The 458,585-nt window shown below is 71.7% G+C and carries 416 protein-coding genes, 2 tRNA genes, 26 pseudogenes and 1 riboswitch (1 of these 445 only partly in view); of the genes and pseudogenes, 266 read left to right on the plus strand and 178 right to left on the minus strand.

Annotation, left to right across the window (positions count from 1 at the left end):
* Positions 1–511: the final stretch of a tryptophan dimethylallyltransferase family protein gene (locus J7462_RS21175; protein ID WP_219465705.1), read on the plus strand. 629 nt of this gene lie to the left of the window's left edge; only the last 511 of its 1,140 coding nucleotides appear in the window; the start codon falls outside the window, past its left edge; it ends in the stop codon at positions 509–511.
* 18 nt (positions 512–529) lie between these two features.
* Positions 530–1,936, plus strand: a complete 1,407-nt coding sequence (locus J7462_RS21180) for a tryptophanase (protein ID WP_308290971.1) — start codon at positions 530–532, stop codon at positions 1,934–1,936.
* 127 nt (positions 1,937–2,063) lie between these two features.
* On the opposite strand, the gene J7462_RS21185 is transcribed toward J7462_RS21180, so the two are convergent.
* Genes J7462_RS21185 through J7462_RS21200 form a run of 4 tightly spaced genes read right to left on the minus strand, consistent with a single transcriptional unit; the run spans position 2,064 to position 5,836 of the window.
* Positions 2,064–2,618, minus strand: a complete 555-nt coding sequence (locus J7462_RS21185) for an ATP/GTP-binding protein (protein ID WP_308290972.1) — start codon at positions 2,616–2,618, stop codon at positions 2,064–2,066.
* Between the two features lie 19 nt (positions 2,619–2,637).
* Positions 2,638–3,003, minus strand: a complete 366-nt coding sequence (locus J7462_RS21190; protein ID WP_208565425.1) for a DUF742 domain-containing protein — start codon at positions 3,001–3,003, stop codon at positions 2,638–2,640.
* The gene (locus J7462_RS21195; RefSeq protein WP_208565426.1) at positions 3,000–3,431 is read right to left on the minus strand and encodes a roadblock/LC7 domain-containing protein; all 432 of its coding nucleotides are present in this window, start codon (positions 3,429–3,431) and stop codon (positions 3,000–3,002) included. The genes J7462_RS21190 and J7462_RS21195 overlap by 4 nt, the downstream gene beginning before the upstream one ends.
* Complete coding sequence (locus J7462_RS21200; protein WP_308290973.1) at positions 3,428–5,836, minus strand: nitrate- and nitrite sensing domain-containing protein; 2,409 nt, start codon at positions 5,834–5,836, stop codon at positions 3,428–3,430. Before J7462_RS21200 ends, J7462_RS21195 begins: the two co-directional genes overlap by 4 nt.
* Positions 5,837–6,337: 501 nt before the next feature.
* On the opposite strand from J7462_RS21200, the gene J7462_RS21205 reads away from it, so the two are divergent.
* The gene (locus J7462_RS21205; protein ID WP_255597824.1) at positions 6,338–7,045 is read left to right on the plus strand and encodes an RICIN domain-containing protein; all 708 of its coding nucleotides are present in this window, start codon (positions 6,338–6,340) and stop codon (positions 7,043–7,045) included.
* Positions 7,046–7,266: 221 nt separating this feature from the next.
* A complete protein-coding gene (locus tag J7462_RS21210; protein WP_219465707.1) occupies positions 7,267–8,349 on the plus strand; it encodes an NAD-dependent epimerase/dehydratase family protein in 1,083 nt (360 codons plus the stop codon).
* A gap of 206 nt (positions 8,350–8,555) precedes the next feature.
* Here the strand turns inward: J7462_RS21210 and J7462_RS21215 are convergent, their stop codons facing one another.
* From J7462_RS21215 to J7462_RS21225, 3 genes are all read right to left on the minus strand, one after another.
* On the minus strand, positions 8,556–9,305 hold the full coding sequence (locus J7462_RS21215; RefSeq protein ID WP_219465709.1) for a ZIP family metal transporter: 750 nt from the start codon (positions 9,303–9,305) through the stop codon (positions 8,556–8,558).
* 128 nt (positions 9,306–9,433) lie between these two features.
* Complete coding sequence (eis, locus tag J7462_RS21220) at positions 9,434–10,642, minus strand: enhanced intracellular survival protein Eis (protein ID WP_219465710.1); 1,209 nt, start codon at positions 10,640–10,642, stop codon at positions 9,434–9,436.
* A 50-nt stretch (positions 10,643–10,692) separates the two neighbouring features.
* A complete protein-coding gene (locus tag J7462_RS21225; protein WP_208565430.1) occupies positions 10,693–11,412 on the minus strand; it encodes a PP2C family serine/threonine-protein phosphatase in 720 nt (239 codons plus the stop codon).
* A gap of 63 nt (positions 11,413–11,475) precedes the next feature.
* Here J7462_RS21225 and J7462_RS21230 point away from each other — a divergent pair, with 63 nt between their 5' ends.
* Complete coding sequence (locus J7462_RS21230; protein WP_219465713.1) at positions 11,476–12,522, plus strand: response regulator transcription factor; 1,047 nt, start codon at positions 11,476–11,478, stop codon at positions 12,520–12,522.
* On the opposite strand, the gene J7462_RS21235 is transcribed toward J7462_RS21230, so the two are convergent.
* Positions 12,507–13,067, minus strand: coding sequence for a helix-turn-helix domain-containing protein (locus tag J7462_RS21235; RefSeq protein ID WP_219465716.1), 561 nt, complete (start codon positions 13,065–13,067; stop codon positions 12,507–12,509). The two genes, J7462_RS21230 and J7462_RS21235, sit on opposite strands and share 16 nt — an antisense overlap.
* A gap of 116 nt (positions 13,068–13,183) precedes the next feature.
* Here J7462_RS21235 and J7462_RS21240 point away from each other — a divergent pair, with 116 nt between their 5' ends.
* On the plus strand, positions 13,184–14,389 hold the full coding sequence (locus tag J7462_RS21240; RefSeq protein WP_219465722.1) for a benzoate/H(+) symporter BenE family transporter: 1,206 nt from the start codon (positions 13,184–13,186) through the stop codon (positions 14,387–14,389).
* Here the strand turns inward: J7462_RS21240 and J7462_RS21245 are convergent.
* The 5 genes from J7462_RS21245 to J7462_RS21265 form a co-directional block, all read right to left on the minus strand.
* Positions 14,376–14,576, minus strand: a complete 201-nt coding sequence (locus tag J7462_RS21245) for a hypothetical protein (protein WP_219465724.1) — start codon at positions 14,574–14,576, stop codon at positions 14,376–14,378. The genes J7462_RS21240 and J7462_RS21245 overlap by 14 nt on opposite strands.
* A gap of 424 nt (positions 14,577–15,000) precedes the next feature.
* Positions 15,001–15,360, minus strand: coding sequence for a hypothetical protein (locus J7462_RS21250; RefSeq protein WP_219465726.1), 360 nt, complete (start codon positions 15,358–15,360; stop codon positions 15,001–15,003).
* A gap of 44 nt (positions 15,361–15,404) precedes the next feature.
* Positions 15,405–15,653, minus strand: coding sequence for a hypothetical protein (locus J7462_RS21255; protein WP_208565435.1), 249 nt, complete (start codon positions 15,651–15,653; stop codon positions 15,405–15,407).
* A 79-nt stretch (positions 15,654–15,732) separates the two neighbouring features.
* Positions 15,733–16,203: a large conductance mechanosensitive channel protein MscL gene (gene mscL, locus J7462_RS21260; RefSeq protein WP_219465729.1), complete on the minus strand. Its 471-nt coding sequence runs from the start codon at positions 16,201–16,203 to the stop codon at positions 15,733–15,735.
* Between the two features lie 42 nt (positions 16,204–16,245).
* Complete coding sequence (locus tag J7462_RS21265) at positions 16,246–16,929, minus strand: FadR/GntR family transcriptional regulator (protein WP_219465732.1); 684 nt, start codon at positions 16,927–16,929, stop codon at positions 16,246–16,248.
* 208 nt (positions 16,930–17,137) lie between these two features.
* Here J7462_RS21265 and J7462_RS21270 point away from each other — a divergent pair.
* Positions 17,138–18,291: pseudogene (locus J7462_RS21270) on the plus strand (MFS transporter).
* 9 nt (positions 18,292–18,300) lie between these two features.
* On the opposite strand, the gene J7462_RS21275 reads toward J7462_RS21270, so the two are convergent.
* Positions 18,301–18,657, minus strand: coding sequence for an STAS domain-containing protein (locus tag J7462_RS21275; RefSeq protein WP_067310147.1), 357 nt, complete (start codon positions 18,655–18,657; stop codon positions 18,301–18,303).
* 158 nt (positions 18,658–18,815) lie between these two features.
* Between J7462_RS21275 and J7462_RS21280 the strand changes: the two genes are divergently transcribed.
* From J7462_RS21280 to J7462_RS21305, 6 genes are read left to right on the plus strand one after another with little or no spacing between them, the layout of a single operon-like run.
* On the plus strand, positions 18,816–19,676 hold the full coding sequence (locus J7462_RS21280; protein ID WP_219465735.1) for an STAS domain-containing protein: 861 nt from the start codon (positions 18,816–18,818) through the stop codon (positions 19,674–19,676).
* The gene (locus J7462_RS21285; RefSeq protein ID WP_219465738.1) at positions 19,676–20,095 is read left to right on the plus strand and encodes an STAS domain-containing protein; all 420 of its coding nucleotides are present in this window, start codon (positions 19,676–19,678) and stop codon (positions 20,093–20,095) included. The genes J7462_RS21280 and J7462_RS21285 overlap by 1 nt, the downstream gene beginning before the upstream one ends.
* Positions 20,092–20,508, plus strand: a complete 417-nt coding sequence (locus tag J7462_RS21290; RefSeq protein ID WP_219465741.1) for an anti-sigma regulatory factor — start codon at positions 20,092–20,094, stop codon at positions 20,506–20,508. Before J7462_RS21285 ends, J7462_RS21290 begins: the two co-directional genes overlap by 4 nt.
* Positions 20,505–21,521 (plus strand): SpoIIE family protein phosphatase, encoded by a 1,017-nt coding sequence (locus tag J7462_RS21295; RefSeq protein ID WP_219465743.1) that lies wholly within the window; start codon positions 20,505–20,507, stop codon positions 21,519–21,521. The genes J7462_RS21290 and J7462_RS21295 overlap by 4 nt, the downstream gene beginning before the upstream one ends.
* Before the next feature lie 23 nt (positions 21,522–21,544).
* Positions 21,545–22,870, plus strand: a complete 1,326-nt coding sequence (locus J7462_RS21300; RefSeq protein ID WP_219470578.1) for a sensor histidine kinase — start codon at positions 21,545–21,547, stop codon at positions 22,868–22,870.
* A gap of 1 nt (position 22,871) precedes the next feature.
* Entirely contained in the window at positions 22,872–24,410 is a 1,539-nt protein-coding gene (locus J7462_RS21305; RefSeq protein WP_219465747.1) for a SpoIIE family protein phosphatase, read from the plus strand.
* 675 nt (positions 24,411–25,085) lie between these two features.
* On the opposite strand, the gene J7462_RS33010 is transcribed toward J7462_RS21305, so the two are convergent.
* Positions 25,086–25,961 carry a helix-turn-helix domain-containing protein gene (locus J7462_RS33010; protein ID WP_208565444.1) on the minus strand — a complete coding sequence of 292 codons (876 nt, stop codon included), beginning with the start codon at positions 25,959–25,961 and terminating at the stop codon, positions 25,086–25,088.
* Between the two features lie 31 nt (positions 25,962–25,992).
* On the opposite strand from J7462_RS33010, the gene J7462_RS21315 reads away from it, so the two are divergent.
* The 4 genes and pseudogenes from J7462_RS21315 to J7462_RS21330 all read left to right on the plus strand — a co-directional run bounded on the left by J7462_RS21315 (position 25,993) and on the right by J7462_RS21330 (position 29,364).
* Positions 25,993–26,565, plus strand: coding sequence for a TIGR03086 family metal-binding protein (locus J7462_RS21315; protein ID WP_219465756.1), 573 nt, complete (start codon positions 25,993–25,995; stop codon positions 26,563–26,565).
* A gap of 33 nt (positions 26,566–26,598) precedes the next feature.
* The gene (locus J7462_RS21320; protein WP_204958604.1) at positions 26,599–27,135 is read left to right on the plus strand and encodes a PadR family transcriptional regulator; all 537 of its coding nucleotides are present in this window, start codon (positions 26,599–26,601) and stop codon (positions 27,133–27,135) included.
* Positions 27,132–27,812 (plus strand): annotated as a pseudogene (locus J7462_RS21325) (ABC transporter ATP-binding protein); the annotation flags it as partial. The gene J7462_RS21320 and the pseudogene J7462_RS21325, both read left to right, overlap by 4 nt.
* Before the next feature lie 40 nt (positions 27,813–27,852).
* Positions 27,853–29,364: an ABC transporter permease gene (locus J7462_RS21330; protein ID WP_219465758.1), complete on the plus strand. Its 1,512-nt coding sequence runs from the start codon at positions 27,853–27,855 to the stop codon at positions 29,362–29,364.
* Between the two features lie 127 nt (positions 29,365–29,491).
* Here J7462_RS21330 and J7462_RS21335 read toward each other — a convergent pair.
* Positions 29,492–31,586 (minus strand): annotated as a pseudogene (locus J7462_RS21335) (S9 family peptidase).
* A gap of 74 nt (positions 31,587–31,660) precedes the next feature.
* On the opposite strand from J7462_RS21335, the gene J7462_RS21340 reads away from it, so the two are divergent.
* Complete coding sequence (locus tag J7462_RS21340; RefSeq protein ID WP_255597825.1) at positions 31,661–33,097, plus strand: FAD-binding oxidoreductase; 1,437 nt, start codon at positions 31,661–31,663, stop codon at positions 33,095–33,097.
* Positions 33,098–33,233: 136 nt separating this feature from the next.
* Here the strand turns inward: J7462_RS21340 and J7462_RS21345 are convergent, their stop codons facing one another.
* Positions 33,234–35,300, minus strand: coding sequence for a SpoIIE family protein phosphatase (locus tag J7462_RS21345; RefSeq protein WP_219465764.1), 2,067 nt, complete (start codon positions 35,298–35,300; stop codon positions 33,234–33,236).
* A gap of 320 nt (positions 35,301–35,620) precedes the next feature.
* Between J7462_RS21345 and J7462_RS21350 the strand changes: the two genes are divergently transcribed.
* Together J7462_RS21350 and J7462_RS21355 are read left to right on the plus strand one after the other, a co-directional pair.
* Complete coding sequence (locus J7462_RS21350; protein WP_219465767.1) at positions 35,621–39,985, plus strand: HAMP domain-containing protein; 4,365 nt, start codon at positions 35,621–35,623, stop codon at positions 39,983–39,985.
* Complete coding sequence (locus tag J7462_RS21355) at positions 39,982–40,539, plus strand: two-component system response regulator (protein WP_208565450.1); 558 nt, start codon at positions 39,982–39,984, stop codon at positions 40,537–40,539. Before J7462_RS21350 ends, J7462_RS21355 begins: the two co-directional genes overlap by 4 nt.
* 78 nt (positions 40,540–40,617) lie before the next feature.
* On the opposite strand, the gene J7462_RS33015 is transcribed toward J7462_RS21355, so the two are convergent.
* Positions 40,618–41,115 carry a GbsR/MarR family transcriptional regulator gene (locus tag J7462_RS33015; protein ID WP_219465770.1) on the minus strand — a complete coding sequence of 166 codons (498 nt, stop codon included), beginning with the start codon at positions 41,113–41,115 and terminating at the stop codon, positions 40,618–40,620.
* A 95-nt stretch (positions 41,116–41,210) separates the two neighbouring features.
* On the opposite strand from J7462_RS33015, the pseudogene J7462_RS21365 reads away from it, so the two are divergent.
* A pseudogene (locus tag J7462_RS21365) lies at positions 41,211–42,095 on the plus strand (ATP-binding cassette domain-containing protein); the annotation flags it as partial.
* On the opposite strand, the gene J7462_RS33700 reads toward J7462_RS21365, so the two are convergent.
* Entirely contained in the window at positions 42,080–42,298 is a 219-nt protein-coding gene (locus tag J7462_RS33700) for a pentapeptide repeat-containing protein (protein WP_219465773.1), read from the minus strand. The pseudogene J7462_RS21365 and the gene J7462_RS33700 overlap by 16 nt on opposite strands.
* On the opposite strand from J7462_RS33700, the gene J7462_RS21375 reads away from it, so the two are divergent.
* On the plus strand, positions 42,272–43,864 hold the full coding sequence (locus J7462_RS21375) for an ABC transporter permease (RefSeq protein ID WP_219465776.1): 1,593 nt from the start codon (positions 42,272–42,274) through the stop codon (positions 43,862–43,864). The two genes, J7462_RS33700 and J7462_RS21375, sit on opposite strands and share 27 nt — an antisense overlap.
* Positions 43,865–43,942: 78 nt before the next feature.
* Here J7462_RS21375 and J7462_RS21380 read toward each other — a convergent pair whose 3' ends face one another.
* The gene (locus J7462_RS21380; protein ID WP_208565454.1) at positions 43,943–44,278 is read right to left on the minus strand and encodes an STAS domain-containing protein; all 336 of its coding nucleotides are present in this window, start codon (positions 44,276–44,278) and stop codon (positions 43,943–43,945) included.
* 170 nt (positions 44,279–44,448) lie between these two features.
* Between J7462_RS21380 and hemL the strand changes: the two genes are divergently transcribed.
* From hemL to ccsB, 6 genes are all read left to right on the plus strand, one after another.
* Entirely contained in the window at positions 44,449–45,786 is a 1,338-nt protein-coding gene (hemL, locus tag J7462_RS21385) for a glutamate-1-semialdehyde 2,1-aminomutase (protein ID WP_219465779.1), read from the plus strand.
* 124 nt (positions 45,787–45,910) lie between these two features.
* A complete protein-coding gene (locus tag J7462_RS21390; protein ID WP_219465782.1) occupies positions 45,911–46,558 on the plus strand; it encodes a histidine phosphatase family protein in 648 nt (215 codons plus the stop codon).
* Between the two features lies 1 nt (position 46,559).
* Positions 46,560–47,135, plus strand: a complete 576-nt coding sequence (locus tag J7462_RS21395; RefSeq protein WP_219465785.1) for a TlpA disulfide reductase family protein — start codon at positions 46,560–46,562, stop codon at positions 47,133–47,135.
* Positions 47,135–48,037 carry a cytochrome c biogenesis CcdA family protein gene (locus J7462_RS21400; RefSeq protein WP_219465788.1) on the plus strand — a complete coding sequence of 301 codons (903 nt, stop codon included), beginning with the start codon at positions 47,135–47,137 and terminating at the stop codon, positions 48,035–48,037. Before J7462_RS21395 ends, J7462_RS21400 begins: the two co-directional genes overlap by 1 nt.
* Positions 48,037–49,659, plus strand: a complete 1,623-nt coding sequence (locus J7462_RS21405; protein WP_219465789.1) for a cytochrome c biogenesis protein ResB — start codon at positions 48,037–48,039, stop codon at positions 49,657–49,659. The genes J7462_RS21400 and J7462_RS21405 overlap by 1 nt, the downstream gene beginning before the upstream one ends.
* The gene (gene ccsB, locus J7462_RS21410) at positions 49,659–50,669 is read left to right on the plus strand and encodes a c-type cytochrome biogenesis protein CcsB (protein WP_219465791.1); all 1,011 of its coding nucleotides are present in this window, start codon (positions 49,659–49,661) and stop codon (positions 50,667–50,669) included. Before J7462_RS21405 ends, ccsB begins: the two co-directional genes overlap by 1 nt.
* Here the strand turns inward: ccsB and J7462_RS21415 are convergent.
* Positions 50,635–50,865 (minus strand): hypothetical protein, encoded by a 231-nt coding sequence (locus J7462_RS21415; protein WP_255597827.1) that lies wholly within the window; start codon positions 50,863–50,865, stop codon positions 50,635–50,637. The two genes, ccsB and J7462_RS21415, sit on opposite strands and share 35 nt — an antisense overlap.
* Before the next feature lie 474 nt (positions 50,866–51,339).
* Between J7462_RS21415 and J7462_RS21420 the strand changes: the two genes are divergently transcribed.
* The gene (locus J7462_RS21420; protein WP_255597828.1) at positions 51,340–52,917 is read left to right on the plus strand and encodes a ricin-type beta-trefoil lectin domain protein; all 1,578 of its coding nucleotides are present in this window, start codon (positions 51,340–51,342) and stop codon (positions 52,915–52,917) included.
* Between the two features lie 94 nt (positions 52,918–53,011).
* Positions 53,012–54,127: a LacI family DNA-binding transcriptional regulator gene (locus tag J7462_RS21425; protein WP_308290976.1), complete on the plus strand. Its 1,116-nt coding sequence runs from the start codon at positions 53,012–53,014 to the stop codon at positions 54,125–54,127.
* Between the two features lie 106 nt (positions 54,128–54,233).
* On the opposite strand, the gene J7462_RS21430 is transcribed toward J7462_RS21425, so the two are convergent.
* A complete protein-coding gene (locus tag J7462_RS21430) occupies positions 54,234–54,710 on the minus strand; it encodes a MarR family winged helix-turn-helix transcriptional regulator (RefSeq protein WP_219465793.1) in 477 nt (158 codons plus the stop codon).
* A 48-nt stretch (positions 54,711–54,758) separates the two neighbouring features.
* On the opposite strand from J7462_RS21430, the gene J7462_RS21435 reads away from it, so the two are divergent.
* Genes J7462_RS21435 through J7462_RS21445 form a run of 3 tightly spaced genes read left to right on the plus strand, consistent with a single transcriptional unit; the run spans position 54,759 to position 56,014 of the window.
* A complete protein-coding gene (locus J7462_RS21435; RefSeq protein WP_308290977.1) occupies positions 54,759–55,334 on the plus strand; it encodes a carboxymuconolactone decarboxylase family protein in 576 nt (191 codons plus the stop codon).
* Between the two features lie 45 nt (positions 55,335–55,379).
* On the plus strand, positions 55,380–55,661 hold the full coding sequence (locus J7462_RS21440; RefSeq protein WP_219465795.1) for a hypothetical protein: 282 nt from the start codon (positions 55,380–55,382) through the stop codon (positions 55,659–55,661).
* On the plus strand, positions 55,658–56,014 hold the full coding sequence (locus J7462_RS21445; protein WP_219465797.1) for a ribbon-helix-helix protein, CopG family: 357 nt from the start codon (positions 55,658–55,660) through the stop codon (positions 56,012–56,014). Before J7462_RS21440 ends, J7462_RS21445 begins: the two co-directional genes overlap by 4 nt.
* A 146-nt stretch (positions 56,015–56,160) precedes the next feature.
* Here the strand turns inward: J7462_RS21445 and J7462_RS21450 are convergent, their stop codons facing one another.
* Complete coding sequence (locus J7462_RS21450) at positions 56,161–57,033, minus strand: alpha/beta fold hydrolase (protein WP_219465799.1); 873 nt, start codon at positions 57,031–57,033, stop codon at positions 56,161–56,163.
* A 209-nt stretch (positions 57,034–57,242) separates the two neighbouring features.
* Here J7462_RS21450 and J7462_RS21455 point away from each other — a divergent pair, with 209 nt between their 5' ends.
* Together J7462_RS21455 and mqnP are read left to right on the plus strand one after the other, a co-directional pair.
* On the plus strand, positions 57,243–58,703 hold the full coding sequence (locus tag J7462_RS21455) for a menaquinone biosynthesis decarboxylase (protein WP_219465808.1): 1,461 nt from the start codon (positions 57,243–57,245) through the stop codon (positions 58,701–58,703).
* Entirely contained in the window at positions 58,703–59,614 is a 912-nt protein-coding gene (gene mqnP, locus J7462_RS21460; RefSeq protein WP_219465809.1) for a menaquinone biosynthesis prenyltransferase MqnP, read from the plus strand. Before J7462_RS21455 ends, mqnP begins: the two co-directional genes overlap by 1 nt.
* A gap of 201 nt (positions 59,615–59,815) precedes the next feature.
* Here mqnP and J7462_RS32435 read toward each other — a convergent pair whose 3' ends face one another.
* Positions 59,816–60,313, minus strand: a complete 498-nt coding sequence (locus J7462_RS32435) for a terpene synthase family protein (RefSeq protein WP_255598872.1) — start codon at positions 60,311–60,313, stop codon at positions 59,816–59,818.
* A complete protein-coding gene (locus tag J7462_RS32440; RefSeq protein ID WP_255599274.1) occupies positions 60,199–60,774 on the minus strand; it encodes a hypothetical protein in 576 nt (191 codons plus the stop codon). Before J7462_RS32440 ends, J7462_RS32435 begins: the two co-directional genes overlap by 115 nt.
* 246 nt (positions 60,775–61,020) lie before the next feature.
* On the opposite strand from J7462_RS32440, the gene J7462_RS21470 reads away from it, so the two are divergent.
* Positions 61,021–61,647, plus strand: a complete 627-nt coding sequence (locus tag J7462_RS21470; RefSeq protein ID WP_208565475.1) for a UbiX family flavin prenyltransferase — start codon at positions 61,021–61,023, stop codon at positions 61,645–61,647.
* A gap of 258 nt (positions 61,648–61,905) precedes the next feature.
* On the opposite strand, the gene J7462_RS21475 is transcribed toward J7462_RS21470, so the two are convergent.
* Entirely contained in the window at positions 61,906–62,172 is a 267-nt protein-coding gene (locus tag J7462_RS21475; protein WP_084261470.1) for a BldC family transcriptional regulator, read from the minus strand.
* Positions 62,173–62,440: 268 nt separating this feature from the next.
* On the opposite strand from J7462_RS21475, the gene J7462_RS21480 reads away from it, so the two are divergent.
* Both J7462_RS21480 and J7462_RS21485 read left to right on the plus strand, forming a co-directional pair.
* Positions 62,441–62,899 (plus strand): Lrp/AsnC family transcriptional regulator, encoded by a 459-nt coding sequence (locus J7462_RS21480; protein ID WP_208565476.1) that lies wholly within the window; start codon positions 62,441–62,443, stop codon positions 62,897–62,899.
* Between the two features lie 127 nt (positions 62,900–63,026).
* Positions 63,027–64,118, plus strand: a complete 1,092-nt coding sequence (locus tag J7462_RS21485; RefSeq protein ID WP_219465810.1) for a PLP-dependent cysteine synthase family protein — start codon at positions 63,027–63,029, stop codon at positions 64,116–64,118.
* Between the two features lie 181 nt (positions 64,119–64,299).
* On the opposite strand, the gene J7462_RS21490 is transcribed toward J7462_RS21485, so the two are convergent.
* The 4 genes from J7462_RS21490 to J7462_RS21505 form a co-directional block, all read right to left on the minus strand.
* Entirely contained in the window at positions 64,300–64,920 is a 621-nt protein-coding gene (locus tag J7462_RS21490; RefSeq protein WP_219465812.1) for a putative glycolipid-binding domain-containing protein, read from the minus strand.
* A 94-nt stretch (positions 64,921–65,014) separates the two neighbouring features.
* Complete coding sequence (locus J7462_RS21495; RefSeq protein WP_219465815.1) at positions 65,015–66,880, minus strand: DEAD/DEAH box helicase; 1,866 nt, start codon at positions 66,878–66,880, stop codon at positions 65,015–65,017.
* Between the two features lie 255 nt (positions 66,881–67,135).
* On the minus strand, positions 67,136–67,966 hold the full coding sequence (locus J7462_RS32445) for a hypothetical protein (RefSeq protein WP_255599275.1): 831 nt from the start codon (positions 67,964–67,966) through the stop codon (positions 67,136–67,138).
* Between the two features lie 1,101 nt (positions 67,967–69,067).
* Complete coding sequence (locus J7462_RS21505; RefSeq protein ID WP_219465816.1) at positions 69,068–70,630, minus strand: C40 family peptidase; 1,563 nt, start codon at positions 70,628–70,630, stop codon at positions 69,068–69,070.
* Positions 70,631–70,876: 246 nt separating this feature from the next.
* Between J7462_RS21505 and mqnE the strand changes: the two genes are divergently transcribed.
* The 3 genes from mqnE (at position 70,877) to J7462_RS21520 (ending at position 72,910) form a co-directional block, all read left to right on the plus strand.
* On the plus strand, positions 70,877–72,046 hold the full coding sequence (mqnE, locus tag J7462_RS21510) for an aminofutalosine synthase MqnE (RefSeq protein WP_219465818.1): 1,170 nt from the start codon (positions 70,877–70,879) through the stop codon (positions 72,044–72,046).
* A 23-nt stretch (positions 72,047–72,069) separates the two neighbouring features.
* Complete coding sequence (locus J7462_RS21515; protein ID WP_219465820.1) at positions 72,070–72,510, plus strand: hypothetical protein; 441 nt, start codon at positions 72,070–72,072, stop codon at positions 72,508–72,510.
* Between the two features lie 127 nt (positions 72,511–72,637).
* A complete protein-coding gene (locus J7462_RS21520) occupies positions 72,638–72,910 on the plus strand; it encodes a DUF4229 domain-containing protein (RefSeq protein WP_204958639.1) in 273 nt (90 codons plus the stop codon).
* Positions 72,911–73,158: 248 nt separating this feature from the next.
* Here the strand turns inward: J7462_RS21520 and J7462_RS21525 are convergent, their stop codons facing one another.
* A complete protein-coding gene (locus J7462_RS21525) occupies positions 73,159–74,535 on the minus strand; it encodes a C39 family peptidase (protein ID WP_219465822.1) in 1,377 nt (458 codons plus the stop codon).
* A 204-nt stretch (positions 74,536–74,739) separates the two neighbouring features.
* Between J7462_RS21525 and J7462_RS21530 the strand changes: the two are divergent.
* The 4 genes and pseudogenes from J7462_RS21530 to J7462_RS21545 all read left to right on the plus strand — a co-directional run.
* A pseudogene (locus tag J7462_RS21530) lies at positions 74,740–76,047 on the plus strand (M14 family metallopeptidase); the annotation flags it as partial.
* A 359-nt stretch (positions 76,048–76,406) separates the two neighbouring features.
* Positions 76,407–77,342, plus strand: coding sequence for an ABC transporter substrate-binding protein (locus J7462_RS21535; protein WP_219465823.1), 936 nt, complete (start codon positions 76,407–76,409; stop codon positions 77,340–77,342).
* 274 nt (positions 77,343–77,616) lie between these two features.
* Positions 77,617–78,651 (plus strand): iron ABC transporter permease, encoded by a 1,035-nt coding sequence (locus tag J7462_RS21540; protein ID WP_219470593.1) that lies wholly within the window; start codon positions 77,617–77,619, stop codon positions 78,649–78,651.
* 116 nt (positions 78,652–78,767) lie between these two features.
* A complete protein-coding gene (locus tag J7462_RS21545) occupies positions 78,768–79,559 on the plus strand; it encodes an ABC transporter ATP-binding protein (protein ID WP_219465824.1) in 792 nt (263 codons plus the stop codon).
* Positions 79,560–79,626: 67 nt separating this feature from the next.
* Here the strand turns inward: J7462_RS21545 and J7462_RS21550 are convergent, their stop codons facing one another.
* The 6 genes from J7462_RS21550 to J7462_RS21575 all read right to left on the minus strand — a co-directional run bounded on the left by J7462_RS21550 (position 79,627) and on the right by J7462_RS21575 (position 85,383).
* Positions 79,627–80,394 carry a VOC family protein gene (locus tag J7462_RS21550; RefSeq protein ID WP_219465825.1) on the minus strand — a complete coding sequence of 256 codons (768 nt, stop codon included), beginning with the start codon at positions 80,392–80,394 and terminating at the stop codon, positions 79,627–79,629.
* Positions 80,395–80,487: 93 nt separating this feature from the next.
* Positions 80,488–81,225 carry an ABC transporter permease gene (locus J7462_RS21555; protein ID WP_219465826.1) on the minus strand — a complete coding sequence of 246 codons (738 nt, stop codon included), beginning with the start codon at positions 81,223–81,225 and terminating at the stop codon, positions 80,488–80,490.
* A 12-nt stretch (positions 81,226–81,237) separates the two neighbouring features.
* Positions 81,238–82,191, minus strand: a complete 954-nt coding sequence (locus tag J7462_RS21560; RefSeq protein ID WP_219465830.1) for an ABC transporter ATP-binding protein — start codon at positions 82,189–82,191, stop codon at positions 81,238–81,240.
* A complete protein-coding gene (locus J7462_RS21565) occupies positions 82,188–82,499 on the minus strand; it encodes a transcriptional regulator (RefSeq protein ID WP_219465831.1) in 312 nt (103 codons plus the stop codon). The genes J7462_RS21560 and J7462_RS21565 overlap by 4 nt, the downstream gene beginning before the upstream one ends.
* Complete coding sequence (locus J7462_RS21570; protein WP_208565493.1) at positions 82,496–83,125, minus strand: transporter; 630 nt, start codon at positions 83,123–83,125, stop codon at positions 82,496–82,498. Before J7462_RS21570 ends, J7462_RS21565 begins: the two co-directional genes overlap by 4 nt.
* 185 nt (positions 83,126–83,310) lie before the next feature.
* Positions 83,311–85,383, minus strand: a complete 2,073-nt coding sequence (locus J7462_RS21575) for an AAA family ATPase (RefSeq protein ID WP_219465834.1) — start codon at positions 85,381–85,383, stop codon at positions 83,311–83,313.
* 212 nt (positions 85,384–85,595) lie between these two features.
* Between J7462_RS21575 and J7462_RS21580 the strand changes: the two genes are divergently transcribed.
* The 3 genes from J7462_RS21580 to J7462_RS21590 all read left to right on the plus strand — a co-directional run bounded on the left by J7462_RS21580 (position 85,596) and on the right by J7462_RS21590 (position 88,575).
* Entirely contained in the window at positions 85,596–86,177 is a 582-nt protein-coding gene (locus tag J7462_RS21580; RefSeq protein ID WP_219465835.1) for a helix-turn-helix transcriptional regulator, read from the plus strand.
* A gap of 175 nt (positions 86,178–86,352) precedes the next feature.
* Positions 86,353–87,690, plus strand: a complete 1,338-nt coding sequence (locus J7462_RS21585) for an MFS transporter (RefSeq protein WP_219465837.1) — start codon at positions 86,353–86,355, stop codon at positions 87,688–87,690.
* A gap of 33 nt (positions 87,691–87,723) precedes the next feature.
* On the plus strand, positions 87,724–88,575 hold the full coding sequence (locus tag J7462_RS21590) for a menaquinone biosynthetic enzyme MqnA/MqnD family protein (RefSeq protein ID WP_219465839.1): 852 nt from the start codon (positions 87,724–87,726) through the stop codon (positions 88,573–88,575).
* A gap of 25 nt (positions 88,576–88,600) precedes the next feature.
* Here the strand turns inward: J7462_RS21590 and J7462_RS21595 are convergent, their stop codons facing one another.
* Both J7462_RS21595 and J7462_RS21600 read right to left on the minus strand, forming a co-directional pair.
* A complete protein-coding gene (locus tag J7462_RS21595) occupies positions 88,601–89,557 on the minus strand; it encodes a class A beta-lactamase-related serine hydrolase (protein WP_219465840.1) in 957 nt (318 codons plus the stop codon).
* Complete coding sequence (locus J7462_RS21600; protein ID WP_219465841.1) at positions 89,557–90,540, minus strand: hypothetical protein; 984 nt, start codon at positions 90,538–90,540, stop codon at positions 89,557–89,559. Before J7462_RS21600 ends, J7462_RS21595 begins: the two co-directional genes overlap by 1 nt.
* A gap of 371 nt (positions 90,541–90,911) precedes the next feature.
* Between J7462_RS21600 and paaA the strand changes: the two genes are divergently transcribed.
* From paaA to paaE, 5 genes and pseudogenes are all read left to right on the plus strand, one after another.
* The gene (gene paaA, locus J7462_RS21605; RefSeq protein WP_219465842.1) at positions 90,912–91,985 is read left to right on the plus strand and encodes a 1,2-phenylacetyl-CoA epoxidase subunit PaaA; all 1,074 of its coding nucleotides are present in this window, start codon (positions 90,912–90,914) and stop codon (positions 91,983–91,985) included.
* A complete protein-coding gene (paaB, locus tag J7462_RS21610; protein ID WP_219465848.1) occupies positions 91,982–92,293 on the plus strand; it encodes a 1,2-phenylacetyl-CoA epoxidase subunit PaaB in 312 nt (103 codons plus the stop codon). Before paaA ends, paaB begins: the two co-directional genes overlap by 4 nt.
* On the plus strand, positions 92,290–93,015 hold the full coding sequence (paaC, locus tag J7462_RS21615; protein WP_219465849.1) for a 1,2-phenylacetyl-CoA epoxidase subunit PaaC: 726 nt from the start codon (positions 92,290–92,292) through the stop codon (positions 93,013–93,015). The genes paaB and paaC overlap by 4 nt, the downstream gene beginning before the upstream one ends.
* Before the next feature lie 25 nt (positions 93,016–93,040).
* A pseudogene (gene paaD, locus J7462_RS21620) lies at positions 93,041–93,576 on the plus strand (1,2-phenylacetyl-CoA epoxidase subunit PaaD).
* The gene (gene paaE / locus J7462_RS21625) at positions 93,573–94,673 is read left to right on the plus strand and encodes a 1,2-phenylacetyl-CoA epoxidase subunit PaaE (RefSeq protein ID WP_219465850.1); all 1,101 of its coding nucleotides are present in this window, start codon (positions 93,573–93,575) and stop codon (positions 94,671–94,673) included. Before paaD ends, paaE begins: the two are co-directional and overlap by 4 nt.
* A gap of 68 nt (positions 94,674–94,741) precedes the next feature.
* On the opposite strand, the gene J7462_RS21630 is transcribed toward paaE, so the two are convergent.
* Positions 94,742–95,002 carry a hypothetical protein gene (locus J7462_RS21630; protein WP_219465851.1) on the minus strand — a complete coding sequence of 87 codons (261 nt, stop codon included), beginning with the start codon at positions 95,000–95,002 and terminating at the stop codon, positions 94,742–94,744.
* 55 nt (positions 95,003–95,057) lie between these two features.
* On the opposite strand from J7462_RS21630, the gene J7462_RS21635 reads away from it, so the two are divergent.
* From J7462_RS21635 to J7462_RS21765, 27 genes and pseudogenes are all read left to right on the plus strand, one after another.
* Positions 95,058–95,909: a helix-turn-helix transcriptional regulator gene (locus tag J7462_RS21635; protein ID WP_219465852.1), complete on the plus strand. Its 852-nt coding sequence runs from the start codon at positions 95,058–95,060 to the stop codon at positions 95,907–95,909.
* 7 nt (positions 95,910–95,916) lie between these two features.
* A complete protein-coding gene (locus J7462_RS21640; protein ID WP_219465853.1) occupies positions 95,917–96,120 on the plus strand; it encodes a DUF397 domain-containing protein in 204 nt (67 codons plus the stop codon).
* Between the two features lie 10 nt (positions 96,121–96,130).
* Positions 96,131–96,315: pseudogene (locus tag J7462_RS21645) on the plus strand (DUF397 domain-containing protein).
* A gap of 26 nt (positions 96,316–96,341) precedes the next feature.
* Complete coding sequence (locus tag J7462_RS21650; RefSeq protein ID WP_219465855.1) at positions 96,342–96,488, plus strand: hypothetical protein; 147 nt, start codon at positions 96,342–96,344, stop codon at positions 96,486–96,488.
* Between the two features lie 442 nt (positions 96,489–96,930).
* Entirely contained in the window at positions 96,931–98,277 is a 1,347-nt protein-coding gene (locus tag J7462_RS21655) for a hypothetical protein (protein ID WP_219465858.1), read from the plus strand.
* Complete coding sequence (locus J7462_RS21660; protein ID WP_308291124.1) at positions 98,208–99,035, plus strand: endonuclease/exonuclease/phosphatase family protein; 828 nt, start codon at positions 98,208–98,210, stop codon at positions 99,033–99,035. Before J7462_RS21655 ends, J7462_RS21660 begins: the two co-directional genes overlap by 70 nt.
* A gap of 1 nt (position 99,036) precedes the next feature.
* A complete protein-coding gene (locus J7462_RS21665) occupies positions 99,037–99,759 on the plus strand; it encodes a hypothetical protein (RefSeq protein ID WP_219465862.1) in 723 nt (240 codons plus the stop codon).
* A gap of 160 nt (positions 99,760–99,919) precedes the next feature.
* On the plus strand, positions 99,920–101,110 hold the full coding sequence (gene mqnC / locus J7462_RS21670) for a cyclic dehypoxanthinyl futalosine synthase (protein ID WP_219465873.1): 1,191 nt from the start codon (positions 99,920–99,922) through the stop codon (positions 101,108–101,110).
* Positions 101,111–101,627: 517 nt separating this feature from the next.
* On the plus strand, positions 101,628–102,869 hold the full coding sequence (locus J7462_RS21675) for an LPXTG cell wall anchor domain-containing protein (protein WP_219465877.1): 1,242 nt from the start codon (positions 101,628–101,630) through the stop codon (positions 102,867–102,869).
* A 163-nt stretch (positions 102,870–103,032) separates the two neighbouring features.
* Positions 103,033–103,743 (plus strand): demethylmenaquinone methyltransferase, encoded by a 711-nt coding sequence (locus J7462_RS21680; protein WP_208565510.1) that lies wholly within the window; start codon positions 103,033–103,035, stop codon positions 103,741–103,743.
* Positions 103,744–103,810: 67 nt separating this feature from the next.
* A complete protein-coding gene (locus tag J7462_RS21685) occupies positions 103,811–104,032 on the plus strand; it encodes a hypothetical protein (protein WP_208565511.1) in 222 nt (73 codons plus the stop codon).
* A 135-nt stretch (positions 104,033–104,167) separates the two neighbouring features.
* Positions 104,168–105,442, plus strand: a complete 1,275-nt coding sequence (locus J7462_RS21690; protein ID WP_219465879.1) for a geranylgeranyl reductase family protein — start codon at positions 104,168–104,170, stop codon at positions 105,440–105,442.
* A gap of 135 nt (positions 105,443–105,577) precedes the next feature.
* On the plus strand, positions 105,578–105,943 hold the full coding sequence (locus tag J7462_RS21695; protein WP_067300536.1) for an NADH-quinone oxidoreductase subunit A: 366 nt from the start codon (positions 105,578–105,580) through the stop codon (positions 105,941–105,943).
* Positions 105,944–105,957: 14 nt separating this feature from the next.
* Positions 105,958–106,635: an NADH-quinone oxidoreductase subunit B family protein gene (locus J7462_RS21700; protein ID WP_067300532.1), complete on the plus strand. Its 678-nt coding sequence runs from the start codon at positions 105,958–105,960 to the stop codon at positions 106,633–106,635.
* Between the two features lie 46 nt (positions 106,636–106,681).
* Positions 106,682–107,419, plus strand: a complete 738-nt coding sequence (locus tag J7462_RS21705) for an NADH-quinone oxidoreductase subunit C (protein ID WP_219465881.1) — start codon at positions 106,682–106,684, stop codon at positions 107,417–107,419.
* On the plus strand, positions 107,416–108,741 hold the full coding sequence (locus J7462_RS21710) for an NADH-quinone oxidoreductase subunit D (protein WP_208565514.1): 1,326 nt from the start codon (positions 107,416–107,418) through the stop codon (positions 108,739–108,741). The genes J7462_RS21705 and J7462_RS21710 overlap by 4 nt, the downstream gene beginning before the upstream one ends.
* Before the next feature lie 112 nt (positions 108,742–108,853).
* Complete coding sequence (gene nuoE / locus J7462_RS21715; RefSeq protein WP_244251573.1) at positions 108,854–109,954, plus strand: NADH-quinone oxidoreductase subunit NuoE; 1,101 nt, start codon at positions 108,854–108,856, stop codon at positions 109,952–109,954.
* The gene (nuoF, locus tag J7462_RS21720) at positions 109,951–111,267 is read left to right on the plus strand and encodes an NADH-quinone oxidoreductase subunit NuoF (protein WP_219465884.1); all 1,317 of its coding nucleotides are present in this window, start codon (positions 109,951–109,953) and stop codon (positions 111,265–111,267) included. The genes nuoE and nuoF overlap by 4 nt, the downstream gene beginning before the upstream one ends.
* 97 nt (positions 111,268–111,364) lie before the next feature.
* Positions 111,365–113,791 (plus strand): NADH-quinone oxidoreductase subunit G, encoded by a 2,427-nt coding sequence (locus J7462_RS21725; RefSeq protein WP_219465887.1) that lies wholly within the window; start codon positions 111,365–111,367, stop codon positions 113,789–113,791.
* Positions 113,788–115,140 carry an NADH-quinone oxidoreductase subunit NuoH gene (gene nuoH / locus J7462_RS21730; RefSeq protein ID WP_219465892.1) on the plus strand — a complete coding sequence of 451 codons (1,353 nt, stop codon included), beginning with the start codon at positions 113,788–113,790 and terminating at the stop codon, positions 115,138–115,140. Before J7462_RS21725 ends, nuoH begins: the two co-directional genes overlap by 4 nt.
* Position 115,141: 1 nt before the next feature.
* A complete protein-coding gene (gene nuoI, locus J7462_RS21735; protein WP_208565519.1) occupies positions 115,142–115,780 on the plus strand; it encodes an NADH-quinone oxidoreductase subunit NuoI in 639 nt (212 codons plus the stop codon).
* Positions 115,777–116,547 (plus strand): NADH-quinone oxidoreductase subunit J, encoded by a 771-nt coding sequence (locus J7462_RS21740; protein WP_088646150.1) that lies wholly within the window; start codon positions 115,777–115,779, stop codon positions 116,545–116,547. The genes nuoI and J7462_RS21740 overlap by 4 nt, the downstream gene beginning before the upstream one ends.
* Positions 116,544–116,843 carry an NADH-quinone oxidoreductase subunit NuoK gene (nuoK, locus tag J7462_RS21745; RefSeq protein WP_091244416.1) on the plus strand — a complete coding sequence of 100 codons (300 nt, stop codon included), beginning with the start codon at positions 116,544–116,546 and terminating at the stop codon, positions 116,841–116,843. Before J7462_RS21740 ends, nuoK begins: the two co-directional genes overlap by 4 nt.
* A gap of 12 nt (positions 116,844–116,855) precedes the next feature.
* Complete coding sequence (gene nuoL / locus J7462_RS21750; RefSeq protein WP_208565520.1) at positions 116,856–118,817, plus strand: NADH-quinone oxidoreductase subunit L; 1,962 nt, start codon at positions 116,856–116,858, stop codon at positions 118,815–118,817.
* Between the two features lie 64 nt (positions 118,818–118,881).
* Entirely contained in the window at positions 118,882–120,414 is a 1,533-nt protein-coding gene (locus J7462_RS21755; RefSeq protein ID WP_219465894.1) for an NADH-quinone oxidoreductase subunit M, read from the plus strand.
* Positions 120,415–120,478: 64 nt separating this feature from the next.
* A complete protein-coding gene (gene nuoN, locus J7462_RS21760) occupies positions 120,479–122,032 on the plus strand; it encodes an NADH-quinone oxidoreductase subunit NuoN (RefSeq protein WP_208565522.1) in 1,554 nt (517 codons plus the stop codon).
* Between the two features lie 90 nt (positions 122,033–122,122).
* A complete protein-coding gene (locus J7462_RS21765) occupies positions 122,123–123,205 on the plus strand; it encodes a polyprenyl synthetase family protein (RefSeq protein WP_208565523.1) in 1,083 nt (360 codons plus the stop codon).
* A 57-nt stretch (positions 123,206–123,262) separates the two neighbouring features.
* Here J7462_RS21765 and J7462_RS21770 read toward each other — a convergent pair whose 3' ends face one another.
* Complete coding sequence (locus tag J7462_RS21770) at positions 123,263–124,453, minus strand: MFS transporter (RefSeq protein WP_219465896.1); 1,191 nt, start codon at positions 124,451–124,453, stop codon at positions 123,263–123,265.
* 158 nt (positions 124,454–124,611) lie between these two features.
* Here J7462_RS21770 and J7462_RS21775 point away from each other — a divergent pair, with 158 nt between their 5' ends.
* Entirely contained in the window at positions 124,612–125,394 is a 783-nt protein-coding gene (locus J7462_RS21775; RefSeq protein ID WP_208565525.1) for an IclR family transcriptional regulator, read from the plus strand.
* An 87-nt stretch (positions 125,395–125,481) separates the two neighbouring features.
* Here J7462_RS21775 and J7462_RS21780 read toward each other — a convergent pair whose 3' ends face one another.
* Positions 125,482–127,608 carry a PhoX family phosphatase gene (locus tag J7462_RS21780; RefSeq protein ID WP_219465898.1) on the minus strand — a complete coding sequence of 709 codons (2,127 nt, stop codon included), beginning with the start codon at positions 127,606–127,608 and terminating at the stop codon, positions 125,482–125,484.
* A gap of 215 nt (positions 127,609–127,823) precedes the next feature.
* On the opposite strand from J7462_RS21780, the gene J7462_RS21785 reads away from it, so the two are divergent.
* Together J7462_RS21785 and J7462_RS21790 are read left to right on the plus strand one after the other, a co-directional pair.
* A complete protein-coding gene (locus J7462_RS21785; RefSeq protein WP_208565835.1) occupies positions 127,824–128,339 on the plus strand; it encodes a sigma-70 family RNA polymerase sigma factor in 516 nt (171 codons plus the stop codon).
* The gene (locus J7462_RS21790) at positions 128,336–129,037 is read left to right on the plus strand and encodes an anti-sigma factor (protein ID WP_208565527.1); all 702 of its coding nucleotides are present in this window, start codon (positions 128,336–128,338) and stop codon (positions 129,035–129,037) included. Before J7462_RS21785 ends, J7462_RS21790 begins: the two co-directional genes overlap by 4 nt.
* 27 nt (positions 129,038–129,064) lie before the next feature.
* Here J7462_RS21790 and rarD read toward each other — a convergent pair whose 3' ends face one another.
* The 5 genes from rarD to J7462_RS32450 all read right to left on the minus strand — a co-directional run bounded on the left by rarD (position 129,065) and on the right by J7462_RS32450 (position 132,788).
* Complete coding sequence (gene rarD / locus J7462_RS21795; RefSeq protein ID WP_219465900.1) at positions 129,065–129,988, minus strand: EamA family transporter RarD; 924 nt, start codon at positions 129,986–129,988, stop codon at positions 129,065–129,067.
* A gap of 52 nt (positions 129,989–130,040) precedes the next feature.
* Positions 130,041–130,475, minus strand: coding sequence for a GNAT family N-acetyltransferase (locus tag J7462_RS21800; RefSeq protein ID WP_208565529.1), 435 nt, complete (start codon positions 130,473–130,475; stop codon positions 130,041–130,043).
* A 148-nt stretch (positions 130,476–130,623) separates the two neighbouring features.
* Positions 130,624–131,010 (minus strand): phage holin family protein, encoded by a 387-nt coding sequence (locus tag J7462_RS21805; protein WP_208565530.1) that lies wholly within the window; start codon positions 131,008–131,010, stop codon positions 130,624–130,626.
* Positions 131,011–131,064: 54 nt separating this feature from the next.
* A complete protein-coding gene (locus J7462_RS21810) occupies positions 131,065–132,381 on the minus strand; it encodes a type VII secretion protein EccE (protein ID WP_255597832.1) in 1,317 nt (438 codons plus the stop codon).
* Positions 132,279–132,788 (minus strand): hypothetical protein, encoded by a 510-nt coding sequence (locus J7462_RS32450; RefSeq protein ID WP_255597833.1) that lies wholly within the window; start codon positions 132,786–132,788, stop codon positions 132,279–132,281. The genes J7462_RS21810 and J7462_RS32450 overlap by 103 nt, the downstream gene beginning before the upstream one ends.
* 584 nt (positions 132,789–133,372) lie before the next feature.
* Between J7462_RS32450 and J7462_RS21815 the strand changes: the two genes are divergently transcribed.
* Both J7462_RS21815 and J7462_RS21820 read left to right on the plus strand, forming a co-directional pair.
* A complete protein-coding gene (locus J7462_RS21815; RefSeq protein WP_219465903.1) occupies positions 133,373–133,690 on the plus strand; it encodes a WXG100 family type VII secretion target in 318 nt (105 codons plus the stop codon).
* Between the two features lie 24 nt (positions 133,691–133,714).
* Positions 133,715–134,008 (plus strand): WXG100 family type VII secretion target, encoded by a 294-nt coding sequence (locus J7462_RS21820; RefSeq protein WP_208565533.1) that lies wholly within the window; start codon positions 133,715–133,717, stop codon positions 134,006–134,008.
* Between the two features lie 159 nt (positions 134,009–134,167).
* Here J7462_RS21820 and mycP read toward each other — a convergent pair whose 3' ends face one another.
* On the minus strand, positions 134,168–135,388 hold the full coding sequence (gene mycP / locus J7462_RS21825) for a type VII secretion-associated serine protease mycosin (RefSeq protein WP_219465912.1): 1,221 nt from the start codon (positions 135,386–135,388) through the stop codon (positions 134,168–134,170).
* Positions 135,389–135,541: 153 nt separating this feature from the next.
* On the opposite strand from mycP, the gene J7462_RS33705 reads away from it, so the two are divergent.
* The 3 genes and pseudogenes from J7462_RS33705 to J7462_RS21840 all read left to right on the plus strand — a co-directional run bounded on the left by J7462_RS33705 (position 135,542) and on the right by J7462_RS21840 (position 138,880).
* The gene (locus tag J7462_RS33705) at positions 135,542–136,132 is read left to right on the plus strand and encodes an SseB family protein (protein ID WP_219465915.1); all 591 of its coding nucleotides are present in this window, start codon (positions 135,542–135,544) and stop codon (positions 136,130–136,132) included.
* 932 nt (positions 136,133–137,064) lie between these two features.
* Positions 137,065–138,518 (plus strand): annotated as a pseudogene (locus J7462_RS33710) (SseB family protein); the annotation flags it as partial.
* Positions 138,515–138,880: a hypothetical protein gene (locus J7462_RS21840; RefSeq protein WP_208565535.1), complete on the plus strand. Its 366-nt coding sequence runs from the start codon at positions 138,515–138,517 to the stop codon at positions 138,878–138,880. The pseudogene J7462_RS33710 and the gene J7462_RS21840, both read left to right, overlap by 4 nt.
* A gap of 141 nt (positions 138,881–139,021) precedes the next feature.
* On the opposite strand, the gene J7462_RS21845 is transcribed toward J7462_RS21840, so the two are convergent.
* The 8 genes from J7462_RS21845 to acs form a co-directional block, all read right to left on the minus strand.
* Positions 139,022–139,954: an alpha/beta fold hydrolase gene (locus J7462_RS21845; protein WP_219465916.1), complete on the minus strand. Its 933-nt coding sequence runs from the start codon at positions 139,952–139,954 to the stop codon at positions 139,022–139,024.
* 143 nt (positions 139,955–140,097) lie between these two features.
* The gene (locus tag J7462_RS21850) at positions 140,098–140,481 is read right to left on the minus strand and encodes a hypothetical protein (protein ID WP_219465917.1); all 384 of its coding nucleotides are present in this window, start codon (positions 140,479–140,481) and stop codon (positions 140,098–140,100) included.
* 185 nt (positions 140,482–140,666) lie between these two features.
* Entirely contained in the window at positions 140,667–143,060 is a 2,394-nt protein-coding gene (locus J7462_RS21855) for an immune inhibitor A domain-containing protein (RefSeq protein WP_219470594.1), read from the minus strand.
* 370 nt (positions 143,061–143,430) lie between these two features.
* On the minus strand, positions 143,431–146,226 hold the full coding sequence (locus J7462_RS21860; RefSeq protein WP_219465918.1) for an immune inhibitor A domain-containing protein: 2,796 nt from the start codon (positions 146,224–146,226) through the stop codon (positions 143,431–143,433).
* Between the two features lie 216 nt (positions 146,227–146,442).
* On the minus strand, positions 146,443–147,678 hold the full coding sequence (locus J7462_RS21865; RefSeq protein WP_219465919.1) for a hypothetical protein: 1,236 nt from the start codon (positions 147,676–147,678) through the stop codon (positions 146,443–146,445).
* A gap of 29 nt (positions 147,679–147,707) precedes the next feature.
* Positions 147,708–148,610, minus strand: a complete 903-nt coding sequence (locus tag J7462_RS21870; RefSeq protein WP_219465920.1) for a hypothetical protein — start codon at positions 148,608–148,610, stop codon at positions 147,708–147,710.
* 253 nt (positions 148,611–148,863) lie between these two features.
* On the minus strand, positions 148,864–149,388 hold the full coding sequence (locus tag J7462_RS21875) for a LuxR C-terminal-related transcriptional regulator (protein WP_219465921.1): 525 nt from the start codon (positions 149,386–149,388) through the stop codon (positions 148,864–148,866).
* Positions 149,389–149,774: 386 nt separating this feature from the next.
* Positions 149,775–151,739: an acetate--CoA ligase gene (gene acs / locus J7462_RS21880; RefSeq protein ID WP_219465922.1), complete on the minus strand. Its 1,965-nt coding sequence runs from the start codon at positions 151,737–151,739 to the stop codon at positions 149,775–149,777.
* 214 nt (positions 151,740–151,953) lie between these two features.
* Here acs and J7462_RS21885 point away from each other — a divergent pair, with 214 nt between their 5' ends.
* Positions 151,954–152,700 carry an oxidoreductase gene (locus tag J7462_RS21885; protein ID WP_219465923.1) on the plus strand — a complete coding sequence of 249 codons (747 nt, stop codon included), beginning with the start codon at positions 151,954–151,956 and terminating at the stop codon, positions 152,698–152,700.
* 90 nt (positions 152,701–152,790) lie between these two features.
* On the opposite strand, the gene J7462_RS21890 is transcribed toward J7462_RS21885, so the two are convergent.
* The 5 genes from J7462_RS21890 to J7462_RS32460 form a co-directional block, all read right to left on the minus strand.
* Positions 152,791–153,423 carry a TetR/AcrR family transcriptional regulator gene (locus J7462_RS21890; protein WP_219465926.1) on the minus strand — a complete coding sequence of 211 codons (633 nt, stop codon included), beginning with the start codon at positions 153,421–153,423 and terminating at the stop codon, positions 152,791–152,793.
* Entirely contained in the window at positions 153,318–154,682 is a 1,365-nt protein-coding gene (locus tag J7462_RS21895; protein WP_219465929.1) for a methyltransferase, read from the minus strand. The genes J7462_RS21890 and J7462_RS21895 overlap by 106 nt, the downstream gene beginning before the upstream one ends.
* On the minus strand, positions 154,679–155,572 hold the full coding sequence (locus J7462_RS21900) for a hypothetical protein (RefSeq protein WP_219465931.1): 894 nt from the start codon (positions 155,570–155,572) through the stop codon (positions 154,679–154,681). The genes J7462_RS21895 and J7462_RS21900 overlap by 4 nt, the downstream gene beginning before the upstream one ends.
* 312 nt (positions 155,573–155,884) lie before the next feature.
* Complete coding sequence (locus tag J7462_RS21905; RefSeq protein WP_208565547.1) at positions 155,885–156,688, minus strand: HAD family phosphatase; 804 nt, start codon at positions 156,686–156,688, stop codon at positions 155,885–155,887.
* Positions 156,689–157,079: 391 nt separating this feature from the next.
* Entirely contained in the window at positions 157,080–157,916 is an 837-nt protein-coding gene (locus J7462_RS32460) for a hypothetical protein (protein WP_255597836.1), read from the minus strand.
* Positions 157,917–158,350: 434 nt separating this feature from the next.
* Here J7462_RS32460 and ssd point away from each other — a divergent pair, with 434 nt between their 5' ends.
* From ssd to J7462_RS21945, 7 genes and pseudogenes are all read left to right on the plus strand, one after another.
* Positions 158,351–159,454 (plus strand): septum site-determining protein Ssd, encoded by a 1,104-nt coding sequence (ssd, locus tag J7462_RS21915; RefSeq protein ID WP_219465933.1) that lies wholly within the window; start codon positions 158,351–158,353, stop codon positions 159,452–159,454.
* On the plus strand, positions 159,451–160,656 hold the full coding sequence (locus J7462_RS21920; protein WP_219465942.1) for a TadA family conjugal transfer-associated ATPase: 1,206 nt from the start codon (positions 159,451–159,453) through the stop codon (positions 160,654–160,656). The genes ssd and J7462_RS21920 overlap by 4 nt, the downstream gene beginning before the upstream one ends.
* 557 nt (positions 160,657–161,213) lie before the next feature.
* A pseudogene (locus J7462_RS33715) lies at positions 161,214–161,663 on the plus strand (hypothetical protein); the annotation flags it as partial.
* Positions 161,664–161,716: 53 nt separating this feature from the next.
* Positions 161,717–162,388, plus strand: a complete 672-nt coding sequence (locus tag J7462_RS21930) for a type II secretion system F family protein (protein WP_374197586.1) — start codon at positions 161,717–161,719, stop codon at positions 162,386–162,388.
* A gap of 26 nt (positions 162,389–162,414) precedes the next feature.
* Entirely contained in the window at positions 162,415–162,594 is a 180-nt protein-coding gene (locus tag J7462_RS21935) for a DUF4244 domain-containing protein (RefSeq protein WP_091244508.1), read from the plus strand.
* On the plus strand, positions 162,591–162,974 hold the full coding sequence (locus tag J7462_RS21940) for a TadE family type IV pilus minor pilin (RefSeq protein ID WP_219465947.1): 384 nt from the start codon (positions 162,591–162,593) through the stop codon (positions 162,972–162,974). Before J7462_RS21935 ends, J7462_RS21940 begins: the two co-directional genes overlap by 4 nt.
* Positions 162,971–163,399 (plus strand): Rv3654c family TadE-like protein, encoded by a 429-nt coding sequence (locus tag J7462_RS21945; RefSeq protein ID WP_308290982.1) that lies wholly within the window; start codon positions 162,971–162,973, stop codon positions 163,397–163,399. Before J7462_RS21940 ends, J7462_RS21945 begins: the two co-directional genes overlap by 4 nt.
* 173 nt (positions 163,400–163,572) lie before the next feature.
* Here J7462_RS21945 and J7462_RS21950 read toward each other — a convergent pair whose 3' ends face one another.
* The 3 genes from J7462_RS21950 to J7462_RS21960 all read right to left on the minus strand — a co-directional run bounded on the left by J7462_RS21950 (position 163,573) and on the right by J7462_RS21960 (position 167,232).
* On the minus strand, positions 163,573–164,151 hold the full coding sequence (locus J7462_RS21950) for a hypothetical protein (protein WP_219465950.1): 579 nt from the start codon (positions 164,149–164,151) through the stop codon (positions 163,573–163,575).
* A 168-nt stretch (positions 164,152–164,319) separates the two neighbouring features.
* Positions 164,320–164,523 carry a hypothetical protein gene (locus J7462_RS21955; RefSeq protein ID WP_208565553.1) on the minus strand — a complete coding sequence of 68 codons (204 nt, stop codon included), beginning with the start codon at positions 164,521–164,523 and terminating at the stop codon, positions 164,320–164,322.
* 165 nt (positions 164,524–164,688) lie between these two features.
* Positions 164,689–167,232: a DEAD/DEAH box helicase gene (locus tag J7462_RS21960; RefSeq protein ID WP_374197541.1), complete on the minus strand. Its 2,544-nt coding sequence runs from the start codon at positions 167,230–167,232 to the stop codon at positions 164,689–164,691.
* Positions 167,233–167,373: 141 nt separating this feature from the next.
* Between J7462_RS21960 and J7462_RS21965 the strand changes: the two genes are divergently transcribed.
* From J7462_RS21965 to J7462_RS22020, 12 genes and pseudogenes are all read left to right on the plus strand, one after another.
* Positions 167,374–167,730 (plus strand): STAS domain-containing protein, encoded by a 357-nt coding sequence (locus J7462_RS21965; RefSeq protein ID WP_219465953.1) that lies wholly within the window; start codon positions 167,374–167,376, stop codon positions 167,728–167,730.
* Entirely contained in the window at positions 167,727–168,164 is a 438-nt protein-coding gene (locus tag J7462_RS21970) for an ATP-binding protein (RefSeq protein WP_091244524.1), read from the plus strand. The genes J7462_RS21965 and J7462_RS21970 overlap by 4 nt, the downstream gene beginning before the upstream one ends.
* Positions 168,165–168,479: 315 nt before the next feature.
* Positions 168,480–170,867, plus strand: coding sequence for a sodium-translocating pyrophosphatase (locus J7462_RS21975; RefSeq protein ID WP_219465955.1), 2,388 nt, complete (start codon positions 168,480–168,482; stop codon positions 170,865–170,867).
* 107 nt (positions 170,868–170,974) lie between these two features.
* Entirely contained in the window at positions 170,975–171,517 is a 543-nt protein-coding gene (locus J7462_RS21980) for a hypothetical protein (protein WP_208565556.1), read from the plus strand.
* A gap of 355 nt (positions 171,518–171,872) precedes the next feature.
* On the plus strand, positions 171,873–172,109 hold the full coding sequence (locus J7462_RS32465; protein WP_255597837.1) for a hypothetical protein: 237 nt from the start codon (positions 171,873–171,875) through the stop codon (positions 172,107–172,109).
* A 480-nt stretch (positions 172,110–172,589) separates the two neighbouring features.
* Positions 172,590–175,432 (plus strand): annotated as a pseudogene (gene topA, locus J7462_RS21990) (type I DNA topoisomerase).
* Positions 175,433–175,482: 50 nt separating this feature from the next.
* Positions 175,483–176,775 carry a CapA family protein gene (locus J7462_RS21995; RefSeq protein ID WP_308290984.1) on the plus strand — a complete coding sequence of 431 codons (1,293 nt, stop codon included), beginning with the start codon at positions 175,483–175,485 and terminating at the stop codon, positions 176,773–176,775.
* A 144-nt stretch (positions 176,776–176,919) separates the two neighbouring features.
* Positions 176,920–179,181, plus strand: coding sequence for a cache domain-containing protein (locus tag J7462_RS22000; protein WP_219465962.1), 2,262 nt, complete (start codon positions 176,920–176,922; stop codon positions 179,179–179,181).
* A gap of 1 nt (position 179,182) precedes the next feature.
* Positions 179,183–180,271, plus strand: a pseudogene (gene pgsB / locus J7462_RS22005) (poly-gamma-glutamate synthase PgsB); the annotation flags it as partial.
* Positions 180,272–180,879: 608 nt separating this feature from the next.
* Positions 180,880–181,203, plus strand: coding sequence for a hypothetical protein (locus J7462_RS22010; RefSeq protein WP_219465964.1), 324 nt, complete (start codon positions 180,880–180,882; stop codon positions 181,201–181,203).
* Positions 181,200–181,682 carry a poly-gamma-glutamate biosynthesis protein PgsC/CapC gene (locus tag J7462_RS22015; RefSeq protein WP_208565561.1) on the plus strand — a complete coding sequence of 161 codons (483 nt, stop codon included), beginning with the start codon at positions 181,200–181,202 and terminating at the stop codon, positions 181,680–181,682. Before J7462_RS22010 ends, J7462_RS22015 begins: the two co-directional genes overlap by 4 nt.
* 28 nt (positions 181,683–181,710) lie before the next feature.
* Positions 181,711–182,742: an NlpC/P60 family protein gene (locus J7462_RS22020; protein ID WP_219465974.1), complete on the plus strand. Its 1,032-nt coding sequence runs from the start codon at positions 181,711–181,713 to the stop codon at positions 182,740–182,742.
* Positions 182,743–182,806: 64 nt separating this feature from the next.
* On the opposite strand, the gene J7462_RS22025 is transcribed toward J7462_RS22020, so the two are convergent.
* Positions 182,807–183,748, minus strand: coding sequence for a hypothetical protein (locus tag J7462_RS22025; protein ID WP_219465976.1), 942 nt, complete (start codon positions 183,746–183,748; stop codon positions 182,807–182,809).
* A gap of 57 nt (positions 183,749–183,805) precedes the next feature.
* Entirely contained in the window at positions 183,806–185,113 is a 1,308-nt protein-coding gene (locus tag J7462_RS22030; protein WP_219465989.1) for a D-arabinono-1,4-lactone oxidase, read from the minus strand.
* A gap of 225 nt (positions 185,114–185,338) precedes the next feature.
* Between J7462_RS22030 and J7462_RS22035 the strand changes: the two genes are divergently transcribed.
* On the plus strand, positions 185,339–185,914 hold the full coding sequence (locus J7462_RS22035; RefSeq protein ID WP_208565565.1) for a TetR/AcrR family transcriptional regulator: 576 nt from the start codon (positions 185,339–185,341) through the stop codon (positions 185,912–185,914).
* A gap of 59 nt (positions 185,915–185,973) precedes the next feature.
* Here J7462_RS22035 and J7462_RS22040 read toward each other — a convergent pair whose 3' ends face one another.
* The gene (locus J7462_RS22040; RefSeq protein ID WP_219465991.1) at positions 185,974–187,182 is read right to left on the minus strand and encodes an amino acid deaminase/aldolase; all 1,209 of its coding nucleotides are present in this window, start codon (positions 187,180–187,182) and stop codon (positions 185,974–185,976) included.
* Positions 187,183–187,471: 289 nt separating this feature from the next.
* Between J7462_RS22040 and tmk the strand changes: the two genes are divergently transcribed.
* The 6 genes and pseudogenes from tmk (at position 187,472) to J7462_RS22070 (ending at position 193,199) form a co-directional block, all read left to right on the plus strand.
* Positions 187,472–189,574 carry a dTMP kinase gene (gene tmk / locus J7462_RS22045; RefSeq protein WP_208565567.1) on the plus strand — a complete coding sequence of 701 codons (2,103 nt, stop codon included), beginning with the start codon at positions 187,472–187,474 and terminating at the stop codon, positions 189,572–189,574.
* Positions 189,574–190,855, plus strand: a pseudogene (locus J7462_RS22050) (DNA polymerase III subunit delta'). Before tmk ends, J7462_RS22050 begins: the two are co-directional and overlap by 1 nt.
* 107 nt (positions 190,856–190,962) lie before the next feature.
* Positions 190,963–191,292: a YbaB/EbfC family nucleoid-associated protein gene (locus J7462_RS22055; protein WP_219465994.1), complete on the plus strand. Its 330-nt coding sequence runs from the start codon at positions 190,963–190,965 to the stop codon at positions 191,290–191,292.
* 1 nt (position 191,293) lies between these two features.
* Complete coding sequence (locus J7462_RS22060; protein WP_219465995.1) at positions 191,294–191,599, plus strand: hypothetical protein; 306 nt, start codon at positions 191,294–191,296, stop codon at positions 191,597–191,599.
* A pseudogene (locus J7462_RS22065) lies at positions 191,599–192,257 on the plus strand (hypothetical protein). Before J7462_RS22060 ends, J7462_RS22065 begins: the two are co-directional and overlap by 1 nt.
* An 81-nt stretch (positions 192,258–192,338) precedes the next feature.
* Entirely contained in the window at positions 192,339–193,199 is an 861-nt protein-coding gene (locus tag J7462_RS22070; protein ID WP_219465998.1) for a regulatory iron-sulfur-containing complex subunit RicT, read from the plus strand.
* A 58-nt stretch (positions 193,200–193,257) separates the two neighbouring features.
* On the opposite strand, the gene J7462_RS22075 is transcribed toward J7462_RS22070, so the two are convergent.
* Complete coding sequence (locus J7462_RS22075; protein WP_219466000.1) at positions 193,258–193,626, minus strand: VOC family protein; 369 nt, start codon at positions 193,624–193,626, stop codon at positions 193,258–193,260.
* Positions 193,627–193,688: 62 nt separating this feature from the next.
* On the opposite strand from J7462_RS22075, the gene J7462_RS22080 reads away from it, so the two are divergent.
* Entirely contained in the window at positions 193,689–194,168 is a 480-nt protein-coding gene (locus J7462_RS22080; RefSeq protein ID WP_219466002.1) for a MarR family winged helix-turn-helix transcriptional regulator, read from the plus strand.
* Positions 194,169–194,287: 119 nt separating this feature from the next.
* Here the strand turns inward: J7462_RS22080 and J7462_RS22085 are convergent, their stop codons facing one another.
* Complete coding sequence (locus tag J7462_RS22085) at positions 194,288–196,147, minus strand: metallophosphoesterase (protein ID WP_308290985.1); 1,860 nt, start codon at positions 196,145–196,147, stop codon at positions 194,288–194,290.
* Positions 196,148–196,259: 112 nt separating this feature from the next.
* Here J7462_RS22085 and J7462_RS22090 point away from each other — a divergent pair.
* The 5 genes from J7462_RS22090 (at position 196,260) to J7462_RS22110 (ending at position 201,533) form a co-directional block, all read left to right on the plus strand.
* Positions 196,260–196,333: transfer RNA gene (locus J7462_RS22090), tRNA-Thr, on the plus strand.
* Positions 196,334–197,243: 910 nt separating this feature from the next.
* The gene (locus J7462_RS22095; protein ID WP_219466004.1) at positions 197,244–199,265 is read left to right on the plus strand and encodes a hypothetical protein; all 2,022 of its coding nucleotides are present in this window, start codon (positions 197,244–197,246) and stop codon (positions 199,263–199,265) included.
* Between the two features lie 415 nt (positions 199,266–199,680).
* Positions 199,681–200,400, plus strand: coding sequence for a hypothetical protein (locus J7462_RS22100; protein ID WP_219466006.1), 720 nt, complete (start codon positions 199,681–199,683; stop codon positions 200,398–200,400).
* 120 nt (positions 200,401–200,520) lie between these two features.
* Positions 200,521–201,039: a SigE family RNA polymerase sigma factor gene (locus tag J7462_RS22105; protein WP_219466008.1), complete on the plus strand. Its 519-nt coding sequence runs from the start codon at positions 200,521–200,523 to the stop codon at positions 201,037–201,039.
* On the plus strand, positions 201,039–201,533 hold the full coding sequence (locus tag J7462_RS22110) for a hypothetical protein (RefSeq protein ID WP_219466010.1): 495 nt from the start codon (positions 201,039–201,041) through the stop codon (positions 201,531–201,533). Before J7462_RS22105 ends, J7462_RS22110 begins: the two co-directional genes overlap by 1 nt.
* Positions 201,534–201,588: 55 nt before the next feature.
* On the opposite strand, the gene J7462_RS22115 is transcribed toward J7462_RS22110, so the two are convergent.
* Together J7462_RS22115 and J7462_RS22120 are read right to left on the minus strand one after the other, a co-directional pair.
* A complete protein-coding gene (locus tag J7462_RS22115; RefSeq protein ID WP_208565579.1) occupies positions 201,589–201,951 on the minus strand; it encodes a hypothetical protein in 363 nt (120 codons plus the stop codon).
* Between the two features lie 56 nt (positions 201,952–202,007).
* The gene (locus J7462_RS22120) at positions 202,008–202,556 is read right to left on the minus strand and encodes an SRPBCC family protein (RefSeq protein WP_219466014.1); all 549 of its coding nucleotides are present in this window, start codon (positions 202,554–202,556) and stop codon (positions 202,008–202,010) included.
* A gap of 143 nt (positions 202,557–202,699) precedes the next feature.
* Between J7462_RS22120 and J7462_RS22125 the strand changes: the two genes are divergently transcribed.
* From J7462_RS22125 to J7462_RS22135, 3 genes are all read left to right on the plus strand, one after another.
* Complete coding sequence (locus J7462_RS22125; protein WP_219466018.1) at positions 202,700–203,332, plus strand: TetR/AcrR family transcriptional regulator; 633 nt, start codon at positions 202,700–202,702, stop codon at positions 203,330–203,332.
* A gap of 288 nt (positions 203,333–203,620) precedes the next feature.
* The gene (locus J7462_RS22130) at positions 203,621–203,773 is read left to right on the plus strand and encodes a hypothetical protein (protein WP_208565582.1); all 153 of its coding nucleotides are present in this window, start codon (positions 203,621–203,623) and stop codon (positions 203,771–203,773) included.
* Between the two features lie 194 nt (positions 203,774–203,967).
* On the plus strand, positions 203,968–204,555 hold the full coding sequence (locus tag J7462_RS22135; protein WP_307798981.1) for an HAD family phosphatase: 588 nt from the start codon (positions 203,968–203,970) through the stop codon (positions 204,553–204,555).
* Between the two features lie 49 nt (positions 204,556–204,604).
* On the opposite strand, the gene J7462_RS22140 is transcribed toward J7462_RS22135, so the two are convergent.
* Positions 204,605–205,225 carry a pyridoxamine 5'-phosphate oxidase family protein gene (locus J7462_RS22140; RefSeq protein ID WP_219466020.1) on the minus strand — a complete coding sequence of 207 codons (621 nt, stop codon included), beginning with the start codon at positions 205,223–205,225 and terminating at the stop codon, positions 204,605–204,607.
* Between the two features lie 137 nt (positions 205,226–205,362).
* Between J7462_RS22140 and J7462_RS22145 the strand changes: the two genes are divergently transcribed.
* Genes J7462_RS22145 through J7462_RS22155 form a run of 3 tightly spaced genes read left to right on the plus strand, consistent with a single transcriptional unit; the run spans position 205,363 to position 207,538 of the window.
* Complete coding sequence (locus tag J7462_RS22145; RefSeq protein WP_219466022.1) at positions 205,363–205,869, plus strand: DUF2231 domain-containing protein; 507 nt, start codon at positions 205,363–205,365, stop codon at positions 205,867–205,869.
* On the plus strand, positions 205,866–206,399 hold the full coding sequence (locus J7462_RS22150) for an Hsp20/alpha crystallin family protein (protein ID WP_219466024.1): 534 nt from the start codon (positions 205,866–205,868) through the stop codon (positions 206,397–206,399). The genes J7462_RS22145 and J7462_RS22150 overlap by 4 nt, the downstream gene beginning before the upstream one ends.
* 8 nt (positions 206,400–206,407) lie before the next feature.
* Complete coding sequence (locus J7462_RS22155) at positions 206,408–207,538, plus strand: glycosyltransferase family 9 protein (RefSeq protein WP_219466027.1); 1,131 nt, start codon at positions 206,408–206,410, stop codon at positions 207,536–207,538.
* Positions 207,539–207,645: 107 nt separating this feature from the next.
* Here the strand turns inward: J7462_RS22155 and J7462_RS22160 are convergent, their stop codons facing one another.
* Both J7462_RS22160 and rfaE2 read right to left on the minus strand, forming a co-directional pair.
* On the minus strand, positions 207,646–208,557 hold the full coding sequence (locus tag J7462_RS22160; RefSeq protein WP_219466028.1) for a glycosyltransferase family 2 protein: 912 nt from the start codon (positions 208,555–208,557) through the stop codon (positions 207,646–207,648).
* 161 nt (positions 208,558–208,718) lie between these two features.
* A pseudogene (rfaE2, locus tag J7462_RS22165) lies at positions 208,719–210,473 on the minus strand (D-glycero-beta-D-manno-heptose 1-phosphate adenylyltransferase); the annotation flags it as partial.
* 122 nt (positions 210,474–210,595) lie between these two features.
* Between rfaE2 and J7462_RS22170 the strand changes: the two are divergent.
* The gene (locus J7462_RS22170; RefSeq protein ID WP_208565588.1) at positions 210,596–211,138 is read left to right on the plus strand and encodes a type 1 glutamine amidotransferase domain-containing protein; all 543 of its coding nucleotides are present in this window, start codon (positions 210,596–210,598) and stop codon (positions 211,136–211,138) included.
* 175 nt (positions 211,139–211,313) lie between these two features.
* A complete protein-coding gene (locus J7462_RS22175) occupies positions 211,314–212,990 on the plus strand; it encodes an MDR family MFS transporter (RefSeq protein WP_219466034.1) in 1,677 nt (558 codons plus the stop codon).
* 220 nt (positions 212,991–213,210) lie between these two features.
* On the opposite strand, the gene J7462_RS22180 is transcribed toward J7462_RS22175, so the two are convergent.
* Positions 213,211–213,702 carry an NUDIX domain-containing protein gene (locus J7462_RS22180; RefSeq protein ID WP_208565590.1) on the minus strand — a complete coding sequence of 164 codons (492 nt, stop codon included), beginning with the start codon at positions 213,700–213,702 and terminating at the stop codon, positions 213,211–213,213.
* 84 nt (positions 213,703–213,786) lie between these two features.
* On the opposite strand from J7462_RS22180, the gene J7462_RS22185 reads away from it, so the two are divergent.
* Complete coding sequence (locus J7462_RS22185; RefSeq protein ID WP_255597840.1) at positions 213,787–215,436, plus strand: fatty acid--CoA ligase; 1,650 nt, start codon at positions 213,787–213,789, stop codon at positions 215,434–215,436.
* Between the two features lie 178 nt (positions 215,437–215,614).
* On the opposite strand, the gene J7462_RS22190 is transcribed toward J7462_RS22185, so the two are convergent.
* From J7462_RS22190 to J7462_RS22205, 4 genes are all read right to left on the minus strand, one after another.
* Entirely contained in the window at positions 215,615–216,628 is a 1,014-nt protein-coding gene (locus J7462_RS22190; protein WP_219466049.1) for an NADPH:quinone reductase, read from the minus strand.
* A 10-nt stretch (positions 216,629–216,638) separates the two neighbouring features.
* Positions 216,639–217,775: a glutathione-independent formaldehyde dehydrogenase gene (locus J7462_RS22195; protein ID WP_219466053.1), complete on the minus strand. Its 1,137-nt coding sequence runs from the start codon at positions 217,773–217,775 to the stop codon at positions 216,639–216,641.
* A 41-nt stretch (positions 217,776–217,816) separates the two neighbouring features.
* Positions 217,817–218,473 carry an HAD family phosphatase gene (locus tag J7462_RS22200; protein WP_219466057.1) on the minus strand — a complete coding sequence of 219 codons (657 nt, stop codon included), beginning with the start codon at positions 218,471–218,473 and terminating at the stop codon, positions 217,817–217,819.
* 82 nt (positions 218,474–218,555) lie between these two features.
* Positions 218,556–218,780: an AlpA family transcriptional regulator gene (locus J7462_RS22205; RefSeq protein WP_219466059.1), complete on the minus strand. Its 225-nt coding sequence runs from the start codon at positions 218,778–218,780 to the stop codon at positions 218,556–218,558.
* Positions 218,781–218,986: 206 nt separating this feature from the next.
* Between J7462_RS22205 and J7462_RS22210 the strand changes: the two genes are divergently transcribed.
* Positions 218,987–219,160: a hypothetical protein gene (locus J7462_RS22210; RefSeq protein WP_219466060.1), complete on the plus strand. Its 174-nt coding sequence runs from the start codon at positions 218,987–218,989 to the stop codon at positions 219,158–219,160.
* A complete protein-coding gene (locus J7462_RS22215; protein ID WP_219466063.1) occupies positions 219,157–219,435 on the plus strand; it encodes a hypothetical protein in 279 nt (92 codons plus the stop codon). The genes J7462_RS22210 and J7462_RS22215 overlap by 4 nt, the downstream gene beginning before the upstream one ends.
* 2 nt (positions 219,436–219,437) lie before the next feature.
* Here J7462_RS22215 and J7462_RS22220 read toward each other — a convergent pair whose 3' ends face one another.
* The 7 genes and pseudogenes from J7462_RS22220 to J7462_RS22250 form a co-directional block, all read right to left on the minus strand.
* Positions 219,438–221,225 (minus strand): ABC transporter ATP-binding protein, encoded by a 1,788-nt coding sequence (locus J7462_RS22220; protein ID WP_219466066.1) that lies wholly within the window; start codon positions 221,223–221,225, stop codon positions 219,438–219,440.
* Positions 221,226–221,229: 4 nt separating this feature from the next.
* Positions 221,230–223,119 (minus strand): ABC transporter ATP-binding protein, encoded by a 1,890-nt coding sequence (locus J7462_RS22225; RefSeq protein ID WP_219466069.1) that lies wholly within the window; start codon positions 223,117–223,119, stop codon positions 221,230–221,232.
* A 4-nt stretch (positions 223,120–223,123) separates the two neighbouring features.
* Complete coding sequence (locus J7462_RS22230; RefSeq protein WP_219466072.1) at positions 223,124–224,098, minus strand: hypothetical protein; 975 nt, start codon at positions 224,096–224,098, stop codon at positions 223,124–223,126.
* A 29-nt stretch (positions 224,099–224,127) separates the two neighbouring features.
* A complete protein-coding gene (locus J7462_RS22235; RefSeq protein ID WP_219466075.1) occupies positions 224,128–227,577 on the minus strand; it encodes an AMP-binding protein in 3,450 nt (1,149 codons plus the stop codon).
* Positions 227,574–229,361, minus strand: coding sequence for a hypothetical protein (locus tag J7462_RS22240; RefSeq protein ID WP_219466076.1), 1,788 nt, complete (start codon positions 229,359–229,361; stop codon positions 227,574–227,576). Before J7462_RS22240 ends, J7462_RS22235 begins: the two co-directional genes overlap by 4 nt.
* 325 nt (positions 229,362–229,686) lie before the next feature.
* A pseudogene (locus tag J7462_RS22245) lies at positions 229,687–230,510 on the minus strand (hypothetical protein).
* Positions 230,511–230,651: 141 nt separating this feature from the next.
* The gene (locus tag J7462_RS22250) at positions 230,652–231,299 is read right to left on the minus strand and encodes an FKBP-type peptidyl-prolyl cis-trans isomerase (RefSeq protein WP_208565600.1); all 648 of its coding nucleotides are present in this window, start codon (positions 231,297–231,299) and stop codon (positions 230,652–230,654) included.
* 189 nt (positions 231,300–231,488) lie between these two features.
* Between J7462_RS22250 and J7462_RS22255 the strand changes: the two genes are divergently transcribed.
* Positions 231,489–231,881 carry a PPOX class F420-dependent oxidoreductase gene (locus J7462_RS22255; RefSeq protein ID WP_208565601.1) on the plus strand — a complete coding sequence of 131 codons (393 nt, stop codon included), beginning with the start codon at positions 231,489–231,491 and terminating at the stop codon, positions 231,879–231,881.
* A gap of 85 nt (positions 231,882–231,966) precedes the next feature.
* Here J7462_RS22255 and J7462_RS22260 read toward each other — a convergent pair whose 3' ends face one another.
* Positions 231,967–233,055, minus strand: coding sequence for a Ku protein (locus J7462_RS22260; RefSeq protein ID WP_219466082.1), 1,089 nt, complete (start codon positions 233,053–233,055; stop codon positions 231,967–231,969).
* Between the two features lie 85 nt (positions 233,056–233,140).
* Between J7462_RS22260 and ligD (J7462_RS22265) the strand changes: the two genes are divergently transcribed.
* Together ligD (J7462_RS22265) and ligD (J7462_RS22270) are read left to right on the plus strand one after the other, a co-directional pair.
* Positions 233,141–234,079, plus strand: a complete 939-nt coding sequence (gene ligD / locus J7462_RS22265; protein ID WP_219466085.1) for a non-homologous end-joining DNA ligase — start codon at positions 233,141–233,143, stop codon at positions 234,077–234,079.
* Positions 234,072–234,983, plus strand: coding sequence for a non-homologous end-joining DNA ligase (ligD, locus tag J7462_RS22270; protein ID WP_219466089.1), 912 nt, complete (start codon positions 234,072–234,074; stop codon positions 234,981–234,983). The genes ligD (J7462_RS22265) and ligD (J7462_RS22270) overlap by 8 nt, the downstream gene beginning before the upstream one ends.
* A gap of 40 nt (positions 234,984–235,023) precedes the next feature.
* Here ligD (J7462_RS22270) and J7462_RS22275 read toward each other — a convergent pair whose 3' ends face one another.
* Positions 235,024–235,305 (minus strand): SCO0607 family lipoprotein, encoded by a 282-nt coding sequence (locus J7462_RS22275; protein WP_219466092.1) that lies wholly within the window; start codon positions 235,303–235,305, stop codon positions 235,024–235,026.
* Positions 235,306–235,481: 176 nt separating this feature from the next.
* On the opposite strand from J7462_RS22275, the gene J7462_RS22280 reads away from it, so the two are divergent.
* Positions 235,482–236,237 (plus strand): TIGR03089 family protein, encoded by a 756-nt coding sequence (locus tag J7462_RS22280; protein WP_219466093.1) that lies wholly within the window; start codon positions 235,482–235,484, stop codon positions 236,235–236,237.
* 185 nt (positions 236,238–236,422) lie between these two features.
* Complete coding sequence (locus J7462_RS22285; RefSeq protein WP_219466096.1) at positions 236,423–236,599, plus strand: hypothetical protein; 177 nt, start codon at positions 236,423–236,425, stop codon at positions 236,597–236,599.
* Positions 236,600–236,717: 118 nt separating this feature from the next.
* Here J7462_RS22285 and J7462_RS22290 read toward each other — a convergent pair whose 3' ends face one another.
* Together J7462_RS22290 and J7462_RS22295 are read right to left on the minus strand one after the other, a co-directional pair.
* A complete protein-coding gene (locus J7462_RS22290; RefSeq protein ID WP_219466098.1) occupies positions 236,718–237,014 on the minus strand; it encodes a hypothetical protein in 297 nt (98 codons plus the stop codon).
* 306 nt (positions 237,015–237,320) lie between these two features.
* On the minus strand, positions 237,321–239,000 hold the full coding sequence (locus tag J7462_RS22295) for a DNA repair helicase XPB (RefSeq protein ID WP_219466101.1): 1,680 nt from the start codon (positions 238,998–239,000) through the stop codon (positions 237,321–237,323).
* Positions 239,001–239,172: 172 nt separating this feature from the next.
* Between J7462_RS22295 and J7462_RS22300 the strand changes: the two genes are divergently transcribed.
* Together J7462_RS22300 and J7462_RS22305 are read left to right on the plus strand one after the other, a co-directional pair.
* Positions 239,173–240,060: a L,D-transpeptidase family protein gene (locus J7462_RS22300; RefSeq protein WP_219466103.1), complete on the plus strand. Its 888-nt coding sequence runs from the start codon at positions 239,173–239,175 to the stop codon at positions 240,058–240,060.
* A gap of 190 nt (positions 240,061–240,250) precedes the next feature.
* The gene (locus J7462_RS22305; protein WP_208565612.1) at positions 240,251–240,502 is read left to right on the plus strand and encodes a hypothetical protein; all 252 of its coding nucleotides are present in this window, start codon (positions 240,251–240,253) and stop codon (positions 240,500–240,502) included.
* Positions 240,503–240,563: 61 nt separating this feature from the next.
* Here J7462_RS22305 and J7462_RS22310 read toward each other — a convergent pair whose 3' ends face one another.
* Complete coding sequence (locus J7462_RS22310; RefSeq protein ID WP_219466106.1) at positions 240,564–243,026, minus strand: helicase-associated domain-containing protein; 2,463 nt, start codon at positions 243,024–243,026, stop codon at positions 240,564–240,566.
* An 84-nt stretch (positions 243,027–243,110) separates the two neighbouring features.
* On the opposite strand from J7462_RS22310, the gene J7462_RS22315 reads away from it, so the two are divergent.
* Both J7462_RS22315 and J7462_RS22320 read left to right on the plus strand, forming a co-directional pair.
* Positions 243,111–243,734, plus strand: a complete 624-nt coding sequence (locus J7462_RS22315; protein ID WP_219466109.1) for an HAD family hydrolase — start codon at positions 243,111–243,113, stop codon at positions 243,732–243,734.
* Between the two features lie 29 nt (positions 243,735–243,763).
* Entirely contained in the window at positions 243,764–244,150 is a 387-nt protein-coding gene (locus J7462_RS22320) for a cold-shock protein (protein ID WP_204925856.1), read from the plus strand.
* Here the strand turns inward: J7462_RS22320 and J7462_RS22325 are convergent.
* Positions 244,032–245,096: a 1,4-dihydroxy-6-naphthoate synthase gene (locus J7462_RS22325; RefSeq protein ID WP_374197542.1), complete on the minus strand. Its 1,065-nt coding sequence runs from the start codon at positions 245,094–245,096 to the stop codon at positions 244,032–244,034. The two genes, J7462_RS22320 and J7462_RS22325, sit on opposite strands and share 119 nt — an antisense overlap.
* Positions 245,097–246,023: 927 nt before the next feature.
* Between J7462_RS22325 and J7462_RS33405 the strand changes: the two are divergent.
* Both J7462_RS33405 and J7462_RS22335 read left to right on the plus strand, forming a co-directional pair.
* Positions 246,024–246,212: pseudogene (locus J7462_RS33405) on the plus strand (helix-turn-helix transcriptional regulator); the annotation flags it as partial.
* A gap of 229 nt (positions 246,213–246,441) precedes the next feature.
* Positions 246,442–247,050 carry a GNAT family N-acetyltransferase gene (locus tag J7462_RS22335; RefSeq protein ID WP_308290986.1) on the plus strand — a complete coding sequence of 203 codons (609 nt, stop codon included), beginning with the start codon at positions 246,442–246,444 and terminating at the stop codon, positions 247,048–247,050.
* 16 nt (positions 247,051–247,066) lie between these two features.
* Here J7462_RS22335 and J7462_RS22340 read toward each other — a convergent pair whose 3' ends face one another.
* Both J7462_RS22340 and J7462_RS22345 read right to left on the minus strand, forming a co-directional pair.
* Positions 247,067–247,717 carry a futalosine hydrolase gene (locus tag J7462_RS22340; protein WP_219466116.1) on the minus strand — a complete coding sequence of 217 codons (651 nt, stop codon included), beginning with the start codon at positions 247,715–247,717 and terminating at the stop codon, positions 247,067–247,069.
* On the minus strand, positions 247,714–249,456 hold the full coding sequence (locus J7462_RS22345) for an MFS transporter (RefSeq protein ID WP_219466119.1): 1,743 nt from the start codon (positions 249,454–249,456) through the stop codon (positions 247,714–247,716). Before J7462_RS22345 ends, J7462_RS22340 begins: the two co-directional genes overlap by 4 nt.
* Before the next feature lie 86 nt (positions 249,457–249,542).
* Here J7462_RS22345 and J7462_RS22350 point away from each other — a divergent pair, with 86 nt between their 5' ends.
* On the plus strand, positions 249,543–250,364 hold the full coding sequence (locus tag J7462_RS22350; RefSeq protein WP_208565619.1) for a DUF3027 domain-containing protein: 822 nt from the start codon (positions 249,543–249,545) through the stop codon (positions 250,362–250,364).
* 91 nt (positions 250,365–250,455) lie between these two features.
* Here the strand turns inward: J7462_RS22350 and J7462_RS22355 are convergent, their stop codons facing one another.
* Complete coding sequence (locus tag J7462_RS22355; protein ID WP_208565620.1) at positions 250,456–250,713, minus strand: DUF2530 domain-containing protein; 258 nt, start codon at positions 250,711–250,713, stop codon at positions 250,456–250,458.
* A gap of 89 nt (positions 250,714–250,802) precedes the next feature.
* On the opposite strand from J7462_RS22355, the gene J7462_RS22360 reads away from it, so the two are divergent.
* The 5 genes from J7462_RS22360 (at position 250,803) to thpR (ending at position 255,406) form a co-directional block, all read left to right on the plus strand.
* Positions 250,803–252,281: an NCS2 family permease gene (locus tag J7462_RS22360; RefSeq protein ID WP_219466122.1), complete on the plus strand. Its 1,479-nt coding sequence runs from the start codon at positions 250,803–250,805 to the stop codon at positions 252,279–252,281.
* A gap of 125 nt (positions 252,282–252,406) precedes the next feature.
* On the plus strand, positions 252,407–252,856 hold the full coding sequence (locus J7462_RS22365; protein ID WP_208565622.1) for a MarR family winged helix-turn-helix transcriptional regulator: 450 nt from the start codon (positions 252,407–252,409) through the stop codon (positions 252,854–252,856).
* A 66-nt stretch (positions 252,857–252,922) separates the two neighbouring features.
* A complete protein-coding gene (locus J7462_RS22370; RefSeq protein ID WP_219466125.1) occupies positions 252,923–254,227 on the plus strand; it encodes an MFS transporter in 1,305 nt (434 codons plus the stop codon).
* Between the two features lie 79 nt (positions 254,228–254,306).
* The gene (locus J7462_RS22375; RefSeq protein WP_219466130.1) at positions 254,307–254,822 is read left to right on the plus strand and encodes a hypothetical protein; all 516 of its coding nucleotides are present in this window, start codon (positions 254,307–254,309) and stop codon (positions 254,820–254,822) included.
* Positions 254,819–255,406 carry an RNA 2',3'-cyclic phosphodiesterase gene (thpR, locus tag J7462_RS22380; protein WP_219466136.1) on the plus strand — a complete coding sequence of 196 codons (588 nt, stop codon included), beginning with the start codon at positions 254,819–254,821 and terminating at the stop codon, positions 255,404–255,406. The genes J7462_RS22375 and thpR overlap by 4 nt, the downstream gene beginning before the upstream one ends.
* 120 nt (positions 255,407–255,526) lie before the next feature.
* Here thpR and J7462_RS22385 read toward each other — a convergent pair.
* The 4 genes and pseudogenes from J7462_RS22385 to J7462_RS22400 all read right to left on the minus strand — a co-directional run bounded on the left by J7462_RS22385 (position 255,527) and on the right by J7462_RS22400 (position 260,464).
* Positions 255,527–256,512: pseudogene (locus tag J7462_RS22385) on the minus strand (aldo/keto reductase).
* A 61-nt stretch (positions 256,513–256,573) separates the two neighbouring features.
* The gene (gene sepH, locus J7462_RS22390) at positions 256,574–257,659 is read right to left on the minus strand and encodes a septation protein SepH (protein ID WP_208565627.1); all 1,086 of its coding nucleotides are present in this window, start codon (positions 257,657–257,659) and stop codon (positions 256,574–256,576) included.
* Between the two features lie 189 nt (positions 257,660–257,848).
* Positions 257,849–258,976, minus strand: coding sequence for a phosphoserine transaminase (serC, locus tag J7462_RS22395; protein WP_208565628.1), 1,128 nt, complete (start codon positions 258,974–258,976; stop codon positions 257,849–257,851).
* A 381-nt stretch (positions 258,977–259,357) separates the two neighbouring features.
* Complete coding sequence (locus tag J7462_RS22400; protein ID WP_088643529.1) at positions 259,358–260,464, minus strand: citrate synthase 2; 1,107 nt, start codon at positions 260,462–260,464, stop codon at positions 259,358–259,360.
* 217 nt (positions 260,465–260,681) lie between these two features.
* Here J7462_RS22400 and pdxH point away from each other — a divergent pair, with 217 nt between their 5' ends.
* The 7 genes and pseudogenes from pdxH to J7462_RS22435 all read left to right on the plus strand — a co-directional run bounded on the left by pdxH (position 260,682) and on the right by J7462_RS22435 (position 266,805).
* Positions 260,682–261,365, plus strand: coding sequence for a pyridoxamine 5'-phosphate oxidase (gene pdxH / locus J7462_RS22405; protein WP_255598904.1), 684 nt, complete (start codon positions 260,682–260,684; stop codon positions 261,363–261,365).
* Positions 261,362–262,653, plus strand: a pseudogene (locus J7462_RS22410) (MFS transporter). The gene pdxH and the pseudogene J7462_RS22410 overlap by 4 nt, the downstream one beginning before the upstream one ends.
* A 68-nt stretch (positions 262,654–262,721) precedes the next feature.
* Positions 262,722–263,651, plus strand: a complete 930-nt coding sequence (locus J7462_RS22415; protein ID WP_208565630.1) for an aldose 1-epimerase family protein — start codon at positions 262,722–262,724, stop codon at positions 263,649–263,651.
* Positions 263,652–263,653: 2 nt separating this feature from the next.
* A complete protein-coding gene (locus J7462_RS22420) occupies positions 263,654–264,256 on the plus strand; it encodes a nitroreductase family protein (protein ID WP_219466141.1) in 603 nt (200 codons plus the stop codon).
* Between the two features lie 179 nt (positions 264,257–264,435).
* On the plus strand, positions 264,436–264,741 hold the full coding sequence (locus J7462_RS22425; RefSeq protein ID WP_208565632.1) for a type II toxin-antitoxin system VapB family antitoxin: 306 nt from the start codon (positions 264,436–264,438) through the stop codon (positions 264,739–264,741).
* A 32-nt stretch (positions 264,742–264,773) separates the two neighbouring features.
* Positions 264,774–265,937 carry an acyl-CoA dehydrogenase family protein gene (locus J7462_RS22430; protein WP_219466145.1) on the plus strand — a complete coding sequence of 388 codons (1,164 nt, stop codon included), beginning with the start codon at positions 264,774–264,776 and terminating at the stop codon, positions 265,935–265,937.
* A 253-nt stretch (positions 265,938–266,190) separates the two neighbouring features.
* A complete protein-coding gene (locus J7462_RS22435) occupies positions 266,191–266,805 on the plus strand; it encodes a DUF4230 domain-containing protein (protein ID WP_308290987.1) in 615 nt (204 codons plus the stop codon).
* A 429-nt stretch (positions 266,806–267,234) separates the two neighbouring features.
* Here the strand turns inward: J7462_RS22435 and J7462_RS22440 are convergent, their stop codons facing one another.
* On the minus strand, positions 267,235–267,441 hold the full coding sequence (locus tag J7462_RS22440; protein ID WP_208565635.1) for a PspC domain-containing protein: 207 nt from the start codon (positions 267,439–267,441) through the stop codon (positions 267,235–267,237).
* A 567-nt stretch (positions 267,442–268,008) separates the two neighbouring features.
* Between J7462_RS22440 and J7462_RS22445 the strand changes: the two genes are divergently transcribed.
* The 9 genes from J7462_RS22445 to J7462_RS22485 all read left to right on the plus strand — a co-directional run bounded on the left by J7462_RS22445 (position 268,009) and on the right by J7462_RS22485 (position 280,593).
* A complete protein-coding gene (locus J7462_RS22445; RefSeq protein ID WP_219466156.1) occupies positions 268,009–269,379 on the plus strand; it encodes an L-serine ammonia-lyase in 1,371 nt (456 codons plus the stop codon).
* Positions 269,380–269,439: 60 nt separating this feature from the next.
* Positions 269,440–270,267, plus strand: coding sequence for an ABC transporter permease (locus J7462_RS22450; protein WP_208565637.1), 828 nt, complete (start codon positions 269,440–269,442; stop codon positions 270,265–270,267).
* Positions 270,268–271,011, plus strand: coding sequence for an ABC transporter ATP-binding protein (locus J7462_RS22455; protein ID WP_219466164.1), 744 nt, complete (start codon positions 270,268–270,270; stop codon positions 271,009–271,011).
* Entirely contained in the window at positions 271,008–273,080 is a 2,073-nt protein-coding gene (locus tag J7462_RS22460) for a DUF5941 domain-containing protein (RefSeq protein ID WP_219466167.1), read from the plus strand. Before J7462_RS22455 ends, J7462_RS22460 begins: the two co-directional genes overlap by 4 nt.
* A 17-nt stretch (positions 273,081–273,097) precedes the next feature.
* Positions 273,098–275,272 (plus strand): bifunctional glycosyltransferase family 2 protein/CDP-glycerol:glycerophosphate glycerophosphotransferase, encoded by a 2,175-nt coding sequence (locus tag J7462_RS22465; protein WP_219466169.1) that lies wholly within the window; start codon positions 273,098–273,100, stop codon positions 275,270–275,272.
* 131 nt (positions 275,273–275,403) lie between these two features.
* Complete coding sequence (locus J7462_RS22470) at positions 275,404–276,708, plus strand: ABC transporter ATP-binding protein (protein WP_219466170.1); 1,305 nt, start codon at positions 275,404–275,406, stop codon at positions 276,706–276,708.
* A gap of 249 nt (positions 276,709–276,957) precedes the next feature.
* Entirely contained in the window at positions 276,958–277,425 is a 468-nt protein-coding gene (locus J7462_RS22475) for a DUF4442 domain-containing protein (RefSeq protein WP_219466172.1), read from the plus strand.
* 49 nt (positions 277,426–277,474) lie between these two features.
* Positions 277,475–278,224 (plus strand): beta-phosphoglucomutase family hydrolase, encoded by a 750-nt coding sequence (locus tag J7462_RS22480; RefSeq protein WP_219466175.1) that lies wholly within the window; start codon positions 277,475–277,477, stop codon positions 278,222–278,224.
* The gene (locus tag J7462_RS22485) at positions 278,221–280,593 is read left to right on the plus strand and encodes a glycoside hydrolase family 65 protein (RefSeq protein WP_219466178.1); all 2,373 of its coding nucleotides are present in this window, start codon (positions 278,221–278,223) and stop codon (positions 280,591–280,593) included. Before J7462_RS22480 ends, J7462_RS22485 begins: the two co-directional genes overlap by 4 nt.
* Before the next feature lie 159 nt (positions 280,594–280,752).
* On the opposite strand, the gene J7462_RS22490 is transcribed toward J7462_RS22485, so the two are convergent.
* The 3 genes from J7462_RS22490 to J7462_RS22500 all read right to left on the minus strand — a co-directional run bounded on the left by J7462_RS22490 (position 280,753) and on the right by J7462_RS22500 (position 281,873).
* Positions 280,753–280,932 carry a hypothetical protein gene (locus tag J7462_RS22490; RefSeq protein ID WP_208565644.1) on the minus strand — a complete coding sequence of 60 codons (180 nt, stop codon included), beginning with the start codon at positions 280,930–280,932 and terminating at the stop codon, positions 280,753–280,755.
* A gap of 231 nt (positions 280,933–281,163) precedes the next feature.
* The gene (locus J7462_RS22495; protein WP_279632642.1) at positions 281,164–281,511 is read right to left on the minus strand and encodes a co-chaperone YbbN; all 348 of its coding nucleotides are present in this window, start codon (positions 281,509–281,511) and stop codon (positions 281,164–281,166) included.
* Positions 281,481–281,873, minus strand: a complete 393-nt coding sequence (locus J7462_RS22500; RefSeq protein ID WP_219466188.1) for a MerR family transcriptional regulator — start codon at positions 281,871–281,873, stop codon at positions 281,481–281,483. Before J7462_RS22500 ends, J7462_RS22495 begins: the two co-directional genes overlap by 31 nt.
* Positions 281,874–282,026: 153 nt before the next feature.
* Here J7462_RS22500 and J7462_RS22505 point away from each other — a divergent pair, with 153 nt between their 5' ends.
* On the plus strand, positions 282,027–282,683 hold the full coding sequence (locus J7462_RS22505) for a dienelactone hydrolase family protein (RefSeq protein WP_219466191.1): 657 nt from the start codon (positions 282,027–282,029) through the stop codon (positions 282,681–282,683).
* A 147-nt stretch (positions 282,684–282,830) separates the two neighbouring features.
* On the opposite strand, the gene J7462_RS22510 is transcribed toward J7462_RS22505, so the two are convergent.
* A complete protein-coding gene (locus J7462_RS22510; RefSeq protein WP_308290988.1) occupies positions 282,831–284,000 on the minus strand; it encodes an AI-2E family transporter in 1,170 nt (389 codons plus the stop codon).
* 323 nt (positions 284,001–284,323) lie between these two features.
* Between J7462_RS22510 and J7462_RS22515 the strand changes: the two genes are divergently transcribed.
* From J7462_RS22515 to J7462_RS22525, 3 genes are all read left to right on the plus strand, one after another.
* A complete protein-coding gene (locus J7462_RS22515; RefSeq protein WP_219466194.1) occupies positions 284,324–284,506 on the plus strand; it encodes an antitoxin in 183 nt (60 codons plus the stop codon).
* A 184-nt stretch (positions 284,507–284,690) separates the two neighbouring features.
* On the plus strand, positions 284,691–285,899 hold the full coding sequence (locus tag J7462_RS22520; protein WP_219466206.1) for a cytochrome P450: 1,209 nt from the start codon (positions 284,691–284,693) through the stop codon (positions 285,897–285,899).
* Positions 285,900–285,917: 18 nt separating this feature from the next.
* The gene (locus tag J7462_RS22525; protein WP_208565648.1) at positions 285,918–286,148 is read left to right on the plus strand and encodes a ferredoxin; all 231 of its coding nucleotides are present in this window, start codon (positions 285,918–285,920) and stop codon (positions 286,146–286,148) included.
* Positions 286,149–286,200: 52 nt separating this feature from the next.
* Here the strand turns inward: J7462_RS22525 and J7462_RS22530 are convergent, their stop codons facing one another.
* The 5 genes from J7462_RS22530 to J7462_RS22550 all read right to left on the minus strand — a co-directional run bounded on the left by J7462_RS22530 (position 286,201) and on the right by J7462_RS22550 (position 289,264).
* Positions 286,201–286,803, minus strand: a complete 603-nt coding sequence (locus J7462_RS22530; RefSeq protein WP_219466207.1) for a hemerythrin domain-containing protein — start codon at positions 286,801–286,803, stop codon at positions 286,201–286,203.
* A gap of 218 nt (positions 286,804–287,021) precedes the next feature.
* On the minus strand, positions 287,022–287,447 hold the full coding sequence (locus J7462_RS22535; RefSeq protein ID WP_219466212.1) for a TIGR03618 family F420-dependent PPOX class oxidoreductase: 426 nt from the start codon (positions 287,445–287,447) through the stop codon (positions 287,022–287,024).
* A gap of 54 nt (positions 287,448–287,501) precedes the next feature.
* On the minus strand, positions 287,502–287,861 hold the full coding sequence (locus tag J7462_RS22540; RefSeq protein ID WP_219466215.1) for a YkvA family protein: 360 nt from the start codon (positions 287,859–287,861) through the stop codon (positions 287,502–287,504).
* Positions 287,862–287,939: 78 nt separating this feature from the next.
* Positions 287,940–288,737, minus strand: coding sequence for a hypothetical protein (locus J7462_RS22545; RefSeq protein ID WP_219466218.1), 798 nt, complete (start codon positions 288,735–288,737; stop codon positions 287,940–287,942).
* A 152-nt stretch (positions 288,738–288,889) separates the two neighbouring features.
* Positions 288,890–289,264 (minus strand): hypothetical protein, encoded by a 375-nt coding sequence (locus J7462_RS22550; RefSeq protein WP_219466220.1) that lies wholly within the window; start codon positions 289,262–289,264, stop codon positions 288,890–288,892.
* Positions 289,265–289,504: 240 nt separating this feature from the next.
* On the opposite strand from J7462_RS22550, the gene J7462_RS22555 reads away from it, so the two are divergent.
* Entirely contained in the window at positions 289,505–290,107 is a 603-nt protein-coding gene (locus J7462_RS22555) for a lipocalin family protein (protein ID WP_219466223.1), read from the plus strand.
* 247 nt (positions 290,108–290,354) lie between these two features.
* Here the strand turns inward: J7462_RS22555 and J7462_RS22560 are convergent, their stop codons facing one another.
* Positions 290,355–290,705, minus strand: a complete 351-nt coding sequence (locus J7462_RS22560; RefSeq protein WP_219466227.1) for a helix-turn-helix domain-containing protein — start codon at positions 290,703–290,705, stop codon at positions 290,355–290,357.
* A gap of 211 nt (positions 290,706–290,916) precedes the next feature.
* On the opposite strand from J7462_RS22560, the gene J7462_RS22565 reads away from it, so the two are divergent.
* Complete coding sequence (locus J7462_RS22565) at positions 290,917–291,651, plus strand: carbonic anhydrase (RefSeq protein ID WP_208565656.1); 735 nt, start codon at positions 290,917–290,919, stop codon at positions 291,649–291,651.
* A gap of 65 nt (positions 291,652–291,716) precedes the next feature.
* Here J7462_RS22565 and J7462_RS22570 read toward each other — a convergent pair whose 3' ends face one another.
* Positions 291,717–292,742, minus strand: coding sequence for a hypothetical protein (locus J7462_RS22570; RefSeq protein WP_219466230.1), 1,026 nt, complete (start codon positions 292,740–292,742; stop codon positions 291,717–291,719).
* A 3-nt stretch (positions 292,743–292,745) separates the two neighbouring features.
* A riboswitch (cyclic di-AMP (ydaO/yuaA leader) is annotated at positions 292,746–292,877 on the minus strand.
* A 166-nt stretch (positions 292,878–293,043) separates the two neighbouring features.
* A complete protein-coding gene (locus tag J7462_RS22575; RefSeq protein WP_219466232.1) occupies positions 293,044–294,387 on the minus strand; it encodes a YibE/F family protein in 1,344 nt (447 codons plus the stop codon).
* Between the two features lie 219 nt (positions 294,388–294,606).
* Between J7462_RS22575 and J7462_RS32480 the strand changes: the two genes are divergently transcribed.
* Positions 294,607–295,155: a hypothetical protein gene (locus tag J7462_RS32480; protein ID WP_255597844.1), complete on the plus strand. Its 549-nt coding sequence runs from the start codon at positions 294,607–294,609 to the stop codon at positions 295,153–295,155.
* Positions 295,156–295,217: 62 nt separating this feature from the next.
* Positions 295,218–295,847: a DUF305 domain-containing protein gene (locus J7462_RS32485; protein WP_308290989.1), complete on the plus strand. Its 630-nt coding sequence runs from the start codon at positions 295,218–295,220 to the stop codon at positions 295,845–295,847.
* Positions 295,848–295,955: 108 nt separating this feature from the next.
* Here the strand turns inward: J7462_RS32485 and J7462_RS22585 are convergent, their stop codons facing one another.
* Positions 295,956–296,255 (minus strand): metal-sensitive transcriptional regulator, encoded by a 300-nt coding sequence (locus J7462_RS22585; protein WP_091244878.1) that lies wholly within the window; start codon positions 296,253–296,255, stop codon positions 295,956–295,958.
* Between the two features lie 94 nt (positions 296,256–296,349).
* Between J7462_RS22585 and J7462_RS22590 the strand changes: the two genes are divergently transcribed.
* From J7462_RS22590 to J7462_RS22610, 5 genes are all read left to right on the plus strand, one after another.
* Positions 296,350–296,556 carry a heavy-metal-associated domain-containing protein gene (locus tag J7462_RS22590; protein WP_219466249.1) on the plus strand — a complete coding sequence of 69 codons (207 nt, stop codon included), beginning with the start codon at positions 296,350–296,352 and terminating at the stop codon, positions 296,554–296,556.
* A gap of 16 nt (positions 296,557–296,572) precedes the next feature.
* Entirely contained in the window at positions 296,573–296,806 is a 234-nt protein-coding gene (locus tag J7462_RS22595; protein WP_219470895.1) for a hypothetical protein, read from the plus strand.
* 14 nt (positions 296,807–296,820) lie between these two features.
* Positions 296,821–299,097: a cation-translocating P-type ATPase gene (locus tag J7462_RS22600; RefSeq protein ID WP_219466251.1), complete on the plus strand. Its 2,277-nt coding sequence runs from the start codon at positions 296,821–296,823 to the stop codon at positions 299,095–299,097.
* 144 nt (positions 299,098–299,241) lie between these two features.
* On the plus strand, positions 299,242–299,415 hold the full coding sequence (locus J7462_RS22605; protein ID WP_219466254.1) for a CsbD family protein: 174 nt from the start codon (positions 299,242–299,244) through the stop codon (positions 299,413–299,415).
* A 149-nt stretch (positions 299,416–299,564) separates the two neighbouring features.
* Positions 299,565–300,083: a hypothetical protein gene (locus tag J7462_RS22610; RefSeq protein WP_219466256.1), complete on the plus strand. Its 519-nt coding sequence runs from the start codon at positions 299,565–299,567 to the stop codon at positions 300,081–300,083.
* A gap of 206 nt (positions 300,084–300,289) precedes the next feature.
* Here the strand turns inward: J7462_RS22610 and J7462_RS22615 are convergent, their stop codons facing one another.
* A complete protein-coding gene (locus tag J7462_RS22615; protein ID WP_219466257.1) occupies positions 300,290–301,546 on the minus strand; it encodes a DUF2786 domain-containing protein in 1,257 nt (418 codons plus the stop codon).
* Between the two features lie 167 nt (positions 301,547–301,713).
* Here J7462_RS22615 and J7462_RS22620 point away from each other — a divergent pair, with 167 nt between their 5' ends.
* Positions 301,714–302,592, plus strand: coding sequence for a DUF3152 domain-containing protein (locus J7462_RS22620; RefSeq protein WP_308290990.1), 879 nt, complete (start codon positions 301,714–301,716; stop codon positions 302,590–302,592).
* A 156-nt stretch (positions 302,593–302,748) separates the two neighbouring features.
* On the opposite strand, the gene J7462_RS22625 is transcribed toward J7462_RS22620, so the two are convergent.
* Complete coding sequence (locus J7462_RS22625; RefSeq protein ID WP_219466258.1) at positions 302,749–303,177, minus strand: ATP-binding protein; 429 nt, start codon at positions 303,175–303,177, stop codon at positions 302,749–302,751.
* A gap of 450 nt (positions 303,178–303,627) precedes the next feature.
* Here J7462_RS22625 and J7462_RS22630 point away from each other — a divergent pair, with 450 nt between their 5' ends.
* From J7462_RS22630 to J7462_RS22660, 7 genes and pseudogenes are all read left to right on the plus strand, one after another.
* Entirely contained in the window at positions 303,628–305,163 is a 1,536-nt protein-coding gene (locus J7462_RS22630; protein ID WP_219466259.1) for a glycosyltransferase family A protein, read from the plus strand.
* A gap of 312 nt (positions 305,164–305,475) precedes the next feature.
* Positions 305,476–305,565 carry a K(+)-transporting ATPase subunit F gene (kdpF, locus tag J7462_RS22635; protein WP_067312053.1) on the plus strand — a complete coding sequence of 30 codons (90 nt, stop codon included), beginning with the start codon at positions 305,476–305,478 and terminating at the stop codon, positions 305,563–305,565.
* Positions 305,565–307,220, plus strand: a complete 1,656-nt coding sequence (kdpA, locus tag J7462_RS22640) for a potassium-transporting ATPase subunit KdpA (protein WP_219466267.1) — start codon at positions 305,565–305,567, stop codon at positions 307,218–307,220. The genes kdpF and kdpA overlap by 1 nt, the downstream gene beginning before the upstream one ends.
* 20 nt (positions 307,221–307,240) lie before the next feature.
* Complete coding sequence (kdpB, locus tag J7462_RS22645) at positions 307,241–309,463, plus strand: potassium-transporting ATPase subunit KdpB (protein WP_219466268.1); 2,223 nt, start codon at positions 307,241–307,243, stop codon at positions 309,461–309,463.
* Positions 309,463–310,344: a potassium-transporting ATPase subunit C gene (locus J7462_RS22650; protein ID WP_219466276.1), complete on the plus strand. Its 882-nt coding sequence runs from the start codon at positions 309,463–309,465 to the stop codon at positions 310,342–310,344. The genes kdpB and J7462_RS22650 overlap by 1 nt, the downstream gene beginning before the upstream one ends.
* An 82-nt stretch (positions 310,345–310,426) precedes the next feature.
* A pseudogene (locus J7462_RS22655) lies at positions 310,427–312,966 on the plus strand (DUF4118 domain-containing protein).
* Positions 312,963–313,646 carry a response regulator gene (locus tag J7462_RS22660; protein ID WP_219466278.1) on the plus strand — a complete coding sequence of 228 codons (684 nt, stop codon included), beginning with the start codon at positions 312,963–312,965 and terminating at the stop codon, positions 313,644–313,646. Before J7462_RS22655 ends, J7462_RS22660 begins: the two are co-directional and overlap by 4 nt.
* Positions 313,647–313,738: 92 nt before the next feature.
* Here the strand turns inward: J7462_RS22660 and J7462_RS22665 are convergent, their stop codons facing one another.
* On the minus strand, positions 313,739–314,128 hold the full coding sequence (locus tag J7462_RS22665) for a DUF1304 domain-containing protein (protein WP_219466280.1): 390 nt from the start codon (positions 314,126–314,128) through the stop codon (positions 313,739–313,741).
* 139 nt (positions 314,129–314,267) lie between these two features.
* Between J7462_RS22665 and J7462_RS22670 the strand changes: the two genes are divergently transcribed.
* The gene (locus tag J7462_RS22670) at positions 314,268–315,482 is read left to right on the plus strand and encodes a PP2C family protein-serine/threonine phosphatase (RefSeq protein WP_255597845.1); all 1,215 of its coding nucleotides are present in this window, start codon (positions 314,268–314,270) and stop codon (positions 315,480–315,482) included.
* Between the two features lie 66 nt (positions 315,483–315,548).
* Here J7462_RS22670 and J7462_RS22675 read toward each other — a convergent pair whose 3' ends face one another.
* The 4 genes from J7462_RS22675 to J7462_RS32495 form a co-directional block, all read right to left on the minus strand.
* Positions 315,549–316,082, minus strand: coding sequence for a hypothetical protein (locus tag J7462_RS22675; RefSeq protein WP_219466282.1), 534 nt, complete (start codon positions 316,080–316,082; stop codon positions 315,549–315,551).
* Between the two features lie 48 nt (positions 316,083–316,130).
* Entirely contained in the window at positions 316,131–316,781 is a 651-nt protein-coding gene (locus tag J7462_RS22680) for a hypothetical protein (protein WP_219466285.1), read from the minus strand.
* 137 nt (positions 316,782–316,918) lie between these two features.
* Positions 316,919–318,583 (minus strand): family 16 glycoside hydrolase, encoded by a 1,665-nt coding sequence (locus J7462_RS32490; RefSeq protein WP_308290991.1) that lies wholly within the window; start codon positions 318,581–318,583, stop codon positions 316,919–316,921.
* Positions 318,580–319,920, minus strand: coding sequence for a PA14 domain-containing protein (locus J7462_RS32495; protein ID WP_255597846.1), 1,341 nt, complete (start codon positions 319,918–319,920; stop codon positions 318,580–318,582). The genes J7462_RS32490 and J7462_RS32495 overlap by 4 nt, the downstream gene beginning before the upstream one ends.
* Before the next feature lie 263 nt (positions 319,921–320,183).
* Between J7462_RS32495 and J7462_RS22690 the strand changes: the two genes are divergently transcribed.
* Complete coding sequence (locus J7462_RS22690; RefSeq protein WP_219466287.1) at positions 320,184–320,855, plus strand: DUF305 domain-containing protein; 672 nt, start codon at positions 320,184–320,186, stop codon at positions 320,853–320,855.
* Between the two features lie 165 nt (positions 320,856–321,020).
* Here the strand turns inward: J7462_RS22690 and J7462_RS22695 are convergent, their stop codons facing one another.
* Entirely contained in the window at positions 321,021–323,570 is a 2,550-nt protein-coding gene (locus J7462_RS22695) for an LVIVD repeat-containing protein (protein WP_255597847.1), read from the minus strand.
* Positions 323,571–323,906: 336 nt separating this feature from the next.
* Between J7462_RS22695 and J7462_RS22700 the strand changes: the two genes are divergently transcribed.
* Complete coding sequence (locus J7462_RS22700) at positions 323,907–324,254, plus strand: STAS domain-containing protein (protein ID WP_308290992.1); 348 nt, start codon at positions 323,907–323,909, stop codon at positions 324,252–324,254.
* 5 nt (positions 324,255–324,259) lie between these two features.
* On the opposite strand, the gene J7462_RS22705 is transcribed toward J7462_RS22700, so the two are convergent.
* Entirely contained in the window at positions 324,260–325,507 is a 1,248-nt protein-coding gene (locus J7462_RS22705; RefSeq protein WP_219466297.1) for a PP2C family protein-serine/threonine phosphatase, read from the minus strand.
* 89 nt (positions 325,508–325,596) lie between these two features.
* On the minus strand, positions 325,597–326,247 hold the full coding sequence (locus J7462_RS22710; RefSeq protein WP_308290993.1) for a TetR/AcrR family transcriptional regulator: 651 nt from the start codon (positions 326,245–326,247) through the stop codon (positions 325,597–325,599).
* A gap of 55 nt (positions 326,248–326,302) precedes the next feature.
* Between J7462_RS22710 and J7462_RS22715 the strand changes: the two genes are divergently transcribed.
* From J7462_RS22715 to J7462_RS22725, 3 genes are read left to right on the plus strand one after another with little or no spacing between them, the layout of a single operon-like run.
* Entirely contained in the window at positions 326,303–326,596 is a 294-nt protein-coding gene (locus tag J7462_RS22715) for a hypothetical protein (protein WP_141723074.1), read from the plus strand.
* The gene (locus J7462_RS22720; RefSeq protein WP_219466300.1) at positions 326,596–327,522 is read left to right on the plus strand and encodes a class I SAM-dependent methyltransferase; all 927 of its coding nucleotides are present in this window, start codon (positions 326,596–326,598) and stop codon (positions 327,520–327,522) included. Before J7462_RS22715 ends, J7462_RS22720 begins: the two co-directional genes overlap by 1 nt.
* Complete coding sequence (locus J7462_RS22725; RefSeq protein WP_219466303.1) at positions 327,519–327,884, plus strand: hypothetical protein; 366 nt, start codon at positions 327,519–327,521, stop codon at positions 327,882–327,884. The genes J7462_RS22720 and J7462_RS22725 overlap by 4 nt, the downstream gene beginning before the upstream one ends.
* A 56-nt stretch (positions 327,885–327,940) precedes the next feature.
* Here the strand turns inward: J7462_RS22725 and J7462_RS22730 are convergent, their stop codons facing one another.
* From J7462_RS22730 to J7462_RS22740, 3 genes are all read right to left on the minus strand, one after another.
* Positions 327,941–328,492 carry a hypothetical protein gene (locus J7462_RS22730; protein ID WP_219466307.1) on the minus strand — a complete coding sequence of 184 codons (552 nt, stop codon included), beginning with the start codon at positions 328,490–328,492 and terminating at the stop codon, positions 327,941–327,943.
* Between the two features lie 32 nt (positions 328,493–328,524).
* Complete coding sequence (locus J7462_RS22735; RefSeq protein WP_219466310.1) at positions 328,525–329,325, minus strand: SigB/SigF/SigG family RNA polymerase sigma factor; 801 nt, start codon at positions 329,323–329,325, stop codon at positions 328,525–328,527.
* Positions 329,326–329,523: 198 nt separating this feature from the next.
* The gene (locus J7462_RS22740) at positions 329,524–330,099 is read right to left on the minus strand and encodes a hypothetical protein (RefSeq protein ID WP_219466315.1); all 576 of its coding nucleotides are present in this window, start codon (positions 330,097–330,099) and stop codon (positions 329,524–329,526) included.
* A gap of 98 nt (positions 330,100–330,197) precedes the next feature.
* Between J7462_RS22740 and J7462_RS22745 the strand changes: the two genes are divergently transcribed.
* The 5 genes from J7462_RS22745 to J7462_RS22765 all read left to right on the plus strand — a co-directional run bounded on the left by J7462_RS22745 (position 330,198) and on the right by J7462_RS22765 (position 336,718).
* Positions 330,198–331,613 (plus strand): hypothetical protein, encoded by a 1,416-nt coding sequence (locus J7462_RS22745; RefSeq protein ID WP_219466317.1) that lies wholly within the window; start codon positions 330,198–330,200, stop codon positions 331,611–331,613.
* Positions 331,614–331,639: 26 nt separating this feature from the next.
* On the plus strand, positions 331,640–332,296 hold the full coding sequence (locus J7462_RS22750) for an ABC transporter ATP-binding protein (protein ID WP_208565854.1): 657 nt from the start codon (positions 331,640–331,642) through the stop codon (positions 332,294–332,296).
* Positions 332,293–333,540 carry an ABC transporter permease gene (locus J7462_RS22755; RefSeq protein WP_208565681.1) on the plus strand — a complete coding sequence of 416 codons (1,248 nt, stop codon included), beginning with the start codon at positions 332,293–332,295 and terminating at the stop codon, positions 333,538–333,540. Before J7462_RS22750 ends, J7462_RS22755 begins: the two co-directional genes overlap by 4 nt.
* 657 nt (positions 333,541–334,197) lie before the next feature.
* Positions 334,198–334,503, plus strand: coding sequence for a MerR family transcriptional regulator (locus J7462_RS22760; RefSeq protein ID WP_219466319.1), 306 nt, complete (start codon positions 334,198–334,200; stop codon positions 334,501–334,503).
* 895 nt (positions 334,504–335,398) lie between these two features.
* The gene (locus J7462_RS22765; protein ID WP_255597848.1) at positions 335,399–336,718 is read left to right on the plus strand and encodes a cellulose binding domain-containing protein; all 1,320 of its coding nucleotides are present in this window, start codon (positions 335,399–335,401) and stop codon (positions 336,716–336,718) included.
* A 105-nt stretch (positions 336,719–336,823) separates the two neighbouring features.
* On the opposite strand, the gene J7462_RS22770 is transcribed toward J7462_RS22765, so the two are convergent.
* Positions 336,824–339,109 (minus strand): xyloglucanase, encoded by a 2,286-nt coding sequence (locus J7462_RS22770; RefSeq protein ID WP_219466322.1) that lies wholly within the window; start codon positions 339,107–339,109, stop codon positions 336,824–336,826.
* Between the two features lie 215 nt (positions 339,110–339,324).
* Positions 339,325–339,522 (minus strand): hypothetical protein, encoded by a 198-nt coding sequence (locus J7462_RS22775; RefSeq protein WP_219466325.1) that lies wholly within the window; start codon positions 339,520–339,522, stop codon positions 339,325–339,327.
* 131 nt (positions 339,523–339,653) lie between these two features.
* Between J7462_RS22775 and J7462_RS22780 the strand changes: the two genes are divergently transcribed.
* The 5 genes from J7462_RS22780 to J7462_RS22800 are packed head-to-tail and all read left to right on the plus strand — an operon-like array spanning position 339,654 to position 345,000.
* Positions 339,654–341,249 carry an ABC transporter substrate-binding protein gene (locus J7462_RS22780; RefSeq protein WP_219466328.1) on the plus strand — a complete coding sequence of 532 codons (1,596 nt, stop codon included), beginning with the start codon at positions 339,654–339,656 and terminating at the stop codon, positions 341,247–341,249.
* Positions 341,246–342,271 carry an ABC transporter permease gene (locus J7462_RS22785; RefSeq protein WP_308290994.1) on the plus strand — a complete coding sequence of 342 codons (1,026 nt, stop codon included), beginning with the start codon at positions 341,246–341,248 and terminating at the stop codon, positions 342,269–342,271. The genes J7462_RS22780 and J7462_RS22785 overlap by 4 nt, the downstream gene beginning before the upstream one ends.
* Positions 342,264–343,232 carry an ABC transporter permease gene (locus tag J7462_RS22790; RefSeq protein WP_255597849.1) on the plus strand — a complete coding sequence of 323 codons (969 nt, stop codon included), beginning with the start codon at positions 342,264–342,266 and terminating at the stop codon, positions 343,230–343,232. The genes J7462_RS22785 and J7462_RS22790 overlap by 8 nt, the downstream gene beginning before the upstream one ends.
* The gene (locus tag J7462_RS22795) at positions 343,229–344,224 is read left to right on the plus strand and encodes an ABC transporter ATP-binding protein (RefSeq protein WP_219466330.1); all 996 of its coding nucleotides are present in this window, start codon (positions 343,229–343,231) and stop codon (positions 344,222–344,224) included. Before J7462_RS22790 ends, J7462_RS22795 begins: the two co-directional genes overlap by 4 nt.
* Positions 344,221–345,000: an ABC transporter ATP-binding protein gene (locus J7462_RS22800; protein WP_219466333.1), complete on the plus strand. Its 780-nt coding sequence runs from the start codon at positions 344,221–344,223 to the stop codon at positions 344,998–345,000. The genes J7462_RS22795 and J7462_RS22800 overlap by 4 nt, the downstream gene beginning before the upstream one ends.
* Here the strand turns inward: J7462_RS22800 and J7462_RS22805 are convergent.
* Both J7462_RS22805 and J7462_RS22810 read right to left on the minus strand, forming a co-directional pair.
* A complete protein-coding gene (locus J7462_RS22805; RefSeq protein WP_219466336.1) occupies positions 344,969–345,634 on the minus strand; it encodes a response regulator transcription factor in 666 nt (221 codons plus the stop codon). The two genes, J7462_RS22800 and J7462_RS22805, sit on opposite strands and share 32 nt — an antisense overlap.
* The gene (locus tag J7462_RS22810) at positions 345,622–346,911 is read right to left on the minus strand and encodes a sensor histidine kinase (RefSeq protein WP_219466339.1); all 1,290 of its coding nucleotides are present in this window, start codon (positions 346,909–346,911) and stop codon (positions 345,622–345,624) included. Before J7462_RS22810 ends, J7462_RS22805 begins: the two co-directional genes overlap by 13 nt.
* A 210-nt stretch (positions 346,912–347,121) precedes the next feature.
* Here J7462_RS22810 and J7462_RS22815 point away from each other — a divergent pair, with 210 nt between their 5' ends.
* The 6 genes from J7462_RS22815 to J7462_RS22840 all read left to right on the plus strand — a co-directional run bounded on the left by J7462_RS22815 (position 347,122) and on the right by J7462_RS22840 (position 352,281).
* Positions 347,122–347,655, plus strand: a complete 534-nt coding sequence (locus J7462_RS22815; RefSeq protein WP_208565688.1) for a SigE family RNA polymerase sigma factor — start codon at positions 347,122–347,124, stop codon at positions 347,653–347,655.
* Positions 347,642–348,883, plus strand: coding sequence for a hypothetical protein (locus J7462_RS22820; protein WP_219466347.1), 1,242 nt, complete (start codon positions 347,642–347,644; stop codon positions 348,881–348,883). Before J7462_RS22815 ends, J7462_RS22820 begins: the two co-directional genes overlap by 14 nt.
* Before the next feature lie 240 nt (positions 348,884–349,123).
* Complete coding sequence (locus tag J7462_RS22825; protein ID WP_308290995.1) at positions 349,124–349,756, plus strand: TetR/AcrR family transcriptional regulator; 633 nt, start codon at positions 349,124–349,126, stop codon at positions 349,754–349,756.
* A gap of 11 nt (positions 349,757–349,767) precedes the next feature.
* On the plus strand, positions 349,768–350,160 hold the full coding sequence (locus J7462_RS22830; RefSeq protein WP_219466354.1) for a PPOX class F420-dependent oxidoreductase: 393 nt from the start codon (positions 349,768–349,770) through the stop codon (positions 350,158–350,160).
* A 200-nt stretch (positions 350,161–350,360) separates the two neighbouring features.
* On the plus strand, positions 350,361–351,755 hold the full coding sequence (locus J7462_RS22835; RefSeq protein WP_308290996.1) for a glycoside hydrolase family 6 protein: 1,395 nt from the start codon (positions 350,361–350,363) through the stop codon (positions 351,753–351,755).
* Positions 351,756–351,858: 103 nt separating this feature from the next.
* Positions 351,859–352,281, plus strand: a complete 423-nt coding sequence (locus J7462_RS22840; RefSeq protein WP_219466358.1) for a nuclear transport factor 2 family protein — start codon at positions 351,859–351,861, stop codon at positions 352,279–352,281.
* Positions 352,282–352,306: 25 nt separating this feature from the next.
* On the opposite strand, the pseudogene J7462_RS33720 reads toward J7462_RS22840, so the two are convergent.
* The 3 genes and pseudogenes from J7462_RS33720 to J7462_RS22865 form a co-directional block, all read right to left on the minus strand.
* Positions 352,307–353,457 (minus strand): annotated as a pseudogene (locus J7462_RS33720) (MFS transporter); the annotation flags it as partial.
* A 509-nt stretch (positions 353,458–353,966) separates the two neighbouring features.
* Positions 353,967–354,530: an NADPH-dependent FMN reductase gene (locus J7462_RS22860; protein ID WP_219466361.1), complete on the minus strand. Its 564-nt coding sequence runs from the start codon at positions 354,528–354,530 to the stop codon at positions 353,967–353,969.
* 43 nt (positions 354,531–354,573) lie between these two features.
* Complete coding sequence (locus tag J7462_RS22865; protein WP_219466363.1) at positions 354,574–356,004, minus strand: DHA2 family efflux MFS transporter permease subunit; 1,431 nt, start codon at positions 356,002–356,004, stop codon at positions 354,574–354,576.
* An 81-nt stretch (positions 356,005–356,085) separates the two neighbouring features.
* Between J7462_RS22865 and J7462_RS22870 the strand changes: the two genes are divergently transcribed.
* The 3 genes from J7462_RS22870 to J7462_RS22880 all read left to right on the plus strand — a co-directional run bounded on the left by J7462_RS22870 (position 356,086) and on the right by J7462_RS22880 (position 358,072).
* Positions 356,086–356,547 carry a MarR family winged helix-turn-helix transcriptional regulator gene (locus J7462_RS22870; protein ID WP_219466365.1) on the plus strand — a complete coding sequence of 154 codons (462 nt, stop codon included), beginning with the start codon at positions 356,086–356,088 and terminating at the stop codon, positions 356,545–356,547.
* A gap of 109 nt (positions 356,548–356,656) precedes the next feature.
* The gene (locus J7462_RS22875; RefSeq protein ID WP_219466367.1) at positions 356,657–357,832 is read left to right on the plus strand and encodes a metallophosphoesterase; all 1,176 of its coding nucleotides are present in this window, start codon (positions 356,657–356,659) and stop codon (positions 357,830–357,832) included.
* A gap of 42 nt (positions 357,833–357,874) precedes the next feature.
* Positions 357,875–358,072, plus strand: a complete 198-nt coding sequence (locus J7462_RS22880) for a hypothetical protein (RefSeq protein WP_219466371.1) — start codon at positions 357,875–357,877, stop codon at positions 358,070–358,072.
* Between the two features lie 35 nt (positions 358,073–358,107).
* On the opposite strand, the gene J7462_RS22885 is transcribed toward J7462_RS22880, so the two are convergent.
* The 8 genes from J7462_RS22885 to J7462_RS33410 all read right to left on the minus strand — a co-directional run bounded on the left by J7462_RS22885 (position 358,108) and on the right by J7462_RS33410 (position 366,218).
* On the minus strand, positions 358,108–359,070 hold the full coding sequence (locus J7462_RS22885) for an ABC transporter permease subunit (protein WP_219466374.1): 963 nt from the start codon (positions 359,068–359,070) through the stop codon (positions 358,108–358,110).
* On the minus strand, positions 359,067–359,957 hold the full coding sequence (locus J7462_RS22890) for an ABC transporter ATP-binding protein (RefSeq protein ID WP_219466375.1): 891 nt from the start codon (positions 359,955–359,957) through the stop codon (positions 359,067–359,069). Before J7462_RS22890 ends, J7462_RS22885 begins: the two co-directional genes overlap by 4 nt.
* Positions 359,954–360,352, minus strand: a complete 399-nt coding sequence (locus J7462_RS22895) for a GntR family transcriptional regulator (protein ID WP_219466379.1) — start codon at positions 360,350–360,352, stop codon at positions 359,954–359,956. The genes J7462_RS22890 and J7462_RS22895 overlap by 4 nt, the downstream gene beginning before the upstream one ends.
* 281 nt (positions 360,353–360,633) lie before the next feature.
* Complete coding sequence (locus tag J7462_RS22900) at positions 360,634–361,062, minus strand: hypothetical protein (protein WP_219466383.1); 429 nt, start codon at positions 361,060–361,062, stop codon at positions 360,634–360,636.
* 96 nt (positions 361,063–361,158) lie between these two features.
* Entirely contained in the window at positions 361,159–361,329 is a 171-nt protein-coding gene (locus J7462_RS22905; RefSeq protein WP_219466386.1) for a hypothetical protein, read from the minus strand.
* Between the two features lie 477 nt (positions 361,330–361,806).
* Positions 361,807–363,069: an ATP-binding protein gene (locus tag J7462_RS22910; RefSeq protein ID WP_219466391.1), complete on the minus strand. Its 1,263-nt coding sequence runs from the start codon at positions 363,067–363,069 to the stop codon at positions 361,807–361,809.
* Between the two features lie 139 nt (positions 363,070–363,208).
* Positions 363,209–363,775, minus strand: coding sequence for a hypothetical protein (locus tag J7462_RS22915; protein WP_219466394.1), 567 nt, complete (start codon positions 363,773–363,775; stop codon positions 363,209–363,211).
* A gap of 94 nt (positions 363,776–363,869) precedes the next feature.
* Positions 363,870–366,218: a DEAD/DEAH box helicase gene (locus tag J7462_RS33410; RefSeq protein ID WP_219466397.1), complete on the minus strand. Its 2,349-nt coding sequence runs from the start codon at positions 366,216–366,218 to the stop codon at positions 363,870–363,872.
* Positions 366,219–366,279: 61 nt separating this feature from the next.
* Between J7462_RS33410 and J7462_RS22925 the strand changes: the two genes are divergently transcribed.
* The 3 genes from J7462_RS22925 (at position 366,280) to J7462_RS22935 (ending at position 369,309) form a co-directional block, all read left to right on the plus strand.
* Positions 366,280–366,591, plus strand: a complete 312-nt coding sequence (locus tag J7462_RS22925) for a calcium-binding protein (protein ID WP_219466401.1) — start codon at positions 366,280–366,282, stop codon at positions 366,589–366,591.
* A gap of 6 nt (positions 366,592–366,597) precedes the next feature.
* Positions 366,598–367,749, plus strand: coding sequence for a hypothetical protein (locus J7462_RS22930; protein ID WP_219466403.1), 1,152 nt, complete (start codon positions 366,598–366,600; stop codon positions 367,747–367,749).
* 354 nt (positions 367,750–368,103) lie between these two features.
* Entirely contained in the window at positions 368,104–369,309 is a 1,206-nt protein-coding gene (locus J7462_RS22935) for an IS110 family transposase (RefSeq protein WP_219466408.1), read from the plus strand.
* Positions 369,310–369,504: 195 nt separating this feature from the next.
* Here the strand turns inward: J7462_RS22935 and J7462_RS22940 are convergent, their stop codons facing one another.
* Entirely contained in the window at positions 369,505–369,705 is a 201-nt protein-coding gene (locus tag J7462_RS22940; protein WP_219466409.1) for a hypothetical protein, read from the minus strand.
* 1,366 nt (positions 369,706–371,071) lie between these two features.
* Positions 371,072–372,596: pseudogene (locus J7462_RS22945) on the minus strand (IS1634 family transposase).
* A gap of 602 nt (positions 372,597–373,198) precedes the next feature.
* Between J7462_RS22945 and J7462_RS22950 the strand changes: the two are divergent.
* Positions 373,199–373,853: pseudogene (locus J7462_RS22950) on the plus strand (IS701 family transposase); the annotation flags it as partial.
* Positions 373,854–373,950: 97 nt separating this feature from the next.
* On the opposite strand, the pseudogene J7462_RS33725 reads toward J7462_RS22950, so the two are convergent.
* Positions 373,951–374,013: pseudogene (locus J7462_RS33725) on the minus strand (hypothetical protein); the annotation flags it as partial.
* 440 nt (positions 374,014–374,453) lie between these two features.
* Here J7462_RS33725 and J7462_RS22960 point away from each other — a divergent pair.
* Positions 374,454–374,849 (plus strand): DUF1707 domain-containing protein, encoded by a 396-nt coding sequence (locus tag J7462_RS22960; protein ID WP_219466410.1) that lies wholly within the window; start codon positions 374,454–374,456, stop codon positions 374,847–374,849.
* A 263-nt stretch (positions 374,850–375,112) separates the two neighbouring features.
* Here J7462_RS22960 and J7462_RS22965 read toward each other — a convergent pair whose 3' ends face one another.
* A complete protein-coding gene (locus J7462_RS22965) occupies positions 375,113–375,967 on the minus strand; it encodes a transposase family protein (protein ID WP_308290997.1) in 855 nt (284 codons plus the stop codon).
* Between the two features lie 699 nt (positions 375,968–376,666).
* Here J7462_RS22965 and J7462_RS22970 point away from each other — a divergent pair.
* From J7462_RS22970 to J7462_RS22985, 4 genes are all read left to right on the plus strand, one after another.
* Positions 376,667–377,782 carry a hypothetical protein gene (locus tag J7462_RS22970; RefSeq protein ID WP_219466411.1) on the plus strand — a complete coding sequence of 372 codons (1,116 nt, stop codon included), beginning with the start codon at positions 376,667–376,669 and terminating at the stop codon, positions 377,780–377,782.
* Positions 377,783–377,799: 17 nt separating this feature from the next.
* A complete protein-coding gene (locus J7462_RS22975; RefSeq protein ID WP_219466412.1) occupies positions 377,800–377,991 on the plus strand; it encodes a hypothetical protein in 192 nt (63 codons plus the stop codon).
* Positions 377,992–378,015: 24 nt separating this feature from the next.
* Entirely contained in the window at positions 378,016–378,198 is a 183-nt protein-coding gene (locus tag J7462_RS22980; RefSeq protein WP_219466413.1) for a hypothetical protein, read from the plus strand.
* A gap of 140 nt (positions 378,199–378,338) precedes the next feature.
* Positions 378,339–379,268, plus strand: coding sequence for a hypothetical protein (locus J7462_RS22985; protein WP_219466414.1), 930 nt, complete (start codon positions 378,339–378,341; stop codon positions 379,266–379,268).
* Between the two features lie 1,153 nt (positions 379,269–380,421).
* On the opposite strand, the gene J7462_RS22990 is transcribed toward J7462_RS22985, so the two are convergent.
* On the minus strand, positions 380,422–380,958 hold the full coding sequence (locus J7462_RS22990) for a plasmid pRiA4b ORF-3 family protein (RefSeq protein ID WP_219466415.1): 537 nt from the start codon (positions 380,956–380,958) through the stop codon (positions 380,422–380,424).
* A 222-nt stretch (positions 380,959–381,180) separates the two neighbouring features.
* Between J7462_RS22990 and J7462_RS22995 the strand changes: the two genes are divergently transcribed.
* The 6 genes from J7462_RS22995 (at position 381,181) to J7462_RS23015 (ending at position 385,790) form a co-directional block, all read left to right on the plus strand.
* The gene (locus tag J7462_RS22995; protein ID WP_308290998.1) at positions 381,181–381,432 is read left to right on the plus strand and encodes a helix-turn-helix domain-containing protein; all 252 of its coding nucleotides are present in this window, start codon (positions 381,181–381,183) and stop codon (positions 381,430–381,432) included.
* A gap of 175 nt (positions 381,433–381,607) precedes the next feature.
* Positions 381,608–382,594, plus strand: a complete 987-nt coding sequence (locus J7462_RS23000) for an N-terminal phage integrase SAM-like domain-containing protein (RefSeq protein ID WP_255597853.1) — start codon at positions 381,608–381,610, stop codon at positions 382,592–382,594.
* Positions 382,480–383,067: a site-specific integrase gene (locus J7462_RS32520; RefSeq protein ID WP_308290999.1), complete on the plus strand. Its 588-nt coding sequence runs from the start codon at positions 382,480–382,482 to the stop codon at positions 383,065–383,067. The genes J7462_RS23000 and J7462_RS32520 overlap by 115 nt, the downstream gene beginning before the upstream one ends.
* A 54-nt stretch (positions 383,068–383,121) precedes the next feature.
* The gene (locus J7462_RS23005; protein ID WP_219466419.1) at positions 383,122–383,817 is read left to right on the plus strand and encodes a pentapeptide repeat-containing protein; all 696 of its coding nucleotides are present in this window, start codon (positions 383,122–383,124) and stop codon (positions 383,815–383,817) included.
* A 156-nt stretch (positions 383,818–383,973) separates the two neighbouring features.
* Positions 383,974–384,675 carry a hypothetical protein gene (locus tag J7462_RS23010; RefSeq protein ID WP_219466420.1) on the plus strand — a complete coding sequence of 234 codons (702 nt, stop codon included), beginning with the start codon at positions 383,974–383,976 and terminating at the stop codon, positions 384,673–384,675.
* A gap of 20 nt (positions 384,676–384,695) precedes the next feature.
* Complete coding sequence (locus tag J7462_RS23015) at positions 384,696–385,790, plus strand: XRE family transcriptional regulator (protein ID WP_308291000.1); 1,095 nt, start codon at positions 384,696–384,698, stop codon at positions 385,788–385,790.
* Positions 385,791–385,841: 51 nt separating this feature from the next.
* On the opposite strand, the gene J7462_RS23020 is transcribed toward J7462_RS23015, so the two are convergent.
* Complete coding sequence (locus J7462_RS23020) at positions 385,842–386,684, minus strand: hypothetical protein (RefSeq protein WP_219466424.1); 843 nt, start codon at positions 386,682–386,684, stop codon at positions 385,842–385,844.
* An 861-nt stretch (positions 386,685–387,545) separates the two neighbouring features.
* Between J7462_RS23020 and murF the strand changes: the two genes are divergently transcribed.
* Positions 387,546–388,931: a UDP-N-acetylmuramoyl-tripeptide--D-alanyl-D-alanine ligase gene (murF, locus tag J7462_RS23025; RefSeq protein ID WP_219466427.1), complete on the plus strand. Its 1,386-nt coding sequence runs from the start codon at positions 387,546–387,548 to the stop codon at positions 388,929–388,931.
* A gap of 3 nt (positions 388,932–388,934) precedes the next feature.
* Here the strand turns inward: murF and murC are convergent, their stop codons facing one another.
* Positions 388,935–390,380 carry a UDP-N-acetylmuramate--L-alanine ligase gene (murC, locus tag J7462_RS23030; protein WP_219466429.1) on the minus strand — a complete coding sequence of 482 codons (1,446 nt, stop codon included), beginning with the start codon at positions 390,378–390,380 and terminating at the stop codon, positions 388,935–388,937.
* Between the two features lie 696 nt (positions 390,381–391,076).
* Between murC and J7462_RS23035 the strand changes: the two genes are divergently transcribed.
* From J7462_RS23035 to J7462_RS23065, 7 genes are all read left to right on the plus strand, one after another.
* Positions 391,077–392,594, plus strand: a complete 1,518-nt coding sequence (locus J7462_RS23035; RefSeq protein WP_219466432.1) for a helix-turn-helix domain-containing protein — start codon at positions 391,077–391,079, stop codon at positions 392,592–392,594.
* Complete coding sequence (locus J7462_RS23040) at positions 392,591–393,472, plus strand: PfkB family carbohydrate kinase (protein WP_219466446.1); 882 nt, start codon at positions 392,591–392,593, stop codon at positions 393,470–393,472. Before J7462_RS23035 ends, J7462_RS23040 begins: the two co-directional genes overlap by 4 nt.
* A 121-nt stretch (positions 393,473–393,593) precedes the next feature.
* Positions 393,594–394,928 carry a hypothetical protein gene (locus J7462_RS23045; protein ID WP_219466449.1) on the plus strand — a complete coding sequence of 445 codons (1,335 nt, stop codon included), beginning with the start codon at positions 393,594–393,596 and terminating at the stop codon, positions 394,926–394,928.
* A 399-nt stretch (positions 394,929–395,327) separates the two neighbouring features.
* A tRNA-Arg gene (locus tag J7462_RS23050) sits at positions 395,328–395,403 on the plus strand.
* Positions 395,404–396,286: 883 nt separating this feature from the next.
* Positions 396,287–396,682, plus strand: a complete 396-nt coding sequence (locus tag J7462_RS23055; protein WP_219466452.1) for a hypothetical protein — start codon at positions 396,287–396,289, stop codon at positions 396,680–396,682.
* Between the two features lie 92 nt (positions 396,683–396,774).
* Entirely contained in the window at positions 396,775–397,515 is a 741-nt protein-coding gene (locus J7462_RS23060; protein WP_219466455.1) for an AlpA family transcriptional regulator, read from the plus strand.
* Positions 397,512–398,054, plus strand: coding sequence for a hypothetical protein (locus J7462_RS23065; RefSeq protein WP_219466458.1), 543 nt, complete (start codon positions 397,512–397,514; stop codon positions 398,052–398,054). Before J7462_RS23060 ends, J7462_RS23065 begins: the two co-directional genes overlap by 4 nt.
* A 90-nt stretch (positions 398,055–398,144) precedes the next feature.
* Here J7462_RS23065 and J7462_RS23070 read toward each other — a convergent pair whose 3' ends face one another.
* From J7462_RS23070 to J7462_RS23090, 5 genes and pseudogenes are all read right to left on the minus strand, one after another.
* Positions 398,145–398,906: a hypothetical protein gene (locus tag J7462_RS23070; protein ID WP_219466460.1), complete on the minus strand. Its 762-nt coding sequence runs from the start codon at positions 398,904–398,906 to the stop codon at positions 398,145–398,147.
* A gap of 309 nt (positions 398,907–399,215) precedes the next feature.
* Complete coding sequence (locus J7462_RS23075; protein WP_219466463.1) at positions 399,216–400,436, minus strand: tyrosine-type recombinase/integrase; 1,221 nt, start codon at positions 400,434–400,436, stop codon at positions 399,216–399,218.
* A 3-nt stretch (positions 400,437–400,439) separates the two neighbouring features.
* On the minus strand, positions 400,440–400,649 hold the full coding sequence (locus J7462_RS23080) for an AlpA family transcriptional regulator (RefSeq protein ID WP_219466467.1): 210 nt from the start codon (positions 400,647–400,649) through the stop codon (positions 400,440–400,442).
* Positions 400,646–401,814: pseudogene (locus J7462_RS23085) on the minus strand (TRM11 family methyltransferase). The gene J7462_RS23080 and the pseudogene J7462_RS23085 overlap by 4 nt, the downstream one beginning before the upstream one ends.
* A gap of 64 nt (positions 401,815–401,878) precedes the next feature.
* Positions 401,879–402,598: a hypothetical protein gene (locus J7462_RS23090; protein WP_219466469.1), complete on the minus strand. Its 720-nt coding sequence runs from the start codon at positions 402,596–402,598 to the stop codon at positions 401,879–401,881.
* A gap of 97 nt (positions 402,599–402,695) precedes the next feature.
* Between J7462_RS23090 and J7462_RS23095 the strand changes: the two genes are divergently transcribed.
* The 20 genes and pseudogenes from J7462_RS23095 (at position 402,696) to J7462_RS23190 (ending at position 421,920) form a co-directional block, all read left to right on the plus strand.
* Positions 402,696–402,860 (plus strand): hypothetical protein, encoded by a 165-nt coding sequence (locus J7462_RS23095; protein WP_219470900.1) that lies wholly within the window; start codon positions 402,696–402,698, stop codon positions 402,858–402,860.
* A gap of 376 nt (positions 402,861–403,236) precedes the next feature.
* Positions 403,237–404,058: a hypothetical protein gene (locus tag J7462_RS23100; protein ID WP_219466471.1), complete on the plus strand. Its 822-nt coding sequence runs from the start codon at positions 403,237–403,239 to the stop codon at positions 404,056–404,058.
* A gap of 279 nt (positions 404,059–404,337) precedes the next feature.
* Positions 404,338–404,781, plus strand: coding sequence for a pilin (locus J7462_RS23105; protein WP_219466481.1), 444 nt, complete (start codon positions 404,338–404,340; stop codon positions 404,779–404,781).
* Complete coding sequence (locus J7462_RS23110) at positions 404,781–406,820, plus strand: hypothetical protein (protein WP_255597855.1); 2,040 nt, start codon at positions 404,781–404,783, stop codon at positions 406,818–406,820. Before J7462_RS23105 ends, J7462_RS23110 begins: the two co-directional genes overlap by 1 nt.
* The gene (locus J7462_RS23115; RefSeq protein ID WP_219466482.1) at positions 406,817–407,743 is read left to right on the plus strand and encodes a PrgI family protein; all 927 of its coding nucleotides are present in this window, start codon (positions 406,817–406,819) and stop codon (positions 407,741–407,743) included. The genes J7462_RS23110 and J7462_RS23115 overlap by 4 nt, the downstream gene beginning before the upstream one ends.
* On the plus strand, positions 407,740–409,518 hold the full coding sequence (locus J7462_RS23120; RefSeq protein WP_219466484.1) for a VirB4 family type IV secretion system protein: 1,779 nt from the start codon (positions 407,740–407,742) through the stop codon (positions 409,516–409,518). Before J7462_RS23115 ends, J7462_RS23120 begins: the two co-directional genes overlap by 4 nt.
* 131 nt (positions 409,519–409,649) lie before the next feature.
* Positions 409,650–410,900, plus strand: a complete 1,251-nt coding sequence (locus tag J7462_RS23125) for a hypothetical protein (protein ID WP_219466485.1) — start codon at positions 409,650–409,652, stop codon at positions 410,898–410,900.
* 68 nt (positions 410,901–410,968) lie between these two features.
* Positions 410,969–412,495, plus strand: a complete 1,527-nt coding sequence (locus J7462_RS23130) for a type IV secretory system conjugative DNA transfer family protein (RefSeq protein ID WP_255597856.1) — start codon at positions 410,969–410,971, stop codon at positions 412,493–412,495.
* Positions 412,496–412,503: 8 nt separating this feature from the next.
* Complete coding sequence (locus tag J7462_RS23135) at positions 412,504–413,373, plus strand: replication-relaxation family protein (protein WP_219470623.1); 870 nt, start codon at positions 412,504–412,506, stop codon at positions 413,371–413,373.
* Positions 413,361–414,413: a M23 family metallopeptidase gene (locus J7462_RS23140; RefSeq protein ID WP_219466487.1), complete on the plus strand. Its 1,053-nt coding sequence runs from the start codon at positions 413,361–413,363 to the stop codon at positions 414,411–414,413. The genes J7462_RS23135 and J7462_RS23140 overlap by 13 nt, the downstream gene beginning before the upstream one ends.
* A 434-nt stretch (positions 414,414–414,847) precedes the next feature.
* Positions 414,848–415,959, plus strand: a pseudogene (locus J7462_RS33730) (MarR family transcriptional regulator).
* Between the two features lie 83 nt (positions 415,960–416,042).
* Entirely contained in the window at positions 416,043–416,687 is a 645-nt protein-coding gene (locus J7462_RS23150) for a hypothetical protein (RefSeq protein WP_219466489.1), read from the plus strand.
* Positions 416,688–416,725: 38 nt separating this feature from the next.
* Entirely contained in the window at positions 416,726–417,241 is a 516-nt protein-coding gene (locus J7462_RS32535) for a hypothetical protein (RefSeq protein WP_255597860.1), read from the plus strand.
* A 170-nt stretch (positions 417,242–417,411) separates the two neighbouring features.
* Positions 417,412–418,398 carry a DUF932 domain-containing protein gene (locus tag J7462_RS23160; RefSeq protein ID WP_219466491.1) on the plus strand — a complete coding sequence of 329 codons (987 nt, stop codon included), beginning with the start codon at positions 417,412–417,414 and terminating at the stop codon, positions 418,396–418,398.
* 142 nt (positions 418,399–418,540) lie between these two features.
* Positions 418,541–419,020, plus strand: a complete 480-nt coding sequence (locus J7462_RS23165) for a hypothetical protein (RefSeq protein ID WP_308291002.1) — start codon at positions 418,541–418,543, stop codon at positions 419,018–419,020.
* 93 nt (positions 419,021–419,113) lie between these two features.
* The gene (locus J7462_RS23170) at positions 419,114–419,572 is read left to right on the plus strand and encodes a hypothetical protein (protein WP_219466499.1); all 459 of its coding nucleotides are present in this window, start codon (positions 419,114–419,116) and stop codon (positions 419,570–419,572) included.
* A gap of 26 nt (positions 419,573–419,598) precedes the next feature.
* Entirely contained in the window at positions 419,599–420,018 is a 420-nt protein-coding gene (locus J7462_RS23175; protein WP_219466501.1) for a hypothetical protein, read from the plus strand.
* Complete coding sequence (locus J7462_RS23180) at positions 420,018–420,683, plus strand: hypothetical protein (protein ID WP_219466506.1); 666 nt, start codon at positions 420,018–420,020, stop codon at positions 420,681–420,683. Before J7462_RS23175 ends, J7462_RS23180 begins: the two co-directional genes overlap by 1 nt.
* Positions 420,680–421,075 (plus strand): hypothetical protein, encoded by a 396-nt coding sequence (locus tag J7462_RS23185; RefSeq protein WP_219466507.1) that lies wholly within the window; start codon positions 420,680–420,682, stop codon positions 421,073–421,075. The genes J7462_RS23180 and J7462_RS23185 overlap by 4 nt, the downstream gene beginning before the upstream one ends.
* 209 nt (positions 421,076–421,284) lie before the next feature.
* Entirely contained in the window at positions 421,285–421,920 is a 636-nt protein-coding gene (locus J7462_RS23190) for a hypothetical protein (protein ID WP_219466510.1), read from the plus strand.
* Positions 421,921–421,992: 72 nt separating this feature from the next.
* Here the strand turns inward: J7462_RS23190 and J7462_RS23195 are convergent, their stop codons facing one another.
* From J7462_RS23195 to J7462_RS23210, 4 genes are all read right to left on the minus strand, one after another.
* Positions 421,993–422,160 (minus strand): hypothetical protein, encoded by a 168-nt coding sequence (locus J7462_RS23195; protein WP_219466513.1) that lies wholly within the window; start codon positions 422,158–422,160, stop codon positions 421,993–421,995.
* A 164-nt stretch (positions 422,161–422,324) separates the two neighbouring features.
* Positions 422,325–422,702 carry a hypothetical protein gene (locus tag J7462_RS33735; RefSeq protein ID WP_374197587.1) on the minus strand — a complete coding sequence of 126 codons (378 nt, stop codon included), beginning with the start codon at positions 422,700–422,702 and terminating at the stop codon, positions 422,325–422,327.
* Positions 422,703–422,747: 45 nt separating this feature from the next.
* A complete protein-coding gene (locus J7462_RS23205) occupies positions 422,748–423,650 on the minus strand; it encodes a DUF2637 domain-containing protein (RefSeq protein ID WP_219466516.1) in 903 nt (300 codons plus the stop codon).
* Entirely contained in the window at positions 423,647–426,424 is a 2,778-nt protein-coding gene (locus tag J7462_RS23210; RefSeq protein WP_219466532.1) for a BTAD domain-containing putative transcriptional regulator, read from the minus strand. The genes J7462_RS23205 and J7462_RS23210 overlap by 4 nt, the downstream gene beginning before the upstream one ends.
* Positions 426,425–426,694: 270 nt before the next feature.
* Between J7462_RS23210 and J7462_RS23215 the strand changes: the two genes are divergently transcribed.
* The gene (locus tag J7462_RS23215; protein WP_219466535.1) at positions 426,695–427,321 is read left to right on the plus strand and encodes a hypothetical protein; all 627 of its coding nucleotides are present in this window, start codon (positions 426,695–426,697) and stop codon (positions 427,319–427,321) included.
* A gap of 226 nt (positions 427,322–427,547) precedes the next feature.
* On the opposite strand, the gene J7462_RS23220 is transcribed toward J7462_RS23215, so the two are convergent.
* The 3 genes from J7462_RS23220 to J7462_RS23230 all read right to left on the minus strand — a co-directional run bounded on the left by J7462_RS23220 (position 427,548) and on the right by J7462_RS23230 (position 432,158).
* Positions 427,548–429,602 (minus strand): hypothetical protein, encoded by a 2,055-nt coding sequence (locus J7462_RS23220; RefSeq protein ID WP_255599276.1) that lies wholly within the window; start codon positions 429,600–429,602, stop codon positions 427,548–427,550.
* Between the two features lies 1 nt (position 429,603).
* Positions 429,604–431,421, minus strand: coding sequence for an Hsp70 family protein (locus tag J7462_RS23225; RefSeq protein WP_374197588.1), 1,818 nt, complete (start codon positions 431,419–431,421; stop codon positions 429,604–429,606).
* A 302-nt stretch (positions 431,422–431,723) separates the two neighbouring features.
* Positions 431,724–432,158, minus strand: coding sequence for an excalibur calcium-binding domain-containing protein (locus tag J7462_RS23230; protein ID WP_308291003.1), 435 nt, complete (start codon positions 432,156–432,158; stop codon positions 431,724–431,726).
* Between the two features lie 300 nt (positions 432,159–432,458).
* Here J7462_RS23230 and fxsT point away from each other — a divergent pair, with 300 nt between their 5' ends.
* Positions 432,459–434,909 (plus strand): FxSxx-COOH system tetratricopeptide repeat protein, encoded by a 2,451-nt coding sequence (fxsT, locus tag J7462_RS23235; RefSeq protein WP_219466543.1) that lies wholly within the window; start codon positions 432,459–432,461, stop codon positions 434,907–434,909.
* Between the two features lie 66 nt (positions 434,910–434,975).
* Here the strand turns inward: fxsT and J7462_RS23240 are convergent, their stop codons facing one another.
* The 9 genes from J7462_RS23240 to J7462_RS23280 all read right to left on the minus strand — a co-directional run bounded on the left by J7462_RS23240 (position 434,976) and on the right by J7462_RS23280 (position 442,119).
* Complete coding sequence (locus J7462_RS23240) at positions 434,976–435,152, minus strand: hypothetical protein (RefSeq protein ID WP_219466546.1); 177 nt, start codon at positions 435,150–435,152, stop codon at positions 434,976–434,978.
* Positions 435,153–435,237: 85 nt separating this feature from the next.
* Complete coding sequence (locus J7462_RS23245; RefSeq protein WP_219466550.1) at positions 435,238–436,149, minus strand: trypsin-like serine protease; 912 nt, start codon at positions 436,147–436,149, stop codon at positions 435,238–435,240.
* A 124-nt stretch (positions 436,150–436,273) separates the two neighbouring features.
* Complete coding sequence (locus J7462_RS23250; RefSeq protein ID WP_219466552.1) at positions 436,274–437,047, minus strand: hypothetical protein; 774 nt, start codon at positions 437,045–437,047, stop codon at positions 436,274–436,276.
* Between the two features lie 128 nt (positions 437,048–437,175).
* Complete coding sequence (locus tag J7462_RS23255) at positions 437,176–437,829, minus strand: GNAT family N-acetyltransferase (protein ID WP_219466555.1); 654 nt, start codon at positions 437,827–437,829, stop codon at positions 437,176–437,178.
* A 5-nt stretch (positions 437,830–437,834) separates the two neighbouring features.
* Positions 437,835–438,497, minus strand: a complete 663-nt coding sequence (locus J7462_RS23260; protein WP_219466560.1) for a GNAT family N-acetyltransferase — start codon at positions 438,495–438,497, stop codon at positions 437,835–437,837.
* Between the two features lie 17 nt (positions 438,498–438,514).
* Positions 438,515–440,008, minus strand: a complete 1,494-nt coding sequence (locus J7462_RS23265; RefSeq protein ID WP_219466562.1) for an APC family permease — start codon at positions 440,006–440,008, stop codon at positions 438,515–438,517.
* Between the two features lie 43 nt (positions 440,009–440,051).
* Positions 440,052–440,918 carry a CPBP family intramembrane glutamic endopeptidase gene (locus J7462_RS23270; RefSeq protein ID WP_219466564.1) on the minus strand — a complete coding sequence of 289 codons (867 nt, stop codon included), beginning with the start codon at positions 440,916–440,918 and terminating at the stop codon, positions 440,052–440,054.
* 159 nt (positions 440,919–441,077) lie between these two features.
* Positions 441,078–441,320 (minus strand): hypothetical protein, encoded by a 243-nt coding sequence (locus J7462_RS23275; protein WP_219466565.1) that lies wholly within the window; start codon positions 441,318–441,320, stop codon positions 441,078–441,080.
* A 64-nt stretch (positions 441,321–441,384) separates the two neighbouring features.
* Positions 441,385–442,119 (minus strand): GPP34 family phosphoprotein, encoded by a 735-nt coding sequence (locus J7462_RS23280; RefSeq protein WP_219466568.1) that lies wholly within the window; start codon positions 442,117–442,119, stop codon positions 441,385–441,387.
* A gap of 47 nt (positions 442,120–442,166) precedes the next feature.
* Between J7462_RS23280 and J7462_RS32540 the strand changes: the two genes are divergently transcribed.
* Positions 442,167–442,301 carry a hypothetical protein gene (locus tag J7462_RS32540; protein ID WP_255597864.1) on the plus strand — a complete coding sequence of 45 codons (135 nt, stop codon included), beginning with the start codon at positions 442,167–442,169 and terminating at the stop codon, positions 442,299–442,301.
* A 41-nt stretch (positions 442,302–442,342) separates the two neighbouring features.
* Here the strand turns inward: J7462_RS32540 and J7462_RS23285 are convergent, their stop codons facing one another.
* Together J7462_RS23285 and J7462_RS23290 are read right to left on the minus strand one after the other, a co-directional pair.
* A complete protein-coding gene (locus J7462_RS23285; RefSeq protein WP_219466571.1) occupies positions 442,343–442,621 on the minus strand; it encodes a hypothetical protein in 279 nt (92 codons plus the stop codon).
* Complete coding sequence (locus tag J7462_RS23290) at positions 442,618–442,860, minus strand: hypothetical protein (RefSeq protein ID WP_219466574.1); 243 nt, start codon at positions 442,858–442,860, stop codon at positions 442,618–442,620. The genes J7462_RS23285 and J7462_RS23290 overlap by 4 nt, the downstream gene beginning before the upstream one ends.
* 306 nt (positions 442,861–443,166) lie before the next feature.
* On the opposite strand from J7462_RS23290, the gene J7462_RS23295 reads away from it, so the two are divergent.
* From J7462_RS23295 to J7462_RS23305, 3 genes are all read left to right on the plus strand, one after another.
* A complete protein-coding gene (locus J7462_RS23295) occupies positions 443,167–444,102 on the plus strand; it encodes a helix-turn-helix transcriptional regulator (RefSeq protein ID WP_219466577.1) in 936 nt (311 codons plus the stop codon).
* Between the two features lies 1 nt (position 444,103).
* Positions 444,104–444,304, plus strand: coding sequence for a DUF397 domain-containing protein (locus tag J7462_RS23300; RefSeq protein WP_219470629.1), 201 nt, complete (start codon positions 444,104–444,106; stop codon positions 444,302–444,304).
* A 203-nt stretch (positions 444,305–444,507) separates the two neighbouring features.
* The gene (locus J7462_RS23305) at positions 444,508–444,996 is read left to right on the plus strand and encodes an NUDIX hydrolase (RefSeq protein ID WP_219466580.1); all 489 of its coding nucleotides are present in this window, start codon (positions 444,508–444,510) and stop codon (positions 444,994–444,996) included.
* Here J7462_RS23305 and J7462_RS23310 read toward each other — a convergent pair.
* From J7462_RS23310 to J7462_RS23340, 7 genes are read right to left on the minus strand one after another with little or no spacing between them, the layout of a single operon-like run.
* A complete protein-coding gene (locus J7462_RS23310) occupies positions 444,993–446,240 on the minus strand; it encodes a glycosyltransferase family 4 protein (protein WP_219466583.1) in 1,248 nt (415 codons plus the stop codon). The genes J7462_RS23305 and J7462_RS23310 overlap by 4 nt on opposite strands.
* Entirely contained in the window at positions 446,237–446,887 is a 651-nt protein-coding gene (locus J7462_RS23315) for an AAA family ATPase (RefSeq protein WP_255597865.1), read from the minus strand. The genes J7462_RS23310 and J7462_RS23315 overlap by 4 nt, the downstream gene beginning before the upstream one ends.
* A complete protein-coding gene (locus tag J7462_RS23320; RefSeq protein WP_219466596.1) occupies positions 446,856–447,713 on the minus strand; it encodes a DUF2797 domain-containing protein in 858 nt (285 codons plus the stop codon). Before J7462_RS23320 ends, J7462_RS23315 begins: the two co-directional genes overlap by 32 nt.
* Before the next feature lie 4 nt (positions 447,714–447,717).
* Positions 447,718–448,500 (minus strand): hypothetical protein, encoded by a 783-nt coding sequence (locus J7462_RS23325; RefSeq protein ID WP_219466597.1) that lies wholly within the window; start codon positions 448,498–448,500, stop codon positions 447,718–447,720.
* On the minus strand, positions 448,497–448,955 hold the full coding sequence (locus tag J7462_RS23330) for a 6-carboxytetrahydropterin synthase (RefSeq protein ID WP_219466598.1): 459 nt from the start codon (positions 448,953–448,955) through the stop codon (positions 448,497–448,499). The genes J7462_RS23325 and J7462_RS23330 overlap by 4 nt, the downstream gene beginning before the upstream one ends.
* Positions 448,952–449,539 carry a GTP cyclohydrolase I gene (folE, locus tag J7462_RS23335; protein ID WP_219466602.1) on the minus strand — a complete coding sequence of 196 codons (588 nt, stop codon included), beginning with the start codon at positions 449,537–449,539 and terminating at the stop codon, positions 448,952–448,954. Before folE ends, J7462_RS23330 begins: the two co-directional genes overlap by 4 nt.
* Entirely contained in the window at positions 449,536–449,889 is a 354-nt protein-coding gene (locus J7462_RS23340; RefSeq protein WP_219466604.1) for a dihydroneopterin aldolase, read from the minus strand. Before J7462_RS23340 ends, folE begins: the two co-directional genes overlap by 4 nt.
* Positions 449,890–450,014: 125 nt before the next feature.
* On the opposite strand from J7462_RS23340, the pseudogene J7462_RS33740 reads away from it, so the two are divergent.
* From J7462_RS33740 to J7462_RS23365, 6 genes and pseudogenes are all read left to right on the plus strand, one after another.
* Positions 450,015–450,185 (plus strand): annotated as a pseudogene (locus J7462_RS33740) (helix-turn-helix domain-containing protein); the annotation flags it as partial.
* A gap of 497 nt (positions 450,186–450,682) precedes the next feature.
* On the plus strand, positions 450,683–451,285 hold the full coding sequence (locus J7462_RS32550; RefSeq protein ID WP_255597867.1) for a hypothetical protein: 603 nt from the start codon (positions 450,683–450,685) through the stop codon (positions 451,283–451,285).
* Positions 451,286–451,538: 253 nt separating this feature from the next.
* The gene (locus J7462_RS23350) at positions 451,539–452,246 is read left to right on the plus strand and encodes an SDR family oxidoreductase (RefSeq protein ID WP_219466610.1); all 708 of its coding nucleotides are present in this window, start codon (positions 451,539–451,541) and stop codon (positions 452,244–452,246) included.
* A 118-nt stretch (positions 452,247–452,364) separates the two neighbouring features.
* Positions 452,365–454,110 carry an N-6 DNA methylase gene (locus tag J7462_RS23355; protein ID WP_219466612.1) on the plus strand — a complete coding sequence of 582 codons (1,746 nt, stop codon included), beginning with the start codon at positions 452,365–452,367 and terminating at the stop codon, positions 454,108–454,110.
* Positions 454,107–455,300, plus strand: a complete 1,194-nt coding sequence (locus J7462_RS23360) for a restriction endonuclease subunit S (RefSeq protein WP_219466615.1) — start codon at positions 454,107–454,109, stop codon at positions 455,298–455,300. Before J7462_RS23355 ends, J7462_RS23360 begins: the two co-directional genes overlap by 4 nt.
* A complete protein-coding gene (locus J7462_RS23365) occupies positions 455,300–458,437 on the plus strand; it encodes a type I restriction endonuclease subunit R (protein WP_219470631.1) in 3,138 nt (1,045 codons plus the stop codon). The genes J7462_RS23360 and J7462_RS23365 overlap by 1 nt, the downstream gene beginning before the upstream one ends.
* Positions 458,438–458,585: the final 148 nt, after the last annotated feature.

A 458,585-nucleotide genomic window follows, 5' to 3' on the forward strand; every position in this document is an offset into this window, starting at 1 on the left:
CAAGCTCTACCTGACCCACCACGACGCCGAGGTGTCCGACGTCGTCCGGGCGGCCGGCGTGGTCCACGACGTGGACGCGACCAACCTCGCCGAGTTCGCCGCACTGGCCGGGGGTGGCCGGACCCGGTTCGCCGGTCTCCCGCTGGTCGGCAGCTACACCCTGGTCGAGGGGGTCGACCGGCCCGTCGGCTACAGCCTCTACGTGCCGATCCGGGGCTACGTCCGGGACGACGAGGAGGCGTACGACCGGGTGGTGGCGGTGCTGGACCGCTACGGGTTCGACCGCACGGTGCTGGACCGGGCGCTCGCCGCAGTGGCCCGCCGGCCGCTACGCGACGGGGTCGGGCTGATCCCGCACCTGTCGTTGCGGTTGGGCGCCCCCCGCCCGGGGGTGACCGTCTACCTGTCCGCCGAGGCGTACCAGGTGAGTCCCCCGGTACGCCGACCGTCGACCGTGGACCTCGTGGCACTGGCGACCCCCACCGGCCGGGCCGGCGCTCGACACCCCTGATCCCCCAAGGAGCGAACCGTGGTCGTGGACCTGCACCAGATGTTGCCCCCGTACCGGATCAAGGTGGTCGAGCCGATCCCCTTCCTCAGCCCGCAGGAGCGGCGGGCGGCCCTCGCGGAGGCGGGATACAACCCGTTCAACCTGCGCGCCGACCAGATCACCGTCGACCTGCTGTCCGACTCCGGCACCGGGGCCACCTCGGCGGCGCAGGAGGCCGCCGCCGCGCTCGGCGACGAGTCGTACGCCGGGGCACGCTCCTGGTTCCGGTTCCGCGACGAGGTCCACGACCTCACCGGCTATCCGCACATCCTCCCCGTGCACCAGGGCCGGGCCGGCGAACGCGTGCTCTTCAGCGGCCTGCTCAAGCCCGGCCAGCTCTGCCTCAGCAACACCCACTTCGACACCACCCACGCCAACGTCAAGCTGGCCGGGGCGGAACCCCGGGACCTCCCCTGCCCGGCCGCGTTCGACCTCGACAGCCCGGCACCGTTCAAGGGCGACATCGACCTCGACGCGTTGGAACGTACCCTCACCGGGCCGGAACGCGACCGGGTCGGCCTGGTCCTGATGACCATCACCAACAACGGTCTCGGCGCGCAACCGGTGTCGATGGCCAACCTCACCGCCGTGCGGGACCTGTGCCGCCGCCACCGGGTGCCGTTCTTCCTGGACGCGGCCCGGTTCGCCGAGAACGCCTGGCTGGTCGGGCAGCGCGAGCCGGGCTACCAGGACTGGACGCCACGACAGATCGCCACCCACGCCTTCGGGCTCGCCGACGGCTGCGTGGTGAGCCTCAAGAAGGACGGCCTGTCGGCCATCGGCGGGCTCATCGGGCTACGCGACGACGACCTGCACGCCCGGTGCGAGGCCAACCTGATCGCCACCGAGGGCTTCTCCACCTACGGCGGGCTGGCCGGCCACGACCTCGAACGGCTCGCCCAGGGGCTACGCGAGGTGGTCGACCCCGGCTACCTGCGGGCCCGGGCCGCCTCCACCGCCCGAATGGCCCAGCTGATCAACGAAGCCGGGGTGGACACCGTCCAACCGGCGGGCATCCACGCCCTCTACCTCAACGCCGGCCGGCTGCTGCCGCACCTGTCGCCGCACGAGTTCCCCGGCCACGCCCTCGGCTGCCAGCTCTACCTCGACGGGGGCATCCGCTGCGCCGAACTGGGCTCGCTCTACCTCGGCGGGATGGACGACCGGCACCGGCTGGTCACCCCGGCCCCCTTCGAGCTGGTGCGCCTGGCCATCCCACGCCGGGTCTACACCGACACCCACCTCGAGTACGTGGCCGCCGTACTCGCCGACATCGCCAAGGAACCCGGGCGGGTCCCCGGCTACCGGGTGGTCTCGTCACCACCCCTGCTGCGTCACTTCAAGGTGCGGTTGACGCCGCTGACGGCGGCGGGCAGCGCCGACTGACCACACCCGCGACGCTGCGGCTCCGGCCCGGGCCCCACGGCCCGGGCCGGCGTGCACCACCGCCCTGCCCGGCGGCACCACAGTCGTGGGTCGCCGCTCAGGTGGGTCGGAGGCCGCCGCCCGCCGCTCAGGCCGTGGCGGGCAACCGGGTCAGGGCGTGCCGCACCAACTCGATCAACGCCTGCTTGCTGGAGGCCCGGTCCCGCGCGTCACACCACAGCAGCGGCACGGTCTCGTCCAACTCCAGCGCGGCGCGGATCTCCTCCTCGGTGTAGGGACACTCACCGTAGAAGCGGTTGACGGCGGCGACGAAGGGGATACCCCGGCGCTCGAAGTAGTCGACCGCCGGGAAGCTGGTGCCGAGCCGGCGGGTGTCGACCAGCACGATCGCCCCCACCGCACCCTGCGCCAGCTCGTCCCAGATGAACCAGAACCGGTCCTGCCCCGGGGTGCCGAACAGGTAGAGCACCACGTCGTTGCTGATGGTGATCCGACCGAAGTCCAACGCGACAGTGGTGCTGGTCTTGCCCTCGACACCGGTGATGTCGTCGACACCGATGCTGGCCTGGGTGAGGACCTCCTCGGTGACCAGTGGCGGAATCTCGCTGACCGATCCGACCAGGGTCGTCTTGCCGGTGCCGAAGCCACCCGCCACGACGACCTTCACCGATTTCCGATCCACGTGTATCAGTCCCTCTTGTCTAGATCCGCTGGAGGCCGGCGAGTACCGTCTCCAGCAGCCACCGGTCGGCGATCTTTTCCTGTGCCGGCGAGCCGATATCCAGAAAGCCCTGCTCGTGGAGCACGTCGACCATCACCTTGGTGATGGTGAGCGGACGGTGCAGGTAGGCGCCGATCTCGGCAATGGAGATCCAACCGGTGCACTGCTGGAGGATCTCCCGGTATTCCTGCTCCAGCCGGGTCTGGTCGGCCGGCAGGGCGATCACCTGGGTGGCCAGGTCGAGGCTGGTGTTACGGGGACTCGTCCGCCCGTTGACGAGGATGTAGAGCGGCACGAGCCGGCCGGCCTCCGCCTCGTCGTCGCCGTCCCACACGTCGTGGGTCACGATTTCAGTCCGGGTCGGTCGGCGAGCATCACGCCGTCGAGGCGGGCCTCGGAGCCGAGGTAGTCGCCGATCCGGGTCACCAGGCGACTCATCTCGTACGCGACGGTGCCCATGTCGACGGACTGCTCACAGAGCACCGCCAACCGGGCGTTCTGGCCGGCGGCGGCGACGAACAGCGTCCGTCCCTCGTACTCGATGATGACCTGCTGGACCGGGCCGCTGTCGAACCGTCGGCCCATCCCCGCCGCGATGCTGTGCAGGGACGACGCGCCGGCCGCCAGCAGTTCCCCGGCGTCCTGCGGGAGCGACGTGGACTTCTGCACGATCAGCCCGTCGGTGGACAGGACAACCGCGTAGACAACGTCAGGGACCTCTACCAGATCGTCCAGGATCCAGGTCAGATCGTTCTGCGGTGCCGAGTGGGTCATACTTTCCTGCCTTGGTCGTCTCTGCTGGCTGGATCTCCGTTTTTCGCCGCCCGACCAGCGGCCCAGGCCCGCTGGTATCTGGTGAACCGGTCCCTGGCCTCCTCGGGTGACCGCACGGCAGCCGGGGCCGCCTCGGACGCCGGTGCGGGCAGGCCCTCCTCGCGCAGCTCGGGAGCGAGATGCTGCTGCGGCCGTCGGTGCGGCAGGGGCGGCCGGTCGGCGACCTGGGGGCCGGACGCACCACTGCGGACCGCACCACGCTGCGCCGGAACGTCGGTCATGATGCCCCCGATGCGGTCAGGCTGCCGGCCCCCGGCAGGATCGGCCGGTGCCTGCACCGACCCACCCGCCGCCGTGGCCACCATGGCGGCGGGCCGGGCCCCGGCGGCGGGGTGCAGCTCACGCCGGCCACCGCCGACCGGCAGCACCGCACCGACGCCGGGACGCGACATCGCCGTGGCGACCGTGCCGAGCGGCAGGACGCCCGGGTCGGTGCGGTCCAGGTCGGCGGGGAACGGGTCGGTGGCGATCACCCGGTCGGGCAGCAGCACGATCGCCAGCAGACCCCCGTACGCCGAAGCGCGCAGGCTCACCTGGACGCCGTCCCGCTTGGCCAGTTCCGCCACCACGTGCAGACCGACCTGCGCGCCGTCCTTGAGCGCCGTCACGTCCGGGGTCGGCGCGGTGGCCAACAGCTCGTTCGCCCGTTCCAGCGCGTCCGCCCGCATACCCACACCGGCGTCCTCGATCTCCACCGCGATGCCGCGCTTGACCTCGATGCAGGTGACCCAGACCGTGGTCTCCGGCGGGGAGAACGCCAACGCGTTGTCCAGCAACTCGGCCACCAGGTGGACGGTGCCGGCAACCGCCGGCCCCACCACCGCCACGTCGGGTGCGCTGCGCAACGTGATGCGCTGGTACTGCTGGGCCTCCGCGAAGGCCGCCAACAGCACCCGCCGGACCGGCACCGGGTTCTGGAAGCGGCGACCGATCTGGCCGCCGGCCAGGATGACGAGGTTCTCCAGGAAACGGCGGGTCTGGGTGAGCTGGTGGTTGATGTCGAACAGCTCCGCCAGCAGCTTCTCGTCACCGATCCGGTTCTGCAGATCCTCGATGACCTTCAGACCGCGTTGCAGCGGGCGTTGCGGACGGCGCGCGACACCCATCAGCATCGCGATGCCGGCCGCCCGGGTCTTCGCCTCGTCGACGGCAGCGCCCGCCGCCGCCTGCAACGAGCGGTTGATCACCTCGGCGACCCGACCGATCTCGTCACTGCCGTAATCCTGCAGGGGCAACTCGGCCGCCAGGTCGACCTTCTCCCGCCGGCGTAGCCGCTCCATCATGGCCGGTAGCTGCTTGTCGACCACCGACTCGGCGTCCCGGCCCAACTGGGCCAGGCGGACCGACAGCGCCCGGTCCACCAGGATCTGCGACTGGCGGACCGCCCAGATGATCGCGGCGATGACGACGAGCAACGCGATCAGACTGCCCAGGGAAGCGGTCAGGAGCTGGGTGTTGCCGGTACGCAGCGTCCGGGCCGACACGGTGTCGGCCTGCACCACGGTCAGATTGATCAGATCGTCGGAGACCTGTCGGGTGAGGGTTTCCCACTGGGCCCGGTTGAACGACAGCGCGCGGGGCGCCCCGGAACGCCAGGGCCCATTGCTGACCAGCGCCTTTTCCGCCGCGACGAGTTGCTTCCAGGAGTCGCTCGCGGTGATCTCGGCATAGCGTCGGCGGGCCTGCGGTTCCAGGTGTGGCGCCACGTTGGTGAGGCCGGCGTGATAGGCCCCCACCAGGTTGGTGAAGTCGAGATGGTCCTCCGGGCTGAGGGTGCGCGCACCGAAAGCACCGTCAATGGTGGAACCGGCCCGCGACATCAGGTCACTGGCCCGGAACGCCTCGGTCGCGGCGATGCCACCCTGGGCGGCGATGACGTCCGGGACGATTCTCGCCTGCGTGTCGAAGAGGCCGGTCGCGGCGTCGAGCAGCCGGTTGTAGAAATCGTAGACACCCGTCCCGTTGGCGGACCGGGAATCGATGGTGCTCCGTACGCTGGCCATTTCGTCCAACAGACCGGCCAGCGTCTCCCACCGCGTCACGATCGAGTCCGGGGCGCTGGCCAGCGCCGAGTCGGCGGCGGGGCGCAGGGCCGCCAGCAGCTGGTCGGTCTGCTGCCGCTGCTCGATGAGCCTGCTCAGGTCCCGCGACGGCTGGGTCAGGTAGCTGACGCTCAGCCGCCGTTCCTGCTGGATCGACGACAACGCGGACACCGCCGGGATCGACACCTGCCGGACGCTGTTGGCGACCTGACGGTTGTAGAAGCCCTGGAAGATGAGATAGCCGGAGGCGACGAGCCAGACGACCAGGGCGACGACGCTGGGAATGAGCACCAGCCTGATCACGCGTCGTTTGATTGACTGCGGTCGACCGGCACGCCGACCCGATGTCGTCGGGGGGCCTGATCGTCTGAGGCGCGGCGCGGGTCTTCGCGGTCGGCCTGTTTGTGCGCCAAGTCGTCGTATCCAATCCTGGTCAAGCCATAGACACCAGCGGTCCTGCGCCACTGGTCGACGCCGATGTGTGCCAACCCTACCGTCTATCCGGTCAGGCACCGGGCCACAATCCGGCGACTGTGGACGGTCGCGCCATTCGTACTGGTCAGACATTCGGTATGAGCCGTGGTCGATCACGCCCACCCGAATGACGTGACGTGTGTCACGGCAGCGGGGCGGAAGCCCGCCGGGAACGCCCGGCCGGAGCACCCCGCCGAATTTCTCCGGACACCGCGAAACCGGCGGACGGTCACCGGCGTCCAGTGTGTGCCGCGGTGCGATCACCGCTGGCGGGAAGCTCAGGTGGACGACCCCCGCGAACGACCGCGGGGCCGGGTGGAGGAGCACGGCATGGCGAAGGTGAAGTGGATTACCGGGATGGCGCTGCTGGTGTGCTCCGGGGCGCTGATGGCCTGCGGGGACACCACCGCCACGCCCACCGGGGCCGCGTCGGGCAGCGCCACGCCGTCGAGCACCGGCACGCCGTCCGCTGCCGCGACGCCCAGCGGCACGGCGCTGCCCGCCGACCCGGCGACGTCCCCGCCGACCCCGGCGCCGTCCAAGCCCACCGGGAAGCCGGCGGCCACGGCCGGCCCGGCCCCGGTGCTGTCGGGCAAGCGGGAGGTCACCATCGTCCGCGTGCAGTCGACCGAGTCCGGGGTGTCCCTGGACGGCGGCGCGCTGGTCGAGGTCGACGACGACAGCGGACGCCAGTTGTTCGTGCCGACGCCGGCCGGTGCCGGCAAATACCTGATCAAGTCGTACGGCAAGCGCGACAACCACCCCGCCAGCGACGACCCGGCCTGCTGGCAGGTGGTCAACCCGGCCAACGGCGGGTCGCTCACCGTCGAGGGGGCGGCCTGCAACCCCCGTAAGTCGGCCCAGCTGTTCACCATCGCGAGCGCGGGCAAGGGCGCGTACGCGATCAGCAACAACTCGGCGTTCCTCCAGTTCTCGCCGAGCCGTGGGCTGATCCTGGAGGAGTTGGGCGACGCGCCGCTGCGGAGCACGTTCCGGCTGGTCGACAACGGCCCGGCCCGTACCCCGGCCGGCGGCTGACCCGCGATCGGGAGACGGTGCCGGCGGGCTTTCCGGCACGGCGAGGGGCGGCGTCCGGTCGACCGGACGCCGCCCCTCGCCGGCGGCTACGGCCGGCTCGGTCTGGCCTCGGGGTCGGTCTGGCCTCGGGGTCGGCGATGCGGTGCGGGGTTGGAGTCGCGGTGCGGGGTTGGCGATGCGGTGCGGGGTTGGAGTCGGGTGCAGCGGGTACCGCAGCCGGTATGCGGATCGTGATCGTGGGGGCCAGTGGCAACGTGGGCACGGCGGTGCTGCGCCGGCTGGGCCGGGAACCGGGGCTGGACCTGGTCGGCGTCGCCCGCCGGCTGCCCGGCCCGGACGCCGGGGCACCCTACGCCGGGATGCGCTGGCACTCCTGCGACGTCGGGGCGCCGGGCGCGGTCGACCAGCTCACCGCGATCTTCACGCAGGCCGATGCCGTCGTGCACCTGGCCTGGCAGATCCAACCCAGCCACGACCAACGCACCCTGCACCGGACCAACGTCGGCGGCAGCCGCGCGGTGACCGAGGCCGTCGTCCGGGCCGGGGTGCCCGCCCTGGTGTACGCCTCGTCGGTCGGCACCTACGCGCCCGGCCCGAAGGACCACCCGATCAGCGAGCGGTGGCCGGCTACCGGGGTGCCCGGCTCCTCGTACAGCCGGGACAAGGCCGAGGTCGAGGCGATGCTGGACACCGTCGAGGCCGCACACCCGCAGCTGAGGGTGGTCCGGCTGCGCCCCGGGCTGATCTTCCAACGGGACGCGGGCACCGAGATCACCAGGTACTTCCTCGGGCCGCTGGCCCCGGTGCGGCTGCTGCGGTACGGGCGGATTCCGCTCGTACCGGCCAACCGTCGGCTGCGGATGCAGGCGGTGCACGCCGACGACGTGGCCGACGCGTACGCCCGGGCGGTCCTCGGTGAGGCCCGCGGCGCGTTCAACGTCGCCGCGGACCCGGTGCTGACCCCGGAGCTGGTGGCCCGGCACTTCCAGGGCTGGACGGTGCCGGTGGCCGCCCCGGTGCTGCGTACCGCCGCCGCGCTGACCTGGCGGCTGCGGCTGCAACCGGTGGATGCCGGCTGGGTCGAACTGGGGCTCAACGCACCGCTGATGTCCAGCGCCCGGGCCGAGACCGAACTCGGCTGGCAGCCACGGATCGACGCGGTGACCGCGCTGAAGGAACTGTTCGCCGGGATGGCCCACGGCGCGCACACCGCCGGCCCGCCGATGTCCGGCGACGCCGACCTGCCCGGCCGCCCCGCCGGCCTGCTCCGGGGTCGGGCCCCCGGCCAGGGCGACCCCTACTGACCGGCGACGCCCCGCCCCTCCACCGGCCCGACCCACTCGTGCACGTCCTGTTCGTGTGCGGCCGGCCTGCGTGCGGCCTGTTCGTGCACGTCCTGTTCGAGTGCGGGGCGGTGGCGCAGCGCAGTGCGGGGTGGCGCAGTGCGGGGCTCGGTATGCGGAGGGGGCGGGATGTGGGTGTGCGGTGGGGGCGGGTCGGGTGGGGTGGGTCAGGCGTGGGAGAGGGCGAACGCGGTGAGGAAGCCCAGGACGGTGATCAGGCCGACCAGCAGGTGCGCGTCCTCGAACGCCTCCGGGACCATGGTGTCGGTGATCATCGCGAGGATCGCCCCGGCGGCCAGCGCGGTGATGGTGGCCAGCACCTCCGGTGGGGCACCGCCCAGCAGGGTGTTGCCGAGCAGCGCGGCGACCCCGCTGATCAGGGTGATCGCCGTCCACAGTGCAAAGACGTAGCGGCGGGAGCGGCCGGCCCGGCGCATCCCGGCGGCGCTCGACAGCCCCTCCGGTACGTTGCTGAGGAACACCGCGACCACGGTGACCAGGCTGACCGGGCCGCCGGTCAGCAGGCTCGCGCCGATCACCACCGATTCGGGTACGCCGTCGAGCAGTGCACCCACCGCGATCGCCGACCCCGAACCGGGCTGCTCCTGCTCGGAGGGCTGCTCCTGGCCGGACCGCTTGCGGTGCCGGGCGCCCCGTCGGGCGAGGAGCACGTTCGCCCCGGTGTACGCCAGCGCCCCGCCCGTCGCCCCGAGCGCGGTCGGCAGCAGACCACCCTGATCGTGCGCCTCGGCGATCAGCTCGAACGACACGGCGGAGAGCAGCACGCCCGCGCCGAACGCCATGATCGACGCGACGACCGTGCGGGGCACCCGGGCGAAGTACCCGACAGCTGCCCCGATCAGCAGGGCGGAACCGGCCAACAGGCCACACGCCCCGGCTTGCAACCACTGTGGCATTCCGGGGACCGTACCCGCCCCGGGAGCACGTCAACCAGACCCGCGCCCGGTCCCGCCCCGACGGCACCCGGGCTGCCCGGCGACCCGACGGCATCCGGGTGGCCGGGGACGCGGCGCGGATCGGATGGTCAGAAGTCGGCGAAGAGGTAGGGCAGGGCGCGGGGGAAGAGCCGACGCAGCTCCGCCGCCGCCTCCGGGCCGACGTCACCCAGCCCCCGCAGGTGCACCTCGGCCGGGTCGAGCACCCCGTAGGCCAGCGCGGACAACCCGGCGGCGGTGAGTGTGACCGCCGGCACCGCGACGCCGGAGGTCACCACCGACCGGCCGGCGGAGGACAGCTCCAACCGACCGGAGGTGCCGTCGAGCAGGTGGGTGCCGGCGAGCCAACGGTCGTCGACCAGCTCCACCCGGACCCGGCCGGGCCCGGCGGGCAGCCCGGCGAGGGCGTCCACACCGAGCAGGCGGGCCATCGGGGCGGGCGAACCGGGTCGGGTCACCCGGGCCTCGACGTGCACGGCCAGATCGGTCAGCCACAGTTCGGGCAGGTCGTCGGCGGGGAGCTGGAGGCTGATCCGCTCCACCTGGTCGACGTGCCGGGCGAGGAACTGCAACAGCAGGGCGCGCGCGTACGGGTCGGCGGCGAGCAGGTCGTCCCCGACCAGTTCACCACCGTGGTCGTCGATCCGGTAGGTGAGCGCGCCGACGACGCTGCCGTCGATCGTCGCGGTGATCAGCCAACGGTCGTCCCGGTCACGCAGCCCGACGTCCCGGAACTCGGGGAAGATCGCGAAGCCGTGCCGCTCCCGCAGGCACCGCTCGGTGAACGACCGGTAGCGGGCGTACCCGGAGCCGATCCGTTCCCAGGTCACCGTGCCGGGCAGCTCGGCGCGTAGCAGCGGAGCCAGGTCGGCCGGGGAGAACCGGGCGGTACGCGCCCGGGGCAGCCCCACGTAACCGAACCGCTCGTAGAAGCTGGCCCGGAACGGGTACAGCGCGCTCACCGGGTGCCCGCCGTCGCGCATCTCGTCGAGGAGTTGACGCAGCAGGGCGCGTACGTAACCCTGGCGGCGGGCCAGCGGGTGGGTGGTCACCCCGGCGACCCCGGCCATCGGCAGCACCGCGCCGCGCAGGTTCTGCCGCATCGGTACGGCGCTGGCGGTGGCCCGCGCCTCGCCGCCCTCCTCGACCACCAGCGTCCGGTTGCCCTTGTTGTAGGGCAGGTAACGGTGGAACGCCTCGACCCGTTCCCGGCTCAGCGGGGACGCTTCGAAGGCGTACGCCTGGAGCGGGAAGCTGGTGGTCAGTCGTTCCTCGGCGGCCAGGCGACGGATGAGCATCCGTCCATCCCAACCCGGCCGGCGGCCGGCCGCAACCCGGTTGGCCCGGTTCAGCCCTCGGTCACGTCGGAGACCACCACGGTGACGTTGTCCGGCGCACCGGCCTGGTGGGCCAGTTTGACCAACTGCTCGCCGCAGTGCTGGCGGTCCTGGTAGCTGGTGAGCGCGCCGTGGATCGCCTCGTCGGCGACGTAGTCGGAGAGCCCGTCGCTGCACAGCAGCACCCGGTCCCCGGCGAACACGGTCAGCACGCCGATCGCGGGTGGCGCGTCCGCCCCCTGCACGGCCCGGGTCACCAGGGACCGCTGCGGGTGGTGGCGGGCCTGGTCGGGGGAGAGCGCACCCTGGTCGACCAGCGCCTGGACGAAGGTGTCGTCCCGGGTTAGCTGGGTCAGCTCGCCGTCGCGCAGCAGATAGCAGCGGGAGTCGCCGACCTGGGCGAGGACCAGGGTGTCCCCGGCGAGCAGGCCGGCGGTCAGCGTCGTACCCATGCCTTCGCGGGCCGGGTCGGCGGAGATGGCGGCGCGGATGCGGCGGTTGGCGGTGGAGACCACGGCCCGCAACGCCTCGGCGGCCTCGTCGGTGCCGGTGGGGGGGACCAGCTCGTCCAGGATGCGGATGACGATCTCGCTGGCCACCTCGCCGGCGGGCAGCCCACCCATGCCGTCGGCCACCGCGACCAGGCGTTCACCGGCGAGGGCTGAGTCCTCGTTGTTGGTGCGGACCAGGCCGACGTCGTTGAGGATGGCCGAGCGGAGGATCAGCGTCATGCGTCAAGCTTGCCGGATACACCCTCCCTCCGTCTCTACGCACTAGTACGTAGGGTGGGAGAAATGATCCCGGTGTCGATGGTGGGTCGCGTCGGAGAGCTGGCGGAGCTCGACCGGGCGTGGTCCACCGTGGCCGGATCGGGCCGGTCGGCACCCGCCGTCACGGTGATCACCGGGGCCGCCGGGGTGGGCAAGAGCCTGCTGGTCGCGGCAGCCGTCGAGCGCCTCGCTCCCCGTCCGGCGGTGATCCTCACCGGCACGGCGCGGGTGCACGATCCGGCCCCCTACGACTGGTTGGCGGCGGTGCTCAGCGTCCGCGACGTCGGGACCCTGGACCTGCCACCGGACGCGCTGGCCTGGCTGGCGCAGCAGCCGACCGCGCCGCGCGAGCGGTACGCCCCCGGCACGCTGCTGCGGCTCGCCGTGCGTACCGTCCGGTTGCTGGTGGGTGCCGGCCCGGCCGTGCTGGTGGTGGAGGACCTACACGACCTCGACCCGGCCAGCCTCAACCTGGTCGTCGAGCTGGCCACCGCGCCGCAGCTGCCGGCGCTGCTGGTGGTGGCGAGCCGGCCGCCGGCCGACGCGGTCGTACCGGACCTCACCCGCCGCGTCCTGGCCCGCCTCTGCGGGGTACGCGGTGCGGTGCGCCAGCATCTCGGCCCGCTCGGCGTCGCCGAGGTGGCGGAGATCCTCACCCAGGTGTACGACGAGGGCCCGCCACCGGCGCGGGTCTGTGCCGCGGTCTGGCAACGCACCGGCGGCAACCCGTACGCGCTCACCGAGCTGTTGGCCGTACACGCGGGTCGGGGGATGGCGGCGCTGGTGCGTGAGCCGCTGCCGGAACACCTGCGGACGCCGGAGCGCAGGCCCGTGCCCCGGCCCGCCGCCCCACCCGTCGCCGAGCTGACCGGTCGGGAGGTGGACGTGCTCGGCTGCCTGGTCGCCGGGATGTCCAACAAGCAGGCCGCGCGGGCGTTGGGCATCTCGGTGCGGACGGTGACCGTGCACGTGTCGAACCTGCTGCGCAAGACCGGTTCCGCGTCGCGTACCGAGGCGGCGCTCTGGGCGGTGCAGCACCGGGTGCCGGGCGCGGGTCAGCTGCGGGGGTAGCGCAGCAGCAGGCTGGCGGCGACCTCCTCGTCGCCGAGGGCGGCGTAGCCGTGCGGCACGTCGGAGGTCCAGCGCAGGTGGCCACCGGCGGCGGCGGTCAGCGGGGCGTCGAGCGGGCCGGCGCGGAGCATCCCGGCGAAGACCGTGACGTGTTCGGTGACCCCGGGCCGGTGGGCGGGGGAGACCTGTTCCCCGCCGGGGCGGACCCGCAACCGGTACAGCTCGTAACTGGCGTCGGTGTCGGTGAACGACTCCAGCAGGGTGGCGACGACCGTGGCGCCCCGCACGGTCGGGGTGGCGGCGGGCCCGGCGAGCACGGCGGCCAGCGGCACGCCGAGCTGGGCGGTGATCGCGTAGAGCGTCTCCAGGGTGGGGTTGCGGGTGCCGTTCTCCAGCGCCGAGAGGGTGGCCTTCCCGACCCCGGCGGCCCGGGCGAGCGTGGACAGGGAGACCCCACGCTCGGCGCGGAGGGCGCGGATCCGCTGGCCGACCGCCCCGGCGTCGGCGTCGAGCGGGGGCCGGCGGGCTGGGCGAGGCGGGGTCATCCGGCTATGGTGCTACACGCCGCCGTTCCGTAAACGGAACGATGGCGCCCGACCCGACCCGGCACGCCGGGGCGGTCTGCGGGTCGTCGGCGGGAACGGACGCGAGGGAGGCTGTGGTGGGGGATCGGTTGCAACCGGTGCTGGCCGGCGTGGTGACCGCCGTGGTCGGCTTCGCCAGCTCGTTCACCGTCGTGCTCGCCGGGCTGCGGGCGGTCGGTGCCAGCGAGGCGCAGGCCGCCTCCGGGCTGCTCACGGTGAGTGTCGCCGCCGGAATCTGCGCTGTCTGGCTCGGCCTGCGGCACCGGATGCCGATCGCGATCGCCTGGTCCACGCCGGGCGCGGCGCTGCTGGTCGCCACCGGGCCGGTCCCCGGCGGCTGGCCCGCCGCCGTGGGCGCGTTCGCGCTGTGCGGGCTGCTCATCGTCACCGCCGGCCTCTTCCCCGCCCTCGGCCGGGCGGTGGCCGCGATCCCCGCCCCGGTGGCGGCCGCGATGCTGGCCGGGGTGCTGCTGCCGCTGTGCACCGCCCCGGTACGCGCGCTGGTCGAGGTGCCGGCCCTGGCCGCCCCGGTGATCGTCACCTGGCTGGTGCTGCACCGGTTCGCCCCCCGGTGGGCGGTGCCGGCCGCGCTGGTGGCGGCGGCGGTGGCGATCGCCCTGACCACGACCGGCGTGGGAGTCACCCCCGGTGACCTGCGGCCGGTGGTGTCGCCGACCGTGCCGGCGTTCACCCTGCCCGCCGTGTTCGGCCTGGCGCTGCCGCTGTTCCTGGTCACCATGGCCGCGCAGAACGTGCCCGGCACGGCGGTGCTGCGCGGCTTCGGCTACCGGCCGCCGCTCGCCCCGGCGCTGCGCGCCACCGGGCTGGCCAGTGCGCTCGGTGCCGCCACCGGCGGACACGCCGTCAATCTCGCCGCGATCACCGCCGCCCTCGCCGCCGGCCCCGACGCCCACCCCGATCCGGACCGGCGCTGGATCGCCTCGGTGACCGCCGGCATCGGCCTGGCGCTGCTCGGGCTCGGCGCCGGCGCGGCGACCACGCTGGTGCTGCTCTCCCCGCCGGTGCTCATCGAGGCGGTCGCCGGGCTCGCGCTGCTCGGCGCGTTGGCCGGTGCACTCTCCTCGGCGCTCGCCCCCGCCCCCGCGTCCGACCCACAGAGCCGGGAGGCCGCCGTGGTGACGTTCGTGGTCACCGCCTCGGGGGTGAGTCTGCTCGGCGTGGGTGGGGCGTTCTGGGGACTGTTGGCCGGCTGGCTGATGCTGCTGCTCTTCCGACGCTGGACGCCGGCTCCGGCCCAGTCCGGGCAGGTCACGGGGCGCTGACGGTCGCCTCGACCGCCACCACCCGCAGTCGCGCGTCCGGCACGTACTGTTCGACGGTCGCCGCGAACTCCAGCGCGTGCTCCCGGCTGTCCAACAACACCAGGGCGTGCCCGGTCGCCTGGTCCGCCTCGCCCGACCCCCACCAGCCACGGACGAACCCCGGGCTCTGCCGGGCCACCTCCGCCATGACCAACTCCTTCCGGCTTCTTCCGGACCTCTTCCCACTGCATCCTGGAGGTGAGTCCTCGGCGGGCGGTGATACCTCTACGGGTCCTTTAGAGCTGATGACGTTGACGGCTCACCCACTCCCACCCCGCCGGATGGCTCTGAATCACCCCGTTCAAGACGGTGGCTTAGGCAGCCGGGGCGACCCGCGGGGTTGCTTTGCGCGCCGAGGCGGCCGGGTCGTCGATGATTCGTTTACGTCATCAGCTCTAAAGGATGCATGGCAGGGTTGTTGCCCCCAGCCGGTGGGATCGATCGGCGCACGCGAGCAGCTGAGATCCCCGCGCGACGCAAGCGCGCCGCCGCCCGGCGGCCCGCCCGGCGCGGCCGACCGGCCGCCGACAGCCCGTCTCCGGCCAGCGCAGGTGGTGAGGGGCGGGGGCGGGTCACTCCTCCGGAGGCAGGTCGCCGACGGGGACGTGCAGGCGTACCTGGTCGTCGGTGACCGTGGCGATCTGGTCGGCCAGCACGTACACCGCGCCGGTGCGGGCCAGTTCGGTGGAGACCTTGAGGTAGCCGGTGCGCAGCAGGCGGGCGGCGAGGTCGGCCGGGACGTCCGGCTCCTCGACGGCCACCGACTCGATCAGCTCGTCCAGGCTGCCGCCCGGGTCGGCGGTCGACGCCTGCACGGTCACCGCGTTGGGGTCGCCCCGCTGGACGAGGTCGACGGTGCCGATCTCGACCCCGACGGTGTCGACCACCCGCATGCCGGTGGTGACCCGGGAGATGACCGCCCGCTCTGCCATGCCCTGCTGCTCCATCCCCGGGCGGTTCCCTGCCCCACCCACCGCTAAACCGCCGGGCCCCAGGCACCGGGCGGGCGCGGGGACAGCTCCCGCCAGGCGTCCGTGCCCTCCAGCAGGGCCCGGACGGTCTCCTCGGCCTCGTCGGCACTGCCGTGCTCGTAGAACTGGGAGACGCCCTCCGCGCCGCCGGCCCGCTGCTCGACGTGCCACCGGTCGGCGTCGACCCGGAGGAAAACGTCCCGCCGGGCCAGTCGTCCCCATTTGCCGTTCCACCAGTGCCTACGCTGTTCCATGGCCGGACTCTATCGAACATGTGTACGACAGAAGTCGGCCCCTGCGGGAATTCCGCAGGGGCCGATGTGTACCGGTCGGTCAGCGCGGGGCGGGCGGCTCCGTCCGGCGTCCGAGCACGTCGTCGAGCGCGCCGCGCTGCCCCGGAGCGGTGTGGCCGCCGGCCAGCAGCGCGTCGCGGATCTCGGTGAGCAGTTTGACCTCCTCGCTGGGGGCGGCGGGCGGCGGCTCCTCGCCCCGCTTGCGCCGCTCGGCGAGCCGGTTCATCGGGTAGACGACCAGGAAGTAGAGCGCCGCCGCGGTCAGCGCGAAGGTGATCGCCGCGTTGACGAAGGCCACCCAGTCGAACGGGATGTCGCGGAACTTCGGCGTCGAGCCGCTGAGGCCCTTCTGGTTGCCGGTGATCAACACGATGATGACCCGGACCAGTGGTTCGAGGAACGACTTGGTCAGCTGGGTGACCACGCCCGTGAACGCGGCACCGATGACGACACCGACCGCCAGGTCGACGACGTTGCCGCGCATGATGAAGTCTTTGAAGCCCTTGAGCATCTGCTGCACTCCTGTGCCGTCCGATTCTCCGTCGGGGACAACCTATGCCCCGGACGGCGGCTCCAGAAAGGCCCCGGCCTCGATCGCCGCCCGCCCGGGATCGCCGTCCCGGATCGCCGCCACCAGCCGGCCGTGGTCGACGTACCGCTGGGGTTGCAGGGTGTCGCCGATCGCGTGCGCGACGGTGCTGCGCAGGGCCGCGCCGACCGAGGCGTACAGCTCGGCCAGCATGGCGTTGTGGGCGGCGGCGACCACCGCCGTGTGCAGCGCGACGTCCGCCTCCACGAACTCGCCGACCCGGCCCGACCGCCAGGCGGCCTCCCGGGTGGCGAGCGCGCCGTCGAGCGCCACCAGATCCTCCGGGGTACGCCGCAGCGCGGCCAACCGGGCCGCCTCGACCTCGAACGCCCGGCGGACCTCGACCACCTCGACCATCCGGTCGTCGGTGAGCCGGCGGGCCACCACCGGGGCCAGCTCGTCGGTCGACACCACGTACGTCCCGGAGCCCTGCCGGCACTCCAGCACCCCGGCGTGCACCAGCGCCCGGACGGCCTCACGGACGGTGTTGCGCCCCACCCCGAGCGCCGTCACCAACTGCGGCTCGGTGGGGATGCGTCCGCCCACCGGCCATTCGCCGCCGAGGATCCGGCCCCGGAGCTGCTCGATCGTCTGGTGCACCCGCTGACCGCGCGGGGGCACGGGTGGGGAATCGACGGACGGTGTCACCGGTTACACCAACTGCCGAAATTCATCCCATGATTGTAGGTTCGAGGTCATGACCCCGCCAAATGCCAGCCCCGCGGCCACCGCCGTCGGCCGGAGCGCCGCCGTCGTCGGGCCGGGCGACACCGCCGGAGCGGCCGGGCCGCTCGCCCACCGGCCGGCCCACCGCGCCCCGTCGCCGGCCACCGGCGGCGCGCTGGTGCTGGTCGGGATGCTGCTGGTCGCGCTCAACCTGCGGGCCGCGGTGACCAGCCTCGGCGCGCTGCTCGACGAGGTACGCACCGGGCTCGGTCTCTCCGGCACGATGGCCGGGTTCGTCACCACCCTGCCCACCATCGCCTTCGCCGGTCTCGGCGCGCTCACCCCGTGGCTGATCCGCCGCTGGCCCGCAGCCCGGGTGCTGGTGGTGGCGATGCTCGCCCTCACCGTCGGTCAGGTGCTCCGGGTGGTCACCGACTCGGCGGCGATCTTCGTGTTCACCAGCGCGCTCGCCCTGGCCGGCATCGCGGTGGCGAACATCCTGCTGCCGATGCTGGTCAAGCAGCACTTCCCGCACCGCACCGGGCTGGTCACCGGGGCGTACACGATGGCCCTGACGGCGGGTACGACGGTGGCCGCCGCCTCCGCCGTGCCGGTGGCGCACGCCTTCGGCTCCTGGCGGGCCGGGCTGGGCGTGTGGGCGGCGTTGGCGGCGGTGGCCGTACTCCCGTGGGTGCCGCTGGCGTTGCGGGCGCGCGCCGCCCGACGGACCGCGCCCCGACGGCGGGCCCGGCCGTCCGCACCCGGGTCCAGCCGGCCCGCACCCGGCTCGGCTGGGCGATGGCGGTCTACTTCGGCGCGCAGTCACTGAGCGGGTACGCGGTGATGGGCTGGCTGGCCCAGCTCTTCCGGGACGCCGGCTTCCGGCCGGAGAGCGCCGGACTGCTGCTCGCCGGGGTCACCGCGCTCGGGGTGCCGGTCGCCCTGCTGATGCCGACGCTGGCCGGTCGGCTCCGGACGCTGCGCCCGCTGGTGTTCGGGCTGACCGCGTTCTCCGCGGCGGCCTACCTGGGGTTGGCGCTCGCACCCCGGGAGGGGGCGCTGCTGTGGGTGCTGCTGCTCGCCTTCGGCCAGGGCGCGTTCCCGCTGATCCTGACCACCATCGGCCTGCGGGCCCGCACCGCCGACGGCACGGTGGCGCTGTCCGCCTTCGCGCAGAGCACCGGATACGTGATCGCCGCGCTCGGGCCGCTGCTCGTCGGGGTGCTCTACGAGGCGACCGGTGGGTGGACCGCGCCGATGGGCTTCCTGCTCGCCGCGCTGGCGGTGCAGACGACCGCGGGCATGGTGATCGCTCGTCCCCGGTTCATCGAGGACGAGCGGTGAGGAAACCGGTCAGGACGAGGCGGGGGTGGGATCGCCCGCGACGGCCTCGTCGACCGTCGGGTAGGTGTGCAGCACCTCGACCAGCCCACTGACCTCGAGGATGCGCAGCACGCCGCGCTGCGGGGCGGCCAACCGGACCACGCCGCCGGCCTCGTCGCAGCTGTTCTTGGCCCGGACGAAGACCGACAACCCGGTCGAGTCGCAGAACGACACCTCGGCCAGGTCGAACACCAGCCGGCTGCGCCCCTTGTCGAGCAGGTCGGTGATCTGGTCCTGCAACTGCGGTGCGGTCGCCATGTCGAGTTCGCCCGCGACCGACACGACGACGACGTCGCCGCGCTGTTCCGTGTGCACCGTCAGGGACATTCAGACCTCCTGTTATTGGTGGAACGGTATCCCACGAACAGCGGGACACGCAGAACGGGAGCGCTTCCGGTGGGACCGATCATTCCTTTGCCGCGGGGCAACTACCGGGTCTGCCTCCGGTGATAGAGTCCGGCCGGCCCAGCTCACAGGAGGTAACCATGGCGTTGACCGCAGACGGAGGCGACCGACTCGTCGAGCTACTGACCGGGCACGGCGAGCGGGTGGTGCAACGGTGGACCGAGGTCGTCGCCGCCTCGCTGCGCGGTCGGCTCAGCCAGGCCGAGCTACGCCTCCAGGTGCAGGAGCTGCACGCTAGCATGATCAATGCCGGCGGTGCCGGCCTGGCCGACCTCCAGGACCCTGCGGCGGGCGAGCTGCGGGCGGTGCTCGCCGACCTGTCCCGCAGCCGGGCCCGGCAGAGCTTCACCGCCACCGAGACCGCGACCAGCATCTACGCCCTCAAGGACGTCCTGGTCGAGCTGGCCGAGACCGCCGGCGTGGAGTTGTCGCTGCGGGACGTCGTCGACTTCACCGGCCTGGTCGACCGGATGGGGCTGCTCACCTTCGAGACCTACGTGCAGACCCGCGAGGGGCTGATCGCCGACCAGGCCGAGCAGCTGCTCGAACTCTCCACCCCGGTGGTGAAGATCTGGGACGGTGTGGTCGCCGTGCCGCTGGTCGGCACCCTCGATTCGGCCCGCGCCCAGGTGGTGATGGAACGGCTGCTCCAGACCCTGGTCGACACCGGCTCGCCGTACGCCATCATCGACATCACCGGCGTGCCGGCGGTCGACACCCAGGTCGCCCAGCACATCCTCAAGACGGTGGTGGCCGCCCGGCTGATGGGCGCCGACTGCATCATCTCCGGCATCCGCCCGCAGATCGCGCAGACCATCGTCGCGCTCGGCATCGAGTTCGGCGACATCGCCACCAAGGCGAGCCTGGCCGACGCGCTGCGGCACGTGCTGCGGCTCACCGGGGTGGAGACGTCCCGCCGTCACCCGCGTCGGGAGGCGTGATGGAACGGGTGCCGATCCTCAAGATCGGCGACATCCTGCTGGTCTCCATCCAGATCGACATGTCCGACCAGACGGCGGTCACCCTCCAGGAGGACCTGGCCGAGCGGATCGTCGCGACCGGCTGCCACGGCGTCATCATCGACATCACCGCGCTGGACATCGTCGACTCCTTCGTCGGCCGGATGCTCTCCACCATCGCCTCGATCTCCAAGGTGCTCGACGCCGAGACGGTGGTCGTCGGGATGCGTCCCGCGGTCGCCATCACCCTGGTCGAGCTGGGCCTGTCGCTCAACGGCATCCGCACCGCGCTGAACGTGGAGCGGGGCATGGAGCTGATCGCGGCGACCCGCGACGACGACCTCGGGTACGACGACGACCCCGAGGACGTGGAGTCCGGGACGGCGGCGACATCGTCATGACCGCGGGAGTCGACCTGGGCCCGAAGACCCAGGCGATCGGCAGTGACGAGGACGTCGTCCGGGTCCGTCAGCTGGTGCGTACCGTGGCGGTGGCGGTCAAGCTCTCCCTCGTCGACCAGACGAAGCTGGTGACCGCCGCGAGTGAGCTGGCCCGCAACACCCTCATCTACGGCGGTGGCGGCACCGCCGAGGTGACGGTCGTCGAGGACGGCCGGCGGCGCGGCGTGCGGATCGTCTTCGCCGACTCCGGGCCGGGCATCGCCGACCTGGGTCTCGCCCTCACCGACGGCTACACCACCGGCGGTGGCCTGGGCCTCGGCCTCAGCGGCTCCCGTCGACTGGTCGACGACTTCGACATCCAGACCGCCCCCGGTGAGGGCACCCGGATCACCGTCACCAAGTGGTCCCGATGATCCACGACGTGGTGCCGGACGCGGGCCACTGGTACCGGGTGGAGAGCGGCAGCGCCGCCAGCACCGTGCGACGCGCGGCGGAGCGCCTCGGCGGGCAGCTCGGCCTCGGTGAGAACCGGGTCGCCGAACTGGCCATCGTCGCCGCCGAGCTGACCAGCAACCTGGTGAAACACGCCCAGGAGGGTGTCCTGCTGCTGCGCCCGGTGCGCACCGGCGACGCCGCCGGGGTGGAGCTGATCGCGGTCGACTCCGGCCCCGGGATGGCCGACCTGACCGTCTCCTCCCGCGACGGTCATTCCACCACCGGCACCCTGGGCATCGGCCTCGGTGCCATCACCCGACAGGCCAGCTGGTACGACGCCTGGTCCCGGCCGGGTCGCGGCACCGTCTTCGCGGTGCAGGTGTGGGCGAAGGAGGTGCGGGCCACGCCGGCCTGGGCGGCGGGGCTGACCCGGCCGATCACCGGCGAGCAGGTCAGCGGCGACAGCCATGCGATGCGTACCGAACAGGGGCGGCACCAGGTGCTGGTCTGCGACGGGCTGGGCCACGGGCCGTTGGCCAACGTCGCCGCCGAGGCGGCCGTCTCCGCTTTCCGGGTCGCGCCGGCCGGTCCGCCCGCCACCGTGGTGACGCACCTGCACCGTGCGATGTCGCACACCCGGGGGGCCGCGTTGGCGGTGGCGGAGCTGGACCCGGCGGCGGGTCTGCTGCGCTACGCCGGGCTGGGCAACATCGCCGGGACGGTGCTGGCCCCGGACGGCACCCGCCGGGGGCTGGTGTCGCTGCCCGGCATCGCCGGCCACCAACGCCCGACGGTACGTGAGTACGACTACCCGTTCCCGGCCGGCGCGACCCTGGTGATGCAGAGCGACGGGGTGGTGGACCGGTGGCGGTCCGAGGACTATCCGGGGCTGACCGGGCGGGCGTCGGTGGTCGTCGCGGCGACCCTGCTGCGCGACGCCGGAATCCGCCGGGACGACGCCTGCGTGCTGGTCGCGAGAACTCCGTCGTGACCGCCCGCGAGCCACTCCTGCGGATGGCGTTGCGGGTGGAACAGGACATCTTCGGGGTACGCCAGCGGGGCCGGGAGGTCGCGGCGGCGATCGGGCTGGAGCACCAGGACCAGGTGCGGTTCGCCACCGCGCTCAGCGAGGTGGCCCGGGACCTGCTGCGTACCGTGGACGGCGCGGACGTCAGCTTCGCCCTCGTCACGGAGCCGGACGGGCGGCGGTTCCTCAGCGTCGACCTCGCCCCGTTGCGTCCGCTGCCGGGCAACCGGTACGAGCCGCAGTCCGGCGCGGTGGCGCGATTGGTGGACACCCTGGGGCTGGCGGAGGCGGCGGGATATACCGTCGTGAGGATGTCCCGACGTGTCCCGGCCGCCGCTGCTGCGCTGACCCCGCCGCGCCTGGCAGAGCTGCGCGCCGAGCTGGGCACCAGCGCCCCGGCCAGCGCCCTGGACGAGTTGGCCACCCAGAACGGGCAGCTCATCGCCGCTCTCGACGAGGTACGCAGCCAGCGCGACGAGCTGGCCGTGCTGAACGCCGAGCTGGAGGAGACCAACCGGGGGGTGATGGCGCTCTACGGTCAGCTCTCCGAGGAGTTGGAGGAGACCAACCGGGGGGTGGTGGCCCTCTACGCGGAGCTGGACGAGAAGTCGGCACAGTTGCGTGCGGCGAGCGAGTCGAAGAGCCGTTTCCTGGCCAACGTCAGCCACGAGCTGCGGGCCCCGGTGACCGCGATCATCGGGCTGGGGCGGCTGCTGACCGACTCCGCGTCGGACCCGCTCACCGCCGAGCAGGCCCAGCAGGTCGAGCTGATCCGGTCCTCGGCAGCCGACCTGCTCTCCCTGGTCAACGACCTGCTTGACCTGGCCAAGGCGGAGGCTGGCCGGATCGAGCCGGAGTGGGTGCAGGTCGACCTGCGGGCGGTCTTCGGGCAGCTGCGGGGGACACTGCGGGCGCTCACCCTGCGTTCCGAGGTGGAGCTGGTGGTGGAGGAGCCGCCCCCGGGCACCGAGCTCCGCTCGGACGAGGTGCTGCTGGCCCAGGTGCTGCGCAACCTGCTGCACAATGCGGTGAAGTTCACCGACCGGGGTGAGGTGCGGATGTGCGCCGAGCGGGTCGACGACCGGGTGCGGATCCGCGTCTCGGACACCGGGCCGGGCATCCCCGCCGAGCTGCACGAACGGATCTTCGAGGAGTTCTACCAGGTGCCGGGGACCAGCCGGCGCAGCGGCACCGGTCTCGGTCTGCCGTACGCGCGGCGGCTGGTGACGCTGCTTGGCGGCACCCTGGCGCTGACCAGCGAGCCGGGTCGGGGCAGCAGCTTCACGGTGGACCTGCCCGTGGCGGGGGTGTGAGGTGGCCGGCGTCCCGGCGACGATCCTGGTGGTCGACGACAGCCCCACCAAGCGCTACCTGCTGGTGAGCTGGCTGACCCGGGCCGGTTTCACGGTCTGGGAGGCGGAGAACGGCACCGAGGCGCTGGCCCGGGTCGGGGTGGACCCGATCGACCTGGTGGTGCTCGACGTCCGGCTGCCGGACCTGAGCGGCTTCGAGGTCTGCGAACGGATCAAGGCGGACCACCCGGCCATTCCGGTGATCCACGTGTCCGCGCACGCCGTCGACGTGGTGGACCGTACCCAGGGACTGACCCGGGGTGCGGACGCCTACCTGGCCGAGCCGATCGAGCCGGAGGAGTTGGTGGCCACCGCGCACGCGGTGCTGCGCTACTACCAGGCGCGGACGCGGGCCGAGCTGCTCGCCGAGCGGCTCACCGGGTTGGCCGACACCACCGTGGCGGTGCACGCCGCGTCCACCTTCACCCGCCTGTTGCAGGAGGCGGCGGCCGGTGCGGCGCAGATCTTCCGCAGCCCGGCGGCGGTGGTCGCGGAGACCTTCGACGGGGACTGCCTGGCCGGGGTCGCCGCCGGTCCGGGCGCGACGGCGGAGGTCGTACCGTGGGTGGTCGACGACACCGGCGTGCCGACCGGGGCGACCGTCCGGGTGGACGCCCCCGACGGGTGGGGGTTGGTGCGCTGGCCGGCGGGCGACACGGTGACCGTGGCCGCCGCCAAGCTGCGGGAGGACCGCGCCCCGCTCTACGTGGTGGTGCCCACCGCCACCCAGACCGCCCGGACGCCGGTGCTGGTGCAGCTCGCCCAGGCGGTCGCCTCGGCGGTGGAGGCGCAGCGCTCCTTTGACGAGGAGCACCGGATCGCGGTGACCCTCCAGCGGAGCCTGCTGCCCCGACGGCTGCCCGACGTGGCCGGCCTCGACCTGGCGGTGCGTTACGAGCCGGCCAGCGCGCAGACCGAGGTGGGCGGGGACTTCTACGAGCTGGTGATGCTCGACGGGCACCTGTTGGTGGCGATCGGCGACGTCGCCGGCCACTCGCTGCACGCGGCGACGGTGATGGCCGAGCTGCGGCACGCGATGCGGGCGTACGCGGTGGAGGGGCACCAGCCCGGGGTGATCCTGGAACGGCTCAACGTGCTGATGCGTACGCTGCTGCGCAACGAACTGGCGACCCTGTGCATCCTGCTGCTGCACCCGTCGACGGGCCGGATCAGACTGGCCAGCGCCGGGCACCTGCCGGCACTGGTGACGGTGGACGGCCGGGTGGAGTTCGTGCAGCAGTCGGCCCCGCTGCTGGGGGTGCGCGCGGACCGGCCGGAGGATCTGGAGTTCACCCTGCCGGCGGGCGCGACGCTGGTGCTCTACACCGACGGGCTGATCGAACGGCGGGACACCACCATCGACGACGGTCTGGCCGCGTTGGCCGCCTGCGCGACGGTGGTCGACGACGACCTGGACGGCTTCTGCCAGCGGCTGCTGGTCGAGCTGGCCCCGCCGGAGATCCACGACGACGTCGCGGTGGTGGCGGTCCGCCGCCGCTGAGTGGTTCCGACTGCTTTCCCCGACTCCCGATCCGGCCCCCGGGCGGTCGTCCGCCGGCTCGACCGAGCCACCGAGGCCCCCCAATCCCAACAGCTGTCGTGGTTACTGAGGGTGCTCGGCGGCGGGCCGACTCCTGACGTCACTCACCGTAGCTAAGGGCCAACCTCGAATTACTCCCCTCTCTATCCTTTGCTCTGCTGCCTTATCCGCGACAGCGCGCTGAGCTGCAACTTTGAAAATCGCCATAGGTGGGTCGCTCTTCCAGCCTGAAACGGTGAGTAGCTGTCGCCTCGATGGCAGCAGAGCAAAGGATGCGGAGTGGGGAGATGGGGGGTGGCGGCTGATGTTACTCATCGTTATCGCCAGGGGGTGGGGCTGCTTGGTGCTGGGATCGCCAAAAGTGGGGACCAGGATCGTGGAGAGTTCCTGCGGCCATGGCGACGAGAACGCTTCACACGGTGAGCTGACCACCGGTGTGGTCCCGGACTGGTCCGGGCGGTGGGGTCGTCGGTCGACCACCGGGCGGGCTGAGCGACCCGGCGGGCGGGCTGAGCGACCCACCGGGCGGGCTGAGCGACCCGGCGGCCGGGCCGGCGGCGAAGCGGTCGCCTGCTCTCCGCGCCCGTCGGGCCGACGCCGTCCGGTGCGGGTCGCTGGCTCGGACGTGGGTGGGGATCAGTGCAGGGAGCGGGCGTAGCCGGTGGGGGTGTGACCGGTGACCGCGGCGAAGTCGCGGGCCAGGTGGGCCTGGTCGCTGTAGCCGAGGTCGGCGGCGAGGGCGGCCCAGTCGGGCAGCCCGGTGACGACCTGTTCGATCGCCTCCAGCAGGCGGTAGCGACGGATCACCCACTTGGGGCCGACGCCGACGTGGTCCAGGAAGAGCCGCTGTAACCGCCGGACGGAGAGATCGTGCCGGCGGGCCAGGTCGTCCACCCGCAGCACGCTCCGGTCGGTGCGGATCGACTCGGCGAGGGCGATCGCCTCGGCCGCCGCCGGGTCGGGCTGTGGCGCCCAGGCGAGCAGGAAGGCGTCCAACGCCCGCCGGCGCTCGTCGTCCGTACCCCCGCAGCGGGGTGACGCGACGGCGGACCCGGCGGCGCGGGGCGTGGTCGGGCCAGCGGGGTGGGTGGCGGCGGCACCGGGGGTGGTCGACCCGGCGGCGCGGGCGGCGATCGGGTCGGTGCGGAGCGGGACGTCCCGGTCGGTGAGTTCGGCGACCGGGCGACGCCAGAACGGGCGGAAGCCGCCGGGGCGGAACTGGATGCCGCTGACCGTTCCGGTGCCGGTCAGGGTGACCGTGAACAGCCGCCGACCGACCCCGGCCACCTCGGCGGTCTCCGGGCCGCCGGCATCCTGCCGGAAGACGACGTTGACCGCCGGGTGCGGCACCACCTGCTGGGTGAACGGCGCGGTCAGCGCCCAGTCGGCCAGCCAGTAGTGCTCCACCCACGGGCGCAGCGCGGGGGCCGGCAGGTGCCGCCGGAACCGCAGCTCCCGGCGCAGCCGGGCCGGATCGAGGATGCCCCGGTCATCCGCGCGTGGCTGTCGCATTCGTTCAAGACCACCTTCATACGCTGGCCGTATGCCAACGAAGACTAGTGAGCTGCTGGCCGCCGCCGCCCCGGGGACCGTGGAGTTGGTCCGGGCGATCGGCGACGACCAACTCGACCTGCCGACCCCGTGCGCGGAGTACGACGTCCGCGGACTGATCAACCACGTGTACGACGTGGCGGTCAACTTCCAACGCCTCGCCGCCGGGCAGGAGACGGACTGGTCGGTCAAGACCGATCACGTGGCCGAGCCGGGCTGGCGGGACCGGTTCGCCACTGAGGTGAAGCAGCTCGTCGTGGCCTGGGACGACCCGGCCAGCGAGGAGGGCGTCGCGCCGGCGATGGGGCTGCCCCGGTCGACGATCGGCCTGATGGGGGTGGTGGACCTGGTGGTGCACGGCTGGGACCTGGCGCGGGCCACCGGCCAGCCGTACCAGCCGGCGCGGGAGAGCATCGCGGCGCTGCACGGCTTCATGGACGAGATGGGCCCGATGGGCCGGCAGATGGGCGCCTTCGGCGCGGAGGTGCCGGTCGGGGCGGACGGGACCGAACTGGACCGGCTGCTCGGCCGTACCGGTCGCGATCCGGCCTGGAGGGCTGCTTGACATCGACTATTCACTGGATGAATAGTTGGCCGGGTGTCCACGTCGCACGTGCTGCTCGGGTTGCTGGCCGCCGGCAACCGGCACGGCTACGAGCTGAAGCGCGCCCACGACACCCGGCTGCCCCGGGCCAAGCCGCTCGCCTTCGGCCAGGTCTACGCCACCCTGGGGCGCCTGCAACGGGACGGCCTGGTGGTCACCGCCGGTCAGGAACGCGAGGCCGGCCCCGACCGGACCGCCTACGCGCTCACCGACCAGGGCCGGGCCGCGCTCGCCGGCTGGCTCGCCGCCGTCGAGCCACCCATGCCCTACGTGACCAGCGCGCTGTTCACCAAGGTCGCGGTGGCGTTGCTGGTCGCCGACCTCAACGCGGCCCGGTCCTACCTGATCGCCCAGGCGCGGGCGCACACCGACCGGCTGCGCGAACTCACCGCCGTCAAGACGGCACCCTCGACCACCCTCGATGACGTCGTCGCCGTCGACTACGCCGTCGCTCACCTCGACGCCGACCTGAGGTGGCTGCGCACCACCCTGGCCCGCGTCGCCGACTGGCACCGGGAGGTGCACCCGTGAGCCGACTCCAGGCCCGCGACGTGGTCCGGTCGTACGGCCCGACACCGGCCCTGCGCGGCGTCAGCCTCGACGTCGCCGACGGCGAGATCGTCGCCGTGACCGGACCCAGCGGCTGCGGCAAGTCCACCCTGCTGCACTGCCTCGCCGGCATCCTGCGCCCCGACGAGGGGGCGGTGCGCTGGAACGGCGAGCGGATCGACACCTGGCCCGAGGCGGCGCGGTCCCGGCTGCGCCGTACCGAGTTCGGGGTGTTGTTCCAGTTCGGTCAGCTCGTCCCCGAGTTGACCGCGGCGGAGAACGTCGCCCTGCCCCTGCTCCTCGCCGGCACGGGGCGGCGAGAAGCAGGGCGGGCGGCGGGCGAATGGCTGGACCGCTTCGGCGTCGGGCACCTCGCCGACGTGCGCCCCGGCGCGATGTCCGGCGGGCAGCAGCAGCGCTGCGCCACCGCCCGCGCCCTGGTCACCGGGCCCCGGGTGATCTTCGCCGACGAGCCGACCGGTGCCCTCGACACGCTCAGCGGCGAGGAGGTCCTCACCCAGCTCGTCCAGCTCGCCCGGGAGCAGGGCACCACCATCGTCCTGGTCACCCACGAACCCCGGATCGCCGCGTACGCCGACCGCGAGGTGATGCTCCGCGACGGCGTGGTCGACCCGACGGGCCTCGGCCTGGACGAAACCCTCGTCCCGCTCCCGGCGGCCGGCCCGGCGCGGACCCCCGGTGAGGCCGGGCGTCGCGCTGCGGCTCGCCCTGGCCGGCAACCGCACCGACACCGCCCGGGTCGTGCTCACCGCGCTCAGCGCCGCCCTGGCCAGCCTCGCCGGGCTGGCCGCCCTCACCGTGCTGGCCATCCCGACCCCACCCGGCGGACGGGGCAGCAACAACTCCGAGCAGTACACCAACGCGCTGCTGCGCGAGCCGGGCCTGCGCGGCGGGACGGCGGTCGCGTTGCTGCTGCTCGCCGTGCCGGTGCTCGCCCTGGCCGGGCAGTGCGTGCGGCTCGGCGCCCCGGCCCGGGACCGGCGACTCGCCGCGTTCCGGCTGGCCGGGGCCACCCCCGGGCAGGTGACCGGGCTGGTCGCGGTGGAGGCCGGGCTGGCCAGCCTGCTCGGCACCCTGGTCGGGCTGGGGACGTACCTGGTGGGCCGGGTGTTGCTGCACCGGCCCGACGCCCGGGGGCTGCTGCCGCTGCCCACCGACGTGCTGCCGGCGCCGCCGGTGATCGCGGCGGTGGTGCTCGGCCTGCCGGTGCTGGCCGGGCTGGTCGGTGTCGTCCTGCTGCGCCGGGTCACCGCGACCCCGCTCGGCGTGGTCCGGCGGACTCGCCGGGAACGTGCCCCGAGGCCGTGGGCCGGGCTGCTGATCGTGGCCGGGCCGGCCGCGTTCGGCCTGCTCGCCCCGATCAACAGGTGGTACGCCGACCGTGCTCAGGACCCACCGGCGCTGCTGGAGCCGGCGCTGATGGCCGGCGGTGCGCTGGCCGCGCTGGTCGGGGTGGTGGTCGGCACCGGCTGGCTGTCGTACACGGCCGGGCGGCTGCTGCACCGGTGGGGTCGCGGGGCGGCCGTGCTGCTGGCCGCCCGTCGGTTGACCGCCGACCCGTGGGCCGGCAGCCGGACCCTGGCCGCCCTGCTGGCGGCGGTGATCGTGGGGGCGGGTGCGGCCGGGCTCCGGGCCTCGATGATCGCCGACATGGCGGCGAACCGGGCCACCGGCCAGGGCCTGGCCGGCAGTGACGACTTCTACCTGAACACGATGGACCTGGTCGACCGGGCCGCCCAGCTGGCCGTGGCGCTGGCCGCCGGTGGCCTGGTCGTCGCCCTGGTCGAGGGGATCGTCGCCCGCCGCCGGACGTACGCGGCGCTGGTCGCCTCCGGGGTCCCCCGCAGCGTCATCGGCCGGTCCGTCGGGTGGCAGGCGCTGGCCCCGGCGGTGCCGGCCATCGTAGTGGCGCTCGCCGGCGGCCTGCTGCTCATCTGGGGCGTCGCGGGCCGCCCACGCACCTACGGGGCGCACTCCTTCCAGGTGTGCACGGGCGACGCCGTGCGGTGCGCCGACCCGTCGGCCCTGCGCACCGTGTGGGTGCCCGAGGTCGTGGTGACACCCGAGCTGCCGTGGGCGCAACTCGCCTGGGTCGGCGCGGGTGCCCTGGTCGCCGTGCTGGTCACGGTCGGTGTCGGTCTGCTCTTCCTGCGGATGAGCACCGCCGTCGAGGAACTCCGCACCGGCTGACCGCGATCAGCCGGTGCGCAGCGGCAACCGCCCGCCGGTCCCGGGCCGACCCGCCGAGCGTTGCCGGCCCGCCGGTCCCGGCCGGCCCGGGGACCCGCCCCGGCCCGGCGGGGACCGGTGGCGGCGGTCAGGCGCGGCCCAGCCGGTCGAGGATCCAGGCGTTGATGAACGCCTCCTCGCGCCAGGCGTCGTACCGGCCGCTGGGGCCGCCGTGGCCGGCACCCATCTCCGTCTTGAGCAGGTAGTCGCCCTGCGGGGCCACCGCCCGCAGCCGGGCGATCCACTTGGCCGGCTCGTGGTAGAGCACCCGGGTGTCGTTGAGGCTGGTCACCGCCAGGATCGCCGGGTAGTCGGCGGCGGTGACGTTCTCGTACGGTGTGTACGACTTCATGTACGCGTACACCTCCGGGTCGGCGAGCGGGTTGCCCCACTCCTCCCACTCGGTGACGGTCAACGGCAGCGACGGGTCGAGGATCGAGGTGAGCGCGTCCACGAAGGGCACCTGCGCCACGATCCCGGTGAACGCGTCCGGGGCGATGTTGGCGACCGCGCCCATCAGCAGGCCACCGGCCGAGGCGCCCGGGCGACCAGCCGGTCGGCCGCCGTCCAGCCGGCCTTGACCAGGTGCCGGGCGCAGGCCACGAAATCGGTGAAGGTGTTCTTCTTGGCCAGCATTTTGCCCTCGTCGTACCACCGGCGGCCCAGTTCACCGCCGCCCCGGATGTGCGCCACCGCGAAGACGACGCCCCGGTCGAGCAGGCTGAGCCGGGCGACCGAGAACCACGGGTCCATGCTGGCCTCGTACGAGCCGTACCCGTAGATCACGGCGGGGGCGGAGCCGTCGCGTGGGGTGTCCCGGTGGCAGACCAGCGAGATGGGCACCCGGGTGCCGTCGTCGGCGAGCGCCCACTCGCGGTGCTGCTCGTAGTCGGCCGGGTCGTACGCGCGCCCGTCCGGCCCGGGGAGCACCGGCTTGCGGCGACGCAGCGTCAGTTCCCGGGTGACCAGGTCGTAGTCGTAGACCGAGTCGGGGGTGACCAGCGAGGTGTAGCGGAACCGGAGCTGCCGGGTGCGGTATTCCGGGTTGGCGTCCAGCCCGACGCTGTGGATCGGCTCGGGGAACTCGATGTCGTGGCCGTCGCCGCCGCCGACGGGGAGCACCCGCAGCCCGGTCAGCCCGTTGCTGCGCAGCGAGACGACCAGGTGGTCGGCGAACGCGTCGACCGACTCCAGCCGGGTGCCGGGGCTGTGCGGGATCAGCGGCACCCAGTCGCCGGGGCGTCCGCCGAGGTGTACGCGAGCGCGAAGTCCTCCGCGCCGTCGTTGTGCAGGATCAGGAACCGGTGGCCGTGGTGCTCGACGCTGTATTCGACGCCCTGCCGGCGCGGGGCGATCACGGCTGGCTCGCCGGTCGGGTTGTCGGCCGGGATGACCCGCACCTCGCTGGTGACCTTGCTGGTGCTGTCGATCAGCACGAACCGCTCGGATCGGGTCAGCTCGACGCCCACCCAGAACCGCTCGTCCTCCTCCAGATGCACCACCACGTCCTCGCTCGACGGGGTGCCGACGGTGTGCCGCCACACCCGGTTGGGTCGCCACGCCTCGTCGACGGTGATGTAGAACAGCACGGTCGCGTCGGCCGACCAGGCGGTGCCGTAGAAGGTGTCGGGCACCTCGTCGCCGAGCAGTTCGCCGGTGCTCAGGTCCTTGATCCGCAGGGTGAAGCGTTCGTCGCCGGAGAAGTCCGTCGAGTAGGCCAGCCACCGCCCGTCGGGGCTGACGTCGAACGCGCCGAGGGAGAAGAAGTCGTGCCCTTCGGCGAGCTGGTTGCCGTCGAGCAGTACCTCTTCGCCGTCGAGCGGGGCGCCGTCCGCGCTGACCGGCGGGTCGGTCTCGTCGTCGCGGACCGCGCGGCGGCAGTGCACGCCGTACTGCTGGCCCTCGATCGTGCGGGTGTAGTACCAGTGGCCGCCCTTGCGGGTGGGCACCGACAGGTCGGTCTCCTGGGTGCGCTGCTTCGTCTCGGCGAACAGCGTGCCGCGTAACGCTTCCAGGTGCGCGGTGCGCTGCTCGGTGTAGGCGTTCTCGGCGGTCAGGTGGGCGATGGTCGCCGGGTCGTCCTTGGCGGCCAGCCAGGCGTACTCGTCGACGACGGTGTCGCCGTGGTGGGTGCGCTCCGCGCGGACCTGTCGGGCGACGGGCGGGGTGGTCTCGGTGGTCACGCCGCCACGTTACCGGCCCGTCGCGCTGCGCGGCGCGGTCGAACCACCACCCACCTCTTTAGAACATGTGTACGATGGCTGTCATGTCGACGCCAGCGGGTTCGAGCGGTGCAGCGGAGATCACCCGCCGGTTGGCCGGGATCTGCGGTCCGTCCTTCGCCCGGTTCGCGGGCGCGGCCGACGAGGTCGCCGGCCGGCTCGCCCGGTGGGTGGCCGTCCCGGGTGGGCCCCGGGCGGCGGCCGAGGTGCTGCGGCTCGCCGCCCGGCACGACCTTTCGGTGGTGCCCCGGGGCGCGGGCACGAAGATCGACTGGGGTGCCGCGCCGGCCCGGGTCGACATCATGCTCGACACCGGCCGGCTCGCCGGGGTCGGCCACCAGCCGGCGGCCTCCCCGGTGGTCGAGGTGGGTGCCGGCACCCCGCTGCGGGCGGTGCAGGCCACCCTGGAACGTGCCGGCCGTCGGCTGGCCCTCGACCCGCCGTCCCCCGGTGCCACCCTCGGTGGGGTGCTCGCCGCCGACGAGTCCGGTCCGCTGCGGCACCGGCACGGCACCCCCTGCGCGCAGCTCGTCGGCCTGCGGTGGTTGGACGCCGACGGTGAGCTGGTCAGTGCCGGCCGCAGCGCTGCGGAGCTGTCCGGGGTGAGCGCACCCGTCGGTCTCGACCTGGGCCGGTTGCTCTGTGGTTCGCAGGGCGGGCTGGGCGTGCTCGTCTCGGCGACGCTGCACGCGCAGGCGCTGCCGGCGAGCCAGGTCTGGGTGTCCCGACCGGTGTGGAGCCCGCTGGAGGTGCACGACCTGGTGCGGGCGGTGTTCGCCGCCGACCTCGACCCGGCGGCCGTCGAGCTGGACCTGCCGGCCACCGGGTCCCCGCCGCGTCGGGCGGTCGCCCCGGCGTCGGGCGCGGCGTCGGGGCCGCCCGGTCGACCGATGTCCGCCGCCGAGGCGGCGGCCCGGGCCAACCATCCCGCGATGTCCGGCCGGCGGGCCGATCCGCCGCCCGCCCGGGGTAGCGCCGGTGAGCTGGCGATCCTGCTGGAGGGTGACCGGTCCGAGGTGGCCGAGCGGGCCGACCGCCTGTTGGCCGTGCTCGGTGGCGCGGCGAGCGTCGCCCCGTTCGCCCCGGCCTGGTGGGGGCGCTACCCGTTCGGCCCGGGCGACACCGCGTTGCGGGTCGAGGCCCCGGCCAAGGATCTGCACGCCGCCGTCTACGCGTTGCGCGACGCCGCCGGCACACCCCTGTCGGTACGCGGCTGCGCCGGTGCGGGTGTGGTGCACGCCGCGCTGCCCGGATCGTTCCCCGTCGACCGGGTGGCCGGCATCCTGGCCGCCGTCCGGGGGGTGTTGCTCGCCCGCCGGGGCCGGTGCGTGGTGGTCGCCGCTCCCGCTGCGGTCCGCCGTGAGGTCGACGTGTGGGGTGAGGCGGCGGTGATCCCCCGGCTGCGGGAGGCGAAGGAGCACCTCGACCCGCACCGCCGGCTCGCCCCCGGCCGCCTCCCCGGCGGCCTCTGACCAGCCCCGGCGGCCTCCCCCGGTGGCCTCTGACCAACCCCGGCGGCCCCTGACCAAATCCGGCGGCCCCTGACCAACCCCGGTGGCCCCTGACCAACCCCGGTGGCCTCTGGGTGTCGAGGTGATCGGGAGTGGATCAGGAGAGGGCGTCGTTGCGCAGCACCAGGATGGCGATGTCGTCGCGGGGTGACTCGACCGAAAAGTTGATCGCGGTGGCCCGCAGTCGCGCCGCGACCACGTCGGCGGAGTAGCCGGCCAGCGGCGCGGCGGCCTCCCGCAGCCGCTCGGTGCCGAAGAGTTCCCGGCCGCGTCGCCGCTCGGTCACCCCGTCGGTATAGAAGATCAGCGCATCGCCCGGCGCGAGCAGGATCTCCTCCGCCGGTGAGGTGATCGAGTCGAGCAGGCCGAGCGCGGTTCCACCGGTCCCGACGAAGTTCGCCCCGCCGGGACCGTGCAACAGCACCGGTCGGTCGTGCCCGGCCAGGTGCAGCGAGACGTCGAGCCCGTCGCCGTCGTCCGGCCCGACCGCCGCCAGGGCCAGCGTGCAGTAGCGTCCCCCGCCGCGCTCGACAAGCGTGTCGTTGAGCCGGGCCAGCACCTCGGGCAGCGGCTTGCCGTCCCCGACGAGCACCCGGATCACGTCCCGGACCAGCCCGGTCACCGCCGCCGCCTGCACCCCCTTGCCGGACACGTCGCCGACCACCACCAGCCAGCGCCCGTCCGGCAGCGGCACCACGTCGTAGAAGTCGCCGCCGACCTCGGCCTCGTCCCCGGTCGGGACGTACTCGGCGGCGAAGCCGACGCCCTCGACGACCGGGAGCACCGGCGGCAGCAGCGACTGTTGGAGGGTCTGCGCCACCCGACGCCGTTCGGCGTGGATCCGGGCGTTCTCGATGGCGAGGCCGGCCCGCCGGGCCACGTCCTCCAGCACCGCCACCTCGTCGGCGTCGTGCCGGTGCCGCTGGTGCCGGCCCACGGCCAGGGTGCCGAGCTTCTGGCTGCGGACGACCAGCGGCACGGCGAAGCCCTCCATCGGCCCACCGAGCGGCACCTGGGACCCGGTGCGCGACGCCTCGCGCAGCCGGGCCTGGACCGAGTCCGGCCCGGACTCCTCCAGCACCTTGTGCAGTTGGGGCAGGACCGACTCGTCGGCGTGGCTGCACGCGGCCAGCTTGAGCCGGCCCCACTCGTCGGTGGTGTGCACCGCGCACCACTGGCCGAGCCGGGGCACCACCAGTTGCGGGATCAGCGCCATGGTCAGGTCCACGTCGAGCGACTGGGCGAGCAGTTCGCTGGCCTCGGCCAGGAAGGTCAGCCAGGCCGAGCGGCGGACGTCGGCGCGGCGCAGCCGGTCGTTCTCCAGATGCAGCGAGAGCCGTTCGGCGGCGAGTACGGCCAACGGCCGGGCGTACGCCGACGGTGCCGCGTCCAGCTCCAACTCCCCACCGTACGGTCGGTGCACCGCCAGCGGGACCCGGAGCAGCTCGTTGCCGGCGCGCGGCTGGCGGCCGTACCGGGCCAGCACCTGCGGGCCCTCTCCCTCGCCCCGGTCGAGCCGGATCACCCCGCCGGCCGCGCCCACCATCTCGGCGACGCGGGTGAGCAGGTCGGTGGCGAACTCGGGCAGCGGTTCGTCGGCGTACGGGTCGGGCCTGGTCTGGGTCAGTTCGCTCATCGCTGCGGCGCTCGGTGCGGTGGTCGCCAGGTCGCTCTCGGCCTGCCCGGGTGGCGGGTACGGGGACAGCGGCCCGCCGCCGTGGTCGCCGTGGCGGTCCAGCCGGAACCACACCCCCTTGCCGGTGGGCAGGTAGGTGGTGCCCCAGCGGCTGGCGAAGTGGTCGACGAGCAGCAGCCCGCGCCCCCGGGCGGAGACCTCGCCGATCTCGTCGGTGTCGTTGCGGCTGCCGACGATCAGCTCGTCGACCGGCCCTGCGGCGAAGTCGGAGACGGTGACGGTCAGGCCGATCCGGTCGGCGACGACCTCGATGTCCAGTTCGGTGCGGGCGTGCTCGACGGCGTTGGTGGACAGTTCGGTGGTGAGCAGCAGTGCCTCGTTGAGCAGCTCGTCGAGGTCCGCCTCGGCGAGCACGGAGCGGACGACGGCGCGGGCGGCGGCCGGGGTGCGCCGGTCGGCGGGCAGTCGGACGCGCCGGACGTGCTCGTCCCGTCCCGCGTCTGTCCCGGCCCCCGGCTCCGTTGACACCCCCGTATCCTCTACCGCGACCGCCCGGGTGCCAAGCCGCACCACGCACCGTCACACCCGTCGCACCGATCGGCAGGTCGACGTCACCCCCGTCGTCGGGTGCGGGTCGGCGACCAACGGCTACGTGTCGACCTGGGGTGGTGGGGTCGGGCCGGGTGCCGGGACCGCGTCCCGCCTGCGGTGTCGCTGTCGGGGCGGTGGTGGCACCGGCAGGGACATGTCGGGCACGTCGTGTCCGCTGCCCGGGTCCGGACGCGGGCACAATGAGGGAAAGTCGGCGTGTCGGCACGCCGGGGACCCTCCGAGCTGAGCGAGGAAAGATGACCGCGAAACAGTCGGTGACGGCGGACGTGTCCGCTTCCGAGCATGACGCGCTCCTCGGTGAGCTGTCGGAGGCGCTGCGGCGGGTCGGCCGGGGTGACTTCAAGGTACGGCTGCCCCGGCGCGCGGGTGCGGCTGGTGAGGTGGCGGACGCCTTCAACGAGGTGGTGTCGCTCCAGGAACGGCAGCACCTGGACCTGCGCCGGATCAGTCGGGTGGTGGGCCGGGACGGCCGGCTGACCGAGCGCCTCGACGAGGAGGGCCTGGACGGCTCCTGGGCGGAGGGCCAGCGGGCGGTCAACTCGCTGATCGACGACCTGGGTCGACCGACCACCGAGATCGCCCGGGTGATCATGGCGGTGGCCGACGGTGACCTCTCCCAGCACATGGAGTTGGAGATCGACGGTCGCCCGCTGCGCGGTGAGTACCTGCGGATCGGCCGGACGGTCAACACGATGGTCGGGCAGCTCTCGTCGTTCTCCAACGAGGTGACCCGGGTGGCCCGGGAGGTGGGCACCGAGGGCAAGTTGGGTGGTCAGGCGGACGTACGGGGTGTCGCCGGCACCTGGAAGGACCTCACCGACTCGGTGAACACCATGGCGTCGAACCTGACCGGCCAGGTGCGGTCGATCTCGCAGGTGGCGACGGCGGTGGCCCGGGGTGACCTGTCGCAGAAGATCACGGTCGGGGCGCGCGGCGAGGTCGCCGAGCTGGCCGACACGATGAACTCGCTGACCGACACGCTGCGCCTGTTCGCCGAGCAGGTGACCCGGGTGGCGCGGGAGGTGGGCACCGAGGGCAAGCTCGGTGGGCAGGCCGACGTGCCGAACGTCGCGGGCACCTGGAAGGACCTCACCGACAGCGTCAACTCGATGGCGTCGAACCTGACCTCTCAGGTGCGTAACATCGCGCAGGTCTCGACGGCGGTGGCCCGGGGTGACCTGAGCCAGAAGATCACCGTGGCGGCGCAGGGCGAGATCCTGGAGCTGAAGGACACCGTGAACACGATGGTGGACCAGCTCAGCTCGTTTGCCGACGAGGTGACCCGGGTGGCCCGGGAGGTGGGCATCGAGGGCAAGCTCGGCGGTCAGGCCCAGGTACGCGGGGTCTCCGGCACCTGGCGGGACCTGACGGAGAACGTCAACCAGCTCGCCGGCAACCTGACCAGCCAGGTCCGCAACATCTCCCAGGTCTCCACGGCGGTGGCGAAGGGTGACCTGTCGCAGAAGATCACCGTGGACGCGCAGGGCGAGATCCTGGAGCTGAAGAACACCGTCAACACGATGGTCGACCAGTTGTCGTCGTTCGCCGACGAGGTGACCCGGGTGGCCCGCGAGGTGGGCACCGAGGGCAAGCTGGGCGGGCAGGCACAGGTGAAGGGTGTCTCGGGCACCTGGCGCGATCTCACCGACAACGTGAACTCGATGGCGTCCAACCTGACGTCCCAGGTGCGCAACATCGCCTCGGTGACGACGGCGGTGGCGAAGGGCGACCTGTCGCAGAAGATCACCGTGGATGCCCGGGGTGAGATCCTGGAGCTGAAGTCCACGGTCAACACGATGGTGGATCAGCTGTCGTCGTTCGCCGACGAGGTGACCCGGGTGGCCCGGGAGGTGGGCACCGAGGGCAAGCTCGGCGGTCAGGCCCAGGTACGCGGGGTCGCCGGCACCTGGCGGGATCTCACCGACAACGTGAACTCGATGGCGTCGAACCTGACCAGTCAGGTGCGTAACATCGCGCAGGTCTCCACGGCGGTGGCGAAGGGTGACCTGTCGCAGAAGATCACGGTGGACGCGCAGGGCGAGATCCTGGAGCTGAAGAACACCGTCAACACGATGGTGGACCAGCTCAGCTCGTTTGCCGACGAGGTGACCCGGGTGGCCCGGGAGGTGGGCACCGAGGGCAAGCTCGGCGGGCAGGCGCAGGTGAAGGGTGTCTCGGGCACCTGGCGGGATCTCACCGACAACGTGAACTCGATGGCGTCCAACCTGACGTCCCAGGTGCGCAACATCGCCTCGGTGACCACGGCGGTGGCCAAGGGTGACCTCGGTCAGAAGATCACGGTGGACGCGCAGGGCGAGATCCTGGAGCTGAAGAACACGGTCAACACGATGGTGGACCAGCTCAGCTCGTTCGCCGACGAGGTGACCCGGGTGGGTCGCGAGGTCGGCATCGAGGGCAAGCTCGGCGGTCAGGCCCAGGTCAAGGGCGTGAGCGGCACCTGGCGGGACCTCACCGAGAACGTGAACCAGCTCGCCTCGACCCTGACCACCCAGCTCCGGGCGATCTCCCAGGTCTCCACGTCGGTGACCCGGGGCGACCTTACCCAGCGGATCGCGGTCAAGGCGCAGGGCGAGGTCGCCGAGCTGAAGGACAACATCAACCAGATGATCGTCACCCTGCGGGAGACGACCAAGAAGAACGCCGAGCAGGGCTGGCTCGACTCCAACCTGGCCCGCATCGGTGGCCTGCTTCAGGGCCAGCGGGACCTGGGCGAGGTCTGCCGCATGATCATGATGGAGGTGACCCCGCTGGTCGACGCGCAGCTCGGCGCGTTCTTCCTGGCGGACACCTCCGACGGGGTGATGCGGCTGCGGCTGACCGCGTCGTACGGGTATGTGGCGCGGGGGCACGACGTCACGTTCGGGCCCGGTGAGGGGCTGGTCGGTCAGGCGGCGCTCTCCCGCCGGACGATCCGGCTCAACGCGCTGCCCGACGGGCGGATCACCCTGCGGTCGGGGCTGGCCGAGACGCTCCCGTCCGACCTGGTGGTGCTGCCGATCCTGTTCGAGGGGGAGCTGCTCGGGGTGATCGAGTTCGCCAGCGTGGCCCGCTTCTCGGAGCTGCACCTGGCGTTCCTGGAGCGGCTGGTGCTCACCATCGGTGTCGCGGTCAACACCATCCAGGCCAACCGGCGTACGGAGGAGTTGCTGGCCCAGTCGCAGCGGCTGGCGTTGGAGTTGCAGGACCAGTCGGCGGAGTTGCAGCGCACCAACGCCGAGTTGGAGGACAAGGCGAAGCTGCTCAGTGAGCAGAAGGGCAACATCGAGACCAAGAACCGGGAGATCGAGCTGGCCCGGCTCGGCCTGGAGGAGAAGGCACAGCAGCTCACCCGGGCGTCGGCGTACAAGTCGGAGTTCCTGGCGAACATGAGCCACGAGCTGCGTACCCCGCTGAACTCGCTGCTGCTGCTGGCCCGGTTGCTGGTGGAGAACTCGGAGCGCAACCTCACCCCGAAGCAGATCGAGTTCGCCCGGACGATCCACGGCTCGGGCTCGGACCTGCTGCGCCTGATCGACGACATCCTGGACCTGTCCAAGATCGAGGCGGGTCGGATGGACGTCGAGCCGACGGAGATCCGGTTCGCCGAGATCCGCAACTACGTGGAGCAGGCGTTCGCCCCGCAGGCGGAGGACAAGAACCTCGACTTCCAGGTGCGGGTGGCCAAGGAACTGCCGCCGGCCCTGGTGACCGACGCCCAACGGTTGCAGCAGATCCTGCGCAACATGCTCTCCAACGCGGTGAAGTTCACCGACAACGGCGCGGTCACCCTGCGGATCGCCCCGGCGGCGGAGAACGCGGTCTTCGACGTGCCGGCGTTGACCAACGCCCGCCAGGTGATCGCCTTCACCGTGATCGACACCGGCATCGGCATCTCCGACGACAAGCTGAGCATCATCTTCGAGGCGTTCCAGCAGGCCGACGGCACCACCAGCCGGCGGTACGGCGGCACCGGGCTGGGCCTGTCGATCAGTCGGGACCTGGCCCGGCTGATCGGCGGCACGATCACCGTGACCTCCGCGCCGGGGCAGGGTTCGACGTTCACCCTCTTCGTACCGGATGTGCTGGCGCCGGACGCGGTGGTGGCGCCGCAGTCACCGTCGCCGGAGCGCGCGGGCCTGCCGGCGTCGCTGCTGATGCCGCCGGTGGAGTTGCTGGCCGCGCCGGAGGCCCCGGCCACCCGGCAGTTGGACGGCGCCACGGTACTGATCGTCGACGACGACGTACGCAACGTGTTCGCGTTGACCAGCGCGTTGGAACTGCACGGGATGACCGTGCTGTACTCGGACAACGGCGCGGACGGGGTTCGCGTGCTGGCCGAGCATCCGGAGGTGGACATCGTGCTGATGGACGCCATGATGCCCGACCAGGACGGTTACGAGACGACCCGGCAGATCCGCCGGAACCACCGCTTCGCGGACCTGCCGATCGTCTTCCTCACCGCGAAGGCGATGCCCGGTGACCGGGAGTCGGCGCTGGCGGCCGGGGGTAGCGACTACATCACCAAGCCGGTGGACCTGGACGGGCTGATCGAGCGGATGGCGTCCTGGATCAGTGGCAGCCGAGACAAGGAGAATTCGTGACCCAGACTGCCAAGGCGCTGCTGGTCGACGACCGTCGGGAGAACCTGATGGCCCTGGAGGCGATCCTCCAGGGGCTCCCGGTGCAGTCGGTGGCCGTGGAGAGCGGTGAGGCGGCGCTGAAGCAACTGCTGGTGGACGACTTCGCGGTCATCCTGCTGGACGCCCAGATGCCCGACATGGACGGCTTCGAGACGGCCAGTCACATCAAGCGCCGGGAGCGGACCCGGCACGTGCCGATCATCTTCCTCACCGCCGCCGACAAGGACGCCCAGTTGGCGCTGCGCGGCTATGCGGTCGGGGCGGTGGACTACCTGACCAAGCCGTTCGACCCGTGGGTGTTGCGGGCGAAGGTGTCGGTGTTCGTGGAGCTGTGGGTGAAGACCCGGCAGTTGGCGGCGCAGTCCGACGTGGTGCGTGAGCGTGACGCCCAGTGGCGGGTGCTCACCGACGCGGTGGACGCGGCGGCCACCCTGCTGCGGGTCGAGGACGACCCGGAGGCCCGGCAGCGTGCCCTGGACATTCTGGAGCAGGCCCGCTGGGGCAACACCGCCTGACCGGCGGCGTGCACCGGGCGTGACCAGGCGGGTGCCGGCCCGGCCGGGGGTCGGGCGTGCGGTCGGGTGGCGGCGTGCTCAGTGGGCGGGTGTGCCGCTGGCGGCGCGGCGGGCCCGCCAGCGCTCGCCGAGCGAGTCGAGTTCCTCCTGGATGAAATAGAAGAAGTCCCGCATCTCGGCCACCCGTTCGCCGCCCGGGGTGGCGGTGCCGCCCAGTGCGGTGACGCCCGCGTCGGCGATGTCGATGAAGTTCTTGTAGAGGCCGGTCTTGGTGATGGTGCCCTCGTACCAGGGGTTGTCGGGCAGCCGGTAGTGGTCCCGGCGCGAGCGCGGGACCGGTTCGCGGACCAGCATGCTGACCTGGGTCAGGTGGCGTACCGCGCCGGATACGGCTGCCGCGCTGACGCCGAGCCGCTCGCCGATCTGGGCGGCGGTCAGCGGGCCGTCGGCGCTCATCACGGCGAACAGGACCCGGGCGGACATCCGGGGGAAGCCGACGTCCGCGAAGGCCATCGCCATCCGTTCGACGAAGAGGTGGACCTCGTCGTCGTGGCCGGGTTGACGGTCGTCAGGCATCGGACGCTGCTCCTCGGGCTCGGGACGGTTCAGGCGATGGTGCCGCACCGGACAGAAACTTCACAACTTTGTGAAACGAGTGTAGCTTCTGAATTATGGAAACCCCGATAGCGGTGACCGGCCTGGTGAAGACCTTCGGCCGCACCAGGGCCCTCGACGGGCTCGACCTGAACGTCCGGGCCGGTGAGGTGCACGGCTTCCTCGGCCCGAACGGCGCCGGCAAGTCGACCGCCATCCGGGTCCTGCTCGGGCTGCTGCGGGCGGACGCGGGGGCCGTCCGACTGCTCGACGGTGACCCGTGGCGCGACGCCGTCACGCTGCACCGCCGCCTGGCGTACGTGCCGGGCGACGTCACCCTCTGGCCCCAGCTCTCCGGCGGCGAGGTGATCGACCTGCTCGGGCGGATGCGCGGCGGGCTCGACCCGAAGCGCCGCGCCGAGCTGCTCGCGTCGTTCGAGCTGGACCCCCGCAAGAAGGGGCGCACCTACTCCAAGGGCAACCGGCAGAAGGTCGGCCTGGTCGCCGCGCTCGCCTCCGACGTCGAACTGCTCATCCTCGACGAGCCCACCTCCGGGCTGGACCCGCTGATGGAGGAGGTGTTCCAGCACTGGATCGACCGGGCCCGCCGCGACGGCCGCACCGTGCTGCTGTCCAGCCACATCCTGGCCGAGGTGGAGGCGCTCTGCGACCGGGTGACGATCATCCGCAACGGCCGCCACGTCGAGACCGGCACCCTGACCGAGCTGCGTCACCTGCACCGCACCGCGATCGACGCCGAACTGGCCGGCCCGGTGGACGGCCTGGCCGACCTGCCCGGCGTGCACGACCTGCGGGTAGACGGCGACCGGGTCCGCTTCGCCGTCGACACCGTCGCGCTGGACACCGCGCTGCGCCGGCTCACCGAGATCGGCGTACGCAGCCTGGTCAGCCAGCCGCCGACGCTGGAGGAGCTGTTCCTGCGCCACTACGAGACCCCGGCCCCCGACGCCCCGGTCTCGACCGCGTCGGGCAGCACCGCGCCCGACAGCACCGCGCCCGACAGCACCGCGCCCGACAGCACCGCGCCCGACAGCACCGCGCCGGGCAGCACCGCGCCGGGCAACACCGCGCCCGACAGCACCGCGCCGGGCAGCGACCAGCCGACGGGGGTACGGCGATGAGCACCCTCACCGGCACCGGTCACCTGGCCCGGCTGATCCTGCGCCGGGACCGGATCGTCCTGCCGCTCTGGGTGCTGCTGCTGACCGTCCTGCCGGTGTCCTACGCGGGCAGCTTCTTCGCGCTGTTCCCCACCGCCGCCGAGCGGGCCGCGTACGTCACCGGCACCGCCCGCAACCCGTCGGTGGTGGCCCTGCTCGGCCCGGTCTACGGCGACAGCGTCGGCGCGTTGACCGCCCAGCGCGGTGGCTTCCTCCAGGTGATCGTCGGGCTGGCCGCCCTGCTCACCGTCATCCGGCACACCCGCACCGAGGAGGAGGCCGGTCGACGGGAACTACTCGGCGCGACCGTCCTCGGCCGGTACGCCGGGCTCACCGCCGCACTGCTGGTGACGTACGCGGCCAGCCTGCTGCTCGGCCTGCTCACCGCCGCCGGGCTGGCCGCCACCGGGCTGCCGGCGACCGGCTCGCTGGCGTACGGGCTGTCGGCGGCGCTGGTGGGGGTGGTCTTCGCCACGGTGGGCGGGTTGGCCGCCCAGCTCACCCAGACCGCCGGTGGGGCGCGCGGGATCGCCGTCGGGGTGCTCGGGGTGGCGTTCACGCTCCGGCTGGTCGGGGACACCTCCGAGCACGGGTGGCCGAGTTGGCTGTCCCCGCTGGGTTGGGCCGCACGCATCCGCGCCTACGCGGGGGAGCGCTGGTGGGTGCTGGCCCTGCCGGTCGCGCTGACCGTGCTGCTGGCCGTGGTGGCGTACCCGGTATCGGTGCGGCGGGACCTCGGGGCCGGCGTGCTGCCGTCGCGGCCGGGTCCGGTGCGGGCCGGGCGGGTGCTGTCCGGGCCGTTCGGGTTGGCTTGGCGGCTGCACCGGGGGCCACTGCTGGGCTGGTCGGTGGGCTTCCTCCTGCTCGGGTCGGTCGTCGGTGGCGCGGCCGAGGCGGCCGGCCGCTCGGTCGCCGGCAACGCCGCGTTGGAGCAGGTGATGGCCCGGCTGGGTGGCGCGTCGGGGCTGGCCGAGGCGTACCTGGGGGTGTCGTTGGGGGTGGCCGGGCTGGCCGCCGCCGGCTACGGCGTCCAGGCGGCGTTGCGGATGCGGTCGGAGGAGGCCGCCGGGCGGGCCGAGCCGGTGCTGGCCACCGGGGTGCACCGGTCGACCTGGCTCGCCTCACACCTGGTGTTCGTCCTGCTGGGGCCGGTGGTGGTGCTGGCGTTGGTCGGGCTGGCGGCCGGCCTGACCTACGGGCTCAGCATCGGTGACGTGCCGGGGCAGCTGCCCCGGATGCTCGGTGCCGGCCTGGCGCAGGTGCCGGCGGCCTGGGTGCTCGCCGGCCTGGCGGTGCTGCTGTATGGCCTGTTGCCCCGCCTCTCCCCGGCGGCCTGGGCGGTGCTCGCGGTGGTGGTGCTGCTCGGTCAGCTCGGCGCGGTGCTGGAGCTGAGCCAGTGGCTGCTGGACCTGTCGCCGTTCACCCACACCCCACAGGTGTTGCGCGCCGGCTGGAGCGTCATTCCGCTGCTGGCCCTGACCGTGCTGGCCGGGGTGTTCTGCGCGGTCGGCTTCGCGTCCTTCCGCCGCCGCGACATCCCGGTCGGCTGACGGCACGACATCTCCCGGCTGGCCGGCCGCGCCACGACGCGTCGGCCGGCGGGCCCTTGCCGGGGCGGGCCCGACCGGTCAGCCGGAGGGGGTCTCGTTACGGATCATCAGGGCGGAACGCAGGCCGGTGATGTCGAGGACGCGCAGCAGGAAGTCGCCCACGTTGCTCAGGATCAACAGGCACTGGGAGTGGCTGGCCTTGCGACTGAGCACGACCAGCGTGCCGAGCCCCTGCGAGTCGCAGAAGGTCACCCCGGCCAGGTCGAGCACGATGCGCGGCGGAGGCTCGGCGAGCACCTCGTTCACGACGGTCGACAGTTGGGCGGCGGTGAGCATGTCGATCTCACCGGCCAGGCGCAACACCACTTCGTCGCCAGTCCGGTGTACCGTGATGGACAGCTCGGCACGATCCACGCCGTCAGCCTATCGCGATCCCACCAACCTGGCCCGGCGAGACGATCCGCCGTGCCGATCACCGGGCGAGCGGCAGATCCGCCCCACCGGCTCCGGTGGGGTGAGCCGGGTAACCCGGCCCCGGGGTGGCTGCGGATTCCCCGCCCGGCGCTGACACAATGGGCCGCATCGTGACCGATACCTTTTCCGCCGGGACCGGCCGCTACCCGGCCGACGCACCGGCCTCCGAGGCCCTGTTCGACCGCGCCCGGGCCATCGTGCCGGGCGGGGTCAACTCCCCTGTGCGCGCGTTCCGTGCCGTCGGTGGCACCCCGCGCTTCATGGTCCGGGGGGAGGGTCCCTGGCTGTACGACGCCGACGGGCGACGTTACGTCGACCTGGTCTGCTCGTGGGGGCCGCTGATCCTGGGCCACGCCCACCCCGAGGTGGTCGAGGCGGTGCGGGAGGCCGCCACCCTCGGCACCAGCTTCGGCACCCCCACCCCGGGTGAGGTGGAGTTGGCCGCCGAGATCGTCGAGCGCACCCCGGTCGAGCAGGTCCGGCTGGTCAACTCGGGCACCGAGGCGACCATGTCGGCGATCCGGCTGGCCCGGGGGTTCACCGGCCGATCCAAGATCATCAAGTTCGCCGGCTGCTACCACGGCCACTCCGACGGGCTGCTCGCCGCCGCCGGCTCCGGTGTCGCCACCCTCGGCCTACCCGACTCTCCCGGGGTCACCGGCGCGGCGGCCGGCGACACCATCGTGCTGCCCTACAACGACATCACCGCCGTCGAGGCGGCGTTCGCCGCGCAGGGTCCGCACATCGCGGCGGTCATCACCGAGGCCGCCGCCGGCAACATGGGCGTGGTCGCCCCCCGCGACGGCTTCAACTCCCGGCTCGCCGCGATCGCCCACGCCCACGGCGCGCTGCTCATCGTCGACGAGGTGATGACCGGGTTCCGGGTCTCCCGCGCCGGCTGGCACGGCCTCGACCCGTCCGACGCCGACCTGTGGACGTACGGCAAGGTGATGGGGGGCGGGCTGCCCGCCGCGGCCTTCGGCGGGCGCACGGAGATCATGTCCCGGCTCGCCCCGGCCGGCCCGGTCTACCAGGCCGGCACCCTCTCCGGTAACCCGCTGGCCTGCGCCGCCGGCCTGGCCACCCTGCGGCTGGCCGACGACGCCCTCTACCGCCGGCTCGACGACACGGCCGCCGTCGTGGGCAAGCTCGCCGCCGACGCGCTGGCCGCCGCCGGGGTCCCGCACCGCCTGTCGTACGCGGGCAGCATGTTCTCGATCTTCTTCACCGACGCCGACGTGGTCGACTACGACAGCGCCCGCACCCAGCAGGTGCCCGCGTTCAAGGCGTTCTTCCACGCGATGCTCGCCGCGGGTGTCTACCTGCCGCCGAGCGCGTTCGAGTCGTGGTTCGTGTCGGCGGCGCTCGACGACGCCGCCCTGGAGCACATCGCCGCCGCCCTGCCCGGCGCGGCGACAGCAGCGGCAGCGGCAGGCCACGGGGGGTAAAACCAGTGAGCGCGAGGAGTGAGCCGGGTTTGCGAGCCCCGCAGTCGCGAACGAGGGGGATGCCAGTGAGCGCGAGGAGTGAGCCGGGTTTGCGAGCCCCGCAGTCGCGAACGAGGGGGATGCAATGAGTAAGACCGTCGTCCACGTGCTGCGGCACGGCGAGGTGCACAACCCGGACCGGATCCTCTACGGCCGGCTGCCCGGCTTCCGGCTTTCGGAGCTGGGCGTGCAGATGGCCAAGGCCGCCGCCCAGGCGGTCGCCGAGCGGGAGGTCGTGCACGTGGTGGCCAGCCCGCTGGAACGCGCCCAGCAGACCGCAGAGCCGATCGCCGGGCAGTTCGGGCTCCCGGTCGGGGTGGACGAGCGGCTGATCGAGAGCGCCAACTGGTTCGAGGGCAAGAAGGTCTCGCCCGGGGACGGCTCGTTCCGCGACCCGCGCAACTGGTGGGTGCTGCGCGACCCGGTCACCCCGAGCTGGGGCGAGGCCTACCGGGCCATCGCCGAGCGGATGTTCGCCGGGCTGCACGCCGCCCGGGTGGCCGCCGAGGGACGGGAGGCGGTCATCGTCTCCCACCAGCTTCCCGTCTGGACGCTGCGCCGCTACGTCGAGCGCAAACGGCTCTGGCACGATCCGCGCCGCCGGCAGTGCGGGCTGGCCAGCCTCACCTCCTTCCATTTCGACGGGGCGAAGGTGGTCGGGATCGGCTACTCCGAGCCGGCCGCCCACCTGATCGCCATGTCCGCGACAGCCCGGACGGCCAAGGGGGCCTGAGATGCGTTCCCGGAGGCCGTTGGCCGTCCTGCTCGCCGCCGTCACCGCCGGGGCGGCGCTGGTCGGCTGCTCCTCCGGCACCGACGAGAGCCGGTGCGCCAACAACGGCGGCATCGTCGAGTGCGCCCCCGACCAACGCTACGCCGCCCCGAAGATCGCCGGTGACCTGCTCACCGGCGGTGGGTACGACACCTCCCAGGCCCGGGGCCAGGTGGTGGTGGTCAACTTCTGGGGTTCCTGGTGCGCGCCCTGTCGCGCCGAGGCCGATGACCTGGAGGCCACCTACCAGGCCACCAAGGCATCCGGGGTGACCTTCCTCGGCATCAACGTGCAGGACAGCCGGGACAAGGCGATCGCCTTCGAGGAGGGTCGGGTGACGTATCCGAGCCTGTTCGACCCGGCCAGCCGGCTGGCGCTGGCGCTGGACATCCCGCCGAACACCATCCCGGCCACCGTCGTGCTCGACCGGCAGGGCCGGATCGCCACCGTGATCCGGGCCGCCGTCACCACCGACGGGCTGCGCCCGATCGTCGAGCGGATCGCCGCCGAAGAGCCGGCGTCGACCGGTTCCCGCTGATGGGCGAGACGTTCCGCGAACTCGCCCAGTCCGGCCCGTTGCTGCTGGCCATCGGTGCGGCGGCGCTCGCCGGGCTGGTCAGCTTCCTGTCCCCGTGCGTGTTGCCGCTGATGCCCGGCTACCTGTCGTACGTGACGGGGCTGGCCGGCACCGACCTGGAGGGCCGCGCCCGGCCGACCACCCCGACCGGCGCGGACCCCGCCCCGGGCGGCGGCTCGGCACCCGGCGAGGGCCCGGCCTCCGACGGCGGTTCGGCTCCCGACGGCGGTCCCGGCGGCACGGTGGCGGTGGCGACGCGGGCGGCGGCCCGGCCGGTGGCGGCGGTCAAGGGCCGGGTGCTGGCCGGCACGCTGTTGTTCATCGCCGGCTTCACCGTCGTCTTCACCGCCACCGCGATCCTCTTCGCCGGGTTCGGTCGGATCTTCTTCGACTACGAGCGCACCTTCCAGGTCGTCATCGGCGGGCTGATCGTCCTGCTCGGGCTCAGCTACCTGGGCGTGCTCCCGGGGATGCAGCGGGAACTGCGGATCCGACGGTTGCCCGCCGCCGGGCTGCTCGGTGCGCCGGTCCTCGGCGCGGTGTTCGCGTTGAGCTGGATGCCGTGCACCGGTCCGACGCTGGGTGCGGTGCTGGGGATGGCCGCCACCGGTGGGCAGACCGACCGGGCCGTGGTGCTGGCGGTGGCGTACTGCCTGGGGTTGGGGTTGCCGTTCGTGGTCTTCGGGTTGGGCTTCCACCGGCTGCTCGGGGTGTTCCGGGCGGTCCGGCGCAACAGCCGGTGGGTGACCCGGATCGGCGGGGTGCTGCTGATCCTGATCGGCCTGGCGCTGGTCACCGGCGGCTGGCAGAGCTTCGTGATCTGGTTGCAGACGACAGTGGGCCCCGGCGAGGTGAGCATCTGATGACGACCGTCGACGACCGGCCGGCCAGCCCACCCGCCGAGGCCCCCCGCCGCCGGCCGAATCCGGTGCTGGCCCTGCTGCGCAACTCCTGGCGGCAGCTCACCAGCATGCGTACCGCGTTGATCCTGTTGTTCCTGCTCGCGGTCGCGGCGATTCCCGGCTCGGTGCTGCCGCAGCGGGGGGTCAACCCGGAGAACGTCGACAGGTACTTCGTCGAGCACCCCGATTTGGCCCCGCAGCTCGACCGGATCGGCGCGTTCGAGGTGTTCGGTTCGGTCTGGTTCTCCGCCATCTATCTGCTGCTGTTCACCTCGCTGGTGGGCTGCATCCTGCCCCGGATGCGCGACCACGTGCGCGCCTTGCGGGCCCGGCCGCCGGCCGCGCCCAAGCGGATGGACAGGCTGCCGCAGCACACCGTGCTGGAGGCGCCGGGGGCCGCCGACCCACAGGCCATCGCCGCGGTGCTGCGCCGCCGCCGCTGGCGGGTGCAGGTGCGCGGCAACGAGGTCTCCGCCGAGAAGGGCTACCTCAAGGAGACCGGCAACCTGCTGTTCCACACCTCGCTGGTCGCCGTGCTGGTCGGCGTCGCGCTCGGCTCGTGGTACGGCTGGCACGGCAACCGCCTGCTGGTCACGGGCGCGGACAACGCCTTCTGCAACACCCGCCAGCAGTACGCCGAGGCGAAGCTCGGCCCCCGCGTGGACAGCGCCGACCTGCCGTCGTTCTGCCTGACCCTCGACAGGTTCGACGCCCGGTTCCTGCCGTCCGGTCTGCCGGAGAGCTACCGCGCGACGGTGACCGTGGACCGGCCGGACGGCTCGGACCGGCGGACCGCCGATTTCTCGGTCAACTCGCCGCTGCGGCTCGGCTCGGCCAACGTCTACCTGCTGGGTCACGGCTACGCCCCGATCCTGAAGTACACCGACCGGTACGGCCGCAGCCAGACCAGCACGGTGCCGTTCCTGACCAGCGGCGACGCCAACCTCACCAGCGAGGGGGTGGCCGCCTTCCCGGACGCCAACGTCGACCCGGCGACCGGCCGGCGGGACGCCAACCAGCAGGTCGCCTTCGAGGGGTTGTACCTGCCGACCGCCCCGGACACCGCGCCGTTCGCGTCGTCGCGGTTCCCGGAGGAGCGCAACCCGGCCGTGGTGCTGGCCGCCTACCGGGGCAACCTGGGGCTGGACGCCGGCATCCCCGGCTCGGTCTACCAGCTCGACCAGCGGCAGGTGACCAACGGCAAGCTCAAGCAGGTCGGCAACAAGAAGCTCACCCCCGGTGAGACGTGGACCCTGGACGACGGCAGCAAGCTGGAGTTCCTCGGCACCAAGCGGTACGTCACCCTGTCCGTCCGGCACGACCCGGGCGAGAAGCTGATGCTGGGCGCCTGCGTGGTGCTGCTGGTCGGGCTGATGGGCTCGCTGTTCGGCCGCCGTCGGCGGGTCTGGTTCCGGGTGACGCCCCCCGACAGTGGATCTCCGACGGGCGGTAGTAGTTTGGTGTCGGCCGGTGGGCTGCCGCGCACCGATCATCCAGGGTTCGCCGAGGAGTTCGCGTCTCTCGTCGCTGCGGTTCGCGACGACGGGCGGCCCGACCGGCGGGCGCGAGAGGGAGTCGAGTGATGTCCGCAGTCTCCGACCAGCTGGTGACGTTCGCGATCCTGGTGTACCTGGTCGCGATGATCAGCCACGCCGTCGAGTACGCCCTGGGCAACGTCCGCGCGGTGTCGGCCCGGGTCGCACCGGCCCGGGAGTTGGTCGGCGCGGGTGTCGGCGGGGCCGGCGACGCGGTTGCCGGTGGGGCCGACGCGCCGGTGAAGGGCGACGCCGTCGGGACCACGCCGCCGTCGACCCGGCCGAGCCGTTCGGCGGGACGGGCCAGGCTGGCCGGGCGGATCGCCGCCGGGCTGACCGTGCTCGCCGCCGCGCTGCACCTCGGCGCGCTGGTCACCCGGGGCATCGCGGCCGACCGGATGCCCTGGGGCAACATGTACGAGTTCGTGCTGACGGTCACCTGGATCGGGACCGCCGCCTGGCTCGTGGTGCTCTGGAAGCGGCCGTCGCTGCGCCGGCTCGGGCTGTTCCTCACCCTGGTCATGGTGCTGCTGCTGGCCTTCGCCGAGCTGAAGCTCTACGTCCCGGTGGTGCCGCTGATGCCGGCGCTCCAGTCGTACTGGTTCATCATCCACGTGTCGACGATCGTCTTCTCCTCCGGCATCTTCCTGCTGGGCGTGGTGCCGGCGGTGTCGTTCCTGCTGCGCAACGGCTACGAGCAGGGGCGGCGCAGCTTCCCCTACACGCTGGCCCGGCGGCTGCCCGGGGCGGCCGACCTGGAGCGGCTGACCTTCGCCCTGCACGCCTTCTCGTTCCCGATCTTCACGTTCGCGGTGATCGCGGGCGCGATCTGGGCCGAGGCGGCCTGGGGCCGGGCCTGGGGTTGGGACCCGAAGGAGACCTGGGCGTTCATCTCCTGGGTGGTCTACGCCGGCTACCTGCACGCCCGCGCCACGCCCAGCGTCCGGCGCAACGTGGCGACCTGGATCGCGGTGCTGGGCTTCCTGACCGTGCTGATGAACCTGTTCGGGGTGAACTTCTTCTTCACCGGCCTGCACTCGTACGCCGGGGTGGAGTGAGTCGGCCGGTGAGCACCCGGTCGACGCCCAGGGTCACCTGGTAGGCGACCTCCGGCACGTCGGCCAGGTCGATGCGCTCGGCCCGCAGGGCGAGCTGGGCGTGCAGTTCCCGGGCCACCGCGTCGCGGATCTCCTTCAGCAGCGGGGAGAAGCCGTCCGGATCACCCACGGTGTACGCGTCGTCTATGCGTCCCATCCTCTACCGGAGGACCAGGTGTGTCGATGCCCCTGGCCTGCAGAACGTCTATCTCTCCCGAAGTCGGTCAGCGGTACCGACCGCCAGCGGTCGTTGGTGGTCGTGATGCCTTCCCATTGGCTGACACCTTGACGCCCCATAAGGCTGATGACATCATCGCCGAACGATGTTTGCGTAAACATTTTAGGGCTTAAATCGGACATTGACTTTCGGCTGCGGCGTCCGGATGGGTCGCGCTCCTTGTCGATGTTTGCGTAAACATCGACAAGGGCGACGTGGTCGACGTTGACGGCCGGCGGGGGAGACGCCCTGACACCTGGCCCATCCGTCTGCGAGGAGAGAGGACAACGACCAGCCGCTGGACACCGACTCGCCCGGCTGACAGTTCCCTGAACTCCGCCGTACCGCCACCTGGTCACTCCCGACGCGGCGGACCCGGACGAGAACCTCGTTCCCCCGCTATTGGAGCCGCACATGTTCCCGAAGCAGACAGGCGTCAGATCCGGCGCCGCCCCGCTTTCCCGTCCCTTCCCCCTCCTTGTCCTGCTCCTGCTGCTCGCCCTGGTCGCGGCGGTCGGCACGGTCTTCCTCCCCACGGTGAGCGAGGCCATCACCCGCTCCTCGCAGACCATGTACACCCCGCCGGCCGGCACCCCCGCCCCCGGCACGCTCTACCCCAGGGGGATACGGCTGGAGCACAGCGGGTCGGCCAACGGCACCATGCTCGCCACCTTCGAGCAGTACACCAACGGCAAGCCCGTCTTCCCGATCTACCGCAGCACCGACACCGGCAACTCCTGGACCAAGATCTCGGAAGTCGCCGACACGCAGAACGGCTGGGGCATGCGCTGGCAGCCACAGCTGTTCGAACTGCCCACCGCGATCGGCAACTTCCCCGCCGGGACCATCCTGGCGGCCGGCGACTCCGTCCCCAGTAACCGCTCCGGGTTCAAGATCGACATGTACGCCAGCACGAACCAAGGGCAGACCTGGACCTTCGTCAAGAACATCGTCAACGGCGCGGGCAGACCGGTCTGGGAACCCTTCTTCCTGGTCAACGGCAACAAACTCATCGTCTACTACTCCGACGAGCGAGACAGCAACCACAGCCAGAAGCTGGTGCACCAGGTCAGCACGGACGGCATCAACTGGGGCCCCGTCGTCGACGACGTGGCGACCTCCACCCGAAGCGACCGACCCGGCATGTCGACAGTTGCGAAGCTGCCGAACGGCAACTACGTGATGACGTACGAGTACGGGGGCTCGCCGGCGGGAAACCTCGCGGTCTACTACAAGATCTCCTCCAACCCCGAGGCGTTCGGCTCAGTCACCGGCCAGGTCCTGAGGTCGACCGACGGCCAGACCGCCTTCTGGAACCCGTACATCACCTGGCTTCCCACCGGCGGCTCCAACGGCACCCTCGTCGTCAGTGCGCAGAGCACAACCGACGTGTTGGTCAACACCCAGGGCGGTGCCGCGAACGCCTGGACCCGTGTCGATTCCAAGGTCGCCGGCGGGTACAGCCGCGGCATGGTTCCGCTGGCCGACGGCCACAGCCTGGTGGTGCTCAGCGGCGGCTACAACGGCAGCACCGTCAACTCCGTCACGTACAGCACCATCGACCTGGGCGGCGTCGTGCCGACGACACCGGTCCCGTCCACGGGGACAACGACGGCGAGGCTGATCGGCGCACAGTCGGGTCGTTGCCTCGACGTGCCGAACAGCAACTCCGCAAACGGGACCAGGCCGGCGCTCTGGGACTGCCACACCGGGGCCAACCAGCAGTGGACGTACAACGCCTCCACCCGCCAGTTGCAGTCGCTCGGCAAGTGCCTTGACGTCTCCGGTCAGAGCACGACGCCGGGCGCCACGGTGGTCCTCTGGGACTGCGGCAGCGGTGCCAGCCAGCAGTGGACCCTCACCAACAACACCGTGGTGGGAGCCCAGTCCGGGCTGTGCCTGGACGTCGCCAACAACGCGACCGCGAACGGATCAGCGGTGAACATGTGGACCTGCAACGGAGGCACCAACCAGCGGTGGACCCGCGGCTGACACCAACCTGACGTCGGAGGGATCCGGAACGCCTCGTTCCGGATCCCTCCAACGTCTTTCTCGGATGGCGTCAAGAACCGACAGCTGCTTTATCGTGTCGTTCAACAGCCCGCCGGGCTGCGAAAGGAGCACCGTAGCGATGATCCCAGCGTCGCCGGACGGTGTGCCGCGGGCCCGCGCAGGATCGTCAGGCACCACCCGGCGTCACCGGCGCGTGTCGATGGCGGACGTGGCCCGAGCGGCCGGGGTCTCCGCGCAGACGGTATCCCGCGTCTCCACCGGCCATCCCGGGGTTGTCGCGTCCACCCGCCAACAGGTTCTCGCGGCGATGCAGCAGTTGGGCTACCGGCCCAACAGCGCGGCCCGGGCGCTGAAGAACGGCGAGTTCCGCACCATCGGCGTCATCATCTTCACGCTGTCCACCACGGGAAACAGTCGGCTGCTCGAAGCGATCGCCACCCACGCCAGCCGTGCAGGTTACGTGATCACGCTCATGCCCGTGGCGACACCCACCCAGCACGGCGTGCTGGGCGCGTTCACCCGACTGGGCGAGCTGGCGGTGGACGCCGTCATCGTGGTGATGGAGGTGCATCTGCTCGACGCCGCGATGTTCGTCCTCCCGCCAGGGGTGCATGTCGTGGTCGTCGACTCCGATGCCGGCGACCGTTACAGCGTGGTGGACACCGATCAGGCCGACGGTGCGCGGCAGGCCGTCCAACACCTGCTCGACCTCGGCCACCACACCGTTTGGCACGTCGCCGGGCCGCCGGAGTCCTTCGCCGCCGGGCGTCGGTCGACGGCGTGGCGCTGCGTGCTCGAAGGGGCGGGTCGGCCCGTACCGGCGATGTATCGCGGCGACTGGTCGGCCGAATCCGGCTACCGCGCCGGCCTCCTGCTGGCAGACGAGGCGTCGTGCACCGCGGTATTCGCCGGCAACGACCAGATGGCCCTCGGCGTGCTGCGGGCGTTGCACGAGAAGCACCGGGTCGTTCCCCGCGACATCAGCGTGATCGGCTTCGACGACATCCCGGACAGCGCCTCGTTCATCCCACCGCTGACCACGATCCATCAGGACTTCGCCGAAGTAGGCCGCAGATGCGTCGAGACCGCGCTGCGACAGATCCGCAACCAGCCCGTCGAGCCCGGTACCAGCCTGGTGCCGAACCGGCTGGTGACACGGGCCAGCACGGCAGCACCGCGAACCGTCTGACCCGAACCGGGCTGCTCCGGCCGGTGCTTCCGCCCGCATCGTCGGTGCAGGAGTTGAAGCGTGCCGTGTCCCGCGCTCGGATCGTCGTTGCCTGGCTCTGGAGTGGTCAGGTGCCGAACCAGCCGGGGACGTCGAGGCGGAAGGAATCCGGTGGGGTGACCGCGCGCAGGTCGTCCTCCAGGGCGGCGACCCGCTCCGCGCCGAGCCGGGCCACCCAGCGTTCCCGCAGTGCGTCGAAGAGCACCGCCGAGCGGCGCAGCCCGTCGACGCCCTTCTCCGTCATCCGGACCAGTTTGCGGCGGGCGTCGGTCGGGTCGTCGGCGCGTTCCAGGTAGCCGAGGGCGACCAGCCGGTCGACGGTCTTGCCGGCGGCCTGCTTCGAGACGCCGAGGCGGTGGCCCAGGTCGGACGCGGTGGTGCCGTCGACCCCGACGGCCTGGAGCACGAAGCCGTGCGCCGGCCGCAGCTCGGGGTGCCCCTGCCGGGCCAACTCGGCGTGCAGGTCGTCGACCAGGCTGCGGAAGCCGGCGAGCAGCAGCAGGGGCAGCACAAAGCCGGGCCGCTCGGGGTCACCTATCGACATGTTCGACAACCTGGTTTACTGTTTCGACAACCACGTTGACTATCGTACGTGAGGGGTACCGCCATGTCCCGACCCGGCTTCACCACCCACACCCTCGACACGGCGCCCGACGCCGCCCGCGCGACCATGGCCGGCGTACACCGAAGGCTCGGCCACCTGCCCGGCGCGGTCGGGCTGATGGCCGAATCCCCCGAACTGCTCAAGGGGTTCCTGACCGCCTCCGCCACCTTCGAAGCCACCGACCTCGCGCCTGTCGAGCGGGAGGTGGTGGTGCTGACGGTCGCCACCCGCAACCGGTGCCACCTCTGCGTGGCGATGCACACCGCCACCCTGCACCGGCTGGGTGCCGCCGCTGAACTGATCGCCGCGCTGCGCGACGGCACCGACCTGCCCGAGCCCCGGCTGGCGGCGCTGCGCCGGTTCACCCTCGCCGTCCTCGACCACGCCGGTGACGTCCCGGACGACGAGCTGACCGCCTTCCTCGACGCCGGCTACCGGCCCCGACACGCCCTGGACGTGGTGCTCGGGGTCGGGACGTACACCATCTCGACCCTCGCCAACCGACTCACCCGTGCCCCACTCGACCCGCCCCTGACTGCGTACGCCTGGGAGCCGGCGGCCTGATCGCAGCTCCACGTCGGGCGTATTACAACGTGTTACGCTTGAGGAGTGTCGGATCGTGAGTATGTCTGGACCGACGAGGGTCTGGACAACGCCAGCCGCAACGGTGTCGGCGTGGACGAGACGACCCAGGCGCTGTACGCCCCGTCGGGCCTACGCCATGAGCGTGCTCTCGGGGATCTGCTGCTCATCATCATGGGGATGGCCGACAGCGGTCGGGTGATCGCCGCACTGTGTGACCGCATCGGTGGGACGAGCACATACAAGATCATCGGAGCGCGTGCCCTGCGCGGCGCAGACCTCGACGATTGGAGGAGGCGAGTCCTATGACCGAGCCGGACTTTGAGCGGATGACCAAAGACGAGGTCGTGGCATGGTTCCAGCACACCGACAGCCTGGCGCCGGTCATCAGGTCCATGACGGCGACGCCAGCCTCCGGCACCGCTCCCGAGACACCGATGGCGCTGGTCAGCACCCGACTGCCGGTGGCGCTGGTGAAGCAGCTTGACCGCCTCGCCGAGCAAACCGCAGTCCGTCGCTCCGACATCATCCGCGACGCTCTGACCAGGTACGTCACCACCCGCTCCGAGCCGGTGAGCCACGACGAGGCCGAACACGCCCTCGACGTGCTGCGCCGTGTCGTCGCCGCCCGAACCACCGAAGGTCGGGCGGACGCGGCATAACCCTTTGGCGAGATGCCTTGCCGCACGACGCCGGGACGGCACGCGTCACCGACGCCGGGCCGGGGCGGGGCATCGAGGAAGATGATGCCCCCGAGGGCCGACATTCCGACATCCCGGGCCGACCCGATCTCGCCGGACCGGGGCTGTCAGTCGTGCAGGAAGGGGAGCAGCAGGGCGGTCAGCTCGGCCGGGCGCTCCTCGAACAGCCAGTGGCCGCTGTCGGTGACCACCCGGCCGTCGACCGTCCGGGCGTAGCGGCGCACCTGGTCGGCGACCTGGCCGCCGAGGCTGGCCGCCGCGCCGACGGCCAGCACCGGCATCGGCAGCGGATTCTCCCGGTACGCCGCGTTGTCCTTGACGTCCTGCGCGAAGGCCCGGAAATAGTTGAAGCTGGCCCGCAGGTGGGCCGGGTCGGTCAGGTGCCGGGCGTACTCCTCGATGTCGTCCGCACCGATGCTGCCCTTGTTCACCATGATCGAGTCGGTGAAGCGGTCCACCCAGCGCGCCTCCCGGCCGGCGACCAGCTCCTCCGGCAGGCCGTTGGTGAGGCTGAAGAAGCCGAAGTTCCACACCGCCGGCCCGGCCTCGGTCAACGCGGGAAACGTGTAGATGCTCTCGTCCGGGATCGGTGCCTCGGTCAGCACCAGCCGGGACACCGAGTCGGGGTGCGCGGCGGCATAGGCGTACGCGACCATGGTGCCCACGTCGTGACCGACCAGCCGGATGTCGTCGGCCAGGCCCAGGCCGGTCAGCAGCCCGTGCAGGTCGGCGGCGACTGTCTTCTTGTCGTACCCGTCGGGTGGGGCGTCGCTGCCGCCGAAACCGCGCAGGTCGGGCGCGACCACCTGGTACGTCGCGGCCAGTTCCGGCAGCAGCGCCCGCCACATCCGCCAGCACTGCGGATAGCCGTGCAGCAGCACCAGGGTCGGTCCCCGGCCGCCCCGGACGTAGTTGATCGCCACGTCACCGACCTGCGCCCGCTGCTCGGTGAACCCCGCCGGAACCCGTCCGTCGCCCATCCCGACCCCCGCCCCCATCCCGACCCCCGCCCCCGTCCCGACGTCGCCGGCTGGCACCCGCCCCACCGTCACCCGTGCAACGACCAGCCGCCGGCCGGAGAGACGCACCCGCCGGTGCGGGGAGGCGTGCCGGCCCGGGTGGGGAGACGCACACCGCCGGGCCCCACCCGGCGTGGGCGGTGCCGGCGGGGGTGCGGGAGACTGGCCGTATGGCGGCTCGTGGCTTCCCGTACACCGATCTCAAGGACTTTCTCGCGGCGCTGGAGCGCGCGGGCGAGCTGCGGCGGGTGACCGTCCCGGTGGACCCCACGCTGGAGATCAGCGAGGTGGTCACCCGGACGGTCCGGGCCGGCGGGCCGGCGCTGCTGTTCGAGCGGCCCACCCGGGGTGAGATGCCGGTGGCGATCAACCTGTTCGGCACCGAGAAGCGGATGGCGATGGCGCTCGGCGTCGAATCGCTCGACGAGATCGGCGACCGGATCGGCGCGCTGATCAAGCCGGAGCTGCCGGTCGGCTGGTCCGGCATCCGCGAGGGCCTGGGCAAGGTCATGCAGCTCAAGTCGGTGCCGCCGCGCAAGGTCAAGACCGCCCCCTGCCAGGAGGTGGTCTACTCCGGTGACGACGTCGACCTGAACCGGCTGCCCGGCCTCCAGGTCTGGCCGGGTGACGGCGGGATCTTCCACAACTACGGGCTGACCCACACCAAGCACCCGGAAACGGGCAAACGCAACCTGGGGCTCTACCGGCTCCAGCAGCACTCCCGCAACACCCTCGGCATGCACTGGCAGATCCACAAGGACTCCACCGCCCACCACGCGGTCGCCGAACGGCTCGGCCAGCGCCTCCCGGTCGCCATCGCCATCGGCTGCGACCCGGTGGTCAGCTACGCCGCCTCCGCGCCGCTCCCCGGTGACATCGACGAATACCTGTTCGCCGGGTTCCTGCGCGGCGAACGGGTCGAGATGGTCGACTGCCTGACCGTGCCGTTGCAGGTGCCGGCGCACGCGCAGATCGTGCTGGAGGGCTACCTCGAACCCGGCGAACGCCTGCCCGAGGGCCCGTTCGGCGACCACACCGGCTTCTACACCCCGGTCGAGCCGTTCCCGGTGCTGCACATCGAGACGATGACCATGCAGCGCAACCCCGTCTACCACTCGATCGTCACGTCCAAGCCGCCGCAGGAGGACCACGGCCTCGGCAAGGCCACCGAGCGGATCTTCCAGCCGCTGCTCAAGCTGATGATCCCGGACATCGTCGACTACGACCTGCCGGCCGCCGGGGTGTTCCACAACTGCGCGATCGTGTCGATCCGCAAGCGCTACCCCAAGCACGCGCAGAAGGTGATGAACGCCATCTGGGGCGCGCACCTGATGTCGCTGACCAAGCTGATCGTGATCGTCGACTCCGACTGCGACGTGCACGACTACAACGAGGTCGCGTTCCGGGCCTTCGGCAACGTCGACTACGCCCGCGACCTGCTGCTCACCGAGGGCCCGGTGGACCACCTCGACCACTCGTCATACCAGCAGTTCTGGGGTGGCAAGGTGGGCGTCGACGCGACCCGCAAGCTGCCCACCGAGGGCTACACCCGGGGCTGGCCGGAGGAGATGACCATGTCGCCGGAGGTCGCCTCCCTGGTCGACAAGCGCTGGAAGGAGTACGGCATCTGATGGCCACCGCCGTCGCGCCCGCCCCCCGCCCCGGCCGGGTCAAGTCCTTCCTCAAGCTCGTCGCGATCGAGCACTCCGTCTTCGCGCTGCCGTTCGCCTACCTGTCGGCGCTGACCGCGATGCAGGTCAACGGCGGTCGGGTCCGTTGGCTCGACCTGTTGCTGATCACCGTGGCGATGGTCGGGGCGCGGACGTTCGCCATGGCCGCCAACCGGATCCTCGACCGGCGGATCGACGCCCGGAACCCGCGTACCGCCGGGCGGGAACTGGTCACCGGGGCGGTGAGCGTGCGGACGGCCTGGACCGGCGCGGCCGTCGCGCTGGTGGTCTTCCTCGCCGCCGCCGCCCTGCTCAACCCGCTCTGCCTGCTGCTCGCCCCGCTCGCCGTGATCCCGCTGGTCGTCTACCCGTACGGCAAGCGGTTCACCGACTGGCCGCACGCCATCCTGGCCATCGCGCAGGCGGTCGGCCCGGTCGGCGCGTGGCTGGCGGTCACCGGCACCTTCGCCGGCTCGTGGCCGGCCTGGCTGCTCGGCGCGGCCGTCGGCCTGTGGATCGGCGGCTTCGACCTGATCTACGCCTGCCAGGACGACGAGGTCGACCGGGTGATCGGGGTACGCAGCGTTCCCGCCCGCTACGGCCGCCGCTTCGCGCTGCACGCCTCCACCGTGGCGCACGTGGTGACGTTCGCGCTGTTCATCTGGTTCGGTGCGTTGGTCGGCTACGGCTGGCCCTGGTGGATCGGGCTGGCGCTCACCGCGGTCGCCTTCGGCTACCAGCACGTGGTGGTCACCCCCACCGACCTCAGCAAGGTCAACCGGGCCTTCTTCACCGCCAACGGTTTCGTCGGCATCGCCCTGTTCGCCTTCGCCCTACTCGACCTGGTACTCCGTCTCAACCTCCGCGCCTGACCCCGCCCCCTCCCCTCGCCCCTGCCCCCTGCCCTTCCCCCTTCCCCCTCGCCCCCCGTGATCAAGAGGTTTGCGTCAGGTGATCAAGAGGTTTGCGTCAACTTTGATCTTCAAGTTGACGCAAACCTCTTGATCACCGGGGCGGAGCGGGCCGGGGCAGGGCGGGCCGGGGCGGGCCGGGCGGCGCAGGGTGGGTGGGGGTTAGGGGTGGGTGGGGTAGCGGGCGCTTTCCAGGGTCCAGTCGATGGTGCCGCGGACGGCGTTCGCTATGCCGTCGAGGTGGGCGGTGACGGATTCGTCCAGCGCGGGGCCGAACGACGGGACCGCGGCGCGTTGCGCCTGGAAGCGGGCCATCGTGTCTCGCCACCGCTCGGCGACCAGCTCCACCGCCTCCGCCACCGGCACGTTCCGCTCGGCGGCCAGCGCCAGCACCAGGTTGTGCCCACCCGAGGTGACCCGGTCCCGTTCCATCGAGGCGAGGTCGTTGTACCAGGAGAGCAGGTCGTTGCCGAGGGTGCCGATCCGGCGCAGCAGTGGATGGTGGTACACCGCGTCGGGCAGCACCCGGCCCCCGACGAACTCGATCAGCGGATACGACACGTACGCCGCCGAGGTGGCCCGGCGCAGCGCGATGTACTCGGCCACCCCGGGCACCCGCCCGTTCTCCTTCGCCACCGCCTCCCGCCAGTTGCCGTCCAGATGGTCGCCGACCGCGTCGGCGAACCGCAGCCGCCAGCGCGCCGGCATCCGGCGGCGGGGGCCCGCCACGCCTCCACCAGCAGCCGGCGCAGCGGACCACCGAAGTTCGGGTGTCGCCGTCGGGGGCCGTCGTGCAGCAGGGTCAGCGTCCCTCGCCGCAGGGCCCGGATCTGCTCCGAGGGCAGCCGGTCCGGCCCGTCGCAGGCGTCGTCGACCAGGAAGAACCAGGTGAACAGGGCGGCCACGGTACGCAGGTCCGGTTCGCTCGCGTCCGGATAGAGGCGGCCGGCGTACCGGGCGAAGCCCGCCCGGTCGAGCCGGTGCAACGCCTCGGTGCCCAACGGCAGGCCCAGTCGGGGCAAGCGGTCCAACAACCAGTCCTGCACCCCCTCGGCGTACGGGGAGAGCCGGGGAGGGATCGGGCACGCCGACCGTAACGACCAGAGGATCTCGTCGACCATTACCGATGTCTCCCCCGTACGATGTGGATCATCCGATCGCAGCATCGCAGGTCCGCCGCTGACGCGCCGTCCGGGCTGGTCGACGAACGCCTGGTCCGCAGGCATGACGACGGTGAGTGGATCAACCGGTCCCGCCCCGTGATGCGGTCGTCGGGTCGGGACGCGCGGAGAGTGTGACCGCCGGAGCGGACGGGCGATTGCGGGGGTGGGCGGCGGCTGCCGGCGTACACCAGGCAGGCTGGGCATATGCGCGAACCATGGGTGGTGGGGGTTTCGGGGGCGTCCGGCACGCCGTACGCGGCGGCCGTCGTCCGGGGGTTGCTCGACGCCGGGCAGCCGGTGGATCTGATCGTGTCCCGGGCCGCCCGGTTGACCGTTCTCGACGAGACCGGCCGGCCGTTCCGGGACGGCCACTGGGCCGAGGACCTCGCCGGTTGGCTGGGCCGCGACCTGACGGGCGACGACGTACGACACTGGCCGGCCGGCGACATCGCGGCCGGCCCGAGCAGCGGCTCCTACCGGGTACGCGGGATGGCGGTGGTGCCGGCCAGCACGGCGGCCTGCGCCGGCATCGCCATCGGCCTGTCGAAGGATCTGCTGCAACGCGCCGCCGAGGTCAACCTCAAGGAGCGGCGGCCGGTGGTGCTGGTGCCCCGGGAGACCCCGGTGACCCGCAGCCACCTGGAACACCTGATCGCGCTGCACGACGCCGGTGCGGTGGTGCTGCCGGCCAGCCCCGGCTTCTACGGCGCGGGGGCGTCGGCCACCGCTCAGCAGTTGGTCGACTTCGTCGCCGGCAAGGTGCTGGACGCCCTGGGGGTGCCGCACACCCTGTTCCGGCGCTGGGCGGGCCAGTTGGCCGCCGGGCGCTGACCACCACGACCGCCGCCGTCGACCGGAACGTGTGCCCGGCCGCCGGAACGTGTGCCCGGCCGGTTCCGGGCGACCGGAACTGTGCCCGGCCGCCGGGAGATGTGCCTGGCTGCTGCCGTCTACCGAGCCGTGTGGCCGGTCGCCGTCGTCGACCGGGACGGGTGTCGGGGCGCAACGATCGGTCCCGGCCGGCCGCTACCCGGTCAAGCGGCGGCGGGCCGGACCTTTCGGCCGGCCCGCGCGTCCGTCTCGCACCATTCAGTACATCCCGGCATTGGCCGGACCCGGCCCGGTCGAGGCGGCTGGGCCCACATTGCGTGGTTTGCCCATGTCATCCGCCTCGTCCAACATGCCCTCCCCTTCCAGCAGGGCCCGCACCTCGGATTCCCGAAACCGGCGATGCCCGCCTGGAGTCCGGATGCTGCCTATCCGGCCGGCCGCCGCCCACCGCGTCACAGTCTTCGGGTCCACCCGAAACAGTGCGGCGACCTCACCCGGTGTCAGCAGGCGATCTCCAGTGTCCACAGCCCCCTCCTCGCGTCGACGAAGCCCTCGGCTGAACACACTGCCCCCGGCCGGTGCGAGCCCAGAGCCGTCATGAGGGACGTATGGCAATTACAGCACCAGCGAACTGGCCTGTCCGCCAAACGCGAAAAACGCACGGAGTGGGAAGTTAGTAAATGGTACCGGCGCGGGACTCCCTTGACCGTCGGTCTGCGAACTGTCACCTGCTGTCAGATCCAACGGATGCCGGTCGCCGGACGTTACGCCCCAACGGATAGGCTCACCCTCCGTGGACGCGATCGACCGGAGCCTCGTCGAACTACTGCGCGGTAACGCCCGCCTGTCGTACGCCGAGCTGGCCCGGCAGGTCGGCCTCTCCGCGCCGGCCGTGCACGAACGGGTCGGCAAGCTGGAGTCCAGCGGCGTCATCCGGGCCTACCGGGCCGAGGTCGAGCCGGAAGCCATCGGCCTCGGGGTGACCGCGTTGATCGGCATCGTCGAGGACTCCGGCGGGGACACCGACGACGTGCTGGAGACGTTCCGGCAGATGCCCGAGATCGAATCCTGCTATTTCATGGCCGGCGTCGAGTCTTTCCTGCTCAAGGCTCGGGTAGGCACCATCGCCGAGCTGGAGCAGCTGATCGTGCGGCTGAGCCGTACCCCCGGGGTGGCCTCCACCCGCACGGGCATCGCGCTGTCGACCAAGTGGGAGAACCGGCCCCAGCCGATCGACCCGCCGGCCTCCTGACCGGCCGGCACGCCACCCACCGGTCCCCCTCCCGTCGGCCGTACGCGCAGCGTGGCCGTCCCCGCCGTCGGCGGCGGATGCCGGGTCGACCCGAACGCGAGCCGACCTCGCTTGTACCGTTGCCGTCGTGACTCATCTGGAGCGGTGCGACGAGGCCAGCCGGGTCTGGGTGACCGAGGCGATCGCCGCGGTGGAGGCCGACGCCAACCGGTCGGCCGACACCCACCTGCTGCCGTTCCCGCTGCCCCGGCAGTGGGGGATCGACCTCTATCTCAAGGACGAGTCGGTGCACCCCACCGGCTCGCTCAAGCACCGGTTGGCCCGATCGCTGTTCCTCTACGGGCTCTGCAACGGCTGGATCGGGCCGGCGACCACGGTGATCGAGGCGTCCTCCGGCTCGACGGCGGTCTCCGAGGCGTACTTCGCCCGGATGCTCGGGCTACCGTTCGTCGCCGTGATGCCCGCCTCCACCTCACCCGAGAAGATCGCCCAGATCGAATTCCACGGCGGGCGTTGCCACCTGGTCGACGACCCGGCCAAGGTGGTGGTCGAGGCGCGCTGGCTCGCCGAGGACAGCGGCGGGCACTTCATGGACCAGTTCACCTACGCCGAACGGGCCACCGACTGGCGGGGCAACAACAACATCGCCGAGTCGATCTATGCCCAGCTCTCCCTGGAACGGCACCCGGTGCCCGCCTGGATCGTGGTCGGTGCGGGCACCGGCGGCACCAGTGCCACCATCGGCCGGTACGCCCGCTTCCAGCGGCTGCCCACCAAGCTCTGCGTGGTCGACCCGGAGAACTCGGCGTTCTACCCGGCGTGGCAGGCCGCCGACTGGTCGGTACGCACCGGGCGGGGTTCCCGGATCGAAGGGATCGGTCGACCCACCGTCGAGGCGTCCTTCCTCCCCTCGGTGGTGGACCGGATGACCCAGGTGCCGGACGCCGCCTCACTGGCCGCCATGCGGGCCGGCTCGGCGGTGCTCGGCCGGCGGGTCGGCGGCTCGACCGGCACCAACCTGTGGGGCGCGTTCGGGTTGATCGCCGAGCTGCTCGCGCAGGGTCGGACGGGCTCGGTGGTCACCCTGATCTGCGACGCCGGGGAGCGGTACACCGACACCTACTACGACGACGGGTGGGTGGCCGCACAGGGCCTCGACCTGACCCCGCACCTGGCCACCATCGACCGGTTCCTCACCACCGGCGACTGGCCGACCTGACGGCGTCGCGGTGGCTGGCCGGCAGTCCCACCGCGGTCGACACCGTGGACGTGCCGCGCCGCCGGGTAGCGGCCGTAACCCGGCGGGCTCCAGCCGCCGTGCGGTCGGCTGCCGACCATGCTGCTCCTCGGACAGGCCGAGCCCACCCCAGCCGTCCGCCGGCTCCCCGGCGAGGGCGGGATCAGCCCAGGTCCGCCCGGTCGGCGAGGCCGGGGTAGTGCCGGACCAGCCCCTCGCCGTCCACCTCCAACTCGGTGCGGAAGGTGTCGCTGGTGAAACCCACCCGACCCGGCCCGAGCGCGGTGTAGACCTGCTCGCCGGCCACCACCTCCAGGCTCGGCGTCAGCACCCAGGCCACGGTGATCCGGTGTTCGGTGCTGGACGTCGCCCCGGCCAACCCCAGTCTGCGGATCGGCAGGCTGTTGAACAGCGCCGAGCCGGCCAGGTCGACGTCGACGGCGTCGTGCAGCCGGTCGGTGTCCTCGATGCCGGGTAGGCCGGCCGGTGGCTGCCCGGCCGCCCGCAGCACCGCGTCCAGGTCGCCCTGCTCGCCGGTCGTCACCCGCCAGCCGTCCGTCCCGCGTTCCAGGCGTACGGTCCGCGACCAACCGGCCCCCTCGGCCTCCACGGCGAGCGAGTCTGTGCCCCCGTCCGCGCCGGTCACCAGCCGGTAGCGGCAGGTGTGGGGGACCGGGTCGACGGCCAGTTGGGTGCCGTGCGCGGCGAACCGGGGGCCGTCGTCGAGGACGGCGTACTCGGCCCCGGCAGTGTCCGTCCGGCTCCAGAACAGTGATCGTGCCATGGTCCGGACGTTACGCCAGCCGGACGCAGCCGGCAGCGCATGCGCGAACGCCGCCCCGGAGCGCGGGCTCCGGGGCGGCGTCGGACAGCACGGATCAGTGGGTACGCGCCGGGGGCCGACCGCCGAAGCCCTGCCGGTCGTCACGCGGCCGGTCGTCGCGGACCCGGCCCTCGGTGCGGAACCCGCCCCGACGGTCGGTGGCACGCGGCTCACCGGCACCGAACCGGCGTTCCCCGGAACGCTGCTCGCCCCGGGTGTCCCGGTCACCGAAACGCTGCTCGCCCCGGTCACCGAAACGCCTGTCGCTGCGGTCGCCGTAACCCCGGTCGGCCGGTGCGCGATCCCCGTAACTCCGGTCGCCGCTGGGCCGGTCGCCGTAGCCGCGCTCGCCGGTGGGTCGGGCGCTGTAACTCCGGTCGCCGGTGGGTCGGGTGCCGTAACCCCGGTCGCCGCCGTAGCCGCGTTCGCCGCTGGGCCGGGCGCTGTAGCCCCGGTCGCCGGTGGGCCGGTCGCCGTAGCTCCGCTCGCCGGCCGGCCGGGCGCCGTAGCCCTGGTCGCCGCCGTGACCCCGGCTGTCGCGACTGCCGGAGTAGCCCCGGCTGTCACGGTTGCCGCCGTAGCTGCGGGAGTCCCGGTCGCCGAAGCGGCGCGGGCGGTCACCGTGCCGGCGGGGCTCGGGCTCCTCGCGGACCACGACGGGGACGCCGCTCGGCTCACGGGCCCCGGTCAGCTCGGTCAGCACCGCGTCACCGACCCGGACCCGGGTCTCCGCCGGGGACACGCCGGCCTTCTCCATCATCGCCAGCGTGGTCCGCCGCTGCTTGGGCAGCACCAGCGTGGCCACCGCGCCCGACTCGCCGGCCCGAGCGGTACGACCCGCCCGGTGCAGGTAGTCCTTCGGGTCCTTCGGCGGGTCGATGTGCAGCACCAGGGAGACCCCGTCGACGTGGATGCCCCGGGCCGCCACGTCGGTGGCGACCAGCACGTCCATCCGCCCCTCCTTGAACTCGGCGAGGGTCTTGGTACGCATCCGCTGGGTCTTGCCGCCGTGCAATCCACCGGCCCGTACGCCGACCGCGCCGAGCTGCTCCACCAGCCGGTCGACCCCGAGCTGGGTACGGGCGAAGAGCATGGTCCGGCCGGGGCGGGCCGCGATCGACGCCGCCACGGCGAACTTGTCGTGCGGCGGGATCAACAGCAGGTGGTGGTCCATGGTGGACACCGACGCGGTCGACGGGGCGGTGGAGTGCGTCACCGGGTCGGTCATGAACCGCCTGACCAGGGTGTCGACGTCACCGTCCAGGGTGGCCGAGAAGAGCAGCCGCTGGGCGTTCGCCGGGGTCTTGGCGAGCAACTCGGTGACCTCGGGGAGGAAGCCCATGTCGGCCATCTGGTCGGCCTCGTCCAGCACGGTCACCTCGACGTCGTCCAGGACGCAGACGCCCCGGTTGATCAGGTCGCCGAGCCGGCCGGGGGTGGCCACCACGATCTCGACACCCCGGCGCAGCGCGTCGACCTGCCGGTCGTACGGGACGCCGCCGACGGCGGTCTTGAGGAAGATCCCGACGGCCTTGCCGAGCGGCAGCAGCGCGTCGTTGACCTGCATCGCCAGCTCGCGGGTGGGGACCAGGACCAGGGCGCGCGGGTGCAGCGGCCGGGCCCGGTTGCGTTCGGCCAGCCGGGCGATGATCGGCAGGCCGAAGGCGAGGGTCTTGCCGGAGCCGGTCTGGCCCCGACCGAGCACGTCGCGGCCGGCGAGGGCGTCGGGCAGGGTGGCCCGCTGGATCTCGAACGGGGTGGTGATGCCCTGCCGGGCGAGGGTGTCGACCAGCTGCCGGGGCAGTCCCAGGTCGGCGAAGCCCACGACGGGGGCGGCCGGAGCGGGTTCGTTGCCGGTGGCGTCACCGGTCGGCAGGTCGTGGGCGGACGGAATGGTGCCGGAGTCAACAGAGGTGGTCAAGAAAGGCCTTTCGAGCGGGGCGCATCTTCGCGATGGCCCGCCGCAGCATGAGGTACGCCGCCGAATCGCCCGCAAGATCGCCCAGGGGCACGCCACGCGCGCCAGGTCAGTGATCCCGACCAGTGTACGGCGATCCGGCGGTGCCGCCAGTGAACCCCGAGCCGGTAGTGGGCGGACTCACCCCGATCCGGTGGGCCTCGTCCGCCCGACGGATACGCCCACCAGCACCTGCGTGCCGCCCCCGTCGGCCCGGCCTCACTCGGACAGCATGTTGCCGACCAGCCCGTCCATCACGTCGTTGGCGAGTAGGACGACCAGCACGCTGATCGCGACCAGCAGCCCGAGTGAAGCGGCGAGCACGATCACCACCCGGGTGGTCCGGGATCGCGGGGCCGGCGTGTCGGACCACCCCTGGGCCAGGATGTGCCCGGTCAGCGAGCCGGAGTTCTCTACCGGGTTGGCTGCCGGGAACGCGATCGTGGAGTGCCCCGGGCCGTCGGTGCCGCCGTAGCCGATGCTCGCCAGGTCCGGACCGCCCCGGTACGAGGTGCCGGTGGCGGGGCGGGCCACGCCGTCGGTCGTCCCGACCGGGGCGGGGGCGAAGCGGGGTGGTTCGGGCGGTGCGGGTGCCGGCACCACCGGCAGCGCCGACGTCGCCCCGTCAGCGGACGGGTCGGGCACGACCGGGGCCCGGAACGTCGGGGTGGTCGCGCCGACGGCACCCGACCCGGTGCTCGCCACCGGTGCCGGGGGCGCGGACGCCGGTGGGGTGAAGGTGGGTGGGGGCGGGGATGCGGGTGGGGTGACGGCAGCGGCCGGCGGGAGCGGGGCGCGGACACGGACGGCGGCGCCGAGGTGGGCGCGGTGAAGGCGACGGGTGCCGGGGCTGACGGTGTCGCGGCGGGCGGGCTGGTGGTGCCGGCGGCGGGCGGGCCGACGGTGCCGGCGGGGGCGGATTGGCGGTGCCGGCGGGGGCGGATTGGCGGTGCCGGCGGCGGTGCGGACGACCGCGGAGGCGCTGGCCCGGACGGTCGGGGTCGCGCGGCCGGGCATGGCCGGTGGCGGCGGGAACGGGGGCGCCGGCATCGGGCCGGGCGGTGCCGGCGACGGCGGCACCACCGGACCCGGGGGCGGCACCGGCGGCCCCGGCACGGGTGGGACCGGACCGGGCGGGACCGGGGTGGGACCCGGCGGAGGGCCGGGCAGCGGCGGGACCGGCGCGGGGAACGGGCCGGGCGCGGGCGGCTCGGGGGTGAACGGCGTGGGACTCGGGGCCGGCTCGGGAACGGGCGACGGCCGCGGGGCCGGCGACGGCTCGGGGCGGGCTCCGGGTCCGGGGTGGGCGGCTGGACCGGGGCCGGTGGGGTGGAGGGCTGCCCCGGGGTCGGCGGGGTGGGTGGCTGGGCCGGGGTCGGGGGCTGCGCCGGCTCGGGCGGCTCCGGGCTGACCGGTGCCGACCGGTACACCCCGGGGGCCGCGTCACCGGGCCGGGTCCCCGCGCCCGCTGCCGCGCCTTCGGCCTCGGCGGCGGAGATGCGACTCAGCCCGGGGACCGAAACGCTGGCCCGGGCCGTCCCGCCGTCCGATCCGCCGCGTTGTTCGGGAACACCGCCCGGGGTGGCCGGGCGGACCGGGCCCGAACCGCCGGGAGCCGGGTCACCCGGTTCGGGTGTTCGCGAGGCGGGGACGGTGGACGGGCCGGCGGCGGTGGGGCTGCCCGCCCGGTAGGTGGTCGCGGTGGCCACCCCGGAGGGCAGTTCGTCGCCCTCGGGCGGCACGGTCATGGTGTGCACGCTGGCCGTGGCGCGGGCCGACCCGTCGGCGGTCGGGCCAGGCCGGGCCGACCCGTCGGCGGCCGGACCTGGCCGGGCCGGGGTGTCGGCGGTTCCGGTGGGCCGGCCGGAGACCTCGGTGGGTCGGCCCGGGGGGTCGGAGGTCGCGGCACCGGACCGGTCGGGGGCGTCGGCGGACACGACGGGTCGGTCCGGGCTGCCGGTGGCCGGGTCGGGCACGGATCCCTGGTCGACGTGTCGCACCGGAACCTCTTGCTCAGCCATGATCGCCCTCCGCGCACCCTCGCACCCGTGCCCTGTGAACGGCGACCGGATGTGCCTCGTGTCACCGTGCCACATCTCGCCCCGTCGGCACAGTCGGAGTGCCGAGGGTGGTCGCAACGGTGGCGGTCGGTCAGCTCCCGGTGCTCGCCGAGGCGGAGGTGGACGCCGACCGGCTGCTCTCCGGGGCGCCGGTGCTGCCGGCCGTGGTCGGGTTGGTGCTGCTGTCCGGTGTGCCGGTGCCGGTGCCGGAGACGCTCGGTGTCGGGTCGGGGCTCTTGCTCGGCGTGGGCGTGGGCTTCGGCGTCGGTGGCTTCGTCGGTGCGGTGGTCGACGTCGGCCGGGGCGTGGGCGGCTTCGGCGACGCGGTGGTGGGCTTCGGGGAGGGCGTGGTGGGCTTCGGCGACGCGGTGGTGGGCTTCGGCGTCGGGGACGGCGTCGGGACCTGGGTGATCGGGGAACCGGGGGTGTTCACCGCGCCGACGACCCGGGTGGCGGCGTAGAGACCGGACCACCGGACCTGGGAGATCTTGACCACGTCCCCGCTGCGTGGCGCCTGCACCATCCGCCCCCCGCCGATGTACATGGCGACGTGGTGGATGGTCGTCCAGCTGCTGCCCGAGGCGAAGAAGAGCAGGTCGCCGGGGAGTAGGGCCGCCTGGGAGACCGTCCGGCTCCGCGTGGCGTAGTACTGGTCGCGGGCGACCCGGGGCAGGTCGTAATAGCCGGCGGACCGGTAGGCGGCCCACATCAGCCCCGAGCAGTCGAAGCGGTCCGGGCCTTCGGCCGCCCACAGGTAGGGGTCGCCGAGCTGCGCGAGCGCGTACCGCACGGCGGCGAGCGCCTGCGGGCTGGCGTTCAGCCCGGTGCTGCTCTGCCCCTCGACGTACGCCGCACCCAGCTTCTGCTCGGCGGCCTCCTGCTGCTTTTCCAGCGCGATGAGCTGGGCCTGGTTGTCCGCGCGCAGCTTGGCGATCTTGGCGTCGTTGTCGCGCAGCGCCTTCTGCACGGCGGCGAACTGTTCCTCCGCCCGCCGGACCCGGTCGGTGGCGGCGGTGACCGCCTGGGCGGCGACCTGCTCGGCCGTCCGGGCCCGGGACAGTTCGCCGGCCGCCGCGGTGGTCTCGTCGTCGGCCTGCTGCCCCCGGGAGACCCGCTGCAGGACGCTCAGCCCGTGCAGGTCGCGGGCCAGTTCACCGGGCGGCAGGGCGGCGGCGGCCTTGAAGGCGTTCGCGGCGACGGCGTTGGCCTGCCGCTCCGCCACGGTCAGCGCGCCCCGGGCCCGGGTCAGCTCACCCTGGACGCCGGTGAGCTGGACCCGTGCGTCGTCGCGTTGCTTCTGCAACTGCAGGAGTTGGTCGGCGAGCTGACCGTTCTGCGCGGTCAGGGTGTCGATCTGGGACAGCAGCGGGCTGGTCGGTAGCCCGCCGACCGGCAGGGTCGGGTAGCTGGGCTGGCCCGGGAGCGGGTAGCCGGACGTCGCCGCGCCGGGCAGCTGCAACCCGCCGGTGACCACCGGCCGGGAACCGGTGTCCGGGACGGTGTTGGGCAGCGGCGGCTCGGCATAGGCCGGGGTGGCCAGGACCATCGCGGCGACCGCGCCGAGCAGCGCCGACCAGAGCGCCGGCCGCAGCACCGGGGAGATCACCGGGACCCTGCGTCGTCGCTGTCGTCGCCCGTGCCCGCTGTCGACCATTCCGCTCCCTGTGCCGCGTGATGGTGCCGCCGCCTTAGGTGGGGCGCGACGACCCGGGACGCCGCCGGTGTGCGCCGCGTCCCATCCTGTCTTACCGCACCGGGACAACGATGTCGATGCGTGAGCAGCTTGGAGAACCCTGGGAGTACGGGTGAGGTAGGTCGCTGGCGGTGCCCGTCCTGCCGACCTGTCGCTCGTCCGACGTAGGCTCGATCCGACCGCAGGTGGAAGGGACGTGGCTTTTCGATGGACGCCGGACTCAAGCGTGAGCTCGAAGCGAAGGTGTACGCGGGGGAGCGACTGACCCGCTCGGACGGGATCGCCCTCTATGAGAGCGACGACCTGACCTGGTTGGGCCGGCTGGCCCACCACCGGCGTACGGAGTTGAACGGCGAACGGGTGATGTTCAACGTCAACCGGCACCTCAACCTGACGAACGTCTGTTCCGCCTCGTGTGCGTACTGCTCGTTCCAGCGCAAGCCGGGCGAGAAGGACGCGTACACGATGCGTATCGAGGAGGCGGTCCGCAAGGCCAAGGAGATGGAGGACGAGCAGCTCACCGAGTTGCACATCGTCAACGGCCTGCACCCCACGTTGCCCTGGCGCTACTACCCGAAGGTGCTGCGGGAGCTGAAGGCGGCGCTGCCCAACGTCAAGCTCAAGTGTTTCACCGCGACCGAGGTGCAGTGGTTCGAGAAGATCAGTGGCCTGTCGGCCGACGAGATCCTCGACGAGCTGATGGACGCCGGCCTGGAGTCGTTGACCGGCGGCGGCGCGGAGATCTTCGACTGGGAGGTCCGCCAGCACATCGTCGACCACGCCTGCCACTGGGAGGACTGGTCCCGGATCCACGCGTTGGCCCACGCCAAGGGCATGAAGACCCCGGCGACGATGCTCTACGGCCACATCGAGGAGCCCCGGCACCGGGTCGACCACGTGCTGCGGTTGCGTGAGTTGCAGGACGAGACCGGCGGGTTCGCGGTCTTCATCCCGCTGCGCTACCAGCACGACTTCGTCGACTCGGCGGACGGCAAGATCCGTAACCGGATCCAGGCGCGCACCACGATGGCCTCGCCGGCCGAGTCGCTCAAGACGTTCGCGGTGTCCCGGTTGTTGTTCGACAACGTCCCGCACGTGAAGAACTTCTGGGTGATGCACGGCCTGTCGGTGGCCCAGCTCTCGCTCAACTTCGGCGTGGACGACCTGGACGGCTCGGTCGTCGAATACAAGATCACCCACGACGCCGACTCGTACGGCACCCCGAACACCATGCACCGCGACGACCTGCTGCACCTGATCTGGGACGCCGGCTTCCAGCCGGTCGAGCGGGACACCCGCTACAACGTGGTCCGCGAGTACGACCGGGCACCCGCGTTGGCGTCCCGGCGTGCCGAGCCGCAGCAGGTCTGGGCCTGACCCGGCCGTATGCTCGTCACACCATGACCGGACAGCAGCCGACCGCGCAGCAGCGCAGCGGGTTTCCCCGCCGCGACACCGAGGGACGCATCCTCACCCTGGGTGACCTGCTCGGGGTGAGCCTGGCCGGTTGGGTGATCGGCGTGCTGGCGCTGGTGCTCTTCGACTGGGCGTTCGCCGTGGCCGGCGCGGGCGACTTCGGCCGTACCAACGGCTGGCTCGCGGTGATCCTGCCGGTCTGGCTGTTCTGGGACGAATTCCGGGCCTGGGACTTCGGCGCGGCCCGGGTGGTGGCGGCCCTGTTCGCCGCGGTGGTCGCGGTGGTCGCCGGGCTGCTGGTGGCGGGCCTGGCCGCCGGGCTCGCGCCGCTGTTCACCGGCGGGTTGGCCGCGCTCGCGTTCACCGTCGGGTACGCGGTGCTCTGGTTCCAGGGCGTGCACTGGCTGGCCCGACGGACGGGCTGAACCACCCGGCTGCGGGCCTCCCGACGCAGCAGCCGGGCGTTCCGACGCAGAATCAAGGAGTGGGCAACGTGGGCGCGAGCAGCGAGCGGGGTGTGCGAGCCCTGCGGTCGCGGATGAGGATGGTCCGGTGAGCGCGGCGGTGAAGTACACGCTGGCCCGGATCGGGCTGTTCCTGGTGGTCGTGGCGGCGTTGTGGCCGGTCGGGATGAACCTCTTCCTGAAGCTGATGGTGGCGTTGATCTTTTCCGCCGCCGCGTCGTTCTTCCTGCTCCGGGGCTGGCGGGACCAGATGGCCGAGGAGGTGGCCGCCGCCGCCGAGCGGCGACGCGCGGAGAAGGAGCGGCTCCGCTCCGCCCTGGCCGGCGACGACCACCCCGGCGGGGACGCCCCGCGCCCCTGATCCCCGCCCGCCCCGCGGACACGCCCCGCCCCCCGCGGACACGCCCCGCGCCCTCTCCGGCCCCCGCCCTGGTGATCAAGAGGTTTGCGCCAACTTCGATCTTCAACCTGACGCAAACCTCTTGATCGCCAGGCACCAGCGACGCATCGCGTCCTACCGGGCGTGATCCACTCCAGGTTGACTCAAGAGCGGTATCGCTGCCTGGCGATACCGCTACTTCGGCTCCCGAGAGTGGATCTTGAGCCGGGTCACCAGTTGGTCGAGCCCGGGACCACCGGCCATGGGCGGTCGATCGGCTTGATCAGGTAGGCGATGCCGCCCGACCCACCGGCCACCGTGCCGTTCGCCCGGTAGCGCTTGGTGCGTAGCCAGATCTGCTCGAACTGGTCGCGTCGGTAGACGTTGCGGACCTCGGCGTTGGACGCCGACGCCGGGTCGTTGACGATCACGTCGCCGTCGGCGGTGAAGCCGACGATCACGAAGAGGTGGCCGGAGGTGCCGTAGTTCGACCCGTCCAGCTCGGTGTCGAGGAAGGACTGCGAGGTGACCACGGGGATGCCGGCCCGGATGAACCGTTCCGCCTCGTCGAGGGAGTGCAGCCGGGTGACCCGGGCCTCGATGCCGGGGAAGCTGGCCGCGTACGCGGTGTTGAACGGCCAGTTGCCCGCGCCTTCGTACTCGTTGTCCCAGGTCATCCGGGCGGCGTGGACGACCTGCGGGTCGGGGTGGTCGGGGTCTATCCAGGACAGGTCGGCCGCCGACGGCAGCTTGCCGTAGTGCTCCAGCACCATCGTGGTGGACGTCGGGCTGCACCAGACCTGACCGCCGCCGCCCCACTCGGGGTAGCTGCCCCGGTGGATCATCTGGGAGCGGGCCGGCACGGGCAGTTCGGTGCCCCAGGCGATGTGGCCCCGGCTCGGGGTGACGGTGAACCGGTCCGGCACGTGCGAACTCATCGCGCCGAGCATCCGGACCCGGGGCGAGGCGACCTGGCCGGGCGCGCGGTAGAGGGTGAGCCGCAGTTGGTACGACCGCAGCAGCACCCCGGCGGCGGCGTCGTCGATGGCGAAGGTGTCGGTCCACACGCTGGACCAGGGGTCGCCCTGACCGTCCAGGGTGGCGCGGGCGATGTCGCGGTCACCGGAGGCCCAGCGGGCCATGACGTACCACGGGGTGTGGTCGCCGGTGGTGTAGGTGCCCTGGAGTTCGACCTGAAGCCAGGTGCCGGTGGGGGTGTCGGCGTTCCAGGAGGCGACCAGTTCGGTGGCGTCGAAGCCGATCGGGGTGGGTGGCGAGGTCCAGGTGGCGTACTCCCAGGTGCGGGTGGTGCCGGTGTGCGGGTCGGTGAACTCTGTGGTGCCGGCCGGGCGGCCGATGGTGAGACCGGCGCGGTGCCCGGGTGCGGCGTACGTGCCCCGGTGGGTGCCGGCCCGCCAGTCGGGGTGCCGGGACCACTCCTGGAAGGTGATCTGCTCGTCGTGTCCGCCCGGGGGCGGGCGGTCCCCGGCGGGTGGGGGCGTCCCGGTGGGTGACGGGCCGGCGGCGTGGACGGGTGCGGTGCTGGCGAGCAGGGTGAGGGTGGCGACGCCGACCAGGGCGACCGCGCGCAGGGCTCTGCTGGACATGGCAACTCCGCGGGGTGGGGAATCGTTGTCGTTCACTGTCCCGCCCGGCAGGAAGTTTCGCCAGGGCTTGCAGACGAGAAAGTCATTGCCGATGTGACGATCCGGTCGGGATGGTTGGAGACAGTCACGGATATTGATATGACCATGTGACTCCTGGTGAAGTGGGCACACAACGGGATCTCCCGTACCCCGAGGAGGATGTTCATGGCCTTCCGCACCTCCCCCTTCCGGCGTCGCCTGGCGCTCGCCGTCGTCGCCGGCCTCGGCCTGACCGCCGTCGCCACCGGGCCGGTCTCCGCGCGCCCGGCCCCGGAGCCCGAGCCCGCCGCCGCCGAATACCGGGTGCTCGGCCCGCGTACCCTCGCCGACCGCAACGCCGTCGCCCGCACCGGCGCGGCGATCGACTCCGCTGAACACGGCGTGCTGTACGTCTCGGCGACCCGGTCCGAGGCAGCCGCGATCACCCGGCTCGGTTTCCGGCTGGAGCGGGAGACCGCGCCGGCTCCCGCCGAGGGGGCCAGTGCCCTCGCCTTCCCCCCGGCCGACTCGAACTACCACGACTACGCCGAGCTGACCACAGTGGTCAACCAGGTGGTCGCCGACCACCCGGCCATCGCCCGCAAGATCAGCATCGGTCGGTCGTACGAGGGCCGCGACCTGATGGCGGTGAAGATCTCCGACAACGTCGGCACCGACGAGGCCGAACCGGAGATCCTGTTCAACTCCCAGCAGCACGCCCGCGAGCACCTGACCGTCGAGATGGCGATCTACCTGCTGAACCTGTTCACCGACAGCTACGGCACCGACTCGCGGATCACCAGCATCGTCAACTCCCGGGAGATCTGGATCGTCCCCACGGTCAACCCGGACGGCAGCGAGTACGACATCGCCACCGGCTCCTACCGGTCCTGGCGCAAGAACCGGCAGCCCAACAGCGGCGCGGCGGCGGTCGGCACCGACCTGAACCGCAACTGGGGCTACAACTGGGGCTGCTGCGGCGGCTCGTCCGGTGCGCCGTCGTCGAGCACCTACCGGGGGCCGTCCGCCTTCTCCGCGCCGGAGACCAAGGCGCTGCGGGACTTCGTCAACAGCCGGGTCGTCGGCGGGGTGCAGCAGATCAAGGCCAACATCGACTGGCACACCTACTCGCAGCTGGTGCTCTGGCCGTTCGGCTACACCACGGCCAACACCCCCAGTGGGATGACCGCCGACCAGTACAACACCTTCGCCACCCTCGGGCAGCGGATGGCGGCCACCAACGGCTACACCCCCGAGCAGTCCAGCGACCTCTACATCACCGACGGCGACAGCCTCGACTGGATGTGGGCGACCCACAAGATCTGGGCGTACACCTTCGAGATGTACCCCGGGTCGTCCGGGGCCGGTGGCGGCTTCTACCCGCCCGACGAGGTGATCCCCGCCCAGACCTCCCGCAACAAGGAGGCGGTGCTGCTCCTGTCGGAGTACGCCGACTGCCCCTACCGGGTCATCAACAAGCAGAGCACCTACTGCTGACCCACCGGACGTGACTCCGGGTGGGGTCCCGTAAGCCCCCGACGGGACCCCACCCACCCCCACCGACCAGACGATCTTCGCTGGTCGTGCGCTACCGTGGCACCCGATCGACCCGCAGCGAAGCCGGTGCGAAACCGGCGCTGTCCCGCAACTGAGATGCCCCACCGTGGTTCCCGGCCCCGCCGGTGACCCGCCCCGGCGCCCGGCCCGAGTGGCCGGCGTCGTCGTGTGTGGGGACGAGCCAGGTCGCCTGCGGTCGGTCGCGACACGCGCTCTCGAGGAAGGGCGCCTCGCGGACGGGCACGCCAGCGGCCCTGTCGGCGAAGCACCACGCTCCTCGACCGACAGGAGGACCGATGTCCCGACGTACCCCCCGGTTGTTCGCCGCGACCCTCGCGGTGGCGGCCCTCGCCCTCGGCGCATGCGCCGAGAAGACCTCCGACGACACCCCCGCCGCCGGCAGTAGCTCCGCCGCCGCCTTCCCGGCCACCGTCGGCAACCTCACGCTGGACAAGCGGCCTGAGAAGATCGTCTCGCTGTCGCCCACCGCGACCGAGATGCTGTTCGCCATCGGGGCCGGCAAGCAGGTCACCGCCGTCGACGACCAGTCGAACCACCCGGCCGACGCGCCCAAGAGCGAGCTGTCCGGTTTCCAGCCCAACGCCGAGGCGATCGCCGGCAAGAACCCCGACCTGGTGGTGCTCGCCAACGACACCAACAAGATCGTCGCCCAGCTCACCGCGCTGAAGGTCCCGGTGCTGCTCACCCCGGCGGCGGCCACCCTCGACGACACCTACCGGCAGCTCACCGACCTGGGCACGCTCACCGGCCACCCGACCGAGGCGGCCGACGTGACCACCCGGATGAAGGACGAGATCGGCAAGCTCACCAAGGACCTGCCGCAGCGGTCCACCAAGCTGACCTACTACCACGAGCTGGGGCCGGAGCTGTACAGCGCGACCAGCAAGACCTTCATCGGCTCGATCTACGCGCTGGCCGGGCTGCAGAACATCGCCGACGCCTCCGACGCCGACGGCAAGAACGGCGGCTACCCGCAGCTCTCCCAGGAGGTCATCGTCAAGGCGAACCCCGACTTCGTCTTCCTGGCCGACGTGAAGTGCTGCCAGCAGAGCGCCGACACGGTCAAGGCGCGCAGCGGCTGGGCCGGCATCACCGCCGTCAAGAACAACCAGGTCGTCGCGCTCGACGACGACGTCGCCTCCCGCTGGGGACCGCGCGTGGTCGACCTGCTCCGGTCGATCGTCGACGCCACCGCCAAGGTGCCCGCGTGACGGTCCACCCCCGGTGACCGTGCGCCCCACCGGCCCCGGACCGGCCGGGACGCCCGACGCGTCCCGGCCGTCCGGCCTGCCCGAACCCGGCCCGGCCGCCGCCGCAATCTCCCCGGCCGGGTCCGCCGGGGCCGATGTGCCGACCGGTGGGCGCGGTCGGGACGGTGGCCGCGAGTCCCGCTCGGTCGGGTCCGCGTCCGCGCCGGGTGGACGGCCCGGCGTCGGGTGGGTCCGCACCCCGAAGGTCGCCGCCGGTACGCCCCGACCGGCCGGGCTGCGTAAGCGTTGGCTCGCCGCCGGGGTGCTCGCCGTGCTGGTGGCCCTGGTCGCCGGGGTGTCCCTCGGCCCGGTGGGCCTGCCCCCCGGCAGCGTCGCCGCCGAACTGCTCAACCTGCTGCCGGGGGTACGCCTCGACAGCGGGCTGACCGAACGCGAGATCGCCATCGTCACCGAGCTGCGGCTGCCCCGGGTGGTGCTCGGCCTGCTCGTCGGTGCTCTGCTCGCCCTGGCCGGCGGCTGCTACCAGGGCGTGTTCCGCAACCCGCTGGCCGACCCGTACCTGCTGGGGGTGGCGGCCGGCGCGGGGCTCGCGGTGACCGCCGTGATCACGCTGGGCGGTGTCGGGGCGGGCGGGGCGCTGACCGGGATGCCCGTCACGATCCCGCTCGCCGCGTTCGTCGGCTCGCTCGGGGCGGTCGCCCTGACGTACCTGCTCGGGGCGGCCGGCGGGCGGGACCGGTCACCGGCCACCCTGATCCTGGCCGGGGTGGCGGTGTCGGCGTTCCTCTCCGCCGGGCAGACGTACCTGCTGCAACGGCACTCCGACAGCATCCAGATGGTCTACTCCTGGCTGCTCGGGCGGCTGGGCACCGCCGGTTGGGGCGACGTCCGGCTGATCCTGCCGTACTTCGTGCTGACCGCCGTGGTGGTGCTGCTGCACCGGCGGGAACTCGACGTGCTTTCCGTCGGCGACGACGAGGCGGCCAGCCTCGGCCTGCACCCGCAGCGGTCCCGCTACCTGCTGATCGCCGCCGCCTCGCTCGGCACCGCCGCCGCCGTCTCCGCGTCCGGCCTGATCGGCTTCGTGGGGATCATCGTGCCGCACACCGTACGGCTGCTGGCCGGGTCGAGCTACCGGGTGATCCTGCCGCTGTCGATGCTCTTCGGCGGGGCGTTCCTGGCGCTGACCGACGTGGTCGCCCGGACCGCCGCCGCCCCCGCCGAGATCCCCATCGGCGTGGTGACCGCCCTGCTCGGCGGCCCGTTCTTCGTCCTGGTCCTGCGCACCGCCCGCCGGGTCTTCCCGTGAGCGCGAGGAGTGAGCCGGTTTTGCGAGCCCCGCAGTCGCGAACGAAAGGCGGTCCCGTGAGCGCGAGGAGTGAGCCGGTGTTGCGAGCCCCGCAGTCGCGAACGAAAGGCGGTCCCGTGAGCGGTCCGGCGGTCGAGGTGCGGGGGCTGCACGTGCGGCTCGGTGGGGAGGTGATCCTGGCCGGCGTCGACCTGACGGTCGCCGTGGGTGAGTGGGTCACCGTGATCGGACCGAACGGTGCCGGCAAGTCGACCCTGCTGCGGGCCGTCGGCGGCCTGCTGCCCGCCCCGGGCGCGGTCTCGCTGTTCGGTACGCCGTCCGGCGCGTTGCGTCGCCGGGACCGGGCCCGGGTGGTGGCGACGGTGGCGCAGTCCCCGGTGGTGCCGGCGGGCATGTCGGTGTTCGACTACGTACTGCTGGGGCGGACCCCGTACATCGCGCCGTTGGGGCGGGAGTCGGCGGCGGACCTGGCCGCCGTGCACGACGTGTTGGACCGGTTGGATCTGACCGGGTTCCAGCGGCGGGAGCTGGCCACCCTCTCCGGCGGGGAGCGGCAGCGGGTCTTCCTGGCCCGGGCGCTCGCCCAGGGCGCCACCCTGCTGTTGCTGGACGAGCCGACCAGCGCGTTGGACATCGGCCACCAGCAGGAGGTGTTGGAGTTGGTCGACCAGTTGCGCCGGGCGCACGGCCTGACCGTGCTGGCCACCATGCACGACCTCTCCGTCGCCGGTGAGTACGCCGACCGGATGGTGCTGCTCGCCGACGGCCGGGTCGTCGCGGCGGGCCCACCCGAGCAGGTGCTCACCGAGGAGTTGCTGTCCCACCACTACCGGGCCCGGGTCCGGGTCATCCCCGGCGACCACGGCCCGCTGGTGGTCCCCACCCGCCCCGAGCCACGGCGAACCTGAGGGTCGACGGTGCCGGGCCGCGCGGTCGACGGTGCCGGCGGGCGTCCGGATGCCGTCGGGCGGCTGGTCAGGGGGTGTCGGCGGCGGGGCGAAGCAGGGAGAAGTAGGCGCCCTGGGGGTCGCGGAGGGCGGCACGGCGGCCCAGCAGGGTGTCCCGGGGTGGGGTGACGATGGTGCCGCCGAGGGTGGTGGCGCGGGCGGCGGTCGCGTCCACGTCGGCCACCGCGAAGAACACCGACCAGTACGCCGGCCGCGCGCCACCGTCGCCTGTGGTCGGCAGCATCCCGGCCACGATCCGCGCCCCGCACCGCCAGCCGGTGTAGCCGGGCCCACCGGCGGGTTGCTCCTCGGGGTGCCAGCCGAAGACCAGTTCGTAGAAGACCTTCGCGCCTTCGGGGTCGGGGCTGACCAGTTCGTTCCAGCACATCGCCCCGGGGGCGTCGAGCAACTCCGCGCCGGGCATCCGCATCGGCTGCCAGACGCTGAACACCGCGCCGGCCGGGTCGGCGAAGACCGCCATCCGCCCCGCGTCGAGGACGTCGAACGGGGCGACCAGCACCTGCCCGCCGGCCGCCTCGACCCGGGTGGTGACCAGGTCGGTGTCGTCGGTCGCCACGTACGTCGACCAGACCGGCAGTTGGTCCGGGTCGGCCGGTGGGCCGGCGCCCGCCACCGCCCGGCCGTCGCGGCGGAAGGTGGTGTAGCCGGCCGGCCCGGGTTCCGGTGTGATCCGGCCGGTCCAGCCGAACAGTTCCGGGTAGAACCGCCGGGCGGCGTCCAGGTCGGGGGTCGCCAGGTCGGTCCAGCAGGGCGTGCCCGCGGCGACGGTGCGCACGTCGGCCCCTCTCGGCTGCGGGGGCGTGCCGGCGCGACGCCCTGCCGGCATCGTGGCACCGGTCGCCGGTCACCGGGCCGAACCGGCGAAAGGTCAACTGAACCGGCGACCCTCGTCGCGCCGGTACGCCCAGCCGGAGAGGGCGGCGAGCAGCACGATCCAGACCCCGAGCATGGCCAGGGCGAGCGGGTCGGGCCGCCAGTCGCCGACCGCCGCCCACATCAGTTCGACCGCCCCCCGGGTGGGCAGGAACGGCGCGACCACCTGGATGAAGCCGGGCGCGTCGCCCGGGGCGGAGAGCAGGCCGCCGCCGAAGGCCAGCGGGAAGAAGATGACCTGCGCGACGACGATCGCCGCCTTGCTCGGCAGCGAGTAGCCGATGGCGAGACCGAGCAGGGTGAACGGCACCGACACGACCGCGACGGTGACCGCGCCGAGCAGCAGCCCGACCGGGGTGACCCGGGCGGCCGTGGCGACCGCCGCGATGATCACGACGGGCAGCATCGACAGGTAGGTCAGCACCAGCCCGGCCAGGATCCGCCCGGCCAGGCGGGGTCCGGGCCCCGCCGGCAGGGTCCGGGTGTACGGGTTCCACGGCTGGTCGCGGTCCTCGGCGACGCCGATGCCGTACTGGAAGATGTTGGCGCTCATCACCGCGAAGGTGACCATCGCGGCGGTGGCGTAGGTGGCGCCGGTCGGGTCGTCCCCGGCGAACGGGACGACGAAGAAGAGCATCGCGGCGGCGGGGAAGAAGGCGCTGCCCACCACGGCGACGGGGACGCGGATGATCTCAAGGAGCTGGTAGCGGGCGTGAACCAGGGTGAGCGGCACGGCGTCGACTCCTCAGGCAATGGGTCGGCCGCCGACGGCGGCGCTGGTGGCGGTGCCGGTCCCGGTCGGGTCGGCGGTGGTCCGGGTCGGGTCGGCGGTGGTCCCGGCGGCGGTGATGGTGAGGAACGCCTCCTCCAACGAGGTGGGGCGGACCTCCAGGTCACGGAACGCCACCCCGGCGGTGACCAGGTCGCGGACCAGTTGGTCGGCGTCGGTGGTGAGCAGGTGGGTACGTCCGTCGGTGTGCTCGGTGGCGACCACGCCGGGCAGCGCGGGCAGGTCGTCGGCGGCCAGGCTGACCCGGCGGACACCGACGATGTCGCGGATCGCGCCGACGGTGTCGTCGGCGAGCACCCGGCCCTGCCCGAGCACCACGACCCGCTGCGCCAACGCCTCCACCTCTTCGAGGTAGTGGCTGCTCAGCAGCACCGTCCCGCCGTCGGCGTGGAACGACCGGATGGCCTCCCACAGGGTGTGCCGGGCCTCGACGTCGAGCCCGGTGGTGGGTTCGTCGAGGACGACCAGCCGGGGCCGGCCGACGAAGGCCAGTGCGACGGCGAGCCGTCGCCGTTGCCCCCCGGAGAGCCCGCCGGTCTGTCGTTTCGCCTGGTCGGTGAGGCCGAACCGGTCGAGCAGTTCGCCCCGGGGCACCGGGTCGGGGAAGTGCGCGGCGACGAAGTCGACCACCTCGCCGACCCGGAGGGTGCCGGGCAGGCCGGTCTCCTGCGGGGTGACGCCGAGTTGCCGCCGGGCGGCCGGCTGGCGGGGGTCGCCGCCGAAGAGTTCGACCCGGCCGGCGCTGGGCCGGCGCAGCCCGACCAGCATGTTGATCAGGGTGCTCTTGCCGGCGCCGTTCGGCCCGAGCAGGCCGACGAGTTCTCCGGCGGAGACGGTCAGGTCGACCCGGTCGAGGGCGAGGACGTCGCCGTACCGGCGGGTGGCCTGGTCGGCGTGGGCGAGGATCATCGGGTCTCCCTGGGGTCGGGCGGGTCGAGCAGGGCGCGGATGTTCTCGGTGTATTCCTCGAAGGCCCGCCGCCCGCGCCGGCTGAGCCGGACCAGGGTGGTCGGGGTGCGTCCGCGGTGGGTCTTGTCGATCTCGACGTAGCCGGCGTCCTCCAGCTTGCGCAGGTGGACGGAGAGGTTGCCGGCGGTCATCGCGAGTAGTTCCTGGAGGCGGGGGAAGGTGATCCGGTCGCCGTCGGCCAGGGTGGCGAGGGTGACCACCACCCGCAGGCGGGCCTGGGCGTGGATGACCGGGTCGAGTTCGGTCATCCGTGCCGCCGCCGGGCGAGCGCGCCGGCCACCAGCAGTCCACCGCCACCGGCCACCGAGACCACCAGCGCGTGCCAGCCGGGGCCGGCGATGACGCCGACGATGTTGACGGCGGTGAGCCAGACGCCGAGGCGGAACAGGGTGCGGTCGAGCCAGATCGCCCCGCCGGCCATGTGTAGGGCGCCGGTCAGCCCCACCGACAGCGCCGACCAGAGCAGCCCGGCGAGATCGGGCGGCAGGCTGTCGGTGACCCGGCCGATCACCACGGACAGGCTGAAGAACCCGAGGCCCCAGGCCGTGCCGTACCACCTGCCGCGCTGCGCGGACTCGCCCGCGACGTGCCGGTAGGCGCGGGCGCTGCCCACTCCGAAGACCACCGCGGCGGCGGCGAGCAGCACGAACAGCAGGGTCAGCGGCAGCCAGGCCGGCATGTCGACGAGGGTGCGCCCGTCGGGGGAGAACCGCAGGAAGTAGACCCCGAAGCCGATCAGCCAGGCGAATCCCCAGGGCCAGTAGTGCACCCGGGGGTCGGGTTCGAGCCGTTGGACCGTGCTGGCCTGCTGCTCGCGGATCAGCCGCATCGCCTCGGCGGCGTCGAGCGGGGCGGCTTCGTCATCGGGGGTCATGCAAACTACTTTAAAACACAAAGTCGAGGGGTGGTGGGCCGGGTCGCCCACCGGACAGCGGCTGTTCCACCCGGTGCGGTGGCAGCGCCACCGGCGGCACGGCGGAGGATGCCCGGCCGGGCGGCCCTCACCCTCGCCGCCGGTCGGGGTCGGCTACCGGCCGTGGTCGGCTCCGCCGGTCGGGGTCAGGGCGTCGGTGGTTCGGCGAGCGGGCCGGGCAGCGGAGCGGTGTGCAGCACCGACAGCCCGGACACGGCCCGGGTCAGCGCCACATAGAGGCGGTGCAGGCCGCGCGGCTCGGCGGCCACGATCGCGGCCGGCTCCACGACCACCACGTGGTCGTACTCCAGGCCCTTGACCAGGGTCGCGGGGACCACGGTGACCCGCGCCGAGGCCGTCGGGTCGTCGGCGGTCGCGGTCGGCACCCCGGCGGCGGCGAGGGCCGCACGCAGCCCGTCCACCGTGTCGTCGGCGGCGATCACCCCGACCGAGCCGTCGTGCCCGAGCGCCGCGCGCACCTCGGTCACCGTCGCCGCCGCCAGATCGGCCACGGTACGCACGTCGAGCGCCCCGTCACGCCGCAACGACACCGCCGGGGGTACGTCGACCGCCAACTCCGGCAGCAGCCGGTTGGCGAACGCGACCACCACGGCGGGCACCCGGAAACCCACGGTCAGCGGCACCACCACCGCGTCCGGTTTGCCCAGGTGGGCCAGGGACTCGCGCCAGTCGGTGGCGGCCCACGGCGCGGTGCCCTGGGCCAGGTCGCCGAGCAGGGTGATCGAGCCGTGCTCACTACGTCGGGCGATGGCCCGGCACTGCATCGGGGAGAGGTCCTGCGCCTCGTCGACCACCACGTGCCCGAACCCGGCGGCCCGTTCGATCAGTCCGGCCGCCTCGTCGATCAGCACCGTGTCGGCGGCGGTCCACCGGGTCGCCTTCGGCGTCCGGCCGAGCTTCGTGCCGTGCAACAGGGCCTGCTCGGCGGGGGTGAGCAGGCCGTCGGCGGCGGCGGCCAGCAGGTCCGGACCGGCGAGCAGGGAGTGCACCAGCCCCTCCGGGGTCAGCGCCGGCCACACCGCGTCGAGGAAAGCGGTCACCGGTCGGGACTTCCCCATCCGGCGCAGCCAGGCGTCCCCCGGCGACTCGGCCCGGCGGGCCTCGGCCTGGCGTTGCAGCAACCCCACCACCCGGGCCCGGACCCGCTCCCGCCCGGTGTCGTACGGCAGGCCCTCCCGGCGGGTCTCCTCGATCACCCGGTGCAGCGGGTCCAGTCCGATCCGCCAGCGGAACGACCCGTCCGACACCATGATCGGTTCGGTGGGGGCGGTGATCCGGGCGGCTGCGGCGCGGCGGAGCACCTCGGCCATCCGGGGGTCGTGCTTGAGGGCGGCCACCGCCGGGTCGTCGACCGCCCGGACGGGCACCCGGGCGACCAGGTCCTCCACGGTGGCCTGGGCCACCTCGACCTCGCCGAGGGCGGGCAGCACCGCCGCGATGTACGACAGGAACGCCCGGTTCGGGCCGACGATCAGCACCCCGGCGCGGCGCAGCCGCTCCCGGTGCAGATAGAGCAGGTACGCCGCCCGGTGCAGCCCGACCGCCGTCTTGCCGGTGCCCGGGGCGCCCTGCACGCAGATCGAGTCGGCCAGGTCCGCCCGAACCAGCTCGTCCTGCTCGGGCTGGATGGTGGCGACGATGTCGCGCATCGGCCCGACCCGGGGGCGTTCGATCTCGGCGGTGAGGATGCGGCTGGTGGTGCCCAGCTCCTCGCCCCGGTCCAGGTGCTCGTCCTCGAAGCTGGTCAGCGCCCCGGCACTGAACCCGAACCGCCGTCGTACCGCGACGCCCTGCGGGTCGCGGGCGCTGGCCCGGTAGAACGAGCGGGACACCGGGGCCCGCCAGTCCAGCACCAGCGGCTCGCCCCGCTCGTCGGTGACGTGCCGCCGGCCGACGTGGTAGCCCCGGCCGGCGTGCTCGGGGTCGGTGGGGCCGAAGTCCAGCCGGCCGAAGAACAACGCGGTGGTCGGGTCGTCGGCCAGTTCGGCGACCCGCCGGGCCAGGTGCCGGCCGAGCTGCTCGGCGGTGTACGCGTCCCCGGCGACCTTGTCACCGGTGGCGAAGAGCGACTGGGCGCGTTCCCGCATCCGGCGGAGGGCCTGTCGGGAGGTCTCCAGGTGGGCCTGCTCGGCGCTGAGTTCCGTTTCGAGGCGGGTGGGTTCGGGGTGGGTCCTGCCGCGTTCGTCGGTTGCGGGCACGGTGATCCTCTTTGGCGGTCTCGATCGGCTCGCCCGCGTATCCAGGACAGGTCCTTGGCGCGTGGGGACGTCCGCTGCGGTGCTACCTCACCACGGCCGTCGAGCGGTCAACCAGCCTACGCGCCGTCCAGCCCTCATCTCCACCTAATTCCCCGCTGCGGTGTGGCGGCCGGTTGCTGGCCGGGGTCCCGGACAGGCGGGATCATGGGGTCATGACCGAGCCGCACCCCGAGCCGCGCCGGATGACGATCAGCGACCCGCAGGTGATGCGGGCGCTGGCCCACCCGGCCCGGATCGCGATCATGGAGCATCTGAGCACGCGTGCGGGGGGCGGGACGGCCACCGAATTGGCCGAGATCGCCGGGTTGTCGCCGAGTGCGACCAGCTACCACCTGCGGGCGTTGGCGAAGTTCGGCCTGGTCGAGCAGGCACCCAGCCGGGGTGACGCGCGGGAACGGGTGTGGCGCGCGTTCAGCCAGAGCTGGCTGGTCGAGGCCGGGCAGGGGGCCGGCCCGGAGGCGCGGGCCGCCGAACAGGCCCTGGTCGAGGCGCACTCGGCCCGGGACGCCGAGCGGATGCGGACGTGGCTGCGGCACGCTGCCGACGAGCCCGCGGAGTGGTATCGCGGTGCCCTGTTCAGTGACTCGTTGCTGCTGCTCACCGCCGAGGAACTGGCCGGGCTGAACGACGCGGTGATGGCGTTGTTCGAGCCGTACCGGCAGCGGAACCGGTTGGCCGACCCGCCGTCCGACGCCCGCGTCGTCGCGGCCCAGTACCGCACGATCCCCCTCTAGAGGGGCCCGCCCGCCCCCGGCCCGCCCGCCTCGCCCCTGCGCCGGCCTGGCACGGTCGCCATGTCGCTGATGGTGCGGTATCAGGGCCGTCGAATACCGCTATATCGATGACAAGGAGTTGATCAGCCACGGGTAGGGGTTGCTCCGAACAGTTGTGAAGGATTATTTTCGAAGTATGTCCTTCACGACTGACGCGTCGCGCTGGTCCGACGTCTGGATCGCCGCCACCGCCCGCGGCACCACCATCTGCGGGGACTTCCTCGCCGCCACCGCACTGGCGTTGGCTCTCCAGTCCGCCGGGGCGAGCGGCCTGGCCGTCTCCGGGCTGCTGCTGGCGGCCACCCTGCCGCTGGTGCTCTGCGCGCCGCTGGCCGGCCGGCTCGCCGACCGGGTCGACAGTCGTACCCTGCTGGTCAGCGTCGGGTCGATCCAGGCGGTGATCTGCGTCCTGCTCGCCTTCGCCACGCAACCGGTGGTCGTCATCGGCCTGGTCGCCCTGCTCGCCTGCGGGCTCGCCGTCACCCAGCCCTGCCTGGCGGCGCTGCTGCCGGCGATGGTCCGCCCCGGCGACCTGCCCCGGGCCAGCGCCGTCAGCCAGACCGCCGGCTCGCTCGGCGCACTCGCCGGGCCGGTGCTCGCCGGGCTGCTGGTCGGGGAGTTCGGCACCCGCGTACCGCTGCTGTTGGATGCCGTCAGCTACCTGGCGCTGGTCGGCGCGGGCCTGGCGTTGCGCACCCGGCGGGGCGGCCGGGAGGCGGGGACCGCGACCGTCGGCACCGGTCCCGCCCCGGCCTGGCGGCTGCGCGCGGACCCGTTGATGCTCGCCCTGGTGGTCAGCACGGCGGCGGTGATCACCGCGATCGGCGGCATCAACGTGATCGAGGTGTTCTTCATCCGGGAGACGCTTGACTCCTCGGCCACCGTCTACGGCCTGGTCGGGGCGGCCTGGATGGCCGGCATGCTGCCCGGCAGCTGGCTGGCCGCCCGGGTGGCCCGCCGGCTCACCGACGACGGCGCGCTGGTCCACGGGGTGCTCGCCACGCTCGCCGGGTGCAGCCTGGTCGTGGTGCTCGCGGCGACCGTCCCGACGGCGGCGCTGCTGGTGCCGCTCTGGCTGATCGGCGGCGCGGCCAACGGCGGTGACAACGTCTTCGCCAACGTGCTGACCGCCCGGCGGGTGCCCGAGCCGCTGCGCGCCCGCGCGTACGCCGTCATCGGCGCGGCGGTCCAGGGCGGCTCCATGGCCGGCTACCTGATCGGCGGCGCGCTGCTGGCGGTGCTCCCCCCGCGCCCGCTGATCGCCGCCGCCGGGATCGCCGGCCTGCTGGTGGTGCTGGCGTTCGTGCCGGTGGTCACCCGGGCGGTGCGTCACTCCCGCTCCGGCCCGGGCACACCGACGTGGAGCGGGGACGGGCCGCCGCTGTCGGAGGCCGCCGGACCGCCCCCGGTCGGGGCAGGCCCTCCGACGAGGGGAGACGGTGCGGGGTTGACCACTCCCCGGGCCTCCCGATGAGCTGCCCCGGACCGGCGGGGATACGGTCGGGTCATGGCTGAGCGCGTGGCACGTCCCCGGGTCGGGCACATCCAGTTCCTCAACTGCCTGCCGATCTACTGGGGGCTGATGCGCTCCGGCGCGCTGCTCGACGTCGACCTGCACAAGGACTCGCCGGACCGGCTCAGCGCCGCACTGGTCGCCGGTGACCTGGACATCGGCCCGATCTCCCAGGTGGAATACCTGCGGCACGCCGACGAGCTGCTGCTCCTGCCGGACCTCGCGGTGGGCAGCGACGGGCCGGTGCTCTCGGTCAACGTGGTCTCCACCCGGCCGCTGGCCGAGCTGGACGGCGGGCGGGTCGCCCTCGGCTCGACCTCGCGTACCGGGGTGCTGCTGGCCCAGCTCCTGCTCGCCGACCGGTACGGCGTCCACCCGGAGTACTTCCGCTGCCCGCCGGACCTGACCCAGATGCTGCTGGAGGCCGACGCCGGGGTGCTCATCGGTGACGTGGCGCTACGCGCCCTCTACGAGGCGCCCCGTCGGGGGTTGGCGGTGACCGACCTCGGGCAGGCATGGCGGGAGTGGACCGGGCTGCCGATGGTCTTCGCCGTCTGGGCGGTCCGCCGGGACTTCGCCGCCGCCCACCCGGGCCTGGTCAAGGAGGTGCACGAGGCGTTCCTGCGGTCCCGTGACCTGTGCCTGGCCGAGCTGGACCAGGTGGCCGAGGCGGCGGCCCGGTGGGAACCGTTCGACGCGGCGACGCTGGCCACGTACTTCCGTGCCCTCGACTTCTCGTTGGGCGCGCGGCAGGTCGCCGGCCTGCGCGAGTTCGCCCGTCGGGCGGCGGCGACCGGCGAGGCCCCCGCCCTGCCCGACGGCGGCCCGGAGTTCTTCGCCGGCTGAGCGCACCGGCCCCGGACCGCCCCGGTCAGGTGGCGGGTTGGAGCAGCGCCTCGGTGATCTTCTGGCAGTTCTTCATGCCGTATTCGTAGCCCAGGTTGATCGGGTAGCGGACCATCACGCCCATCGTCCAGGTGTCGCCGATGGCCAGGCAGTTGATGTGCATCTCCTGCTCGCGGGTCCGGTCGATCCAGCCGTTCTTGATGGCGATCTTCTTCTGCTCGGCCGCCGGGAACGCCTTACGGATGCCGAAGTCGCCCGAGCCCCGGACCAGCTTCATCTCGTTGAGCAGCCACTTGGTCCACGTGGGGCCGGCGGCGCGGCCGTCGGCGAGGCAGTTGCCGAGGCGGGCGGTGTCGCGGGGGGAGAGGTTGGTCCGGCTCCAGCCACCGTCGGCGGACACGCTGCTGTCGGTGAGCTTGCAGATCGAGATCAGCCGCTTGATCGAGGCCGACCGGCCGACACCGTTGTAGAACTGCTCGGCCCGGGTGTTGTCGCTGTCCCGGATGATCCGGGTGGCGTCGGCGAGCTTGGCGTCGCTCGGGGTCTGCCCGGCGTCGGCGGCCCGACGTAGGTAGTCGGCGACGATCCACGACTTGATCAGCGAGGCGGTGGTGCTGGTCTCGCCCATGTTGTCCGAGCCGATGATCTTGCCGGTGCGGCGGTCCAGCACGCTCCAGGCGTACCAGCCCCGGAGGTTGAGGTCGAGGTCCCGGTCGGCGAAGGGCAGCGGCGTCAGCGAACGGGTCGAGGACGGTGCCGGGGTGGGCAGGTCGGGGCGGTTGTGCCGGTCGGCTGCCCCGTCGGAGCGGGGTGCGGCGGACGAGTCACCCCAGTGCGAGGCGGCGGTGGATTCCAGCGGCGAGCCGGGCAGCAGCCGCAGCGACACCAGCACCAGGCCGACCAGGATCGCGGCCACAGCGATCAGCTTCACCGGCTGGCTGTCGTGCCGACCACGGCGGTTGCTCCGCCGGCTGCCCGCCATCAGAGCTTCCCGACCGGCTGCGGCACCTTGAGTGCGGCACCGGGCTGCGGGGTGACCAGTTGGGTGGTGACGCTGGCGCACACCTTCGCGCCGTAACTCAACGGCTGTTTGATCGAGTAGCGCATCATCACGGCGAGGCTCCACTTGTCGGTGACGGCGAGGCAGCTGACGTGCCAGTTGGCGTCGTAGCTGAGGGCGGTCCAGCCGTTCTTCATGGCGACCGGGCCCTGCGACTTGATCGCGGCGGGCAGCCCGTCGATGATGCCCCACCGGCCACCGCCGGAGCGGGCTTGCTGCTTGGTGACGCTGCCCTGGACGTGAGCCATCTCGTTGAGCACCCACTTGGTCCAGATGGGTCCGGCGGCCCGGCCGTCGGCGATGCAGTCACCGAGCCGGGTGGCGTCGCGGGGGGACATCCGGGTGAAACTCCACCAACCCTCGTAGCCGGGGACGTTGCCGCGCTTGGTGTCGGTGAGGCCGCAGATGCTGATGGCCCGCTTGAGCACCGGGCTGGGCTGGCCGTTGCCCAGCGCCCGGTACGACCCACCGGCCGCCGCGTAGAGCCGGTTGGCCGCGTCGTCGTTGCTGTCCCGGATGGCCAGGCTGGCGTTCTTCTTCATCGCCGCCGATGGCGTCCGCTTGTCGAGCTGGCGCAGGTAGTCGGAGACGATCCAGACCTTGAACATCGACTCGGTGGAGCTGGTCGAGGTCATGTTCTTGGAACCGGAGATCTGGTCGGTCTCGCGCTCCATCAGGGCCCAGCTGAAGAACGACCCCTGGAAGTCCACCGCCACCGGGCCGGCGGCGAGGGTGAGGGCCGGTGGCGGGGTGGGCGCGGGGGCGGGCACCTTCTCCGCCGCGCCGCCGCCGATGCCGCCTGCCACGTCGTCGCCGGAGAGTTCGGCGTAGGCGGCCGGGACCAGTAGGCCGGCGCCGAGCAGCACCGCCATGACGGCGAGCACCATGATCACGCGAGATCGCATGAGTTGGGTGAACTCCAGATGTCAGGGCCGGGGGGGCCGGCTGTTTCCGAGGGTGTCGGCTCGATCGCCAGGCCGGGGGACGGTGGCCTATGTCGTGGTGGCGATCGTCGGCAGCCGATCGGTGGTGACCGGGGAAGTCTACGTCCGGACAGCCGACGCGCCAGAATCCGACGCACGGCAAACTGCCGGTAAGTCGAGATAAAGGCACGATATGCGGCAGTTAGGGGCATTCATCTTTGATCAGTGACCTAACTCATAGTCACAGGGGTGCCCTGGTGTCGACCGGGAGCATCCGCCTGGTGACGGAGGGGCTTACTCAAATCCTGTTACACCCTCTGGTGTCATGGGCGGCGAGCTGTAACACTTGGCGAATGTATGGCAACGACTTCGTCCCGCAGGAGGACGCGCCCGGCGGTGGCCTGCTCGGTCAGGTCGAGGCCGCCGAGGTGGCGCTGCGTGAGGCGGCGGCCCGCAGTCGGGAGGGTGCCGCCGCGCCCGGCGAGGATCCGGCGGCGTACTTCGCCGACGTGATCGACGCCGACCAGAAGATCGAACCGCGTGACTGGATGCCCGACGCCTACCGTCGGACCCTGGTCCGGCAGATCGCCCAGCACGCCCACTCGGAGATCATCGGCATGCAGCCGGAGGGGAACTGGATCAGCCGGGCCCCCTCCCTCAAACGCAAGGCCATCCTGCTGGCCAAGGTGCAGGACGAGGCCGGTCACGGCCTCTACCTCTACGCCGCCGCCGAGACCCTGGGCGTCAGCCGGGACGAGCTGGTGGAGCTGCTGCTCGACGGCCGGCAGAAGTACAGCTCGATCTTCAACTACCCCACCCTCACCTGGGCCGACGTGGGCGCGATCGGCTGGCTGGTGGACGGCGCGGCGATCGTCAACCAGGTCCCGCTGTGCCGCTGCTCCTACGGGCCGTACGCGCGGGCGATGATCCGGGTCTGCAAGGAGGAGTCCTTCCACCAGCGGCAGGGCTTCGAGATCCTGCACACCCTGTCGCACGGCACCCCGGCACAGCGGGCGATGGCGCAGGACGCGCTCGACCGCTGGTGGTATCCGTCACTGGCGATGTTCGGCCCGCCGGACGGTGACTCCACCCACTCCGCCCAGTCCATGGCCTGGAAGATCAAGCGGTTCTCCAACGACGAGCTGCGGCAACGCTTCGTCGACATGTGCGTGCAGCAGGCGGAGATCCTCGGCCTCACCATCCCCGACCCCGACCTGCGTTGGAACGAGACGCGGCAGGCGTACGACTTCACCCAGCCGGACTACGACGAGCTGATGCGGGTGATCAAGGGGGAGGGCCCGTGCAACCGGCAGCGGATGGAACACCGCCGCCGCGCGCACGCCGACGGCGCGTGGGTCCGTGAGGCGGCCACGGCGTACGCGGCGAAGCAGCGGGCCGAGTCGCAGCGGGAGAAGGTGGCCGCGTGAGCGCGCCCGGTGAACCGCCCCGGACCCCGGTGACCTCGCCGCTGTGGGAGGTCTTCGTCCGGGCCCGCCGTGGGTTGTCGCACACCCACGTCGGCAGCCTGCACGCCCCCGACGCCGAGCTGGCCCTGCGCAACGCCCGGGACCTCTACACCCGCCGGCAGGAGGGCGTCTCCATCTGGGTGGTGCCGGCCGGCGCGATCACCGCGTCCAGCCCCGACGAGAAGGACGCCTTCTTCGACCCGGCCGCCGACAAGGTCTACCGCCACCCCACCTTCTACGAGGTGCCGGACGGGGTGGACCACCTGTGAAGGGTCCTCTCGACTTCACCCTCGCCCTCGGCGACGACGCGCTGGTGGCCGCCCAGCGGCTCGGCGAGTGGGCCACCCGCGCCCCCGAGATGGAGGAGGACATCGCGCTGGCCAACATCGCCCTCGACCAGCTCGGCGCGGCCCGCCTCCTGCTGTCGTACGCGGGTGAGCTGGAGGGCGCCGGCCGGGACGAGGACGCGTTGGCGTTCCTGCGCGACGACCGGGAGTTCCGCAACTGCCTGCTGGTCGAGCTGCCCAACGGCGACTTCGCGGTGACCATGGTGAAGCTGTTGCTGCTCGCGGCCTACCAGCTGCCGCTCTACACCGCGCTGGCCGGGTGCGCCGACGAGCGGCTCGCCGCGATCGGGGCCAAGGCCCGCAAGGAGTCCGCCTACCATCTGGACCACTCCGCGTTGTGGGTGAAGCGGCTCGGCGACGGCACCGACGAGTCGCACCGTCGGGCCCAGGCTGCGGTGGACCAGCTCTGGCCGTACCACCACGAGCTGTTCACGGCGGACCCGGCGGCCCCGGTCGACCCGGCCACCCTGCGGGGCGACTTCGACGCCGTGGTCTCCCCGGTGCTGGCCGAGGCCACCCTGACCCGGCCGGCGACCGGCTGGACGCCGGGCGGTGGCCGCGACGGCGTGCACACCGAGCACCTGTCCTTCCTGTTGGCCGAGATGCAGGTGCTGCACCGCGCGCACCCCGGGGCGCAGTGGTGAGCCGTTCGGGCCGGGGGCGGCACCGGTGACCGATCCCAGGGCGGCCGTGGCGGCGGTGGTGGACCCGGAGATCCGGGTGATCACCATCGACGAGCTGGGCATCCTGCGGGCGGTCGACGAGGATCCGACGACCGGCCGGGTGCTCGTCACGATCACCCCCACCTACACCGGCTGCCCGGCGATGGACGTGATCCGGGCCGACATCCGGCGGGCGCTCGCGGTCGCCGGGCATCCCGACGCCGAGGTCCGGACGGTCTTCAGCCCGGCCTGGAGCACGGACTGGATCTCCGCCGAGGGCCGGGCGAAGCTCGCCGCCGCCGGCATCGCCCCACCCCCGATGGTCGGCCCGGTCGGCGGCGGCCCTGCCCCGGTCGGCTCGGTCGGCGGCAGGCCCGCCCGGGCCGACCGCCCGGGGTGGTACCGCTGACCCTGACCGTCCGCTGCCCGCGCTGCGGATCACCGGAGACGGAGCAGGTCAGCCGGTTCGGCTCCACCGCGTGCAAGGCGCTCTGGCGCTGCCGTTCCTGCTCCGAACCCTTCGACCACCTGAAGGCGCTGTGACTGTCACCATCACCCGCCCGGTCCGTCGCCGGCCGGCCTTCCATCCGCTCGCGGTCAGCGCCGTCGACCGGCTCACCGACGACGCCGTGGCGATCACCTTCGCGGTGCCCGAGGAGCTGCGGGCGACGTTCGCGTTCGCCGCCGGCCAGCACCTGACCGTCCGCCTGCCCGCCGGTGCGGACGTGCGGCGGTCGTACTCGATCTGCTCCACACCCGACGACCTGGCCCGGCACGGGCGGTTGCGGATCGGGGTGCGGGAGATTCCCGGCGGCGCGTTCTCCAGCTACGCCTGCGGCGCGTTGCGGCACGGCGACACCGTCGACGTGCTGCCCCCGCTGGGACACTTCACCACCGCGTTCGCGCCGGACCGGGTGCGGCACTACGGCGCGGTGGTCGCCGGCTCCGGCATCACCCCGGTGCTCGCGCTGGTCGCGACCGCCCTGGCCGTCGAGCCGGCCAGCACCTTCACCCTGGTGTACGGCAACCGCACGGCCAACACGGTGATGTTCGCCGAGGAGTTGGCCGACCTGAAGGACCGCTACCCGACCCGGCTGCACCTGGTGCACGTGCTCTCCCGGGAGCAGGGCGAGTCGCCGCTGCTGTCCGGCCGGATCGACGCCGACCGGCTGGGCCGGCTGCTGGACACCATCGTGCCCGGCGACGTGATCTCCGAGTGGTTCCTCTGTGGCCCCTACCAGCTGGTACTGGACGCGAAGGCGGTGCTGACCGGTCCGGGCCGGCCGGAGTCGACGGTGCACACCGAGCTGTTCCACGTCGACGCCCCACCGGAGCCGGTCCGCCGGGCCGACCCGTCGGCGGGTGGCGCGGAGGTGACGATCGTGCTGGACGGCCGGTCGTCGCGGTTCACCATGGGCCCGGACGAGCGGGTGCTGGACGCGGCGCTCAAGGTACGCGGCGAGCTGCCGTACGCCTGCAAGGGCGGGGTCTGTTCGACCTGCCGGGCGAAGGTGGTGTCCGGTGCGGTGACGATGGCCCGCAACTATGCGCTGGAGCCGGACGAGGTGGCCGCCGGGTACGTGCTGACCTGCCAGTCCACCCCGACCACCGACACGCTGACTGTCGACTACGACGGATAGCGCTGTGGGCCGCTCGCCTCCGGGCGGAGGGTCTGATGTCTGTTGCGGGTCCTGTCGAGCTGATGACGTTAGCGACTCACCCGGGATCGACCGATTCCCGCCGTTTTCGCCACCTCGTCGACCTGTGAGTCGGCGCGGAGGTGGGCGGTCCAGTAGGTGAGGTCGGAGTGGTGCTCGGTGAGGGCGACCCGCTCGCCACAGGCTTCCTCGATCAGCTTGACCGCCTCGTCCAGGTGCGGCGGATTGCCGTCCCAGTCCTCGTCACGGAACAGTTGCAGCCCGACCTCGCCCCGGTCGTCGCCGAGGGCCTGCGCCGCGTCGGGTGACACCAGCACCACCGTGTAGCGGGCGGCCTCCCGCTCGGCCTCGCTGGGCGGCTCCCTGGTGGCGAAGCAGAGCGCGCCGACCGTGGTGGGCCGTGGGTTGGGTGGCGAGTTGCGGCAGGTGCGGCGGGCCAGACGCCTGACCGGCTCGGGGGTGGCGACCCAACTCGGCTGGCAGCCGTCGAAGCTCTCCCGGATCGAGACCGGCCAGCAGGGCATCCGGCTGGAAGAGATCGCCGCGCTGCTGGCCATCTACGGTGTCGTGGGCGAGGAACGCAAACGGTTGCTCGACATGGCCAGGCGCGGCCGGGAGCCGGGCTGGTGGGAGACGCACTCGGCCGGCCTGACCCCGTGGTCGCGTACCTTCATCCGGTTCGAGGCCGAGGCGACCCGGATAGTGGGCTGGCAGCCGTTGCTGGTGCCGGGCCTGCCCCAGTTGCCGGAGTACACCAGCGCCCTGATGAAGGCGTGCGGGGTGGCCCCGGCGGACGCCCAGGCGCGGGTCGCGGCCCGGCTGGGCCGGCAGGCGATCCTGGCCCGGGACGAGCCGCCGGAGCTGAGTCTGGTCATCGACGAGATGGTGCTACGTCGGCCACTCGGCGGTCGTCGGCTGATGGTCCGGCAACTCCACCATCTGATCGAGATGATGGATCGGCCCAACGTGACGCTTCGGGTGCTGCCGCTGGCGTGTGCCGGACACTCCGGGTTGGACGGAGCGTTCGTCCTGTTCGACTTCGACCGGCTCCCGCCGGTGGTGCACCTGGAGCACAAGATCTCCAGCATCTTCCTCGAGAAACCCGATCAGGTGGACGTGTTCCGTCGGGAGGCGGATACCCTGGCGGGGTCGGCGTTGAGCCAAGCCGAGTCGATGAAGTTGATAGCCCGGGTCGCAGTGGAGCACGAGCGGGAGTGAGCCGCAGATGGTGATCGCAGAGTTGTCGGAGGCCACCTGGCGCAAGTCGACCCGCAGCGGCTCCGACACAGACTGTGTCGAGGTGGCTGCGGTGGCGCATGCGGTGGGGGTCCGGGATTCCAAGGATCGGTCCGGGCCGGTGCTGGCCTTCGACCGGTCGGCCTGGTCCGCCTTCGTCGCTGACCTGTCGACGCGTCCGTCATCGTGGTGACCTGACGACCATGCCTGATTCTTCCGGTGTGGCCTGGCGTAAGTCGACCCGCAGCGGCTCCAACGCCAACTGTGTCGAGGTGGCTCGGGTGGTGGGCGTACGCGATTCGAAGGATCCGGCGGGGCCGGTGCTGGCTTTCGAGCGGCGGCGTGGGCCGCGTTCGTCGCTCATCCGCCGGTGCGTTCCGGGTTCTGACGCCGGGTATGGGCGGTTGAGGTGTGGTGACGAATCGTTCGCGTTCTTCGACTTCTGTGCACCCGGTTGGTGGTCATCCTCGACGGGGTGGTGGGCAGGTGGCCGCCGGCTACGTGCTGACCTGCCAGGCCAGCCCGGTGACCGACGCGCTGACGGTCGACTACGACGGGTGACGGTGGGCAGGTCGGTGTCGGGTCCCGGTGGGCGGTCTGTCCCGCCGCCCAACGCAGTGGTGACCGGGCTCGGATCCTGGGATTGACGGAGCCACCCGGGTGTCGGTTTGGAGACAACCCATGCGTCTGGTGGGTCGGCCGGGCCATGGATGTGGCAGCCGGGGTGTACGACTGAGAGACGGCCCTCGCGCCCATTGCCGCTGATCGAGAATGGTCTGCCGGCGTAACGGGCCGGGACGGTAGAGCCGGCGTGTCCGGTCTCCGGCGGCGAAAATCAGATCGGCGTACACATGTCAACAGTGGTGAAGAACCATGCCCGTTCGGTCATTCCTGCCCCGTACCCTCGCACGATGTTTTTCATTGACGCGTCTCGCTAGGGTTCTCCGGCAATCAAACGCTGTGTCCCAAGGCGCACACTCTGGGCGATGTGATCGGAGAGCGCGTGACGCTGAGTGAGAAGACGGCCCGTGGCAACGAGCCGTTGTCGGCGCTTGAACCTCAGCGTGAGACCGCAGGCCCGACTCGTGGCCGGCTGCGGAGCCTCGGACGGCGGATAGCCGATCTGGGTCCCTTCGCGCTCATCTTCGCGACGTACAGCCTTCTGGTCGATCACCTGCCCAATCAGTGGTTCAGCCAGGACTGGGTACGTTATGCCTTTGCCGTGCTGGCCGCCCTCTGTATGGGGATCGCCCTCAAATGGCTCGTCCAGCGACCGGGGCTGCAGAGATTCGTGGGCCCCTCGTTGGCTGCCGGCACGATGCTGCCCGGGGCCCGGGAACCGCGGCCGAGGTCGTTCGTCTCCGCACGGCAGATCATGGAGGGCACCCGGAGCCGGCTGATGGCCGATCTGCGTACCGCCAGCGGGACCCGGGGTGAGGTCTTCGGGTGGTCGCAATTCATGGGGGAGCAGGTCCCGCCGAGCGCCATCGGGACGTCGTACGGCCTTCGTATCGCCCTCGCACTGGACCTCAGGGAGGCGCGGCTCGACCGCCGGCGGTTGGTGGACAACGTGGTGGCGCTACAACGGCCGGCAGGGGGTTGGGTCGCCCGCTCCCAACAGGATGTCGCCCGACCGGAAGTCACGGCATGGGTGCTCACCGCACTCGTACGAACCGGCCTGGATCCCGCCATCCGCTCCGAGTTGGTGGGACAACTCGAACGCATGATGACGCCGGAGGTCGACGGTGTCGGCTGGCAGCGCGTGACGGTTCTCAGCTCGGCGATCTCGGCGCTCGCCGAGGTTGCGCCCGCCTCGGCCAAGCTCGATGAGTTGACGACCCACCTGGTGGAGGGCGCCGTCCGGCAGCAGGCGGAGGGGGAGCCGGCCTGCATGGCCTGGGGCATGACGGTGAACCACGGGAGTGCGCCATCCGTACCGCACACCGCGAGAGCCGTGGTGGCTCTCCGCAAGGCGGCTCAGGCGGTTCGCGGTGACCGACGGGAGAAGCTCGACGAGTGTGTGGACGCGGGCATCGAATGGCTGATCCGAAACTCCCACTACGACGTCACTGACGAGCAGCTACGGCGGTTGACCAGTGCGGGCGACGCGATGGACACCATCATCGTCGGTCACTTCACGCCGGCCTGGGTGGCGCGGGCGCTCATGTGTCGCGCGGTCGATGAGCGGCGCCTGCCGCACCTGCAGCAGGCGGTCAGGGCAGTGCTCGACCTTCAAGAGAATGGGGTGTGGAAGTGGAAAGAGGAGCGAAAGGAGCCCACGTGGATGACCTATCAGGGGGTGCTGGTCGTACGGGACTACTCGATGCTGAATCTGCCCTGGCCACCTTGACCGATCGGATCCGGGTCGCGACCTGGAACGTCCGGGAGGGCTTGCCCGCCGCCAGTGACGACGTGACCCGTCGGCCGGAGGCGCTGGCCGAGATGGTCGATCTCGTCGACGAGTTCGACATCGACGTGCTTGCCCTGCAGGAGGTGGACTTCACGACCGAGGGCGAGTCGGAGGTCCTGTCGGCGCTGCTCACCAGAACGGCGTTGCAGTATGCGGCCACCCTGCCGCTCTCCGAGTCGTCGTTCGAGCAGGGCAAGCGGGCGGGTGTCGCCATCGCCAGCCGCTACCCGGTCAGCCGGATCGGTGGAGTCGTGCTGCCCAACCCGCAGCTCTCCGCCACCAGGGGCCGCACCGTCATGGCGCTGCACGACAAGGGAATGGTGTCCTGCACGCTCGATTTCGGGTTGACCGAGGTGACCGTCGCCTCGCTGCATTCATTCCCCTTCCACCGGTTTGGTCGGGACGCTCGCGAGCCGGCGTTCTCCGGAATATGGAAGTCGGTGTCGGCAGCCCTGCCCCGGTCCGTCAGCGGGCAGGTGGTCATCTGTGGTGACTTCAACACGGAGGATCGCGACCTGGTGCTGGGCTCGATGGCGAGCCCGATGGTGCGGGCGTTCGACGAGATGGCGACGCACAACGGGATGGCGATCGACGACATTCTCTTCTCGGCCGACCTGTCGCGAGGTGCCGAGCCAAAGCTGGTGAGCAATTTCTCGGATCACGAACTATGTGTGGTGGATCTCGTGTCGAGGTGGTGACATGTCGTCGCTCGTGCTGGACACAAACTCGATGTCGGCTGTTGAGCGGCAGATCATGGCGGCACTCGCCGGCAGTGCGGGGCAGCCGTCCGGGTCCGCCATCAGCATCCTGCGAGGGCTGGGCCGGCCGGAACGGTTGAGTGCCCTGCTCACCGAGTTGCTTGACGACGACTCCCGCGCGGACGCGGTGGCCGCTCGTTCGCATCCGCATGCTCTCGGCTTCGACAAGTTCATTCTGGCTACCTTCGGTGAATTCGGCCAGTTGCGCATGCACGTCTGGTGGCCTGGGCGGCCCAGGATGCGCGAGCATGTCCACGATCACCGCTTCGACTTTTCCTCGGTGGTGGTCGCCGGTCGACTCGACTGCCGCTACTACCACCCGGCCAGGAGCGGAGCGGTCCTCACCCGCTACCGGGAGTCGAGCCGGGATGGCGAGTCCGCCTGGCGTTTCGACCTCGTGGACGTGGTGTCCGTACGGGAGACCCTGGCAGTCCAACTCACACCGGGCTCGTCCTACTCGATGCCGTACGACCTGCTGCACCGGGTGGAGGCGGCGTCGACCACCACCGTCACCCTCATGCTCCAGGGACGGCTGTCGCGTGACTGGTCGTCGGTCCTGGTGGACACCACCGAGACAGTGCCGGCGCGGGTGGGTCGGCGCACCTTCGACACCGAGGAGATGCGTGGCAGGTTGATGGCGCTGAGAAGTCATCTCGCCGCCTGACGGCGTGCGGAGCCACGGGCGGGTCACCCGGACGGGCCCGACGGCCAGCGCCGGGCGAGGTGGGTGGGCCTCCCGGCGCGCACCGGGTGCCGGTGGGGTGCTTGTCACCCGTCGCCGGTGCTGTGCGGAACCGGAGGGCTGCCCGGCGTACGCTCGGGATGTGACGGCGAACCGGGAGATCGACGACATCCTGCAACGTGGCGCGGACGGCGGGCGGATCACGCCCGAGGAGGCGCTGCTGCTCTACACCGAGGCGCCCTTCCACGCGTTGGGTGAGGCGGCGGACGCGGTACGTCGGCGGCGCTACCCGGACAACATCGTCACCTACCTGATCGACCGCAACATCAACTACACCAACGTCTGCGTGACGGCGTGCAAGTTCTGCGCCTTCTACCGGGCCCCCAAGCACGCCGAGGGGTGGACCCACCCGACCGAGGAGATCCTGCGCCGCTGCGGTGAGGCGGTCGAGCTGGGCGCCACCCAGGTCATGCTCCAGGGCGGCCACCACCCGGACTACGGGGTGGAGTACTACGAGGAGCTGTTCTCCTCGGTCAAGAAGGCGTACCCGCAGCTCGCGATCCACTCGATCGGGCCGAGCGAGATCCTGCACATGGCCAAGGTCTCCCAGGTGAGCCTGGACGAGGCGATCTCCCGGATCAAGGCCGCCGGGCTGGACTCGATCGCCGGCGCCGGTGCCGAGATGCTGCCGGACCGGCCGCGCAAGGCGATCGCCCCGCTGAAGGAGTCCGGCGCGCGCTGGCTGGAGGTCATGGAGCTGGCCCACCGGCAGGGCCTGGAGTCCACCGCGACGATGATGATGGGCACCGGCGAGACCAACGCCGAGCGGATCGAGCACCTGCGGATGATCCGCGACGTGCAGGACCGCACCCGGGGGTTCCGGGCGTTCATCCCGTGGACGTACCAGCCGGAGAACAACCACCTCAAGGGCCGCACCCAGGCCACCACGCTGGAATACCTGCGCCTGGTGGCGGTGGCCCGGCTGTTCTTCGAGACCGTGCCGCACCTGCAGGCGTCCTGGCTGACCACCGGCAAGGACGTCGGCCAGCTCGCCCTGCACATGGGGGTCGACGACCTCGGCTCGATCATGCTGGAGGAGAACGTCATCTCCTCGGCGGGCGCCCGGCACCGGTCCAACCTGCACGAGCTGATCGGCATGATCCGCTCGGCCGACCGGATCCCGGCCCAGCGGGACACCCTCTACCGGCGGCTGGCGGTGCACCACACCCCCGCCGACGATCCGACCGACGACCGGGTGGTCTCGCACTTCTCCTCGATCGCCATGCCCGGTGGCGGGGCCGGCCGTTCCCTGCCGCTCGTCGAGGCCCGCTGAGTCACCGGCCGGGCCCGGCGGCGGCCCTTAACACGCTGATCGTCACTGAGAGTCACTGATCGGGTCGCCGGGGTGACTGGCTGATCGGGTTCGGGTGATTGGCCCGGGGGATATTCGTGGTCGCCGTTCGGGCGAGGTGGCAGGGGACCAGCCACCACAAGACGCGGCAATTCCGGCGGGACGCGGCGCGCTGGGCGGATGCCTGCCACGCGGTGGTCCGGCGTGGGGGTTGGCGCGGCCCGACAGCGCCCGCTAACGTGCGCCCGACGTACCTTGGTTTCCCCGTCGGGAAGCCCGTACGAGCGTCGTACGTCCTCCATCGGCCCGGGAGGGCCGTTCATATAAAACGGGGGCGGGACGGGTGACCGTCCCGCCCCCGCTCCTCGTCCGTTCGGCCCCGTCTGGGACAAAATCGCACGTCACGGCTGGCGTACCGGCGTCGATCTCGGATAACGTCCGCTCGGTTCGCCACATCAGCCCCACCTTTCCCAGCAGTCCCTAGCCCCCCGGGGGATCGATGACTCTGTTCCACCGCTCGGCCCTGGCCCGCCTCGGCGCCGTGGCCCTGCTCGCCGTGGGTGGCCTGGCCACCGTCGCCGCCCCGGCCAGCGCCGCCGACCAGGCGACGCTCGACCTCGTTCCGCTCAGCTCCCAGCTGGCCCTGGGCGTCAAGGAGGCCAAGGCCAAGCCGTTCAAGTTCTCCGTGCAGAACGTCCGCGGCACGGTTGACGCCAAGGACGTGAAGGTCACTGTCGAGACGGCGGGCCTGAAGGCGAACAAGGTCGGGGTGCTCAAACCGGACGGCTGCGCCGTCAGCGGCACCGCCTTCACCTGCTCGCTGTCCGACCTGGGCGGCACCACCGACGACATCGCCGCCGGCACCACCGAGGAGTTCGGCATCCCGCTGTTCGGCACCGACACGCGCGGCAAGGGGGGCGTGCTGAAGGTGACCGTGAGCGGGTCCAACACCACCTCGGACTCGGTCGACCACGAGATCATGGTGGTCAAGCCCGGCTACGACCTGACCACCTGGGTGCAGGACGTCTACGCCGACGTGGTGGTCGACGGCGACGAGGCCGGCGAGAGCGGGCTGACCGGCGTCAAGCCCGGCGGCACCGCTCCGCTGGACTGGGCGCTCTACAACGGCGGCAGCCGCCGGGCCACCGGCATCTTCTACGGGATCGCACTGCCGGACGGCGCCACCTTCGTCGATCTGCCGGAGAGCTGCGTCATGCAGGACCTGGGTGGCGTGGTGGCGTACTGCGAGGACACCGGCGCGGTGCTGCGGCCGGGCGAGTTCTACACCGCCGACGTACGGGTGAAGGTCGGCGCGGGCGTCACCGAGAAGGTGCTCACCCCGGGCGTCCTGTTCGCCGCCGGACTGACCGAGGCCGAGGGCACGCCGGAGGAGCAGCCGCAGGTCGCCAGCAAGGCGCAGCGGAAGATCTTCACCGAGACCGACGACGGTGACAACACCTCGCTGTTCGACGTCTTCGTCGACCTGACCACCGGTCCGAGCCCGTCGCCGAGCCCGAGCACCAGCCCGACCGGTCAGCCGAGTCCGAGCGCCAGCGCCAGCCCGACCACCGGTGGTGGCACGGGTGGCGGCGACGGCGGTCTGCCGGTGACCGGCGCACAGGCCACCCTGATCGGGGGGATCGGTGCCGCCGTGCTGCTCGCGGGCGGGGCGCTGCTGATGCTCGCCCGTCGGCGTCGGCTCGTGCTGGTGACCCCGGGCGACGAGAAGCCGCGGAGCTGAGCGACGGCGGGTCGGCGCACGACTGAGCGGTAGGACGTGGAGCGGGCGGGGTGGTCATCCACCCCGCCCGCCCTGCGTCCTGGTCGCCCCGGCCCGGGGTGACGGGCGGGGCGGGTGGCGACCCAGCGCCGGGTGGGTGGGCGGGGGCTGGCAGAGTGGAGGGGTGAGTCGTACCCCGCAGGGCCAGCGCGCCGGCCTGGACAAGTCCCCGCACGAGGTCGCCGCGATGTTCGACGGGGTGGCCGCCCGTTACGACCTGACGAACACGGTGCTGTCCTTCGGGCAGGACCGGTCGTGGCGGCGGGCCACCCGGGCGGCGCTCGGGCTGCTCCCCGGCGAGCGGGTGCTGGATGTGGGCGCCGGCACCGGGGTGTCGACCCAGGAGCTGGCCCGCTCCGGGGCGTACGCGGTGGGTGCGGATCTGTCGCAGGGGATGTTGCAGGCCGGGCGGCGGGTCCGGCCGGAGGTGCCGCTGCTGGCCGGGGACGCGTTGCGGCTGCCCTTCGCCGACGCCTCCTTCGACGCGGTGACGATCTCCTTCGCCCTGCGCAACGTCAACGACACCGATGCGGTGCTGCGGGAACTGGCCCGGGTGACCCGGCCGGGCGGGCGGCTGGTGGTCTGCGAGTTCAGTACGCCGGTGCACCCCGCCTTCCGTACCGTCTATCTGTCCTATCTGATGCGGTCGTTGCCGGTGGTGGCCCGGACGGTGTCCAGCAACCCCGACGCGTACGTCTACCTGGCGGAGTCGATCCGGGCCTGGCCGGACCAGGCGGCGTTGGCGGCGCGGATCGGCGCGGCCGGTTGGGGCCGGGTGGCGTGGCGCAACCTGACCGGCGGGGTGGTGGCCCTGCACCGGGCCGTCCGCGGGTGACCGTGGGTGAACGGCAACTTTCCCTGATATCCGCTTTTGGTGCACTTTGCGACGTATGCTCCCGTGCATGACGGGAGTAGCACCCGGCGGCCCACCGGCCCCCACCGACGACGCCGCCGCCGAGCTTGCCGCCCAGCTCAGGGAGCTGGTCGGCGCGGACCCCGCCGAAGTTCGCCAGGTGGTGGCCGAGGTGCTCGGCGCACTCGACCGGGCGGCGGGCGGAGCGCTGCGTGACCAACTTCCGGCGGCGATCCGGGCCGAAACCGGCCTGGACGGCGTCCGGAACTGACGGGCGGACCCACCCCGACCCGCATGTTTCCAGGAAGTTAGGTACCCCTCACCCGGCAGCGGAGTAACCACGGTCATAGACTCCAACCCGATCGGGCTTGTGAAGCATTTCACGAGCGTGCGGGAGGAGGCGCAGATGACTTCGGTGGAGAACGACGCCGACGTGATCGTGGTGGGCGCTGGTCCCGGCGGATCGGCGGCGGCGTACCACCTGGCACGGCACGGCGTACGCGTGCTGCTGCTGGAGAAGACCGAGTTCCCCCGCGAGAAGGTGTGCGGGGACGGGCTCACCCCCCGGGCGACCCGGCAGCTCATCCGGATGGGCGTGGACACCTCGCCCGAGGCCGGCTGGCTGCACAACAAGGGCCTGCGGGTGATCGGCGGCGGGGTACGCCTCGAACTGGACTGGCCCGACCTGGCCAGCTTCCCCAACTACGGCCTGGTCCGCACCCGGCTGGACTTCGACGACCTGCTCGCCCAGCGGGCGGTCTCCGCCGGTGCCGAGCTGCGCACCGGCGTCAACGTCATCGGCCCGGTGCTCGACGCCGACGACCGGGTGGTCGGGGTGACCGCCGAGGTCGGCCCCGACCGGGAGCCGGCCACCTTCCACGCCCCGCTGGTGGTCGCCGCCGACGGCGTCTCCGGCCGGTTCCCGCTCGCCCTCGGCCTGGCCAAGCGGGAGGACCGGCCGATCGGGGTGGCCGTGCGGCGTTACTACCGCTCGCCGGCCAAGCACGACGACGACTACCTGGAGTCCTGGCTGGAGCTGCGCAGCAAGGACAACGACGCGCTGCTGCCCGGCTACGGCTGGATCTTCGGCCTCGGTGACGGCCGGGTCAACGTCGGCCTCGGCGTGCTCAACTCCTCCTCCGCGTTCGGCAAGACGAACTACCGGCGGCTGCTCACCGACTGGCTGGCCAACACCCCGGCGGACTGGGGGATGACCGACGAGGCGAACGCCGACGGTCCGATCCTCGGCGCGGCGCTGCCGATGGGCTTCAACCGGGTGCCGCACTACACCCGGGGGGTCCTGCTGGTCGGCGACTCCGGCGGCATGGTCAACCCGTTCAACGGCGAGGGCATCGCGTACGCGATGGAGTCCGGCGAGCTGGCCGCCGAGGTCATCGTGCAGGCGCTGGCCCGGCCGGCCGGGCCGGAGCGGGAGCGGGCGTTGACCGCGTACCCGCAGGAGCTGAAGGCCCGGTTCGGCGGCTACTACCGGCTCGGCGGGATCTTCGTCAAGCTGATCGGCCGGCCCGAGGTGATGCGGATGGCGACCAAACACGGCATGCCGCACCCGATGCTGATGCGCTTCGTCCTCAAACTGCTGGCCAACCTGACCGACCCGCGCGGCGGGGACGCGATGGACCGGGTCATCAACGCGATGACGAAGGCGGCCCCGGCCGTCTAGACCGACCCGCCCGAGGCCAACGACGGTCCCGGGCGGGACAAGAGATCGACCCCCGCTGACGGACGTCACGGTGGACGTGAATAGTGTGAATTTTGTCAAGCACCTGGGGCAGGGGAAGGACGAGCAGGAGAAAAGATGTCGCTCTCGCCTTACGCACCGATCATCGGGCTGTTCGCCCTCGCCGCGGCGTTCTCGCTGTTCTCCGTGGCCGCCGCCCGCTTCGCCGGTCCCCGGCGCTACAACAAGGCCAAGCTCGAGGCGTACGAGTGTGGGATCGAGCCCAGCCCGCAGCCCGTGGGCGGCGGCCGGTTCCCGATCAAGTTCTACCTGACGGCGATGCTCTTCATCGTCTTCGACATCGAGATCATCTTCCTCTACCCCTGGGCGGTCTCCTTCGACGCCCTGCCGATCTTCGGCTTCGTGGAGATGGTCCTGTTCATCGTCGCGGTCTTCGTCGCGTACGCCTATGTGTGGCGGCGCGGCGGCCTGGACTGGGACTGAGGGAGGAACGTCAGATGGGCATCGAGGAGAAACTCCCCGCCGGCGTCCTGCTCACCTCCGTGGAGAAGCTGGTCAACTGGTCGCGGAAGTCGTCCGTCTGGGGCGCCACCTTCGGCCTGGCCTGCTGCGCCATCGAGATGATGGCGGCTGGCGGCCCGCACTACGACATGGGCCGCTGGGGCATGGAGGTCTTCCGGGCCTCGCCACGCCAGGCCGACCTGATGATCGTGGCCGGCCGGGTGAGCCAGAAGATGGCCCCGGTCCTGCGCCAGATCTACGACCAGATGGCCGAGCCCCGCTGGGTGCTCTCCATGGGCGTCTGCGCCAGCAGCGGCGGCATGTTCAACAACTACGCGATCGTGCAGGGCGTCGACCACGTCGTCCCGGTCGACATGTACCTGCCGGGCTGCCCGCCCCGCCCCGAGATGCTCATCGACGCGATCCTCAAGCTCCGCGAGAAGATCATGTACGAGCCGCTCGGCCCGAACGGCCGCAAGATGCAGGCGGCCCGCCTGGAGCGCGGCGACGTGCCCGTGGTGCCGTACGGCTCGATGCCGTCGTCGTACCGCAACGACAAGGCCCGCCGTGCCGAGTGGACGAAGGCGGTCCGCGAGGGGCGCGAGGAGCAGCTGCGGATCGAGAACTGGATGAACGCCCAGAACCACCTCCAGACCCAGGCTGGTCCCAAGTGAATGCGGCGAAGCGGAGCCCCGCAGTGGTGAACGGAGGGCAGGCACGGTGACCGCGCCGAACGACAGGAAGAACGACGGCGGGGTGCCGGTGCCGGTCACCCCGGCCGGTGCGACCAGCGGCGCTCCCGCCGAGCTGCCGCCGTCCAGCCCCGCCGGGCGCGGCATGTTCGGCATGCAGGGCACGGGCGACGTCTCCGGCTACGGCGGCCTGGTCCGCCACCGCACCCCGATCGAGGAGGCCCCCCGGCCGTACGGGGGCTACTTCGACGAGGTGCGCGACGCGCTGGAGGAGGCGTACCCGCACTTCGCCGACGCGATCGAGAAGGTCGTCGTCGACCGGGGCGAGCTGACCCTGCACGTGCGCCCGGAGCGGATCGCCGAGGTCTGCCAGGTGATGCGGGACGATCTGGCGCTGCGCTTCGAGCTGTGCTCCTCGGTGTCCGGTGTGGACTACCTCGGTGCCGACGAGCGCCGGCTGCACGTCGTCTACCTGCTGACCTCGATGACCTACCGGCGTCGGGTCCGGCTGGAGGCGGCGGTGTCCGCCGAGAGTCCGCACCTGCCCAGTGTCACCGCCGTCTACCCGACGGCCGACTGGCAGGAGCGCGAGGCGTACGACATGTTCGGGATCATCTTCGACGGCCACCCCAACCTGACCCGGATCCTGATGCCGGACGACTGGGAGGGCCACCCGCAGCGCAAGGACTACCCGCTCGGCGGGGTCCCCGTCGAGTACAAGGGCGCGGAGATCCCGCCGCCGGACCGTAGGAGGTCATACCAGTGACCACGTCCAACTACGCGACCGAACGGGAGACCACCGAGGGGCGGGTCTTCACCGTCACCGGTGGGGACTGGGACCAGGTCGTCTCCGGCACCGACCCGATCAACGACGAGCGGATCGTCGTGAACATGGGTCCGCAGCACCCGTCGACGCACGGTGTGCTCCGGCTGATCCTGGAGCTGGAGGGTGAGACGGTCCGCGAGGCCCGCTCGGTCGTCGGCTACCTGCACACCGGCATCGAGAAGAACCTCGAGTACCGCAACTGGGTGCAGGGTTCGACCTTCGTGACCCGGATGGACTACCTCGCCCCGATCTTCAACGAGACGGCGTACAGCCTCGCGGTGGAGAAGCTGCTCGGCATCACCGACGACATCACCGAGCGGGCCACCACGATCCGCGTGCTGATGATGGAGCTGAACCGGATCTCCTCGCACCTGGTGTGGCTGGCCACCACCGGCATGGAGCTGGGCGCGATCTCGATCATGTTGTACGGCTTCCGCGAGCGGGAGTACATCCTCGACATCTTCGAGACCATCACCGGCCTGCGGATGAACCACGCTTACGTCCGGCCGGGCGGGGTGGCGCAGGACGTGCCGGACGCCGCGATCGTCAAGATCCGCGAGTTCCTCACGATGATGCCGAAGAAGCTCAAGGAGTACGAGGACCTGCTCTCCGGCCAGCCGATCTGGACCGAGCGCACCCAGGGTGTCGCGGTGCTCGACGCGACCGCCTGCCTCGCGCTCGGCGTGACCGGCCCGGTGCTGCGCTCCGCCGGCCTCGGCTGGGACCTGCGCAAGACCATGCCGTACTGCGGCTACGACAGCTACGAGTTCGACGTGCCGACCCACCCGGACGGCGACGTCTGGGGCCGCTACCTGGTCCGGCTCGCCGAGATCCGGGAGTCGCTCAAGCTGGTCGAGCAGGCGCTGGACCGGTTGCGGCCGGGCCCGGTGATGGTGGCCGACCGCAAGATCGCCTGGCCGGCGCAGCTCGCCATCGGCGTGGACGGCATGGGCAACTCGCTGGAGCACGTCGCCAAGATCATGGGTCAGTCGATGGAGTCGCTGATCCACCACTTCAAGCTGGTCACCGAGGGCTTCCGGGTCCCGCCGGGCCAGGTGTACGTCGGCATCGAGTCCCCCCGGGGCGAGCTGGGCGTGCACGCGGTCTCCGACGGTGGCACCCGGCCGTACCGGGTGCACTACCGGGAGCCGAGCTTCGTCAACCTCCAGGCACTCCCGGCGATGGCCGAGGGCGGCCTGATCGCCGACGTGATCGCCGGTGGCGCCTCGCTGGACCCCGTGATGGGTGGATGTGACAGGTGAGCGCGAGGAGTGCAGCGAAGCGGAGCCCCAGTCGCCCGCGCGAGGAGAGAGCGCAGCGAGCCCCGCAGTCGGGGGCCGAGGCATGCCCAGTCGCGAACGGAAGGCGACTCTGATGACGACGTTTACTGAAGAGACCCGGGCCCGGGCGCGGGAGATCATCGCCCGGTACCCGGCCGACCGGTCCCGCTCGGCGCTGCTGCCGCTGCTGCACCTCGTGCAGTCCGAGGAGGGTTACGTCTCCCCGGCCGGGGTGACGTTCTGCGCCGAGGTGCTGGGCCTGAACAAGGCCCAGGTCGGCGCGGTGGCCACCTTCTACACCATGTACAAGCGCCGGCCCACCGGTGACTACCTGGTGAGCGTCTGCACCAACACGATGTGCAACGTGCTCGGCGGCCAGGAGGTCTACGACACCCTGGTCGAGCACCTAGGCGTCGGGCACGACGAGACGACCGCCGACGGGAAGATCACCCTGGAGCACGCCGAGTGCCTGGCGGCGTGCGACTACGGCCCGGTGATGACGGTCAACTACGACTTCTTCGACGGCGTCGACCCGCAGGGCGCGGTCGGTGTGGTGGACGAGCTGCGTGCCGGGGGCCGGCCGATGCCGACCCGGGGTGCCCGGCTGTGCACGCTGAAGGAGATGGCCGTGCAGCTCGCCGGGTTCGCCGACGAGCGCGACGGTGCGGTCGCCGACGGTGGGCCGGGTGCGGCCACCCTGCGTGGCCTGCGGCTGGCCGAGCAGCACGGCATCTCGGCACCGGGCTACGACCCGAAGACCCCGATCCGCAGCAAGGCCGAGGCCGACCGGGCCGCCGCCGAGGCGAAGGCGAAGGCCGAGGCCGCCAAGGCTCCCGCGCCGGCCGCACCGGCGGCGAAGCCGGAGCAGATCACCGGCAGCACCGCGCCGGACGTCAAGGCGCCGGACGACAAGTCGCCGCAGGTGCGTACCGCCGAGACCCGGCAGCCCGACGCGGCGACCGCCGTGCCGGACGCCCCCGGCACCAAGGTCCCGACGGACGGCCCGCCACCGGCGTCCCGCGACGCGCAGGCGGCGCAGGCGGCCGGGGTGGCCGCGAACACCCCCGCCGGTGACGGCAAACCCGCCGGCGACGAGGCCGGTGCGCAGGAGCGCAACCTCAAGGAAGCCGAGGCGGAAACGGGCGCTGCCGGCGCGGGCTCCGCCGTCGCGAGCGAGACGGGGGCCCAGAAGTGACCACTCCCCGGCCGGAGACCCTGGCCAAGCTGACCCCGGTGCTGACCCGGCGCTGGATCTCCCCGGACGCCTGGCGGATCGGCACCTACGAGAATCTCGACGGCTACGCCGCGCTGCGCAAGGCCCTCAAGGCCCACCCGGACGACCTGATCCAGCTGATCAAGGACTCCGGGCTGCGCGGCCGGGGTGGCGCGGGCTTCCCCACCGGCCTGAAGTGGGGCTTCATCCCGCAGGGCGACGGCAAGCCGCACTACCTGGTGGTCAACGCCGACGAGGGCGAGCCGGGCACCTGCAAGGACCTGCCGCTGATGACCCACGACCCGCACTCGCTGGTCGAGGGGGTCATCATCGCCTCGTACGCGATCCGGGCCAACCGGGCCTACATCTACATTCGGGGCGAGGCGGTGCACGCCGCCCGCCGGCTGCGCAACGCGGTGGCCGAGGCGCAGGCCAAGGGCTACCTCGGGCGCAACATCCTCGGCACCGGGTTCGACCTGGAGCTGGTGGTGCACTCCGGTGCCGGGGCGTACATCTGCGGCGAGGAGACGGCGCTGCTGGACTCGCTGGAGGGGTTCCGGGGCCAGCCCCGGCTCCGCCCGCCGTTCCCCGCCACCCACGGCCTGTACGCCAGCCCGACGGTGGTCAACAACGTCGGCACCATCGCCAGCGTCCCGTACATCGTGCTGGGCGGCGCGGACTGGTGGAAGTCCATGGGCACGGAGAAGTCCTCCGGGTCGATGATCTACTCGCTGTCCGGCCGGATCGCCAACCCGGGCCAGTTCGAGTGCGGTCTGGGCGTCACCCTGCGCGAGCTGATCGAGCTGGCCGGCGGGATGCAGCCCGGTCACCAGCTGAGGTTCTGGACGCCGGGGGGGTCGTCGACCCCGCTGCTCACCGCCGAGCACCTCGACGTGCCGCTGGACTTCGAGGGGGTGGCGGCGGCCGGCTCGATCCTGGGCACCACGGCCACCCAGATCTTCTCCGACCAGGACTGCCCGGTCTACGCGACCTACCGGTGGCTGGAGTTCTACCACCACGAGTCGTGCGGCAAGTGCACCCCGTGCCGGGAGGGCAACTACTGGATGGTCCGGGTCTACCGGCGCATCCTCGCCGGACAGGGCACCCACGAGGACCTGGACACCCTGCTCGACACCTGCGACAACATCCTCGGCCGCTCGTTCTGCGGTCTGGGCGACGGCGCGACCAGCTCGGTGACCTCGTCGTTGCAGTACTTCAAGCAGGACTACCTCGACTACATCGAGGGGCGTACCGCGCCGAAGCTGTCGGACAAGCAGCTGGTGGGGGCGCACTGATGAACGCGAGTCCTGCGGTCGCGAAGGGAAGGCGACTCTTGATGAGCGCGAGGAACGAGCTTGCGAGTCCCGCAGTCGCGAATGAAGGGCGACTCTGATGACCGACGTAGCCAAGCAGACCGAGACGGTCACGCTCACCATCGACGGCGTCGAGGTCACCGCCCCCAAGGGGGCGCTGCTGATCCGGGTCGCCGAGCAGTTGGGCACCGAGATCCCCCGCTTCTGCGACCACCCGCTGCTGGCCCCGGCCGGTGCCTGCCGGCAGTGCCTGGTCGAGGTGGAGGGGCAGCGCAAGCCGGTCGCCTCCTGCACCCAGACCGTCGCCGAGGGCATGGTGGTCCGCACCCAGCTCAGCTCCCCGGTCGCCAAGAAGGCGCAGGAGGGGGTGATGGAGCTGCTGCTGCTCAACCACCCGCTGGACTGCCCGATGTGTGACAAGGGTGGTGAGTGCCCGCTGCAGAACCAGGCGATGTCCACCGGCCGCACCGACTCCCGCTTCCACGAGCACAAGCGGGAGTACGTCAAGCCGATGGAGATCAGCACCCAGGTGCTGCTCGACCGGGAGCGCTGCGTGCTCTGCCAGCGCTGCACCCGGTTCTCCGAGGAGATCGCCGGCGACAAGTTCATCGACCTGATGGGCCGGTCGTCCGCCGAGGAGATCAACATCTACCGGGACGACGCGTACGGCGCGGAGGGCGACTCCGGCGACGTCCCGTTCAACTCGTACTTCTCCGGCAACACCGTGCAGATCTGCCCGGTCGGCGCGCTCACCGGGGCGCAGTACCGGTTCCGGGCCCGCCCGTTCGACCTGGTCTCCAGCCCGAGCGTCTGCGAGCACTGCTCGGCCGGCTGCGCCCAGCGCACCGACTGGCGGCGGGGCAAGGTGCTGCGCCGTCTGGCCGGGGACGACCCGCAGGTCAACGAAGAGTGGAACTGCGACAAGGGGCGGTGGGGCTTCCAGTACACCCGCGCCTTCGACCGGCTCACCACCCCGTTGGTCCGCGACGAGAAGTCCGGTGAGCTGCGGGAGGCGTCCTGGAGCGAGGCGCTGACCCGGGCCGCCGACGGGCTGCGGGCCGCCCGCGACGAGGGACGCGGCACGGCGGTGCTGACCGGCGGCCGGCTGACCGTCGAGGACGCCTACGCGTACGCGAAGTTCGCCCGGGTCGCCCTGAACACCAACGACATCGACTTCCGGGCCCGGCCGGTCTCCCGCGAGGAGTCCGACTTCCTGGCCAGCAGCGTCGCCGGGGTCACCGACGTGACCTACGCCGACGTGGAGAAGGCGTCCTCGGTGGTGCTGGTCGGGCTGGAGCCGGAGGAGGAGTGCCCGATCCTCTTCCTGCGGCTGCGCAAGGCGTACCTGAAGAAGAAGCTGACGGTCTACGCGATCGCCCCGTTCGCCACCCGGGGCCTGGAGAAGCTCGGGGCCAAGCTGGCCCGGGTGGTGCCGGGCGAGGAGGCGAGCGTGCTCGCCGAGCACGACACGGTGGCCGAGGCGTTGAGCGCCGAGGGCGCGATCCTGTTCGTCGGCGAGCGGCTGGCCGGGGTGCCCGGTGGCCTCTCCGCCGCCGCGGACGTCGCCCGGCGCACCGGTGCGAAGCTGGCCTGGGTGCCGCGGCGCGCGGGTGACCGGGGTGCGGTCGACGCGGGCTGCCTGCCCAACCTGCTGCCCGGCGGGCGTCCGGTGACCGAGCCGTCGGCCCGCGCCGAACTGGGCGAGGCGTGGGACATCCCGGCCGGGGTGATCCCCAGCCAGGCCGGTCGGGACACCGACCAGATCCTGGCCGCCGCCGCGAACGGCCAGCTCGGCGCCCTGGTGGTGGCCGGGGTGGACCCGGCCGACCTGGCCGACCCGAGGCTGGCCGAGCAGGCGCTCGACGCGGTGCCGTTCCTGGTCAGCCTGGAGCTGCGCAACTCGGCGGTGGCCCGTCGGGCGGACGTGGTCCTGCCGGTCGCCCCGGTGGCCGAGAAGGCCGGCAGCTTCCTGGACTGGGAGGGTCGGCTGCGTACGTTCGAGGCGGTGTTGCACACCGCCGCGATGACCGACGCGCGGGTGCTGGACGCGATCGCCGCGCAGCTCGACGTCCGGCTCGGCACCGGCGACGTGTCGGGCATCCGCCGGGAGTTGGGCGCACTGCCGCCGACCCGGGCCGACCGGCCGGTCACCCCCTCGGTCTCCCCGGGGGCCGTCCCCCAGCCGGGTGCGGGCGAGGCGGTGCTGGCGACCTGGCACCAGCTGATCGACCTGGGCAGCCTCACCGACGGCGACGAGCACCTCGCCGGCACCGCCCGCCCGCCGGTGGTCCGGCTGGGCAAGGGCACCGCCGAGACGCTCGGCGTGGCCGACGGCGACCCGGTCACGGTGGGCACCGACCGGGGTGCGGTCACCCTGCCGGCGGCCATCACCGAGATGCCCGACGGCGTCGTCTGGCTGCCGACCAACTCTCCCGGTTCGACCGTCCGGCGCAGCCTCGGCACCGCGTCCGGCACGGTGGTACGGATCTCCGGAGGTGCACAGTGAACACCCTCCTCCTGGCGCAGGACCCGACGCTCGCCGACTTCGGCCGGGACCCGTGGTGGTTGGTCCTCATCAAGATCGTCTTCGCGTTCGTCTTCGGTCTGCTCGCCACCCTGCTCGGCGTCTGGTTCGAGCGCCGCGTCGTCGGCTACATGCAGGTCCGGCCCGGCCCCAACCAGGTCGGCCCGTTCGGCCTGCTGCAGACCCTCGCCGACGGCCTCAAGATGGCCTTCAAGGAGGACATCCTCCCGAAGGCCGCCGACAAGGTGGTCTACTTCTTCGCGCCCGTCATCTCGGTGGTCTGCGCGGTCACCGCACTGTCGGTGATCCCGTTCGGCCCGATGGTGAGCATCTTCGGCCACCGGACGCCGTTGCAGGTCACCGACGTGCCGGTGGCGGTGCTGGTGCTGCTGGCCTGCTCGTCGCTGGCCGTCTACGGCATCGTGCTCGGCGGCTGGGCCTCCGGCTCGACCTATCCGCTGCTCGGCGGCCTGCGCTCCAGCGCCCAGATGATCTCCTACGAGGTCGCCATGGGGTTGAGCATCGTCGCGGTGTTCATGACCGCCGGCACCATGTCCACCAGCGGGATCGTCGCCGCCCAGGGGGACGCCACCCGGCTCACCATCGCCGGCGTCGAGATCCCCGCCCCGGGCTGGTACGCGATCCTGCTGCTGCCCAGCTTCATCATCTTCTTCATCGCCACCGTCGGCGAGACCAACCGGGCGCCGTTCGACCTGCCCGAGGCCGAGTCGGAGCTGGTCGCCGGCTTCATGACCGAGTACAGCTCGCTGAAGTTCGCGCTCTTCATGCTCTCCGAGTACGTCGCCATGGTGACCATGTCCGCGGTGACCACGACGCTCTTCCTCGGTGGCTGGCGGGCCCCCTGGCCGATCACGCTGTGGGCGGACGCCAACACCGGTTGGTGGCCGATGCTCTGGTTCTTCGGCAAGGTGCTGCTGCTGGTCTTCGTCTTCGTGTGGCTCCGGGGCACCCTGCCCCGGCTGCGCTACGACCAGTTCATGCGCTTCGGCTGGAAGGTGCTGCTCCCGATCAACCTGGTCTGGATCCTGGTCCTGGCCGGGCTGCGCTCCATCGAGGACTGGCAGTCGCGGGACCGGCTGCTCGCCACCGCCGTCGGCGCGGGCGTACTGCTGCTGGCGACGCTGCTGTGGCCGAGCCGCAAGCCGGCCCCGAAGCCGACCCCGCAGGAACAGGCCGACAACCGGCCGTACGGCAGCTTCCCGTTGCCCCCGCTGGATCTACAGGTACCGCCGAGCCCGCGCACGAAGCGTGTGGTCGCCGAGCGGGAGCCGGCCAACATCGCCACCGGCTCCGACTCTCAGGAGGTGTGACGTGGGCGCGATCACCGGAACGTTCAAGGGCTTCGGTGTCACCTTCTCGCACATGTTCAGGAAGGTCGTCACCACCGACTACCCGTTCAAGCCGCCGGTCTCGGCGCCGCGCTACCACGGGCGGCACATCCTCAACCGGCACCCGGACGGCCTGGAGAAGTGCATCGGCTGCGAGCTGTGCGCCTGGGCCTGCCCGGCGGACGCGATCTTCGTCGAGGGTGGCGACAACACCGACGAGCAGCGCTTCTCGCCGGGCGAGCGGTACGCCAGCGTCTACCAGATCAACTACGCCCGGTGCATCTTCTGCGGGCTCTGCATCGAGGCCTGCCCGACCCGTTCGCTGACCATGAGCAACGAGTACGAGCTGGCCCGGGACAACCGGCAGGACCTCATCTTCACCAAGGAGCAGTTGCTCGCTCCGCTGCTCGAAGGCATGGAGCAGCCGCCGCACCCGATGCGGCTCGGTGACAGCGAGAAGGACTACTACGTCGGCGCGCTGACCAACCCGGGCACCTCGGCCGGTGCCGAGCAGTCCCCGATGGGGCCCGGCCGCTACCAGGTCGAGGAGCATCCCGGGGTGACCTTCCCGGGTGCCGAGCAGGCGGCCCAGCGGGCAGCGGGCAAGGGAGCCGGAGCATGAACACGTCCACGGTGCTCGCCGCGGCGGGCCAGGTGTCCGGGGGTGAGGAGGTCACCTTCTGGATCCTCGCCCCGTTGGCGCTGATCGGCGCGATCGGCATGGTCTGGGCGCGCAACGCCGTGCACTCGGCGCTGTTCCTGGTGCTCACCATGCTCTGCCTGGGCGTGTTCTACGTGCTCCAGGCCGGGCCGTTCATCGGCATGGTGCAGATCATCGTCTACACCGGCGCGATCATGATGCTGTTCCTGTTCGTGCTGATGCTGGTCGGCCGGGACGCCTCCGACTCGCTGATCGAGACGCTGCGCGGCCAGCGGGTCGCCGCGGTGGTGCTCGGGCTCGGCTTCGCCGGGCTGGTCGGCACCGGCCTCTACCGGGCGCTGAACGGGGTCACCGCCGTCGGCCTGGACCAGGCCAACGCGGAGGGCAACGTGCAGGGCATCGCCCGGCTGCTGTTCACCAAGTACGTCCTGGCCTTCGAGCTGACCTCCGCGCTGCTGATCACGGCGGCGATCGGCGCGATGGTGCTGGCGCACATCGAGCGGCGCAAGGAAGACAAGATGGACCAGGTCGCCACGATGAAGGCCCGGTTCCGCCCCGGCAACTACCCCGGCCCGAAGCCCGGTCCGGGCGTCTTCGCCACCTCCTCCTCGGTGGCCACCCCGGCCCGGCTGCCCGACGGCCGGCTGACCGACCGCAGCACCCCGGCGATCCTGCCGCAGCGGGAGCTGACCGCCGAGGAAACCACCCTGAAGGGGACGGAACGGTGAGCCCTGACTACTACCTGATCCTGGCGGCGGTGCTGTTCACCATCGGCGCGGTCGGCGTGCTGGTGCGGCGCAACGCGATCGTGCTGTTCATGTGCGTGGAGCTGATGCTCAACGCGGCCAACCTGACGCTGGTCACCTTCAGCCGGATCAACGGTGACCTCAACGGACAGATCATGGCGTTCTTCGTGATGGTGGTGGCGGCGGCCGAGGTCGTGGTCGGGCTCGCGATCATCATGTCGATCTTCCGGACCCGGCGCTCCGCGAGCGTCGACGACGCCAACCTGCTGAAGTACTAAAGGGGCCCTGCGGTGGATGAGATTCTGACGTACGCCCAGGCGGCAGAGCCAGCGGGTGCCGTCACCTACGCGGCGGCTGACGGCCTGCTGAGCAGCGTCTGGCTGTTGGTGGCGATCCCGCTGGCCAGCGCGGCGATCCTGCTGCTGCTCGGCCGGCGGGCCGACCGCTGGGGGCACTGGCTGGGCGTGGCCGCGATCGGTGCCGCGTTCGTGCTGGGGCTCACCTCGTTCTTCCAGCTGCGCGGGCTGGAGAACAAGTCCGTCGAGCTGAGCCTCTGGGACTTCATCACGGTCGGCAACCTGCGGGTCGACTTCGGTCTGCTCTTCGACCCGCTCGCCGCCGTCTTCGTCCTGCTGATCACCGGGGTGGGTTTCCTGATCCACCTCTACGCGGTCGAGTACATGGCGCACGACGAGGGCCGGCGACGGTTCTTCGCGTACTTCAACCTGTTCGTCGCCGCGATGCTGCTGCTGGTGCTCGGCAACAACTACGTGATGCTCTACTTCGGCTGGGAGGGCGTCGGCCTGGCGTCGTACCTGCTGATCTCCTTCTGGTACGGCCGGCCGAGCGCGGCCACCGCCGGCAAGAAGGCGTTCCTGATGAACCGGGTCGGCGACGCCGGCCTGGCGATCGGCATCTTCATCCTGTTCGCCACCCTCGGCACCACCCAGTACGACGAGGTCTTCTCCTCCGTCGGCGGGCTGGCCAGCGGCACGGTGCTGGTGCTGGGCCTGCTGCTGCTGCTCGGCGCGGCCGGCAAGTCCGGTCAGTTCCCGCTCCAGGCGTGGCTGCCGGACGCGATGGAGGGCCCGACCCCGGTGTCGGCGCTCATCCACGCGGCCACCATGGTCACCGCGGGTGTCTACCTGATCGCCCGGTCCAACCCGATCTTCTCGGCCAACGAGACGCTCCAACTCGTGGTGGTCAGCGTCGGCGCGTTGACCCTGCTGATGGGCTGCATCATCGGCGCGGCCAAGGACGACATCAAGCGGGTGCTGGCCTGGTCGACCGTCAGCCAGATCGGTTACATGTTCCTCGGTGTCGGTCTCGGCGGTGCGGCGTACGCGCTGGCCATCGTGCACCTGCTCGCGCACGGCTTCTTCAAGGCGAACATGTTCCTCGGTGCCGGCTCGGTCATGCACGGCATGAACGACCAGGTGGACATCCGCCGCTTCGGCGGGCTGTCGAAGTACATGAAGATCACCTGGATCACCTTCATGATGGGCTGGCTCGCCATCATCGGCATGTTCCCGTTCTCGGGCTTCTTCTCCAAGGAGCCGATCATCGTGGCGGCGTTCGAGCGGGAGGGCTGGACGGCCTGGCTGTTCGGCGGGGCGGCGCTGCTCGGCGCGGGGCTGACCGCCTTCTACATGACCCGGTTGTTCGTGCTGACCTTCCACGGCCCGAAGCGGTGGACCGAGGACATCGAGCACCCGCACGAGTCGCCGAAGCTGATGACCATCCCGCTGATCCTGCTGGCGATCGGTTCGGTCGGTGCCGGTTTCCTGCTCGCCACCTCGGTGCCGGACTGGCTGACCGCCACCGCCGGGCTGGGCGGCGAGCACGCCGAGCACGCGGCGGTGCTGCCGCACTGGCTGCTGACCGCGCTGTCGCTGGTGGTGACGGTGCTCGGTGCCGGGCTGGCCTGGGCGCTGTTCCGCAACGGCACGGCCACCGCGCCGCAGCCGGCCGGGGTGCTGGTCACCGCCGCCCGGCGCAACCTCTACACGGACGCCTTCAACGAGGTGGTCTTCGAGAAGCCGGGCATCTTCCTCACCCGGGCGCTGGTCTTCCTCGACAACCGGGGCATCGACGGGCTGGTCAACGGCCTCGCCGCCGGGGTCGGGGGCGGTTCGGGTCGGCTCCGGCGCTGGCAGACCGGCTTCGTCCGGTCGTACGCCACCTCGATCCTGACCGGCGCGCTGCTCGTGGTGGCGGCGTTCCTGGCGGTGCAGGCGGGGTGGCTGGCGTGATCGACCTCAATGCGACAGCCCCCGCCGGCGGGCCCCGCATCCACGACGGAGGTAAGGCCGCATAATGTCCAACTTCCCGTTCCTCTCGGTGCTGACCGTGGCACCGCTGGTCGGCGCCCTGGTCGTGGCCTTCCTGCCGCGTCGCCGGCCCGACCTGGCCAAGCAGGTCGCGTTCGGCTGGTCGCTGCTGGTGCTGGCGCTGTCGGTGGTGATGTGGGTTTCGTTCTCCGCCGACGGTGACCGGCTCCAGTTCCGCGAGTCGTACCCGTGGATCCCCACCTGGGACGTCAACTTCACCTTCGCCGTCGACGGCATCGCACTGGTCATGCTGATGCTGATCGCGGTGCTGGTGCCGCTGGTGATCCTGGCGTCCTGGCACGACGCCGACGCGTCGAAGCGGTCGGTGCCGGCGTACTTCGCCCTGCTGCTCGTCCTCGAATCCACGATGATCGGCGTCTTCGCCGCCGCCGATGTCTTCCTGTTCTATGTGTTCTTCGAGGTCATGCTGGTGCCGATGTACTTCCTGATCGGCAGCTACGGCGGCCACCAGCGGCAGTACGCGGCGGTGAAGTTCTTCCTCTACTCGCTGGTCGGCGGGCTGTTCATGCTGGCTGCGGTGATCGGCCTGTGGGTGGTCGGCGGCAAGACCTTCGACTGGCAGACCCTGACCCAGGTGGACATCTCCACCGGCACGGAGCGCTGGCTGTTCCTCGGCTTCTTCCTCGCCTTCGCGATCAAGGCGCCGTTCTTCCCGTTCCACACCTGGCTGCCGGACGCCGGTCGGGCCGCCCCGGCGGGTGCCGCCGCGCTGCTGGTCGGCGTGCTGGACAAGGTCGGTACGTTCGGCATCCTGCGGTACTGCCTGCCGCTGTTCCCGGAGGCGTCGAAGTGGTTCGCCCCGTGGGCGCTGGCGCTGGGGCTGATCGGCATCCTCTACGCCGCGCTGCTCGCCGTCGGCCAGTCCGACCTGAAGCGGCTGGTGTCGTACACCTCGATCGCGCACTTCGGGTTCATCGGGGTCGGCATCTTTGCCTTCACCACCCAGGCGGGCACCGGCGCGGTGCTCTACATGCTCAACCACGGGCTCGCCACCGGCCTGCTGTTCCTGGTCGTCGGGATGCTCATCGCCCGCCGGGGCTCGTCGCTGATCTCCGACTTCGGTGGGGCGGGCAAGCTGGTGCCGCTGCTGGCCGGGGTGCTCTTCTTCGCCGGTCTGGCGTCGCTGGCGCTGCCCGGCACCGCGCCGTTCGTCTCCGAGTTCCTGGTGCTGATCGGCACCTTCACGGTGAACAAGCCGGTCGCGGTGATCGCCACCCTGGGCATCATCCTGGCGGCGGCGTACGTGCTGTGGATGGTGCAGCGCACCACCCAGGGCACGCTCAACCCGGAGCTGACCGAGGTCAAGGCGATGCACCGTGACCTCACCCTGCGCGAGAAGGCAGTGGTCGCCCCGCTGATCGCCCTGATCCTGCTGCTCGGCTTCTATCCCAAGCCGGTCACCGATGTGATCAACCCCGCCGTCCAGGCGACCATGCAGGACGTCGGCAAGACCGATCCCGCCCCTGAGGTCGGCAGCGTCCAGGAGGCTGCGCAGTGAGCGCGAGGAGCGAACGAGCGCAGCGAGTGAGCCCCGCAGTCGCGATCGAAAGGCGGCATCCGCAGTGACCGAACTCAAGTTGCCGTCGATCGACTATCCGTCGATCGCCCCGATCCTGATCATGCTGGGGGTGGCCCTGCTGGGTGTCCTGGTGGAGGCGTTCGTACCGCGTCCCCGCCGGCACCTGGTGCAGCTGACGCTGTCGCTGGTGGCGGTGCTCGCCGCGCTGGTGATGGTGGTGCTCAACGCCGACGCCCGGCTGGTTACGGCGGGTGGGGCGCTGGCCGTGGACGGTCCCGCCCTGTTCCTGCAGGGCACCATCCTGGTGCTCGCCGCGATGTCGCTGCTGCTGATCGGCGAGCGGTCGGTGGAGCGCGGTGGCGCGTTCGTCGCCCAGGCGGCGGTGACCGCCGAGTCGGCCGACGACCGGAAGCAGGCCGAGGGACGCAACGGGGCCACCGAGGTGTACCCGCTGACCAGCTTCGCGATCGGCGGCATGCTGATCTTCGTGGCGGCCAACGACCTGCTGACCATGTTCATCGCGCTGGAGGTCTTCTCCCTGCCGCTCTACCTGCTCTGCGCGCTGGCCCGTCGCCGGCGGCTGCTGAGCCAGGAAGCGGCGATGAAGTACTTCCTGCTCGGCGCGTACGCCTCGGCGTTCTTCCTGTTCGGGGTGGCCCTGGTGTACGGCTTCACCGCCGGCATCCCGGGCCGCTCGGCCGGCGTCGACTTCGCCACCGTGCACGCCGCGGTGAACGAGTCCCCGGCCAGCGAGGTGCTGCTCTTCGCCGGGATGGCGCTGATCGCCATCGGCCTGCTGTTCAAGGCTGCCGCCGCCCCGTTCCACGTCTGGACCCCGGACGTCTACCAGGGTGCGCCGACCCCCGTCACCGGCTTCATGGCGGCCTGCACGAAGGTGGCCGCGTTCGGGGCCCTGCTGCGGGTCTTCCACGTGGCGTTCGACCAGACCGCCTGGGACTTCACCCCCGTCCTCGGGGTGGTGGCGGTGCTCACCATGCTGGTCGGCGCGGTGCTGGCGGTCACCCAGACCGACATCAAGCGGCTGCTGGCGTACTCGTCGATCGCCAACGCCGGATACCTGCTGGTCGGGGTCCTCGCCCCGACCGGGGCGGGCGTCTCCGGCACGATGTTCTACCTGGCCGCGTACGGCTTCTCGGTGCTCGCCGCGTTCGCCGTGGTGACCCTGGTCCGGGACGCCGACGGGGAGGCCACCCACCTGTCCCGCTGGGCCGGGCTGGGCCGCCGCTCGCCGTTCTATGCCGGGGTCTTCACCTTCATCCTGCTGGCCTTCGCCGGTATCCCGTTGACCAGCGGCTTCATGAGCAAGTTCGCGGTCTTCGGCCCGGCTCTGGAGAGCGGGCATGCCTGGCTGGTGGTGGCCGGTGTGCTGACCAGCATGGTGCTGGCCTTCCCGTACCTGCGGGTGGTGGTGATGATGTGGCTGTCGGAGCCGGGCGAGAGCACCCCGACCGTCGCGGTGCCGGGTGGGCTGACCGCCACCGCGCTGATGATCGGGGTGGCCGCCACGCTGATCCTCGGCGTGCTGCCGGCACCCCTGCTCGACCTGGCGACGGACGCCGCAGCATTCGTCAGGTGACCCGTTTTCCGTGGCCGTGGGGCCGGTGCGCTCAGGCGTGCCGGCCCCACGGCCGTATCCCCCGTCCGGAGCAGGTCGAACGGGTGTGGCATGGTTGATGGTGTGGTGATTCCGGCGGGGGAGCGTTCAGGCGGCGTCGGCTCCGGCGGTCGTCGGGGACGGGCGGGCACGGGTCAGGTCGGCGCGCTCGGCGTGCACCTCGCCGATCCACGGGTCGAGGCGTCCGTGCTGGGCCTGCTCGACGACGTCGAGGTCGAGCTGCGGGCCAGCGTGGCCAGCGCCGATCCACTCGTCACCGAGGCGGCCCGGCACCTGGTCGAGGCGGGCGGCAAGCGGTTCCGTCCGCTGCTGGTGGCCCTGGGTGCGCAGTTCGGCGACCCGGCGGGCCCGCAGGTGGTGCCGGCGGCCGTGGTGATGGAGCTCACCCACCTGGCCACCCTCTACCACGACGACGTGATGGACGAGGCCGCCGTGCGGCGGGGTGCCCCGAGCGCCAACTCCCGCTGGACCAACTCGGTGGCCATCCTGGTCGGCGACTACCTCTTCGCGCGGGCCGCGGACATCGCCGCCGACCTGGGCCCGACGGCGGTCCGCCTCCAGGCCCGCACGTTCGCCCGGCTGGTGCACGGCCAGATCGCCGAGACCGTCGGTCCCCGCACGCAGGACCCGGTCGACCACTACCTGCGGGTGATCGCCGACAAGACGGGGTCGCTGATCGCCACCTCGGCCCGGTTCGGCGGGATGTTCGGTGGGGCGTCCGAGGAGCACACCGAGGCCCTCGCCGGCTACGGGGAGACCATCGGGGTGGCCTTCCAGCTCTCCGACGACCTGCTCGACATCGCCTCCGAGTCGACCCAGTCGGGTAAGACACCCGGCACCGACCTGCGCGAGGGGGTGCCGACCCTGCCGGTGCTCTACGCGCTGGCCGGCGACGACTCCGACGCGGCCTCGGTGCGGCTGCGGGAGATCCTGTCCACCGGCCCGCTCGTCGACGACGCGCTGCACGCCGAGGCGCTCGGCCTGCTGCGGGAGTCCCCCGCGCTCAAGCGGGCCCGGGAGACCGTCCGCAGCTACGCCGAGGACGCCCGTGCGCGGTTGGCCCCGCTGCCGCAGATCCCGGCCCGGCGGGCGCTCGAATCCCTCTGCGACTACATCGCCGACCGCACCAGCTGACCTGCGCCGCTCGACGACCGGCCGGCCCGACCGGGTGCCGTCGGCCGTCCCCGTTCGTCAGCCGGCGGCGGAGCGCCGCAGCAGTCGGCTGCCGGTGAGCATGAGCACGGCGGCGAGGAGCATGGCGATCGCGGCGGCCAGCCACATCACCGGGTAGCCGCGGGTGCCGGCGAGCGCCCCGAGCCCGAGCGGGCCGAGGCAGCCGCCGGCGTACACCCCGGTCTGGGTGATCGAGGTGGCGGCGGCCGGGGCCTGCGGGTGCAGCCGGACCACCGCGAAGTTCAGCAGGCCGGGCCAGGCCCAGCCCAGCCCGAAGCCGAGGACCACCCCGGCGGTGAGTGGCACCGGACCGGCCACGGCCAGCAGCCCCAACCCGACCGCCCCGACCACCAGCATCGCGGCGATCAGCGCGACGTGACCGGTGTCCCGCCGGTCGGCCAGCCAGCCGACGCCGATCCGGGCGGCCACGCAGACCGCGCCGCCGAGGGTGAGCACCAGCCCGGCCGGGCCGGGAGCGAGCCCCCGGTGCACCGACGAGTCCACCACGAAGGTGCCCAGCGCGTTGGCCGCGCCCGCCGCGAGGGTCGCCGCCACCCCGACCACCACCAGCGCCGTGGTGGCCCCACCGCCGCGTTCCGCCGCACGCTCCCGCGCCGGTCCGGCCACCTGCGGGGGTACGGCCGGCAGCGCGGTCAGGGCGGCTGCGGCGGCGGCCACGAACGCCCAGCGCCAGCCGGCGGTGAGGGCGATCGCCGGCACCGCCGCCCCGGCCAGTAGCGTGGAGGCGGGAATGGCGGCCTGCTTCACCCCGAACGACAGGCCCTGCCGCCGGGCGGGTACGTGCCGGGCCAGCGCCGCGTTGCTGGCCAGCTGGCCCAACGCGTTGGCGGTGGCGCTCAGCGCGAGCAGCCCCACCAGCACCGGGTACGACCGGGCCAGCCCGGCGATGGCGAGCAGGCAACCGGCGGCGAGACCGATGGCGACCCGGGCCACCACGGCGGGGCCGACCCGTTCCACCAGCCGGCCGGAGGGCATCGAGGCGAGCGCGCTGACGCCGAAGTAGATCGACACGGCCAGTCCCAGCCCGGCGGGGGAGAAGTCGAGGTCGTCCCCCATCTGCACGGCGAGCCCGCCGACCAGGAAGACCGGCAGGACGCTGGCGACGGTGGTCGCGACCGCTGCGACGCCGGCCCGTACGGGGCGTACGGTGGGCCGGCTCGGCGGGGGGTTGAGCGCGGTGTCGGTCATCGTGGGCTCAACCTACGCGAGTCGAGTTCCTGACAACCGTCGGCGTGTCGCCGGGTGACCCGCCGTATACCGCCTGATCTGGCATCCACCACCCGAACGGGCGTTCCGTCTCGGCCCGGTATTTCATATGGTGTAAGTCCCCGGCTGCGGAGGTGGTTGTGCGTGACCCCCTGGCGGAACCTTCGGACCTGATCCGGAGCGTTTCCCGCGCGCTACGCGTGCTCGAGTCGGTCGGTCGTGCCCCGAAAGGGCTGACCGTCAAGCAGATCGCCCGGCGGTGCGAGCTGACCGTCGCCACCACCTACCACCTGGTCCGCACCCTGGCCTACGAGGGTTACGTGATCCGTCGGGAGGACGGCACCTACATCGTCGGCCTGGAGATCGCCGACCGGTACCGCGAGCTGGTCACCGCGTTCCGGGGGCCGGCCGCCGTCGGGGAGTCGCTGCGGCGGGCCGCCATCGACACCGGGTGGAGCCACTACCTGGGCCGGTTCGTCGGCGGTCAGGTGGCGGTCACCGCCGTCGCCGAGGGAGCCCGCTCGCCCTACCTGGAGGACATGGTCCCCGGCTTCGACGAGGGTGCGCACGCCACCGCCCTGGGCAAGGCGTTGCTGGCCACCCTCACCACCGAACAGCGCCTGCGCTACCTGCGCGAGTACGGCATGCGGCCGTTCACCACCGCCACCCTGACCACCCCGGAGGCGTTCGAGGCGGACCTGGCGGCCGGCGACCGGCGCGGGATGCAGTTGGAGCTGGGGCAGTTCCGGCAGGGGGTGGCGTGTGCCGCCGTGCTGGTCACCCCGGACAAGGACATGGAACGGCGGGTGGTGCTGGCCTGCGCGCTGCCGGCCAGCGAGATGATGACCTCGGCCCGGGTGGTGCGGGCCAAGCTGCTCACCGCCGCCCGCGCCGTCGCCGACGGCATCGCCGCCGACGCCTGACCCGTCACGGGCGAGGGCCCCCTCCCGGACCGAAACGGGAGGGGGCCCTCGTGGCCGGTCCGGCGGTGGACCGACCCGGGGAGCGCGTCAGCTGCCGATCGGGCCGCCGTCGAGCCGCCAGGTGACCACCACGCCCGGCTTGGCGTAGTCGCCGTCCGGCCAGGTCGACGCCGGCTTCTCCACCGACGCGCCGGTGATCTCGCCGGGGTGCTGCACGGCCACGAACACCGACCGGTTGTCGCCGGTGATGAACGGCCCACAGGTCTCCGCGCCCAGCGGCACGGTCAGGAACTGCTTCAGGTGCCCCCGCTCCGGCCCCTCGACGGCGGTGGCGAAGAGGCCGTCGTTGCTGCCCAACGCGTTACCGTCGGTCGAGATCCACAGGTTGCCGGTGGCGTCGAAGGCGACGTTGTCCGGGCAGGAGATCGGCGAGACCTTGGTCTTGTCGTACCCGGCGAAGTAGGTCGACGGGTCGGTCGGGTCACCGGCGACGATCGGCAGCGACCAGGCGAAGGACTCCGCCGTGTTGTCGCCCCGGTCCTCGACCAGCTCCAGGATCTGCCCGTGCTTGTTGAGGTTGCGCGGGTTGATCTCGTCGGCCGCCGGCTTACCGGCCTTGCCCCGGTCGGTGTTGTTGGTCAGCGCCACGTACACCTTGCCGGTGAGCAGACTCGGCTCGACGTCCTCCGGGCGGTCCATCTTGGTCGCGCCGACCTTGTCCCCGGCGAGCCGGGTGAAGGTGAGCACGTCGGCGGCGGTCATCCCGTCGACGAAACTGCGGTTGCCGCTGACCAGCTTGATCCACCGTCCGGTGCCGTTGAACGCGCCGTCGGCGGGCAGCTTGCCCGTGCCGTCGATCTCGGCGGCGCTGGTCTGGGCGAACTGCGCCACGTAGAGGGTGCCCGACTCGAGCAGGGTCAGGTTGTTCTTGCGGGCCACCCAGGAGTCACCAGGCATGAACTTCTTGTCGGAGACGAACTTGTAGAGGTAGTCGAAGCGCTCGTCGTCGCCCATGTACGCGACCACCCGCTTGTCGCGGGCCACGATCACGTTGGCGCCCTCGTGCTTGAACCGGCCCAGCGCGGTGTGCTTGCGCGGACGGCTCTCCGGGTCGAACGGGTCGATCTCGACGATCCACCCGAACCGGTGCGCCTCGTTGGGGTGCTTCGCCAGGTCGAACCGTTCGTCGGCCCGCTCCCACTTGCGGCTGCCGCTGGGGTAACGGGCGGCGGTGGTGATGCCGTACCTGTCGAACCTGGGCTTCAACTCGGCCGGCGCGGCGTCGGCGCCGACGAAGTACTGGTTGAAGTTCTCCTCGCCGGACAGCACCGTCCCCCACGGGGTGACCCCACCGGCGCAGTTGTTCAGCGTGCCGACCACCGTGCGGCCCTTCGGGTCGGCGGCGGTGCGCAGCCAGGCCGAACCGGCGGCCGGGCCGGTCAGCTCGAACTTCGTGGCCAGCGCGGTGACCCGCCGGTTGTACGGCCGCCGACCCTGGCCCACCGCCCGCCACTGCCCGGTGCCGTCCACCCGCTCCAGTTCCACCACGGACATGCCGTGCGCGGCCATCGCGGTGCGCAGCTGCTCGACGGTGAGGTTGTCCAGGCCGGTGAAGCCGGGGAACATCAGGTCCTCGTTGGTGTACTCGTGGTTGACCACGAGCAGCGCCCGCTTGCCCCGCCGGTCCAGCGGCAGCACCCCGACGAAGTCATTGTTGTAGCCGAACTGCTTGGCCTGGGCGGCGGCGGTCTGCCCGTGCAGGTCGAACCGGGGCGCACCGGGCAGCACCGGGTCACCCCAGCGGATGACCACGTGGTGGTCGTACCCGTTGGGGACGACCAGGGTGTCGAGCTGGTTCGGCGGGATCGGCTTGAAGGTCAGCGCCCCGCTGCCGACACCGCGCTGCGGGGCGGTCGGGTCGCCGACCTCCGGCACCACCGGGGTGGCCGGCGCGGCGGCGGCGGGGACGGCCCCGGCCAGCGCGCCGGTGGCGGCACCGCCGAAGCCGAGCACCAGCGCGCCCACCGCACCCGCCCGGACGACGCCCCGACGGGACACCTCGCCCTCGACGAGGTCGCCGAAGTAGGTGTTGTCGGACGTGTTGGGCACCGGGTGGTCGCAGGCGTTGCCGCAGCGGTACAGACAGGTCATCGCATCGCGGCTGCCGTGCCGGGTGGCACCGAGCAGCGGGAGCAGCCGGGGACGGTCGCTCATGGGAAGGAGCCTCCTGGAGACAGGTCGGTGGCACGCCGTTTTCACCTGCTCGACGTGCGTACCGGGCGGACGCTGCCAGGACGGGGTGAGCGGCCACCGGACGCGGTGTGAACCGGATGTGAACAGCAGTGGCCGGTGAACCGATCAGCGTCACGGCGCGTAGTAACGGGCGGACACATTCGCCGGACTCGTCGCGCGGGAAGCGAGGGATCACCATCAGCGACCACGACGCCCAACTGCTGCGCGCGCTGCACGACGAGCACGCCGAGGCGCTCTACGCGCACGCGTTGCGGTTGGTCAACGGGGACCGCACCCGGGCCGAGGACCTGGTGCAGGAGACCCTGCTGCGCGCCTGGCGTCACCCGGAGTCACTGGACCCGCGACGCGGCTCGGTGCGGGCCTGGCTCTTCACGACCGCCCGGAACCTGGCGATCGACGCCTGGCGGCGGCGGTCGACCCGGGTCGGCGAGGTGTTCACCGACGACCTGCCCGAGCAGCCGGAGACGATTGACGAAGCGGAACGCGCGGTGGAGGCCTGGACCATCGCCGAGGCGCTGAGCCGACTGAGCCCCACCCACCGGGAGGTGCTGGTCGAGTGCTTCTACCAGGGCCGCTCGGTGTCCGAGGCGGCGGCCCGGCTGGGGGTGCCACCGGGGACGGTCAAGTCCCGCACCCACTACGCGCTGCGTTCACTGCGGCTGGCCCTGGCCGAGATGGGGGTGACCGGATGACCCGCTGCGAGTTCGCACACGACGACGGCGCGTACGTGCTGGGTGCCCTCGCCCCCGCCGACCGGGCCGCCTACGAGCGGCACCTGTCCGGCTGTGCGGCGTGCCGGGAGGCGGTGGCCGAGGTCGCGGTGCTGCCGGGCCTGCTGGGCCGGCTCGACCCGACCACGCTGGAGGAGTTCCTCCCCCCGCCGCCGGAGATCAGCCGGGTGCCCGACCTGATCGCTGTGGCCCGGGACCGCCGCCGCCGCGAGCGGACCCGCAACCGCCGACGGTACGCGCTGACCGCGCTCGTCGCCGCCGCGTTCGCCCTGGTGCTGGGCTTCGGCGGGGCTGCCGCCCTGCGACCGGCCGGCCCGCCCGCGCCGACCACCCAGGCGGTGCGGATGGTGTCCATGGCACCGGTGTCGCCGAAGACCCCGGCGTTGCACGCGGAGATCGGGCTGAGCGGCACCAAGTGGGGCACCGAGGTCACCATGCACTGCGGGTACGACGCGACGGCCGGCTACGGCAAGGCGAACACGTTCCGACTGGTGGCGCGCGGCCCCGACGACGCGACGGAACAGATCGCCTCCTGGCTGGCCGCCCCCGGCGACGACGTGAACCTGCGTGGCGCGACCCGGTTCACCGACGCCGACCTGGTCCGACTCGAACTCCTGCGCGCCGACGGGACCCTCGTCCTCAGCTACGACGTCCGCTGACCCCCGGGGAGCGTCGGGTCGGGTGGCTCAGTGGGCGGCGGCCGGGAGCGGCGCGGCGGCGCGGGCGGCGGCCCGGTTGCGCCGGCCGTGCCGCACCGCGTCCAGGGTGAAGATCAGCAGGGCCAGCCAGACCAGGGCGAAGCCGGCCAGCCGGGCCGGGGGCATCGGCTCGTGGAAGATCAGCACGCCGCAGCCGAGCTGGAGGATCGGGGCCACGTACTGGAGCATGCCGAGCGCGGTCAGCGGCAACCGGTTGGCCGCGCCCGCGAAGAGCAGCAGCGGGATGGCGGTCGCCGCCCCGGCCGCCACCAGCAGCGCGGTGTGCCCGGCCGAGACCTGCCCGAACGTCGAGCCGCCCCGGCTCGCCAGCCAACCCAGGTAGGCCAGGGCGGGCAGCGCCAGCACCGCCGACTCGACGAACAGCCCCTCCGCCGCCGGCAGCCCGAGCCGCTTCTTGGCCAACCCGTACCCGGCGAAGCTGACCGCCAGGGTCAGCGCCAGGTAGGGCAGCCGACCGTAGTCGACGGTGAGCACCGCGACGGCCGCCGCCCCCACCCCGAGCGCCACCCACTGCGCCGGGCGTAGCCGCTCCCGCAGCACGAACACCCCGAGCAGCACCGACACCAGCGGATTGATGAAGTAGCCGAGCGCGGTCTCCACCACCCGGTCGGAGTTCACCCCGTAGATGTAGGTGCCCCAGTTCACCGCGATCAGGGCCGCCGCGACGACGATCCCGGCCAGCGTCCGGGGGCGGCGGGCCAGCGAGCGCAGGAAACCGACGTTACGCAGGGCGGCGAGCAGCAGCGCGACGAACAGCACCGACCAGATGATCCGGTGGGCGAGGATCTCCACCGGCCCGGCCGGGCGCAGCAGCTTGAGGTAGATCGGGAAGAAACCCCAGATCAGGTACGCGCCAAAGCCGTAGAGATAGCCGAGCCGCAACGGAGTCACGGTCCCACCGTAAGGGGTGGGACCGGCTCGGGTTCGTTGCCGGTGAGCGGGGTCACCGCCCGTTCACCCACGCCATCCACTGCTGCGGTGGCGCGGGCGTGAAGCCCACCTTCGCGTACACCCCGTGGGCGTCGAGGGTCGTCAGGGCGATCCGGCGTACGCCGAACCCGGCGAGGTGGTCGCGGACCGCGCCGGCCAGCCAGGTGCCCAACCCACGACCCCGCGCCTCGGGGGCGACGTAGACGTCGCAGAGCCAACCGAAGGTCGCCCGGTCGGTGACCACCCGCCCGACAGCCACCTGCGCGCCGTCCTCCGGGCGGTAGACGCCGTACGGGATCGACCCGGCGAAGGCCCGTTCCGTCGTCTCCCGACTGCGGTCGAGCGCCCAGTAGGCGTCGGTGGAGAGCCAGTGGTGCACCCGGTCCCGGTCGATCCGCTCCGGGTCGGTGCTGAGCTGGTAGCCGTCAGGGCGGGTCAGCGAGAACACGTCGTCACGCTAACCCCATCCGGGGCCCGTCCCGCCAGCCAATTTCCGTCAGGTGGCCGCAGCTGGCCGGCCCGGCCACCGCCGTGCGGCTGGCATCCTGCCGGCCACCGCCGTGCCGGCTGGCATCGGGCGGTGGCCGGCAGGCGGGTCAGTCGCGGTCGAGGATGGCGCCCAGAATCCAGGTCACGATGCCGACGAGCAGCGCGCCCAGCACCGCCTCCGGCCAGAACCCGTCCACGTGGAAGGGCAGGTTCGCCTGGTCGGCGATCCAGCTGGTGAGCAGGAACAGCAGACCGTTGACGACCAGTGCGATCAGCCCGAGGGTGAGCAGGTAGAAACCACAACCGACGGTCTTGATGATCGGCTGGAGCACCGCGTTGACCACGCCGAAGATCACCGAGACGAGCACCAGGGTGACGATCGCCTCGCCGGCCGAACCGGTGTCGAGCGTGATGCCCGGGATGAACAACGTCGCCAGCCAGAAAGCCACCACCGTGGAGCCCAGTCGGATCAGAAGGCCCTTCAGAAAATCCATGGCCGGGATCGTGCCACGCCTGGTCCACCTGGGGAAACCGCCGTGGCTTTCCGGTCAGCGCCGGCCGGGGCGACCGACCAGCTGCGACTCGATCGCGGTGGGCGAAAGCAGTGCCCACCGCAACGCCCGCCGGTTGACCACCGCCACCATGTCGTCCCGGATCCGGGTCAGCCACTCCGCCGAGCCGCCCAACCCCAGCGCGGTGCCCGCCAGGGCGGCCTCCGCCGGGTCGAGGGGTTGCAGCACCGCCAGGTCGGCCCGACCCAGGGTGTCGACGTCCAGCGGGGTCAGCTCGTCCCGGACCACCAGGGTGGACACCCAGGCCGCCCCGGGTGGCGGCTCGGCCATGGTGCCCGCGTCGACCACCACCAGCAGCGGTCGCAGTGGCGAACCGGTGGCACCCGGTGGCCGCCCGGTCGGGACCACCACGACCCCGCCCTGCTGCCCGCCGACCCCCCGCACGAACGGCTCCCAGGAGCGCGGCCGGCCGGTCTGCACCAGCACCCCCGCGCCCAGCGCCAACGACCGCAGCACCAGCAGTTGGGCTGCGGCCAGCCCACCGACCAGCACCAGCCGGGTGCCCTCGGCGCGGAACAGCCGGACGGTCACCGCACCACCGTGCCGGTTGGCCCCCACCATCAGCCCGGCCCCACCCAGGGTCAGTTCCGGTGGCTCCACCTGCGGTGCGGTCCCCTTCGCCAGCACCGGCACCGCCAACGGCAGTGTGGCGGCCAGGCCGGGGAGCTGCCCGCCGTCGAGCCGGCGCAGCTCACCACCGGCGTCGGCGGCGAGCCGGCACAACCCTTCGGCGGCGAGCGCCAACCCGGCCGGCGTCGGGGCGGCCAGTCGTACCGTCAACTCGGCCGGTGGGGGTGCGGTGTCGCCGCCGGACTGCGGACCGGCACAGAGCGACACGCTGGTGGCGGTCGCCGGCAGCGCCAGCAGCCGGGCCACCAACCGGCGACCCGGATCGACCCGGGCGTCCGGCCAGCGGTCCCACCGGAAGGTGGCCTGGTGCAGGCCGCCGGTGCGCACCGTCGACCAGGTCTCCCGCACGGGCTGACCGGCTTCGTGGTGGGCGAGTTCACCCAGCACCCGCAGCGCCGCGTGCTCACCGAGCGGTCGGGCCGGCACCGGCCCGACCCGGCGGCCGATCCGGCGTACCGTACCGGCCAGCGCCCGGCGCAGGTCGCTGTCGGACCAGCCGGGCGCACGCAGCACCCGGACCGCGAGCAGGGCATGTTCCTGCCCCGGCAGCCGCCCCTCGGTCAGCTGCCGGTAGGACGTGCCCGCCGCGCCACCGGCCACCCCCGCCGCCGGGGCGGGCACGGCGTGCAGCAGCACCTGCACCTGCACGGGCGGTTGCGCCATCCCGGCCGGCGGCAGCAGCGTGCCGGGGCCGGCAGCGGGTGGGGCCGGTCGCCGAGCAGGTCACCCGGGTCGCCCAGGTCGAGCAGGACGGTCAGCCCGGTGCCGTCGTCGATCACCCCGGCCGGCCCGTCGGCCAGCTCCACCGGGCCCAGCACGGCGCCGGGGAGCACCAGGTCCAGCAGGGCCGCCGGGGCGGCGTCGCGGGGTAGCCCGCGCCGTCGGGTGAGGTAACCGGTGGCGGTGCCCCACCAGGCGAAGAGCCACCGCCCACGCCACCGCCCCCAGGCGAGGCCGGCCAGGACGACCGCCCCGACCGCGGCGAGTACGGCCGGCCCCGCGCCGCGACCGTACGCGGCCAGCGGCAACGCGAGCGCCACCTGCGTGGCGACCACCTGGCCGGCACGCACGGCGGAGCCCGTGCGGGCTCGGGGCGGGCCCCCGTGGCTCCGCGGCGGCTGACGCCGGGCCGGACGATCGGTCGTGCCCGCCGACACCGCGCCTCCTCCGTCACGCTCTCCGCCCACCCCGGGACGTGGTGGTCGATCTGCTGCTGTGTCGTGGCCGATCCCGGCGCGGCCGGTGTCGGCGTCGTCGTGGTGCGGGCACCTCGTGCTGCGGGTGGGCCCCGGTGCGGGTGGGCCCGTGGTGATGTGCGTGCGGCTCGTGGTGTGCCGGTGACCGACCCGGGTGGGGTCGGGTGTCCGGGTGGATCGCCCCCACCGGTGGGGGGTGGGTCCGACCACATCGGACCGCAACGCGACGGAGGCGTGACCCATGGTAGTGGCCCGGGCGGTCCGATGGGGACCCCGGCCGTCGCGCGTGCGGAGGTTGTCCACAGGGGATAGCGGCGGGGTAGCACAACCGGGATGGTGCGACTACCGTCAGCGACGAGTTTCGCCGACATCGTCCCGCCAGGCCCACCGCCAGCGGGCCGCCGTCCCCCATGGAGGGCGTGGATCGGCTCCGACCGAAGAGACGAGGTGACGTCCGGATGGCCCAGACCCAGGCAGAGGCTGCGGTGATGCAGCGCACCGCTGCGAAGTTCGAGCAGGTCGACCAGTCGTTGCAGGCCATGCTGACCGGCCTGATGACCGAGCTGGAGGTGTTGCAGCAGGCCTGGCGGGGTGCCGGTGGGCGCTCGTTCGCACAGGTCAAACAGCAGTGGGGAAAAGACCAGGCCGCGCTGCACCAGGCGCTGCGGGAGACCGCGACGGCCATCCGCACCGCCGGCCGGCACTACGACGTCTCGGACACCGAGGCCGCCAGCCGGGTCGCCGGCACCAATCGCGGCATCCAACTGCCACTCTGAACCATCCCGGGGAGGGACCATCCGATGGACCACGGTGTGCTGGTCGTCAACTTCGCCGCCTTGCACCAGGCCGGCGCGGACATCCAGAAGGCGTTGAACACCCTCGACGCGCAGCTCGGTCAACTGGAGCGGGATGCCGCCCCGCTGATCGCCGGCTGGGACGGTGAGGCCCGGCAGGCGTACGAGCAACGGCAGGCGCGGTGGCGGTCCGCCTCGCAGGACCTCCAGGCCATGCTGCGCGACATCAAGCTCGCGGTGGACGACTCCGCCGCCGACTACCTCAACACCGAGAAGCGCAACGTCGGCCTGTTCCAGTGAGCCGCCCGTGCTGGCGGCAGCGTCCGACGACCCACCGGTCGGGCGCTGCCGCCAGGCGGACCCGGTCGGGTGTCGTCGTCGGGCGGACCCGGTCGGGTGTCGTCGTCGGGCGGACCCGGTCGGGCGCTGCCGCCAGGCGGACCCGGTCGGGTGTCGTCGTCAGGCGGACCGGGCCGGGTGCCAGCGTCGGCGGACGCCCCGGGGGAGCACCACCGCCAGCAGCACCGCCACCGCGAGCACCCCGCCGGTGACCGTGGCGACCAGCAGTGCCCGGTCCCGGGCCGCCGCCCGGCGGTGCTGCCGGGCCAGCAGCGCCGGGTCGGCCCGCTCCGCCGGCAGCGCCAGCGTCGACCGGGCGGCCGGCCCGGGACCGGTGCCGGTCTCCACGACCGCCCGGTACGGGTTGAGCACGCCGGCCCCGTAGCCACCCCGCCGCCCGCCCGGCGCCGGATCGGTGGTGCCCACGATCCGGCGCGTCACCTCGGCGGCGCTGAGTTCCGGCCGGTACTGCCGCAGCAGCGCCGCGGTGGCCGCCACGAACGGGGCGGCGTAACTGGTCCCCTCGGCACGCTGATGGCCCTGCCCCGGCGCGGCCATCAACACCTCACTGCCCGGGGCGACCAGGTCGACGTACGTCCCGACCTGCGAGAACGGGGTGCGGATGCCCGCCGGGGTGATCGCACCGACACCGAGCACCCCGTCGTACGCGGCGGGGTAGGGCAGCGGGTCGCCACCGTCGTGCAGGTTGCCGGCGGCGGCCACCACGACCACGTCGCGCCGGACCGCGTAGTCGATGGCGTCCCGCACGGCCGGGTTGTCGGCGTACAGGACGACGGAGAGGTTGAGCACGTCGGCGTCGTGGTCCACCGCCCAGCGGACGGCCCGGGCGAAGTCGGCGGCGCTGACCGTACGCCCCGACTCGCGCCCCTCGACGACCTGCTGTTCGCTCACCCGTACCGGCAGGATGCGGGACCCGGGTGCGAGCCCGCGGAAGGCCACCCCCGCCCCCTCCCCGGCGGCGATGATGCTGGCCACTCCGGTGCCGTGACCGGCGCAGTCGCGGGTGCCGTCGCCGCCCGGGTCGAGGAAGTCCGCGCCGTCGAGCACCCGGCCCCGCAACTGGGGGTGCCGCCGGTCGACACCCGAGTCGATCACCGCGACGGTGACGCCGGTGCCGGTGGCGAGCGGGGCGATCCGCTCCGGGGCGTACCGTCGCTGGGGCCAGGGGAGAGCGGCGACCGGCCTGGCCGGCGCGGGCGCGGTGGCGCAGGCCGGGGCGGCGTGGGCCGGGGTGACCGACGACACGGTGACCGCCGGCAGCGCGGCGAGCAGGGCCGCCGCCAGAATGGTGGGCGCTTGTCGGCTGCCGGGTCGGGACATCGACCGCCTCCGTATCGTGTCGACTCCGTAACGCGATGTTAGTGCCTGGTCGGCTGCCAGGTCGGCCGGCTGGTGACCGACTTATTGTGATCTTGTTTTCACCTTGTAGGTTGTACGCGACGCCTGTGGCCTGATCCGGGAGGAGAGGTGGCCGTGACCGACTGGGAGCCGGCTACCGAGGCCGAGACGGCGATGCGTGACGCGCTGCGCGCCAGCGACCAGGAACGCTACTTCCGGATTCTGGCTGGTACGGACCTTTTCCTTCCGGTCTCCGGCCAGGCTCTCGCCGGGGCGACGCCGATGGGTTGGGGCACCTGGACCACCGGTGGCCGGACCCACGTGTTGGCCTTCACCTCGGCCGCCGCCATGCACGCCTGCCTCGGCGCCTCCGCCGGTCCGTGCCGGCGCAGCCGCTACGCCGACCTGGCCGTCGAGTGGCCCAACCACGAGTGGTGGCTGGCGGTGAATCCCGGGCTGCCGATCGAGGGCTACCTGCCTGCGTGGTTCGTGTCCCAGCTCTCCCGGGGCGACGTGCGGTTGCCCGGTCGCGCCCCGGGCGTGCGGTCCCGCCAGGAGCCCGACCGGACGCCGGGTTGGCTCCCGGCCGACGGGACGTCCGACGTCGAACCGACCGCCGACCTCTCCACCGGCCCCGCCGGCTGGGCCCGCCCCGCCCGGTCCCCTCAGCAGCCTCGGTACCACCCGCCGGTGGTGCCGTCCGCCCGGCGGAGGGTGCGTCGCTGACCGACGAGCGGGGTCGTCCGGTCGCCGCGCCCGGTGGCCCACGCGACGTCGCTGCCGGGTCGCCCGATCACGGCCGGTCCGCCGGCCCGGCGTCCCCCGACCCCGCTCCGGCACCCGGCCAGCACAACGGCGGCTGGTCCACGGTCCCCCGCCGCCGCCTCCTGGGCGAGGAGGCCGCCGGTCCGACCAACGGGCGTACGTCGTTCTTCGAACCGTCCGCCGCCCGGGGCGCCTCCCGGTCACCACGGGACAACCCGCTGCGTTCCGGCGAACGGGCGACGCCACCGGCCCGGCCCGGCATGGGTGGTCAGCCCTTCCCCCGGCGTCGTCCGGCGCCCGCCCAACCGGTCGAGGACGAAACCACCCGGGCGTTCCAGGTCGGCCCGCCCGGCCAGCCGTCCCGCCCCGCTCCGGGCAACGGGCCGGCGGCCGTCGGCCGTCAACGCGACCCGCTGGCCGAGGAGCCGACCCGGGCCTTCCGGGTGGGGCCGCCTGCCGCAGAGGCGACCCAGGCCCTGCCCCGCCGGCAGCCGGCCCCGGACGCGTCGGCGGGCATCCGGCAGCCGCCACCGGCCGGCCCGTCCGGCGGCAGGGCCGACATGTTCGCCAGCGCGAACGGCATGCCCGGCGCGAACGGCATGCCCGGCGCGAACGGCATGCCCGGCGCGAACGGTATGCCCGGTCCGGTGCCGGACGAGGCGGAGGAGGTGCCGTCCTCCGCCGCCGAACCGGTCTCCGGGCCGCCGGCGTCGCGCCGGGGGTTCACGCCCATCGTGATAGAGGGAGTGATCCTGGAGTCCCGCGACCTGCCCGTCGCCCCCGCTCCGGCCGCTGCCCCGACCCCACCGGTCGTCCCGACGCCAGCTCCCGCACCGCCGGTCGTGCCCGCGCCAGCTCCCGCACCGCCGGTGGTCCCGACGCCAGCTTCCGCGCCGCCGGTGGTCCCGGTGGCGGCTCCCGCGTCGCCGGTGGTCCCGGTGGCGGCTCCCGCGTCGCCGGTGGTCCCTGAGCCGCCGGTGGTCCCGGTGGCGGCTGGGGGCGGCCCGGTCGCCGAGGACACGGTCAACCTCAACGGGAACGCCGGGCCGCCCGCGCCACCCGTTCAGCCCTCCGCCGCCGGGCCGACCTCCCCGACGTCAGTCGCCGGGTCGACCTCCCCGACGCCCGCCTCGGGTGCGGCCACCCGGCCCGCCGCCGACGACCTGTGGACTCCGGCCTCCGAACGGGCCGCGAAGGCGGTTCCATCGCAGGTGGCGGCGGGGCCCGCTGCCGGCCCGGTGGCTCCGCCGGCCGCTGCGCCCACCGCGCCGGTCGCTGCGGCGGTGGACCCGGGTCCGGTCACCGCCGCGTCGGCCGGGTTCGCCACGACGCCCCCGCCCGTCGCCGCCCCGACAGCCCCGCCCGTCGCCGCCGTCGACGAGTCGTTCCTGCCCGCCAACGAGGTCGAGGAGAACCTGCTGGACGCCGCCGGTGCCGGCAGCACCGACGGTTTCCTCTCCACCCTGCTGCTGGCCCGGGTGCTGCTGCCGGTCAATCCCGATTCGGTGACCGGCAGCCGGCCCGGCGAGCCCGGCTTCGCGTGGCGCACCGGCACCACGGACGGCGAGACGTTCGTGGTGGTCTACACCTCACCGGAACGGCTGGCCGAGCACGACGTACCACCGGTCGAGACGATCGAGGTGCGCTTCGTGCAGTTGATCCGGTGTTGGCCGGACCCGGGTTGGGCGTTCGCCGTCAACCCCGGCACCCCGGTCGGGGCCAAGCTCCCCGGCGAGCAGATCGTCGCCCTGGCCAGCTGGGCGGCCGAGGTCGGGCTGGGCGACGAGGCGGACCTGGAGCCGGTGGCCGCCGCCGAGGCGCCGGCCGAACGCACCCGGTACGCCCGCCGGCCACCGATCCGTCCCGCCCGGTGGTGATGCAGAAGGCGATCGCCCCGAGCCAGCTCGCCTACTACCTGGAACGCGGCTACGACCGGGTCTCCGGTTTCGTGCACCGGGCCGGTGAACTGGCCCACCTGACCACCCCGGCGGAACTGCACGACGCCCTGGGACTGGGCTACCCGGGCTCCCCCTTCGCCCGCGACGCCGAGGCGGCCTACGTGCTGCGCTGGCCGGCGTACCGGCCGAGCCTCTACCGCATCCCGTACGGCGGGCAGAACGAGGCGGCGATGCGGGCCATGGAGGGCTGGGTCATCGAACGCGCGCCGTTCCGGGGCAACGGATTCGCCCCGGGGGAGAGCAGCGACGTGGTGGCCGAGTTCAAGGTGGACAGTGCCCGGCTGCCGCACGGGGCGCAGCTCTGGCGGATCGGCGCGGAGGGCACCGAACGGGTCATCGCCATCCTGGACACCGACGCGCTGGTCTGGCGACGGGTGGGGCAGTCGTGATGCGCGACGGCTACGTGGCCCGCTGGCAGGGCCGGGAATACCAGGTCAGCCCGGACGGCGACCATGTGCGGATCTACCAGCCGGAGCCCGCGGACGGCTTCGAGGAGGTACGCCCCGGCCGGTACGTGCGGGTCGTCCCGGCCGGTGAGGTCGAGAAGTTGGCGTACGTGCGGACCACCTGTACCTGGCAGGGGCAACCGTTCATCGTGCTCGGTGAGCACGACGGCTGGCTGCGGGTCGAGTACACCGGTGGTCGTTGGCCGGTGGCGCAGGCGATGGGGCTGGAGGTCTTCGACTTCGGTGTCTACCAGGGTTGGGCACCGGCTGCCGAGGTCGTCGACCTGCGCGAACAGCGGGTCTGACCCTCGGCCCACGGTCGTCAGACCAGCCGGCAGTGGATCAGCCGGCAGTGGATCCGTCGACACCGCGCTCGTGACCGTCGGCAGCGGGTGGCCGGCGGCGAGGGTGGCCCGCTCACCGTCGTCGCCCGGGTACGGGCCGGGTCAGGACTTGGTCCAGCGCAGGATCTCGCCGAGCACCACGTCCCCGGCCTCCACGTGGGGGAAGTGGCCCACCCCGTCGAGCAGCCGCCACTCGTAGGGGGCGCTGACGTACCGGCCGGAGCCCTGGGCGGTACGCGGCAGGGAGGCGACGTCGGCCGCCCCGTGCAGTTGCAGGGTGGGGGTGGCCAGGGGCCTCTGCATCAACCGGACGAAGCGGTAGCCGTGTAGGCGCAGCACCGAGCGGAAGGCCCACCGGTAGCCCTCCAGGGCGCAGAAGGCGGCCTGCGGAATCAGCATCGCCTCCCGGCAGCGTTGCGCGTAACCGTCGAACTCCGGGCCGGCTACCCAGCGGGGTCCACCCCAGCGGTGCAGCATCCGGGTCACCTCGGCGGCGTCGTCCCGGGTGAGCACGTGTTCGTACCGGGGGAGCTGGAACTTCAGCGCCGGCGTGGAGGCGGCGAACTGGCCGCGCGGGTCGGCGAAGATGGCCGCGCGCAGCCGCAGCGGGTGGGGTGCGCCGAGCACCACCAGCCGGCGTACCAGGGTGGGGTGGAACGAGGCGGCCGTCCAGCCGATCAGTCCGCCCGAACCGGCGCCGACCACGGTGGCGGAGCGTTCCCCGAGGGCGCGGATCAGGCCGGCGACGTCGGCGGCGAGGGTGTAGCCGTCGTACCCCCGGGGGGGTTTGTCGCTGGCGCCGTAGCCGCGCAGGTCCACCGCGACGGCCCGGAAGCCGGCGTCGGCGACGGCGGGGAGCATGGTGTGCCAGGCCCACCAGTGCTCGGGGAAGCCGTGCAGGAAGAGCACCATCGGGCCGGTGCCCGCCTCGACGACGTGGAACCGGCTGCCGTTAGCGCCGACGAACCGGTGCGTCCACGGCCCCTCGGTGAGGACGCAGGACTCGTCGACGGGCCCGCCACGCTGCTCGGTCATGGGGCACAGCCTAGGACCTCGGCACCGGTCGATCGCCCCGCCGACCCGGGCGGCGCGGCCGAACCGGCTGAGCGGGCTCAACCGGGGCCGGTCGGATCGGGTGGAATCGGGCCGCCGGCAGTGCTCCGTCGGGCTGAGTGGGCTCAGCGGACCACGTTGATGGCGACGATGCCCACCGGGATGCCGGGACCGCAGGTGGCGGCCGGATCGGCCGGCCCGACGGTGACCAGGACGGTGGTGCCGGTGGCGAAGGTGCCCAGGCCGGTGCCGTGTAGCGCGTACTCCCGGCCGTCGTCGGTGACCAGGCCGTAGCAGGGGCCGTCGCCGCCCCGGCTGATCCGGCCGGCGAGCCGGTCGGCCCGGCGCAGGTCGGTGGGGTGCCGTGGGGGCGCGGCGGGCCGCCGCAGGGCCGGCGGGGTGGCGGAGAGTGGCGTCGGCCGGCCGGCGGGCGGGGCCCCACCCGGGCCGGGGTCCGACGCCCGGGTGTCGGGCGACGGGTCGGTGGTCGGGGTCCGGTCGTCGGTCACGGTGCCTCCGTTCCCGGCGCACCCGACGTGGGTACGCGCACGGCCAGCGTGCCACGTCGTCGGTGGGCCGGCACCCCTCGCTCGGAGCCGGGGCGGCTGACAGCGACCTGCCCGGAACGGGCCGATGCCCGGGCAGGAGACCTGCCCGGGCATCGGGTAAAGCGGATGGTGCGCTGATCAGCGGATCAGGAGAAGCGGACCTTCAGCGAGGTGCCGTTCTGCTCCACAACCTTGATCTTGGTGCCGGTGGCCGGGAGCTTGACGCCGTGGTTCGGCAGCTCCGGGTACCAGTACTGCTTGGTGTCGTCGAACAGCGGCTGCGCGGCCTGACCACGGACGTACTGCGGCACGCTGTTGATGTGCAGCGTGAACGAGTCCGCCTTCTTCAGGCTGAACGGCGCGTCGTACACCTGGACGCGGGCCCGCCAGGGGGCACCGGTCAGGTTGTACAGCGGCTCCGGGTGCGCGTCGATGATCATGTTCCGACCCTCGCCCGGGTGGTCGAAGGTGTCGTTGTCGGCCCACCGGAGGTTCCAGTAGGAGATCAGCAGACCCTCCTGGTACGCGTAGTGGTCCACGTAGTCCGGGCGGGTGTTCGCGTAACCGAAGTAGTACGGGCCGGTCTTGAGGTACTGGTCGTACGACACGTACGACCGGTTGCCCGCGATGTAGTAGTTGTCGAACTTGCGGATGTAGGTCTCGGCCACGACGCTGAACCCGTTCAGGGTCCAGCCGGCGGCACCGGCCTCCGCACCATCGGTGAGCACGGTCTGCCCATCGGCGGTGATGGTGATCGCGTCACCGTAGAAGCCGCCCTCGGAGACACCGCCGTCGGTCTGGTAGCGCAGCCGGAACTGCACCACCTTGCCGGCCGCCGCGTTCATCGGGATGTTGACGTCGACCCACTGGCCGTTGCTGGAGCCGTCCAGGGCGAAGCGCCCGGGAGAGATCTCCTTGAGGGCCTTGCCGTTGGCGGTACCCGGCAGGGTGGACCAGGTCTGGCCACCGTCGGTGCTGGCCTCGAAGAAGAGGTAGTCGTAGTCCGCCTCGATCGAGTAACGACCCTTCATGGTGAGCGCGGCGCTGGTCTTCCCCGTGAGGTCGATCGTCCGCGTCATCGTGGTGTTCAGGTCGTCGTCGTTGCCGGAGAAGAACTGCTTCGTCCCCTCGAACGGCTTGCCGTTCTGGAAGCTGTACTCCCGCTGCGGCAGCACGACCACGGCACCCTGCGCCTTGTCGGAGTTGTACTCCTGCGGGCCCAGGTTGAGGGTCTTCTGCTGGCCGGCCACCACGACCTCGTAGTCGAGCCAGTTGAGCTGGAGCTTGTTCCACGCGCCGAGGTCGCCGCCCCGGTCGCCGATGCCCTGGTCGTTCTTGGCACCGAGCCGGCTCTGGGCCATCAGGGTCCAGTGCTCGTTGTTGTTGTCACCGCTGTTGATGACGTTGTAGTCGTCCGGCAGACCGAGGTCGTGACCGTACTCGTGGTAGAAGACGCTCCGGCCACCGTTCTCCGGCTGGATCGTGTAGTCGCCGATCCAGACGCCGGTGTTGCCGATCTGGGTGCCGCCGCCCGGGAAGGTCGACGGGCCCGTGTTGCCCTGGTCAGAGGCGAAGGCGTACCACCGGTGGCTCCAGATGGCGTCCTCACCCTGGATCGGGTCGCCGTCGGCCTGGTCGCCGCCGGAGTGGACGATCTGGAAGTGGTCGATGTAGCCGTCCGGCTCGTTGAAGTTGCCGTCGCCGTCGTAGTCGTACCGGTCCCACTCGTCCATCGACTTGACGTCGGCGGCGATCTGGGCGTCGGTGCGGCCGGCCGCCTTCTGGTCGGCGACCCACTGGTTGGCGGCGTCCCGGACCAGGTTCCAGGTGTTGTTGCAGACGTTCGAGGCGCAGGGGTAGCCGTTGGAACGGCCGTACCGGGCCTCGTTGTACTTCACCTTGACCCAGTCGGTGACCTCACCGTCGACGCTGTAGCGACCCGAGGACTGGGCCTCGTAGTACTGCTTCAGCGACTCGTCACCCTGACCGGTGCCGAAGTAGATCTTCCGGTAGTAGTCGGCGTTGTAGTCCGGCTGCCAGACGGTGGAGTTGTCCACCGCCCGGTTGGGCGCCGGGATCTCGTTGTGCAGCGGCCCGTCGAACCGGGTCGGGCCGGGGACGGCCGGGGCCGTGTCCTGGTCCGGGTAGCTCGGGTGCCGCTCGTTGCCGAACTCCGCGAGGATGACGAAGATCTTGTCGGTCTTCTCGCGGCCCAGTTCGACGTACTGGTCCTGCGTCTGGGCGACGCCCGAAGCCGTCGTCCGGGCGTTGTTCCGCCCCGCAGCCTGGGTCTTGCCAACCTTGACGACCGTGCTGCCGTTGATCTTCTGCGCCTTGACCTTACCCGAGAGGACCTCGCTGAGGCCCTCCTGGCGCAGTGCCCGCCGCTTCGTCTCGAGCGGGTTGGGCAGATCGTGGTCCGCGTTGGCGGGCTCCGCGATCGACGGGGCGGCCGTCGGGAGCTTCGGCGTCGGCGCAGCGCTGGCGGACGTACCCGTCACCAGACCTGTCGCCGTCAGCGAGAGCCCGAGCAGACCCACTGCGACTTTGCGCACGTGGTACCTCCGGTGTGAGGGAACCGACCCAACGGGGGTACGGGCCGGCATGGAACGTCCCACTAGTGGGACCCATGGTGAACATAGACACTGCCGGGACGGGTGGGAAGATGTACGCGTCGATTTGTTGCAAGATTTTGATGAGATCGCTTTTCACCGTCACACACCGCATGTTCATCAACGGTCATGAGCAGCGCGGACGCCTCGGCAGGGAATCGCAGTGATGTATTTCGATTGGATTGCTGCGATGCGTGAAACAGTGGGCCGGCGGCATCTCCGCCACCGGCCCACTGTTCACCAAACGGTCAGTTGCTGACCCTTACCGCCGCATCGTCGGATTTACCCGACGCGGGGTTCAGTACTTCGCCGGAGTGATCCGGACGACCGCGTACGAGTTGTCCGGCGCGGCCGACTCGATCTTGATGGAGACCCCGTTGCGGACCTTCGAGTCCGACGGGTTGCCGGTGCCGAGCACGATCGCCCCACCGCCCAGCGTCACGCCGTAGAACTCGGTGGCCGGCGTGCCGTCCGGGTTCACCACCCGGGTGGTGTACGGCTTGTTGCCCCGCGACGGGACCACCACCGAGGCGTCGTTGTCCCGGGCGTACGGCGCACCGTCGCGCATCTCGATGCCCGGGTACCAGCCCTTGGCGTCGTTGAAGCCCGACACCGGGTGCTGCCGCGGGAACTTCGTGCAGTACGCGCTGTACGGCTCGTCCGCCGCCTCCAGGCACTCGGTGAACGGGTACGTCGGGTTCAGCGAGAACGCCGCGTTCGCCGACTGCGGCCGGCTCGGCAGGTTGTCCAGCACCGACGGGTCCTTCGCCGCCGCCTCACCGGTACGCCGCAGCGGATCGTAGTGCGAGTCCACGATCAGCAGTCCGCCCTTGGCCCCGTAGCTGGGCAGCGCGGTCATCTGCCCGGTGACGTGGTTGACGTCGCCCAGCATCGTGTCCCGGTACCAGACCAGCATCCCCGGCGCGTTGTACGAGATCCGGTCCACCTTCCACGCCTCGTGCGAGTAGATGGTGTCGTAGGCGTACTTCAGGCCCATGTCGAAGCCGTCGAAGTTGCGCCACTCGGCCAGGTAGTACTGCGCCTTGACCTGGGTGCCCGGGTCGATGTGCCAGCCCGCGCCGGTGGTGTCGGTGAAGGTGCCACCGGTCAGCGTCCAGCCGTTCGTGCCGCCCTCGACGTCGTCGCTGAACGTGGTGGCCCCACCGCCGGTGACCGAGAGGTCGTCGGCGAACCAGCCCCGCTCCTGGAACGCCTCGTCGGTGGCGTACCGCAGCCGCACCTGTACGGTCGTGCCGGCGTACGCCGACAGGTCGATCCAGTCGTGCCGCCAGCCGTCGGTGCTGCCGGTCAGGCCGTACTTCTTGTTGCCGAAGTCGACCATGCGGCCGTTCGGGTCGGCGTACCCGTCGTTCGTGGAGACCAGCGCACCGGCCGCGTCGTAGACCTTCTGCTCGGCCCAGGTGGCTCCGCCGTCGGTGGAGACCTCGACGAAGCCGTAGTCCCAGTCCTCCTCGATGACGTAGTTGTTCCACATCCAGAACTTCGCGTCGGTGGCGGCCGGGACGGCCACCTGCCGGCTGAGCTTGACGTCCGCCCAGGCCTGGTCGGAGCCGCTGTACCACATCCCGGTGCCGCTGTGCGGCTGGGCGAGGGTGACCACCTTGTCCGGCAGGTCGATCTTGATGCCGTCCTGGGTGCCCACCGGGGTCCGCGAGGTCTGCCCGAGCGACGCCGTACGGGTCCGCGTGCCGGGGGCGATGGTGAGCGGATCGGCCCAGCCCAGCACCCACTTGTCCCAGATGCCCATGTGCGTCGGCAGAGCCTGGAAGATCTCACCGGTGTGCGAGCCGGACGCCATCAGGTCCCAGAAGTCGACGTCCGAGTCGGCGTTGCCCGAGGTGTCGTAGAGGTCCGGCAGGCCCAGGTCGTGACCGAACTCGTGGGCGAAGACGCCGACCCCGGCGTCCTCCGGCTGCACGATGTAGTTGGACGCCTTCAGGTTCGTGCCGGGGATGGTGTAGCCACCGGCGACCGTGGAGGAGTGCGCCCAGACCGCGTACACGCCCTGGTCGCCGCCGCCACGGGACTTGCCCTGACCGGCGTGCACCAGCACCAGGTGGTCGATCACGCCGTCCGGCTCGTTGACGTTGCCGTCGCCGTCGCGGTCGCCCTGGTCCTCGATGTCGTAGTCGGCCCAGGGGAAGTTCGGGTCGGCCGCAGCCAGCGCGTCGATCGCGTCGGTGGCGAGCCGCCCCGCGCCCTGCGGGTTGTCCGGGTGGCCGTTCATCGCCTGCTGCCGACCGGCGACCCAGGCGCCCGTCTCGTCCTGGAAGCAGCGCGAGGCCGCGTACCAGCCCTCCGAGTGCGGCACGGTGATCCACGGGCTGGCCTGCCCGTCCACCGTGTACGCGCCCTTGGACATCTCCAGGTACATGTTGTGCATGGTGCGGCCGGACAGGTCGATGCCCTTCTTGCCGTCCGGTCCCTTGAGGTCCTTACGGACCCGCTCGGTGATGCCCTGCTTGGTGTAGAGCATCTTGTCGAAGTGGGCGGGCGAGAAGTCCGGCACCCACATCGAGTTGTTGTCCTCGTGCGGCAGGGTCGCCGGGTTGGGGATGTTGTTGTGCTTCGGTCCGTTCTGGACGGTGCCGGGCACGCAGGTGCGGTCCTCGAAGACCGTCTTGGGGACCATCACCCCGGTGAAGTCGTCGTTGGCCTGGTCGTTGAACTCCACCAGCAGGGTGAGCAGCTTGGCCGTCTGGGTGCTCTTGGCCTTCTTGAACGCGCGCGGGCTCTGCCCGGTGCGGATCGCCCGCGCCTCGTTGCGGGCCAGTTCCCGGGCGGCCAGCGGGTTGCCGCCGGCGAACTTGCGGTCGTAGGCGCGGGCCTCGTCCGCAGCCGGGGTGCGGATCCCGTCGGCGCCGCGCACCTCCTTACCCGCGGTGTCCGGCTGCACCTCCGGCTCGGCGTAGTTGAGGTAGTGCTCGTCGGCCCCGATCCGGGTCGGTGTGGCCGGCCCGGCGGGCTGGGCCGCCGCACTGCCGGTCACGGTCAGTGACGCGGCGACGAGGGCGAGGGTGGGCAACGCGACGAGTAGGCGTCGGCGTGCGCCGGTTGGCGGGACAATGTTCATGCCGCTCCAAGTCATGAGGGCGTGAGGGCGAAGGAGCGCCTGACCTGAAAGGCCGGCGCTCATGAGAGGCAAAATAAGCATATTCATCAATACCTGGCAAGGGGCTCGACCGTTCTCCGTCCGCCCAGCCACCGGGGCCGGACCGATCAGCCGGTTCCGGTGGCTCCCACCCGCCACACCGGACACGCCGACGGCCCGTCCGGTGTGGCGGAACAGTCAGCCGCCGGTGGCCGCCAGTCTGGCCACCGTGAGGGAGTTCTGGTCCGGCTTCTGCGGCTCCGCGCCGAGCTTCGACCAGGCGACGTAGTCACCTGCGGCGAACACGAGGCTCAACCCGGGCGCTTCGCCGAGCCGCCAGAGCCGCTGCGTCCTGACGTCCAGGGCGTACTGGCCGGCATCGCCACCGCCGCTGCCGTTGCTCCAGCAGACGTAGCGCGGGGAGGAGCTCAGCGTCATGGAGGTGCCGTCGTCACCGAGTGTGACCTCGGTGGCGTCTCCGGTGGCGGTGTCCAGGACGAACAGCGACGCGTTCGGCTCCGGTGCCGGGGCCGATACGATCCAGGCAACCCGACCGGGCTCCGCTGTCAGGGCGGTGACCTGCTGTTCCTTTGTCAGCGGGCCCGTGGTGAGCAGGTCGTCCCGGCCACCGGTCACCTTGCGGATCTCGTACCGGTCCGCCGGGAAGCCGGGGGACACGTCCGCTGAGCGCACGTAGTAGAGGTCGCTGCCTGCGGCAGCGGGGAGCTTCGCGCGTTCGGCCACCACCTCCGCCGCCCGGCTCCCGGTGACGGACCTGCCCAGGACCTGGGCACCGAACTCGGGTTGACCGGTGGTGGGGACGGCCGTGGTCCAGTAGACCCGGTCGGTGCCCACCGAGAGCATCGACGAACCGGGTGGGATGGGCATCTTCCTGCCCTTGGCGACGGCTGCGGAATCGCCAAGCAGCACCGTCCGGCCAGCAGCTCGGTCGAAGCCGTAGACCCGCCAGTCCATCTGGTACATGTCGGTGCTGGTCGTCTCGAGCCAGGCCACGGTCCGCTCGTCGGCGTCCCCGTAGATGGCCTGACGGGCCGCGCCGTGCGGGGCGGGGGACATGCCGCGCACTCGGCTGCCTGCGTAGAGCCCCACCTGGCTCTGGCCGATGACCACCTCGCCGCTGCGGGTGGTGGCGGCCGGGTTGGCCGCGGTGATCATCTGCCCGTCCGGCGTCAGGCCCAGGTGGTTGAGGGTACGCCCGGGCGCCGTCGTGCCGCTCAGGCTGAAGCTGACCCGGAACTCGCGGCCCGGTACGGCGTCGACCGCGTCGGTCGTGGCGTACCGGGACCGAACCCGGAAGGAGGCCCCAGGGCTGCTGGCGGAGCCGCTCGCCGAGATGCTGGGGGCGGGCGCGTCCCGGTGTCCGGGCGAGCCCACCCCCTGCTCGTCGTCGCAGCCACCGACAGCGAGGAGCAACAGCGCCACTGTCAGTGTTCGTCGCACGGTCAGTACACGATCCCGTTGGACTGGAGGAAGCGGGTTGCGAAGCTCGAGGTGCTGTAGCTGAACGACGGCTTCGTGGCGGACCACACCGTGGTCGCCGGGTCGGCCCAGCTTGAGGTCTGACCGGACGCAGTGTAGCCGAATCCGACGATCCAGTGACCGATCGTCTTGTTGGTCGGGTGTCCGTTGTAGTGCGATCCGCCGGCGAACTCCACGGTGTCGGCCCCGATCGGCATGCCGTTACCGCCGATGCTGTGGGCGAAGACGGCGACCAGCAGCGAACCACTGGGCTTGGGAACCTGCACGTACCAGTTGAAGCCGCGCCAGCGGTTGATGCCGGTGGCGAATCGCTTGCTGGTCCAGGTGGTGGCCCCGTTCGCCTCGGTGGCCATGTGCGAGCTGGTGGCCAGGTTGGGCTGGGAGAGGCTGGCCCCGTTGTACTTGCTCTTGAACCCGGTCCCGTGCAGGTAACGGAGGATCATGTAACCCGAGGCTGGGCCGCAGTAGTATCCCTTGCTCTGGCCGGTCTGGCTCAGACCCAGGATGCGGCTGCTGGCCGCTGTGGTGCGCAGACCGGCACCGTCTCCCGGATCGACGTAGCCGGAGTCGCCGTACTGGGCGACGTAGTCCGCTTCGAGCATGTTGAGCTGGGTCGGATCGGCCCCTTGGAAGTTGACCGCGTAGTACTCCTGGGACAGCTGGATCTTGAGGGACGTCTGGGTGTCCGTCGGCTGCTCGATCGAGGGATCGGTGACGTCACCGCCGGTGAAGTTGCCTTCGATGCCGTTGTACGGCTGGTCGGGGTCGATCACCTCGGCCAGTGCCGAGGTGGGGGCGGTGAGCGCGACGGCGCACCCGATCATCAGGGCGGCGAAACCGCCGGCAGCGCGCCGGTAGCTCGTCATCGCTGTCTTCAAGTGATCCTCCACAATGCGGGTAGGGTGAACCGCCCGGCCTTTCCGGCGGTTCACAGAATCGATTCGGTGTGGCTCGGTCGAATCGTAATAACGGTGCGACGGATCCGCCTGTCCCGCATTCTGGGGACAGGAGCGCCTTGGTAGTGGTAAAGCGATCCAACGACTACCGTGTCGAGCGAAGAACCACGTTCACCACGGCGAAAACAACGTCACGAATCGGTACGCGGAAAGGCGCACCGCCTCAGGGCTGAGGAGCGAGCGCCGCCCGGGTGAGGAACGCCTTGTTGCCGTGTCCGAGTTTCGCCTTGAGCCGCTTGACGTAGGTGTTGACGGTGTGCACGCTCACCCGCAGTCGAGCTGCCGTCTGGTTGTGGGTGAGCCCGTTGGCGATGCAGTCGAGAACCTCACGTTCCCGCTGGGAGAGTCGTTGTCGGCCAGGCCCGGGGTCGCGCTGCCCGGTGCCCGGCGTGGGCTGGTCGACGGGTGTCGGGACGGTGTCGGCCGGTCCACGCCCGGCCAGCATGGTCACCAGGTCGTGGACACCGTCCTGCTCGTCCGGTGCCGCGCCGGTGACCAGCAGGAGGCAGTGCCCGGCGGGCAGACTCCTCGCTGCGTCAGCCCGGGCCCCGGCGGAGCCGCTGCGCGGCAACTCGCCCGGGTCGGTGGCCGGTGCCGGCTGGGTGACGGTCAGACCGGCCGAGCCGAGCAGGTCGCCGACGACACGCCGGAAAGCCGGATCGCCGCCGAGAACTGAGATTTGAATCATCGGTCGTCCTCTGAATAGGAACACGGCAGCCCGATCCGACGGTCGGTATTCACCGTTGGATCGAACTCGATCGAAAGAACGCGGAACGGGATCTCGTTCGGCGCTTCTGTCGCTATTGCTGCAACCTGCAGCCGGCCTGGTGTTCCGGAGGACGTTCAGTCTCTGATCGAAAATGCCACATCGATGCCATCACCCCCGTGTAGGCAAACTATCCAATAGCTCGGTCAGGTGCTCGACTGTCCTGCACAATCTCGTACCTTGACGGTGACGATTGTCGCACGGGCGGTTCCCCGTGCGCTGCCCCGTCCGAGCGCGCAGCCAGGCGTAGAAACGGCGGTGGGTGCCGGTCCACGCGGACCGGCACCCACCGACGGGTAGGGCTGTGGTCAGTCCTCGTCGGACTTCCCGCCACTGAGCCCGGAGGAGATCAGCTCCATCACCGAGGAATCCTGGAGCGTGGTGACGTCACCGAGCGAACGGTTCTCCGCCACGTCCCGCAGCAACCGGCGCATGATCTTGCCAGAGCGGGTCTTCGGCAGCTCCGGCACCAGCATGATCTGCCGGGGCTTGGCGATCGGGCCCAGCGTCTTGGCCACGTGGTTGCGCAGCTCGGTGATCAGCCGCTCGCCCGCCTCACCCGAGATGTCGGTGGTGCCGCGCGGAATGGCGAACGCGACGATCGCCTGCCCGGTGGTCGGGTCGGTCGCGCCGACCACCGCCGCCTCGGCCACCGACGGGTGCGACACCAGCGCCGACTCGACCTCGGTGGTGGAGATGTTGTGCCCGGACACCAGCATCACGTCGTCGACCCGGCCGAGCAGCCAGATGTGCCCGTCGTCGTCCTTCTTGGCCCCGTCACCGGCGAAGTACATCCCCTCGAACCGGGACCAGTACGTCTCGACGAACCGGTTGTCGTCACCCCAGATGGTGCGCAGCATCGACGGCCACGGCTCGCGCAGCACCAGGTAGCCACCGCCACCGTTGGGCACCGACTGGCCCTGGTCGTCCACCACGTCGGCGACGACACCGGGCAGCGGGGTCATCGCCGAGCCCGGCTTGGTCGCGGTCACCCCGGGCAGCGGGGAGATCATGATCGCGCCGGTCTCGGTCTGCCACCAGGTGTCCACGATCGGCAGCTCACCCCGACCGACGTGCTGGCGGTACCACATCCACGCCTCCGGGTTGATCGGCTCGCCGACGCTGCCCAGCAGGCGCAGCGACGACAGGTCGAAGCCCGCCGGGATGTCGTCGCCCCACTTCATCATGGTGCGGATCAGCGTCGGCGCGGTGTAGAGGATGCTGACCTTGTACTTGTCGACGATTTCCCAGAACCGGCCCTTGTGCGGGGTGTCCGGGGTGCCCTCGTACATCACCTGGGTGGCGCCGTTGGCCAGCGGCCCGTACACGATGTAGGAGTGCCCGGTGACCCAGCCGATGTCGGCGGTGCACCAGTAGACGTCGGTCGCAGGCTTCAGGTCGAACACCGCGTGCGCCGTCCACGCGGCCTGGGTGAGGTAGCCGCCGGTGGTGTGCAGGATGCCCTTCGGGCGGGCGGTGGTGCCGCTGGTGTAGAGGATGAACAGCGGGTGCTCGGCGTCGAACGGCTGCGCGACGTGCTCCGCCGACGCCTGCTCCACCGCCTCGTGCCACCAGTGGTCCTTCGCCGCCCAGGCGACCTCCTCGCCGGTGCGCCGGACCACCAGCACGTGCTCGATCGACGGACAGTTCGCCACCGCCTCGTCCACGGTCGGCTTCAACGCCGACGGCTTGCCCCGTCGGTAGCCGCCGTCGGCGGTGATCACCACCTTGGCGCTGGCGTCGGAGATGCGGTTGCTCAGCGCGTCGGCGGAGAAACCGCCGAAGACCACGCTGTGGGTCGCGCCGATCCGGGCGCAGGCCAGCATCGCCACCGCCGCCTCGGGGATCATCGGCAGGTAGATCGCCACCCGGTCACCGGCGACCACCCCCAGGTCGGTCAGCGCGTTCGCCGCCTGGCAGGTCAGCCGGTGCAGGTCGGCGTAGGTGAGGGTGCGGGTGTCGCCCGGCTCGCCCTCCCAGTGGATCGCCACCCGGTCGCCGTTGCCGGCCTCCACGTGCCGGTCCAGGCAGTTGTACGCCACGTTGAGCTGACCGCCGACGAACCACTTCGCGAACGGCGGGTTCGACCAGTCGAGCACCTCGTCCCACGGCCTGGCCCAGGCCAACCGGCCGGCCTGCCGCTCCCAGAAGGCGAGCCGGTCCGCGCCGGCCTCGTCGTACGCGTCGGCGGTGACGTTGGCCTGGGCGGCGAGTGCGGCCGGCGGCGGGAACTGGCGCGTCTCGTTCAGCAGGTTGGCCAAGGCCTCGCTCATGCGGTGACTCCTTCGTCGGGTGACCTGCGTCTCTACCCGGCCGAGGTTAGTCCGGGCAGCTCGGGACCGCGACACCCCCGGTGCCGGCCGGCGCGCTCAGCGGCCGTCCCGGCGCGCTCGACGGCCCACCCGTCCCGACCTGATCAGGATCGGACTCGACGGCCCGGCGGCGGGTGGCGTCCGGCCGGAGTCACCCGGTCGCTAGCGTGGCGGAGTGACCACCGACCCGCTCGCGCCCCTGCTCGCGCTCGCCGACATCGCCCCCGCCGTCGAGCGGGCCCGCGAGCGGGTCGACCAGGCGATGCGGCACCGCGCGCTGCGCCGCCACGGTGGCCAGGTCGTGGCCGAGGTCGGCCTGCGCTGCGCGGTGGCCAGCGCCGCCCTGGAGGGGTACGACCACGAGCGCGAGGCGGTCCGCGCCGGCACCGTCACCGAACCGGTGCTCCAGGGGGCGCTACGGGTGGCCGGGGCGCTGCCCGGGTTGACCGAGCTGTGGCCGAAGGCCCCCCGGCAGGCGCTGGCCCGGCTGCACGTGCTCGCCGCCCGGGACGTGGTCGCCGAGGCAGAGCTGGGGCGTCCGGTCGCCGACCCGGTGGTGGCCGCCCGGCTCGACGGGCTGGCCGGGCTGGTCGCCGGCGGGACGACGGTCTCCCCGCTGGTCCTCGCCGCCGCGGTGCACGGCGAGCTGCTCAACCTGCGGCCCTTCGCCGGCCCGTCCGGGGTGGTCGCCCGCGCCGCCGCCCGGTTGGTGCTGATGTCCCGGGGGTTCGACCCGCGTGGCCTGGTCGCTGTCGACGTCGGCCACCGGGAGCGGGAGCCGGAGTACGTCGGGGCGGCCGGGGCCTTCGCCACCGGCACCCCGGACGGCCTGCGTTCCTGGCTGCGGCACTACCTGAGCGCGGTCGAGGTGGGCGCCGACCAGCTCACCGCCGTCGGCGACGAGATCATCGCCGCCGCCTGACCCGGTGGCCCTCTGCGCGCCCCACCCGACCGCCGCCGCCTGACCGGGTGGCCGTCCGCGCGCCCCACCCGAGCGGTGCCGGGTGCGCGGTCAGTCCCGGCGGGCGGCCCGGTTCACCCGGGAGCGCAGCGCCCGCCGGGCGACCGGTCCGAGGTCGTCGACGATCTCGATGAGCACGGCGAGCTGGTCAAGTGCCGACATCGCCTGCCGCACGCCCGCCCGGTCCACCCCGTCATAGAGTTCCAGCCCGACGAACGCGGCGCAGACGGCCCGGGACAGGCCGGGCACGTCGGCGATCTCGGCGAAGGGTGACCCGGCGAGCAGCCGGCGCAGCACCGACTCGATCTCGTCCACCCAGAGTTGGAGCGCGGCGGCGGTGGGCGCGGCGAGCCGCTCGTCGGTCTGCGCCCCGGCCAGCATCTGGGCCAGGAAGGAGACGTTGCCCAGCTCGCGTTCCTGCTCGTGCAGCTCCTGCCCGACGGTGAGCAGTTCCCGCAGCGAGCCCACCCCGGCCAGCCGGGCCGACCAGTGCGCGAGCCGGTCGGCCGTGCTGGCCCGGCAGGCCGCCGTCAGCAGGTCGTCGACCGTGCCGAAGTGGTAGAAGACCAGCGCCTGGTTCACCCCGGCGGCGGCGGCGATGGTGCGGGCGGACACGCCGGCGATGCCGTGCGTACGGATGGCGGTGATGGCGCCGTCCAGGAGGCGCTGCTTGGTGCCGGACATCGTCCTCCTCGTGGGCCCGCCGGATGCGGCGGTGTGATCATCGCATCGGTCACCAGCTGCGCCAGCCAACCGACCCCGGGCAACCGCAGGATCCAGCCGACCACCGCCCACCCGAGGTGCAGGTGCCCGAGGGCGCGGGCGACGGCGGCCACCCCCCGCTCCGACCGACCGCCGCCGTCGGTGTACTCCGCCCGCCACAGCACCTCCTTCGCGGCGCTGGCGGGACCTGTCCGCAGGCCCACCGGGTGGCGGCGGGTAAGGAAGCGCCAGGTCGCGGCACACGGGCCGCAGTCGTCGTCGAGCCACAGCACCGCCGCCGGTCCCGCTTGGTAGGGCCGCCAACGCGGCCACCAGTCCCGGACCTGCCGCCGGTACGCGTGCCAGGCCCCACCGTGCCGGTCGGCCAGGTCGTGTTCCTCGTGCGGTCCGGCCACCGCCATGCTGAAGGCGACCGCCACCACCGCCGCCAGCACCAGCGCGGAACTGCGGGTGAGCGCGGCGGTGAGCAGCACCAGGGCCACGGCGCAGGTCTGCATCGGATTGGCCAGATAGGCGTACGGCCCGGTGGTGACCAGTCGTACGGGCGGATCCCACGGGTACGGCGTGCCGCCACCGTGGGTGACGAACTCGCGGACCGCGGCGAGCGCCGGGGCGGCCAGCACCAGCGCCACCTGGGCGAGGAGCAGCAGGACGGGCCGGGGCAGTTCGGTCACCGTCGTCCAGGACCCGTCGCCGACCTCGAAGGCCAGGCTGGGGACGAACCACAGCAGCAGGGCGGTGAAGACCCCGACCTGGAGCAGCGTGCGCGCCGCCAGGTGTCGCCGGTCGGCACACCAGCGGCCGAGCAGTTGCGCCGGCAGGGCCACCACGAGCAGCCCGACCAGCTCCCCGACCAGCCAGTGCGGGCCGAGCCGGACCAGCGGGTGCAGCGCGGGCATGGCCACCGCGTCGATCCACAGCAGCAGGCCTAGCGCCACCGGCGCCGGGAGGCTCCGGCGCAGCAGCACGGGCAGCGGACCCCAGAGCACGGCCCAGCCGATCCACAGGTCGACCGGCATCCCCCGGTAGCTCCCCCGCACCGGGGCGAACGTGTACCAGCCGGTGCGCCGGGCCACCTCGTCGAGGGCGGCGATGCCGATGCCGGCGGCGAGGAAGGCCAGCAGCGCCGCCGCCCGACCGGCGCGGCTCCGGTCGACCCGGGCGGCGGCGAGCACGGCCAGCAGCGGCACCGCGAGGCTGAGGTAGCGGGCGGCGATCATCGCAGCGTCATCATGTCCAGCAGGTGTCCCGTGCCCGCACCGAGCAGGACCTGCTGGATCGGCCCGAAGTACCAGGAGGGGTCGAGCCCCCGGGTGTAGTCCACCCGGATGCGCACCTCGGTGTGCCGCCCGTCGACGGCCCGCCAACTCACCTCGGCGTGCCGCCAACTGAACCAGCGCGCGGTGATCGAGCTGTCCTCGACGAACCGGAACCCGACCCGCTGTACGCCCACCGTCTCCACCTCGGCGAGCAGGTGACCGCCGGGGCCGTGGGCGCTGCCGTGGTAGCCGAACATCCACCTGTCGCCCGGGTCGAGCCCGTCCCCGCTCACCTGGCCGGGCGTGGGCACCCCGAGCAGCCGCAGCGGCACCGACCGGACCGGTACGGGCCGGGGGCCGGCGGCGAGCCGGGCGGCCACCTGGTCGGTCGGCAGGGTCACCACCCGGACCACCTCGACGGACTGGTCGGGTGCGATCCGGGGTGCCGGTCCGCTGCCCTCCAATCCCGGCAGGAGCAGCAACGGCACCGCGATGACGGCGTACGTACGGGAGGCGTCGCGCAGCGCGCGGATCAGGGCGGTGGTCCCGTGGGACACCGCGTAGACCAGGGGGGCGGCGAGGATCACGCAGATCGCCCCCTCGTGCAGCGCGACCGCCGCCAGCAGCAGGGCGACCGTGGTGATCACGAAGACCCGGCCGTGTGCGGTGCGACCGGGCAGCAGGGCGAGTGCGGCGGCGAGGGCCGTCGGGAGCACCACGAACAGCAGGGCGCTGTCAGCCCGCCCGTCGAGCACGGTGGCGACGAACACCATCATGCCGAAGGCCAAGATCACGCCAGCGAGCACCCAGTTCGCCGCGGTCCGGCGGGGCGGTCGATCCTGCTCGTTCATTGCTACCTCCCGGTTTTGAGCACCTGCTCAAAACCGAGCATAGGCTCATTTGAGCGATCGCTCAATCGAGGGTCCGCAAGGGTCGCGCCGGGGGTGGGTGCGGTCGTCGCCTCGGGTTCGGCTGTTCACACCGGCGGCCTGCGTTGGGCGGTGCGGTCAGTGACGGCGGGACCGGCCAGTGTGCCTCGACGGCGAGGGGCGGCCGGGGTGGCGCGGGTCGGTCAGGTCAGCGGGCCGGCGCGGCACGACTCGCCAGGTGGCCCGGGCTGGCGAGGCCAGGGCTGGTCGGGGCGGGCGGGGTGGCCCGGGTCGTCAGGCGGCCTGTACGGCGCGGGTGCGGCGGTGCCGGCCGTACCAGGCGATGCCGATCGCCACCCCCACACCGACGCCGAGCGCCGCCGCGGCCACCGGGACCGCCGGGCGCTCCCGCAGCCGCCGGCCCAGCGGGATCGGATGCCGGAACTCCAGCACCGGCCAGGCGTTCTCCACCGCGAGCCGGCGCAACGCCCGGTCCGGATTGACCACGCTCGGATGACCCACGCACTCCAACAACGGCCGGTCACTGTACGAGTCGGAGTAGGCGTACGAGTCGGCCAGGTCGTAGCCCCGGGCGGCGGCCAACTCGGTGACCGCCTCGACCTTGCTCGGACCGGCCGCGTAGAACTCGACCTCACCGCTGTAGCGGCCGTCCTGCACGCTCATCCGGGTGGCGATCACGTCGGTCACCCCGAGCAACGCGCCGATTGGCCGGACCATCTCCTCGCCCGACGCGGAGACCAGCACGACGTCCCGCCCGGCGGCCTGGTGCTCCTCGATCAGCACGGCGGCCTCGGCGTACACGTAGGGGTTGATCAGCTCGTGGAGGGTCTCCGCGACGATCTGACGGACCTGCTCCACCCGCCAGCCCTTGCAGAGCGCGGCGAGATAATCCCTGGTCCTGGCCATGGTCTGCTCGTCGGTGCCGCCCAGCCGGAACATCAGCTGCGCGTACGCCGACTTCACGACGTCCCGTCGTGTGATCAGCCCGTCCCGGTAGAACGGCCGACCGAATGCCAAGGCGCTCGACTTGGCGATGACGGTCTTGTCCAGATCGAAAAAAGCGGCACTTCGGCCCACGGCGCGCAAGTCTAGTCCGACGATGCGGGGTCGGCGGGTGCCCCGGGGTCAATACCCCACCCGACCTGCGGGAGTACCCGGGCCGCGAATGCTCAACGTGACCGCAGTCACACGCTGCGGTAATAATTTCGCAGGGAGTGGGGTCAACAACACTCGACGTGAACAGTCTGCTCGGGCAGACTTGTCCGCACGACAACGATTCACATCCCCGAAAGCTGACAGACCCTCGGCGGTCGCACCCCCCCGTGACCGCCGGGCCGGTTCGGCTCAACCCCCCGGAGCCGAACCATTCGACGACCCCCGTCTCCCCCCGACGGGGGTCGTCCCTTTCCGGTGGGAGCGCTCCGCCCCGCGAAGTGGTGGACCTGCGCGCCGTCGACCGGCCGGTGGTCTACCGCGCCACCGCCCTCATCGTCGTACGGGCGGGCAGGAAGCAGGCCAGGGCGCGGCCGTGCCGGTCGGTGACCACCCACGGGTGCCCCAGGTACGTCTGCTGGCGGTAGGAGCGGCCGGCGTCGAGCACCTTGTACTGCCGTCGTTGGCCCTGGTAGTCGAGCCAGTAGACGACGACCTGCGAACTGCGGGCGTTGACGAACTCGACGTATGTCGAGGCTCCGTTCGAGCTGGACCGCAGCGTGTGTTCCCGGGATGCCGGCAGCGGCGTCAGTTCACCCGGTCCGGGCTGGTTGGTCGGCGGCTTCGTCGTGGGGCGGGACGGGGTCGTCGGGGCGGGCCGGGGTGGGGTCGTCGTCGCGGCCGGGCGGGACGACGTACCCGTGGCGGGTTGGTGTGGCTGATGGGGCGCCGGCGCGACCGGGGCGGCGGCGCGGGTGGCGAGTGAGGCCGGCGCGGGCGCGTGTTCGGCGACCGGCGTGGGGCTCTCGACGGCCGCGAGGTCCGGGCGGTCCGCGATCCACGAGGGCGTCATCGGGAGGGCGGCGGCGTCGCGCCGCGGGCCCGACCACAACGGTGACAGGGCGAGAACGAGGCTGGCGACCAGGCCGAATGCCACTCCGGCCAGCAGCAGGGTCCGTCCGATGCCGGCGGGTTCGACGGCGTGGGCGGGCGCCGGCAGTGGGCCGGTCGGTGTCCCGGTCGGGGAGGCGTCGATCAGATGCCGGCCGGCCGGGGGGACGAGATAAGGCGGCAGTGTCTGGTGGTGCCGGGGTGCCGGCAGCCAGCCACCGATGCGCAGGGTGGTGGTGGTTTCGTCGGATGAGTCGGCCATGGCCCCGGTTCCGAGAGCGGCGGATGCCACCTTCGCGGTGGCGTGCGGTCACGATTATTGACGTACGACGCCGTATGCCGTCAATCACTCGGGCGGGGTGAACAGGACATTTTTTCGCGTTCCTTCCCGCACGTCCCCGGGATTGCCGGCGTCGTTCGGCCGCTCCGGCCCACCAGATGGTGTGCTGGCGGTGGCTCCGGTGCTGGTCAGGGACCTCCGGTCGGGTTCTACGGGCGGTCGAACGGGCGGTCGGGGAGGGTCCTGCGGCCGGTCCGCCCACCAACCCGCCGGCCGGTGGTCATAGCAGATCACCTGCGGTGGCGGGGGCTGTCCACAGGCCGTCCCGTTGTCCACAGGCAAGCCGCCGCGGGCGGCACGCACCGGGGGAGCCGGCGCAGGGTCTGAGCCAGCACCCCCGACCGCTGGAGGCCGTGATGCCACCCCGTACCTCCCTTCCGCCCCACCGACGACTGCCGTTGCTGGTCACCTCCGACGGTGACCTCCTCGACGAGCTGCTGCGGCTCGCCGCAGCGGGCGGCACCGAGGTGGAGGTGGCCGCCGACGCGGCTGCCGCCCGTTCCCGCTGGCTCCCCGCGCCCCTGGTGCTCGTCGGCAGCGACCAGGCCCAGGCCTGCCTGCGGGGTCGGCTGCCCCGCCGGCCCCGCACGGTGCTGGTCGGGCGGTCGGGTGAACTCGACCCGGGCTGGGAGATCGCCGAGCTGATCGGTGCCGAGCACGTCGCCGTCCTGCCCGCCGCCGAGCCCTGGCTGGTCGACCGGTTCACCGAGTGCGGGCCGGGCGGCAACCCGGCCGGCCCGGCCCGGACGGTCGCGGTTCTCGGCGGCCGGGGAGGGGCCGGTGCCAGCGTCCTCGCCGGTGGCCTGGCGGTCACCGCCGCCCGCGCCCACCTGCGGACCCTGCTGGTCGACGCGGACCCGCTCGGCGGCGGGCTCGACCTGGTGCTCGGCTGGGAGGAACTGGACGGGCTGCGCTGGCCGTCCCTCACCGACGCCGACGGCCGGGTCGACGCGCCCGCCCTGGTCCGCGCCCTGCCGCACCGGGGTGACCTGGTCGTCCTCTCCTGGGACCGGGGTGAGCCGCTGGCCCTGCCCGCGCAGGCGATGGCCGCAACCGTGGACGCGGCCCGGCGGGGTCGGGACTTCGTCGTGGTCGACCTGCCGCGCCAGCTCGACGACGCCGCCGTGATCGCGTTGCAGGCCGCCGACCAGGCGTACGTGGTGGTGCCGGCGGAGCTGCGGGCCACCGCGGCGGCGGCCCGGGTGGTCGCCGCCGCAGCCCCGCACTGCGCCACCCTGGGAGTGATCGTCCGGGGCCCCGCCCCCGGCCGGTTGCGAGCGACCGAGGTAGCTCGGGCCCTGGGGCTCCCGCTGGCCGGGACGCTGCGCCCCGAACCGGCGCTGTGCCGGGGGCTGGAACGCGGTGAGGCACCGGCCGCCGCCGGTCGTGGCCCCCTCGCCGCACTCTGCCGCCGACTGGTCACCGAGCTGACCGGGCTGCCCGTGCCGGGTGCGGCATGACCGACCGGTCCGACGGGTTCGCCGCCCGGGTCCGACAACGGATGGCCGAAGCGGCGACCCCGGTCACCCCGGCGGCGATCGTCTCCGCCGTCCGTGCCGAACCCTCCGCCGCCGTCCTCGGCGACACCGCCGTGCTGCGGATCGCCAACCGGGTGCACGACGATCTGGTGGGTGCCGGGCCGCTCGCCCCACTGCTCGAAGACCCGCAGGTCACCGACGTACTCGTCAACGGTGTCCGGGTCTGGGTCGACCGGGGCGCCGGGCTGCACCAGGTGGCGGTGCCGCTCGGCACGGTCGACGACGTACGCCGGCTGGCGCAACGGCTCACCGCTGCCGCCGGGCGTCGACTCGACGACGGCTCGCCCTACGCTGACGCGCGGCTGCCCGACGGCACCCGGCTGCACGCCGTACTGCCTCCGGTGGCGACCGACGGGCCGTACCTGTCCCTGCGGACCTTCCGGCACCGCCCGTTCACCCTCGACGAGCTGGTCCAACAGGGCACCGTGCCGCACCCGGTGGCACCGGTGCTCGCCGCGGTGGTCGCCGCCCGGCTGGCCTACCTGGTCACCGGCGGCACCGGCTCGGGCAAGACCACCCTGCTCAACACGATGCTGGGCCTGGTGCCGACGACGGAACGCATCGTGCTGGTGGAGGACGCCGCCGAGCTGCACCCGGTGCACCCGCACGTGGTCGGTCTCCAGGCCCGGACGGCCAACGTGGAGGGCGCGGGCGTGGTCGGGCTGAGCGCGCTGGTCCGGCAGGCGTTGCGGATGCGTCCCGACCGGCTGGTCGTGGGCGAGTGCCGGGGTGCGGAGGTGGTGGACCTGCTGGCCGCGCTCAACACCGGCCACGACGGCGGGGCGGGCACCCTGCACGCCAACACCCCGGCCGACGTGCCGGCCCGGTTGGAGGCCCTCGGGCTGCTCGGCGGGCTGCCCCGGGCGGCGCTGCACGCCCAGGTCGCCGCTGCGCTCCAGGTGCTGGTGCAGGTCCGTCGAGGCGCCGACGGCCGACTGCTGGAGTCGATCTGCCTACTGTTGGCGGACGGGTCGGACCGGCTGGTGACGGTGGTGCCGGCCTGGGTACGGGGCCACGGCGTCGGGCCTGCCGGGCCCGCGCTGGTCACCCTGCTGCGGGATCGGGGAGTCCCGGTGCCGCCCCTGCTGCGGGCACCCCGGTCCGGTACGGCGGGGCTGGCGTGACATCCCCGTGGTGGCTGGTCACGACCCTGCTGGCCGGTGCGGCCCTGGTGGTCGCCTGGCCGGTAAGCCCCAACCGGCGTCGCCGCCGCCGCGTGCTCGCCACACCGCCGGGCACCCCGGCCCCTCCGGACACCCGCGGCGCACCTCCGCCGGTCTATCGGTGGGTAACCGGTCGAGGCCCGCTGCGGTGGCGGGTGTCCGACCGTCCGCGACGGACCCTGCTGCTGGTCGGGCTCGTGGGAGCGGGTGCGGGTGGTGTCGCCGCCGGGCCGGTCGCCGCCGCCCTCCTGGCCGGCTACGGGATGCTCGGGGCCCGCGCCGTACGTCGCAGGCGGGCGGCAGGGCAGGCCAGCCGGGAGCGTCGCCGCCAACTGGACCGGCTGGGGGCGCTCGCTGCGGACCTGCGTGCTGGTCTGCCCGTTCCGATGCTCGACCGCACCGACGCCCGATCGGGCGGGGACCGTCCGAGCGGCCCCGGCCGACCGGTGGCCGGGCTGGCTCCGCCGACCGCCCCCCGCCTGCTCGGCACCGACCCCGGACCCGCTGCCGACCGTGGCGTCGGTACGGGCACACCGGTGGGCCTGCTGTCAGTGTCCCGGTCGGGCGACGGACTCCCGGGCCGGGGAAGTCGCTGGGGCACGACGACGGATGATCCGGCCGGGACGGACCGGCTCGAACGGTTGGCTCGGGCGGCGGTCCGACTCGCCGACCGGACGGGGGCACCCCTGGCCGACCTCCTCGAACGGGTCGAGACCGACGCGCGGGCGTTCGACCGGGGAATGGCCGCCGCGGCCGCCCAGGCGGCGGGTGCCAACGCCACCGCGCTGCTGCTGGCCGCGCTTCCACTCGGTGGTGTCGCCCTCGGTTACGGCATCGGCGTCGACCCACTGGCGGTGCTGCTGCACACCCCGGTGGGTGCCGGGTGCGCGCTGACCGCGATGGGTCTCCAGGTCGGCGGGTTGCTCTGGGCCGAGCGGCTGGGTGCCACGCCGGGTGGCGGCGGCTGATGTCACCGGCGAACGTGTCAGCCGGTTGCCTGGTCGCGGCCGCGCTGCTGGTCATGGTGCGTGGCAACCGGGCCGGCCGGAGGTGGGACGTACTGACCGGCCGGCGGACCGGTAGACGCCGGCCAGGCTGGTGGCCCGACCGGGTACGGCTCGGAGCCGCCCTGGCGGGGCTGGCGGTCCTGCTGCTGGCCGGCGGTTGGGTCGGAGCCCTGGGCGGGGCACTGACCGCGCTGACGGCGGACCGGATGCTCCGCCGGATCGAACCACCTGCCGTTCGGAAGAGCCGGTCACGGGAGACCGCCGACCTGCCACTCGCCGCCGATCTGCTGGCAGCAGCCATGCGAGCGGGTGCACCGGTGGACCGCTCGGTGCTCGCGGTGGCCGATGCTCTGGACGGTCCACTGGCGGTCCGGCTCGGGCGGATCGGGCGGACGTTGCTGCTCGGCGGCGAGCCAGCGGAGGCGTGGGCACACCTCACGACGGTGCCCGGGGCCGACCGGGTGGTCGGTGCCGCGCTGCGCTCTTCCCGCAGCGGTGCGGCGCTGGCCGGTGCCCTCACCCACGTCGCCGACGACCTTCGGGCCGACCGGTCCACGGCGGCGGAGGCGTCCGCCCGACGGGCCGGCGTGCTGATCGTGCTGCCGCTGGGCCTGTGCTTCCTGCCGGCCTTCATTCTCGCCGGCCTGGTGCCGGTGATCGTCGCCGTCCTCGGCGACGTGCTGTGACCCCCATCGAGAAAGGGAAACGACAGATGCGCAAACTTCTCCGCCGGCTCCACACCCGGCTGCGCGGCGACGCGGGGATGAACACCGCCGAGTACGCCGTGGGCACCCTCGCCGCCGTCGCTTTCGCCGGCATCCTGCTCAAGGTGCTCACCTCGGGCAACGTGCAGTCGGCCCTGACGGCCGTGATCGATCGGGCGTTGAAGTGAGACCGCGCCGGCCGGCCGGTCGGGACCGGGGTTCGTTCACCGCCGAACTGGCGGCCGGCCTGCCGGCGCTGCTCGTGCTCCTGTTCGCCGGGCTCACCGCCGTTGACGCGGTCACCACGAAGGCGACCTGCCTGGACGCGGCCCGGGAGGCGGCGCTCGCCGCCGCCCGGGGCGGGGACGGCACCGACACGGGCACCCGGATCGCACCCGAGGCTGCGGTCGTCTCGATCTCGGTGCAGGCGGACCGGGTCACCGTGACGGTGCGGGCCCCCGTCCGGGCGCTCGGGGCCCGGCTGCCCCGGCTGACCGTCGAGGCCAGCACGGTCGCCGCCATCGAACCGGGCCTGCCGGCTCCGGGCCTGCCGGGTACCGGCTCGTGATCCGCGCCTGCCGGTCCGTCCGCGTCCCGGGCACCGCCGAGGCCACCGCCAGGGAGCATGCGCCGGTCCGCGCCGACCGCGCGTCGGAGCGGGGCGGGGCGACCGTGCTGTTGCTCGCCGTCGGCATGGTCTTCGTGCTGGTCGGGGGGTTCGGGGCGGCGATCGGTGCAGCCCGGCTGGCACGGCACCAGGCCCGGGTCGGTGCCGACTTCGGGGCGCTGGCCGGGGCCGGTCAGGTGTGGCAGGGGGCCGGGCCGGCTTGTGCGACCGCCGACGAGTTCGTCCGCGCCAACGCCGCCCGGCTGGTCGCCTGTCAGGTGGACGGGCTCGACGTGGTGGTGACGGTCGAGGTGGCGGTTAACCCGCTGCCGGGACTGCGGCGGTTCGCCACCGTCACGGCCCGCGCCGGACCGGTGCGCGGCTGACCGCCGCACGCCGGTGCGGCAACCCGTCTCCGGCTGCCGTGCCCGAGCACGGCGCGGCAGCCGGAAGGCGGGTTCCGGAGATCCCGGCGAGACGTCGACGCCGTGGAGGCGAGCCGGGCGACGGCAGTCCCGGGCCGTATGGCCGGCGAGCCGAGACCGGGCCGGCCGGTGGCTCAGCGGCCCTGGAGCGCGTCCAGGCCGATCGCCATGGCGATCACCAGCCGCCGGTCGATCTGCGGGTGCGGCACCTCGACGACGTAACGGTCCCGCAGCCCCCACTTCTTGATCACGGAGAAGACCGACTGGCCACCCGCGATGAAATCGAAGTGGTAGGGCAGCCACGACAGCGAGTCGACGAACCGGCGCAGCAGCGCCACCGGCATGCTGCGCTCCTGACCGGTGATCTGCGGCAGGCCGGCCTGCTCGACATGCCAGGTCGAGCGGAGCAGGGACTGGGCGAAGTCCTTGCGGAACAGCCCGATCGGCGTGCCGGCGTGGTCGGTCACGTCGTACGTGGCACCGAGGTCGAGCCGCTGCCGGGCCTTGAAACCGAGCAGCGGGTGCTGCTTGGAGTCGTCGGTGTAGATGGTGACCTGCTCCTTGAAGGCGAGCCGCTTCTGCTGCGCGAACGCCAACAACTCGCCCTCGGTGCCGTCCGCCGCCACGGCCCGGACCTCGTACTGGTTGACCATCATCCGGATCCGCTGCCGGACGTGGAACTGGTGCTGCGCCTGCAAACTGTCTAGCTGCATGAAAACTCCTCCGAAGGGTGCGCCGGAGTCTCGCACAACCCCACGGTCAGCGCCCGCCACCAGGCACCAGGCAGCAGCCAGCGATCACCACCGTCAGTGCCAGCCAGCAGTCAGCGGTCGCCGCCGTCAGTAGTGAGCCTCGCCGCCGTCAGCAGTGAGCGGCCGTCGTCAACGCCCCTCGGCGGTCGCCTTGAGCGCCCAGGTGTTGAGCACCTGGTGGATGCCCCGCAGCCGCTCGTTGATCTGGTCCAGGCGTTCCGCCTGCGCCAGGCTGGCCAGTGCGGCACCCAGCGCGATCAACTGGTCCGGGGTGAGATTGTCCTGGTCGATGGTGTAGAGCAGGTCGACGGTCTCGGCGATGGTGTCGGCCACGGCTTCTCCTCCAAAGGGGGAAGAACGGCAGGGTCGGCGGTGAGGGTGGCACTCCCCATTATCGATGGAAGCGCTCCCATGCATCAATGCCCACTTGTCCTCCGGCTCAAGCACGATCACGGGCCGGAATCGCACCGCACCGCAGCAACCGCCGACCGCGCCGCGCTACCGCTCGGCGGAGGCCGGCTGGGCAGCAGCCGAAGCAGGAGCCGGCTGGGCAGGAGCCGGCTGGGCAGGAGCCGGCTGGGCAGGAGCCGGCTGGGCAGGAGCCGGCGGGGCGGGGGTCGGCGGGGCAGGGGTCGGCTGGGCAGCAGCCGGTGGGTCAGAAACCAGCGGGGCAGGGGTCGGCTGGGTGGGGACGGGCATCCCGGTGGGGAGGTTGGTCAGGACCACGTCGAGGACCCGGACCGCATCCGGCTTGGACAGCGGGTTGTTGCCGTTGCCACACTTGGGGGACTGGACGCAGGACGGGCAGCCCGACTCGCAGCCGCACTCGACGATGGCGTCCCGGGTGGCGCCCAGCCAGGCCGCTGCCGTCCGGTAGGCCCGCTCGGCGAAGCCGGCCCCGCCGGGGTGACCGTCGTAGACGAACACGGTGGGCGCCTCGGTGTCCGGGTGTAGGGCGGTGGACAGCCCGCCGATGTCCCACCGGTCGCAGGTGGCCATCAGCGGCAGCAACCCGATCGCGGCGTGTTCGGCGGCGTGCAGGGCCCCCGGCACGTCCGCCGGCTCGACCCCGGCCGCCGCCAGCGACTGTGGGGAGAGCGTGAACCAGACCGCGACGGTCCGTAGCTCCCGGGCGGGCAGGTCCAGCGGGCGGGTGTCGATGACCTCGCCGGAGGCGATCCGGCGACGCTGGTAGGAGACCACCTGGCTGGTCACGTCCACCTCACCGAGGAAGAGCCCGACCGGCCCGGCGTCCCGGTAGGAGCGGACCGACACCACCGAGAGCGAGGTGACGTCCCGGGCGTGGGTGGACCAGTCCGGCTCCTCGGCGTGCACCAGCGCGCACCCGTCGTCGAGGTCCAACGCGTCGACCACGTACGAGACGCCCTGGTGCAGGTAGACAGCCCCGGGGTGGACGAGGAAGTGCGCCGACCCGCCGTCGACGGTGCCGAGCAGCCGGCCGGTGGACGCCTCCACCACGCAGACCGGCGCCCCGCCCTGGCCACGCAGGTCGACCTCGGGGCGTTCCCGGTGCCGCCAGTACCAGCCGGTGGGCCGCTGCCGCAGGTCACCGGCCCGCACCAACTCGTCGACGGCCTCCTTCGCCCCCTCGCCGAACAGGTCCAGGTCGGTAGGGGTGAGCGGGGACTCGGCGGCGGCGCAGGCGAGCTGCGGGGTGAGCACGTACGGGTTGGCCGGGTCGAGCACCGTTGCCTCGACGGGCCGGCCGAACAGGGCCTCCGGGTGGTGCACCAGGTAGGTGTCGAGCGGGTCGTCCCGGGCCACCAGCACGGCGAGCGCCTCGTCGCCGGAGCGGCCGGCCCGGCCGGCCTGCTGCCACAGCGACGCCCGGGTGCCCGGCCAGCCGCAGATCAGCACCGCGTCCAGCCCGACCAGGTCGACGCCGAGCTCCAGCGCGTTGGTGGACGCCAGCCCGAGCAGCTCACCGTGGAGCAGGGCCCGTTCCAGCTCCCGGCGTTCCTCGCGCAGGTAGCCGGCCCGGTAGGCGGCGACCCGTTCGCCGAGGCCGGGCACCGCCTCGTCCAGGGCCCGTCGGGCGTTCGCGGCGACGACCTCCGCGCCGCGTCGGGACCGGACGAAGGCGAGCGTGCGTACCCCCTCGGCGACAGTGTCGGCGAGCAGGTCGGCGGTCTCCCGCAGCGCCGACCGGCGGACCTGGGTCAGGTCGTCGGCGACGGCCTCGACGTCGGTGTTCGGCGGCAGCAGCGGCGGTTCCCAGAGCGCGAAGGTGACCCCGCCGCGCGGCGAGGTGTCCTCGGTGACGGCGGTGACCGGCAGGCCGGTGAGCCGCCCGGCGGTCGCCGCCGGGTCGCCCGACGTGGCCGACGCGAGCAGGAACACGGGGGTACGGCCGAACTGGTCGCACCGGCGGCGTAGCCGACGCAGCACGTGCGCCACGTGGGAGCCGAAGACGCCCCGGTAGGTGTGGCACTCGTCGACGATCACGTACGTCAGCCGGCGCAGGAACCCAGACCAGTGCGCGTGCCCGGGGAGGATGCCGTGGTGCAGCATGTCCGGGTTGGTGAGCACGAACCGGGAGTGCCGGCGGATCCACTCCCGTTCGGTGCGCGGGGTGTCGCCGTCGTAGCAGGCGGGGCGTACCCCGTCGAGGTCGAGGCCGGCGACGGCGCGCAGCTGGTCGGCGGCGAGGGCCTTGGTGGGGGCCAGGTAGAGCACCGTGGCCCGGGGGTCGGCGAGCAGGGTGGCCAGCGCCGGGAGCTGGTACGCCAGGGACTTTCCGGACGCCGTGCCGGTGGCGACCACCACGTGCTGCCCGGCGTACGCCAGCTCGGCGGCCTCGGCCTGGTGCCGCCAGGGGGCGGTGACGCCGCGTCGGGCGAACGCCGACCGTAGTTCCTCGGGTGCCCACTGCGGCCAGGGCGCCTGTTGCCCGGCGCGGGCCGGCACCCGCTCGACGTGGGTGACCGGGTCGGCCCGGTGCCGGGTGCGCAGCCGGTGCAGCAGCTCGGCGGGCCCTCGCCCGGTGCCGGGGCCTGCGGTAGCGGTGGCTGCGGGGTTCACGTCCTGCACTCTCGCACTGGTGTTCGGTGCTGAACAACCGGCCCGGTGGGTATGGAGGAGCCGCCGCCGGTGACCTCGCCGGGCCGTCCGGCGGGGATGGTTAGATGCCCAGGAGAGTTTACGGCTCTCGGAGGAGGACTGATGGAGCTGTCGCTGGCGACCCGCACCGTGGGGGAGCACACGGTGCTCGAGGTCGGCGGTGAGGTGGACGTCTACACCGCACCACGACTGCGCGAACGGCTCCTGGAGTTGATCGACGGCGGCGCCCGGCAGGTCGTGGTCGACCTGGGCCGGGTGGACTTTCTCGACTCCACGGGCCTGGGGGTGCTGGTCGGCGCCCTCAAGCGGCTGCGTTCGGCCGGGGGGTCGTTCGCCCTGGTCTGCGACAAGGAGCCGCTGCTGAAGATCTTCCGGATCACCGCCCTGGACCAGGTCTTCCCCCTGCATCCGACGGTCGACGCGGCGATCGCCGCCGACCCCACCGGCTCCGGCACGTGATGGCGACGGTCCGGCTCTCCTTCTCGCCGGCCCCGGTGCACGTGCGTACCGCCCGCCTGGTCGGTGTCGCGGTGGCCCGTCGGGCCGGGGTTCGGGAGGATCTGCTCGACGAGGTGCGGTTGGCCATCGGTGAGGCGTGCACCCGGGCGGTCGCCCTGCACCACCAGTACGGGTTGGCCGATCCGGTGCTGGTGGAGATGTCCGACTCCGGAGCGTATTCGGTGCGGGTGGTGGACCGGGCGCCGATCGAGGCGGGGCTGGGCCTGGCCGCGTTGAACGCCGACGAGTTGGCCAACGAGGCGTTGACCGACGAGGCCCTGACCACCGGGGTGGGCTTCGCGTTGCTCGCTGGTTTCGTGGAGGATCTCCAGGTCCGTCCGGTGGCCGAGGGCGTCGGGACCGAGGTCCGGATGGTGTGGCCGGTCGGCCGCTGATCGACACTCTGCGTACATGAGGCGGTGACCCTTGGTGGGTCACCGCCTCCTACTGTTGATGGCCTCCTATATCAGATTTTTCCTCATAACACAGTTACGGAGATCATCCGGACACGGTGTCCCCCAGGTGTGACCTCCAACACTGACCAGGGCTACAGTCTGTGAGTTGTCAGCACGTGATCCTTCCCGCAGCCAGCGAACATAGATGTTGATCATCTGCCGTCGGGGCGGGTCGGAGCAGGTGCGCCACCGCATCCAGGCGTCGGCCATACGTCCACTGGCCGGCGCGACAGTGTTCGGTACAGGAGGACATAGATGTCCGGGACCTTGGCCGCCGATAGCGGCGCGCTGTCCCTCACCGGTGAGAACCTGACGTACGTCGTCATCGCCGCGGTCATCGCGCTGGTGGCACTCGTCTTCGCCGCCGCCTTGACCAAGGCCGTGCTGGCAGCCGGTAAGGGCACCACCAACATGCAGGAGATCTCCGGCGCGGTGCAGGAGGGCGCCTCCGCCTATCTGCTCCGGCAGTTCAGGACGTTGGCGATCTTCGTGGTCGTCGCCGTCGTGCTGCTCTTCCTGTTGCCGGTGCACGACACCGACGGCAGCGAACTCGCGGTGAAGATCGGCCGATCGGTGTTCTTCGTGGTCGGCGCCCTGTTCAGCGCGTTCATCGGCGGTGCCGGCATGTGGCTGGCCACCCGCGCCAACCTGCGGGTCGCCGCGGCGGCCCGGGAGGCGACCGGTGGCCGGGAAGCCGCCATGAAGATCGCCTTCCGCACCGGTGGCGTGGTCGGCTTCCTCACCGTCGGTCTCGGCCTGTTCGGCGCGGCGATGGTGGTCGTCTTCTTCAAGGGTGACGCGCCGACCGTGCTGGAGGGCTTCGGCTTCGGTGCCGCCCTGCTCGCCATGTTCATGCGGGTCGGCGGCGGCATCTTCACCAAGGCCGCCGACGTCGGTGCCGACCTGGTCGGCAAGGTGGAGCAGGGCATCCCGGAGGACGACCCGCGCAACGCCGCCACCATCGCCGACAACGTGGGTGACAACGTCGGCGACTGCGCCGGCATGGCCGCCGACCTCTTCGAGTCGTACGCGGTGACGCTGGTCGCGGCGCTGATCCTCGGCCGTGCCGCGTTCGGTGAGGACGGCCTGGTCCTGCCGCTGATCATCTCCACGATCGGGGTCCTGGTGGCGATCGTCGGGGTGTTCATCACCCGGCTGCGCGCCTCCGACCGCAACGGCCTCACCGCCATCAACCGGGCCTTCTACCTCTCGGCCCTGTTCTCCGCGGTGCTGGTCGCGATCGCCTCCTACTTCTACCTCCAGCCGACCTGGGCCGACCTGCTCGGCCCCGAGTGGCGGGCCAGCCTCGGCGTGGACGGCGGCGACCCGCCGCTCGGCCCGCGCGGGGTGACCATCGCCGCGGTCGTCATCGGCATCGGGCTGGCCGCCGCCATCCAGGCGCTGACCGGCTACTTCACCGAGACCACCCGCCGCCCGGTGCAGGACATCGGCAAGAGCTCGCAGACCGGTGCCGCCACCGTCATCCTCGCCGGCATCAGCGTCGGCCTGGAGTCGGCGGTCTACTCGGCGCTGCTGATCGCTGCCGGGGTCTTCGGCGCGTTCCTGCTCGGCGGCGGCTCCATCACCCTGTCGCTGTTCGCGGTGGCGCTGGCCGGCACCGGCCTGCTCACCACCGTCGGCGTGATCGTCGCGATGGACACCTTCGGCCCGATCTCCGACAACGCGCAGGGCGTGGCCGAGATGTCCGGCGACATCGACGAGAACGGCGCGCGGATCCTCACCGAGCTGGACGCGGTCGGCAACACCACCAAGGCGATCACCAAGGGCATCGCGATCGCCACCGCCGTGCTCGCGGCCACCGCGCTGTTCGGCTCGTACACCGACACGCTGCGTACCGCGTACTCCGACGCGGGCGTGGGTGACGTCGGTGCCGAGATCCTCGGCGCGCTCAACGTCGCCAACCCGCGCAACCTGGTCGGTCTGATCATCGGTGCGGCGGTGGTCTTCCTCTTCTCCGGGCTGGCCATCAACGCGGTCTCCCGCTCGGCCGGCGCGGTCGTGATGGAGGTCCGCCGGCAGTTCCGCGAGCTGCCCGGGATCATGGACGGCACCCAGCGCCCCGAGTACGGCAAGGTCGTCGACATCTGCACCCGGGACGCCCAGCGTGAACTGATGACCCCCGGCCTGCTGGCCATCCTCGCCCCCATCGCGGTCGGTTTCGGCCTCGGGCCGGGCGCACTGGCCTCCTACCTGGCCGGGGCGATCGGGGCGGGCACCCTGATGGCGGTCTTCCTGTCCAACTCCGGTGGGGCCTGGGACAACGCCAAGAAGCTCGTCGAGGACGGCGCGTACGGCGGCAAGGGTTCCGAGGCGCACGAGGCGACGGTCATCGGCGACACCGTCGGTGACCCGTTCAAGGACACCGCCGGCCCGGCGATCAACCCGCTGATCAAGGTGATGAACCTGGTCTCGTTGCTGATCGCGCCGGCCGTGGTGGCCTGGAGCGTCGGCGACGACCGGAACACCCCGCTGCGCCTGACGATCGCGGCGGTCGCCACCCTGATCGTGGTCGCGGCGGTGGTGTTCAGCAAGCGCAAGGGCGTCGCGATGGACTCCACCCCGGACGGTGGTGGCACCGGTGCGGGCAACGACCCCAAGCAGGTCGAACCGGCCAACGTCTGAGTGACGACGCAGCGGGTTCCCGGCCGTCCCGGGGACCCGCTGCGGGGGCCGACCAGCGCGAAACCTGATCGCTGGCGCAATCGCCCGGAGGCCGTACGCTGCATCGCATGCGTACGTGTCGGGCGAGTGCCGCCGGAAAGCTCACGGTGGTCCTCACCACGGCCGTCCTCGTCGTCGCCGGCTGCGGCGGCGGTCCCAGCCCACGGGCCTGGGCGGCCTCGGTCTGCGAGGCGCTCACCCCGTGGCGGGCCGAGATCAGCAAGCTCACCAGCAGCACCCACCAGCAGATGACCGCGCAGACCACCCCGGCACAGGCGAAGGAGAACCTGGTGCGGCTCTTCGCCGGTGCCGAGCAGGCCAGCGAGACGGCCCGCCGCCGGATCGCCGACGCGGGCATCCCGGAGACCGACCGCGGCGACGAGGTGTCGAAGGGGTTCCGGACGTCCCTGGAGAGGATCAGGGACGCCTACGGACGCGCCGGTGACACCATCGACGCGCTGGACACCGGGCGGGCCACCGTGTTCTACGACGGCGTCCAGGCGGCGGTGGACAAGCTCAACAAGGAGTACGACGCGAGCGCGCTGGACACCGGGCGGCTCAACTCGAAAGAGCTCAAACAGGCCTTCGACGAGGTCCCGGAGTGTCGCTGAGTCGTACCGACCCGCCCGGGGAGCCGGTGCGCCAGTTGTCGCTGTTCGGCTCCGAGGCGGCCGATCCGTCCGTCGCCGATCTGTCCGGGCTGTTGGCCGGCCCGGGGGAGGTGCACCGGATGGGGCGTACCGCCCGGTTGTCCGTCGAGGTGGACGCGGCCTGGCGGGTGCACGTGCTCGTCGCCGAGCTGGCCCGGCGGGGGCTCGCGGCGGGCTGGGAGGCGACCGGGGAGCAGCGCTGGGTCGTGCGTACCTCGTATCTGACCACCCTCGCCCCGCTGGCGACGGCCTGGCTGGCCGGCGGGGTCAAGCGTCCGCCGGGCCACTTCCACCTGCACGGCCGGCGGTTGCGGCTGTGGCTGGCCGCCGCGGGGCGGCCGACGAGGCCGGCCTGTTGCTGCGCCTGCATCCCCGGGACGAGCCGTGGTGGCCGGTGGTGCGGGCGGCGCTCGCCGTGGTGGGTCTGCCGGCGGCGCTGCTGGAGGCGGAGGCGGGTGGCCCGGCGTTCCGGATCGGCGGGCGGCGGCTGGCCCGGCTGGCCGAGCTGGTGGGCGACCGACCGCCCACCGCCCCCGTCGACCTCTGGCCGTGACCGCCCCGCCTGGCGACGCTCTGCCCGGCCCCACCCTGCCCTGCACCGCCTGGCCCCGTTGGCCCGGGCCCGGGTGGTGATCGACCCGACGGCGGCGATGTTGCGCTGTCGGGACGCCCCGGATGCGGCACCATCGGCCTACCGGAGGCGGTCGTGCAGACTGGCCAAGTGTCCGATCATGGACAGTATCGCGGACAGTATGCTGACCGTCTCACTCCGTGAGCAGCGGGATTCGCCCAGGTCGGGGGTCCGTCCCCGTCACCGTGGCCCACTTCCGGGCCTACCCACGGTGTACGGTGGCGCCGTCCGGCCGCTGCGGCCGGCGTGGCGTCGGTGGTGTCGCCGCGCGGACGTTGATTGCCGCCCCCGGGACCCGGAACCCGGGCGGCGCGTTACGTTGGACATCCGGACCAACCGTGGTCCGGCGGGCGCGACACGGCCCGAATCGGGCCTGGAGCAGGAGCGGAGTCGGGGAGAGACGTGCCGAGCAACGCTGGAACCACCCGTCTGGTCATCGTCGAGTCACCGGCGAAGGCCAAGACGATCTCGGGCTATCTCGGCCCGGGGTACGTCGTGGAGGCCAGCTTCGGCCACGTCCGGGACCTCCCCCGTAACGCCGCCGACGTGCCGGCCAAGTACAAGGGTGAGCCGTGGGCCCGCCTCGGGGTGGACGTCGACAACGGCTTCCATGCCCTCTACGTCGTCTCCGCCGACCGTAAGCAGCAGATCAACAAGCTGGTCAAGCTGGCCAAGGAGGTCGACGAGATCTTCCTGGCCACGGATGAGGACCGCGAGGGCGAGGCCATCGCCTGGCACCTGGTGGAGACCCTCAAGCCCAAGGTGCCGGTCAAGCGGATGGTCTTCCACGAGATCACCAAGCCGGCCATCCAGGCCGCGGTGGCCAACCCCCGGGAGATCGACCGGGACCTGGTCGACGCCCAGGAGGCCCGCCGCATCCTCGACCGGCTGTACGGCTACGAGGTCTCCCCGGTGCTGTGGAAGAAGGTCATGCCGAGGCTCTCGGCGGGCCGGGTGCAGTCCGTGGCGACCCGGATCGTGGTCGAGCGGGAACGCCAGCGGATGGCCTTCCGCACCGCGGAATACTGGGACATCCTCGCCACCCTGGCGGTGGCGAAGCCGGGCGAGGGCCCGCGTACCTTCAACGCCACCCTGGTCGCCCTCAACGGCGACCGGATCGCCACCGGCAAGGACTTCGAGCCGACCACCGGCCGGGTACGCCCCGGCGCGGGCGTGGTGCACCTCGACGAGAGCGGGGCGCGGGGCCTGGCGGCCCGGTTGGACGGGCGGCCGTTCACCGTCACCCGGGTCGAGGAGAAGCCCTACCGTCGTCGCCCCTACGCGCCGTTCATCACCTCCACCCTCCAGCAGGAGGCGGCCCGCAAGATGCGGTTCTCGTCGCAGCAGACGATGCGCACCGCGCAGCGGCTCTACGAGAACGGCTACATCACCTACATGCGTACCGACTCGGTGAACCTGTCGGAGACCGCCATCGCGGCGGCCCGCCGGCAGATCGTCGAGCTGTACGGCGAGCGCAGCGTGCCACCGGAGCCGCGCCGCTACACCGGCAAGGTGAAGAACGCCCAGGAGGCGCACGAGGCGATCCGCCCGGCGGGGGACAACTTCCGCACCCCGGGCGACGTGGCCAAGGAGCTGTCCGGCGAGGAGTTCAAGCTCTACGAGCTGATCTGGCGGCGCACCATCGCCTCGCAGATGACCGACGCGGTCGGCTCCAGCGTCTCGGTGCGCATCCGGGCGGTCTCCGCCGCGCAGGAGGAGGCGGACTTCGGGGCCACCGGCAAGACCATCACCGACCCGGGTTTCCTGCGGGCCTACGTCGAGTCCAGCGACGACGAGAACGCCGAGGCCGAGGACGCCGAGCGGCGGCTGCCCACCCTGGTCAAGGACCAGCCGTTGACCGCCGACGAGCTGGCCGCGCAGGGCCACCACACCCAGCCGCCGTCGCGCTACACCGAGGCGTCGCTGGTCAAGTCGCTGGAGGAGCTGGGCATCGGCCGCCCGTCGACGTACGCGTCGATCATGCAGACGATCCAGGACCGCGGCTACGTCACCAAGCGCGGCCAGGCGATGATCCCGACGTTCCTGGCGTTCGCGGTGATCGGGCTGATGGAACGGCACTACCCGCGCCTGATCGACTACGACTTCACCGCCAGCATGGAAAACGAGCTGGACGAGATCGCCGGGGGCGACCACGCCGCCGTCGACTTCCTCACCGCGTTCTACTTCGGCAGCAGCAACGGCACCGGTGACCAGGCCATCGCCCACGCGGGCGGGTTGAAGAAACTGGTCACCGAGGACCTCAGCGAGATCGACGCGCGCAGCGTCAACTCGATCCCGCTGCACACCGACGACGAGGGGCGTGAGGTCGTCGTGCGGGTGGGCCGGTTCGGGCCGTACCTGCAACGGGCCCTGCCCGGCGAGCAGCCGACGCCGAAGGCCGAGGGCGAGGAGGGCGGCGGCCAGGGCGACCGGGCGCCGATCCCGGAAGGGTTGGCCCCCGACGAGCTGACCCCGGAGAAGGTGCACGAGTTGTTCCTCGGCGGGGGCGGCGAGCGCAAGCTCGGCGACGACCCGGCCACCGGGGAACCGATCGTGCTCAAGTCCGGCCGGTTCGGCCCGTACGTCGCCAGCGGCGAGCGCAAGTCGTCGCTGCTGCGGACGCAGACCCCCGACTCGCTCACCCTCGACGAGGCGTTGAAGCTGCTCAGCCTGCCCCGGGTGATCGGGGTCGCCCCGGACGGCGGTGAGGTGGTCGCCAACAACGGCCGCTACGGTCCGTACGTCAAGCGTGGTGACGAGTTCCGCTCGCTGGACTCGGAAGACAAGATGTTCACCGTCACCCTCGACGAGGCGCTGGCCCTGCTGGCCGCCCCGAAGACCCGCCAGCGTCGGGCCGCCGCGCCCCGCTGCGCGAGATGGGCGTCGACCCGCTGACCGAGAAGCCACTGGTGATCAAGGACGGCCGGTTCGGGCCGTACGTCACCGACGGGGAGTTCAACGCGTCGCTGCGGCGCGGGCAGACCCCGGAGGAACTGACCGTCGAGCAGGCGTCGGAGATGCTGGCCGAGAAGCGGGCGAAGGGCCCGGCCCCGAAGAAGGCGGCGGCGAAGAAGGCCCCCGCCAAGAAGGCGCCGGCCAAGAAGACCACGGCGGCGAAGAAGACGACGGCGGCCAAGGCCACGACCACCAAGGCCACCGCGACGAAGCAGGCCACGACAGCCAAGAAGACGCCGGCCCGCAAGGCTGCTCCCCGCAAGGCCACGGTGGCTGCCGACGGCGAGTGAGCCGCTGAAAGGGGCCTCACGTCCGGTGCGTGATGGCCTACTCTGTCGCGGTGTCCAAATCGGAGAGTGCGGGTGGCGGCCGGCCGCTGAAGGTGGCGGGCATCGTCGCCCTCGTCGGGACGGTGCTGGCCGGAGCGGGGCTGATCGTCTGGCGTACCAGCGGGACACGGGGCGATTCGCCCGCTGACCCGCCGGGTATCGGTGCGGGTGCGCCGGTCGCCGAGGTCGGGCCGGTCAGCACCCCGCCCGACCCGGCCGTACGCCAGGACTCCTCCGGGCGTCGGCTGTTCACCATCCTGGGCGCCGGTGACGTGCTGGTGCACCCGGAACTGACCCATCAGGCGGGCCGGGACGCCAAGCGTGCGGGGCGTTCCGCCGCGCTCGACTTCAACCCGTTGTTCCGGCACGCCCGCCCGGCGGTCGAGGGTGCTGACCTGGCGATCTGTCACCTGGAGACCCCGCTGGCCAAGCCGGACGGGCCGTTCGTCGGCTTCCCGAAGTTCAGCGTCCCTCCGCAGGTGGTGGACGCGATCCGGGGCACCGGCTTCGATGCCTGCTCGACGGCGTCCAACCACAGCATCGACCAGGGCGAGGCGGGGGTCGTCCGTACCCTGGACGCGTTGGACGCGGCGAAGATCGGGCACACCGGCAGCGCGCGGACCAAGAAGGAGTCGCTCACCCCACGGATCTACACCAAGAACGGGGTACGGGTCGGGCACCTGGCCTACAGCCTGCACTTCAACGGGCTGCGACGGCCGGCGGGCAAGGAGTGGATCGCCAACCTCATCGAGCCGCCCAGGATCCTCGCGGCGGCGCGCAAGCTGCGCGCGGCGGGTGCGGAGATCGTGGTGCTGAGTCTGCACTGGGGCACCGAGTACGAGAACCTGCCGGACGCCAAGCAGGAGGAGTGGTCGAAGCTGTTGATCGCGTCCCCGGACATCGATCTGATCCTGGGTCACCATGCGCACGTGGTGCAGCCGATCGAGAAGATCGGCCAGAAGTGGGTGGTCTTCGGGATGGGCAACCAGGTCGCCCGGCACGCGGAACCGATCCCCGCCAACCGGGAGGGCGTGATGGGGCGGTTCACCTTCACCGAGACGGCCAAGGGGAAGTGGCGGGTGACCCGGGCCGAGGCCGTTCCCACCTGGATCGATCTGAATCCGGACATCCGGTTGGTGGATCTGCCGACCGCGCTGGCGGATCCGGCGACCCCGGCGCACCGCCGGGAGATCTACCGGGCTGCTGCCGCCCGCATCCGGGGCTACCTCTTGGCCCGTGGGGGAGAAGCGGATGGTCTTGAGGTTCTTGGCCCGCCCGGTGGTTCGGCCACGCCGAACGGGTAAATCACGCGGTTGAATATCCGATTCGCTCGATAGTTGGCGAATCGCGCCATCCGGCGGGCGGTGAGCGCTGTTAGCCTCGCACGCCGGCTGGTCCACGGGGAGGAACGGTTACATGGGTGACGACTGTCTACTGTGGGTGCGTGGATGAACCATCCGCCACCGCCGGTGCGGGCGGGCCTCCACCGCCCCGGGGACGGGCAGGGAGAGTTGGCCCGTTGGCGTCTGATCAGCCTGGAGAAACAGCTTCCGCAGCCCCGTCTGCTGACCGGGGTCGGTACGCCGGCGCTGGTGGCTGCCCTGCTGCTCACCCTGCTCGCCGTCTTCGCCTTCGCCTACCTGGGCCGCGACAGCGAGGCCGGCGTGCCCCGGGCCGTGACCGACTCGCAGCGGGACTTCGTCAGGGCGGTCGCCCGTGGCCTCGACAGCTCGGTCGCCCGTAGCCGGGAGGAGTTGGCCCGCACGGCAGGCGCCTACGACGCGCGGCCGGCCGGGGCGGCCACCCAACTCGCCGCACTCACCAGAGACCAACCGAAGTGGCGGGGCGTCGGCGTCCTCGACGCGGCCGGAAAGTCCACTGTGGCTGCTGTCGGTCAACCGGTGGCGCTGCCCCCCGGCACCGCCGCCGGCCGGATCGCCCTGCCGGTGGTCGAGGGCAACGACCCCCGGCTGCTCCTGGTCGAACCGCTGTCCGACGGGCGGTTGCTCGTCGCCGAGCTGAACCTGCACATCCGTACCCTCCGGCTGGACCCGAAGGCGAAGCAGGCCGTCCTGATCGCCGTGCCCGGAGGTGGGCGGTCCCTCGTGCAGGGGGCACCCGTACCGGCCGATCCCGCGCTGGACGGGCTGATCACCGGCGCGGTGGGCGCGACGTCCGGGGGGTCCACCGCCACCCGCACCGGCGCACCGGCCGCCGGCCCGGTCGACCGGGACCCGGCCGCGCCGATCGCCCCGGTGGCCACCGCCGACGCCGTCGGCAAGGTCGGTGTCGTGGTGGTCTCCCTGGTGTACGTCCCGGTCACCGCCGCTGCGGTCACCCGGGAGCCCCTGCTGGCCGCGCTCGTCCTGCTGGTGGGTGCCGGTGCGGTGCTGCTGATCCTCCAGTTCGGACTGGTCCGGCCGATGCGGCTGCTCCTCGTCCACGCCAAGGCGGTGGCCTCGGGCAACCCCACGCAGGGGCCGCCGAGGACGGCGAACGCCCAGGTCAACCGGATCGCCTCGGCGTTCGGCACGCTCGCCGCCCAGCAGCACGCGACCCCGGCGGGGCGCGGCCCGGACGACCCGACCGGCGGCGTACCGGCAGGTCTTGCGGTCGTCACGGCGGTCGTCGCGGTGCTGTTGGCCGCAGGCGGGATCCTGGCCACCCTCGCCCCCCACGAGGACGACCTCCCGGCCCAGGTGGTGCGGGACTCGGAGAACCAGGTCGCCGCCGTGGCCGGCGCGGTCGACGACACCCTGGACGGTGGCTACACCAAGCTCGCCCTGGTCGGCGCGGACAACCGCACCGCCGGCACCGGCCAGCTGCGCCGGGCGCTCGACCGCCTGCTCGACGACAACCGCAGGTTCCGCAGCGGCTACCTCGTGTCGGCGAACGGCGGTGTGGTCACCAGCGTGGGCCGGACCCCGCTGCGACCCGGTGGTCCGTTGCCGGGGGAGGGCGGTGTGGTGCTGCACGACGTGCAGGGCCGACTGCCGATCGTCTACGCGTACACGCAGCTGGCGGACGGGCGGTCGCTGGTCGCCGAGTTCGACGTGCGTTACCTGACCCGGCTGTTGGAGCGGGTCGACGGGCGACTGCGGGTGGTCGACGTGGACCAGCGGGACATCCTGGATTCGGCCGGCTACCTCGCCTTCGAGCAGGTCTCCAGCCGGCAGGTGCGCACCGCGGCGGCGGAGGCGCTCAGCGGGAAGCCGTACGCCCGGGTGGCGGAGGTCGACGGTGACCGTGAGCTGTTGATCACCGCGCCGGTCGCGCTGGAGGGCTCGGCGGCGCACCTGGAGTGGACGGTGGTGGCCGAGCGCCCGGTCACCGACTACGCGCTGCCCGGCAACGAGATGCGTCAGGGCGCGCTCCTGGTCGCGGTCGTCGCGGCGGGCATCGGCCTGCTGCTGTTCAGCTGGTACTACTTCTTCCAACTCCGGCCGTTGCGCAACCTGTCCCGGGAGGCGGCGACGCTCGCCGGTGGGGACAGCAGCCGGGTGATCTCACCGCGCTGGCACGACGACATCGGCGCGGTGGCGGTCTGCCTGGAGGTGTGTCGTCAGGCGGCGGTCCACGGCGAGCAGCGGCTCGGGGGTGCGGCACGACTGCGCGGCACCGAGGGCATGCCCACGGCGATCATGACGAAGGTCCCGCCACGACGGAAGGCGGGTAGCCGTGGTGTCCGGTCGTCCCGCAGGGGTGACTGAGATGCTCTTCCTCTATCTGGTGTTTCTCCTCGCGTGCCTCGGATTGCTGGCGGGCGGCATCATCGAGCAGCGCAACCATCACCGCAGCCTGCACCGCATCCCGCAGCGGGTGCTCGTCAACGGCATCCGGGGCAAGAGTTCGATCACCCGGCTCACCGCCGGTGCGCTGCGTGGTGGCCGGCTGGTCGTGGTGGCCAAGACGACCGGCACGGCGGCCCGGTTCATCTTCCCGGACGCCAGCGAAGAGCCGGTCTACCGCAAGTTCGGCATCGCCAACGTGGTGGAGCAGATCGGCATCGTCCGCCGGGCCGCCGCCTACTACCCGGACGCGTTGGTGATCGAGTGCATGGCGGTCATGCCGCCGTTGCAGGAGCTGAACCAGACCAAGCTGATCCAGTCCACCATCGGCATCCTCTGCAACGTCCGGGAGGACCACCTCGCCGAGATGGGGCCGACCCTGGACGACGTGGCCCGTTCGCTGAGCCGGTCCATGCCGGTCGGCGGGATCTGCGTCACCGCCGAGTCCGACCGGCTGCACATCCTGCAGGCGGAGGCGGACAAGCGGTCCTGCAAGCTGATCCCGGTCGACCCCGAATCGGTCACCGACGACGAGATGGCGGGCTTCACCTGGACCACGTTCAAGGAGAACGTGGCCATCGCCCTCAAGGTGGCCGAACTGCTCGGGGTGCCCCGGGAGGCCGCCCTGACCGGTATGTGGACGGCACCCCCCGATCCGGGGGTGCTCAGCGTCGAGGAGTACCGCCGGGACGGCACGTCGCTGCGGTTCGCGAACATCTTCGCCGCCAACGACCCCGAGTCGACGTTCATGAACATCAAGCAGTTGCAGGAACAGGGGTCGATCCCCCGACCACTGCACGTGCTGATCAACTGTCGGCCGGACCGGGTGGAGCGGAACGGCCAGATGGGCGCGCTGGTCTCCCGGATCGACCCGGACAAGGTCGTCCTGATCGGTGAGCCGACCCGGAGCGCCCGCGTCAAGATCGAGGAGAGCTGGCAGGGCCGGGTGGTCGACCTGGGCGGTCGGATCGGGGCCGAGGAACTGCTCGACGGGGTGCTCGGCAGCATCGACGGGTTCGCCTCGGTGCTGGCGATCGGCAACATCCACGGTCAGGGCGAGATCCTGCTCGCGCAGCTCAGCCGTCTGGACCGTCCCGTATCCCAGGAGCCACCTGCTCGTGCGGTGCCGCCGGGTCCGGCTGCTCGTGTCGTGCCGCCGGGTCCGCCTGCTCGTGTGGTGCCGGCGGGTCCGGCTGCTCGTGTGGTGCCGTCGGGTCCGGCTGTGCGTGTGGTGCCGTCGGGTCCGGCTGTGCGTGTGGTGCCGCCGGGTCCGGCTGTGCGTGTGGTGCCGCCGGGTCCGGCTGTGCGTGTGGTGCCGCCGGGTCCGCCTGTGCGTGCGGTGCCGCCGGGTCCGGCTGTGCGTGCGGTGCCGGCGGGTCCGCCTGCTCGTGTCGTGCCGCCGGGTCCGAGTGTTCGGCCAGTCGGCGAGGCCCCTGCCCGTCGGTACGGCGCACCGGGGGGCGACTCGCCGCCCGGACCGGCCTCCGGTGCCTCCCGGCGGCCGGCGACGACGTACGGCAACCCTCCCGCGCCCCCGGCACCCCCCGTGCCCCTCGCGCCCCCGGCGCCGTGGCCCGGCCCCCGACGGCCCGACCGTACGACGGGCCGGAACGCCCCGGCGTGCCCGCCCCCGGGCGTCCGGACCGGTACGCCGCGCTCGCCCCCGAGCAGTTGGACCGGTACGCCGCGCTGGCCCCCGAGCAGTTGGACCGTTACCACGCCCAGTCTCCGGGCCAGCGGGACCCGTTCGGCCTGGTGGAGCAGGAGCCGCCGACCCGGCGCGGCCGGCCGGTGGGCGGGCCCCCGGAGCAGGCCCCGGTGGACCACGATCCGCGCCGGGACCGGAGCCGCCGGCCACCGGCCGACGGCACCGCTGCGACACCACCCGATCCCGATCCGCAGTCGTCGCATCGACGGCCGTCCGTCTACCGGAGTTCCTCATGATCAACGGAGAACTGACGCCCGAGCTGTCCACGCTCTGCCTGGGCGTCGGGCTGGTCCTCGCGCTGGCCTGCTACCTCACCACCAATCTCTCCCCCGGTGGCATGATCACGCCGGGTTGGCTGGCGCTGGCCCTGGTCGAGGAGTACCGCCAGGTGCTGGTGATCGTCGCGATGACCGGGGTGACCTGGGGACTCACCCGGGTCATGCAGCGGGTGGTCATCCTTTACGGCAAGCGGCTGTTCGCGGCGATCGTGCTGCTCAGCGTGCTGCTCCAGACCACCCTCTTCCTGGTCATCCAGCAGGACTTCCCGCTGCTGTTCTCGCACCAGACCCTCGGCTTCGTGGCACCTGGCCTGATCGCCTACCAGCTGGTCCGTCAACCGCCGCTGGCGACGATCCTGGCCACCGGGGCGGTCTCCGTGGGTTCGTACCTGATCATCTTCAGTGGCATCCTGGCCGGCCTGGTGCCGGTGAGTTGAGCCGAGACTACGGAAGCAGGCATCCCCCGTGTCACAGAGCAGGAACGGGATCTGGGCGACGCTGGCCGTCGTCCTGATCGCCGCGGGTGTGATCGTCGTCGTGGCGCTCCGTCCCGACCGGTCCGCGTCGACCGCCCCGCCGGGCAGCGCGGCCGGCCCGGGCGCGGCGTCGGTCGAGTCCGCCGAGCTGACCTTCACCCGGCTGGGCAAACCGTCGCGGACCCAGGTCCGCGACGCGGCCGGGCGGGTGCTGGCGGTGTTCACCGACAAGGCCCGCACGGTACGCGTCGCCGGCCCCGAGCGGACCTTCACCGAGCCCCGCTTCACGAAGTCGTCGGTGACCACCGACGCCTGGATCCGGCTCGCCCCGACCCCGTGGAAGGCCGGTGAGGAGAAGGCGGCATGGTTCCGGCCGTGGCTGGACAAGGCGGTGGGGGACGACAGCCCGGACGCCCTCGCCATCGCGATGGACTACCTGGACGACGCGCCCGCCCGTAAGGACGCCAAGGGCCGCCAGTTCGCCGGTGACGCCTCCTTCGGCCCACTCTCGGCGGCGGACCCGGACGGTCGTGCCGAGAACTCCGACTTCTACGACTACCTCGGTGTGGAGTGGGACTTCCCGGACGGCAAGCACGAGCGGCCGGCCAAGGACCACTTCCGCAGCCTGGACTGCTCGGGTTTCATCCGGATGGTCTACGGCTACCGGATGAAGTACCCGTTGCGGGGCACCAACACCAAGGGTGCCGGACTGCCCCGCCGGGCGTACGCGATGGCCGGTTTCGGCCCCGGCGCGCTGCTGATCCCGAACACCGGTCGGGCGGCCCGCGACTACGGCGTCCTCCAGGAGGGTGACCTGGTCTTCTTCAACCACGGGGCGAACGCCGGCCCGAGCATCGAGCACTCCGGCATCTATCTCGGTGTCGACGATGCCGGTCACCACCGGTTCTTCTCCAGCCGGGTCAAGGCGGACGGTCCGACGTTCGGTGACTTCGGTGGTGAGTCGCTACTGGACGGGCCGGGCTACTGGTCGGGCCGGTTCCTGTCGGCCCGCCGGGTCTGACCCCGGCCGGCCGGCAAACGCGGGGGTGGCGTGGTCGGGTGCCGGGGCTGCGGGCCGGTAGGTGTCAGCGGCGGGGAAGGTCGGCGGCCACCAGTGCCGCCACCAGGTCCGCCCGACGGTCCTCGGCACGGCGTACCGCCCAGGTGATCTCCAGATGGACGAAGACCGCGCCCTCCTTGCGGGCCGCCTCGGCCTGGGTGTTGGTGGTGCCCTCCAACTCACCGCACCTGCTGGTCCAGGCCCGGCAGGCGACGAAGCCGGCGGTGTCCAGCGCGTCGGCCGTGCGGCGCAGGGCGGGGGTGGAGCGCTTCTGCCCGTTGGAGACCACCATCTCCTCGCCGGGGAGGCTCTGCTCGGCGAAGCCGTGCAGTTGGATCTGGTTGATCCGGTTGCGGGCGAACCGCTCGCTGGCCAGTTGGAACAGGCCCTGGGAGTTGTGCGCCGCGTCCGCCCGCCCGTCGCCGGCCCGGCGGTGTGCGCCGGCGACCAGCATGATGCTGCCCGGCGTCGCCCGGAACAGCCGCAGTCCGATGTCCTCCGTGTGCAGGTCCGAGTTGGGGTGGGGCACCTCGACGGCGAGGCGTACCGGCTGGGACAGGTCCACCATGATCAGGCCCCAGGGCCGCTCCGTGCCGGCCCCGGTGACGAACAGCGCGTAGTCGCGCCCGGTCTGCGGATCGCGGCCCCGGCTGGCGGTGAAGCCCAGCTCGGCCAGCAGCCCGCTCGCCTCCGGCAGCCCCGACTGGTCCCCGGTCACCAACAGTGTCACCGCCCGACGGGCCGTCTGCCGTTCCGTCGGGTCCGGGTCGCGGTAGGGATCGGTCGGCTTGAGCCGGCTGACGAAGTCGGTCACCACCGTGTCCGGGGCTGCCGGGGCTGCCGGGGCTGCCGGGGCGGGTGGGGCGGCGGTGGGCTCGTCGGGTGGCTCGCCACACGCGACGAGCCACAGCGACAGGGCCGCGCAGCACGCCAGGAGACCGTTACGGCGGGTGGTGATTCGGGGCATCGCAGGCAGGCTACCGTGCCGTTCCCGCCGTCGTCGTCACCCCTGGCGGCGGGTGGGTCACTCGCCGAGGATGTGGTCGAGGTGGGGGTTGGTGAGGACCCGGCCGGGGTCGAGTCGGGCGCGGAGGTCCTGGAAGTCGGCGAACCTCGGGTACGCGGTCGCCAGGGACGCCGCGTCCCGGTAGTGCAGCTTGCCCCAGTGGGGTCGGCCGCCCAGCCCGGCAGCGACCTCCTCGAAGGCCCGGAAGTAGGGCTCGTACGGCATGCCGACGTACTGGTGGACGGCGAGGTAGGCCGAGTCACGCCCGTAGCCGTGGGACAGCCAGATGTCGTCGGCGGCGGTGAACCGCACCTCGACCGGGAAGAGCACCTTGAACGGCAGCCGGTCGACGATGCGGCGCAGCTCCGCCAGCGCCTGCGGCAGGGCGGCGCGCGGGATGCCGTACTCCATCTCGACGAAGCGGACCCGGCGCGGGGTGCAGAAGACGGTGTCGGAGCGGCCGGTGTAGGTGCGCTCGGTCAGTGCCCGCGCGGACACCGCGCTGATGGTGGGGACCAGCGGCGGCACGGCGCGGCCCAGCCGGCAGGCCCCGGCGAAGACCGTGTTGGCGAGGAGTTCGTCGTCCAACCAGCCCCGCCAGCGCGGCAGCGGCCGGTCGTCGGCCGGCACCCGGTCGTTGGTCTTGAGCTGCACCCGGTCGGTGTACGGGAACCAGTAGAACTCGACGTGGTCGTGCCGGCCGATGAGACCGGACAGGTCGCCCAGCACCTCGTCGAGCGGGGCGGGGCGTTCGTGTGCGCGCAGGGTGAACGCGTCGACGCAGCGCAGGGTGACCTCGGCGAGCACGCCGAGCGCTCCCAGGCCGACCCGGGCGGCGGCGAAGATCTCCGGGTGTTCCTCGGCCGAGCAGCGCAGCACCTCGCCGGTGCCGGTGACCAGGGTGAGCGCCTCGACGAAGGTGGACAGGCAGCCGTACGCGGCACCGGTGCCGTGGGTGCCGGTGGAGATCGCCCCGGCGATGGTCTGCGCGTCGATGTCGCCCAGGTTGGGCATGGCCAGGCCGTGCCCGGCGAGCAGCGCGTTGAGCGCCCGCAGGGTGGTCCCGGCGGGGACGGTGACCAGTCGGGCCGCCCGGTCGACCCGGACTTCGGTCCGCAGGGCGGACAGCTCCATCCGCCGCCCGTCGGACACGGCGATGGGGGTGAACGAGTGGCCGCTGCCGACCACTCTGATCCGCTCACCTGCGCCCGCCACGTCCAGGACCGCCTCGGCTATGTCCTCGACGGTGGTAGGGCGCAGGATGGCGGTGGCGACGCTGTGTTGGTTGCCCGCCCAGTTGGACCAGGCGGTGGCGGTACCGGCCATCGGCGCTCCTCGACATGAATGTGAACTGCCTTCATATCAGGAACGTTGTGCCTGGTAAATACCGCAATCGAGGTCCGCTCGTTGTACCGGTAGTCACGGTCTCGTGACATGTGGATATGTTCTTCCGTCGAAGGGGGGTGGCGTCGAGTGTCCACACCAGCCGCCACGACCGGGCCGCTGCGCCGCGTTCCGGTGCAGGGTCGAAGTGTCGCGCGCGTCCAACGGATGTTGGACGCCTGTGCCGAACTCGTCGACGAGGTGGGGTACGAGGGGTTGACCACCACGTTGCTCGCCGAGCGGGCCGAGGTGGCGATCGGGTCGGTCTACCAGTTCTTCCCGGACAAGCGGGCGATCGTGCAGGCGTTGACCCTGCGCACCATGGAGTCCTACCTCCAGCGCCTCGACGAGCGGTTCGCCTCCGACGACCTGACCCACTGGTGGGACGGCGTCGACGCGGGCATCGACGAGTACATCTCGATGCACCGCACCGTCCCGGGGTTCCGCACCCTGCACTTCGGCGACGTCGTCGACCTGCACCTGCTCGACGAGCAGCGGGACAACAACGGCGTGATCGCCGACCAGTTGGCCCGGGTGCTCACCGAACGGTTCGGCATGGTCGACGAGCCGCGCCTGCGGTTCTGCCTGGAGATCGCCGTCGAGGCCGCGGACGCCCTGATCAAGCTGGCGTTCCGCCGCAAGCAGGAGGGCGACGAGCGGGTCCTGGCCGAGGCCAAGGCGCTCATCCGCGAATACCTGCACCGGCACGTCGAGGCCCCCACCCCGCCCGTCGCCCAGCCCTGACCGCCCCGCCCGCCGCGGACCGGGGAACGGCCCGGCGTCGGGCGAGGGGCGCGCGACGGTCAGAGGAAGGCGTGGCCCTCCCCCCGGTAGGTGGGCACCGTGTCGACGACCGTGTCGCCGTCGACCAGGTGCAGCTCGTTGACCCGCTCGCAGAGTTCACCCGCCTTGGCGTGCCGGAACCACACCCGGTCGCCGATCCGCAGCCCGGCTGCGGCGGCACCGGTCAGCGGGGTCTGTACCTCGCCCGCGCCCTCGCTGCCGACCAGCGCCAGCCCGGCCGGCAGCCACGGCCGGGGCAGCCGGCTCGTGGCGGCGGGTCCGGAGGCGATCCAGCCCCCGCCCAGCACGGTGGCGATCTCCGGCGTCGGCCGGCGGACCACCGTGCAGGCGAAGAACGCCGCCGGGGTCGGCCGCCAGGCCCGGTAGGCGTCGAACAGCGTCGGCCCGTACAGCCCCGATCCGGCGGTGACCTCGGTGACCGCGGGGTCGGCGCTGGTGGCGGCCACGCTGCCGGTGCCGCCGCCGTTGACGAACTCCAGGTCGGCGTGTTCCCGGACGGCGGCGACCGCCGCACCCCGGCGGGCCAGCAGCTCCCGGTACGACCCGCGCTGGGCGATCCGGATCGCGGCGCTGAGCGCGGCCTGTCCGGGCGGGGCGTCCCCGAGGCCGGCGATCTGTGCCTCGTACGACATCAGGCCGACCAACCGGAAGCCGGGTCGGCGGGCGACGGCGGCGGCCAGCGCGCCGGCCGCCCGGGCGCTGTGCACCGGCGAGCGGCGTACTCCGACGTGCACCCGCCCGCGCAGCGGTCGCCAGGAGGCGTCCAGGTCGAGGCAGACCCGCAGCTCGGGGCGGCTGCCCGGTGGGCACACGACGTCGATCAGGTCCAGTTGCTCGGTGCTGTCGATCATGAGGGTGACCGCCGCGACGAGCTGCGGGTCGGCGGCCAGCTCGGCGAGCGCCCCCCGGTCGGCGCTCGGGTACGCCACCAGCGCGTCGTCGGTGACACCGGAGCGGACCAGCCAGTTCGCCTCGGGAACGGTGAACGCCATCACACCGGACCAGCCGGGTTGCCGCAGCGCCCGGGTGAGCAGGTCGCGGGCCCGGATCGACTTGCTGGCGGCGCGGACCGGTTTGCCCGCGCTGCGGGCGGCCAGCGCGGCGGCGTTGGCGTCGTAGGCGGTGAGGTCCACCACGGCGTAGGGCGGGTCGAGGTGGGCGGTCGCCTTGTCGAGGCGTTCGCGCAGGGTGTCGCTGTCGATGGCCACGAATGCACGCTAACTGTCCGGACGGCAATGCGAAATACCCTCACGTCCTACCGGGCTGCGGTCGGTGGCGTTCGCGGCCTAGGCTCGGCGAGCAGGAGAATGTCGCCGGTGGGGAGGCCCCCACCGGGTCTAGAGTGTTCCACCGGGACTGCCCAGCGTTGGGCCGGCACGTGGAGGTACGGCCATCGAAAGCCAGCAGCACGGCGAGTCGTCCGGCGCGTCGTCATCCGGCCCACCGCCCGGCGGCACCGCCCCGACCGACCGGTCCGGTGCGGCGGCGATCCGTTCCGTGCTGCGCATCAGGCCGTTCCGGCGGCTCTGGATCGTCCTCGGCGCGGCCTCCTTCGGCGACTGGCTCGGCCTGCTCGCCACCTCGGTCTTCGCCGCCGCGCAGGTGTCCGGCAGCACCGCCCAGGGCGCCGTGTTCGGTGGCGTGATCGCGATCCGGCTGCTCCCGGCGCTGGTGCTCGGGCCGGTGGCCGGCGTGCTCGCCGACCGGTTCGACAGGCGCTGGACGATGGTCATCTGCGACCTGCTGCGGTTCGTGCTCTTCGCCTCGATCCCGCTGGTCGCGCTGCTCGGCGTCCGGGGCGGCGTGGTCGTCACCTGGGCGGCGATCGCCACCTTCCTCATCGAGTCGATCACCCTGCTCTGGATTCCGGCCAAGGAGGCCGCGGTCCCCAACCTCATCCCGCGCGCCCGGCTGGAGACGGCCAACCAGCTCACCCTGATCACCACGTACGGCCTGACCCCGGTCGCCGCCGCGATCGGACTGGCGGTGCTGGACCGCAGCGTGCGGGGGATCACCGGCGGGGAGATGCCCGGCTGGGCCGAGCCGGCCCAGCTCGCCCTCTGGTTCAACGCCTTCTCCCGGCTGGCCACCGCGCTGGTGGTGGCCTTCGGCATCAAGGAGATCAGCCAGGCCCAGGCCCGGGAGCGGGGTGAGCGCGCCGAGCAGGGCATGTTCAGCCAGTTCACCGAGGGCTGGAAGTTCATCGGCCAGACCCCGCTGGTCCGGGGCCTGGTGCTGGGGATCTTCGGCGCGTTCGCCGGCGGCGGCATCGTGATCGGCACCGCCAAGTTCTTCGCCGCCTCGCTGGGCGCCGGCGACGCCGCCTTCTACATGCTGTTCGGCGCGATCTTCATCGGGCTGGCGGTCGGCATCGGGCTCGGCCCGATGATCGTGCGGGACATGTCCCGCCGTCGCTGGTTCGGCATGAGCATCGTGCTGGCCAGCGCGTCCGTGCTGGTGCTGGCCTTCGCCATCCACCTGTCGATGGCCATCCTCGGTGCGATCATGGTCGGCGCGGGTGCCGGCATGGCCTTCCTCGCCGGCACCACGCTGCTCGGCGGCGAGGTCGCCGACGAGGTACGCGGCCGGGTCTTCGCCGTGGTGCAGATCGGCACCCGGCTGGTGCTGATCCTGGCCATCGCCCTGAGCAGCCTGCTGGTCGGGGTCGGCGGCTCACGCCAGCTGACCATCGCCGACCTCGGCATCTCGGTCTCGTCCACCCGACTGCTGCTGCTCGCCGCCGGCCTGGCCGGCATCTTCGCCGGGATCAGCGCGTTCGGCCAGATGGACGACAAGAAGGGCGTGCCGGTCCTGGCCGACCTGTGGGGTTCGATGCGCGGCCGGCCACTGATGCCGGCCGAGCCGTTCGTCTCCAACGGGCTCTTCGTGGTCTTCGAGGGCGGCGAGGGGGCCGGCAAGTCCACCCAGCTGGAAACGCTCGCCACCCGCCTGCGTGAGCAGGGCCGCGACGTGGTGGTGACCCGCGAGCCGGGTGCCACGGCCGTGGGTGAGCGGATCCGGGCCCTGGTGCTGGAGGACTCCGGCGCGGACGCCCCGTCCCCGCGCGCCGAGGCGCTGCTGTACGCCGCCGACCGGGCCCACCACGTCGCCACCGTGGTCCGACCCGCCCTGATCCGGGGTGCGGTGGTGATCAGCGACCGGTACGTCGACTCGTCCCTGGCCTACCAGGGCGCCGGTCGTACGCTGCCGGTCGACGAGGTCTCCTGGCTCTCCTCGTGGGCCACCGGCGGGCTCAAGCCCGACCTGGTGGTGCTGCTCGACGTCGATCCGCGCACCGGCCTGTCCCGGGCGGCGGCCCGCAACCGGGGGACCGACCGGCTGGAGGCGGAGTCGGTCGCCTTCCACGAGCGGGTCCGGTACGCCTTCCTCGACCTCGCGGCCAACGACCCGAAGCGTTACCTGGTGCTCGACGGGGCCCGCCCGGTCGACGAGATCGCCCGCCTGGTCGCCCGCCGGGTGCAGGAGCTGCTGGTGGACCCGGCCGGCATCGTGCACCCCCGCCCGGCGCACGGGCCGGACACCTCGGTGCAGCCCGAGTTATCCGACTCTGAGCTGGTGGGGATGGAGCACCGCACCTGATGTCGGACGTCTTCGCCGACCTGGTCGGTCAGGCCGACGCGGTCGACACCCTGCGCCGGGCCGCCGCGTCGGCCGCCGCCGTGCTGCGCACCGCCCACCTGCCCACCCCCACCGGTGACCCGGACGACGACCTGGCCGCCCTGGCCGAGGCCGACGAGGGGGCCACCGTCGGGGGACCCCCCGCCCGTCGACCCGGCGGCCGGGATGACCCACGCCTGGATCTTCACCGGCCCGCCCGGCTCGGGTCGCTCGGTGGCCGCCCGGGCCTTCGCCGCCGCCCTCCAGTGCGTGCACGGCACCGGCTGCGGCAGTTGCCCCGGCTGCCACACCACGCTCACCGGCACCCACGCCGACGTCCGGCTGGTGGCCCCCGAAGGGCTCTCCATCGGCGTCGGCGAGATGCGCGCCCTGGTGCTGCGGGCGGCGAGCACCCCGTCCGGCGGACGCTGGCAGGTGGTGATCATCGAGGACGCCGACCGGCTCACCGAGGCGGCCGGCAACGCGTTGCTCAAGGCGGTCGAGGAGCCACCGCCCCGCACGGTCTTCCTGCTCTGCGCCCCGTCCACCCACCCGGAGGACGTCTCGGTGACGATCCGGTCGCGCTGTCGGGTCGTACCGCTGCGGCAGCCCTCGGCGGCGGCGGTCGCCGAGGTGCTGGTCCGGCGGGACGGCGTCACGCCCGACGTGGCGCAGTGGGCCGCCGCTGCCGCGCAGGGGCACGTGGGGCGGGCCCGACGGTTGGCCCGCGATCCCGAGGCACGCCAGCGCCGGGACGCGGTGCTGGCGGTGCCGCGCCGGCTGACCGGGGTGGGCACCGCGCTCGACGCGGCGTCGGCGCTGATCGAGGCGGCCGAGGCGGAGGCGGCGGCTTCGGTGGCGGAATCCGACGCGGCCGAGCGGGCCGCGTTGCAGACCGCGCTGGGCGCGGGCGGCACCGGCCGGGGCGCGGCGGGCGCGACCCGTGGCTCCGCCGGCCAGCTCAAGGACCTGGAGAAGCGGCAGAAGTCCCGGGCCACCCGGGCCCAGCGGGACGCCCTGGACCGGGCCCTGGTGGACCTGGCCGGTTTCTACCGGGACGCGCTCACCTCGGCGTTGCGCGCGCCGGTCGCCCCGGTGCACACCGACACCGCGACGTTGGCCGAGGCGGGCGGGCAGAAATGGGCCCCCGAGGGCTCGCTGCGCCGGTTGGAGGCGGTGCTGGAGTGCCGGGCGGCGATCGAGGCGAACGTGAAACCCCGCATCGCCGTGGAGGCGATGATGCTCTCCCTCTGGCGCGGCTGACCCCCGTTTCCGCCCATCGACACGTGTTGACGGGGTGCGGTACGGTCCCGGTGGGCCGCAGTGATCGTGGTGGCACGCAGGGTGAGGTCTACCTGGGGGGAGATCGGATGCCGCGCGGCGAGATCGACGAGGCGTGGATCGAGGAGGCGGTGCGGCGGTACCGCCGGATCGAGTCCCTCCAGGCCGAGTTCGACCGGGCGGTCGACACCGTCGAGGTGACCGTCCGCTCGCCCGACGGGCTGGTCGAGGTGGTGGTGACCGCCGGGGGCCGGATCACCGACGTGCGTTTCCTCGGGCCGCTGCACAACCGCCACCCCCGGGACGTGGCCGGTTCGGTGCAGGCCGTCGTCACGGCCGCCGCCGACGCCGCCCAGTGGGCCCGGGAGAAGCTGCACAACGAGACCTTCACCGCCTACCGCCCGCTCGCGGGGGCCTGAGGTGGACGCCCTGCGCGCCCTCGCTGCCCGCCTCGACGAGGCCAGCGCCACCCTCGCCGCGCTCTCCCGCACGGTCACGGTGAGTGACCCGCCGCATCCGGCGTTCGGTGCGCACGCCGCCGGTCGTCCCGGTGAGGTCGGACGGGCCCTGCACCGGCAGTGGACCGCCGCCACCGACTGCCGGGCCCGCGAGGCGGGTGCCGCCGCCGCCCGGTTGGCCGCCGCCGCGTCGGCCGTCCGCAGCGCCGCCGACCGCTACGCCACCGCCGACGACGCCGCCCGCCGCCGGCTGGGCGGGGAGGCGTGATGGACCCGCTGGACCGCCTCGCCGAGCCGGGTCTCGACCTGCTCGCCCGGGTCGACACGCTGCTCGCCGCCGGGGCCCCGAGGGGCACCCCGTCTGGCCGTTGCTGCGCCGGATGCAGCTGCTGCCGGGGGAGGCCCTGCGCGCCTTCCTCGACCTGCACCCCGCGCCACTGGCGACCGCCGGCCACGCCGTGCGCCGGCTCATCCGGGGGTACGACGACGCGTGCGCCGCCCTCACCGACCCGGGGATCTGGTCCGGCCCGGCCGGGTCGTCCTACGACGAGGCCCGTACCGCCCTGCTGCGCCATCTGGACGAGGGGCCGGAGAGCCTGGTGGGCCGCTTGGAGTCCACCGCCGGTTACGCCGACGCGTTGGCCGACTGGGTGGAGGGCAGCCGGTTGGCGGTGGCCCGGGTGCTGGCCGAGGTGCTCGGCTCCACCGAGGCGGTCCGGGTCCGGGCGGCGACCGCCTCCGGTGCCGGGCCCGCCGTCGGGTCCGGGGCAGCGGCCGAGATCGCCACCCGGGTGCTCGCGGTGCTCGGGGTGGCCTACGACGGGGCGGAGACGCTACTGCGCCAGTGGTCACCCAGCCTGGCCGAGTCGACCTGGCGGTCGGCCGGCGGTCCGTCGTACCACGGCGGCCCGCTGCGGATCGGCTGACCGTGACCGGGTCGACTCCCCGGCGGGATGCCCGCCCGCCGCACCCGACCGGGTCCCGCCGATCCGTCGTAGGCTGATGTCATGGGCATGCTCTGCGCGGTCAGCTTCAACCGGTACGGGCGGCTCTACTACCTCGACCCGGGGGAGTTCCGTCCGCAGGTCGGTGACCGGGTGCTCGTCCCCACCGACGACGGCCCCGAGGTGGCGGAGTGCGTCTGGGCGGCGCAGTGGGTCACCGAGGAGACCGACGGTTTCCCGAAGCTGGTCGGGCTGGCCGGCGACGACGACCTGCGCCGCGACGAGTTGCTGCGGCGGCGTAAGGCGGAGGCGAAGGTGGCGGCGAAGCGGCTGATCCGGGAGCACGGCCTGCCGATGAAGGTGGTCGCGGTGGACCACGTCCTCGCCGCCACCGAGGGCACCGGGGACCGGACGACGGTCTACTTCACCGCCCCGCACCGGGTGGACTTCCGCTCCCTGGTCCGGGACCTGGGTGCGACCCTGCACTGCCGGGTGGAGCTGCGGCAGCTCTCCGCCCGTGACTCCGCCCGGGTGCAGGGTGGCATCGGCTCCTGCGGCCGGGACCTGTGCTGCGCCACCTTCCTCAACGACTTCGAGCCGGTGACCATCCGGATGGCCAAGGACCAGGACCTCCCGTTGAACCCGCTGCGGATCTCCGGGGCCTGTGGCCGGCTGATGTGCTGCCTCAAGTACGAGCACCCGCTCTATGCCAGGTTCACCGAGTCCGCCCCGGCGGTCGGCAGCCGGGTCACCACACCCGAGGGGGAGGGCCGGGTGGTCGGCCACAGCGTCCCCCGGGACGCGGTGACCGTCCGGTTGGACGCCGACGGCTCGCGCTCCATGTGTTCCCGTGCCGACGTCTGCGGGTCCCGCAGCGCCTACGAGAGCCGTGACCTGTCCGGCCCGGAGGCGGCGACGCGCTGATCGACGTGCCCCGCGCCCCGTGCGTGTGCCTGGGCCGCTTACCGCCAGGGCCGGCACCTCAGGCGCGGTCGTGCAGGGTGACCTGGTAGCCGTCGGGGTCGGCGAAGGTGAACGTCCGGCCGAAGGGGCCGTCGACAGGTGCGGAGACGATGGTGTGCCCGTCGGTGACGAGCGCGTCGTGGATGGCCTGCACGTCCGTGGCGTGTAGCCAGATCGCGGCACCGATGCCGGGCTGGGCGACGGAGTCGAGATCGGTGCCGGTGACGACGTCGCGCAGGGCGAACGCGATCGGCTTGGTCGCGAAGACGACGGCGTGCGGGGGCCCGGCCGGCGAGCGGATGAGGCCGAGATAGTGCTCGTAGAACGCCTGTGAGGCGGCGAGGTCGCGTGCCTGGAGCGAGATGAAGTCGGGGCCGGTGACGGGCATGGTGGTACTCCTTCTTTCATGTCAGTTTCCTGACACGGCTCAACCTATGTCAGAATCCTGACATGAGTCAAGGTGATGCCGGCATCGACCTGAACACGTCCCTGGGCTACCTGCTGAAAGAGGCGTCGAGCGCCCTGCGGGCGGCGATGGAGGAGGTGCTCCGCCCGCTCGGGATGGGTGTGACGCACTACGCCTGCCTCGAACTGCTGGCGCAGCGACCGGGCTTGTCGAACTCCGAGCTCGCGCGGGGGGCGTTCGTGACCCGGCAGACGATGAACGTCCTGCTCCAGAACCTGGAACGGGAGGGCTACGTGACCAGGCCCGCCGAGGCTCCCGTGGGCAAGGCGCTGCCCGCGCGGCTCACGCCGAGCGGTCGACGCAGCCTGGACCAGGCGACCGCCGCCGTCCGCTCGGTCGAGGTCAGAATGCTCTCCGGCATGACCGGGGCCGAACGCTCAACCGCCTTCCACGCCCTCAAATCCATGATCCACTCCCTGACCTCCCCGCCCGCTCCGCCTCCACCCCCCTCTGATCGGGGTTGATCAAGAGGTTTACGTCAGTTTGATCGCGCCTGGTGACGCAAACCTCTTGATCAACATCGGCGGGCGGGCGGGCGGGGGGAGGGCGGCGGGCCGGCGGGTGGCGCGGGGTGGGTGGGGAGTCAGGTGAGGGTGATCGGGGGTTCGGCCAGGTGGGGGGTCAGCGGAGTGCGGGGGGTCAGCCAGGAGGCGGTGGGGGACTGGTCGGGGTTGAGCTGCCAGTCGTGGCAGACCCGGTCGACGGCGATCGGATAGACGGTCAGCGTGCCGTCCGGGTCGATGCGCATCCGCAGGAACGACTTCGAGTCCTCGATGCCCTGCCCGGCGAAGAGTTCGTTGACGTTGACCCCGAAGGTGCCCGCCACCAGCAGGTATGCGGCCACCACCTGGGTGGCGACCAGCCCGATCACCGGGCCGTAGACCACGGCGGCGGCGACTGCCGGCAGCGGCCACGGCCAGTGGTAGAACGGCAGGTGCAGCCAGACCCAGGTGCCGGCGACCGCGAGCGCCACGTGCGCCAGCCCGTGACCGATGCCGAGCAGCCAGTGCCGGACGTGCCGTTTCCCGCTGGCGCTGGGCGGCTGGGCGAAAAACGCCGCGCTGAGCAGCGTCACCGCCAACATGATCACCAGCGGGACGCTGAGCAGCCGCTGCTCGGTGCCGGTCCGGTTGGCCGCGACCCCGGCCATGGCGAGCATCAGCAGCGTGTGCAGGGTGCCGAGCAGGGTCCCGAAACCCGGGTTGCGCCGGGGCAGCCGGTGGAAGATCCCCCAGCCGTAGCGGCGGGAGCGGGCCGCGTCGGGGAACCGGGCCACCAGGTCGTACGCCCGGGTGCGGCTGGCCCGGCGGGACAGGGTGTCCTTCGGGGGCACCTCGATCCGCTCGGGCAGGGTGTGCGTCGGGTACAGGTACGCGCCGCCCCCGCCGCAGGTGATCAACTGTCGTTCCGGGCCGGCGTACCGGGCGTAGTGGTGCAGGTCGCCGGAGACCAGCAGCCGCACGTGCGCGCCGGTGGGCGCGATGATCGTCCGGACGAAGTAGTCGATCGAGTCGTACGCGGTGGGATGGTCGACGGACTTCACCCAGGTCGGTGCCGGCACCGCCAGGATCACCCGGGAGTCGGGGCCGAGCCGGCGGGCCACCTCGTCGAAGTACGACAGCTGCGGGTCGTCCAGGTAGGACCCCGACTGGTCGTCGAGGCCGAGCAGCCACCACCCGGCCGGCAGTTCCACCGCGAAGTACGACCGGGACTGGCCGGTGCCCCAGCCGCCGAAGTTGCGGTCCCGGGAGCGGACGAACAGCCGCAGGAACGCGGTCAGCCCGTCGTACCAGTCATGATTGCCGGGCACGGCGAACAGCGTCGGCCGCTGCGGCGGGGCCACCGGCAGCGCCGCCTGGTACGGCCCCTTGCACCGGTCCTCGTACGCCTCGTAGGCCGCCGACGGGTAGACCTGGTCGCCCCCCATCACCAGGGTCTGCGCCCGGGGCAGCCGGTGCCCGTCGACCGTCAGCTCCGGCTGGGCCAGCAGGTACGCCACCGAGTAGGTGGCGTCGAAGCCGTCGCCCAGGTCGGCCACGTAGTCCAGCCACAGCCCACCGTCCGGGCCGACCTGCGCGCCGATCCGCGCGTCGAGCGCGTTCTGCAACTCCCGTTTGTCGAGGTACGCCCCGAAGAGCATCGCCAGCAGGGTACGGATGCCGGTGCTGATCAACAGGAACGGCGCGAGCCAGGGGACCGGCTTACGGGGAGTGAAACCCAGCTCCACCGGATCGGTGCCCCGTGGCCTGCGGACGGCCCGCTCACCGGGAGCGTGCTCGGCGTCCGGATCGACGGTCGGGTGCGGTGCGGCGCGGTCCGCCGGGGCGTCGACGGGGGCGGGACCGGCCGAAGCACGGTCGTCGACGCTCTGTCCACCGCCGTCGGGGGTGGTGGGGCCGTCGGGAGTGGCGTGGCCGTCGGGGGTGACGTGGTCGTCGCTCACCGGAGCAGCCTAGTCGTCCCGCACGACACCGATGTCCCATGATGTCCGGGTCACCCGACGCCGGAACCCTCTCGGTTCCGTCGGGGACCGTACCGTATACTCGATGATCGTTGCCGCCTTAGCTCAGTCGGCTAGAGCGACGCACTCGTAATGCGTAGGTCGACGGTTCGATTCCGTCAGGCGGCTCAGAGAGCGGCCCTGATCGGCGAGTTCGCTGGTCAGGGCCGCATTATCATCGATGTAGTGTCGAACCGCCCCCGAAACCCCGCCGGCGAGGCGGCTGGATGCCGGTGCGGGCTCGTGCCGGAGCACCAGGTCGAGAAGGTCTTCTTCCCCACCGGGCAACCCGCAGACTACAGTGGCCCCGGTCGGTATCAGCGCTGGCCAGGGCCGCATCTTCGTCGATACGGTTGTGAATCGCCCCTGAATCCCCCGCAAACGCCTACCGGTGATCGTCAGATCCCTGTATCTTCCGGTCCGTTTCGCCTCCCCCGGAAACCAGCCACCCATCGATTCGCTGCTGCGGCTTCACGCCGGTCCCCCCCCCGCAGCCCGGGCGCATGGTCGCCGGTCTCTGCCTGTTCTCGAAGCCATTCCCGGTGAAGGTGTGGGGCCGCTCCGGGTCGCGGTCCAGCCGGCCGGTGCCCCGGCACTGTAGTCAGCGCCTCGCGGGCAGCCGCATCTCGGGCTGCTGATTGCGCCGGACGAGGGAGCGAGCCGTCGACCAGGTGCTGCTCGCCGCGTTGGCCATCACCGTTCGCTGCGCCGAGCGCCAACAGCACCGCCAGCAGCGCCGTGACCACGGTCGCGAGCTGACGCCTGTCTATGCGCCTCATCCTCCCGCCTGGCAGCCGGAACTGTGCCTGCTGCTATGGCCGACGATATGGTGAAAACGGTGCAGCCTACCGAGGGCATCGCTTCCGGTCGACATTCGGTCGAACGGTAACCGTCAGTCGAACTCGCCGCGCTCCTGGGCGCTGCGGATCCGCCGACGACACGTGCGGCAAAGCCGGGGTGCCCTCTTTTCAATTCGTTTGGTCCTTGGTTGACTTCTCCACCAGTCAGCATCCTCCCTCGGAAAGCAGCAGCCGCAGCGATGGCCGAAATTGTTTCGTATCCTGATCCGTTGCCGCAGCTCGCCACCCCTGGCGAACGCCTGGGATGGATCTTCAACGATCGGAACCTCTACCTGCGCCGCTATCCCGAACCGCCGCCACCACCCCGTCGGGTACCAACTCACCTGTACGAGCGACTGATGCGGGCCGAACGGTGGGCCACGAAGGGGATCCTGATCTCGATCTGCGTGGGCTTCGGCCTGGCCGGCCTGCTGGTGTGCTGCGGCGGTGTCGTGTCCATGGGCAGCGCCGGCAGCGACGACGACGGCGGCGGTTGGGTGTACAGCTTCCTGGCCACCCTCGTGAGCATCGGCGGCATCGGCGGGGCGGTGATCGCCGGAATGGCGCCCTTGATCGCGCGCAGTTCGATCGAGACCGCCCGGCAGCAGGCCCAGCACGAGTACCACCAGGCGTACGCCGCGTGGGACGGGCGACGCCGGAGGCACGACATGCAGCAACGGCGGAAGGTCGACGCCATGTGCGAGTGGTCGGCCGTCACTCCGGCAGCGAGTACCCGACGGGTCGACATCATCGGGGGCACGATGTATGGCTGGGAAGCGGTGTTGACCGTGTTCGGTGGATCGTTGCTCGCCACCCGTGGCGGCATGACCCTGGTCGACTTCACCGGTGAGGCGCTCTGCGGCGAACTCATGCAGCTCGGCGTCACGACCGACCGCACCGTGCAGGAGTACCGGCTGCCGTCCCAGCTCGCCCAACTCGATCTGGTCGGTGGGCTGAAACCGGACGAGCTGGTCGATTGCCTGGTAGAGGCGATGTACGGCGATGCGCAGGGGCCCAGCCGGGCCGACCGGTCGCAGGACTCGATGCTGCTGCGCGAGCTGTGCGGTGTGCTGGCACCGAATCTCGGCATGGCTCGGCTGCTGGCCGCGCTGCGGGTGCTTACCGATCGGCCGGTGCAGGACGCGCTCACTCCGCAGGAGACCGCCCGACTGCTCGACCTCCGGTCGGGCGGCAGCCGTCGGCAGATGTACCAGCAGTTGCGCCGCATCGAGGCATTGCTGCATCCGTTGGAGGTGATGGGTGCCGAGCCGGGCGACGCCGGGAACGCCGATCTGACCTGTCTGATCGCCGACAGCGGCGGTCGTAACGCCCAGAACGAGTTGCTCAAGGACCTGCTGGTGCAGTGGTTGGCACGACGGGTGCTGCGCGAGTCCGCTCCGACGGGTTCCTTGGTGATCATCGGTGCGGACGAGGTGCATCACCGTTCGATCGAGATGCTCAGCACTCTCTGTGAGCGCCGGGGCATCCGGCTCGTGCTGTTCTTCGGCCATCTGCGGGAGGAGTCGCTGCGCACCATCGGCGGCGGCGAGGTCGCGCTGATGCGGCTCGGCAATCACCAGGAGGCGACCCAGGCCGCGGACTTCATTGGCAAGGGACACCGGTTCGTGCTCAGCCAGCTCACTCGTACTCTGGGCGGCAACGACACACACACGCTCGCCGATACGTACTCCGAGTCGGAGACCGAGGGCGGCTCCTCCGCCACCAGCCGCAGCGCACTGACGTTCAGTAGTCAGCGCGGTGCCAACTGGAGCAAGACCCGGAATTGGAGCCAGACCGAATCACTCGCAAAGGGCACCAATTGGAGCGACGCCCGATCGGTTCAGCGGGTGTATGAGTACACCGTTGAGCCGCAGGTGCTCCAGGACCTGCCCGAATACGCGATGATCCTGGTCAAGGCCGAGGGCCGGTGCTCGGTCGTGCAGGCGGTCGAGGTCGATCCGGCGATCATCACGCTTCCCCGGGTGTCGATGACACCGGTCGAACTGGAACCCTTGCCCGATGCCGTCGAGGCGGTCATCCCGGCCAGTCGGCAGCCCAGCCAGGTGACCGTGTCGTGGCCACAGCCGCTGGCGGCCCGGAGGACCAGCCCGCACCAGATCGCCGGGCAGGTCCTACCGGGCTGGGGAGCGGCACCCGCCAACCAGCCCCAGCAGGTGTACGGGCCGCAGCCGCGCCGGGGACCGTGGGGTGAGCCACGGTGACCGGCGTCGTCGGCCTACCACGCCGGCACGCCGCTGCTGCTCGGCTGGCACCGGGCAGCCGCCGCCCGGCCGGTCGAGGTGCTCGCGGCCGGCGGACTCAGCGGTGAGCCGGACTCGCGCGGGTGGACCCCGCTGTCTTTGCCTCCGGGCGCGCTCGGGCCCCCGTACGCCGGCCCGGATCTGCTCGGGAAGCTGCGCTCGCTGCGGTTCTGGGCCCGGATGGCCGGGCTGGGCAACGGGCTCCTGGTTGACGATCGGACGCTGCGCGAGCGGGGGTAGGCCACGGTTCCGGCCCGGGGCGTACGGGTCGCCGGGAAAATTCTGAGAAAGAGTTCTGGGGGCGGCAACCTGCGGGCGGTGGATCGCATGTACCCGGATGTAAGCAACGATCGCCACGATCCATAGGGGTCCGAATATGTCCGCACGTCGTCTTCTGCTGCCCGCCGTCACCGTTCTGTTCGCCCTGACCGCCTGCGGCGCCACCGAGGAATCCGGTCCCGGTTCGACGGCGTCCGCTCCGGCGAGCGGCACCCCGAGCCCGACGTCCACGGTGAACATCACGACGGCCGGGGATGTCAAGAGTGCCGACTGTCCCTCCGCGAGCACCTTGCAGAAGTTGGTCGAGCTGCCGGCGGGGATGACCTTCGGCAAGGTCGAGTGTGTGAAGGACTGGGCGGGGGCCGCGCCGCAGGGTCCGAAGGCCGGTGACGGCGTCTACCTGTTCCACTACACCGCTGGTACGGGCTGGAAGTACTACGGCGAGGGCAGCGGTCACGACTGCAAGGACCTGGGTCTGACCGTGCCGGCCCCGTTCTGCATCTCGGATTCGGCGCCCGCGACGAAGAAGCCGACCACGAAGCCGGCAACGACGAAGCCGGCGACCACGAGTCCCTCGTGTCCTTCGGTGAATATGCTGGAATCCCTGGTCGAGCTGCCGAAGGGGATGACCTTCGGCAAGGTCGAGTGTGTGAAGGACTGGGCGGGGGCCGCGCCGCAGGGTCCGAAGGCCGGTGACGGCGTCTACCTGTTCCACCACACGGCTGGTACGGGCTGGAAGTACTACGGCGAGGGCAGCGGTTACGACTGCAAGGACCTGGGTCTGACCGTGCCGGCCCCGTTCTGCATCTCCGACTGACCAGAGTGGTCGCGGTTGCGCGCTGTGGCGCACACTGGCTACGGTGTGCGCCACAGTCAGCCGGCAGCACCGCCGCCGCGCCCTGACAACCTGTGCGGCACCAGGGGGCACGAGCGGGGCATGGCGGAGTCGATCGACGACCAGTTCCGGGAGTTCGTGCAGACCCGCTCGCCGGCGTTGCTCCGGACGGCGTTCCTGCTGACCGGTGACCGTCACCTTGCCGAGGATCTGGTGCAGGACGCCCTGGCCCGTACGCATCGGGGCCGGCGGCGGCTGGGCGATCCGGGGCACTTCGAGGCGTACACCCGCACTGCGATGTACCACCAGCAGGTGAGCTGGTGGCGGCGACGCAGGGTGGCCGAGTCCCTGCCCGGGGAACTGGCCGACGTGGCGCAGCCCGGCAGCGACCACACCCACCGGACCGATCTCAAGCTGGCCCTGCACCAGGCTCTCGCCCAGCTCACCCAGCGGCAGCGCGCGGTGCTGGTGATCCGGTTCTTCGAGGACCGCAGCGAGGCCGAGGCCGCGCATCTGTTGCAGTGCTCGGTCGGCACGATCAAGAGTCAGACCAGTAAGGCACTGGCCCGGATGCGGCAGATCGCGCCCGAACTGCTCTCGGCCGTGTTGGAGGAGGCCTGATGACCGACAACCTCGGGCCGCTGCGTCAGGCCATGTCTGATCTGAGCGAGCACGGCGGCAGCGCCGACCTGTACGAGCGGACCCTGCGCCGGTCGCGGCAGACGCAGCGGCGGGCGACCATCGCCACCGGCGTCGCCGCCGCAACGGTGGTGTTCGCCATCGGCGGTACGGTCGCCTTCGTCGCCGGTCACCGGCCCGACGCGTCGACACCCGCAGCCGCCCCCAGTGGTGCCGGACCCGGTCAACCCGACTGTCCGTCGGTCGAAACCCTCGGCAGCCTGGTCGAACTGCCACCGGACTGGTCCTTCGCGTCCCCGCAGGTGCAGTGCGTGCAGACCTGGGCGACGGCCGACGTGAAGCGCCCGTCCGGCGGCGACATCCGCTACCTGTTCCACTACACGGCCGAGGTGGGCTGGCGGTACCAGGACCAGGGTGCCGGGTGGGACTGCAAGAAACTCGGCCTCACCCAGCCGGCGCCGTTCTGCACCTCCTGACCGCAGGCCCCCGGGGAACGCCCGGCCGGACCAGCGCGGGCGAACGGCTGCCCGGTCAGCGGGCACCGTGGCGTCTGCGCAGGGCGTGGTAGGCGACCGCGAGGGCGGTGCCGAGGACGACGATGACGACCTCGTGCCCGGGGTGGAGGTTCTTCGACAGGCTGGGGGCGCGGTCCGGGCCGATCGCCCAGAGCGCCAGACCCGCGCCGTAGGCCGCGCCGAGTGCGACGGCCCACCACCGTAGCGGGCGGAGGGCGTCGCGGCGCAGCACGGTGACCAGCGCGATCGCCACTGGGACGACGGCCACCATGGCGAACTGGACGGCGACGAGGACGGCGACCGCCCAGGCGCTGATGACGAGGGGTCGTGAGCGGGGCAGGGCACCCGGGTTCGCGAGCGCAGGCGGGGCATGGGACATGGTGGTTCCTTCCGGTGCGAGGGGTCGGGTGACGGGACGGCGTCCGGTGGGCGGGCTCAGGGGCGGGTCCGCCCGGCTTCCGCCTTCTCGGCGGCGGTCCTGAGGTCGGCCAGCCACGCCTGCAGCCCGTACCCGAGGTAGGTGGTGGAGGTTGCCACGTCGGCCTCGACCTGGGCGCCGGTCCAGGTCTCCTCGGTGCGGACCAGTACGCCGCCGGGGACCTCGGTGAAGGTCCAGACGTGGACGCCGTTGTCGATGTGGAGTCCGTCGCCGGTCCCCGGGCCGGCCCAGCGAATGCACCGGTAGGGCGTCAGCTGCGTGACGGTCGAGGTGATGGTCAGCGTCGTCGCCGGGGTCATCGGGGTTTCCGGGACCGGCGTGGTCCAGCGGAACGCCGACCCCGCGCGCAGGTCGCCGTCGTCGAGGCGGGCGACGGTGGTGACCGGGGCCTGCCAGGAGGGCCAGTTCTCGACGTCGGTCTGGAGGTGCCAGACGGTGTGCAGCGACGCGTCGATCAGCATCTCGGCGCGGTACCGGATGTGGGCCGTCGGGTCGACGCCCTGCCCGTCGCAGGCGATCACCGGCTGGTTCGTGGTCGATGCCATCTGACCCCACCTCTCTCACTTTGCGACGCCATGTCGCTTGAGTTAGACCGTATAACTTCAAGGAACTTCGGTCAATAGCGGAAGTGATAGCCTGTAACTGTCGTGATGGTAGGTGTGCGAACGGGGGGTCCATGGGTGCCGACGTGACCGGTCCGCGCGAGCGGTACCGCGCCCAGGTGCGGGCGGAGATCAAACAACGGGCCTGGGAGCAGCTCGCCACGACCGGGGTGTCGGCGCTGTCCCTCAAGGCGATCGCCGAGCAACTGGGGATGAGTGGCCCGGCCCTCTACCGGTACTTCGCCAGTCGGGACGAGCTGATCACCGCCCTGATCCGCGACGCGTACCGCAGCCTCGCCGACGCGCTCCGGACCGCCGCCGACGCCGGTGCCGACGTCGCCGGACTGGCGAACACCGTGCGGGCCTGGGCCCTGGACGATCCGCAGCGCTACCTGCTGATCTGGGGTACGCCCGTGCCCGGCTACCACGCCCCCGACGACACCACCGCCATCTCGGCCGAGATCATGGCGACGGTCGTCGACGCCTACCGCAGACGCGACGTCCAGCCCTCCGGACGGCGGATCGAGGCCCATCTCGACGACCATCGCGGCTGGGCCGGGGACCCGACCGTGCCGGCTGCCGCGTTGCGGCAGGCGCTGGCCTTCTGGACCCGGGTGCACGGCGTCCTGTCCCTCGAACTCGCCGGCCACTTCGCCGACATGGGATTCGACCCCGCGCTGCTGTTCGACGACGAGATCGACGACCTCCTCGGCCGCTGACCGCCGCCTCGACCGCCGACGCCGCCCGCCTGCCCGACCGCCGACGCGGCGGCCTGCCCCGACCGCCGACGCCGACCGCCCCTGCCGGCAGCCGACGCCCGCCGGCTGACCGTCCGCACCCGCCGCCGACCGCCCCTGCCGGCCGCCGACGCGGACGCCCACGGGGGCGTCCGCGTCGGTGCAGGGCTGCGCTCCGGCCACCCGCGTCGGCACGGGTCGGTGCCCGTGGCCCGGCACGACTAATGTGAGCAGTCGGCCACCGTACGCTTGCGAGGATGGGACCCCTCGATGAGATGTGCCTTCTGTGGCCGGTGGTGGCCGCTGCCCTGGGCGTGCGGCCGGTGCCGGCGTGACCGTCGCCGGATGCGCCGCGACTACCTGCGCCGCGCCGCCCCGCAGGACGCGCTGCGCGACCTGACCCGCACCGACCCGGACCACTGACCGGACCGCAGCCCGACCCACCACACAGCCCCACCCCCCACGCAGCCCACCCACCATGCCGCGCGACTCGCCACGCAGCCCGACCCACCACGCAGCCCGGTCGTCGCGTGTCGGCGGGAGACGGCCGGTGGGAGAAGGTCGGGGGAGACGGCCGGTGGGAGAGGGGCAGGTCCCGGCGTGGCTATCCTGGGCCCGTGCTGCCCCTGCCGCCCGGCGACTTCCGGGCCTACCTGTTCGACTGCGACGGCACCATCGTCGACTCCATGCCGGTGCACCACCTGGCCTGGCGGGCCGCGCTCGACGAGTGGGGCTGCGACCTGCCCGAGGACCTCTTCTACGCCTGGGGCGGCCGGCCGGTGGCCGACATCGTCGTCGACCTCAACGCGCGGCACGGGCTGGCCATGCCGGTCGACGTGGTGGCGCGTCGCCGGGAGGACGCCTATCAGACCTTCCTGCCGCAGCTCACCGCCGTGCCCGGGGTGCTGGCGCACATCGAGCGGGCACACCGGCGGGTGCCGTTCGCGGTGGTCTCCGGCAGCACCCGGGAATCGGTGACCGCCTCGCTGTCCGCGCTCGACCTGCTCGACCGGTTCGACGTGCTGGTCTGCGCGGAGGACTACGCGCGGGCCAAGCCGGACCCGGAGTGCTATCTGCTGGCGGCCCGGCTGCTAGACGTACCGCCGGAGCAGTGTCTGGTGTTCGAGGACACCGACCTGGGGGTCGCGGCGGCGACGGCGGCGGGCATGGCCTCGGTCCGCGTCCCGCCGCCCTGGCAACGCTGAACCCGGTCGGGCCGCCGGCCCCGACCACCGCCGGCCCGGGACCCGCCGGTCAACCCCGGTAGAGCTTCTCCGCGTACGCCGGGCCGTAGTAGCGCTCCAGGTCGGCCAGGCTCTCGGCCGGCGTCTCGACCTCCTTGACCAGCCGGGCGCGGGACGGCAACGTGTCCGGCTGCCAGGTCTCCGGCTGCCACAGCTCGGAGCGGAGGAACGCCTTCGCGCAGTGGTAGAAGATCTGCTCGACGGCCACTTCGACGGCGAGCACCGGCCGGTGCCCCTGGACCAGCATGTCGTCGAAGTAGGGCGCGTCGCGCACCAGCTTCGCCCGGCCGTTGATCCGCAGGGTGTCCGTCCGGCCCGGGATCAGGAAGATCAACCCGACGTGCGGGTTGTCGAGGATGTTGCGGTAGCCGTCGGCCCGCCGGTTGCCCGGCCGCTCCGGGACGGCGATCGTCCGGTCGTCGAGCACCAGCGCGAAGCCGGGCGGGTCGCCCTTGGGGGATACGTCGCAGCTGCCGTCCGCGCCGGCCGTGGCGACCAGGCAGAACGGCGAGGCGGCCAACCACTGCCGGTCCCGTTCGTGCAGCACGGTGCGTTCCTTGGCCGCCGCCCGGGGCATCGGTGCCCCCAGTAGCGCGCGTAGCTCCTCGTGTGAGGTGATCTCCACCGTCACGTCCGCCTCCCCCGTCCGTTGATCTCGGTGGCGGGCGGTGGCACACCGGCCGCCGTACGCAGCCTATGCGGGCGTGGCGAGCCGGTTTGTCCCCGACCGGCCACCCTGCCCCCGGACGAAGCAGTGGAGGGCCCGCGATGGAGAGCCGACTGAAGGTGCTCGGGCACCCGGTGCATCCGATGCTGGTGATGTTCCCGGTCGCGTTGCTGGTCACCGGCACCCTCTTCGACGTCGTGGACACGGTCGGCGGCCCCGACTTCCTCGCCGAGGTGGCGTACTGGAACATCACCGTCGGCCTGGTCGGTGGTCTGCTGGCCGCGGTGGCCGGCGCGTTCGACCTGCTGGCCATCCCGGCCGGCACCCGGGCGAAGCGGGTGGCGCTCACCCACGCGGCGGCGAACGTCGCGGTGATCCTGCTCTTCGCCGCCGTCTGGGCGGTCCGGTTGAACGCCGGCTCCCGGGCGGCCGGTGGCGCGTTGATCGCCATCGAGGTGGTCGGCCTGGCCATCCTCGGCGTCAGCGCCTGGCTCGGCGGGGAACTGGTCGACCGGTTGGGGGTGGGCGTCGACTCCGACGCCGGCCTGGACGCCCCCAGCTCGCTGCGGCCCGTCCCGGCCAGCCGACCGGTGGGAGAGGTGCGATGACGGAGCAGCCGGGCCGGGGCAGCCGCCAGCAGGGCGGGGACCTGACGGGCGAACTCCAGGCGTTGCGCGCCGAGCTGAGCCGGCTGGCCGGCGGCCGGGGTGTGTCGCCCGACGTCGAGCTGACCGAGGTCGCCGACGGCTGGCAGGTGACCGTGCGGCTGCCCGGGGTGGCCCCGGAGGAGGTCGCCGTCGAGCTGGACGACCGGGAACTCTGCGTCCGGGCCCGGTCGGAGGCCGAGGTCAACGCCGACCAGGGCATCCCCGGTGGGGTCGAGACCCGCAGCTTCGAACACCGGGTGGACCTGCCGTCGCGGGTCGACCCCGACGCCATCGACGCGGTGATGGACCACGGCCTGCTCCGGGTCCACCTGCCCCGGGCGGCGCGGCCCACGCCGCGCACCATCACCGTCGGCCGCGCCGGCTACCCGCCCGGCCCCACCCGCACCGGTACGCCCACCGGCGTGGACCCGGCGGCGGACCGGGAACTGCACCACCCGGACACCGCCGTCGACCCGCCCGACCGGCCGTAGGGGGCCCGGTGGACAGCCCGGCACTGGGTGGCCCGTTGGGCGAGCGGGTGCCCGACGTGGCCCGGATCGCCGTGCTGCGCGCCAACGCGCTCGGCGACCTCATCTTCCTGCTGCCCGCCCTGGAGTCGCTGCGGGCGGCGTACCCGACGGCGGAGATCGTGCTGTTCGGTGCGCCGTGGCACGCGACGCTGTGGCGCGACCGGCCCGGCCCGGTCGACCGGGTGCTGGTCGTCCCACCGGCTCCCGGCATCCGCGAGCCCGGCCCCGACGAGCTGCCCGGGTCGCTCGACGACTTCCTGGCCGACGCGGCCCGGGAGGGCTACGACCTGGCGTTGCAGGTGCACGGTGGCGGAGCCAACTCGAATCCGATCATGAGCCGGTTGGGGGCCCGGGTCACCGCCGGGTTGCGCGCCGAGGACGCCCCACCGCTGGACCGCTGGCTGCGCTACGTCTACTACCAGCCCGAGGTGACCCGCTACCTGGAGGTGGTGGCCCTGGTCGGGGCGGGTGCGGTCACCGTCGTACCGACGCTTTCGGTGACCGACGCGGACCGGGCGCAGGCGCGGGCGGTGCTTGGCGAGCCGGACCGGCCCCGGGTGGCGCTGCACCCCGGGGCGAGCGACACCCGGCGGCGCTGGCCCGCGCGGCGGTTCGCCGAGGTGGCCCGGACCCTGCACGACGACGGGTACGAGGTGCTGGTCACCGGCACCCCCGCCGAGCGGGCGGTGGTGGACGAGGTGGTCGCGGCGGCCGGGGTGCCGGTCCGTCCCCAGGTCGGCACGCTCAGCCTCGGCGGGCTGGCCGCCGCTTACGCGGGCTGCGCGTTGGTGGTCTCCAACGACACCGGCCCGCTGCACCTGGCCGGCGCGGTGGGCACCCCGACGGTGGGTGTCTACTGGGTCGGCAACATGATCAACGGGGCGACCCCGCTGCGCGGCCGGCACCGCCCGATCGCCGCCTGGACGACGCGCTGCCCGGTCTGCGGGGTCGACTGCACCCCGGGCATCTATCCGCACCGGCCCGGCGACGGCAACTGCCCGCACCGGGACTCGTTCGTCGCCGACGTGCCGGTGGTCGAGGTGCTCGAAGCCGCCGCCGACCTGCTCCACCCCGAACCGGGCGCGGTGACCGCCCCCTGACCGCCACGCCCCTGACCGCCCACGCCCCAGACCGCCCTCACCGCGACCGGCGACCGGGGTCGAGTTGGCCGGTGCGGCCCGGGCTGGCTGTGCGGTGTGGGGCCGGATCAGGCCGGTTGGGTGGTGTCGGCGCGGGCCGGACGCGTGGTGGTCTGCCGTGTGGTGTCGGCGGCGACCACCTCCCACGCCTCGACGGCACGTTCGGTGACCGTGGTCGGTGACTCCAGGTGGTAGGCGCCGCTGGGCAGCACACCCGCGCCGCCGTACCGGGCCAGCACCGCGAGCTGGGCGGCGACGTCCTCGCCCTGGTGGTTCGCCGGAACCCGCCGCCAGAACTCGAAGCCGCCCGAGTCGACAAGCGCCGCCCGGTCGTAGAGCACGCAACCGCCGATCCAGGAGATCTTGTACGCCCGCCACGCCCCCGGCGGCAGGCCCACCTTCTGCTGGACGTGCAGCAGGTTCGCGGCCGGGTGGATGGCGGCCCGCTGCCACTGCGGGGTGTCGGGGCGGACCAGTTCCGGCACCACCGGCCCGTCCCACTCCTCGTAGTGCCCGTGCGTCTCGGGGCGGACGTCGTCGGCGTACGACAGGCCGTGCACCGCGTTGCCGACGAACCCGCAGCCCAGTTTCCCGATCGCGGTGACCAGCCGGCCGAGGGTGCCCGGTTCGAGCCAGACGTCGTCGTCGAGGCAGAGCACGTACCGGGCCACCGACCGGTCCAGCAGGTACGCCCGGTGTTCGGCCAGCCCGCGCCGGGGCAGTCGGCGGGTCAGCAGCACCGGGTGCCCCCGGTGGCGCAACGCCCGGACCATGGTGGCCGCCGCCGGGTGCGCGTACGCCGGGTCGTCGTCGGACTGGTCGCTGACCACCACCCCGAAGTCGGGGATCTCGACCTGGGCGGCCAGCCCGGCCAGGGTGACCGCCAGTTCGGCCGGGCGGTTGCGGGTGGGGATCAGCACGTCGAGCCGACGGGGTCGGCGGAACTCCCCGGGCGTGCCGAGGTCGAGCGGTCGGTTCACGGGGTCCTGCCCAGGCTCTGCGCGGTCGGGGTCGGGTGGGTCGTCGTCGGCTCCGGGCCGGGTGCCGCCGACGGGTCGACGGCGGGTCGTACCGCCCCGGCACGACCGTCGGCGGCGGCCCGGTCGGCGGTGGTCCGGGTGGCCTGGTCGGCGGCGCCCTCGGCGGCCTGGGCGCGGATCCGGTCGATGATCGCCGAGGTGGACCGGTCCGGCACGTAGCCGAGGGTGCGTACCTGACCGCCGAGCCGGCGGACCAGCGACGCCTCCGGGACCATCTCCGGCGGGTAGTCGCCGCCCTTGACGTACACGTCGGGGCGGACCGCCTCGATCAGGCCGACCGGCGAGTCCTCCTCGAAGACCACCACGTGGTCCACGCAGGACAACGCGGCGAGCAGGGTGATCCGGTCCTCGACCGGGTTGACCGGCCGGTCGGCACCCTTGAGCCGGCGGACGCTGGAGTCGGAGTTGACCGCGACCACCAGCAGATCCCCCAGGGCCCGCGCCTGCTCCAGGTAACGCACGTGACCGGGGTGCAGCACGTCGAAGCAGCCGTTGGTGAAGACCACCGACCGGCCGGCCCGCCGGTGGTCGGCGACGATCGCGTCCAGCTCGCCGGTGCCGACCAGCGTCGGGTGGGCGGTGCCGTCGGGTGCGCCACCGAGCGCGTCGAGCAGGTCCTCCCACCGGCACACACAGGTGCCGGTGTCGGAGACGGTGATGGTGGCGGCGAGCTGGGCCAACTGGGCGGCGGTCGGCAGCGACGCCTCGGCGGCCAGCGCGAGGGTCATCGCCGCCAGGTAGGCGTCCCCCGCGCCGACGGCGTGACTGGCCGGGACGGGCGTGCTGTGGCTGCGCCGGTGTGCGCCGTCCGCGCCGCCGACGATGGCGCCCTCGGTGTCCAGGGTCACCGCGACGACGTCCGCGCCGGTGTGCGCGCGCAGCTCGGCCAGCCGCGCCTGCGCCAGTTCGGCCCGGTCGACGCCCTCCCCGACGGTGGCGTTGACGGTCACCCCGGCCCCGGTCACGCTCAACCCGTCGCCGGTCATCGCGACCCGCCCCTCACCGGGGGTCGGTTCGCCGGTCGGGCCGGCGGGTGCCCGGCCGACCCCACCCGGGGCGGTGCCCACGACCAGCTCCGACGGCCCGTCCGTCGGATCGCTCGGCGGGTGGTCCAGGTGCAGGCCGGTGCCGCCGGTACGGGTCGGGGTGGGCGGTGCGCCGAAGCCGGCGGCGGCGCGGGCCAGCAGCCGGGTCGCCTCGGCGAAGCTGGGGGTGACCACCGTCGGGTTCAGCCCCCGCCAGTCGGCCAGGTCGTGGGCGTCCAGGGCGACGGTGGCGTACCGGTGCCGGTGGGCGAACAGCCAGGCGCGCACCGGGGCGGGCAGCGCGCCGAGACCGTAGTCGCAGACCACCAGGGTGGGCGCGGCCCCGCCGGCCACCGCCCGCAGCTCCTCGGTGGCGCAGCTCAGGGCGGTGAGCAGCCGGGCGACACCGTCGTCGTCGAGCGGTTCGTCGGGCTCGCCGGAGTCCTCCCGGAGCAGGATCTGGTTGCCGGCCAGCATCCGGCGTTTCACCGGCGTCGGCCGGTGCGGTTCGCCGACCGTACGGTCCCAGACGCCGGCCCGGTCCAGGCAATCGTGCAGTTCGTCGCCGGCCACGTCCGCCCCGACCGGGGCGACCAGCAGCGCCCTTCCGCCGAGGGTGGCGACGTTGACTGCGGTGTTCGCGGCCCCACCTGCGGCGGTGATCCGTCGACGCAGGGTGAGGATCGGCGCGGGCGCCTCCCGGCACAGCCGCTCCGACTCGGCGAAGCGCCACTCGTCGAGCATGGCGTCGCCGACGACGAGGACGGCCCGGTCCCGCCAGCTCTCCACCACGGTGGCGAGCCGGCGCTGTTCCGCTGCTGCTCCTGCCATGCCCACCGGGGTCCCCCGCGCCGACCAGGCCAAACCCTCCGCCATGCCCGGCGACCAGGGTCACGTTTCGGGCCCTACACCCCGGGAACCGACCAGAGGTATCCGGAGAGGGGAAAACCGACATGGCAGCCACGACATTGCAGGGCAAGCGGATCGCGTTCCTCGCCACCGACGGCGTGGAGGAGGTCGAGTACGTCCAGCCGCGTGAGGCGGTCGAGAAGGCGGGCGCGACCGCCGAGCTGGTATCGCTCAAGCCCGGCACCATCCAGGCCTTCAACCATCTGGACCAGGGCAAGACGTACGACGTGGCGGTGACGGCGGCCGACGCGGACGCCGACGGCTATGACGCGCTGGTGCTGCCCGGCGGGGTGGCCAACCCGGACTTCCTGCGTACGGACCCGGACGCGGTCCGGTTCGTGCAGGCGTTCTTCGCGGCCGGCAAGCCGGTCGGGGTGATCTGCCACGGCCCGTGGACCCTGGTCGAGGCGGGCGTGGTGGCCGGTCGTCGGATCACCAGCTGGCCGAGCCTGCGTACCGACCTGACCAACGCCGGTGCGACCTGGGTGGACGAGCAGGTGGTGACCGACGGCAACCTGGTCAGCAGCCGCAATCCCGACGACCTCCCGGCGTTCTGCGCCGCGCTCGTCGACCGGTTCGCCGCCTGAGGCGTACCCCCGAGGGGCAGGTGGGTCCCCGGTGGCCCGCGTGCCCGCCTGAGGCGTACCCCCGACGGGCAGGCGGGTCCCTGGTGGCCCGCGTGCCCGTCGGTGCCGGGCGGGTCCGCGGGCAGGTTTCCTGCGGTGGTAGGCATGTTCGCGGGGGAGCGGGAAAGAAGGCGGGATGACCGCCCAGACCCACGGCAGCCCGGTGCTCCAGGCCCGCCAGCTGCGCATGTTGATGTTCGGCCTGATGACCGGCATGTTGTTGGCCGCGCTGGACCAGACCATCGTCGGTACGGCGTTGCCCACCATCGTCGGCGAGCTGGGCGGGATCGACCACTACTCGTGGGTGGTCACCGCCTACCTGCTCGCCTCGACCGCCTCCACCCCGCTCTACGGCAAGATGGCCGACCTGTACGGCCGCCGACCCGTCTTCCTGTTCTCGATCGGCACGTTCCTGCTCGGCTCGCTGCTGGCCGGCCTGTCGCAGGACATGACCCAGCTGATCGTCACCCGGGGCGTGCAGGGCATCGGCGCGGGTGGCCTGATGACGTTGGCGTTCACCATCATCTCGGACGTGGTGTCGCCCCGGGAACGTGGCCGCTACCAGGGGTTGTTCGGCGCGGTCTTCGGCGTCTCCTCGGTGGCCGGGCCGCTGGTCGGCGGCTACTTCGCGGAGACCAACTGGCGGTGGATCTTCTATCTGAACGTGCCGTTGGCGCTGTTGGCGATCGTGGTCTGCTACCACGTGCTGCGGTTGATCCCGTTCGAGCGGCGGGAGCACACCGTCGACTGGTTGGGCGCGGCGCTGCTGGTCGCCGGGGTGAGCGCGTTGCTGCTGGCGCTGAGCTGGGGCGGCAACTCGTACGCCTGGGGCTCGCCGACGATCATCGGGCTGTTCGTGGCGGGTGCGGTGCTCGGGGTTGCGTTCGTGCTCCAGGAGGCCCGGGTCACCGAACCGATCCTGCCGCTGGGGCTGTTCCGCTCCGCGACGTTCGCGCTGGCCAACTCGGCGGGCTTCGTGCTCGGTCTGGTGATGTTCGGGTCGATCATCTTCATCCCGCTCTACCTGCAGATCGTCAAGGGCGCCTCGCCCACCCGCAGCGGCCTGCTGATGCTGCCGATGATGGCCGGCATCATCGTCACCTCGATCGTCACCGGCCGGGCGATGAGCCGGATCGGCCGGTACAAGTGGTTCCCGGTGGCCGGTTCGGTGGTGCTGGTCGTCGGGATGCTGCTGTTCACCCGGCTCCAGGTGGACAGCTCGCTCTGGGCGGCGTTCGGCTACATGGTGGTGATCGGCGTCGGGCTGGGCCTGTGCATGCAGTCGCTGATCCTCGGCGTACAAAACGCCGTGGACGTGCGGAACCTCGGCGCGGCGACCTCCTCGGCGACGTTCTTCCGGTCGCTGGGCGGTTCGTTCGGGGTGGCCATCCTGGGCGCGGTGCTCTCCACCCGGCTCGCCAGCGGGCTCGCCGACCGGCTGCCCGGCGCGATCGCCCAGCTCCCGGCCGACCAGCAGGCGGCGGTGGCGGCCAGCGGCGGCACCAGCATCTCGATCAACGATCCGGCGACCATCCTGGCCCTGCCCGGCCCGGTCCGGGCGGCCATCCAGGCGTCCTTCGTCGAGTCGCTGCACCTGGTGTTCCTGACCACCGGCCTGATCGCCCTGGTGGCCGTGCTGGTCACCCTGGCCCTGCCCAACGATCAGCTCCGGGGTGCCGGCCCGCAGGGCGCGACCGGCGGCGTCGACCCCCTCGGCGGCAAGGCCCCCGCCCCCGGCGGCAAACCCCTGACCAAGGAGTCCAAGGCGGAAGCCGCCGCCGACCTCAACGCCAAATCCCAAACCATGCTCTAACCCCACCCCACCCCACCCCATCCCCGCCCGCCCCCGCCCCCGGCCCCACCCCGCCCCGGTGATCAAGAAGTTTGCGTCAGAAATCGCGCGGAGGTTGACGTAAACCTCTTGATCACCGGGGAGGGAATGGGGGTGAAGTGGGCTAAGCGGGCGCAGGTGGAGAGGCTGCTCGGGGCGGGGGCGGGGGCGGGGCGGGAAGGGCGAGGGCGAGGGCGGGGGGTTACTTGAGGATGAGGCGGTTGGTTTGGTCGAAGACGGTGAGGTCGGCGAGGGTTTCCGGGACCGAGAGGGAGAGCGGGGCGGGGAACTCGTGCGGGTGCAGGAAGGCGGCGTCGGTGGTCTCGTCGGTGACGCGGGTGAGTTCGCCGTCCCAGTCGTCGACCCGGAACGCGGTGGTGAAGATCTGGTAGGTGTGGCCGTACATGTTGGTGTGGGTGCGGTCGGGGCCGGTGTAGAGGGCGAAGGCGCTGACCCGCAGGGCGCGCAGGCCGGTCTCCTCGCGGACTTCGCGGACCGCGCAGTCGGCGATCGACTCGCCGAGTTCCATCGCGCCCGCCGGCAGCGCCCACTGGCCGTTGTCCGAGCGGCGGATCAGCAGCACCCGGCCGGCGTTGTCGCGTACCACGGCCCGCGCGCCGACGAACATCAGCGTCCGATCGCCGGCCAGGGCGCGTAGCTGTCCCACGTACGAGTCGGCCCAGGAGATACTCACCCGGACAATCTACGCACCATCCGGGGAGGGGTTCGGCGTTCCGGGGGTTCCCAAGGTGTGACCGGCGACACTAGCTTGTCACCCATGCGTAGCACGATGATGGACGCCCCGCTCCAGGTCGCCCGGATCCTCGAACACGGTGCGACGGTGCACGGCACGGCCGAGGTGGTCACCTGGACCGGGGCCGAGCCGCGCCGGATGTCGTACGCCGAGGTGGGTCGCGCGGCGGCCCGGCTGGCCCACGCGCTGCGCGACGAGTGCGGGGTGACCGGCGACGAACGGGTCGCCACCTTCATGTGGAACAACAACGAGCACCTGGTGGCGTACTTCGCGGTGCCGAGCATGGGTGCGGTGCTGCACACGCTCAACCTGCGGCTCTTTCCCGACCAGGTCGCCTACATCGCCAACCACGCGCAGGACCGGGTGGTGCTCGTCGACTCGACGCTGATCCCGCTGCTGGCCCGGGTGCTCGGCGAGTTGACCACGGTGCGGCACGTGGTGGTGGTCGGCGGGGGCGATCCCGGGCCGTTGCGGGCGGTCGCCGGGGACCAGGTCACCTTCCACCGGTGGGACGACCTGCTGGCCGGCCGGCCCGAGCACTTCGACTGGCCGGAGGTGGACGAGCGGGACGCCGCCGCGCTCTGTTACACCTCCGGCACCACCGGCAATCCCAAGGGGGTCGCCTACTCGCACCGGTCGATCTATCTGCACTCGTTGCAGGTGTGCCTGCCGGAGGGGTTCGGGCTGGGTCCGGGGGACCGGGAGCTGGCCATCGTGCCGATGTTCCACGCGATGTCGTGGGGGTTGCCGTACGCGGCGTTCCTCTCCGGCGCGTCACTGATCATGCCGGACCGGTTCCTCCAGGCCGCGCCGATCGCCGAGATGATCGCCGCCGAGCGGCCCACCCTGGCCGGCGCGGTGCCGACCATCTGGAACGACCTGCTGGCGCACCTGGACGCCCACGACGTGGACACCTCGTCGCTCAAGGAGGTGATCGTCGGCGGTTCGGCCTGCCCGCCGGCGTTGATGCATGCGTTCGCCGAGCGGCACGGCATCGACGTGATCCACGCCTGGGGGATGACCGAGATGTCCCCGCTGGGGTCGGTGTCCCGGGCGCCGGCCGGGGCGACCGGGGACGACGCCTGGCGGTACCGCTACACGCAGGGTCGGGTGCCGGCGGGGGTGGCGGCCCGGATCGTCGACCCGCTGGGTGAGCCGTTGCCCGCCGACGGGACGTCCGTGGGGGAGTTGGAGGTGCGCGGGCCGTGGGTGACCGCGCGGTACGTCGGCGAGGACGCCCCCGACCCGGAGAAGTTCCACGACGGCTGGCTGCGTACGGGGGATGTCGGCATGCTCTCGCCGGACGGGTTCCTCACCCTCACCGACCGGGCCAAGGACGTGATCAAGTCGGGTGGGGAGTGGATCTCCTCGGTCGAGTTGGAGAATGCCCTGATGGCCCACCCGGACGTGCAGGAGGCCTGTGTGGTGGGGGTGCCGGACCAGCGGTGGGGTGAGCGTCCACTGGCCACGGTGGTGGTGCGTGCGGGCGCGTCGACCGGTGTGGAGCAGCTCCGTGCGTTCCTCGCCGGCTCGGTGGCACACTGGCAGGTGCCGGAGCGCTGGGCGGTCATCGACGCGGTGCCCAAGACCAGTGTCGGCAAGTTCGACAAGAAGGTGGTGCGTGCGCGGTACGCCGACGGCGACCTGGAGGTACGGGAGCTGGCGGGGCCGTAACACTTTTCGGCGACTCGTCGCCGATGGGGTAGGGACGTCACTCCTGAAACATCCCTCCCCAGGGGCGGCCCCGGCGTTCGCACCGCGCCGGGGCCGCCCTTCCTCGCGGGCGACCCGCTATGTCATTGTTGCGAAACTTCCTCGCGTCTGTCCGGGTTATTGCGAACTGTCCTCGGAACTACTGCCCGGCGGTGTCGATCAGCACCTTCCCCACCACCGCGTCCTCCACCGCCTGGTGCGCGTCGGCGGCCTGCGCCAACGGGAAACGGTGCAGCGGCAGGCCGGCCGCCTCACCCACCCGCACGGCCCCCTGGGCGACGGCCGCCGCCACGTCGGTGACCGCGTGCGCCTTGGCCGCCTTCGGGGCCGTGTAGACCAGCACGAACTGCCAGCGGGCGTTGGGCGCCATCAGCGGCCGGATCGGCAGGGTCAGCTCACCCCCACCGTCGTCGGCGTAGACGCAGACCACCCCGCCGGTACGCAGCAGCTGCACGTCGACGGCGGCGTTGCGGGCGGCCGAGACCTCGACGATCGTGTGCACCCCGTCGGGGGCGATCTTGCGGACCTCCTCGACCACGTCCTGCTCCCGGTAGTCGACCACGAAGGAGGCTCCGGCCGCCGCCGCCAACTGCGCCTTCTCCGGGCTGCTCACCGTCGCGACGACGCAGGCGTCGGCCCAGCGGGCCAACTGGATCGCCGCGTTGCCGACCGCACCCGCCCCACCCTGCACCAGCACCACGTGGTCGCTGAGCGCCCCGGCGTGCAGGGTGTCCGGCACGTACTCCCCGACGGTCAGGCAGCGGTGCGCGGTGAGGAACGGGATGCCCAGGCAGGCACCCAGGTCGAACGAGGCGTCCCCGAGCGGCACCACCTGCCGGACCGGCACCACCGTGTATTCGGCGGCGGTGCCCCAGGGCCGCTGCCAGGCGGCTTCCCAGAGCCACACCCGTTCACCGGTGAGGGCCCGGTCGACCCCCGCGCCGACCGCCTCCACCACCCCCGCGCCGTCCTGCCCCGGGGTCTGCCAGCCGACCGGCAACGGCTGCTGCCGCCGGCTCTTCCAGTCGGTCGGGTTCACCCCGGCCACCGCCACCCGGACCAGCACCTCTCCCGGGCCCGGCTCGGGCACCGGCCGGTCGACCAGTTGGAGCACCGACGGGTCGCCGGTGCGCTCGTACACGATCGTCTGCATCGCCGTCTCCTCAGGCCGCCGGTTTGAGCACCACCTTCGAGTAGCCCTCCTCGCGACGGTCGAAACGTTGGTACGCGTCCGGTGCCGCGTCCAGCGGCAACTCCTTGCTCACCACGAAGCTCGGTGTGGCCCGCCCCGCCATGATCAGGTTCCGCAGGTACTCGTTGTAGGTCTTGACGTTGGCCTGCCCGGTGCCCATCCGCAGGCCCTTCTCGAAGAGCTTGCCCATCTTGAACAGCAGCTCACCCTTGCCGGAGTGCTCGTCCGGCGCACCCGGGTCGTTGGCCAGATAGAGGCCGACCACGCCGATCGCGCCGGTCGCCCGGACCACCTCGACCAGGCTGTTCAGCACCGATGCCGGCTGCTCCGTGCCACCGGACCCGGTGGCCTGGTAGCCGACCGCGTCCACCCCGTGGTCGGTGCCCACCCCGTCGGTCCGGTCGAGGATCTGCGCCACTGGGTCCCCGGCCGAGAAGTCGATCGGGGTCGCCCCGATCGACTCGGCCAGCCGCAGCCGGTCCGGCACCCGGTCCACCAGGAACACCTCGGCGGCACCCATCAGGACCGCCGAGTACGCGGCCATCAACCCGACCGGCCCGCCACCCATCACGGTGATCCGCTCGCCGGGCCGCAGCCCGGTCATCGCCACCCCGTGGTAACCGGTGGGGAAGATGTCGGCGAGCATCGCGTAGTCGTTCTCGTGCTCGGTGCCGGGCGGCAGCTTCAGGCAGTTGAAGTCGGCGAACGGCACCCGCAGGTACTCCGCCTGACCACCCCGGTACGGCCCCATCGCCACATAGCCGTACGCGCCACCGGCGAAGCCGGGGTTGACGGTGAGGCAGAAGCCGGTCTTCTGTTCCCGGCAGTTGCGGCAGAACCCGCACCCCACGTTGAACGGCATCGACACCCGGTCGCCGACCTTGATCCCGCGTACCCCGGTGCCGGCCTCGACCACCGTGCCCATGTTCTCGTGGCCGAAGACGATGCCCGGTTCGGCGAGCGTGCGCCCCTCGTACATGTGCAGGTCCGAACCGCAGATCGCGGTCGTGGTGATCTGCACGACCACGTCGTCGGGGTGCTCGATGCGCGGGTCCTCGACCTCGTTGACGGCCACCTCGTGCGGCCCCTGGTAAACCACAGCTCTCATGGTTCCGACGCTAAGCGGACCGGCCGGGTCGCGGGGGCGGTTCAGCCGAGCTGGTCAACCACCTCGGGGGTGAGATCATGCACCGAGGTGAGCACCACGGCGGCCAGCTCCGCCGCGTCCGGGTCCAGCGGGTACGACCCGTGCGGCACCGCGATCACCCGCATCCCGGCGGCGGCGGCCGAGCGGACCCCGTTGGAGGAGTCCTCCACGGCGGCGCACCGGGCCGGGTCGACCCCGAGCCGTTCGGCGACGGCGAGATAGACGTCGGGTGCGGGCTTGCCCCGGGCGGTCCGCTCGGTCGACAGGGTCACCCGGAACTCGGCGGTGAGGTCTGCGGCGGTCAGCGCCGCGACGATCAGCCGGGTCGGCGAGGAACTGGCCAACCCCAGCGGCCACCGCGCGGCCAGCCGGCGTACCACCAGGTCGGCGTCGTCGATCAGCGGTACGCGCACCGCGTACCGCCGGGCCATCTCCTCGACCACCTCGGCGGCGACCTGCTCGGCGCTGCGGTCGACGCCCAGCTCACCGCTGAGGTACTCGGCCCACTCGCCGGTGCTCATCCCCATCAGCCGCCGTTGGGTGTCGGGCTGCCAGGTGCCGCCCCGCGCCGCCACGTACGCCCGGCGCACCTCCTCCCAGACCGGCTCCGAGTCCACGATCACGCCGTCCAGGTCGAACACCACCGCATCCACCGTCACCCCGCCATCCTCCCCGACCCCGCCCGACCCCGGTCGCCCGGTGCCGGCAGCACCCGCCGGCCTCGGGGTGGTCCCGATGGAGTCAGCCCTGCTCGTCCTCGTCCGCTGGCGGCTTGGGGCGGCGGTATTCCCTGATGTACGCCTCGACTTCTGACCGCAGCCACACAGAGCCGCCTTGCAGCGTCTGGAACGGGCGCGGGAACTTCGGGTGAGCGGTGATCTGGCGCAGCCGGGAGCGTCCTACGCCGAGCATGGTCAACATCTCCGCCGGGCCGACGAGCGGCCCAGGCACCTCTGGCTCACCCATGCCAAACAAGGTAGGCATCGCCATGCCTACCCCATTTGGCAGCGCATAATTACGCCCGACCAAAGTATGTCCCACCAAATTATGCCTACCAGGATTGACAGGTGCGTAACTCGGGGTGTGGAATCGGTGACGCGGTGCCCCCGCCCTGGTGGAGCTGGGCTCGGTGGGGCGGGGTGCCGCAATGACCCGAGCCCTGGGAGGCGACCGTGACGCGTGAGGTGCCGTTGTTGGTGGAGCTGGCCTGGGACTGCCTGGAGTGCCACCGCTACGAACATTGCGACAAGTGCTCCGACAGTGGCTTCTGCGCGGTGCTGGAGGCCGCCCGCACCCGGATCAGGGCGTGGCGCAGGTACCGCGGAGTGTTTGGTTGGCGTCGATGAGGGCGCCCCTGCCGGCGGCGGGAGACCTGATCCAGGTGACCCGTGCGGCCAGCGTGCAGTTCGTCAAGCCCATCCGGTGCCGGGTGATCCGGATGCTGGACTGGATCACCTACGACGGCTGGTGCTGGCTCGACGTCTACCAACTGGACGACAAGGGCGACGCGGTGGCCCGACGGTCGATCTTCGTGCAGCCGGCGGGGCTGGTCGTCCACCGCCGGACCGCCCCCGTGCCGGTCGGGCAGCAGCGGCGGCCCAGCTCGAAGGTGCGGCCATGAACTCAGCGGTAGGCGGTGGCCTGGGTGGCGTAGAGGGTGGCGTACACCCCGTCGAGGCGGATCAGCTCGTCGTGGGTGCCCATCTCGCGTACCCCGCCGTCGCCGATCACGATGATCAGGTCGGCGCTGCGGACGGTGGAGAGCCGGTGCGACACGAACACCGTCACCCCGCCGCTGTCGGCGGCGACCCGGGCCGCGCCGTCGGTGAACCGCGCGAACAGCCGGTGCTCGGCCTCGGCGTCCAGCGCCGACGCCGGCTCGTCCAGCACCATCAGCAGCGGGGCGTCGCGCATCATCGCCCGGCCCAGCGCGAGCTGCTGCCACTGCCCGCCGGAGGCGTCCACCCCACCGTCGGCGTGACTACGACCCAGGCGGGTGTCCAACCCGTAGGGCAGCCGGTCGACGACGCCGCTGTGCGCGCGGGCCAGGCCGGTGCGAACCGCGTCGTCGTCGGTGGCCCGGGGCAGGTCGCCGATGCCCACGGCCAGCCGGGCGGTCAGCTCCGGGCGGGCGTAGTCCTGGAACGCGGCCGTGGTCCGCTCCCGCCAGGCGGCGAGGTCGATGTGGCGCAGGTCGACGCCGTCGATCAGGATCGCGCCCCGGTCGGGCTCGTAGAACCGGTTGAGCAGCTTGACCAGCGTGGTCTTGCCCGCGCCGTTCTCGCCGACGATCGCCACCGTGCTGCCGGCGGGCAGCAGCAGGTCCACGTCGCGTAGCACCGGCCCGTCCGCGCCGGGATAGCCGAAGGTGACCCCGCGCAGGCGGATGCCCTCCAGCAGTCGCTCGGGCGGGCGCAGCGGGGTGACCGGCGCACCGGGCGGCGGGACCGGCTGCGGCACCAGCTCCCGCACCTCGTCGAGCCGGCGCAGCGACCGGCCGCTGCGCACCAGCTGCTGCGTGATCGTCACCGCACCGGCCACCTGCTGGTTGAGCTGCGAGGCGAGCAGGATGGCCAGCACCACGTCGCCGACGTCCGCGTGGCCCCGGATCGCGTCGCCGACGACCAGGACCAGCGCGGCGACGTAGCCGAGGCCGAACACGGCCTGCCCGGCCGCACGCCACCACCCGGCGGTCAGCTCGCCCCGCCAGATCCGGGCGGTGGCCCGCTGCCAGTGCTCGGCGTAACGCTGTTGCAGGTGCTCGACCAGGCCCAACAGCCGCAGCTCCTTGGCCGAGGCCGCGTCGGTGGTCAGCTCGAACAGGTGCCGGGCCTGCCGGGTGTCGACGATGCTCTCCTCGCGGGCCCGGTCGGCGGCGGCCTGGGCCCACCGGCCCGCCAGCACCGGCAGGGCGGCCAGCAGCGGCAACGCCACCAGCGCCGGGTGGACCAGGGTGAGCAGCACGGTGGTCAGCAACAGGCTGACCGCCAGCGAACCGCCGGTCAGCAGCGCCTGCAACCCCTCGCCGATGCGCTGCAACTCGTCCTGGGCCAGGGCCATCCGGTCGGCGCTGTCGGGCCGCTCGTGGTGGTCGAGGTACGGCGTGCCGTTGCTGATCTCGACGAGCTGCTCGTCGGTGCTGAGCACGTTGAGTTCGGACACCTCGAAGTACGCGATGTGCGCGAAGTGGGCGCAGGTCAGCGCCGCGATCGCGGCCACCGCGACGGCCAGGCCCGACCAGGCGGCCGTCCCGGCGTGACCCGCCGCCGCCGCGTTGGTGAGGTGTTTCAGCGCCACCGCCGCCGCCGGAACCGCGACCGCGTTGCCCGCCATCAGCGCCAACGCCACGGTCATCTTGCGGCGGTCCTGCCGCCACGACAACCGCATCAACCCGCTGATCGACCTCATCATCGGCTCACCTCACCACCTCGGTCTGCGGGCCGCTGCCGGCGTCGTCGTCGGCGAAACGTTCCGCCTGGAGGGTGAACATGGCGGCGTACCGGCCACCCGCCGCCATCAGCTCGTCGTGGCTGCCCTGCTCGACGACCTTCCCCTGGTCGAGCAGGACGATCCGGTCGGCCAACCGGACGCTGGACAGCCGGTGCGAGATGAGGATCGTCGTCCGGCCCCGGGTCAGCTCGGCGAACCGGGCGAAGAACTCGGCTTCGGCGCGGACGTCCAACGCCGCCGTGGGCTCGTCGAGCACGAGCACGGTGCTGCCGTGGTAGAGCGCGAACAGGGCACGTGCGATGGCGATCCGCTGCCACTGCCCACCGGACAGGTCCAGACCACCCTCGTAGGCCCGGGACAACACCGTGTCCAGGCCGTTCGGCAACGCGTCGAGGGTGTCGAGCAGCCCTGCCGCCTGTGCCGCGCGGCGTACCCCGGCCCGGTCGTCGAGGTGCTCGACGGCACCGAAGCCGATGTTGGCGGCGGCGGAGAGCTCGTAGCGCACGAAGTCCTGGAACACCACGGCGATCCGGCGTTGCCAGTCCCGCGCCGGCAGGTCGGCGATGTCGGCGCCGTCGGCGCGTACCGTGCCGGCGTCGGGCGAGTACAGCCGGGCCAGGAGCTTCACCAGGGTGGTCTTGCCCGCCCCGTTCGCCCCCACCAGGGCGGTGCACTGCCCGGCGGGGATGTGCAGGTCCAGGTCGTCGAGCACCGGCCGGGCCGCACCGGGGTAGCCGAAACGTACCCCGGTGAAGTCGATCGCCGGGGCGGTGGTGGCGGGCGGCCCGGCCCGGCCGGTGTCGGGTGGCTCGGCATAGCGGGCCATGGCCCGCTCGAACGCCGTGACGGCGGTCTCGGCGTTCATGCCGTACTGGGTCTGGGTGTCGGAGTCGGGATAGAACTCCCCCAGCCGGATCAGCGCCATCACCGCCTGCAACACCAGCGCCAACCCGGCCAGGTCGACCGCCCCGTCGGCGGCGCGTACCCCGGCCAGCGCCAGCACGGCGGCCACGCCGACCAACCCGACGGCCGTGTAGAGCAGGTAGGGCCGCAGGTAGATGCGCCGCCGCTCGGCCCACACCGGGGCCAGGACCCGACGGTAGACCTGCCGGTAGCGCTCCGTCAGCCAGCCGGTCAGGCCGAAGACACGCAGCTCCTTCGCGGCGGCCGGACCCATCGCCAGCCCGCGCAGGTAACGGCTCTCCCGGCGCAGCGCCGCCACGTCGCGGATGACCCGGGCGTAGCGGCGCAACCCACCCCGCTGGCCGTGCCGGAACAACAACACCACCACCAGCATCGCCAGCGCCGCCCACGGGCCCAGCACCACCGCGACCACCACCGTGAACCCGACGACCTGGGTGTACGGCCCGATCAGCGCGATCAGCCCGGCGTACGCCGCGCCGGGGGTGCGGAACGCGAACCGCAGCTCGTGCCCGGCCTCACCCAACTCGTCCAGGACCGCCGGGTCCTCCAGCGGGGTGATCTCCCGGGTCGACAGCGACGCGGCGATGAGCCGCCGGTACATGTGCCCGTCGACCCGTCGACCGAGCTGCTCGGCGACGGCCTTCTGCGCCGCCTCGGCCAGTTGCAGCGCGATCAACGCCGCCCCGGCCGCGGCCAGCGGCCACCACACCTCGGCCTGCGCGGTGGTGCCGGCCAGCACCGGGCCGATCCGCCCCACGGTGACGCTGACGGCGATCGCGAACACGACCGGCAGCACCCCCCGGGACACGCTGAGCGCGAGCGCGACGGCACTCCAGCCGGGCCCGGCGGCGGGGAACTGCCGGGCGATGCGCAGCCGGGCGGCGGCGGCCTCGCGCCACTGCTGACCGGTGCCGGTGGTGGAGGTGGTCATCGGGTCAGCCGAAGACCTTGTCCCGCAGCACCACGGGCAGCTCCAGCTCCTGGGCGCAGCCACGCACCGAGAGCTGGTAGGAGTCGACCACCTCGGGGCTGTCCGCCACGGCCAGCTCCGCCTCGGTGAGGGCCGTGACCTGACGCTCCCGGAAGCGGTACTCGTCGGCGTTGCCGTGCAGGCCGGGCACGACGTACGGCTCCGGCTCGACCGGATTGTGGATCTTGGACTGGTCGGAGTTGAGGTCACCGGCGGCACCCCAACCGGTGAGCATCTCCGGCCGGTACAGGTGACCGATGTCGAGGCGGGTGAACAACCGCGACACCGTCTCCTGCGGGAACCGGCTGCACTCGTACGGGAAGTGCGTCACCGCCAGCCCCTCCGCCGCCGCGTACCGGCGCATCCGCGCGTAGTTGAGGGTGCTGAGCACGAAGTTCTGCACCACCCGCTCCCGGCCGATCTTGCCGGCCCACTTGGCCATCCACGAGTCGAGCGACGCCCGGGGCTGACGGTCCAGCACCAGCAGGCGCAGCCGGTCGACCGGCCACCCCGCCTCGATCAGGCAACGCGCCGGGTTGAACAACGCCTCGAACGGCACGTACGGCCCGGCCATCTCCTTGGCGAACAGCACCGGCTCACCGTCGGGCAGTTTCCACGGCGAACCCTCACCACCGGTGAGCGCGAACCGGCCGATGGTCTTGACCGGCTGGTAGTAGGCCGCCGCCTGGGCCATGCCGAACAGGTTCGTCACCGCGGTCGAACCCACCCGGCAGCGCCCCCAGCCGAGCACCAGCAGCGGGAAGTCGGCCGGGCTGCGGCCGGCGAACCCGTGCGTGAGGGTACGCACGATCTGGGCGGTTACCTCGTCGATGGTGGTGGTGACGACCTGGTAGCGACCGTCGGGCGGCAGCGGGGTGCCGGTGAGCGCGTCGTCGTCGGCGGCGGCCAACCGGTGCAGCAGCGGGTACGGGTCGGTCATCGAGGCTCCTTGCGGTGGGGTGGGGCGGTTCAACCGAGGTCCAGCAGCGCGGCGACGTCCCGGACCGGCACCGGTCGCAGCACCGCCTCGCACAGCAACGTCTCGATGCCCCGCAGCGCCCGCAGGCAGGTGGCTGCGGGCACGCGCCGGGTGTCGGCGAGCAGGTGCAGCGCGCAGCCCCCGGCGAGGTGGGGCATGGCGAGGAAGAAGGTCATGTCGTGCCGGGCGACGGCGGTGAGCTGCCGCACCGTGGTGTGCGCGGCCAGTTCCTCAAGCGTCGCAAGGTCGGGCGTACCCGTCGGCGGGTCGAAGTCCCGGCCCATCCGGGAGTCGTTGAAGTACACCGACAGGTCGGCCTGGGCGCCCTCGGCCGCGATCAGGTCGTCCAACGCCTCCGGCGGGTAGGTGGCGTGGAAGTAGGACTCGGTCGAGTCGCGGTAGCAGCGCCGTACCGCGTCCTCGACGTCGCCGTCGCCGACGTCGAAGACCAGCAACGCGTTCTGGGCGATGCCGGTGGCGAGTTGCCGCTGACGGGGGGTGTTCCGGTTGCCCGCGATGAGCTTCACCACGGCCCGGTCCCGGCCGGTCAGCGCCGCCTGGACCAGCAGCGCGGCGGTCAGCACCACCGTGGACGACGACGCGCCGGTCCGCTCGGCCAGGGTGGCGGCGGCAGCGGCCACGGCGGTCGACTCCATCCGCCAGGTGACGACCGGCAGCGTACCCCCGTCGTGTTCCGGCCCGTCGAAGATCCGGTGCGGCACCGCAGGCAACCGGGCCCGCCAGTACGCCAGTGACTGGCGGGCCCGGCGCTGCCCGGCGGGCGAAGCCTCGTAGCCGGCCTGGTCCAACGGCTGCCAGCCCGGTGCGGGCAGGGCGCGTTCCCCGTCGACCAGGGTGCGCAGCTCGGCCAGCAGCAACTCCAGCGACCAGGCGTCCAGCGACACGTGCGACGCGGCCACGGCGACGGCCTCGACCAGCCCGTCGACCCGCAGCAGCGCCCACCGCACCGGCCACTCCCGGTCCAGTTGGAACGCGGTGCCGGCCAGCTCGGCGGCGGCGTCGTCGGCGGCCTGCGGCAGCGCGTCGGCGGTGGTGTCCCGCACCAGCGGCGGGTACGTCCCGTCGGCACGCAGGTGCTGGCGGGGGCCGTCGCCGTCGTCGGTCATCAGGGTCCGCAGCACCTGGTGCCGCAGCACCAGCTCCGACCAGGCCGCAGTCACCCGCTCGGCCGGGGCCGGGGCGGTCAACCGCAGCACCCGCCTGATGTTGAAGTCCTTGCTGGCCTCCCCGAACCACTGCATGGGCCGGTACATCGCCACCTGACCCCAGGTCAGCGGTGCGGAGGCGGTGGGCGCTCCGGCGAACCGCGCCTGGATCGCCGTGTCCGGGGCGACCGGCTGCCCGACCCCGGTCGGGGTCGACCGGTCCGCCGGCTCCACGGCCACGACCGTCGGGGTCCCGACCGTCGGGGTGCCGGGGCCGTCCAACGCGGCGGCCAGGGCGCGCACCGTACGGCGGTCGAACAGGTCGGCGATACCCACCGGCAGGCCCAGTTCCTCGTCGAGCCGGGTGACCACCTCGACGACCTGCATGGAGTCGCCGCCCAGCTCGAAGAAGTCGTCGTCGACCCCCAGCCGGTCCACCCGCAGCACCCCGGCGATCACCGCCGCCACCGCCGTCTGCAACTCCCCGGACGGCGCGACGTACGTGGTGCTCAGTGCGGGTCGTACCGTCGCGGTGGTGGGCAGCAGACGGGTGTCGACCTTGCCGTTCGGGGTGAGCGGGTACTGCGTGACGTAGCGGAACCGGCTCGGGACGGACGCCTCCGGCAGCAACCCGGCGGCGTGGGCGCGCAACTGCGCCTCGGTGGGTCGCGGCTCCGCCTCGGACCGCAGGTAGGCGACCAGGTGCAGGTCGTGGCCGTCGGGTTCGGCGATCACCACCGCCTCGGCGACACCGGGGCACCGGCGCAGCGCGTCCTCGACCGCCGGCGGCTCGACCCGCTGGCCACGGATCTTCACCTGCCGGTCGGCGCGGCCGAGCACGTCCAACACCCCGTCGGGACCCAACCGGCCGAGGTCACCGGTGCGCAGCAGCCGGGCACCGCCGCCCGCCGGATGGGGGATCCACCGTTGGGCGGTCAGCACCGGCTGACCGTGGTAGCCACGGCCGATGACGGCCCCGCCGAGGCAGATCTCGCCGGTCCCACCCGGTGGCACGGGCCGACCCTGCTCGTCGAGGATGTGCACCTCGGCATTGGGGATGGGCGCACCGACCGGCAGCCGTCGGCCGACCGTACGGTCCGTGCCGATCCAGTACCAGGTGGCGCCGACGGTCTCGCTCATGCCGTAGTGGTTGCCGAAGCCCGACTTCGGGCTGTTGCTGATCCACCTGTCGAACTCGGGGGTCAGGTACAGCGGCTCACTGCCGATCATGACCTGACGGGCGACGTCGTCCACGCCACCGAGGGCGGTCATCGCCCGTACGTGCGACGGGGTGAGTTTCAGGAACCCGCACGGTGCGACGCCGGTCAACGCGATCAGGTCGTCGAAGGCGACCGGCTCCGGGGCGACCTCCAGCTCCCAGCCCGCGACGAGGGCGGTGAACAGGGTCATCACCGACCCGACGAAGTACAGCGGGGCGTGCAGCACCGCCCGCTCCTGCGGCTGGAACGCGAACTCCTCGGCGCACCAGCGCACATAGTTGACCAGCTGGCGGTGGGTGCCGAGGACACCCTTGGGTGCGCCGCTGGTGCCTGAGGTGTACATGATGAACGCCAGGTTCTCCACCCGGCAGCCACCGTCACCGTCGTCGCCGCCGGGCGCGTCGGGCAACGCCGACACGTCGAGCACGGCCGCCGGGTAGCCGGCGGGCACCAGGCCCCGGTGCCCCGGCCCGGTCAGCAGCACCGGGTCACCCGCGTCCGCCAGGATCCGGGTCCGCCGGTCCGCCGGGTCGTGGACGGACAGCGGCAGGTACGCCGACCCGGCGGCCAGCACCCCGAGGATCGCCACCACCGCGTCCACCGAGCGGGGCAGCAGCACCGCGACCGGCGTCTCCGGACCCGCACCGTGGGCCCGCAGCACCCGGGCGGTGTGCCGGACCCGGGCCAGTAGGTCACCCGCGGTGACCTCGACACCTGCGAAGCGCACCGCGATCCGCCCCGGGTCGGCCGCGAGCGCCTCGTCGACGAGCACGTGCAACGGGACCTGGTCGATCGGACGGCGCGGCCCGGTGGCGACCGACCGCGCGGTGTCCACCGTGGCCGGACCCCGCCGCCCGTCGGGGGAGGAGAACCCGTCGGCGGTACGCAGCGACGCGGGCCGCAGGTCGGTCCAGTGCTCGGCGACGTACGCCAGGCACGCCTCGGTCGACGCGGTGAAGACCGTCGTCCAACCGTCGGGCACGGGCCGGTCCGTCGGCCACAGGGAATGCTGGTCCTCGTCGTTGACGACGACGTGGTGCGGGTGGACGCTCACGCGCGCCCGCCGACCGTCTGGGTGCTCGCGACCAGCCGCTCCACCGGCTCGTGCCAGGTGTGCTTCGCGTACCAGTCGGCGTCGAACGAGGCGATCGTCGGGGTCCAACCGTCGTGGGCCTCGGCGTAGCCGGCGATCTCCCGCCAGAACACGTCGACCAGGGCGGAGTACCGGGAGGCGATCCGCAGGTCGTCCAGGGTGAACGGTGGCCCGTCCATGCGTACCAGCCGGATGTCGAACGCGCCCCGGTACTGTCGACCGGCGACGGTGAGCGGCTGCTTCCACATCGCCGCGCCGGGGGCGCGCAGGGTGTAGCGGACGCGGGCGGTGCTGTGACCACCGTGGCGCAGGTCGCCCCACTCGCCGATGTCGGGCACCAGCGGCGGGAAGAAGTAGTGCCGTTGCCGGGGCACCTCGACCCGGTCGAAGTTGCCGGGCACGAAGTGCCAACGGTTGTACATCATCCGCTGGGCGACCTGCCACAGGATGTCGGTGACGGCGTCGCCGGGTAGGTCGGCGGCCATCTGCGGGCTGGGCAGCACGCAGCAGAAGAAGTCCGGCTTCTTCAGGCCCGCCACCTCCTCGCCGTACTGCCCGGCCGGCCCGCTCAGCCGGGACAGGTCCCGGATGCCGCTGGACATGCCGTAGTCGGCGTGGGCGTCGACGACCGCGCCCAGCACGATGCCCTCCAGGATCCGGGTCAGCTCGTGCCGGTCACCACCGCGGTGGGCGGTACGCAGCGCGGCGGCGGTGGCGTCCCGTACCCAGGTGGGGGCGTCCCCGTCGTCGACCTGCTCGGTCAGGAGGCCGCTGAGGGTACGAAGCGTCTGGGGCAGCTCGTCCTGATGGCGCTGGTCCTGCGCCCATGGCAGCAGGTACTCGTCCTTGGCGTAGGTCAGCCCGTTGACCCGCCGGTAGCGCATGTGGTCGCCGCCGTCGACGAGTTCCACCAGGTCACCGGCGAGGACGGCCAGCTCGGTCAGGGTCGCCGTGCTCACCTGCCCGGCGACCGGCTCGCCGAGCGCCCGCAGGTACGTCGCACAGCGGGTGGTGAGCACCCGCCGCAGGCTGACCGCGCTGAGCTGGCGGCCGTTGAACTCCTCGAACCGCACCGCCCGGCCGGTGCGGAACAGCAACTGGATCGCCGACACGAACAGCCGCTCCTCCGGGCTCCAGCCGGCCGGGGCGCGGTCCCGCAGCGCGGGCAGCACGCCGTCGCGGATCAGGGTGCTGGAACCGGAGTCGGAGCGGGAGAACACCCGACGCTGCACGTAGATCAGCACCGTCTCGACGCGTTCGACCCAGTCGATGACCTCCTCGAGCCGTTGCGGCAGGCTGCCGTCGGCGTGCCAGGCGTGCAGCAGCTGGTCCAGCTCGTGGCGCTGGTGCTCCTCCTCGGCCTCGGCCGCCAGGCACTCCTCGTCGAGCATCTCGGTCATCCAGTCGGGCAGCGCGATCTCGGCCACGACCTCCTCAGTCGGCAGGTCACCCCGGGCCGGTTCGTGCACGGTCAGCTTGCCGAGCGTCGAGTGGGACAGCACGAACCGGGCGGGCGACACGTCGTCGCCGGGCGGGGTCAGGCGCAGCTGCTGCCGGCCGAGCAGGTGCCGGACGAATGCCTGCTCACGCAGGGTCAGCCCGTCGAAGGCGGACCGAAAGGGAACCTTGCCCGCCATGGTGAGCAGGCGGAGAACCGCCGTCTGGGCGCTTCCACCGAACAGTTCGGCGGGGTCTCGCACGTCGCGCAGTTCCTGGGTCCACTGGTCGGTCTTCGTACGTCGCACGTTCCTACCTTTCGCGACCGGGCAGGCTGCGGCGCACAGGGGCCGGCCCGCACGACGGTCGTCGTTGCGGTGGTCGATGGGGCTGGCGGCGACCGGCAGCCGACCTGGAGAGTGGGGGCCCGTGGCGGTGCCACGGGGACTAGGGGACGGCTCTCCACCTCGACGTGGGAGCGCTCCCGACGTCGCGGTCATCCTGAGGTTAATAGGTGTGTCAATATCGCGCCGGGCGGAGCGGGAGGGGTCGCGACCAGCCCGGACCGGCGTGGTCGACCGCGACCGCCCCGGCAGCCGGGCCGGCGCGGTCGGGGGTGCAGAGCGGGGGCGGTCAGGGGTGCAGAGCGGGCAGCCCGATGGGGCTGTCCGTAGGGATGATCGTGTGACAGGCGCGGGCGACGGGGACGAGCAACTCCCGCAGCCGCCCGGTGTCGTCCGGCCCGAGGACCCGCCAGGGCCGGCCGGCGGCGACGTCCGTGGCGTCCTCCACGGCCTGGAAGCCGGCCCGCCCCTCCTCGGTGGTCTCGCCGTCGCCGGTCAGCCAACCCCGGTCGACCAGCCGGCCCCGGGCCTGCACCCACTGCTCCGGCGTCCAACCCCGGCCGAGCAGGTGCTCCGCCGGCATGCCCCGGCCACCCGGAAGGCCAACGTCTCGACCGGGTCGAGACCGGCGGCGACCAGGGCGGCCACGTGCCCGTCGCCCCGGTGCTCCCGCAGCGTGGTGGCGGCCTGCCAGAGCCGGGCCAGCGGATAGTCGCCCCGGGGCAGGGCGGCGTTGGCCGCACCGAGCACCCGGCCGGCGGTGTCCGCCCCGACAGCCGCCGCCTCCAGCAGCTCCGCCGCCTCGGCCAGGTGCGCCTCGGGCAGCTCATAGGTGAGTTCGGCCAGCGCCTGCACGGCACCGGTGAGTCGGGCGCGCAACGCCTCCTCGGGGGAGGCCAGCTGCCACACCGCCGGCAGCGCACGGCTCACCATGGGCGGGGCGAAGGTGAAGAAAGCGGCGATCACCGGGGCGGCGTCGACCGGGCCCAGCGGGGCGGCCCGGCCGGCGAAGTAGCCCCGCCAGTAGCCGCGCAGCCCGATCGCCTCGTGGGCGGCGCGGGCCCGGGGATGGAAGTAGGTGATCGCGTGCAGGGGTTCGACGTGCGTCCACATCACCCGGGCGGTCCGCCCGGGAACGTCAAGCGCCGGCACGCGCACCTCCGGGTCGGTGGGGGTCACCGTGGCACGGGCCGGCCGCCCACGGTGACCCCGAACCTACTGCCGGTAGGTGTCGGGCCGGAAGACCCCTGTGGTCTACTGCACCGCCAGCACGTCGACGATGAACCGCAGCGGGCCGGAGGGCGCACCCGGACGCTGCGGCTTGTCGCCGTACGCCAGGTCGGCGGGAATGTCGAGCTGCACCCGGCTGCCCACGGTCTGGCCCTGCATGCCCTGGTCCCAGCCCGGGATGACGTTGCCCTGGCCGAGGCCGAAGGTGAACGGCTCGGACCGCTTCCAGGAGGCGTCGAACTCCTCACCGGTCTTGTACGACACACCCACGTAGTTCACGGTGATCTGCTGGCCGGCCTGCGCGGCCGGGCCGGTGCCCCGGATCAACGGGGTCGCCTTCAGCCCGGTCAGCTCACCCTCGCCCTTGGTGGCCTGCGGCTTCGTGCAGAGCGCCTGGTCGGCACCCTCGGGCAGCTTGGGGAAGTCACCCGCGCAGCCGACGGGAGCGGCAGCCGGCTTCGGGTCCTCCTTCTCGCCGTTGCGCACCACCACGAACACCCCGACGATCACCGCGATGACGGCGACGCCGGCCACGGCACCCAACCACGCCTGCCGGCGCTTGCGCGCCTCGGCGGCCTTCTGCGCCGCCAACTGGGCGGCGAGCCGCCGCTGTGCCTTCGTCTCCGAGCCCTGGCCCTGGCCCGCCGAACGGTTCTCCGTACGCTCGCTCACGTCCTCGACTCCCTGCTGATGTGGGTGGCCGGCCCGGCGACCCGGTGCCGTGGCCAGCGCACACGGTACCCGGGTCGATGCCGTGGGTGGGCCGTCGCCTGCCCGCCGTGTCCCCGAACGGGCCGGGGCCTCCGGTTTCCTCCCTCTCTTGGCGGGTGCCGGACGCCGGGCGGCGGTAGGTTCTCGACCATGGCGATCCTCACCGACGACGACCGGGCTCTGCTCTCCGAGCCGCAACTCGCCCACGTGGCGACCATCGAGGCGGACGGCACGCCGCACGTCACCCCGGTCTGGGTGGACGTCGACGGCGAGCACATCCTGTTCAACACCGCCCTGGGGCGGCAGAAATACCACAACATCGCCCGGAACCCCGTGGTCGCGATCTCGGTGGTCGACCGGGCCGACGACTTCCGCACCCTCTGGGTGAGGGGCACCGCCGAGTTCGTCACCGAGGGCGCCGACGCGCACATCGACCGGCTGGCCAAGAAGTACCTCGGGCAGGACACCTACCCGTTCCGGCGGCCGGGCGAGGAGCGGGTGATCGTCCGGATCACCCCCACCCAGAAGCTCGGCATGGGCTGACCGCCGGGGGTGGGCCCCGGCGGACGGTCCGCCGTCGCGCCGGGGCAACGCCGGACCTGCCCCGACGGCGTCGGAACCCGCCCGGTCAGGCGCTCCTGCGCGGGGCGGTCTTCTTCTCGGCGGCCTGCTTCGCGGGGGCCCTGGTGGCCTTCTTCTCGGCGGTCTTCTTCGCGGGGGCCTTGGCGGTCTTCTTCTCGGCGGTTCTCTTCGCCGGTTCCGCTTTCTGCGCCGGGGCCTTCCGGGCCGGGGTCTTCTTCGCCGGTTCCGCCTTCGCCGCCTGGGCCTTCGCCGCCTTCGCCGTCGGGGTCTTCGCCGGCTGGGCCTTCGACGCCCGCTTGGCCGACCGGGCCGACGAGATCGGCGTCGGCTCGCCCGCCCCGCCGGACGGCGTCTCGCCCCGGGCCACCCGGGCCCGCTCGACGGACGCCTTCAACGCCGCCATCAGGTCCACCGCGGCGGCCGGCGCGGCCTCCTCCTCCGCCGGCTGGACCACCTCACGGCCCTCCACCTTGGCGTCGATGACCTCCTGCAACGCCGCCCGGTAGTCGTCGGTGAAGGCGTCCGGCTGGAACTCCCCGGCCATCGAGTCGATCAGCGAGGCGGCCATCGCCAGCTCCGGCGGGCGGACCTTCAGGTCCTCGTCGAGGAAACCGAAGTCGGGGGTACGCACCTCGTCGGGCCAGAGCATCGTGTTGAGCAGCAGCACCCCGTCGCGGACCCGCAGGGTGGCCAACTGTTCCCGCTGGCGCAGCGCCACCTTGACGATCGCCACCCGCTCCGAGTCGGCCAGCGCGTCCCGCAACAGCACGTACGGCTTGGTGGCGGTCCCCTCGGGCTCCAGGAAGTACGCCTTGTTGTAGAGGATCGGGTCGACCTGCTCGGCGGGGACGAACTCCAGCACGTCGATCGCCCGGGAACTGGTCAACGGCAGGTCGGCGAAGTCGGCGTCGGTCAGGATCACCAGCTCGCCGCCGCCCAGGTCGTACCCCTTGGCGATGTCGTCGTAGCTGACCTCCTCGCCGCAGACCGAGCAGGTGCGCTTGTAGCGGATCCGGCCGCCGTCGTCGCGGTGCACCTGGTGGAACCGGATGTCCTTCTCCTCGGTGGCCGAGTAGAGCTTCACCCCGATCGAGACCAGCCCGAACGACACCGCTCCTTTCCAGATCGCCCGCATCCCCTGCTCCTCTCCCCGATCTGACCAGGATCGCAAACGATCGAAGCCGCCGCACGCGCTTCCGTGCGCAACTACAGTCGGACAGGTGCCCGGCCCGCCGTTGAAGCCGATGCTCGCGACGACCGGGCCGCTCCCGGTGGGTGCCGGCTGGGCGTACGAGTTCAAGTGGGACGGGGTACGCGCGCTCGCCGACCTGGTCGGTGGCCACCCGCACCTGTACGCCCGCTCCGGTGTGGAGATCACCGCCGCCTACCCGGAGCTGGTGACCCTGGCCGAGCAGGTCGACGACGCGCTGCTCGACGGTGAGGTGGTCCTCTTCGACCCGGCCGGGCAGCCCTCGTTCACCGCCCTCGCCGAGCGGATGCACGTGCGGGACCGGGCGAAGGCGGCCCGGCTGGCGGCCACCATCCCGGTCACCTACATGATCTTCGACGTGTTGCGGTTGCGGGGCGAGGACCTCACCGGGTGGCCGTACCACGAACGGCGGGCGGCGCTCGACGGCCTGGGGCTGGGGGCGGCCCGGTGGGCGGTGCCACCCTGCTTCACCGACGGTGCCGCCACCTACCAGGCGGCCGGGGAACACGGCCTGGAGGGGGTGCTGGCCAAGCGGGCCGACTCGGTCTACCGGCCCGGGGTGCGCTCGCCGGACTGGGTGAAGGTCAAACTGGAGGTGACCGGCGACTTCGTGGTCGGCGGCTGGCGGCCCGGCGCGCGGAAGATCGGCGGGCTGCTGGTCGGGGTGCCCGGCCCGGACGGGCGGCTCACCTACCGGGGGCGGGTCGGCGGTGGGATCGGCGCGGCCCTGGAACGGGAACTGCTACGCGAACTCGAACCGCTGCGCACCGACGGGTCGCCGTTCGGCGGGGACGTGCCGCGCGAGGATGCCCGGGGGGCGATCTGGGTAACCCCCCTCATCGTGGTGGAGGTCAAGTACGGCCAGCGCACCCCGGACGGGCGGCTGCGGTTCCCCCGGGTGCTGCGGCTGCGCCCCGACAAGCCGCCCGGGGAGGTGGAGGATGCCTGAGCGGGTGAAGGTCGAGGTCGACGGCCGGGCGTTGGACCTGTCCAACCTGGACAAGGTGCTCTTTCCGCAGGTCGGCTTCACCAAGGGCGAGGTGATCGACTACTACACCCGGATCGCCCCGGTGCTGCTGCCGCACCTGGCCGACCGGGCGTTGACCCGGATCAGGTTTCCCAACGGCGTCACCGGTGGCTCGTTCTTCGAGAAGAACGCCCCCGCCGCCACCCCCACCTGGGTACGCACCGAGACGCTGCCCGTGCCCGGATCGAGCAAGGGTCGGGAGACCATCGACTACGTGGTCGCCGACGACCTGCCCACCCTGGTCTGGCTGGCCAATCTCGCCGCCCTCGAACTGCACACCCCGCAGTGGCGGATCGGCACCCACCCGGACCTGATGGTGGTCGACCTCGACCCCGGCCCGCCGGCCACCCTGCGGCAGTGCTGCCGGGTGGCCGTCCTGCTGCGCGACCGGCTCGCCCTCGACGGGGTGACGGCCTACCCGAAGACCTCCGGCAAGAAGGGCATGCAGCTCTGCTGCCCGATCAGCGCCACCCAGGACGCCGAGGTCGTCTCCGACTACGCGAAACGGATCGCCCAGGAGTTGGAGCAGGCACACCCGAAACTGGTCGTGTCGCGGATGGCGAAGAACCTGCGGCCCGGGAAGGTCTTCATCGACTGGAGCCAGAACAACGCGGCGAAGACGACAGTCGCGCCGTACTCGCTGCGGGCGCAGTCGATGCCGGCGGTGTCCACGCCGCTGACCTGGGACGAGGTCGAGGCGGGGGCGGCCGGGAAACGGCCCTCGGCGAAGCCGTACACCGCAGGGGAGGTGCTGCGGCGGGTGGAGAAGTCCGGCGACCTGCTCGCCGCGCTGCTCGACGGCGGCCCCGAACTGCCGGTGGCATGAGCCGCGTCGTGCCACGCGCCACCATGCCCGGTCGAACCGGTCACCGCTCGATGACGGTGCCGTTCGCGTCGATGCCGTGGTCCCGCCAGTAGACGTCCCACTCGTCGTCGACATGCTGCGGGACCTTGCCCTGCGGGTAACGCACGTACGGTGCGGTCGGCTCCTGACCGTCGGGGAAGCAGGCGCTGCCGCCCTGCCCACCCACCGCGATCGCCGGGTACTCGCCGTCGCTGCAGATGCTCTCCCGGTAGCCGCAGCCGCTGGTCAACATCAGCCCGCTCAGGCCGACCCCGGCAAGGGCGACCATGATCCTCGTTCGCATGGGTCGAGTCTTGTCGCGGCGGGTGCCGATGTCATGCGCACGCGTACTCAACTCTCCTCGGTGCGGTGCGGTGCGGTGCGGTGCGGTGCGGTGCGGTGGGTGGGTGGTGGCCGGGCTGGCGCTCGGTGGCTCGTGGGCTCGGTAGGGTGGGACGTTCCGTCCGGACAGGAGGCCCGATGGTTGCCCACCTCGCCGTCACCACGTCGACCGATGTGCCTGAGCAGGTCGATCTGCCGCTGCTGACCTACTGCGACGACGCGACCGGGGAGCGGACGGAGTTGACCGCGAACCAGCTCGGTGACTGGGCGGCGCGCACCGCCGGACTGCTGCGCGACGGGTGCGGGCTGGGGCCGGGCAGTCGGGTCGCGGTGCTGCTGCCGCCGCACTGGCGTACCGCTGCGGTGTTGCTCGGGGCCTGGTCGGTGGGGATGGCGGTGTCGTTCCGGCCGCGCGCCACCGCCGGGTTGCCGGTCCTCGAACCGGGCGGCGACCGACCGTACGACGCGGTGTTCGTCACCCCGGAACGCCTCGACGACTGGCTGGAGGACGTGCCCGACGGGGTGCACCGCTACCTCGTCGGCACCGGCCCCGGATTGTTGGCCGACGTGCCGGTGGGCTGGCTCGACTGGTCCGCCGAGGTGCTCCGGCACCCCGCCGCCCCACCCGACTACGCCGCCGTCCACCCGGCTGCCCCGGCCACCCCCGACGGCACGAGCTACGCCGTCTGGGGACGCCTGGCGAAGGAGGTCGCCGCCCAACTCGACCTGCGCCCCGGCGACCGCCTGCTGGTCGACGCCGCCGAGCACGAACAACCGGTGAAATGGCTGCTCGCCCCGCTGGCCGCCGGCGCCTCCGTGGTCATCTGCGCCAACCCCGACCCCACCAGGTCGGCTGCCCGAATCTCCACCGAACACATCACCCGCACCCTCTAGTAACCCCCGCACGCCCCCGCCCCGCGCTGCGCCTCCGCGCGCCCCCGCTGCCCCGCCGCCCGGCCGCCCCGTTCGCCCCGGTGATCAAGAGGTTTGCGTCAACTTTGATCTTCAGATTGACGCAAACCTCTTGATCACCGGGGCTGGGTCGGCCGCGGTCGATGGGTGCAGGAGTCCACCCGGCGGTGACCGGTCGCCGCGTGGTCGGTGTGCTGGTCTATGACGCGACCTGTCTGCTGGCCTCCTCGCGGGAAGGCGATGCGTTTGTTCGGCAGCCGGATCCGGAAGTGGGATTCGCCGCCTTCGGCGCGGCCATCCTGGCCCGGATCGAGGAGATCGGCATCCCGCCCCGGCGGAACTGAGCCTTCCGGGCACGCCGTGATGAACTCAAGGGAGCCGATGTAGCGCTGCCGAGCAATCCCGGCGATGCTACATCGGCTCCCCTTAGTGGATCATGGTGGCGTATACCGGCGGGTGGGGTCAGCAGGTGGTGTTGCCGGCCGGGACCCAGCCGTCCAGGGACGGGTCCTCGGCGCCGTGGCCGTAGATCCAGGTGTCGTTGTCCTCGGAGGAGCCCTGGCCGTGCCAGCGGAACCCACGTCCGGCGGTCAGGGTGCGCAGCACCTGGCCGTGCGGTGCCGTGCGCAGCCAGGTGTTCTGGGTGAGGTTGCAGACGTAGCCGGGCGCGTCGCTGGCCGAGGCCGGCGCGGCGGCCACCGCGGTGCCCGGGACGGCGACGACCGCGATCGTCAGGACGTGCAGAATTCGGCGCTTCACTCGGATCCCCTTCGACGTGCCGGTGTCCACAGTCGACTGTGGACACCGTACCCGCCGGGGGAGACGACCGCCTGTCGGGCGGGACGACCCCGGCTGAGCGAGTCGAGGAAATGCCGGCTGAATCGCTGACGTCATCAGCTCCAAAGGACGCACGAGGGACAACCCACCCCCGCCGCACGCAGGGCGAGAGGACCGACGCAACGGGGCCCGGGCGCGCGAGGGACCAGCGCACCCCGACCCGGCCGCAGCCGCCCTGCGCGTGGGGCATGCCTGCCGCGACCGGCTGCCGGCACCCCACCGCGCAGGTCAGTCGACCGTGGGCAGGGGCGGGCCGAGGACGTCGTCGGCGTCGACGATGGTGTACGCGTACCCCTGCTCGGCGAGGAAGCGCTGGCGGTGGGCGGCGTACTCGGTGTCGATGGTGTCCCGGGAGACCACCGTGTAGAAGTGCGCCTGCCGGCCGTCGGCCTTCGGCCGGAGCACCCGACCCAACCGCTGGGCCTCCTCCTGCCGGGAGCCGAACGTGCCGGACACCTGGATCGCCACCGCCGCCTCCGGCAGGTCGATGGAGAAGTTGCCCACCTTCGAGATGACCAGGGTCCGCAGCTCGCCGGAGCGGAACGCGTCGAACAGCCGCTCCCGCTCCTTGTTGGTGGTGGAACCCTGGATGATCGGCGCGTCCAGGTACTCCCCGAGCTGGTGCAACTGGTCGATGTAGGCCCCGATCACCAACACCTGGTCGTCGGGGTGCCGCTGCACGAGGGCGCGGACCACCGGCAGCTTCGTGCGGGCGGTCGCCGCCATCCGGTAACGCTCCTCCGCCTCCGCCGTCGCGTACGACATCCGCTCCGCGTCGGTCAGGGTGACCCGGACCTCGGTGCACTCGGCCGGGGCGATCCAGCCCTGCGACTCGATGTCCTTCCACGGCGCGTCGTACCGCTTGGGGCCGATCAGGCTGAACACGTCACCCTCCCGGCCGTCCTCGCGGACCAGGGTGGCCGTCAGGCCCAGCCGGCGGCGGGCCTGGAGGTCCGCGGTGAACCGGAAGATCGGCGCGGGCAGCAGGTGCACCTCGTCATAGACGACCAGACCCCAGTCGCGGGCCCCGAACAGGTCCAGGTGGGTGAACGCGCCGCCGCGCCGCGAGGTGAGCACCTGGTACGTGGCGATGGTGACCGGCCGGATCTCCTTGCGCTCGCCGGAGTACTCCCCGATCTCCTCCTCGGTGAGCGACGTGCGGGCGATCAGCTCCCGCTTCCACTGCCGGCCCGCGACCGTGTTGGTGACCAGGATCAGCGTGGTCGCCTTCGCCTCGGCCATCGCCGCCGCGCCGACCATGGTCTTGCCCGCGCCGCAGGGCAGCACCACCACCCCGGAACCACCGGCCCAGAACGCCTCCACCGCCTCCCGCTGGTACGACCGCAGCGTCCACGGCTTGCCGCCGTCCTTGCCGGCCTCGGCCAGCTCGATCTGGTGCGCCTCACCGTCGACGTACCCGGCCAGGTCCTCCGCCGGCCAGCCCAGCTTGAGCAGCGCCTGCTTGAGTCGACCCCGCTCGGACGGGTGCACCCGGATCGTGTCGTCGTCGATCTTGTCACCGAGCATCCCGGCGAGCTTCTTGCTCTTGGCGACCTCGATCAGCACCATCCGGTCCAACCCGCGCAGCACCAGGCCGTACGCCGGGTCGTTGGCGAGCTGGAGCCGGCCGTACCGGTCCATCGTGTCGGCCACGTCCACCAGCAGGGCGTGCGGCACCGGATAGCGGGAGTATTTCAGCAGCGCGTCGACCACCGCCTCGGCGTCGTGGCCGGCGGCGCGGGCGTTCCACAGGCCCAGCGGGGTGAGCCGGTAGGTGTGCACGTGCTCCGGGGAACGTTCCAGCTCGGCGAAGGGCGCGATCGCCATCCGGCAGGACTGCGCGTCCGGGTGGTCGATCTCCAGCAGCAGGGTCTTGTCCGACTGCACGATCAGTGGTCCACCGCTCACGCCAGGTCCCTCTCCTCGGCCGGATTCCCCGATCTGCGGCGGATCCCGCCGCAGGTCGACCATCCAGTGTTGCACGGGGGTGGGAGACTGCCAGAACATCTTCGCAATGGGTGCAACGTTTCCCGGGGGACACACGTCTACCAGTGGGACGACCGATCCGGGGAGGCACACGATGCAGGTCCGCCACAGAGCCCGGGTCGTCGCCCTGGCCATGGTCATGCTGGTCGGCGCGGGTGGGTGTGCGTCCGTGCCGCAGGCCGACCCGGGTGGCACTGGAGGAGGGCTCGCCCCGGTCGGCAGTGCGGAACAGGTAACGGGGGCGGGCGCCGGCTCCCTGCCCGACCAGCTGACCGGGTCCGACACGAAGCCCCGGCACCGGGAGAAGCCGCAGCCGAAGGTCCGCGCCACCAAGACCCCGAAGGCGTCGACCGGGCGTCGCCCGCGTGTCCCGCAGAAGTCCAACCAGACCCGCTGCCAGCTGGGCGAGCACCAGCGTGAGGTGGAGACGTACCTGGCCCGGCTGGGCGGGTTCGGCACGGTCACCGTGGACGGTCGGCAGACCGACGCCGACTGCGCCGCGATCAAGAAGTTCCAGCAGCGGTACGACATCCGCCCCGCCGAGGGTCGTGCCGGCCCGTTGACGCTCGACGTGGCGAAGCGACTCGCCACCACCGACGTCAAGCGCTGCTCCGCCGGCTCCGGCACCACCTTCTGCGTGGACCTCACCCGGCAGACCACCTGGGTGATGCGCGACGGCAAGGTGGTCGCCAAGCCCACCGTCACCCGCACCGGAATGGCCGGGTACGCCACCCCCGCCGGCACCTACAAGGTGAACCTGCGCAACCTCAAGGAGTGGTCCAACCCGTACGAGGTGTGGCTGCCCTACTGGCAGCGCTTCAACGGCGGGATCGGCTTCCACGAGACCACCACCTACCTGCACAACGCGGGCATCGGTTCGCACGGCTGCGTCAACCTGCTGCACACCGACGCGGTGCGCTGGTGGGAGCTGGGCAAGGTGGGCTCCCGGGTGGTCCTGGTCGGCCGCCGCCCCGGCACCTGACCCGCACCGCCTGCGCCCCTGCCCGGCAACGCCGCCGCGCCGGCGCTGACCCGTACCCGCCGCAGCCGTCTCGCCTCCGGCCCCTCGGTAGTTGTCCATAGGGGCCGGATCGGGGGTATTTCCCCCTGTCCGTCCTGGCAACCGGGTGCCACCCTGGAAGTCAGGGGCCGGACGGGGTGGGAGGGCTGGGATGACCGTCGATCACGAGATGATCGCCGAGGACGCGTCGAACGGCGACCGGGTGACACCGACCGACGAGGTCTCCACGGCCACCATGGTCGGGTACGCCGTCGCCGGGATCGCCGTCGTCGGCTGGTTCCTCTTCGGCTGGTTGGTGCAACGGCAGGGCTTCATCGACTCGGTCGGTGAGGCCGCCGGCACCGGCTTCGCCCTGCTGCTCATCGTCTCCGTCGTCGGCACCGTACGCCGCAGCCGCCGCTGAGCGTCGGCAGTGACCGTCGCGCCGCCCGTCGCCCACGGGTGCCGGGGTGCCGGGGTGCCGGTCAGTCCTCCCGCACCGCCGCGGTGATCCGGTGCAGGGCGAAGGTGTGCAGCATCTCGGTCCGCTCGTCCTCGGCACGCAGGTAACCCGCGCCGATCGACACCGGCCGCAGCAGCCGGGACAGCGTCGCCCCGTGCGCGTCGACGTAACCGACCCAGACCAGCGCCTTGTCCCGGACCGCCTGCTGGAGCACCGCCAGGGCCTCGGCGTGACCGTGCGCGGGTAGCGGACCGGCCGCAGCCCGGGCCGCGCCACCCCGGACCACCGCCGGGGCCCGCCGGGCCGCCCGCGCCGCCGCCTCACCCCGCCGGATCTGCTCCACCACACCGAGCAGCCGGGGCAGCGCCAACCGGGGCGTGGCCAGCGGGTCCACCGCCCGGCCGGTCGGCACCCGGGCCGGGGCCCGCCGGACCCGGGGACGGGCCAGCACCATCGTGCCGCTGGCGTCCTCCGGCACCGGGGCGTACCCGGCGTCACGCAGTGCGGTCAGCATCCGCCCCACCTGGTAGGACGTGCACAGCACCGTCGGGGCCAGCCGGCGGAACGCCAACGGCGTCAACCGCCGGTCGGCCAGCACCTCCGCCAGCAGCGCCTCGTCGTCGCTGCGCACGTACCCACCGGCGGAGCCGACCCGCAACCCGCCGTGCTGCCGGGCCACGTCGTCCACCAGGTAGGTCAACCCCTGCGGGATCGGGGTACGCGACCGGCGGCGGAACAGTTCGTGCAGGTCGTCGGCGGTGTAACCGGCGTCAAGGGCCCGCCGGACACTGGCCGTGGTGACCCGGTGCACGCTGGCCCCACCCGCCGACTCCGGCTCGGTCACCGCCTCCAGCTCACCGGCCAACGTCGGGTCCGGTGGGCCGGGCACCACCACGCTCAGGTCGGCCTGCACCAGGAAATGGTCGACCGGAGCGGGGAGCAGGGCGTCCAACGCCCGCACCGTGCCCGAGGGGTCACCGCTCTCGGTGTCGGTGCGCAACCCCAGCGGGTCGTCCCCGCCCCGCTCGTCGGGCTCCGTGACGCTCGCGAGCAGCAGCCGCCCGTACGAGGTGAGCGCACCGAGGCCGGTCACCCCGAGCCGGGCCGCCTCGGTCAGCACCTCCCGGTGTGCGGCCTCCCGCCCCCTGCTGCGCCGGGGTGCCCGCCAGTCGAGCAGCGCCAGCACCTCATCGACGGTGGGGGCGGTACCCGGTTCCAGGTCGGCCAGCACCCCGAGCACCGCCCGGCGGGCGGCCGGCGCACCGGCCCGTTCCGCCTCGGCGGAGAGCACACTGATCGGCCGGTCCCGGTCGTCGCGCTGCCCCACCAGGCCGGCCTGCCGGCTCATCGTCAACCAACCCCGGGCCAACTGCTCCCAGCGGTGGGCCAGCGACATCGCCCGCCACACCTCGTACGCCCCGGTGGGCAGCACCTGCTGCTCGCCGCCGTACCGGCTGGCGGCGGCGGGCAGGTCCAGCTCACCGAGGAGACCGGCCGCGTACGCCACCTCGACCAGGAGCGCGGTCGTCGACTCGTCCAGGGCCACCGCACGGGCCAGCCGGCGCAGGTCGCGGACCCCGACCCCGCCGGAGCGCAGCACCGGGGCCGGCTCGCCGGTCAGCTCCTCCAGCAGCGCCTCGGTGTGCCGTACCACCTCCATGGTCTGCCCGACCCCGGCGGAGTCGGCGGCCTTCGGTTCGCGGGGTGGTGCGTCGACCGGGGGTGGGCTGGTCCGCAGCGGCCCGAGCGGGCCGGTGTCGCGGCGCAGCAGCAACCCCACCTCGCGGGGCAGCTCGACCGTCCCGGCGGAGACCGCCACCAGCAGCCGCGCCTCGACCAGCCAACGCACCGGCGACCCGGTCGGGGCACCGCCGTTGGTGGGGTCGGGCGGCAGGTCGCCCTCCGCGCCGAGCGCCGGGGCCTGGAGTGAGCCCGGCGGCACGCTGCCGACGGGCGGGCCGGCGGCGAGCCGGTCCAGGATCGCCCGCGCCGACGGGGGCGCGGCGAGCAGCGTCCGGCGCAGCTTCGCGGCGTCCGCACACAGCGCCGCCGCCCGCGGGTCCAGCTCGTCGGCCGGTCGCCCCAGCCCCGCCGGGTACGGGGCGAGCTCGTCCACGCTGCCGGCGACCCGCAGCGCCTGCTCCGGGCCGTACAGCAGGAACCGGGCGCGGAGCCGGTCGAGCGCACTGCGGACGGTGGTCGGGGCGGGTGGGTGCGGCCCGGCGGTGGCCATGGCGAGCACCGCCTCGGTGGAGCTGGTGCCGTCCGAGGGGTGCCGGGTGAGCCGGGCGGCGTCGAGGATCTGGAGGGTGAACTGGTCCAGCCCGTCGAGCGCGCGGGCGACCGACACCCGCGACTCGGCCCGCAGGGCGAGCGCGGAGACGTCGGCCGGCACCGGTACGACGAGGTCGGGGCGCAGCTGGAGCAGCGCGGCGAGCGCCTCGTCGGGCAGCGCGCGCAACTGGTCGGCGAGTGAGGTGGTCATCGTCGTTCCACGCTAGCCCGCAGGCGGGCGATTGCGCCCCCCGGACGTCCGGCTCGGGCTGACCTGTCCGGGTACCTTCGCAGAATGTCCGCGCTGATGGTCGGTTTCGACCTCGACATGACCCTGATCGACTCCCGCCCCGGCATCGCCGCCGCCTACCGGGCGCTCACCGCCCGCACCGGTGTGCCGGTCGACGCCGAACTGGCGGTCTCCCGGCTCGGTCCGCCGCTGCGCACCGAACTCGCCCACTGGTTCCCGACCGAGCGGATCGAGGAGGCGGTGGTCCTCTACCGGGAGCTGTACCCGGCGTACGCGATCGCCCCGTCGGTGCCGATGCCCGGCGCCCGGGAGGCGGTCGACGCGGTGCACGCACACGGCGGCCGGGTGATGGTCGTCACCTCCAAGATCGGCCGGTTGGCCCGGCTGCACCTAGACCACCTCGGGCTGGCGGTCGACGAGTTGGCCGGGGACCTGTTCGCCGAGCAGAAGGCGACGTCGTTGCGGGAGCACGGTGCCGCGCTCTACGTCGGTGACCATGTGGCGGACATGGTGGCGGCCGGGGCGGCCGGTATCCCGGGGGTGGCGGTGGCGACCGGCCCGTGCCCGGCGGACGACCTGCGGGCCGCCGGAGCGCAGCTGGTCCTCGACGACCTCACCGGATTCCCGGCGGCGCTCGACCGGATCATCGGGCTAGCCTTGGAGCAGTAGTCGTATCGAGTGAAGCAGGGGTTTCCAAGGTGCCGACGGGTCGAGTGAAGTGGTATGACGCGGCCAAGGGATACGGGTTCGTCACCAGCGACGAGGGTGGCGACGTGTTCCTGCCGAAGGGCGCGCTGCCGGCGGGTGTCACCGACCTCAAGGGCGGTCAACGGGTCGACTTCAGCGTGGTGGACAGCCGGCGTGGCGCCCAGGCGATGGGGGTCAAGCTGCTGGACGCCCCGCCGTCCATGGCGGAGCTGCGCCGCCGGCCGGCCGAGGAGTTGCACGGTCTGGTCGAGGACATGATCAAGGTGCTGGAGGCGAAGGTGCAGCCGGACCTGCGCCGGGGCCGCTTCCCCGACCGCAAGACCGCGCAGAAGATCGCTCAGCTGGTCCACGCGGTGGCCAGCGAGTTGGAGGTCTGAGGCACCAGCCCGGCGTCGGCGGAGGCACCAGCCCGGCGTCGGCGGCCCGGCCCAGCAGCGCCTCCACGGCGGCGAACCCCGCGTCCCCCAGGTCGGCGGTGAACTCGTTGACGTAGAGGCCGATGTGCCGGTCCACCACGTCGGGCTCCATCTCCTGCGCGTGCGCGAGCACGTACCCCCGGCTGGCCGACGGGTCGGCCCACGCCTGGCGTACCGACTCCCGGATCCAGTCGGCGGCGGCCACCGGGTCGACCGTGCCCTTGCGGGCCAGGATCGCCCCGAGCGGGATGGGTAGGCCGGTGTCGGCCTCCCACCATTCACCCAGGTCCACCAGCGCGGTCAACCCGTGCCGGTGGTAGGTGAACCGGGCCTCGTGGATCACCAGGCCGGCGTCGTAGCGGCCGGCTGCCACGCCCGGCATGATCTCGTGGAACGGCACGATCTCGATCCGGGCCGGTGGCTGTCCCGCCGACCAGAGCCGGAACAGCAGGTACGCGGTGGTCCGGTCACCCGGCACCGCCACCGTGGCCCCGCTCAGGTCGACCCGGTCCGCCCGCCCCGCCCCGCCGGCTGCGCTGGCCGGCCGGGTGGCCGTGCTGGCGGGCCCGGTTGCCGTGCTGGCGTCGGTGGTGGCCCCGCCTGCGGTGGTGGTGCCGTCGGTGGTGGCGTCCTGAGCTTCGGTGCCACGGGTGAGTACGAGGGGGCCGCAGCCCCGGCCGAGCGCACCGCCGCAGGGCAGCAGGTGGTAGTCGTCGAGCAGCCAGGGCAGCGCCGCGTAGCTGACCTTCACCAGGTCGAAGGCCCCCCGTTCGGCGGCGGTGTTGGTGACGTCGACGTCGGCGAAGGTCACCTCGACCGGCGGCGCACCCGGCACCCGGCCGTGCACCAGCGCGTCGAAGACGAAGGTGTCGTTGGGGCAGGGGGAGATCGCCAGGGAGAGCGCCACGCCCCCACGGTAGCGCCGCTGCGGCATCCGCCCCGCCATCCCCCGATGTGACGCCCACCCCGCCCGCCCCCGGCGGCCCGTTCTGGCCGGTGGGCCCGTTCTGGCCGGAGGGCCGTTCTGGCCGTGCGCGGGCCCGTTCTGGCCGGCGGGCCGTTCTGGCCGTGCGCGGGCCCGTTCTGACCGGTGGGCTGTTCTGGCCGGGTCGTTCTGGGCGGCGGGCCCGTTCTGGCCCGGCGGGTCGTTCTGGCCGGGTCGTTCTGGCCCGGTGGGTCTCACCCGCTCGGGAGGACCTGCGTCCGGCTCGTGATCCCACCAGGGCGGGGCGGGGCGGGGCGACGAGTACTACGTGTGCGCCCTTTCGAGCTGATGACGCCATCGAGTCAGCGCGGGCCGAGCGGCAGCGGGGTCAGCCTGGGGTCGAGCGGCAGCGGGGTCAGCGTGGGGCGGGGCGGTGGCGGGGTCAGCGTGGGGTAGGGCGGTGGCGGGGTGAGGGTGTGGCGGAGTGGTGGCGGGGTCAGCGTGGGGCGGAGCGCCGGGCGCGGAGGTGACGCGTACCCCACCCTGGCCGAGGCGTGGTGGTTTGACCTTTTCTCGGTATGCCCGGGGCCGCGCTACCCGGCCGGACACCGGTGTCGAGACCATGGCGGGCTGACGACCCGGGGCATGAGCCGGAAGCGGCCCGGGACTCCCTCACCGGTCTCAAGACCCATCCGTCTTTCAAGACTTATCTATCTTTCAAGACCTATCCGTCACCGACGTCTTTGGTCGGTATGCCTGGATAGACCAATCCGTGAATCGCTGACGTCATCAGCTCTAAAGGACGCGAGCTTGCTACCTTGTCCCCAGCTCCACCGGTTTTCCACAGGGTTGTCCACAGTCGGAGATGAGGTTGTTGAAGCCGAGGCGTAGCACCGGGAGCATGGTGGTGTGACGACGGAGGAGGCCCTGCCGGCCGATCTGGGCCGGACGGTGCGGGCGCTGCGCCGGGAGGCCGACCTGAGCCAGCGGGAGCTGGCCCGGCGTTCGGGGGTGCCCCAGGCGACCATCGCCCGGATCGAGTCCGGCAGTGCGGCCGATCCACGGTTCCACACGGTCGAGCGACTGGTGCGGGCCGTCGGTGGCACCCTGACGATCTCACTGCCCACCACCTCACTGCCCACCACCTCACCTCCCGCGCCGACCGACGCCCCGCCCCCGACGGACGCCCCGCCCCCGACGGACGCCCGCCCCGACGGACGCCCCGCCCCCGACCGACGGCCCGCCCCCGCCCGCAGCCCTGCCCCCGATCACCGCCACGTCGACCGTCCAGGCGCCGACCGCCGGGGTGACCTGTTCGCTGCCGCCGGTGCCGCACGACGACCTACGGGACACCGCCGGTCGGCGCTATCCGGCCCACCTCGACGTCTGGCCGGTGCGGGAGCCGAAGGACTGGCCGGGTGCCTGGTGGGCGGACTGGTACAACCTGCCGCCCCCGCTGTGGCCGCTGCGGTTGCCGCCGGCGGCGTATGAACGGAACCGGGGTTACCGGGACCGGAGGCGGGCGGCGGAGCGGGTCCGTCGGGACGCAACGGTCCGCTGGGTGATCGGCGACGGCCGGCCCTCGACGGCCTGGCGGTTCGTGGCCGAACTGCCCGACGGCACCCTGCTGGGGGAGTTGCGTGCCCACGAGCGTGATCCGCAGCTGATCTACGGCGACGACCTGGACTGGCCGCGCGAGCTGGTGCTCGACGGGGTGTTGGTCGCGGCCGGGCACCGTCGGATCGGCATCGGTGGCCGGCTGGTGGCGGCCATGGCGCAGCGGATGGAGGACATGGGCATCGGCCTGGTCCACACGGTGGTCGAGGACCAGTTCAGCAGCTCTTTCCTGGCATCCTGCGGTTTCCGGGTGGCCGCCGGTCGCCCGCTCGCCATGTCCCTGCGACGCCCGGTCGGCCCGGCACCCCGACCGCCGTAGCACCCGTCCGCATCTGTCAGGACAGCGCGCGGGCAGCCTGGGTCAGGGCGGTGAACGCCTCGCGCATCCGCCAGCCGTCGCGGTCCCGGGGACCGATCGGATTGGAGACGGTACGCAGCTCGACGAAGGGGAGGCCGGCCTGCGCGGCGGCGACCGCCACCGCGTACCCCTCCATGGCCTCGGCCACCGCGTCGGGGTGCCGGTCGGCCAGGGCGGTGGTGCTCGCGGCGGTGCCGGTGACCGTGCTGACCGTGAGCACCGCCCCGACGACGGCCGTCGGGAGGGCGGCGCGTAGCGCGCCCAGCAGCGCCGGGTCGGTGTCGATGGTGGGGCCGCCACCGAGCAGTTCCGGGGGCATCCCCAGCTCGTCGACGGGGATGAAGCCGGTCGGGGACTCGGCCCCGAGGTCCGCGGCGACGCTGCGGGAGGCGAGCACCGTTGCGCCGACCGGGGCCCGGCCGGCGAAGCCCCCGGCGATCCCCGCGCTGACCACCGCCCGGTACGGACGACCGGCAGCCTCGGCCAGAGCCAGCAGGCGGGCCGTGGCGGCGCCGGCCACGGCCGGTCCCACGCCGATCGCCCGGACCGTCACCGTCGGGTCGGCCAGCCCGGCCCGGACGGCCTCCGCCTCGGCCGGTACGGCGGTCAACACCAGCAGACCCGTCACGACACCGACCCCGGCGACTGCCGTGGCTGGTCGTCGACACCGCTGCCCGGGACTGCCGAGGACGGCCGGTAGATGTGGTAGCCCGGCGGGGCCAACCCGTCGTCGTGCCGTCCGGCCGCCCCGCTCGGGGCCGGTGAGGTCGGTGCGGCCCGGGCCGCCGCCTCGGTCGCCTCGTCGTCGGCGCTGTCGGCCGGGCGATCGGCGGCCATATCGACCCGCGTGCCGGCGGAACGACCGGCAGCGGCGTCGGTGGAGCCGGCGGCGGGACCGGGCGGGTCGGTCACCCCGGAGGCCGGGTCGGTCGTCCGCGCGGCAGTGGCGTCGGCCCGGTCCTGGGCGGCCAACTCCTCGTCGGTCAACGGTCGGCCCAGCAGCCGTTCGGCGCGCAGCCGGCCCGCGACGACGATTCCCCGCGCTGCGGCGAGGACGCCCACCCCGGCGGCGACCGCGATGCCGATGCGGCCCTCGAACGGGACGAGGCCGAGCCCACCACCGGCGACGAAGGCGAGCATCAGGGCGGTCTCGGAGTGGGCGAAGGAGCTGGCCCGCAACCGTTCGGGAATGCGTTCCTGGATCGAGGCGTCGACGGCGAGCTTGGCGATGCCGCTGGACAGGGCTGCGACCAGGCAGAACAGCGCCACCATCGGCAGGGAGAACTTCAGCACGGTCAGGATGCCCACCCCGGCCACGATGATCATCGTGCTGGACTGGATCGCCGCCGGTCGGTGGATCCGCAGCCGGGTGCCGACCGCGGTGGCCAGGAAGCCGCCGATCGCCAGCGCCCCGCCGATGATGCCCAGCGCCGCCTGGTCGCTGAGCCGGCGGCCGAAGAGGTCGTTGGTCAGGTCCCCCTTCTTGAGCGCGAACGCCAGGAAGAGCAGCAGGAAACCGTAGAGCGCGCGGACCCCCGCCGCGCCGATCAGGGTGGCGATCACCAGTCGACCCGCCGGCCGCCCCCGGCCCAACGGGCGGTCCCCCTTGCGGCGCAGCGCCCGCAGTGGTCGGGGCACCCGCTCCGGTGGCTCGGAGTCCGCCCGGGGCGGCAACCGCAACGCGATCACCATGCCGACCAGGAAGATCACCGAGGCGACCCGGAGTGGCCACTGCGGCCCGAACCAGAACGCCGCCAACCCCAGCGGGGCCACCAACGCCCCGGCCACCGTGCCGTAGACACTGGCCCGCGCCCCCACCTGGGACAGTCCGAGCCCCTCCGGCAGCAGTCGGGGCACGGCGGCGGACCGGGCCACCCCGTACGCCCGGGACAGCGCCAGCACCCCGAACGCGGCGGGATAGAGCCCGAGGCTGCCGATGTAGTCCGAGATCAGCCAGGCCAGGAAGGCCCGGCCGAGCATGGTGGTGGCCAGCGCGTACCGCCGGCCGTGCCGGAAGTGGTCGAGCAGGGGGCCGACCACGGGTGCCAGCATCGCGAACGGCACCATCGTGACCAGCAGGTAGAGCGCCACCTTGCTGCGTGCCTCACCGAGCGGGACGTCGAAGAAGATGGTCCCGGCCAGGCCGATGGCGATCAACGTGTCCCCGGCACAGGAGACGGCGTGCAGGTCGAAGAGGCGGACCATGCCGGTCTCTCCGCCGGCACCCTTCGCGCGGGCCGAACCGGCCCGTCGGGTCATCCAGCGTCCGCCGTTGACCGAGCCGCGCAGCAGCAGGCGGGTGGCGCGGATGCCGGTGCCGACGGTCCGTCCCAGTACGGACCGCCCGGAGCGGGAGAACAGCGGCATGTGCACCATCCTCGCCCATCTGATCCAGGTGTGCCGCACCACGGGGGAAGACTCACTCGGGGAGTGCCTGTCGGTGCGTGCCGCGCATGGGGAACAATGGTCGGGTGACCAGGCCCGCTCCCGCTCGTGCCGCCCGCCTCGACCAGGTCTGCGCCGCCGCCGTCGAGGTGGCCCGCGACGCGATCACCGAGGTGGAGCCCGCCGACATCGGCGACCACCTGCGGGCTGTCGCCGAAGGTGACCGGGTGGTCACCCATTATTTCGAATGCCTGCTCGGTGGTTACCGGGGTTGGCGCTGGGCGGTGACCGTCACCCGGGTCCCCCGCAGCCGGCAGGTCACTGTCTGTGAGACGGTGCTGCTGCCCGGCTCGGACGCGTTGCTCGCGCCCGGTTGGCTGCCGTGGCAGGAACGCCTCCAGCCGGGTGACCTCGGCCCGGGTGACCTGCTCCTCACTCCGTCGGACGACGACCGGCTCGCCCCCGGCTACCTGCTCTCCGACGACCCGGCGGTCGAGGAGACCTCCTGGGAGTTGGGTCTCGGCCGGCCCCGGGTGCTGTCCCGCGAGGGCCGGGCCGAGGCGGCCCAGCGCTGGTACGACGGCGACCACGGCCCGTCCGCCCCGATCTCCACCGCTGCCCCCGCCTCGGCCCGCTGCGGCACCTGTGGCTTCTATCTGCCGCTGGCCGGTGCGCTGCGGCAGGCGTTCGGGGCCTGCGGCAACTTCTACGCCCCCGACGACGGTCGGGTGGTCAGCGCCGAGCACGGTTGCGGCGCGCACTCGGAGACCCTGGTGGAGACCGCCGAGCCGGCGGTCGACGAGCTTCCGACGGTGTACGACGACAGCGCGGTCGAGTCGATGACGGTGGACGGGGCATCCGACCCGGCGGAGGAGTCCGAGCCGGTGTAGCCGTCCGGCCGGTCCTGGCTGCGGGGCCGGTCCGCCGGCAGGCGGGCTCGGCGTGGGCGTGACGCCCCGGACGCCCGGTGTGCGGGGCGGGTCAGTCCTGCCGGGCGGATGCCCGACGGCGACGACGGTGGGCGTCGTGCCGCATCATCGTGGCCAGACCGGGAAAGCCCCACAGGAACCCGGCCAGGCAGGTCCAGAGCCAGTCCTGGTGGCCGTGTTCGGTGAGCCAGCCACGGAAGAAGACCAGCATCAGCAGGCCCACCACCGCCCAGGCGATCAACCCGGCCACCGCGAACGGGACCATCGGCGGGTCGAGTGGCTCGGGTCGTGGTGGTTGCTCCTGCGGCACGGGCAGAAGCGTACCGCGAAGCATCTTCCCGGCCCGCCGCTGATCTGGGACGATGCGCGCGACAACGGTAGATCACCTGCGAGGACCTGATGGCCATAGCGCCGCCGGACAACGGCATTCCTTCTGATCCCGCCCACCCCCGGAACGGTTTCGACCGTTTCTTCGAGATCTCCGCCCGTGGCTCGACGATGAGCCGCGAGGTACGGGGTGGTCTGGCGACCTTCTTCACGATGGCGTACATCGTGGTGCTGAACCCGCTGATCCTGGGCGGAGCCGCCGACGGTGACGGCAAGAAGCTGTCGATTCCCGCCCTGGCCGCGGCGACCGCGCTGGTGGCCGGCCTGATGACGATCCTGATGGGGGTCGTCGGGCGGTTCCCGATGGCGCTGGCCGCCGGTCTGGGGGTGAACGCGCTCGTCGCGTTCGAGATCGCCCCGCAGATGACCTGGGCGGACGCGATGGGGCTGGTGGTGATCGAGGGTGTGCTCATCGCGATCCTCGTGCTCACCGGCCTGCGTACGGCGGTGTTCCGCTCGGTCCCAACGCAGCTCAAGACCGCGATCGGGGTGGGCATCGGGCTGTTCCTGACCATCATCGGGCTGGTCGACGCCGGTTTCGTCAGGCGGGTGCCGGACGCGGCGAACACCACCGTGCCGGTGGGGCTCGGCATCAACGGCAAGATCGTCAGCTGGCCGATGCTGGTCTTCGTGGTCGGCCTGCTGGTGACGCTGGTGCTGGTGGTGCGGCGGGTGCGCGGCGCGATCCTGATCGGCATCCTGGCCTCGACCGCGCTGGCGATCATCGTGGAGGCGGTCGCCAAGGTGGGGCCGTCCTTCGTCGACGGCAAGCCCAACCCGCACGGCTGGTCGTTGAACGTGCCGAAGCTGCCCGAGCGGATCGTGGACATCCCCGACCTGTCGCTGCTGGGCAACTTCAACGTGCTGGGCTCGTGGAGCCGGGCCGGCTGGTTGATCCCGCTGATGTTCGTCTTCACCCTGTTGATCACGGACTTCTTCGACACGATGGGCACGATGGTCGCGATCGGCCAGGAGGGGGACATGCTCGACGAGCAGGGCACCCCGCCCCGGGCGAAGGAGATCCTGCTGGTCGACTCGATCGCCGCGGCGGCGGGTGGCGCGGCGAGCGTCTCCAGCAACACGTCGTACATCGAGAGTGCCTCGGGGGTCGCGGAGGGTGCCCGGACCGGGGTGGCCAACCTGGTCGCCGGTGGGCTGTTCCTGCTGGCGATGTTCCTGTCGCCGCTGTCCACGGTGATCCCGTTCGAGGCGGCCTCGACGGCGCTGGTGGTGGTCGGCTTCCTGATGATGACCGCGGTGCGGACCATCGACTGGACCGACTACGAGATCGCCATCCCGGCGTTCCTCACCATCACCCTGATGCCCTTCACCTATTCGATCTCCAACGGCATCGGGGCGGGCATCATCAGCTACGTGCTGCTCAAGCTGGCGAAGGGCAGGGCGCGGGAGATCCATCCGCTGCTCTACGCGGTGGCGGTGCTGTTCGTGCTGTACTTCCTGCGCGGGCCGATCGAGTCCGCGCTGGCGTAGCGCCACCCGTCGGTCTGCGGGCCGGGCGACCCGTCAGGTTGCCCGGCCCGCAGCGGCGGTATTCCCCTCGTGAGCATGGTCATATCGGATGTCGTTAGCCAGGCTCATTAGTTAGGCTAACGACTGTGACGGAGCGGACGGTGACGGCAAACCGCGTGCCACCGGCGCAGCTGGCACCCCAGTTGCGTGATGCGATCACCCGACTCAACCGGCGGGTCCGGCAGGCCCGCCCGGTCGGCGACCTGACGGTCACCCAGCTCTCCGCGCTCACCAGCCTCCGGCTGGCGGGCGCGCTGACGCCCCGGGAGCTGGCCGACGTCGAACGGGTCCAGCCACCGACGATGAGCAAGATCGTCGCGAAGCTGGAGGAGCGCGGCCTGGTGCAGCGCACCCCCCACCCGACCGACGGCCGGCAGGTCATCCTGGCGGCCACCGAGTCAGGCCGGGCCGTGCTCGACCAGTTCGAGCGGGCCCGCGACGAGTGGCTTGCCAGCCGGCTGGCCGCGCTCGCGGAGGACGAACGCGACACGCTACGGCGGGCCGCCGAGATCCTCCAGCAGCTCGCCCGCGCCTGACGCCCCACCGGGTCCGCGCCGTCCGCCGTCGATGACGCGTACGCGACCCGAGGAGGCGCACCAAGAGTGCAGGCGAAGCTGAGCACGATGTTCCAGTCCCTACGAGTCCGCAACTACCGACTCTTCGCCACCGGACAGCTGGTCAAACTGATCGGCGTCTGGATGATGTTCATCGCCCAGGACTGGCTCGTCCTTGAGCTTTCGGACAACTCCGCCACCGCGCTCGGCGTGGTGACCGCCCTGCAGTTCACCCCGGTGCTGCTGCTCACCCTGCTCTCCGGCCGGCTCGCCGACCGCTACGACAAGCGGATGCTGCTCTTCGTCGCCAACGCCTTCTGGACGGTGCTGGCGCTGGGGATGAGCCTGCTGGTGCTCACCGGCCTGGTCGAGCTGTGGCACGTCTTCGCGTTCGCCGCCCTGCTCGGCACCGCCAATGCGGTGGAGACCCCGGTCCGGCAGGCGTTCGTCAGCGAACTCGTCGGCACCACCCTGCTGCCCAACGCGCTCTCCCTCAACGCGGCGGTGTTCAACTCGGCCCGGATCATCGGCCCCGCCGTCGCCGGCCTGGCCATCGCCGCGTTCGACGTCGGCCCGGTCTTCCTGTTCACCGCCGTCAGCTCCGTCGCGCCGTTGGCCAACGTGGTCCGGATGCGCCCGGCCGAGCTGTACCGCAAGGACCTGCTCCCGATCGGCGAACGCGACTCGGCAAAGATCATCGACGGGTTGCGCTACGTCCGGCAACGCCCCGACCTGCTGCTGCCCATGGTGGTCATGTCGGTGATCGGGATGTCGCTGTTCAACTTCCAGCTCACCCTCGCCGCACTGGCCAAGACGGTCTTCCACACCGGGGCCGCCTCGTTCGGCCTGTTCAGCACCGCGCTGGCGGTCGGCGCGCTGGTCGGGGCGCTCGCCGGCACCGGACGGCGCAGCCGCCCGTCGGTATGGCTGGTGCTCGGTGCGGCCGTCGGCTGCGCGGTCTTCGGCACCCTGGTCGGCCTCGCCCCGGCGTACTGGCTGGTGGTGACCCTGCTCATGCCGACCGGCTTCTTCATGGTCTTCTTCGCCCAGGCGGCCAACCAGCGGGTGCAGCTCGGCACCGACGCGGCCTTCCGGGGCCGGGTGATGGCGCTGTGGGTGCTGGTGTTCCTCGGCACCAACCCGGTCGGCGCACCGATCATCGGCTGGGTCGCCGAGACCTTCGGCGCCGGCGCGAGCATCTGGATGGGTGGACTCATCTCGCTGGCCACCGCCCTGCTCGCGCTCACCTGGCAACTGCGGCGCTCCGGGGCCCGACTGCGCTTCCGGGTGCTGCCGATGCCCCGCTTCTACGTGGTGTCCCGCCCCCGCCTGCTCACCCCCAGCGGGCGGTGAGCGGTGGGGCGGACACGCAGAGCGTGCAGATAGCAACAAAGCTGTGGCGCGCGGCCCCGCCGGGCCCTAGCGTCGAGGTGTGGCAGGCGGGAGCGCGCTGACGCTGATACTGGCTATCCTCGCCGTGGCCTGCCTGCCGGTGGCCTTCGCCCTGCTCTTCTGCCTCGACGAGATCGCCGACCGGGTGGCCTGCGGCTGGGCCGAGTGGCGGGAACGCCGCCGGGAACGCCGCACCATCGCCCGCCTCGACCGGGCCCTCGCCGCCGACCCGGCCACCCGCGACATCGACCTGACCGAGCTGGACCGGGCCGACCGCCGCCCCCTCGAACTCCTCGCCGCCGACCTGCGCCGCCTGGGCCAGCACCGGCTCGCCGCCGGCGGTCGCTCGGTGGTCTGGCACAGCTCGGTCATCGAGGCGTACGACGACCGGCTCCGCGCCGCCTGCCGGGCACTGGAGATCCCCGAGCACCTGGCCGAGCTGACCGGGGTCGACCGGGAGATCGAACGGGTCCGGGTCGAGGGCGTGCTGGCCGCGGCGGGGCTCACGCTGCCGACCACACCCGCCGACCGCCGCCCCCGTGACCGGCGGGCGTGAGACTCTTCGTCGCGGTCCACCCGCCACCGTCCGCCGTCGCCGACCTCACCGCCCGGGTGTCCCGGCTGCGGGTCGGCACAGCCGGTGCCGCCGGCCTCGACGTACGCCTGGCGCAGCCGGCACACCTGCACGTCACGCTGGCCTTCCTCGGTGAGGTCGAGCCCGGCCGGCTGCCCGAGGTGGCAGGTGCCCTCGGCGCGGCCGCCGAAGCCGCCCGCGCCGGCTGGACGCACCCACCCCTGTTACGGCTGGGCGGCGGGGGCCTGTTCGGGCAGGGCCGGTCCACCGTGCTGTGGGTGGACGTGCGGGGTGAGGTGACCGCGCTGCGGACGCTGGCCGGGCTGATCCGGGCCGAGCTGGACCGGGCCGGCCTGCCGTACGACGGGAAGCCGTTCCGTCCACACCTGACGGTGGCGCGGCCCGGTGACCGGCTCGACCCGTCCGAGGTGGACGCCGACCGGCTCGCCCTCGACGCCCACCTCGGTCCGCGATGGCCGGCCGATGAGCTGGTGCTGGTGCACAGCCGCCCCGGCCCCCACCACACCCCCCTCGCCACCTGGCCGCTCCGCCCCGCCCCCTGCTGATCATGACGATCGGGGCCGGGCCCGGCGGGCGACGGTTCCGTGACGGCGACGCGAAGGGGGGTGCAGTGGCGGTGTCCGAGGCGCTCGGATGCCGCTGTTTGGTCCCCGTCGGGGGACCGGTCACCAGGCCCAGGCCTCCGGGCCGGGACCACCGTTGCCGACCGGCGGGAACAACTCGTCGAGCCGCTGCTCCGTCGCCTCGTCGATCTCCACGGTCAGCGCGCCCAGGGTGTTGTCGAGCTGGGCGACGGTGCGCGGGCCGATGATCGGGGCGGTCACCCCGGGCCGGGAAAGCAACCAGGCCAACGCCACGTCGGCCGGGTCGTCACCCCGCTCGGCGCAGAACTTCTCGTACGCCTCGATGGCCGGCCGGTGCGCGGCGAGCCCGTCGGCGGCCCGGCCGGCGGTGCCCGCGCGGCCCCGCCCTCGGCCATCTTGCGCAGCACCCCGGAGAGCAGCCCCCCGTGCAGCGGCGACCACGGGATGACCCCCAGCCCGTAGTGCTGCGCGGCCGGGATCACCTCCAGCTCGACGTGCCGGGTGAGCAGGTTGTAGATGGACTGCTCGGCGACCAGGCCGAGGAAGTTGCGCTTCCCGGCGGCGGCCTGCGCCTGGGCGATGTGCCAACCGGCGAAGTTGGACGACCCGACGTAGATCACCTTGCCCTGGGCGACCAGGGTCTCCATCGCCTGCCAGATCTCCTCCCACGGGGTGCTGCGGGAGACGTGGTGCATCTGGTAGAGGTCGATCACGTCGGTCTGGAGCCGGCGCAGCGAGTCCTCACAGGCCCGGACGATGTGCCGGGCGCTCAGGCCCTGGTCGTTGGGCCACTCGCCCATCTTGCCGAAGACCTTGGTGGCCAGGACGACCTTGTCCCGCCGGCCCCCGCCCTGGGCGAACCAACGACCGATGATCTGCTCGGTGATCCCCTCACCGGTCTGCCAGCCGTAGACGTTGGCGGTGTCGAAGAAGTTGATGCCGTGTTCGAGCGCCCGGTCCATGATGGCGAAGCTGTCCGGCTCGGAGGTCTGCGGCCCGAAGTTCATCGTGCCGAGGCAGAGCCGGCTCACCGACAGACCGGTACGTCCCAGATTCGTGTACTCCATGGGACCACCCTGACACGCGCGGACCTCGAGTGCCTCACGATGCCAGAGTGGCCCACTGCGATCAGGAGGACTCGCGGGCCGCCGGGCCGGTGCCGAACAGGACGTCGTCCCAGCTGGGCAGGCGCTTACGCGGCTTGCCCGAGGCGTCCGTCGACTCGCCGCCCGCAGCGGCCGCCGCGGCCGTGCCCGTGCGGCGCGGCCGGAGCACGGCAAGCGACGGCACGGCCGGGACCTCCTTGGGCGCGTCCGAGTCGTCGTCGAAGGCGGAACCCTGCCCACCGCCGAGCAGTGCGGCGGCACCACCGCCGACGGCCCGCTGACGGGGCGCGTCGGAACCGGCCAGCGCGGCCGGGGAACGCGGGTCGAGACCCCGCCCCGAGGTGCCGCCGAGCGGACGGTCCAGCGACGCGAGCAGGGCGTCCCGCCCGGCCCGGATCGGGTCCCGGCCCGGACGGGCCTGCTCGCTGGCGGCCGGCAGGCCGTGTCCGCCCCGACTCGGCTCGCCCCGCGACGGGCCGGGCAGCGCGTGGCCGCCCCGTTCCGGTGCCGGCTCCTGGCCGAGGATCGGCGTGGGACGCTCGGCGCACAGGTACTGCGCCATGTCGTCGTGCGGGGTGACGTTCTGCCGGAGCTTGTCGAGATCCCAGACGGCCTGCGCGGTGGCCTTGCCGGACGGCCAGGTGGCGATGATCCGCCAGGTGCCGTCGTCCCGCCGGAACGCGTCCCAGGAGATCTTCTCGGTGTCGATGCCGTGCTGGGCCAGCCGACCGTTGACCACCTCGGCCAGCGGGGTGGCCTTCTCGGCACCCTTGAGCCGGGTGCGCCGGGCGTGCTGGGCGAGCATGGCCCGCTCCTGGAGCACCGGGCCGGCGTAGCGCAGCACCCGGTCGACGGGCACACCGGCGATCCGGGCGACGTCCTCGGCGGACTCGCCCGAACGGATGCGGGCCTGGATGTCCCGAGGGGACAGTGACGGGGTCGGGTCGACCCCGGTGGGGACCACGGTGAGCGGCGGCGCACCGGGCTCGGCGTGCAGCACGGTCGCGATGCGTTCGTCGATGGGGAGGGCGAGCAGGCGCCCGACCTCGTCGGCGAGCACCAGCGCCTGGCCGTCCTCGGAGAGGGCGACGAAGCGTACTGGGCGCATGGCGTAGCCTCCGTCCCGCTTCGCTGGCCGTCACGCCACGAGCCGGCCACCCGGGCGTCCTCGCACCACCGTACGCTCATCTGCCCACAGGTGGGGGATGCGACTTGCGCATGTCGCGACTGAGCTGCGGCAATGATCACCGTGGGTGGCCGCAGCGACCGCTGCGACCACCCACCGTGACGGGTGTGACTAGAGCCGCTCGACCACGTAGTCGATGGCGGCGGTGAGCGCCTCCACGTCGGCCGGCTCCACCGCCGGGAACAGCGCGACCCGCAGCTGGTTGCGACCGAGCTTGCGGTAGGGCTCGGTGTCGACGATCCCGTTGGCCCGCAGCACCTTCGCGATCGCGGCGGCGTCCACCCCGTCGGCGAAGTCGATGGTGGCGACCACGTTGGAACGCAGCGCCGGGTCGGTGACGAACGGGGTGGCGAACGCGGCCCGCTCGGCCCAGCCGTAGACGATCCCGGCGCTCTCGGCGGTGCGCTTGGCCGCCCAGCTCAGGCCGCCCTGCGAGTTCATCCAGTCGGTCTGCTCGGCGGCCAGGAAGACGGTCGCCAACGCCGGGGTGTTGTAGGTCTGCTCCAGCCGCGAGTTGTCGATCGCGGTGACCAGGTCGAGGAAGGCCGGGATGTAACGGCCGGAGCCCTTGATCTCGGTGGCCCGCTCCAACGCGGCCGGCGACATCAGGGCCAGCCAGAGGCCGCCGTCGGAGCCGAAGCACTTCTGCGGGGCGAAGTAGTAGACGTCGGTCTCGCCGACGTTGACGTCCAGGCCGCCCGCGCCGGAGGTGGCGTCGACCAGCAGCAGCGAGCCCGGGTCGGCGTCGGCGACCCGGTTGATCGGCACCGCGACCCCGGTGGAGGTCTCGTTGTGCGGGGTGGCGTAGACGTCCACCCCGGCCTCGGCCAGCAGGCCCGGGGCGCTGCCCGGCTCGGCCTTGCGGACCGTCGGCTCACCGAGGAACGGCGCGTCCTTGACCGACTTGGCGAACTTCGCGCCGAACTCGCCGAAGCTGGCGAACTGGGCCCGGTCGCGGACCAGACCGAAGGTGGCGACCTCCCAGAAGGCGGTGGCGCCACCGTTGCCGATGATCACCTCGTAGCCCTCGGGCAGGGAGAAGAACTCGGCGATGCCCTTGCGCAGCCGGGCGACCTCGGCGCGGACGGTCTGCTGCCGGTGCGAGGTGCCCAGGTAGCTGGTCGCCACGTCGGCGAGTGCGGACACCGCCTCCGGACGGACCTTGGACGGCCCGCAGCCGAACCGCCCGTCGGCGGGCTTGATGTCGTCGGGAATCCGGATGGTCGGTGCGTCAGCCACGGTTTTCTCGATCCTTCCGCATGGGGCTAGGGCGGGCCCTTCACCAGGCGCGGGACTGCCGGCGGACGGGTGCGCGGGGCGCACCACGTGGCCGGGTCCGTGCCCGGTCCGGCGACACTGCCGGCCTTCATCCTCGCACCCGCGGTGGCCCGGATGCCGGCTGGTCCCAGGCCCGGACCTGAGGCGTCGGCCACACCGCTGCGTGATCAACGGCCGGTCGCCGGCCGGGCCGCTCCTGATCGTCCACCCGTCGCCGACCGGCCGGCCGGTGGTCGCGGTCGGCCGGGTCGCGCGTCGCCGGGTCGTCCGTCCGGCCGGACCCGGGTGACACGCGCGGGGGGCGTCGACCGGTCGGTCGACGCCCCCCGGTGCGGAACGGGATCAGACGCCGTGCGGGATGGCGTCCCAGCCCTCGACCTGCTGCGGCTTGCGGGTGCCCGGGCCGACGTACCGGGCCGACGGGCGGACCAGCCGCTGGAGCTTCTTCTGCTCCAGGATGTGCGCCGACCAGCCGCCCATCCGGGCGCAGGTGAACATCGAGGTGAACATGTGCGCCGGCACCTCGGCGAAGTCGAGCACCACGGCCGACCAGAACTCGACGTTGGTGGCGAGGACGCGGTCCGGGCGGCGGGCCTGGAGCTCGGCCAGGGCGGCCTTCTCCAGCGCCTCGGCCACCTCGAAACGCGGTGCGCCCAGCTCCCGGGCGGTGCGCCGGAGCACCCGGGCGCGCGGGTCCTCCGCCCGGTAGACGCGGTGGCCGAAGCCCATCAGCCGCTCGCCCCGGTCGAGGACGCCCTTGACGTACCCCTCGGCGTCACCGCTGCGCTCGACGGCCTCCAGCATGGTGAGCACCCGCGACGGGGCACCACCGTGCAGCGGGCCGGAGAGCGCGCCGATGCCCGACGAGATGCAGGCCGCCGCGTCGGCCCCGGTGGAGGCGACGATCCGGGCGGTGAAGGTCGAGGCGTTCAGGCCGTGCTCGGCGGCCGAGATGAAGTACGCGTCGACGGCCTTGACGTGCCGGGGATCCGGCTCGCCCCGCCAGCGCTTCATGAACCGCTCGACGATCGTCTCCGCCTTGTCGATCTCCTTCTGCGGCACCGCCGGCAGGCCCAGGCCACGCGCGGACTGGGCGACGAAGGAGAGCGCGGTGACCGAGACCCGGGCCAGGTCGGCGCGGGCCTGGGAGTCGGAGATGTCCAGCAGCTGACTGAGCCCCCAGTACGGGGCGAGCATCGCGACCGCGGACTGCACGTCGACGCGGATGTCGCCGGAGTGCACCGGCACCGGGAACGGCTCGGCGGGCGGCAGGCCGGGGCCGAAGCGCCCGTCGACCAGCAGCGCCCAGACGTTGCCGAAGGAGACCTGACCGATCAGATCCTCGATGTCCACGCCCCGGTAGCGCAGCGCGCCACCCTCGCGGTCCGGCTCGGCGATCTCTGTCTCGAAGGCCACGACGCCTTCGAGGCCCGGTTTGAAGTCGGCCATGTCGTCTCCTGGCTTCTGGCTCGGTGCGCCCGCCACGGGCTCGGTCCGGCCCGGTACCTTAGGCGACCCTCAGGGATGTGTTCTCGCCATCTTGCCTGGTGAGTAACCAAGCGCGCGACCCACCGCGACTGTGCTGCACGCGACATCCCCGCCGCTGGACGCCGGGGCGCTCTCCGTGAGACTGATCAGTGGGCTGGCCAGCGTCTCCAGACGCCGGATGCCCGGCGAGAGGGAGAACGACGTGACGGGCGACACACCCGCCCTGGCGGCGATGCGCAACGAGTACGCCGCCGACCGGGGCCTTTCCGAGCCGGACCTGGCCGCCGACTGGCCCGCCCAGTTCGGCCGCTGGCTCGCCGACGCGGTCGCGGCCGGGCTGCCCGAGCCCAACGCGATGGTCCTCGGCACCGCCGACGCCACCGGCCGGCCCAGCGGCCGGACCGTGCTGCTCAAGGAGTACGACCCGCAGGGGTTCGTCTTCTTCACCAACCACTCCTCGCGTAAGGGCGTCGAGCTGGCCGCCAACCCGTGGGCCAGTCTGGTCTTCCCCTGGTTCGCGATGCAGCGGCAGGTGGTGGTGACCGGTCGGGTGGAGCACGTCGACCGGGCCGGGACCGAGGCGTACTTCGCCAGCCGGCCGCGCGGCTCCCAGCTCGGCGCCTGGGCCAGCACCCAGTCCGAGGTGGTGCCGGACCGGGCCGCGCTGGAGGAGGCGTACCGGGCGGCGGAGCAGCGTTTCCCGGCCGGCACGCCGGTCCCGGCGCCCCCGCACTGGGGTGGGTTCCGGGTCCGGCCGCAGACGGTGGAGTTCTGGCAGGGCCGGGCCGGTCGGCTGCACGACCGGCTGCGGTTCCGTGGGGTCGAGGGGGGCGGCTGGGCCGTCGAGCGGCTGGCCCCGTGACCGCCGTCAAACCGGCCCGTACGGGCCGGGCCCGGCGGCTGGCCATCGACCTGCGGCCGCTGCGGGTCCCCGCGTACCGCCGGATGTGGCTCGGCAACACGGTGGCGATGTTCGGGTTTCAATTCACCGCGGTCGCCGTGCCGGTGGAGATGTACGCCCTGACCCGGGATTCGTTCTGGGTCGGGCTGCTCGGGGTGGCCGGGTTCCTGCCGCTGCTGGTCTTCGGCCTCTGGGGCGGGGCGGTGGCCGACGCCCGGGACCGGCGGCGGGTGCTGCTGGTCGGCTCGGCGCTGCTCTGGGTGTCGATGCTCGGCCTGCTCGGGCACGCGCTGTCCGGCCTCGGCAGCCCGGTGCTGCTGCTGGCGTTGGTGACCGTGCACTCGGTCGCGTTCGCGATCAGCTCGCCGGCCCGTTCGGCGATCCTGCCCCGGCTGCTCCCGCCCGAGCTGGTCCCGGCGGGCACCACCCTGAACTACACCACCTTCACCGCCGCGTCGGTGGCCGGCCCGCTCGCCGCCGGCCTGGTCTTCGCCACCTTCGGCACCGGCACCGGGCTGCCCGTCGCCTACGCGGCCGACGCGCTGCTGTTCACCGCGCTGGTGGTGGCGACGGTCCGGCTGCCCGCGATGCCCCGGCCCCACCGGCCGAGGGGGAGGCGCGTCGGGGTGGCCTGGCCGGCATCCTCGACGGGTTCCGCTACCTGGCGACCACACCGGTGCTGCTCTCCTCGTTCGCCATCGACCTGATCGCGATGATCCTGGCCATGCCCCGGGCGCTCTTCCCCGAGGTGGCGCAGGAACGGTTCGGCGGCGGGGCGGCGGTGGGGTGGCTCTACAGCGCCATCGCGATCGGCGCGATGCTCGGCGGGTTGACCTCCGGTTGGATCGGCCGGCTGCGGCGGCAGGGGCTCGCCCTGGTGGTGGCGGTGGTCGGCTGGGGGCTGGCCATCGCGGCGGCCGGGCTGGCCCGCCAGCTCTGGCTGGTGGTGCTGCTGCTCGCGGTGGCCGGGGCGGCGGACCTGGTCAGCGCGGTGCTGCGGCAGTCGATGCTGCTGGTCTACGCGCCGGACCGGATGCGGGGCCGGCTCCAGGGGGTCAACACGGTGGTGGTGGCCGGCGGGCCACGGCTGGGCGACCTGCGGGCCGGGGCGATGGCCGCCGGGTTCGGTGGTGGCGTCGCCTGGGTGGCCGGCGGGCTGTTCTCGGCCGGGCTGGCGGTGCTGCTGGTGGCGTGCTTCCCGGCCCTGCTGCGCTACCGGGCCGGCTCGGTGACCGAGGACCGCCGCTGACCGCACGCCAGGTGGGACGGGCCAGCCGGGTCCGGCGGGCGGGCCAGGGCACCGACTAGGGTCACGACATGGACAACGCCATGCACCGGCCGCCCTCGGGGACACAGTGGACCATCGCCGCCGACGGCCACGAGGCCGTCATCGTCGAGGTCGGCGGTGGGGTTCGGACGTACCGGCGCGACGGGGTGGACTACCTCGACGGGTACGCCGAGGACGAGATCAGCCCCGGCAGCGCCGGACACGTGCTGGCCCCCTGGCCGAACCGGATCAGGGACGGGAAGTACACCTTCGGGGACCGGTCGTTGCAGCTCGACCTGACCGAGCCGACCCGGGGGGTCGCCCTGCACGGCCTGGTCAACTGGGTGCGCTGGCAGCTGATCGAGGAGTCCGCCGACACGGTCACCCTCGGTTACGACCTGCCGCCGACCCCGGGTTACCCGTGGTCGTTGCGGCTGCGTACCCGGTGGAGCGTCGGGGCGGACGGGTTGCGCGGCGAGCACGAGGTGACCAACACCGGGGGCGAGGCCGCGCCGTTCGGGTTCTCCGTGCACCCCTACCTGCGGCTGGCGGGGGTCGCGGTGGACGACCTCACGATGCGGTTGCCGGCCCGCAGCCGGTTGCAGGTCGACGCCCGGCTGCTGCCGATCGGGGCGACCCCGGTGGCCGGCACCGAGTACGACTGGACCAGCCCCCGCCCGATCGGTGCCGCGCAGCTCGACCTCTGCTTCGGTGACGTGATCCGGGACTCCGACGGCGGCTCGTCGGTGACCCTGACCGCCCCCGACGACGCGGACGGGGTGCACCTCTGGGCGGACCGCGAGTTCGGCTGGTGGCAGGTCTTCACCGGTGACGCGCTCACCGGTGAGCGGCACCGCCGGTCGGTGGCGGTGGAGCCGATGACCTGCCCGCCCGACGCGTTCCGGTCCGGCCGGGACGTGATCGCGCTGGCCCCGGGGGAGACCTGGCGGGGCAACTGGGGCATCCGGCCCGGGGTCTGAGCATGGAGTTCGGCGAGGTGGTCCGGCGTCGCCGGATGGTCCGCAACTACGACCCGGACCGGCCGGTCCCGCCGGAGGTGGTGGACCGGCTGCTCGACCACGCGGTCCGGGCGCCGTCGGCGGGCTTCGCCCAGGGCTGGGGTTTCCTGGTGCTGGAGGAGCCGGCTGACCGGGAGCGGTTCTGGGCGGCGGCCACCCCCTCGGGCGGTGGACGCGACCGGTGGCTGGCGGGGATGCGCCGCGCCCCGCTGATCGTGGTGCCGCACGCCAACCGGTCGGTCTACCTGGAGCGGTACGCGGAGCCGGACAAAGGGTGGGCGGACCGTTCGGAGGACCGCTGGCCGGTGCCCTACTGGTACGTCGACACCGGCTTCGCCGCGCTGCTGATGCTGCTCACCGCCGTGGACGAGGGGTTGGGGGCGTGTTTCTTCGGCATTCCGCCCGACCGGTTGGCGGCGTACCGGGAGGCGTTCGGGGTGCCGCCGGATTACCATCCGATCGGCGCGGTCACGGTGGGTTACCGCTCGGCTGACCATCGGTCACCGTCGCTGCGGCGGGGGCGTCGGCCGGTGGACGAGGTGGTCCGGCGCGGTCGGTGGAGTTGATGCCGGTTCGTACCCTGCGCAGTGGGTGACGGAGCGAGAGAAACCGACAACGGGGAGCAAAACGCGGTGTGGCAGGGGCGGATAGGCTGGCACCGTCATCGGTGCCGCACGGCGCGGCACCTCGGCGTGACCCGGCACCACGCCGAGGGTCGGCCTGACCACGGGGAGGGGAGCGTGCCGTGATTTTCCGAGCGGTCCGGGACGGGCGTCCCTACCCGGAACACAACCTGACTCTCAAACAGTGGGCGGAGATCCCACCGCGCCCGCTGCGGCTCGACCAGCTCATCACCACCAAGCGTGAGCTGGCACTCGACAAGCTCCTCGCCGAGGACTCCACCTTCTATGGCGACCTGTTCCCGCACGTGGTCGAGTGGGGCGGCGGCCTCTACCTGGAAGACGGCCTGCACCGGGCGCTGCGGGCGGCGTTGCAGCAACGCAACCAGATCCACGCCCGGGTGCTGGTCTACACCGGCCAGCCCGAGTGACGCCCGCCTGAACACTCGTTAAGGTGGCGGCCATGGGCACCGTACTGGACCTGCTGGACGTCGACGCCTTGCTGAGCGAGGAGGAACGGCAGATCCGGGCCGTCGTCCGCCGGCTCGTCGACGACCGGGTCCGCCCGCACGTCGCCGGCTGGTACGAGGACGGCCACGTCCCGGCGCGCGAGCTGGCCCGGGAATTCGGCCGGCTCGGCCTGCTCGGCATGCACCTGACCGGGTACGGCTGCGCCGGCGCCCCGGCCGTCGCGTACGGGCTGGCCTGCCTGGAGCTGGAGGCCGGCGACTCCGGCGTCCGCTCCCTGGTGTCGGTGCAGGGTTCGCTGGCCATGTACGCCATCTGGCGCTTCGGCAGCGAGGACCACAAGCAACGCTGGCTGCCCGCGATGGCCGCCGGCGAGGCGATCGGCTGCTTCGGCCTGACCGAGCCCGACCACGGCTCCGACCCGGCCTCGATGACCACCCGGGCCCGCCGCGACGGCGACGACTGGATCCTCGACGGCGCGAAAATGTGGATCACCAATGCGCCGATCGCCGACGTCGGGGTGATCTGGGCCCGCACCGACGAGGGGGTGCGGGGTTTCCTCGTACCGATGGACAGCCCCGGGGTGACGGCGCGGGAGATCCGCCGCAAGATGTCGCTGCGCGCCTCGGTGACCGGCGAGATCACCCTCGACGGGGTCCGGCTGCCGGCGGACGCCCCGCTGCCGGCGGCGGTCGGGCTGCGGGCACCGCTGAGCTGCCTGACGGAGGCCCGGCAGGGCATCGTCTGGGGGGCGCTCGGCGCCGCCCGCGACTGCCTGGAGACCACCCTGGCGTACGCCGCCACCCGCACCCAGTTCGGCCGGCCGCTCGCCGGGTTCCAACTCACCCAGGCCAAACTCGCCGACATGGCCGTGGAGTGGAACAAGGGACTGCTGCTCGCCCTGCACCTGGGCCGGCTGGCCGACGCGGGAACACTGCGACCCGACCAGGTCAGCGTGGGCAAGCTGAACAACGTGCGGGAGGCGCTGGCGATCGCCCGCCAGTGCCGGACGATCCTCGGCGCGAACGGGGTGTCCGGCGAGTACCCGGTGATGCGGCACGCCAACAACCTGGAGAGCGTGCTCACCTACGAGGGCACCTCCGAGATCCACCAGCTGGTCATCGGGCAGCGGCTCACCGGGCTGTCCGCCTTCGGCTGACGACCGCCCGTCACCCGTTCGGGGCGCTCGCCGCGCGCGCGTCGCACGGTGGCCGTACCGTCATCGACAGAGGCACGTGTCTGACGAGGACGGTGAGGGCGATGGCCCGCGACGGTGAGACCCCCCAGAATGAGTTCCCCGGCTACCCGACCGCCGACACACTGCGTACCCGGTCGGGCGACCCGGTCGACCCCGACACCCCACCGGCCGACCCGCCCCGCACCGGTGGCGGCCCGGCCCGGGGCTGCTCTGGGTGCTCGGCGCGGCGGCGCTGGTCGTGGTGGTGCTGCTCGGTACGCAGGTGACCGGGCTCTTCCCGGACTTCCGCAACCCGTTCGCCAAGGAACAGACCGACCGCAGCCAGCCGCCGCTGCTCAAGTCGATCCAGGACCTCAGCCGCTACGTCGCGGCCGAGGGCAACTTCCAGGTCGTGGTCGACCTCCAGAACGACCGTAAGAACGTGCCGGAGTTCCTGCTCAACCAGCGGACCCTCTTCGTCGGGGCGGGCAGCGTCGAGGCGTACGTGGACTTCGGCAAGATCGGCGAGGGGGCGGTGGTGCCGTCCGCCGACGGTAAGTCCGTCGAGATCAAGCTGCCCGCGCCGCAGCTCGGCCAGACCAACCTCGACATGGACAAGAGCTACGTCTTCGCCGAGGAGCGCGGCCTGTTCAACCGGATCGGTGAGCTGGTCCAGGGCGACCCCAACCGGCAGCAGCAGGTCTACCGGATGGCCGAGGAGCGGATCACCACGGCGGCCCGGGACAGCGGGCTGGCCAAGCGCGCCGAGGAGAACACCCGCAAGATGCTGGAGGGCCTGCTCCGCTCGCTCGGCTACGAAAAGATCACCATCACCTACACGGCCCCCTGACCCGCAGCGCCCCCACCGTCCGCGCCCCGGCCAACCCGCAGCCCCTCACCGCAAGCGCACAGCACCACGCCCAACGGCGACCCGGGTGCCCCCGGTGCCCCCGGTGCCCCGGCTGATCCCGGTGATCAAGAGGTTTACGTCATTCTTGATCTTCAAGTTGACGTAAACCTCTTGATCACCGCGTGTAACCCCATCTGCACGCTGTCGACGGGTGATTGATCGGGTGGGGGCTTGTGGATGTCGATGGGGTTGGTGTCAGGGAGTGGGAACGCCAGGATGCCGCCTCCCTGGGACGGGAGGCGGCATCCACGGTGACCGGGCGACGCCCGGCGCGGCGGCAGCGATGCGATCTTCGTCGGGCGGCGCGGCGGCAGCGATGCGCCTCGTCGGGCGGCGGCGTTACGGTCTTCGTCGGGTGGCCCGGCGCGGTCAGTAGGTGGTGGTGGCGTAGCGGTCCTCGTTGGGCATCAGGATCCACAGCACCAGGTAGACGATCACCTGCGTGCCGGGCAGCAGCAGGGAGAGCAGGAACAGCAGCCGGACCAGGGTGGCCGAGGTGTTGAACCGGCGGGCCAGGCCGGCACAGACACCGGCGAGCATGCGCCCCTCGCGGGGTCGGACCAGTTTGCGACTCATCGTCTAACTCCACTCTGCGGCGATCCGCCGCGCTGCATTCCACGGTAGGAAGGGGTGGCCACCTTGCCCTCCGTCCCGAGAGTGATCCGGTGACCCCGTACCCGTAGGTGGTTACCCGAGTCGGCCCGGCTGATGCCCCGGGCGCTGCCCGCGCTGCCTGGCCGTTGCCCGCGCTGCCTGGCCGTTGCCCGCGCTGCCTGCGTTGCCCGCCGTTGCCCGCGCTGTCTGGCCGCTGCCCGCGCTGTCTGGCCGCTGCCCGCCACAGCCCGCGCCGCCTACCCCGGCCGTTCGGGCACCAAGATCACGCTCGATCCTGGTTGTAGTGGCCTCGCCCAAGGCGCAGGGATGCCACTACAACCAGGATCGAGCACGATCTTGGTGCGGGGTGCGGGGTGCGGGGTGCGGGGTGCGGGGTGCGGGAAGGGGCTGGGGTGGGGTGGGCGGGTAGGCTCGCCGGTCGACACCGCCCCCACCCCGGGCGGGATCAGCAGGTCACCGGCGGACCCCGGGCGGCCACGGACCCGGCCCGGACCCGGCACCACCGGGCGACGGCGAGGAAGCGCAGCGATGATCAGTGTCTTCGACCTTTTCAGTGTCGGTATCGGGCCGTCCAGTTCCCACACGGTGGGCCCGATGCGGGCCGCGCGTACCTTCGTCGCCGGGCTGAAGGCCGACGGGTTGCTGCACACCGTCACCCGGGTCCGGGCGGAGCTGTTCGGTTCGCTGGGTGCGACCGGTCACGGTCACGGCAGCGACCGGGCGGTGCTGCTCGGGCTGGCCGGTGAGAGCCCGGAGACGGTGGACACCGACAGTGTCGGCCCCCGGGTCGCCGAGGTCCGCACCCGGCGTCGGCTCGCCCTGCCCGGTGGCCAGGAGATCGACTTCGAGCCGGACCGGGACCTGGTGCTGCACCGCCGCCGGTCGCTGCCGTACCACCCGAACGGGATGACCTTCGTGGCCTGGGACGCGGCCGGGGTCGAGGTGCGGACCCGGACGTACTACTCGGTCGGTGGCGGGTTCGTGGTGGACGAGGCGGCGGCCGGGGCGGACCGGATCACGTCGGACACCACGGCCGTACGGCACCCGTTCTCGACCGGCGCCGAGCTGCTGGACGTCACCGCCGACACCGGCCTGTCGATCAGTGCGGTGATGCTCGCCAACGAGTTGTCCTGGCGCAGCGAGGCGGATGTCCGGGCCGGGTTGCTGGACATCTGGCGGGTGATGCGGGAGTGCGTGGCCCGGGGTGGCGAGCGGGACGGGGTGCTGCCGGGTGGGTTGCGGGTCCGTCGTCGGGCCGCTGAGCTGCGCCGCAGCCTGGAGGCCGACGCCGGCTCGACGGACCCGCTGCGCGCGATGGACTGGGTGACCCTGTTCGCGCTCGCGGTCAACGAGGAGAACGCCGCCGGTGGCCGGGTGGTGACCGCTCCGACGAACGGTGCGGCCGGGATCATCCCGGCGGTGTTGCACTACTACACCCGGTTCGTGCCGGGGGCCTCCGACGAGGGGGTGGTGCGGTTCCTGCTGGCCGCCGGGGCGATCGGGGTGCTGTTCAAGGAGAACGCCTCGATCTCCGGGGCGGAGGTGGGCTGTCAGGGTGAGGTCGGGTCGGCGTGTTCGATGGCCGCCGCCGGGCTGGCCGAGGCGCTCGGCGGCATCCCCGAGCAGGTGGAGAACGCCGCCGAGATCGGCATGGAGCACAACCTCGGGCTGACCTGCGACCCGGTCGGGGGGCTGGTGCAGATCCCCTGCATCGAGCGCAACGCGGTGGCTAGCATCAAGGCGATCACGGCGGCCCGGTTGGCGTTGCGCGGCGACGGGGTGCACCACGTCTCGCTCGACAAGGTCATCAAGACCATGCGCGAGACCGGGGCGGACATGAAGGTCAAATACAAGGAGACGGCACGCGGCGGCCTGGCCGTCAACGTGATCGAGTGCTGAGGGGGCGTTCGTTCACCGACTGCTAACCTGTCGTCCGTTGTTGTCAGGCGGGAGGCGACGGTGACCGCAGGCGTCACGGCGTTGTGGTCGCACCGCAACTCGCTGCGCATCCTGGTCAGACGCGATCTCGCGGTGAAATACCAGCAGTCCGTGCTCGGTTACTTCTGGTCGCTGATCGAGCCGCTGGGGATGGGCGCGATCTACTTCTTCGTCTTCGGGGTGCTCTACTCCGGGCCGACCAACCGGCACCTCGGCGAGGCCGCCGGGTCGTACCCGCTGTTCCTGATCACCGGCATCTTCGCCTGGATGTGGACCAGTTCGGCGTTGAGCGAGGCGACCAATGCGCTGACCGGGCAGTCCCGCCTGATCACCACGATGAACCTACCCCGGCAGGTCTTCCCGATCGGCCGGGTCACCGGCCGGTTCGCCGAGTACGTCGCGGGCCTGCCGATCCTGCTGGCCGTCGCCGCCGTCTACGCCGTACACGGCCGGATCGAGCTGGGCTGGTCGCTGCTGAGCCTGCCGCTGGCCGTCGCCGTGCAGGGCACACTGCTGGTCGGACTGGCCCTGCTGCTGTCGGCGGTCAACGTGTTGATGCGCGACGTGGAACGGTTCATGCGGCTGGTCATCCGGGTGCTGTTCTACGCCACCCCGATCATCTATCCGTTGAGCCTGGTCCGGGAGTCCGGCATGCCGGCCTGGGTGAAGGTGGCGTACGAGCTGAACCCGCTGGTCGGCATCTTCCAGCTCCAGCACGCCATCTGGTACCCGGACGAGTTCCCGGACGCCCGGCTGCTGACCACCACGATCGCCGGCAGCCTGCTGGTGCTGGTGGCCGGCTGGTGGGCGTTCCGCAAGCTCGAACCGGCCGTGCTGAAGGAACTCTAGGTGCCGCCGATCATCGAGGCGCAGGGTCTCGGCATCCGTTTCGTCCGCAACCGGCGTCGGCAGTTGCGGCTGCGGGAGTTGTTCATCCACCGGGGCGGCCGGGCCACCACCGCCGGTCAGTTCTGGCCGCTGCGGGACGTCTCGTTCACCGTCGCGCCGGGCGACACGCTCGGTGTGATCGGGCGTAACGGCACCGGCAAGAGCACCCTGCTGCGGCTGATCGCGGGGGTGCTGATCCCCGACGAGGGGCGGATCACCGTCCGGGGTGACGTCGCGCCGCTGCTGGAACTCTCCGCCGGGTTCTCCAACGACCTGACCGGTCGGGAGAACCTCTATCTGGTCGGCGGGCTGCACGGACTGTCCCCGGGCTACCTGCGGCGACACTTCGACGACATCGTGTCGTTCGCCGGTGAGCAGGTGGAACGGGCCATCGACACGTCGGTGCGGCACTACTCGTCGGGGATGAAGGTCCGGCTCGGGTTCGCGATCATCTCGCACCTGCCGCACCCGATCCTGCTGATGGACGAGGTGACCGCGGTGGGCGACGCGGAGTTCCGCCGGAAGTGTTATTCGACGATCGACCGACTGCTCGCGGAGGGGCGCACCTTGGTGCTGGTGTCACACAACGAGAAGGATCTGACCCGGTTCTGCCGTCGGGGGCTCTACCTCGACGGCGGGCGGTTGACCGTGGACGGGACGGTCGCGGAGGCGCTCGACGCGTACCACGCCGCGGTGCCGAGGTGACCCTGGCGATCGTGCTCGCCGCCGGTGCGCCGGCCGCGGGCCCCCCCACCGGCGCGGGCGTACCCCTGGCCGACCGGCTCGCCGACCAGTTGCGCCGGGCCGGGGCGGACCGGGTGCACACCGTCGCCGGTCTCGCCGAGCTGGCCGCCCTGGTCGACACCGTCACCGGTCCGGTGCTGGTCACCGGGGGCGACCTGGTCGCGCACACGGCCGTACTGCGGCATCTGGTGACCAGCCCGGTCGGCCCGACGGTGGCCCTGGTGCTCACCGACGCGCCGGCCGCCGGTCAGACGGTGGTCCGCGAGGAACGCGGCCAGGTGGTCGACGCGGGCCCGGAGCTGGCCGACGCCACCGGCGTCTTCGGCGGCGCGGTGCGGGTCGGGGCGGACGACCTGCCGACCCTGGCCGCCGCGGCCCGCGCCGCCGCCGGCCCGGCGTCGCCGCAGGCCGTCCACGGCCCGCAGGCCGCCGATGGCCGGGTGGCGGGGCAGGCCGCCCACGGCCAGGTAGTGGTGCAGGCCGCCCACGGCCCGGTAGCGGGGGGCGTGGCCGGTGCCGCCGTGGACCGGCTGTTCGCGGCGCTCACCGACCTCGGCACCCTGACCTTCGCCCACCGGGTACGCCTGCTCGTGGCGCACCGGGTCACCGACCCGGCCGGCCTGGCCGCCGCCGAGGCGGCCCTGGCCGGGGTGGACGAGGACCGGGCGGAGCTGCGGCTGTCGGTGAAGGAACGCGACGACTTCTTCACCACCTACTTCGTCAGCACCTGGTCGCCGTACGTGACGAAGGCGTGTGCCCGGCTGGGTCTGACGCCGACCGGGGTCACCATGATCTCGGTGTTGTTCGCGGTGGTCGCGGCGGTGCTCTTCGGCGCGGGTGGCCGGGTCGCCCTGGTGGCCGGCGCGGTGCTGCTCTACCTGGGTTTCGTGCTCGACTGCGTGGACGGGCAGTTGGCCCGGTACACCAGGCACTTCAGCGCCTGGGGCGGCTGGCTGGACACGATGGCCGACCGGGCGAAGGAGTACCTGGTCTACGCCGGGCTGGGCTACGGCGCGACGCACGCCGGGTTCCGTTACGGCTGGGCGTTGGCGATCGCCGCGATGACGTTGCAGACCGTCCGGCACATGACCGACGCCTGGTACGGGGTGCTGCACGACGAGGCGGCCCGGCGTCCCCGCCCGGTCACCCCGGCCGCCGGGGGGATCGGCGGGAAGCTGAACGCCGCGTCGACCCGGGTGCAGGCGGACACCGGCTCGGTGTCGTACTGGTTGAAGCGGACGGTGGTCTTCCCGATCGGTGAGCGGTGGGCGTTGATCGCGGTCACCGCCGCGCTGTTCGGGCCGCTGGTCAGCCTGGTCTCGGTGCTGGTGTGGGGGGTGCTGGCGTTCGGTTACACGGGCGCGTTGCGGACTTTGCGGGCGCGCTGGATGTGGGTGCCGGTGCTGGACACGGTCGATGCGACGTTGCACCGTGACGACGGGCCGGTGGCGGCCCGGTTGCCGGTGGTCCGCCCGATGGGCCCGTTGACCCTGGCGGTGCTCGGGGTGCTCGGGCCGGCGGTGCTGCTGGTGGTGGGGTTGTTCCGGGCGGCCGGCGACGGTGATCCGGGCGGTCTGCGCTGGTGGCTGCCGGTGGCGCTGCTGGTGCTGCTGGTGGCCGGGTTGGGTGCGGGTGCGGCGCACAACGGGCCGCTGGACTGGCTGGTGCCGGCGGCGTTGCGGGCCGGCGAGTACCTGTTCGCCGCCGTGGTCGGGGTGGTCGGCGGGGTGCCGGCGTGGCTGCTCTTCGGGTACGTCTTCGTGCTGACCGTGCACCACTACGACCTGACCGCCCGGTTGGAGAAGCGGCAGGTGGCCCCGCCCCTGCACCGGTGGACGCTGGGCTGGGAGGGGCGTTCGGTGCTGTTGGCGGTGGCGGCGATCGCCGGATTTGCCAGCCCTGTAATGGCTACACTCGGTGCGTACCTTCTGCTGGTGTTCGTGGCAAGTGTCGTGCTGGCCTGGGTCGTCCTGCCGGCCCGCGCGAGCCGGGCGGCGGCCGTACCCGTGCGGGGTGGTTCGCCGGGCTGACGACAGGGGCGGGGCGGATGACGCTGATCAGCTTCGTCGTACCGGCCTTCCGGGTGCAGGGTTACCTGCGCGAATGCCTGGACTCGCTGCTCGGCCAGCCGGTGCGGGACATCGAGGTGATCGGGGTCGACGACGGCTCCCCGGACACCTGCGGCGACATCCTCGACGAGTACACCGCCCGTGACCCCCGGGTCCGGGCGCTCCGCCTGCCACGCAACGTGGGGCTCGGTCCGGCCCGCAACGCCGGGCTGGACCGGGCCACCGGCGAGTACGTCTGGTTCCTCGACGGCGACGACTGGCTCGCCCCCGACTGCCTGCCCGAGGTCGCCGACCGGCTCACCGCCACCCGTCCGGACGTGCTGCTGGTCGACCACGTCCGGGTGCACTGGGACGAGCGGGCCACCCGCAGCGCCCTGTCGGAGGTGTTTCCCGAACCGCCAGGCGCGGCGACGTTCCGCCTGGCGGAGCGGCCGGAGGCGCTGCGCCTGCTGCACACCGCCTGGAACCGGCTGGTCCGCCGGGAGTTCCTCACCGGCCTCGGGCTGCGTTTCGCCCTCGGCTGGTACGAGGACGTCGCGTTCAGCTACCCGGTGCTGCTGGCCGCCGGGCGGATCGGGGTGCTCGACCGGGTCTGCGTCAACTACCGGCAGCGCCGGGCCGGTGCGATCACCCGGACCCTCGACGACCGGCACTTCGAGGTCTTCGACCAGTGGCACCGGGTGTTCGGGTTCCTCGACGAGCGGCCCGACCTGGCTGAGCTGCGACCGGTGGTCTTCGAACGGATGATCTGGCACTACCTGACCGTGCTCGGCAACGGCGACCGGATCGCCCCGCAGCTGCGGCCGGCGTTCTTCCAGCGGATCACCGCCGACCACCGGCGGTTCCGACCCACCGGAGGCTATCCGGTGCCGGACGGGTGGGACGGGCTCAAGCACCGGCTGGTCGCCGCCGGCAGGTGGCGGACGTTCAGCGCGCTGCGTACCGCCAACCAGGCCCGGGAGGTCGCCCGCAGCGCCGGTCGGCGGGCCCGGCCGGTGGCCCGGCGCACCGCCCGGCTGGCCCGGGACGCGCTGCTGCACGAGTGCTACCGGGCCGAGATGCGCCGGCCGATCGACCCGACGCTGGCCGTCTACGCCGCCTACTGGTACCGGGGTTACGCCTGCAACCCGGCGGCGGTGCACGCCGCCGCCCGCCGGCTCGCCCCGCAGGTACGCGGGGTGTGGATCGTCCGTCGGGACCGGATCGACACCCTCCCGCCCGGCACCGAGTACGTCGTGGCCGGCACCCTCGACTGTCAGCGGGTGCTGGCGCGGGCCCGTTGGCTGGTCAACAACGTCAACTTCCCGGACTTCGTGCGTAAGCGCCCCGGTCAGGTGCACGTGCAGACCCACCACGGCACCCCGGTCAAGGTGATGGGGCTGGACCAGCAGCGGTACCCGCTCGGTGCGGTCGGGATGGACTTCGCGGGGCTGCTGCGCCGGGTGGAGCGGTGGGACTACAGCGTCAGCTCCAACGCGTTCTCCACCCAGATGTGGGACCGCGCCTATCCGGCGGACTACGTCCGGCTGGAGGTGGGCTACCCGCGCAACGACCGGCTGGTCACCGCCACCACCGAGGAGGTGGCTGCGGTGCGGGCCCGGCTCGGCGTCACCCCGGACGAGCGGGTGGTGCTCTACGCGCCGACCCACCGGGAGCACCTGCCCGGTTACCGGCCGCCGTTCGACCCGTACCGGCTGCTGGAGGTGCTCGGGCCGGCCGGGCGGTTGCTGGTGCGCAGCCACTACTTCCACGACCGGCAGGGCCGGGCCCGGCGGCGGGCCGGGGGTCGGGTGGTCGACGTCAGTGACGTCGCCAGCGTGGAGGACCTCTATCTGGCGGCCGACGTGCTGGTCACCGACTACTCGTCGGCGATGTTCGACTACGCGGTGCTGGACCGGCCGATCGTCATCTACGCCCCGGACCACGACGCCTACCGGCTGGCCCGGGGGGTCTACTTCGACGTCACCGCCGAGCCGCCGGGGGAGGTCGCGCTGACCTTCGACGAGCTGTGTGCGGTCTTCCGTTGCGGCGCGGTGACCGGGGAGTCGGCCGAGCGGGCGCGGCAGGCGTTCCGGGAGCGGTTCTGCGGTTGGGACGACGGGCACGCGGCGGAGCGGGTGGTCCGCCGGGTCTTCCTGGGGGAACCTGGGTGATCCGGGCGGATCGCCGTACTGGCCCGTAATAGGGCTGTCATCAGTCGAACATGGCACGTTTACCCGATGTGCTAACCCGATGATGCTCGTCACAGTCAACCCGGGGTTCGGCCAAGCTGGGGGAGGAGACGGTGACCACCGTCGCGTTGAAGGACGTCACAAAGGTATTCCCGGATGGGACAGTTGCCGTCGACAACGTCAGTCTCGACGTCGTCGACGGTGAGTTCATGGTGTTGCTCGGCCCGTCCGGTTGCGGAAAGTCGACCGTGCTGCGGATGATCGCGGGACTGGCGGAGCCGACCACCGGCGCGGTGATGCTCGACGGTGAGGTCGCCAACGACCTGCCGCCGCGCGACCGGAAGATCGCCATGGTCTTCCAGGATTTCGCGCTCTACCCGCACATGACCGTCGGTGACAACATCGGCTTCCCGCTCAAGCTGTCCGGGGTGGAGCCGGTGCCCCGGGGCGAGCGGGTACAGGACGTGGCCAGCGCGCTCGGCATCGGCGACGTGCTCGGCCGCAAACCGAGCCAGCTCTCCGGCGGCCAACGGCAGCGGGTCGCGATGGGTCGGGCGATCGTCCGCCGGCCGGGGCTGTTCCTGATGGACGAGCCGCTGTCGAACCTCGACAGCGGGCTGCGGGCGGAGCTGCGTGCCGAGATCTCCGCGCTGACCCGCGAGCTGGGCGTCACCACCATCTACGTCACCCACGACCAGGCCGAGGCGCTGACCATGGCCGACCGGGTGGCCATCATGCGCAAGGGCGTGCTCCAGGACGTCGGCACCCCCACCCAGGTGTACGGCCGGCCGGCGACCCTCTACGTCGCCGCGTTCCTCGGCAGCCCCCGGATGAACCTGCTGGAGGCGTCGGTCTACGTCCACCTCGACCGGTACGTCACGCTCACCCTCGGTGACCAGGCGCTCTACCTGCCGTGGGACGACATCCGCAGTCGGGCCGTGGCGCACTACCACGGCGAGCGGATCGTGGTCGGGATGCGGGCCGAGGCGCTCACCCCGGTCGCCCCGGACACCCCCGGTGACGTGCTCCAGGGCCGGGTCCGTTACCTGGAGCACCACGGGCACGAGTCGCTGGCCTTCCTCGACATCGGCGCCACCGCCATCATGGTCGACGAGATGAGCGCCCCCGCTGAGGACGCCGCCCCGGGCCAGCGGGGACTGCGCCGGTTCGGCCAGGTCATGTCCCGGCTCACCGGGCGGGCCGGCGAGCCGGAGGAGGTCGAACGGACGGCCGGCGACAACCGCACCAGCGTGCTGAACGACCCCGGCCGCCACCACCGCCGCCCGGCCGAGCTGGCGGTCCGGCTGGCCCCGTACCCGGCGATCTCGGCGGGGCACCCGATGGCGGTGGCGGTCCGGATGGACGCCCTGCACTTCTTCGACGAACGCGGCGACCGCATCGACGTCGGCTGGCGCTGACCCCACCCTGCCTTCTCCCACCCCGCCCTGCCCCTGGCGCTGCTCTGCCCCTGGCGCTGCGCGCAACTTCGTGGATGTAGTGGTCTCCGCCCGCCTGGATGCCGCTATCTCCAGGGAACTGTGTGGATCATGAGGTCGTGGCAGTCGACCGGGGCGGGGGTGCGCGTGGGTCGACCGGTTCTGGCGGGGTGGTGGTCGGGGGTCGGCAGGTGCTGGTGGGGGTTTTTACCGGCGGGTAACCTCGGGGTCATGACCATCGACTCCCGCGAGGTGGCGGCCGGGGTGCTCCGGGCCGTCCCGTTCGCCCGCACGCTCGGCTTCGAGATCGTCGAGGTCGCGCCCGAGGCCGAGGGTGGGGTCCGGGCGGTCGTCCGGCTGCCCGACTCGCCGGCCACCCACAACCACGTCGGCGGCCCGCACGCCGGGGCCATGTTCACCCTCGGCGAGACCGCCTCCGGCGCGGTGGTGATGGCCGCGTTCGGGCAGGTGCTCGACCGGGCCGTGCCGCTGGCCGTGCGGGCTGACATCGCGTACCGGCGGGTGGCGATGGGGGAGGTGCGGGCCACCGCGCGGCTCGGTCGCACCCCGGCCGAGGTGCTCGCCGAACTGGACGCCGGGCAACGCCCCGAGTTCCCGGTCGCGGTGGAGATCGGCACCCCCGACGGCACCGTCACCGCCACCATGACCGTCCTGTGGACCCTGCGCCCGCACCGCTGACCCGCGTGGCGGGGGTTTGCCCGGTGGGGGCGGTGGATAGATTCGTAGCGTGCTGGGCCTACCTGCTCATGTGACCGCCTGCCTCTTCGACCTCGACGGCGTGCTGACCCAGACCGCCAAGGTGCACAACGCCGCCTGGAAACAGACCTTCGACGACCTGCTGCGCCGGCACGCCGAGGCCGGCGGCGAACCGTTCCGGCCGTTCGATCCCGGCCCGGACTACAACCGCTACGTCGACGGGAAACCGCGCGCCGACGGGGTGCGCTCGTTCCTCGCCTCCCGGGGCATCACCCTGCCCGAGGGGAGCCCTGACGACCCGCCCGACGCGGACACCGTCAACGGCGTCGGCAACCGCAAGAACGTCGTCCTGCTGGACCGGATCCACCACGACGGCGTCGAGGCGTACCCGGGCTCGGTGGCCTACCTGAAGGCGGCCGAGCAGGCCGGGTTGCGCCGCGCGGTGGTCTCGGCCAGCGCCAACTGCCGCGACGTGGTCGCCGCCGCCGGCCTGGAACCCCTGCTGGAGGTACGCGTCGACGGGCTGGTCGCCCGCGCCGAGGGGTTGCGCGGCAAACCGCACCCGGACACCTTCCTCGCCGCCGCCGAGCTGCTCGGGGTGGCCCCCGCCGACGCGGCCGTGTTCGAGGACGCGCTGGCCGGGGTGGCCGCCGGGCGGGCCGGTGGCTTCGGGCACGTGATCGGGGTGGACCGGGCCGGCCAGGCCGACGAGCTGCGCGCCCACGGCGCCGACGTGGTCGTCACCGACCTCGCCGACCTGCTGACCGGGCCGGCCGCATGATCCGGGAACGCGCCTATCCGGTCGAGCCGTGGCACATCCGGGAGACCCGCCTCGACATGGACGTGCTGGCCCAGTCCGAGTCGGTGTTCGCGCTCTCCAACGGTCACATCGGGCTGCGGGGCAACCTCGACGAGGGTGAGCCGCACGGCCTGCCCGGCACCTACCTCAACTCGTTCTACGAGCTGCGTCCGCTGCCGTACGCGGAGGCCGGGTTCGGGTTCCCCGAGTCGGGGCAGACCATCGTCAACGTCACCAACGGCAAGCTGATCCGGCTGCTCGTCGACGACGAACCCCTCGACCTGCGCTACGGCGAGCTGCTCAGCCATGAACGGGTCCTCGACCTGCGGGCCGGCACCCTGCACCGGGAGATGCACTGGCGCTCGCCCGCCGGCCGGGAGGTGAAGGTCCGCAGCACCCGGCTGGTCTCCTTCACCCAACGGTCGGTCGCCGCGATCCACTACGAGGTGGAGGCGGTCAGCGGCCCGCTGCGGCTCATCCTCCAGTCCGAGCTGGTCGCCAACGAGAACCTGCCGGCGCAGAGCCGCGACCCCCGGGTCGCCGCCGTGCTGGAGTCGCCGTTGCAGGCCGAGGAGGAGCTGACCACCGACGACGGCGGGCTGCTCATCCACCGCACCAAGGTCAGCGGGCTTCGGGTGGCCGCCGGGATGGGCCACGACGTGGACGCCCCGGGCAAGACCACCATCGAGTCCGAGGGGTACGAGGACTGGGTCCGGACCACCATCGGCTGCGTGCTCCAACCCGGCGAGACGATGCGGGTGGTCAAGTTCTTCGCGTACGGCTGGTCCAGCCGACGCTCGCTGCCCGCCCTGCGCGACCAGGTCGGCGCGGCGTTGGCCGCCGCCCGGCTGACCGGCTGGGACGGGCTGCACCGGGAACAGCGCGAATATCTCGACGGGTTCTGGGACGCCGCCGACGTCCGGGTCGAGGGGGACCCGGAGGTGCAGCAGGCGGTCCGGTTCGGACTGTTCCACGTGCTCCAGGCCGGTGCGCGGGCCGAACGCCGGCCGATCTCCGCCAAGGGGCTCACCGGCCCGGGCTACGACGGGCACGCGTTCTGGGACACCGAGATGTTCGTCCTGCCGGTGTTGACGTACACCCAGCCGGGGGCGGTCCGCGACGCCCTGTACTGGCGGCACGCCACGCTGGAGCAGGCCCGGGAGCGGGCCCGCACGTTGAACCTGGCCGGGGCGGCGTTCCCGTGGCGCACCATCGAGGGCCCGGAGTCCTCGGCGTACTGGCCGGCCGGCACCGCCGCCTTCCACATCGCCGCCGACATCGCCGACGCGTTGCGCCGCTACGTCCTGGTCACCGGTGACGATCAGCTGGAACGTGACATAGGTCTGGAACTGCTGGTGGAGACCGCCCGGCTGTGGCGCTCGCTGGGCCACCACGACCGCAACGGCCGGTTCCACCTCGACGGGGTGACCGGCCCCGACGAGTACACCGCCGTCAAGAACGACAACATCTACACCAACCTGATGGCGCAGCGGAACCTCCTCACCGCCGCCGACTGCGCGATGCGCCTGCGCGACGAGGCGCTCGACCTGGGGGTGACCGAGGAGGAGGCGGCCGAGTGGCGGGACGCCGCCCAGGCCATGCACGTCCCGTACGACGAGGACCTCGACGTGCACGAGCAGGTGGAGGGCTTCACCCGGCTCCAGGAGTGGGACTTCGCGCACACCCCGACCGAGAAGTACCCGCTGCTGCTGCACTACCCGTACTTCGACCTGTACCGCAAGCAGGTGGTCAAGCAGGCCGACCTGGTGCTGGCGATGCACTGGCGGGGGGACGCCTTCACCGACGCGCAGAAGCTGCGCAACTTCCTCTACTACGAGCGGCGTACCGTGCGCGACTCGTCCCTGTCGGCCTGCACCCAGGCGGTGCTCGCCGCCGAGGTTGGGCACCCCGAGCTGGCGCACAGCTACCTGCGGGAAGCCGCGCTGATGGACCTGCACGACCTCAACGAGAACACCCGCGACGGCGTACACATGGCGTCGTTGGCGGGGGCCTGGATCGCGTTGGTGGCCGGGTTCGGTGGGCTGCGCGACCACGACGGCGAGCTGTCGTTCGCCCCCCGGCTGTCCAGCGGGTTGAGCCGGTTGGAGTTCTCGTTGCAGTGGCGGTCGATGCGGCTGCGGGTGGACGTCCGGCCCCACCAGACGACCTACTCGCTGCGCAACGGTGGCCCCGACACGGCCCTGGAGCTGCGACACCACGGGGAGACCGTCCGGGTCACCTCCGCCGCGCCGGTCACCGTACCCGTGCCGCAGACCCACGAACGGACCCCCGCGCCGGAACAACCACCCGGCCGGGCCCCGCTGCTGCGCCTTCCGGAGTCCCGCGCCTGATCCCGTCCGGCCCGGCCCGGCCGGGTCGTGCCCGTCGACCGGTCGTGTCCGGTCGTGCCGGACCGGTTCGATCGTGGAGAGTTCTTGTCGCGGGAGCGACAAGAACTCTCCACGATCACGTGCCTGGTGCCCTCCCTCGACCCCGAAGGCCCCCGGGGCTCAGAACTGGGGGCCGTCGGAGGGGCGGCCACCGGCATCGCGCGGTGCGACCGCCCGTGGGTCGTCCGGGGTACGCGCCTGAGCCGCCTCGTCCGCCCAGTCGAGGTTGCGCTCGGCGTCCTGTTCGGGGCGTTCCTGCTCGATGGTCCGGGTCTGCTGACGTGTCTTCCGCTTGGCCATGGCGAACCTCGTGATCCGTGCGGGGCGCTGCTGCGCCGGTGCCGACGTCACGCGCGTCTTCCCGCCCGCCGCCCCCGCAAACGCCGTCCCCGCTCGCCACCGCCACCCTGCTACCGCCCGCCGACGTCGCCGGCCACCGCCATCGCCATCGCCCGCCGACGTCGCTGTGCCCCTACCACCGCCGCGCGCCGACGTCGCCGGACAGCGCCGTGGACGCCGCCGGTCCGGTGTTCAGGCGTCGAGGTGGCGGGTGAAGGCGAGCCGCAGGTGGTTCTTCGGACGGGCGCCGACGATCGAGCCGACCACCTCACCGCCGACGAACACCAGCATGGTGGGCAGCGACATCACCCCGTAAGCCCGGGCGGTGGCGGGGTTGGCGTCGGTGTCCACGGTGACCACCCGCAGCCGGTCGCCGAACTCGTCGGCCAGCTCGGCCAGGTGTCGTGAGGTCCCTACGCAGGGCGGGCACCAGTCCGCCCAGAAGTCGACCACCACCGGCCGGTCGGCGGCGAGCACCGTGTCGGCGAAGGTCGCGTCGGTGACGGCGGTCAACTGTCCCGCTGCCGTGTCCTGAGGCATGTTTCCTCCCGTTGGATGATCGCCTGGGTGAGTTGGTCGTGCAGCTGCCGCCGTACCGTGCCCAGCTGGTCGAGGTAGGCGTCCACCTCGGCCAGCTTGCGACGCAGCACGGCGACCGAGTCCGGGCAGACGTCCCCGGAGGCGTGGCCGGCCCGCAGGCAGGCCACGAACGGCCGGATGTCGTCGAGGTCGAAGCCGACCGCCAGCAGCGCCCGGATCTCGTGCACCACCCGCAGCTCCGCCTCGTCGTACACCCGGTAGCCGTTGGCCGAGCGGCGTGGCCGGACCAGCCCGCGCGTCTCGTAGTACCGCAGCGTGCGGGTGCTCGTTCCGGCCCGTTCCGCCAGCTCACCGATCAGCATCCGACCTCCTCGGCGGAGTTCCTGGCGTCACGCTAGACCTTGTCGCCGGTGTCAAGGCAACGGGCGGACGCGGCGCGGGTGGGGGCGGCGTGGGTGAGAGCGGTCGCCGGGCGGGTAACCGCCACCGACCGCACGGCGGAAAGGAGCAACACCATGGGGGTACGCGCCGAGGCGACGGTGCCGCTGCGGGACGCCCGGTTGCCGGCCGACGTCGACGGGCCGGACGACGCGGTGGGAGTGGTGCTCTTCGCCCACGGCAGCGGCAGCTCCCGGCACAGCCCACGTAACGTGGCGGTGGCCCGGGTGCTGCAACGCCGGAGGCTGGTGACGGTGCTGGTGGACCTGCTCACCGCCGAGGAGGATGCGGTCGACGCCCGTACCGCCGAGCTGCGCTTCGACATCGAACTGCTGGCCGGTCGGCTCGCCGGGATCGTCGACTGGCTCGCTGCCGAACCGGCGCTGGGCCGGCTGCCGGTCGGCCTGTTCGGGGCGAGCACCGGTGCGGCCGCCGCCCTGGTGGCCGCCGCCGCACGTCCGCAGCGGGTCGCCGCAGTGGTGTCCCGGGGTGGTCGACCCGACCTGGCCGGGCCGGCCCTGGCCGGGGTACGTGCGCCGACGTTGCTGCTGGTGGGCGGCCTCGACGAGCAGGTGATCACGCTGAACGAACAGGCCGCCGGGCTGCTGACCGGCCCGCACGAGTTCCGGGTGGTGCCCGGTGCCACCCACCTGTTCGAGGAACCGGGCACCCTGGACGAGGTCGCCGACGCCGCAGCCGACTGGTTCAGCCGCCACCTCCCCGTCCCGGCCTGACCGCTCCCACCGTGACGATCCTGGGTGGCTGTACCGCTGACGATCGTGCTCGATCCATGGTGCGGCGGGCTCGGATCAGGCGGAAGCCGCTACGACACGGATCGAGCACGATCGTGGCCCGACGGTGTGGGGTGCCGGATCGGTGGGTCAGGCGGGGGTGGCGGGTGACTCGTCGTCGTGGCGGTGGTGCGGGCGGTCTTCCGGCGGGGCCGACGCGACCTGCTCCCGGTGCCGTTGGACGGTGTCGACCACCCGGTAGGCGACCGCCGCGATCGGCACCGAGACGAACGCCCCCGCGATGCCGGCGATCAGGGTGCCCGCCGTGACCACCACCAGGATCACCGCCGGGTGCAGCTGCACCTGCCGCTTCATGACCAACGGCTCCAGCAGGTTGCCCTCGATCTGCTGGACGGCGATCACCGCAGCCAGCACCAGCAGCGCCGTGGTCGGACCGTTGGCGGCCAGCGCCACCAGCACGGCGACCGCGCCGGCGACCGTCGCCCCGATGATCGGTACGAAGCCGCCGAGGAACGTGATCAGCGCCAGCGGCAGCGCCAACGGCACCCCGAGCAGCACCAGCGCCAGCCCGATGCCGAGCGCGTCGATGGCCGCGATGAGCATCGTGCCCCGGCTGTACGCGCCGAGGGTGCGCCAACCGGCCCGACCGGCCTCGGCGGTCACCGCCCGGTTCGGGCCGGTCATCCGACGCAGCACCCAGTGCCACATCGACCGGCCGTCCTTCAACAGGAAGAACAGCAGTACCAGGGCGAGTAGGGCGGAGCCGACCGCCTCGGCCGCCGTACGGGCCCCGCCGACCGGGTCCGGGGCGCTGCCACCCAGGCCGTCGCGGACCTGCTGGACCAGCTTGTCGAGTTGGGCGTCACTGACCGGCAGGGTCCCGGTGACGAAGTCGCGGGAGCGTTGCAGGCCCTCGTCGAGCTGCTGGCTCAGCTCCCCGAACTGGGCGGCGGTCAGGTTCCACACCAGCACCCCCACCCCGACCAGCACCCCGAGCAGCAGCAGGACGCTCAGCAGCGCGGCGAGCGCGGCCGGTACCCGCAGCCGGCGCAGGGCCAACAGCACCGGGTCGAGCAGCGCGGTGAGGAAGAAGGTGACCGCCACCGCGATCGCCAGCGGCGCGAGCAGCACCGCCACCTTCCCCAGCAGGTAGCACCCGAACACCACGACCACCAGGCAGGCGCTCCAGACCACCGCCGTGCGGACCAGCCAGGGCAGCGCCGCCCAGGCCTGCCGTGGGCTGGGGCGGGCACCCGCAGCCGTCACTTCGGGCGTACGCCCGGTACCGTCCTCGACCACGTCGGATCCTCCTCGGTCTCGGCGGGGTCGATACCCGACCCGGTCGGCCGCGACACCCGGTGGCTCAACGTCGTGCCGACCGGTGGGTTCCGCTCAGGACGGTCGCACCCGGTCGGCCACGCCCAGCAAGGGTGACGCCGGCACGCTGTCGCCGCACGGTGCCGTCCGGACTGTCCTGTCGCGCCGCTCAGCGGGGGTGTCGTGCCGGTCCCTGGTGGTGCGGTCGACCCGCCGGGCGCTGTGGTCCGCCCGCTGCCGCCGCGCTGCGGTGTTTGTGCCCGGGCGGACGGGGAACGCAACAGGCCGACGACGAGGAGGACACCATGAGCGACTTCATGAACAAGGTCAAGGATTTCGCCGACAAGCACGACAAGCAGGTCGACCAGGGCCTGGACAAGGCCGGCGACTTCGCCGACGAGCGGACCGGCGGCAAGCACGACGAGCAGATCGACAAGGGTGTCGACGCGATCCAGGCGCGCACCGGTGAGGGCGACCAGGGTCGCTGAGCCGTTCCCAATGCCGGGTCACCCGTTCGGGTGGTCCGGCATTGTCGTGTCAATAGCTGCTCACCTCTGGTAACCATCGACGAGGCTCGCTACTATCCGCAGTCGGGGCATGACTCACCGTTGAGTCGTGTGGAGTGGACCGGCACGCGGCACTGCGGGCCGTCGACGAGAGGGAGCATCCCCGGTGACCGACACAACGCACGCCACGATCGCCCGGCCCTACCCGTTCAGCGATCCGCACCGGCTCGACGTCGACCCCCGTTACGCCGGGCTGCGCCGCGACGAACCGCTGATCCGGGTCCAACTCCCGTTCGGTGAGCCGGCCTGGCTGGCCACCCGGCACGCGGACGTACGAGCCGTGCTGGGTGACCTCCGGTTCAGCCGGGCCGCCGCCGTCGGGCGGGACGAGCCGCGCAGCAGCCCCTACCAGCGGGAGGCCGGCATCCTCGGGATGGACCCGCCCGAGCACAGCCGGCTGCGCCGGTTGGCGGCGAAGGCGTTCACCGCCCGACGGGTCGAGGAACTCCGCCCGCGGACCCGGGAACTGGCCGAGGACCTGGTGGCCGGGATGATCGCCGCAGGGTCGCCGGCCGATCTGGTCAGCCATGTCGCGACCCCGCTGCCGATCCGGGTCATCTGCGATCTGCTGGGCGTGCCGGTCAGTGACCAGGACCGTTTCCACACCTGGTCGGAGGCGATCGTGTCGACCACGTCCCTGCGACCGGAGGTGGCGCAGAGCTACATCGACAACCTGCTGTCGTACATGGCGGGGCTGATCGCCCAGCGGCGGGTGACCCCCACCGACGACCTGATCGGGGCGATGGTCCGGGCCCGCGACGACAACGCCGACCGACTCACCGAGGACGAGATGGTACGCCTGGCGGCGGGCCTGCTGGCCGCCGGCCACGAGACCACCGTGACCCAGATCCCCAACCTGGTCTACGTCCTGCTCACCGAGCCGGACGTCTGGCAGCGGCTGTGCGCCGAACCGGCCCTGGTGCCGTCCGCCGTGGAGGAACTGCTGCGCTTCATCCCACTCGGTGCCACCGCCGCGTTCGCCCGGTACGCCCTGGAGGACGTCGAACTCGGTGGGGTGCTGGTCCGGGCCGGTGAACCGGTGCTGGTCTCCATCCCCTCGGCCAACCGGGACGAGAGCGTCTTCCCCGACGCCGACCGGCTGGACCTCGACCGAAAGGTGAACCCGCACCTCGCCTTCGGGCACGGCCCGCACCACTGCATCGGGGCCCAACTGGCCCGGATGGAACTCCAGGTGGTCCTGGAGACCCTGCTGGCCCGTACCCCGGGCCTGCGGTTGGCGGTGCCCGAGTCGGCACTGACCTGGAAGAGCGGCCTGCTGGTCCGGGGCCTGACGGCGTTGCCCGTCACCTGGTGACGGAAGGACGGAGGACAGATGGGGGAGCACGGCTGGCGGGTGCACGTGGACCCGACCCGGTGCATCGGGGCAGGAATCTGCGCGGGCTACGCCCCGGCCCACTTCGTGCTGGTCGACGGATTGTCCCGGCCGCTGGCCGAACGGATCGATCCGGCGGACGCGGTGCTGGATGCCGCCGAGTCCTGCCCGATGGAGGCGATCGTGGTGTCCGACGCGGCCGACGACAGCCGGATCGCCCCGGGCGCCTGAGCGGGTGGTGGCCGGCCCCGGCAGGGTACCCGGAGACGGCCACCACCCCCGCTCAACCCTGCTGGTCGTGCAGCTCCGCCCTGGTGGTGGGCCGCCCGCTCAGCGCGTCCCTGATCCGGTCGACCAGGCCGGCACCGGGATTGAGCAGCCGGTTCGCCGGTGGATGGTCCGGGGCACCGGGGTGCGGGCGGGTCGGCAGGTGTCCCTTCGCCGCCTGAACCCGGTCGGCCAGTTCGACCAGCTCCTCGTGGGCGACGGCGGCCCGCAGCCGGGGAAAGAGCTCAGCCTCCTCCTCTTTCACGTGGTGCCGGATGCTCTTCGTCAGGTGGCTGATCAGCGGCTCGAAGCGGGCGTCGGACGGGTCCAGCGGCTCCAGCTCCTTCAGCGTCCGTTCGGCCACGGCGTGCTCGGCGATCTCGTATTCGGCGAGCTGGTCGCCGTCGGGCAACGCCCGGCGGGCGGTCGGGTAGACGTACATCTCCTCGGCGACCGCGTGCCGGACCAACTCGGCGATCATCACGTCGGCCAGCCGGCGACGGTGCTCGGCACTGCCCTGTCGGCTCTCCAGCTCCACGAAGATCGTCTCGATCTCGTGGTGGTCGGCGGTCAGGACGTCCACGACATCCTGACCCGTGGTGGCCTGTGCGTTGCTCATCTCGGTGCCCCTTACCGGTTGCGGGCGGATCGGCTCCTGGCGGGGCCTGTACCCACCACCGGACACCCGAACCATCACCGTCGATGAGCTGCCGGTCCCGACTTCCCGGGCCGACCCGCCGGGGACGCACCCCGGGGCCGACCTCAGGCCGGGCGACGGACGCCCGCTGCCGGTGTTGCCGCGCGGGGCCGTCCCGGCGCACAGTCGGTGGATCGGTCCTAGTCGGACGGGAGGGGCGGGAGGGAACCCAGCAGCCGGGTCACGGTGATCTCGATGACGACCCGCTCCGGGTTCGGGCGCGGCTGGCGGTAGCGCTCCGCGTACCGGCGCTCCGCCTCGGCCACCGCGTCGGGGTCCGTGCGCAGCACCGCCCGACCCTCGACGGTCAGCCACCAACGGCCGTCGAGGTGGCAGGCCGCCACCGGGACGCCGGCCGATCCGGCGGCGGCGACGTACCGGGCCTTGGCCGAACCACCGGAGGTGATCACCCGGGCCAGCCCGGCCGTCGCGTCGTAGGTCAACCCGACCGGTACGACGTGCGGCGTGCCGTCGGGACGTGGGGTGGTCAGCGTGGCCAGGTGCCGCTCCCGGCAGAAGGTGAGGACCCGCTCGTCGTGCGGGTCCAACTGGTGTCTGCCGGCCATGTCCGTTTCCCGTCCCGTGCGGGGCGTCGCCCCGGTTCAGCCCCGATCATGACATCATCCGCCCGGCCCGGCCCGACCCTGGCCGGGCGGGGAGGATGAGGCGTCGGACAGGGCACCAGGTCGGCCGGGCAGCGGCGGCCCGGCGGCCCGACGGCGTTGGGCCAGGCGACCCAGGTAGATCAGCGCACCGGCCAGCACACCCATGTCGTCCAGGTAGATCGGGTCGGGCAACACGTCGACCGGCAGGACCGTGTAGATGAGCGCGCCGTAGAAGGCCACCTTGCCGCCCACGCCCAGCGTGCCGAGCAGCCGTCGGGTGCGGATGACCCGTACCGCCAGCAGGACCGCGCCGACCAGCGTCGCCAGCGCCAGGATGCCGCCGACGACCACGAGCGCCCACATCTCCCGGGACATGCCCGCAACGCTAGCCCAGCCCGGCCCGTCGCGCCGGATTCCGTCGCCGACCCGACGGGCCGACCGGTCGCGGTCGGGTCAGTAGGCGGCGACAGCGGCCCGGCCGCGTGCCACGGTGGGGTTCTCCCGGGTGGTTTCGACCGACGGGCGCGGGCTGTCCGCCATCGGCAGCACCGACTCGGCCCGCTCCGGCCGGCGCTCCCGCGCGGCGAACGCCTCGTCCCGCAGGCTGCGCGCCGCCGCCCCGGCCAGGTCGGCAGCCCGCCACGCCGCCTGTTCCCGGGCGACCGCCGCCCGGTGCCGGGCGGCCAGGTGGTCCCGGGTGGCGCGGCGCAGCACCAGTTCCTGCTCCACGGGGTGCCGGCGCGGGTCCCAGCCGGCTCGGTGGGCGAGGGCGTCGTCGAGTTGCGCGTCCGACAGCTCGCCCCGGCGGTGTGCCTCCTCGGCGGCCCGGTGCAGCCAGCGCTCCCGGTCGGCGTACTCGGCCGGGGTCTGCCCGGTGTGCGGCAGCGGCATGGCCGCGGCGGCGGCGAGCCGACGCAGGTGCGCCTCGGCCGACTCCAGGGCCGTCCAGGCCGACTCGACCTCGTCCTGGGTGGCCAGCCACTCGGCCCGCAGCCGGCTCGCGGTGGTGCCCGCCCGGTCGGCCGCCACGGCGACCTCCTCGGCGTACCGGGTGTGCTCCCGGTCCTGTTCGGTGCGCTCCCGATCGTCGGGCAGGGCGGCGTCGCGGAACCGGCGGGCCACCGCCAGCCGGAACCGGTCGGGACGGACGACCAGGGCCGCGACGGCGACGGCCGCGACGGCGAGCAGGATCAGCCAGATTCCGGCGGCGGCGGGGACGTCGGGCAGGACGGCGGAGAAGACGGTCTGCATCACCAGCACCTCACGGTGGAACAACGATGTGGACGGACGGGGGCCCGGTCGGGGCGGGAGCTACGGGCGGCGTGTCCTCAACGGACCGGATCCGGCCGGCCCACCTCGGACCGGGGCGCGGTCGGGGACGGGGACCAGGAGGGCCGCGCCGCTCAGTGCCGGGGCGGGCCGCGCCGGCCGGTGGCGTCCCGGGCCGGGTCCGGCGTCGCCACGTCCACCCGGGCGGCGGGCCGGACCGTGGGCTCGTCGGCGGATCCGGCCGGCAGCGGCCGGCTGGGCCCGTGGGCGGGTCGCCCGGCACCGGGACGGGTCTCGGTGGACGCGTCGTCACCGGCGCAGGTGACGGCGGGTAGCTCGGCCACCCGCGAGGTCACCACGAGCGGCTGGGCGGCAGCGGCGGCCGGGCCGCCGGTGGCGGCGAACAGCCCGCCGAGGCCGACGGTGAGCACCAGGGCGGTGACCGCCAACCGGGTCAGGTCGCGCAGCCTCGACACCCAGACGGGCCGGGTGGAAGCTGGGCGGATCACCCGTCCAACCTATCCCCACCCGGCCGTGCGCGCAGCGTCGGCGACCCGATCGGGCCAGTGACCCGGGCCACGGTGTGCCCTGTGGACGGACCGTTCCCAGCAGGGATACGCGCGCTGACCTGCTCCCGGATGCATCGACGGCGATGAGAATGCCGACAGTTTCCGTCCGGTCGGTCCGGGCAATTGGCCGGCGGCGCGACATCCTGCCGCGCCGGGACCGAACAGACCGGAGGAGACACCATGGGAGTACGTCGTCAGGTCGCCGCGGCCGTCGCCGTCGCCACCGCGACGGTGCTGGCCACCGCCGTACCCGCGCAGGCCGCGCCGACCGCCGTCGACACCGGGCCACTCACCCCGGTCGCCGACGTCGACGTCGAGCGGTACGCGGGCGACTGGTACCAGGTCGCGGCCATCCCGGCGATCTTCGAGATCCAGTGCTTCAAGAACGTCAAGGCCCGGTACGACGTCCAGCCCGACGGCACCGTCGGGGTCCGCAACACCTGCCAGACCATCGTCGGCACCACCAGTGCGGTCACCGGTCGGGCCCGCAGCGAGAACCCGCCGGCCGACTCGGCGTTGACCGTGTCGTTCCTCAAGCTCGGCAGCCGGTGGCTCTACCTGGGTGGGCCGAACTACGTGGTGATCGGGCTCGACCCCGACTACCGCTGGGCGGTCGTCGGTGACCCGGACCGCAGCACCGGCTTCGTCCTGTCCCGGGAGCCGGCGCTGACCGGGGCGCAGACGACGGCGGCGAAGGCGGCGCTCACCGCCAACGGCTACGACCTCTGCGACCTCCGTACCACCCGGCAGGACGGCGGCGCGCGGGCCGGCAGCTTCTGCTGAGCCGTCCCCGGGCCGGTTCTGTCGAGCCGTCCCCGGGCCGGTTCTGCTGAGCCGTCCCGGCCTGGGGGCGCGGTCTGGGTGCCGCCACCGCGCCGTGGCCCGGATGAAGCACCGGACGCCCGACGGCCCGCCCACGCACGCACCGGGGGTGGGCCGTCGACTCGGCACCGGTCACCTGGGCTGCCGCCTGGGGCGTGGTCGCCCGGGCTGTCGCCGCCGGGTTCGGGCGGGCAGGTGGGCTGATGCCTCAGGCGTCGGTCGGGTGGGCCGTGGGCCCCGACGCCTGAGTCGGCGTGGTGGGGGTGAAGAGGGCGAGCAGGGCACCGACCTGGCGGTCGGCCTCGGCGGGGTGCCGGAAGTGACCGCTCGGGTCGATCGTGTACTCGTTGCGTCGGCCGACCCGGGTACGCCGCAGGTAGCCACCGGTCTCCAGGTCCGCCACGATGGCCTGGGCGGCCCGCTCGGTCACCCCGACCTCCTCGGCGACGTCCCGCAGCCGGGCGGTGGGGTTGCGGGCGATGGCGAGCAGCACGTGACCGTGGTTGGTGAGGAACGTCCAGTTCCGGGTGCTCCCGGTGCCGCCCGTCGTCGTCGCCATGACGTCATCGTATGGCCCGTACCTGGGAGGCCCGCCGTCGGCCGCCGGGTCGACCGTGGGCCTCGACCCCTGGTCGACATCGTGGCGACCAAAGCCTGAAACGTGGATCACGAAATCTTGACGTACCTTTCGCTGCGTGTGACCGTGGGAACACGGCCGTCGTCGCCGCCGGCCGGCGTGACCAGGTGCGATTCCGGACCGAGGTGAGGCAATGGCCCCGATCACTCCGACCCAGGCGCTGGCCGAACTACAGGCGGGCAACCGGCGTTTCGTCGCCGGGGAGCCCCACCACCCCAACCAGGGTGCCAGCCACCGGGCCGCCGTCGCCGACGGCCAGCATCCCTTCGCCGTCATCGTCGGCTGCTCCGACTCCCGGCTGGCCGCCGAGATCATCTTTGACCGGGGTCTGGGTGACCTCTTCGTGGTCCGGACCGCCGGGCACACCGCCGGGCCGGAGGTGCTCGGCAGCGTCGAGTACGCGGTGACGATCCTCGGCACCCCGCTGGTGGTGGTCCTCGGGCACGACTCCTGCGGGGCGGTGCAGGCGGCCCGGGAGGCGGCCCGTACCGGCACCCAGCCCCCGGGGCACCTCTACTCGGTGGTCGCCGCCGTCGGGCCGAGCCTGCGTCGCGCCGACCAGCAGGGAGTGCACGACATCGACGGGATCGTCGACATCCACATCGCGCAGACCGTCGAGGTGCTGCTCGGCAACTCCCCGGTGATCGCCGCCGAGGTGGCCGCCGGGCGGTGCGCGGTGGTCGGCATGTCCTACCGCCTCGCCGCCGGTGAGGTCCGCCAGGTCGCGCCGGCCCACGAGGCCGCCGCTCCCGCCACCCGGGCGGCTGCGCCCACCACCGCGGCGGCCGCTGCCGTCGTACCCGGGCCGGCCGTGCCGACGGGTGTCGACGCCGTGCCGACCGGCGAGCCCGCGGCCGTCCCCGGCTGAGGCGTACCACGCACGACGAAGGCCGCCCGGCTCAGCCGGGCGGCCTTCGTGCTGGTGAGGGCCGGCTACAGCAATGACACGTGGACGTGGTCGGTGTGGTTGGAGGGCCCGGAGTACGAACTCCAGCCGTTGGCCGGGAACCAGATCTGCCGGTTCCAGATCACGTAGTAGATGCCCAACCGGTCCGAGTTGCGGATCAGGAACGCGGCGAGGTTGTTGCCGTACATCCGGGTGTCGTTGTTGTGCCACGGGCTGAAGCCGCTCTTCTGCAACGACCAGTCGCACGCCTTGCCCTTGGGGTGCTCCCACGGCCCGCCGGGGCGGTAGCAGCCGACGAACCGGTTGAAGCCGGCCCGCTTGACCTCCTTGTACATGTGCAGCGTGCGCGGGGTGATGCAGCCGGACGTGGTGGGGTCGTTCTCGCTGCACGACTCGCCGCGCCAGTCGCCGTCGGCCGTCTGGCCCGGGGCGATCCGGGCGACCGGCGAGGTGGCGTCGACCAGGCCACCGGTGAAGCCCCGACCGCCGACCAGGGCGAGCGCCTTGTCGGCCTCGGTCTTCTTCTTGGCCATCAGGTTGGTCTGCTTCTGCTGCTCACGGACCTCGGTGTCGACGGCGAGCTTGGCCTGCTCGGCACGCTTCTTGACCTTGTTGACCTCGGCCAGCTTGCCGGCGTTGACCATGTTCAGCTCGTCCAGGGCGGCGGCCCGCCGGACGAAGGTGTCCGGGGCGTTGCTCTCCAGCAGCGCCGCGACCGCGCCGACCCGACCCGTCCGGTACGACTGGGCCGCGATCTCGTTGACCTGCGGAGCCAACGCCGCCAGCTCCTGCTCCGCCTTCTCCACCTCGATGGCGTACTCGAGTTGGCGCTTCTTGGACTTCTCCAGCCGGTTCTTCGCTGCCGAATACTCCCGGTTCGTCGCCTCGATGACGTCGGTGAGCAGCTTCGGCTCCTCGTCCTCCTCGTGCCCCGAGGGGGTGGGCGCGTTGGGTGCTGCCGCCGCGGGGGAGGCGGCGGGCCCGGCGACCAGCGCCAGGGCGGCGAGCACGGCCACCACCGGAGTCCACCAGTGGCGTAGGGGTGCCGTCACAGTTGTCCCTTCCGTCGACCGCCGACCGGGTTAGCTGACGGGTTCGGGACGGAAGTGGCCCCTACCGCTGGCGCGGATTCACCCCAGGTGCTCGGTTCCCCGGCTCGCCGTACGGCGATTGGGCGGTGGCACCGCTGGCTCCGGTGGGCGCCTTCGGCGGTGACCGGCAGCGAGGTTACCCGAGAGTCGTACCGGGGATCTACGGTCACAACCCGGCAAAATGCGTATTTTCCCGATAGCGAGGGGTAATCAGTGACGCGACCGACAGCCGCGACCTCACCTCCGGTCACACAGCGCAGTGTCACCATGCGGTGTCCGTGCTCCTTTCCGGGTCTGGCCACCGTGCGGGGGCCGGGGTGGACGGTTCGCCGTGCCGGGGGCCGCTCAGCGCCGCCAGCGCCTCGGCACGGTCGGGGGCGGGGCGTGGGGTGGGCGTCGGTCCGGTCGCGTCGGCGTCGGCGGGACCGCGCCCGGCGGTGACGACGAGCGCGGCCAATCCGGTGGTCAGCGGCACCGCCGCCACCAGCCCCAGGGTCGCCACCGCGCTGCGGACGATCTCCTGGGCCAGGAACTCGCTGGTCAGGATCTGGCTCACCGGCCGGCTGTCGGCGGTGAGCAGGAGCAGCAACGGCAACGAGGCCCCCGCGTACGCCAGCACGATCGTGTTGACCGTGGACGCGATGTGCGCCCGCCCGACCCGGGTCGCCGCCCGGTAGAGCTGCAACCGGGACAGCCCCGGATTGGCGTGCGCCAGCTCGGTGACGGTGGCCGACTGGGTGACCGTGACGTCGTCCAGGACGCCCAGCGAACCGATGATGATCCCGGCCAGCAGCAGTCCGTGCAGGTCCACGTCGCGCTGGTACATCGACAGCGTGGTGGCCTCCTCGCTGCCGTACCCGGTCAGATGGGTGGCGGCGGTGGCCAGCGTGCCCAGGACGCCGGTCAGCACCAGGCTGCCCAGCGTGCCGAGCACCGCCACCGAGGTCTGCGCGGTGACCCCGTGGGTCAGGTACAGCACCACGAACATGATCAGCGCGGCGCCGGTGACCGCGATCGGCAGCGGTGCGCCCCCGGCGGAGATGCCCGGCACCACGAAGGTCAACAGGATGGCGAAGCTCGCCCCGAGGCCGGCCAGGGCGGCCAGCCCGCGCAGCCGGCCGAACGCGACGATCGCCGCCGCGAACAGGGCGACCAGCCAGAGCAGCGGCATGCCCCGCTGGTGCTCGGCGATGTGGTAGCTGCTCACCGACGGGTCGGTGGGGTCGGCCAACGCGACCAGCACCACCTCGTCGCCGACCGCCACCGTCGGTGCCCCCGGCCCCGACGGGACCGGCGTCTCGACCTGCTCACCACTGTCCGGGCCCTGCCCGACGGTGACCGTCACCGTCCCGCACGGCCCGTCGGCCGCCCCCGACGGGCCGTCGGGGGTCTGCGGGGCGGGCGGGCACGGCTCGGTCACCACCCGGGTCACCGTGCCGTGGTAGCGGGGCACCTGCTCGCCCTGGTCGATCTTCGGGGTCTCCCCCGGCCAGAGCAGCAGCGTGGCGATCACCGTGACGACGATGAGCGGCACCACCGTCATGACGAGGATCCGCCGCACCCGGGGTGGGGTGGACGGAGCGGGACGGGTGTGGTCGGCGCCCATGTGCGAGTACTCCCAACGATCCGGGACGGGATACGTGTCAGCCGGCCAGCCGGTTCATCCACGGGCGGCGGGTCGTCGGACGATGGTAGCCAGCACCAGGTCGGGCCGCGCGGTTCACGTGCTGGTGGCAGGCCCCGCCACCGCTGCGGCGGGTACGCCCGTGTCGGGTGGCCGACCCGTCCGGGCCCGCCGGTCGTCCGGGACGGCTAGCGTGGAACCGTGCGGCGGGCGGGAACGACGACGGCCGGGCGGTGGCTGCGGCTGCTGCTGCTCGTCGGCACCCTGCTGGGGCTGTCCGCGATGCACACCCTCGGCCACGACGCGCACCCGGCCGCCGGTCATCCCGCCGACGGTCGGCCGGTCGGCCACTCCACGGTCGGCCACTCCACCTCGGCGGACCGGGCCTCCGTCGGGCACGACACCCCGGTCGAGCGCCCCCACCGGACGTCCGTCGTGTCGCCGGTCATGGACCGGGGGGACCTGACCGGTCCGGTACGGCTCGCGATGGTGACGGCCCGTCCCCTCGGGTGCGGGGCCGGATGTGTGGTGGTGCTGCCCTACGAGCCGACCGGCTCACCGGCCACCGGGTGGAGCGTCTGCCTGGCGGTGCTCGGGGCGCTCACCGTGACGCTGCTGGTGCTGCTCTGCGCGGTGCGTACCAGGCCGGCCGGGGTGGCCCGTCCGCCGTCGCGGCCCCGGGAGCCGCGCGCCCCGCCACCGCGCCCGCTCGGGCTCCGGCTCGCCACGGTGTCGGTACTGCGCAGATAGGACACCCGGGCGCGGCTCCGCCGTGTCCGCCGTCCGTCTCCGTCGTACCGAAAGGTCTGCCCGTGTCCACTCGTACCCTTGCCCGTCGCGCCGCCCTGGCCGGCGTCGCTCTCACCACCGCGTCCGCCCTGACCGCCTGCGGTGGGGGCCATTCCTCCGACGGCGGCCACGGCCGTCCGGCCGCGGGCACCGCCCCGGCCGCCTCCGTGTCCGCCGGGGTCGCCCCGGCGGACGTGATGTTCGCCCAGATGATGATTCCGCACCACCAGCAGGCGGTACGCATGTCGGAGCTGGCCGGGAGCCGGGCCGCCGATCCGGAGGTCACCCGGCTGGCCGAACGGATCCGCGCCGCCCAGGCCCCGGAGATCGCCACCATGACCGGGTGGCTGACCGCCTGGGGCCGGCCCGTCCCGTCCGGCGGCCCGGCCGACGGTCACCTGCCGGGGATGGACCACGGCATGCCGGGGATGATGTCCGACGCCGACCTGGCCCGGTTGGAGGGGGCGACCGGTCGGGACTTCGACCGCCGGTTCCTCACCCTGATGATCGCCCACCACGAGGGTGCGATCACCATGGCCCGGCAGGAGTTGGCGGACGGCCGGCACGCCGGGGCCAGGGCCATGGCGCAGCAGATCGTCACCACCCAGCAGGGCGAGATCGACACCATGCGCAAGATCCTCGCCCGGCGCTGACCGCCACCCGTGAGGCGTCGCGGGGCCGGATCCCACCGGCCCCGCGACGCCGGGCAGTCCGCCCGTCCGATGCCCCGCCGACCGCAGGTCGCCGGACGGGCGGGCCGGTCAGCCGCGTTTCATCAGGCGGCCGACGGCGGCCATCATCTCGGCGGCCATCTCGTCGGCGCGGCCCTCGGCGGCCCCCTCGTGCATGCAGTGCCGGGCGTGGCCGTCGAGCAGCCCGAGGGCGACCTTGTCCAGGGCGGCCTGCACGGCGGAGATCTGGGTGAGCACGTCGATGCAGTACCGGTCGTCGTCGACCATCTTCTCGATGCCCCGGACCTGCCCCTCCACGCGGCGCAGCCGCGCGAGCAGTTGGTCCTTGCTGGCGGTGTAGCCCCGGACCGGGGTGCTCGGTGTGGTCATGGCGACCAGGATAGCGTACCCCCGGGGGGTATGCTACGGTCGCAGGGTGACGTACCCCTGGGGGGTATGTTGGACGAGTGGAGGGAAGAGCCGCATGATCACGAACTACCAGGTGAAGGGCATGACCTGCGGGCACTGCGTCAGCGCGGTCAGCGCCGAGGTGGGTGCCCTCGACGGTGTCACCGACGTCCAGGTCGACCTGGCCTCCGGCCGGGTCGCCGTCACCAGCGACCGCCCGCTGGACACCGCGTCCGTGCGGGCCGCCGTCGACGAGGCCGGCTACGACCTCGTCGAGGCGTGACGGTCCGGGGGGACCGGTGAACACACCGACCAGGCTGGGCGGATTCGCCCTCGCCCTCGCGGTGGTGTTCGGCGCGGCGTACGGGGTCGGCCAGCTGACCGGCCCCGTCACCCCGCCCGCCGAGACCCGCCACGACCCCACGAACACCCCGCGACCCGTCCCCAGCCCCGTTGGCCCGGAGCCCACCACCGACCCGACGCCGAGCGTGCCCGTCACCGGCACCGGCGGGGCCGGTCACACCCACGGTTGACCGGAGGTGCCGCGATGACCCCGAACACGTCGAACCTGCCCACCGCACCCCACCTGATCGAACTGGCCATCGGCGGAATGACCTGCGCGTCCTGCGCCGCCCGGATCGAGAAGAAGCTCAACCGGCTCGACGGCGTCGAGGCGAGCGTCAACTACGCCACCGAGAAGGCCACCGTCCGGTACGCCGACGGGGTCACCCCCGACGACCTGATCACCACCGTCGAGAAGACCGGCTACACCGCCGTCGTCCCCCCGCCGCCCACCCCCGCCGGCACGGAACCGGCCGCAGGGCCGGTCGACGAGCTGGGCGCCCTGCGGACCCGGCTGCGGGTGTCGACCGTGCTCACCGTGCCGGTGATCGTGCTGGCGATGGTGCCGGCCTGGCAGTTCACCTACTGGCAGTGGCTGTCACTGACCCTGGCCGCCCCGGTGGTCGCGTACGGCGGGCTGCCGTTCCACCGGGCCGCCTGGACCAACCTGCGACACGGCGCGGCGACCATGGACACCCTCGTGTCGCTCGGCACCCTGGCCGCGTTCGGCTGGTCGCTCTGGGCGCTCTTCCTCGGCGACGCCGGGATGCCCGGGATGACCCACCCGTTCCGGCTGGACATCGTCCGCACCGACGGGGCCGGCAACATCTATCTGGAGGCCGCCGCCGGGGTGACCGTGTTCCTGCTGGCCGGCCGCTACTTCGAGGCCCGCTCCAAGCGGACCGCCGGGGCGGCCCTGCGGGCCCTGCTCGAACTCGGCGCGCGGGACGTCGCCGTGCTGCGCGGCGGCACGGAGACCCGCGTTCCGGTCGACCAGCTCGTGGTGGGCGACCGGTTCGTGGTCCGGCCCGGCGAGAAGATCGCCACCGACGGGCGGGTCGACGAGGGCACCTCGGCGGTCGACGCCAGCATGCTCACCGGCGAGTCGGTGCCGGTCGAGGTGGGGCCGGGCGACACGGTGGCCGGTGCCACCGTCAACGCGGGCGGCCGGCTGGTCGTCACCGCCACCCGGGTCGGCGCGGACACCCAGCTCGCCCAGATGGCCCGGCTGGTGGAGGCGGCACAGACCGGCAAGGCCGCCGTGCAGCGGCTCGCCGACCGGATCTCCGGGGTCTTCGTGCCGATCGTCATCGTGCTCGCCGTCGGCACGCTGGGCTGGTGGCTGGGCAGCGGCGCCGGCCCCACCGCCGCCTTCACCGCCGCGGTGGCCGTGCTGATCATCGCCTGCCCGTGCGCGCTCGGCCTGGCCACCCCGACCGCGCTGCTGGTCGGCACCGGGCGGGGTGCCCAGCTCGGCATCCTGATCAAGGGACCGGAGGTGCTGGAATCCACCCGGCAGGTCGACACGGTGGTGCTGGACAAGACCGGCACCGTCACCACCGGCCGGATGACCCTGGTCGACGTCCGTCCCGCCGAGGGGCATGACCGGGCCGAACTGCTCCGGCTCGCCGGGGCGCTGGAGGCCGGCTCCGAGCACCCGATCGCCCGCGCCGTGGCGGCCGGCGCCGCCGAAGCCGGGGAACTGCCCCCGGTCACCGGGTTCGCCGCCGCCGAGGGGCTCGGCGTCACCGGCACCGTCGACGGCCACGACCTGGTCGTCGGGCGGCCGAGGCTGCTCCGCGAGCGGGGTCTGGACGTACCGGAGGAGGTGGTCCGGGCGGTGGCCGAGGCGGAGGCCGCCGGTCGTACGGCGGTGGTGGCGGGCTGGTCCGGGCGGGCCCGTGGGGTCCTCGCGGTCGCCGACGTGGTCCGGCCCACCAGCCGGGAGGCGGTCGCCGGGCTGCGTGCCCTGGGCCTGACCCCGGTACTGCTCACCGGGGACAACGCGACCGTCGCCAAGGCGGTGGCCGCCGAGGTGGGCATCGACCAGGTGACCGCCGAGGTGCTGCCGGCCGACAAGGTCGACGTGATCCGCCGGCTCCAGGCGCAGGGTCGTACGGTCGCCATGGTCGGTGACGGGATCAACGACGCGCCGGCCCTGGCCCAGGCCGACCTGGGGCTGGCCATGGGCACCGGCACCGACGTGGCGATCGAGGCGTCCGACCTGACCCTGGTCCGGGGCGACCTGACCGCCGCGGTGGACGCGATCCGGCTCTCCCGGCGCACCCTCGCCGTGATCAAGGGCAACCTGTTCTGGGCGTTCGCCTACAACGTGGCCGCCCTCCCGCTGGCCGCCGCCGGCCTGCTGAACCCGATGATCGCGGGCGCTGCGATGGCCTTCTCGTCGGTCTTCGTGGTGGCCAACAGCCTCCGCCTCCGCCGCTTCTCCACCACCACCCTCCACCCCGGACGACCGCGTTGATCAAGAGGTTTGCGTCACCAGTCGGCTTGCTGGTGACGCAAACCTCTTGGTCAACGGGCCGGAGCGGGTGGTGGGGGTGTTTTGGGGATGGGGGGTGGGGGTAGTTGAGGGGCGTTGGAAAAAGTGCTTATTCGGGAGGCTCTCATGGGGTTCGACGACAAGATCGAAAACACGACCGAGAACGCCGCCGGCAAGGTCAAGGAAGGCGTGGGTCGGGCGACCGACAACGAGCGTCTGGAGGCCGAGGGTCGCAGCGACCAGGCCAAGTCCAGCCTCAAGCAGGCCGCCGAGAAGGTCAAGGACGCTTTCAAGAGCTGAACCGCGCCACCCGTCACGCCGGACCGACCTCGTCGGTCCGGCGTGAGGCGCGTCGGGGGGTGCGGCGCGTCGGGGGTGAGACGTCGGCCGAGCGGGCCGTGCGGCATCGTGTCCGTGGTACCGCCCGACACATCGAAACGGGGAAGTCGATGCACCGCAGCTCCGCCACCGCGCTCACGTTCGCCGTCCTCGCCGTCCTCGCCAGCGGCTGCTCGGACAGCGGGGACGACACCGACGCCGCACCCGCAACGCCGACCAGTGCCGCCGATGCCCCCACCGGGCAGGCCACGCCCGACACGGTGACGACCACCACCCCGACGGCCGGCACCCCGACCGCCGGCACCGCCGCGAACACCGCGCAGGTCTGTCGCGCCGTCGACCAGCTGATCATCGACGGCAGCCGGCAGATCACCGCCGACTCGGCCGCCGCCACCCGGGAGGAACTCACCCCGGAGCAGCTCAACGGCAAGCTCAAGGGGCGACTGAGCGGGCTCGCCGACGACCTCCGTGCGCAGGCCCGCAAGGCCCGGGACGCCCGGATCAAGAAGTTGGTCGACGAGACCGCCACGAAGATCGAGGGCGGCGCGGCGGCCAAGAGCCCGGCAAGCTGGATGGGCACCGACTTCGTCGAGATCCCGGCCCGGCTCACCCGCGACTGCCACGTCTGACCCGGACCCCACGCGGTCCTGCCCGGCGGACCCAGCGGTCCTGCCCGGCGGACCCAGCGGTCCTGCCCGGCGGACCCAGCGGTCCTGCCCGGCCTGGAGTCCTGCCCGGCCCGGGAGACTTACCTGGGCCGAGGGTCTGCCCGGGCCGGGGATGCCCGGTCGGGCGCGGGCACAGGGACGTAGTGGGCGGATCCCGGGCCGTCGGGTCAGCGTCGACCGGGCAGCGGCCGGCCCGGCGGGGCGGTACCGGCCAGCGAGGCACGGTCGGCGGCCGAGGTGCCGGACTGCCAGCCCTCGGCGTCCCGCACGGTCAGCCGGGCCCGGGTGACACCGGGGAAGAGGGTGTCCATCCGCTCCCGTACCGCACCGGAGCGGGCGGCGAGCACCGGCAGCAGCCGGTCCGCCCCGGCGTCCTGCGCCGCCTGCCGGTTCGCCTCGTCGGTCGCGGCCCGCAGCCGCTCGCCGATACGCCGGGCGAAGGCGTGCAGGAAAGCCTCGTCGTACGCCTTGGTGCGTCGACCGCCGCCCTGACGTTCCCGGCGTCCGCGCAGCATCGCGGCGGTGGCCTGCACCAACAGTGAGGTGTGCAGCAGTTCGACGGCCTCCAGGTCGGCGGAGAAGCCGAGCACGGTGGCGAAACCGAGATCGTCGGACCAGACCGACTCGCACCGGTTCGCCGCCGCCACCTCCTGCACCAGCAGCGCTTTCGCACCCGCGTACGGGGCGTCGGTGCTGATCCGGACCCCACCGGGCCGGTCCGGGTGGGCGGTGTCCGCCTCGACCAGCGCCCGTTCCAGGCTGTGCCGGGCGATCAGCTCCTGCGCCTTGCCGGTGAACGCCTCAGCCTCGGCCGGGAACGTGGTGGACTCCGCCTTGGCGAGCAACGCCCGTACCCGGTCGAGCACCCGGGATCCGCTCGGACCGCTCGACGCGGTCGTGGCCGGTCCGCCGACGCCGCCGGGCGGGGGGCGCAGCACCGCGACCGGCGGCAGGCCGGTCAGCAGGGCCAGCACCTCGATGGCGTCGCGCAGGGCGGTGATCCGGTCCGTACCCTCCCGGGTGGTCCAACCGGTCAGCCATCCGGCGTCGTCGTCCCCGTGGACCCGGGCGTCCAGGCCGGCCAACTGGTCGTCCCACCACTGCGGCACCGGGCCGGGCTGGGCCGCCCGGTCGGCGGCGAGGGCCTCGGTGACCAGCCGGCCGGGGCGCGCGCCCAGCCGTCGGGTCACGATCCGGGCCACGTCGGCCGGCTGCCAGCCCCGTGGCCAGAGCCGACCCAGGGCGGCCACCAACCGGCCGAGCAGGGCGGCGTCCACCGCCGCCGGGCCTTCGGGTCCGCCGGGTGTCGGCCGGCCACCGTCACCGCCGACCACGAGCTGGTCCAGCTTCCGCTCCGCATCGCGTACGTCGGTGCCGCGCACCGCCGCGACCGCGGCGGCGATGAGGGCGTCGGCGTCCGGCACGGGTGGTCCTTCCTCGGCGTGACGGCCGGGTGGTGTCCGGATCGTCGGGAGTGTCTGCCCGGCAACGGTACCCGGGTCCGGATTGCTCCTCCCGGGCACTCATCCGTTCGGGCCTCGCGCCCGTACTCCTGCCCGGAGTGGACCACAGGTGGACGGGGAGGACGACGGTGAGCACCCTGACGGTGAGCGAGGCCGCTGACCGGGGCCGGCACCGGGGGCGACGCCGGGGCGTGACCCCGGCCGGTGTCCTGTCGGTGGTGCTGGTGGTGGCCGGGCTGGCTGCCGGCGGTGCGGTGGTGGCCCAGCGGCAGGGCGTCGACCTGGGCGCGCTCATCGGCGACGTCCGCCGGGAGCCGGTCCGGCCGCCCGCCGCCGCGGTACCACCCGTGCCGACCCGGGCGGAGGCACCCGTCCCGCTCGGATCCGCCGCCGCGCCCGCCCCGGCGGCGCTGCGCTACCCGCAACGGGGGACCGGCACCTGGCGGACGGCGACCGCTGAGGGTGCGGTCGCCGGGCGGGACGGCCAGCTGCTGCGCTACCGGGTGGCGGTGGAGGGTGGCATCGACGCCGTCGACCCGGAGCGGTTCGGCCGGGAGGTGGCGGTGGTGCTCGCCGACCGCCGGGGCTGGACCGCCGACGGCCGGTGGCGGCTGCAACGGGTCGGTGCCGACGGCCCGGCGGACTTCACCGTGCTGCTGACCACCCCGGTCACCCGGGGCGAGCTGTGCGGGGACACCTCGGACCGCTACACCTCCTGCCGCAACGGTGACCGGGTGGTGATCAACGTGGCGCGGTGGGCACGGGGCGTACCGGACTTCAGGGGTGATCTCGCTACTTACCGGTCGTACGTGCTCAATCACGAGGTGGGGCACCGGCTGGGCCGGGGTCACGAGCGGTGCCCGGCGGCAGGCGGGCCGGCACCGGTGATGCAGCAGCAGACGCTCGGCCTGCACGGCTGCCGGCCGAACGCCTGGCCGATGGCGGGCGGCACCCTGTTCACCGGTCCCGCCGGTGAGTACGACGACCCGATCCCGGCCGGCGACTGACCCCTTCCGCCGGGCCGGCCAACTCGGCTGCGGCCGTGCGGCGGGCCTTCTCGGCTGCGGCCGTTTCGGCTGCGACCGGCCGTCGGGCTTCTCGGCTGTGACCATGTGACGGGCCAACTCGGCTGTGGCCATGTGGCGGGGCCTTGCCCGGTCGGGTCAGCGGCGGGGGAAGGACGCCCAGATGTTCTTGGTGCGGTCGGTGGCGTACCAGCCGACCTCCAGGGAGACCGCCATGGCGATCTGGAGTCCCCGGCCGCCGGCCCCCATCGGCCGGGTGTCGGACAGCTCGGGGATGGTGCTGAGGTCGTGGTCGGCGACGTCGAGGATGAGCGACTCGTCGATGGTGAGTAGTCGGACAATTGTCGGCGGAATGCCGTGTTTGAGGGCATTAGTGGCCAACTCGGTGGCGACCAGGACGATCAGCTCGGGGACCTCGTCCAGGTTCTGACCGTCGAGCAGGCGCTCACCGGTGAGCGCCTCGTGCAGCGAGGCGCGCAGGGCACGCAGGCCGGCGGGATCGGCCAGTTCCCACCGGCGCAACTCGGTGGCCTGAGGCGGGGGCGGCGAGGTGCGAAGCGGTGCCATGATCTCGGTTTACCCTGCGTAGCGGTTTCCCATGCTTGGGTCCGCTGTCGAGGATTCGTCCTTCCGGCACCCGGATCACCGCCCCGCCGGCCGAGCTCCGAGCCGCCCGGCCAGCCCAGTTCGGAGCCGGCCGACCAGCCCAGTTCGGAGCCGGCCGGCCAGCTCACGTCGGGGCCGGCCGTGCGGTGATCCGGGGTTCGGTGGGTGCCCGGTGGAGTGTGGTCCCGGCCACTGTCGAGGGTGGCGTTCCAGGCGGGAACGGGTCGTCCTGCACCGCCGGGCCGAGGATCGAGAAATCATCCGATTCGGGGCCTGCGTCAGCCCCTGCGGTCGCGTAAAGTCCGCAAACTGAACGGGCCATGTCGGCGACGGAACGCCCCCCAAACGGGTGCCCGTCCGCACGGTTGGGCGCATCCCCGCGCCGGCTCACGGACCGCCTCAGGAAGAGCCATGACCGCCAGTACGAATGACCCCAAGGTGACCGTCGTGGTCCCGGCGTACAACTCCGGACCGCACATCGAGAAGCTCGTCACCTCGTTGTTGAGCCAGTCGCTGCCGGCCGGCGAGTTCGAGGTCATGTTCGTCGACGACGGCTCGACCGACTCGACCGGCGCCCGGCTCGACGAACTGGCTGCCGCCCACCCGCACATCCGGGTGCTGCACATCGACAACTCCGGCTGGCCGTCGCGGCCCCGTAACCTCGGCGTCCAACACGCCCGGGGCGAGTACGTCTTCTTCGCCGACGACGACGACTGGTTCGGCGAGGAGGCGCTGGAACGGCTGTACGCCTGCGCCCGCGAGCACGACGCGGACCTGGTGGTCGGCAAGATGGCCGGGCACCGCCGTTCGGTGCCGCGCGAACTGTTCCGGCGCAACCGGTTCGACGCCACCCTGGCGAACGCGCCCCTGATCGACAGCCTCACCGCGCACAAGCTGTTCCGGCGCTCCTTCCTCATCGAGCACGACCTGCGTTTCCCGGAGGGCAAGCGCCGGCTGGAGGACCACGTCTTCGTCACCCGGGCGTACTTCCTGTCCCGCCGCACCTGCGTGCTGGCCGACTACGTCTGCTACCACCACCAGCGGCGGGTCGACGCCGGCAACGTCACCGCCACCGCGCTGGAGCCGGCCGGCTACTTCGTCAACCTGCGTGAGGCGCTCGACATCGTCGACGCGCACACCGAGCCCGGTGCGCTGCGGGACCGGCTGCACCGGCGGTGGCTGCGCAACGAGATGGTCTCCCGACTTCGCGGCCGGCGGTTGCTCGACGCGCCCGCCGACTGGGTGGACCAGTTGGTCGGCGAGGCACAACGCACGATCCGGGACCGGTTCGCCCCGGGCGTCGCCGCCGGTCTGCCGCCACTGCAACGGATCATCACCCGGCTCATCGAGCAGGGCCGCACCGCCGACCTGCGCCGGTTGGCCCAGTGGGAGGCGGCCGTCCGGGCCCAGCCCACCGTGCAGCGGGTCGAGCAGGACGGCGGCGTCCTGACCGTCACCCTCACCGGCGAGTTGTTCTTCGGCGACCAGCCGCTCACCCTCACCGCCGACGGGGAGCAGCGGCTGCTGGTGGTGCCGGTGGACGACGTACCGGCCGACCTGCGGGACGCGACCCCCGGGATCAAGCAGTCCAAGCTCGACGTCATCGCCCGGCGGCGGGACACCCGGGAGGAGTTCTTCGTGCCGGTCACCGGCGCCGTCGAGCTGGTCCCGGTGGGCGACGGCACGCTGCGGCTGGTCCGGCGCGGCACCGCCCGACTCGACGTCGGCGCGCTCAACGGTGGCCGCAGCAGCGGCACCTGGGACCTGAAGGCCCGGGTCACCTGCTGTGGCTGGACCGAGGACGCCACGCTGCCGGTGGCGTTCCGCTGTGCGGCCGACGGTGCCCGCCCGGTCACCGTGGCGCACCTGGACAGCCTGCGTTTCCGGCTGCGGCGGGCGGTGGCCCGGCGGGTGCCCGAGTCGATCCGGCGGGCCATCCGCCGCTGATCCGGCCGGTACGACCGCCCGGGCCGTCCCGCCCGTCCACGCACCGACCTCCCCTCCGCACCGTGACCGCCGTCACCGGCTGCGGTGGCCGGCGTGAAGAACACGTCAAGAAACCGCGGCTGCCCGTCTAGGTCGCGTTATGGACCCTGCCCGATCGGATCAGAGCGCGTTGTGATTGCCCGGCGTGGCCGGAAGGCGGTCACGGCGTTCGGGTCCGGTTGAGGGAGTCCGCGTGTCTGACGTGGTGTTCGTACTGGTGACGGTGGTGCTGTTCGCGGCGCTCGCCCTCGTGGTGAGGGGCGTGGAGAAGCGGTGAACGCCGTCAACGCCGTCGGCCTGGTGCTGGCGATCGGCCTGGGTGTGTTCATGGTCGTCGCGCTGCTGTTCCCGGAGCGCTTCTGATGACCACGACCACAGCGGGCGTCATCTTCATCCTGTCCCTGGTGGTGGCGCTGGTCGTCGCGTACCGCCCGGTCGGCGACCACCTGTACCGGGTGGTCGCCGGCACCCGACAGTCCCGGGTGGAGCGCGGGGTGTTCCGGCTGGTCGGAGTGAACCCGGCCGCCGAGCAGTCGTGGGGCGTCTACGCCCGCAGCGTGCTGGCCTTCTCCGCCGTCTCGGTGCTGTTCCTCTACGCCTTCCAGCGGTGGCAGGACCACCTGTGGCTGTCGCTGGGCTTCGACCCGGTCGTCCCGCACGGTGCCTGGAACACCGCCGTGTCGTTCGTGACCAACACGAACTGGCAGTGGTACGCGGGTGAGTCGACCATGGGTCACCTGGTGCAGATGGCCGGGCTGGCGGTGCAGAACTTCCTGTCCGCCGCGGTGGGCATCGCGGTGGCGGTGGCCCTGGTCCGGGGGTTCGCCCGCAGCCGTACCGGCGAGCTGGGCAACTTCTGGGTGGACCTGGTCCGGATCACGCTGCGGGTGCTGCTGCCGGTGGCGGTGCTCGGCGCGGTCGTGCTGATGCTCGGCGGGGTGGTGCAGAACCTCTCCGCCGGCACCGACGTGACCACCCTGACCGGCGGCGGGCAGAGCATCCCCGGTGGTCCGGTGGCCGGCCAGGAGGTGATCAAGGAGTTGGGCACCAACGGCGGTGGCTTCTACAACGCCAACAGCGCCCACCCGTTCGAGAACCCGACGGCCTGGACGAACTGGGTCGAGCTGTTCCTGATCCTGCTGATCCCGTTCAGCCTGCCCCGGGTCTTCGGCCGGATGGTCGGCCAGCACCGGCAGGGCTACGCGATCGTCGCGGTGATGGCCGTCCTGGCGCTCGGCAGCGTCACCCTCACCAACGTGTTCGAGTTGGCCGGGCACGGCACCGTGCCGCAGGCGGTCGGTGCGGCGCTGGAGGGCAAGGAGGTCCGTTTCGACGTGTCGAACTCGGCGACCTTCGGCGCGGTCACCACACTGACCTCGACCGGCGCGGTGAACTCCGCCCACGACTCGTACACCGCGCTGGGCGGGATGATGACGCTGGGCAACATGATGCTGGGCGAGGTCGCCCCCGGCGGCGTCGGCGCGGGCCTGTACGGGCTGCTGGTCCTCGCGGTGATCACGGTGTTCGTCGCCGGTCTGATGGTCGGCCGGACCCCGGAGTACCTGGGTAAGAAGATCGGTTCCCGCGAGATCACCTTCGCCTCGCTGTACTTCCTGGTCACCCCGGCCCTGGTGCTGATCGGCACGGCTGCCGCCTTCGCCACCGGCAACGCCTCGACCGCGTTGAACGTCGGCCCGCACGGACTGTCCGAGGTGCTCTACGCGTTCACCTCGGCGAGCAACAACAACGGTTCGGCGTTCGCCGGGATCACCGTGAACACCCCGTGGTGGAACACCGCCCTCGGGTTGTGCATGCTGCTCGGCCGGTTCCTGCCGATCATCCTGGTGCTCGCGCTGGCCGGCTCGCTCGCCCGCCAGGCACCCACCCCCGCCTCCGAGGGCACCCTGCCGACCCACCGCCCGCTCTTCGTGGGGATGGTCGTCGGCGTCACGGTGATCCTGGTGGCGTTGACCTTCCTGCCCGCGCTCGCCCTCGGCCCGCTGGCCGAAGGGCGGTGACCACCATGGGGAGGAACGACATGACCGTCCCGTCCGTGGCATCCGGTGGCGAGCAGCCGCCGACCGCCGGCCCAGCCGAGGCCCGGGTGGCGGTGGGCCCACCCGACGGCCGGGCACCGGGTGGTGGCCGGGCCGGTGGCGGCCTGCTGGACCCCCGGCAGCTGCTCCGCTCCCTGCCCGACGCGCTGCGCAAGCTCGACCCGCGCACCCTGTGGCGCAACCCGGTGCTGCTGATCGTGGAGATCGGCGCGGCCTTCACCACCGTCCTGGCGGTGACCGACCCGTCGGTGTTCGGTTGGGCGATCACCGGCTGGCTCTGGCTCACCGTGCTCTTCGCCAACCTCGCCGAGGCGGTCGCCGAGGGCCGGGGCAAGGCGCAGGCCGCCTCGCTGCGGCAGGCCAAGCGGGACACCATCGCCACCCGCCTGGTCGGCTGGTCGCCGGGTGCCCGCGCCGACACCTACACCGACGAGGCGGTGCCCGCGCCGCAGCTGCGGCAGGGCGACGTCGTCCTGGTCAGCGCCGGTGGGACCATCCCCGGCGACGGTGACGTCGTCGAGGGCATCGCCAGCGTCGACGAGTCCGCGATCACCGGTGAGTCCGCGCCGGTGATCCGGGAGTCCGGCGGTGACCGCAGCGCCGTGACCGGCGGCACCCGGGTGCTCTCGGACCGGATCGTCGTGCGGATCACCCAGCGGCCCGGGGAGAGCTTCATCGACCGGATGATCGCCCTGGTCGAGGGGGCCGACCGGCAGAAGACCCCGAACGAGATCGCGCTGAACGTCCTGCTCGCCGCGCTCACCCTGATCTTCCTGCTGGCCGTGGTCACCCTCCAGCCGTTGGCGATCTTCGCCAAGGGTTGGCAGGCCGCCGCGCCCGACACCGGGGCGGTCACCGACGACGGGGTGACCGGGGTGGTGCTGGTGTCCCTGCTGGTCTGCCTGATCCCGACCACCATCGGGGCGCTGCTGTCGGCGATCGGCATCGCCGGCATGGACCGGCTCGTGCAGCGCAACGTGCTGGCCATGAGCGGCCGGGCGGTGGAGGCGGCGGGGGACGTCGACACCCTGCTGTTGGACAAGACCGGCACGATCACCCTGGGCAACCGGCAGGCCGTCGCGTTCCTGCCGGCCGACGGGGTCACCACCGCCGACGTGGCCGCCGCCGCGCAGCTGGCCAGCCTCGCCGACGAGACCCCGGAGGGCCGGTCGGTGGTTGCGCTGGCGACGCAGGAGTTCGGCCTGCGCGCGGAGGAGCCGGGGCTGCTGCCGTACGCCGACTTCGTGCCGTTCACCGCGCAGACCCGGATGAGCGGCGTCGACCTGACGCCGGAGGAGGCGCCGGCCCGCCGGGTCCGTAAGGGGGCGGCGACGGCGGTGCTGACCTGGGTACGGGAGCACGGCGGTCACCCCGGCGAACAGGTCGGTCAGCTGGTCGACGAGATCAGCGGGCTCGGCGGCACCCCGTTGGTGGTGGCCGAACACGTCGCCGGGGAGCCGGCCCGCGCGCTCGGCGTCATCCACCTCAAGGACGTGGTGAAGACCGGGATGCGGGAGCGGTTCGCCGAGCTGCGCCGGATGGGCATCCGGACCGTGATGGTCACCGGCGACAACCCGCGTACCGCGCAGGCGATCGCCGACGAGGCCGGGGTGGACGACGTCCTCGCCGAGGCCACCCCGGAGGACAAGCTCGCCCTGATCCGCCGGGAACAGGAGGGCGGCCGGCTGGTCGCGATGACCGGGGACGGCACCAACGACGCCCCGGCGCTGGCCCAGGCCGACGTCGGGGTCGCGATGAACACCGGCACGTCGGCGGCGAAGGAGGCCGGCAACATGGTCGACCTGGACTCCGACCCGACCAAGCTGATCGAGATCGTGGAGATCGGCAAGCAGTTGCTGATCACCCGGGGCGCGTTGACCACCTTCAGCATCGCCAACGACGTGGCGAAGTACTTCGCGATCATCCCGGCCATGTTCGCCGGCATCTACCCGGGCCTGGACCGGCTCAACGTGATGCGGCTGGGCAGCCCCGAGTCGGCGATCCTCGCGGCGGTGATCTTCAACGCCCTGGTGATCATCGCGCTCGTACCGTTGGCGCTGCGCGGGGTGCGTTACCGGCCGGCTGCCGCGTCCCGGCTGCTCGGCCGCAACCTGCTGGTCTACGGCCTCGGCGGCATCGTCGCGCCGTTCGTCGGCATCAAACTCATCGACCTGCTCATCCAGTTCGTTCCGGGAGTCTCGTGATGCGCCCACCCGCCTGGCTCGCCGCCCACCTCGCCGCGTTGCGCGCCCTGCTCGTGTTCACCGTGCTGCTCGGGGTGGCCTACCCGCTGACCCTGGTCGCCGTCGGCCGGCTCCCCGGCCTCGACGCGAAGACCGACGGTTCGCTGCTGACCGTGGACGGCCGGACCGTCGGCAGCACCCTGATCGGGCAGTCCTTCACCGACGCCGACGGCGACCCCGTCCCGCGCTACTTCCAGTCCCGCCCGTCGGGGGCCGGCGACGGCTACGACCCGACCGCCTCCGGCGCCTCGAACCTCGGCCCGGAGAGCGTGCTGGACGCCCTCGCCGTCGACCCGCAGGACTCGACCCGGAGCCTGCTCAGCCAGGTCTGCGCCCGCAGCCGGGCGGTCGGCCTGCTCGACGGCGTCGACGGGCGGCGGCCGTACTGCACGCCCGACGGGGTGGGGGCGGTGCTGGCGGTGTTCCGCGCCGACGGGCTGACCGGCCGGATCATCCGGGTGGTCAGCGTCAACCAGACCGCCCCGGCCACCCCGTTCGTCACCTCCTGGCAGGGGGTGCCGGTGGAGCTGGCGCAACCCGGGGAGGACTACCGGGCCGCCGGTGGGCTGATCACCCCGGTCCGGGGGGACGCGCCGGCACACCCCGCCGTCCCCGCCGACGCGGTCACCGCCGGCGGCAGCGGCCTCGACCCACACATCAGCCCCGCGTACGCCGGGATCCAGGTGGCCCGGGTGGCGCGGGAGCGCGGCGCGGACCCGGCGGTGGTCCGGCGGCTGGTCGCCGAGCACACCACCGGCCGGACGCTCGGCTTCATGGGTGCCCCCGCGGTGAACGTGCTGGCCCTCAACCTGGCCCTCGACCGGAGCCTGCCCGCCCGCTGAGCCCCGACGCCGGCACCCCTGCCCGGGGTGCCGGCCCGGCGGTCGCGCCCCGGGGCGGTACGCACAGCGAGAGGATGGTCCTGTGCCACGAGGTGAACTGCGCATCTACCTGGGTGCCGCCCCCGGCGTCGGCAAGACGTACGCCATGTTGGAGGAGGCCCGGCGGCGGGCCGAGCGGGGCGCCGACGTGCTGGTCGGCCTGGTGGAGACGCACGGCCGGCCGCACACCGCCGCGATGATCGGCGACCTGGCGGTGCTGCCCCGGCGCACGCTGCGCTACCGGGACGCCGAGTTCACCGAGCTGGACCTCGACGCCGTGCTGGCCCGCCGCCCGGAGCTGGTCGTGGTCGACGAGTTGGCGCACACCAACGTGCCCGGCTCCCGGCACGGCAAGCGCTGGCAGGACGTCCAGGAACTGCTCGACGCGGGCATCTCGGTGCTGTCGACGGTCAACGTCCAGCACCTGGAGTCACTCAACGACGTGGTCGCCCGCATCACCGGCACCACCCAGCGGGAGACCGTCCCGGACGCCGTGGTCCGCGCCGCCGAACAGGTCGAACTGGTCGACATGACCCCGGAGGCGCTGCGCCGGCGGATGGCGCACGGCAACATCTACCGGCCCGACCGGATCGACGCGGCGCTGGGCAACTACTTCCGGGTCGGCAACCTCACCGCGCTGCGTGAGCTGGCCCTGCTCTGGCTGGCCGACAAGGTCGACGACCAGCTCGACCGGTACCGGGCCCAGGAGGGCATCTCCGCCACCTGGGAGGCCCGGGAACGGGTCGTCGTCGCCCTCACCGGCGGCCCGGAGGGGGACACCCTGATCCGCCGGGCGGCCCGGATCGCCGCCCGCAGCAAGGGGGCCGACCTGCTCGCCGTGCACGTGGCCCGCGACGACGGGCTGGCCGGGGCGGACCCGGCCCAGCTCGCCCGGCAGCGGGTCCTGGTGGAGAGCCTCGGCGGCAGCTACCACCAGGTGCTCGGCGGGGACGTCCCGGCCGCCCTGCTCGACTTCGCCCGGGGGGTCAACGCCACCCAACTGGTGCTCGGCGCGAGCCGGCGCGGCCGGTTCGCCCAGCTGATCGCCCGGGGCGTCGGCGTCACCACCACGGCCCGCTCCGGGGCGATCGACGTGCACCTGGTCACCCACCCGCAGGCCGGGCGGGGCCGGCGCGGGGCCGGGATGCCGGCCGCGCTGTCCCGACGGCGTCGGCTGCTCGGGTTCGCCCTCGCCGGGCTGGGCCTGCCGCTGCTCACCCTGCTGCTGTCGGTGTTGCCGGACCTCACCCTGACCAACGACATCCTGATCTTCCTGGCCGGGGTGGTCGGAGTGGCGCTGGTCGGTGGGCTCTGGCCGGCACTGGTCGCCGCGCTCGGCGGATCGCTGCTGCTGAACTGGTTCTTCACCCCGCCGTACCGCACGCTGACCATCGCCGAGGCGGACAATCTCCTCGCGCTGGGCGTCTTCGTCGGGGTGGCGGTCGCGGTGAGCTGGGTGGTGGACGTGGCGGCCCGGCGTACCCGGGAAGCGGCCCGGGCCGCCGCCGACGCGCAGACCCTGGCCACCGTCGCCGGTGGCGTGCTGAGCGGTGAACGGCCGCTGCCGGCGCTGCTCGACCGGCTGCGGGAGACCTTCGGGCTGCGCGCGGTCAGCGTCCTGGAACTCGTCCCCGACGCGCGGGGGCGGCCCGGCCGGGCCCACGAGGAGGGGGCCTGGCGTCGGGTCGCCAGCGTCGGGGTGGACCCGGCGGGCAGCCCTGGCGCGGGGGAGACCACGGTGCCGGTCGACGACCGGCTGACCGTGGTGCTCAGCGGCCGTCGGCTGGAGGCCGCCGACCGGCGCATCGTCGAGGCGTTCGCCGCGCAGGCCGCCGTCGCGCTGCGCCAGGAACGACTCGCCGAGGAAGCCGCCACCGCCCGGCCGCTCGCCGAGGCCGACCGGTTACGCACCGCGCTGCTCGCCGCCGTCAGCCACGACCTGCGTACCCCGTTGGCGTCGGCGAAGGCCGCGGTGAGCAGCCTGCGCAGCCCCGACGTCGACTTCGACCCCGAGGACCGGGCCGAGTTGCTCGCCACCGCCGACGAGTCCCTGGACCGGCTCGGCCGGCTGGTGGCGAACCTGCTCGACATGAGCCGGTTGCAGGCCGGCGCGCTGGGTGTCACCCGCACCGCGATCGGGCTGGAGGACGCCGTACCGCTGGCCCTGGACGAGCTGGGGCCGGCCGCCGCCGACGTACGGACCGACATTCCCGCCGACCTGCCGGCGGTCGACGCCGACCCGGGCCTGCTGGAACGGGTGCTGGTCAACATCGTCGCGAACGCCCTGCGGCACAGCCCGGCCGGGCAGCCGCCCACGCTTACCGCCAGCAGCCACGCCGGGCAGGTGGAGCTGCGGGTCATCGACACTGGCCCCGGCATCCCCGAGGACCGTTGGGAGCACGTCTTCCTGCCGTTCCAGCGGCTCGGCGACCGGGACAACCAGACCGGGGTGGGGTTGGGGCTGGCCCTGTCGCGGGGCTGGCCGAGGCGATGGGTGGCAGCATCACCCCGGAGACCACCCCCGGTGGGGGGCTGACCATGGTGTTGCGGCTGCCCGCCGCCGACGAGAGGCCGGACCGGTGACCCGCATCCTGGTCGTCGACGACGAACCGCAGATCCTCCGCGCGCTGCGGATCAACCTGCGCGCCCGGGGGTACGACGTCGAGGTCGCCGGGACCGGCACGGCCGCGCTGAAGGCCGCCGCCGCCCACCCGCCGGACCTGGTGGTGCTCGACCTGGGCCTGCCCGACCTCGACGGCGTGGAGGTCATCCGGGGCCTGCGCGGCTGGACCACCATCCCGATCATCGTGCTGTCCGGGCGGGCCGGCAGCGCGGACAAGGTAGCCGCCCTCGACGCCGGTGCCGACGACTACGTCACCAAGCCGTTCGGGGTCGACGAACTCCTCGCCCGGATCCGCGCCGTCACCCGTCGGCTCGCCACCTCACCTGTCGACGCGACGGCCACCGCCCAGGTGGGTCGGCACACCGTCGATCTCGCCACCCGCACCGTCACCCGGGACGACGGCACCGAGGTCCGGCTCACCCCCACCCAGTGGGCGGTGCTGGAACGGCTGCTGCGTCACCCCGGCAAGCTGATCAGCCAACGTCAGCTCCTGCACGAGGTGTGGGGGCCGGAGTACCAGCAGGAGACCAACTACCTGCGGCAGTACCTGGCGCAGCTGCGACGCAAGCTGGAGGACGACCCGGCCCGGCCCCGGCACCTGATCACCGAGCCGGGCATGGGCTACCGCTACCGCCCCTGACCGCCTCAGGCCGTGCCCCGACGGTCACCGGGCTGGCGGTTCTCGTCGGTTCACGGCCGCCTCCGTCACCGGGCGTCGCTGTCCCGCCTCCGCTACCCGAGGCTGAGCCCGATCGCCAGGGCGGCGACGGCGAGGAGCGGGGGGACGAGCTGCTTGAGCGCGGCACTGGCCTTGTCGGGTGCCGAGATCAGCAGCACCAGCCCGGCGGCGACCATCGACCCGGCGCCGACGAAGACCAGGGTCGCGCCGACGGTGTGCGCGCCGACGGCGTAGGCGACGATGCCGACGACGATCGCGACGGCCAGGAAGAGGTTGTAGAAACCCTGGTTGAAGGCGAGCTGCCGGGTGGCCTCCGCCTCCTCGCGGCTGGTGCCGAAGACCGCGCGGGCGCGGGCGGTGGTCCAGACGACCGACTCCAGGTAGAAGATGTAGACATGGATGAGGCCGGCGATGCCGGCCAGGACGAGTCCCGCGACGACCACGACCCTGCCTCCTTCGTTGGCGCGGACCCGAGATGTCCGCCACGGTCATTCTCCCTGCCCGCCGTGCTGCCCGAATCAGGTGTTGGCGGTTTGCCGTGTGCCTCCTACGGTGTGGAGGACAAGATGGGGGAGGTTCAGGTTGGCCGACGCGGGTGACGCGGTGCGGTGGCTCCAGCTCGCCGCACCCCGCGGCGGGCCGGACGATCTGCCCCTGCTGGTGAACCGGGCCGCGCCGGCCATGGACGCCACCGAGATCGTGATCTACCTGGCGGACTACCAGCAGGCCAGCCTCGTACCGTTGCTCGGTGCCGGTCTCGACCGGGGTGAGCTGGCGATCGAGACGACCCTCGCCGGTCGGGCGTTCACCGGCCTCGACGTGCAGCACGCGGCCGACAGCGCGGACCGGATCTGGGTGCCGCTGCTCGTCGGGTGCGAACGGATGGGCGTGCTGGAGATCGTCTCGCCGGCCGCCGGGGACCCGGCGATGAACGAGCCGGCCTGGGAGTTGGCGACCTGCGTCGCGCAACTCGTGGTGAACCGCCGACCGTACGGCGACGTGGTGGAGCGGCTGCGGCGTCGGCTGCCGATGCAGGTCGCCGCCGAGATCGTCTGGGGCCTGCTGCCCCCGCTGACCTTCGCCACCGACGACATGCTGCTCACCACCATCCTCGAACCGTGCTACGACGTCGGCGGGGACATCTTCGACTACGCGCTCAACGGTGACGTGCTCAGCGTCGGGCTGTTCGACACCTGCGGACACGGCATCAAGGCGAGCACCCTGGCCTCCCTGGTGGTCAGCGCCTACCGCAACGCGCGCCGCTGTGGCCTAGACCTGGTCGACACGGCGACCAGCATCGACAGGTGGGTGCGCTCCGAGCACCCGCACATGTTCGCCACGGCGCTCCTGGTCGAGTTGGAGCGGAGCACCGGCCGGCTCCGGGTGATCAACGCCGGCCACCCGGGCGCGCTGCTGCTGCGCGACGGCAAGGCGATCCGTGAGTTGCCGGGCCCGACCGCGCTCCCGCTCGGCCTGGGCCACCTGGCGACCCAGCGCCCCGAGGTGTACGAGGAGGAGCTGCACCCCGGGGACCGCATCCTCGCCTACACCGACGGCATCACCGACGCGCGGGGCGTCGACGGGGAACGGTTCGGGTTGACGCGTCTCGTCGACTTCGTCAACCGGGCCCTCAACGACAAGTTGGCTACCCCGGAGACGATGCGCCGGCTGGTGCGCGCGGTGGTCGCCTACCAGGAGGGGCAGCTCGACGACGACGCGACGGCGCTGCTGCTGGAGTGGCGTCCACCGCACGCACCGCTGTCCCACCTGCGCGAGCGCACGACCAGCGGACCGTGAGGGCGACGACCCCAGGGTGAGCGTCGCCAGGTGCCCGGGAGCCCTGGTCACGAGGATGCGCACCGCTCAGCCGGCGAGACCACGTTCCGTCGCCCAGTGGTGGGGGCGGGGCATGGGGACGGGGTCGGTCTGCTGCCGCTGGTCGGGCTCGGCAAGCCGGAGCAGGCGGTACATGGTGCGCCGCAGCAGCACGCCGGCATTGCCCGGGCGGGCGGTCAACGCAGCCATCACCGTCTCGGGGTCGACCTCGCCGGTCAGGGCGAGTTGGGAGATCAGCGGCTGTCGGGGGTCCAGGCGGGGTGCGTGGGTGGCGAGCAGGTGCTGGGCCGTACCGGTGGCCGGTACCGGTCCCTGGGCGGGGAGCAGCAGGGTCCGGCGTCCGATGGCGGCGGCGTAGGCCGTGACGGAGCCGTGGTCGCCGACGACGTGGTCGGCGGCAACCACCGGGCCACGCCAGTCCTCGGTCGGATCGGGCAGCAGCAACCCGGCGTCGAGGCAGCCCCGGAGCCAGGCGCGGATCTGGCGGTGCCCGTGTCCGTCCCAGATCGCGGGGTGCAGCAGCGCGGCCACCCGGTACCGGTCCGCCGGGAGCTGTTTCATCAACTGTGGAAGCAGGTCCGGCCAGCGGCCGAAGGCACCGTCCCTGCCCTAGGTGGAGGAGACCACGACGAGTTGCTGATGCTCGCCCAACCCCATGGCCCGCCGGTAGTCCGGGCGGCGGGGAAGGCTGGCGACGAGCCGGTCGACGCAGGGGTCGCCGACGACCACAGCCGCCTCGACCGCCTCCGGGCACTGCCGACGCAGCACCTCCAACTCACGGTCGTGGGAGAGGGCGAGGGCTGTCGGGAGCACGCGCCCGTCATGGGTCAGCCGTTGGGCGTCGAGACCGTACACCGGTGGGTCTGCGAGCACCGGCGCGTCGGACGGACCGGGTCGCACCCGCTTGCTCCGTCCGGCCCCGTGGGCCAGCAGCAGGAGCGGCGCGTGCAGTTGGTGCAGCCCGCCGTGGGCGGCGGCGATGCCGAGGTCGAAGTGCTCCCGGACGGCCTGGTACCAGGGCAGGACGAGCGCGCCGAGCCGGTCGAGGAACCGTGCCACCTGATGGTTGAAGACGTCCGGCGCTACGGTGAAGACCACCTGCACGCGGGGGTCGCCCTCGACGTACCCGATGACGTCCAGCAAGCGTTGGCAGCTCGCGATGGTGTGGGCCACGACGAGCGTCGGCCGGCAACCCGACCGGCTCACCCAGCGGCTGGCGTCGATGCCGACGGGGGCGGGTGACCACTCCAGCGACGTCATTGACGTAACTCTATCCAGGCTCGCGCGGAGTTCGGTGCCGGGGCGGATCCGCGCCTGAAGGAGGTGCCGATCAGGCCAGCCCGCGACGCGGCGCGGCCGGGGCCGTCGAAACGGTCCCGGCCGCGTCTCCTACCGGGTCACCCGTCGAGCGGCTTGATCCAGATGTTGCGGTACTGGACCGGGTTGCCGTGGTCCTGGAGCCGGATCGCGCCGGCCGCCGGGCCCTCCGGCCGGCTGCCGCCGGTCGGGCCGAGGATCTCCACGTCGTCGTGCACGGTGACGCCGTTCCACACCACGGTCACCCGGGGGTTCGCCACCTTGACGCCGGCCGCGTCGTAGCGGGCCTGCCGGTACTCGATGTCGTACGTCTGCCAGGTCTGGGGCGGTCGGGCCGCGTTCACGTCGGGCGCCTTCTGGGTGTAGATGGCGGCGGAGTCGTTGTTCTGCGGCGGGTCGACGCCGAACGAGTCGAGCACCTGGATCTCGTAGCGGTCCTGGAGGTAGACCCCGCTGTTGGCGCGCTGCTGCCCGGTCACCTCCGGTGGGTAGAGCGGCAGGTTGAACTCCACGTGCAGCCGGAAGTCGCCGAACGCCTGCACGGTGCGCAGGTCACCGCCGCGTACGGTCATGGTGTTGCCGGCGAGCGTCCACTCCGGCTCGCGCCCGTCGGTGTGCTGCCACTCGGTGAGGTCGCCGCCGTCGAACAGGGTGATCCGTTCGCCGCGTGGCCGGACGGCGAGCACGTCGAGGTTGACGTGCCCGGAGTCGGCGCTCTCCTTGCGGTACTCGACGATGTTGCGACCCCGCCGCAGGTGTGCCCTGCTGGTGACGGTGCCCCACTCCTCCCAGGTGACGGTGGACGGGAAGACCGTCTGTTCGATCCGCTTGCCGTTGACGTACAGGCTGAGCTGTTTCGGGCCGGAGAACGGGTTGGGGCCGTTGCTGTAGCGCATCGCCAGGTCGTGGTTGCCGGCCTCGGGGACGTCGACGGAGATCCGGGTCGACGCGCCGTCGTCGGCGAACCCGGCGGCGAAGCCGGCACCGGAGTAGGCGGCGTGGTCGGTGGCCAGGCCGACGCCGACGGTGCGACCCTCCTCGGCCTCGAAGAAGGTCTGCGGCTGGGACACCCGGCCGGGGATCTCGTTGAGCGTGTACCAGGCCTCGGTGTTCCACAACTGCTCGCCGTCGGCGGCGGAGAACGGGCGCGGGGAGCGGACGTGCACCACCCGGTTCTCCTTGAGGCCGGGGATGCGCAGCCGGACGGTGCGCCCGTTGGCCGCCAGCACCGCCCGGGTCACGGTGAGTGTCTCCAGGTCGAGCTTGGGCCCGCCGTACTGGCTGGTCGCCCCGTAGCGCCACTGCGTCACCTGGTACGCCCCGGCGAGCCGCGCGGCGGTCTCGGCCGAGATCGGCTCGGTGTATTCCAGGTCGAACCCGTTGGCGGTGGCCCGCATCTGCTTGACCTCGAAGGCCGAGGTGCCGTTGGGGGTGAGCTTCTGCAGGCCGTAGGTGAGTTTGCCCTCCTGGCCCCAGTTGCCGCCGGCCCCCACGCCGCCCACGTAGACCGCGCCGTCGGGGCCGAGGGTGACCTCGTTGACGCCGGCCTCCAGGCCCTGCGTGTGCCGGAACACCGCCCCCTGGTACTGCCCCTCGACCTCGTCGAGGTAGACCCGTTGCAGGCCGCCGTAGGTGACGTCGCCGACGACGAGCTGCCCGGCGTACGGCCCCTGCGCGAGCAGCACGGGGCTGGACGGGGAGTTGCCGATCTCGTTCTGCGGGAGCCAGACGATCGGTCGGGTCACCGGCTTGTCGTCGTACGGCCCGTCGGGGCTGGTGTAGTGGTTGAAGAACGCCCCCTGCTGGATCTGGACCAGCTTGGACGCGGGCAGCCAGCCACCCTGGTTGTCGGTGACGAGGACCTCGCCGCGCGGCCCCAGCCAATCCCGTTCGGGGTGCGCAGCCCACCGGCCACATAGGTGATCTTGCCGGTCCGGGCGTTGACCTTGATCGAGGTGCCCCGGTTCGCGGCGGGCTGCGGCACTGTGGTGGCGCCGCCCTGGTTGATCGCGACCGACAGGTTGAGGTGGAAGAACCCGTCCCGGTAGAGCAGGCCGAAGGCGAACTCGTGGAAGTTGCCGCCCCACGGCCAGGTGGCGACCGTACGGCGGTCGTCGGCGTCGCCGTCGCCGTCGGTGTCGCGCAGCGCGGTCAGCTCGTGCTTCTGGCTGACGTAGACGGTGCCGTCGACCACGGCGACGCCCTGCGGCTCGCGCAGCCCGTCGGCGAACCGGTGGTAGGTCACCTGGTCGGGGCCGGTCGCGCCGGTAGCGCCCTCGGCCACCCAGATCTCGCCGGTGGCGTTGTCGGTGCCGCCCCAGGTGCTCAGGACCAGCGCGCCGTCGGGGCGGAACGCCATCCCGGTGACCTGCGGCCGGAACCCGTCGGGGCGCAGGTCGGTGAGGGTGTAGCCGGGGTGCACCCGGTCGAGCGGCAGACCGTCGCCGGCCGAGTCGGTGGCCCCCTCGCAGTACTTCCAGCCCGGCGCGGTCACCCGGACCACCCCGGCCTCGGTGCTCAGGGCGGAGTTCGGGACGAGGGTGAAGTCGGCGTTGCCCGGTGGACGCCACTCCAGCCGCAGCACCTGGCCGCCGCCGTCGTCGAAGTGCTCGATGCGCAGCGGGTGCCGGCCGGCGATGAGGGTGACCGTGCCGTCCTTGGCGGTCTCGCCGTGCAGCCCGTCGTGGTCGACGACGACCGCGTCGCCGATGGTCAGCCGGGAGCCGTCGTCACTGGTGAGGCGGAAGGCGTAGGTGCCGTCCACGGGCGCGGCGAGGTTGGCGGTGACGTGGCTGATGAACCGGTCGGCGAGCCCGAAGTCATCCGTGCTGGTCCAGTTGACCTGCGGCATCAGCTTGTCGACGTTGGGCGTCTGCGCGGGCTTGAGGGTGCACAGCGCGGACAGCGGGGTGCCCATGTCGTACGAGCGCAGGGTGACGCCGGGTTCCTGGGGCGGGAGGTCGGCGGTGGGTGCGGCGGTGGCCGGGGTGACGGAGGCGGTGGCGAGCACGGTGGCCAGGGCGGTGCCGGCGGCCACGAGCACGGGTCTGCGACGCCAGCGACGCCGGTGCGGGGCGGTCATGGTTCCTCCAGTGGTGGTGGGCCCGGCCGGGGAGGGACCGCGCCACTTTCTCCCGATGGCGGGTCGGTATGGAACGCGTCACACCAAAGATTGATCGCAGACACTAGCACTTTGGATCGATTCGGGGAAACTTTTCGATGAGTGAGCGAAAGTGGCTACGGATGGGCCCGATTCCACCGACTCGTGGGCTGGTGGGGGTGCCGGGATTGAGGCACTATTCCCAGGGACTCTGCGCAGCTCAAGCCCAGACTGGTAGGTGAATCGTGCCGCTGCCCCGTCGCGTGGTCGTTTCCGGTGTGGTCGCCACGGTCGTCCTCGGCGCGGTGGTGGGAGTGGCCCTCTGGGTGGGCCGGGACGACCCGGCCTACCAGCCGCCGACATCACGCGTGGTGCAGCCGGGCGCACCCGGCCAGCCGGGTCGGCAACTGTCCGGCACCGACCTGGCGCAGGTCTCGCCGCCCGGGTTCACCGCAGCCGACAGCCGGTTCGTCCAGGGCATGATCCCGCACCACACGCAGGCGCTGGCGATGACCGCGCTGCTGGCCGGACGGACCACCAGCCCGGACGTGACGCTGCTGGCCAAGCGGATCGAGGTGTCGCAGGGCGACGAGATCGCCCGGATGCGCACCTGGCTGGCCGAGCGCAACGTGCCGGCCGCCGGCCCGCACGACGGGGCGGCGCACGACGCGCTCATGCCGGGAATGCTGACCGCCGCCCAGTTCGACCAGCTCAAGCAGGCTAGTGGTACGGAGTTCGACCGGCTCTTCCTCACCGCGATGATCCGCCACCACCAGGGCGCGTTGACCATGGTGGAGCAGCTGTACGCGGGCGGCGGCGGGCTGGAGCCGGCGAGCGACCAGTTCGCCCGCGAGGTCAACGCCGACCAGGGCATCGAGATCCAACGGATGCAGCAGATGCTGGCCAAACTCGGCTGAGCTGCCGTCGGGCGGCACCGGTTCGGGTGCTGGCCAAACTCGGCTGAGCCGCCGTCGGGCGGCACCGGACCGGGCCGCAGGAGTCGGGGAACGGCCGGGGCCTGCCCAGCGTCGCTGGGCAGGCCCCGGTTCGTGCGATCCGTCGGTCCCGCCGGACCGGGCGGGTTACCTGTCGAGCTGGTCGATCAGCGCCTGGGCGTCGCGGACCAGCAGGTTGCGCGCGCCGACGGCGTTGAGCGCACGGGCCTGGTCGACGAAGGTGGTCAGGTGGGTGACCGCCTCCGCCGGCTGCCCGCCGCTGGCCGCCGCGGCGGCCTTGCCGAGGCTGGTGGTCAGCTTGTCGGCGTTGCCCGCGCTGACGGTGCCGGCGGACCGGTAACCGTCCACGAGGGACCGCAGGTCGGCGAAGGACGTCGTCGTGGTGAACGTGACGGACCGGTTGGTGGTGTTGCCGGCCTTGTCCTTCGCGGTCACCGTCAGGGTGTGGCTGCCCAGCGGGAGGCTGGACAGGGCGACCGTCGTCCCCCGGGCGACCCGCTTGCCGTCCAGCAGCGCGCTGTCCGGGTTGATGCCGGGCCCGGAACCGGTGTCGGTGACCGACCAGTCCACCGTCACCGCACCGGAGTCACCGTACGAGGTGCCGTCGGTGAGCCCGGAAACCTGCACGGCGGGTGCCGTCCGGTCGATCTTGAGCCACTGGCTGCCCTGCCGGGAGGTGTTGCCGGCCCCGTCGACGGCCCGGTATCGCACCGGACCCTTGACGTCGGCGCTGATCGTCGCGACACCGCTGGCCGGGACGTCCACCCAGGTCACGCCGTCGTCGATCGAGTACTGACCGGTCCAGAGACCGGCGATCAGGCCGGTGAGGGTGAGCGTGACGTCACCGGTGTACCAGCCGTTGCTGCCGGTCGGCTCGGCCGGGCCCACCGTGGCGGCGACCCTCGGGTTGAAGGTGTCCGCCAGGTCCACCACGGACTGCCGGAGCGTGCGGTGCGCTGCGGTGTCGAGCTTGTCGGCCAGGGCACGCAGTTGCTCCTCGGCGGCGAACCGCCTGCCCTCGGCGGCGAATCCGCTGGCCCGGGAGAGGACCGCGTCGACCTCCGTGCTCAGCGCCGGGTCGATCGCGCCGGCCCGTACCACCTGGTCGTGGTAGGCGCGGACGAGCGCGAAGCTCGGCGTCCAGCTGATCTTCGGCTGGCCCTGGGCGTTGAACCCGGCCAGCTTCACCTGGCCGGCGGCCTCGATCTCGGCGGCCGACAGGTGCGCGCTGGGGGTCAGCTTGAACACGTCGAAACCGCGGGCGATCTCGTTGCCGTAGAGGTTGCCGTTGTACCAGTACGCCGACCAGAAGCCACCGAGCACGAGTGAGGTCGGGCTGACCGGCCCCCGGTCGAAGTACGCGATCTCCCGTGGGTGCGCCGAGTCGGTGAAGTCGAACACCGAGATGCCGCCCTGGTACCAGGCCTGCATCATGATGTCGCGGCCCGGCACCGGAATCAGCGAGCCGTTGTGCGCGACGCAGTTCTCCTGCAGCGACTGGGGCACCGGCAGCTTGTAGTAGCTGGCGAAGGTCATCTTCCGGTCGACGATGTCGAAGATGGCGTTGGCGCCCCACTGCGGCTGGTCGGTGTCGCGGCAGCGTGCGCCGCTGCCCCCGCCCCACTCGTCAGTGAAGATCACCTTGGTGCCGTCGTTGTTGAACGTCGCCGAGTGCCAGTACGCGAAGTTCGGGTCGGCCACCTCGTCGATCCGCTTCGGGTTGGCCGGGTCCGAGATGTCGATCAGGATGCCGTTGCCCTGACACGCGCCGGCCGCCAGGCCGATCGCCGGGTAGGCGGTGATGTCGTGGCAGGCGTTGGTGTTCGGCGTGGGCGACCAGGTCGACCCGGACGGGTGCCGGGGCGTCACCGGGCCGTTCTGGAGGCCGTCGACCCGACCCGTGGCCGGGTCCTGGAACAGTCGCGGTTGGTTGACCACGGCGGCGTTCTGGGGTGCGGCCACCGGCACCTTGATCACGTCGATCCGCCACCGCGACGGGTTCTCCCCGTCGGCGGCGTTGTTGTTGCACCCCTCCATCGTGGTCGCCGGGCGCACGGATGCCGTACCGGAGACGTAGATGTAGATGTTGTCGGCGTCGCGGGGGTCGGTCACCACCGTGTGGGTGTGCGAGCCACGGCAGAGCTGAACCCCCGCGACCTGCACCGGGTTGCGGACGTCGCTGATGTCGAAGATCCGCACGCCCTGGAACCGGGTGCCGACGTTGGGGTTCGTGCCGCAGTCGACCCGTCCCCGGGTCTCCTCGACCGACATGAAGAGCAGGTTGCCCTGGACGGAGAGGTCACCCTGCCCACCGGGGCACACCACGCTGGTGACCAGGGTCGGCTCGGCCGGGTTGGCCACGTCGGTGATCGTGAAGCCGTTGTAGTTGCCCTGGAAGGCGTACCGGCCGCCGAAGGCGAGGTCCGAGTTGTAGTACCCGCCGTTGCCAGGGTTGGTCGGGTCGACGAATCCGGCCGGCTTGTCGCGGTGCGCCACCTGTTCGAGGTTGCTGATCGCGGACTGTGCGTCGAGCCAGCCCGCGCCGAGGCCGACGCGTGGGTCGGGCTCGGCCGCCGACGCCGTACCGGGGATCGCGCCGGCCAGGAGCAGCCCGGCGGCCATCAGGCCGAGTGCCCGTCGGCCCCGGCGTGCCCTGGGGGTTGAGGGAGTGGTCATGTATCGCCTTCCGATCGAAGGACCAGCCGCGACGTCCACATAGGGAGAAACGCGCCGCGTGAGTAAGGACCGTACCGACGATCAGTCGCTGGTCAAGATACTCATGTGAGTTATGTACGCGTTTGCGCGGCAAGCCGTGCGCAATTGCCTCCGGACGACCGCGCAGGTCACGACAGGCGTAGGAAGCGCCGGCCCGGTCCGTGCGCCAGTCGTCGAGTCGCCACCGACCCGCCCACCCGGCGGGCGTCGCCGAGCGCTCATGGGTGGTTTCTGGCACCGTGGGAACGACGTACTGCGTCATCGGATGTCCGGTACGTCGCAACGAAGGGGGTTCACGTGGAATTCACGATGTCGACCCGCCAGGAGGGTGCCGGCACAGTGCTGGAGATCGCCGGTGACCTGGACATGAGCACCACCCCGCAGTTGCGGGAACGGTTACGCGAAGTGGTCGAGGGCGGCGCCCGGGTCGTGGTGGTCGACCTGACCGGTGTCGGGTTCATGGACTCCAGCGGCCTCGGCGCGCTCGTGGTCGCCTATCGGGAGCTGCGGGAACGCAACGGCTGGCTCGGGCTGGCCGGGGTCCGCCGGCCGGTCCGCACGGTGTTGTCGATCACGTCGGTCGACCAGGTCATCGGCATCTTCGACACGGTGCCCGACGCCGAGGCGGCGGCCCGGGTGTCGTGATCCCCTCAGTGGGGCCGGACGCTGGCCCGGGTGGTGTCCGCGCCGGCGGTGCTACGGCGCGGCCCGTGGTCGCCGTACCAGTCGATGATCAGCAGGGTCGCGTCGTCGGCCAGGGCCGGACCGGCGATGGACAGCACCGCGTCCGACAGCGCCCGGACCGCCTCGCGGGGGTGCAACGGCGCGATGTCGAGCAGGGCGGCCGGTAGGTCGAGATCGGCGGCGTTGCGTTCGCGCATCCCGTCGGTGACCACGACCAGCCGGTCACCGGGGCGCAGGGCGACCTCCCCGCTGCGGAAGCCCGCCTCGGGGAACATGCCCAGCGGGAAGTTGCCGGGCAGTTCCAGGGCCGTGGTCCGGCCGTCGCGGACCAGCATCGGCGGGACGTGCCCGGCGTTGAGCAACTCGCAGCGCCCGGTGGGCAGGTCGATGCGGCCCAGCACCGCCGTCACGTACGCGCCACGGACGTTGGCGTGCTCAGCGATGGCGCTGTTGGCCTCGTCGGCCTGCGCGGTCAGGCTCAGGCCACGGCGGCGGGTGTTGCGCAGACTGCCCACCCCGAGAGTGGCGGTCAGCGCGCTGGCGACCCCGTGGCCCATCGCATCGGTGACACTCAGGTGCAGCACGTCGCGGGCCACGCTGTAGTCGAAGGTGTCGCCGCCGACGCTCGCGGCCGGCTCCAGCCAACCGGAGAGGGTGAACGCGCCGCCCTCGCAGGTGAACGAGGCGGGTAGCAGCCGGCGTTGGATCTCGGCGGAGAGGGTGAACGGGGTGCTGCGCTGCCCCCACTCGAACAGGTCGGTGTGCCGCCGGTTGGCGATTATCACGAACGCCAACGCGTGCGCGGTCCGGGCGACCCGGGCGATCACCTCGTCGTCCGGCTCGTCGGGCAGGTCGATCTCCAGCAGGCCGATGACCTCGCCGCGCTCGGTGACGGGTGTGAGCAGCCGCCACCGGCCGTTGCCGGGCAGCACCTGGGGGAGCTGGAGGCGCACCGCCTGCTCGTAGGGCCCGCCGTCGAACGGGAGCACCTCGGCGGCCTCCTCGTCCTGGAGGCGGCCCGGCCCGTCGGCGCCCGGCTGGTGGGTCAGCCGGACCAGGGCCCGACCGCTGAGATCGGCGATCAGCAGCGACACGCCGAGCGCGTCCAGCGCCGAGGCGATGGCTCCGGTGACCGCCTCGACGGCCTCGACCGGGGCGGCGTCCTCGGCCGACTGCAGCATCTCGGCCAGCACGATCTGGTCGCTGTCCTCCACCCGTCGAGCATAGGCACTCCGGGTGCCGCCCGCCTCACGAGCCGACCGTGGGTCGGCGGGGACCCCGCCGGGACCGGTCACGCTGTCGGTCACCCCGGCGGGGGGCCGGCGAGGACGGCCCCACCGACCGTGTCCACGTACCACCGCTGGTACTGCTCCGGTGGCCAGCCCCGTTGCCGGACGAGCCAGTCGAAGTTGCGGACGTCCTGCGCCAGCCAGAGGATGTCCGCGACCTGGTCGACGTCCAGGTCGGGGCGGAGGGCCCCGGTGCCGACGAGTTCCGCGGCGAACATGGCCATGCCCCGGCGGCGCTCGTCGACGTTCTTGCGCCAGATCTCGGCGGCGTCCTGATCGGCGGTGGCGGCCCCGGCCAGCGCGAGCATCACCTGGGCCTGCCGGGCGTTCACCTCGACCAGGTGGCGGGCGTAGCGGATGAGCTTGGCGCGGGGGTCGGCGAGTGCCCGGATCTCGGCGACGAAGGGCCGGTCCGGCAGGGCCACCGGTTCGTCGTCGCCGGCCAGGGTGACGTCGACCAGGTCGGAGAGCAGTTGGCGCTTGCTGCCGAACAGCGCGTACACCGTCTGGACCGCGACGCCTGCCGTTGCGGCGACGGCGGTCAGCGGGGTGGCCGCGTAACCGGGGTCGACGAACAGTCGACCGGCCGCTTCGAGGATCGCCCCTCGGGTCTGTCGGGATTGTTCCTTCCGCCGGGAGGAGTCATAGCGCCTCTTGACAACCACGCCACGAGTGTAGTGCTCTATTCGATAGATGATAACTCTATCGAAAGTGGTGGCCATGCCGTTCGGTGTGTTGCAGGAGATGCCCGGCGTCAGCGAGGCGGAGTACCGCCAGGTCGAACGGCACCTCGGACCGGACCGGCCGCCGGGGCTCGTCGCCCACGTCGCCGGCCCGGTCGAGGACGGCTGGCGCATCATCAACATCTGGCAGGACGAGGCCGCGTTCCGCCGGTTCCAGTCCGAACGGCTGGTCCGGGCGGCGGGCCTGGCAGCGCAGGAGGACGGCTTCGACCCGACGAAGGCGGCCGGCTTCCGCGCGGTGAGCGTCGACGGCACCGAGATGCCGTTCTGATGGCCGACGCCGCCGCCCTGCGGTCCCGAGGTGCCACCTTCTGGGCAGGGGCGGCGGCCGGCTGGATCCGGCACGCCGACTGGCAGGACGGGATCGGGCGACCGTTGGGCGCGGCGGCCATGGATCGCCTGGCCGTACGGCCCGCCGAACGAGTGCTCGACGTGGGCTGCGGTTGCGGCGGCACCACGGCCGAACTCGCCTCGGCCGTGGGCGCGGCCGGCACGGCGGTCGGCGTCGACATCGCCGAGGCGATGGTGGCCGCCGCCCGGCGACGGTTCCCCCCGGACCGGTACCCCGGAATCCGGTTCCACGCGGCGGACATCGACACCCTCGATGCCGTACCGGGAGCGCCGTTCGACGCCGCGTACTCGCGGATGGCCCTGATGCTGCTGGCGGACCCGGTCGCCGGCTGCACCGCGATCCGGCGGTCGATGCGCCCGGCAGGCCGACTGGCCGCGACCGTGTTCCGCGACGGCACCGTCAACCAGTGGCTGTTCGCCGCGATGCTCGGCGCGGCACCGCACCTCGGAGCGCTGCCACCGCTACCGGTGGGAGCCGAACCCGGTCCGTTCGCCTTCGCCGACCCGGCGCGGCTCATCCGGATCCTCACCGCTGCGGGCTGGACCACTGTCACGACCACGCCGTGTGACGTGGTCATGCAGGCACCCGACGACGCCGAGGCGGTGGCCGAGTGGCTCGTCGAGATCGGCCCGGCCGGTGCCGCGTACCGGGCGGCCCCGCCCGCCGGGCAGGCAGCGGCGCGCGCGGGAGCGGCCCGGTTGCTCGACCGGTTCCGGGAACCCGACGTCGGCTACCGGCTGCCCGCCGGCCTCTGGCTCGTCACCGCGACCGCCGGGGCGGCCGACGAGCCGTCCGCTGCGGACGACCCGTCCTACCCACCCCCTGAAGGGACGAAGAACCGATGAAAACCGTGCGTACGCTCGTGTCGACCCTCTGTCTCGTGCTCACCCTGTCCGCGTGCGACACCGCCGCCGCGCCACCCGACGCCGCGTCCAGCGCGGCCGGGTCCGCTGCGGCCGGCGACTCGACGCCGGTGTCGGCGAAGGAGGTGTGCGCCTACCTGGAGGGGCGGCTGCCGACACTGCGGGGTATCGGGTCCGAGACCGGCGCGATGGCCAACCTCACCGTGAACCTCTATTCCTGGTACGAGAAGCAGGGCGCGGTGCCGAGTGGCCGCCAGATCGACGACCAGACCGGGCAGGAGTGCCCGACTGTCCGGACCGAGTTGCTAGACCTTGCCGGCATGGAGAGCTTCGACCGGCTGTAGGTCGTCCGATGCCGGCTCACCGCGTATCTCGTGCCGCCGCGATGTCCCGCTCGGGGTCAGCGACGGTCGAGGGCCGACTCCAGCCGACGGATCAGCGTCTTGCGGCCCTTGCCCCGGCGCTCGGCACGCAGGGCCGCTCTGAGCTGCGTGGTGTCAAGATCGCGGACGTGCCGGGTCGCCTCGGCGACGGTCAGCTCGGTGAGGGACCCGGCCGACGTGACGCTCCGGCGGGCCCGCCGGGCCGGCCCGGTGTTGGCGACGTACTGCCGGCCGGCCGTCGACGACTTGCGCTTGCGGGCGTCCGTGGCGCGCTGCTGCTGCGGGGAGAGCTGCTTCCAGGCCCGGTCGGGCAGGTAACGGTCGGTCTCGCCGTCGTGCCGGGCCCGGGTGGTGCCCTGCCGGGTCCGCCACTTCTGGTCACCCCAGCGCCGCAGGGACTGCTGCCGGTCGTCCCGCGGGCCCTGGTAGCCACCGCCGCGCTTCTGGTATTCCCGGGTCAGCAACTGCGACTTGCGCGCCGACCACTGTCCCGGCCGACCACCCCGGTCACCGGCCCTGATCTCGTCCTTGAGCCGCTCCCGCAGCTCGGGTTCCGTGTACCGCGCCATGGGGGCGGAGTACCCGTGGTCGCCCGCCGTACTCACCCCCGGTCGTCGGTGAGCCGGCCGCGCAGGACGGCCAGCGCCCGGGTGATGAGCCGGGAGACGTGCATCTGGGAGATGCCGACCCGGTCGGCGATCTCCGCCTGGGTCAGGTTGCCGTAGAAGCGCAGGGCCAGGATCCGGCGTTCGCGGTCCGGCAGGGTGGCGAGGGCGGGGCCGAGGGCGACGTGGATCTCGACCAGTTCGAGTTCGTGGTCCTCGACGCCGAGGGTGTCGGCGAGTTCCATGCCGCCGTCGGTGCCGATGGGGGTGGACAGCGAGGTGGCCTGGTAGGCGCGGGCCCCCTCCAACCCTTCCAGGACGGCCTCCTCGGACACGTCGAGGTAGCTGGCGATGTCGGCGACGGTCGGCGAACGGCCCAGGGTGTGGGTGAGCGTGCTGTTCGCCTCGCTGATCGCCAGGCGCAGCTCCTGGAGCCGGCGGGGGACCCGCACCGACCAGGTGCGGTCCCGGAAGTACCGCTTGATCTCGCCGACGACGGTGGGGATGGCGTACCCGGTGAAGGCGACACCCCGCTCCGGGTCGAAGTGGTCGACCGCCTTGATCAGCCCGAGCGCGGCGGTCTGGGCCAGGTCGTCGTCCTGGACTCCGCGCCCCGAGTAGCGGCGGGCCAGGTGCCGGGCGAGCGGCAACCACGCCTCGATGGCGCGGGCCCGCAGCACCGGGCGGCGCGGGTCGTCGGCGGCCAGCGCCGCCATCGCGGCCACGAGCTCGTCGGCGCTGGCGGCGCGGTGCTGGTCGGTGGGGGTGCCGGCGGTCGGTTCGGACGTGGTGAGCATGCTGGGCCTTCCGCACGTGCCCGCTGATCGGAGCGACCGGAGGAACCTCCGCATCGGCTGACGCCGGAGCACGCGGACGGGCTGCGCGCTGTCACAGGGTCACGATCACGGGACTGGCCACCGCGTCATGTCGTCCATCTGGTGGAGCGAACGCTACCCGAAAGACGGAAGGATGGCTACCCGAAAGGATGATGCCGGTCATCGGCTGAACGCCTCCCGCCGGCACGCCGTCATCCGGGGCGACTGGAAGTCACCGTTCGGGCCGACCTCGGTGATGCCGAACTCGCCGTCCTCGTCCGGCTCGGTGAGCCGGTAACCGGCCTTCTTGGCGCACTGGTACCACTGCCGTTGGTTGTCCCGGAACGCGGCGTTGTCCGTGCGCTTCTGCCGTTCATCGAAGAACTCCGGCTCCTTCGACCGGCACGCCGCCCGCACCTCCTTCGCCCTCGGGTCCTTCTGGCTCTCCTTCCAGATGACGCTCCGACCGTCCTCGTACCCGGGGCCGCCCTCCTTCGCCACGCACTCACCCCAGACCGCCCGCAGGGCCTCGATCTCGTCGTTGGTCGCGTCCAGGGGGATCAGGGGGCGTCGGTCCTCGACGGAGCCGGCCGGGCTGCTCGACGCCGGGTCCGGGCTCTGCAACGAGGCGACCCGGGAACTGTCGGCCCGTGGGCCGTCGGCCCGGTCGTCGGTGCGGGCGGTGGAACAACCACTGAGCAGGCAACCGACCACCAGCACCGGTACGGCGAAGCGACGGGCCTGCACGGAGAGCATCTTCGGCATGGTGCCCACGGTCGTCGCCTGATGTCAGAAACCCGTGAGGCGGGGCGATCCTGACAGGTTTCTGAAGAACCGTCGCCATGCTCGGCGGTGTGCCAACAGAACAGTCACCAGCGCAGAGCCCACCGCGCCGCACCGGTCGACGCCTCGTCGTCCCGGCGATACTGATCCTGGCGGTGGCGATCGTCGGCGGCGGCGTCGCCTGGTCCGTCCACCGTGGTCCGGGTACGCCCGCCGGGGACCCGCTGGTCCCGGTGCAGACCACCACCGTCGTCCGGACCGACCTCGCCACCACCGTGTCGCTGACCGGCACCCTCGGGTACGGGCGGGCGGAACCGGTGAAGGGCGGTCGGAGCGGGACGGTCACCTGGCTGCCGGCGGCCGGTGCGACGGTCACCCGGGGCAAACAGCTCTACCGGATCGACGACCAGCCGGTGCCGTTGTTCTACGGTGGCCTGCCGCTCTACCGCGATCTCGCCGAACCCGGCACGGTGGGCCGTGACGTGCGGATCATCGCCACCAACCTCAAGGCGCTGGGTTACGAGATCGGCTACCAGCCCGTACCGGGGGAGAAGGTCGTCCGGCCGGCGAAGGCGGGCCCCGCCACACCGGCGTCCGGCCAGAAGTCGACGTCCGGGCAGCAGAAGTCGACGTCCGGCCAGAAGTCGGCGTCCGGGCCCGGGGAGACCGCCACGGGGCAGCAGCGCGCGGGGTCGGAGCCGGGGCAGCCGGCGTCGGCGCAGGCGGCCTCTGGTCAGCCCGCGTCCGGGCAGGCGGCTGCTGGTCAGGGTGCGTCCGGGCAGGAGGCTGCTGGGCAGGGCGCGGCGGCACCCACACCGGCGGCGGGCGGCACCGCCGCCACCCCCGCCCGGGTCGTCGTCCGCAAGGGTGAAGGGGTGCTGACCGGCTCGCTGATGCGGGCGATCAAGCGCTGGCAGCAGGACGTCGAACTGCCGGTGACCGGCCGGATCGCCGTCGGCGACGTCGTCGTGCTGCCCGGCGCGGTCCGGGTCGACGCCGTCACCGCCCTACGCGGGGACGACGCCGAGACCCCGCTGTTGACCGTCACGCCCACCGCGAAGGTGATCACCGTCCAGGCCACGGTGACCGAGGCCGGGACGGTCCACCGGGGCGACCGGGTGACGGTCACCCTGCCGGGCGACAAGACGGTCGACGGCACCGTGTCGGCGGTCGGCACCACCGTCGCGCAGGACGACGCCGCGGGCCCGACCAGTGAGCCCAAGCGGGCCGTCACGGTGACCGTCGACGAGGACCTGACCGGGACCGACGCCGCCGACGTGCGGGTCGACCTGGCCGGCGAGACCCGACCGGACGTGCTCGCCGTGCCGGTCGGCGCGCTGGTGGCGCTCAGCGAGGGCGGCTACGCGCTGCAACGGGCCGACGACGACCGGTTCGTGGCCGTCGCCACCGGCATGTTCGCCAAGGGGATGGTCGAGGTCTCCGGCGACGGGATCACCGAGGACCTCAAGGTGGTGACGACCTCGTGACCGTGCTGGCCGTACGCGATGCCGCCATGCGCTATCCCGGCGGGGTCACCGCCCTCGCCGGTGTCTCGCTCGACATCACCGGGGGCGAGATGCTGGCCATCGTCGGCCCGTCCGGCTCCGGCAAGTCGACCCTGCTGCACATCATGGGCACCCTGGACCGGCCGACGTCCGGCACGGTGCACCTGGGTGGGCTCGACGTCGGCGGGCTCTCCGACCGGCAACTGTCCGCGTTGCGGGGGCGCTGGCTGGGCTTCGTCTTCCAACAGTTCCACCTCACCGCCGGGCTGAGCGCGGCCGAGAACGTCGCCACCGGGCTGCTCTACGCCGGGGTGCCGCGCCGGCACCGCCGGTCGTTGGCCCTCGCGGCGCTCGACCGGGTCGGCCTGGCGCACCGCGTCACGCACCTGCCGCACCAGCTCTCCGGTGGTGAGCGGCAGCGGGTGGCGATTGCCCGGGCGCTGGTCCACCAGCCCGCTCTGCTGCTCGCCGACGAACCCACCGGCGCGCTGGACACCCGCACCGGCCAGGCCGTCCTGGAGCTGCTGTACCGGCTGCACGCCGAGGGCACCACCATCGCCGTGATCACCCACGACCGGGACATCGCCGCCCGACTGCCCCGTCGGGTGGAGCTGCGCGACGGTCACCTGGTCGCCGACTCCGGCCGGGTGGTGACGCCCCGATGAGCACGGACACCCCGCAGGCGTCGCATCCGGGTACCGCACGTGACGCCGCCCGGCCGGTCCGACTGGCCCTGACCGACCTGCTCGGACTGGGTCTGCTCGGCATCCGTACCCGGCGAACCCGGGCCGCGCTGTCCGCGCTCGGCATCGCCATCGGGATCGCCACGATGATCGTGGTCACCGGCATCCCCGCCTCCAGCCAGGCCCAGCTCATGCGGGAACTGGCCGCGCTCGGCACCAACATGCTGGAGGTACGGGCCCTGCCCGACCAGGACCCACCGGCGCTGCTGCCGCAGGAATCGACCGGCATGGTACGTCGGGTCGGCCCGGTGACCAGCGTCAGCGCGGTGGCCAACACCCACACCCTGGTACGCCGGTCCGACCGCGCCGACCCCGATGACGGCTCCGGCCTGACGGTGCTGGCCAGTCAGCTCGACCTGCTCCCGATCATCAACGCCCGCGTCCAGCACGGCAGTTGGCTCACCCCGGCGACCGCACGGTTTCCCACCGTGGTGCTCGGGTCGGTCGCGGCGGCCCGGCTGGGGGTGGTCGACGTGGGCACCGGGGGTGGCCCCGGTCAGCAGGTGATGATCGGCGACCGGTGGTTCACCGTCGTCGGCATCCTGGCCGCCGTCCCGCTGCTGCCGGAGATCGACCGGTCCGTGCTGGTCGGCTGGCCGGCCGCGCAGTCCGAACTCGGCTTCGACGGGCACCCCACCGTGCTCTACGTCCGGTCGCTGGAGCCGGCGGTGGAGCAGGTCCGGGCGGTGCTGCCCGAGACGGTCAGCCCGCAGAGCCCGGCCGACGTGCTGGTCAGCCGACCGTCGGACGCCCTGGCCGCGAAGCGCGCCACGGAGAGCGCCTTCTCGTCGCTGTTTCTCGCCCTCGCTGCGGTGGCGTTGCTGGTCGGTGGGATCGGGGTGGCCAACACCATGGTCATCTCGGTGCTGGAACGGCGGGCCGAGATCGGCCTGCGGCGGGCGCTGGGGGCCAACCGGGGCCAGATCCGGGGCCAGTTCCTCACCGAGTCGGTGGCCCTGGCGGCGTTGGGCGGGGTGGCCGGGACGGTGCTCGGCGTGGCCGTCACCGTCGGTTACGCCACGTACCACCACTGGCCGGTGGTGATCCCGCTGTCGTCGACGCTGGCCGGGCTGGGGGGTGCGGTGGTGGTGGGCGTGGTGGCCGGCGTCTACCCGTCGATGCGCGCCGCCGCCCTGTCGCCGACCGAGGCGCTGGCCAGCGTCTGACCACGGCGGCCCGTTGCGTTACGTCAGGTGTCCACGCGCTCACGGAGAAAAACTATGTGCGAAACGCTAGATATTCTTGCCGGCAGTGGTTAGTGTTACTGTCGTTGACAGCAGAGATCGTCGAAAACGCCGACGAAGTGACCGAGCGGGGCCCCGGACATGTCTCGTGGCCCGGCCGGCACGGCGGTGAGTTCTGATCACCGCAGCAAGCAGAGCAAGAGCGTGATGGTGAACGACAAGACCCTGATGTAATTCCAGGTCAGGGCAGACAGGTGGGCCAGTGCTGGTTCGGGGCTCGCCTGGTGGGACAGTCCGTTGCACGTGGACGGGGCCATGAAGTCGCGTGGGGCTCCGACACCGATGGACAGCACGACGAACGTCAGGAAGTGAAAGCAGAGGAAAGGGAGGGCCCCGAACACCGTTGGATCGCCCGCCTCCAGGACGCACGTGTCGATTCTGGAGCCGGACACCGCAGTTTCCATCGAACGAGAGGTGGTCTCCGGTCACGCTTATGCGATCCTCGCGCCCTGGTCCGCCGATGGCGGCGGGTGCGGATACGACAAACCGACGAACCTGTCGGTAGATGGTGTTTCAGACCCGTAAACCCCGGGCCCCGGCGCGAAAGCGCCGGGGCCCTCGTCACGGAGAGGTGTGTGTATGGCCCAACCCGACGACATGTTCGATGACGAGGACTTTCCCGCCTACACGATGGGCCGCGCCGCCGAGATGACCGGTGCCACCCAGGACTTTTTGCGTCGCCTCGACGAGGCGAAGCTGATCACCCCGGTCCGGTCGGCCGGCGGTCACCGCCGCTACTCCCGCTACCAGCTGCGCCTTGCCGCGCGGGCGCGGGAGATGGTCGACCAGGGCACAGCCCTGGAAGCCGCCTGTCGGATCATCATTCTCGAAGACCAACTCGAAGAAGCCCTCCGGCGCAACCAGCAGGACCAGCGGCCGAGTTGACCGACGACCCGCTGCCCCGGGTGGGCGCGGCGGGCCCGGCCGGTGTCGGGCCCGCCACGGGTCGTTCGCCCGATCCTGACCGTGGGTCGCGACACCGGCCACCGCGGGCGACGCCCGGTGTCGCCCATGACGATTCAGCAGCCCTCGGGTGGGGGTGAGATCGGAGCATGGTGGTGGCCATCGACGGTGTCCCCCGGTCGACCGCCCTGAGCGCCTCCGGTGTTAGCGGTCACAGTCGTCGACGCGTCCAGATTCCGGAAAGTTACGAATTTCGCCACCGATAGTTTCGAGGAGAGCTGTCGGTTCCCGGTGCCGTCGGGCCCGGTGAACCCCGTGCGGGGCTACAGCGGTCGACGCCGCGCGCGTCGTCCCCGACCCGTTCCGGAGCGTCGCCCCGACCTGCGGAAGGGGTTCCTGGCCAGGGGAAATGGCGCGGTCGTGCGGGCCGGGTCCGACCTGCCGCCGCGCGCCGGACCCCGGCTGCGGCGGGTCGGGCGTCCGCCGGCGGTGGGCCCGGTCGTGGTGTGTCGGCGGATCCGCGCCGACCGCCCCGGGGCGTGACCGGTTGAGCATGTTATCGATAACCTGCTATCTTTCGGCCGGGAGCGAAGGGCACGTTCCCAGTCATCCCCGTCACTCGGCGGCGGTGCGCGAGGGCACCCCTCCCGCGCCCCCTGCCGGTCGGTGAACAGTCCGGGCCGCCCCACCGAGCCGTCGTGCCGCCCGCGCCGAACGGGCGCGTCCGCCCACCCGAGTCGACTCGCCGATGGCGAACCGACGGGTCCGAGTCGTCCTCCGTGCGCATCGTGCTGTCCCCGTCGGGCCGGCCGACGCCCGCCCGTTCGACGTCGCGTACCACCACCGGGACAAAAGACCCATGGCAAGGAGCCAAGCAATGGTGAGACACAGACATCTACTCCCGACCATCGCCGCCGCGGCCGTTCTCCTCGCGGCGACCGTCGGCGGCGCGCTCAACGGCGGGCTGCCCGCCACGGCGGAGGCCGCGACGAACGGCACCCTCGCGGCGACCGCGGGCTGCGGCAAGGCGCCCACGCTGAGCAACGGCACGCGTACCATCACCAGCAGCGGCCAGAACCGCAGCTACATCCTGCGGATCCCGGACGGGTACGACCGCAACCGCCAGTACCGGCTGGTCGTCGGCTTCCACTGGTTGAACGGTTCGGCGCAGAACGTGTCCTCCGCCGGCTACTACGGCCTGCTGCCGCTGTCGAACAACAGCACCATCTTCGTCGCCCCGCAGGGCATCGACGCAGGGTGGGCCAACACCAACGGTCGGGACCTGACCCTCTTCGACGACATCACCCGGCAGGTCGAGAACGACCTGTGCGTCGACACCACCCAGCGGTTCGTGCTGGGCTGGAGCTACGGCGGGGCGATGAGCTACGCGGTGGCCTGCGCCCGGCCCACCGTCGTCCGCGCGGTCGCCGTGCTCTCCGGCGCCCAGCTGAGCGGCTGCAACGGTGGCACCCAGCCGGTGCCGTACTTCGGCATCCACGGCACCCACGACAGCGTGCTGAACATCTCGATGGGCCGGTCGCTGCGGGACACGTTCGTCCGGAACAACGGCTGCACCGCGCAGAGCCCCCGCGAGCCGGGCCTCAACACCTTCACCCACATCACCACCGTCTACTCGGGCTGCCGCTCCGGCTTCCCGGTGCAGTGGGCCGCGTTCGACGGGGACCACACCCCCAGCCCGGTCGACGGCTCGGGCAGCCCCAACGACTCGCGGACCTGGACCTCGGGCGAGATCTGGCGCTTCTTCAGCCAGTTCCAGTCCACCACGCCGCCGACCACGCCCCCGCCGACCACCGCTCCGCCGACGACCCCGCCGCCCACCACCGCCCCGCCGACCACGCCTCCGCCCACCACCCCGCCGCCCACCAGCGGGCCCGGCGGCTGCACCGCCACCTACAAGGCGATCAACAACTGGCCCGGCGGTTTCCAGGGTGAGGTCACCGTGGCCAACACCAGCTCCGGCGCGATCACCGGCTGGGCCGTGGGCCTGAGCCTGGGCAGTGGCCAGGCGATCAGCAGCGTCTGGAACGGCGTCAACACCGGCACCACCGGCAACGTCACCGTCCGCAACGCCGCCTACAACGGTGCGCTCGCGCCCAACGGCTCGACCACCTTCGGCTTCACCGCCACCGGCAACGGCACCCCGCCGCCCGGCAACATCACCTGCGCCATCTCCTGACCGCAGGCAGCACCGAGGGCCCGGAGCCGACCGGCTCCGGGCCCTCGTGCCGTCAAACCCACCGGAACCTGCCGGGCCCCGGAACATGCCGGGCCCCGGCAGGTCTCACCGACGTGCCGGGTCGCCGTAGACGATGCCCCGCCCGTAGCCGCTCAGGTAGACCCGACCGTAGACGTCAGGATCGCCGGTGAGTGACTCGGGGAGACCGCCGTACTGGTGCCGGTCGTCATTGATCCGCACCCAGCTGCGGCCGGCGTCGTCGGAGCGGAAGACGCCCTGCTGGCCGCGTACCTTGGCGGCGACGTAGAGCGCCGGGTAGGACCGCCCCGGTGCCGCCTTGCCGAAGCCCACGTTGTCGGCGGTGTCCACTGTCGACACCCGCAGGAACGAGGCACCGGAGTCGGTCGACCGCCACAGCCCGTACGAGGTCCAGGACGCGCCACCGGCGACCCAGATCTCACCCTCGTGTCCGGGTACCGCCTTGAGGCGTACCCCCCAGTTGGTCGTGGGGAGGCCGGTGGCCGCCGAGGCGGTGAAGCTGGCCCCGCCGTCGGTGCTGACGTGCACCGTGCCGTTGGAGTAGGCGTAGAACTTCAGCGGGTTCACCCGGTCGGCGATGACCATGGCGTTGGCCGGAACTCCCACGGACGGTGTCCACGAGGTGCCGAACCCGACCGAGTGGACGACCGGTTGGCCCGAGTCGCCCGGGGCCCAGACGAACCGGCTGCCGTCGGCCGAGGCGGCGATGCTGCCGCCGGAGTTGACGCCGTTCGGCTCGGTGCCCTGGAACCAGGTCGCACCGCCGTCGGTGGAGAACGCCGCGTGACTGTCGCCGGGGCGGTCGGCGTCGTTGAAGTCACCGGCCCGCACGATCACCCGGGGGTTGCGCTCGGCGAAGTCGACGCTGCGGGTGGTGGAGAAGATCGGGTTGGTGAAGATCGTCTTTGGGGCGGCGTCGAGGTCGTCGTGGCGGAAGCCACCCACGTCGCCCATCGCGCTGACCAGCGGGCCACCGGGCGGCTTGACCAGGCCCTGCACCGCCCCCTCCTCCAGGCCGTCCACCATCGGGGTGATGGTGAAGGTGTCACCGGAGTCCCAGGCGGTCAGGTCCGTGGTGCCGGCGATGCCGGGGCCGCCGTTGAACAGCAGGCGGTCGGAGTCGAACGGGTCGATCTCCAGCGCGGAGATCACCTGGCCGATGTTGGGGGCGTAGAGCGGTGGGTCGTCCTGCCTGCCCATCGTCATCCACGGGTTCGGGCTGCTGTCGATGGTGTAACGCAGCTTGCGGTTCGGCCAGGCGTCCCAGTCCCAGATCCGCGACCAGGTGCCGCCGCCGTCGGTGCTGCGCCAGATGATGCCGTCCGGCCACCAGGAGACCTGGGAACCGACCATGATCGTGTCCGGGTCGCTGCGGTCGACGGTCAGGCCGGAGTAGCCGAAGTAGTTGTCGCCGCTGCTCGACGGGACCGGACTGATCTGCGTCCAGGTGCCCGGGGTGGCCGCGTACCTCCACACGTCGCCCTTGCCGCCGCCGAACGGGCCGATGTTGTCGGCGGTGGTGACGTAGAGCAGGTGGTTGACCGGGTCGACCACGCCCCGGTGCGGGAAGTAGCCGGTCGGTGCCCCGGCCAGCGGGCTCCAGGTCGCACCGCCGTCGGTGCTGCGGTAGACCGGGTCGTCCGGGTCGGCGACCCCGACGTAGATGGTCTTCGTCGTGGTTCCGTGCCGTTCGGTGTTCCGGTCGAACGCCACCCAGACCAGCCCGGGGTCCTCGGCGGTGCCGGTCGTCTGCGGGTTGTCCCCGGTGTGGGGGAAGCTGGTCACCCGCGACCAGCGGGCACCGCCGTCGGTGCTGCGCCAGAGGCCGTTGCCGCTCGGCGCACCCAGGTAGAGCACCCTGTCGTTGGCCGGGTCCACGGCCAACCGCTCGCCCATGCCGCGACCGCTCATGTTGCCACCCAGGGTGAACGGCAGCTCGGTGGCCTGCCACGAGTCACCCCGGTCCCGGGAGCGCAGGATCGCGCCGTGGTGCGGGTCCACGCCGTTGGTGTACATCCCGACCGCCGCCCAGACCCGGTCGGCGTCGGACGGGCTGGCGGCGACACTCGCCACCCCCATGTAACCCCAGTGGTCCCAGTCCACCCAGTCCAGCAGCGGCTTCCACGTGCCGGTCGCCCCGTTCCACCGGTACATGCCGCCCACGTCGGTACGCGCGTAGGCCAGGTTCTTCCGGGCCTGGCTGAACACGATCCCACTGACGAAACCCGTACCGCCGATCTTCACGTTCTCGAAGGAGTAGCGCGTCGAGGCCGGCGGGTGTGCTCCCGCAGCCGTCGGGGCCACCCCCGGCGCAACGGCGCCGAGCGCCGCCGCCAGCAGGATGCTGGTCATCCTGCCGATCCCGCGTCGCCAATGTGTGCTTATTCCTGACATGTGCCGCTTCTCCGTTCATCTTGTCGTCGTTGGTGGTCCTCCCCTCGATCGCCGTCGACGGCTCGCCATGCCCTCGAATTCGGCCGAGCTGTGTCCCGGCCAGTGCGGCTCGCCCGGTGAGCCCTGGCCGTGGACACCTATTCCATCGACTCTGGGCGATCAGATGAGCCTCGTCAAGACTGTGTCGTCCGGGCCCGGGCCCAGGCCCCGATCCGGATCGGGGCGAGCGGGGCGTCGACCAGGCGGGCCTGGCCGGTGCCGCTCTTATTGCCAATACAGTGCAACTGCGGAATAGTGGCAACAGTGGTGGGCAACCCCGGCGCGATGATCCGCACCTCGTCGGGGTGCCCGCCCGCCAGCGACCGCCGCATCCGGGGAGCTGTCGCTGGGCCCCGCCTCGCTGTCCGCCCCGCTGATCCGCCGACCGGCCCGCAGCCGACAGGCGCTCCCACGGCACCGCCCGAGCCGCCGGCCCCGCACCGGACAATCCCAGGAGTACGTCATGGTCAAGCCCCGGTCCGTACGCGTGTCGGCGGTGGTCGGCGTCGCGCTGCTCGCCGCCGTCGGCTGTTCGTCCCCGGTCCCGTCGGCCGGCGGGACGAGCGGTGGCGGCACCGTGGTGGTGGCCACCGCGGGCGAGCCGGACACCCTCAACCCGGTGCTCAACTACGGCCCCGACGGCGCGTCGCTGATCTTCGACGGACTGGTCGCCCGGGACGCCCGCAACCAGCTCGTGCCGGCCCTGGCGCGGGAGTTGCCGCAGGTGTCGGCGGACGGCCGGACCGTCACGGCGACCCTGCGCGAGGGGGTGCTCTTCCACGACGGCAGCCCGCTCACCGCCCAGGACGTGGTCTTCACCTACCAGGCGGTGCTGGACCCCAAGGTCGACTCGACGCTGCGTTCGGACCTGGACATGCTCGCCTCCGTCGCCGCCCCCGACCCGTCCACCGTGGTCTTCACCCTGAAACACGCGTACGCGCCGTTCCTGCAACGGTTGGCGCTGGGTGTCGTCCCGGCGAAGGCGTTCGCGGGGCAGGACGTCAACAAGGCGGAGTTCAACCGCAGGCCGATCGGCACCGGCCCGTACCGGATGACGTCGTGGACGCCGGGGGACCGGCTGGTGCTGGCGGCCAACGACCGGTACTGGGGCGGCAAGCCGGCGAACCCGGGCGTGGTGGTGGCGTTCGTCGCCGACGACAACGTGCGCGCACAACGGATGCGGGCCGGGGAGTTCGACGCGGCCGAGCTGCCGCCGAAGCTCGCGGTCGGGTTCGACGGGCTGGGCGGCCACCGGGTGCATCGGGTCCCCACCGCCGACTACCGGGGGGTGATGCTTCCGACGGGCAACCCGGTCCTGGGCGACCTGGCGGTCCGTCGGGCGCTGAACGCGGCGGTCGACCGGCAGGCCATGGTGACCGGGGTGCTCGGCGGGGCGGGGGAACCGGCGTTCGGGCCGGTGCCGCCCTCGTCGGAGTTCGTCGAGGCGTCGGTCGCCGGCCGGCCCGCCGCCGACCCGGCCGCCGCCACCGCGATCCTGGACGCCGCCGGCTGGACGCCCGGCGCGGACGGCATCCGGGCCAGGGCCGGCCGGAAGGCCGCGTTCACCCTGATGTACCCGGCCACCGACAGCCTGCGCAAGGAACTCGCCCTCGCGGTCACCGCCGACGCCAGGAAGATCGGCATCGCCGTCAGCCCGCAGGGCCTCACCTGGGACGCGATCACCCCCCGGATGAAGACCGACGCGCTGATCATGGGGTACGGCACGCCGTACGACCCGGATTTCGTCTCGTTCAAGCTGTTCGGGTCGGCCTTCGCCGGGCAGGGTTTCTTCAACCCCGGCTCCTACCGGTCCGCCACCGTCGACGCCGCGTTGCAGGCCGGCCGGGACAGCGCCGACCCGGCCGCCCGTCGGGCCGCGTACGCCACCTTCCAGCGGCAGCTCGCCGCCGACGTGCCGTGGGTGTTCCTCACCTACCTGCAACACACCTACGTGGTGCGGGACACCGTGACCGGGGTGACGCCCCGGGTCGAGCCGCACGAGCACGACGTCGCCAACAGCATCTGGTGGAACGTGCACACCTGGACGAAGACACCGTGACGACGAAGGCCCCACCCACCGGCCCGCCACGGGTGCGACGTCGGCGGCTGGCCGGGGCCGGGGTGGTGATCCGCCGCCGGCTGCTGGTGGCCGTACCGGTGCTCGCCGCGACCAGCATGGGCATGTTCGCCCTCGGCGCGGCCTCCCCGATCGACCCCGCCCAGCAGTACGCGGGCGCGGCGGCCTTCACCACCACCGAGGAGAACCTCGCGCAGTTGCGCGCCAACTGGGGTGTCGACGATCCGCTGCCGGTGCAGTACGCCCGCTGGGTGGGCAACCTGCTACGCGGTGACCTCGGCTGGTCCACCAGCCGGCACGAACCCGTCACCTCCGTGCTGGCCGCCCGCGCCGGCTGGACCCTGCTGCTCGTCGGTGTCGCCCTCGCCCTCGTCCTGGTGGCCAGCGTGCTGCTCGGCACCCTCGCCGCGTACCGGCGCGGTGGCTGGTTCGACCGGGCCCTGCGGTCCGTCGCGTACGCCGTGCAGTCGATGCCGGTGTTCTGGATCGGGTTGGCCGCGATCGCCCTGTTCGCCCTCACCCTCGGCTGGCTGCCCGCCGGTGGGCTCACCGACCTCACCGCCACCGGCACCGACCCGGCCGACGTGGCCCGGCACCTGGTGCTGCCGGTGACGGTGCTGGCGATCTCCCAGGCCCCGTGGTTCGTGCTGTTCGTCCGGGACGCCGTCGCCGAGAGCCTGCGCGACGACCACGTGCTGGCCGCCCGCGCTCGGGGGCTGCCCGGGCGTACCGTCCTGTTCGGCCACGCGCTGCGGACCGCGCTGCTGCCCTTCCTCACCCTGGTCGGCACCCACCTGCCCGAACTCGTCGGCGGCGCGGTGCTGGTGGAGACCGTGTTCTCGCTGCCCGGCCTCGGCGCGGTCACCGTGCAGGCCGCGCTGGGCGCGGACTTCCCGCTGCTGGCCGCCACCACCCTGGCCACCACCGTCGTGGTGCTGACCGCGAACCTGGCCACCGACCTCGGCTACGCCGCCGCCGACCCCCGGGTACGCCTCGATGACTGACCCCGCCCCCGCCCCGGCACCGGCCACCACGCCCGCCCCGCCCTCGGCCGCCCCGCCCTCGGCCACCACGCCCGCCCCGGCACCGGCCACCAGGCCCGCCCGGCGACGGCCGTCGCGTCGGCTGTCGACCCTGCTGCGGGGCGGTCGTCCCGGCGTGGTGCTGGCCGCCGGTGTGCTCACCGCCGCGGTCGTCGCCTGCCTGCTCGCGCCTCTGCTCTGGCCGCTCGACCAGAGCGCGGTCGACCTCGCCCGGACCCGGCTCGCACCCTCGCCCGACCACCTGGCCGGCACCGACGACCTCGGCCGTGACGTGGCGTTGCGCAGCCTCTACGGGCTACGCGTCTCGCTGCTCGTCGGCGCGGTCGCCGCCCTGGTCGCCACCGTCATCGGCGGCCTCGTCGGCGCGGTCGCCGGCACCGTCGGCGGGCGGGTCGACCGGGCCCTGATGCGCGTCGTGGACACCATCGCCGCGCTGCCGCACCTGCTGCTGGGCATCTTCATCGTGGCGATGCTGCGCCCCAGCCTCGGCGCGGTCGTCGCCTCCATCGCGTTGACGCACTGGCTGTCCACCGCCCGCATCGTCCGCTCCGAACTGCTCAGCCTGCGCAGCCGCCCGTTCATCGACGCGGCGGTCTCCGGCGGGGCGGGCCGGGCCCGGGTGCTCACCCGGCACCTGCTGCCGCACGTGCTCCCGCGCCTCGCGTTGGCCACCACGCTGATGGTCCCGCATGCCGTCTGGCACGAGACAGCACTGTCCTTCCTCGGCCTGGGCCTGCCCCCGCACCTCGCCTCCATCGGCAACATGATCAACGACGGTCAGCGGTCCCTGCTCACCGGTGCCTGGTGGGCCAGCATCGTCCCCGGTCTCGCCCTGGTCACCGTCACCCTCGCCCTCGCCGCGCTCACCGGCCGCTGGCGGGACCGCCTCGACCCCCGGGTACGAGCGGAGTTGCAGCTGTGACCACGACCGCCCCCGCCGGCACCGGCCGCCGACGCGCCCTGCTGGCGGTCGACGGGCTCACCGTCCGCTTCCGGCTCCGCGACACCGTCGTGCACGCCGTCAGCGACCTGAGTCTCGACCTGCACCCCGGCGAGCTGCTGGCCGTGGTCGGCGAGTCGGGCTGCGGCAAGTCCGTCCTCGCGCACGCCCTGCTCGGCCTGCTGCCCCGCAACGCCACCGTCACCGGGCGGGCCCGCCTGCACCCGACGGCGGGTGACCCGGTCGACCTGATCGCGGTGGGGGAGCGCCACCTCGCCCGGCAGGTCCGGGGTCGGGCCGTCGGTCTCGTCCCGCAGAGCCCGGCCACCGCCCTCACCCCCGTGCGCACCGGCCGGCGGCTGCTGGCGGAGACCCTGCGCGCCCACGGCCACCCCCGCCGGGCTGCCGCCGACGCCGCCGAACGGGTCGCCGCCGACGTCGGCCTGCACCCGACCGACCTCGACCGCTTTCCCCACGAACTGTCCGGCGGGATGGCCCAGCGGCTGGCCACCGCCCTGGCGCTGGCCCCCGACCCGCCGCTGCTGCTCGCCGACGAACCCACCACCGGCCTCGACCGCCCGCTGGTCGACCACACCCTGGACCTGCTGCGCCGCCGCTGCGACACCGGGGCCGCCGTGCTGCTGATCACCCACGACCTCGCCGCCGCCCGCCGCGTCGCCGACACCGTCGCCGTGATGTACGCCAGCCGCATCGTCGAACACCGCCCCACCCCGGACCTGTTCGACCGGCCCGCCCACCCCTACACTGCCGGACTGCTCGACGCCCTGCCCGACCGGGCGTTCACCCCGGTGCCCGGCCATCCGCCGATGCTCACCGACCTGCCCGCCGGATGCGCCTTCGCCCCGCGCTGCCCCCGGGCCACGGACGCCTGCCACACCCCACCCCGCCTCGCCGCCGACGGCGGGGGGCGGCTCGCCTGCCACCACCCGCTCACCTCGAAGGCACCGGCATGACGACCACCGTCGACGACCCGACGGGCCCACCCGACACCACGGCCGTGGCCCCCACCGGACTCGCCGCGCACCAGATCACCGTCCACTTCGGTCGGCAGCGCGTCCTCGACCGCGTCGATCTGCACATCGCCCCCGGCGAGACGGTCGGGTTGCGCGGGCCCTCCGGCAGCGGCAAGTCCACCCTGGCCCGCGTGCTGGCCCTCCTGCACGCCCCGGACAGCGGTCGGGTGACCCTGGACGGGCGGCCCGTCGGGGGCGTCCGTCACCGGGTGCCGGCCGCCGTGCGGACCCGCGTGGCGATCCTGTTCCAGAGCCCCCGCGCCGCCAGCGACCCCCGGCTGAGCCTGGCCGACCTGATCGCCGAACCGCTGCGGGCGACCGGCACCCCGACCGCGGCGACGACCGCCCGTACCGCCGAACTGGCCGACCTGGTCGGGCTCACCCCCGACCTGCTCACCCGGCGTCCGCACGCGGTCAGCGACGGGCAGCTGCAACGCGCCTGCCTGGCCCGTGCCCTCGCGCACCGGCCCGACCACCTGCTCTGCGACGAGGCGACCGCGATGCTCGACGCCTCCACCCAGGCCCACGTCGCCGCCGTCGTCACCGACTACCAGCGCCGGCACTCCGCCGGCGTGCTGCTGATCACCCACGACCCGGCCCTGCTGGCCCGCTGGGCGACCCGGGTGGTGGACCTGCCCGGGGCCGTCGGTGACCCGCTGGCGGCGACGCCCGACCCCGCAGTGGTCACCGGGCCGGGCCGGTACGCAGGTAGGTGAGGACGGCGAGTACCCGACGGTTGGTGTCGTCACTGGGCGGCAGGTCCAGCTTGGCCAGGATGTTGCCGACGTGCTTGCCGATCGCGGCCTCGGTGACGTGCAGCCGGGCCGCGATCGCAGTGTTGGAGTGCCCCTCGGCCAGCAGCACCAGCACCTCCCGCTCCCGGGCCGACAGGGCGGCGAGCGGGTCGCGGGGGCGGTGCAGCAGGTGCCGTACCACGTCGGGGTCGATGGCCGTGCCGCCGTCGGTGACCCGACGCAGGGTCGCGGCGAACTCGGCGACGTCGGCGACCCGGTCCTTGAGCAGGTAGCCGACCCGGCGGCGGTCACCGCTGTCGAGCAGCGCCGAGGCGTACTCGGCCTGCACGTGCTGGCTGAGCACCACCACCGCGAGGTGCGGGTGCCGGGTGCGGGCGGTGACGGCGGCCCGTAGCCCGTCGTCGCGGTGCTGCGGCGGCATCCGGATGTCGGTCACCACCAGATCCGGCTCGTGCGCGTCCACCGCGTCCAGCAGCTCCGGGGCGGAGCCGACGGCGGCGACCACCGTGAAGTCGAACCGGCTCAGCAGGCCGACCAGACCCTCCCGCAGGAGCACCCCGTCCTCGGCGAGCACGACCCGGGTCACCGGGGGCACGGCAGCTCCACCCGCACCAGGGTAGGACCACCGGGCGGGCTGGACAGCAGCAGCCGGCCGTCGACGGCGGCGACCCGGTCGGCGAGCCCGGTCAGTCCGCTGCCCCGGGCCGGGTCGGCGTCGCCGCACCCGTCGTCCCCGATCTCCACCACGAGACTGCCGGCGGACCGGGTCAGCCGCACCTCGGCCCGGCTGGCCCGGGCGTGCCGGGCGACGTTGCCCAGGGACTCGGACACCACGAAGTAGGCGGTGGTCTCGACCACCTCCGGCAGCGGCTGCCCGAGGTCGGCGTGGACGTCGACCGGGATGGTGGCCGCCCCGGCCAGTTCCCGGACTGCGCCGGCCAGGCCGAGTTCGGTGAGGTGCTGCGGGCGGATGCCCTGCACGATCTGCCGGAGGGTGACCATCAGCCCCTTGGCCTGCTCGTGCGCGACGGCCAACGGCCGGGCCGCGGGGGAGTCGTCGGGCACGTCCAGCCGGGCCAGGCCGAGCTGGAGGGTGAGGCTGGTCAGGCGGGGCTGCGCGCCGTCGTGCACGTCCCGTTCGATGCGGCGACGTTCGGCCTCGTACGCGTCGACCAGGCGGGCCCGGGACCGGGTGACCTCCCGCAGCGCCGTGGTCTCGGCGGACCCGTCGAGCAGCCGTCGGGCCACCGTCGCCTGGCCGGCGGCGAGCAGGCCGGCCAGGTACACCAGCGCCGGGACGCACACGACGCCCACGGCCGCGTACGGGATCGCCTGGTGGGCGGTGTCGATCGTGGTCCAGACCACGGTGACCGAGTCGGCGTCGCCGACCAGCCAAGGGCTGGCGACCAGCGTCCCGTCGAGCAGCACGACCAGGAACAGCAGCCAGTACGCCAGCGGCACCAGGCCGCCGAGCAGGAAGGTGTAGCCGACCTCCCGCCAGGCGCCGGCGCTGGTGTAGCGCGCGACCAGATCGGTGAAGCGGGGCCGGTGCAGCGGGCGCGGGTCGACCAGACGCAGCCGCCACCGCTCGACCGGGGCCACCGCGACGCTGACGATCGGGGCCAACGCCAGCACCGTCAGGGCGACGACGGTGAGGAACACGATGATGGGCAGCTCCACCGTCCGGTCCTGGCGTGCCGCGTTGAGCACCGCCAGCAGGGGTGCCCCGACGACGAGCAGGCCGATCGACAGGGGTCCGGCGACCGGCAGGGTGGTGGCGAGGTACGCCAGCGCGCGCCACGGCCACGGGGAGACCAGGTAGTCGCGTCGGCGCAGCGCCGTCGCCAGGTGCAGAGGTACGGGCGAGGTCATGCTCGAACCCTGTCAGGGCGACACCGGCCGACCCAGCCCACTGGCCGTAGCGTTTCCGGTATGCCTGGCCCTACCCCGCCGGGATCCGCCCTGCGGGGTAGCGGGCGGCCGCCTTCGCTACGCGTAGTGGTTCGGCAACTACTTTCGCCGGACGTGCAACTCCCCGGCCCGGTGGCTCCGTTCTACCTCCGTCACGAGGAGGCAGTCGACTTGAAAGCCGAAGACGAACAAGCGTTCCGCGAGTTCGTGACGTCGCAGATGGCGTCGCTGCGCAAGCTGGCGTACATGACCTGCGGCGACTGGCACGCGGCCGAGGATGCCGTGGCCAACGCCCTGGTCAAGCTCTACCCCCGGTGGCGGAAGCTGGACCGACCGGACCTGTACGTCAAGACGATGGTCTACCGCGCCGCGATCGACGAGACCCGGCGGCCCTGGCGGCGGGAGCGGTCGGCCGGCGACGCCATGCCGGACCTCGCGCTGCGGGACCCGGCCGACGCGACCGACGAGCGGATGCGCCTGCGGGCGGCGCTCGACGCGGTGCCGGCCCGGCAGCGGGCCGCCGTGGTGCTGCGGCACTACCTGGGTCTGAGCCTGGAGGACACGGCGGGCGTCCTCGACTGCACGGTGGGGACGGCCAAGAGTCAGGTCTCCCGTGGTCTGGCGAAGCTGCGCGAGTCACTCGCCGCCGAACGCATCAATCTCACCGGGAAGCCGACAGAGGAGTGGACCAATGCAGTTGCATGAGCTGGTGGACGCCGTGACGGGGGAGGAGCCGCCGATGACGCGTACCGCCGACGACATCGTCGCGGCCGGGCGGCGGGCGCAGCGGCGTCGCCGGGCCGGGTTCGCGTCGGCCGGGGTGGCCGGTCTCGTCGTGGTCGCGGTCGCCGGTGCGTTCACCCTGCCGACCCTGGGCGCCGGGCAGCGCACCACTGCCGCACCGCCCCCGGTGGGTGTGGCGGCCGCCGGCCCGGCCGAGGCCCGCTGGGCCGACGCCCCGCCGTTCACCTTCACCTTCAAGGGGTACGACGCGGGCCCGCTGCACGTGCAGGACCCGATCGTCGCGTCGGTCGGTTACCAGATCGCCTCGGTCTACTCCGACGGCCACATCTCGAACGACAAGCCGGTCACGGCCGACGAGATCGAGGCGCGCGGCGATGAGATCGAGCAGAAGAAGCGGGCCACCGGGGGCAAGCCCAGCCTGTGGGCGTACCTGACCGTCTACCGGCCGGGCGTCTTCGACCCGGCCGGGATCAAGAACGGCCGGAAGGTCACCGTGGCCGGGCACAAGGCCGTGCAGGCGACCCTGCCGGTCGGCCTCGACCCGAGCAAGCCGGTCGACGAGGGCAACAAGTTGCTCGCCTGGGAGTACGCGCCCGACGCCTGGGCGGCGGTGACGTCGATCTCCGGTTCCGTCGCCTCGCCCAGCTTCCAGGACCTCGGCGGCCTGGTCGGCGGTCTGAAGCCCAGCCGGCCGAAGCCGGCCACGGTGCCGTTCACCGTCGGCTACGTGCCGGCCGGCTACCGCCCGTTGCAGTCCGGCACGCACGCCATGCCCGGCCTCAGCGGCATCGCCGCGGCCCGCGCCGGTGACTTCGGTGGCGCGACGTACACCCGGCCGGCCGCGCCCACCTCGGGCCTGAGCGCGCCGTACGACGCGACCGAGAACGGCATCAAGGACGGCTTCCACATCTTCGTCACGCCGGGCAGCAGCTCGAACCAGTCCCCGGAGCCGGGCGTGACGAAGTGCTACCCCGGCTCGGACCGGCCGGTCCCGGGCGGCGACGCCGCAGGCGGCGGCTTCTGCAACATCTGGAACGCCAACGGCTCGGTCGTGCTCCAGGTCAGCGGGATGGGGCTGGGCAACAAGCTGCCGGTGGCCGAGCTGAAGAAGATCGCCCAGGGGATCAGGGTCGCCGACGTCAGCAACGAGTCGACCTGGACCCCGGCCGCGCAGGCTCTGCGGCCGTAACGGAACCCCTCCGACGAGGGCGGGTCGGCACGCGGCAGGGGTCGGGGCCGCCTGCCCCCCGGCGACAGCGGTACCGCGCACGACGGCGGTGCCGCTGTCGCCGTGTGTGGGCGCTGTCGCCGTGTGTGGGCGATGTCGCCCCGATCCGGCGCCGGGAGGTGGGGCGGGCCTCGGCGCAACCATGATGTGGAATGCTTCTTCCACTTGGAATTTTTATTCCATTTGGCTAGGCTCCGGCAGGTGAGCGATCCGCCCCCCACCCTGCGCCGCGACGCCGAGCGCAACCGTCAACTGCTGCTGCGCACCGCGTACGCGCTGATGGCCACCAACGGCCTGGAGGTGTCGTACGAGGACATCGCCCGGGCGGCCGGCACCGGGATGGGCACCGTCTACCGCCGTTTCCCGCAGCGGCAGGACCTGCTGGACGCCCTGTTCAGCGAGCACATCGACCGGGTCGTCAGCTTCGCCGAGGAGGCCGCGCGCCACGACGACGCCCTCACCGGGCTCACCTGGTTCCTCGAACGGCAACTGGAGATCGAGGCGCAGAGCCGGGGGCTGGGGGAGCTGCTCCGGGGGCGCGACCAGGCCACCGCCCAGGTGCAGCGGGCGCACGAGCGGATGACCCCGTTGGTGGCGGGCCTCGTCGACCGGGCCGTACGGGCCGGGCAGTTGCCGGCCGGCGCGACCCCGGCCGACTTCGCCGCCGTACACCTGATGGTGGGCAGCGTCATGGACGCCTCCCGCGCCTTCGCCCCGCAGTTGTGGCGGCGCGCGCTGCGGATCGCCCTGGCGGGCCTGCGCGGCGCCGACCTGTCCGACGACCCGCCGCAGGAGTCGGTCATCGCCCGGCTCTACCACCACACCCCGAGATGAAGGCGCAGCCCATGACGGCTCTCCCCGACGACCTGACCGCGGTCCTCCGCGGCACGGCGATCTGTTTCGTGACCACGCTCATGCCGGACGGGTCACCGCAGATTTCCCAGACCTGGGTCGGCACCGACGGCGAACACGTCCTCGTCAACACCGTGGACACCCACCAGAAGACCCGCAACGTCCGGCGCGACCCGCGCGTCGCCCTCGGCGTCGCCGACCCCGCCGCCCCGGCCCGGTACTGGGCGCTGCGCGGCAGCGTGGTGGACATCGCCACCGCCGGTGCCCGCGAGCACATCGACGAGTTGTCCCGGAGATACCTCGGCCGTCCCTATCCCGGTTTCGGCGGTGGCGGGCAGCAGCGCGTCGTGCTCACCGTCAAGGTCGACCGGGTGCACACGCCGTGACCCGGTGAGCGGGGCCGCCTTCCGTTCCCGTCGCCGGGCCTCCACACCGGCGGTACGCTGCCGCCCGGCCCGTCCGGACCGTGAAGTTGGTCGATGCCCCAATGAGCGGGCCGTACGTCTTGGCAGCGGCGCGTGCCTCGGCTACCGTCGTGGGAACGCTCCCATGTAGAAACATCTATGTGACCAGGAGGCAATACGTCGTGGCTACCCTCTCCTCGCTCCGCCGCAGATCGGTGGCGGCCTTCAGTGTGGCGGCCGTCGCGGGCGTCACCGCCGCCGGCGTCTGCCTCGCCGGCGGCACCGCCTCCGCCGGGACGATATCCGGACCGCTCTACCGTGACCCGACCACGGCCGTCGTCCGCTGGGTCTCCGCCAACCCCGGCGACTCGCGGGTCGGCGTCATCCGGGACAAGATCGCCAGCCAGCCGCAGGCCCGGTGGTTCGCCAACTTCAACCCGTCGACCGCGCAGTCCGAGGCCGCGTCGTTCGTCGGCGCCGCCAACTCCGCGCGGCAGATCCCGGTGCTCTCCATCTACGAGATCACCAACCGGGACTGCGGTGGGGCCAGCGCCGGTGGGGCACCCGACCTCAACCAGTACCAGACCTGGGTGTCGAACTTCGCCCGGGGGCTGGGCAACCAGACGGTCATCATCATCCTGGAGACCGACTCGCTCGCCCTGCTGACCTGCCTGAACAGCAACGAGATCAACGCCCGTAACCAGGCGATCTCGACGGCCACCCGGACCCTCAAGGCGGCCAACCCCAACGCCAAGGTCTACCTCGACGGCGGCCACTCCACCTGGAACAGCCCCAGCGAGACGGCCAACCGTCTGCGCGCGGCCGGCGTCCAGTACGCCGACGGCTTCTTCACCAACGTGTCGAACTACAACCCCACCTCCAGCGAGGCGAACTTCGGCCGGAACGTCATCAACGCCCTCAACGGCATGGGCCTGTCGGGCAAGCGTCAGGTCATCGACACCAGCCGCAACGGCGGTGCCAGCGGTGACTGGTGCGGCGACGACAACACCGACCGCCGCATCGGGCAGTACCCGACGACCAACACCGGCGACAACAACATCGACGCGTACCTGTGGGTGAAGCCGCCGGGCGAGGCCGACGGTTGCCGCTACACCGCCGGCTCGTTCCAGCCCGACCTGGCCTTCAGCCTGGCCAACGGCGCACCCAACCCGCCCGTGACGACCCCGCCGACCACCCCGCCGCCCACCACGGCCCCGCCGACGACCCCGCCGCCCACCACGGCCCCGCCCACCACGCCGCCGCCCACCACCCCGCCGCCTGCGGGCAACGGCTGCACCGCGTCGGTGGTGGTCAACCAGTGGAACGGCGGCTTCACGGCGAGCGTGACGGTCACCGCCGGCGCCACCGCCCTCAACGGCTGGAACGTCAGCATCAACCTGCCCGGTGGTGCCAGCGTCACCAGCACCTGGAGCGCACAGTCCAGCGGCACCAGCGGGACCGTCCGGTTCACCAACGTGAGCTACAACGGGCAGGTCGGTGCCGGGCAGTCGACCAACTTCGGCTTCCAGGGCAACGGCACCGGCCCCGGTGCGACCGCCACCTGCGCGGCCAGCTGACCCCACCCGAACGACGACGGCCCGACGCGGAAGGGTTCTCCGCGTCGGGCCGTCGTCGTTCGGCGTCCCCCCGCTCCGGCTCGTCCGCAGGCTAAACTGGAGGGTGGACCTCACACACCAGGAAATCTTCCAACGGTACGTCTACGCCGGTGCGGTCACCCGGGACCCGGATGCGATCGCCGCGTTGTTCACCGAGGACGGCGTCTACGAAGCACCGCTGGTTCCCGCCGGCCATCCGCTGCACGGCCGACTGGTCGGTCGGGCGGCGATCCGGGCCGGGACCAACGCCTACCACCAGCTTCCGACCCCCGAGGGCACGGTGAACCTGACGCGCTCCGCCCACCTCCTGCACGACACTCCGGACCCCGACGTGTTCATCGCCGAGATCGACGTCGCCTTCGACGGGACGGACGGGCAGCAGACGACGATGTCGCTCGTGCAGATATTCCGACTCCGCGCCGGGCAGATCGCCGTGCTCCGCGACTACTTCACCGAGCCGCCATCCGACGCCCCCGCCGGTCGGTAGCCCAGTCGGGCACCCCGGGCCACTGCTACAGGGCGGCGCGGCGTAGCGCGGCGCGGGACAGGAACACGGTGACGGCACCCACCGCGATCACCGCGTGCACGAGCAGGGCCGTGGCCATGCCGAAGCGCGCCGCCAGGACGCCGATCAGCAGGTTGCCGAGGGGGATCGAGGCGAACGCCACCAGCGCCAGCACCGCCAGCACCCGGCCCCGGTACTGCGGATCGCACCACGACTGCAACAGGGACGTGCCCAGGCTGGCGGTCACCCCGAGTAGCGCGCCGAGCGCCATGAAGATCGCCACCGCGAGGGCGGTGGAGTCCGCTGCGGACAGTGCGACGAGCAGCGCGGCCTGCACGAGCAGCGCCACGCCGAACACCGGCCCGGCCGCCCGCCGGGCCGGCACCACGATCAGGGCGAGAGCACCGATCGCCGAGCCGACAGCGAAGCCGGTGAGCAGCAGCCCCGCACCGCCCTCGTCGAGCCCGCGGTCGCGGGCGAACAACGCCAGCCCGACGTTGAGCACCCCCGCGCAGCTCAGCTCGTTGAGGAACAGCACGAACATCAGGCTCCGCAGCCGGGTGTGCCGCCAGGCGTAGGCCAGACCGGCGCGGACACCGGAAGCCCCGGCGCGGGAGGGTTGCTCAGGCACCGACTTCAGCGGGGGCGTGGGAAGAGGGCGGGTGGCAGCGACGGCAGCCATCGAAAACAGGTACGAGACGGCGTTGACCAGCGCGACCAGCAGGCCCCGCCCAGGGCGAGCGCATAGGCGCCGACCGGTCCACCCGCCGCCTGCCCGCCGCGTAACGCCAGGGAGTAGAGGGCGTTGCCCCGGATGAGATCGTCCCTGGCCAGGAGTTGGGGTCGCAGCGCGGCCGAGGCGGGGACGAAGAACGCTCCGGTCACCGATAGCGCCCCCGCAGCCAGTAACAGCACCCACCACGGGCCACCGCCCAGCAGCGCGACGGCCGCGCCGACCATGACGACGGCGGAGACACCGTCGCTGACGATGATCACCTTCCGGCGGCTGTGCCGGTCGGCGACAGCCCCTCCGTACAGCAGCACCGCCAGGCGGGGCAGCGTGGCCAGCGCCAGCAGCAGTCCTGCCACGTCCGGGCTGACGGTGCTGGCCAGGGTCCAGGACAGGGCGATGTACCAGGCGGCGTTACCTACGGAGGACAGCCCGGTCCCGGTGACGAAGGCGAGCTAGTTGGCACCGAAGATGCGGCCCGAAGGCGGCGACGCCGGCACCCCGGTCCGAGCGGCGGGCCCAATGGCCGATCCCATCGCCTCTCCTCCCTCCGGGACTGGGCTCCGTCTCATTCCCCGCCGGAGAACGCCCCAACCCTCGCGTGGGCGGTCAGCGCATCCCTTGTGGACCGGACGGGGAGGGCGGCGGGAGCAGGTCAGGCCGCAGGGGCGAGGACGACGGTCTTGCCGGACAACTCACCCGCGCCGGCCTGGGCGTGCAGCGCGGGCAGGTCGGCCAGCGCCACCCGTCGGTTGACCTCGACCCGCAACTCACCGGTGCCGACGGACGGAAAGCGGATCTACGGCAGACCGACCAGCGGCGCCGGGCCGCCGAGAAGTGGCGACGGTAGCTCCCGCCGGACGCCCCGTGGACGTCCCGGAGCGTCACCGGCAGCGCAACGGTGGGGTGCCGTCGTCGACGGCACCCCACCGGCCGGTCACTTCTGGCGCAGCGTGGCCAGGGCGCCGCCCCAGGCCACCACCTGGTCCAGCATCCGGTGCAGGATGGGCTCCTGGTGCTCGGCCGGCAGCACCTCGCCGTTCGGGCCGAACTCGGTGAAGTAGTTCAGGGTGACCTGGTCACGGACACCGGCGACGTGCAGCTCCGCCAGCACCAGCCGCAGGTGCTCGACGGCCCGGATCCCGCCGTGGAGGCCGTACCCGACGAAGCCGGCCGACTTGTCGCGCCACTCCGAGTAGAGGTAGTCGATGGCGTTCTTCAGTACGCCCGGGTAGGAGTGGTTGTACTCCGGGGTGACGAAGACGTACCCGTCGTAGCGCGAGATGGTCTCCGCCCAGCGCCTGGTGTGGTCGCCCACGTAGTTCTCCGGTCCCATCGCCGCCGGCACCGCCTCGTCGAGGTGCGGCAGGTCGTGGTCGGCCAGGTCGACGATCTCGTAGCTGGCGTCTCCGCGCTGCGTGGCCAGCTTGTGGACCCACTGCGCCACCGCCTCGCCCCGCCGTCCCGGGCGGGTGCTGCCGATGATGATGCCGATACGCATTGGTTGACCTCCTGATTGTTGGACGTGCTCAGCGGTGCCCGGGTCACTTCGGCCCCGTCCGGCGGGCGCCTCGTTGCGCCCGGGTGAGCCAGGTGGCGAGGACGAGGGCGACGGCGGCCATCCCGGTCAGCCACCAGAAGGTGCTCCGGAACGCCGCGGCGACCTCGACCTCGGATCGGGCGTCGGCCAGCGCGTCGGCGAGTACCACGACGCAGAGCGCGCTGCCGACGGCGCCGCCGACCCGGGACAGGATGTTCACCTGCGCACTGGCGTCCGGCATCTGGTGGGACCGGACCCGGGCCAGCGCGGCGGAGACCACCGGGGATCCGGCGAGGGCCAGGCCGACACCCCGGACCACCTGGAGGGCCTCGACGAGGACGACGTTCGGATCGGACGGCAGGACCGCCATCGGGACGGTGCCGGCGACGGTGACCACGAGCCCGACCACGGTGACGATGCCGCCGCCGTGTCTGTCGGTCAGCCGTCCGGCGACCGGGAAGGTGACCGTGGCGCCGAGGCTGAACGCCATCAGCAGCAGACCGGTGTCGATGATGCCCCTGGCCATTGCGAGTTGGAAGTACAGCGGCATCACGATCAGCCCTCCGAAGAGTGCCGCGCTGGAGAAGAAGATGGTGCTGGCGGCGGCGGCGTAGACCGGATCCCTGGTCAGTCGCAGGTCCATCAGCGGCTCGGCGGCGCGCAGCGACCGGTGGACGAAGAGCACGAGCGCGACCAGCGCGACCGCCAGTGGGGCCAGCACGGCCGCCGCGAACAGCCCGCGCCGGTCCATCGCTGCGGTGACGGCGTAGGTGAGCAGCGGCAGCCCCAGGGCGACCAGGAACAGGGCCGGCACGTCCGGCCGGGCGGCCCGACCGGCCGCACCACGCGGAACGACCCGCAGGGCCACCAGCAGCCCGACGATCCCGATCGGCACGTTGACCAGGAACATCCAGCGCCAGGAGAAGTTGTCGATGAGTAGGGCGCCGATGATCGGGCCGAAGGCCGGGGCCAGGATGGCCGGCACGCTGGACACGGCGATCACCCGACCCATCCGTCCGCTCCCCGCGACCTGACCGAGGATGGCCATTCCGGTGGGGATGAGCAGTCCGCCGGTCAGCCCCTGGAGCACCCGGGCGGCGATGAGCGTGTCGGCGCTGCGGGCGAGCGCGCAGAGCGCGGAGGTGAGGGTGAATCCGGCCAGCGCCCAGAGCCAGAGCCGACCGGTGCCGATCCGCCGGCTGACCCAGCCGCAGGTGGGCAGGGCCGCGGCGAGGGCGAGCAGGTAGCCGCTGTTGATCCACTGCATCTCGGTCAGTGAGGCGTCCAGTTCCCGACCGATGATCTCGATGCCCACGTTGACGAGCGAGGTGTCCAGGCCGGTCATCACCGAACCGGACGCCAGGACGACCGCGACCCGCCACACCGGGGCGGGAACCGCCGTGGTGGGGGTCCGTCCCGCGCTGCCCACTGTCATCGCCGCCCCATCACAGATCGTTGGACAACCAACGATAATCGCCAGGTCGTTGGAAGTCCAACGTTTAGCTACACTGGTCGGGTGAGTGAGCACGAACCCGCTCAGCAGCCGGGGGCCCCGCCGGCTCGGCTCCGGCGGCTGACCTCCTGGCTGCTCCACCACGGGGCGGCCCGCGCGAACCGGGTCGTCGGGACGCACCTGGACCGCCCCGGCGACCGGATGCGGTACGGCATCCTTGCCGCGCTCGACGAGTTCGGCGGGATCAGCCAGGCAGAGCTGTGTCGCCGGCTGGGCATCGACCGGGGCGACGCGGTCACCACGCTGAGCGGGATGGAGACCGACGGCCTGCTCCGCCGGGAACCCGACCCGGTGGACCGGCGCCGCAACGTCGTTCACATCACCGACGCCGGAACCGCCCGGATGCGGGAGATGGACACACTGGTCGACGCCGCCCAGAACGACCTGCTCGACCGGTTCACAGTGGCCGAACGCGCCCAGTTCAGCGCCCTGCTGCGCCGCCTGGTCGACATCCCGCCACCCTGAGCTGCCAGGTCGCCGGCACACCGGTCACGCCACCGGTGGGCAGGTTGCCGGCATGGTCGATCCAGCCCGGGGCGTGTCATGCTGCACGGACCCCGACGGGAGGACGACGATGGCTTCTGGCGATGCCGTACAGGTGCGGCCGGCGCGAGGGCTGCTGCGACCTCTGCTGTCCGGGGCGACGCTGATCGCGGTCCTGGCGTTGCTGTTCGGGCTGCCGTGGTGGACGTTGACGGTGGCGGCGCGCTGGCCGACGCCGGTGGTGAACGCCGGCACGGCCGTGTTCGTGGTCGCGGTGGTCGCATTCCCCGTTCTGATGTATCTCGGGCACGGCCGCCGGCGGCTGGATTCGGCGGCGCGCATCGCGGACTCACTGCTTGGCCTGGTCTGGATCCTGTTCGTCTGGACGCTGATCGCGAACGTGCTCCGGCTCCCGCTCGCCGTGGCGGGAGTCGCCGATCCGGTCCGGTCCCGGGCCGTGGCGGTCGGTGCGGCGTTCGTCTCGGTCGTCCTGGCCATCTGGGGGTACGCCGAGGCGATGCGGGTGCCCCGGGTCCGGCGGGTGGACATCACCATCGACCGGCTGGGTGCCGGTCTCGACGGGGTCCGGGTCGTGCTACTGACCGACACCCACTATGGCCCGATCGACCGGGCCCGCTGGTCCGCCCGCACGATCGAGGTGGTCAACGACCTGGCCCCCGACATCGTCTGCCACACCGGCGACATCGCCGACGGCACGGTCGACCAGCGCCGGGCGCAGGCAGCGCCGCTGGGCACCGTGCAGGCCCGGCTGGCCCGGGTGTACGTGACGGGCAACCACGAGTACTACGGCCAGGCGCAGGGCTGGGTCGACCACATGCGGACCCTCGGCTGGGAGCCTCTGCACAACAGGCACCTCGTGGTGGAGCGGGGCGGCGCACGGCTCGTCGTGGCCGGGGTCGACGACGTGACCGCCGCCGCGTCGGGCGTGGCCGGTCACCGCGCCGACCACGCGGCGGCGCTGGCCGGCGCCGACCCGCAGCTGCCTGTGCTGCTGCTGGCGCACCAGCCGAAGCAGATCGACGACGCGGTCGCGGCCGGTGTGGATCTGCAGCTGTCCGGGCACACCCACGGCGGCCAGATGTGGCCGTTCCACTACCTGGTCCGGCTCGACCAGCCGGTCGTGCAGGGCCTCAGCCGGCACGGTCGGACCCAGCTCTACACGAGCCGGGGGACCGGTTTCTGGGGCCCACCATTCCGGATCTTCGCGCCGAGCGAGATCACCCTGCTCACCCTCAGGTCTGGTTAGGCGACTGCCGGCGCCCACGAATCCCTTCGAATAGTCGCCGACGTGACCGGCGAACACCACGCCCGCCGGTACGCCGCACTGCTCCTCGCCAGCGCCGACGGCATCGCCGGCATGGAACTCACCGGTCAGCTCGAAGGCGACAAATGGCGTACCACCGCCGAAGAGTTGATCGACACCCTCGTCACCATGGTCGCCGCTCAAACCCACGGAAGCGCCGTGGAAGCGACTGGCAGTTCCTGACCCGTTCCCTCTGGGATCCCGGTGGGACCATCTGGTCAGAACGTGGGGCGGCGGATCCGCCAGAAGACCAGCGCCAGCAACAGCAGGGCCAGCGCGACGAACGTGGCGGTCTCGATGGCCTGGAAGGTCCAGTAGCGTTCGACGGGTTGGTAGACAGCCCACCGTTGGATGCCGTGGTCGTGGAGGTAGACGGTGGGGTCGCCGCCCCCCTCCCGGGCCCTTCCCTCCATGATCACGGCGTCGAGGCCGGTGATGTGGCGGCCGTTGGCGTCGACGAACCCCTGGTCGAGGACCATGTCCCGGGCACTGGTCGTACCGTCGGTGATGTCGCCCGCTCCCGGCACGAAGGCCTGGACGTGGGTGACCGGCGTGCGGAAGTGCGGGCGGATCCAGCCGGCGACGGTGAAGCGTACGGCCAGGAATGCCACGAACGCCACGGCGGCGGCCGGCAGGCTGCGGCGCAGCACCGGCCCGGCTGCGACGCCCAGCGCGAACGCGAACAGGGCGTACGCCATGGGCACGACTCCGGTCAGGTCGAAGCCGGTGATGTCGAACCCGCCCAGCAGGTCGAGTGGCTGCCGGTACCAGGCGACCACCGTGGACAGTCCCGCCGCGAGAAGGACGCTGACGGTGCCGAGTACCAGGATCTTGACGGTCAGCCAGCGCCGGCGCGGCACCGCCTGGGTCCAGGCCAGCTGCCAGGTGCCCGCCTCCAGCTCCCGGGCGAGCAGCGGCGCACCGAGGAAACCGCCGATCGCGTACGGGACGAAGTTGAGCAGGATCAGCACGGTGGTGCTGTAGCCGTGGTCCTGCTGTAGCCGGGCCAGCGCGGATCGGCAGCCCTGGTCCAGCGGTGGCACCAGGCAGTGTGTCGGACCCATCGGGAACAGGGCGTGCATCGGCCGGCCGAGGACGAACAGCGCCACCGCGACGACGCCGACGAAGACCGTCAGTGCCAGGACCTCGGTACGGTGCTGACGCCACATCATCCACGTCATGCGGTCTGCTCCCGGTGTTCGGCGTCGAGGCCGGCGGGCCGGCGCAGATAGGCCAGCACGAGCTCTTCCAGCCCGACGGGGTTCGCCTGCCAGCCGGGTATGACCGGCGTTGCCGCCTGGCGTACCAGCATGGTGGTGTGCCTGTCGCTGTGGCTGACCTCGACCACGGACGGGCCGTGAGGGTCCGCCCCGACCCGTGGACCCAGGAGCAGCCGGTGTTCGGCCAGCAGCGAGTCGATGTCGCCGTCGAGTACGACCCGGCCGTGGTTGATCACCACGAGGTGGTCGCAGACCCGTTCCAGTTCGTGGATGGCGTGGGAGGAGAACAACACGGTCAGCTGGCTGTCGGCGACCGCGCCCATCAGGGTCCGCTGGAACTCCTGCCGGGCCAGCGGATCCAGGCTGGACAGTGGCTCGTCCAGGACCAGCAGCTCGGGTCGCTTGGCCAGCGCCAGCGTGAGCGCCACCTGGGACTGCTGCCCGCCGGAGAGCGCGCCGGCGCGGGCGTGCAACGGGATGCCCAGTTGGGTCAGGCGTCGCGCGGCCAGCCCGTGGTCGAAGCGTACGTTGCAGGAGCGGCCGAAGCGCAGCAGGTCCGCCACGGTGAACTGGCGGTAGAGCGGGTGGTCCTGCGCGAGGAAACCGATGCGGGTCAGGGCCCGCACACTGTTGGTGGCGGGCGATTCGCCGAACACCTCGACCGATCCCGTCGTCGGCGTGAGCAGCCCGACCGCCAGGCGCAGCAAGGTGGTCTTGCCGGCGCCGTTCGGGCCGACCAGGGCGCTGACGCGGCCGGGGGGCAGCTCCAGGGTGCAGTCGCGCAGGGCCCAGGCTTTGCGGTACCGCTTGCCGAGGTTCCTGGTACGCAGCGCGGGGTGGGCCGTCATGCTGACTCCGCAGTCGTCTTGGTCTGGTGGTGGACGCTGGCGAACAGCGCGGCGATCGCCTGATCGTCCAGCCCTGCGGCGTACGCCCTCCGCAGCCAGGTCTGCAGGCCGCTCCGCAAGGAGGTGTAGGTGGCCGGGGGCACCGCAGCCGGCAGCGCGTCGTTGACGAACGTGCCGTGGCCTGGCCGGCCGGTGACGAGGTTCTCCTGCTCCAGCTGGCGGTATGCCTTCGCCACCGTGTTCGGATTGATGGCCAGCGACTCGACGACCTCCCGGATCAGGGGCAGGCGGTCACCGGGTCGCAGGAAACCCAGCAGGACAGCCTGCTGGACCTGGTGGACCAGCTGCAGATACGGCGGTACGCCGGAGCCGGTGTCGAGCCGGAAGTGGAACATCGAGCCTCCCTGCTTTACTAGGGTAGTAGTAAAGCGGTAGGGCTCGCCCGCCGTCAAACCGCGTCACCGCGTACTCGCCGAGACGCAGCTCGACCCGCCGGAACCGGCGCGGGCCGAGGGCGTCCGCGCGGTCGCGGCGGCGGCACGCCGGGAGCTCGGGCTCGACGGCGGCCGGTGTCGCACCCGGTACGGCTGCTGGAGGCGCACGGGGTGATCGTGTTGTCCCTGCCGGACACCGTCGAACGGGTCGACGCGTTCTCACCCTGGCTCGGGTGCGTCGCCTACTCAGGCGGTGTGGCGGTGGGTGCTGTCGGTTCGACGTGGTGGCTGTCCCACACCCACTGGTCGTCGTCGTGGTCGGTCAGGGTGCTGCATCGGTAACGCAGGAGGTCCACGTCCGTGCTCGGATCTTGGCCGCCGGGATGGGGAGGTGTCGGGTCCAGCGCCACGTCCGTGTTGTAGACGAGCCGGTCGGCCAGTCGGTGGTCACGACGGAATCCGGTGCGCCACTGTGAGTCGCCGCCCCAGCCGTGCGACAGGTCGGCCGCCTGCCGGTACCGCCGCCGCCACGCCCAGTACAACGTCGAGTTAGCGGCGAGTACGGGATCCAGGTGGCGGGCACCGGCGCGGACGCTCACGCCGCCCCGCATGAGCAGCAGCGACCCGAGCAGGCACCCCGGCCACCACTGCCCGGCCAGCACCGGCGGCAACTGCGGATCGTCCGCCGGCTCGACCTCGACGATCTCGTGCAGGAACGGATGGAACCCTTCCCCCGCTGGGAACGTGCCGCCGATCGCCGCGACGAACTATTGGTACGCCGAGGACGGGAGCCAGTCCGTGGGATCGTCGGGATCGGTGGCGTGGGGCTGGCTGGGCAGGATCAGTAATTCCATCACCCTGCTCACCGCGTACAACGTCCACAGGTCCTCGTGCGCCAGCGCGACGGCGGCCATCTGCGGCTCGCCGACCTGCCGCAATGCCGTCAGGATCGACGGGTGGGTAGCAACCCGCGGGTCGAGGACGTCCCGATCCCATGCGCTGCCGCTGTAGTCGAGGGTCGGCGCGAACAGGCCGAAGCTGACCCCCTGCCACGCTGTGGGGAGTGCCTGCGCATCGATCGATGGCGTTTGAGTGCGCTCCTGGGCTGGGACAACGGCGATCCGAGGAACGTGGGTTACTCTCTGACATCCCAGGTGAACCTGCGGGGTCGCTAGACTCGGCGCTCACGCCCTCGTAACTCAGGGGGATGGAGCATCGGTTTCCTAAGAATGGCCTCCGCCGGTGTTCGCAGGCCGATGACCTGCGGCTTCTTACTTCTTGGCCTCGTGTGCCGGTCGCTGCGGGGCGCTGCTGGGATCGCTTACTGAAGATCAGCAGGGCCGCGCCCTTTCGGTCCTCGAAACCCTTCAGTCCTCGATGGCCCTGACCGGTTGAGGAGTGACCTGCGGGCGAGGTCAGTCTGCTGCCGGGGCGGGAACCTGCCACAGGGTACTGACCGGCATGGCGCGGAGTTTGTCGCCGAACGGCAGTGTGGCGGTTCCGGTGTGAAGGACGATGCCGGCGATGAAGTCATTGCCGAGGCGGTCGGCGAGTCGGCGTAGCCCGCGGAAGTCGTCGGGTCCGACGGTGGTGGCTGCTTTGACCTCGATCCCGACCACCTGCCCAGCTCGGTTCTCGAGCACCGCGTCGACTTCGTACCTGCTCTGGTCGCGGTAGTGGGACAGGTCGACGGGCTGCTCGGACCAGGTGAGCTGCCGGGACAGCTCGGACAGGACGAATGACTCGAGTAACGGGCCGAACGGTGCGCCCGGCCGGAGCAGTGCCCGGGCGTCGGTCGCGATCTCGTTGGCGGCGATGCCCGAGTCGACGAAGATCAGTTTGGGCGCGGCGGTGGCGCGGGTGCCCAGGTTGCGGGACCAGCCCGGGATCCGTTTGATCAGGAAGATCTCTTCCAGGGCCTGGAGGTAGCGGGCGATCGTCGGCCGGCTGAGTGAGAGGGCGGACTCGAGGGAGTTCGCGGCGATGATTGACGCGGATCTGGCCGCGAGGAGGCGTACCAGCTTGCGTAGCTCGCCCTTGTGCTGGATGTCGGACAGCTGGCGGACGTCGCGGTCGATGAGCGCCTGGACGTAGGCGTCGAGGAACCGTTGGCGGCGGCGCGGGTCGGTACGGGTGGTGGCCTCGGGTAGGCCGCCGCGCACTATCCTGGCCGCGTAGTCGGCACGGGTGACGTCCGACTCGTGTCGCAGGTCCGGACCGAGCGTGAAGACGGCGTCGATGAATCCGTCCGGCGCTGCGTCGAGTTCGCCTTGGGAAAACGGCCAGAGTTCGACGGTCTCCATCCGGCCGGGTAATGCGTCCGGGGCGGCAACCATGCCGAACAACCGTGACGAGCCGGTGAGCAGATACCGGCCCGGACGGGGGTCCTCGTCGACTGCTGCCTTGATGGCCAACAGGAGTTCCGGAGCGCGCTGAATCTCGTCGATGACCAGGAGTTCGGCGGAGTCCACGAATCCGACCGGGTCGGCGATCGCCGCCGCCCGGTCCTGGGCCCGATCAAGATCGCGGCGCTCGGCCAGGCGATCGCCGGCAACGAGGCGGACCAGGGTGCTTTTGCCTGCTTGCCGTGCTCCGTTGATCAAGACGACGCGGGTGTCTGCCAAGGCGGCATTGACCTGCGCGGCGGCGCGGCGGGGGATCAGCTGCGGTGTGGGCACGGCGTCATCTTAACGGCCAAACTTTCGATCTGCGGGACCCTGGATTTCGATTTGCGGGATAGTGTGCGTTCGTTATGCGGTCATCTGGTGTTCGATCTGCGGGCCCCGTCAGCGGGGCGGCCGTGGAAGAGATCCGCGACTACGTCGCATTACTGCCGGTCGCGACGAGCTCGGGGAAGGTGCCCTCCCAGCGCTGGCGGAGTTGGGGTGGCAGCCAGAGGATGGGCCAGAGCCGTCGGAGGAGGTCGGCGTCGAGCCAGGTGTTCAGGTCCTCGACGGTGCTGGCTTCGGTGAGTACCACCTTGTACATACTGGCCAGGCGTGCGGGCCCGTCAAGGTCGTACTCGGCATGCCCGGACCAGTCGAGGTGACGCGGAAGCGTCACCGTGCCTTCGGTCGGGCCGCGCAATTCGGCGAGGCTTTCGGCCACCACGTAGGGCTTCCGGTCACCGTAGGGTCGGTAGTCCGCCGGCGGCTGAGGTGGTGTCCGGCGCCGGCTGATGTTGGTCGCCCGCCGGACTTCCGGTCGGAGTGCCTGACGGATCGTCTCCCGGCTGTACCCGGTGACCCGCTGCAGGTCGACCGGCCGCCAGCCGGCCGCGTGGAACGCCCGTAGCTGCTCGTCCCGTTCGGTCAATGCCTGCGCCCGCGTCGCCTCGTACCGGGAGACAACCGCATGCAGCTCATCCTCGGAGAACCGACCCATGCAGTCAGCCTACTACGCTAGGCCCAGCGCGCTTGGCCTTCTCCGTATCTCGGTGACCGGCGGGACCAGCCAAGGTGATCATGATCGGATGCACTCATGTGCGGGTGAAACCGAGTGCCCGGTATCCGGGCATGCGGCGTGGGAGTGAGGCGGCGAGGATGGGGGTGGCCGGTTCGTGGTAGTCGTGAACCTCGGCGAGGTCCTTGCCGGGCGCGGCGCGGATGACACGGCCGGCGCACTGGACGAGTAGGCCGTCGTAGGAGATCGGGCCGGCGAGGAAAAGGGTGTCGAGGGCGGGGGCGTCGAAGCCTTCACCGATGAACGGTGTGGTGCCGATGACCAGCAGCCCGTCGCCGGCTTTCGCGCCGTCGAGCCGGTCAACGACGCTTCGCCGATCACTGGTGCTCATCGCGCCTTGGAGGACGAGCGCTTGGTGTCCGCGTGCGGCGAGCAGGGCGGCGAGTGTCTCAACCTGGGCGACCCGCCGGGTCAGGACGAGACAGTTTCGGCCACGGGCCAGGGCTGCGGCGACGTCATCGGCGATCTGGGTGTTGCGGGGCTCGTCGACGGCGAGTCTTCGGTGCACCTCGGCGAGCGCGCCGGGGGCGTCAAGGTCGATGTCGCCGGGCTGGAAGTTGGTCTCGTGGATGAACAGCGCTCGACGGGGTCCGGCGTCGGCGTGTATCGCTGCGGCGAGGGTGCCTTGTTCTTCGTCGGTCAGGGTGTGGCGGACGGGCCCGAGTTGCCAGGTGGCGAGTTGGCCGAGGCCGTCGCGTCGGGTGGGGGTGGCGGTGAGGCCGAGCCAGAACTGCGCGGCGATCCGTTTGACCGAGTGCTCGTACGCGGCGGCGCCGAGGTGGTGGCATTCGTCGACGATGACGTGCCCGTACCCCTGGGTCAGGGTGGCGACGTCGTCGCGCCGGGCCAGGGAGGGCAGCAGTGCGATGTCTACCGTGCCGGTGAGTTTGCGTCGGCCGCCGCCGAGTTGACCGGGCTTGATGCCGAGGAACTGCTCGACGCGGGTGCGCCATTGGTCGGCGAGGGCTTTGCGGTCGACGAGGACGAGGGTGGAGGTGTTGCGTTCGGCGATCACGGCGCAGGCTATGACGGTCTTGCCGGAGCCCGGTGGGGCAACCAGGATCCCGTCGTCGTGGGCGAGAAGCGCGCCGACCGCGTTGGCCTGCCTGCTGGTGAGTTCGGCGGTGAACGCGGTGTCGATCTCGCTCCCGGAGTTCCGTGCGTCCGTGACGGCCAGCCGGGATCCGGCGCGCTCGACGATCGTGGCGATGGTGTGCCGCACGCCCCGCGGGAGGACCAGGTGATCATCGAGGGTGAGGTCGTAGCCCTGGATGAAGCGTGGGGTGTCCCAGGTGGACTTGCGCAGTCGCTGCAACTCGTAGAACTTCGGGTTGACCATGGCAGCGGCGTGCTTGAACGTCGCCAGTGCGGCGGGGGTGAGCTGCCTGGCGTCGATGCTCAGCCCGGCACCGACTTCCGCGTGGACCACCGAAGGGAGCGGTGGGTGGACCTGGGTCGCGGCGGACCGGCTCATCGTGGCGACGTCGGCACCGGTGGTGGCCTGCTTGGCCTGCCGGGCGATCCGTTCGGCGTCGCCGGGGCTGAGCCGGTCTAGCGTTGACAGGAACGCCCACTGGTCGGCGTACGGCTCGAGCGTGCCGAGGTCGAGGAAGGTGGTCAGTCCATCCTTGCGGCGGAGGCCCTGCAGCGGTGCGGCGATGAGGTTGCCGAAGCCGCCCTCGGGCAGGACGTCCTGGTTGGGGAACAGCCGGTCGTACGACCGCAGGTCCATCGACCCGCGCAGCACCATCGCCTCACGCAGCAGGACCGTGCCGACGGCCCGCGCGGTGGCCGCAGGAACAGCACCGGTGAAGAAGATCCACACGTGGGCGCCGCGGCCGGACTGGGAGATCTCCATCGCGGCGGGCACCGCGCTGGCTCGTGCCGCTTTCACGTAGGCGAGGGCGTCGAGCATCGCCGTTGGCCCGTCGAAGTCGGCCACGACGAAGTGGCAGGTGTTGCCGGGCATCAGTGGGTACAGGCCCATGAACACGTCGCCGACCAGATGCGCCGCGACGACCTCCGTCGTCCGGGGCAGGTAGGCGGCACCCCGCCGGTCCATCCCCTTACGCCAGCCACCGGCGACCGCGGGCATCCACCCGGCAGCGCCGGTACGGGCACTCTCCCACCGCACGGCGTACACGTCGGCCCGGGCCCGAAACCGGTCGGCGAACAACGCCAGCTTGTCCCGAGTCGGTGAAGCCATGGTGACCAGTCCAGGCGGCTCAACCGGCGCGGACAACTGCTCCGGCGCCGCAGTCGTGTCCTGACCGCGCAGATCCAGCAGACGTCCCAGCCGGGCGTTCTCCACCCGTAACCGCTCCACCTCCCGGTGAAGATCAGCGAACCCGGCCACCGAACCCACGCCGACCATCCTCGCGTATCGGGCTCCGAACACCCCGACACCGGTCCGATATCCTCCGCCGATGGCATCGAAAGGCGACGCCGCGCTGGAGGCGATGATCGAGGAAGCCACGGTCGACGCGTACGGCGACGACGAGCAACTCACCGGCCTGTTCACCATGCTCGAGGAGCACCTGGCGGTGCCATTCACCACCACCGTCCTCGGCGTCGAGGTCACCGTGCGCAAGATCGACCTGACCGCGGACACCATCGCTGCGGTCTGCGCCCGAGGCCGCCACCGGCAGAGGATCGATCTCCTCGACCTGCCGCTACCCACCCCCGCGCCCGACGGCGCCGCGTGGATCGACGCCTACCGGCACTGGGCCGGAAGGTAGGCCGCGGTGAGCGAGTACCAGTACTACGAGTTCACCACCGTCGACCAGCCCCTCACTGCCCGGGAGCGGGCCGAGCTGCGGTCGCTGTCGACCCGCGCCGACATCACCGCCACCAGCTTCGTCAACATCTACGAGTGGGGCAACTTCAAGGGCGACCCGCGCAAGCTGATGGAACGGTACTTCGACGCGCACCTGTACCTGGCGAACTGGGGCACCCGCCAGCTCATGCTGCGGCTACCGAAACACGTACTCGACCCCGCCACCGTCGCCCAGTACTGCCAAGGCGACAGCGCATCCGCCTGGACCACCGGCAAGCACATCATCATCGACCTGCATGACGAGGACGAGGACGGCACCGACGAGTGGGACCTCGACGGCCACGGTCTGCTCGCCTCGATCATCCCGGCCCGGGCCGACCTCGCCGCCGGCGACCTGCGACTGCTCTACCTGGCCTGGCTGCGCTGCGTACAGTCCGAGGACATCGCCGACGACGAGCCCGAACCGCCCGTACCCGCCGGCATGGGCACCCTTGACGCGACTCTCACCGCCGTAGCCGAGTTCCTGCGCATCGACCGTGACCTGATCGCGGCAGCGGCGGCCGGGTCGTCGCCAGCCGCCTCCGGGGAACCGACCGCCGTGCAACTGCGTACCTGGGTCGTCGGGCTGCCCGCCCGGGACAAGGACGCCATCCTGACCGACCTGATCACTGGCAGCGACAGCCACCTGCGCAGCCGACTGCTGCGCCGGTACCGCGACGCACACCGCACTGATACGCCCACCCCGGCAGTCGCCCGCACCGCCGGGGAACTGCTCGCCAGCGCCGCAGAGTTGCGCGCCGAGCGGGAACGACGGGACGCCGAGCAGCGTGAACGCGACCGGGTTCGTCGGGAACGGTCCGCTGCGGCAGCCCGGCAACGACACCTCGACACCCTCGCAGTCGACCAACCCGCCGCCTGGCAACGGGTCGACGAACTCATCACCACGAAGAAACCCCGCGAATACGACACCGCCGTTCAACTCCTCGTCGACCTGCGCGACCTCGCCGAGCGCGACGGGGACAGCTCATCGTTCCGGAAGCGGCTGGCCGAGCTACGGGTGGTGCACGCCCGCAAGCCCAGCCTGCTCGAACGCCTCAACCTCGCAGCCCTCGACACCTGACGCTTGGTTCGCCGCCCGGTGACCGCCACCGAGGCGCGCAAGATCGTGGACAGCTCGGCGTTCCGCCGCGACGCCCCTGACCGCGGCGGCTTGGACTCCGAGTGTCCGTCGGGACCCGCAACCGGACATCGAGCTGTGTCGTTTGCTGGGGTGGACCCGGAGGGTCGGGTGACTGCCTGGGTGTGTGCTGCCGATGTCATGGCCAGCTTGGAGTAGGACGCCCCGGCCCTCGCTGATGACGCTGTATCAGCACTGGATGGAGACTTGCGACCGATCGCCCTTTCCGAAGTTGTGGCTACTGAACCGCAGCGGGTCCACGCCCCCTGACCCGACAACCGAAGAGGGTGATGCCCGATGGGCAGCCTGTGGGCCGGCGTCGATGTCGGCAAGACCTACCACCACGTGTGCGTCATCGACGACGACGGCACCGTGGTGATGTCCGAGAAGATCCCCAACGACCAGCAGTCCATCTCCGGCATCGCCGGGCGGCTCGGTGAGCGCCGTAAGCCGATCCGCTGGGCCGTCGACCTACGCGGTGGACCCGCGTCACTGCTGTTGGCGGTCCTGTTCGACCGTGGCGCGGATGTGCGCTACGTCAGCGGCACGGTCACCTCGCGGATGGCCGAGGCGTTCCACGGGGAACGCAAGACCGACGCGCACGACGCCTACGTCATCGCCCAGACCCTGCGCATGCGCGGCGACCTACCGACCCTCACCGTGGCCGACGGGGTGCAGCAGCAGCTGAAGCTGCTCGTCTCCCGCCGCCTCGACCTGGTCGCCGACCGGGTCCGCATCACTGCCCGCCTCCAGGACCTCCTGACCGTGATCAGCCCCGCCCTGGAGAAGTCGCTGAACCTGCGCAGCCGGGGTGCGCTCCGGCTCCTCGTTCAGTGGCAGACCCCGGCAGGGCTGCGGCGCGCCGGCGAGGCCCGCATCCTGGCCTACCTACGCCAGCACGGCGTGCGGGCCGCCAAGGCACTCACCGCCAAGGCCCTCGCCGCCGCACGGACACAGACCGTCGCCGTCACGGGAGAGGCCACCGCAGCCGGGATCGTGGGCCAGATGGCCACCGACTTGGAAGTGGTCAACGACCGCATCACCGCCATCGAGGAAACCATCGCCGCGGTTGTCGCCGAGCACGAGCTGGGCGAGATCGTCACCAGCCTGCCCGGCATCGGCACCACCCTCGCCGCCGAGTTCCTCGCCCACGCCGGCACCCTCAGCACCTACCCCAGCGCTGCGGCGCTCGCCGCGCACGCCGGCCTCGCCCCGATCTCCCGCGACTCCGGACGACGGCAGGGCCACCAGGTCCGGCCCCACCGCTACCACCGCGGCCTACGCCGGGTGTTCAGCATGTCCAGCTTCACCGCGCTGACCCACTGCCCACGCTCCCGCGCCTACTACGACAAGAGAAGGGCCGAAGGAAAGACCCACCGCCAAGCCACCGCAGCCCTCTCCAGACAACGCCTCAACGTCCTCTGGGCCTGCATCCGCGACAAGACTCCCTACCAGCCCAAACAGCCAAGATCAGCAGAGGTGGTGCCATGCGAACTCGCGTAGAGACTCCGGGTGCTGAGGATCGATTCGCGATCGCCGCGCCTGCCTCCGAACCGGCTCTAATCGCAGTTGTCGGACGACCACGCGGATGTCGTTTGTCCGAATGCTCTCGGTATAGGCCCGACCCGTCGGTCCTCCCCTCAGGGCAAGAGGCCTTGAGGGGCGCCGCGTGTCTGGGCACTCGCCGACCGAGGTGAACTACTCCGCCTGGCCGGTGGCGAAGCGCAGCACGGTGAGGACGAGCAAAATGGTGCCGGCGAAGGCGCTGCCGCCGGTGAGGATGGCGGTGGGTGGGTTGAGGCCAGCGGCCCAGGCGAGCAGGCCGGCGGTGGCGCCGACGAGGACGGCGGTCAGAGCGACGATCGCCAGCCAGAGGCTGCGGAGGGCGGGGTTAGTCAACGCCAGTCCTTTCGTGATTACTTGCTCCGTTGAGAAGTGGATGGGCCGGGTTGCAGGCTTATTTCAGCGCCAGCATGGAGTTGGGTGTCGACATGAGAGGCCAACCCGGAAGTACTCCGGTTCCAGCGGGAACATGAAATTCAGCCCCACAAGATGGCAGTACGATCTTCGAGTGAGTTTGTATCGGCTCGTCGTCGAGCATGGTCCACCTTGCGCTGGCTGCACTTTTTGCGAATACGGCGTAGGCAACCCTGACTTCTCCCGATGCTGCTACTCGCACCCCTGGCAGGCCTTTGAAGTGGGGCATGTCGGGACACGCTTGCCGGTAGGTTGGCCTCCAGGGGCTGGGTTCGCCGAAAGTCCAGCTTCCACCCTGCCTGGCTGGGCCAGGCCAGCCCGATCGCAGATATGGGTATCGAGCCAGTGCGAGGTCAAGGTCGGCTCTGCGGTCCGTGTACAAAGCGGCCTGGATGTATACGCGGTGATAGGTCAGGTCCTCGGTTGCCAGAGTCACCCGAGCGCGGCGCCCGCGCTTGTCTCGGACAGTGCAATGGAGTAGTCCCCATCCGTGCGGTACAGGGATCAAGCTTGCGTTTCCGCAAAACTCTGCATAGTCGCATCGCATTCCGAGTGCAGTATCGGGTGATATTTCAGAGCTCTCCTCTATCCTGGGCTCTGTCAGGATGGTACTTACGTATCTCACCCACTTCTCTGGGTCGGGAGCAGTTGTCGATCTGCGGAAATCCCTACGTTTCTTCGACGTCATGCGGTGAATCGTGCCGAACTTTGGATCGCCGCGCCACCCAGGAACTTCCAGCGAAATGATCTTTGTTCTCGATGTCGCTGAGCTGGGTAAACGTCTATGGGTGACTCCCGCTCAATGTCACCTGGCAATCGCTTCTGAGCCCATGCGTGACCAATTCGTTACCATCGCGAGGGTGCCTGCCTCTGTCTTCGATCTTGACTGGCGCTCCGGTCGTATTGCCGAGAGGCAGCGGCGGAGGTGTTCGCCAGAACACGCCCGGCGGCGGGGCATGGAGCTAAGCGGACGGTGTTGGTCGATGGGTACGGTGGATCGGATCGTGCCCGGGATCCGGTTGCCCGTAGGGCGCGCGGATCCCGGGGTGCGGTCGGGCGATCCGGCCACAGCCCGCCATCAAGGAAGGCTCGTTCGGCTGGATCGTCTTCGGCGAGAACCGGGAAGCCGTCACCGCGAAGGCGGTGTCGCTGCGAACCCAGGTGCTCGGCGGTGCCGGCTGACGAGGGGAAGCTGAACTGCTCTACTCGCTTCAACGCCAAGCACGCGGCAAAGGCCGGAGCGGCTCTACGCCGACCGCGGCTACGACTACAACCCGACTTGGCTCATTTAGTGCGTGCCGTGGATCGCATCGAGGGCGGTCTGGAGGTCGGCGGGGACGGGGTCGGCGGCGGTAATGGTGTGGCCGCCGGCCTGGATCTGGATGGTGCGGTAGCGGCGGGCGGTGGTGACGAAGCGTTTGATGCTCCAGCCGGTGGTGTTCTCGATCCATCGGGCCACGGCCAGGGCGGCGAACACGATGGTCAGATGCGCTTCGATCGATTCGCGGGTGTGGTGGTAGATCGGTCGGGCGGCCAGGTCGGTCTTGGACATCCGGAAGGACTTCTCGACCTGCAGGAGCCGGCTGTAGGCGCTGATCACCTGCTCCGGGTCGGGGTTCGCCAGGTTGGTGACGTAGCCCTTGATCCCGGCCAGGGCACGGTTCTTGGTCTCCAGGGTCCGGTTGACGCTCTTGGTCGCGCCGGTCAGGCGCACGTATCTGTTCCGTTTGACCGGTGTCTTGCCGGCGACGGCGTTCTCGGCCTTGCCGACCTGGGTGTCGATTCCTCGTAGGGTGCGGCGGGCCCGGTCGGCCCGGTACTGGTAGAAGATCGTGTGATCGCGGCGTTTGTCGCCGGTTCCGGCCGGCCAGGGCTGGACGAACACGTGCCCGTCGGGGATGTCGGTGTCGGGGTGGGCGTCGCGCCAGGCGGCGACGACGTAGGGCACGTCGGGGACGCGGGCGCCGAGGATGAACGACAACCCGGCGGCTTCGATCGCGCGTTTGTTCGCCTCCGACACCATCCCCGCGTCAGCCACGACCGTGACATCGGACAACCGGTGCGCGTCCAGGAACGCCCGCAGCACCGGCATCATGGTGGTCGTCTCGGCCCGGTTGCCCTCGAACGCGTGCACCATCAACGGGAACCCCGCCCCGTCGGTCAGCAACCCGACGGTGATCTGCGGCTCCAGACGGCGCTCTTTCGAGAAGCCCGGCTCACGGAACCCGTCACCCTCGTCGGTTTCGAAGTACAACGTGGTGACGTCGTAGAGCAGCAACGTCGACGGGCCCAAGCGCACATGCGCGGCGCAGGCACGCGCCAGTCGGGCACGCCACGGACCACCGGCCGGATCAACCGCCGGAGCGGCGTCGTCGACGCCCACGCCGCCGTCGGAAGGTCTACCTCCCGTGGCGTACACCCGCAGACGCCGTTTGACCGTCGCGTACGACGGCGCCCACGCCCCGGCCTCGTCCAATACCCGCAGCGAATCAAGCTTGCTGGTCGGCTCGATGATCCTGGCCAGCACCAACGCCTTGAACACCTCGTCGGACTCGGCAGCCGCGGCGAACCCCAGAACCTGATACCCGTGAACCAACGCGTCCAACAGGTGCCCGGCCCGCGTGGAGGTGATCGGCAACGCAGCACCCCCGGCTGCCGGACGGTCCGGCAGCCGCAGGTCCAACTCGGCCTGCCCCGCGGCCATCCGCTGCCGCGCCACCGCCTTGAGCAGTTCCAGGTCCGCGTCGGTGTGCGCGGACCCGATGTGCTCGATATCCCGCGATCCCCCGCCGCTGCGAGTGCACGATCTGCACCGCCCGCGCCCCGGAAGCCGTCTTCACCGTCCGCACGTACGCCACGACCGACCACGATAGAACCAGGCCCGTTTAGTGCGTGCCTCGCGCCACAACATCCCAGCTCACAGCCTCACGGGCACCCAAATCAGCACACCGTGAGCCAAGTCGGGTGAAGTGGTCAGCCCCGCTTCGCGGTCCGCCCCTCCAATTTGAGTCCGACTCCGCGCCGCCTCGTGTTCGCCTGGGACGTTGTGTATCACCGTCCGGCGGAGTCCGTGGTCGCAAGATCACCGATTGCGCAATGGCCCTCAACGGGAGCGACCTGCAGAATGTGAGACAGGGCCGTGAGATCCAGACCTCCGCGACGCAACGCATCTGAGCGCTTCCGATGTGACTGTTCAGGTCACGCGACGGTCGTGGGCGTCCAGGGATTGCCGGTGAGTGCGTTGCGTAGTTCGGTGGCTGCCCGGAGGCCGTTCTTGCGGATGGTCGAGATGTAGCTGCGGATGGCCAGGAACGTCTGGGTGCCTTTGAGTGTGCGGAAGCCGCCGCTGACCCGGGTCTTAGTACTGCAACGGCAGTAGGCGAATCGTCTTCGGGTCGGGTTCGTTGGTCTGCCTGTGACGGACGTTGATGTTGATCGTTGGCGTGGGGAGTTGGACCGGCTGCATGTCCGGATCGGGCCTCGGTTTCGCCGGGCGGAGCCGCGTTGGCGGGCGCGGCAGTACCTATGCGGGTTGGTGTCGGGTCTGGGCCGCAAGAACGGCTGGACCTTGGCGGAGCAGGCCGGGGATGTGTCGCCGGACGGGATGCAGCGGTTTGTTGCGGTGGGCGGACTGGGACGTCGACGCTGTCCGGGACGACGTGCGTGACTACGTGGTCGAGTATCTCGGTGACCCGGCCGGGGTGTTGATCGTCGATGACACCGGGTTCCTGAAGAAAGGCGTCCGGTCGGCGGGGGTGCAGCGTCAGTACTCCGGCACGGCTGGTCAGACGGAGAACTGCCAGGTCAGGGTATTCCAGGCCTACCGCTCGGCGAAGGGTCACGCGTTGATCGACCGGCAGTTGTACCTGCCTGCGTCGTGGACCGATGACCGGGACCGGTGCCGGGCCGCCGGGATCCCTGACGAGGTGGGGTTCGCCACGAAGGTGCAGATGGCCCGCACCATGCTCGCCCGTGCCCTGGACGCGGGGGTGCCGGTGGGGTGGGTGACGATGGACGAGGCATACGGGCAGTCGAAGTCCCTGCGGGTGTGGTTGGAACACCGGGATGTGGGAAATGCGGGACCTCCGGCACCGCCACCTGCGACAGCGTCGTACCCGAGGTTCCCGGCTGCTTGCCGGGCTTGCGGCCGCTACGCCTACGCATCGACGTCGGCGGCGGCTTGGCCAGCCAATCCGACGACGGCGGCTTGCTGGAGTTCGTCGAGTTCAACCCAACCGGCGCCGCAACTCGCTGTTCTCGGCACGCAGGACCGCGTTCTCCTGCTGCAGCCGGGCGTTATCCGCCTCCAGACCGCTAACCCGCACGGACAACTCGTCGAGACGCGCTGTCAGCCCGACAACTACAGCGGCGAGTTCGTCGTAGGAAGGGCACTCACCATCCCGGCCAGGCACTGCACCAAGATCATCCTTTAGTGGACGTCACGCCCAGAACCCGGAGGCTCACACCGAACTCAAGCGACCTGAACAGTTACCTTCCGATAGTGGTAGAGGCAGCATCTAAGACCATGATATGGGAGCCGCTGTTGTAGAATTGTTTGAGCTTGGGGTCCTAGACCGCCGTAGGCCCCGGACAGTCGTCACGTTGAGGCGGAGACGAGTACCCCTCTGCACGGGAGGTAGGCAGAAGTGACTGAACGCATAGTGCCCAACGTGGAGCCTGTCGGCACAATCGATCGTTGGCGGCTAACTGATCGAGAGCGCGAGATCGCATCAACTCGGCTCGCGGCCGCAGTCCACGAGGGGCAGCTGGACCTGTGGGAGTACGACGCGCGCCTGCAGGCGCTTGCCGTAGCTAAAACTAAGGGTGAACTTCATCCGCTTCTCGCCGATTTACAGCCACCCCAAAGTCTGCGTGAAGGCCATAAGCAGCGAGCGCTTGCGATGCTCTGGACCATTTGGGCCGGCGTGGTTTCTCTTAACTTCGCACTCTGGGCAATGTGGACAGTCGCGGCGGGTGGTGGAATTCATCCGTGGCCGGTGTGGATCGCGGTGCCAACCGTGGTGCCGCTGATTACTCTTACCGTAGCGCGGAGGATCCGTCGGTAGGATCGGTCCATGGAAGTGTGGTGGGAAAGGGCAAGTTCTCCGTATTGAGGTTGTCATCATCGCAATTCGAATCGTGCTGGTTCCGGTAGGGCTTCGTGGTCGCGGGCCAGGTGGCGGTGGAGCATTAGCCAGCCAAGGGTGCGTTCGAGGACCTATCGGCGTTGCCACCGAGAACCCTCGGATCTGCAGGTTTTCTGATGACATCGACGGGGAGTGTCAAGTTAGCGGCTCTGTCTCCCATTCGGTGGTGACGGAGGGTGCTGCTATCTGAGGAGGATGCGGTGGCGAAGCAGGGTGAAGCCCGCTCGTCCAGGTATTGAGGTGATCTCACAAGATTCGGGTAGGTAGCGATACTCGAAGTGTGTGAGGTGGAGTGCGGCGCGGACGGTTGCTCCCATTTGGGTGGGGCTGCTGGTGTTGTGGCGTGGGGTGCGCCAGCGGCCGGTCAGGATTGCGAAGCCGCGTTCTCCGGAGCACCGTATTGATCGAAGGAGGGCGTTGTAGGTGCGGTTGTCGACCGCGAGGCGACGGCCGTCGGCGGGTTGCTTGTACGGGGTATGGATGCCCTGGCCAGCGCCTTCGTAGCCGGAGTCGGTCTGTGTGGGTAGGCGCAGGTCGGAGGCTGCCCAGTACAGGGCGCCGGTGATGTCCAACGTCTCGGCGCAGGTGAGGTCGTGCAGGTGCCCTAGCATCGCCTCCGAGGTCCAGATCGGTAGGCCGTCGGGGCGCATCACCGCCTGAATGTTCGCGCCGAAGTCGCGGTGCTTTCCCGAGTGCCAGGCGTCGATGGTGTCGCCCTTCACGCTCACGGTGGTCTCGGCCAGCCGGTCGGTGTCGAACAGCTTCCCGTCGAGGATCACGTGCGACCAGCCGTCAGCGGCGACCCGACGCAACGCGTCGTGCAGGGTGGGAGTCTGCGCGGCCAAGACCCTCACGGCCTCGGCGACGTACCGGTATGCGGTGGCACGCGACACCCCGCACCCGGCCCCGAGGGTGGTCTTGTCCTCGCCCTTGCGGAACCACACCAGCACCAGAAGCGCCTGGTAGAAGCACGTCAACGCCCTGGCGCGGCGGCGAGTGCCCACCGCCCGACGTTCGGCGCGCAGAAGCCGCGCCACGTGCTGAACGAGTTCCCTCGGGACGTCGAGCGGGATACAGAACGTATCCGGCCGTACCGCAACGGTGGTGGGGAGGTCGGCTTCTGTCGACTTGAATTAACGCTCAATGAGCTGGGCAAGGCGTTCTTGGTCGTGGACAGGTTCGCCACTAAGGGTGAAAGGTTGCTTACGGGGAGTTGGGTGAGCAAGTAGTGTCTTGTTGGACTGTTGCAGTGGGTCGCTTATGGCGCGGCTCAGGGACATGCTTGGCCCGATAGCATCGGCTTTGTTACGAGACCACAGTCGGCGCGACGCTAATCGACATTGCCCTCCCAGGTGGGCTGCCGTGTCGGTGGATTGCCGGCGGCGAGGCCTACGGCGGTGATCCGCACCTGGCGGCGGCCCTGCGCAGCAGATACGACCGGGGCCGCTCCTCGTCACCTGAAGCTCAAGACCTGGAAGATCCTGGTCAAGGTGGGCTGCTGCCCACGCCAAGCCATCGCCATCATCCGAGCCGTCCTCGTGCTGAACCGCGTCGAAACGAGCCGCCGGCCCAGGATGAAATACTCCTTGTCCGTGCGGAGCCCACGTCCCACCAGAATCCGCCCGTCAGGCTCAGTTTTCAGCCGGGTGCGCCAGTTCGGTCGTTCGTCGGACGGGGATGCCACTTACAGCCGTGTTCCGCGCCATCGAGTACGCCGTGCCCCTTACTGTCGGGTGGTGCAGCGATGGGACTCGCTCAATGAGCGGCAGCTCGACCTGCTTCGCCGGATCCACGGCGGTGATGACCTCAGCGGCCCGGACGGCGTTGTGTACCGGCGGTCGGCGCGTGCGCTTCAGGACCGGAACCTGGTGACGGTGACACGCAAGGCAGGGGTGTGGAGGGCGTGCTCGACCGATGCCGGTCGCTTCTACCTTGAGCATGGCCACCATTCCGATCATCCCGACCACCGTGCTTCCCTCCCGCGGCCTGAGACGCCGGCACCCGGCGGCAACGCCGGCGGTGCTTCGTCGGCGGAACTGCTGCGATCGGCTTGCGAACTGCTCGACCGCCTGCAGCAAGAGGGCGGCATGGTCCGTATCGAGAGTCCCGACAGTGGAACGCGGGCCCGGTACCGCCGGATCATTCACGCGTTCAAGCAGCAGGGACTTGTGCCATCGGGGCACCATCTGCGTCACACTGGCCGCGACGCCGGGGACATCGTCATCCGCCTCTACACCGACGCGGGCCCGGACGAGACCGACTGGAACCGGATCCGGCTCAACACCCGACGTGTCACCACCGACCCGCATCTGGCGTTCAGCGCTCTCGAAGCCGATCCGACCAACCTTGCCGTCAGCTCAGACCTACTGCCCCGGGCGTTGCTGCTGATCCGGCAGCTCGCCGGCGAGGCACCCCGGCGTGGGCACCGGCTCGGGGTCAACACCAAGGCGAAACACCCGCGGGTGTTCCTCCAGTCCGGGCAGGTCCGACGCACGGTCACCCTGACCGAGGAACGCGACCAGGTCCCGCACGAACCCACCGCCGAGGAGCTGAAGGTGCTGCGCCTGCGTCCGTGGATGAAACCCGCGGAGTTCGACGTCGTCGACTCCGGCAGGCTCCGCTTGGAGATCGCCCGGGCCGGACACGACAACCGGGACACCTGGACCGACACCCCACGCGTACGTCTGGAACAGCGCGTCGCGCAGATCATCCAAGGGTTCGAGGCTGGCGCACGGCCGACGAGCAGCAACGGCGGGCAGCCGAAGCCGCGCGGGAGAAGGCCGCGGCCGAACACCGGCGGCGGCAGGAGGAAGCCGCGGCCGAGCGCAGACGGCAGGAGGAGGCCACCCTAGCCCAATGGCACGCCGCAATGGCCGACGCCCGCTTCCGGGCCGCGGACACCATCCGCGCGGAAACCTTCCGCAACGCCTACCAGGCGTGGACCACCGCAGCTGGCATCCGCGCGTTCTGCACCGCCCTTGAACAAGCGGCCGAGGGGCGGACCGGCGCCGGCGGGTACCTCGCCAGCTGGGTCGCGTGGGGCAGGGCCGCCGCCGACTAGATCGACCCCACCCGCAGTCCCCGTGTGCTGGCTGACATCGACTACAACCCCGAACCCGGACCTGACGACCTGCGCCCGTTCCTCAGTGACTGGAGCCCCCACGGACCACGCAAGGAGCGCCGCCCTGATCACGACCGGCAGGCCCACGCCGGCATCCGCCGACAGGCCGAATCGTGGCACCACGGGCTGCTCGACAGCGGCGCCTGAAGTGCGTCGACACCTCAACCGCCACCACAGTCCGGCCGAATGCGCACGAGCCTGCGCCGGGACCCGTCGCCATCGCGGCGCAAACCGCCAGCACGACCCGGAACCACGCAACAAGCGACGCTTACCCGAAGGACAGCTGGATGAGAATCGACCCCTCCCGCTTCACCATCGGTGACGAATGGGCGTACCGGCAGTCGGACCACGCACCGTCCGAACGCGTCCGCATCCTGGCCGTCGAGCCGAAGAAGACCAGCGCCCGCCTCGAGATCAGATTCCTCGACGACCCCGACGAACGGGTGGAGAAGGTCTCCGGGTCGCGGCTGCGGGTGCGGTGGAGCGAGGTCGGGACCTTCGACGCGCTGATGGCGAACTGGCAACGCATCAACGATCTGAGCCTCGATCACACAGAGCAAGCCTGCGTCGAGGAGATCTTCGGCCTTTTGATCAGCGATGACGTAGCCGAACTGCTCTGGTCCCCGGTGTCATGCGCCACCGGCATCCACGACAGGGCCCGGCTGAGCGAGATCATCGGCGGCCCGATCGACGACATCCTCGCCTCGGCCCAATGGTTCGACCACGACGGCCGGACCATCCTGTCACCGGCCGGCACCCTTCAACTGGTCGAGGCCGCGTGCCGTGCCCATTCGACCCAGCTCCTCGACCTCGTCATCGAGCAGGAAGCCCAGTCCCGCCACAAATGCAAGTTCGGCGACGACTACCGCGTCGGCCGCGACAGCCGATCGACGACACCGGAATGGGAGTACGACTGGTACCGCCGCCACGACCGGCCCCGCCACGAACTACTACGCCAGTGGTGCGGCCACCGGGCGGTCACCCACCACGAACGGTTCCTCGCCGCCGAAGCCGAAACCCACCGCCTCGACATCCTGGTGACCGACCTTCTGAAGGCCCTGAACAACCTTGGCGAGCACGAACAGGCCGGCCGGTTCGCCGAGGAACATGAGCGCGACCGCATCACACCCCACACGATGCGCCCCGTCGTCGAACGCCCTCTACACCCCTCTGAGATACCCGTACGCGAGATCAGGGTCAGGCGTCGCTGGTGGTGAACTCCCCTGCGCGACATGGACGCGCTGTCGTCCCGCGCTGAGTGGGCAGCGACGATGGCAGGGGCCGATTCGTGCGTCGCACCGCACCCGTGTCACAGCTTCAGCCCGCCAGGACCGTCAGCGACACGACGCTCGTGTCACTGGCAGGAGGTGTTGTGACATCGATTGCGTCCTGATGGGCAGATCGCCTTTGACAGCGCGGCTCCCGCGCCGGCCTCCTGCTTCGCCGTGGCTGGCCGCTCTCGCGGAGAGAACCGGACGCGTCAGCGGTAACGACGATCATCGGACTGATCGCTGACAGAGCGGTTCTGAACTGCGGATTGACAGACAGAGCCGCAGTGCCATCCGCGATTGGGGGATGCGTCGGTGGGGAGACGGTTGACTCTTCGAAACATCGCGGGTGGTCAGACGGCCATCTCTTTCGGCAGCTCTGACAGCACCCACTGTCAGAGGCCCGTCAGGCTGTTGAGCGTGCTTGTCAGAGCACCGAGAGCAGCTGTCGGACCGGCGGCCTCTGTCAGAGCCACCATCGCGGCGCGGTGACATCTGTCAGAGGTCCGCCATGACGGCGGACCTCTGACAGAAGTCGACCCCGGAAGATAGTGACAGCGCCACGACGACTGTCAAGGGCTACGTCGACGAGTCGGAGGACTGACAGCGCCGGGCCAACCGGCGATCCCGCCGGTCCTGCTCTCTGTGCGGCCGGAGGCGGTGAGGCTTGGGCTCCCTACAGGAGGTATTTCGGCCTGCCGACCGGCCGGGTAGGCCGAAATACCGCGAGCCCAGCGGGTGGACTGTGAGCAGCAGTGACCAGCGTCTTTTGTCTGTTCTGTCAGGTCGCCGTGGCCTTGTGAGTCGTCGCTGTCAGAGGGCTGTGAGGCTGGGAAGTGTTCGCCAGAGCTGACAGAGCCCGGTTTGGGGGTGTGAGCGCATCGTGGCCGGTGAGCATGGTCGGCAGCCGGCCGGTCGATGCCGGACGACCTCAGCCCGCTTGGCCAGTCGCTGCAGCGGGTTTCCTCGTCTCGCGCCGGGTTCCCATCGCTCTGTCAGGGGCAGACAGTGGTCGGCCAGGTCACCGCCGTCCGCCGACGTCACCTACGACACGTGGCGCTGCGCGGACGTGGTGGCCGGCGACGACGTTCGTCGGCTGTAGCTACCCCCGTCGGGGTCCCCACCAGGGCAGGATGGGCGGCAGGTCGGCCAGGGGATTGCTGGGTCGTCTCGGCGCGGCGGACCCGTCGTCGCTGTCCCAGCGGCGGCCGTACTGGTCCGGTATGTCGCCCCAGCCCCGGTACGGGGTGGGTTGGGCGACCGCCAGGCCGAGTTCGTCGAGTGGGTCGACGCGGTGGTCGGCGACGGTGCACAGGTGGGCCCAGTCGTCGCCCATGTCGAACACGTAGGCGAACTGATCACCTGGCGCGAGTCGGTTCAGTGTGGTCCTTTCGCTGTCCACCGCGCCGTCCGGTGTGTCTTCCCAGGTCCGGAAGGAGCAGACCGGGGTCTGGTCGGCCAGGGTGAACAGCCGTAGGTGCGCCAGGTCCCAGCGGGCGAAGGCCAGGTCGATGGCTGTGCCCAGTTGCTCGAACGTGTGAGATCTGGCGGCGGCGATGATTCGGCCCGGTCGGGGCCAGTAGTCCTCGCCCCGCCCGGAGACGAGTTCGACCCGGATCGACAGCCACGTCCGGGCCACCGTTCACCTCCCGCTGCCGCCGGCCGACCACGCTACCGCCGCTCTACGGCCCGTACACCAAGACACGCCTCGCACCGCTCGGACCCGGCGTCCTTCGTCGCCGGGTCTTTCACCATGCCACCGCGAGTTTCTTCATCAGGGAGACTGAGCATGCGACCGCCACGACGAACCCGAACCGCTACACCCGCCACCGGTGGGGTGTCCCGTTGTGAGGAGCGGCAGGTGTGGACGGCCGAGCGGATCCGCGCGTTGGGTCCGAGCACGGACCTCGCCACGGCCGCTGCCGTCCTGGGCATGTCCCGTTCGGCCGCTTACAAGTTGGCCCGCCGTGACGCGTTTCCCACGCCGCTGTACCGGGTCGGTGCCCGCTACCGGGTACCGACCGCGCCGATCCTGGCCATGCTGCACCTGCCGCATCCGAGCGGTCCCGGGCCGCACGCAGGGGACGCCGACAGCGTCGGGGACCCGCCCTGACCGCCTCCGTGCTGCCCTCCGGTCTCGCCGGGACCGGAGGGCGGACCCGCCGGCCGCAGCGTCGACCCTGCCGACGGTCGGTGTCCGTCGATGACTTGATCGTCGCGGCGTGTCACGCGTGGATGTCGATCGACAAACCGATGCCGCACCACGAACCCGAGGAGCACCACAAGCTATGCCAGACGGGAGCATCTTCAAACGCTGCGGCTGCCGCCACCCCGATACCGGCAGGCCGTTGGGCAACGAGTGCCCGAAGCTGCGTCGCCCCAACCGGTCCTGGAGTTTCGAGCACGGTCACTGGACCTACCAGCTGGAACTGCCGCCGACCAGTGACGGTCGGCGTCGGCAGTTGCGCCGGTCCGGGCTGTCGACCCGCCGTGACGCCGCCGCCGAGTTGGACCACGCGCGGGCCCTGCTCGCCCTCACGTTCCGGGACCGGGGTCGTCGTACCGAGATCGCCGACCTGTTGCAGACCTGCGTGCGGTCGGGCCGGCCGCTGCCCGAGGTCGACCGGATCCGGCAGCGGCTGCGCGGTGACGGATCGCTGGCTGACCTGGTGACCGTCGGCGAGTACCTCACCGAGTGGCTCACGCACCTGACCGTCGATGACAACACCGCGTGTGGCTACGAGTCGCTCGTCCGGGTGCACCTGATCCCGCACCTCGGGGAGGTCCCGCTGGACCGGCTGCGTACCGGCCACATCAGGGCCATGTTCGCCGCGATCGAACGCCGCAACCAGGAGATCCGTGCGGCGAGGGCCAGCGGCGACCCTGACGTGCGTGCGTCGGTTGTCGGTGTCCGGACCACGGGCGCGTCGACCCGGCAGCGTATCCGCGCCTGCCTGCGTAAGGCGATCAACGACGCTCTCGCCGAGGAGGTGATCGTCGGTTCCAACCCGGCCGCGCTGGTCAAGGTCCCCGGCGACCGGCCGGTGCGATCGTGTGGGAGGCCGAACGCGTGGAGCGGTGGAGGGCCACCGGGCAGGTTCCCGGTCCGGTCATGGTGTGGACCGACGAGCAGATCGTCGCGTTCCTCGACCACGCCCGGGTGCACGCGCCCGACCTGTACCCGATGTGGCACCTCATGGCCTACCGGGGTCCCCGGCGTGGCGAGGCCTGTGGGCTGCTCGACGCCGAGGTCCGCCTCGACAGGCGTGAGCTGACGATCAACCAGCAGATCGCCACCCACGGCTACACCGCGGTACGCAAGAAGCCCAAGAGCAGGGCGGGTAACCGTGACCTCGCCCTCGACGCCGAGACGGTCAGGGTTCTCGCCGCCTACCGGGCCCGCCGCGCCCAGTGGCGCCTGGCCGCCGGTGAGGCGTGGCCCGACACCGGCCTGTTCTTCGTCCGCCCCGACGGCCGGCCGTGGCATCCCTGCGGGGTCACCCAGCGGTTCCGCAGGCTCGTACGCCAGGCCGGGCTACCGCCGACCCGCCTGCACGACCTGCGGCACAGCGCGGCCACCATCGCCCTGGCCGCCGGGGTGGACATCAAGGTCGTCTCCGAACAGCTCGGTCACTCCACCACTACCCTCACCCGCGACACGTACCAGAGCGTCACCAGGGCGATGCACCACGACGCCGCCGACGCTGTCGCGGAGAAGATCCGGCAGCGGCGGCCCAGAACCGCGTAGCCGCCCGCGTGCCGCCGTCGGCGGATCGCTGCCGGCTCGGCTAGCGTGCGCGGCATGGTCGCCCGTTCGTCCGCTCGTGGTGCCGCCCGGTGGCGGGCTCCGGCGGCACCGAAACTGCCGGCGTTGGCGGACCTGACCTCCGCCGGGGACCTGACCATCGGGGACGAGGCGACGTTCGAGCGGCTGGGCCTGGGCGACCTCGACCTGTCCGGGCGGTCGGCGGACGGGGCCGAGTTCACCCGGTGCCGCCTCACCCGCACCGACCTCAGCGGTACCCGGCTGGAGGCGGCGCGGTTCACCGACTGCGTGTTCGAGGGTACGAACCTGGCGAACCTGCGGACGGACAGGTCGTCGATGCTCCGGGTAGGGCTGTCGACGGCGCGGATGACCGGCCTGCAGTGGGTCAACGGGGCGCTGCGGGACGTCACGATCTCGGACTGCCGACTCGACCTGTCGTCGTGGCGGTTCACCACCTTCGCGAACGTGGCGTTCGAGGGCTGTAACCTGACCCGCGCCGACTTCCAGCACGCGGACCTGCGCGGCGCCCGCTTCACCGACTGCGACCTGACCGGCGCGCAGTTCTCCCAGGCGGGCATGGACGGCACCCGTTTCGCCCGCTGCGACCTCACCGGGATCGGCGGCGTGACCAGCATGACCGGCGCGATCCTCGCCCACCAGGACCTTATTGCCCTGTCGTACGCCCTCGCCGGGGCACTGGGCGTCCGCATCGAGAACCCCGACGACGAGTAGGCCTGTCGCACCCGAAGCCACCTCGGGAGAGGGCTGCCTGGGCGTATCTCTGGCCTCATTCCGTTAGGCCGCGCCGGCAGAGCCGAGTCCGACGCCGGGCGTGTCGGCTGCTTGATTTCCGCAACATCAACTGCGGTATGGACTAGATTCTGCGGCATGGGGTTGCTGGATGACGCGGTGGCGGTGCTGGACGGGCGGGGCGTGCTGGAGCCGCTGGGCGGGTTGATCCGGCAGGTGTACCGGCGGGCCGCGGACCGGCACGAGCCGGAGCTGGGTGACGACGCGATGAGCTTCGGCACCACGGTGTGGCGGAACCTGACGAACCTGGGCAAGGCCTCCTTCGACGGGGTCGACGGGGTACGGGTGCGGGTGGAGGACAACTCCCTGGAGATCCTCTGCGCCGGGTACGTGGTGCGGCTGTACTCGTTGCAGGGTGGGATCGAGTCGATCCGGTGGGAAGGCAGCGAGGCCCGCCTCGGTGGGGCGGTGGAGAACAGTCGCGACGGGCAGTTGGCCTTCGACGACGCCGAGCAGTTCCCGGAGGTCTTCGCCGGGGTGGTGCCCCCGAAGCGGCACCTGCGGGTCGCGCACACCGGTGACATCGGCACGGGTGAGGCGACGGCGTACCTCGGGTTGCCCCGCGACAACCGTGAGGGCGGGTCGCCGTGGTTCGAGGTGACGCTCTGGTTCGGTGACGCCGTCACCGTAGGGACGCCGCTGCCGATCGTCGCCGGCCCGGTCGGGGTGCCGGGGCAGCGCCACGACGAGCTGCCCGTGCCGGAACTGCCGCTCGGGACGCTGCGGCCCGCTGGCGGCGTCGGCCGTACCCTCGGTGCTGTTGCCGGCCGACGGGCGTGACGGGCGGGGTTCGCCCGCCGGTGCCGGTCACCGCGGCCGTAGCGGGGTTCGAGCCGCACGCGCTCGGGTTGGCGCGCAGGTGGCGGCGGATGCGGAAGAACGAGTTGGCCCGGCAGGTCGGGGTGACGGCGGCGGCGGTCAGCCAGTACGAGTTGGGGCAGGCCCGCCCCTCGGCGGCGGTGCTGGCCCGGTTGGCGTTGGCGTTGGCGATGCCTGTGGAATTCTTCGCCGCCGGTGTCCCGGCTCCGGCGTCGCCGGGGCGGGCGCACTTCCGTAGCCTGCGGGCCACCAGTCAGGCGGAGCGGGACCAGGCGGAGGCGTTCGGTGAGGTCGCCTGGCGGGTCGTCGAGGCCGTGGGTCGGCAGTTGCGGCTGCCGCAGTTGCGGCTGCCGCAGCTCGACTGGCCGGAACCGGCGCGGGCCGAGGACGTCCGTACGGTCGCCGCGGCGGCACGTGCGGAGTTCGGCCTCGACGACGGGCCGGTGCCGCACATGGTACGGCTGCTGGAGGCGCACGGGGTGATCGTATTGTCCCTGCCGGACGCCTCCGAACGGGTCGACGCGTTCTCACACTGGTACGGCCAGCGGCCGTTCGTCTTCCTCAACCCGGCCAAGAACGACAAGGCCCGCTCCCGGATGGACGCCGCCCACGAACTCGGCCACCTGCTGCTGCACCACGACGCCGAGCCGGGCAGCCAACTCCTGGAACGGGAGGCCACCGCCTTCGCCTCCGAATTCCTCGCCCCCAGCACCACCCTCGCCGCAGAGCTTCCCGCCCGGCTGGACTTCGACCGGCTGCACGAACTGAAACGCCGCTGGGGCATCAGCCTGAAAGCCCTCGTCTACCGGGGACACGACCTCGGCGTCTACCGGGACCACACCTACCGGCGCGGGATGAGCCTGCTCGCCCAGTGGGGCCACCCCGAACCCGGCGACCTCGGCCCCCGCGAACAACCCTCCCTCCTCGGCAAGGCCGTCGACCTCCTCAACCAGCAGCACACCACCATCGAGGACCTCGCCGCGCAGGCCGGCCTCCCGGCAACCCTCGCCCACACCGTGATCGACGCCGCCAGCGAACACCTCCCCGAACTACGACTCACCCCAACCGGCCCCTGACCGGAGCCGGGGCCCTCCCGGCCAGGGGGATCCCCGATCGGGGTGCATCGCCTACTCAGACGGTGTGCCGGTGGGTGCTGTCGGTTCGACGTGGTGGCTGTCCCAGACCCACTGGTCGTCGCTGTGGTCGAGCAGGGTGCTGCACCGGTAACGCAGCAGGTCCACGTCCGTGCTCCGGTCCGGGCCGCCGGGATGCGGAGGTGTCGGGTCCAGCGCCGCGTCCGCGTTGTAGACGAGCCGGTCGGGCAGTCGGTAGTCACGGCGGAAGCCGGTACGCCACTGCGAGTTGCTGCCCCAGCCGTGCGACAGGTCGGCCACCTGCCGGTACCGCCGCCGCCACGCCCAGTACAACGTCGAGTTCGAGGCGAGTACGGGATCCAGGTGGTCGGCACCAGCGCGGACGCTCACGCCGCCGCGCATGAGCAGCAGCGACCCGACCAGGCAACCCGGCCACCACTGCCCGACCAGCACCGGCGGCAACTGCGGATCGTCCGCCGGCTCGACCTCGACGATCTCGTGCAGGAACGGATGGAACCCTTCCCCCGCCGGGAACGTGCCGCCGATCGCCGCGACGAACCGCCGGTTCGCCGAAGCCGCAAGCCAGTCCGTGGGGTCGCCGGGACCGGTGGCGGGCGGCTGGCCGGGCAGGACCAGCAACTCCATCACCCTGCTCACCGCGTACAACGTCCACAGGTCCTCGTGCGCCAAAGCGACAGCGGCCATCCTCGGCTCACCGACCTGCCGCAACGCCGCCAGGACCGACGAATGAGCGGCAACCCACGGGTCGAGGACCTCTCGATCCCATGCGCTGCCGCTGTAGTCGAGGGTCGGCTCGAACAGGCCGAACCTGACCTCATGCCAAGCGCCGTCCGGGAACACCATCTCGGCTCTCACGACCGCCAGTCTCCCGACCGCTGGGGCAGCCCGTCGAGCGAGATCCGACTACCCCCGCCCACCTCCGCAGGCGAACGAACCCGCCGACCGGGATCGATGTGAACACCGTGCAGGGGGTGGGCCGGATTCCCGGCTCGACGCAAGGATCCCCACGATCAGCGGTCTTGGCGTCTTGGCTCGATGGGCGAGCCGAGTGGCGGAAACGGGGAGTTACGCGTCGTTCCTCCTGGGCAGGAAGAGGTTCCCTCCCGATCGGGAGGGTGTCTGGACCGGGTGGGGACGGCACGGAGGGCCTGTCAGGGGGTGTGTGCAGCACTGACAGCCCTGGTCAGCACTGTGCCGGGCATGTCCGGCGGTCACGGCTGACGATCCCGGGAACGAGCCGGTGCGCGACCCGGTCGACGCCACCGCCTGACAGTGAGTCCTCAATGCCGCTCGATTCTCGGACGGGAGCGGCATTCGTCGGGCTGCGGCGGAGCTTCTCGACGAGGTCGCCGACGCCGCAGGGGCCCTGGCCCAACACCTCGCGTACGCCGTCATCAGGCGCACTGGACCGCTGACCTTGCTGCTCACCACGCCGAGTCCCCGCCGCCACGTTCATCGTCGCCGATGGGCCAGGCTGGCGGCATACTGCCAGTCCGAACTGCGGCACGACCACACCAAGGCCAGTCAAGAGGTGCGCTGTCGGAGTTTGTCGGAGTCGAACTCCGACAAACTCCCAACGTCGTCGGTCCGCGAATCGCGAGACGCGGTGCCGGCCTCCCGAGCTGGTGTTTCGGGTGCCAGCTGCGGCCGGCGGCCTGTGTCCGGATCTGCGGCTGGTCCATATCCTCGGGCGGTAGGTTCGTCGGTGTGCTTGCGATGACTCTGGGAGAGATCGCCGCCGCCGTGGGCGGGACGGTGCGGGACGGGTCCGACGCGGTGACGGTCACGGCGCCGGTGATGTTCGACAGCCGGCGGATCGAGCCGGGTGGGATGTTCGTCGCGCTGCCCGGTGAGCGGGTCGACGGCCATGACTACGCCGCGCAGGCGGTAGCGGCGGGCGCGGTGGCGGTCCTGGCGTCCCGGCCGATCGGTGTCCCCGCTGTCGTCGTCGACGACGTGCCCACCGCATACGGCCGGCTGGCCCGCATGGTCGTCGACCGCCTGCCGGACACGACGGTGATCGGCGTGACCGGGTCGGTGGGGAAGACGTCGACCAAGGACATCCTGGCGCAGGTGTTGTCGGCGTTCGGGGAGACGGTCGCGAACCGGGCTTCCAACAACAACGAGCTCGGCCTGCCGTACACGGTCACCCGCGCCACCGCCGACACCCGCTACCTGGTGCTGGAGATGGGCGCCAGGGGTGTCGGGCACGTGGCCTACCTGACCCGGCTCGCCCCGCCGTCGGTCAGCGTCGTGACGCGGGTCGGACACGCGCACCTGGGCGAGTTCGGGTCGGTGGAGAACATCGCGCTCGCCAAGGGCGAGATCGTGGAGGCACTGCCGGGCGAAGGCGGGTTGGCGGTGCTCAACGGCGACGATCCACTCGTGGCCGCCATGGCCACCCGCACCCGGGCGAGGGTCCTCACCTACGGCATCGACGGGCCAGCTGACGTACGGGCCGAGGACGTGACGGTCGACGAACTGGGCCGCGCGGCGTTCCGGCTCGTCCACGAGGGGAAGACCGCGCAGGTGCGGTTGCGCCTGTACGGGCTGCACCAGGCGTCCAACGCGCTGGCCGCCGCCGCCGTCGCCCTGGGCCTCGGGCACCCGATCGAGGCGGTGGCCGAGGCGCTGTCGCGGGCCGAGGCGGTGTCACCGGGACGGATGCAGGTCACCACCCGCCCGGACGGGGTGACGATCATCAACGACGCCTACAACGCGGCACCGGATGCCATGCGGGCGGCACTGCGGGCACTGTCGACGATGACCGGTAGGGACCGGCGGGCGGTCGCGGTGCTCGGTGAGATGGCCGAACTGGGCGAACACGCCGCCCAGGTGCACCAGGAGATCGGCCGGCAGGTCGTCGAGGCCGGCGCGGGTTGGCTGGTCGCGATCGGTGGGGCGAACGCCGCCCACTACGCCGCCGGCGCCGACGGCGGCGCGACGGTGGTCGACCGGGTGGCCGACGTAGCGGCGGCGTGGGAGTTGCTGCGTGACGGGCTGCGCCCGGGCGACGTCGTACTGGTCAAGGCCGCCAACAGCGCCGGGCTCCTGACGCTTGCCGACAAGCTGGTCGAGGAGCCCGGCGCTGTCACGGCATGAGGGTCAGGCGGACAGCAGCACCTCGGACCGGCTGCCGAGGCTGTCCATGATCACCCGCTGGTAGCCGGTCACGTCCCCGGTGCCCATCGTCAGCACCACGTCACCCGGCCTCGCCAGCCCGCCCACGAGCCGGCCCACCTGATCCGGGCCGGCGGACATGCGGTAGCGACCCTTCGGCAGCCGGGCGGCGATGGACGAGACGTCCGCCCGCGAGTGGCCCGGTGGGACGGTGCCGTGCACGTCGAGCAGCAGGACATGGTCGGCCTTGTCGGCCAGGACTTGGCCGATCCGCGCCCCGAACGCCAGCACCCGGGCGTGACCGGACGGCTGGAACACCACGATCACCCGTCCACCGGCCAGGGCACGGGCGGCGTCGAGATCGGCGGCGATCTCGTGCGGGTGATCGGCGTACGAGTCGACCACTGTGACCCCGGCACGGGTGTCGACGTGCTCGAAGCGCCGACGTACCCCCGGGAAGGTGCCCGTCGCCGTGGCCGCGCTGACGGGATCCAGGCCGAGTACGGTCGCGCACGCCAGGGCGGCTGCCGCGTTGTGCAGGTGGTGCGGTGCCGGGGTCGGCAGGGACAACGTGACCTCACCGCCGTCGGGCATCCGCACCGTGGCCACGCCGGACCATCCGTCGACCCGGATGTCGGTCAGGCGCACGTGGGCGGAGCGGTCCCGGCCGTACCGCAGCACCGTCACGTCGGGTCGCTCACTTTGGATGACGTCGGCGGCGACGGTGGCGCCGACGCAGTCGGCGTTGACGACGAGGAAGCCGGAGGGCGCGATCCGGCTACCGAAGCCGACGTAGGCGCGCAGGAGCGCGGCGTGGTCGACGAAGTTCTCCGGGTGGTCGTCGGTGACGTTGGTGATCACGGCGATCGACGGGGTGAGGAAGTGGAACGACCGGTCGGACTCGTCGGCCTCCGCCACCAGCAGCGGTGACCGGCCCAGGTGGGCACCGGAACCCGGGCCTGTCAGGTCGGCCCCGATCAGGCACGTGGGATCCTCGCCCAGGGTGCGCAGGAGATGGGCCACGATGGCCGTCGTGGTGGACTTGCCGTGCGATCCGGACACCGCGATGAGCCGGCGGGTCGCCGCGAGGGCGTCGAGCACCTGTGCCCGGTGCACCACCGGGATACCTGCGGCGCGGGCGGCGTCGATCTCCGGGGCGTTGCGGGCCACGGTGGTGTAGACGACGCAGCTCGCCCCGGCGATGTGCCCGGCGTCGTGTCCGACGTGCACCCGCACGCCGACGCTGCGCAGCCCTGCCAGGTTGGTCGAGTCGTTCACGTCGCTGCCGCTCACCTCGTGTCCCAGCGCGGCCAGGAGGCGGGCCAGGCCGGACATGGCGCTGCCGCCGATGCCCACGAAGTGGGCACGGGACAGATCCACCTCGCCGGTGTAGGCCTCGATCGTCGGGTTGCCGGTGATCGTGTCGGTCATGGTGCCGTTTCTCCTTCTACGAAAGCGTGTCGGGCTGGTGCCACGTACCTGATGGGCTGGGCTGTCCGCTCCTTCAGTGAGAGGGGTCTTCCTTGCGGCGCGGCCGGGGTCGGCCCCGGGCCACCAACTCGGCCGAGCGAGCTCTGTCCGTGTGTCGCCGATTGGCCCGGTGGTGACGGGCGCTCGGCTACCTGTGCACCCCGTTCTGGCGACGACGGCGCGCGAGGTGAGCAGACGACTGGCTGCTTGCGGCAGGCCGGCGAGGGATTGCGAGGGTCGGTGATCGCGTCAGCGTGAATCGGAGTGCGATCCACCACCGCCGTGTCCGGGAGCCGCCGTGATCGAGCCTCCACTAGAGGTCCTTCCCGTCCGACACCCGAGAGCGATATATGCCGGCACCACCGGCCACGATTCAGAGCATTCAGCCCTCCCAGTTCTGACATTCGAGAGCTCTACTTCGAGCGCTTGACGGTGCCGATCGAACTGATGGCACCGGCTGGGACAACACACAGGGCTCGTTATCGGACAGCAACCCATTGGCTGTGCAGCCAGTGGCTTCTCTCGATCCGCTGTGGCAGGATCAGAACACCCGGTTGGCGGGAGTGTCGGCCAGCTCTGACAAACTGCCGACATTTCGAATGACAATTCTGATCACACAACTGGTCGGCGATGTGGATGCTGATTACGCCGGAGCAGGTGACCGAGTCGCAGAAGGCGCTCGGCGCGCAGTTGACCGCGTGGCGGGCAGCCGCAGGGCTGACACAGGCCAGCCTGGCCGCGCGGATCCGCTACTCCCGAAGCACAGTCGCCAACCTTGAGATCGGCCGGAGCCAGTCACCCGCCAGTTTCTGGCAGCTCGCCGATCAGGCGCTCTCGGCAGACGGCGCGCTCATCGCGCAGCACCGGAAGGTCGCTGAGCTGCAGGCACGGTACCGAGCCCAGAGCGCCTTGGCCCGTGAACAGGCCCGGATGGCCCGGATCGCCGCTGCCCTGCCACCGGTAGCCCGCGATGGCGTTGTTCCACTGTCGAGCTCACGGCAGCCGGCGGTCGCTGTCGGCACTGCGGCTCACCCTGCAACACCGAGCAATGGTGTCCACGGGATCGCGGACACCATGCCCGACACTGCGGCACCGCTGTCGACTGTTGCCGACATCGCCCTCGCACCTGACGAGGAGCACCGTGACGGCGTCGCCACGGCTACCCTTGAGGTCATGTCCGACGGGCAGGCGATGTCATTCCGGGTGACCCGGCGGACACTGCTGGAACTCGCCGCCGGTCTCACCGCCCTGAAGGCTGCCGGCCCTGCTGGAGCGTCCCGCCCGACAGCCGTCGACCCCGCTGTCGTGGACCACTTCGCCGAACTCCGCGCCCTCCTGGTGCAGGCCGACGACAAGCTCGGCGGGCGCACCATCCTGGCGACCGTCGAGCAGCAGGTCACACAGATCGCCGCCCTCCGCCGACAGGCCCGGGGGCAGCTTCGCGACCGGCTTCTGAGTACCGAGGCCCGCTGGAGCGAGTTCGGCGGCTGGCTCAGCGACGACCTCGGCGACCGTACAGCCGGGGACCGCTGGCTCGACCGCGCGTCCGGCATGGCCCAGGAGGCCGACGACCGGGAATTCAGCTCCTATGTGCTGGCACGCAGGGCGCAACGTATGGTTGGCACCGGTGACGACGACCGCGTCGTCGGACTGGCCCGCGCCGCATCCCGCCACCCCGACGTGGCCCCGCTCGTCCATGCCTTCGCCGCCGTGCAGGAAGCACACGGCAGCACCCTCGACAACGACACCGCCGGGTTCCAGACCGCGATCGAGCGCGCCCACACGCTCGTCGCGACGGACCCGACCACCGACGACGAGCACGCACTCGGGTCCTTCTGCACACCGCCGTACCTGGCCGCCCAGGAAGGCGAGGGATGGCTTCGCCTCAACCAACCGCACCGGGCCATCACCAGCTTCACCACCGCCGTCAACCAGTGGCCTGACCGCTACCGGCGGGAACGCGGCATGTACCTCTCCCGGACAGCACACGCCTACCTGGCCGCCGCCGAACCGGAGCAGGCCGCGACCACCGCCGACGAAGCGCTGACCCTGGCCACCACGACCGGCTCAGCACGCGTCCACCGGGACATCCTCGCCCTGACCCGACAGCTCAAGCCCTTCTCCCACCACCAGCAGGTCCGGGAACTCCTCGACCGGGTCGCCGCCACCGGATGACCGACCACCAGCCCGACGATACGTCCCCACCGCCACCGCAGGTCATCGTCGTCGGCCGCGCCAACATCGACATCACCGTCCGGACCCCCCGACGACCACAGCCGGGACGCACGACATTCGCCTCGGCACCCGCAACCACCACAGCCGGCGGCAAGAGCCTCAACCAGGCCAGGGCCGCTGCCGGCGCAGGTGCCCGGACCACCCTGGTCGCCAACGCCGGCACCGACGAATGGGGCACCTTCCTGCGACGCGCCCTCACCGACGCGGGCGTCGACGTGTCGTTCTTCCAGCTCATACCATCGGCGCCGACCGGCGTGGCGATCGTGGAAGTCACCCCCGACGCCGAGAACCACATCGTCCTCGCACTGTCTCCCGCGACAGAACTCACCGCCGACCAGGTGCGCGACGCGCTACGGCGGCTGCACGCACCCATCGTGCTCACCCAACTCGACCTTCCACCCGACGCCGTCGGCGCTGTCCTCCAGCACCACTGGGCCGAGACACTCATCGGCAACCTCGTACCGCACCCCACGCTCGGGTCAGCTGTGCTCACCGCCCTGGACCTCTTCGTCTGCAACGAACACGAGGCCGCCGCGATCCTCGGCCGGCACCACGCCGAGCCGACGACTGCGGCTCAGGAACTTCGTGGGCTGGGACCACGGGCAGCCGTGGTAACCGCAGGCGCCCGCGGTGCCGCCTACAGCACCGCCGAACAGACCAAGCTGGTCCCCGCACCACAGGTCCACGCCATCGACACCACCGGCGCAGGCGACCACTTCCTCGGCACTCTCGCCGCCCGACTCAGCCGGAACATGCCGCTGGAGCAAGCCGTCGCCGACGCGGTCACAGCGGCGACAGCAGTGGTTTGCGGCGATTGACGCCAGCAGCAGCAAACCGTCGCCTATATCTTCGGTCGCCAGATAACCGACAGTCCTGCGGTCGTCGTGGGTGGTTAGTCTCTCGGGGGTACTTGCCAAGACTAGGAACGGCGGAAACGGCGTGACGGACGACCTGCAGGTGCCGGTTTGGACCCTGGCGACGGAACCCGAGAGGATCCCGCCGGCAGCCCAGCTTCCTGTGGATTTCGAGGGAATGACCCCTGAGCGGCTATCCGGCCTGCGGCAGGCGCTCGCTGCGTTTCTCGACACACCGCTCGTCACGGTGGAGGCCTACCCGCTTCCCGCAGGGGTGCAACTTCGAGGTGGGAGGCTCCTCGACGCGGCTTCGCCCCTCGCCGTAGAACTGCGGAATCTGTTGAAGGCGCCGATGAATACGTCTACGAGGATAGCCGGTGCCGGCAGTTCGACGGAGACGCTGTATCGGATGGTGGTGCCGAGGACGGTGGCAGCACAGCTCGGTGAAGGACTGGTCCGGTCCATGCCGTCCAAGGCCGCCGTCGGCGGGATCTATAGCGGTATCCTCGGCAAGGCCGGAATCGTGAAGAATGCTACCTTTGTTCCGGTGGTTGATGCACCACGCTCAAATGCCACCGGGGTGATGAGTGGCACTGCAAGGGCCGTCACCGCCGCCGGCATCGTCACCGCCGCAGCGTCCTTTGTTCTCCTCGCCGTCGCCACCGCCGCGAGCCTGTACGCCGAAGAGCAGCGCCGCAAGGCCATGGCGAGAGTCACCGAGCTACTTGAGGAGCTGACCGCCGACAATCTCGACGCGGAGCGCGACCGCCTCAACGGCGCAACCACAGCCGTCGAGAGAGCGACCGCACTCCTGCTCGACAAGGGCGAGGCCGGACACTCTTTAGGCTTGGATGCCGCCGTGCACACCGTTGACACTGCCATCGCCGCAGCCAACCGTAGGGCCACCACATGGCGGACGAGACTCGCAGCGTTCCCCTCCGAAGGTGTGGAGATCGCTGACCTCCTCAAGGCATTCCCTGGGATCGACCAGCCCAACGGCACCTTCCGCATCGAGCTCCGGCTCGCCTCGCTGGCCATCGCCACGAAACGGCGGGTCGCGGTTCTCCAAGCCGTGGAGCATGCCCAGAAGTCTCCAGAGCTCAACTTTCACCGCTTCACGGCGATGCTGCGGGACGAGCAGCGAGGTGTGGACGAACTCCAGGGTGAGCTACGTGCGCTCTTGGTCGACTTGGCGGAGCTCCGGCTCCGTGCTCCCACCAGGAGCTTCAAGGACCGCCTGTTGACGCAAGGCGAAGTGAATACCCTGCTTGCCTGGCCAGGTCGCCTCCGGCAACTGGCGGGCGAGGAATCGGTGGCGACCTCGGAACTGCCCGACGTCGAGATCGGCCTCATCCAGCGGGCGGACGGGAAGGTATTGGTTCTACCTGCGGAGGCATTGCCACATGGTCGCTCCGCCTGAGCAGTCACGCTTCGTGGCCGAGTGCTGGACCGGGCATGGACGACACGATGCGGCCGGTTGATCCGCTACCGCGCTGATCACGGGGGGCATCGTGCCATCAGTCGGCGCTTGAGGCCGCGAAGGCCGCCGACGATGCCCACTCTTGCTCGATTGGCGGCGCCAGCCCGGAAGAGCGGAGCCCCTTGATGATGTGCGCGACGTGTGCTCGCCAGCGGATGCCAACCCGGGTCACCCGGTGCCGACGCGGGTCACCGCAGCCGCTCGTGGTCGCAAACGGGGGTTCGTGTGCTCGGGCTGTGGTCCTGGGCTGGGCGAACGGGGGTCCGGGCGCTGCGGGCGAACGTGGGCCACTCCCTGCCACCCCAGGTGAACCCGCCGGTCGCTAGACTAGGCGCTCGCGCCCTCGTAGCTCAGGGGATAGAGCATCGGTTTCCTAAACCGTGTGTCGCAGGTTCGAATCCTGCCGGGGGCACCAACGTGATGCCCTGAGCAGCCAGAACACGGCTATATCATCGACGCTCATCGTTCTAATTTCGAACCGTCCCCCGGAAACCCCTCGGTAACGCGTGTGTGCGATCAGGTTGCGGCAGGTATCGCTCCGGGTCATCGGTGGCTGCGTCATCACGACACGGCGCGGACCGCCATGGATGCTCATCGAGCTGTTGCATGGGTGGGTCGGCCACAAGCTCTACCGCCGGCGACTGGCTGACTGTGCCTGCCGGGGTCCCGCTCGTGCTGCAAACCATGCTGCTGGTAGGCCAGGCATCCTGCGATGGCCCGGGTTGGGGGTGGGTGTGGCCTGCCCGCGTCGCATCTCCCCTTCAAGCGCTGACCCAAGTCGGCCCAAGCGACTGCTCTCGGTCTTCGCGCTTGAGGGGTGAATAGTGGAAAACCTGGCGAATATACGCGAACCACTAGGACTTGACCGCAACGGCAAGAGGTGTCCTGACGGTCAGCCTCGAACTTTGGCGAGTCGTGGCCGTATGGCAAAATCACCTAGGGTGGTGGCTCTGTGACGGCACCGTTCTTTGGGCCCGCAAGGGGGACGCATGGCAGGAAGCGGGCCGAACTGGTATGCACCCACCGACAACTGGCCTCAGCACCCCTATCCATGGTTCCGCAGCGCCCTGAACAAGGCCCGCACGGCTGGGTGGTGGTACCGGAAGGGAGCCAATGCCAGCCACGTTCACGGCACTGCCTACTGTCAGGGGCCTGAGAAACGAGTAGGGGCCTGCAAGTTCCCGATCTATTCGACGGGCAAGGCCGGCGAGACGGCCGCGATGGAGTTCGAGCGGCTCATACGCCGCTGCCCCCACGAGAAGGCTGAGGCTGGCCCTCTTGCCGCAGCGTCAGTCCACATGGACAAGGTCGACCTGCTCTGCAACGGTGCCGAGGCCCTCCTCGACCAGCACGACTACGACCAGGACTCCGCGAGCTTCTTCGACCAAGCAGCGCAACTACTCGACGAGGCTGGAGAGGGTGCTGGCGTGGTTGACGACCTGCTGCAGTCGGCCATAGATCGAGAGATGGAAGCCCGGGCTGCTGGCGATGAGGCCGAACAGGCGCTGACTCTGGCAGGTACCGATCTTCGTGATCCAGGGCAGGTCTTGGACGTGGCGGAAGAGACCAGCAGTCAGGTCAGGGCTGTCCTCATCGAAGAGGAGCCATCCCCGGATGTTCGCAACCTCAAGGACCGGGTACGTCACGCACGTGTAAAAATTCGGTCGCTTCGGTCCCGTTTGCCCCAAAGGTGACACACCGGAGCGGTCAACTGACCTAGAGTGTTGGCAAGTGCCAACACTACCACTATGCTGGAGTCTCAGATGACGTATGGCGGGAGAGGCCGATGATCCGCATCCCCCTTCGTATCAGCGGTGTGGACCTTGACGACGACGTCACCCTTGAGGTGCTGGGTGAGCATCTCTCTGACTTGGCGTGGTCCGAATTCGACGGTGCTGTTATAGCGACGCTATGTACGGCAGCCAAAGATCCTGTAGCCACAGCTTTAGAGGCCGCTCGACGAATTTGCCACGTTTTCCCGGACGCCAAAGTGCTTGAGGTTGACCCAGAGGTAGTTTCCATTTCGGATGTCGCCTTCCGCCTTGGTGTCTCTCGTGAGGCTGTCAGGCTTTGGGTGGAGGGCCGGCGCGGGCCAGGGAACTTTCCGCTCCCAATGGGCACGGTTGGCGGCGGGAAGTCTAAGATTTGGCAATGGGCGCAGGTTCACCGCTGGGTTCGGCAGCACTACGGAATCGGCGACGAAGAAAGTCACCTGACCCCCGAGCAGGTCGCCGAGTTGAATGGGTGTCTGTTGCGGATCAAGCATCCGATCGACAACGCGTGGGAGACGGTTTCCTCATTCGAGCGGCGGGTTCGGCCGCTAGCCGAAAATCAGGACCACCTGCATGACCTACTGGCGGAAGTTACAGGAAAGATCCTCACCGCTAGTGCTAAACGACACATGGCTTTGGCGCTACACATGGTCGAGGGAACATCGTCCTGGGTTGCGCATTATGGTCACCAGCAATCTCCAGATGGATACATCGAGGTATCTCCGGAAGCTGCCCAGGCTGAGGAACTAGCGTGAGCGATACGGTTGAGGCTGGTAGGGAGGCCAAGGGCGGGGAGCCGGCAGAGGATCGGGATGATGCCCTCAGAGCTTTGGTCGCCCAAGCTGATCTTACTGACATTCGTGTGACGAAGTGGCATGCAGAGCTTCTGTCTGATGCTCCCGCAGAAGTCGGCGAACTTGATCTGAAGGTTGCGAGCGCCTTCAGATTGAGTGATGATGGCTTCGATACCCGGTTCAGTGTAGATGCGCCACTGGTTTCCCGCGGCGGTGGCGAGAGGGTTGCGAGTGTGCAAGTGGTGATCGTCGCGTCGTTCTCGCTTGCGGATCACGAGAAACCCGACAAGAAGCTTCTAGGCGCCTTTATGGATCAAGTGGCTTTCTTCTTGGTGATGCCGTTCATCCGGGAGGGCTTACACTCTCTTTCTATGCGAATCGGCCTTGAGCCCATCACGATCGGCCTCCTGCATCAGGGGAAGGCTACGCCCACGACAGCTTGGACGAGCAGCCGCCAGTTTCATGGTGTGTCGGCGCGGGACGAACCAGCCGGAAGATGACAGCTGCTAGCGGCCATGGGGACATTCAAGCAGTGGCTAATCGGGGCGTGGCCTAGTGCCGCGTCTCGATTAGAAACTGGGGCCAGGCTCCTACCCTCGCCGCTCAACAACCTGCCAGCTCCGGTTAACGTACCCCTTGCTTTCGAATGGCTGCCTGCGGCTGGAAGCGCCTCCGCCGAAGTCTATGCATAAGACGTGAGACGCGACACTCTTGAGTGGGGCTCGATAGAAGTCCGCTGCGAAGCGATTCAGGGTCTTGTCCTTGGAGAAGAGGCTTGCTCGCCCTTCTAGCGCTGTCGAGAGAATCAGCATGTCGTTAATCGTGTTGCGGAAGTTCTCCTTCGGATTGTTGGTCCGCGAGAACTCGTTTAGCAGCGGAAACATGCTCTCAACTATCTTGGGGGTGAGCGCTGCGCATTTCATGCGATTGTGTACCAGGAATGCGAAGCGATTAAGTAACTTCCGCCGGAGTTGCCTGTCGAGATCGCGTATGCAGGTTTCGTAATATTGGATCTCTCCACCGTTGATTGCGGCGGCTAGCCTATTGTGACCGTATTCGAAGATTGTTGGGTAGTCGCTTGCGAAATCGATGAACAGCCGGTCGGTGTACTTCCTTCGGCGGGCGTGCTGCTGCGGACCGGACAAGCCCTTCTCGGCGAGTCTCAGCAGGCTGGGCCCTTGAGACTTCAAGTGAGGGGGACGTGGCATGTAATAACGAGGCGTCTTGAGGTCCTTGGTGTGAACTAGGAGAAACTCCTGCGCCGCAACGGAACTTAAAGTCCTGCCGTCGATCGCGTACCCGGATACACCCTTCCATGCGAAGGATACGATCATGGTGTCGACATGTTCCACAGTAGCTCCTCTCCCAGACTACTTACCATCCTGGACGGTTGAGACGAAAACTCACAGTGGCTGTCAGCTCAGATCGCGGACTCTTCGCAGCGAGGGGTCCGCTAGGCGGTCCTGTCGCTGGCGGTGGCGTTAAGTCGGCCTGGGAAACGGGCCCAAGTGGCCAGCCGCTGGACCGCGTGGCCGCAACTTTCTGGGCCGGTCGGCGGATACCGACCGGCCCAGAAGCCCGTTCCTGACCGGCGAGCACGGAAGCCTATCCGGCGCCGCCGACAGTGATCAGTCGGGCTTGGCGTTGGATGGCGCTTGAAACTACGACCCGCTCGTTCGAGGTGGATTAGGGCCGCGCTCGGAACTGGTCACTGGTCGGCCAGCGCCGAGTTGTTCGAGGATGTCGGAGCTGTCTGGGGCGAGGGCGGGCTTGACGATGTAGTGCCTGTTGGTGACCTGCTCGGTCGCGTGTCCGAGCTGGGCTGCGGCGTGTTTGGCGTCGGCCTCCTTGTCGATCAGGGTGGCGACGGTTTTGCGGAAGGTGTGTGGCGTGACCCATTCGAGGCCAGCGTCGGCGCGGGCTTGACGCCACTGGCGGCGTACGTTTTGCGGAGACAGCCAGGTGCCGCGCCGGGAGGCGAAGATAGCATCGTGGGCGTTGTCGGCGGCGTTGAGCTTTCGGGCCATCAGCATTCCGACTGCGAAGCGAGGAAGGACAACGGTTCGGAAGCCGGCGTCGGATTTCGTCCAGTCCTGCCGGAAGAAGCCCTTGCCCTTGAGGTAGACGATCGTGCCGCAGATGGTCAGTGTCGGGCGTTCGGAGGCAAGGTCGAGGTCTTCCCAGCGCGTCGCCAGGATCTCGCCGATGCGGGCGCCGGTGGCGAGCATGAGGTCGACGATGTTGCCCAGGTCGCCGTTGTGCCGAGGTCCGGGTTTACCGGGGGTGGCCTGCTGCCACCGCTGGATCGCCGCACGGACGCCCTCCAGTTGCTCCGTCTCCAGGGCGACGACCTTGCGGCGCGGGTTGCGTAGTCGGCCGGTGTCGCGGACGGGGTTGGTCGTTAGTGCGCCACGGCGTACGGCCAGGGCGAGCATCTGCGTGAGGACGACCTTCGCGAGCCTGGCGGCTGTCGGGCGGTCTTCGGCGACCTTGCGTAGGAACTTGTCGATGCGGCCGACGGTGGCCTCCCGGATACGTAGGTTGCCCAGGGCGGGCACGATCGAGACGCGCACGCTGACTTCGTACTGGCTGATGGTCTGCGGCGCGAGACGCTCCTCTGCGGTGATCTCGTCGAGCCACAGGCTGGCGAGTTTGCTGATGTGGGTCTCTCGGGTGATCTCATCGTCGTTGGGAGCGGCACGGTCACGAAGTTTGACCTTGAGCGCCCGGATGGCGGCGGGGCCGGTGGTGTCGGTGGCCTCGACGTCGCGGGTGCTGCCGTCGTAGTCGCGGAATCGGGCTCGGGCGCAGTACCGGTTGGGGCCGAGCTTTTCGGTGCGGATGTTGCCCCAGGTGCCGATGGGTAGTGGGGGTCGGGCCATGGCTCAGCGCTCCGGGTCGGTGTGGGCGTCGAGCCAGTGCTCGATTTCGCTGCGTCGGTAGCGCAGGGTGTTGCCGACGCGGATGGCGCGTGGTCCTTTGCCTCGGCTGTGCCAGGCGTAGAGGGTGTTCTTCGGCTTGCCCAGCCAGGTCGCGACGTCATCGATGGTCAGGAGGGGGTCGGGTCGCCACTCGGCTGCCGTCAGGGTGCTCATTGCCGGCCCCGAGTAGTAGGTGGACCGAGTTGTGGGCGTTGCCCGTGGGGGTCGCCGGACCGCCGGTGGGCGGTGGGGTCGGGCCGTACGTCCCCTGGCGTGGGGTGCGGATAGGGCGGGCACGGATCGGATGTCCTTTCACCGTTCCGGTCCGGGTGGGACCGGGGATCGATGGCGCTGCCGCCGGGGTGGCGTTTCCGGGGGGCACCGCCTGTGCACGTCGATCCACGCGGTGCGGGGTGAAGGCATCAAGCCGTCCTGCGTTCGCCGTGGTGGGTGCTGACCGGCGCTCGGTGTTGTGTGGGGCGGAGTTCGTTGGCAGGCGAAGGACCACCACGTCTTCGTGCTGCAGGAGCCATTGCGGGTCGCCGGTGGCGATGGCGTCGCGGGTGTTCTTCTGTTGGAAGAACGAGGCGCGGGGGATGATCATGCCGTCGCGGACGCCGCAGATGAGGGCGATGCACTCTTCGACGAGTTCGAGGCCGGCGTTGATGCCGGCGGCGACGACCATGCCGGGGATGTCGATGAGTTCGCCGTGGCGGCGGTAGGGCCGGGCGGTGACGACGACGTGCCCACCGGGGCGCAGCAGCGTGCGGCAGCCGGCGAGGATCGCGGTGAACCCGTCGGCGAGCTGACCGTGACTGCGGTAGGCGAGGTTGTCGCCGCCGCCGTACTTGTGGTTGATCTTGCGGACCTTGCCGCGTCTCGGGCCGGGGGTGCGGACGTGGCCGTGGGTGGACGACCCGTAGGGCGGTGAGGTGATCACCAGGGAAACCTGGCCGTGCAGGCTGGCCGGCAGCAGGGATGGCAGCGCGGTCGAGTCCCCGTGGTAGATCTCGCCTTGGCCCGGTGCCCCGGCCCGGATCGTGTGGTGGATGTTGTCGGCCGCCTTGGCGACCCATTCGGCTTCGTACTCGACGCCGACGCCGTGGCGGCCGAGGCGCATGGCCTCGATGAGGGTGGTGCCGATCCCGGCCATCGGGTCGAGGACCACGTCGCCGGGGTTGGTGTAGGTGCGGATGGCGTACCGGGGGATCGTCGGGAGCATCTTGCCGGGGTGCGTCAACGACTCCGGGGTGTACCGGCCGCGCCGCAGGTCACGCGACGCGGTTTGCCCGGTGAGCCAGACCGCACCGAGGTGACCGTCAGCGAGCAGGGCCGTCAGGTCGGACCCGTCGGGGTATGGCGGTTCCCCGTCGTGAAGACCGGCGGTGCGCAGCGGCGGACGCTCAGGCACGGGCGTTCTCCTCACTGGTGGCGGTGCTGCCGAACACGACCAAGTCCCGGAACGTCGGGAGGTGCCGGCCGGCGAGCAGGCGCCGTCCGTCGTTGCCTTCGTCGGGGTGTTCCGGGGCGGTGCGTGGCTCGTGCTCGGGCAGCGGGGCGAGGACGGCGGGGATGTGCTGGTGGTAGAAGAGGCCGGCGGCGCGGGCGGCGGCGATGACCGTGGCGCGGTGGCTGAACCCGCGTGGCGGGGGCGGCGCGGTGGTGAGTGCGACGAGCAGGAACCCGCCGGGGCGCAGTAGAGGCCGCCAGGTGTTCATCGCGGTGGTCACGTCGTCCGGTGCGGGGTGCCCGGTGGTCTGCGGCAGCGTCGCCAGGATCAGGGTGACGCCCGATCCGGGCAGGTGAGGCACGCCGCGCCCCGCGCGTCCGGGAGGTAGGAGCCGTATGCGCAGGCCGTGGGGACCGGTGAATAGCCGGGCCGGCGTCCGGTGCAGGTAGGTGGTCGCGGCGAGGGCGGCGGGGTGCGCGTCGAGGTCGAGCACCATGTCACCGGCGTCGGTGTAGCGGCGGATGAGGTAGGCGAGGTGGTTCGGGGACAGTCCGTGCCAGTCCGGCACTGCCGGATCAGGCGTGCGGGAGGAGGTGTGGGTAGGGGGAAGGAGCAACCCAACCGGCGCCGGCTGGGGCCGGTCGCCGGGGGTGGTGGAGCTGGGCTTCGGCATGGGCGTGTGGGCCACGTCCGCCGACGAGCGCTGACACCAAGGGATTACAAATCCGGGCCTCGGATTGGAAACCGCGCTCCGCGCCGAGAGTGGCACAGTGCCCGACGCCGCCCGGTCGAACAAGATCCTCGACGGGTTGAACACGCAGGTCAGGCAGCACCCGAGGCGTCAATGGTCGGCAGCACGCGAGCGGCAGCAGGTTGAACAAGATCCTCGCCTGCTTGAACAAGATCATCCTCTGCTTGAACGCGATCCCGGCTGACCACCTCGGGCCTTGAACAAGATCGCCAGGAGGTGCGGTGTAGCCGGCGGGAGCCCCTCGCGGTCGTCGTACGTGACGCCATGGCTGCGTCGTGGTTGGCGCGTGTTCAAGGTGCTCCGTCTCGACGTGGCTGCGGCTGGTGCTGAGGCCCGTGAACGGCCTGACCACGCGTTGCACACCATGACACGGGGTTTCGCTTAGCCGATGCCGAGGCGCATTGACGGAGGTCGGCGAGAGCGGGGTTGAACACGCGTTGGGCCGCCTTGAACAAGATCAGCAGTGTTCATGATCTGTTCAAAGGCCCTGGTGGCGTGATGGCACAGCGCCGATCGGCACTTCCGCCGGACGGCAACGGTCATCACGAGGGAGCACCACCATGGACCGTTCTACCCCCGCCTCCGGCCCGGCTGTCGGGCGGCGTGGCGAGACGTTGCTCAACGACATCGAGTACCGGTTCCGGCTGATGGGGCAGGGGCCGAGCCCGCTGTCGGTGGACGGCCGCAGCCTCGGTCACGGCCTGCCCCGCCGGGCCATCGCCCTGCCGGAGCTGTCGGCGATCCTGATGCATCCGTCCTGCGGTTACGCCGCCCGGGACGCGGCGTGGCGGCTGCTCGTGCAGCAGGCCCGTACGGGAGACCCGAGGTGGCGTGCCGGTGCGGTCGGCGTCGCGCTGCCGGGTCTGCGGTTCAAGGCGTATCTGCTGGCGAAGCTGTTCACCGGCGACGTGCAGGCCGCTATCGTCGAGCACTTCCTCCGCGCTCTTGCCACGGTCGACGTAACCAGGTCGGGTGTGGTCGGGAACCTGCTGTCGGCGGCGTTCTCCAAGGCCCGCGCTGAGCTGCGCGAGTTGGAGCCCGCCTCGTCCGGGGCTTCGAACCACGCCCCGGGCGCGGTGGTGCCGCCGGCCCCGTACGGCCATCCGGACCTCGTTCTCGCCCGCGTGGTCGCTGCCGGTGTAATCACCGTTCAGGAGGCGGAGCTGATCGGCGCGACGTATCTGGAAGGGGTCAGCCTCACCGACTACGCCGAGCGCACCGGTCAGCCCCGGTGGAACCTGTACAAGCGTCGTACGGCTGCCGTCGCTCGGTTGAAGGCCGCGATCGAGTCCGGCGCGATGTCCGATGGGTACGCCGACGTCATCAACGAGGCCACGGCGACGGTGGTCCTCGACGCGTCCACTGCCCGAAAGCGTCCGTAAGCGGGTTGCCTGAGCTGCTGGTTTCCAATCCGGGGCTCGGATTTGTAATCCCTTAGTGCGGGACTCTTCCGCGCAGGTGACCTGTTCCGACCGGACCCGTTGACGGCGCTGACACCCCGCACGGTTCCTGGCCCACCCGCCGCTTCTGGTGAGGAGGACGGCCGCGCCGGTCGGCACCACAGGTCACCCCGCATCGTCCGGTCCCGCCTTCGCCACCCACTCGCGCACCCACGCCCCGCTGCGGGCTGCGTCGGCGTGCGCACCGGAGGTGCCCAACCCATGAATCACCACCCCTTCCCATGCCCCGAGGCGGTGGACCGCCGCCTCGGGGTGGGCAGGAGCGGACGTCATAGCGTCCGTCGCCTGCTCCGCTATCGTCCTCGGACTGTCCGCGCCGCGCTGCTGCTCCTCAACGCCGCTGCGGTGACGGCAGCGCTCGTTGCTGTGCCGACCGTGGCGTGGGCGGCTGAGCCCGCCTCGGTGGTGCTGGCTGCCGAGTCGATTCAGCAGGTCGCCAACAACATCCGTACCTGGCTTGTCGGCATCCTCGTCGCTGTCGCCACCTTGTTCCTGACCGTCGGTGGCTTGCGGTACCTGGCCGCGAACGGTGATCCCGGTGAGGTCGAGAAGGCCAAGCTCGCGCTGCGGTCGGCCGCGATGGGCTATGCCCTCGCGTTGCTCGCGCCGCTGTTCGTGACCATCGTCGGCGCGTGGGTGGCGTGATGACTGCCCTCGCCACGCGATCCCGCCGCCCGGTCCGACGGGTGTCGTTGCTGCTGCTCGGCGCGGTGATCCTCGCCGGTCTGGCCCTGACCTGGGCCGGGCCGGCGTACGCCGAGCCGAGCCCGGCACCCGGTCCGCCCGCTACCGCTCCCGGCACGCCGCCTACGCCCGGCGTGCCTGACCCTGGCGTCCGCCCGCCGGGAGTGGAACCGTCCCCCTCCGCGCCGGCACCCACGCCCGGCCCGGCCCTGACTCCCGGCCAGCCCTCTGTCAGCGATGATCCGGCCTGGTACGACATCGGCGGTCAGATCCGCAAAGCCGTGGTCGACCTGGTGGTGTGGGCCGCTGAGCAGGCTCTCCAGCCGGTGATGGAAGCCCTCGGCGCGTCGTGGCTGTCCACCCCCGACCTCACCAACAACGAGCACGTCAAGGCGATCTGGACGACCAGCCTGATCGTCGGCAACGGCATCACCGTGCTGTTCATCGTCGCCGGAGGGTTCCTGGTCACCGCCCGGGAGACCCTGCAAACGCAGTACGGGCTCAAGCAGGTGCTACCCCGCATCGCGGTCGGCGTGGTCCTGGCCAATTGCAGCCTGATCATCGGGCAGAAGGCCATCGAACTGACCAACGCGCTGACCGTGGCCATCGCCGGCAACACGATCGACGGCCCTACCGCCGCGACCGCGATCCGGCAGGTCGTGGACGACGCCCTGCGAGGCGGCGGGTTCCTGATGGCGTTGCTGTCCATCGCGGTGATCGTGATGTGCCTCGTCCTGGAGTTCACATTCGTCCTACGCCTGGCGGCGCTGGTCATCCTGCTCGGTGTCGCCCCGGCGGCGTTGATCTGCCACGCCAGTCCGCTCACCGAGGGCGTGGCCCACCTGTGGTGGCGCTGCACGCTGGCCTGTCTCGGCCTGCAACTCGGCCAGGCCACCGTCGTCATGGCCAGCGTCAAGGTGTTCCTCACCCCCGCCGGACCGACCGTGCTGGGCGTGCCCGCGACCGGACAAGGGCTCCTCGGCGTCGTGGTCTGCCTGACGATGCTGTGGCTGCTGATCAAGCTCCCGGGTTGGATGCGACAGTTCGTCCTCGGCCCACTCGGCCAGAGCAACGGTCGAGGGCTGCTCGGTCAACTCGTCCACGCCTTCATCATGATCAAAACCTTGGGTGCGGCGGCCGGCATCCTCGGCGGCGCGAGCCCGTCCCGGACCGGCGGACGGACGGCCCCTCGTCCACCCGGCCCCCGTCCGTCACCGGGTGGCCCCCGTCCGCCCCGTCCACCGCGCCCGCCCCGTCCGGGGCCGACTCCCGTCCCGCCGCCTCCGCCGGGACCAGTGGCCTTCAGCCACGCCCCCGTCACCCACACGCCGCTGCCCGCGCCGTCCGGGACGAACACCGCCCCCACCTTCAGCCACCCGCCGGCCCCGTCCACACCGACGCCAACGCCGTCCGGCGGTGTCCCGCCCGTGAAGTTCTCCCACCCGGCCACGCCCCACCCGAGTCCGCCGTCCCCGGCCACCCCACCGGCCCGAGTCACCTTCAGCGCCGCCACGACCCCGGCACCGACACCAGCACCCAGCGGTGCGGCACCGGCGGTGAGGTTCTCGGCCGCAGCAGCGCCGCAGAGCGCGCCGCGCCGGCCCCCTGCCCCGGTCACGCCGGTGTTCTCCGCAGCCCAGACCACACCACCGGCGGTCGGCGGGCCACGACGAACCTCGACCCCCGGGACACGGCCCACGGCGGCGCGACGCGCCACCCCGAGCGGGCGACCTGCTGCCAACCCGGGCTCCCCGTCCGCCGTCCGGCGGGCAGCCACGCCCAGCACGCCCCAGTCCCGTCCACCGACCCCGCCTGTCCCGCCGTCCCCGGACGGTCAGCGGTCGGCAGCCCCACCACGCCCGTCCCCATCCCCGTCGGGCGGTGTGACGTCGGCGGGTCCGTCCGCCGTCCGTCCCGGGCCGTCCCCGTCCCCACTGCCGTCCCGGTCGTCCGGTCCGGTGCGGCGCTCGCCGTCGACACCGAGGGGTGATCAGCGATGAGCCGCCACAGCGACGAGGCCCCGATGCGGGCTCGGGTTCCCGCAGACATCGAGCGGCCGGACAGGCTCGCGTTCAACCTCTCCGGACGGCAGTTGCTGATCCTGGCCGTCACGGGCCTGCTGCTCTACGCGGCGTGGACGGCGGTGGCCACCGTGGTGCATCCGCTGGTGTTCCTCGCGGGGGCGATGCCGCCCGCCGCTGGGGCGTTCCTGCTCGCGGTCGGCCGCCGGGACGGGATCAGCCTCGACGCCTGGGTCCTCGCGGCGCTGCGGCACCGCCGCAGTCCGCGCCGCCTCGTCCCGGCCGACGGACCGGTCATCCCTGCTCCGGGGTGGATGCAGACCACCGCTGGGCCGGGTGATCGGCTACCGCTGCCCGCACCGCTGCGGCTGCCCGCGAAGGGCATCACCGGCGACGGCCTGATCGACCTCGGGTCGGACGGCACCACCGGCCTGGTCGCCGCCTCGACGGTGGCCTTCGGCCTGCGGACACCGGGGGAGCAGAACGGCCTGGTGGCCGGGTTCGCCCGGTGGCTACACAGCCTCGACGGCCCGGCGCAGATCGTGGTGCGGGCACAGCGGGTCGACCTGACCTACCTCGCCGACCGGTTCCTCGCCGCCGCCCCCGGGCTGCCGCACCCCGCGTTGGAAGAGGCAGCCCACGCGCACGCCGCGTTCCTCGATGACCTGGCCGGACAGCGGGAGCTGCTGCACCGGCAGGTCACCGTGGCCGTGCGTAGCCGACGCGGCGCGCACCACACCGGGCACCACACGGCCGAGGCGGTGCGTGCCCTCGCCGGCTGCGAGGTCCCCGCCCGGGTCCTCGACGGGCCGGAGGCCACGGTGCGGCTCGCGGCCAGCCTCCACCCCACCGGCGCAGCTCTCACGCCCTACGCCATACCTGACGGAAGTGATGAACGGTGAGCCTGTTCTCCAATCTGCTGCCGCACCGGCGGCCCGCCCTGCCCGAGCCGGCCACGGTCCTGCCCGGCTCTCCGGACGCCGTCGAGGTTGATGGCCGATACGTGCGGGTCGGTGACGGCTACAGCGCCACCCTGGCCGTTGTCGGCTACCCGGCTGAGGTTGGGCCGGGGTGGGCGGAGCCGATCCTGTCCTATCCGGGCCTGGTCGACGCCGCCTTCCACATCGAGCCGGTCCCGTCGGCGGTGGCCTCCGAGCGGCTACGTAAGCAGCGCGGCCGGTTCGAGTCCTCCCGCCGGCAGGACGCGGCCAAGGGCCGCCTTGACGATCCCGACCTTGACGCCGCCGCGGCCGACGCCGCCGAGCTGGCCACGCGGGTGGCCCGAGGCGAGGCCCGGCTGTTCCGCCTCGGCCTCTATCTAACCGTCCACGGCGCCAGCCCCGACGACCTCGCGCAGCGGGTGGCCGAAGTACGGTCCCTGGCCTCCTCGCTACTACTCAACACCGCGCCGGTCACTTGGCGGCAGTTGCAGGGCTGGATCAGCGGCCTCCCCCTCGCGTTCGACGCGCTCGGGATGAAGCGGGCCTTCGACACCGACGCCCTCGCCGCGAGCTTTCCGTTCACCAGCCCCGACCTGCCCGACACCGCAGGGGACAGCGGCATGGGCGTGCTTTTCGGGCTCAACCTGCACTCGGCCGGGGTGGTCGTGTGGGACCGGTGGGCGCAGTCCAACTACAACGCGGTCATCCTTGCCCGCTCCGGGGAGGGCAAGTCGTACCTGGCCAAGCTCGACCTGCTGCGCAACCTATGCCTCGGGGTGGAGGCGTTCGTCATCGACCCCGAAGACGAGTACCTGCGGCTGGCCGACGCGGTCGGCGGCACGGTCATCCGGCTCGGCGCGGCTGGTGTGAAGATCAACCCTCTCGATCTGCCGCCCGGCGATGATGCCCTGAATGATCGGGCGCGGTTCCTGCACACGCTCGTGACGGTGATGGCCAGCGGCGATACCGCTGTCAGTGCGCCGCTGCCCGGCGATGAGGCCCGCTCCCTCGACGTGGCGGTGCTGGCCGCGTATCGGGCGAAGGGCATCACCACCGACCCGCGTACCTGGCGACGACCCGCGCCGCTGCTCGGTGATGTGACGGCGGCCCTGGAGGACACCGACGACGCCGGGCGTCGCGTCGCCGCCCGCCTGCACCCCTACGTCGCCGGGAGCATGAAGGGCCTGTTCGACGGCCCCACCACCACCGCCGCCCGAGGGCACCTCGTGGTCTTCGCCATCAAGGACCTTCCCGAGCAGCTTCATCCGGTCGGGACGCTGCTCACCCTGGACACGATCTGGCGCACCGTACGCGGAGCCACAGCCTCCGGCCAGCGGCCCGATGCGCTGCGGATGGTGCTGGTGGACGAGGCGTGGAAACTGCTGTCCGGCGGGCGCGGCGGCGTGTTCCTGGAAACCCTGGCCAAGTCCGCCCGCAAGTACGGCGCGGGTCTGACCGTCGTCACCCAGGACGCCGCCGACGTGCTCGCCACCAAGACCGGCCGCGCGGTGGTCAGCAACGCGGCCACGCAGGTCTTGTTGCGCCAGGCGCCTCAGGCGATCGATGCCGTGGCGGATGCGTTCGGACTGACCGACGGCGAGCGGGCGTTCCTGCTGTCCTGCCAGCGCGGAGACGCTCTCCTCGCGGCGGGATCAGCCCGGGTGGCCTTCCACAGTCACGCCTCGGCGACCGAGCACAAGTTGATCATCACTGGTCCAACGGTCCGCCGCCGCTGACCCACCCACCCTATTACCGCCGATCGGAGTTCCCGATGCCTGCCCTCTTCCGGCTGTCCCCATCCCCGCCACCTCCTCCTGCGGACCCAGCCGGGTGTGCGCCCGGCCAGGGCGGTGTGCCCGGCTCGATCGTGGGCGAACTGCTGTGCGGCTCCTGGGGTGCCGACGCTACGAACGCGGTGTGGCCACTCGTCCGCGACCGGTGGCCGTTGCTCCTCGCCGCCCTGGCGGCGCTCGTTGCCGTGCGGGCGGGGTGCACGCGGTGGCGGCGGCGCGTCTGGCGGCGGCACGCCGCCGCAGCGCGGTGGCTGCAGATCACCCCGCCCGTGACCGCCACTCCGGCCGCAACGATCGGGCTGTGGAGGCTGTTGGCCACCGCGCTGCCCGCGCCGCGCCGGTGGGCGCTGCGCCCGGCCCGGCTCGTCTGGGAGGTCGCCGCCGACCCCGACGGGATGCGTTGCGGGCTGTGGCTGCCACCGGGGGTCAACCCGACCGCCGTGGTGCGGCTGCTGCAACGCGGCTGGCCCGGCGTCCGCGCCGAACAAGCCCAACCCCCTAGGGTGCCTACCACCGGGGCCGTCGCCGCTCTCGCGGTCTGGCCGACGCAGCCGGAATGGCTACCCCTGGTCGAAGACGCCACGCCTACCCACCGCCGAGGCGTGGACGCGAGCGCCCCGGAGGAGGACCGGCTCCGGGGGGTCTACGGAGGGTTGGCCTCGGCCGGACGTACGGGCGGCGCGATCCTGCAAGTCCACCTCGGCCGGGCACCCGCCCACCGGATGCGCACGCTTCGCCGCGCGATGACGAATCCGCTGCGCGCCCGCCGTCCCCGAGGGGCCGCCCGCGCTGCCGGACTGCTCGCCGACGGGCTACGCGCGCTGATCCTCGGCGTTCTGGACATTCTCACTCCCGGCCCGTCGAACCCGAGGCGGCACACCCGCGCGACCGACCCGTACACCGCCGAGCTGGCCCGGCAGGCGCGGGCGAAGTACGCCGACGCCCCCCACCTGCTCGTCGCCGTACACACCGTCGCCGCCGGCCCGACCAAGCCCGCCGCCCGCGCTGCCGCTGCTGACGTCAGCTCCGGGTTCGGGCTGCTGTCGGCCCACTTCACCCGCCGCCGGCTCCGATCCGGCGCACTGGCGGCGGCCGACCGGTGGGTGCCCGAGGCGCGGATGAGCCTGGTGTCCGTGGCGGAAGCCGCCGCCCTGGCCGGGTTGCCGGCCGAACCGGCCGCCTACGGCCTACCCGGCGCGGCGTCACGCCGCCGGGCCGCCACCCGCGACATCTTCCGGGCCACTGAGCGGGATACCACTCGCCGTCGATTAGAGCAGGCCACTTCCGAAGCCGACGCCCCGCCAACCGCCTGGAGCACCCCATGAACAAGACCAACTCCAAGGCCGTGACCCCTCCCTCCAGCCCGGAAGGCTCCAGGCTGAACCTGGTGCCGATGAAGGAGCGCCAGGGCCTGGGCGGCAAGGTCATCGGTGTCGCCAACGCCGGCCCGCCAATGCGGGTCGGGATCTCTCTGGCCGACTGCCGGTTCCACATCCACGCGCTCGGACCGACCGGCACGGGTAAGACGACGCTGCTGATGCGGATGATCCTCGACGACGTCGAGGCCGGACGTGGTGTCGCCGCGTTCGACCCGGCCAAGGGCGACCTCATCCGAGACCTCCTCGCCCGGCTGCCCAGGTCGTGCGGTGACCGGCTCGTCTTGATCGACCCGGACGAACAGGCAGCGCCACCGGCGATCAACCTGCTCGACCGGCGCGTGCACGGGGGCAGCGCGCACGACGTGGCCGCGAACCTCACGGCGGTGATGGCGAAGGTGTGGTCACGGTGGTGGGGGCACCGCACCGCCGACATCTGCTACCACGGCCTACTCACCCTTGCTCACATCGAAGGTGCCACCCTCGCCCAACTACCGCGGCTGCTGTCGGACTCCAAGTGGAGGACCACGCGGGTCAACACGGCCACCAGCAAGCTGAACGCGTGGGAGGGCAACACCCTGGGCGAGTTCTGGGAAGGGTTCAACGAGCTGTCGGCCGCGCAGCGCTCCGGCCTCGTGGCCCCGCTGCTGTCCCGGCTGCGGCTGGTGCTGTCGCACCCGATGGCAGCGTCGTTGTTCGGGGTGCCGGCCACCACGTTCTCCTTTGCCGACATCCTCGACGGCGGCATCATGCTCGCCCGGCTACCCAAGGGCGTCATCGGCGAGGACGGCACCCGCCTCGTCGGCTCCCTACTCCTCGCCGGGCTGTGGCAGGCCACCACCGCCCGTGCCCGCATCCCCGAAGACGACCGCCCCGACGCGATGATCGTCCTGGACGAGTGCCACAACTTTCTGCACCTGCCCATCGGTATCGATGACGCCCTCGCCGAGGCCCGCGGCCTGCACACCTCGTTCGTCCTCGCTCACCAGTACCTCGGCCAACTGTCCGGGGACATGGTGGAGGCGATCGACGCCAACGCCCGCAACAAGGTGTACTTCGCCTTGGCGCCCCGCGATGCCACCGATCAGGCCCGGCACTTGCGCCCGTACCTCGATGACGGGGACCTGATCCGCCTCGGTGGCTACGAAGTCGTCCTTCGCCCGGTCGCCGGTGGCCGGGTCGTCCCACCGGTCACTGCCGATACCGAGCCGCCACCACCGGCCGTCCCGGGGCGTGCCGGCGAGCTGCGTCATGCGGCTCGGGACCACACCGGCCTGCCGGTGAAGCACCGGCAGCGACTGCTCAGCGAAGCCGCCACCGCCTCGGGCACCGCTGAGTCTTCCAAGCCGGTTGACGCTGCGGTTACTGACCCGGTGGGTCGCAACACCTTCGCTGTTCAGGGCGAGGGTTCTAACGAGAGGTCTAACGAGCGATCCAACGAGGAACGCAACGACCACGAACAGCCGGGTGAACACGCCCCCTTGAACACGTCGTACGCGCACGTGGACGGCGGTGAGGAGGACTCGTGGACCGGAACCGACTGATAAGAGATATCCCTCCTACCCGCACATCTGCCACCGGCAGCTCCCGCCTCACGGCCTCCGTCGTAGCCGCCGAACTCGGACGACTCACCCCCCGAGACCGACTCCTGCTCGACCTGCTCGACCAGCATCGAACCTTCACCACCGACCAGCTCGTCGACCTCGCCTTCGGTTCCGTCGGTCGTGCCCGCAACCGCCTCAACACCCTGCACGATCGAGACATCCTCGACCGGTTCCGCCACTACCAGCGGCCCGGCTCGCAAGCGTGGAGGTGGACCCTCGGCCCGGTCGGCGCGGCCCTGATCGCGGCCGGACGAGGTGAGGCGTTGCCCCGCCCGGCCGTTGTACGCGACGCCACCGCCCGACTCGCCATGTCCCCGACATTGGCGCACCTGCTCACGGTGAACGGGTTCTTCGTCGCGCTCACGGCTCACGCCCGCACGCACCCCGGCGCGCGGCTGGTGCGGTGGTGGAACGAGGCACGCTGCCGGGAGGCGTGCGGCAACCTGGTCCGCCCGGACGGACACGGCGTATGGTCCGACAACGGGCGTGCGGTGCCGTTCTGGGTCGAGGCTGACCTCGGCACCGAGACCCTTTCGCGGGTGGTGGGCAAGCTGACCGGCTACGCCGCGCTACCGCCCCGCCGCGCGTACCCGGTGCTGTTCTGGCTACCTACCACCGCCCGTGAGACCAACCTCCATGCCTACCTCCGGCGGGCCGGGGTGCCGGACGGGGTGACCGTGGCAACCACCGCCGCCGACCACGCCGCCGAGCCCGGCCCGGCGGGGCCGGTCTGGCGCATCGTGGGTCACCACGACCGGGTGAGCATGGCCGACCTACCCGCACCGCGCGGGGACGGTGGTGCGCCGTGGGACGGGTAGCCGTTTGGGGTGCGGCCGGGGTCGCCGGGTTGCTGCTGCTACTCACGGCCGCTACCGCCGGGGTCGTCTCATCGGTGTTCGGCGGGGGCGGTGGTGGGGGTAGCTGCGTCGGGGCGGTCACGGTGCCGGGCGCGAACCCGGCGAGGCTGTCGGCGGAGCAGGCCCCTAATGCCGGGGTGGTCGTGACCGTGGGTGAGCGGTTGCGGGTACCGGTGCGCGGGTGGGTGATCGCGGTTGCCACCGCCCTGCAGGAATCCTCGTTGATCAACCACGGTGACCTCGGCCCGAACAACGATCATGACTCGTTGGGGCTGTTCCAACAGCGACCGTCGCAAGGATGGGGCACCCCGGAACAGATCATGAACCCCGAGTACGCCGCCGGAACGTTCTACGAGGCGTTGCTAAGGGTGCCCGGGTGGGAACGGCTACCGCTCACCGAGGCCGCACAGAAGGTGCAACGGTCGGCGTACCCGGACGCCTACGCCAAACACGAGACGCGAGCAACCGAGATCGTGTCGGCGTACACCGGCGGAACGCTGCCCGTGTGCGATGGTGCGCCGATCAGTGCCTCCGGGTGGACTCGCCCCGTGGCGGGCACGGCCGGTTCCGGGTTCCGCACCGGCGACCGGCCCGGCCATGACGGGGTCGACATCATGGCCGCGAAAGGCACCGTCATCCGTGCCGCGTCCGGCGGCGTGGTGGTGCGCGTGCGGTGCAACGTCGGGGGTGACTCGTGGGAACCTACCGGCGGCCCGATGCCGTGCGACCGTGACGGCTACCCCGGCCTCGGCGGGTGCGGCTGGTATATGGAGATCCGCCACGCGGGAGACGTCGTTTCGCGGTACTGCCACATGGTGCGACAGCCAATGATGCGGACAGGGCAGACCGTGATAGCAGGGCAGCCAATCGGCCACATCGGAAGCTCCGGAAACTCCTCCGGCCCACATTTGCACTACGAGATCCACGAAGGCTATCCCGCCACCGAGAACAATGCCGTTGACCCCGTTCCTTTCATGCACCACAAGGGCGTGGCCCTGTAGATTCGTGAAGTGATTTTCCGCACAATGCAAGAAGGCCCGCGCGGGTTGCGGTGAGCGCGCCGCGCGTCCGGTCTGCCGGGCGCGCGGCGTAGTCGTTTCCACCCGGAAACCGCGACCCCGCAAGACGGCGTGAGCGGCCCCCGTCCCGCCCACCCTATGCAGCACCGGGGAGCCGCGCCGAACGTGCCGCAGCGTCGGGGATGGGGCCGTCAAATGGCGTTTCGGGCGGCGGTAGCGGTTCCCGAATCGAGAACGGAAGCGGCGCGGGGATAGTCCCCGTAAAGAGTCTTGCGCAACGGGGTTGACAATCATCGCGTGCAGAGGGTCCATGGACGTGGGCAACAAAAACCGCCCCGGCGAAACCGCAAACAATGCGCACCACGCGCACGCGGAATCGCTATTGCCGACCCCTATTGCACGGAGGTTTTTTCACCATGTCCACCAACGCCAACACCGCCCCGAGCACCACCGCCGCTACCGTCGCCCGGACCCTCGTCAACCACCCCGAGGGCATCACCGTTCGTGACCTGGCCGCCGAGGCCGGGGTGGGACAGTCGACCGCCTCCAAGGCCCTCACCGCGATGGAGGCCGACGGCACCGCCACCCGCACCCCCGGCCCGACCAACGGCAACCGCAAGAGCGCCGACATCTGGCACCCCGCCACCACCGACGAGCCGACCCCCGGCAGCGACACCACCAACACGACGCCGGACGCCACCGACGAGGCGACCCCGGCCGACGACGCCACCCCGGACGGCACCGGCGAGGCGATCCCCGCCGACGACGCGAACGGGGGCGGCGGGCGGACGAGTCCGCGCTCCCGGAGGCCCCCGTGTCCGGTGCGCCGGTGTCGGGGGTACCGGTCGCCCCGCGTCAGCCTGACCTCAAGGTGTTGATCATGGCCGGTGTGTTGGGTGGGCACCCGGACGGCATCACCGCCGACAACGCGATCAACGAGAGCGGCCTGTCGGTGGCGATGGGTGACACGATCCTCGCCGCGATGGAGGTTGCCGGTGCCGCGCGTCGCCTCCCCGTTGACGACGACGGTAACGAGTTGTGGGTCATCGGGGACGGCGACCTCGCCACGGTGGACCCGGCCGACGCCCCGACGCACTCCACGTGCCCGACGTGCGGGCACACCCGCAAGATCCGCCGCCCCTCGGCCCGGCGCACCACCGGCACCGGCCGCACGACCGGCGAGACCAACAGCGACGGGTCGGCAAAGCTGGGCAAGAACGAGTTGCGCAACCGGGTCGAGGCGTTCATGCGCGACCTCGGCCCCGGCCACGACGTGACCCCCGGCACCGCCGCCCGGGAGATCGGCGGACGCAGCCCCGGCGCGGTCCGCAACGCCATGTCCAAGCTCGCCCATGCCGGGGTGCTGATCCTGACCCGCGAGGCACCGGAAACGTACGCCCTCGCCGACGACGCGCCCGCCCCGACCGCTGAAGTCCGCGCGTTCATGGCCCCGCCGCAGACCGACACCACCGCCGACGACGACGAGGCCGGCACCGACGAGGCCGCCGCCGCGCCGGTAGCGGCCTGACCTACCGCCCCGCCGGGGCCGGGCACCACGCCCGGCCCCAGCACCCACACGCCCACCCACAAGCGCGACGAAAGGAACAGACTATGACCACCCCCCACGACCACCCCCACCACGCCGCCCACGGCCCAACGCACGCGCCGGGGTCGCTGCGCTGCCCCGAATGCGGCGAACCCGCCCGGACCACGCCGCCGCGCGACTGGCCCCTCGACGGGTTCGCCTCGCGCCCGGCCACCTCCCACCACGACGGCACCCCGCTATGCCCGGTGCCCGGCCCGAACGGCTCGCAACCGGCGGACCCGATCGGCGCACCGGCACGCCTGACCATGTGGCAGGCCGTGCGGCAATCGTGGCTTATCCATCCTGATTGGACCGTCGCCGATCACCTCGCGTGGCTCGATGGCGAGGGCTACGACACCGCCACCCTGACCGGCGACCCGGATGAGGTGATCGGCCGGTGGCTGGCCGAACACCGCCGTACCGCCCCGGTGGCCTCACCCGCCGATGATCCTCGCGTCTATGTAGTCACCGGGGGTGACCTGGTGGCCGTGTTCGACTCGGCAGACGAGGCCGACATCATGGCCGTGACGATGACTGCCGCGAACCTCGAACCGGTGAGCCGGTGCCTGACCGAGGCGCAATGGGAACGGGCGCACGCCGTTCTGCGGTCACAGCTACCGCACGTCACCGTGACCGATGCCCGGCCGACCCGCGCGGCCGGTGCCTCGTGACTGGCCCGGCCGCCGACCGGCCCGAGATCCCGCCCTTGTTGGCCGCGCGTCCTCACGACGCGCGGCGCGGTCTGCCCATCCCGCCGGTCAACATCCACCCGGACTCCACGGGCGGCGGTTTGCACGTGGACTTCACCACGATCAACACCACCGTCTCGACCCGCCTCGCGGTCGAACGAAGGTGCTCGCTGTGCGGTGAGCCGATGGGCTATTGGGTGGCGTTCCTCGGCGGACCCCGCGCGGCCGAGCTGATGCGCTACGCCGACCCGCCGGGGCACCCCGAGTGCATGACCGCCGCCCTGTCGCTGTGCCCCCACATCGCGCTCGGTCGGCACCGCCGCGCCCGTGCCGACCGGCCCGGGGCGGGCATCATTCCGCCGGGGTCGCACGGCGACAAACCCGACCGGTACCTGTTGGGCATCACCCGCGCGTATCGGACCCGGTTCATTCCCGAACACGGGTTCACCGTGTACCTACCGGCCCCGTTCAAAACCGTGCACACCTACTTGTACGGCCCGGACGGTCGGCTACGCCCGGCCACCGACACCCGGTAGGCCACGCCGCGCGGTGGGCGTCAGATTCGCCGCAGAAACCTTCATCGACTCGAACCGATCGTCTTGATCGGTGGGTGAAGGCAGGAAACATTGTTAGTGACGGCGCGGCCGGGGTGGCAACCCCCGGCCCCGCCGCCCGCCCGAAATTACAAGCTGGAAGGGGTGCCACCGTGGCACACGAACTCGAAACTCTCGCCAACGGCCAGACGGCCTTCGCCTCCGCACGGCTGACCGCCTGGCACCAGCTCGGGACCGTTACCGACTCGTGCATGACCGCGCAGGAGGTCATGAGTAAGGCGTGGCTCGGCGGCTGGGAGGTCCGCAAGATCGCCCTTCAGGGCATCGAGGTCACCGAGCGTGGGGTGACGAAGGTCGACTGCCCCGACAAGTACATGACCGTGCGCACCAACCCGGCCACGGGTGAGACCGAGTACCTCGGGGTGGTCGGCGAGGACTACTCGGTGGTGCAGAACGAGCAGGTCGCCGAGACCCTCAACCTCCTGGTTGACGCCTCCGGCGCGCACTTCGAGACCGCCGGCTCGATGCGTAAGGGCCGGTCGGTGTTCGTGACCATGAAGCTGCCGACGGCGATGCGTATTGCCGGGGTGGACGACATGGACCTGTACCTCGCGGCCACCACCTCCCACGACGGCACCGCCTCGTTGCGCCTCGACGCGACCCCGGTGCGGATCGTGTGCGCGAACACCCAGGCCCTCGCCTACCAGCGGTCGCGCAGCTCGTACACGTTCCGGCACACCTCGAACGTGACCAGCAAGATCGCCGAGGCGCGGCAGGCCCTCGGGCTGATGTGGACGGCGTTCGACGCGTTCGAGACCGAAGCCGAGAAGATGATCAACGAGTCGTTGACCATGGGCGAGTTCGAGAAGATCGTCGCGCAGGTGTGGCCCCTCGCCGACGACGCCTCCGACACGGCGAAGAACAACGCGAAGCAGCGTACGAACACGTTGCGGTACCTGATCCGGGACGCGGACACGCAGAAGGCGATCAAGGGCACTCGGTGGGCCGGATACCAGGCCATCACCGAGTACGTGGACCACTTCGCCCCCGCCAAGACCGACCTCGCCCGCGCCTCGCGGGCGCTGACCGGTGCTGGTGCGGACCTGAAGGCCCGCGCGTTCGAGTTGCTGGCGGTCTGAGATGCGCTGGCCATGGTTCCGACGCCGGAAGAGGAACAAGCCCGGCCCTGTCACCGGGGCGCACAGCGCCACCGGCACGGCGAAAGTCCGTACCGAGCCGGTCGTCGCGCCACCGCCCGCCTCGGTGCCCACCGACTCGGCCGTGATCGCGCTGGCTAACGAGGTGTGCGCCCAGTTCGCGCGGGCGGAGGTCGCTCGCGCGCTGGCCGGACACTCCACCAGCCACGACGAACACGCCACCCTGATCGAACGTGCCGCCCGATTCGACGCACTCGTTGACGAGCGTTGGCGGGAACTGGTCAAGGCGATCCGCGCGGGGTTGCCCGGCGCGGCGCAGGTCGAGCGGTTCATGCCGGTCCGGCCGCTGACCAACGGCCACGTCGAGCTGCACGTTCACGACACCTCGGCCCGCCGCCTCGTTGTGCTGCTCACCGGCGCGCAGGCCCTCGCCGTGGGCGCGCACCTGACCGCCAACGGGGCGATCGTGCTCGACCGCATCGGTCAGAAGCTCGACCCCGGCCTGCCGTACGTGAAGGCCGCACCCCCGTTCGCCCCTACTGGGTCCACCGGTCGGGAGGCCACCCCGGACGGGGCCGCCGGCCCGCCGGTCGCCCGTTCCTGACCGTCGCCCGGTGTGCCGCGCGGCCACCGGTCCGACCCGGGACCGCGCGGCACACCGGGCGACGCCCCCTCTGACTCACCAGGGAGTATCCGCATGAACCCAGAACGACTGTTCGACCTCGCTGCCGAGTTCGCCCAGGCCATCGGCAACGCCGAACGATTCCACGCCCGCGCGGCCTCCTGCGCAGGAGACGACCACACGGCGCACACGAAGAAGGCGTCGGACTGGCAGGCAATCGCCGCTCGCCGACGCGAGCACCTGCGCGCCGCGCTGCGGGAGGCACTGCGCGGGACGATGACCGCCGTACCGGACGCCGAGCTTCCCGTGGCCACCTGGCAGCGAGGCCGCGTCGAGGTCCGCGCCACCACCCTCGACGGCACCCGCGCCGTCCGCGTGCGGTACACCCCGGCCCAGGCCCTCGCCGCCGGAGCCGCCCTCATCGCCTGCGCTGCCATCACCGACGAGCAGACCGGCGGCACCCTCAGCGGCATCCTCCCCGCCTTCCCACCCCACCCGGCCACCGGCGGCGAACTCGACCACTCCACCAGCTAGCCCTCACCCCTTTGAACGGAGTTGTGATGTACCGATCCATGGAGTACGGCGACACCGCGCGGGTGATCACGCCGACCGACCCGGTCGAGTACCGCCTCGGCACCGTTATCGATGTCCGCTATTCCACCCCGCACACCACCTACGCCCGCAGCTGCACCCTCCGGTTTCCCAACGGCGACGAGCGCACCTATCCGGCGGCGAAGGTCAGGCGAGCCACCCGGGCCGACGATCGCGCCGCCCTGGAGGCTGCGCTCACCACGGCGGCCGAGGCGGTACGCGACGCCTGCCGCATCGCCCACGACTACGACGCCGACCTCAGCGTTGGAACCGCGAGCCTGCTGCGGCGGCTGGTCGACCTCGCGACTCTGCGTCTCGGCCTGATCCTCGGCCCCGCCAAGCCCACCCGGCCGCCGCTCACCCGCCACCAGGACGGAGGCGACCAGTAATGCCATCGAACTCCCCGCACCCCGAGGAATCCGCCCGACTCCCCGAGGCGGCAGCGCTCGACGTGAGCACGGCGCCGGTCCCGGAGTCGCTCTACTGCCGCCGCTGCCGCCGAGCGCTCAACATCCGCTTCAACAACCTGGGCATGATCGTGGAGTACCTGCACGCGGCCGAGCAGCGCGGCCAGCGCAGCGACCACCGGCCCGAGCCCGTACCCATCACGGAGGTCCTCGATCCGATCATCGAGTGCGACTTCTGTACCGCGCCCGACGCTGCCTGGATCTACCGGTGCGCCAACCAGATCACCGACGCCCGCCGAGTCACCGCGCAGGTCATCGCCGTAGGCGACTACCAGTCTCAGCACCACGCGGCACGGGTACGCCGCACCGACACCGAGCACGCCTTCACCCAGGCGTGGGGCGAAGGCTGGTCGGCGTGCGACGGGTGCGCCGACTTCATCGAGGCCCGGGACCTGTATGGGCTGATCGGCCGGGTGGTCGAGGCCCTGCCCGCGAAGCTCACCCGAGGCAAGCACCTCATGCGGACCCGGGGCCAGCTTTATGAGCGGTACTCCGACGTGTTCGACACCCTCGCCCCCGGCCGAGGCCGGATCGCGCCGGGTCACCCCCTCGGCATCTGGACTCACCCGACGGGGGAGGCACCATGACGGACACCACGGGGCGGCACGGATGGCCTGCCCTCACCCACGCGAAGGCCCGCCGCCGGATGGGGCCGGTGTGTGGCGCTGCCGACGTGCCGTTGAGTCAGGTCACCGAGGACCCGCACCTCGTGACCTGTCCCGACTGCGAAGGGCTGGCCGAGATCGACGCGCTCCCGGACGACGCGACAGCAGGTGACCCCCGCGTCATCGAGCTGCTCCGCGAGGCGAAGCGCGGCGCGTGCCGCAAGATCGACGGGGTGCTGGTGGACGCGACCAGCGCCGCCGCGATCCTGACCGTGTACGACGCGCTCAAACCCGCCACCCGCGCGAAACTGGCCGCGCTGCGCATCGACCGTATGGCGCAGGTGGCCTGGAAGGTGCTGCGCCCACCGAAGTAACCGGGGTGGGTCGGTGGCCGGCGGGCACACCCGAGGGTGCGTGCAACCCCGACCGGCCACCTCGCCCACTCCGGGCCGCCCGCAGATACAAGACCGCTTCTACCCGAGTCAGGGCGTGCCGCCGATCCTACGGCGAGCCGTACCCGCTCGATGCCACCGCACCGGCAGCGACCCGGCACCGGAGGGAGGATGGGGGCGTGGCACGACGCATGATCGACGGACGGCCCGCCCTCGACCGGGCCGGAGTCGCCGCGCATACCGGCGCGGCGTACTCCACGGTCAACCACTGGCACCGCCACCGCGCCCGGTTCAACTTCCCCGAAGGCTTCTTGCACGACGGCCGCGAGTGGTTCTGGCTCGACGACATCGAGGCATTCCACATCGCGCACCGGGCCGCGAAACGCGCCGAGCTGACGAAGGTCGACCGCCGTGGTGACTCCGAAGACCTCATCGGCTCGGGTACGGCGGCGCGAGTCCTCGGCTACGGCTCGTACCGCAACCTGCCCGACACCCTGTACAACCACCCCGACCGCGTCGAGACGCTGTCGGACGGGCGGGTGCGCCGACTGTGGTTCCGGCGGACCGTGTGGGCCGTGGCCGACGCCCGTACGGGTCGACAGTCCACCGGCCGCACCCCCGGCACCACCGGTGCCCGCAAACCGCATCCGTACGCGGACGACCCTCGGCTATCCGCTGCCATCGTGCTCCTGGCCGAGGCGGACAGCACGGGACGCGACCGGCGCGGTCTCGGTGTCGCGCTGGCTCAGCAGCTCGGCATCACCGAGCGCACGGCGCAGCGACTTCTTGCCGCCGCGTGCGCGCCACGCTATACCTCTTCCGGGTAGACGGCCTGAGTACGACAGGTGCCGCCGAAGTCGGGTCAGCCCGGCCTCGGCGGCACCTGTCGTGCGAGCGATTCAGTCTTCGTCGTCGTCCTCAGCGGCGGGCCGAGGCGTCGGAACCTCGATCAGGTAGCGCAGCGCGCCGTTGATGTCAGTGTCTCGGCTGTCGGCGGTGCGCTTCAGCACGTCGTACACGTCGTCAGCGACCTCGATCGTACGGAGGCCGGGCGTTGCGTCGGTCATCGGTGATCCCTTCTGGCAGGGTTCGGCGTGGTGCCCGTTCGGGCAGCCGTGCCTATCCACGCCGACCTCGACGGCGCGATCAAGACCACCCCCGGCGCCATGCCAGGGTCACGACTGACGGCTCCGTTCGAGGGTGGACCGCCGCCGCTCGCGGTTGCTGCGTGTCACTGCGGGGCGCTGCCTTGAATGGCCGCGTCGGCGGTGTCGGCGGCGCGGAGCAGGGCGGCGGCGAGAGCGCGAGCGTGCTCCGGTGTCAGACTCAGGTGCAGGTCATCTTCGGTGGGGCCGCTGATCTCGACGTAGGGGCGTTCGAGATCGGCGGGATCGCTGCCGATCCAGTCCGGGGCTTTGTCCCAGTACGCGACCCGCACCTGTGTCTCGACCAGGAGCACGCGTCGTCGTGGGCGTGAACGGTGTCGGCCGCGCCTCGGTGCGGGTGAGAAGGGATCGGCGTCGTCGTGGCGGCAGTCGATGCACCAGGGCGGGCAGTGCTGTGGGCGGGGCGGGCGGCGCTGGCCGCTCGGGCAGGCTCGGCCACGTATGGTCGCCTCGCGTGTCTGATCCTGCGGTGAGCTGACGTCGGCACGCTATACCGATGCCGTGGTTCGGGTGACGTTGACCGGTGGTGTCTCCTGGCGCAGCGTGGCGAGTAGTTGTGAGACGGCGCTGTTGCGGATGGAGTGGCCGTTCTGGCGTAGCCGTCGGGCGAGGGCATCCCGGCTGACGGTGTGGCCTTCGCGGGTCAGTTCGTCTCGGGCCGCGCGGGCGGCGGGCAGGAGCGGCACCAGGTCCGGGGCGAGGTCGACGTCGGTCTCGTCGGATGGGTCGTCATCGTCAGGTTCCGCATCAAGGTCAGCACCAGTCTCGCTGCCGTCCGCTTCCTGATCGTCGTCCCGGTGGCCGGCAGCGTCAGGAGTCCCGCCCTGGGCCGACTCGTCGGCATCGGCATCGCGGGAAGGAGGTCCGGACAGTGGACTCCGACCGGTTGGCCCGGTGCCGCTGATCCCCGGCGCGGTCTCGACGGGTGTCGACTCGACGGGCTGACCGGGAGATGGTGCCGGTGGAGTCTCCGCCGTTACGGCGCGTGGTTCGCGGTCGGCTTCGCGGCGGCGGGCGGCGAGTTCCACGAGCGATACCGACGCGACGATGATCAGCCCGTCCACCGAGAGCGGTAAGAGGTAGGGGACGGTGCCGGTTTCGCCGTACCGTGCGACGACTCCGACCATGTGGTGGTAGCTGATCCAGGCGGCGATGGCGGCGATGGTCGAGGCGGCGGCGATCCGGATGATGCCGAGCGCACGACGGTAGACGGATATGCGGGTGACCAGCTCGACGGTGATCAGGAGGGCCAGGGGTGGCCATGCCGCGATGGTCTGGGAGATCGGGTTTGGCTGGGCGTGCAGGATGTTCGCGGTGACCGAGGCGGCCACGCCGAGGACCAGTGTGGCCCGCACTGCCCACTGCATCCGTTGGAGCTGGCGGTGGTTCACGGCTGTCCTCCATCGGCAGGGGCGACGGGTCGGAGCTGGCGCTCGGCGACGCGGCGGGTGGCCTGGGACGGTTCGGCGTCGCCGAGGTCCGCGAGACGTTCCTCCAACCGGCGCAGGGTGCGCCGGACGGCATCGGGGCGCTGCTGTCGGCCGTGGATGCGCATGATCCGCTGGTACAGCTCCTCGTTGACGGGGTCGAGTTCGGCGGCGCGTTCGAGGGCGGCAACGGCCTGGTCGGGGTGGTCGGGTTCGAGGATCTCGGCGATGCGGGCGTATGCGGTGAGGATCTGGTGGCGGTAGCTGGTGGCGTAGTCGGTGGCCCAGGTGTGGTCGTGGCCCTCGGCGAAGTCACCCGCGTACAGCTGCGTGGCCCGGCGTAGCGCGGTGAGCATCGTTGTCTCGTCGTCGTCGTCGGTGGTGGTGGCCTGGTCGATGGCGGTGAGCATCTGCCAGAGGTCCACGGTGACGGTCTGCGGGTCGAGCTGGTATCGGCCGGTGGCGGGGTCGTAGACGATGAACATGGGCTCGTCGTGGCCGGTGGCGGCGCGTAGCACCCGCCGGGCGGAGGTGATGTCGGTGCGGACGCGTTTGACGGCGGCGGCCGGGTCGGCGTTGGGGTGTAGGTCGGCGGCGAGTTGGTCGAGGGTGCGGCCGGCGGGGTGGGCGGCGAGGACGGCGAGCGCGGTGTAGGAGCCGCTGCGCATTCCGGTGGCGATCGGACCGGCGTCGGTGGCGACGGTGACCGGGCCGAGCACCCGGAGGTGGACCAGGGCCGCCGCGTCGTCGGCCTGGAGCGGTACGGCCTCGTTCGGCTCGACGGTCACCGCGGCCGGCGAGATCTCGGCGGGCGGGTCGTCAACGTCGATACCGGCCTCGGGACGGGCTATCGCGTCGGTGAGCATGGAAAGGATGGCGGCGAGGTCATCCGCGCGGAGGGCGGACAGCCGGGTCACCGAATACGGTGCACTGCTGGTGGCGGTGCCCTCGACGCTGATCTCGATGGTGGGGATGCCGTCGTGCGGGCCGAGGATGACAGGGTGCAGGTTCAGGGCGGCGCGGTGGGTGGCGACGGCTTGGAGTCGGGCGGCGTGCCGGGGGTTGGAGTCGATGAGCAGCACGTACGGCGGCTGGGTCTCGGCGTGGTCGGTGCGGGCGTTGAGGTCGGTGATTGTCTCGGCGTCGAAGGTGTCCAGCAGTCGGCGCCGGCCGATCATCTCTTCCTCGGCGTGGGTGATCGCGGCAGCGGTGTCGGCGAGCACGATGAGGCGTTCTCCGTCGTAGGCGGTGCCGTCGGGGTCCAGCCCGACCGCCGGGGCGTTCTCGGGCAGGAGCCGGGCGAGTAGGTCGGCGGTGGTGACCACGACCGGGCGGGCGGTGGCTGTCTCGACCGCGCCGCTGGTCAGGACGGACGCGAGGACGGCGCGGGCTGCTGGTACGGCTCCGTCGCCGTGCAGGGCGACGCCGGGACCGGGCAGGTAGAACAGGCTGATCTCGGTACCGTCCGAGTCGACGCCGATCGGTGCCGCAAGGGTGAGGCTGGCGGGCCGGTGGTCGCTGCTGGGGCCGAGGTGGCGGCTGCCGATGATGTCGACGGGGGCCAGAGACGGCGGCATCGGGGAGCGTTGCGGCGTGGTGCTCACCGATGCGGGGAAGGTCAGCCGGGCGCGGCGGCGTCGTTGCAGGCGTAGCAGAGCGGCCACGGCGGCGATGGCGGCGGCCAGGCCGAGGCTGATCCAGCCTCGCGCCGGCAGCACGGTCTCCGTTTCGTCGTACGGCTGCGCGTGGGGTTGCGCTGGGGGTGTGGTGGGTGCTGTGTCGGCTGGTGTGCTCGGCGCAGCGGTGTGCGGTGCCGACCGGTGCGGGCTAGCTGATGTGTGAGGGGTGAGCGGTGTAGAGGGACTCGTCTCCGCTTTGGGTATGGCGTGGCCGGAGTTGCCGGCGGCGGGTGGCTTGGGGTGGGGTAGGGCGGGTGTTGGTGTGGCCTGGTGGGCGGGAAGTGTGAGTTTCCATCCGACGTGGATCGTGTTGGGGTTGGTGAGCGCGTAGCCGTTGGTCTGGCGGTGTCCCCGGTTGAGGGCGTAGATCTCCCGCCACCGGGTCGCGTCACCGAGATGCTCGGCAGCTAAGTTCCACAGGTTGTCTCCGGCAGCGACCCGGACCTTCTCGCGTGGGGCGTGGGGTGGGGGATGCGCGCCGGTGCGGTTGAGGACCGGCGGGGAAGCGTGACCTGCGGACTCTGTCGTCTTACCGGGACTCGTCGGTGTTGGTGGGGCGGTGGTCGCTGTTGCCGAGATGGCGGTGAGTCCCTGGGGGGAAGGTGAAGGGACGCCTGGCGGAGGAAGAACGGGGGCATCGTGAATCGGGGCGGCTCTGTCGGCTGGTGGTGGATCGGTATCGGCTGCGGTGTGGTCGTGCGCGGCGGCGGGAAGGGCGGCAGCGGTCGTGACGGCGGTAGTGCCCAGCAGGGCTGCCGCGAGTGCTTGCAGAGGGCCGGGCAGGTGCAGGGTGAGGTGCCACCGTAGGCGAGCGGTGAGGTACCGGTGTGCGTGATCGGTGACGGCGGCCACGAGCAGTACCCACAGTGCTCCGGCTCCGGCGTATCCCAGCATCGCTATGAAGCCGGCGGTCAATGGCTGGTGCACCCACGCCCGAAGCTGGTCCGTGGATAGCTCGGGGACGGTGAGCCAGCCGATCTGGTAGAGCAGCGCTGGCAATGCCAACGCGAGGACTGCGGTGATGACGTGTACGGCTGCTGCCGAGGCCCGTTTCGCCATGGCCTGTCTCCCTCCGGCGTTGCCGCGGTTGGTGAGACAGACCGTAAGAGCGCGATGGGCGACGACGGCGGGTTGTGGACCTTACAGCACCTCACACTTCCTTACACGACCTCACAACCGCAGGTCACAGCGCTACCGGAGTAGGTGCTCAAGTGGTGCGGGCGTGGAGAAGCGGTGACGTCGAAGCCATGGGGGCGCGCACCTCGGTCGATCTTGCCGGTCCCAGGTGCCGGATGTTGACGGTTGCCGAGACATGCCAACATGTCTCAAGTGAAGCGTAGGGTGGCTCTGTTCTCTTTCGTGTCGGTCGTGGTGGTGGGCGCAGTTGTCGTGATCTGGCTCCGACATTCAAGGCCGAAGCTTGTGACGGAAGAGGATATCGGCATCGCGGCGGCTGCCGTCGCACTGATTACTGCATTCCTCACGTATCAGGCTGCATCAGAATCCCGGACGGCGGCAACCGAGTCGCGTCGAGCGCTGCAGCTGCATTTCCGACCCGGCAACTGCTGGCTCGGCTTCAGTGTTCGAGATCCGGGTGACCCGCAATCTCAGCTTCTATCAACACCTGTGTCCGATCCAGCCCCGCTGTGGGCGAAGATGATCTTCCATGGCGACCTGCAAGACGACTACGAGGTGGTGTGGATCGACGACAGTGGAGTCGCTCGCAGTCCGCGTCATGTGCGGCCTGAAATCTCGGGGCAGGAGATCGCTGTCAAGCTTGAGGGGATTCAGGCGTCGGAGGCGACGGAGGGACCTCGTCAGCCGATAGCTGCTATCCATAGCCTCAAAATTTACTGTAAGGACAGTCATTCAGGTGCGCGATGGTGCGCGTCTTTCTCGTCGCCGCGTCAACCACTGGGTTCCTATCGTTTGCGCTTCGAGTTGGTCGAGAAATAGTCTTCCATTCAGCCTTACTCCTTGAGTTCCAGCGATGGAAAACCATTCGGGAGGCTTTATGCCGGTGGCTGGTTGGAAGCCAACCAGAGATGGCCACAGACGCAGATACCGAGCCGATGGGAGGACGAAGACGGCGCGATTGTGGCGGTGCGCCATGACTACGGCGACCGCACGGATTCAGGCAGGAATTGGCCACGCCCGGGAGCCTCATTGACCGAGGAGTCGACTACTGGCGGATGATGCCGGTAGAGATGAGGTGGGAGGGCCGGTTATCAACGTCAGCGCGTCTGAGGCTCTGCCGGTGGCGAAGCTGTAGCTCGGCAGCCGCTTCGGGGCGGCCGAGGGCGGTGAGGGCACGGCTGGCGAGCCGGTGAAGTTCGGCGTTGTACGGGTCGATATGGATGCCGTCCTGCAGCAACTGTAGTGAGCGGTGTGGGTCAGGTTCCTTGGCGGCGAGGGTGGTGCACAGGTCGATGATTCGGCGGCGGGTTGCTTCGCGGTGGGGGTCGAGCCAGGGCCAGGTGCGGGTGGTGGCGAGGTCGGCGGGGTAGGCGTCGAGGACGGTCTGCCAGGCGGCGGTGGTGGTGTGGGTGAGGGTGGTGGCGGCGTGGTGGAGGGTGGCGTGAAGTTGCCACAGGTCGACGTCGATGTGTGCGGGGTTGAGGTGGTAGCGGTCGTCGGTGTGATCGATGACGGATGGGTGGCTTGCGGTTCGGATGGTGCTGCGGAGGTCACTGAGGGCGGTGTAGAGGCGGCCGGTGAGGGAGTGGCGGGGCAGTCCTGGCCAGATGGCGTCGGTGAGTTGTGCGGTGTCGGCCCCGTTGGGGTGGATGGCGAGGTAGACGAGGAGTTGGAGGCTGGCGCTGCGGCGGATGGTCAGGGGTTCGCCGTCGATGAGCAGTTGCGGGTCGCCCAGGACGTGCAGATGAAGCCGCTGCCGGGGTGTGGTGGACGGGTGTGGAGGTTCGTGCCGGGCAACCTGTCGTGGCAGTGGCAGCTCTGGTGGTCCCGCGTAGGGGAGCGGTGGGCGTCCGCTGTCGGGGTGGGGTAGTGCCGGGTCGGGACTGGCGATTACGGTGAGTAGGTCAGTGGTTGCCGTCTGGTCCAGGATGCACAGCCGTGGGCTCGGCATGTCGGGGTGGTGTGGGTCGCGCAGGTGGCCGGTGGAGTCGGCGTGCCAGTTTGGCCCGCCCGGCCGTTCTCCCAGAACGACGACGAGAGCAGCGGTAGCGGTACCTGTTTCGGCGAGTTGTTTCAACTGTTGCTCGTTGCCGTCGTTGTCGTTCAGCAGCACGATCTTCCGATGGCCATGTTCACTCGGCGTCTCACCCTGACGCTGACCAGGGATGGCTTTACCAGCGACGGAGCTGGCGGGTTGGAGTAGCTGTGCTGCGTCGTCAGCGGTGTCGACGATCGTGAGCGGCAGGCGTCGCCCAAGTGTCTCTGCGGCCGGTCCGAGAAGGATGGCCAGGGTTGCCTGGGTGACGATCAACGACGTAGAGCTGTGGCGTTGTCCGGCCAGGATGGCGGTGACCAGCAGTCCTCGCCCGACGGGTAGCGCGCCCGGTCCGGTGAGGCCCACGCCTCCGGCCGGTAGGGCTTCGAGGGGGGCTGCGCTTTCGTCTGACGGCGGCGTGGAGGGGGTGTCGGCGAGGGCGGCTTGGACGGCGGTGACGGTGGGCGGGAGTGGGGTGAGGTCGGTGTCGTCGGGGTGGGTGGGGTGGGGTTGGTAGTCGCGGCGGCGGCGTAGCCAGACCAGTGCTGCGGCTGCGGTGACCTGTTCGGCGACGTCCCGGGGCAGCCAGCCACCGGCAACTGTGACCCCGCCTTCGCGTACGGCCTGGTCGCGATGGTCGTCCGGGGCGGTCTCGTCGTGGAGTGCGGCGGTGCCTGTTGCTGCGGGCTGTGCGGGTTGGGGTGGGGCGTCGGTGATGGTGTTGGTGGTGACGCCGAAGACGGCTGCGCCGGCCATTCCACTGGCCGTCGCCTGTAGAGGCGTAGGAAGGGGCATCCGCCGTAGCCATGCCGTGGTGGCGCGGAGGCGGATGATGATCCGGACGGCGACGGTGTAGGCGACGAGCAGCCAGATCAGCCACGCGCCGATGGCGAGTCCGGCGGTCAGGGTCTCCTCGGTCAACGGCTGCTGCAACCAGGCCCGCAACTGCTCCGAGGTGGGCCAGCCGCGAAGGGGCGGGCCGATCACGGTCAGGAGCACCGCCGGTGGTCCGACGAGGAACGCCAGGACGAACAGCAGCGACATCAGTTGCCGTGGCCAGCGCATGTCACCCGCCTCGACCCGGTGGGCTGAGGGCGGTGGGGCTGGTGGTGGGGTGGATGAGGCGGGTCCATACGCGTGCTGCCCACCAGACGGTGATGGCTATGGCGTAGCTGACGCCGAGGATGCCGGTGGATTGTCCGGTGACGATCGCGGCGCTGATCACCGCTACCGGGGCGGCGAGCACGATGCGGAACATCAGGGGGGTCACGAGCGCCATGACAATGCCGATGCCGAGCAGAAGTCCGCCCACGCGGGCGGTGAGGTCGAGCCACACGACCAGGTGGGGCCATCGGTCGGCAGTGCGTGCGTACTGGATGAGTCCCATGCCCACGGCGGCGGTGACGACCGAGCCGGTGGGTGTCGCCAGGAGCGCGGACCAGCCGCCGGAGGGTGTACGCCATTGTCGGGCGGCGATCATCGCCATGACCACGGCGAGGACGGCGGTGGGGGCGATCGGCCAGAGCGCCCAGGTGAGGAACCCGCGCAGGGGTAGGCCGAAGTATTGGCTGATGACGACGGCGTAGAGGGCGGCGATGGCGACGCCGAGGGAGACCCCGGCGAGGATGCCGATGCTGACCTTCCCGCCTTCGGTGCGTAGTTCGGGGGTGGGGCTGCGGGCGGCGATCAACGATCCGAGGATGGTGCCCGCTGCAATGCAGGCCACCAGGGCGAACACCGCCGCCATGGTCAACTCGCCTAGGTTGAACAGGACGTAGTAGTACGCGCTGAGGGTGTTGTTGCGTTCGGCGGTCAGCAGTGCCTGCCACAGCAGCGCCAGGGAGGCGAGGCCAGGCACCGCGATAGCGACGGCCCGTCGGATCGGCGGCACCGGCACCTCCACCGCACTCACCCCCGCTGCGGGAGCGCCCACCTCGGCGGCGCCCCGCGCCGCGACGAGTTGAGGCTCCGCCACCAGCACCGGAGTGATCCCCGTGTGCTCGGCGATGGCGGTGTCCAGGCGCGGGAGGTGAGCGCTACCGCCGACGCAGTAGATTCCTGCGAGGTCGCTGGGGGTCAGTTCGGCGGCGGCGATGCACTGCTGGGTCAACTCCGCGACCCGTCGTACGACCGGGTGGGCGGCGGCGTCGAGCATGGCGCGGTCCGCGATAACCGGGTGGTGGCCGGCGACCGGCACCGTGACCGCCGGGTGCGAAGCGAGGGTTTCCTTCGCGACCCGGACGCTTTCCGCTATCACCCACTGGCCCATACCGCCGGCAGGTACTTCCCGGCCGTTGAGTACAGCAGCAGTCAACGCCAGGTCGACGGCAGTACCACCGGCTGCAGGGTCGGCGAGGGTGGCGAGGACCTCGAACCCTGCCGGGCCTCGGCGCAGCACCGTCACCTCGACACCCGCGCCGACATCACACACGACAACGAACGATCCGACCGTCAGCCGTACACCGGTGGCCACCAGATGCTCCGCGACGGCCACCGGAGCCTCCACCAGGCGCGGCTGCCCGAGACCTGCCCGGTGCGCGACCTGCCGCATCCAGGTACGCCGACGTGGCCCCCACCTGGCCGGCACCACCAACCGCACGTCCCGCACCGGCTCACCAACAACACCCTCGGCCTCCGCAGCAGCCCGCCGCAACGGCGCCGCCGCCAACTCCACCGCCTCCGCCTCAGCGCCGTCGACGACCAACTCGCCATCACCGGCACGGCGGGGATTCGGTACGAACCGGTGCGGCTGCGCCTCGGCGGCCTGCCACGCCCGCCGCCCCGTCCACACCTGCCCACCCTCGGCCAAGAACAAGCCACTGGGCAGGTACGGCAGACCGTCGAACGGCAACACCGACGCCCCACCATCAGCCCACGCCAACACGGCCACGGTGCTCGCGCTACCACAGTCGATCGACAGCCGTGCTCCCCCCGCCCCCACGCAGGTAGTCAAACATGAATGCCCATTCAAGTCACCTCCTGATCACGCACGAGAATCAAGGCTGGTCCGGCTTGTGTAACCCCTCCGCCTGAGTCGGAAGGGGAGAGCGGGCGGTGCCGGCAGGCGCGGGTGGAGGTGACGACGGTGGCCCAGTTCGCTCATTGGGTCTGAAGGCGGAGGGACTGCGTTGCGGTCGCTGACGGGTTCTGAGTTGGCGAACACCAGGCTGTGCAACCGGCCTGGGACTATTCGCAGCCGATCCCGTCGCCGTCCCGGTCCAGTTTTCGCGAGTACCCGGGGACGCCGCGTCGGATCGGGGCTGCACCTGCCGCGCGTACCGCCGTGCAGTTGGCGTAGTACACGTTGCCGTTGGTGTCGTTGTAGCCGCCCAGGTCGCCGTTGCCGCCGCCCGGTTCGCAGGCTTCCCCATCGCCGTCCCGGTCGAGCTCGGGTCGGTAGCCGGGCTCGCCCTCGAACAACGGAGCGTCGTCGGCCGCTCTGACCGCGTCGCAGTTCTTGTAGTAGGGGGCAGGCTTCGGCTTGCTGGTCTTCTTCGGGCTGGGGCTGGGGCTGGGGCTGGGGCTCGGGGTTGGCGTGTCGTCGGGGGTGGGGCTGCCGGTGGCGAGCACCCAGCCGAGCTTCCGCGCCTCCACCGTCGCGGACACGGTCGGCGCTGACACCGGCTTCGTCTGGACCCCTTCCAACCGACAAGCTCCATCAAAGCAGGGGAGGTCAGTGTGACCGGTTGTTCGGTCGGAGTTTGATGGCGCGTGGGCGAGTGGTCACGGCGCACGTCGACTGTCCATGATGGCGGGGTGACTGGGGTTTTCGGTCGGCGATCACAGCGTTCCCTGCGGGTCCTCCTGCTTGGTGCCGCCATGGGGGGTGTGGTCTGGGGGTTTTCGTCGGAATGGGGCCCGCTGGAGCTGGGGTGGGGCGGTGCTGAGCAAGCGAGTTGGATCGCCGGGATCGTCGGAACCGTGGCGACAGTGGTCGGCATGGCGATGGCGATGCGGTCATCAGGTGCGGGACTGCGGCGGCCCTCGGTTGCCGGCCGGGTGCAGGTGGGCCGGATTCCACCGGCAGCAGCGTCATGGCAGAACCGCCGGGAAAGGCTTGCCCTGTTCCAGTCCGCGAAGGCGGGCCGGAAGGCGGTACTCACGCAGGTGCTGTCCGGCATGGGTGGGGTTGGTAAGACACAGCTAGCAGGGTGGTTCGCTCGCAAGATTCGCGACGAGTTGCAAGTGCTCGTGTGGGTCACTGCGGCAGGCCGGGACCCGATCGTTGCCAGCTACGCCGAGGCCGCCACGGCACTCGGTCTGGTCGACCGGGACCACGATCCGCAGCGGGCGGCGGATCAGTTCCTGACCTGGCTAGAGGACACCGACCAGCGGTGGTTGGTTGTGCTTGACAACCTTGACAACCTCGCCGACGCCAAGAACCTGTGGCCGCCGGCCAATCGCGCCGGCCGCACCGTGGTCACCACTCGCCGCCGCGACGCCAGTCTGAACACCGGTAGTCGTACGCTGATCGAGGTGGGCCTTTTCACGCAAGCCGAGGCGATCGACTACCTCACTCGTGCCATCGGCGACGAGCAGCGGATGGCCGAGGTCACCGAGCTGGTCGAGGACCTCGGGCGACTGCCCCTGGCCCTGGCACAGGCCGCTGCCTTCATTCGGGAACGAGAGCTGGACTGTGCCGCATACCGTCGCCGGCTGGCCGACCAGCGCAAGTATCTACCTGATCTACTTCCGGATGAAGGTGAGTTGCCCGACGAGCACCGGACCACCGTGGCAGCCACATGGTCGCTGTCCATCACAGCTGCCGACACCGTCAGACCGCAAGGGCTGGCCAGGCTGGTACTGGAACTGGCCGCGCTATTAGACCCCAACGGCATCCCCACCATCCTGTTTGCCACCGAGGCCGTGCGCAACCACCTGACTAGCCGCCGCGGCACCAACCAGCCGGTAGAAGAGGACGACGTCCGAGAGGCACTACGGAATCTTCACCGGTTCCACCTCGCCACCCTCGACGGTGACACCCTCCGCGTGCACGCCCTAGTGCAACGCGCAGTACGCGAAACTACGCCCGAGAAGGACAGCGCCATGTCGGCGCTCACGGCCGGCGACGCGCTATTGGCCATCTGGCCCGCCATCGAATCTGATCAGCAGACGGCACAGACACTACGGGCCAACACCGCCAGCCTGCACACCGCCAGTCAACACCATTTGTGGGACAACGGGGGACACGCCGTGCTGATCCGGGCTGGGAACAGCCTGGGCGAGACGGGGCAAGTCAACGCCGCCGTCGCCTACTTCCACCAACTCCACACCACCGCTCTCACCCATCTCGGTTTCGACCACCCCTACACCCTCACTACCCGTCACAGCATCGCCTACTGGCGTGGCGAAGCCGGCGACCCGGCCGGCGCCGCCACCACCTTCGCGAGACTCCTCACCGACCGGCTGAGGATCCTTGGCCCCGACCATCCCCATACCCTCGGCACTCGTCACAACATCGCCCACTGGCGCGGCCGGGCCGGCGACCCAACCAGCGCCGCCACCGCCTACGAGGAACTCCTCGCCGATTATCTGCGGATCCTCGGCCCTGACCACCCTGACACCCTGTCCACTCGGAGCAACCTCGCCCGCTGGCGAGGGATGGCCGGGGATCCGGTCGGCGCTGTTGCCGCTTTGGCTGACCTACTTGCCGACCAGCTGCGAGTCGTCGGGCCCGACCATCCCGATACCCTTACTACCCGTTACAGGCTCGCGTCCTGGCGGGGGGAGTCCGGGGATCCGGCTGCCGCTGTTGCTGCTTTGGCTGACCTACTTGCCGACCAGCTGCGAGTTCTCGGACCCGACCATCCCCATACCCTCACCACCCGCCACTACCTAGCCCGCTGGCAAGGGAAGGCCGGCGACCCAGCTGGTGCCGCCGCCGCCTTCGAGCAACTGTTAACTGGCTGTCTGCAGATCCTCGGCCCAGACCATCCCCACACCCTCACCACCCGCAACAACCTCGCCTGCTGGCGGGGGGAGTCCGGGGATCCGGCTGCCGCTGTTGCTGCTTTGGCTGACCTACTTGCCGACCAGCTGCGAGTTCTCGGACCCGACCATCCCCATACCCTCACCACCCGCCACGACCTTGCCCACTGGCAAGGGATGGCCGGGGATCCGGCTGCCGCTGTTGCTGCTTTGGCTGACCTACTTGCCGACCGACTGCGAGTTCTTGGACCCGACCATTCCCATACCCTTACTACCCGTTACAGGCTCGGCCACTGGCAAGGGATGGCCGGGGATCCGGCTGCCGCTGTTGCTGCTTTGGCTGACCTACTTGCCGACCAGCTGCGAGTTCTTGAACCCGGCCATCCCCATACTCTCGCCACCCGCCACGACCTCGCTTACTGGCGGAGGCGCATTACGACGTAGAGCTGCTGGTGCCTGGACTAGCACCGCCAACTTTCTAGGTGAAGGCATGACCACGTGGGCGTCCTGTCACGGATTATTCACGAACACGCACCCAACCAAGAACTCACCCGGCAGGTCGCCGAGCTGCGAGAGCAGCTTGCCGCTGTGCATGGCGCGCTGCGAGACACCTCCCGTCAGTCGGCTGCCGTGCAGCGACCTCGCTGAGATTTCGATCACGCTCAGTCGTCCGGCTTGCTCGGTCATGGCGTCCCGCGTCCTGGATTTGGAGGTTCGCTGCTGCCAGCCCGCCCCGGCGAGGGATTGCCGGGGCGGGCCGGGCCGTAGGCGTTTACGCCGTGCTGGTCCAGCGCAGCGATGGGGTGGTTGCCGAGGGGGTGTTGTCGGCGGGGGTGGTGCGTGGCGGGACCTTGCCGGTGGCGATCACTCGGTGGATCCAGCCCGCGTAGTAGGGCAGGGAGGTGTAGACGGTTGGGCCCGTTCCGCAGGTGGGTTCGGTCTCGCGGCTTGCGCCGCCGACGACGGCCCACGTGCGTGGGGTGAGCCGTTGGAGGGCGGGGCTGCCGCTGTCGCCGTAGCAGGCACCGTTGGTGCCGTTCACGTTCGCGATGCAGATCTCGCCGGCGGTGATGCCCGCTGCCGCGCATGCCGTCTTGCCCGTGACGGTGGTGTCCAGCTCTTGAAGGGTGACCGGGAGCGGTCCCTCGCCCGATGTCTTGGTCGATCCCCAGCCGAGGATGCGGGTGACCGCACCTCGTCCGGTGACGCGAGGGGCGATGGTGAAGGGCTTGAGGTTGACCCGGTTGTTCAGGCGGAGCACGGCCACGTCTGCGACCCGGTCGGTGCCGGTGCCCCAGTCCCATTCGGCGTGTGGGAGGACCCGTTCGATGCCGACGACCACGCCGCCGCTGGTCCGATCGGCTGAGCCGATCCGGACCTGCAACAGCGTTGGGTCGACGGTGCCGGAGTCGGGTTCGGTCACACAGTGTGCGTTGGTGACGACGTGACGGCGGTCGACGAGGGTCGCACCGCACAGATGCCCGAACACTCCGTTGCGGTTGTACTGCAACGTCGCCATGCCGGGGTAGTCCTCGGTGGCGTCGTGTCCACCGACGACGGACGGCGTGACGTCCGAGGGCGAGGGCTGCTGATCGAGCGGTGCTGCCGAGGCCGGCGCGGCGCTGGCCAGCAGGCCGAGCATGGCCGTGCCGGTGGCGATCGGCCGGTACAGGGTGATCTTCATGGGTTCCTTTCTCGTTCCCTCCGGCACCGTGCCGGAGGGATCGCCGCGACGAACGCGGCGAGACTGAGGGGTGCCGGGGCGCGCATCATCGCGAGGTGGTGTCGACGGCTTCCCGGTGCCGGGTTCAGCGCTGTGTTGTGGGTGACCCGTCGGCCGGTGCGCTGCGGCTGCGTTCGAGGTAGAGCCGGTAGTCGAACAGGCCGGGCCGGGGGCATGGCTTGCCTCGGGCGGGGCAGGCGTTGAAGGTTTCCTGGAAGGCGAGGAGTTCCCCGCTCGTCGGGTGGATGATCAGGCGTTTGGTGGATCCGTCGTGGTTGAGGCTCACGGCGATCCCGGTGCGGCCGGCGATGTCGGCGGTGGTGGTGTCGATCGTGATGCCGGGCAGGTCGGCCAGGATCAGCAGGATGGTTTGGCGCTGTCGGTGGCCGAGGTAGTGCTCGTTGTTCAGACTCACCACGCCGGTGATGACCGAGCCGGGGCCGTTCTCGGGCGGGGATATGGTGCCGAGTTGCTGTTGGAGGCCGGCGCGATCGCCGGGAATCGGCTCGGAGCCGGGGCGCGCGAGGCCGCCGCGTGCGTATGTCTCGTCGGACACCACGGGGGCTGCCGCGAGGGCGTCCCGGTCGCTGCCGTCCGGTAGCCGGGTGAGATTTCCCCGGTCGGGCAACCGGCGCTCGATGACCCGACCGGACCCGTCCGGCTGGCTCCAGCGACGGATGTCCCACCGGCTGACGACCGTCGTCGCTCGGGACCACGACTGAACGTGCAGGTAGGTGTGCGGGCCGGGCTCGGTGTCGGCTGCGACCGGTGTGATCGCGTCGGCCAGGAGGCGCAGCCGATCCTGCGCCGTCTGCGGCTCGTTCGTCGGTGTCGAAGAGGCAGACGGCTGCACGGCCACGTCGGCGGATGGCGTGGAAGTGCGGACGGGGGCGCAGGCGGTGGGCACGGTGACGGCGAGAACGAGAGCGAAGACCAGGGCGCGGGTGGGCCGCTGCCACCCGGCGGCGGTTCGGACCTTGGTCATGGTTAGCGCCTCCTGTCGCGGAGGTCGTCGGGAACGGTCAGTTCAGGTGATGCGGACCCGGTGCTCTCCGTGGTGGCGGCCGGGTTGCCGCTGCGGGTGAGAGGCCAGAGCCGGGGTCCGCTGGGCAGGTGTAGGGGCAGGCCGGCGCGGTAGCCGTGGCCGCTCAGGAAGTCCCGGGCCGCCTCCGTCGTCACCACGGTGTCGTAGGGGTCGCCGAGCTGGTCGACACGGTGGTGGTGCCGGTCGAGCAGGTGCCCGCCGATGCCCTGTCTCCGTCGGGTGGGGGTGACGTGGAGCCAGGACAGCCAGTGGTGCGGCGCGTCGGATCGGTAGCTGCCGACGAGTGCGTGCAGCTGCCGGAAGCGGGGCAGCGCGCGGCCGGCGAAGACGCCCAGGTGGTGTTCGGAGAGCACGGCGGTGTCGGGGACGGGGTGGCGGTGCCACACCGCGACTGCGGTCAGGTCGAGCGGGACGTCAACGTGGCCCCACTCGACGGCGTGGTCGACCTCCATGGCCAGCAGGCCGTGGAAGACCGTCTGCCGCTCGACGGGGTCGGGCACCAGCCATTCGGCGACGGGGTCGTCGGTGACGGCCTCGACGAGCAGGGCGGTGATCGTGGGCACGTCGCCGGGTTGCGCGGGTCGGATCTCGGCCACCGGGTTCACCGGGTCCGCCGTCGGGGCTGCGGGGCGGGCGGGAACGGTGACCGGCCGGTGGGGGTTTGCCGGCCGCGCCACATCCGCCAGATCGGCAGGCCGTCGGTGGGCAGGATCAGCGGTGGGCCGGCGGTGTAGCCGAGCCGGCGGTAGAGCTGCCGGTTGCGGGTGTTGCTGGCCTCCAGGTACGCCGGTAGGCCCAGCTGGTCGAGGTGCCGGTGGTGGTCGTGGAGCAGGGCCGCGCCGATGCCCCGGTTCTGCTGCTCCGGGTCTACCGCGAGGTACGCGAGGTAGTGGTGTGGCTCGTCGGGGTGGAAGGCGTCGAACATGGCCTCCATCAGGGTGAACTTCGGCGCGTAGGGGCCGGTGGTGTGTTCCAGCGCCTCCTGGCGTTCCCGGGTGTGGCCCTGGGGTGGGTCGATCCGGGGGTACCAGATCGCCACGGCGGACAGGTCGGCGGTGGTGTCGACGTGGCCGTGCGCCAGGCCGTGCTGGAACGCGTCTCTGAAGTAGCGGTAGAAGACCACGCGCCGGTCGGCGGGGTCGGGGATCAGCCAGTCGGCGACGGGTCCGTCGTGGAACGCCTCGGCGAGGACAGCGATCAGCGGTCCGGCGTCTGCGCTGGTCGCGCGACGCACGGCGACGGTGTTGGTGTTGGTGTTGGTCATGGTGGCTCCGGTGGGGGTCAGGCCGGTTGGCGAGCGGCGTCGGGGGTACGTGCGGGGAGGGGGTGGCTGTCCGCGCCGAGGCCGATGGCGGCGTAGACGGGCGGGTTCGTGGTGCGCAGGGTCAGCGCCCAGACCGCGCCGAGGAGCGCGGCGGCGGCGTAGGCCGCGGGGAAGAGCCAGCGCAGCGGGGAGTGCGGGTCGACGCCGAGCAGGGTGTCGAACTCGCGGATGGTGACGGCGAGGATCGCGCCCAGCGCCAGCGTGGCGGTCAGCGGCGCGACCGTGCCCCGCCACCGGCCCTCGTGGAGGCTGGTCCGGGTGAAATAGCCGACAACGGCGGCGGAGGTGACGGTCATCAGGATCAGGACGCCGAGCCCGCCGGTGACGGTGACCCAGAAGAACAGGTGCACGATCGGGTCGGCATCGGCCACCGCGTAGCCGACGCCGACGGCCAACGCGAGGCCGCTCTGGGCCATCGAGCCGACCTTCGGCGCACCGGTGCGCCGGCTGGTCCGGCCGAACGGGGCGGGGACGACCCGTTCCCGGCCGAGGGCGAACAGGTACCGGGCCACGGTGTGGTGGAAGCTGAGCAGCGCGGCGAACAGGCTGGTGATGAAGAGGACCCGGCCGATGGTCACGACGCTCGCGCCGAGGTGCGGGGAGACCAGGTGGAAGATGAGGTCCGTGCCGTCGGTGCGGGCGGCGTCGACGATCCGGTCGGGGCCGGTGGCGACCGACATCGCCCAGGCGGACAGGCCGTAGAGCAGGCCGGTGACCGCGACGGCGAGGTAGGTGGCGCGGGCGACGGTGCGGCGCGGGTCCTTCGTCTCCTCGGAGAACACGACGGTGCCCTCGAAGCCCACGAACCCGGTGATCGCGGTGACCAGCGCCGCGCCGATGCCGGCGGTGAGGACGTGCGTCGGGGCGAGGGTGTCGACGGTGACGGCCCCGGTGGCGGGGTGGGTGACCATGACGGCGTCGAAGACGACCACGACCGCGCACTCGGCGATCAGCATGACGGCCAGGACTGTGCCGTTGAGGTCGATGCGCAGCACCCCGAGGACCGCCACCGCCGCCCAGGCGGCCAGGGCGCACACCCACCAGGTGACGGCCCACCCGTACCGGTCGTGAAGGAACTGGGCGAGGACCGCGCCGAAGCCGCCGTACAGGCCGATCTGCATGGCGTTGTACGCCAGCAGGGCGACGGCTGCGGCGGCGACGCCGGCCGGGCGGCCGAGTCCCCGGGTGACGTAGGTGTAGAACGCTCCGGCGTTGACGATGTGTCGGGACATCGCCACGTAGCCGACCGCGAAGAGCGCGAGCACGGCGGCGACCACGAAGTACGCCACCGGGATGCCGGTGACACCGGTGACGGCGTACCCGGTGGTCGCGCCTCCGGCGACGACGGTCAGCGGCGCGGCGGCGGCGATCACGAAGAACACGACGGAGGGGATGCCGAGCCGACCGCGTGCCAGGGTCGCGGAGATGGTGTCGGGTCGGGAGTGGGACATGGGCTCTCTTCCATACGGATCGGGTGGGGGGATCGGGACGGGGTCAGGTGGTGGGGTGGGGCGGGAACAGGGCGGCGGGTGCGACGGCGGCCAGGACGCGGGTCACGGAGGCGTAGGCGAGGACGCCGATGGCCTGGGCGGCGGCGAGCTGCCAGGGCGCACCGGCCAGGTTCGCGCTCGGGTCGTTGTCGCTGACGGCGGCGGCGACGAGCAGGATGGTGCCGTTGGAGGCGAGGTGGAAGGCGATGCCGGCTTCGAGCCCGCCGGTGCGGACGGCGAGCCAGCCGAGCGCGACGCCGATCGTGAAGGTGGCCGCCAGCCCTGCCCCCGTGCCGGCACCGTGGAGCGCGGCGAACAGGGCGGCCTGGACGGTGATGCCCGGCCACGGCGAGCGGCAGAACCAGCCGACGCTCTGCATGAGGATGCCCCGGCTGAGGTACTCCTCGGTGCAGACCTGCCCGATCATGAGGGCCCCGACGACGGCGAGGGTGCCCAGGTACGGGCCGATGCCCACCCACGTCGACCCCGCATCCGACGGTGGTGCGGCGGCCGAGGCCGCGACCCCGACGACCCCGACGAGGAGGGACAGCGCGGCGATGGGCGCGGCGGCGGCCAGGCAGACGGCCAGCCACCGCCAGCGGAGGCGACCGGCGACGCTGCTGACCGTGCCGGCGGGCCGGCGCTCGACCCAGCGGACCGTCAGCAGGACCAGCGGCAACGCGGCGGCGATGCCGACGAACGACCACGCCAACGCGGTGTTCCCACCGAGTACCGGCAGCGGCGGCAGCGACCGGCCCACGGCGGCAGTGACCGCCATGGTGGTCACGACCAGGGCGAGCGCCACCGCGACGGCCAGCGGTGGACGCCACCACGCGGTGACCCACGGCCGGGCCATCCGGTGGTAGGCCATGGCGGAGGACCCCGCCACCGCAACGGTGCCGGGTGCGGGTGGACGGAGAACGGGAACGGGCATGGTGGGGCTCCCCCGGGGGCGATGAGGAACAGGCGATGAGGAACAGGCGATGAGGAACAGGTGACGGGATGGCGGGCAGGGCCGTTGGCCGGTGGGCTAGGTTCCGCCGCCGGTGAGGACCGTCGCGTCGATGAACAGCCCGAGCAGCGGCCGGAGCAGGCGAACCAGCGTGGCCGTGGAGTCCGCCACGAACGGCCTGGCGAGGAGGGCCACGCACGCGGCGAGGTCCCCGCCGACGGCGGCTGCTACCAGCACACCGACGATGACGCCCACCTGTCCCGGCGGCCAGCGGGCCCGACCGGTGGAGGCCCGAGGTGGGCGTGGTTTTCCGTTGGTCATGGAACGTCTCTTGAGATCGATGAGGTGCTGCCGCCACCGGCGGCAGACGATGGTTCGCGCACGCTCAGGAGGTGCGGTGGCTCAGCACGGCTGCGCCGACGGCGGCGCCGAGTTCGCCGAGCAGTTCCGGCCAGGGCGGCCAGAGCTGCCCGACCAGGCGCGCCAGGTAGTCACGGGCGAGCCAGGAGGCTCCGTCGAGCAGCGCCGTGTCCAGTTGGGTGCGCAGGACCAGGCCGGCGAGTAGGACGTCGTGCTCGAAGAGGTCGCGGCGGTTGCGGAGCTGTTGGGACAGGCGGGCCCAGGGCCAGGCAGCGGTGTTGATGTCCGTCGGTACGTAGACGGTGCGCCGTCGCCACCTCGGGCCGGTCGTCTGCTCCCGGAGCAGACCGGCCTGGGTCATACGCTGGGCGACCTGTTCCTCGGCGGTGGTGGCGAGGTACGACAGCCACTGCCGGACGGGGGTGTTCTGCGGCTCGGTGAGCATCCGGTCGAGGATCTTGTGTTGCAGCCAGTCCGCCGGGGTGGGGCCGTCGCGCCAGACGTGGACCGTGCCCTGGGAGAAGCTGATCCGGCCGGCGTAGTGCAACTCCATGAGCAGTCCGGCTGCCAGCCCGAGGGAGATCGCGGCGGGGAACAGGCGGGGCTGCCCGGTCTGATCGTGGTGGGCGAGGAAGTAGAAGTCGTTGGCGATCAGTGGCGGCTGACGGTGTGCGGTGGCGACCGCGCGGGCCGGCCGATGGGCGGGTGCGTGGTGGGCGGGCCGAGTGTGCTCGTCGCCGTCGGCGGGGGAAGTAGTCACCGCTGCTGGCCTTCCTGGGTCGGATCGTCGGAGGGGTCGAGGAGACCGTGACGTTGGAGGAGGCCACGGCCTATCGGGTGGTCGCGCAACTCCGCGACGGCCCACCGGTGCTGCGCGCACCCGTCGTCGCGGCACTCGAAGCAGGTGCGGCCGAGGTGGCCGAGGACCGTCCTGCGGGCTGAGTCGTACCGGGCGCCGGGGTGGTCGCTCTCGTGGGCGCCGGTCATCGTGCGGGGCCGTAACGACGCAGTGCGGTGATGCGGACTCGTAGTTCCAGGCAGGGCGGGTGCTGCTCCACGTGCGGGTACTCACACTGTGGACGGTGGCCAAGGACCCACATCCACTCGTCACTGAGATGGGCGAGGTCGGTGCGTAGCCGTACCAGGACGACATCGACGTGGACTCCGGGTGTGAGGCCGCGGCCGAAGGACCAGTCGTCGCCGTCAAGTTGCAGCAGGGTGCCGGGGTCGACCCGGGGCGGGGGATGGTTGCTGCCGGTCATGCGCGTGGCCACCAACGCCAGCGGCGTCGCTTCGGGCGGTTGGGAGCCTGCGTCGGGAGGCTGAGGCTGGCCCAGAAGCGGCGGTTGTCGCGTGCCACGTCCTGGGCCGTGGCCTCGTCGGTTCGGCTCCAACCGCCCCGGTGACCGTAGAGCGTGGCCGCGCCCTCCCGATCGATGCCGAACGGCTGGTACGGCTGCCCGTCCCGAGGAACGAACCACTTGATACGGGTCAATGCCATCACCTCCCTGGGTGTGAAACGGATAGCCGGGTCTTCCTGGCAGCCGGCCGTGCTCCTCGATTGGCGGGGTGCAGGGACTGCCCCGCACGGGGACAGCACGGTTCCTGCACTCGGCTCCTGCCGCTGTGGCGAGGTTGTTCTGCGCACCCGCTTGCTGGTTGTCATCGTGTGATGCAACTAGGCAGAATGCAAGACATCATGATGGAAGAAATCATGAGGGAGGTTGCATGTTAAAGCTGATCGCGGGATGTTAGTCCTGGTCAGGGCAGCAAAGATTGCACTGTGATCTAGTGGCCCCTCGTTTGTATGCTGCTATTTGGCAAATCGGTGATAGGAGGCTCCGTGTCCGACACGGACGGATCGGCCCTGTTGAGGCGGAGGATCGGCCGCAAGTTGACGGCGCTCCGCAAGGAGGCCGGGTTGAGTCAGGAGAAGGCAGCGACGCTTCTCCAGCGCAGCCCCGCGACGATCCATCGAATTGAGGCCGGCGACCACCGCGTCAAGTTCCGCGACATCGAAGTCAAGGCCATGTGCGAGCTGTACGAGGCCAGCGCGGACGACCGCGCCGACCTGCTCGCGCTCGCCGCCGAGACTCGAAGCAATGGCGCGAGCGCCTGGTGGCACGACTACACCAACACCAGCCTGCCGAGCTGGTTCGGCCTGTTCGTACGACTGGAAGCCAGCGCCGACCGCATCCGGAACTACGAACCGGAGTCCGTGCCCGGCCTCCTCCAGATCCGCGCATACGCCAGAGAGGTGACCGGCGTGCCGCAGGGTCTCATCGACGAGCAGGAGGTCGACCGCCAAGTCGACTTTCGTCTGGAGCGTCAACGCCTGCTGTCCAACCCCCGCCCGCCGCATCTCTCGATCGTCCTGAGCGAGGCAGTCCTCCGCCGAACTGTCGGCGGTCCCAAGGTCATGGCTGCCCAGCTACAGCACCTGCTCGACGTAACCCGGTCACCGAGCGTCTCGCTCAGGGTCCTTACCTTCGAGGCGGGCGTGCATGGCGGAATGAACTCTGCGTTCACCATCCTGCAATTCCCGGCTCTGCCAGGCAGTTCGGAGCCCCTCGAACCCCCGCTGGTCTATGTCGACAGCCTCACTGGCGCGCTCTATCTGAACAAGCTGACCGAGGTTGCGGCCTACGAGCTGGCCTGGAACGACGTGACCTCACGAGCACTCGACGAGGACTCGTCGAGAAAGCTGATCACCGAAGCGATGGAGGCATTCACCCGTGGCTGATATGACGACGGCCCGCTGGCACAAGAGCACCCGCAGCGGCAACCAGGGAAACTGCGTCGAGGTGGCGACGAACCTGCTCTCCCGCCAGGGTGCGGTCTTCGTCCGGGACAGCAAGGACCCTCAGGGTGGCCAGATCGCGGTGACTGCGCGGAGTTGGACGGCCTTCACTGATGCCCTGCGGGAGGGCGCGCTGACCCCGTAACCGGGGCGCGCGCCGTTCTACCGGAAGCAGCCGGTCGACACCGGCTGCCTCCGGTATCGGCGTGGCCACGAAAGCCAGGGCGGGTGCCGCACCCCAGCGGCAGACTCCAGACCGAAGGAGCCTGAGCAGCAGGTCACGCCCATGGCGCGATCAATTCGGCGGGCCTCCACGACGTGTGCCTACCCACCCCGTAGCCTGCCGCCATGTCCATCACACTCCCATTCCGGTGGATCGCTGACCGACCGGCACCGACCGCCACGGTGGTGCAGGTCTACGGCTGGTTGTTCGATGAGCATGGGCGGGTGCTCGTGCAGGACACGCCGGATGGTCACAACCTCCCCGGCGGAAGTCCTGAGCTGGTCGACGCCGATCCGGCCGCTACCCTGCACCGGGAGGCTGACGAGGAGTCCCAGGTGCGCCTGACCGACCCGGTGCTCCTCGGCCACGAGTTGGCCGGCGGCCACGCGTACCTGCGGATGGCAGCGCGGATCGTTGGATTCGACGCGCGCCGCCCGGACCCGGATGGTGGCCGGCTGCTCGGGCGACGACTGGTGCCGGTGGTCGACGTTCCTCTCCTGCTCGGGTGGGGCGGCTCGGGAGCCGAGCAGGCGGCTGCGGCGGCCCGGGTCGCAGCGACCAGGTGGGGTCTGCCTGTTGGGTCGCCGACGGCACCGGCGGCCGTGATCGACTAGCGGACAGCCCACGGCGCGACCTCACCCAGAAACCGGCCCACCGCGGCGTCGTGGTTGAAGCGGGAGTTCAGCGTGCTCTGGCCTGCCTGGCGCATCCGATCCCGCTGCTGCGGGGTGGTGGCCAGCGCCCGATCGATCGCGGCTGCCAGCGCGTCAGGGCGGGCTGGTTCGCTGGTGAATCCGGTGACCCCGTCTGTCACCTGCTCGGCCAGGCCGCCAGCGGTGGTGGTCACGATCGGCGCGGCACCGGCGGCGAACGCTTCCAGGGGGATGCGGCCGAACGGCTCCTGTCGTGACGGCACCACCACCGCCCTCAAGCCGGGATGCGCCAGTAGGGTGCGTAGCCGAGCGTCGAACCGGGTGTAGAGAGTGACGTCGCGCAAGGCGGCGATCCTCCTGGCGAGGTGCCGCTGGTAGTCGTTGGTCGAGTCGCCGTCGGTGACCGCCGCGAGCACCAGGTGCGGAAGGCGCCCGCCGGGATGATCGCTGCGCAGTAGGGCCAGTGCGTCGAGGAGGTCGTCGAAGCCCTTGTAGGGCTCCGCTCGGCCCAGCGATAGCAGGAAGTCGGCTCTGGCGGCCGGGGGTATCAGGTCGTCGGCTGGGGGTATTGGGCGGCGCTCGTCGAGAGTGAGCCCGTCGGGAAGGTCGACCATCGCTGCGGCCGGCACCGCCAAGGCGCCGTTCAGGTGCCGTCGCATGTGTTCGGAGATCACCCCGATCCGGGTACCACCGGCGATGGCCGCCGCCAAGCCGCGATGCTCGTAGTCGATGCGATCGGTGTTGCCGGGGTCATGCTGGAGGGCGCTCGATCGGGGCACGTACGTCAGGCATGGCAGGTACGGCGCGGGCAGGTGCAGCGCGAGGCCAGCGAAGGGCACGTCGAACGCGACGATCGCCGGGGGTGCGCCGGTCGGCGGGGCGATCTCCGGCAGGATCCGGCCGGCTTCGGCGGCGAGGTGCTGGAATGCGGCCAGCCCACCAAAGCGGGTGATGCCGCCGGAGCCATTGTGCAGGGGCGCGACGTGCGCGCCGACGCTGCTGAGCGTGTGCGCGGTGTCGGCCGCCCACGCCGTGTCGTACTCGGCGCTGGTGGAATTCAGGTGGACCGGCGCGACCACCAGTTGCACGTCCGGGGCGAGGTGTCGGATCACTGCGCGCAGGAACGCCCGGTTGGCGTACCCGGCCCCGGTGCCTGCGCCGTAGAAGCCGTCGTGGACGCACACGATGAGGGTTCGGCGGGTCATGGCGTCGTCAGCAGGCTGGTGACGTGCTGGCGGATCGTGGTGAGGTCGACCGCCGGCAGCCGGTGCCACGAGGCGGCCCGTAGTTCCGCGGCCAGCGCTGGGTGCGTCCGGCCGATGACCGCTGGCGGGTCGGTGTAAAAGTCGGCCAGCCGGGCGAGGCCGGACGGGGTGCTCCACGGGTGGTCGGGGGTGAGCCGATCGGCGCGGCGGGCCAGGCTCGTCTGCGGGCTGCAAGCGACGATGAGGTACGCGTCGGGAACGCCAAGATGGCCGAGGGTCAGGTGCCCGTACGCCCATGACGCGCGGCTGGCCAGGAGCGCCTGGTCGCCGAGCGACGCGGCGTACGCCAGCGCGGAGAGCCAGTCACGGTCGCTGAGGACGGGCCCGGCCTGGGACGCCGAAGTGATCTGGTGGTGCTTGAGGAGCCAGTTCGTCTGGTGCGCGTCGTCGTCGCCGACGTGCGGATGGTGCGGGATCGGAATCGTGATCCCGCCGGGGGTGACGTACTCGCCGACGACGGCGTACCCGGCGGCTGCGAGGGTGCTCGCGGTAGTGGTCTTTCCGGAGCCGGGCATGCCCTCCAGGACGACGAGCCGGCCCAGTCGGGCGTGATGGCTAGAAGAGCGTCTCGGGAACGTTCTGCTCATGGGTTCCTACCAGGTTCAGGGCGCGCATCGGGGGTGCGGCGGCACCGCGTACGTCCGCGCGGGTCAGGGTCCAGCCGGCGAGCGTGCGAATGTTCAGCAGGCCCGGTCCGGCGATGGTGTCGAGGATGAGGTCGCTGCCGGCAACCGCGCTGATCCGGCCGACCAGCGTCACGTCGGCGCGAAGCGCCCCGATTTCCCGGGCAGGGGACGGCCGTGTGTTGAGGCCGTAGGTGTCGGCCAGGTCGCACATGCGCGGCCTGGCGACGGTGAGCCGCGCGTCTCCTGCGATCTGCGGCACGGTGCGGTGCCACGCGTCGCGGAGCTGCTCGATGCGCTGCTGCGGCTCGCCGAGGTGCCACCACGCGCTGACCTTCCGGTCTCGGCGGACTGACTCGCCGAACTCGCCGAGCCCAGAGATCAGCCGTTCGGCGCGACGGACAGCGGGAAACGGTCCTTCGGCGAGCCAGGTGAAGGCGATGGCGGCCTGCTCGGTGAGCCGGTCGTTGCCGCGGTCGACGGCGGTGAGACCGACCTTGATCAGGCCGGGCGCGAACCAGGCGAGGTACAGCCCGAAGGTGCGGGGGTCGGTCAGATCGTCACCCCTGGCGAACCGGCGGCCGGGGTCCGCTGCTTGGCAGGGCGGGCACTGGCTGGCGGAGGCGTCCACCTCGATTGGGTGCCGGTGCGGGCACAGCTGCTGCCGCCGGGTCTCGCCGTTCCAGGTGCCGATGCAGCGGCGCGGCCCGTGCAGGTTCCAGCCGACGAGCTGGCCGAGCGAGAGTGGCTGCTGGCGGATCGTGCCGTCGGACGCGGCGAGCGCCAGCATGGCGCTACCCGAAGTCCAGACAGTCCCGGTAGCGAGCAATCCGGTGCTCAGCTGCGACACGGTCGTACCTCCCGTACAGGTCGTCGCGGGTGTTGTCGCTGATCAGGTGGGCCAGGTCGCAGAGCGCGTCCCCCGGAGAGTCCGGCATGTGCAGGTGGTTGCGCAACACGTCGCCGTCGGCGAGTTGTGCCCGGATGCCCAGCTTGAGGTCCTTCGGCCTCCGGGCGGCATCGTCGTTGAGCAGCAGGGCGTACACGGTGACCGGGCTGCTGGTGAGGTAGTCGTCCTGCCGGGCGACGTACTCTGCGCCGTACGCGTCGGGGTAGAGCCGGCGGGCATCGGAGGCCGTCAACGTTCTCGTGGTGACGGCGGTGACCAGGTGCTCCCGGCTGAGCGCCCGCAGCACTCCGGGTGCGTCGCCGCCGGGCTTGACCATGGCGACGCTGGCACGCAGTGGCGGCCAGTCGGTGTCGCCTCCGTCTGCGCGCATCAGCTTCGCCCAGTCGACGAGGCAGGCGCAGGGGCTCTGCGTCAGCGAGTCCGGGTGCCGTACCGGGCCGGCTTGCGTCAGGGCGGTGGCCGTGTCGAAGCACCTTCCGCATGCTCCGGGGTGCGCCCGCACCCGCAGGCCGAGGTCGGGCGCTGGTGTCTGGGCGCGGTAGCAGACCCACCAGATGTCCCACGGGCTGTCGGCGCGGACCGGCGCGACGGGCGCACCGATCAGGCGGGACTCGGTGACGTAGGCGAGCAGGGCCGCGACCTTCGCGCGGTACGCCGGGGCGGTCATGCGAGCACCCGGCGTACGGTCGCGGAGACGTCCGGGGCCTCCGCGAGGTCCAGCTCCGCCCAGTGCAGTCCGGGCACCGGGGCGTGCAGCAGCACCTGGTCGAGGAGGTGACCGGCGATGGCCTCCGTGGTGGTGTTGGCCACCGGCAGGACGGCCACCGCGCGGGCGGGCAGGGTGTAGTCGCCGAACCGCACCTGGTCGGGCACGCTCAGGTCGACGCCCATGGCCCGGCCGGCGACCAGGGTCCGCCGTCGCAGCGGTGCGATAACCCTCCGCAGGGTCGTCTTCACGGGCCCGAAGTCGGTAACCATGCCGTTGTCGTCAGGCTGGCCGGCCAGGCGCAGCGTGACGACGAAGGTGTGCCCGTGCAAGGGCTCGTAGCCGTCGGCGTGTAGGCCGGCGTGGGCGGCGCAGAAGCTGAACTCACCGCCGCGCAGCACGATGACGGCGGTCACCGGCCGGCCCCCGCGTTGACGAAGGAGTAGAACTCCGACCGGGTGCGCGGGTCGTCGAGCACGAGCCCGCGCAGCGCCGACGTGATCGTCAACGTGCCGGATACCTGTGCACCGCGCAGCCGCATGCACATGTGCTCCGCGCGCACCACCACCCCGACACCCTTCGGCCGCAGGGTCTCCACCAGCCAGTTCGCGATCTGGCTGGTCAACCGCTCCTGCACCTGCGGGCCCCGGGCGAACAGCTCAACGCCACGGGCCAGCTTCGACAGACCGATGATCTGGCTACCCGGCAAGTAGCCGAAGTCCACGCTGCCGACGAACGGCAGACAATGGTGCTCACAGACACTGGCGAACGGGATCGCCTGCTGCACGATCAGCTGGTCGCAGCCTTCCTCGTTGTCGAAAGCAGTGGGGGTGAACTGGCGCGGGCTGGCCAGATCGGCATACGCCTTCGCCATCCTGCGGGGGGTGTCCCGTGTCGACGGGGTGTTGAGGTCCCAGCCCAGGGCGGCCAGGAACGCGCGGGCGGCTTCCTCGGCGGCGACCAGGTCCCGGGCCGGCCGGACGGCGGCCGGGGCGGTCACCGGGTGCTCCGCTCGATGACCACGGCGACGTCGTCGGCGAACCGCAGCGCGCCGGGCTTGGACACCCGCACCTTGGCGTACGGGGCGTGGTGATCGTCCAACAGGTGCGTCGCGATCGCCTCGGCCAGCGCCTCGATCGTGTGGCACTCGGACTCTTGGACCAGGGCGATGACGCCCTTGGTGGCGGTGCGGTAGTTCCACACCTCCGCGACATCGTCGACGAGGGCAGCCGGCTGGGCCTCGGTGCCGATGGCCAGGTCGATGACCACGTCGCTGAGGTCACGACGTTCCTCGGCCCGTACGCCGATGATGCAGCGGAGCCGTAGTGCCGTCACTTCGATCAGATCCACTCTGCACTCCCGGGGTCGAGACCGTTCACCCCATCCACCCTGCGGTCACATGAGGCAATCAGGGCGTAGCGGGCTGTGTAGATTGACCGTACGAGTGCGCAATCAGATCCCCACGGGGTTGCCCCATGCCAGCAGCGAGGCATATCGCCAAGGAGCGAAGCACCGTGAGCGACAATTTCCGTACCGAGCTGCGCCGCCGGAGGCGGGAAGCCAACCTCTCGCTGCACCAGCTCGCAGAGCTGGTGCCCTGCGACCAGGGGTACCTGAGCAAGGTGGAGAACGGCCACCGACGGCCCGGCCCGGACATGACGGCCAGCCTGGACCAGGCCCTCGGTGCCAACGGCGCGCTGTTCGCCTTGGCGGGCGAAGACCAGGAAGGCGGTGAGGACGTGCGGCGGCGAACGGTACTTCAGGCCCTCAGCGCGGCCGGCATGGCGGTAGCTGGCTGGCCCCTCCCCTCGGTGGAAACGCCCCGCAGGGTCGGCATGGACCATGTCGCAGACATCGCCGACTCCACCGCCGTCTACCGCGGCTGGGTGTCCCGCCACGGCGGAGCTGCCGTTCAACAGCCGGCCGCGCAGTTGCTCGATCGGGCTGCCGCCATGCACGCCGCTGCCTCCGAGCCGAAGGTCCGCACCGCGCTGCTCGTCGCGATCGCCGACCTCGCCGGGCTCGGCGCATACATCGCCCGCGACATCGGTGACCACCGCAGTGCAGACGAGCACGCCTGGCTAGCCCTGTCCGCTGCCACCGCCGCCGGCAACACCGCGCTGGGGGCCACACCGTGGTCCGGATGGCTGGCCACAACATCGAGCTACGCCGTCCCGAGAAGACGTTGTCGCTGCTGGACGCCGCCGCGAAGCGCGCCGGGGACCTGTTCACCCCAGGCGACCGCGCCAACCAGTCGTGCATCCGCGCCTGGGCGTACGCGCAGGTCGGTGACGCCGACATGGTGCGTCGTGCCGTTGGCGACGCTGAGGATGCGTTCACGCGTGTCGACAACACGGGCACGCCGAACTGGGCAGCGCAGCACGTCACCGAGGCGGAGCTCTACAGCCTCACCGGGGCCGCCTACACCGACCTGGCCCGCGCCAACAACCGGCACGCCGAGGCTGCCATCGAACGACTCAACCAGGCCCTGGACCTACGCGGCGTGTCTCTGGCCCGCAACCGCGTCCTCGACCAGCTCAGCCTGGCCGAAGCACTGTTGTATGCCGGCGAGTTCGACGAGGCCGGTCGCGTCGCGCTCGCAGCGACGGAAGCCGCCGGCGACATCCGTTCCGGGAGACTCTCTCTACGCTTCGCCGGACTGGCCCGCCGAATTCAGCCCCACGCCCGCAAAGCGGCATCGGTGACGGAGTTCGTCGCGGCGCAGGGCACTGTGAAACGAATGTGAGACAGAGCCTAGATAGGACCTTGCGTGGGCCGTCCGCTCCTCCGAATCACCCCCTGCCTGCCATCGTGAACGCCGGGAAGCACGCTGAAGAATCTGTCGTACTAGACAACGACCACATGGGCGTCCTGTCACAGATCATCCACGAACACGCACCCGCCGCCTCACCATCACGGAGAGAGTTGGTCGAAGAGATGGACACTGACCCGCGCGCTCGCGCCCTTGACGACCAGCTTGCCACCCTGGGGGTCTGACCATGGCTGACGACATCAAGGTCGCCGTAGTGACCGGTGCCAACCGTGGGCTCGGCGCAGCCATCGCCCGCAACCTGGCCGAGCAAGGTCTGCACGTGGTGCTCGCTGGCCGAAACGAGTATTCCGTCGACCACGTGGTGTCCCATCTGACGAAGGTGGGGTTATCCGCCAGCGGCCACCAACTCGACGTCAACGACCCGGCCAGCGTGGCGCGTGCCTTCGCCGACACCGCAAAGCGACATGGCCGGCTGGACGTCCTGGTGAACAACGCCGGTATCGCCATCGACCGCGGTCAGACAGCGGCGAGCCCCGACTTCGAGCGGGTCCGCAGCGCCCTGGACACCAACCTCCTGGGCGCGTGGCGCTGCTGCGCGGCCGCCGTGCCGGAGATGAAGAAGAACGGCTACGGCCGCATCGTCAACATCAGCAGCCACCTCGCCTCACTCGCCACCATGGGCGACACCAACGTCTCCTACCGCGTGTCCAAGGCGGCTCTGAACGCACTGACCCGGGTCCTCGCGGCTGAACTCGCCGGCACCGGCATCCTGGTCAACGCATGCTCACCGGGACGCATGAACACCAGGATGGCGTACGGCGAGACCGACCGGACGCCCGAGGAAGGTGCCGAAACACCCGTGTGGCTCGCCACCCTGCCGCCCGACGGGCCGACCGGCGGCCTGTTCGCCGACGGCAAGCCAATCGACTGGTAGAAGAAACCTGTGACGCATCGGCTGCTGCCGCCGGCGCCCCGCCGCCTTCTCGGCGGTGCGCTCGATCTTGCACTGGGCGTATAGCATCTGTCGTTCCATGATCCTCTTAAGGAGCCCTGTGAGCGCGCTCGGTAGTTTCATCTGGTCGATCGCCGACCAGCTCCGGGGCCCCTACCGCCCCAACCAGTACGGCAACGTGATCCTCCCGCTCACAATCCTGCGACGCCTCGACTGCATCCTTGAGCCCGACCGGTACACGGTGCGGGCGCTGGCGGCGAAGTACGACAACCCCAACCGGCTCAGGGTCGAGGTCGAGAAGGCGACCGGTAGGCCGTTCTACAACACCTCGAACTACCACTTCGCCAACCTGCTGGCCGACGCCGACGGGCTGGCGGACAACCTGGCCGACTACATCGACCGGTTCTCGCCCGATGTCGACGTGTTCCAGTACTTCGACTTCAAGAAGGAGATCCTCGCCCTAGAAAAGGCGGGGCTGCTGCGCCAGGTAGTCACGTCCTTCAAGGCCGTCGACCTGCATCCGGACGTCGTCTCCAACGCCGACATGGGCGATGCTTTCGAGTACATCATTCGCAAGTTCAACGAGGCCGCGAACGAGACCTCCGGCGATCACTACACCCCGCGCGACGCGATCCGGCTGCTGGTCGACCTGCTCTTCGCCGAGAAGGACGCCGAACTGGCCGAGCCCGGCATCGTCCGCTCGTTGTACGACCCCACTGCGGGCACCGGCGGCATGCTCGCCCTGGCCGAGGAGCACCTGCTCGCACAGAACCCCGGCGCGAAGCTGAGGCTGTATGGCCAGGAGTACAACCCTCAGTCGTACGCGATCTGCAAATCCGACCTGCTGGCCAGAGGCCACCACGCGACCAATATCGCCTTCGGCAACACGCTCATCGACGACGCGTTCAAGGGTCGCCCGTTTGACTTCTGCATGTCCAACCCGCCCTACGGTGTCGACTGGAAGCAGTACGCCAAGAAGATCATCGCCGAACGCGACTCTGCTGGCCCCTATGGCCGGTTCGCCCCCGGCCTGCCGTCGACCTCGGATGGCCAGATGCTCTTCCTGCTCCACCTGGCCCACAAGATGCGAGCGCCGGAGGACGGTGGTGGCCGTGTCGGGATTGTGATGAACGGCTCGCCGCTCTTCAACGGTGGTGCCGAGTCCGGCCCCTCCAACATCCGGAAGTGGCTGTTGGAGAAGGACCTGGTCGATGCGATTGTCGCGCTGCCGACCAACATGTTCTTCAACACCGGCATCGCCACCTACATCTGGATTCTCGACAACACCAAGCACCCCGACCGCAAGGGCCTGGTCCAGCTCATCGACGGCACGTCATTCTGGACCAAGATGCGCAAGAACCTCGGCTCCAAGGGCCGCGAGATCAGCGACGCCGATCGCGCCAAGGTCGTGCAGTTGTACTCCGACTTCATCGACGCCGACCCGGACTGCTCCAAGGTGCTGCGCACCGACGAGTTCGGCTACTGGACCATTACCGTCGAGCGTCCCCTCCTCGACGAGTCCGGCAACCCCGTCGTCGACCGCAAGGGCAAACCCAAGCCGGACACCAAGAAGCGCGACACCGAGAACGTCCCATTCACCTATGGCGGCTCGACCGCCGGTACGGCCGGCAAGGCCGAGGTCATCCAAGCGTACTTCGACGCCGAGGTGAAGCCGCACGTCCCTGATGCCTGGATCGACTGCACCAAGACCAAGACCGGCTACGAGATCCCCTTCACCCGCCACTTCTACAGGTACGTCCCACCCCGGCCCCTCGCCGAGATCGACGCCGACCTAAAGAAGCAGGTCGCGAAGATCCTGGACCTTTTGCGGGAGGTTGAGGGATGATCCGGTTCGGCGCAGCAGTCCAGAAGATCGATGAGCGGATCCCTGGCGTTGACCTTCCGCTCATGTCTGTTTCGCAGACCAAAGGCGTTGTGCGACGCAGCGAGCTGACAGACGCACCTCAACGTGCAGAGTCGCTCGACGCCTACAAGGTGTGCCGCAAAGGGGACGTCGTTTTCAATAAGATGAAGATCCGTTCTGGCGCGATGGGTGTAGCCCATGAGGACGGACTGGTTACCTATCACTATGAAGTGATGCGTCCTCGCGAGGGCATGAATCCGCGCTACATCGTCCATCTTATGAAGTCTTCGTGGTTTACCGGCGAGCTCATCGCACGTGAGCGAGGGATCTCAGCCGGAGGTGAGCACGGCGGCATTCGCACGACCGAGGTTCCATTTACCGTCCTTCGGGCGATCGACGTTTTCCTTCCGGAGGTCCACGAGCAGCGAGCCATCGCCGACTACCTCGACTGCGAGACCGCCCGCATCGACACCCTCATTGAGGAGCAGCAGCGCCTAATCGAGATGCTCCGCGAGCGTCGAGCGGATCTGATCTCGCATGTGGTGCTAGATGCGACCTCGAAGAGAATTCAGCTCCGACGGCTAGTTGATGTCATTGACTGCGCCCATGTGACTGCAGAGTTCGTCGATGACGATAGGCGCTACCCGGTGGCCAGTATTCGGGAGTGCCGGGCTGCGACGGTTGATCTCTCGGCTTGCAAATACACGACGGCTGAGTTCTTTGAACATCTCAGAGCCGCTAGCCGTGCACCTCGCGTCGGGGACCTTCTGTTCATCCGGAATGTCTCCGTCGGATTGGTCTCGGTTGTTGCGCCCGACCTGCCGGAGTTCGCCATTGGCCAAGAGACGGTCCTGCTTCGCCGGAAGAGCGACGTTCATCCATCATTCCTGCGCTATGCGTTGATGGGAGCTGAGGTGCGGCACGCGATCGATCGAGCAATGATTGGCAGCACCTTTCGGAGGATCAACGTTTCTGCTATTCGTTCGCTGCCGGTACCCGCTCCACCGGCCGATGAACAGCATCGCATTGTGGCGTATCTTGACCAACAGACCGCCAAAATCGAGGCATTGATCGAGGAGGCAGAGCGGCTCATTGAACTTGCCCGTGAGCGCCGGGCGGCGTTGATCACGGCGGCGGTAACGGGGCAGATCGACGTGCGAGAGATGGCGTGATGGTCGATCATAACGAGGTCGTCTTCGAGTCCGAGATTTGCGCATACCTGGAATCCTGCGGATGGCTCTACTCGGCGAACGACACCGGCTACGATCGGGAGCGGGCGCTCTTCCCCGAGGACCTGTTCGCCTGGCTGGAGGAGACCCAGCAGGCGGCGTACGCGAAGGCGTTGAAGGCTGCGGGGTCGCAGGCGAAGGTTCTCGAGGTGCTGGCCACGGCGCTGGACAAGCCTCTTGAGCATGGTGGCGGGACGCTGAACATCCTGCGCGGTGGGGTGCAGTACATCGGCGGTGGCCGGCTGAAGATGGCGCAGTTCAGGCCCGAGACCAGCCTGAACGCGACCACCAATGAGCAGTACGCGGCGATGCGGGTGCGGGTGATGCGGCAGGTTCACTTCTCCACCGCTGACCGGCGCAGCATCGACCTGGTCTTCTTCGTCAACGGCCTTCCGGTGGCCACCGTCGAGCTGAAGACCGACTTCACGCAGTCTCTCGATGAGGCGATCAACCAGTACCGCCAGAGTCGGCGTCCGTTGACCAACGGACGCCCGGAGCCGCTGCTGTCGTTCGGGCATCGGGCGCTGGTGCACTTCGCGGTCTCCAACGACCGGGCCGCGATGAGCACCAGGCTCGAAGGCGAGAAGACGCAGTTCCTGCCGTTCGACATGGGTTACGCCAGTGGCGCGGGGAACCCGCCGGGTGAGCGTGGCCGGTCGGCGACGGCGTACCTGTGGGAGCGGGTCTGGGAGAAGGGCGCCTGGCTCAACATCATCGGCCGGCTGATGATCGTGGAGACCAAGGAGGAGTGGGACGTTGCGACCGGGGCCTCGGTGCGGCGTACGAGCATGCTCTTCCCGCGGTTCCACCAGTGGGAGGCCGTGACGAACCTGGTGGCGGCGGTGCGCGAGGAGGGGGTGGGGCATCGCTACCTGATCGAGCACTCGGCGGGGTCGGGGAAGACGAACACCATCGCCTGGACCGCGCACCGGCTGGCGCGGCTGCACGTGAACGACGAGAAGGTCTTCGACTCGGTGATCGTGGTCGTGGACCGTAACGTGCTCGACGGGCAGCTCCAGGACGCGATTCGGCAGATCGACGGGTCAGCGAAGATCGTGGCAACGATCAGCCCGGAGGACGTGCGCAAGGCGGGGGCGAAGTCGAAGTCCGCGCTGCTGGCGACCGCGCTGGGGAACGGGGAGCTGATCATCGCGGTGACGGTGCAGACCTTCCCCTTCGCCCTCGACGAGATCCGGGCCAACAAGGGCCTGAAAGGTAAGCGGTTCGCGGTGATCGCCGACGAGGCGCACTCGTCGCAGTCAGGGCAGATCTCCTCCAAGCTCAAGGCTGTCTTGACTGCAGACGAGGTCAAGGAGATCGAGGACGGCGGGGAGGTCGACGTCGAGGCGGTCCTAGCCGCGGAGATGAACGAGCGGGCCGAGTCGGAGAACATCTCCTACTTCGCGTTCACGGCGACCCCGAAGAACAAGACCCTGGAGCTGTTCGGCCGTAAGGGTCCTGACGGGGAGCCGGTCGAGTTTCACCTCTACTCGATGCGGCAGGCGATCGAGGAGGGCTACATCCTCGACGTGTTGAGGGGCTACCAGTCCTACGACACCGCGCTGAAGATCGCCGGCCGGGCGGAGACCGGCGACGGCAGCGAGGTGGTGGAGGAGGCAGCGGCACGTAAGGGGCTGATGCGGTGGGTGAAGCTGCACCCGACCAACATCAGCCAGAAGGTGCAGATCATCGTCGAGCACTTCCATTCCAACGTCGCCCACCTGCTGGAGGGCAGGGCGAAGGCGATGGTCGTGACCGACTCTCGTAAAGCTGCGGTGAAGTACAAGAAGGCAATCGACGCCTTTATTGCCAAGCGGGCCGCCGAGGACCCACGGTACAGCTACCGCACCCTGGTCGCCTTCTCGGGCTCGGTGAAGATGGCCGAGGACGAGGAGTGGGCTTCGGACTGGGGGCCGCAGCCGAGTAAGGACGACGAGTTCACCGAGCCCAACCTCAACCCCGGCGCCGGCTCAGACCTGGCCGCCGCCTTCAAGGGCACGACGTACAAGATCATGCTTGTTGCCAACAAGTTCCAGACGGGGTTCGACCAGCCGTTGCTCTCGGCGATGTACGTCGACAAGAAGCTCTCCGGGGTCACCGCCGTGCAGACGCTGTCCCGGCTCAACCGCACCCACCGCACTGCCGGCGGGGAGCAGAAGCGCAAGACGTTCGTCATCGACTTTATCAACAAGCCCGAGGACATCCGGACTGCGTTCGAGCCATACTTCACCAACGCCACCCTGGAGACCGAGACCGACCCATACATCGTCTCCCACCTCGCCAACAAGCTCGCCCAGGCCGGGATCTACACCCCAGACCAGGTGCGCGAGGTCGCCAGGCTGTGGGTCACCCGCAAGGGCAACAATGCCCTCTCGGCCGCGATGAGCCCGGCCAAGAACGACTTCGCCCGCCGCTACGCGGCGGCGATCGAGGCCGACGACAAGGTCACCCTCAACACCCTCGACCTCTTCCGCAAGGACGTCTCCACCTACGTCCGGCTCTACGACTTCATGAGCCAGATCATCAACTACGGCGACCCGTACATGGAGGAGCTGTCGATTTTCCTGCGGCTCCTGGAGAAGGTCATCGCAGAGGCATCCTGGGCCGCAGAGGTCGACCTTTCCGACGTGGTCCTGGTCGGGGTCAAGCACACCAAGGCGACCGCGGTCGACATCTCACTGACCGGTGACGGACAGCTCAAGGGCATCGGCGCAGCGGGCACCGGCACCCGCAAGGAACCGAAGTACGTCGCACTACAGGTCGTCATCGACAAGATGAACGACCTCTTCGGGGCCGAGTCGTTCTCCGCGCACCAGGTCCGCGAGTTCGTGCAGGGACTGGTGCAGCGGCTGCTCGCCTACCCCGGCCTGGTCAACCAGGCCAAGGTCAACTCGAAGCGGCAGTTCATGGAGTCGCAGGACTTCCAAGCGGCGGTCACCGAGGCGGTCGTCGACAACCAGGCGGCCCACAACACCATGGCCGACTACTTCTTCAGCGACGGTCCAGGCATCAACGCCGTCATCATGGCGCTCGCGGACGCCTTCTACGAAGCAGCGATTGACCAGCAGACCGACGTGTGAGTAGGCCAGCCCCGGCGGATCTCATCGATGCCCAACACCTCGACAGGCTGCGGCTGGACGGGCAGCACCGCAGCGGCATGCACGGCGAGCACGACGACGACCACCAGCCACCACAGGCCGTGATCCCGGGCCGCCTGCACGACCGCGC

This window comes from Micromonospora sp. RL09-050-HVF-A (genome assembly GCF_019374995.1).
GTDB classification, from domain to species: domain Bacteria; phylum Actinomycetota; class Actinomycetes; order Mycobacteriales; family Micromonosporaceae; genus Micromonospora; species Micromonospora antibiotica.

What these genes read in the sequence shown, in the direction of transcription:
- J7462_RS21195 (WP_208565426.1), bottom strand. Translation starts at nt 3,431, where the DNA reads ATGACCCACTCGGCACCGCAGAACGATCTGACCTGGATCCTGGACGAT.
- J7462_RS21205 (WP_255597824.1), top strand. Translation starts at nt 6,338, where the DNA reads ATGGCGAAGGTGAAGTGGATTACCGGGATGGCGCTGCTGGTGTGCTCC.
- J7462_RS21210 (WP_219465707.1), top strand. Translation starts at nt 7,267, where the DNA reads ATGCGGATCGTGATCGTGGGGGCCAGTGGCAACGTGGGCACGGCGGTG.
- J7462_RS21215 (WP_219465709.1), bottom strand. Translation starts at nt 9,305, where the DNA reads ATGCCACAGTGGTTGCAAGCCGGGGCGTGTGGCCTGTTGGCCGGTTCC.
- eis (WP_219465710.1), bottom strand. Translation starts at nt 10,642, where the DNA reads ATGCTCATCCGTCGCCTGGCCGCCGAGGAACGACTGACCACCAGCTTC.
- J7462_RS21225 (WP_208565430.1), bottom strand. Translation starts at nt 11,412, where the DNA reads ATGACGCTGATCCTCCGCTCGGCCATCCTCAACGACGTCGGCCTGGTC.
- J7462_RS21230 (WP_219465713.1), top strand. Translation starts at nt 11,476, where the DNA reads ATGATCCCGGTGTCGATGGTGGGTCGCGTCGGAGAGCTGGCGGAGCTC.
- J7462_RS21235 (WP_219465716.1), bottom strand. Translation starts at nt 13,067, where the DNA reads ATGACCCCGCCTCGCCCAGCCCGCCGGCCCCCGCTCGACGCCGACGCC.
- J7462_RS21245 (WP_219465724.1), bottom strand. Translation starts at nt 14,576, where the DNA reads ATGGCGGAGGTGGCCCGGCAGAGCCCGGGGTTCGTCCGTGGCTGGTGG.
- J7462_RS21250 (WP_219465726.1), bottom strand. Translation starts at nt 15,360, where the DNA reads ATGGCAGAGCGGGCGGTCATCTCCCGGGTCACCACCGGCATGCGGGTG.
- J7462_RS21255 (WP_208565435.1), bottom strand. Translation starts at nt 15,653, where the DNA reads ATGGAACAGCGTAGGCACTGGTGGAACGGCAAATGGGGACGACTGGCC.
- mscL (WP_219465729.1), bottom strand. Translation starts at nt 16,203, where the DNA reads ATGCTCAAGGGCTTCAAAGACTTCATCATGCGCGGCAACGTCGTCGAC.
- J7462_RS21275 (WP_067310147.1), bottom strand. Translation starts at nt 18,657, where the DNA reads ATGTCCCTGACGGTGCACACGGAACAGCGCGGCGACGTCGTCGTCGTG.
- J7462_RS21280 (WP_219465735.1), top strand. Translation starts at nt 18,816, where the DNA reads ATGGCGTTGACCGCAGACGGAGGCGACCGACTCGTCGAGCTACTGACC.
- J7462_RS21285 (WP_219465738.1), top strand. Translation starts at nt 19,676, where the DNA reads ATGGAACGGGTGCCGATCCTCAAGATCGGCGACATCCTGCTGGTCTCC.
- J7462_RS21290 (WP_219465741.1), top strand. Translation starts at nt 20,092, where the DNA reads ATGACCGCGGGAGTCGACCTGGGCCCGAAGACCCAGGCGATCGGCAGT.
- J7462_RS21295 (WP_219465743.1), top strand. Translation starts at nt 20,505, where the DNA reads ATGATCCACGACGTGGTGCCGGACGCGGGCCACTGGTACCGGGTGGAG.
- J7462_RS21300 (WP_219470578.1), top strand. Translation starts at nt 21,545, where the DNA reads ATGGCGTTGCGGGTGGAACAGGACATCTTCGGGGTACGCCAGCGGGGC.
- J7462_RS33010 (WP_208565444.1), bottom strand. Translation starts at nt 25,961, where the DNA reads ATGCGACAGCCACGCGCGGATGACCGGGGCATCCTCGATCCGGCCCGG.
- J7462_RS21315 (WP_219465756.1), top strand. Translation starts at nt 25,993, where the DNA reads ATGCCAACGAAGACTAGTGAGCTGCTGGCCGCCGCCGCCCCGGGGACC.
- J7462_RS21340 (WP_255597825.1), top strand. Translation starts at nt 31,661, where the DNA reads ATGGCTGTCATGTCGACGCCAGCGGGTTCGAGCGGTGCAGCGGAGATC.
- J7462_RS21350 (WP_219465767.1), top strand. Translation starts at nt 35,621, where the DNA reads ATGACCGCGAAACAGTCGGTGACGGCGGACGTGTCCGCTTCCGAGCAT.
- J7462_RS33015 (WP_219465770.1), bottom strand. Translation starts at nt 41,115, where the DNA reads ATGCCTGACGACCGTCAACCCGGCCACGACGACGAGGTCCACCTCTTC.
- J7462_RS21375 (WP_219465776.1), top strand. Translation starts at nt 42,272, where the DNA reads ATGAGCACCCTCACCGGCACCGGTCACCTGGCCCGGCTGATCCTGCGC.
- J7462_RS21390 (WP_219465782.1), top strand. Translation starts at nt 45,911, where the DNA reads ATGAGTAAGACCGTCGTCCACGTGCTGCGGCACGGCGAGGTGCACAAC.
- J7462_RS21395 (WP_219465785.1), top strand. Translation starts at nt 46,560, where the DNA reads ATGCGTTCCCGGAGGCCGTTGGCCGTCCTGCTCGCCGCCGTCACCGCC.
- J7462_RS21400 (WP_219465788.1), top strand. Translation starts at nt 47,135, where the DNA reads ATGGGCGAGACGTTCCGCGAACTCGCCCAGTCCGGCCCGTTGCTGCTG.
- J7462_RS21405 (WP_219465789.1), top strand. Translation starts at nt 48,037, where the DNA reads ATGACGACCGTCGACGACCGGCCGGCCAGCCCACCCGCCGAGGCCCCC.
- ccsB (WP_219465791.1), top strand. Translation starts at nt 49,659, where the DNA reads ATGTCCGCAGTCTCCGACCAGCTGGTGACGTTCGCGATCCTGGTGTAC.
- J7462_RS21415 (WP_255597827.1), bottom strand. Translation starts at nt 50,865, where the DNA reads ATGGGACGCATAGACGACGCGTACACCGTGGGTGATCCGGACGGCTTC.
- J7462_RS21420 (WP_255597828.1), top strand. Translation starts at nt 51,340, where the DNA reads ATGTTCCCGAAGCAGACAGGCGTCAGATCCGGCGCCGCCCCGCTTTCC.
- J7462_RS21430 (WP_219465793.1), bottom strand. Translation starts at nt 54,710, where the DNA reads ATGTCGATAGGTGACCCCGAGCGGCCCGGCTTTGTGCTGCCCCTGCTG.
- J7462_RS21445 (WP_219465797.1), top strand. Translation starts at nt 55,658, where the DNA reads ATGACCGAGCCGGACTTTGAGCGGATGACCAAAGACGAGGTCGTGGCA.
- J7462_RS21450 (WP_219465799.1), bottom strand. Translation starts at nt 57,033, where the DNA reads ATGGGCGACGGACGGGTTCCGGCGGGGTTCACCGAGCAGCGGGCGCAG.
- J7462_RS21455 (WP_219465808.1), top strand. Translation starts at nt 57,243, where the DNA reads ATGGCGGCTCGTGGCTTCCCGTACACCGATCTCAAGGACTTTCTCGCG.
- mqnP (WP_219465809.1), top strand. Translation starts at nt 58,703, where the DNA reads ATGGCCACCGCCGTCGCGCCCGCCCCCCGCCCCGGCCGGGTCAAGTCC.
- J7462_RS32440 (WP_255599274.1), bottom strand. Translation starts at nt 60,774, where the DNA reads ATGGTCGACGAGATCCTCTGGTCGTTACGGTCGGCGTGCCCGATCCCT.
- J7462_RS21470 (WP_208565475.1), top strand. Translation starts at nt 61,021, where the DNA reads ATGCGCGAACCATGGGTGGTGGGGGTTTCGGGGGCGTCCGGCACGCCG.
- J7462_RS21490 (WP_219465812.1), bottom strand. Translation starts at nt 64,920, where the DNA reads ATGGCACGATCACTGTTCTGGAGCCGGACGGACACTGCCGGGGCCGAG.
- J7462_RS32445 (WP_255599275.1), bottom strand. Translation starts at nt 67,966, where the DNA reads ATGCCGGCGCCCCCGTTCCCGCCGCCACCGGCCATGCCCGGCCGCGCG.
- J7462_RS21505 (WP_219465816.1), bottom strand. Translation starts at nt 70,630, where the DNA reads ATGGTCGACAGCGGGCACGGGCGACGACAGCGACGACGCAGGGTCCCG.
- mqnE (WP_219465818.1), top strand. Translation starts at nt 70,877, where the DNA reads ATGGACGCCGGACTCAAGCGTGAGCTCGAAGCGAAGGTGTACGCGGGG.
- J7462_RS21515 (WP_219465820.1), top strand. Translation starts at nt 72,070, where the DNA reads ATGACCGGACAGCAGCCGACCGCGCAGCAGCGCAGCGGGTTTCCCCGC.
- J7462_RS21525 (WP_219465822.1), bottom strand. Translation starts at nt 74,535, where the DNA reads ATGTCCAGCAGAGCCCTGCGCGCGGTCGCCCTGGTCGGCGTCGCCACC.
- J7462_RS21535 (WP_219465823.1), top strand. Translation starts at nt 76,407, where the DNA reads ATGTCCCGACGTACCCCCCGGTTGTTCGCCGCGACCCTCGCGGTGGCG.
- J7462_RS21560 (WP_219465830.1), bottom strand. Translation starts at nt 82,191, where the DNA reads ATGATCCTCGCCCACGCCGACCAGGCCACCCGCCGGTACGGCGACGTC.
- J7462_RS21565 (WP_219465831.1), bottom strand. Translation starts at nt 82,499, where the DNA reads ATGACCGAACTCGACCCGGTCATCCACGCCCAGGCCCGCCTGCGGGTG.
- J7462_RS21570 (WP_208565493.1), bottom strand. Translation starts at nt 83,125, where the DNA reads ATGACCCCCGATGACGAAGCCGCCCCGCTCGACGCCGCCGAGGCGATG.
- J7462_RS21580 (WP_219465835.1), top strand. Translation starts at nt 85,596, where the DNA reads ATGACCGAGCCGCACCCCGAGCCGCGCCGGATGACGATCAGCGACCCG.
- J7462_RS21585 (WP_219465837.1), top strand. Translation starts at nt 86,353, where the DNA reads ATGTCCTTCACGACTGACGCGTCGCGCTGGTCCGACGTCTGGATCGCC.
- J7462_RS21590 (WP_219465839.1), top strand. Translation starts at nt 87,724, where the DNA reads ATGGCTGAGCGCGTGGCACGTCCCCGGGTCGGGCACATCCAGTTCCTC.
- J7462_RS21595 (WP_219465840.1), bottom strand. Translation starts at nt 89,557, where the DNA reads ATGGCGGGCAGCCGGCGGAGCAACCGCCGTGGTCGGCACGACAGCCAG.
- J7462_RS21600 (WP_219465841.1), bottom strand. Translation starts at nt 90,540, where the DNA reads ATGCGATCTCGCGTGATCATGGTGCTCGCCGTCATGGCGGTGCTGCTC.
- paaA (WP_219465842.1), top strand. Translation starts at nt 90,912, where the DNA reads ATGTATGGCAACGACTTCGTCCCGCAGGAGGACGCGCCCGGCGGTGGC.
- J7462_RS21640 (WP_219465853.1), top strand. Translation starts at nt 95,917, where the DNA reads ATGGTGATCGCAGAGTTGTCGGAGGCCACCTGGCGCAAGTCGACCCGC.
- J7462_RS21665 (WP_219465862.1), top strand. Translation starts at nt 99,037, where the DNA reads ATGTCGTCGCTCGTGCTGGACACAAACTCGATGTCGGCTGTTGAGCGG.
- J7462_RS21675 (WP_219465877.1), top strand. Translation starts at nt 101,628, where the DNA reads ATGACTCTGTTCCACCGCTCGGCCCTGGCCCGCCTCGGCGCCGTGGCC.
- J7462_RS21685 (WP_208565511.1), top strand. Translation starts at nt 103,811, where the DNA reads ATGACGGGAGTAGCACCCGGCGGCCCACCGGCCCCCACCGACGACGCC.
- J7462_RS21690 (WP_219465879.1), top strand. Translation starts at nt 104,168, where the DNA reads ATGACTTCGGTGGAGAACGACGCCGACGTGATCGTGGTGGGCGCTGGT.
- J7462_RS21695 (WP_067300536.1), top strand. Translation starts at nt 105,578, where the DNA reads ATGTCGCTCTCGCCTTACGCACCGATCATCGGGCTGTTCGCCCTCGCC.
- J7462_RS21700 (WP_067300532.1), top strand. Translation starts at nt 105,958, where the DNA reads ATGGGCATCGAGGAGAAACTCCCCGCCGGCGTCCTGCTCACCTCCGTG.
- nuoE (WP_244251573.1), top strand. Translation starts at nt 108,854, where the DNA reads ATGACGACGTTTACTGAAGAGACCCGGGCCCGGGCGCGGGAGATCATC.
- J7462_RS21725 (WP_219465887.1), top strand. Translation starts at nt 111,365, where the DNA reads ATGACCGACGTAGCCAAGCAGACCGAGACGGTCACGCTCACCATCGAC.
- J7462_RS21740 (WP_088646150.1), top strand. Translation starts at nt 115,777, where the DNA reads ATGAACACGTCCACGGTGCTCGCCGCGGCGGGCCAGGTGTCCGGGGGT.
- J7462_RS21755 (WP_219465894.1), top strand. Translation starts at nt 118,882, where the DNA reads ATGTCCAACTTCCCGTTCCTCTCGGTGCTGACCGTGGCACCGCTGGTC.
- J7462_RS21765 (WP_208565523.1), top strand. Translation starts at nt 122,123, where the DNA reads ATGGTTGATGGTGTGGTGATTCCGGCGGGGGAGCGTTCAGGCGGCGTC.
- J7462_RS21770 (WP_219465896.1), bottom strand. Translation starts at nt 124,453, where the DNA reads ATGACCGACACCGCGCTCAACCCCCCGCCGAGCCGGCCCACCGTACGC.
- J7462_RS21780 (WP_219465898.1), bottom strand. Translation starts at nt 127,608, where the DNA reads ATGAGCGACCGTCCCCGGCTGCTCCCGCTGCTCGGTGCCACCCGGCAC.
- J7462_RS21790 (WP_208565527.1), top strand. Translation starts at nt 128,336, where the DNA reads ATGACCCGCTGCGAGTTCGCACACGACGACGGCGCGTACGTGCTGGGT.
- J7462_RS21805 (WP_208565530.1), bottom strand. Translation starts at nt 131,010, where the DNA reads ATGGATTTTCTGAAGGGCCTTCTGATCCGACTGGGCTCCACGGTGGTG.
- J7462_RS21810 (WP_255597832.1), bottom strand. Translation starts at nt 132,381, where the DNA reads ATGGCGCAACCGCCCGTGCAGGTGCAGGTGCTGCTGCACGCCGTGCCC.
- J7462_RS21815 (WP_219465903.1), top strand. Translation starts at nt 133,373, where the DNA reads ATGGCCCAGACCCAGGCAGAGGCTGCGGTGATGCAGCGCACCGCTGCG.
- J7462_RS21820 (WP_208565533.1), top strand. Translation starts at nt 133,715, where the DNA reads ATGGACCACGGTGTGCTGGTCGTCAACTTCGCCGCCTTGCACCAGGCC.
- mycP (WP_219465912.1), bottom strand. Translation starts at nt 135,388, where the DNA reads ATGTCCCGACCCGGCAGCCGACAAGCGCCCACCATTCTGGCGGCGGCC.
- J7462_RS21845 (WP_219465916.1), bottom strand. Translation starts at nt 139,954, where the DNA reads ATGACCGAGCAGCGTGGCGGGCCCGTCGACGAGTCCTGCGTCCTCACC.
- J7462_RS21860 (WP_219465918.1), bottom strand. Translation starts at nt 146,226, where the DNA reads ATGAACATTGTCCCGCCAACCGGCGCACGCCGACGCCTACTCGTCGCG.
- J7462_RS21870 (WP_219465920.1), bottom strand. Translation starts at nt 148,610, where the DNA reads ATGACGAGCTACCGGCGCGCTGCCGGCGGTTTCGCCGCCCTGATGATC.
- J7462_RS21875 (WP_219465921.1), bottom strand. Translation starts at nt 149,388, where the DNA reads ATGATTCAAATCTCAGTTCTCGGCGGCGATCCGGCTTTCCGGCGTGTC.
- acs (WP_219465922.1), bottom strand. Translation starts at nt 151,739, where the DNA reads ATGAGCGAGGCCTTGGCCAACCTGCTGAACGAGACGCGCCAGTTCCCG.
- J7462_RS21890 (WP_219465926.1), bottom strand. Translation starts at nt 153,423, where the DNA reads ATGTCCGGCACCAAGCAGCGCCTCCTGGACGGCGCCATCACCGCCATC.
- J7462_RS21895 (WP_219465929.1), bottom strand. Translation starts at nt 154,682, where the DNA reads ATGATCGCCGCCCGCTACCTCAGCCTCGCGGTGCCGCTGCTGGCCGTG.
- J7462_RS21900 (WP_219465931.1), bottom strand. Translation starts at nt 155,572, where the DNA reads ATGAACGAGCAGGATCGACCGCCCCGCCGGACCGCGGCGAACTGGGTG.
- J7462_RS32460 (WP_255597836.1), bottom strand. Translation starts at nt 157,916, where the DNA reads ATGGCCGACTCATCCGACGAAACCACCACCACCCTGCGCATCGGTGGC.
- ssd (WP_219465933.1), top strand. Translation starts at nt 158,351, where the DNA reads ATGCCACCCCGTACCTCCCTTCCGCCCCACCGACGACTGCCGTTGCTG.
- J7462_RS21920 (WP_219465942.1), top strand. Translation starts at nt 159,451, where the DNA reads ATGACCGACCGGTCCGACGGGTTCGCCGCCCGGGTCCGACAACGGATG.
- J7462_RS21930 (WP_374197586.1), top strand. Translation starts at nt 161,717, where the DNA reads ATGGTGCGTGGCAACCGGGCCGGCCGGAGGTGGGACGTACTGACCGGC.
- J7462_RS21935 (WP_091244508.1), top strand. Translation starts at nt 162,415, where the DNA reads ATGCGCAAACTTCTCCGCCGGCTCCACACCCGGCTGCGCGGCGACGCG.
- J7462_RS21950 (WP_219465950.1), bottom strand. Translation starts at nt 164,151, where the DNA reads ATGCAGCTAGACAGTTTGCAGGCGCAGCACCAGTTCCACGTCCGGCAG.
- J7462_RS21965 (WP_219465953.1), top strand. Translation starts at nt 167,374, where the DNA reads ATGGAGCTGTCGCTGGCGACCCGCACCGTGGGGGAGCACACGGTGCTC.
- J7462_RS21975 (WP_219465955.1), top strand. Translation starts at nt 168,480, where the DNA reads ATGTCCGGGACCTTGGCCGCCGATAGCGGCGCGCTGTCCCTCACCGGT.
- J7462_RS21980 (WP_208565556.1), top strand. Translation starts at nt 170,975, where the DNA reads ATGCGTACGTGTCGGGCGAGTGCCGCCGGAAAGCTCACGGTGGTCCTC.
- J7462_RS22000 (WP_219465962.1), top strand. Translation starts at nt 176,920, where the DNA reads ATGAACCATCCGCCACCGCCGGTGCGGGCGGGCCTCCACCGCCCCGGG.
- J7462_RS22015 (WP_208565561.1), top strand. Translation starts at nt 181,200, where the DNA reads ATGATCAACGGAGAACTGACGCCCGAGCTGTCCACGCTCTGCCTGGGC.
- J7462_RS22025 (WP_219465976.1), bottom strand. Translation starts at nt 183,748, where the DNA reads ATGCCCCGAATCACCACCCGCCGTAACGGTCTCCTGGCGTGCTGCGCG.
- J7462_RS22030 (WP_219465989.1), bottom strand. Translation starts at nt 185,113, where the DNA reads ATGGCCGGTACCGCCACCGCCTGGTCCAACTGGGCGGGCAACCAACAC.
- J7462_RS22035 (WP_208565565.1), top strand. Translation starts at nt 185,339, where the DNA reads ATGTTGGACGCCTGTGCCGAACTCGTCGACGAGGTGGGGTACGAGGGG.
- J7462_RS22055 (WP_219465994.1), top strand. Translation starts at nt 190,963, where the DNA reads ATGCCGCGCGGCGAGATCGACGAGGCGTGGATCGAGGAGGCGGTGCGG.
- J7462_RS22070 (WP_219465998.1), top strand. Translation starts at nt 192,339, where the DNA reads ATGGGCATGCTCTGCGCGGTCAGCTTCAACCGGTACGGGCGGCTCTAC.
- J7462_RS22075 (WP_219466000.1), bottom strand. Translation starts at nt 193,626, where the DNA reads ATGCCCGTCACCGGCCCCGACTTCATCTCGCTCCAGGCACGCGACCTC.
- J7462_RS22080 (WP_219466002.1), top strand. Translation starts at nt 193,689, where the DNA reads ATGAGTCAAGGTGATGCCGGCATCGACCTGAACACGTCCCTGGGCTAC.
- J7462_RS22095 (WP_219466004.1), top strand. Translation starts at nt 197,244, where the DNA reads ATGGCCGAAATTGTTTCGTATCCTGATCCGTTGCCGCAGCTCGCCACC.
- J7462_RS22100 (WP_219466006.1), top strand. Translation starts at nt 199,681, where the DNA reads ATGTCCGCACGTCGTCTTCTGCTGCCCGCCGTCACCGTTCTGTTCGCC.
- J7462_RS22105 (WP_219466008.1), top strand. Translation starts at nt 200,521, where the DNA reads ATGGCGGAGTCGATCGACGACCAGTTCCGGGAGTTCGTGCAGACCCGC.
- J7462_RS22110 (WP_219466010.1), top strand. Translation starts at nt 201,039, where the DNA reads ATGACCGACAACCTCGGGCCGCTGCGTCAGGCCATGTCTGATCTGAGC.
- J7462_RS22115 (WP_208565579.1), bottom strand. Translation starts at nt 201,951, where the DNA reads ATGTCCCATGCCCCGCCTGCGCTCGCGAACCCGGGTGCCCTGCCCCGC.
- J7462_RS22120 (WP_219466014.1), bottom strand. Translation starts at nt 202,556, where the DNA reads ATGGCATCGACCACGAACCAGCCGGTGATCGCCTGCGACGGGCAGGGC.
- J7462_RS22130 (WP_208565582.1), top strand. Translation starts at nt 203,621, where the DNA reads ATGAGATGTGCCTTCTGTGGCCGGTGGTGGCCGCTGCCCTGGGCGTGC.
- J7462_RS22145 (WP_219466022.1), top strand. Translation starts at nt 205,363, where the DNA reads ATGGAGAGCCGACTGAAGGTGCTCGGGCACCCGGTGCATCCGATGCTG.
- J7462_RS22150 (WP_219466024.1), top strand. Translation starts at nt 205,866, where the DNA reads ATGACGGAGCAGCCGGGCCGGGGCAGCCGCCAGCAGGGCGGGGACCTG.
- J7462_RS22170 (WP_208565588.1), top strand. Translation starts at nt 210,596, where the DNA reads ATGGCAGCCACGACATTGCAGGGCAAGCGGATCGCGTTCCTCGCCACC.
- J7462_RS22175 (WP_219466034.1), top strand. Translation starts at nt 211,314, where the DNA reads ATGACCGCCCAGACCCACGGCAGCCCGGTGCTCCAGGCCCGCCAGCTG.
- J7462_RS22185 (WP_255597840.1), top strand. Translation starts at nt 213,787, where the DNA reads ATGCGTAGCACGATGATGGACGCCCCGCTCCAGGTCGCCCGGATCCTC.
- J7462_RS22190 (WP_219466049.1), bottom strand. Translation starts at nt 216,628, where the DNA reads ATGCAGACGATCGTGTACGAGCGCACCGGCGACCCGTCGGTGCTCCAA.
- J7462_RS22195 (WP_219466053.1), bottom strand. Translation starts at nt 217,775, where the DNA reads ATGAGAGCTGTGGTTTACCAGGGGCCGCACGAGGTGGCCGTCAACGAG.
- J7462_RS22205 (WP_219466059.1), bottom strand. Translation starts at nt 218,780, where the DNA reads ATGGGTGAGCCAGAGGTGCCTGGGCCGCTCGTCGGCCCGGCGGAGATG.
- J7462_RS22215 (WP_219466063.1), top strand. Translation starts at nt 219,157, where the DNA reads ATGAGGGCGCCCCTGCCGGCGGCGGGAGACCTGATCCAGGTGACCCGT.
- J7462_RS22220 (WP_219466066.1), bottom strand. Translation starts at nt 221,225, where the DNA reads ATGATGAGGTCGATCAGCGGGTTGATGCGGTTGTCGTGGCGGCAGGAC.
- J7462_RS22225 (WP_219466069.1), bottom strand. Translation starts at nt 223,119, where the DNA reads ATGACCACCTCCACCACCGGCACCGGTCAGCAGTGGCGCGAGGCCGCC.
- J7462_RS22230 (WP_219466072.1), bottom strand. Translation starts at nt 224,098, where the DNA reads ATGACCGACCCGTACCCGCTGCTGCACCGGTTGGCCGCCGCCGACGAC.
- J7462_RS22255 (WP_208565601.1), top strand. Translation starts at nt 231,489, where the DNA reads ATGGCGATCCTCACCGACGACGACCGGGCTCTGCTCTCCGAGCCGCAA.
- J7462_RS22260 (WP_219466082.1), bottom strand. Translation starts at nt 233,055, where the DNA reads ATGCGGGCGATCTGGAAAGGAGCGGTGTCGTTCGGGCTGGTCTCGATC.
- ligD (WP_219466089.1), top strand. Translation starts at nt 234,072, where the DNA reads ATGCCTGAGCGGGTGAAGGTCGAGGTCGACGGCCGGGCGTTGGACCTG.
- J7462_RS22275 (WP_219466092.1), bottom strand. Translation starts at nt 235,305, where the DNA reads ATGCGAACGAGGATCATGGTCGCCCTTGCCGGGGTCGGCCTGAGCGGG.
- J7462_RS22280 (WP_219466093.1), top strand. Translation starts at nt 235,482, where the DNA reads ATGGTTGCCCACCTCGCCGTCACCACGTCGACCGATGTGCCTGAGCAG.
- J7462_RS22300 (WP_219466103.1), top strand. Translation starts at nt 239,173, where the DNA reads ATGCAGGTCCGCCACAGAGCCCGGGTCGTCGCCCTGGCCATGGTCATG.
- J7462_RS22305 (WP_208565612.1), top strand. Translation starts at nt 240,251, where the DNA reads ATGACCGTCGATCACGAGATGATCGCCGAGGACGCGTCGAACGGCGAC.
- J7462_RS22310 (WP_219466106.1), bottom strand. Translation starts at nt 243,026, where the DNA reads ATGACCACCTCACTCGCCGACCAGTTGCGCGCGCTGCCCGACGAGGCG.
- J7462_RS22315 (WP_219466109.1), top strand. Translation starts at nt 243,111, where the DNA reads ATGTCCGCGCTGATGGTCGGTTTCGACCTCGACATGACCCTGATCGAC.
- J7462_RS22345 (WP_219466119.1), bottom strand. Translation starts at nt 249,456, where the DNA reads ATGCCGCTGTTCTCCCGCTCCGGGCGGTCCGTACTGGGACGGACCGTC.
- J7462_RS22350 (WP_208565619.1), top strand. Translation starts at nt 249,543, where the DNA reads ATGGGGAACAATGGTCGGGTGACCAGGCCCGCTCCCGCTCGTGCCGCC.
- J7462_RS22360 (WP_219466122.1), top strand. Translation starts at nt 250,803, where the DNA reads ATGGCCATAGCGCCGCCGGACAACGGCATTCCTTCTGATCCCGCCCAC.
- sepH (WP_208565627.1), bottom strand. Translation starts at nt 257,659, where the DNA reads ATGCGCCCAGTACGCTTCGTCGCCCTCTCCGAGGACGGCCAGGCGCTG.
- J7462_RS22400 (WP_088643529.1), bottom strand. Translation starts at nt 260,464, where the DNA reads ATGGCCGACTTCAAACCGGGCCTCGAAGGCGTCGTGGCCTTCGAGACA.
- pdxH (WP_255598904.1), top strand. Translation starts at nt 260,682, where the DNA reads ATGCCCGGCGAGAGGGAGAACGACGTGACGGGCGACACACCCGCCCTG.
- J7462_RS22415 (WP_208565630.1), top strand. Translation starts at nt 262,722, where the DNA reads ATGGACAACGCCATGCACCGGCCGCCCTCGGGGACACAGTGGACCATC.
- J7462_RS22420 (WP_219466141.1), top strand. Translation starts at nt 263,654, where the DNA reads ATGGAGTTCGGCGAGGTGGTCCGGCGTCGCCGGATGGTCCGCAACTAC.
- J7462_RS22430 (WP_219466145.1), top strand. Translation starts at nt 264,774, where the DNA reads ATGGGCACCGTACTGGACCTGCTGGACGTCGACGCCTTGCTGAGCGAG.
- J7462_RS22440 (WP_208565635.1), bottom strand. Translation starts at nt 267,441, where the DNA reads ATGAGTCGCAAACTGGTCCGACCCCGCGAGGGGCGCATGCTCGCCGGT.
- J7462_RS22445 (WP_219466156.1), top strand. Translation starts at nt 268,009, where the DNA reads ATGATCAGTGTCTTCGACCTTTTCAGTGTCGGTATCGGGCCGTCCAGT.
- J7462_RS22465 (WP_219466169.1), top strand. Translation starts at nt 273,098, where the DNA reads ATGACGCTGATCAGCTTCGTCGTACCGGCCTTCCGGGTGCAGGGTTAC.
- J7462_RS22475 (WP_219466172.1), top strand. Translation starts at nt 276,958, where the DNA reads ATGACCATCGACTCCCGCGAGGTGGCGGCCGGGGTGCTCCGGGCCGTC.
- J7462_RS22485 (WP_219466178.1), top strand. Translation starts at nt 278,221, where the DNA reads ATGATCCGGGAACGCGCCTATCCGGTCGAGCCGTGGCACATCCGGGAG.
- J7462_RS22490 (WP_208565644.1), bottom strand. Translation starts at nt 280,932, where the DNA reads ATGGCCAAGCGGAAGACACGTCAGCAGACCCGGACCATCGAGCAGGAA.
- J7462_RS22495 (WP_279632642.1), bottom strand. Translation starts at nt 281,511, where the DNA reads ATGCCTCAGGACACGGCAGCGGGACAGTTGACCGCCGTCACCGACGCG.
- J7462_RS22500 (WP_219466188.1), bottom strand. Translation starts at nt 281,873, where the DNA reads ATGCTGATCGGTGAGCTGGCGGAACGGGCCGGAACGAGCACCCGCACG.
- J7462_RS22505 (WP_219466191.1), top strand. Translation starts at nt 282,027, where the DNA reads ATGGGGGTACGCGCCGAGGCGACGGTGCCGCTGCGGGACGCCCGGTTG.
- J7462_RS22515 (WP_219466194.1), top strand. Translation starts at nt 284,324, where the DNA reads ATGAGCGACTTCATGAACAAGGTCAAGGATTTCGCCGACAAGCACGAC.
- J7462_RS22525 (WP_208565648.1), top strand. Translation starts at nt 285,918, where the DNA reads ATGGGGGAGCACGGCTGGCGGGTGCACGTGGACCCGACCCGGTGCATC.
- J7462_RS22530 (WP_219466207.1), bottom strand. Translation starts at nt 286,803, where the DNA reads ATGAGCAACGCACAGGCCACCACGGGTCAGGATGTCGTGGACGTCCTG.
- J7462_RS22535 (WP_219466212.1), bottom strand. Translation starts at nt 287,447, where the DNA reads ATGGCCGGCAGACACCAGTTGGACCCGCACGACGAGCGGGTCCTCACC.
- J7462_RS22540 (WP_219466215.1), bottom strand. Translation starts at nt 287,861, where the DNA reads ATGTCCCGGGAGATGTGGGCGCTCGTGGTCGTCGGCGGCATCCTGGCG.
- J7462_RS22545 (WP_219466218.1), bottom strand. Translation starts at nt 288,737, where the DNA reads ATGCAGACCGTCTTCTCCGCCGTCCTGCCCGACGTCCCCGCCGCCGCC.
- J7462_RS22555 (WP_219466223.1), top strand. Translation starts at nt 289,505, where the DNA reads ATGGGAGTACGTCGTCAGGTCGCCGCGGCCGTCGCCGTCGCCACCGCG.
- J7462_RS22560 (WP_219466227.1), bottom strand. Translation starts at nt 290,705, where the DNA reads ATGGCGACGACGACGGGCGGCACCGGGAGCACCCGGAACTGGACGTTC.
- J7462_RS22565 (WP_208565656.1), top strand. Translation starts at nt 290,917, where the DNA reads ATGGCCCCGATCACTCCGACCCAGGCGCTGGCCGAACTACAGGCGGGC.
- J7462_RS22575 (WP_219466232.1), bottom strand. Translation starts at nt 294,387, where the DNA reads ATGGGCGCCGACCACACCCGTCCCGCTCCGTCCACCCCACCCCGGGTG.
- J7462_RS22585 (WP_091244878.1), bottom strand. Translation starts at nt 296,255, where the DNA reads ATGACCACACCGAGCACCCCGGTCCGGGGCTACACCGCCAGCAAGGAC.
- J7462_RS22590 (WP_219466249.1), top strand. Translation starts at nt 296,350, where the DNA reads ATGATCACGAACTACCAGGTGAAGGGCATGACCTGCGGGCACTGCGTC.
- J7462_RS22600 (WP_219466251.1), top strand. Translation starts at nt 296,821, where the DNA reads ATGACCCCGAACACGTCGAACCTGCCCACCGCACCCCACCTGATCGAA.
- J7462_RS22605 (WP_219466254.1), top strand. Translation starts at nt 299,242, where the DNA reads ATGGGGTTCGACGACAAGATCGAAAACACGACCGAGAACGCCGCCGGC.
- J7462_RS22610 (WP_219466256.1), top strand. Translation starts at nt 299,565, where the DNA reads ATGCACCGCAGCTCCGCCACCGCGCTCACGTTCGCCGTCCTCGCCGTC.
- J7462_RS22625 (WP_219466258.1), bottom strand. Translation starts at nt 303,177, where the DNA reads ATGGCACCGCTTCGCACCTCGCCGCCCCCGCCTCAGGCCACCGAGTTG.
- J7462_RS22630 (WP_219466259.1), top strand. Translation starts at nt 303,628, where the DNA reads ATGACCGCCAGTACGAATGACCCCAAGGTGACCGTCGTGGTCCCGGCG.
- kdpA (WP_219466267.1), top strand. Translation starts at nt 305,565, where the DNA reads ATGACCACGACCACAGCGGGCGTCATCTTCATCCTGTCCCTGGTGGTG.
- kdpB (WP_219466268.1), top strand. Translation starts at nt 307,241, where the DNA reads ATGACCGTCCCGTCCGTGGCATCCGGTGGCGAGCAGCCGCCGACCGCC.
- J7462_RS22650 (WP_219466276.1), top strand. Translation starts at nt 309,463, where the DNA reads ATGCGCCCACCCGCCTGGCTCGCCGCCCACCTCGCCGCGTTGCGCGCC.
- J7462_RS22675 (WP_219466282.1), bottom strand. Translation starts at nt 316,082, where the DNA reads ATGAAACAGCTCCCGGCGGACCGGTACCGGGTGGCCGCGCTGCTGCAC.
- J7462_RS22680 (WP_219466285.1), bottom strand. Translation starts at nt 316,781, where the DNA reads ATGACGTCGCTGGAGTGGTCACCCGCCCCCGTCGGCATCGACGCCAGC.
- J7462_RS32495 (WP_255597846.1), bottom strand. Translation starts at nt 319,920, where the DNA reads ATGACCGCCCCGCACCGGCGTCGCTGGCGTCGCAGACCCGTGCTCGTG.
- J7462_RS22695 (WP_255597847.1), bottom strand. Translation starts at nt 323,570, where the DNA reads ATGACCACTCCCTCAACCCCCAGGGCACGCCGGGGCCGACGGGCACTC.
- J7462_RS22715 (WP_141723074.1), top strand. Translation starts at nt 326,303, where the DNA reads ATGCCGTTCGGTGTGTTGCAGGAGATGCCCGGCGTCAGCGAGGCGGAG.
- J7462_RS22720 (WP_219466300.1), top strand. Translation starts at nt 326,596, where the DNA reads ATGGCCGACGCCGCCGCCCTGCGGTCCCGAGGTGCCACCTTCTGGGCA.
- J7462_RS22725 (WP_219466303.1), top strand. Translation starts at nt 327,519, where the DNA reads ATGAAAACCGTGCGTACGCTCGTGTCGACCCTCTGTCTCGTGCTCACC.
- J7462_RS22730 (WP_219466307.1), bottom strand. Translation starts at nt 328,492, where the DNA reads ATGGCGCGGTACACGGAACCCGAGCTGCGGGAGCGGCTCAAGGACGAG.
- J7462_RS22735 (WP_219466310.1), bottom strand. Translation starts at nt 329,325, where the DNA reads ATGCTCACCACGTCCGAACCGACCGCCGGCACCCCCACCGACCAGCAC.
- J7462_RS22740 (WP_219466315.1), bottom strand. Translation starts at nt 330,099, where the DNA reads ATGCTCTCCGTGCAGGCCCGTCGCTTCGCCGTACCGGTGCTGGTGGTC.
- J7462_RS22750 (WP_208565854.1), top strand. Translation starts at nt 331,640, where the DNA reads ATGCGCTATCCCGGCGGGGTCACCGCCCTCGCCGGTGTCTCGCTCGAC.
- J7462_RS22755 (WP_208565681.1), top strand. Translation starts at nt 332,293, where the DNA reads ATGAGCACGGACACCCCGCAGGCGTCGCATCCGGGTACCGCACGTGAC.
- J7462_RS22760 (WP_219466319.1), top strand. Translation starts at nt 334,198, where the DNA reads ATGGCCCAACCCGACGACATGTTCGATGACGAGGACTTTCCCGCCTAC.
- J7462_RS22765 (WP_255597848.1), top strand. Translation starts at nt 335,399, where the DNA reads ATGGTGAGACACAGACATCTACTCCCGACCATCGCCGCCGCGGCCGTT.
- J7462_RS22770 (WP_219466322.1), bottom strand. Translation starts at nt 339,109, where the DNA reads ATGACCAGCATCCTGCTGGCGGCGGCGCTCGGCGCCGTTGCGCCGGGG.
- J7462_RS22775 (WP_219466325.1), bottom strand. Translation starts at nt 339,522, where the DNA reads ATGCGGCGGTCGCTGGCGGGCGGGCACCCCGACGAGGTGCGGATCATC.
- J7462_RS22780 (WP_219466328.1), top strand. Translation starts at nt 339,654, where the DNA reads ATGGTCAAGCCCCGGTCCGTACGCGTGTCGGCGGTGGTCGGCGTCGCG.
- J7462_RS22790 (WP_255597849.1), top strand. Translation starts at nt 342,264, where the DNA reads ATGACTGACCCCGCCCCCGCCCCGGCACCGGCCACCACGCCCGCCCCG.
- J7462_RS22800 (WP_219466333.1), top strand. Translation starts at nt 344,221, where the DNA reads ATGACGACCACCGTCGACGACCCGACGGGCCCACCCGACACCACGGCC.
- J7462_RS22810 (WP_219466339.1), bottom strand. Translation starts at nt 346,911, where the DNA reads ATGACCTCGCCCGTACCTCTGCACCTGGCGACGGCGCTGCGCCGACGC.
- J7462_RS22820 (WP_219466347.1), top strand. Translation starts at nt 347,642, where the DNA reads ATGCAGTTGCATGAGCTGGTGGACGCCGTGACGGGGGAGGAGCCGCCG.
- J7462_RS22830 (WP_219466354.1), top strand. Translation starts at nt 349,768, where the DNA reads ATGACGGCTCTCCCCGACGACCTGACCGCGGTCCTCCGCGGCACGGCG.
- J7462_RS22860 (WP_219466361.1), bottom strand. Translation starts at nt 354,530, where the DNA reads ATGCGTATCGGCATCATCATCGGCAGCACCCGCCCGGGACGGCGGGGC.
- J7462_RS22865 (WP_219466363.1), bottom strand. Translation starts at nt 356,004, where the DNA reads ATGACAGTGGGCAGCGCGGGACGGACCCCCACCACGGCGGTTCCCGCC.
- J7462_RS22875 (WP_219466367.1), top strand. Translation starts at nt 356,657, where the DNA reads ATGGCTTCTGGCGATGCCGTACAGGTGCGGCCGGCGCGAGGGCTGCTG.
- J7462_RS22885 (WP_219466374.1), bottom strand. Translation starts at nt 359,070, where the DNA reads ATGACGTGGATGATGTGGCGTCAGCACCGTACCGAGGTCCTGGCACTG.
- J7462_RS22890 (WP_219466375.1), bottom strand. Translation starts at nt 359,957, where the DNA reads ATGACGGCCCACCCCGCGCTGCGTACCAGGAACCTCGGCAAGCGGTAC.
- J7462_RS22895 (WP_219466379.1), bottom strand. Translation starts at nt 360,352, where the DNA reads ATGTTCCACTTCCGGCTCGACACCGGCTCCGGCGTACCGCCGTATCTG.
- J7462_RS22915 (WP_219466394.1), bottom strand. Translation starts at nt 363,775, where the DNA reads ATGGGTCGGTTCTCCGAGGATGAGCTGCATGCGGTTGTCTCCCGGTAC.
- J7462_RS22925 (WP_219466401.1), top strand. Translation starts at nt 366,280, where the DNA reads ATGGCATCGAAAGGCGACGCCGCGCTGGAGGCGATGATCGAGGAAGCC.
- J7462_RS22935 (WP_219466408.1), top strand. Translation starts at nt 368,104, where the DNA reads ATGGGCAGCCTGTGGGCCGGCGTCGATGTCGGCAAGACCTACCACCAC.
- J7462_RS22975 (WP_219466412.1), top strand. Translation starts at nt 377,800, where the DNA reads ATGGCCGACGCCCGCTTCCGGGCCGCGGACACCATCCGCGCGGAAACC.
- J7462_RS22985 (WP_219466414.1), top strand. Translation starts at nt 378,339, where the DNA reads ATGAGAATCGACCCCTCCCGCTTCACCATCGGTGACGAATGGGCGTAC.
- J7462_RS23000 (WP_255597853.1), top strand. Translation starts at nt 381,608, where the DNA reads ATGCCAGACGGGAGCATCTTCAAACGCTGCGGCTGCCGCCACCCCGAT.
- J7462_RS23005 (WP_219466419.1), top strand. Translation starts at nt 383,122, where the DNA reads ATGGTCGCCCGTTCGTCCGCTCGTGGTGCCGCCCGGTGGCGGGCTCCG.
- J7462_RS23010 (WP_219466420.1), top strand. Translation starts at nt 383,974, where the DNA reads ATGGGGTTGCTGGATGACGCGGTGGCGGTGCTGGACGGGCGGGGCGTG.
- murF (WP_219466427.1), top strand. Translation starts at nt 387,546, where the DNA reads ATGACTCTGGGAGAGATCGCCGCCGCCGTGGGCGGGACGGTGCGGGAC.
- murC (WP_219466429.1), bottom strand. Translation starts at nt 390,380, where the DNA reads ATGACCGACACGATCACCGGCAACCCGACGATCGAGGCCTACACCGGC.
- J7462_RS23040 (WP_219466446.1), top strand. Translation starts at nt 392,591, where the DNA reads ATGACCGACCACCAGCCCGACGATACGTCCCCACCGCCACCGCAGGTC.
- J7462_RS23055 (WP_219466452.1), top strand. Translation starts at nt 396,287, where the DNA reads ATGGACAAGGTCGACCTGCTCTGCAACGGTGCCGAGGCCCTCCTCGAC.
- J7462_RS23060 (WP_219466455.1), top strand. Translation starts at nt 396,775, where the DNA reads ATGATCCGCATCCCCCTTCGTATCAGCGGTGTGGACCTTGACGACGAC.
- J7462_RS23075 (WP_219466463.1), bottom strand. Translation starts at nt 400,436, where the DNA reads ATGGCCCGACCCCCACTACCCATCGGCACCTGGGGCAACATCCGCACC.
- J7462_RS23080 (WP_219466467.1), bottom strand. Translation starts at nt 400,649, where the DNA reads ATGAGCACCCTGACGGCAGCCGAGTGGCGACCCGACCCCCTCCTGACC.
- J7462_RS23090 (WP_219466469.1), bottom strand. Translation starts at nt 402,598, where the DNA reads ATGCCGAAGCCCAGCTCCACCACCCCCGGCGACCGGCCCCAGCCGGCG.
- J7462_RS23100 (WP_219466471.1), top strand. Translation starts at nt 403,237, where the DNA reads ATGGACCGTTCTACCCCCGCCTCCGGCCCGGCTGTCGGGCGGCGTGGC.
- J7462_RS23105 (WP_219466481.1), top strand. Translation starts at nt 404,338, where the DNA reads ATGAATCACCACCCCTTCCCATGCCCCGAGGCGGTGGACCGCCGCCTC.
- J7462_RS23110 (WP_255597855.1), top strand. Translation starts at nt 404,781, where the DNA reads ATGACTGCCCTCGCCACGCGATCCCGCCGCCCGGTCCGACGGGTGTCG.
- J7462_RS23115 (WP_219466482.1), top strand. Translation starts at nt 406,817, where the DNA reads ATGAGCCGCCACAGCGACGAGGCCCCGATGCGGGCTCGGGTTCCCGCA.
- J7462_RS23130 (WP_255597856.1), top strand. Translation starts at nt 410,969, where the DNA reads ATGAAGGAGCGCCAGGGCCTGGGCGGCAAGGTCATCGGTGTCGCCAAC.
- J7462_RS23150 (WP_219466489.1), top strand. Translation starts at nt 416,043, where the DNA reads ATGACCACCCCCCACGACCACCCCCACCACGCCGCCCACGGCCCAACG.
- J7462_RS23170 (WP_219466499.1), top strand. Translation starts at nt 419,114, where the DNA reads ATGAACCCAGAACGACTGTTCGACCTCGCTGCCGAGTTCGCCCAGGCC.
- J7462_RS23175 (WP_219466501.1), top strand. Translation starts at nt 419,599, where the DNA reads ATGTACCGATCCATGGAGTACGGCGACACCGCGCGGGTGATCACGCCG.
- J7462_RS23180 (WP_219466506.1), top strand. Translation starts at nt 420,018, where the DNA reads ATGCCATCGAACTCCCCGCACCCCGAGGAATCCGCCCGACTCCCCGAG.
- J7462_RS23185 (WP_219466507.1), top strand. Translation starts at nt 420,680, where the DNA reads ATGACGGACACCACGGGGCGGCACGGATGGCCTGCCCTCACCCACGCG.
- J7462_RS23190 (WP_219466510.1), top strand. Translation starts at nt 421,285, where the DNA reads ATGATCGACGGACGGCCCGCCCTCGACCGGGCCGGAGTCGCCGCGCAT.
- J7462_RS23195 (WP_219466513.1), bottom strand. Translation starts at nt 422,160, where the DNA reads ATGACCGACGCAACGCCCGGCCTCCGTACGATCGAGGTCGCTGACGAC.
- J7462_RS23210 (WP_219466532.1), bottom strand. Translation starts at nt 426,424, where the DNA reads ATGGCGAAACGGGCCTCGGCAGCAGCCGTACACGTCATCACCGCAGTC.
- J7462_RS23220 (WP_255599276.1), bottom strand. Translation starts at nt 429,602, where the DNA reads ATGCGCTGGCCACGGCAACTGATGTCGCTGCTGTTCGTCCTGGCGTTC.
- J7462_RS23240 (WP_219466546.1), bottom strand. Translation starts at nt 435,152, where the DNA reads ATGACCGAGCAAGCCGGACGACTGAGCGTGATCGAAATCTCAGCGAGG.
- J7462_RS23245 (WP_219466550.1), bottom strand. Translation starts at nt 436,149, where the DNA reads ATGAAGATCACCCTGTACCGGCCGATCGCCACCGGCACGGCCATGCTC.
- J7462_RS23260 (WP_219466560.1), bottom strand. Translation starts at nt 438,497, where the DNA reads ATGACCAACACCAACACCAACACCGTCGCCGTGCGTCGCGCGACCAGC.
- J7462_RS23265 (WP_219466562.1), bottom strand. Translation starts at nt 440,008, where the DNA reads ATGTCCCACTCCCGACCCGACACCATCTCCGCGACCCTGGCACGCGGT.
- J7462_RS23270 (WP_219466564.1), bottom strand. Translation starts at nt 440,918, where the DNA reads ATGGCCTACCACCGGATGGCCCGGCCGTGGGTCACCGCGTGGTGGCGT.
- J7462_RS23275 (WP_219466565.1), bottom strand. Translation starts at nt 441,320, where the DNA reads ATGACCAACGGAAAACCACGCCCACCTCGGGCCTCCACCGGTCGGGCC.
- J7462_RS23285 (WP_219466571.1), bottom strand. Translation starts at nt 442,621, where the DNA reads ATGACCGGCAGCAACCATCCCCCGCCCCGGGTCGACCCCGGCACCCTG.
- J7462_RS23290 (WP_219466574.1), bottom strand. Translation starts at nt 442,860, where the DNA reads ATGGCATTGACCCGTATCAAGTGGTTCGTTCCTCGGGACGGGCAGCCG.
- J7462_RS23295 (WP_219466577.1), top strand. Translation starts at nt 443,167, where the DNA reads ATGCTGCTATTTGGCAAATCGGTGATAGGAGGCTCCGTGTCCGACACG.
- J7462_RS23300 (WP_219470629.1), top strand. Translation starts at nt 444,104, where the DNA reads ATGACGACGGCCCGCTGGCACAAGAGCACCCGCAGCGGCAACCAGGGA.
- J7462_RS23305 (WP_219466580.1), top strand. Translation starts at nt 444,508, where the DNA reads ATGTCCATCACACTCCCATTCCGGTGGATCGCTGACCGACCGGCACCG.
- J7462_RS23310 (WP_219466583.1), bottom strand. Translation starts at nt 446,240, where the DNA reads ATGACCCGCCGAACCCTCATCGTGTGCGTCCACGACGGCTTCTACGGC.
- J7462_RS23315 (WP_255597865.1), bottom strand. Translation starts at nt 446,887, where the DNA reads ATGAGCAGAACGTTCCCGAGACGCTCTTCTAGCCATCACGCCCGACTG.
- J7462_RS23320 (WP_219466596.1), bottom strand. Translation starts at nt 447,713, where the DNA reads ATGCTGGCGCTCGCCGCGTCCGACGGCACGATCCGCCAGCAGCCACTC.
- J7462_RS23325 (WP_219466597.1), bottom strand. Translation starts at nt 448,500, where the DNA reads ATGACCGCCCCGGCGTACCGCGCGAAGGTCGCGGCCCTGCTCGCCTAC.
- J7462_RS32550 (WP_255597867.1), top strand. Translation starts at nt 450,683, where the DNA reads ATGGCTGGCCACAACATCGAGCTACGCCGTCCCGAGAAGACGTTGTCG.
- J7462_RS23350 (WP_219466610.1), top strand. Translation starts at nt 451,539, where the DNA reads ATGGCTGACGACATCAAGGTCGCCGTAGTGACCGGTGCCAACCGTGGG.
- J7462_RS23360 (WP_219466615.1), top strand. Translation starts at nt 454,107, where the DNA reads ATGATCCGGTTCGGCGCAGCAGTCCAGAAGATCGATGAGCGGATCCCT.
- J7462_RS23365 (WP_219470631.1), top strand. Translation starts at nt 455,300, where the DNA reads ATGGTCGATCATAACGAGGTCGTCTTCGAGTCCGAGATTTGCGCATAC.